Genomic DNA, 461373 nt, shown 5'->3' with positions numbered 1-461373 from the left:
TCTCGGTGGCGCTGTACTTGCGCTCGTAGCCAAGCGCCAGCTCGTAGACGGTGCGCTCGTTGTCGCGGTCGACGGCGCGCCGGTACTCTTCATAGGGCGTGGTGCCGCCGTGATAGGTGCGGTAGTACTCGTTCGACACCGTCTCGTTTTCCACGTGGTTGAACTTCATCGCGGCACTGACCCGGTCCGTTTCGCCGATGTTGTAGCCGACCGAGGGATTGAAGGTCACTATGGTCGACGGCGCGCGGCTGTCGTTCTCGCGGCGCGTCGTCCAGACCGCGTTGCCCACGTCCGTTTCCGTTTCGGACCAGCCGGTGCGCTCGTTCACGTTGCGCATCACGCCGGCCTGCCCTTCGACCTGGAGGCGGCCGTTGTTGTAGCTGCCGGAAGCGAAGCTGCCATAGCGGCCGTTCGGTCCCGCGTTCACGGAAACCTGACCCTGCGAGCCCTGTGGCCGCACGCGGCGCGTGACGAGGTTCAGGATCGGCCCGCTGCCGCCCTCGGAGCCGAATTCCGCGCCCGGCGTGGTGATCACTTCGATGGACTCCAGCGCTTCGGCCGGATAGCTGTTCAGCGCATCGCCGGCGGTCTGGCCGGAGAACATGGCCGAGCGCTTGCCGTTGACGAAGATCTGCGCGTTCTGGTTGCCGCGGATGGCGACCTTGCCGTCCTGGTCGACGGTGACGTTCGGCACGTTGGCGATCACGTCCGCCGCCGATGCGTTCGGCGTCACGACTTCGGCCTTCACGTCATAGGTCGAACGGTCGATCTGCTCGGCGGGACGTTCGGCCACCACGGTCACGGTCTGCATCTGGGTAGTGCCCGGCTGCTGCGTGCTGTCCTCCGGCTTCTTCGCGGCGTCGTCCGGCTTGCCGCCGATGGTTGACGTGGCGGCAGGCGTGGCGGGTGCGGCAGCTGGCTTTGTCACGGCAGGCGTGGCGGCGGGGGCGGCGGCCGGTGCCTGCTGCGCCTGGGCCAGGCCGAGCTGCCCGACGAGGGCACCGAGCAGCAGGGCGGGGAGGGGGCGCAGTGCGGGACGTTTCGATGGATTCATTGCGTGACGACGGTTGTTGATATTGTGGGCCGGATTGTACCCGCCGCACCCGTTGCCATTATTTCCACCGCAAGTCGTTAAGTAACATAGTGTGAACCGGCGTAAATGCAGGTAAAGCCGGATCAGGCGGTAGTGCCGTTTAAGCCCACCCCAGTTGCAAATTCCGGGGTCAGACCGCCGGGGCTTAGCCGGGGTTTCAAGGAGCATTGCTCCTTGCCGGCTAAGCGGTGCTGGCTTGCAAGCCAGCACTCCACCCTGACCCCAGCCCTTCGCTGTTGGAGTGAATGCATGCGCTTTCAACGCGTTGGTAACGCTTATTCAAGCGGCACTAGGATCAGGCGGCGCTCAATTGGCCGCGCGCAGCTTCGCCAGCGTGGCTTCCGGCACCTGGATCACGGTGCCATGCCGCATGCGCACCGGCGTGCCTTCGTCCGGGAAGTGCATCCGGCCGGTCACGTTTTCCCACGTCTTCATGTCGCGCGAGCGCAGCGCGCCGTAGTGCTTCGTCGTGTACGCGTCGAAGTACATGATGACTTCCTGGCCGGCCTGGATCGCCGTCGGGCCTTCGACCCACAGGCCGGCCGGCGTGATGGGGCCGGACAGCGGCTTGAACGGCCCGCGCAGGTCCGGCGCCTCGGCCACCTGCAGGTACTTGCGCGGCGGCTTCACGGTTTCATCCTTCACCACCAGGTAATCCTTGCCATTGGCGCGCACGAAGGTGGCGTCGATGACGGAAAAGCCCGGGTCGTAGAACAGCCGCGTGGGCGCGAAGCTCGTGAAATCCTTCGTGGTGGTGTAGTACATGCGGTGGTTGTACTTCTGCTCGGAGGAGCCGGCCGTTTCGGTGAACTTGCCCGGCACGGTCGAGGCCCAGAAGATCAGGAATTCGCCGCGCTTGTCGTCGTACACGATTTCCGGCGCCCACGAGTTCAGCACGCCCGGCTCGTGCGCCATCACCGGCAATTCCTTCTGCTCCGACCAGGTGATCAGGTCTTTCGACGAGGCGTAGCCGATGTTGTTCTCGTTCCAGCCCGACGTCCATACCATGTGGTACGTGCCATCCGGACCGCGCACGATGCACGGGTCGCGCATCAGCCTCGACTTGCCGACCTTCGGCGCGAGGAAGCTCTTGCCGCCGGCAACCTTGTCCCACTTGTAGGCATCGGTGCTGGCGGCGAAGTGCAGGCCATCCTCGCCGTTCTTCGTGAAGTAGGCGAACAGGTAGCCATCGGCGGCCAGGGCCGGCAGGGCGCAGGAGAATATAGGGGTGGCGATAGCGGTGGCGAGCAGTTTGCGGATCATCGGTTGGCCTCGTCGCCCAGCGGGCGTTCGTTGGTGTAGCGGGGGCTGGCCGGCACGGCGAACTTGTCGAACGGGTCGGGACGCGCGGGATCGAACGCGAAACCATCCACGATCTGCGACGCCACCGGCAGCTGCGCATCGCGCAGGCCGCTGGCGACGGCCTTGGCCAGCAGGTAGGCACCGTAGTTGCTGTGGTGCGTGTTGTCGATCTGCCCGTCCTTGGTGGCGAAGGCCGGCTTCGAACCTTCCACGCCGAGTGCGCCGTAGAGCACCTTGCTGGTGGCGTTCAGGTCGATGTACGGCACGCCCAGTTCCCCGGCGGACTGGCGCGCGGCGGCGGCGTAGTCGGCCAGCGTCGATTCCGGCTTGCCGTCGGCATCGAAACGGCGGCGCTCCATCGACGACACCACGACGGGCAAGCCGCCCGCGGCACGCACCATCTCCACGTGCTGGCGCAGCTCCGCCTTGTAAGTCGTGAACGGCCCGCCGCTGCCGGCCTTGATCTGTTTCTGGTCGTTGTGGCCGAACTGCAGCACCACCACGTCGCCGGGGCGCACCTGCGACACGATCTTGTCGATGCGGCGGCGCGCCAGCGAATCGCGGAACGTCTCGCCCGATTGCGCATGGTTGGCGACGGCCACGCCGGGCTTGAAGAAGCGCGTCAGCATCTGGCCCCAGCTGGCATACGGTTCGCCCGGCTGGTCGCTGACGGTGGAGTCGCCCAGCAGGAAGATGGTGGGTACCTGCACCGGCTTGATGTCCACCTTGTCGACACCGCCGTGGATTTCCAGCGTCAGCCGCCGGTCCCAGTTCCACGCTTCCTGCACCGTCTCGCGTGGCGCCTTCAGGTTGACGACGCCCGGCTGCATGCCGTTCGCGGCGGCGATCTGCGGCGTGCGGGTGTTGACCACGAAGGTCCGCGTGGCCACCTGCCCGGCCGGAACGACGACGTTCTCCAGCATCAGCCGGCGCACTTCGGACTTGATGGTATGCGTGCCCGGGCCGAGCGTGACGGTGACGGCCACGTTCCCTTCCGGGACATCGGCGGAGAAGAACGTGGCAGTAGCGCCATTGGCACCCTTGTCCGCGTTGGCGTCGGCGCCCTTGGCCGCGGTGTTGTCCAGCTCATAGCCGTAGCCGCGGGCCGTGTCGTAGGCGGCGCCGGCCTGCACGGCGGTGTAGCCCGGCGCGGGCTTCGCGGTGAAATCGAAGCGCCAGCCATCGGCGGGCATGGCGGCGAAGGAGGCGGGGGCGGCCAGGGCGAGCAGCAGGGCGGCGAGCGGTTTGATCTTCATGTCGGGTCGGGAGTGGTTGCCTGCGCGGTATTTTATGGGGGCGGCGGTGAGGGGCTGCGATGGCTGCGGAAAGAATCAGCGGGGTGAGCGTGGGGAACGCCTAAGGTGCAGACGGCCATGGAAGCACACTGGTGTCTGATACCAATGCCGCTCGATATGGCTACCCCAGGTGCAAATTCCGGGGTCAGACCCGGCGGGTCTGACCCCAGCCCTTTGCCGTTGGGGTGAATGCATGCGCTTTCCAAATTCCGGGGATAGCGTCGAAAGCCGATCAGCCCTACTTCGCCACCGCCACCACCACCTTCACCGGCGACTTCGCCCGCGCGGCGGTCAGCGCCACCTGCTTCGCCCACTCGTCCTTCGTCCTGATCTCGCCGGCGCGGCTCCAGGCGGCGCCCACGTAGTACGTCAGCGGCTTGCCGGAGGTGACCGGGGCGATCACGAAATCGTTGGCCTGGTCGGAACCCGCATCCTTCGCCGCCGGCACCACCACCGCCACGCCGAACGCATCGTTGCTCTTCTGCGTGACCCACTGGCGCAGCGAGCCGTCGGCCGGCACGCGGTCGGTGGCGATCTGCGGGTCCTGGCCCTTGTCGCTCGGCGTCTTGTTCAGGCCGACCACCGCGTTCAGCTGCTGGCCACCATTGAAGGTGAATGTGCTGTCGATGCGATCGAACCAGTGTCCGGCATCCACGGTGAAGCGGCGCACTTCGGATACCTGCGTGCCGGCCGCGTCGAACGCGTCGTACGACAGCTCGAAGATGGCGCGCACCGGTCCGTTGGCCAGCACCTTCCACTTCGCGTAGTTGGTCGCCTTGGCGATCTTCGTGCCATCCCAGATGCCGGTGCCGCCCGCGCCCAGCGTGCGGCCCACGTTGTACATGTCCATGCCTTCGCCCTGGTCCACGTGGTAGTGGTCGTGGCCCTTGTTGTACCAGCGGTCCACGATCGGGTAGGGCACGCGCTTGAACCAGATGTCGTTGCCGCTGGTGACCAGCACTTCCTTGCCGCCGCCGGCCGGTGCCGGGGCGCCGAGCGCGGGGCCGTAGGTGCGGTGCGCAACCTTGTCGTTCTCCCACGCGAAGTCGTCCAGGCGCTCCTGCACGTAGCGCGCGAACACCTTGGTGGGGAACGGCGGCGACACGGTTTCCGTTTTCTCCACGGTGAACGTGGCGCTCTTCTCGCCGGCCTTGAAGTCGTGCTGGAAGATCAGGTCACCATAGGCGATGCCGCGGTTTTCCGGGTCCTTGGCCTGCGGCGCCACGTTCGTCACCTGGTAGGGCAGCAGCTTGCCGGAAGCGTCGCGCACGGCGATCTTCTGCAGCAGCGCGCCGGGCAGCACGCGGTTCACTTCCGACCACGGCACCGTGATCGTCTCGGCCGGGCGGGCTTGGTCGAGCGCGTGGGTGACGGTGATCGTCAGCTTTTCCGCGTGGGCGGCGGGCATGGCGAAAACGGCGGAGACGGCGAATGCGGCGGCGGCAGGCAGGAATCGATTGTTCATGGTGCTCTCAAGGCGAAGGTTGAGTGGAACTGCGGGACTGGCAGCCCGAGGATAGCCCGGCCCGGGCAGGTCGTGCCACACGGCGATGCGCCGGGGTGTTCGTTGCGGGCGCCCGGCGTCGATGTGGCACGGACCCGGCCAGGGCCGCCATCGGTCCCGTCATGCTTGCAGGAATGGCAAACGAGTATCGGGACTCGCTCAGCGGGTGTCAACGGAACGGCGAGATTCAATCAACAAGGTGATCGTTCGGCCGGCGCCGGCCGCGGGCCGTTCCACGCGGTTGCCGGCGTTGCGCTATGCTGGGCCCATGACGCCAACCATCTCGAAGCAACCGGTTCCGGCCGCGAGCCGGCTCCACCGCACCATCCCGGGTGCGCACTTCCACGACAGCTACCGCATGGCGCTGGCGTCCGATCCCCGCTCCGCGCTGCAGCTCTATTTGGACACGGCGGTACGCACCCCTGCCTGGGTCGACCGGCTGATGGCGCTGCGTAACGCGGTGGTGTCGCGCATCGGGCTGAAGGACCTCGGCGCGCTGGGCGAATTCGACCGGAACAAGCCGGCCAGCGCCTACCGCCCCGGCGACCGGATCGGCATCTTCGAGTTGCGTCACGTGTCCGACGATGAAGTGATCCTTGGCGATTCGGACCGGCACCTTAGCGTGCAGCTGTCGGTGTGCCGGGAAGGCGGGGAGCTGTCGATGTCGACGGTGGTGCACGTGCACCGGCCGCTGGGCCATGTCTACATGTTCTTCGTCGCGCCCGTGCACCGGCGGATCGTGCCCGCGGTGATGCGGCAGATACGCCCGGCGGGTGGGCGCTGACGGTGCCGGGCAGCGCCTGTTGCCTGCCGCTGCCTGTATAATGTGCGGCCCCGTTTGACTCCCCGCCGCGATGAACACTGTTACCGTCCCCACCCACGCCTCCGAGATGCCGACTGCCGGCGCTGACCAGGATCGTGGCCAATCCGCCGCCCGGTATCGCGGCCGCCGCCTGTCCGTGGCCCCGATGATGGACTGGACCGAATGACATTCGCTTGTAGAGGGGAACGTATTGGATTTGAGGGCCCTCGTAGCAAATTCGTAGCAGTGCCTCATCATGAGCCCTTCGAGTGTGCAGGAGGCTCTAAGCTTCCACATGTCATTGTTAGACTGGTATCATGCTCACATGAGTGATCGTGACGAAATCTTCCGGCAGTACTTCAATCAAGTTGACATGACGTTGGAGCTTGATGAGTCGGTAGATGACGATGAGTTCGACGTGTTCAATAGCGTGGAAATGCTTGTCAAGCTCACCGGTGCTCCAGATGGAAGCTATCTCAAGGTTTCTCGGGGAACTGATGAGGCGGAGCTGTTTCACATCGTTGTTCGCAACAGGATCTTCAAGTATCCATCTGAGTATGCATTAGCCAACCGAAGTGATGGATTCGGACTTGAGTTGTACGTGGATTCAATAACGTTGCGTGATGAATATCAGAACAAGGGGATTGGCCCCCGGTCGATGCTTCTGAGCTTGCTCGAAGCAAAGGCTCAAGGCTTCAGATATGTATCGCTGACGGCGGCTGGAAGTTCGAACAATCGAGGGACGTTCTGGGGGTACTATGTGTGGGCGTCGATGGGCTTCGATGCAGTGCTCCCTAGCGAGATTTTGTGTTCATTGCCGGAGAGGCTCTCGCATGTGCGTCGCTTGGCGGAACTTATGCTGGATGACGAGGGACGGCAGTGGTGGTACCATCCAGGGGGGCGAGCGATCGACGTTGAATTTGACTTGTCACCCGACAGTTTGAGCTGGACAGTCCTCAGGAATTACGTTGAAGCGAAAGGAATTTCTTATGAGTACTAAGTTCTTACTGGCCCTCGCACGGATGAAGCCGGCCACGTCGCAGCAAGTTAAGAAGGCCATGATAAAGCGGAGGTTGGGCCCTGGCCGTGTTGAGGCCTATGAAGGCGATTTGGTCCCAGTCAAAACAGGCAGTGTCTTGATGTTGAAAAGGCCAAGAACCTGAAGTTTATAATGTGTTTACTGATATAAAAAAGCCACGGTTTCCGTGGCTTTTTGCTATGCAGACTGCCGGCGGCAGTCGTCGATGTATTGGCCAACGTCCCGCACGTCGGCGATGACGAACTTTCCCGACTTTCGCGTAGGTATTGGAAACGTGCCAGCGCAGAGCTTGTTCCGCGCCGTGCCGACCGCCATATCGATCTCGGCGCAGATCTCATCCAGGCGCATGAACATGCGTTCGTATTTCAAGGCGAGGAACATTGACGCTTTCATTTTTCCCTCCGTTGACGAGCACGATCGATGCGTTCGATCTCGGCAATAATTAATGCAGCCGCGCGGACGAGATCGCTTCGCCATTTCTGAGGCTTCCACCAGCGGCGGTCCCATGGCCAGCCAACTGGCGGCTGCCCTGGTAGGTGCGTATCGGAATATAGGGCATAGCAACCTCCCGCTATCGCCATTTCACCGCTTCCGTACCTGTCATCGTGTCCAGGTGTCCAACCTTCGATTTCAACTTGGCGACGGCGTTCGGCTAACACATCCCAAGCGGCAGCCGAGCCACCGACAGCAGCGGCGGCGTATTGGCCTAACGTAGTGGCATCCTGGGCCTGCAGCGCATCGATCTCCAGTTGCGCGTGTATCCGCTGCGCTGGCGTCATGTGCTTCTTCAGCACCTCGACTGCCTGCTCCGATCGGGCGATCACCACCGCCAGCCCCGCCGCGGTACGGCTGGCGGTCTGAAGCTGCGCGGCCAGGTCGACGGCCGTGGCGCGGAAGTCATGCGCCGGCTTGGTGTCCGCCGACGGTTCTGTCAATACACTCATGGTTCTTCTCCGGTAGTGCTTTGTGTTGTGGCTTGTGCCTTCGTGTCGGCGTGGGCCTGAATTTGTCCCGTTGGCGAATGCCTGGTGTCCAGCGTCAGTTCCTCTGCAGGCACCTCACCAGGGTGGCCGCGCAGGTAGACGACCGTGTCAATGCTGCTGCCAGATCCGCAGAACGTCAGCGTGTGAATGAATCGCTGCAGGCCGTTGTGCAGGACTGGGTGCGCTGTCTGGAGCGCGCGCAGCAGCATGCGGTTATGCTTCTCGATTTCCTCCCACGTGCGCAGCGCAGCCGGGCCGGTCACCGTGGACTCCGTGCAGTGCAGCGCAGGCAAATGCTACTTTCGCCCTTGAATTGGCCCAGCGATCGCCGGCGTTTGCAGCCGCCGGTGCACATGCGCATCGCCTGGTAATAACCGGCTGGGCTCTCCTTCTTGATCGCTTGGTGCATGCGCTCGGCGCGTGCTAGGTCGTACATCATGCTGCCACCCGCGCTATCTGGAATTCGTGTGCGAAGTTCGACCGTATCAGTGCCTCCGACAGCGGCGGGCACACGCTGTTGCCGCACATGCGCACTTGGGCGGACTTCGTCAGCGGCACGCGCGGGAGCTCCAGCACGTCGCACTCGACCTGCACGCCGTCGATGAACAGCAGGGCTGGATCAGGTATTTCCTTGATGACGTAACCAGCAGGGAATCCTTGCGCACGGTACAGCTCGTGCGGGGCCAGCATGCGCAGGCCGATATCGACGATTTGGTAGTCCTGGCCGTGGATCGTCACCAGGCCGTAGCGGTCCTTCGTTGTTACGGTGTGCAGCGGCGCGGCCAGCTGCGGATCCTGATCGGTGCCGTAATACTTCAGCAGGAACGCACGCACCTCCGCGTGATGCTGGCCTCCGGCGCTGATCGTGTGCAGCGGCTCATCGACTGCCGCGGCGGTGCTCGTGCCGCGCAGCTTCACCAGGTGGCTCGACACGATGCCAAGTGCATGCGGCGCACCGGCGGGGTTCTCTTTCGGCCCGGCGGTAATCGTCGGCACCGGCTCGGTGAGCTCGCTGCCGGTCGAGCCGGTGCGAAACTTCGTCAGGTGCGCGGTCACCAGGCTGTGGTGGTCGGTGCTCGTCACTGTGCCGATCGGGTCACTCAGCTCAGAGCCCACCACGCCCGTGTAGTGCTTCGCGAGGAACGCGGTGGCTACGGCGCCGTCGGCCTTCGCCGTGATCGTGGCCAGTGGCTCACCCGGCCTGCGCGGGCGGCTCTGGCCAGCGCGGCCGCCGACGCCGGTCAGCACGGCCGACACCAGGCTGAAATGCCCGCCCTTTACTTGAGCACAGATGGTACGCAGCGGCTCGTCCGCCGGCATGACTCGCTGATTCGTCGCGTTCGCATGCTCGTTCAGGAATGCCGTCACGAGCGCATGTTTGCCGCTGGCGACCAGCGTGCCCACTGGCGCGCCGATGTCCAGCGCGCGCGGTGCCTGGCCGGCCCGCTCGCCGTACCCAACCTGCACGAGGGTGGCCGATGCCAGCGCCTTTTCACCGCGCTGCGCTCCTGTGATCGTGCGCATGGGCTCGTCGATCGACTCAACACGGTCGGAACCCTGATGCGTCACCGGCACGATGAACGGCCGCTCCGCGTCGACCACGTAGCGCATGATGCCTTTTGCGATGCGCCGCATGGTGGCCGGCGCAAGCTCGCGGGTGCGTTCGAAGATGCTGGGGCAGGGCAGCGCCCAGTCGATGCATTCCGCTGCCGTGCGGTACGGCAGCAGCTTGCCGGCGCGCACGCCCGGCGAGTCCGGTGCGCCATGCGTCGCCACCGGCCAGCAGATCGGCAGGCCGTCGCGGCGCGCGACCAGGAAGAAGCGCTTGCGGATCGTGGGCGTGCCGAAGTCGCACGCGCGCAACTCTCGGTATTCGACCGTGTAGCCGTGCGCCTCCAATTGGCGGACGAAGCTGCGGAACGTTTTGCCGCGGCGCGCCGGGTCAGGCTTCGCGGAGCCGTCAGCGGCAACCAGCAGGGGGCCCCACGTCTGGAACTCTTCGACGTTCTCCAGCATGATTACCCGAGGCTTGCACTTTGCCGCCCAGCGCAGCGCGACCCAGGCCAGCCCGCGGATACGCTTTTCGACCGGCTTACCGCCCTTTGCTTTACTGAAGTGCTTGCAGTCGGGCGACAGCCACACGAGCCCCACGGGCTGGTTGTTCGTGACCTTGATCGGGTCCACGTCCCAGACGCTCTCGCACAAGTGCTTCGTGTGTGGGTGATTCATGGCGTGCATGGCCAGCGCTTCAGGGTCGTGGTTGATGGCGATATCGACAGGCCGGCCGAATGCGGCTTCCAGGCCAGTGCTGGTGCCGCCTCCACCGGCGAAGTTGTCGATGATCAGCTCGCTGCCCAGATCGAGCGGCATGGTGAAGAAGTCTCGCTTCATGAATTCCGTTCAGGCGCCAATCGAGGCGCAGTAAATTTCAACTTCCGCGACAGCCCGGGCGAACACGTTCACCGGAAGCTTTGGCAACGTGGCCTCGATGGAGGCGGCGGCGCAGCGCAGGGCCAGCGCTTCGCCATCCTTCAGGCCAATCTTGCCGACGCGCTCGTAGCGATCGCAGATCTCATTCATGGTGGCCGTCGCCGTCTCCAGAGCCGCCAGCCGGATGCCGCTGCGGTTCAGTGCGGCCAGCATCTTAGTAAGCACGTTGTAGGCGTCGGGCGAAGGTGCGCCGACGAGTGCTTCAACTGCCATGCGCAGTTCGAGCGCCAGGCGGTCGTGTGTCTCGCTCATCATCGGCCTGTTCGTGGGCCGGTCGCGACGCGCGCGGCGAGGAGAGGTGGAGCGCGGCATTACGCTGCCCTCCGGGCCACCCGGCCCGCGAGGAGGGCTGTCAGGTAGCTGTTCTCGACCGTCAGATCGGCAATGCGTTGCGCATGCGCCAGATAAGCAGGGATGCGATCCACCGGCAAATCCTTGCGCTGCGCGAGGTACTGGCAGCGCGTCGCCATGTCGGCGTGGTTTGCCTTCCAGTGGGCGAGGCTGCCTTCCAGCTGCGCCACCTGGTAGCGCAGCCGGGCTGCTTCAGTTGCCAGTTCCTCGACCCGGGCGTAGGCCGCGCGGGCGGCCTGCTCGGAGCACTGGAACGCGATGCGCCAGCTGCTGTAGCTCATCGTTAGCCAGCCTTCCCGACCAGCAGCGTGCAGTCGGCTTCGCGAGCCTGCTCGACGTACGACTTGAACGCGTCTTCGATCGCAATGTGAGGGCGGTCCAGCTCGTACCAGAACTTCAGCTTGCCACTGCCGATGCGGTACTTCAGGCGGGCCTTCAGCTTGTAGCCTTCGCCGCCCTTGAACAGGCGCATGCCCAGCGTGAACTCGCGCGGGATCTCGATCGCGCCGTTGGCTGCGCTGGCGGTGGTGTTTTCCTCATACGTGAACTGCACCTGGCCGTTGTCCAGGCGGCGCGCGCTGCTGAAGTTGACGTCCGTCTTGGCCTGCAGCGTCAGCGCGACCTTCAGCAGCACTTCGCCGGCCGGCTCGATCACGTCGGCGATGTTGTCTTCGATGAAGATGGCGAACGCTTCCTGGTCGAACTGGTTGCGGTCGTGCTTCTTCCAGTTTTCGAACTCGGGGCTCAGCTCCGCGGTGTAGACGGCACGGTGGTCGCGCCAGCCCGGCAGGTCGCCGTACAGGTGCGGGCGATGGTCGTTGATCACGGCCGTCAGCGAGCGACTGTCGACGTCGGCGTAGACGTAAGTGCGGTCGTGCTGGCCGTGCTGCTCGACGTAGGTCAGGAAGCTGTCCAGGTCGCCCAGCTTCACCGTTCCCTGTTTGCGGGTCGGTACAGCGGCGGCTTTCTCGACTGCGGCGGTCAGGTCGATGTGCTTGTAGCCTTCCGGGATCACCAGGTGCGCCGTCCCCTCGTGCTCCGTTACGGCGGTGCTGGCGACAGCCAGCTTCGTGAACAGGGCCAGTGCGCTGGAGTCGATCACCAGCGATTCGCCAGCGGCGGGAGCGGCGATGAATTCTGCAGTTGCGGCGGTGCCGGCTTCGGGGTGCGTCATGCGGTTGCTTCCTTAAAGGTGGTGGGTGCTGGCGCGCCTGCAGCGCGCAGGGGCAGCTCGTGTTGGCGCGGGTGATTGCGCGAAAGGTTGTTGCTGTCGGTGAGCCAGTAGAAGTCCTGGCCGCGATCGGGCTTCGGCACCTTGGAGGTGACCGTGTCGGTGATCACGACCTTGTCTACGTCGGAGCCGCGGCCAGCCGGCTTCACGTCGATCTTCAGCGTGAGCGAGCCGCCCTTGCCGGTTTCGCGCACGGCGGCGAGCAGCTCGCCCAGCTGTGCGGTCAGCTCGGCGTGGGCGCGGCCGTCGCGCACGTCCTGGATGAAGACGCCGAATGCCTGCGCGTTCACGCGGCCTCCGCGTGCGACAGTTCGTTGACAGGCATCGTCCACGGTGCGCCGCCCATCGTGCCAGGCACACGCACGGAAGCGATCTTGGCGCCGTTGGTGACGTCGGTTTTGATTTCGGCGACGGTGCCGTGCTGGGGGCCGGCGTCGCTCTCGAAGGTCACCGGCGAGCCGGGACCGATCTTCTTGTTCTGCATGGTGCAGTCCTTTCAGGTGGTGGGGGTGTTGTTGTCCGATGCCGCCTTCATCGCAGCGGCAATCGTTTCGCGAAGTTTGGAACCTTTGTTTGGTGCGTCGGCCGGCGCATTGAACGACAGCCGCCACTCCACGGTGCCATCGTCCCGGCGATAGCCGGAAGGCGTGCCGTTAGCGATCAGCCATTCGAGGATCTGTTTGTCTGTGGGTTCCTTCGTCGCACGCTGGCGAGCAAGTGTGCCGGCCGTGACCTTGCTCTTGCCGGCGGCCTGGGCGTCCTTCAGGCTTTCCCGAATGGCCGTGCCAGCCTTGCTGCCGTGCTGCTTCACCATGGCCACGGCTACGGTGCTGGACACTTCACCGGCGTTGACGGCCTGGTGGACGTCGCTATTGGCCTCGGCCAGCAGGACGGCATCCTTCACGTGCTGGACGGTCTTGCCAACGCGCGCGGCAACCTGTTTCTCGGTCCAGCCGAACCCGATCAATTTGCGATATTGAACGCCGGCCTGCAGCGGAGTGAGTGGCAGCCCGCCTGCGCTGGTGATCATGTGGGCGACACGGTCGGCATCGCTGCCGCGGAACTGGCGGCATTCGAGGGAGCGCACTTCCGCGCCTTTGTCGATGGCATCCAGCGCTGCGGCGCGCCGGTGGTGGCCGTCTACCAGGATGATGTGGCCGTCCTCGACGCGCACGTCCAGCGGCGGGAAGACCGCGCCGTTGCGGTAGGCGAGCGACATTTCGGCAACGTGCTCCAGGTCTAGCGGACGAGCGTTGAAGCCTTCCTCGACTTCCAGCAGGTCCGGAGCGACCGCGAACGATGTGACTTTCGATACGCCGTCGCCGTGCAGCTTTTTCTCTGCTGCGACCTTCAGGGATACAAACGATTCCATGGTGTTCTCTTCAAATGATTTGGAATGCCCGCGGCGGTCATTCGTCGTTGTCATTGGCCTGCAGCTTCTTCACATCCACTCGCGCACGCCGCTGCATGAAGGCACGGGCGCGGTTTTCCAAAATGACTTTCAGGGCCGGGTTCGACAGCATCGCTTCCAGGGACATCTCTGATCGGAGCGCGCGGTGCGCATGCTCCAGAGAGAGCTGGTCTGGACGTGCTAGCTGCATCGCTAGAAGCCAACTCGCATTGCGCGCCAAGCAGACTTGATCGAGACCCGGACGGCGCGGCCGCAATTGCGGTAGTACCGGAAGCAGCGGAGGTAAGTGATCACGCCTTGGCTCTCTGTGGCCGCACGGTCACGCCGCACGCGCCGAAGCGCTCAAGGGCGTCTATATGCACGGCAGCGCTGCTGGTGCCGATAGCGGGGTAGGTGAGTGTGCCACTCTCAGTGCGGACAGTGACCGTGAAGGGACTCATCGCGGCCCCTTGGGCGCAATGGTCAGGGAATGAAAACGGAGGGGAGTTGCAAGAAACATATATTTCCCTATCGAAGTGCTGCGACAAGGAAATATTAAGTGCACTTAAAAATTTAAGCAAGCGAAATTTTTAAGTTCGCTTAAGTTGACAATCAGATGTGTTCGCTTTCCTTGTAGACCACCCGGCCAACGATGAGACAGTCCACGCCTCGGCAGACCTTGCGGTGGTACTTCCGCTGGTCTGAGTTGTCCGACGTTAGCCACCAGTCGCCGGCGTCGCGCGATAAGCGTTTGACCACAGCTTCGCCTTCATAGTTCACCGCGAATACGCCGTTTTCAGCGGGCTGCGTGTCCGCCAGGTTGATGAAGACGGTGTCTCCAGCATAGAGCGTGGGCTCCATGCTCTCGCCCTTGACCTCAATCGCTACAAGCTTCTCAGGCTGAAAGCCCCGCTTGTCTACCCAAGCACGAAGAATCGTCGTCTTTCCGCTTTCCTCAGGAAGAGGCTCAGTAACGACGCCCATTACGCCTGCTTGCAGCTTGAGCCGGACCTTGGGGATTTGATAGAAAATTGGGCTATCGGTGTCGTGAACTTCGACTCGTCTGGCTCCTGGGAAGAGTGCCGTCGGGTCGAGGGCTTTCGGTCCTCTACCATGCAAAAGCCACTCTGCTGCAAGCCCAAGCACAGAGCAGACCGCTGTCAGGTTCTCTCCCTTTAGCTCCTTCGTCGTGCCTGATTCCCACTGTGTGATCGTTGCTGGCGAGACGTTGATAGCGCGTGCTAGCTCCGATTTCGATAAGTTTTTCTCGACGCGAGCTTGCGTCAAACGTTGGTTCCAGTTCATTAAGCTAGCTTAAGTTGTACTCCGTTAAGTGTGCTGAAATATTTAGTTGCGCTTAAATTTAAGTGCGCTTAAAATTGACGCATGGATACCAATCTGAATGCAGACCAAATCATCGACGCTTGCGGCGGCACCTCTGCGGTTGCGAAGCTGTTCGAGATCAGCGATGCAGCAGTGTCGCAGTGGCGGACTGCCAGTGGTGGAATCCCAAAGGCCCGCCTGATGTATCTGAAGGTGGTTCGGCCTGAAGTCTTTCTAGAGCCAATTTCTCCAATACAAAAGATCAACTCCTGAACCGCAAAGTTGTAACGCGGAGGGTTCTCACGCGTCCATAAAGTTGCCACAAGGCACTTAGTAATACCAGAAATTATTAATAATGTAACTTGGGCAATGCGTGAAGATTCGGTTGTTCGCGCCGGCCAGGGTGATGAAAGGAAAAACGGCATGACTTCAATGACAGAGCGTTTGACAAAGCTCCGTGCTCGCCGGACCTCGGCAGACTCCGCGCGACGATATACGACCCCTGCACTCTGGCGACAGACGCACTCGCTAGACACCACGCAGGATCCGAGCGCAAAGGCATTGCTAGAAACGATCGCTATGCAGGCGAAGACAGCTGAGGCTTCGGTCTCCAGCGCACGCAAAGCTGGTGCGTCTGACGCCGACGCAGAGATGCTCGCTCGCCGGTACTTGTGCGAGCTGGCGGAAGGCCTCTCGCAGCGCGCTGCAGTCATCGCATCGTGAGTCGAGTAGGGAAGTTTGTGTTTCACGTTGTTTGATGTCAATGGATTTAGCCTTTCGGAAATGATATTCGCTAGGCAATGACGACGTAACCCAAGGAAATAGAGGAATTGCTGTGGAACTATTAACCGCATACCAAGATATGATCCGAGTGCACGGCTGGAACGGTACGGCGGCAACGCTTGGTATGACCAAGTCGGCCCTGGAGGCCCGCGTGTACGAGGTCAAGGGTTCCGGCATGCGCGTCGATACTGCGCTGCTCATCCAGAGCTATGCCGGTACCACGCACTTCGCTGACGCTATTGCAGCGGCGAGCGGTGGAGTATTTATCGAGCTGCCAGAGGTAGGCGCGCTCGATGGCGGAGACCTCCACGCCAAATTTCACGAACTGTACGAGCAACTCGGTAACCTGTCGCGCACGTACTCCGAAGCGATCAAGGACGACGAGATTGACCAGCGCGAGCGCGCCCAGCTGCAGCGCATTGAACAGCACATCCACAAGACCATGCGCGAGTTGATGGCCTTGATGTTCCAGATCTACTGCCGCAGGCCGGCGGCTGCTGTCGACGGTGGCCAGTCGTAATGGCAACGCTTGACCAGGTCATCGCGCAGATGGCGGCGGACCTGCCGCCGCTGCCTTCGGGACATCCGCGCCTGAATGGCAAGATCAACCGCTTCGGCAAGGGAAAGAAAGCCTGGTACCAGCTGCGCGAATTCACGCTGCGGTCGGGCCGGCAGGTCATCACTGGTGCGTATGGGGTCTGGCAAGGGCAAAATCCGAACTCGGTCTCGGTCAAATTCGATTGGGAAGGCGTCAGCGAGGAAGAGCGTGCGGAAGCTGCTCGCCGTCAAGCCGATGACGAGCGCAAGGAGCACGAGCGCCGCGAGAATGCAGCGCGATTCGCCGCCAACCGGGCCGGCCAGGAATGGAAGCGGGCGACTGCGATCGATGATGCAGCCGCCGTGCCATACCTGGTGAAAAAGCACATCGATGGCGAGTTCGCACGCGTCTCCGAAGACGGAACTCTGCTTGTGCCAGCGAGGCGCTATCGTGCTGGCCAGCGGCCCGAGCTGGTATGTCTGCAGAAGATCGACGCGGTCGGAGGCAAGCGCTTCAATGCCGGTGCCGATATGGTCGGTGCCGCCTGCCTGTTGGGCACAATCGCGCGCGACGAGACGCGACTGATCGGAGTCGGCGAAGGATACGCCACCGGGCAGTCTGTCCGCCTGGCGGAAGCTGGCACATTGCCGTTCATGGTGGCATTCAACGCCGGAAACCTGCTCGCGGTTGCGCGGCAGCTACGCGCTGACTTTCCGCACGCGACGCTGCTGTTCTTCGCGGACGACGACTGGCAGCTGGTGCAGCGCTATCAGCGGGACTTAACCGACGACTTCGATATCGACACAGCGCCGCTGATCGATGGGGCCGACCACGTCGTAACGAACGGCAAGGGTGAGTCGGTCACCGTGCGGGCCACCTGGCGCAAGGACGCTACCGGCACCGATTACATCGAGTGCGATATCCGTTGCGGCCGCCGTTTCCGCCAGCTTAAGTTCGAGAACGCCGGCATTTCGAAGGCCCGCGCCGCGGCTGCGGCCGTCGGCAATGCTCACGTGTGCTGGCCGAAGTTTGCCGCGCGCGGCGAGAACAAGTGGACCGACTTCAATGACCTGCACGTCGAGGAATCGATCGAGGCAGCCCGGACGCAGGTAATGGCCGCCATTGCTGTGGCCAGCGCTGTACCTGCCGCTGCGATGGTTGAGCAACACGAAACGGTTCCGACCGAGCGAGCCCCTGATGCCCCGGCGGAATCCCCCGCGCCCCCTGGGCCTACAGAGCCGGCCGAGCTGGTCGACCTGCGCGTGCCAACGATCGAAGCACTGCTGTCGCACTTCGCGCTGATCTACCCGACGACCGACGTGTGGGATGGCCTGCGTAAACAGCGCATGAAGAAAAGCTCGTTCGCCGCCTGGGTGGGCAAGGATCTGGCCACGCAGTGGGAGAAAGCGGAAGGCCGGCGCACCATCATGCGCGAATCGCTGCCGACGCTGATCGGTGGCAAGGCGATGGGCGCGAGCGGCGAGGGTGGCAAGCTGGGCGAAATGCTCGAACAGCTCACCCTGCTGCGCGGCACCGAGACCGTATGGGATGGCATCGGCCAGCAGGTCATGTCGCTGGGCGCCGTGCGGGCCGACTACACAGCCGATCTGACCGCGCGTTGGCAGGAGCACAGCCTGCGCAAGACGATCGAGGCGCGGAACCTGGTGTTCGATCCCACGCAGACCGCAGACCCGGTCACGCACGTGAACATCTTCCTCGGCTGGCCGCTTGTGCCCAAGGCGAACGAGGATCTCGTGCTGCCGATCCTCGCGCTCCTGGAATCGCTTTGCAGCGCCGAAGACCGGGTCGATGAGTGCGTGGCGTGGATCCTGCGCTGGCTGGCATATCCGCTGCAGCACCCCGGCGCGAAGATGCAGACCGCATTGCTGATGTTCGGCGAGAAGCAGGGGACCGGCAAGAGCCTGTTTTTCCAGGACGTGATGGCACCGATCTACGGCGAGTATGGCACCGTGGCCAGCCAGCACCAGTTGGACTCGACCTTCACGGCCTGGCGATCGCGCAAGCTGTTCGTGCTGTTCGAGGAAGTGCTGTCGCGTGACGACAAGTACAGCCACAACGGCACGCTGAAGTACATGGTCACCGGCAAGCAGATGAGCATCAACCAGAAGAACCTGCCGGAACGGACAGAGCGCAATCACATGAACGCGGTGTTCCTGTCGAACGAGCCGCAGCCTATTCCGATCGAGCTGGAAGACCGGCGCTTCATGGTGGTCGAGGCCCGCAAGAAGCAGGATGCCGAGTTCTATGCCCGAGTGAAGGCGTCGATCGATGCCGGCGGCCTGGAAGCGTTCTACCACTTCCTGCTCAATTTCCCGCTGGATGACTTCGACGAGCACACCAAGCCGCCGATGACCCTGGCCAAGGAGCGTGTGATCGAGTTCGGCCTGAGCGGCTGGATGTCGTTTCACCGGGCGTGGAAGGACGGTTACCTGGACGCGCCGTATTGCTCGTGCCTCACGGAGGATCTGTACAACATCTACAAGCGTTGGTGCGACAAGAGCGGCGAGAAGCCCCTCACCCTGTGCAAGTTCTCCGGCCTGATCGCCAGTCGGGAGCACAAGGTCAAGCGCAAGGTCGCGGTAGGCAACAAGCAGCCCATGTACCGGATGGTGTTCGAGATTGTCGGGCCGGAGGAAACGGAGTCCATGGAGAAACAGATCGCCCGCTTCAGGAAGCTGGCGGACGTTCGTGCCGATGGTGCGCTTGGCTAAATGCAGGGTACGCAGGGTTATTCGCAAACCCTGCATAGCGCAAACCCGCATGGATGCTAGGTTTGCGCAGGGTATGCAGGGTTAGCAGGGTTCCGCGCACGTATGTGTGAAGCGATTTTCTAACTGTGATGAATTTTTATTGCTGCTCACATTATAGATAACCCTGCATCCCTGCATACCCTGCTCAGAGTGAGTGTTTATGCGGCTTACAACGATGCAGGGTTTGAAATGAAGCCTGCTGACCCTGCGTTAGCAGGACTTGAAACGAAGGAGAGAAGGAAAATGGTAACAGTGGACGTGCAGGAAGCGGTTGCGGCGCTGGCACAGCAGGCCGATGCATCGCAAAAGCAGGTGAAGTTCGCCACGCGCGTGGCCCTCACCAGGACCGCGCAAAAGGCCGCACAAGCGCAGGTGAAGGAGATGCGCGACATCTTCCACAGCCCGACGCCATATACGCTCTCCAGCATGTTCGTGCGCCCGGCCACTGCACAGCGGCTCAGCGCGGAAGTGAAGCTGAAGGACGATGCCACCAAGGCCACGCCGGCCGCGAAGTTCCTGGCAGCGCAGATCGATGGCGGCACGCGCGCGCAGAAGCGCTTCGAACGTGCGCTGCAGGCGGTCGGTGCAATGCCGCCAGGCTTCCGGGCTGTGCCGGGTGCCGGCGCAAAGCTGGATGCGTATGGCAATATCAGCCGCGGCCAGATCGTCCAGATCCTGGCGTTCTTCCAGGCGTTCCCGGAGGCTGGCTACAAGGCGAACATGACGGCGGCATCACGCGCGCGCCTGGCTCGTGGCACGCGGACCAGGCCGGGCGTAGCGTACTTTGTCGGCAGCCCTGGCGACCGCCTGCCACTTGGCATTTGGCAGCGCATCAACTTCGCGCAGGGCTCGGCCATCAAGCCGGTGCTGCTGTTCGTCCGCACTGCCGACTACCAGCCGATCTACGACTTCCGATTCGTGGCGGAGAAGACGATCGAGCAGGAGTTCGCGGGCGAATTCGAGGCGGCCTACGCCGAAGCGCAAAGGACCGCACGATGACCGGTCACCGCCTTTTGTTGCAACCGTGCAACGATCCAAGGTACTCCCAAGCCCCTTCTGCCAAGGGTAATTCGAACCCCGACTTTTCTCTAGTCACAGGCCATTTCCAAGGGGGTTGTGTTGTCGACTGACCTGAACGAACCCATGACGCAGGCAGCTTTCGGCGCGCTGGTCGGTGTCACGCAGCAGGCGATCGGCAACTTGGTTGGCCGCGGCGTGCTGGATATGAAGGTGCCGGCGCGACAGGCGTTGCAGATGTACTGCGCGCACCTGCGCGAGCAAGCCGCCGGCCGTGCCAGCAATGGCGAGCTCGATCTGGTGAACGAGCGGGCGGGCTTGGCGAAGGCCCAGCGCGAACGGATCGAGATGCAGAACGCCGTCACGCGCGGCGAGCTCGCGCCAGTAACGCTGATCGAGGAAGTGCTGTCGAAGGCCGGCGGCAAGATCGCGGGCATCCTGGAAGGGATCCCGGGCGCCGTGAAGCGCCGCGTGCCGGCGCTGTCCGGCGACGAGATCAAGAACATCGGCGCGGAGATCGCGCGCGTGCGCAACATCGTGGCGAGCATGTCGCTGGCGGACCTGCGTGACTCCGGCGCGGAATCTGATGAAGACCGGGGCGCGGGGTCCGACGAGGTGATCGACGCATGAGCGATATGTACGAGGTGGTCGGCTGGCAGTCGCCGGAGCTTGAAGCCACCGTAGGGCGTGGCCTGGGTGCGTTCGGCGTGCCCGAGCCAAAAACGCTCGAAGCGTGGGCGCGAGAAAACTTCTACCTGTCGAAGGAATCGTCGTACGTCGAGCAGAACTGGGTGCCATGGCCGTTCCAGCGCGCGATCCTGGCGTGTATCGGTAACGACGATATCCGCGACCTGGACTTCATGAAGTCGGCCCGGGTGGGTTACACGAAGATGCTGCTGGCCGCGATCGGCTACTTCGCCGAGCACAAGCGCCGCAACCAGGTGCTGTGGCAGCCAACCGATGGCGACAGCGACGAGTTCGTCAAGACCGAGCTGGACACCATGCTGCGCGACGTGAAAGTGATGGAGCGCGCGATGCCGGCGCACGTCTCCAGGAACAAGGACAACACCCTGGCGCAGAAGAAGTTCCTGGGCTGCCTGCTGCACACGCGAGGTGGCACCGCGGCTCGCGCTTACCGCCGGATCTCGGTCGACGTGGCCTACCTCGACGAGCTGGATGCATTCCTGCGCGACATCGACAAGGAAGGCTCGCCGGACATCCTGGCGCGCAAGCGTGTGGAGGGCGCGACGTTCCCGAAATTTGTCACAGGCTCCACGCCCAAGCTGGGCGGCTTCTCGCTGATCGAGGACCGGTACAACGCGGCGGACGAACGATTCGCCTACGCGATTCCATGCCCCGAGTGCGGAGGCTTCCACAAGCTTGCCTGGGGCAAGAAGGACGACACGACGGGTTTCAAGTGGGTGGATGGCGACCCGGCTACCGTGCGCCACCTATGCCCGCACTGCAGCGCGCTGATCGACCAGGGCCAATACCTGGCCGTGGCCGATCTGGGCCGCTGGCAGAATGTCGATGGCAGCATGACGATCGACTTCGACGGCGTGTTCCGTAACGGTGCTGGCCAGGTCGTGACGCCGCCGGCGCATATCGCCTTCCACGTGTGGACAGCGTACAGCCCGGCGGTGAACTGGGCTTCGATCGTGCAGGACTTCATGGAGGCGTACGAGAAGGCCCAGTCCGGCGACATCACGAAGCTGAAAGCCTTCACGAACACGACGCTGGGCGAGACCTGGGCGCTGGACGTGGAGAAGACCGAGGCCGACACACTGAAGGACCGGGCCGAGCCCTACAAGTTCGACACCGTTCCCATGGGTGGGCTTCAGCTGCTGGCCGGCTGCGACACGCAGCCCAACCGCATCGAGCTCACAGTCTGGGCCTATGGCCGCGGCTGCGAGAAATGGCTGGTCGACCACGAAGTCTGCTACGGCAATCCGGAGGAGGACCAAGTTTGGGAAGACGTGGCCGAATACCTCTTCGACAAGGAATTCGCGCACGCGAGCGGAAAGCGCCTGAAGATCTACGCCAGCGCGATCGACACCGGCGGCCACAATACACAGGCCGTGTACAACTTCGTGCAGACGTCTGCACAGAAGGGCCACCGCATCTTCGCCGTGAAAGGCCGGTCCGGCCGCGAGAAGCATATCAAGGATGGTGCGTCGAAGGTCGATATCGACTGGCGCGGCAAGAAGCGCAAGAAGGGCATGATCCTGTGGCAGGTCGGTACCAACCTGGCGAAAGACCTGATCTATGGCCGCCTGCAGATCACCAGGCCGGGCCCGGGCTATGTGCACTTCTCGAAGGACGCCAGTGACGAGTTCTTCAAACAGATGGCCGGCGAGGCCCGTGTCGAGCGGGCGACCGCCGGCGGCCGGGAATCGCGCTGGACTGCGCTACGCAAGCGGGTCGAGGCCTGGGACTGCACGGTCTACACAGTGTGGCTGGAGACTCATCTCGAACTGGGGAAAAAGAAGGCCGTGTACTGGGAGCAGCTGGAAGCGCTGGTGCAGCCGGCGATTGTCGACCTGTTCGCGGGGCCGATGACAATCGAGGAACCTGCCCCTGTGGTCGTACCTCAGGCTCCCGCGAAACAGGAGCCGGCAGCAGCGCCGGTGGCAAAGCCGGCGGACCAACCCCGGCGCACCGGATCTTCCGGGTTCGCGTCGGACGACTGGATGGGTAGGGGGTTCTCGTGAAATCGATACAACGGTACAAGCAGCCGGACGTAGTCGCCATGCTGTTGAAGGAAGTTCGGGACACACTTGGTACCGAGGTGTTTTCGAAAGAAGTTGAGCGCGCGATTGAGAAGAAGGTGCGGTTGCACTTCGGCGGCCAGGAGGTGTACGTAAAGCAGAGCCGACCCGATCCTGATGAACGAGCGTTGGCCATCCGTGCCGAGTACAACATGACCAATCGCCGCGAGCTGATGGAACGGTACGGCCTGGGCCGCAGCGCGTTCTACAAGATCATCAAGGGCGGATGATTGGCGTTGCCCATGTTTTTGACACGGCGGGAGCTGTTGTATTTTTGCCGAGTCGGTGATGCATTAAGGAAACAAGTGTTACTATCGGATTAGTTAGGTCCGATAGGTCCGTTAGGTCCGGTAGGTCCAGCAAATTTCAACTTCATCACTCCTGCCGAGGCTGCCTGTCATGCGCAAATACCACCAATTCGTTACCACCGTCGATGACGTTGTTCAGAACGCCATTCGTTTCAACAAAGACATAGAGGACAAAGAGCTAGCCTATGGCCTGCAGCGAATTGTGCCCTTAGTCCATCACTGGTACGCGTATGTTGATGAGACCGGTTGGTTCCATTTCGTACCGTCGAAATTTGCAGGGTATAAGAATATGACGGGAAAACTCTACTTGGCTTCCTACAATCTGCCGAAGGCGGAGGGCGGACTTCACGGAAAAGAGACTGAGCTGGCTCTCCGGCCACTGTCTACTCGCCTTCAGGGGGAGGAGTGGGAAAGCGTATATTCTCGTGAGCTTAGTGCTTGGCTTTCGGGCAGCTGGGGCTTCAGGAGGCGAGCCGGTGCGACAGTCTCAGTTCTCAAAGGCTATCCCCTTGATCCTGAGCCATATCACACAACGTGACCTTCATATTAACTGTCTGATGCTACCGCTGTATGTAGCTGGAATCGTCCACTGTTTTCCGTAGAAACTGGACAGCTTGAGGCGTAGTGTCGGGGCATCAAACAGAGGCCCCGATGACAAACGCTACTGACATGCTCGCAAAATACCTTGCCGCCGAGACCGCAATCTTGGAAGGCAAGGAAGTTAAATTCGCCGACCGCACCCTCCGGATGGAAGACCTGGCGTTCGTCCAGGCCGGCCGGCGGGAATGGGAAGCCCGGGTTGCTGCGGAGACGCCCGCTGCCAAGGCTGCGCCAAAATTTGGCGGTCTTCGATTCTCGGTCGCCCGCTTCGGGAGTGACGCATGAGCGCGCGGACCTTCGTCCCGCTCACCGTTGTCGATCGGCTGGTCGCCTACTTTTCCCCAACCGCCGGCCTGCGCCGGCTTTCCGCGCGCCGGGTGCTGAGCCAGTACGAGGCGGCAAAGCCGTCGCGCCTCCGCAAAGGCAAGCGTGACCACCGTTCGCCGGATATGCAGGTGCGGCAAAGCGCAGCTACCCTGCGTGCGCTGGCGCGCGACCTAGAGCAAAACCACGATATCGCCCGAGGCGCATTGCGCGTGCTGGTCAATAACGTGATCGGCGCGAACGGGATCGGCATCGAGCCGCAGCCGCGTCGGCGCGACGGCTCGATCCACGAGGAATACGCAGCGACCTTGCGCACGCTGTGGCGCGACTGGGTGCAGAAGCCCGAGGTCACGCACAAGCACACCTGGTCGAAGGTCCAGCGCCTGGCTGCGAAGACCTGGATCCGCGATGGCGAGGTGCTGGCGCAGCGCCTGATCGGCGCCGTACCATTCCTGGATCACGGCAGCCGGGTGCCATACTCCCTTGAGTTGATGGAGGCCGACTATCTCCCGCTGCATTATGCCGATGCCGACCGCCGCATCGCGCAGGGCGTAGAACGCAATGCCTGGGGCAAGGCAGTCGGCTACTGGGTCTACAAGGCATTCCCGGGCTCCGACAATTGGGGGAAGGGCTCCTACGAACTCAAGCGGATCGACGCGGCCAATATGCTGCACGTGGCCAGCCTGGACCGGATCGGCCAGACGCGAGGCATATCCGAGTTCGCTAGCGTGATCACGCGGCTCGAAGACATCAAGGACTATGAGGAATCCGAGCGCATTGCGGCGAAAGTGGCCGCGGCGCTGACCGTGTACGTCAAGAAGGGCGGCCCGGATGATTACGCCGAGGCCGACACTACTTCCGGTGTACGCGAGATCGGCATGGCGCCCGGCATGGTCATTGATTCGCTCAAGCCCGGTGAGGAGATCGGCATGATCGACTCGAACCGCCCGAATCCGAACCTGATCCACTTCCGGCAGGGCCAGCTGCGCGCGGTCGCCGCCGGCCTGGGCGGCAGCTATTCAAGCATCGCGCGCGACTACAACGGCACGTACTCGGCGCAGCGCCAGGAGCTGGTCGAGCAGTGGATTCACTATGCCGTGCTGACCGACGACTTCGTTGGCCAGTTCGTGCAGCCGGCCTGGAAGGACTTCGTGAAGGCCGCGCGCCTGTCCGGCCTGGCCAATCCGCCGGCCGACCTGATGCCGGAATCGATAGACGACGCGCTGTTCATCGGCCAGTCGATGCCATGGATTGACCCGCTCAAGGAAGCTCTGGCGTGGCACTCCCTGGTACAGGACGGATTCGCTAGCGAAGTGGAAGTAATTCGCAAACGCGGCGGCAATCCTCGGGACGTGCTGGAGCAGATCGCGGCATTCCGGAAACAAGCCAACGAGAAGGGCCTGGCCTTCGGCAGCGACTTCGCCAACCAGCAGAAGACGGGCGCCGAAAGCAATCTCAACGACGATAGGAAAGAGAATGAATAAATCAACTAGTACGGGTGCGGCTGTTGCGAACCCTGGCGCCGGCGGCGCGGTGATCCCGGTCATGATGCCAGTTTCGGCCGGCTCCCATACCTATGCCTACGTGGGCGGACTCCTGACCACTGATACGTGGACCGTCGACGGTATGGTGTACGTGAAGACCTTCACCTACACCAACGGCGTGCTCACTGGCGAATCGGACTGGGTGAAGCAATGAGCCTCGGCGACTTCGTGCGCAACGCGCAGATCCTGGGGCTGTTGGACAAAACGGACAAGCCGGATACTTCAGCATATCTCCCCAGCGGCCAGCCGACGACAATTACGCGACCGGTAAAGCGGGCGGGCAAGGTGGTTGCACTCTTCTCGGTTGCCACGTGGGGCCAGAATGGCGGCGTGCCCGCAGTAAAAGAGAACTACAGTGGTTACGACGCGAGCGGCAACCAGCTGCCGGTGGCGAGCATTACTTCGCAGCCGAATATCCTGAAATACGTCACAGCCGGGAACGGCAATGAAGAGATCATTCTTAGCGCGCCGGGGACAAACCTTCTGACGACTGCACTGGACGGCCGCATCGGATTGTGGGTCTATATCGAGAACCAGCCTGGTTATGAACCAGGTGGCACGCTCAATGGCAGCATTGCGATTGCGCTGAAAACTAGTGGTGCCGGTTTCGCGCTTCAGGTCGGCTTCAATTCGAACCAGCTGATCGAGGGGTGGAATTTTCTGTCATTCGTGATGGAAGATCCGGCGGCATACGTTCCAGGCTCGGGCGTTAGCGAAGATCACCCGTTCGGCGTTTCCCCGACAGTATTCAACGGTGCGGAGGCCAATATCAAGGCACTGCCGATTGCCGGCATCAAGATTGCCTTGGCCGGCTGGACTGGTGCCACGTTGTACTTCGATTCGCTCATTACCGATTGGAAAACTGAACCACAAATGGTTCTCGGCACTGACGTGACCGAGGACAAGCTCACCTCCATCACGCTCCCCCTGTTTGCACAGTACGGATGGGTTGGCTACACGGCTGCCCCGAAGCGGGTCTGGGAAGCTCCGGCATCGAAAACGGTGACCGACTGGTCGAGCGGCAACGCGTTGCTGAAAGCAGCCTACGACGCGGGCTGGGACTGCACCAACCACACGACCAACCATCTGGCCAATGGCACGCTGACGAACCCGGCCGAGATCGCTTACGAAATCAATGCGGTCAATGCGTACTATCGCAACCAGGGCATGACGCGCGGCGGTGAGTTTTATTGCTCGCCCCAGTCGTCCACGAGCCGGCTCGCCGAGAAAGTTATCAAGAATCTGGGCATCAAACTGCAGCGGCATGCGCGGAAAATGAATGTGGCGGTGACAGCGTTCGGCGTGCCGAATATTCACCATGTCGGCGCCTCGGATATCGGGAATCATACGAGCTCGTGTGTCATCAATGTCACCGGCGGCGTCACGTCTACCGTGAACGGTTTGCAGCAGTTCTCGAAGATCAAGCGGGTGATCGATGTGATCGTTCGGTACGGCGACACGTGGTTCCCGTTCTGGCACACGATTTCTGTAGTTGATACGGGCAGCGGAGAGGATTTGACCGGCAGCACCCTTGCAATTACTCGATCTGCATTCGAAAAATCCATGGCATATATTCGCGCGCTGGAGCTGGAAGGGAAGCTGCGCGTTTGCGATGGGATTACTGGCTTTTACTATGGGATGGACCGGAAATGAAATTGAGCGACATTACGTGGGTCTCGGCCTGCTGCGGCGAGGCGTGCCTTTACGCCGAATTCAAAGTCGAGACCGGTTACATCAAGGTCAAGACACGGCATGACGAGACCGACCTTGACTACGAGGTACGCCGTTATGGGCTGGACTTCCAGCCAGTCGACGCGCAGTTCGTGACAATGACCGAAGCCGACCTGGAGAAACTCCTCGAACCGTTCACATATACGGCGATCTAGCTTGGCCTCGGCATCCGGCAGGGAGCGGCGCTGCCGAGGCCCTTGCATTTGAACGAACGATATTAGGGCTGCGGATATCCCAAATTTTTCGAGAGTCCACTTTTTCCCGTAGAAAGTGGACAGTTGAATAGCGACACTGTGTGTATCCAATAAGGAACACGCATGCCGACTTCGAACCCTCAGGCGAATAACACGCCAGCAGCACAAAAGTGGTACACGATCCGCGCCTCCGCACGTGCGGGCGCGATCAACGCCGCAGCGGCCGAGATCCTGATCTACGGCGATATCGGCGAAAGCTGGTATGGCGACACGATCGCCGCGAAAGACTTCGTGCGCGAGATCGCCGCCCTGGACGTGGACGTGCTGACCATCCGCATCAACAGCTACGGTGGCTCCGTCACCGACGGCATCGCCATCCACAACGCCATCAAACGGCACAAGGCGAAAGTGACCATCGTGGTTGACGCCATCGCTGCATCCATCGCCAGCCTGATCGCGATGGCCGGCGACACCGTGCAGATGGCCGAGAACGCCCAGCTGATGATTCACGCACCTTGGGGCTATCAGGTCGGCAACAGCGCCGCGATGCGCGAATACGCCGACATGCTCGATAGCTGGGCCGATGCGATGTCGACCACCTATGCGGGCAAGACCGGCAAGGACAAGGCTGACGTGCTGGCAATGCTCACCGACGGCAAGGATCACTGGTACACCGCCGAACAGGCGCTGGCCGAAAAGTTCATCGACGAGACCGTGGCCGCTGTTCCTGTTGCAGCTTCGGCATCGCTGACTGCCGCGGCCAAGGCCCGGCACCAGGCCGCGTTCCGTCCCCCTGTTTCCCCGGCAGCATCGGCTGCGACAACCACCAAACCATCCACCAAGGAGAGCAATCCCATGCCACCGGAAAATACCGACGGCCCCGTGAATGCGGCCCAACTGCAGCAGGAGCGCGACGCCGCCGCTCGTGCCGCCCTGCAGGCTGACCAGACCCGCCGCATCAGCATCAGCGAGCTGTTCGCCAGCTTTGCCGAGCGTGCCGGCGTCACCGCCCTGATGGCCACGTGCCAGAACGATATCAACTGCAGCGCCGACGACGCCGGCAAAAAGCTGCTGGCCCACCTGGGCAAGGATGCCACGCCGACTGCCGGCGGCAACATCATCACCCTGGAAGACGAGCGCGACAAAATGCGCGCCGGCATGCAGGCCTCGCTGATGGCCCGCTCGAAGATCGCCAAGGACGATGCAGCCAACAATTACCGCGGCTTCACGCTGATGGACATTGCACGCGAATGCCTGGCACGCGCTGGCGTCAAGGCTGGCGGCATGGACAAGATGCGCCTGGTGGCCGCTGCCTTCACGCATACGGGCAGTGACTTCCCGCAGCTGCTGTCGAACATCGCCGAGAAGGCGATGCTGAAGGGCTACGAAGAAGCCGACGAGACGTTCCAGCTGTGGACGGCCGAGGGCACGCTGTCGGACTTCAAGCCGGGTATGCGCCTGGACCTGAACACCTTCCCGGCGCTGGACCGCGTGCGTGATGGCGGCGAGTACCGCTACGCCTCCGTCGGCGAGCGCGGCGAACAGGTGCAGCTGGCCACCTACGGCAAGCTGTTCTCGATCACCCGCCAGACCATCATCAACGACGACCTGGATGCCTTCGCCAAGCTGCCGCGCATCATGGGCCGCGCCGCGATCCGCACGATCGGCGACCTGGTTTACGCAATCCTGACCAGCAACCCGGCCATGGCCGATGGCAATCCGCTGTTCCACGCCACGCACAACAACCTGCTGGCCGGCGGCCCGATCAGTACCGGTGGCGTCGACGCGGCGCGCGTGCTGATGGGCAAGCAAAGCGATGGCAATGCCACGCTGAATATCCGCCTGGCGAACCTGATCGTGCCGCTGGCCCTGGAAGGCCTGGCAAACGTGGTTCGCGACAGCGAATACGAAGTCGGTGCGGCAGCGAAGAACAACACCGTGCCCAACTCGGTGCGCAACACCTTCAAGGTCATCGCCGATGCTCGCCTGGACGCGAACTCGGCCGCGAAATGGTATGGCACGGCCGACCACGCGAAGTACGACACCGTCGAAGTGTCGTACCTGGACGGCCAGACCGCGCCGACCCTGGAACAGCAGGAAGGCTGGAACGTGGACGGTACCGAATTCAAGGTCCGCATGGATGCGGGCGTCAAGGCCCTGGACTTCCGCACCCTGGTGCATAACCCCGGCCAATAACCCCTTGGCGGCGTGGGCGACCACGCCGCCATCTGACAGGAGCCAATGATGGCGAAAAATTATGTGGGCGAGGGCGAGATCCTCGACGTGAACACCGGCGGCACTGCGGTTGTAGGCGGCACGGTAGTGGTGATGGGCAAGCGGATCGGCGTTGCACTGCGCGACATCGCCGCAAACTCGAACGGCGTTGCCGCAGTCGAGGGCGTTTTCAACCTGGCGAAGCTGGCCGGTGATGCGGTCGCGCAGGGTGATCTGTTGTACTGGGACGCGGCCAACGCGCGGCTGACTGTCACCGCCGCAGGCAATACGCTGGCCGGCTACGCCACCGGTGCTGCCGCAGCCGGCGTGACTACCGTCAACGTGAAGATCAACGCCTGATGTTCGCCCTGCTGGAAGCGCGCACGAACCGCGTCGCCATGACCAGGCTGGCCAATGCCCGCGCTCAGTTTGGCGACAAGGACGTGCCGGTCATCTTCGACGCCCAGTTCAAGGTTGGCATGGTGGGCGTCGTCGGCATGGGCGCGGCAGTGCCGCAGATGACGATCGCCAGCGACCAGGTGCCGGAAGTCTTCGTCGGCACGGAGATCCGCGTGAACAACGTTCCCTGGATCGTCAGCGACCGCCAGCCGGACGGCGAGCAGCCGTACGGGCTGACGGCGGTATTCCTGGAGCGGCCATGAGCACGGCGCACTCGCAGATCGCCACCGCGCTGAAAGATGCGCTGCTGCAGGAGCCGGCCATCGCCGATGGCGCGGTGTACCGCTCGCGCACCCGGGCGATCAACAAGGACACGCGGCGCGCCGTCGTGGTGCGGATCTCCCGTAGCGCTTCCACGCTCGCTGCGGTCATCGGCGGCCCGACGACCTGGCAGACCCTGGTGGGCATCGAGTGCTACGGCCGGGGCTCCGGCGACCAGCTGGACGAGGCCGCCGACCAGCTGGTCGCGCAAGTATTCGAACGCCTGGCACAGATGCCGACCTTGGGCGGTCAGGCGCTGGACGTGCTGCCGCTGGAAGGCGACACGCTGGCATGGGATCACGACGAGTTCGATACCGGCCTGACGTGCATTACCGCGCAATTTGTCATCACGCATCAAACATACGGAAGGACTCTCTCGCAATGAAAACCAACGAACGAACTGTCGACGCGGCCGTCGCGGACAGTGCTCGGGCGAACCCGGCCCCGATCGCACCGCCCGAGCCGCAGCGCGGTGGCAGCTACCTGCGCGACCCGGTCACTGGCGCGCTGACCCAGCGCGACGTCGAACCTACGCAATCGATCAAGGAGTAACTGATGGCACGTTTGATCCGCAATACCGCCATCCTGGCGAAACTGGAAGCCACGTATGGCGTGGATGCCTTGCCGACTGGCGCCGCCAATGCGCTCCTGGTGAGCAACCTCAGCATCAGCCCGCTGAGTGCAGATAGTGTCGAGCGCGACATCATCCGCCCCTATCTCGGCAACTCGGAACAGCTTCTCGGCAGTCGTCATGTGGAGATGGGCTTCGACGTCGAGCTGGTTGGCTCCGGGACCGCTGGTACTGCACCGGCCTGGGGACCGCTGATGCGTGCTATCGGTTTCGCTGAAACGATTACGGCAGGGATTCGCGTCGATTACACGCCTATCTCGACCGGCTTCGAATCGGCAACCATTTACTGGTACGACGATGGCGTGCTGCACAAGGGCTTGGGCGCACGCGGCACCGCAACGCTCGATCTTTCCGTCGGTAAGAAGCCGGTCATCTCGTTCAAGTTCGTCGCGATCGATGGCGGTATCAGCGCGGCAGCCATGCCGTCGACGACGTTGACGGCTTGGCGCGTGCCGCAAATCGTTGTCGACGCAAACTCGGGTGACCTGACCTTCGACGCCACGCACGCAACTGCAACGGCTCCCGCGCTGGTCGGCGGGCAGCAGTACCCAAGCCAGGGCCTGACGGTCGACCTGGGCATCGCTGCGCAGTTCCAGTCGCTTCTCGGCGGCGAATCGGTGCCGATCACCGATCGCAAGGTAAGCGGTTCGGTTCAGCTGGACTTGACTGCAGCGCAGGAAGTTACCTTCATGGCCAACGTCAAGGCGGCCGCCCTGACCAGCCTTGGTGTTCAGCACGGCACCGTAGTGAACGATCGCGTGATGGTCTTCATGCCTGCAGTGCAGCTGACCGAGCCTACGAAAGCGGAGCTCAATGGCTCCCGCATGTGCGCATACAAACTGCGCATGCTGCCGGCATCCGGCAACGATGAATTCCGCATCACCACCAGTTTCTAACCCCATCAAGCCGCCCTGCGCGGCATAGGAAAACCATGAGCAAGAAATACAGAATCCTCGTCAGCGACACCGTCATCGTTCCAGTGGAAGGCAAGCTGACCGATGCCGCCGGCAAGCCGGTGCCGTTCAAATTCACGCTGACCTGCAAGCGCTCGGATCAAGCCCAGATGAAAGAGAAGTTCGATGGCAAAGGGCTGGTGTTCGCCGACTTCATGCAGGAAGTGACCACGGGCTGGGCCGGCCAGCGGCTGGTCATGGAAGAAGACGGTGAGACGCCGGCCGAGTTCTGTGCCGATGCACTGTCCGCGCTGCTCAATGTCAATGGCATGGGCCTGCTGTGCTTCAACGCGTACACCGCTGAAAACGGCGCAAAGGCAAAAAACTAACCGGGGTCGCGCGCGCCTGGGCTGCAGGTGAGCTGTACGACCAGGCCCGGGAAGAGCGCGACCAAGAGGTCGTCGACGATGCACTCGCTGCCTGGGGCCTCACTCGTGCAGGTTCAGCGGCAGTCCAGAGGGTGGATCCCCTATACCTCTGGCCGGAGCATGTCGAGGTCTGGAGCCTGTTCCACCGATGCGGCACCCAATGGCTTTTTGCGGAAGGCGTGCGCACTGGCCTGAACTACCCGGGCGTCGAGGTCATGTTGCGGTACACGGTAGAGCGGCACGCGCGCAAGCAAATGCTGATCGATTTACAAGTCATGGAACGCGCCGCGCTATCGGCGTGGGAAGAGCGACGACAGAAAAATGGCTGAAACACGCGTAATCATCACTGCAGTGGCAAGGCAGGCAATCGAAGAATTCGAGCGCCTGCGCGCATCGGCGTCGGGTTCTTTGCAAAACGTTGGCATGAGCGGGGCGCAGCTGAGCGAGGCGCTCACTGGTATCGGCCAGCGTGTTGTTGGCGTAGTCGCCACGGTTGTGACGCTGGATGCGGCATTGGGCGCTATGAACAACGCGATCAACGACCTGGCCGCGCTGGACGATCTGGCACAGAAAACCGGTTCTTCGGTGGAGACGCTGTCGCGTCTGCAGCAGGTGGCGCAAACGTTCGGCCAGGACTTTGCAGGCGTCGACAGTGCCGTGACCAAGCTGGCCAAGGGCATGGCGGCCGCTGACGAGGATTCGAGCAAGGTGCATAAAGCCCTGAAGACGCTTGGCATTTCGGCCAAGGATGCGGCCGGGAATATGCGCGATCCTGCGGAAGTCTTCATCGATATTTCAAAGAATCTTCAGGACTACGAAGACGGAGCTGCGAAGGCCGCCCTGGTAAATGACGCCTTGGGGAAATCGGGTGCGGATCTGATGCCATTTCTGAATGACACAGCTGGCAGCATTGAGCGGTTTACTGGCGTCACTCAGGACGCGGTCGACCAGGCTGCGCGGTTCCAGGACCAGACCGGTGAGCTGCGCGCGAAGCTGCTGAGCCTGGCAACGGAGATCACAGTGGCCGCGTTGCCTGCGGTGAACGACCTGCTCGGCGCCTTCATCGATACCGGAAAGTCGGCAGATGATCTCGCGGGCAATGACGTTACGCAATGGGCCGATGATCTGGGTGTTGGATTGGCCCGTGTTGCCGACGTTGCGGCGTTGTCCTGGAGGCTTATGAAGGCGATCTCCGGCAGTTTCCAGGCCGTGTGGGCGGATGTGAAGCTGGCCAACACTGTACTGGCGAATGCCAACCCAATCGCCGCTATCGAAGCCTGGGCGAACGGGAAGTCACCGAATGAGGCGATGATGAAGGGGCTCGCCGAACGCAATGCTGTTGTCGAAGAATCCAATCGGAGCCTGGCTGCTTTATGGGAGGTGCCTGCAAATCAGTTCGAGCAGGCATTTCTCAAACGTGTGGCCGATCGCGCCGCGGCGAAGCCCGACGCGCCGGCCCCAAAAAAACGCCCGCTGACCTATCAGTCGAGCGGAGCGGGCGAAGGATCGGCGGACGTCGCCAGTGCGCGGAGCGACTATGAATCGCTCAACAAGTCCGTAGCGGATCGCCTCGCGCTGCTGCAGGCCGAGATCGATGCAGGCCGCGAGCTGAGTGATTCAGAGAAGGAAATTGCCAAGATCCAGCAGGGCCGCCTGAACGGGACTGTGAATCTCACGGAAGCGGAGGCGGCCGGTTTGGTCACGCAGCTGCAGCAGCTCGATACGATGCAGAAAGTCGTTGACGGCACCCGCGAGGCAGCCAAGCAGACTAAGCAAGCTGCGGAGGAAAGCACGAAGAAGGTCAAGGCCGCCGTGGAGGAGGCTGCGGCGAATGAGCGCCTGGCCGCCACGTTCGGCTTGTCGAAGGGGGAAATCGAAGAGCTTGAAGTCGCAAGACTCGAAGAGCAGCGTGCACAGCAGGATGCCAGCAAGTTGACCGAAAAGCAGATCGAAGACCTCGACGCATTGATCGCTGCAAAGAAGCGTAACGCCGAAGCGTTGAGCGCGGTCGAGGGATTGGAATCCTCGAAAAAAGCGCTCGACGACCTCAACGCATTTCTCGATCCGGCCAAGGCGCAGACATTTGGCGAATCGCTGAGGGAAGCGTTCGGCAGCGCTGGCGAGGCAATTTCCAAAGTGACAGGGATACTGGACGGCTACGGCAAGCGGCAGGCTGAGATCGACAAGCAGCGGAAAAACGCCCTGGAGGCCCTGAACTCCAAGCAGCTGGACCAGATGGGCTACCAGAAGGCCGTAGCTGAGCTGAACGACCGCGAGACGAAAAACCAGCTCGCTGGATACGGCGACATGGCCGGTGCTGCTGCGGGTTTTTTCGGAGAGCAGAGCAAGGGGTACCAGACCTTGATGGCCGTGTCGAAGGTGTTCCATGCCGCCGAGCTGGCCCAGACCATGGCCGAGCTGGTGCCAAAGGGTATCGCGGCGGTGCTGAACCAAGGCACGGGTGATCCGTATTCGGCCTTCGCTCGAATGGCAGCAATGGCCGCGATTGTCGCAGGCCTGGGCGTTGCCATCAGCGGCGGCGGCAGTGGCGGATCGGGAAGCAGCGGCCAATCGGCCGCCGAGGTCCAGGCCAAGCAAGGCACGGGCAGCGTGCTCGGAGATAGCGAAGCGCAGTCGAAATCGATCGCCAACTCCATTGAGCTCCTCGAAGAGAATTCAGGAGATCTCATCCCCATCAACAAGGAAATGTTGATGGCGCTTCGGTCGATCGATGCGGCGATGACTGGACTGACCGGCCTGATTGTCCAGGATGCTACCGTGGCGACAGGCGATTTTGCATCGACCGGCACCACGGCCAATCGCGGAGCGGTTGGGCAGCACGCGCTGACGTCCACCTACTACGGCGCAGGCATTGGTCCGATGGGCGACCTGATGACCAAGGTCGCGTCGGCAATCCTCGGGTTGAGCAAAAGCACGGTGATCGACTCCGGTATCCAGTTCGGTGGCTCGGTAAATGATCTGCAGTCTGGTGTTGGCTATGAGCAATACGCCACCATCGAAACGGTCAAGAAAAAGCTGTTCGGTGCAATCAAGAGCAGCTCCACGTCGACCCAGACACAGGCGCTGAGCGATGAGCTGTCGAGCCAGTTCGCGCTTATTTTCACCAACGTCGAAGGTGCACTCGCCGCGGCTGCCGATAGCCTGGGCGTCGGTGCCGACCACGTTACCAATGTGCTCGACGGCTTGTCGATTGACATGACGAAAGTCTCGCTCAAGGGACTGTCGGGCGACGAGCTGACCGAGGCCCTGAATGCCGTGCTCTCGAAGGCCATGGATGACATGGCCGAGGCGGTATTCCCGGAACTCGATGGCTTCCGGCAGGTAGGGGAGGGATATGCGGAAACCGTGGTGCGCCTCGCATCCGACTATGGCCGGCTCGATGCTGCGCTGACGTCGACAGGCGATAGCTTCGGCGCAGTCGGCCTGTCGAGCCTGGCGGCGCGTGAGCAACTCATCGCACTGATGGGCGGGATCGACCAGGTCGAGGAAAGCACTGCATCGTTCGCGGAGAACTACCTGACCGAGGCCGAGCGTCTCGCTCCGGTGCAGAGTTATGTCACCGAGCAGTTGGCTAGCATGGGGTTGGCCAGCGTGACGACCCGCGACCAGTTCAAAGACGTGGTGCTGGGCCTGGATAAAACGACTCAAGCTGGCGCGGAACAGTATGCGGCGCTGATGTCGCTGGAATCAGCTTTCGCCGCAACGCATGAAGCGATCGAGGATCTGACTCGGTCGGCGCAAGATATTGCCGACGAGCGTACTGGTCTGCAAGACAGGCTCGATGCAGCGACCTTGACATCTGTGCAGCTGCAGGAGCGGCAGCGCGCCGCGATCGATGGCAGCAACCTTGCCCTGTATGACCAGGTCGTGGCGGCTGAGAGCGCCAAGACGGCAAGTGACTCCTTGGCCTCGGCGAACGCGGATCTGCAAACCCAGATCGACGCGGTCCTTCGGGGGCGCATGAACGAGGCAGAAATCCGCGCGCTCGATACGGCCGGCATGGCGGAATCGACCGTGGCTTTGTACGACCGGCTCGCCGCGCTGAATAAAGAGACGGCAGCCATTGTGGAATACACGGCCGACCGCGATGAGGCGCAGGCGAACGTCGAGCGCCTGGGTGACAGCCTGGCCCAGATCATGGGAGCTGTCGACAAGAGCATTCAGGATGTGCTGAAGGCAGCGATGGATGGGCTCGCGGGAATCCAGAATTCCCGCGCGTCCGTCCAGGCATCGATCCGCAGCGCGCAGCTGGCCGGGATGACGCCAGCCGATCGCCTCGCGGCACTGCGTGGCAGGGAAGAGGAGCTTTTCAGCCAACTGGGTACCGCGAGCGATCCATCGGAAGTAGCGGCGCAACTGCAGTCCGTCATCACCGATCGAATCAAGGAACAGGTCGCGCTTTCGGAAGACCTCGACGCAACTGCGACAAATACGATCCAGACCCAGATTGATGGGTATAAGCAGCTGAAATCGATGGCGCAGGAACTGGCGCAGTTCACCGGCAGCATGCGATTCAGTGACCTTTCGCCGCTCAGCAATGAGGATCAGCTGGATGCGGCCGCCGCTCTTTACAAGCGCACACTGGAAGGTGTGGAGGCTGGCAACGCGGATGCCATATCAAACTTCACCGGCAATGCACAAGCGTATATCGAAGAAGCGCGGGACTACTTCGGTTCATCTTCTGGCTTTGTAGATATTTTTGAATCGGTGATGGACTCGATTGACGCGGTTGCTACGGCAGACTACGACCCACAGCTCGATGCTCTCAACGACCAGTTGGAAGTCCTGCATACGGTTGATGCAAGCGTGAAGTTGTCCAGCGAGCTGACCGTCGATGCAATGGGCCGGCTCGATGCTGGCCTGGCCGAGCGGGAGGCCCGCCAGCAGGAGACAGTGAACAAGCAACTGGCTTTGGCGCAGGCGCAAATCGAACAGCAAAAGCAAATCGTTGCGAAGCTGGAAGCGCAGATCGCGCAAGCATCTGCCGTAGCGACGACGACCTTGGCCAAAATGGACGATGCGAATGCGAAGCTGGCGCAGATCGTCAACAGCGCACGGATGGAAGAGGCCCGCGTGTGAAAGTGTTTGTAGCTGAGATCACGGCGGCCATCGACGCCACCGGCGCCACGAAAACGTTCTACGTGACAAACGGCGATGGATTCACGACGCGGCCGACCGACATGCCGGCCAACACGCCAGTGCGGCCTTGCCTGCTGAACCCGGGCAGCTACCGCCGCGAGATGTTCAGCGGGAACCGCACGTTCGGAGCGGTGCGGCCCGCGTTCGGCGAGGCGGTACTGTTCAACGGGGATGGTGTGTTCGATGCCTGGCGCGAGTATGGTTTCGACGGCCGGGCCTTCACGCTGCGCTGGGGCGAGCAGGGCGCAGCGTACCCGGCAGACTTCACGACCGTATTCGTGGCCACGATGGAAGGGGCCGTGATGGACTACACGGAGGTGCGTCTGCGTCTGCGTGACGACCTGCAGCTGCTGGAAAAACCCGTGCTAAATGCAACGTTCGCCGGCACCGGGGGCATCGAAGGCCCGGCGGCATTGGCCGGCGAATCGAAACAGCGCCTCCTCGGCCAGGTTGGCTACCCGCCGCCCCAACTGATAAACGAGACGGCTCAAACGTACCTGATCAGCGCTGGCCGCTGCGGCGGTGGCTTCTCGGTGTGGGACCAGGGCATCGAACTAAGCGGCGGCACCGCTGCCAGCATCGCGGAGTTGCTAGCGAGCGCACCCGCACCTGGGGAATACCAGGTCTATTCCGGTGGCCCGACCGTGATGCGCCTGGGCTCAAACCCGGCCGGGGATCTGCGTGTCAGCACGACTGGCCTGCAGGCCAGTGGCGCGGCGTGGACATTAGCGGCGTTCTTGGCTGAAGCGGGGTTCACGGGTACCGTAACCGGCACCCTCGACCCGGTCGGGCACCTGGTGGAATCAGCTGGTACAAGCTACCTCGACATCCTGACGCAGAACGCGGCCCGGCTGGGGAGCTACTTCGGATTTAACCGGCTCGGGGTATTCGAAGCGAAAGCGTTTGCGGTGCCGAGTGGTGCGCCGAGCTACACCTTCACAAGGCAGAACACGCTGTCTTTCGTACGTAGCCCGCCTGATGGCGCGCCAGTGCCGGCGTACAAGGTAAGCATCAACGCCGGTCGAGCCTGGCCCTCGCAGCTGGCCAAAGGGGCCAGCGTGACGCGCACAACGTTCTCCCGCGCTCCTTGGTATGCCAGCTACAGCTATGCGAATGACGCGATCAGGTTGAAGCATCCGTCAGCCGAGGCGATCACGCTGGACGTGCAGCCATTGATGGGCAACGCGGCTTGGGTCGCGCTTCGCGACAAATACGTCGACTGGTTCTTCAAGGCGCGCGACCAGGTTGCCGTGAGCAGCCTTCTTTCGGCCGAAACACTCGCGCTCGATATTGGCGATGTGGTGTGTGTGCAGGTGCCTCGTTTCGGATACGACGCGGGGAAATTATTCAAGATCGTGGCGGTGCGGTACGACACGGCAGCAGGAAAAGTAGACCACGTTTTATGGGGATGATATGAGCAATATTCTGTTGGGTTTCCCCAATCGGGCGGACACCGCAACGTTCAACTTCGGGAGCTGGGTGGCTGGACTGCCAATCAGCAATGTCGGTAAGCGTGAACAATGGATCGTGGCGCGCAGCGTCGACACGGCATTGGCCAGCACGCGGTTCCAGGTCGACTTTGGCCGGGTGTGCAACCTCCGGGCGTTCGCGCTGGCCAATCACAACCTGAGCATCAATGCGTCGTGGCGGGTCCAGGTCGGCACCACGCCGGGCGCCGCCGATATCTACGAAAGTGGGTTCCAGGCTGTGTGGGGCATGACGTTCGATGGCGACCTGCTGGAATGGGAGTCGGCGTCGTATTGGGAAGGGGCGATCGACGATCCGGCCGAATATGCGGGCTATCCTTACCTTGCCGTGCACGCGCTGCCTACCTGGTTGAATGCTCGATACGTCACGATTTCCATCGACGATACGACGAACCCCGCAGGCTATGTCCAGATCGGCCGGTTGTTTGCTGGCGGTGGATTCCAGCCGCGGTACAACGCGTCCTATGGATTGAAGCACTATTGGATGGATGGCACTGAACTTACCAAAACCGCCAGCGGCTACCCGCTCGGCACCGTCAAGCGCCGCAGGCGGGGAGCCAGCTTTGTCCTTGACTGGCTGACGAAAACTGAGGCTGCAACCGTGCATGAGATCCAGCGGCGGCAGGGTCTTTGGGGCGAGGTGCTTTATCTGCCCGATCCCGCAGACCAGGCGGAGTGCCAGCGGTACGGCATGCTCGGTCACATGGCGGAGCTCGGCCCGATCGCCTATCCATACCCCCGGACGCACAGCGTTCCGTTCGCGATCGAGGAGCTCTGATGACAACCTTTGTTGTGAATGGCCGTACGTATAGCGACGACGGAAGCTCCTCGCGGGATATGAGTAACGGCGGGCACCGCAAATGGCTGATGCCCATGCTGGTTGATGTGATGACTGTGGTCTACAACATCGACACCGTGGCCGCGAATGCCGCCACGTCGGCCTCGATGGCCGCGAGCGCTGCTGCCGGCTGGACCGCCACCAGTACGACTAGCTTGGCGGTGGGCACTGGCACCAAGGCGCTGACGTTGCAGGCCGGGAAGCAATTCACGCCGGGCACGTTCGTTCTGCTGATGCGCACCAGCGCCGTCGACACGATTTACATGATGTGCCGGGTGACCAGCTACAACAAGGTCACCGGCGCGACCGTGTTGGAATCGTCGTTCGCCCTGGGCGCTGGCACCTACACCGACTGGACCGTGACCCTGTCTGGCAAGCAGGGCGCCGACGTGACCGTGCCGACGCAGACCGGTCAGGCCGGCAAGATGCTGGAAACGAACGGCGTCAGCACGAGCTGGCAGTTCCCGATCGAGACGCACTTCCAGGAGTTCAACACGTCGGGGACCTGGACGAAGCCGCCGCGCGCCAAGTGGGTGATGGTCGAGCTGGTGGCTGGAGGGGCTAGTGGTGCTGTGGCCTCGGGGGCGGGCAACAACGGGTATGCGCGCGGCGGCGGACCCGGGCAATGGAAGTGGAAATTGTTCCTTGCCTCCGCCCTGCCGGCAAGCGTCCTGGTGACAATTCCCGCCGCTGCGGCTGCCGTATCGATGGTGGGCGAAGGTCGCGTTAATGGGAACAACGGAGGCGATACAACGTTCGGCTCATACCTGACTGCAAAAGGAGGCAAGGGCGGCATTGCGGGATCAACAGGGGCCGGCCTCGATGCTCCGGTCCCATGGGTAGGCATTGATGCCGTGAAGGGCGGCGGAACAGGCGGCAGCACTTTTGCTAGCGGCGGCTCCGACATCGACGCCACTACGTCGGAAGAGGCGGGCAACGGCGGGGTATATGCGCGAGCTGCCGGAGCGGCAGCGAATGCCACCGCGGTGGCGGGAGCGGATCCGGGCGGCGGGGGCGGCGGTGCCGGCTACGGCAATTCGGGCGGGACAGGTACGTTAACCTCCGGCGCGGGCTCGAAAGGGCGCGCGCGGATCTGGGCATGGTGAGCTGATGCGATACGCGATCGTAAATTATGGAGTGGTCACGAACGTGGCCGATGCAAACGAAGCGCTGGAGCCGAACTGGGTTCGCAGCGACGAAGCACAGATCGGTTGGCTGTTCGATGGAGAGGCGTTTGCCCGGCCGCCGGCATCGCTGCCACCGCCCGTATCGGAGGTGGACGGGGTGCCGATGCTGAATCTGAAGCTGATCTTGGTCGATGATGGAAAGATGACTTCCGCGGAGACCATCATCAACGGGATGGAGGGCGACGACGGCGCGCGGGCCCGTGCGTACTGGACTGCGGCGCAGACCGCTCGGCGCGACAACTGGCTGGTCAACATGATGTGGCCGCAGCTCTATGCCTCCGAAGAAGAATTCAACGACGCCTGGCAGCGTGCGGCGGCGCTTGATCCGTGAGTATCCACATCGAGACAACCCAGTATCGAATTGAAGAACTATTTTATGAAAGATTGCAAATGAGCCGACCAGCCAGCCCTGAGGTCATCAGCTACGCCGGTGCCGGCGTCTCCATCGCATCGTCCCTTACGCTGACCGAATGGGGTGTGATCATTGGTATTGCCACAGCGTTGCTCACGTTCGCGCTGAATGCCATTTATATGTACCGGAAGGATCGTCGCGAGGAAGTCGAAACGGCGGCCAGGCTGAAGCACCTGGAGGAGCATCATGAATAAGGCTCGCATGAATGTCGCCGCACTGTCGCTCTCCGCTGCAGCATTCGTCGGTATCCTGACGCGCGAAGGCTACACCGATCGGGCGATCATCCCCACGAAGGGAGACGTCCCAACGCTCGGATTCGGTACTACGGGCGGCGTGCGTATGGGCGATGTCACTACGCCAGTGGTTGCAGCCCAAAGAGCGCTTGCGGACTCCCAGCAGTTCGAGGGAGCGCTGCGGCAGTGCGTGACCGCGCCACTGCACCAGGTAGAGTACGACGTCTACGTCGACCTCTCGTACAACATCGGCGCGAGCGCCTTCTGCCGGTCGACCATCGTACGCAGGCTCAATGCCGGCGACTATCGTGCCGCGTGCGACGCCATCCTCCTCTTCCGGTACGCAGCTGGTTTCGACTGCTCGACGCCTGGCAACGGACGGTGCGCCGGCCTCTGGGCCGATCGGAAGAGAAAGCACGCTCAGTGCATGGGGGCGCAATGATCCCGGCCGAACTGGTTTCGATCCTCTTCCGCGCCGGCGCGGCGATAGCGGTTTTTCTAGCAGCCCTTGCGACTGGCTATGTCGCTGGCCGCTCCGCGGAGCAAGGCGAGCACCTGGCGGCGGAGTTCGAGCGGGCGAATGCCGAGCACGAAGCAATCACGAAACGATTGAAGGACAACGCGGCCGCAGCGGCACGCCAGGCCGCGACCAACGAAAGCATCACGAAAGGGAAAAATGATGAAGTCCAGCCTGTTATTGCTCGCATCGCTGCTGCTGAGCGGGTGCGCGTCGGGTCCGCCATCTGTGGTGGATCTGCCGGAGCGTCCACTCCCGAAGTTCCCAGCAGCGGCGATGGAGCCGATTCATCCCGCCGGATGGTTCGAAGCGACGTTGACCGAGATCTTAAAGCGTTGATGATCGCTGTCGAAAAGGACTTGGCTACCGGCCGCGCGTGCCAGGCGGCCGCACGGGAGCACGGCCTAGCGTACTGATATACTGTATAAAAACACAGTATTCCCCGATGCTATGAGCAACTTTTACAAGCCATCCTTGTCCAAGGAACAGCTACATGAGATTGGCCAGCGTCGGCACGAACCAGCACCAGGTGATGTGCAGGCGCTGCTCTGGGAAATCGCCCGGCTTCGCGCGATCGCCGCCCGGGCTGACCAGTACCTCATCGGCCCGAACAGCCTGATCCGGGATGTTCTGCGCCGCGAGCTGGACGAGTGCGCATGCGTGCAGGAGCAACAGCGCATGCGGGAAGAATTGTTCAAGAAGGGATGAGCTTATTTTGAAACGCAGGCATCGATTGCACTGGTACCATTATAGATAAGTGATAATTCCTTCCTTTAACACGGCAAACGGGCGGCAAAATTGACGTGCATCAGGAACGTCCACTACCATGGACGTAATCCTTAAGTAAGGGCCTCTCTGTACCCATACGCCGCGCCCTTCGACTTGCCATGAAAACTTTTCAGCTTGTTTTACGAAGACTGATGGGAAGTCGACATACTTCGAATCATAGCTTTGAGCTCCTTCAATATAGTCAATTTGTCCTGCTCCGAAAAAGAAGCGATCGCGAGAGAGTTTCTTAGTTATTGCATCTAAGAAGCCCATAAAGTCAAATATTTCAAAGCAAGTATCTGTACCTTCCTCAGTATGCCATCGCTGGAAAATGGCCTCGTTGTAATACATGCTAGCGCAATAAACGTGAGAATCGGGAAAGGTATGCTGCATCGAAAGGTTAAGATTTTTGAAGGCTATACCATCATTCAAACCGGAAAAAACCCTGTCCAAATAGGCATCTGGCCCACCTGAGCCATAATGGTGCTCAGCCAGTCGAATCTCAGTCCTATGCCTGCCTTCCTCGCGATCCAGCCTTGCCGCGCCATGCGCGATGCCGTCAGCAAAATCGCCGGTAGTTCCGAGGCGTAGATTGCCAGTCTCAAAGAACATATCGAAATACTTCCGGCTTAGAAACTTGTACACAGGGATCTTATCGGGAATCCAAATGTTCGAAATCATTTCAGCCAATTTTATCGGATTCACATATTTCATTAACGGCGTGCATCTATAGGGGTTGGTTATAAAATAATTCCGGCGCGTTAGTTTTCGGGCGATCAGGCGAAAGCAGTAAATTCGCGACTGAACCGCTTGAACACTTCTTCAGCCTGATCATTTAGCGCTGGCCAGCGTGCTTGCGCCCCACCATCTTCTGGGAAAAGAGTGCATGGGTAGCGGCCGCTCCATGTAGCAGCTTCTGTTAAAAAGTAAAACAGTGCACTGAATTCATCTGGCAACCTCGGGTCAACTAGCTTTGCCAAGTGTGCCAAGTTGTGGGTCTTGAGCTCCTTTGGAAATTCCGCAACTGGTGCCCAGCCCTCGCGGTCCGGAGGACCAAATTTCTTAAGTATCCATTGGGCTTTGAAGAGGTTCTCAAGCGAAAAGCCGTATAACATCGAGGCAACATTTTCTAGGTCAGAACGTTCAAAGTGGTCGATGAGGACAGCTGCGCGTTCACGCGTTGACCGCGCAGCAGCAAGCAGCGACCGAGCATGCTTGAACCATTCGAGTGCATTGCTTACCCGTTCGGCATATTGCAACTTGGCCTGTGACGACTCATCAGGTTGTTCCATGTAAGCTCCAGGTGTTCGGAATAAAGACTGCCTTTAGGGTAACTTGCATTTCGTTTACCGAGTTTTGTAGACGAAACTCTAGTGCCCTCAAATTGTAATAATTGTCATGAGGAAATTGTTTTTCGCATTATTGTTCGGATTTCAGTTTTCACAGCGCTCAACGATTCCAGGAACTTGGCGTAATCGGCGTGAAGGGAATTGCTATAGGACGACTTTAGCTCATTGAAATCTTGCTCAAGACTCGTGATCTCTTCCTTTAGTGGTTCGATGGCGATTCGCCGCAAAACGGCCGGTGCATTAGATAACGCTTGAAGCTCGCCTCGTTTTTTTATCAACTCTTTCTCTTTATTGTGCAAGTTAATTTGGAGGCCAAGGATTTTGTGAAGAAATTTGTGATGGATTTGCAATAGATTGTCAGCTTGGTTAGCCATCTCAGGAAAATAAAGCTCGATGGTGGTTAGCACCTTGGTGAGCGGTGTTTGGTCGGCATCAGGTGTTTCATCAGACCTGTAAATCATTGCCTTGCCCAGCCAGTCCCGTGTTGCCAAGCAACCATTCATCACTTCCTCCAGTTTGATTCTCCTGATGAGTTTGAATTCGCGCTCAATCCAGTCTTGATGCGATAGCGATAATTCAATACTTTTCGTGGCCTGAGTCGTTCTCTCAAGCTGGGTAATAACCTTGCTAAAATTAGATTCTATCGCCTTGAACTTGCCTTTCTCCGAATAAAAACTTGTTATGCAGGTTGCTGCAGTGGTTACGACAATGTTGACTGCAGCAAGCATAAGCCAAAACTGCCAATTGCTCAGGAAGGTACCGTCAGATAAGGCCTGAGTGACTTCAATAATTTTTTCGGACATTAATTTGTTTCCTGAAGATCATGCCTGTGTAAGTCGCGAGCCCGTAGGTGCAAATATCTTGATAACATTTTCCAATCTCGGTGACCAGATACCAAAGCCACCTCTTCAATACTGTAGCGTTGTTCGAATAGCCTCGATACTCCTTCATGGCGCAAGTCGTGAAAACGTAAATCCTCGATTCCTAGCGCATTGCAGGCGCGCGGGAAAATGGTGCTGACACTTCCCTCTGTCACTGGAAAGATACGATCTTCTCCGCTATTGCGAGGTTGCCGCAGCACAATATCAAAAGCTTCGCCAAGTAGCGGCACTTCCTGATCGTTTCCGATCTTTTCTTGCGGGTGCTTGCGGTCACGGATGATGATCGTGCGATGCCTTTCGTCCAAATCTTGCCAACGTAACGCGATGATCTCGCCAAGCCGCATTGCGGTCGCTACAGCAAAATCGATAAGGTCAGGCATCGGAATTCTCTGCCGTAACTTTTCCTTGAAATGGGCTTTCAGCTTCGTCAGTTCATCCGCCGTGGGCCTGCGATCTCGCTCTTTGGACTTTGGTGACAAGCCAAGGTAACGCATATTGTCTCGTGCGCCTGCAGTCACACTCGGATCGACCGGGAGACGCCAAAGATTTTTTGCAGCTTTTAGGACGCTGCCGAGATAAGTCAGATCAATGGCGATCGTCACACCGCCTGCGCCGGCCTTCTGCCTCGCTTGCAGGTGCTGCGTTAGCCGCTCAATCGTGAGATCTGGAAGACGCGTGTCGCCGAGCTGGGTACGCAAGGCCGCCAGCACGGCAGCCTTGTTCTTGCCAAATGGCTTGACTGTGCCAATCTCCTTGGCATATCGATCGATCAGGTCAGCCACCGTCATCTTTGATATGATGCGCACATCTTGGTGCTTCAGCGCCATCATGTTCGCCTCGGTCGTCGCGGCCCACGCAGTTGCCTGCCCCTTCGTCGAGAAGGTCCGCGTTTCCGCCGGAAAGCCCTTGCGCCTAACTTGGGCGCGCCATTGATCTCCAATCTTTATTACTGATGCCATTTCGTAGCAAATCCGTAGCACTGCGTTGTGAATTCAGGTGATTAATCATTATACCCAGTGATACAAGCCATGCAGCCAAACAATGCTCTCCCAGAGGGAAGTGCAGGAAAATCCAACACATACGCGGGTCGCCGAATTAGCGTGGCCCCGATGATGGACTGGACCGACCGCCACTGCCGCGTATTCCATCGCCACATCACGAAGCACACCTGGCTATATACAGAGATGGTGACGACCGGCGCGCTGGTGTACGGCGACGTGGAGCGCCACCTGCGCTTCAACGAGGAAGAACACCCGGTGGCGCTGCAACTAGGCGGCAGCGACCCGAAAGATCTCGCTACGTCGGCGAAACTGGGCGAGAAATGGGGCTATGACGAGATCAACCTGAATTGCGGCTGCCCTTCCGAGCGGGTGCAGAAAGGCGCGTTCGGTGCCTGCCTGATGGCCGAGCCGGAACTGGTGCGCGACTGCGTGAAGGCGATGCGCGACGCGGTATCGATCGACGTGACCGTCAAGCACCGCATCGGCATCGATGAAACCGAAAGCTATGATTTCGTGCGCGATTTCGTCGGCACCGTGGCCGATGCCGGCTGCACCACCTTCATCGTCCATGCCCGCAACGCGATCCTGAAGGGTTTGTCGCCGAAGGAAAACCGTGAGATCCCGCCGCTCAAGTACGAATACGCGTACCGCCTGAAGCGCGATTTCCCGCAGTTCGAGATCCTCATCAACGGCGGCATCAAGACCGAGGCCGAGATCGACGAACACCTGGCACACGTGGATGGCGTGATGCTGGGCCGCGAGGCGTATCACAACCCCTACCTGATGGCCACGTTCGACAGCAAGTATTACGGCGATGCCGCGCCCGTGAAAAGCCGCGAGGAAGTGCTGCGGGCGATGATGCCGTATATCGCCGCGCAGCTGGCGAAGGAGGGCGGCCGCGGGCTGAAACTGAACACGATCACGCGGCACATGCTGGGCCTGATGCAGGGCCTGCCCGGCGCGCGGCAGTTCCGGCAGACGCTGTCGGACTCGAAGCGGCTGGCTGCCGGGGATCCCGGGCTGCTGCTGGAAGCGCTGAGGCGGTAGGGGAGCAAGGTTGGGAGGCAGGGGGCCGGAACGAGCCGGCACCCTGTGCTCAAGAAAATTGCCTGGAAAATAGGGTCCATCCCTGATCCCGCGTGGATAAGCCACCCCAAGTGCAAATTCCGGGGTCAGACCCGGCGGGTCTGACCCCAGCCGTTCGCTGTTGGGGTGATTGTATGCACTACGAAGCCGAGTGCCGGCAACGCGCGAACAGTGGTTGAACGGCCGAGCTGGCAAGTGTTGTCTCGGAGAACATTTCTCTAAAAATGGTGCCTGTCACCGTTTTTCTTGGCAAGCTGGCACGCTTTGCAGCCAGGTTGCGTGCATCGTTCAGGTGCGCCAACGCACTGTTTTTGTTCATAAAACGCCTGAAACGCTCAGTTTCGTGCGCATTCCGGCCAATCTGTCGTAATTTCCCCATAGAAATCCACAATACGCATTTGTGCGTAGGATTTCGCTTGCCCGTAAGCAAGCCAAAGAATTATACTTTCCTTATGGACACACATTTCGCTGGTCTTCAATGTGTGGAACAGGACTGAAAAGCTACAGATGTTCCGCCTTTTCTTCCTCTTGCTTTGCATGCGCAGTCAAAGCTTGCTACCGTAATACAGTGCTGTACGGAAATATAAAATTCTGAAAAAGAAGAGTTTCACGAGGTAGAGCTGGCGGTCCCCGATCTTGATCGCCAGGTGTCACATAACTCCAAATAACGAAGAGTCGAAATGAATCTTAGCAAAATGAAGGTAGGCAGCCGGCTGGCGCTTGGTTTCGCACTGGTACTGGTGTTCCTGGTGGCCGTGACCGTGGTGGGTATTTTCCGCCTGGCGCAGATCCAGGATCGCCTCGACCACGTTGTTAGCGTTAACAACGTGGTAACGCGCCTGGTGATCGACATGCGCAACAACGTGGCCGACCGCATCGGTTCGCTGCGCGTGCTGACCCTGATGTCCGACCCGGCCGACATGGAACCGGAGTTTGCCCGCATCAAGGAGCAGACCGCCAAGTACCAGGCCGACCTGCAGAAGCTGGAAGCCAAGTTCGCGATCGAAGCATCGCCGGAAGAAAAGAAGCTGCTGGCGGCGATCAAGGAACATGAAGGCGTGGCGATGCCCGCCATCGAGCGCGCTTCGCAGTTCTGGCTGGCCAATGACGCGATGAGCGCCACCCGCGTGCTGATCAAGGAAATCCGTCCTGCGCAGAAGAAGTGGATGGAAGCGCTGGACCAGCTGGGCGCGCTGGAAGACAAGGTCAACAAGGAATCGGCGATCGACGCCAAGGAAGGCTTCAACAGCGCCCGTAACTTCATGATCGGCATGGGCGTGCTGGCCGTGCTGCTGTCGGTGGCCGCCGCGATCGCCATCACCCGTGGCCTGCTGAAGCAGCTGGGCGGCGAGCCGGACTACACGGCGTCGATCGCCGGCAGCATTGCCAACGGCGACCTGTCGATCTCGATCGACACGAGCGGCGCCGCGAAGGAAAGCCTGCTGTCCGAAATGAAGGAAATGCGCGACAGCCTGGTAGGCATCGTCAGCCAGGTGCGCGTGGGTACCGAAACGATCGGCACGGCATCGCGTGAAATCGCCGCCGGCAATATCGACCTGTCGTCCCGCACTGAAATGCAGGCATCGTCGCTGGAAAAGACCGCGTCGGCGATGGAAGAACTGACGTCGACCGTGAAGCAGAACGCCGACAACGCCCGTGAAGCAAACCAGCTGGCCGCCAGCGCCTCCGACGTGGCCCGCAAGGGTGGCGCCGTGGTGTCGCAGGTGGTCGACACGATGAGCTCGATCAACGAGTCCGCCAACAAGATCGTCGACATCATCGGCGTGATCGATGGCATCGCCTTCCAGACCAACATCCTGGCACTGAACGCCGCTGTCGAGGCAGCCCGTGCCGGTGAACAGGGCCGCGGCTTCGCCGTGGTGGCTTCCGAAGTGCGCAACCTGGCCCAGCGTTCGGCCGGCGCCGCGAAGGAAATCAAGGCGCTGATCGGCGACTCCGTCGAGAAGGTGGAGCGCGGTTCGAAGCTGGTCGGCCAGGCCGGCGTGACGATGGATGAAGTGGTGGCTTCGGTGCGCCGCGTGACCGACATCATGGGCGAGATCGCCAACGCCAGCCAGGAACAGAGCGCCGGCATCGAGCAGGTCAACCGCTCGATCATCGAGATGGACGGCATGACCCAGCAGAACGCCGCGCTGGTGGAAGAAGCGGCCGCCGCCGCGCAGAGCCTGCAAGACCAGGCTGGCGAACTGGCCCGCGTGGTATCGATCTTCAAGCTGGAAGCGGGCGAAGAGCGCGCCGTGATCGAAGCCGTGAGCACCGCCGCCAAGGCCGTGCCGACCACGGCCAGCGTCAAGGCGGTTGCCAAGCCTGCCGCCCGCAAGCCGGCTCCGGCCATCGCCGCCAAACCCGCTGTTGCCAAGTCCGATACCGCCAAGCCGAAGAAAACCGTGGCTTCCGCCCCGGCCGGCGCGGACGAGTGGGAAGAATTCTAAGCAAACAAACGAGACGACAACCTCAATTCACAACTTTCTGGAAAAAATAATATGAACAAGCATCTGATCACCTTCTTCGCTGCCACCCTCGTTGCTGGCGCCGCCTTCGCTTCCGAAACCCCGGCATCCGTCGATGCCCGCAAATGCAAGGCCGAATACCCGAAAGCCTCGCTGCTGAACGAAGAGCAGGGCGCGGTCACGATGGCCTTCCTGGTGTCCACGAGCGGTGACGTGGTGGAATCGAAAGTCGAGAAATCGAGTGGCTTCAAGAACCTGGACAAGGCGGCACTGAAGGCGCTGACCGCATGCAAGTTCACGCCGGGCAAGAAAGACGGCGCCGTGGCCCAGACCTGGACCAAGGTCGATTACGTTTGGGCGCTGTAATCAACCGTAGCTGATAACACAAGGGGAAATCAGATGAACAAGCGTTTCATGGGTGTACTGACCGCGGTGCTCTTCGCTGGTGCCGCTTCCGCTGCGGAAGTGCCGGCTTCCTTCGATGCCAAGAACTGCAAGGCCGATTATCCGAAGGCATCGCTGATGAACGAAGAACAGGGCACGGTATCGATGTCGTTCCTGGTCTCGGCCGGCGGCGACGTGAAGGATTCCAAGCTCGACAAATCGAGCGGCTTCAAGAACCTGGACAAGGCGGCCATCAAGTCGCTGTCCGCCTGCAAGTTCAAGCCGGGCTCGAAGGATGGCGCACCGGCCGAAACTTGGGCCAAGGTCGACTACGCCTGGAAACTGGACTGATTTCCCGACCGCGCCTTGCCGGCGCGTGACGAATGCATAAAGAAGCGCGGTGACAAGCGCAGTGATATGAATTCCTGTTTTACCTGCTTTACCTCTTTAGCCGGCTCACGCCGGCTTTTTTTTGTCCCGGTTTTGTTCCGCACGTGCGTGCGGTTACATGCGCGCACATCTGTTAATCTGGTGACTGTCCCTTATTGCCGAATGCCATGAAAACCCCGCTTTGTCTTTCCATGATGTCGCTGGCGCTGCTGTCCGGTTGCACGATGATGCGCAACCAGAACGACCCGGCGCGCCTGAAGCAGACCGTCTCGGTAATCAACGCGGTGACGTGGACGAATCCGCTGTCCGGCAAGCGCGACGGGGTGCGCACCACCTGGCCGCTGCTGCAGCTGGCCGGCCACGAGGAAATCTTCCCGCTGGCGCAGATCAAGAATTGCCCGGCGAAAGAAGCCACCGGCGCGGTACCGTGTGCATGGGGCGTGCTGAGCACATCGCGCACCATCACGCGCTACGCCTACATGGCCGGCGGCGTTACGCTGGACCTGGGCGTGCTGGTGGATGTACACCGGCGCCAGCAAGACCGCCGGCGCAACTTCCACACGTCGATGGCGATTCCCACCGACGTGCCGGCGCTGCAATACCGCAAGGTACTGCAACAGGGCGTCGCGCTGCCTTACGGGAAGGTGTACCGGATGGATTTCGACCATGGCGTGCGCTTTGAAATCTGCGCGCAGCGGCGCGACGAGAATGGTCGTGCGCTCGATGATTGCGACATACCGTATATTTGATTTGCCGAATCAACCGATGGAGGAAAATGATGGCGCAATCGAAATCTACGGGTAACCAGAACAAGCAGTCAGCCACCGAAGCGGAAGCAACGTCCACGCCCTCGAACAAGAAAGCCAAGAGCGGCAAGGAAGCGGCCAGCCATACCAAGGCAGGCGGCAATGAAGGTGCCGGCGGTGGAAAGAAGCAGGCCCGCAAGCATTGATGGTGGCCGCGCGGCATGTGCCGCGCGGCTGTTTTCCAGGCATGGGCAACATTGAATATTGCGCTGTTGTTTGCCGCTGTAACGGTGTGTAAATCCGCGGCGGGCAGGCTGGAAATTCCCTATAGTTCTCTATTGGGAAGGAGATTTACCATGAAAAGCTTGTTGATTTTGCCTGTCGTGGCAACCGTGCTGGCTGGTTGTGCCGTTCCCGGCCCTTACTACGCCGCGCAACCTGTCGATCCATACCAGTGGCGCACCGTGTCGGTAACGCCGGTGGCGCCGGGCACCGCGGCCAGGAACGGGTCGACGGTTACCTACACCACCGAGCCGCTGCCCGCCGTGACGTATGTGCCGCAGCCGGTGTATGTGCCGCAACCCGTCTATGCGCCGGCGCCCGTGTATGCGGCACCGTCTTACTGGTATCCGCCGATTTCGATCGGACTCGATTTCGTGTGGAGCCACCGTTCGGGCGGCTGGGGGCGTGGTCACCACGGCCGCGGCTGGCGCGGTCGCCGTTGATCTGTTCCGCGGCCTTGAACGCTGACAGCCGGCTCGATTCAGCCGGCTTTCTTACGTTAGCTCAGTGCAGCGTATTCAGTGCGGCCCGCTCAGTGCGGCCCGCTCAGTGCAGCCCGCTTAGTGCAGTCCGCTTAGTGCAGCAGGAAGAACGTGGCGTTGTGGAGCAGGTCGGTGGAGCACAGCAGGTAGGTGGACGTGCCAACCAGGCCGAGCAGGATGGTGCTGAAGGTGAGGGGAATGTGCCGTGCCATGATGGGCTCCTTTTGACTTAAGTTCATCTTAAGTGGGCGCCTGTCCGGCGTCATCGGCAAAAGGTGGGGCGAGTTGTAGGAGGAACGCCCGTCGACATGCGCAGCTTTTCTGGCTGCGCATTTTTTTCGCGGATCAGCGGCGACCGAACGTGATCACGCTGCTTTCGGGAGCGGTGTCGAGCGCGTCCGAGATCTTCAGCCACAGGCTCACGCTGTCGGGCTGCTTCAACTGGATGCCGGCGCCGTCGATATAGCCCACCAGTTCCAGCGTGCTGGCATTCATTTTCGCCTTGGACACTGTTGGCGCTACCATCACGAGACGGTCATACGCCTTGCGCACCTTGTTTTCCCACTTGTGCAGGCTGGTTTCCTCGAACCGGTTCGATTCGAAATACACGGTCAGCGTGCCATCCGGGTTCCCGTAGCCGACAATGCCCGAACCTTTGCGGATCGGCCCGTTGCCCAGGTCCAGTGCATCGGTGGGCACGAACACGCCGGCGCGGCCATCGAGGCCAGGGCGCTCGGTGGGGGTGTCCTTGCTGTACGTGGAAAATTCTTTCGATGCGGGAGCGGCGGAGGACATGGTGGCTATTAGTATTTGGCAATACCAATATTGTACCGGCAAATAAATTCCGTGATGCAACTCATTCGGGATATTTCACTCTGGACGCCCACCGAACAACGGTTCGGTGCGAAACAACGTCATTTATCGGCGTGTGCCTGCGGAATATCTTGCTCGGTGGCCATTGCGGGGCTGATGCCCACCGACCAGGCATAGTCATAGGCGTTGAAATGTACCTGTGCCATGTATCCGCGGGCGATCATTTCCTTGCAAAGATCCACTGCCTGCTGTTCCGTTTCGCAGGAAATCTCGTCCGGAAGTTGTTGTCCAGCCATGCTGCTCTCCGGGATCGCCACATCGAGCGGCGCGCGCTCTGCTAGTGCGCTTTTACCCAGCATGCGCCCAAGGAAGCGGGACAGGGCCTGGCCCAGACTCGCAGCCGTTTCCTTCAGCACAAATCCGGGAGAGAGAGGCAGTGCTTCGCTTTTTTGCTGATTCATCGACGGCCTTGCGAGTAGCCCTGCTGGACCGGGAGGGGCAGACAGGTTCTTAAAAGAAATTTAAATTGATACGCCACACCAATTATAAAGTTTCCTCAGGGCATTGCCAGTAAATTGACTGGAATCGTGGGCAATAAACCACGCGGGTCGAACAACGGTTTTACTGCCTGCCAGGGTGCTGCTGGCAAGCAGTGGACGTTTGATCTGGAACAGATAGAGCGGCATTAGCGAGCAGGCCATGTCGATGAAAAGTAGTCCGGCGTGGCATGGGCCTGGATGAACCAGGCGCGAACGAAGCCTGCCGGTCGGGATCGTCGGCGGTCAGCCGACCCGCAAGCCCATCTCCGCCAGCACTTCGGCCGCCTGCCGCGGCGAGATGAGGGCGCCCTGGAACAGCTTGATGTCCGACAGCTTGAGCCCGCCGAGATCCGCTTCGCGCAAGTCGGCATTGTCGAAGCGCGCGCCTTTCAGGTTCGAATTGCGCAGGCTGCCGCCGTGGAACAAGGCGTCGCGAAAATCGCAGCCGGCCAGGTCGGCATCGGCGAAATCGAGCTGGACCAGGGTCGCCTTGCGAAACGACATGCGGCGCATGTCGGCGCCGACCAGCAGGCAGTCTTCGAACGCCAGTCCCAGGTGGGCGGCTTCTTCGAAATTAGCACCGGTCAGCTTGCACCCTTTCAACAGCGCCGAGGCCAGCCTGGCCCGCCGCCAGCTACTGTTGTTCAGGTCGCAGCCGTGGAATTGAGCGTCGGTAGCATCCGCCGACTCGAAATCCGCCTGGCGGCCGCGGCAGCGTTGCCATGCGGTGTGCGTCAGTTTGGCCGCATAGAACGAGGTTTCCGCCACGCTGCAGTTCACGAAGGCCGCGCCGCGCAGGTCCAGCCGCGACAGGTCGGCGCCATCCAGGTCGCAGTGCTCGAATGTGGGGGGGCCTTGGGCGATCGCGCTTTCAACATCGGCGCGGGTCAGGGTTTGTTTTACGACATGCATCGGATTCCCGTGGTTGCGGATGCGCCGGCGCGATCTCCCATCGGAATCACGCGAGGACTTTGCCGGCGAAGGCGGCAATTATAGGGCTGCTGGCTGGCGCGTGCTGGCCCGGGAAGAGGGCTGTTGAACGCGCCGGCGATGCGGGTTGGCTGTCAGGCGGCGGCGCGGTCGGCTTCGTGAGGAACGGCGGGCGCTGCCGGGCGCTTGAACTTGAGTGCCGGTTTTTCGATGGCGAACCAGCTGGCGGCGCCCAGCGCCAGGGCGGCCGGGGCGGCGATGGCGAACACCAGCCATGGCGACATGCCGGGGAAATACCAGACCAGCAGTTTCTGGATCGGCCAGGCGTACAGGTAAGTGCCGTACGAAACGTCCGGCAATGCGTTGAACCGGTTCAGGAATGCCGACGGTTTCTTGGCCAGGTAGATCAGCGCATAGCAGCCGCCGGTGGCCAGCGCCAGTTCGCTCGCGCTCCACGAGAACATGCAGACGATCACGGCCGCCGTCACGGCAATGGCGACGCGGCCATCCAGGCGGATCTTGTCACGGTAGATGTAGAAGCAGCCGCCGGTCAGGAAGAAGCTGGGCAGCCGCAGCAAGCCCACGTCGAAATGCACGACTTTCGACAGGGCCAGGGCGCCGAGGACGGCCAGCGTCATCGCCAGCCAGAAGTGGCGGATTCGCAGCGCGCCGGTGAGTCCCGCTGCCAGCACCAGCAGGTAGCAGGCGAATTCGTACGAGATCGTCCACATCGACAGATTTACCTTCGGCAGCGGCGTGCCCTGGAAGACCGGCGGTACCACGGGCGCCTGCAGCAGCAGTGCCCCGCTGGCGAAAGCGCCGATATCGAATGCGGTGAAATACGCGGCGGCGTCGGCACCCAGCGGCCCGACCAGCAGGGCGGAGATCACGCTCGCCACCAGGAAGCCAGGATAGATCCGCAACATGCGGCTGCGCAGGAACTGCTTCGCGCTGGGAGCGAGATCCCAGCTCTGCACGATCAGGTAGCCACTGAGCACGAAGAACGCGTCGACTGCGGCGAACCCGAGCGGGATCGTGTCGAACAGGCACATCAGCGGCTCGCGATGGTTGTCGCCATCGGTCAGTTCGGGGGAGTGGGACAGGATGACGCACAGCGCCAGGATCAACCGGATCAGGTTGAAGTTGTTTTGCCGATCGGGCTGCGCCATGGGACCCTCCATTTTTCCGCTGCACAAGTATGCAGGAAAAATGGCATTGGATGTATTTATGGCAACTACCAACAAGCACGAAAACAACAAAACCGGACTTCCGCATTGCTTTGTCGGATGGCTTCGAGCCGACGCAAACAATGGAGCTAATCGCGGTAGCAAACTTTGTACAGCCAGTTTCGGAGACATTCGCATGCGTCCCTCGCCACCGCCAGCCCACCAGGGTTTCTTCTTGCAGCAGTTGCTCCCATCCCATCAGTTCCAGGCTGTCCTCAGATTCAAAGAGGCTGCGCTACTCATCATTTCGGGCTTCGTTGCATTGTCCCCCAGCGTTGCACATGCCCAATCCCCATACGCCTACACGCTGACCGGAGACCGATTCGTTCAAATGATAGGCAGCACCAAGTCACTTGATAGCTACGAATACACCTTGCGCGAAAAGGCTTACAGCTACCTCGACGGCGTGCGGGATGGCACGGAGGGCCGTGACTGGTGCGATGTAAATCAGTTGAAAACACCAGATCTTGCATATGAACTCGCCGCTGACTTGGCCAGACTTCCTGCTGCAGAGCGAAAGAAAAACGCGTCGATTCTCCTGCTCGATCTGCTGCGTCGCAGATTTCCGTGTCCCGTCAAAGGAGGTAATCCATGAAGCCGTCGTTCAATCAGGTGGAACAGAATTTCCCGCAGAGCGAAAAACGCGAGGCGCTGTATGAGGAAATCGGCTGGTCCGATTTGACCAGCAACCCTGCTTTCTACGATACATGTGCGATCCGGATGAGCGTGGCCTTACTTCGAGCCGGCGTGAGGCTGCCGGGAGCAAGGATGGCGGCAAAAAGTGGACGCCTGAAGGGAAAGCGGATTGAACCCGGACAAGGGAAGCTCTCACAGATCCTGAAGCGGATCTGGGGAAATCCTGAAGTGTACAAGGGCGAGCAGGCTGCCAGGGATGGTATCGGCAGACGAGCCGGCGTTGCTTCGTTCTTCCGTATTCACGGCACGCCGAACAGCGGTGGCCACATCGACCTGGTTCTGCCCGCCGCGAGCGGGTTTCCCGTGTGCGCCCGCACCTGCTTCTTCGGCGCGATGGAGGTTTGGTTCTGGCCGTTGAAGTAACGGGATGCAAAACAAAAAAGGCCACATGCCGGAGCAGGTGACCTTCTTCATTGAATTCGGTGGGGTGGCTGATGGGGCTCGAACCCACGACAACAGGAATCACAATCCTGGACTCTACCAACTGAGCTACAGCCACCACTGAACTACGTTTTCTGTTTCGCCAGTAGCGCAACAGAGGCCGCATTATACAAGGCCGATTGGCATCTGGCAAACCCCTATTTCCCGGAAAGTTTCCAAAAACCGGGGTCAGACCCCGGTTTGAGGAAATATTTCCGCGGAATAAGCAAAAAACCGGTGACAGGCTCCGATTATTGTTGAAATCGGAGCCTGTCACCGGTTTTTCGGCACCGAGTGCCGGCGATGTCAGGCGACGTCGACGGCTTCAGAAATGATGACTGTCACCGTTTTTCTGGAAATGTTTCCCGGAAAATGGTGACTGTCACCGTTTTTCTGGCAACACTCAGGCGACGTCGACGGCTTCGACTTGCGGGGTGAGCGAGAGCAGGGCGCGGAAGGCTTCGGCGAGGACGGCGGCGCTGGCGGTGGTGTAGCCGCGCAGGTGGGGCACGCCAGCGGGACGCAGCATGCCGGCGCCTTCGAGCAGGCGGGCGAGCTGGCGGGCAACGGCGTCGCCGGTGTCGATCAGCGCGATGGGCTGTGTAGTGTGCTTCGCCACCACGTCGCGCATCGCCTGCTCGACGAACGGGTAGTGCGTGCACCCCAGCACCAGCGTATCGGCGCCGGCGTCGAGCAGCGGCACCACGTACTGTTCCAGCAGTGCCATGGTGCCCGCCGAGCCTAGTTGCCCCAGCTCGATCTGGTCGACCAGGCCGATGCACGGCTGCAGCAGGAATTCGGTTTGCGTGGCAGCGGCGATCTGGTCGCGCAGTGTCAGGAGTTTTTCGCTGTGGAGCGTGCGGTCGGTGGCCAGCACGCCGACCTTGCCGGACTTCGTGGCCGCGGCACCGGGCTTCAGGCCCGGTTCCACGCCGACGATCGGCACGCCCGGCCACTGCGTGCGGATGGCCTTGATGGCAGCGACGGTGGCGGTATTGCACGCCACCACCAGCGCCTTGATGCCTTGCCCGAGCAGGAATTCGGTGACAGCCAGCGAGCGCTGGATTATCCATTCCTCTTCGCGGTCACCGTAGGGCGCGCGACCGGAATCGGCGAAGTAGATCAGGTGCTCGTGGGGCAGCTGCGCATGCACGTGGCGCAGTACCGACAGACCGCCCACGCCGGAATCGAAGATGCCGATGGGGGAATCGGCATTGACGGGATGGGTGGGGTGGGTCATCAGGGGCTCCTGGTTCGAGGGATGCGGCGTATCGTGTGTTGGAACTAGTTGGCGCGCCGAATGGCATGCATCCACCCCAAAAGCAGAGTCCGGGGTCAGGAAGGAGTGCTGGCCTGCATGCCAGCACCGTTCCGCAGGCGCGAAGCATGCTTCGCGAAACCCCTGCTTCACCCCGAAGGGTCTGACCCCAGCTCTCCGCCGTTGGGGTGAATGCATGCCAGCCGACCGGCGAGGATAAACCTTAAGCCAGCGCGCCCTCAGCCTTCAGGTTTTCGATCTTCACCGCCCACTCCTTCGGCCCGGTCTGGTGCACCGAAGTACCGGTGGAATCGACAGCCACCGTAACCGGCATGTCCACCACGTCGAACTCGTAGATCGCTTCCATGCCCAGGTCTTCGAAGCCGACCACGCGCGCGTTCTTGATCGCCTTCGACACCAGGTAGGCGGCGCCGCCCACGGCCATCAGGTAAGCCGACTTGTGGCGCTGGATCGATTCGATCGCCACCGGGCCGCGCTCGGCCTTGCCCACCATCGAGATCAGGCCGGTCTTCTCCAGCATCATGTCGGTGAACTTGTCCATGCGGGTCGCCGTGGTCGGGCCGGCCGGGCCGACGACTTCGTCGCCCACCGGATCCACCGGGCCCACGTAATAGATCACGCGGTTGGTGAAGTCCACCGGCAGCGGCTCGCCCTTGGCCAGCATGTCCTGGATGCGCTTGTGCGCGGCATCGCGGCCGGTCAGCATCTTGCCGTTCAGGAGCAGGGTCTGACCCGGCGTCCACGAAGCCACTTCTTCCTTGGTCAGCGTGTTCAGGTCGACGCGCTTCGATTTCTCGGTATCCGGCGCCCACGACACGCTCGGCCAGTCGGACAGCTTCGGCGGCTCGATATAGGCCGGGCCGGAACCATCCAGCACGAAGTGCGCGTGGCGTGTGGCGGCGCAGTTCGGAATCATGGCGACCGGCTTCGATGCAGCGTGCGTCGGGTACATGTTGATCTTCACGTCCAGCACCGTCGTCAGGCCGCCCAGGCCCTGCGCGCCGATGCCCAGCGCGTTGATCTTGTCGCACAGTTCGATGCGCAGCTCTTCGAGCTTGTTCTGCGGGCCGCGCTTCTTCAGCTCGAACATGTCGATGTCTTCCATCAGCGACTCCTTCGCCAGCAGCATGGCCTTCTCGGCGCTGCCGCCGATGCCGATGCCCAGCATGCCCGGCGGGCACCAGCCGGCGCCCATCAGCGGCACGGTCTTCAGCACCCAGTCCACCAGCGAGTCGGAAGGATTCAGCATGACGAACTTGGTCTTGTTCTCGGAGCCGCCGCCTTTCGCAGCCACGCCCACGTCCACCGTATTGCCTTCCACCAGTTCCATGTGCACCACGGCCGGCGTGTTGTCCTTGGTGTTCTTGCGCTCGAAGTGCGGGTCGGCCACGATCGATGCGCGCAGCTTGTTGTCCGCGAAGTTGTACGCGCGGCGCACGCCTTCGTTGACCGCGTCGGTAACGGTACCAGTGAAGCCCTCGAAGCGCACGCCCATGCCGATCTTCAGGAACACGTTGACCATGCCGGTATCCTGGCAGATCGGCCGCTTGCCCTCGGCGCACATGCGCGAGTTGGTCAGGATCTGCGCGATCGCATCCTTGGCGGCCGGGCTCTGCTCGGACTCGTAGGCGCGGCCCAGGTGCTGGATGTAGTCGGCCGGATGGTAATAGCTGATGTACTGCAGCGCTGCGGCCACGGATTCGATCAGGTCTTCTTGCTTGATGATGGTCATGACTGTTCTCTTGCGATTGGCTGGATTAGTGATGCTTGGAACCGTTTTGCGTTCCGGTCATCAGGCGGTCGGTATAGGCGATCGCAATGGCGGACAGCAGGAATGCAATGTGGATAAGGGTTTGCGCCATCAGCGTCTTGGCGTCGTACACCTGGGCGTTGATGAAGGTCTTCAGCAGGTGGATCGACGAGATGCCGATGATCGCCGTGGCCAGCTTCGTCTTCAGCACCGAGGCGTTCACGTGCGACAGCCACTCTGGCTGGTCCGGGTGATCTTCGAGATGCATGCGCGAGACGAAGGTTTCATAGCCGCCCACGATGACCATGATCAGCAGGTTCGAGATCATGACCACGTCGATCAGGCCCAGCACCACCAGCATGATGGTGGTTTCGTTCAGCTTGGTCGGCGGCGCGCCGCCAGGTACCGTCACCGCCTGGATGATGTGATCCAGCGATGCCTGGTTGCCCAGCGCGGCCCCGATCAGATCCTTCAGCTCGACCCAGAAGTGGAACACGTAGACGCACTGCGCCAGGATCAGGCCCAGGTACAGCGGCAGCTGCAGCCAGCGGGACATGAAGATGAAGGAGGCGATGGGGGTAAGGCGGCGTCCGTTGGAATGCTTCGGATCGGTCATCGAATAATGGCTCCGGTGGGTGGTGCGGATAAAAACACCCGACATTCTACACCTGAGCGCACCTTGCCGCAGCTCAAGGCCTGGCCGCCCGCCGCCTCTTTTATGTGCGCTTGTTGCTGAGCCGAAACAAAAATTGTTGTAATGTTTGGTTACGGCAACATCTTCGATTTACAATCTCGCCTTTCGGCCGCTGCCCATCCCCCTGCAGCTCTCGCCGGCATGCACTTCGCGACATGGCCCTGTCCCCGCCGCCCGCGCCAACTCCGGAAAAACAACAAATGTTCAACAACCTGAAAATCGGCACCCGCATCAGCATGGTGCTGGGTGTGCTGGTCTTCCTGCTGCTCGTGGTGAGCGGCCTCTCCATGCAAGGCGTCGCGCGCAACAACGAAGGCATCCGCGACCTGAAAAACAGCAGCGCCGGCCTGGTGGCCGCGCAGAACGCCATGTGGGAACTGCGCTTCGGCGTGGCCAACTTCATGACGGCCAACGAGCAGGGCCGCGCCAAGATCCTGGGCGACGAGCAGAAATGGGCCGGCATCATCGAGGACAACCTCAAGCTCTACGAAGCACTGCCGCACTCGGACGAAGAGAAGGCCGGCCTGGCGCAGCTGCGGGATTCGTATGCCAAGTACTTCGCCTCGCGCCCGCGCTGGTTCGAACTGTATTCGGCCGGCCAGACCGAGGAAGCCGCCGAATGGCGCGCCAATAACACCAACAAGTTCGGCGCCGCCACCGTGAAGGGCTTCAAGTCGCTGATCGAAATGCAGGAGAAGCGCGCCAGCGAGGAAGTGGACCGCCTGCTGGCCGCCAACGCCGCCAACCGCAACGAGATGATCGTGGCGGTGCTGCTGGCGATCGCCATTTCCGTGGCGGCCGGCTACCGCGTGGTGCGCTCGGTCACGCTGCCGCTGCGCGATGCGCTGCACCTGGCTGAAACGGTCAGCAAGGGCGACCTGACGAGCCGTGTGACGGTGCGCAGCAACGACGAGATCGGCCAGCTGATGCGCGCGCTGCAGGACATGAACGACAGCCTGGTGCGCATCGTTTCCGAGGTGCGCAGCGGTACCGATACCATTGCCACCGCGTCGAGCGAGATCGCCGCCGGCAACCTGAACCTGTCGCAGCGCACCGAGAACCAGGCCGGCTCGCTGCAGCACAGCGCCGCCTCGATGGGCGAGCTGACGACGACCGTGCGCCAGAACGCCGACAACGCGCGCCAGGCCAACCAGCTGGCCCAGTCGGCTTCCGACGTGGCTGTGAAGGGCGGCGCCGTGATCGGCGAAGTCGTCTCGACGATGGATGCGATCAATGCGTCGGCCCGCAAGATCGTCGACATCATCGGCGTGATCGACGGCATCGCCTTCCAGACCAACATCTTGGCGCTGAACGCCGCCGTGGAAGCAGCCCGCGCGGGTGAACAGGGCCGCGGCTTCGCCGTGGTGGCTTCCGAAGTGCGCAACCTGGCGCAGCGTTCGGCCAGCGCCGCCCGCGAAATCAAGCAACTGATCGGCGACTCCGTGGACAAAGTGGACGCCGGCACACGCCTCGTATCGCAGGCCGGCAGCACGATGAACGACGTGGTGGAAGGCGTGAAGCGCGTCACCGACATCATGGCCGAGATCACCAGCGCCACGGTGGAGCAGAGCGCCGGCATCGAGCAGGTCAATGTGTCGATTGTGCAGATGGACGACATCACCCAGCAGAACGCCGCGCTGGTGGAGCAGGCATCCGCCGCCGCCGCATCGCTGCAGGAACAGGCCGCCGGCCTGGCCCAGGCGGTCTCCGTGTTCCGCCTCGACAGCTCGGCCCCCGCCGGCCGCACGCTGCTGGCGCACCGCAACTGACAGTAACCGTCGCGGTATCCGGGCGGGAGGGCGGCTGCGGCCACCCTCCCGCTTTTTTCATTGTGGGTAGAATGGCAGGACGGTTTGCCGGGCACGCGCCCTGTAAGGGCGTTGTAAGCGCCTCGCCTTACTGTCATGGCAAATAACTACCACGATGGAGACAAAGCATGAACGCAGCTACCGAACAACAAGGTCAGCAGGGCCTCGGCGAAACACGCGTGTTCAACCCGCCCGCGGCCTTCACGGCCAACGCCGCCGTATCCGGCATGGAAGCGTATAACGCGCTGGTCGCCGAGGCCGAGCGCGACTACGAAGGCTTCTGGGCCCGCCTGGCGCGGGAAAACGTGGACTGGCAAACGCCGTTCACCCGCACACTGAACGAAGACAACGCGCCGTTCTACAAATGGTTCGAGGACGGCAAGCTGAATGTGTCGTACAACTGCCTGGACCGCAATCTCACCAACGGCAACGCCGACAAGACCGCCATCATCTTCGAGGCGGACGACGGCACCGTCACCAACGTTACCTATAAAGAGCTGCACGCCAAGGTGTGCAAGTTCGCCAACGGCCTGAAATCGCTCGGCATCAAGAAGGGCGACCGCGTGGTGATCTACATGAGCATGTCCGTCGAGGGCGTGGCCGCGATGCAGGCCTGCGCCCGCATCGGCGCCACGCACTCCGTGGTGTTCGGCGGCTTCTCGGCGAAGAGCCTGCAGGAGCGCATCATCGACGCCGGCGCCGTGGCCGTGATCACCGCCGACGAGCAATCGCGGGGCGGCAAGCAGCTGCCACTGAAAGCCATCGTCGACGAAGCGCTGGCCATGGGCGGCTGCGACACCATTAAGAACGTCGTCGTCTACAAGCGCACCGGCGGCAACATCGCCTTCACCGAAGGGCGCGACATCTGGCTGTCCGACCTGGTGGACAACCAGGCCGCCGAATGCGAGCCGGAATGGGTGGAAGCGGAGCACCCGCTGTTCATCCTGTACACCAGCGGTTCCACCGGCACCCCGAAGGGCGTGCAGCACGCCACCGGCGGCTACCTGCTGTGGGCCGCGCTGACGATGAAGTGGTCCTTCGACATCAAGCCCAGCGACGTGTACTGGTGCACCGCCGACATCGGCTGGGTCACCGGCCACACCTACATCGCCTACGGCCCCACGGCGGTCGGCGCCACGCAGGTGATCTTCGAAGGCGTTCCAACCTTCCCGCACGCCGGCCGTTTCTGGGAAACCGTGCAAAAGCACAAGGTGACGATCTTCTACACGGCCCCGACCGCGATCCGCTCGCTGATCAAGGCATCGGACGCCGACGAGAAAGTGCACCCGAAGAGTTTCGACCTGTCGTCGCTGCGCCTGCTGGGCACCGTGGGCGAACCGATCAATCCGGAAGCGTGGATGTGGTACTACCGGAACGTGGGCCGCGAAGCCTGCCCGATCGTCGACACCTTCTGGCAAACCGAAACCGGCGGCCACATGATCACGCCGCTGCCGGGCGCCACGCCGATGGTGCCGGGCTCCTGCACGCTGCCGCTGCCGGGCATCATGGCCGCCATCGTGGACGAATCCGGTGCCGACGTGCCGAACGGGCAGGGCGGCATCCTGGTGGTGAAGCGCCCATGGCCTTCGATGATCCGCACCATCTGGAACAACCCGGACCGTTTCAAGGCCGGCTACTTCCCCGAAGAACTGGGCGGCAAATACTACCTGGCCGGCGACGGCGCGATCCGCAACAAGGACACCGGCTACTTCACCATCACCGGCCGCATCGACGACGTGCTGAACGTTTCCGGCCACCGGATGGGCACGATGGAAATCGAATCCGCCCTGGTCGCCAATCCGCTGGTCGCCGAAGCTGCCGTGGTCGGCAAGCCGGACGACACCACGGGCGAATCGATCTGCGCCTTCGTCGTGCTGAAGCAGGCCCGGCCTACGGGTGAGGATGCCAAGCGCATCGCCGCCGAACTGCGCACGTGGGTGGGCAAGGAGATCGGGCCGATTGCCAAGCCGAAGGAGATCCGGTTTGGGGACAACCTGCCGAAGACGCGTTCCGGCAAGATCATGCGGCGCCTTCTCCGCGTGCTCGCCAAGGGGGAGAGCATTACGCAAGACGTCTCCACTTTGGAAAACCCGGCAATCCTCGAGCAGCTCAAGGAAACCGCCTAAGCCTGCGGCTGATGCCATGGGGTCTGACCCTGCGGGGCATTGCAGGGGTTTCGCGGAGCACTGCTCCGTGCCTGCAATGCGGCGCTGGCCTGCAGGCCAGCGCTCCTTCCTGTCCTTAGCTTTTGCTTCTTGGGTTGCTGTCTGGTCCCGCTACCTAGACGCCAGGGGAAAGGCACCGGTTCTCGCGGTTGGTGCCTGTCCCCGGTTCTTCAGCCATCGGCCTTCGTGATTCCGGGTTGCTCTTGCTTTTGGTCTTCAGGCCTGTCCGCAGCCTTTGCTTGGGGCAGTTGGGTTCCTCCGCACACCCGTAGCGCCAGGGGACTGGCACCGGTTCTCGCGTTTGGTGCCTGTCCCCGGTTCTTTAGCCCGCAGCGGTCGCGATCCCGGATTGCCCTTGTCCTTGGGTTTGACAGTTGTGCGCCCGTGAGCCCGCAACGGAACGCTTGACCACGCCCGTCCCTTTCCGAGAAAAAACTTTGCACTCTACAGGCCACCTGCTATAATCTGCGCCTCTCGCAACGCGGGAGAATGCAGGAGAGATGGATGAGTGGTTTAAGTCGCACGCCTGGAAAGCGTGTTTAGGTTCATAGCCTAACGGGGGTTCGAATCCCCCTCTCTCCGCCAGGAATACAGAAAAAAGCCACCCCCGGGTGGCTTTTTTCATTCCTGCGGAGAGAAGCAGGGCCCCTGCGGGCCCTGCGCGGGGGATTCGAAGGGCGCACGCGTCCACGCGCAGCCCTGTCCGAATCGCCACTTTGTCGTTGAGGTGCTGTCGCCCGCCTGCGGGCGACAGCACCTCAACGGCGTCGCGCGCCAAGGGCGCGCGTCGTCACCCCATTCAATCCTCACGCGATCCCCGGTCCCCGGGGAAACCATCCGCATGCGCTCCCTGGTCCCCAGGGAACCCGATCCTCACGCGCTCCCCGGTCCCCGGGAAACCCGGTCCTCATGGGCTCCCTGGTCCCCAGGGATACCAAAGCTCGCGCCCTCCTTGGTCCCCAGGGAACCCAATCCCCATGCGCTCCCTGGCCCCCAGGGAAACCAACCCTCACGCGCTCCCTGGTCCCCAAGGAACCCAACCCTCACGCGCCCCTGGTCCCCACGGAACCAACCCTCACACACTACCCGGTCCGCAGCGTAACGCCCCCTCAGCCACGCATCCAAGCGCCCAAACATCACCACAGCCAGCTCATCAGCACCAACCGCCAACAGCGAAGTTGTCGACATCTCGCAGCATCCTCACGCTAGAATGCGTTGATTCAGATCACTTCTGCGACCCGCCGTCGCCAGCCCAGCCCCCCCACCTATGCTAACCGTTGAACTCCTCAATGAATTTGATGTCTTTTCCGCACGCCAGCGCGCCTTGCAGGTCGCGGCGATCTGCGGCTTCAGTTCGTTGAACCAGGTGAGGCTCGGCACCATCGTTTCCGATATCGTTCGCAGCGTGGTCTCGTCCGGTGCCGTGGGCACCCTGCAGTTCAGCCTGGGCGGCGCGATGCCGTCGACACGCCTGGGGATCTCCATCGCGACGGGAACCGCGAACCCCCTCGACCGCAGCGCCCTGGCCGAGCCGCTGCGCCTCGCCAACGATTGGGCCGATACCATCGACTACGACCAGGCAGGCGGCTCCATCGTCATGTGGCGGGAGTGTCCCGCCAGCAGTTCGCTGACCAGGGATTCCTTCGCGACCGGACTTGCCAAGGTGGATGCCTCCACGGCCGATATCCGCCGGGGATCCGCCCTTCGCCAGGACCCCTTGCATCAAAAGATCGCCGGTCTCACCGCGGACAACTCGGTCCTGGCGGCACGCGCCGACATGCTCGAACGGCAGGCTCGCCAGTTCGAAGAGCGCCAGTTGAGCAATGAGGCGCGCTATGCCGCGGCCGTGAAGGCCGATGCGCAGAAGGGCGAGTTTCTCGCCGTCCTGGCCCACGAGCTGCGAAGCCCGCTGTCCGCGGTCAACGGCGCCGCCGACCTGCTGATCAACGCGCGCCACCTCGACGCCGCACGCATCGCCGGCATCGGCAGGCTCGTCAAGCGTCAGGTGGGGTACATGAGCCGCCTTGCCGAAGACCTGCTCGATGTCTCCCGTTTCGAACGCGGGACGATGGCGCTCGGGCGCGAAGTCGTCGACCTGGACCAAGTGACAGAGGCGGCGATCGAGCAGGTGGGGGCGCTGATCGCCGCGAAGGTCCAGGCCGTGCGGATGGTCGCATGCGCCGACGCCGTCGTCATCGGCGACCGCACGCGATTGACCCAGGTGATGAGCAATCTGTTGTCCAACGCCAGCCGATATTCGCCTTCCGGCAGCGAAATCCGCATCCGCCTGGCCATCGACGGGGAGCACGCGATCGTTGAAATCGCCGACGACGGCATCGGCATCGATCCGCAGCTGATTCCCACCATGTTCGACCTGTATGTCCAGGCCGACCTGGCGGCGGCCGCCCGCGACAGTGGCCTGGGCCTTGGACTGGCACTCGTCAAGCGGCTGGTCGAGGCCCATGCCGGCACGGTGTCCGCGCGCAGCGACGGAAAAGATGCCGGCAGCACTTTCTCGGTGCGGCTGCCCCGTCATCGCGGGCAATAGGTTCCGCCACCTCACCGCCATCCTTCCAAGCACTGAAGCGGTATCCCACGCCCGGGATGCCGCCTTTGTCGTCAGCCGCCGAACATTCCGGCCTATTCGCGACGATTAATGCATTGATAACTTATTTCTGTGTGATACTGGATAAGCCACTCACCAGTGGTTCGGCAATAACCCAGGAGAATGCATGAGCATGGCAACGACAGGCCTATTGGCCAAAACCCTCAACGAACACCAGGCAGCCTTGCTGGAGGTGTGGCTGGGCGGCATGCTGTCCCGCATGGTCCGCCGGGACAAAGTGGCCGAAGGGGAGATCCGCCAGCAGGCCACGCGATTCCTGCCGGAAGTTGCGGCCACGCTGGAGAAGAGCCAGAACCATGAATTCGACTCGCCCGCCTGGGCGGAGGTGCGCCAGACATTGGCCGAGATCTCCCTGGGGCGTGTGCGCCAGGGTTATTCGTCGACCGACACGGCCGCGTTCATCTTTTCCCTGAAAGAACCGCTATTCGCGGTGCTGCGCCAAACCATGGCGCATGATCCGGACACGATGACCGCCGTGCTGACGGAAGCCGGCACGCTGTTCGACCGCATGGGCCTGTTCACGGTGGAAGAGTACCAGCGCGGCCGCGAAAGCGTGATCATGCGCCAGCAGCAGGAATTGCTGGAACTGTCCACGCCGGTCGTGCAGCTGTGGAAGGACGTGCTGGCGCTGCCGCTGATCGGCACGCTGGACAGTGCGCGCACGCAGGTGGTGATGGAAAACCTGCTGCAGAAGATCATCGAGACCGGCGCATCGATCGCGATCATCGACATCACCGGCGTGCCGACCGTCGACACGCTGGTAGCGCAGCACCTGCTGAAGACGGTGGCCGCCGCGCGCCTGATGGGCGCGGACTGCATCATCAGCGGCATCCGCCCGCAGATCGCGCAGACCATCGTGCACCTGGGCGTGAACCTGGAAGAAGTGACCACGAAAGCCACGCTGGCCGATGCGTTCCTGGTCGCCCTGAAACGCGTGGGCGCCACCGTGACGCGCGCCGAACAGTCCTTCTGAGGTGGCGATGGAGCATATCCCCATCCTGAAAATGGGCAACCTGCTGCTGGTCACGATCCAGGTCGACATGCACGACCGGCTCGCGATGACGCTGCAGGACGACCTGACCTCGCGCATCGTCAAGGACCAGGCGAACGGGGTGCTGATCGACATCTCGGCGCTGGACATCGTCGATTCGTTCATCGGCAGGATGATCAGCAATACCGCGGCGATGGCGCGCATCCTCGATGCACGCACGGTGCTGGTCGGCATGCAGCCGGCCGTGGCCATCACCCTCGTCGAGCTGGGTCTCACGCTGCACGGCGTGCAGACCGCACTGAACGTTGAAAAAGGCATCGCGCTGCTGCAGCGAACAGCCACTTGACCCCCGAGACAGGCGATCTTTGAGCCATACAGACGCCGATACGCAACACCTGTCACTCCGCTCCGACGAGGATGTGGTGCGCTTACGCCAGTGCGTTCGCGAACTGATGATCGCCGCGGGTTTTTCGCTCCTCGAGCAGACCAAGATGATCACCGCCGCCAGCGAACTGGCGCGCAATACGCTGCGCTATGGCGGCGGCGGGGAAGCTCACGTACGGCGGCTCCTCACCGGTTCGCGCAAGGGAATCGGCCTCGCGTTCATCGACCAGGGACCCGGCATCGCCGATATCGATCTCGCCCTGACCGAAGGTTTTACGACCCGTGGCGGGATGGGCGTGGGACTGTCCGGCGCCAGGCGGCTGGCGGACGAATTCGATATCGCATCAGCCCCCGGCCAGGGCACCACGGTGCAGATCAGCAAATGGAAGTCGTTCTAGCGGATCGGTCGACGGCGCCAACGCCGCCGGCCGGTTCGCGTCGGTTACTTTAAAGGGCAGCGCGGCCCGTCTGCCCGGGCTGCTACCTCGACAGGCCACTGGCCATCGTCCAGCACTTCCCGTATTCCCAATACCTGAAGTTACACAGGGCGCTCGTCCTACGAAGGCTGGTGTCTCCGTCCCACGCCGGACGGCATCAGTCTGCTCGTCCGCTGTCTATACTGGTTAAAAGTGACTCAGCCCGGGAATTGCGATGCACCGAGCCGGTGATCGATCGATAACACGGGAGGAGATATCAACAAACCATGTATGTACACACCATCCCAGGTGATGGCCGTTGAAGAACACCATGACGCCGCCACCATGCTCGCCGAGCTTGTGCGATGGCCGGGCTGCAAGGTGGTGGCCCACGATGGCTTGCACGCGCTTGCGCGATTGCTGCCTCGCCCGACACTGGTCCATCGTGGACGCTGACCAGTACGACGAAACCGAGCGTCTTGCCATACTCGATTCCTACGACATCCTCGACACACCTGCGGAGCAGGCCTTCGACGACGTCGTCAAGCTCGCCAGCCAGCTGCTCGATGCGCCGATCGCCGCCGTCAACCTGATTGCCAAGGATCGGCAGTGGTTTAAGTCGGAAGTGGGCCTCGGCACCCGCGAGATGCCGCTCGACGATTCGATCTGCAAGTTCGCATTGCTGGAGGCCGAGCAGATGATCGTGCCCGATACGCGGGAGGATGCGCGCTTCGCCCGCAATCCCTTGGTGACCGGCGAGCCGGGCTTGCGGTTCTACGCCGGCCAGTTGTTGAAAACCAAGGCGGGCATCCCGTTGGGTACCTTGTGCGTGCTCGACCTGGAACCGCGGCCGCATGGCTTGACGCCGCAGCAGCAGTTCGTGCTGGCCACGCTCGCCCAGCAGATCATGAGCCAGATCGAGTTGCGCAAGGTGGTGAAGGACCAGGCGGTGCTGATCGCCCGGCAGGCACAGATCCAGCGCGAACTGCGCGAGAGCCAGCTGCGTTCCCTGGAGGTGTCCCACCAGGCCGAAGCCGAGCGCAGGCGCACCGACGCGCTGCTGGAGGCCGCGCCCGTCGGCATTGTCATCGCCGATGCCAACGGCGTGATCGTCAAGATGAACGCGGAGAATCGCAGGATGCTGGGAGTGGACCCCGAGGCCACCGACCTCGGGCCGGGTCAGCCATGGCGGGGCTGGTGGGCCGATGGCTCGGCACGGCACGGACAGCCGCTTGCGGCACATGAATGGTCGCTGGCGCGGGCCCTGCTTGGCGAGGAATCGCCCCGCCAGGTGATCGAGATCGCACCATTCGATGCGGCCACGCCCCGCCGCACCGTGCTCAATTCTGGCCGCCCGGTGCGCGACGAGACCGGCGCGATCATCGGCGCCGTCATCGCGCAGATGGATATCACGGACCGTGTCGACGCCGAGAGCGCGCTGCGCACGGCGGACCAGAAGAAAGACGAGTTTCTTGCCATGCTCGCGCATGAGCTCCGGAACCCGCTCGCACCGATCATGTCGGCATCCGCCATCCTGTCCAACTTCCACTTCGACGAGGGCGTCGTGCGGCGTACCGGTGCGATCATCGCCAGGCAGGCCGGGCACATGACCTCGCTGATCAACGACCTGCTCGACGTTTCACGGGTCACGCGCGGCAAGGTGGAACTGGACACCGCGGAACTGAACATCAAGGACGTGATCGCCGACGCCATAGAACAGGTGCGGCCACTCGTCACACGCCACCAGCATCACCTGGATGTGCTGCTCGCGCCTGTGCAGGTGATGGTGAAGGGGGACCGCAAGCGCCTGGTGCAAGTGTTCGCGAACCTGCTCGGGAATGCGGCGAAGTACACGCCGGATGGCGGGCGGATCGAACTGCTTCTCGAGGCGCGGGCCAGGACGGTGATGGTCTCGATCCGGGATAACGGCGTTGGGATGTCCTCAGAACTGATCGATAGTGCGTTTGATCTTTTCTCACAGGGCGTGCAGGGGCTGGATCGGAGCCAGGGTGGGCTGGGGATTGGGCTGGCGCTGGCCAGGAGTCTGGTGCATCTGCATGGCGGGGTGGTCAATGCGAAAAGCGATGGGGCGGGGATGGGGTGTCAGTTGGAGGTGACGTTGCCGCGGGTTGGGGCGGCCGCGTACGGGGGCTGAGCTAAAGTCGACTAACTGGATTAAGTCTTGGGGTGACCCGACAGGGCGCATGCATGCTCGCGCGCCTCTATCCGAGTCGCCACTTGTTGTTAAGGCGCTGCCGCCTGCGGGCGGCGAGAGCCTGTCAGATTTTCTGTGTGGAACGGGGTCATGAAATAATGCCGAAAGGACTGTTCCATGACCGAAGTGATGACCACCAAGAAGCCCAAGAAACAGAAAGCACCATATCTGTTCCCCGTCGAGTTGATCGACCAGTTGCTTGCCCAGGTTGAGAACAAGGACGCTGAGTCGATCCTTGGCGAAAACGGCTTGGCCGGGCAGCTCAAGAAGATGCTGGCCGAGCGCATGCTGTCTGCCGAGTTGAGCCATCATCTGGCGAGCGAGAGCGAAAGCAGCAAAAACCACCGCAACGGCAGCAGCCCGAAAAAGGTGCTTACGCCCGGCGGCGAGCTTAATCTGGACATCCCGCGTGATCGCCTGTCGAGCTTTGAGCCAAAGCTGGTGGCCAAGCACCAGCGACGCATGGCGGGCTTTGACGACCACGTCATCAGCATGTACGCGCGCGGCATGAGCGTGCGGGAGATCCAGGCACATCTGCTCGAGTTGTACGGCACCGAGGTGTCTCACGATCTGATTTCAACCATCACCGACGAGGTGCTCGAGGAGGTCACGCAGTGGCAGCAGCGGCCGCTCGAAGCGATGTACCCGATCGTCTACTTCGACGCCTTGCGCCTGAAAATTCGTGACGAAGGCACGGTAAAGAACAAAGCCGTGTATCTGGCACTGGGCATTTGCGCCGACGGCCGCAAGGAAGTTTTGGGCCTGTGGATAGAGCAAACCGAAGGAGCCAAGTTCTGGCTGAAGGTCTTCAACGAATTGAAAAATCGTGGCCTGGAAGACATCCTGATCGCCGTCGTCGACGGCTTGCGCGGCTTTCCCGAGGCCATCGAGGCCGTATATCCGCAAGCGCAGATCCAGACATGCATCGTGCATCTGATCCGCAACTCGACGACCCTGGCCAGCTGGAAGGACCGCAAAGAGCTTGCAGCGTCTCTTAAGCCTGTCTATCAGGCAGTCAACGCCGAGGCAGCCGAAGCTGCGCTGGACGCGTTTGCGGCCGGTCCATGGGGCATCAAATTCCCGACAGTGGCAGCGATGTGGCGACGCCAGTGGCAGCAGGTGATTCCGTTCTTCGCATACCCGCCAGAGGTGCGCAAAATCATCTACACCACAAATGCTATTGAGAGCTTGCATATGCGCCTTCGGAAGATCGTCAAGAACCGCGGTCATTTTCCGAGCGATGACGCCGCGACCAAACTCCTATTCCTGGCCTTGCGCAATATTGAGAAAGACTGGAAGATGGCGCCGCGTACCTGGAAGCTCGCTGCCAATCAGTTCGCCATCATGTTCGGCGAGCGATTCACCAACGCGATTACCTAACTACGAAATCTGGCCCCGCACACAGAATTTCTGACAGGCCCGGCGGCGACGGTTCAACGGCGTGGCACGCCGCTAGCGCGTTGTGCATTCTGTATAACTGTTTCTTAGCCGCTATGCTTCGCCCATATTGCCGGCTCAACTCAGCCAACATCAAACGTCCGTCTCCTAATGCCGCCCAAGGCAATGCATGCCTTTATGGATGCGCTGGAGGCCCACCAGACTATGAGTACCCAGGCATTGGGGTCAGAAAGGGGTCGCGAAGGCTTGCGAGACATCCTGCTTGAGCCTGCGCAGCTTTATGAGGCATTGCGTGCTAAATTGGACGGCGGCTCGGCGGCGCAACAGTGAACACTCCGTCGCAAATGTCCGAGACTGATAAGTAGGCTTCTAATTTGCACTGCTCTGGTATGCGCCTCGTCACGATTCGTCGAGCGCAGCGCGTGGACGTTTTGAAAAATCTTTTCAGCCGGCTGTTGCTGCCACTACGTGTCCTCGTCGGTGATCGACGAGGACAGGCCCGACGCCACTAAGTGCAATACAGCTCCAGCATGTGGTCCTGGATCTCGCGCACGCTCATGCCGCACACATATATGCTGATGGGCGTGATCTACCCCAGCACTCGTCGCACGCACTTGACACTGGCTTGGTTTCGAAGCTATCGAGCAATTGCGTGAAATGTAGTGCCGTATTCCGCCGCCGGGCCTTTGCTGTCTCGTAGCTCGTCCCATTGTGACAATTGCCTTAATCGGTCTCAGTGGACAAATGATGTGACAGCTCGACCGCCAGCACGCACTGAGCGAGCAACTTCTTAAGCTGTTCAGAGAAGCTAACTTCAGTTCGAATTGACTCGGGGTGCGTGCTCTGCACCAGGTCAAAATGCTGCCCGCTCTACTCAATCGAGATCAGGGGCGCGCCTTATTGATTACAGTTATCACATCGACCGAGGGACTATTCAATAAGAATTATGTCGTGATCCTGGTCAAAAAGTATGACAGATTCCGGTGAGTTGATATCGTAGTTTCGTAGATATACTAGAGATGGATAACTGGATTTTCAATCGAAAGGTAGATCTTATGAAATTTAACTTTATTGAGACAATTCGGGAGCAACCTAAGTCCTTACCAAATCCTTTAAGCCACGGCTTTGATCAGATTGTCTGGGAGTAAGCATACTTGGCCCAACGCGACGGCAGTTCCGAAGACCATAATATTTATCTTCTAGGAATCGTGTTTGGTATTCAATCTAAGCTTGTCCGGGCGAGTGTTGATAGGTGCGCGGAGAAAATTCACTTCCGAAGCTTAAGCGAGCTAAGCCGCTATCTCTCGACACGAGTGAACGGAGTGCAGCTCAGTGTATTTAAAAGTCTTTCGAATGCATTGTCGGGGGTGGACGTTATCTCAGGGGAGCGTATAAGAGAAATGCGTTGCTTTACTGATGCGGCAGGAAATTCTTATGCGCTGCAATCGACTATAGAGGCAGTCGTAGATGCGATCACTAGTATGCTGAAATTGCTTGGGCGTACTGGTGGGTTGGGGACGCTGGAAAGAAACCGGAGTGAAGAGGGCTTGCTTGAGGACGTACTAAATAATCTCATGGATCTTGCTCAGCACAGTTTATCGATTCAGCGAGTTTGGAATTCGGTGATTTGGTGGCGGGCTGGCGTTGCAGTTGCGCACGATATGTCGAGCTATATCGTCGATGAAAAAAACAGTGACTTAGTGGTACGCGCTACCATCGATTTGGCGCGGCGGCCAGCCTTAATGGCGAGAGCTATTGATAACTTCCAGAGAGCGAATCCACTCACGCCAGAAAATAATGTTTTTGCCCCGTATGTTCGACTTCGTGAAGGGCGTTTAACTGTTCAGGCGCTACCAGCGTTTTTAATGCCTGAGAAGGAGCGTGAAATGGTCTTTCAAATACGCCGTTCAAGTGGCTTATTGCAAGATGCTACGTTGGACAGATTTGTTCGTGAAACTCACCCTGAAGTAGGACTCTATATCAGCGAAATGTTGATTATTTGGGCGGAATTATCTGTGATGGCAAGTCAGTTATACTCCTTGGCAATGCCGCTGGATGAAAATACAGATAAGACAGTCTTGTCAATTATACTGGAAAGCCGCTTGCTGCGGGATCAGGTCATTGAGACTATTAAGCGATGTGTGGCTTTGTCGAATGATAGAGTAAAGCAGTGTATCGAATTTTTCTGTTTCACACCGACTAAGGCCGCAACCCTTTGGGATAAGCCATTGTTGCCAGCAGGGGACGAGTTAGTTTTGCTCTGGTGGCCATTGCAAGGCACGCACCATGCGCGTCTATTAAATTCTTGGGCGAAAAATAATGATAAACTTAAGATCGCCTTTGATACGAAGGGCACTGCTAATGAAGAGTTGTTGGCAAATGCCCTGCGCAACGCGGTGAGAAAAAACCCATATCACAAACATATGCGGTTTATAGGGACAGGTTTGCATCCTCGCCAAAAAATCGACGATGAAGTTGACATCTTGATTGTGATTGACGATACGGCATTTGTCATTGAAACGGCCTCTCTTCCTTCACCCGCTGAAGCATACGAGTTTTGCGAAATAGAAAAACGGCTTGATAAAAAAACAAAGCAGTGCCGTGCGCAATGCGCCGCACTTATGCGAGATTTAGGCCAAATTTCCGAGTGGGCTAACGATGATAGTTTTCGCTACAGCGTAACCAAGGTCTTTGGTCTGGTAGCGACTAACTCTTATCTGCGTGATGGATTATATCAAGGTGATATATGTCATTGTCACTGGGATACCCTGATTAATGTTATCCATGGCGGAGTGCATTTTGAAGTTACTCGCGGTATTGAGGAGCATATTCTGAGGGCGCCAATTCAGGTGGGTCCGCACGGCTCCGTGGCAAGCGGCGTAATTGCTGCCCTCCGACATTCGCCGAAAACAGAGTTCTTTGCGCGATGTATAGTCCCGGTCGATTATTGGGTAAAAGCCTTCGATGATAGTGATATTGAAGGATTTTATAGAGCTGTGGAACTGGAATTTCCTGAGCAGGGCATGTTGGAGCAACGCTTACGGGAGTGCAGCTTTGCGCCAACCCTCGAGGAAGTACACGATCCTCATTTCGAATAACTTGGCTAATGTCTTATGGCGCACTCAGATAGATCGAAAGAGTAAACCGGCTAACGAACGTCATAGTTAGATTTGCTAACGATATCACTGTTCATCTGAGTGTGCCATGAAGCGCTTTACGTATCTCTAATCACTTGTTGATCCGCTCAGGAGGCTTCTCAACACCGCCGATTAATGCGGTGCCACGAGCCTATTTAATTTGACTCTACACGTAATCAGAGTAACTTGGCATGCCAGTGAAATATCGCTTTATGGAGCGGAGCCACCAGTGTGCTGTCATGCTACTTGCGTTTGGTACCCAGCTGCCATCTAGCTCAAGCGGCGTAGGAAAGTCTCGCAGCGATGGAACCATCCCATTCGACGATTACATTTCGCGGGCCTGTTCACCGCTCTTTCCGAGCTCCAACGGCGTCACAGTAACCTCCACATCCAGCACCTGCCCCCCACCCCCAACACAATCCCCCGCATCGGCGTCACATCACTAAATCCCGTCCCCAGCCGAGGGTGATGTGCTCATGCCCCACAAGGCACCGATTGGTCGGATCAAAATCCACCCAGCCGATGGAAGGACAAAACACCGAAACCCAAGCATGCGAAGCATCCGCCCCCACCAGCCTTGGCTTCCCCTCCGGCGGATGCGTCAAGATATATACCGAGCCGGCAGCCCGAGGCTGCGCAAGCAGCCGATCATCAGCTGAGCAAAATCCTGGCAAACCCCACGCCGCCCCCGCAGCACCCTGTTCTAAAGGCGTCGAAATCTCCGTCGCCCGCGCAGCGAACTCGAAATCCTCGAAAATCCGGTGCGTCAGCTCCAGCGCCGCATCCAGCTGCGGCCGGCAAGGCGTGTAGCTCTCCCTCGCATAAGCTTCCAACTCCGGGAACGAATAAACGTGCGGCGACGAATACCGATACCGGCAAGCCTCCAAAGTCGCGGCACTCTTCTCCTTGGCCATCATGTCCCGCGTCCCCTTCCAGGGCAGCGTGCCACCAATATCCGCCAGGGTAGGGCGCGCAAACAGCGCGACAGTCGACTCGGTATGCACCAGCAAACTGTCATGCGGCACCGTCAGCGAAACATGCCGCGTGCAGTTGCCAAAATAATCGGTCCCATCGCGTGCATCGTCGACAGCCCGGTCCAGCCAGATCTGGTGCGACTCGGTCTGCTGGTAACCAAACGAGCGCGGCGTCAGGTGCAGGTACTGCTGCGACAACGTCACCGTGCTCTGATACCGATACCGCGTCTCATGCACCACCCGATACCGCGCGCAGACTTCAGCGTCAGATCCAAAAGTAAGCAAAGAACTCATGATCTCCGGCTCCTCTGCTGCCCATCCGTATAACTGAAGAACTGCACGCTGATCTGCTCCGACAACGCCGCACTGGCTACCTGGATGCGATTGAGCAGGTCGCTCAAATGCGCATTGGCGTAATTGAGGTCGGCATCCGGTTCGAGCACCAGCACTTCCTCCCGCAACGGTTCCAGCAACTCCACGCCGCAGGCCCCGTGGGTCTGGGCGATCTTCCTCAATGCCCCCAGGATGCCGTCCATCTGGAACAGGATCGAGCGCGGGTTGGTGCCGTCGCGCAGCAGCAGGTCGAGCACCGGCAGCCACTCGGGCTGGGCGCGGTAGCGGGCCCGATAAGTAATGATGCTGTCGGACAGTTCGAGCAGCCATTCCAGGTTGCCGTTTTCATCCATCGCCAGCGCGCGCTGCAGCACCACGCTCTGGAACTGCAGCCGCTCCAGGCGGCGGCCGATCGACATGAAGCGCCAGCCGAGGTCGCGCGTCATGCCGTCGAGTGCGAAGCCGGCCAGCGTCACCAGCGCGGAGGCGGCGTCGTCGAGGATCGTCATCACCTCCGACTGCGATGGCCGCGCGCCGGGCCGGGCGGCGGGCCGCACCATGCGGTTCAGCGCGCGCCAGTTGTCGACCAAGCGCTCGTGCAGCTGACTGGCGATGCGCACCAGGTGCTGCTGCCGCCGGGCCAGGCCGGGCTCGTTGGGCGATACCACCGCAAGCAGCAGGGCGGATTCCAGTTCCGCGTCGGTGAAGATTACGCCACCCTGGCTCTAGGCTCGATGTGGGTTGGACCAGCCTCACTGGCCAGCGCATATCGCCACATGAATTCCATTGCGACCGAGCTGAACCAATCGAACTTTTCTGCTCCGCAGACCGAGAGCCCCCGCGGCTATTCGCGACCGCAGTCGCACCATCCTCGTGTTGCGAGATGCGCGACTCACAGCCACCACCATGCTACGGGTTGACCGCCCTCAAGCACTGTAATTTCCCGCATGCAATTATCGGCATTCCTCTTCAAAGAGTGCTGCATGGAAAATATTCTCAGTTACTACGAACGCGAACTCGCCATACAGCGTGCCAAGGTACGCGAGTTTGTCGAACGCTATCCGAAACCGGGCGAGCTGTTCAGCCTTCTAGGCGAGCGAAGCTCGGACGCTGGCGTTGAGCGTCTCCTGCAGGTTGCGGCCCTGCTGTCCGCGCGCATCGACCGCAAATTGGAACGCGCGCACGAACCGTTCACGAATGACCTGCGTGGCATTTTGGCCCCGTTCTACCCGCGCAACATACCCTCATGTTCGGTAGCGCAAGTGGACTACGCTGGCGGCCGGGCCATCGACACCATCCAGCACGATACCGAGCTGCAAGCAAAGGCAGCGCCGGGGTTCGGTTTCCGCACCATCTACGATGCCGCAGTCTCCCCGTCGCGCTCGCCGTCCGGTTCTTGGCGCGCGCCGAAGCGCCAGCCAAGCTCGGTTTGCCTGTCGGCATCGGATGCACGCTCGCGATCATGGTCCACACCACGGAGCCAGCGATCGCTCTCGAAGAAGCGGCCGGTTCACCCATCCGCGTATTCATCGATGCCGATGGCTCCGCACGCGGCGCTGCAGTATGCGATGTTCGTGCCCACGGTGTGCACGTGCGTGCAGTCGGAACAGCAATGGCCTCAACTGCAGGCGCTGCGCTGTGCGCAGGTGGGCTTTGTCAAGGAAGAAGCCTTCCTGCTCACGCCGAGGCTCCAGGAGGAAAGTCTGCGCCTGCTGATGGAGTACTTTGCGTTCCCGCATAAACTCAACGTCACTGATATCGACCTGAAGGCGGTGCTCGCCGCGTGCCCCGCCGGCACGTGGCGGCTGGCGCTACACCTGCTCCAGCTGCACATGCACGCCACGGCGATGCCACAGTTGCTGCGCACTTTGCCTGCAACGGCGCTGCGGCTGGGCTGTGCACCCGTGGTCAACATGTTCTCGCGTGCGACGATGCCGATCCGGCTCCGCAAAGTACGCGGTGCCTACCCGGCGTCGATACAACCAACTAGCGGCGCGAAAGCCATCTTGTACAGCATCGACGCGATGAAGCTGAAGCAGGGCGCGGACGACGGCAGCACGGCCATCGATATGAACTGGTTCTACATCAAGCGGTACGAAACGCAGCCTTGCTGGACGTTCGAACTCGCCAATCCGACCGTGGGGAACAGCGATACGGTTTCGTTCGTCAACCGGGTGTACGAGCCGCTCAAGCTGGGCGAAGGCACAGTGCCCGCGCAAGTTACCTGCACAAATGGCAACGCGCCTTGCTCTATGTCGATTGGCTGTGGGGATGGCGACATGGCCGGACAATCTGTTATCGGCGGCACGCCTATCCGCATGTTGTGCGAGCCGTCTATGCCGCTCCTCATCGCGGACGAAGCGGAAGTGCAAGTGAGGGAACGCGTGTTCGCCCACTACCTTGTCGCCGCGCTGCCCGCCGCGATCAACATCGTTAACGACCGCGGCAAGTCGCGAACCGTGTGCTGACCAACGAGTCGTTTTGCCGCCGGTGCAATGCGGAGCGCACCGGTCGTCTGGCCAGTCAAAAAAGTATTTCACCTGACGTGCTTGGATCTAATGAGCAAGTGCCCACGTCAATTCAGCGCATCAACCGTCTAAGCGTCTGTCAATGCACCCTCAAGAAAGAATAATTACTTGGGTTGCGACAACTTTTAATATTCTTAAATCGCTATAAAAAAAAGGAGAGTTGCATGACCAACATTAATTGTAGTTACTGCGGTCGAAAAGGACTTCTCTTGTATCCCGTAAGATATGCTGTGGCTTGTCCAAACGGCCAGAAAGATGTACCTGGACTTTCTGGAAATTTTAAAATCATTGGCGCGCCTCAAAATGCTGCACCTGCGAAATATACACTTCGAGCTTTGCGGCCAGGCTATCTCTATACGTATGAGGAAAAACTAAAGCGGCTCAAGGCATACATCGTTTTGCCGCAAGGTGCACTTTGGGAGTTTCCTGTCGAGTATGTGCCAATAGTGAATCCATATAGCATGAATGGTTGCTGTCTCGATCGCGTGAGCGCTGCACTTTCCTACTGCATTGATGTTGATCCTTTGTCATGTGAAATGATGGGGAATATCTGGATTGGTTGGTCCAGTTCTATATGGACAAAAAAATCCGTCAACAAAGTTAGTGACGGAAACTGGAGAAAAAAGCACATGCAAAGCATAGACATCCAGGAAATGCTAGTTGGTTCGGCACCACACGCGGGGAATTTTAAGGAAGTCAGTAAAAATGTTCCACAATTTTCAGCGGAGGACACTGAATTAAAAAAAGCCTTCGACTTTAGTAGTATTCTAGCATCACATGATATTTCCATTAAAGAGCACTATACGGCGCTTGAACGCGTAATGGAAGAGCGTTGCCCCTATGGTGGTTTTATTGTCGCAGTGAATGACCCTGTGGGAATTACAAACGACCTAAGCGAGCTGACTTCGCCAACCCATCACGCAGGATTCGATGAAGAAATTTTTCGCGGCCATATGTGTGGCCAGCTAATACGCTCTGTCGAAAATGCTATCCGCAACGACGCACGGGATGAATTTAAGAAGGATATTCTTTTTCGTCGTGTTCTTGAAAACGATCCCGAAGCGGTAACGGGAGATTCGATTCGGTATCTATGGAATGTAGTCAAAGCTGGAGGTGTCAATAAATATTCGGCCCAGCAAAAAGCGGAAAAGAAGAAATACGGCGATAGCCAGAAGGGAAAAATGAAGGCCGCTGAAGAGCGTGCATGGCGAGAATTTACAAGTCATGGAGATGGGGAAAGTTTTCTGGATGCTGAGCGTATTCGATCATTCCCATCGCGTTACGTTGACGCAGCGAAAAAATATGAGCCAACTTCATTGACTCTTGCAAATTTGCACTGTTCTTGGCTTAAGAGTCTCCAGCTCAGCAACTGGATGAGTGGTGTGCACGATCCTGAAGACATCCGTAGTGGATCTGCTTACAGGGAATCTCTAGCCCAATGCATAGGAAACGGAATCACCACCAGCGCATGTCAAGAGAAGCTTGAAGAGTGGTTAACATCGGGCGATATATCGAGTTCAGGCAACTTATTTGCACGCGCACTACTCTTCAATCAAGAGGAGTTAATCGACGCCGCAATGATTGATATACGTGGCTCTGATTTTAAGCCGAAGTACCTTCTCAGTTTATATAAGCAAGTACTAGGCCGTATTCCAAAACATGAGGCCAATCGTCTGGTAGATCGCTTGGTGCTAACGACAGCAGGCTTTCTCGCAAGGGCCCTTGGTCAAGCGCGTAGCATAGCTATGCGCAACTTAGTGACTGCGGGTTTGGTTCTGCACGGAAAAACTATGATTAAGCCAAGTGGCTTGACCAGAGAGCAATTGTCGCACTGGATTTTGGATAGCGCAAAGGCGCAAGGAGTTCAGCTACAGCAGCTATCATTCGAAAGCAATATTAATGCTCAGAGAGAAGCAAAGCGAGTACTGCCCAGATACCCAGCTGCACCTGTCGTATGTGCGTTTGAACTTGATGTTGAGAACCTTAAACTAGAGAGAAAAATAGACACGGGTATCTTGAAGACTGTAAAAATTCCCGACCTTGAGTTGGTGAAAAATTGGTTTCAGAATGGAGATGTCAACGCCGGTTCGGTGGGGGTGGTCTTGCAATTGCTAGCACTCTACTATATCAATGAAGATCGGATGCGCGCGGATGAGGTCGATCGGAATACCCAGAACATGAAGGTCGCCGTAGCATCTCTGGCAGTTGGAGCTGCGGCTCTAGAGGCCGCTGCTACTGCACTTCAGAAGCTTCCTGATAATCCATTATCAAAATTTATCGTCAATCAATGGAAGTTTAGCACAAATGGTATTAGTTACGGGATTCAAACAGGAAAGTTCTTCGGAGCATTGGCTAGTGGCCTGAGTGCGCTTTTTGATTTCAAAAATGCATATGGGGCTTTTAATGATGGTGATATTGTTTTGATGAACTTATACATTGTCAACGCGAGCTTGGCAATTGGATTGGCAATCGCTGGATTCAAATGGACCGCAGTAATCTATTGGCCTCTTTTCATCGCTGCATTCTGTTTGACTATCTTTATATCTACAATACGGCCTCCAGCAATAAAGAAATGGCTGGCTCGGAGTTATTTTTCCATTTCGAATGCAAGCGATTCGGAAGGGCGGTATTCTTCTATTGACGAGGAGTTGGAGGCCTTTAATGGAGCGATAGGAGTCTAGCATGGATGACCGAATATTCAGCGCTAAAATTGGCGCCCCAGTTCCCGATTGGGATTTGGAACATCGTCTTTCAACCATAGATTGGGTCGGCCCGGACTGCCAAGATGGAGCTACGACCTACCGCATTAACTCTACTTTTATCGAGGCAACCGAACAATGTCATATGGTTCGGCACTGGTATGCAGGCGGGATAATAATTGCGTTTGTCATGATGCTGGCGGCAGCCTTCACGTTCTGCGCCATGGTGGTGGTTAGCATAAATAGAGGTTTCCCATTGGCTGATAGAGTGGGATTGCTGCTTCCCCTCACTTTGGTGGTGGGGCTTTTGTACTGTTTATCTCGTTATGGGAAGGAGGAATTTTTTGCGCGGACTAGATATCCAATACGATTCAATCGTAAATCAAAGCGGCTATATGCGTTAATCCGAGAGGAGGGGGGGCGAAGCAGAGCATTGAGCGAAGATAAAGTAGAGGAAATAGAGTGGGATGAACGGTCAATTTTCTGCATCCATCGGGAATATGATGGTGTTTACCACTACTGGATAAGATACTATAAGCTCGATGAATTTGGAAATGTCCAAAAAGCGGTGGCGATCGGCCGGGACTGGGATGGCGTAGATGGATTGCAAGAGTTGTTATCGCAGTGGAATTACTGGTGCTGGTTCATGAACCGGGGGCCAGAGGGCTTGCCATGCCCTGGTATTTTTCTGCCGGAAAAGGAAAATGTATTTGAGGCATTTCTATGTTGCATGTATGGTATGGCCTTTCGGTTGAGGCCTGCGCTCCGCGTAGTCGGCTTCCCAATGTTCGCTACGCTAGCCTGTTTCCGCATAATATCGATGTGGACTTGTAGCCCGCCAAGGTGGCCATCTGATGTACTGGATAGCTGTCTCGTTCAAGCTGGTGATCCTTTTGACGAGCCAAAAAGTTTTACTCCGGTAGGTTGGCATAAAACCATTTTGGCAATTGAGAACAAAACATATCCTGAACTTCAGTGTGTGAAGATTGACGACTGGAAAGGAGAGCCTGATGGTCGAAAGAACGCTATTCTTTGGGCTGAGGATAAGGTAGTCAGAAACAGAAAATTCGAAGGCGCGGCCTGCAAGTGAAGTGGGGGATAAGAAAAATAGAGAGCGTGACACCATCGAGCTCGATGATGGGACAGTGCTCGACCGCCGACTCACACCCTGTGTTTGCCATAAATATCATGCATACGTCGTCGCGTCGATTTGTCAGGTGATGTGGATCTCGCTCCCGCGATGGCTTAGGGTGGTCCGCTCGAGATTCTCATCGAACTCCTGGAGCCAGATGGTTGCGGATTCAATGACGAAATGGCGGCGTGCTATCCCATTCCTCCAAAATTTGCTCGTAGGCCGTGCTGTAATCCTTGTAGCGCTTGAGAACTCGGCAGTACTGGCACATTGGCTATAACCCCGTAGCCGCGCTCGTTCGCGAGCGCGGCGCGGATTTAGCGCGTTGGATCAGCGCTCTCGTGCGTCGTCCTCGACTTTAAATCCTAGTCCACCACCTCCAATGGCGTCACCGTCACCTCCACATCCAGCACCTGCCCCCCACCCCCCAACACAATCCCCCGCATCGGCGTCACATCACTAAAATCCCTTCCCCACCCGAGCGTGATGTGCTCATGCCCCACAAGGCACCGATTGGTCGGATCAAAATCCACCCACCCGATGGAAGGGCAAAATACCGAAACCCAGGCATGCGAAGCATCAGCGCCGACGAGCCGAGGCTTCCCCTCCGGCGGATGCGTCAAGATATACCCACTGATATAACGAGCCGGCAGCCCAAGGCTGCGCAAGCAGCCAATCATCAACTGAGCAAAATCCTGGCAAACCCCACGCCGCCCCCGCAGCACTTGTTCCAAAGGCGTTGAAATCTCCGTCGCCCGCGCATCGAACTCGAAGTCCTCGAAAATCCGATGCGTCAGCTCCAGCGCGGCATCCAACTGCGGCCGGCAAGGCGTATAACTTTCCCGCGCATAGGCTTCCAACTCCGGGAACATGTAAACATGCGGCGACCCATACAGATACCGGCAAGCCTCCAGCGTCGCGGCACTCTTCTCCTTGGCCATCATGTCCCGCGTCCCTTCCCAGGGCAGCGTGCCACCAATATCGGCCAGGGTAGGGCGCGCAAACAGCGCCACCGTCGACTCGGCATGCACCAGCAAACTGTCATGCGGCACGGTCAGCGAAACATGCCGCGTGCAGTTCCCGAAATAATCGGTCCCATCGCGCGCATCGTCCACGCCCCGGTCCAGCCAGATCTGGTGCGACTCGGTCTGCTGGTAAGCAAACGAGCGCGGCGTCAGATGCAGGTACTGCTGCGACAAGGTCACCGTGCTCTGGTACCGATACCGCGTCTCATGCACCACCCGGTACCGCGCGCAAACCTCACCGAGGTCGCCGTCAAGTAGCAAAGAAATCATGATCGCCGGCTCCTCTGCTGCCCATCCGTATAACTGAAGAACTGCACGCTGATCTGCTCCGACAACGCCGCACTGGCCACCTGGATACGATTCAGCAGGTCGCTCAAATGCGCATTGGCGTAATTGAGGTCGGCATCCGGTTCAAGCGCCAACACTTCCTCCCGCAATGGCTCCAGCAGCTCCACGCCGCAGGCCCCATGCGTCTGGGCGATTTTTCTTAACGCCCCGAGGATGCCGTCCATCTGGAACAGGATCGAGCGCGGGTTGGTGCCGTCGCGCAGGAGCAGGTCGAGCACCGGCAGCCACTCGGGCTGGGCGCGGTAGCGGGCCCGATAAGTGATGATGCTGTCGGACAGTTCGAGCAGCCATTCCAGGTTGCCGTTTTCGTCCATCGCCAGCGCGCGCTGCAGCACCACGCTCTGGAACTGCAGCCGCTCCAGGCGGCGGCCGATCGACATGAAGCGCCAGCCGAGGTCGCGCGTCATGCCGTCGAGCGCGAAGCCGGCCAGCGTCATCAGCGCGGAGGCGGCGTCGTCGAGGATGGTCATCACTTCGGACTGCGACGGCCGCTCGCCGGGCCGGGCGGCCGGCTGCACCATGCGGTTCAGCGCGCGCCAGTTGTCGACGGAGAAGCGCTCGTGCAGCTGGCCGGCGATGCGCACCAGGTGCTGCTGCTGCCGGGCCAGCCCGGGCACGTTGGGCGACACCACCGCCAGCAGCAGGGCCGATTCGAGTTCGGCATCGGTAAAGATGGCAACCGCCTGCCCCTGGCTTTGCGATTGACCACCTGGGCCGGAAGTTTGGCTTTGCATCTGTGCCGCCTGGCCGGCCACCGGCCGCTTTTCGCCATCGATCAGCTGGAACCAGATGCACAGCGCCTCGACGGTCGGCCATTCGGCGCCGCGCTGGTCGAAGCGCACGTTGAACAGGAAGTTCAGGGCCACGCGCAGCAGGCGGGCGATGTTGTCGCAGCGTTCCGCGTATCGGCCGAACCACAGCAGGTTTTCCGCCACGCGGCTCGACAGATTGCTGTCTTCGCGCACCAGGTCCTTGCCGGTGATGCTGCGCTTTTGCAGGCGCGGCACCGCCACCCTGGCGCGCGCCTGCACCCAGGTGTCCTTGCTGGCGCCGCCCATCTTCATCGTCAGCACGCGCGCATCCGGGCCGGTGGCCACGCGGGTCAGGCCGCCCGGCATCACCACGTAACCGTTCGGCGTGGCACAGGCGAATACGCGCAGGCCGATGGCGCGCGGCTGCAAGCCGGATGCCGCACCAGCTTTCCACACTGGTGCCCGCGACAGCTGCACCACTTCCTGGGCGATGTAGTTATTGGGATTGGCGCGCAGCTTGGCGATCAGCTCCGCGCGCGCTTCGCCGGCCAGGTCCTGCCCGAACACCGTGGTTGGTGGCAGCTGCGAGAAGCTTGGTTTGATGACCAGCCGATCGAGCTTGCCGATCACCGCTTCCAGCGCGGCCGGTTCGCCGCACCACCAGGTGGCGACGGATGGCATCTTCAGCGGCTCGCCCAGCAGCCGCCGCGACAGCGCCGGCAGGAAGCCGAGCAGGGCGCCCGATTCCAGCAGGCTGGAACCCAGGCTGTTCGCTACCAGCACGTTGCCGCGACGGGCGGCCTGCGTCAGCCCCGCCACGCCCAGCATCGAGCTGCACAGTTCCAGCGGATCGCACGATTCGTCGTCCACGCGGCGCATGATCACGTGCACGCGGTGCAGGCCGGCCAAGGTTTTCAGGTACACCACGCCATCTCGCACGGTGAGGTCGCTGCCTTCCACCAGCGGCAGGCCGAGATGTCGGGCGAGATACGCCTGCTCGTAATAGCTTTCGGTGCGTGGGCCTGGCGTGAGCAGCACGATCAATGGCATTTCGCCCTCGCGCAGCGGCGCCGGGGAATCGCCCTTGGCGGCGCACAGGCGGCCCCAGTGCACCAGGCTGTCGCGCATGGTGCGGAAGAAGCCGGCCAGCGGCTGCACTTTCAGTTCGCGCAGCAGGTCGGGGAAGGTGGGCGAGATGATTGCGCGGTTTTCCAGCGCATAGCCGGCACCGGAGGGCGCCTGCGTGCGGTCGGCCAGCACCCACCAGCGGCCGTCCGGCGCGCGCGCCAGGTCCACCGCGTAAAAGTGCAGGGCGATGTCGTCGTGGTGGCCCATGCCGTGGCACGGGCGCAGGAAGCCGGCGTGGCCGTGCACCAGCGCTGGCGGCAGCAGGCCTTCGCGCAGCATGTCCTGCGGGCCGTAGACGTCGCCGAGGATTTTATTGAGCAGCCGCGCGCGCTGGATTACGGCCGCCTCGATGCCGGCCCATTCCTCGTGCGGCAGGATCAGCGGCAGCACGTTCAGGTCCCACGGCCGCTGCAGGCCGTCGGCATCGGCGCGCACGTTGTACGTCACGCCGTTTTCGCGCACCTGGCGCTGCACCATTTCGTGGCGCTGGCGCATCATGTCCGGCGGTTCGTGCTCCAGGCTGTCGAGCATGGCGCGCCAGTGCGCGCGCGGCACGCCGGCCGCGTCGAGCATTTCATCGAAACCATCTGGCGCTGAAAGATAAGACTCAAGGAGGTTATTGGACATGTCGCACGGCAGCTTTACTTTCCATAAGGAACTGAAACAGTAGATCAATCTGCCTGCCAGCGCAAATCCAATGTCATCGGGAAGCTGGGATTCCGTTCCTCTTTTCGCACAGTCATCGGCCCCGGCGTGTGGCCGTGCGGCCAGAAGCGCGCGAAACGGCGTGCCTCGGCGGCGTTGGCGTTGACCGGCGAACCTACCTCGTTGCGCCCGCCCGGATGCACCACATGATAGGTGCAGCCGCCGATCGCGCGCCCGCTCCAGGTGTCGACCAGGTCGAAGGTGAGCGGCGCCTGCACGCGGATGGTCGGGTGCAGCGCCGACCACGGGCTCCAGGCGCGGAAGCGCACCCCTGCCACATACTCGCCCGGAATGCCGGTGGGGTGCAATGGCAACATGCGGCCATTGCAGGCGATGACGTGGCGGCCGTTGGTCAGCCCGCGCACCAGCAGCTGCATCCGCTCCACGGAAGAATCGACATAGCGCGCGGTGCCGCCCGCGCTCACTTCCTCGCCCAGCACGTTCCACGGCTCGATCGCCTGGCGCAGCTCCATTTCCACGCCCTCGTAGACCACGGTGCCGAAGCGGGGGAAACGGAATTCGATGAAGGGCTCGAACCAGTGGTCCTCGAATTCATAGCCGTGCGCGCGCAGGTCGCGGGCCACGTCGCGGATATCCTGGGCGACGAAATGCGGCAGCATCCAGCGGTCGTGCAGGGCCACGCCCCAGTTCACCAGCTTGGCCTGGTATGGTTCGCGCCAGAAGCGCGCGACCAGGGCGCGCAGCAGCAACATTTGCAGAAGGCTCATGCGCTCGTGCGGCGGCATCTCGAAGGCGCGGAATTCCACCAGGCCCAGGCGGCCGGTGGGGCCGTCCGGCGAATACAGCTTGTCGATGGAGAATTCGGCGCGGTGCGTGTTGCCCGTCAGGTCCACAAGCAGGTTGCGCAGCAGGCGGTCGACGATCCACGGCTTGTCGCCTTCATGCAACGTCGGCAGCACCTGGTCCATCTGCTGGAAGGCGATCGCCAGTTCATACAGGTTGTCGTCGCGGGCTTCGTCCACGCGCGGCGCCTGGCTGGTCGGCCCGATAAAAGTGCCCGAGAACAGGTACGACAGGGCGGGGTGGTTCTGCCAGTAGGTGATCAGGCTTTTCAGCAGGTCCGGCCGGCGCAGCATCGGGCTGTCCTCGGCGGTGGCGCCGCCCAGGGTGGCGTGGTTGCCGCCGCCGGTGCCCGTGTGGCGGCCGTCGAGCATGAATTTCTCGGTGCCCAGCCGCGTGAGCCGGGCTTCCTGGTACAGGGTCGACACGTTATAAACCAGCTCGTTCCAGCTTGCCGCCGGGTGGATGTTCACCTCGATCACGCCGGGGTCGGGCGTTACGCTGAGCAGCTTGATGCGCGGGTCGCGCGGCGGCGCGTAGCCTTCGATGCGCAGCTTCATCGCCAGCTTGGCGGCGGTGCGTTCGACGGCGCTCACCAGCGCCAGGTAATCCTCGATGCGTTTAATGGGCGGCATGAACACATACAGGCGGCCGGCGCGCACTTCGACGCACAGCGCGGTGTGGATCACATCGCGCGGGGCCGGCTCGGCCGGTTCGGCCGGCTTGATGGGTCGGATGGGTTCGACGACCGGCCTGCTTCCTTTCGCGGTCGGCTTGTCCCCGGCCTTGCTGGCGGCCAGGCCCAGGATCGGCCGCTTTTCCTTTTCCTTCTTGCGTTCCTCGACCGGCAGGGCGGAGCGCGGTGCGAACGGGTCGACATCGAATTCCGGTTCGCGTTCTTCCGGCAGCACCCACGGCAGCGTGGCCAGCGGCAGGCGCAGGCCGATCGGCGAATCGCCTTCGATCAGGTACAGGTTCTCGCGCCGGATCGGCCACGGCGACGTTTGCCACACGGTGCCCAGCGTCGACGGATCGTAATCCTTCGCCTTCAGCGGCAGCACGTAGCCGGCCACCTCGCCGAGGCCGCGTTCCAGCAGGCGCGCCAGGCGGCGGCGTTCTTCCGGCGCGGTGAGGTCGGCGTCCAGCGGATCGAGGTTGCGCGGCAGTGCCTGTTCGCGCTGGGCTTGCAGCAGCACGTCCTCGTAGGCCGGGATGGCGCTGTTGGCGGGCAGGGCGAGCGACTTCACCAGTTCGGCGGTGAAGCGGCCGGCATCGTCGGGGCCATAGCCGTCGTCGATGTGTTCGTCCGAGAACAGCGTGGCGTCGAGCCACATCGGCTGGCCGTCGATGCGCCAGTAGATGTTGAGGGCCCAGCGCGGCAGCGGTTCGCCCGGATACCACTTGCCCTGGCCGTAGTGCAGCATGCCGCCCGGTGCAAAGTGGTTTTTCAGCCGGTGCATCAGGTTGCCCGCCAACTCGCGCTTCTTGTCGCCGTGGGCCAGGGTGTTCCATTCCGGGCCGTCCATGTCGTCGATCGACACGAAGGTGGGTTCGCCGCCCTGGGTCAGGCGCACGTCCTGCCGCTTCAAATCGGCATCGACCTGCTGGCCGAGGCGGTCGATCTTCTGCCAGTCCGCCTCGGTGTACGGTTTCGTCACGCGCGGGTCTTCGTGGATGCGCGTGATCGTCATCTCGTGGAAGAAGGTGACTTCGGCCTTGTCCGTATAACCGGAGACCGGTGCCGCGGACGACGGCAGCGCCGTACAGGCCAGTGGGATGTGGCCTTCGCTGGCCAGCATGCCGGAGGTGGGATCGAGCCCGATCCAGCCGGCGCCGGGGATGTACACCTCGGTCCACGCGTGCAGGTCCGTAAAGTCGACGTCGGTGCCGCTGGGGCCATCGAGCGCTTCCTGGTCGGCGCGCAGCTGGATCAGGTAGCCGGACACGAAACGCGCCGCCAGGCCCATCTCCCGCAGGATCTGCACCAGCAGCCAGCCGGTGTCGCGGCACGAGCCGGAGCGCTTCTGCAGCGTTTCATCGGGCGCCTGCACGCCGGGTTCCATGCGCAGCAGGTAGGCGATGTCGCGCTGCAGGCGCTGGTTGACGGCCACCAGGAAGTCGTTGGTGCCCATCGGCTTGCCCAGCAGGTCGCGGCGCGCCGCCGTCACCCATTCCATTACCAGCGGGCTGGATGGTTCCGTCTGCAGGTAGGCGCTCAGTTCGGCCGTGAGTTGCGGCGGGTAGGCGAACGGGAAGGTTTCCGCGTACTTCTCGACGAAGAAGTCGAACGGGTTGATGACGGTCATGTCGGCCACCAGGTCGACCGTGAAGTCGAGCGTGTCCGATTTTTCGGGGAAGACAAAGCGGCCGATGTAGTTGCCGTACGGGTCCTGCTGCCAGTTGATGAAGTGTTCCTGCGGTTGCACCGTCAGCGAGTACGAGAGGATCGGCGTGCGCGCATGGGGCGCCGGGCGCAGGCGCACTTCATGGGGGGAGAGGCCGACCGGGCGGTCATAGCGGTAACTGGTCTTGTGGTGCAGCGCGATACGGATAGCCATGCGGGACTGCCTTTCGAAATGGGCGCGATGTGGGGGTGATGAAGCATGATTCGTACCTGCTATAAATGCAACTGTCGGATGGTGCTGAAACCAACGGCTACTCGTGTTTTCACCCCAACGGCAGAGTGCTGGGGTCAGACCCGCCGGGTCTGACCCCGGATTTCGCACTTGGGTGCAAGGAGACTGTCCCCGGCTTTTTAGAGTGTTCCGGGAATGCTGGCAAAAACCGGGGTCAGTCCCCTAACGAAGCTAATGGCGAGAACTGATGCGATCACTTACCGGGGACAGACCCCTGAGACGCTGGCTGCCGTGGCTGCATCGAGCTTCTGACCCTGGCACGTTTCTTGATAGCACTTTGGCTACGAGGAGGAATTCGATGCCGAACTTTTACGACGAAATGTATTCCACCGAGGCCAGCGTGCGCCCCCACTACCAGGCGTTCGCGCAGTGGCTGGCGGAGCAGCCACCCGGCCTGATCGACCAGAAGCGCACCGAAGCGGAGCTCATCTTCCAGCGCGTGGGCATCACGTTCGCCGTGTATGGCGACACGGCCGGCAAGGAGCGGCTGATCCCGTTCGATATCATCCCGCGCGTGATCCACGCCGCCGAGTGGGCCACGCTGCAGGCCGGCCTGGTGCAGCGGGTGACGGCGCTGAACCGCTTCCTGCACGATGTCTACCACGACCAGGAAATCCTCAAGGCGGGCGTCATCCCCCGCGAGCAGGTCCTGAACAACGCCCAGTACCGCCCGGCCATGCAGGGCATCGACGTCCCCGCCAGCATCTACGCGCACATCGCCGGCGTCGATATCGTGCGGGCCGGAGAGGGCGAGTTCTACGTCCTGGAAGACAACCTGCGGGTACCGTCCGGCGTCTCGTACATGCTGGAAAACCGCAAGATGATGATGCGGCTGTTCCCCGCGCTGTTCGCCAGCAACCGGGTGGCGCCGGTCGATCACTATCCCGACCTGCTGCTCGACAACCTGCGCACCGTGGCGCCGTACGACAGCGCCGATCCGACCGTGGTGGTGCTCACGCCCGGCATGCACAACTCGGCCTACTTCGAGCATGCGTTCCTGGCCCAGCAGATGGGCGTCTCGCTGGTGCAGGGGCAGGACCTCTACGTCAAAAACGAAACCGTCTATATGCGCACCACGCGCGGCGCGCGCAAGGTCGACGTGATCTATCGCCGCATCGACGACGACTACCTCGATCCCCGTGCATTCCGCCCCGAGTCCACGCTGGGCGTGCCCGGCCTGATGGACGCGGTGCGCGCCGGCCGGGTGGGCCTGGCCAACGCCATCGGCACCGGCGTGGCCGACGACAAGTCGATCTACCCGTTCGTGCCGGACATGATCGAGTTTTATCTCGGCGAAAAACCGATCCTCAACAACGTGCCCACCTATCAATGCCGGAAGAAGGACGACCTGGCGTACACGCTGGCGAACCTGCCGGAGCTGGTGGTCAAGGAAGTGCATGGCGCCGGCGGCTACGGCATGCTGGTCGGCCCGGCCGCGACGAGCGCCGAGATCGAGGCGTTCCGCGAGCGGCTGGTGGCCAATCCGGCGGGCTACATCGCCCAGCCCACGCTGGCGCTGTCGGCCTGCCCGACCTATGTGGAGTCGGGCGTGGCGCCGCGGCATATCGATTTGCGCCCGTTCGTCCTGTCGGGCAAGACGGTGACGATGGTGCCGGGCGGGCTGACCCGCGTGGCGCTGCGCGAAGGCTCGCTGGTGGTGAATTCGTCGCAGGGCGGCGGCACCAAGGACACCTGGATACTGGAGAACTGACATGTTGAGCCGCACCGCAGATCATTTGTTCTGGATGGCCCGCTACACCGAACGGGCGGAAAACACGGCCCGCATGCTCGACGTGCGCGTGCAGTATTCGCTCATGCCGCAAACGGCGCTGGCCGCCCAGCAGGGCTGGCGCACCATGCTGGGTGTGTCGGAACTGGAGCAGCAGTTCGATGCCAAGTACTCCGCCCTGACCCAGAAGGAGGTCATCGACTTCATGGTGCGCGATCCGGACAATCCTTCCTCGATCGCCAGCTGCCTGACGGCGGCGCGCGAGAATGCCCGGGCCGTGCGCGGCACCCTCACCACCGAAGTGTGGGAAACCGAGAACACCACCTGGATCGAGCTGCAGCAGCATCTGAAGAGCCGCATGTTCGAAACGCACCCTGGCCAGTTCCTGGAGTGGGTGAAGCACCGCTCGCACCTGTCGCGCGGCGTCACGCTGGGCACCATGTTCCAGGATGGGGCGTTCAACTTCATCCGCCTCGGCACCTTCCTGGAGCGGGCCGACAACACGGCGCGCATCCTCGACGTGAAGTTCCGCTTCCTCGATTCCGATGCGATCAAGGCGGGGCCGCAGGGCGAGTTCTATTACCTGGCGGCGCTGCTGCGCTCCGTGTCCGCGTTCGAGACGTACCGCAAGGTCTATCGCGATGCCATCACGCCGTCGCGCGTGGCCGCGCTGCTGATCCTGGAAGAAAAGATGCCGCGCTCGCTGGTGGCCTGCATGGCCGCCGTGGTGGCGAACCTGCAGGAAATCAGCAACGAGGTGTCGCAGGAAACCGAGCGCCTGGCCGGCAAGCTGCACGCCAAGGTGCGGCTGGCCGTGATCGACGACATCCTGGAAGAAGGCCTGCATGATTTCCTCACGGCGTTCCTGGCATCGATCGAGGAAATCGGCAACGGCATCGGCAGCGACTTTTTGGTGCCGGCCGAAGACCACGCTTGAGGTGTCGTCCTGTACGCAGGATGTCACACTTCTGCACCAGGATATGACGCACTGCACCAAAATGGTAATATTTGCAACTATCGCGCCTTATTGGTGCGCTTATGCCGACAAGTGAAAGCGAGCCTGCCATGTTGTTGCGCACCCGTTGCAACCTGAGTTTTATCGTTGCCGAGCCGACGCCGTTCATCCTGATCCTGCGCCCCCGCAGCGACGCAAACCAGTGGGTGGCGCATCAAAGCTATAACCTGGCCCCCGGCGTGCCGGCGGTGGAATTCGCCGATGCCTACGGCAACTTGTGCCAGCGCCTGGTGGCGCCGCCCGGCGCCTTTTCGATCTACACCTCGGCCGACGTGATGACGGCCGCCACGATCGCCATCGCACCCGGCGCGCCGTTCGTCGACGTGCAGCACCTGCCCGACGAGGTGCTCACGTACCTGCTGCCCAGCCGCTATTGCGAATCCGAGCTGTTCCTGGACATGGCCACCGAGATCGTTGCCGGCGCCGCGCCGGGATACGACCAGGTGGCCCGCATCACCGAATGGGTGCGCGACTCGGTGCGCTTCAATCCGGCGTCGCCCTACAGCCACATGGCGGCGTCCGACGTCAACGAGCGGCGCGAGGGCGTCTGCCGCGACCTGGCGCACCTGGGCATCGCCTTGTGCCGCAGCCTGTGCATCCCGGCGCGCATCGTGGCCGGCTACCTGCACGGACTGCAACCGATGGACCTGCACGCATGGTTCGAAGCCTACGTGGGCGGGCGCTGGTACACCTTCGATCCGACCCAGGCGGGCCCGCGCGGCGGCCGCGTGACGATCGCCCGCGGCCACGACGCGGCCAACGTGGCGATCTTCAGCCAGTTCGGGCCGCCGCTGGAACGCCAGGACATGGAGGTGTCCGTCGATCTCCTAGATGGGGCGCTTTGAGGCGCGCGGCCGCTGGGCACGCACCACCTTGTGCACGAACTCCAGCTTTTCCAGCACCGGCGTGCTGAGCTTGAACGGATACGAATCGGGCATGCCGATGCTGCGGTTCAGGCTGTTGAGCACGTACGTGAGGGCGAACCAGTCGCTCAGGGTGTCGTCGAACGAGGCAACCTTGGTGGGCGGCGCGGTGATGTCCAGCGATGGTTCGAGCGGTTTGGTCGGATGCAGCGACAGGCCGCAGGCGTGCGCGGTTTCCAGCGTGTCCATCATGTGCAGGTAGTGGGCCCAGGTTTCCGCCCAGTCTTCCCACGGGTGCGAGCTGGCGTAGCTGCTCACGAAGCGCGACTCCCAGTCTTCCACCGGCCCTTCGGCGTAGTGGCGCTTCAGGCTTTCGCCGTAATCCTGGCGCTCGTCGCCGAACAGCGCGCGGAAGCCGTCGATGAATTCGCTGTCCACGACCAGGCGGTCGAAATAATAGTGCCCGCTTTCGTGGCGGAAGTGCCCCAGCAGGGTGCGGTAGCGTTCATGCATCTGCTCGCGCGTGCGTTCGCGTTCGGCGGGATCGGCTTCGGCGATGTTCAGCGTGATCACGCCGTTGGCATGGCCCGTCATCACGCACTGGTCGGTGACGCCATCTTCCAGGAACTGGAACGCCAGGCCCGTTTCCGGTTCCTCTTCCTTTGAAGCGGGCGTGAGGTTCAGCGTGGCCAGCGAGAACAGCAGGCGGCGCTTGGCCGTTTCCAGGCGTGCCCACAACACGTGGTTCTTTTCCGACGACAGTGCCGGGATCACGACGGTCAGCTGGCACGACGCGCACAGTTCGTGGGGATCGTCCGCGGGCAGCATCCAGTTGCAGACGTTGTGCTCGACATAGTTGCCGCATTTTTTATACAGCTTGCCTTCGTCGATGCGGTTCAGGCTGCGCCAGTGGCCATCCTCGGTTTCCTCGAAGCTGTTGATGCTGCGCGTGGCGGGCTGGTAGCCCAGCGTGCTGTCGCAGTTGAAGCACAGGGTGTTCTCAAAGAAGACTTGTTGCGAGCATTTGTCGCAATGGAACGTTTTCATGGACAGGTACCGGTGTGAAAGAGGTTGGATTGCGGATATTGACAATCTAGCAGTAAAGGCTGTTGCGTTTCGGTCGTGTCGGACAACGCCTCATATCGTGCGCGGGGGCGCGCATCCTGTAAGCTCGGCGTTGGCGCCCATGGCCAGCTTGGCCATGGAATGCCTTAACTGAAGGGGAAGCTGTCATGCACCATGTGGACGAAGATGGGACGACGCTGATCGCGCTGTTCGTGGCGATGCGGGAAAACGGGCCGGTATGCGAAGAGATACCCGCGCAGAGCCTCGGCGGCAACCAGTATGAATTGCTGTCGTCGCCCGGGCTGGCGCTGAACCTCGCGCGCGGCGATATCGTGGAGATCAAAAGCGGCACGGCACCAGCCACCGTGGTGCGGCGTGGCGGCAATTTCTGTATCCAGATCTATGCCGACGAACTCGCCGCAGCGCATGTCGCGGAACTTCGGGAAAACGTCGGCGAAAAACTGCATGGCACGCTGGACGGCAGCTATCGTGGCAACCTGGCGCTGTCGGTCCCGGCTTCCGCCGGGATGGCCAGTATCTGCGAGGTCTTCGACGGGTTCACCGCGAGGACGGGCGTACCGTGGTATTTCGCGAACGTCTACAAGAACTTCGACGATGCGGAGGATGAGACGCTGCTGGATTGGTGGCAGTGAGGCTGCGCGTTGCCGATGTCTGGTTGAACTCCGTTCGAATAATGGCCTTCCCAGAACGGAAGCCTGTTAGTTCTACCGCTTGAACGTCCTGACGATGTGCGCTCAGTTCGGGCAGACAGGTCTCGCAGCCATGTCGGCTGGCCGCGAGTCCATTGCTTGGCCCTCAGCCGTCGTCAACTTGGTGTTGCGCAGCAGGAGTTCTGATGTGGCAGTGATGGCCGGAGATTAACCACGGCATCTCATCCGATGCATCATTAGATGGTTACCGTACAGGCCGTGCTATCAGCTAGCTGGTTCCAGCTGACCGATTGGCGTACCACCGGCGGACCGAAGCTGGTGCAGCCGCTCAATGACCTTCGTGCGGTACTCGCCATGTCCCCACGACGCCCGGGGGTGCGCGATCCGGAAGCAAGTGATGTCATCCACTGTAAACTCCCACAGCTTGCGGGGATCGACACTGACAGTCTCGTGCCCGTTGAAGTGCTGGCTGAACATGTTCTTGAGCATGCCATCTATGCCTGCATACCCGGTGGAGAAAACGATGGCGTGCGGTTTGAAGAATTTTACCTGCAGCGCCAGCAGTTCGAGGGACACGGTGCTGACGGCGGCAAGTTCCTCCGCCGGGCTGGTCAACGGAGATTTTCCGGCGTAATCCCACGCGAAGAGGTTAGCGTAGATGATCGATTTCGGCGGCAGCGACATTTCCTTCGCGAGCCGGAAATAGTATTGCTTGAACCGGCTCTTGCTGGTCGTCGCAACCGTTCCATCTGGCCGGATGTCCAAGTGCTTTTCATATCTAATTACCGCCTCCTCCACGATCGCTGCGGTAGTTCCCGTCTCGTTGGCGGAGAAAATGCGGCCGAGCGTGTTTTTGCTGTTCGCCGTATTCCAGCCCGAGGTCTCGCGACCGACATGCATGATGCGAAAATCGGCAGCTCGGTACTCGTCGAATGCCACGGGGAGGAACACACCCGAGTACTTGTCATCGGCTAGCGGAAACCGGCTTCTGTCCATCCGGCTCAGGACTTGCTGATACTGTTCCAACAGTTCTTGCATTGTTTTCTTTCGTTTGAGTGGAAAGCAGCTTGCCACGAATGAGATCAGCTTATCGGCCAATGCGACATCACGTGTCGCAGCCAATCGCCGCCTGTCGGGCGTTCACTTCATCAACGCTCGCCATAAGCTCCGGCGCTGAGCCCCAGTGCGCAGTACCGGGCCCACAGCATCATGCTCCACTCGCGCTGCTCCCACGTCAGCTCCAGCCGCTGCAACGCCTCGATGAAGGCCGTGTAGGTGACGACATGGAACGAGCTGTCGCCGTCCCGGAGCATGGCGCGGAACGCTTTGCCGGTAGCGATGGCGCTGTCATCGCCGGGCTCGCAGAACAGGCCCGTCATCCGGAACGCATACTTCTTCTTCTCGCGCACCTGGTGTTCGGCGATGAGCTGGTTGCGGAACAGCTGGTTGAATTCCGGCTTGATGCAGGCTTCGTATGGCACGGTGAACGCCTCGCATGCCGTTGCCAGCTTGCGGTAGTCCTCCGTGTTGTATTCCGTAGGCGAGAAGGGCTCGGTGAATTTGCACTCCAGCCCGAGCAGGCCGCTGCGGCCCTGCGATGTGATTTCCAGCGCCACGTCGAACGCGGAATTGTCGATCCAGCTGTCTGGCGCATATTCGAACAGGATGGCCGTGACTTCGTCGACGCCGGGGAACAGCGCCTGGACCACCCGCGTCGCCAGCGCCAGGTCCTGCTGCAGCGGACCGAAGAAGTTGAACACCAGTGGCTGGCTGGAGAGCAGGTTGTTGAACAGGCGGCGCTGGTCGATCAGGCCACCCGATGCCTTGCTGCGCGCGGCCAGCGTTGCTTCGACGGCCGCCACGGTGCCTGGACCGAACAGGTTTTTCTTCGAGATTTCGCCGCCATCCAGCACATTGCAGACGGTCTCTCCGGCGCGCAGCGGGTGGGCACCGGCGGCTTCCGTCAGCACGAAGGTGCGCCACCAGCCCTGGTGGAAGCGGATGCGGCGCTTGCGCTGGGATTCGTCGGGCAGGTTGCCGACTTGCTGGTAGAGACTGGGGTGTTGTTGGTGCATTGGTTCGTTCCTGGTGGATGGCGGGTGGCGAGCTGAACGCTGGTTAGAAAGCTGTGTGTGCTTGGGATGGCGGCAGCATGAACTGCGTACCGACAAGGCATGTCGCAGCCAGCGATTCTGCTATTTTCCATCTTGGCAAAAGATATTGTCAAAAGAAAATCCTGTGCAGGTGGCAGGATTTGTTTTTGCCGGGATGACTGTGCCCTGCACATCAGACGGTGGGGAGGCAGATTGTTGCCAGTGATCAATGTATCGAGGCCGGGCAGCGCGCACTATGCTTGCTTTGCCGGTGATCGAATGACTTCGAACCATTTTCCTCGCTATCTTCTCGCCGCAGCGTTGACTCTTCAGGCGGCAAACGTCGCGGCGCAGGGCAAGCACATCGCTTGTTCATCGCAGATTCAGCCGCAAGCGATCAAGGTTGCAGCTGGCGCTGGCTGGGTACCCCATGTCGAGTTCCCGTTGCAGCTTTACTCGGCGGGCATGTCGTCCGGCCCGCCCGGCAGCCTGCTGACCCTGCGTGGCGAAGAACTACGCAGGACGGAGCACGTGATCTCGACGAGATATGCCTTCGAACCAGGCGCGCCTTCAAACCAGGCGTGGCTCGACTGTGCGTACGGAGAGGGTGGCGAGATTTCGATTTCCCAACGCCTGAGTGATCGCATCAGGGAATGCACGGTCACGAAGTTCAGGCCGGTGGCTGGTGAGCCACGGCGTATTGAAATACGGTGCAGGTAGATCACGGGTCACGACGGAGACCGCTTCGTGGACATAGTGAAAGAAGGCGATGACCCGATCATCCGGGTCAGTCCGGCGCAGGATGAACGGCTGGTTAGCCTGTAAATCCTATTCAACGATATGAACATTCTCGGCGTGAAGCATTGGGTCAAGACGCTTACTTTCATGCCATTCCACCAGGAGTTCGATATGAAGACATTGCTCGCCATGGCACTACTTGTGCCAAGTGCTTTAAACGCCGAAGAAGCGGGCGAATGGACTGGTGCCAACCGGCCTTTGACATCTGCGAGCTACCTTATTTACTCGGGCGAAGCGGGTAACAGAAAACCGCCGACAAACTCCGACAAAAAGCTGGCGATTGCCATCCGCGGGCAAGCTGCCAGGCAAATCTTCGAGTCCATCGGTCCAGATGTGAAAGGCGTAATTTGCAGCGCCGAGGAGGGCGAGCGGATGAGAAGCAAGGGTGAGATATGGTGCTCCTACATGCCAGGCGACGGGTATATGTGCTTCCTCGGGTTTGATCTAAGGACGGGGCAACCGCATCCCGGTGGAAGCTGTTGAATAGAGCCCGCATGGGGCTGTTCCGCCCTGCATGATCAACCAGCGCGAGATCATCACGCAGGAGCCAGCCCCGCATCGAATGCCGAGCCACCGCTAGATGAACAGGCAGGGGCCGCGCTCCCTGCCAGCACCAGCATCAAAGCCGTCCTTCCCCAGCCAGTTCCCGAGTCCTCTGCAACGTCGACAGCAACGCGGTCCGATAACCCTTGTCGCTATCCATCCAGGCCTGCTCGGCCTGTTCTTCCGTCCCACCAGGCTCCTTCCCCCGCAACCCCAGGTAGCAGTAGAACCGCAAGTGCAACGCGCCGGTTCCATCCTCGAACAGCTCGTTGACGATCACGCCTTCGCGCGGCCCGCTGGCCTGGAAGAACGACACCTTCGCCATGGGCTCGAAGCTGATGATCTCCCGTAAAGCATCCCCGGCAATGACGGCCTCGCGGACGATATGCGTCGCACTCTCCTCGACGACATCGCAACACGTGCACAAGCCGGGCGGCAGGAACAGGCGCGCATCCCGGGCCTTCGATACCAGCCCGGCCCACGCCTGCGCACGCGTCAGCGGGGTCGCGCCCTCCGGATTCACGGGAACGGTCGCAGTCGAATAAATCATGATGATCTCCTCAAGAAAAGGTCAGGCCGCGGCGGCCACGCCAGCAGCGAATTCACGGTAGGAGCGCAGCGGCCGCCCCAGCATCTCCGTCAAGCGCGCCACATCTCCGGCGCCGGGCAGCATGCCGTCGCTGATGAAGCGCTCGGCCATCAGGCGCATGTCGAACGCCATCCATCCCGGCATGAAGTTCCGCAGGTTCCGCTCGAATGCGGCGGTATCGTCGCCGCCGTAACCCACCGGCCGCCCCAGTACCTCGCTCCAGATGCCAGCGATCTCCGGGCCGGTCAGCGTGTCCGGTCCGACGAGGTTGATGCGTTCGAACGGCAGCGCTTCGTTGGAGCGCTCGCGCCGCAGCAGCTCGATGGCGGCGATCTCGCCGATGTCGCGCGCATCGATCATCGCCAGACCCTTGGCGCCGACCGGCATCGGATACACGCCATGGCCCAGCACCGCATCCTTCACGGTGAGATCGTTGTCGATGAAGTAGGCGGGCCGCAGCACGGTGGCCTGGAAGCCCATGTTTTCCAGCATCCGCTCGACGCCGAACTTGCCGGCGAAGTGCGGCACGTTCACGTACACGTCGCTGTGGATCACCGACAGGTAGACCACGCGCTTCACACCCGCGGCGCGGGCCACGTTCAGCGCCACCAGTGCCTGGGTGAATTCGTCCGGCACCACGGCGTTGAGGAGGAACAGCGTGGTGACGCCTTCGAAGGCGCCGCGCAGCGAGTCCACATCGAGCAGGTCGCCCTGTACGACTGTCACCCCGGCGGGGAAGCTGGCCTTGGAAGGATCGCGAACGAGCGCCCGCACGCTGGCGCCGCGGCGGGCGAGTTGTTCGACGACGTTGCGGCCGACAGTGCCGGTGGCACCGGTAACGAGAATGGTCATGATGTTTGCTCCGTAGTGGTAGATGACGGTTCCCATGGTAGGTATTCCACAGCCGGTCCGATAGACGGTATAGTTGGATGGACTGTCTCACTGGTGGAACACTTATGGACTTGCTTGCCCTTGCCGATTTCAATCTCGTTGCCCGCCACGGTGGCTTCGGCCGCGCCGCCCGGGCTACCGGACGCCCGAAAGCCACGCTGTCGCGCCGCGTGGCGGAACTGGAAAGCAGCCTGGAACTGCGCCTGTTCGAACGGGGCGCACGCACGTTGAAGCTGACGGAGGAGGGCAGGGCACTGTTCGAGCGCACTGGCGCCTTGCTGACGGAGATCGACGAAACGGCGGCCGCGATTGCCTCGGGCGGCGACCGGCCGCGTGGCCGCCTGCGCATCAGTGCGCCGCTGCTGTTTTCGCAGACCGCGATGGGGCGCCTGGCGGCGGGGTTCGCGCTGAAGTATCCAGATGTGCGGGTCGAGGTCACCACGGAAGACCGCTCCGTGGACATGGTGGAAGAGGGCTACGACCTGGTCATCCGCGTCAATCCGGCGCGGGATGAAAACCTGGTCGGCCGCATCCTGCTGCGTGACCGGCTGGTGGTCGTGGCATCGCCTGGCCTCGCCCGGCCAGCGGATGGTTCACCGGTGCCCGCCGTGGTGCGCGGCGCGGGCGACCGGACCGCGGCATGGGAAGTCGCGGGCCCGGCGGCCCGGACCAGTATCGCCATCGATCCGGTGCTGGCACTGTCGTCGCTCGTGATGGTGCGCGACGCGGTGCGAGCTGGCGTCGGCGCCGGGCGCCTGCCCATATCGCTCGTGAGCGGCGACCTGGCGGCTGGCAGGCTAGTGCATTGGGGCGACGTGGAAGGCCCTGCCATCGAACTGTGGGCGCTCTATCCGAGCCGCCGGTTGCTGAGCGCCAGGGTGTCCGCCGTCCTCGATTTCCTGAGGGAGGCTTTTCCGAAGGGGACGCCGGACGAGCTGGCGGCGTTCATTGGATGAAGGTCGGAAGAATTCATCAGCATCACTCCCAGGAGGCGCATACAGGTCATAAAAAAGTTCAGCGCGCCTGCTCTTTTTTTAAGCAGTGTTGGTACACTAGGGTCACCCAAAACGAAAACCCCTCGCATCGAATCGACGCGTTGGGAAGTGGCGTAGCTGGCCAATGAAAGGAGCTGACTCATGTCCTCCGCGATCCGCGGTGGGTCGAGCGTATCCGCGCGCGACCGTACCCCTTCTCTCCAACTCGCCAAGCTGGCCGACCTGGTCGCGAAGGCGGTACCCAAGGGGGAAGGAGGCATCTCCGCGATGCCATTCATGCGATTGGAAGGCACGACCCTTCACCTGAACACACGAAGCGTGATCCAGCGACTCGTGGCCAACCCTTCGTTCCAGCCCGAGTTCGTGCCAGGCACCGAGACTGGCTTCATACGGGATGTGGAAATTCCTCCCTTCGGTACTACTGCCAAGCTTGGTGGCCGGCTTGTGCCGGGTTCGGAGCCGGCCACGGCGCATGCTGTCGAGAAGCTGCGCGACGCAATCTCCAGCGAGCTCGACGCGTTGATGGCTGACGTTGACTTCAGCGCCTTGACCATTCCCTCCCTGAGCAAAGCGCTCGAAGTCCTTGCGAAGAGTGTCGGTGAGCGCGTGCCCGAGTTCCCCAAGACCGCGACGATGGTACCAATCCAGTTCGCCGCTCCCGGCCGTAAGTCCGATGAGCGTTCGAAAGATGTAGCGCGGGTACTGTCGGCAATCGAGACCATAGACGGCCGGAACTGGCTCGACGTACTCCTCAACGGCATTGCGACGAAGTTGCGGAAAGATGGACAAGAGGAGATGTTTATCGAAGAGGTTGTTACAGCCGTTCGAAGCCAGGGCACGCGACCTGGGAGTCAAATTCGACAGCTGTTGGACTTCCTGGACGACGAAGCTTTGTCCCGCGTGCGGCTGCAGGTCACCTTGCGCTTGATGGAGTGTGTCGCCGCGCAGAGCAATCGGCCCGGGATGAAGGCGTATGTCGGCAGGGTGCGCGAGTGCTTCGATATGTTCGCCGGTATCGAGGCGGATTCGCTGCTACTCGATGTCAGTTCTGCGTACGGTCTCGGGAACAACTCCGAGTTTGGCGACCATCTGCGCAAGGCTCTTTTCTATCATTGCCTGCCTGCGTGGGCTGAGTGGTCGGTTCAACTGTTCGAGACCCGCACTGAGCCGGCCCGTGGTTTTAACACCGTTCGTGAGGTGTCGTACCGTTTCCGGGTCAACGGCCAGAATCCGCAATCAGGCATGTCCGCCTTTGACACCCGGCTTTCCCGCATTCATGAGCGCGTACTGGCCGCGCCAGGGCCAGAACAGAATGTGAAGAGGCCGGTCGCCGAACTCATACTGCTTTATCTCGTCATTCCCAAGTCGATCGATGATGCCGAAGCGCTCGACCTGGGAGCAACGGCTGCGAGTATCGCGAGCCAGCTCAAGCTCGACCCTGTCAGGACGCTGACGATTTTGCACGACCGGCTCACCCGGCGGTCCAAGGCCATGGACGACATCGCCGACGAGCTGGTGTCCGTGCTGCAGACGAAGTCTCGTACCCTGGTGGACGTTGTCAATCGCGGAGTCGACAAGTTCACGGTAGCACTGGGCCGCGAAATCGTGAACTGGGACGCGGTGGAATCGCTGACGTCATCGAAAACGAATGTCCTGAAGGAGGCTGAAAAAGGCCCGAACTCGGTTGTCTGGTTTGCCCACTTGACGATCTCGGACATGCCTGTTGTTCCAGGCAGTATTGCAAGCTACTCAGTACAGACCCAGCTCCAGGAGCGGTCCTTCACACCTTCGGGGGATGCGGAACAAATCACCATTGAGAGAGATTTGTCTTCCGCGGTTCTGCCGGTGCGCCTCGTTCCATTCCGCTGGACGAAAGAAAAGCTGGACTGGTCAAGCGATATCCCGAACGAAGCCGCATTCATGGCCGGCGCGGGAGTCCAGGTCGAGTACGACCTGAAAACGCTCAAACTGAGCCGGGTCGCCGAGGTGGACAGGGCCCGGAGCGAGCAACTACGTGCCGCGGTTCTTACTGCATTCTCCTTGCTGACTTATGTGGCGCTGTGGGAGGTAGTGAGGCGTACTGCCACGGCATTGAACCGCCCCGTTTCGATGACGATGGTGCGGCTGCAGCACAGCGGGAAGAAGAGCTCGCGGGAAGAAGACGCGCATGATGGCAATACGGCGATCTATTCGGTAAGCCAGGCCCTGGAAAAAACGCTTTCGCGTGAGCTGCCGGTCAAGCTGCAAGGTCTTACAACTTTGGACCGCAATCCTGCCGACGGCTATCGGTGGAAGAAGCGCGGTGCTCTTCACGCACTGCTCGGGAGCCAGCCGGTGAAATTCGACATGCCCGGAGAGCTCGAGAAGGTGGCGCTCGTCACCTATGTAACGCGGCCATGTGACCTTTATCCGGGCCACGCGGATGCGGATGGCTTCCTTTTTATCAGCCGCACCTACAAAGCTTCCAGGGAGAACGGCCAGGGAGTCGTGCGTTTCGACCAGATGCAGTCGCGGGTTGTCGATACTCGCAAGGACTTCAATACGCCGCAGTCAATTCTCGAGGAGATATCCCGCCTGCAGAAGGATGGGTTCGAGCATATCGTGCTTCTGTCGCACCACTACGGGAACCGGCATATCGGGCGTGCCGCGGAACGGCACTCGCCCCATGGCACCTTGGAATTTCTCGACGACGCCGCAAAGCGCTTCCCTGGCGTATTTCTCTATACACTCCGGCGAGACGTCTTCCCGGCCACCAGGCTACGCCGGCGCGCCAGCCACGAGAGCGCGTTTGAAGTCGTGTCTTTCAAGGACCATCAAGCAATGTATGACGAAATCGCCCCCGACGTGCTGCGTAGCCTGATGCCGATATATACCTTTGCGACGCTGTCGGTGGTGGGTGAGGAGTCACGCCCACAGTCTGGATTTTGCACTTACTTCTTCGATGTGGAACAGCGGCTATCCGATATGCAGCTTAACGAAACCGTGCGTCAGAACATTCTCGGTGTCGGTGCTGGAGAGGGAGTGCGCAAGTCGCTCGTTGCCGTTTTGCGCGCGATTCATTTCATGGAAAGCGAGAAACCTTCGGACAAGACCCACTTGTTGCCCGTGCTCGATCCTTTCGACTGGTCATCGCCAACAACGACCGCGGCGGCAGGCGAAGTCGAAATCATGAGCCGTAGAGGAGGCCGTTCGGTATTGCTGTCGGTACCTGCAGTCCTGGCTCACGTAACGAAGGTCCTGCACAAGGACAGGGATTTGGCATGAGCCAGCTATCTTTCCAACAGCAAGCGGCGATCTGGGGGCAAGCCTACGAAGTTCTGGTCAAGCGAGGCGTGCTCGCATGCTTGATCGAGTTGAAGCTGTTGCCACCGGAACATCCTGGCTTGCTTTTGTGGCGCGAAACCCGGCTCCTGAGCGTGTCAGCCTGTGTCATCCGCGAGCTTGACCTGCTGGATGAAACTTCGCGAGACGTTGTCAAGGCGGCGATCGAGCATATGGCTCTGACAGCATATGGACTCGGATATACGGCGATGCGTGAATATCTGAAGCCTTTGTGCAGGCGCATAGAAGCCGGTAGCCTCCGCTTGCGAGCTATCTGGTGCCCGTTGGCGCTACCCGGCAGTTCCAGTGCTCCGGCAGAGGCCCGGCTCGCGAATCGTCTGGCGTTTGTAAAGGAGTTCGGGCTTTCTGGTGCCGCCGATCCTGCCCTGTCTGCAAAGGGAATGCCAGCCAATGCCGACTTCCTGCTTTGGTTATCCGGGGATTCGCGTGAAGACCACCTCCTGGTGCAGGAGTACTCGTACGATATGCCTTCCGAGCTCGGTGATTTTCGCGACCAGGATGCGCATCTCGACGAAATCGTCAGGCATCGGCGTTTCGTCGACTCACGCAGCGTCTTTGCCCGCGTAGCCGCTGAAGTCGATGGCGAACGTTTCGAGCTATCGAGCGACATCCGAAATCACCTGAACGCACTCTCTGGCCACGACAAGCCGCTCTACAAGCTGTGCCAGGCCAGCGCTTATGGCGAGTCCACCATCAGGACACTTCGTGCCGCCGGTGTCATGGCCAATCCCTGCGTCGTTCGTGCATTGGCCATCACACCGAACGGGCTCGAAAGCCTTGCTGCCCGTTTCGATGACCAGCAAGGAGGCACTGACCGCGCGCTCATGGAGCAGATGGCCCATGCATACCGCCACACAAAAAAAATGGCCGATGGCGACGAGGATGGCTTGACCGAGCAAACGGAAGCAGTGTTCAACAGTGTGTTGCGAAAGCTGCCGGCCGCGCTTCAGCGTGGCATGAAAGGTCTCCGCGCCATGCCGAAGCCGGGCGAAGACTACCAGTTCGATTTCCACGAGAACCTGCCCAGGTTCGCGAACCCGATGGAGAAGTTCAGTTTGGCGGCGTCGCTCGATATGGTCGAGCACGACGCCGAACTTACCGATTTCCTCGGCCAGCCAGCGAAAGTCGCGATGTCCGCAGCCTTTGCAAAATACGATGTCGATGGCCAGGGTATTTCACTCAGGGACCTGCATGCCGCTGCGGTCGTTGCCGGCATGGAGAGAGAGGCGGCCGGAAAACTCAATGTCATTGCGCTGGAGGGGAATCCAGGAATCGGCAAGACGACGGCGGTCCGCAAGCACCTGGGAGCAAAACAGGAGGGCTATTTGTTCCTATATGTGAGCCCGCGAGTCGTCATCAACCGTGATGTCACGGAAAGCCTCGCACGCTACGAGGGCGAGCCGACCGGCATTCTCACCGTTACCACGAACGCGCAACTGATTGCTTCCGCACAGCGGTGGCATCTGCAGCAGGTAAAGGAAGGCAAGGCACAGAGCCGGCATATCGAAGGCGCGGTCGTAGCGGACGGTGTTCGTAACCTGGTCAAGCCTGCGGCTGGCACCATTCTTGTGCTGGAACCAGAAACTGAGCAAGAAATCGAGGACAACTTCGCCAGCAGCAGGATAAGGAAAGATACGCTTTCGGAAAATGAAGACCGGGTCAGCGAGAAATCGCTGGTTGGCGTTCTCAAAGGAATGGCAGCGACAACGCGAGAGTTGCTCGTGTTGAACCCGAACGTGAATCGTGTCGTCATGACCGCCGCACTGCAAGGATTCCGGGATCGGGGGGGCGGGAAAACGACCATGGACGCGCTTTCCAGCCTCTTCAATAATCCTTGCAACCATGTTCACGCGGCCATCAAGGAACGAAAAAAGTTCGCAGAAAGCATCCCGAACATCGTTGTCATGGTCGACGAATTGGCAGGCGATGGGGCGGGCGCGCCTTTTGTGCACGCGGTAGCGAAGTGGCTCCGTAACGAGTTCATACATTGTTTTGAAGACGAACCCAGTCCGTTTACGGTGACACTAATTGTCTCTGACGCGTCCCTGGGCAACGAGGTGGTCCTGGACCGATACCTCAACGCCGGCGATCGTACGCCGGACAAAGTGCTCATCTCTCGTTCAGAGGGCGACCGTGCATTTCGCATCGCAGTCACCGACATAAAAATTGGCGGAGTCAAGACAAAGACATTTCATGTAATGACCAACAGCTATCCCGCGAGTGAGCTGGGGATTCATTATCGCGTTCGGATGACGTCAATCCATCCTGAAGAAACCAGCCAGGGCCTGCTGGAAACTCCTCGCCAGGCGATTCGACGCGAAGCCGAAGCGAAGCTTCTGGAGTCCGCGGCTGAAGAAATCTGCCACGCCTTGAGTAAAGGTGCCGCGCAGGTAATCTATTTCGCTCAAGACAAGCTGTTTTTGAGCAGTTTGAAAGACCTCCTTGCCCGCCGGAGAACGTTTGGGCTTGGCGATGAGAATGTGCAAATTCTGGACTCGTCGGTACCAGGTTGGCGCAGGAAGCAATTGGTCGAGCCCGAGACTCGCGACGAAGTTCGGGTATTCCTCATGACGTCCTCCGGCGCGCGGGGTGTCTCGTTCCCAAAAACTGACTGGATTATCGCGACGGTTCCTCGATTCAACATCGAAGCGGCCTTGATGGAAATCGCTCAGTTGATCTATCGCGGCCGTGGTCAGTATCTAAATGAGGAGGGGGTAAAAGTTTCCGGGGATAGTGTTCCCCGGCAGTTAGTGATGATGGTCGACGACTTCATCATTGGCGATGGTCCGACGGACAAGCGCCAGTGGTTGCGGCAGTCACTGGATTTGCTCACCCTCCTCGTGATGCTGCGGTCGACCATCTATACGCGCATAACGGGAGACGCAGGCTTGCGGCAGCCTTTGGCACTCGTACCTGTCGGGGCGGTCGGTACCGAAGAACTGATCAGCATCATGTCCCAACACGTGAGCAATTTCCTCAAGGAAGCCGAAGTACTCAAGCTTCGAGGAAAGGATCCGCTCCGGGTTGGCCTGGTCAAAGCTGCTGGCGCAAATATTGTCGAGCTATTCTCCCGCACGAAGCTCCAGGCCGTGGGTAAAAAGGATGTCGATAGCCGGACTGTTGTCAAGGAATCTGAACTGTCATCAATGCGGGAGTTGGCCACGAACGCCATCTCCCCTTTACTTTGTTACAGCGAAACGAGCAGTTTCCCCGACCATACATATTTCGCGGGGCCAGTGATTGTCGAAAATTGGGGGGCCTTCGCAAAGCAGGAAGTTTTCACTTTCGAAGGGCACGAAGCCGAGACTGCCCAGTCGACTCGCAAGCTACTCAACCAGCTTTATCAAATCGATGGAGACAAGGGCTATCCGAACACGCTCCGTACACCTGCCAAGTCTCTGGCAGAGCTGCTGCGTCGCGACAATCAGGACTCAGCTGTTGAATTCAGTACGTTGAAGGACCTGAAATCGCCCAACACCTGGGTCGCAGTGCCCGCAGGTTATCTGCAGTTCATGCAAGCGGAAGTGGCTAACAGTGGACTGTTTTTCGAGTTGCGCGACTCGGACCTTTGGCTCAACGCTCTCAGCAAATCGTTGTGCGTCGGGTCTGCGGCGATGCCACCCATCGCACGATACAGGTCCTTCCCGTGGTGTGCCGTAGTCGGAGTGGTTGAACCGCTCAGATTGGCACAGGTTTTCGATGACCGCTACTTCATGGCTTCGAATGAATTAAATCTGTTGAATACCTTGCTGCTCTCTGAGCGCTAGGGCGCGAAACTACGGCCCATGATGTCGATACCATCCTGCTTGGATTGCTACGTCTTTCCATAGCACTGTATTTTTTTCTATGCCGTGAGGAAGCACTCCCAAGCGACGCTGGACGAACTGGCGGCATTCATCGCATCAAGCCCGGTCCACTCCCGTGGGCCGCGAGGCACCACCCTCAAGACCGATACCGCCCCCACGAGTTCCGCTCCAAAAAATCACCGATCAGCGGCACCATCGCATTGAACTTGTCCTCCAGCGCATAGTGCCCCGTATCGAGAACATGCAGCTCCGCCCTGGGCAGGTCGCGCAAGTAAGGGTGCGCCCCCGCCTCCGGAAAGATCGGATCGTTCTTCCCCCACAGGATCAGCGCGGGCGGCTTGCAGCGCCGGAAGAATGCCTGGAATTCCGGATACAGCGCGACATTGCTGCCATAGTCGTGAAACAGGTCGAGGTGGATATCGCGGATACCGGGCCGGTCGAGCAATGCCTGGTCGATCATCCAGCTGTCCGGGCTGACGCGGGCGATGTCGCTCATGCCATCCATGTAATGAAGCCTGGTCGTTTCCAGCGTGACGAAGCGGGCAAGCGCCTCGCGGCTGGCCTGCGATCCATCCGCCCAATAAGCCTTGAACGGATCCCAGAATGCGCCCGCGATGCCCTCGTCATAGGCATTCCCGTTCTGGATGACCAGTGCCTGGATACGGTCGGGGTGCGCGAGTGCGAGCCGATAGCCGATCGGGGCGCCGTAGTCCATCAGGTACATGCTGTACTTCATCGCGCCCAGCAAGACCGTCAGCTTGTCGATGATGGTCGCCAGGTTGGCGAAGGTGTACGCGAACGCGGACCGGTCGGGCACCCCGCTCTGGCCAAAGCCGGGATAATCGGGCGCGATCACGTGGTAGCGTTTCGCCAGCACGGGAATGAGGTTGCGGAACATGTGGGAAGAGGTTGGAAACCCGTGCAGGAGCAGGAGGACCGGCGCGCCCACCGGCCCGGCTTCGCGATAGAACACCTCCACGCCATCGATGTTCGCCGTCTTGTAGCGAACGATCGGCAATGCCGCCGGGGCGGGGCCTTCCACGACCTCCGCGCAGTCGGCTTGTGAAATGTGGTGAAACTCTTTCATCGAGTCCTCCAGGAGGGAAGCGCCGGGCGTACCTGGCTCCGGCGCTTCCGGAAGGGGCATGCAGGCTGCTGAACAAGTGCCGGTGCGATCCGGACCAGGTAAGCTGCGTTGCAGTCACTTTCTCAAAACTTCGCCGCCAAACTCACCCCGATACTGCGCGGTGCCACGCGGTACCCCTGCACGATCGACGCCACCTGCGGATGCTGAATCACGGTATCGTCATCCAGCACATTCTTCACGAACACGCTCAGCTTGTACCGCGAGAACGCCAGCCCGCCACTCAGGTCGGCGGTGTGATACGAAGGCCGCTCGTAGTCGATCAGTTCCGGATTGAGCGAGCCCTTGCTCGGTCCCACCCACTGCACCCCACCGGCCACGTAGCCGCTCATGCTGCCACCCACCGCGAAGTTGTATTGGGCGGTCACCGAGGCGTTGTACTTCGGTACCCCCTGCACCTTGGCGCCGCGCACCGCGCCGATCACGCCGTTCTGGATCCCTTCGTCATTCGACAGTTCGGCATTCACGTAGCCACCGGCCGCGCCCAGCGTGAGGCCGGGCAGGGGCTTGGCCTTGATGTCGATCTCGACACCCTTGCTGACGGCATTGCCGGCGTTGGCGTTGTAGGTGTACGTGCAGGTCGGCAGGTACACGCCTTGCTGGATGTTCTTCCACTTCGCGTAGAACAGCGCGGCGTTCAGCGACAGCCGGTTGTTCAGGAAGCGCGACTTGCTGCCCATCTCGTAGTTCCACAGGCTGTCCGGTGCATAGGTCGCCGGGCCTTCGGCTAGCCCGTTCGCTTCCAGGTCGGGGCCGCAGGTGGTGGGAGGCACGAACACGTTCGAGCCGCCCAGCCGGAAGCCCTTGGCCACGGTGCCGTAGACGGTATGGGCGGGATCGACTTCCCAGGTCACCGCGTATTTCGGCATGAAGGCATGCGACGACAGGCGCGCGCTGCTGTTGTTGCCGGCGCCTGCGAGGTACAGGCCGTTCTGCTGGTCGAGCGTGGAGGTGCCCTTCAGGTAGCGCGCGCCCACCGTCACGTGCAGGGTCGGCGTGAAGTAGTAGTTCGCTTCGCCGAACACCGAGCTTTGCTTCTCGTGATAATGGAAGATGCCCATGAAGGCGTTATCGTTCGGGAAGGCGTTCGGCCGGGCGTCCGGCAGCAGGTCCGGGTCGGCGCTGCTGAAGCCGAACTGCGCGAACGTGTCGTTGACGCCGAAGATCGGGTCGTTCTCGTTGATGTTGGTGTGCTGGTTCGATACGTACAGGCCGGCCAGCCAGGTCCATGGCGACAGGGCCTGGCCGTACTTGTCCGCGATATACGGCCGCGACGCCAGGCGCAGTTCCTGCGACACCTGCCGCACCCGGTTGTTCAGCAGCACGGCGGAGGGCAGGGCGGCGATGGCCTCGATCAGCTCGGGCGGCGCCGTGCCGCCGTCTTCCGTCGAGGTGAGGAAGGTCGACAGCGAATAGCTGTTGTAGGCCGAGCCGTTCTGGGTGCGGTCGAACTTGCGCTTGAAATGGCTGGTGCTCGAGGTGAGGTCGGCCCAGCCCAGGTCCCAGTTGACCAGCACCGTGGCCGTCTGCAGGATGTCCTTCGACGGTTCGCGGATCTGCTTCCGCGCCTGCCACTCGGGCAGTTCGATGTTGAAGGCCGAGATATCCTTGGCATCCACCTTCTGGTAGTACACCGACGGCGACACCGTCAGCCTGGCGGACGGCTTCCACTTCAGCGCCACGCGCACTTCCTGGTCGTCCACCCGGTTGATGTCCTTCGCCAGCACGGCGCCGTCGCCGTCGACCTGGTCGATGAAGCCGCCGGCGCGCTGGGCCTGCACGCCGACGCGCAGCGCCAGCTCGTTGGCGACCAGCGGCAGGTTGGCCACGGCCGATGCGGAATAATTCATGCCGCCGCCGCGCAGCGAGGACGTTTCGGCGTAGGTCTCGAATGCGCGCTCCTGCAGGTCCGGCTCGTTCGGCACGAACTTGATGGTGCCGCCCATCGAGCTGGCGCCGTACAGCGTGGCCTGCGGTCCGCGCAGCACTTCCACGCGGTCGATGTCGAAGAACTTCGGTTCCACCGCGCCCATGGTGTACACATTGCCGACCGTGAGCGACACGTCGCCCAGGTAGATGCCGACCGTGGCCGCGCCGGCGCCCGAACTGATGCCGCGCACTTCGATGTTCGACGTGCCCGGGCCGGCGCCGCCATTGCCGGTGGCCGCGGTGAACGAGATGTTGGGCACCACGCGCGTGAGGTCGGTAATGTCGTTGACGTGCTGCGACTGCAGCTGCGAGCCGCTGATGGCGGAAATGCTCATGGCCACCTTGGCCGGATCTTCCTTGCGCTTTTGCGCCGTGACCGTGACGACTTCGATCTGGCTGTCCTGGGCTACCTCCTGCGCCGCCTGCTGCGCAGCCGCCATCTGGGGATAGAGCGCCGCATGGATACACATGGCGGCAACGGAACGGCGCAACACGACAGGCGGGCGAATTTTCATGGGCATGTTTTTATGTGGCTGGAGAGAGGGCGACAGGGCGCGGCCGCGCGGGCGGCCGCCGGGTCATTGTAAGCAATCAGCTTTGCAATAATTTAACTTTTGAAACATTGTCGGATCGGCGCGACAGTTTTGCCGCCCCGTTCCCGCGCACTCCTTGCCGTCCTCCTCGCTATCAACCCTCGCTACGATCCTTCGCTATCCGTGCCCGCGCCGCATACTCCTTCACGAAGCGCTTCGGCACTTCCACGAACCCGTAGTCCAGATAAAACAGATGCGCCACCGGCCGCCGCATGCTGCTGGAAAGCTCCGTGTGCGTGCAGCCCCGCCGCACCGCCTCCCGCTCGGCGCAGCGCATCAGCGCTCTCCCGGCCCCGCTGCGCCGCACCGCTTCATCCACCACGAAGGCACTCACGACCGCGTACTGCGCGGCGGTGTTCAAGGGCAGCACGTAGTTCTGCGCCAGCACGCCGATGACATCGTCGCCGCTGACGGCAACCCAGCAATCGGCATCGCGGCCATGGAAGTCCGGCCAGCGCTGTTCCAGCTGCGCCACCGTGTTGGGATAGCCGAGCTGCGCGAAGAGCCGGGCCAGCGCCGGGAGATCGGCGATGCCGGCTTGACGAACGGTGGCCATCAGAATGCGTGGCGCAGGCCGATGTTCACCTCGCGCGTACCCGCCACCGCGCCCGCCTGCGTTGCCGCCGGCAGCGTGGCGTTGTAGGTGTGGTAGCTGGCGCCATTCCGGTTGCTCACGCGCGCGGCCGACACGTAGGCGATGGTGCGCTTCGAGAGGTCATGGGTCCAGGTGACCGCGACCTGGTGCGCATCCTTGTTCGCGCCGCTCTTGTCGTCCTTGCGGATGTAGCTGGCCAGGAACGTGCTGGCGCCGACGGGGACCGATGCGCCAAGCAGGAAATCGCGGTTGTCGATGCTGCCGGTGCCCTTGTTGTTGCCGTAGATGGCGATCGCCTTGACGACCCTGAAGTCGTAGCTGCCGCCGGCCACGTAGTTGACGGCCTTGTCGCTGGCGGCGGCGTTATCGAGCCGGTTGTAGCCGGCGCGGATCACCACGGGGCCGCGCACCCACGTCACCGAGCCGCCAATGTCGCGCGAAGCGGTGCTCTTGCCGGGTACTTCGCCGGCGCCGTACAGCACGTCGGCGGTCAGGCCGTTGATGGTCGGCGTGGTGTACTTGATGGAATTGTTGACGCGCTTGCCGTTGGTGGCGAAGAAGTTGCTGCCGGCGCCGGCGAAGCCGTCATCCATCGGTTCCATGAGTTTCCATGCCAGGTACTCGGGGCCGTACTGCCGGCCGATCGTGATCGCGCCCAGCGTGCTGCTCCGGAGGCCGACGAAGGCTTGGCGCCCGAACAGCAGGCCGCCCTGGTCGGATGCGCCCGTGTCGGCCAGGATGCCCGACTCGATCGTGAAGATCGCCGACAGCCCGCCGCCCAGGTCCTCCGTGCCGCGAAACCCGATCCGGCTGCCTTGCAGCGTGCCGCTCTGCACCTTGGTGTCGTTGCCGTCGAAGCCCGCGCTGCCCGGCGTGGCGCCGGAAACGTTCACGAGGCTGAGGTCGAGCACACCGTAGATGCCCACGTTCGATTGCGCCAATGCGGCGCCTGCGCAGCCTGCGCAGAGAGCGGCGGCCAGGACTTGTTTTTTCATTTCATCGATCCCTAGTGATGGTGGAGAAGTAACCGGAACCGCAGCTTAATAAGCCATTGTGACAACGTAGTGACGTCTAGATGACTAGATAAAAATTTCCGTTTTCAATGCAGACGTCTAGATGTCATTGTGCAGTCACAAAGGGCCGATAAGATGGCCGCAACTGTCAAAACCGTTCCACTCACCGGAGTCGCCGATGCCTGTCCCCCGTATCCGTAGCGCGCTTGCCGCCTTGCTGTCGATCGCCTGCCTGCAGTCCCACGCCGCCACCACGCTGACTGTCTACACCGCGCTGGAAGCCGACCAGCTGAAGGCCTACCAGGCGGCGTTCGAAGCCGGGAACCCCGACATCAAGCTGAAATGGGTGCGCGATTCGACCGGCATCATCACCGCCCGCCTGCTGGCCGAGAAGGCCGCGCCGCAGGCCGACGCGGTGCTGGGCGTGGCCGCCACCTCGCTGCTGCTGCTGGACAGGGAAGGCATGCTGCAGCCCTATGCGCCGAAGGGTGTCGACAAGCTGTCGCCGCGCTACGTCGACACTGCACGGCCGCCGGCCTGGGTGGGGATGGACGTGTGGGGCGCGGCGATCTGCTTCAACACGGTGGAAGCGGCCAGGCTGGGCCTGAAGAAGCCGGAATCCTGGAAGGACCTGCTCAAGCCCGAATACAAGGGCCGGATCGCGATGCCGCATCCCGCCTCCAGCGGCACCGGCTATTTCGACGTCACGGCCTGGCTGGCGCTGTTCGGCGAGAAGGAGGGCTGGGCATACATGGACGGGCTGCACGAGAACATCGCCCAGTACACGCATTCCGGCTCGAAGCCCTGCAAGCAGGCGGCGGCCGGCGAATTCCCGATCGGGATCGCCTTCGAATACCGCGCTGCCAAGCTGAAGGAAGGCGGCGCGCCGCTCGACGTGGTGCTGCCGAAGGAAGGCCTGGGCTGGGACGTGGAAGGTACCGCCATCCTCAAGGCCAGCAAGAACCAGGCGGCCGCGCGCAGGCTGGCCGACTGGGCGGCCTCGCGCGGCGCCAACGAGCTGTATGCGAAGAACTTCGCCATCGTCGCCTATCCGGGCGTGGCCAAGCCGCATCCGGCGATTCCGGCCAATTACGAAACGCTGCTGGTCAGGCAGGACCTGCGCTGGTCGTCGCGCGAACGCGACCGCATCCTGGCCGAGTGGACCCGGCGCTACGACGGCAAGGCCGAACCCAAGTAAAGAGCGTGCGATGAAACAGACCGACCTCCTGCTGGCCGATGCTGAAACGGCCGCGCCGCCAGCCGGCTGGCTGCATATCGACGGCGTCAGCAAGCGCTTCGGCGACGCCGTGGTGCTGGACCGTATCGACCTGCCGGTGCGGCGCGGCGAGTTCCTGTGCCTGCTCGGCCCTTCCGGCTGCGGCAAGACCACGCTGCTGCGCGTGATCGCCGGGCTGGAAGCGCAGGACGGCGGCACCGTGGTGATGGGCGGCCGCGATATCGGCGCGCTGCCGCCCGCGCAGCGCGACTACGGCATCGTGTTCCAGTCCTATGCGCTGTTCCCCAACCTGACGGTGGCGCAGAACGTGGCCTATGGCCTGAAGCTGCCGCGCCGGGAACGCGCCGCGCGTGTCGAGCAGCTGCTGCAGATGGTGGAGCTCGATGGCCGGCAGGAGCAGTATCCGGCGCAGCTTTCCGGCGGCCAGCAGCAGCGCGTGGCACTGGCGCGGGCCATGGCAACGTCGCCCAGCCTGCTGCTCCTGGACGAACCCTTGTCGGCGCTCGATGCCCGCGTGCGCGACAGCCTGCGCCAGGAATTGAAGGCCTTGCAGCGCCGCCTCGGCGTGACCGCCATCATGGTCACGCACGACCAGGAAGAAGCGCTGGCGCTTGCCGACACGATCGCCGTGATGTCCGCCGGCCGCATCGAGCAGGTGGGTACGCCGGAACAGGTCTACCGCGAGCCGGCCAGCCGTTTCGTCGCCGGGTTCATCGGCTGCGCCAACTGGCTGCCGGTGCGGCAGGATGAGGAAGGCGTGGTTCGTTCGGGCGACCTGTCGTTCGGCCGCAGCCTGCCGACCGGGGTGCCTGTCGCGACGGCATTCTGCCGCCCGGAGGATATCCGGGTCGAGCCGCACTGGTCGGCCGGTGGCAGCATGACGATGGCCATCGTCGAGCGGGTGGACTTCCTTGGCGGCGTGCGCCGCGCCGTGCTGTCGCTGGCGGCCGACCGCGATGCCCTGCTGACGGTGGACGTGTCGCGCAACGATCCAGGCTACCCGCTGCTGGTGCCGGGCGGGCGTGTGCCGGTATCGATCGCGCCGCACGCGGTGCGCTACTTCATCGATGGTGCGGCATGAACGGCCGCTCCTTGCTGCCTGCGCTGCTGCCGGCGCTTCCGCGCGGCGGCGTGATTCCGGGACTGCGCGGCGCGGCGATGCCAGGCGTGCGCGGTGCCGGCGACCGCTTCGCTGCGCTGCTGCAATGGCTGTGCCTTGCCGTGCTGCTGGCGTTTCTCGTGCTGCCGCTGCTGGCGATTCTCACGAGGGCCGGTATCGCGGATATCGCGCGCACGGTGGCCGAACCGCGCATCCAGGCCGCCGCGTGGAACAGCCTGACGATCGCGGTGGCGACGCTGGCGCTGGTGCTTCCCGCCGCGTTCGTGGTGGCATTCGCGCTGACCCGCTCGCGCATCGCCGGCAAGCCGGTGCTGCGCCTGGTCTGCCTGGCGCCGCTGCTGGCACCGTCGCTGATGCCGGCCATCTCGCTGGTCTACCTGTTCGGCAACCAGGGATTGCTGAAGGGCTGGCTGGCCGTTCTACCTGCCGGTGCCAGCATCTACGGGCCGCTCGGCATCGTGCTGGGCGAAGCCTTCTACACATTTCCCCACGCGCTGCTGGTGCTGACCGCGGCGCTGTCGGTGGCCGATGCGCGGCTCTACGAGGCCGCCGAAACGCTGGGCGCCGGCAGGCTGCGGCGCTTCATCACGATCACGCTGCCCAATGCCCGCTATGGCCTGGTATCGGCCGCCACGCTGGTACTGACCATGGCCGCCACGGATTTCGGCGTGCCCAAGGTGATCGGCGGCCAGACCAGCGTGCTGGCGCTGGAAGCCTACAAGCAGGTGATCGGCCAACATGACTTCGGGCGCGGCGCCGTCATTGGCCTGCTGTTGCTGCTGCCGGCGCTGGCCAGCTTCGCCATCCAGCGGCGCGTGGCCCGGCGCGCACAGGCCGGCATGACGGGACGCTCCGTGCAGTATCACGCCAGGCCGCACGCCGGGCGCGACATGCTGCTGTCGCTGGCCTGCGGCGCGGTCGCCGTGTTCCTGCTGGCGCTGGCCGGCGCGGCGGTGGCCGCCGCTTTCATCAAGCTGTGGCCGTACGACATGAGCCTGACGCTGGCGCACTTCGATTTCGAGCACCAGGATGGCGGCGGCTGGGACGCCTTCCGCAACAGCTTCGTGCTGTCCGGCGCCAGCGCACTCGCCGGCACGCTGCTGGTATTCGTCAACGCCTACCTGCTGGAAAAGCAGCCGGTGGCGCCCGGCGCGGCCCTGCTGGTGCGCGCCATCGCCGTCGTCCCGATGGCGGTGCCGGGCATGGTGCTGGGGCTGGGCTATGCCATGTTCTTCAGCCATCCCGCCAATCCGCTGCATGGCCTGTACGGCGGCATGACGCTGATGGCGGCGTCGTGCGTCTGCCACTTCTATACCACCGCCCACATGACGCTGACCACGTCGCTGCGCCAGATCGACGGCGAGATCGAAGCCGCGTCGCGCAGCCTGGGGCAGGGCTGGTGGGTGTGCTGCCTGCGGGTCACGCTGCCCATCGTGCTGCCGTCGCTGCTGAACGTTTTCCGCTACCTGTTCGTTTCCAGCATGACCACCGTCAGCTGCGTGATCTTCCTCTACAGCCCCGAGACCGAACTGGCCTCGCTGGCCGTGCTCAACATGGACGATGCGGGCGATACCGCCGCCGCCGCCGCGATGGCCACGCTGATCGTCGCCTGTTCCGGCGCGGTCTCGCTGCTGCTGAACACCGTCGGCTGGTACTGCGGGCACCGCCTGCAACGCTGGCGCGCCAACTGATTTTTTCACCTCTCTCGACTACACCATGCAAGCACCACTGCTCCTGACTCCCGGCCCCCTGACCACCACCGCCCGTACGAAGAACGCCATGCAATACGACTGGGGATCGTGGGACGGCGACTTCAACGCGCTGACCGCGCGCATCGGCCGCCGCCTGGTCGGCATCATCGACGGCGGCGACGACTATGTTTGCGTGCCGCTGCAGGGCTCCGGTACCTTTGCCGTGGAAGCGGCCATCGGTACCCTGGTGCCGCGTGACGGCAAGCTGCTGGTGCTGGCGAACGGCGCCTACGGCAAGCGGATGGCTCAGCTGGCCGCTGTCATGGGCCGCCGCGTCGAGGTGGAGGATTTCGGCGAGACGTCCGCCGTCGATCCGGCCGTCGTGCGCGCACGGCTGGCCGCCGATCCGCACATCACCCACGTCGGCGTGATCCACTGCGAAACCAGCACCGGCATTCTCAATCCGCTGCCGGCCATCGCCGCCGAGGTGGCTGCGGCCGGCCGCGCGCTGGTGATCGACGCCATGAGTGCCTTCGGCGCCTTGCCGCTGTCGTGCCGCGAGCTGGCGTTCGAGGCGGTTATCGGCTCCAGCAACAAGTGCCTGGAAGGCGTGCCGGGCATGGGCTTCGTGCTGGTGCGCCGCGCCGCACTCGAGCAGGCAGAGGGCCGCGCGCATTCGCTGTCGCTGGACCTGCACGACCAGTGGCGCTACATGCACCGTACCGGCCAGTGGCGCTACACGCCGCCGACCCACGTGGTGGCCGCGTTCGATTGCGCGCTGGACCAGTATGAAGAGCAGGGCGGCCAGCCCGCGCGGCTGGCCCGCTACAGCGCCAACTGCAAGGCGCTCGTCGAAGGACTGGCGGCCATCGGCCTGCGCTCCTTCCTGCCGGCCGACGTGCAGGCGCCCATCATCGTCACCGTGTATGCGCCGGATCACCCGAACTGGAACTTCGGCGAGTTCTATCGCCGCGTCAAGGAACACGGCGTGATCCTGTACCCCGGCAAGCTGACCGCGGTGGAAACGTTCCGTGTCGGCTGCATCGGCGCCATCGAAGCCGCCGATATCGAGCGCGCGGTCGCCGCGGTGGCCACCGTGCTGGGCGAAATGGGCATCTCGCGGCCGCGCCGCGCGGCGCCCTGCGAAGGTGGAGTGCAGGCCGTCATCTTCGACTGGGCCGGCACAATGGTGGATTTCGGCTCCTTCGCACCGACCCAGGTGCTCATCGACGCGTTCGAAGGCTTCGGCGTGCGCATCTCGCTGGCCGAAGCGCGCGTGCCGATGGGCCTGGCCAAGTGGGACCATATCCAGGCGCTCGGCCGCCAGGACGGCGTGGCCCAGCGCTGGCAGCAGCGCTTCGGCGCACCGATGACGGACAGCGACGTCGACACGCTGTACAGCGCCTTCCTGCCGCTGCAGGTCGAGCGCGTCGGCCAGTACTCGGCACCGATCGCCGGCGCGGTGGATGTGCTGGCGGCGTTGCGGGCGCGCGGCGTGAAGATCGGCTCGTGCACCGGCTATCCGCGCGTGGTGGTGGACAGGCTGCTGCCCAGGGCCGCCGCCGACGGACTGGTGGTCGATCACGTGGTCGCCACCGACGACCTGCCGGCCGGTGGCCGCCCGGGGCCATGGATGGCGCTGGACAACGTGGTGGCGCTGGGCGTGACCGACGTGCGGGCCTGCGTGAAAGTGGACGACACCGTGCCTGGCATCGCGGAAGGCCTGGCGGCAGGCATGTGGACGGTGGGTGTCGCGCTGTCGGGCAACGAAGTCGGCCTGGCGGAGCAGGAGTTGGCCGCCCTGCCGGGGGAGGAACGCGAACGGCGCTTCGATGCGGCGGCCGCCACGCTGCGGGCGGCCGGCGCCCATTACGTTATCGGCACGATTGCCGACCTGCCGGAAGTGATCGCGCGGATCGACGCCCGGCTGGCACGGGGCGAGCGGCCTTGACCGCCGCGATGGCCGCCACCGCGCCCATGGCAAATATGCGACAATCGCCGCGGTGTATTTTCGCCCGATGGAGTGCTGCTGAATGTCCGAAAATTTGATCGTTCGCCAGGCCGGCACCACCGTCTGGAAGCAGATCCAGGAGTCGCTGGGCAGCGATATCCTCGCTGGCCGCCTGCTGGGCCGTCTGCCGAACGAAATCGAGCTGGCCGAGCGCTTCGCCGTCAACCGCCATACGGTGCGGCAGGCGGTCAAGGCGCTGGTCGAGCAGGGCATGGTGGAAGTGGTGCACGGCCGCGGCACCTTCGTGCGCGAGGATTTCCTCGACTACCGGATCGGCCGGCGCACCCGGCTTGCGCATAGCGTCGTCAAGGCGCGCCGCGTCGGCAAGAGCGAGATCCTCGGCTGGGAAAGCGTGCGCCCGCCGGCCGACATCGCCGCGCTGCTGGAACTCTCCTCGCGTGCGAAAACGCTGGCCATCGATTCGCTGGACGTGGTGGACGGCAAGGTGATCGGCGTGTGCACGCAATACTTCCCGCTGCCGCGCTTCGAAGGCTTCGGCGAGGCTTACCGGGAAGCCGGCAAGACCCACGTCGCGCTGGCGCGGTTCGGCATCACGCAGTTCCAGCGCAAACTGAGCCGCATCACGGCGCGCATGCCGGGCAACGAGGTGGCGCAGCAGCTCGGCCAGCCGGCCTCCCTGCCGATCCTGTACGTGGAAACCGTCTACGTCGACCAGGATGGCAAGCCGTTCGAATACGGCATCTCCAGCTTCAGCAGCGCCGCCGTCCAGCTGGTGATCGAGCCTGATTGACGGCCGGTCGGGCCGGTCGGTTTCCCCAAAGCGCGCTTCGCCGCCTCCGCCTCCCCCATTTTTTCTGGCTCGGCCTATTCCTTTGGATGGCTGGACCGCCGCTCCCGCAGCTCCGACAATGACCGCATTGGCAATCGCGGCGCAAGCCAATCGAACCAGCGGCAAACGCAAGCCACCGGGCAGGCAGCCGCACACCAGAACAGGGACCACACAGATGACAACCGAAGACAAGAACATCGACCAGAAACGCCGGCACATCCTCCTCGCCGGCGGCAGCGCGGCGGCATTGCCGCTGGCCTGGATGAGCACCATCGCACCCGCGCACGCCGCGGCGGGTGCGCAACCCACCACGAAAGGAAAATCGCGCATGGCTACGAGCACTGTCACCACCAAGGATGGCGTGGAGATCTTCTACAAGGACTGGGGCAGCGGCACGCCGATCGTGTTCTCGCATGGCTGGCCGCTCAGTTCCGACGACTGGGATGCGCAGATGATGTTCTTCGTGGCGCAGGGCTTCCGCGTCGTCGCTCACGACCGCCGCGGCCATGGCCGTTCGAGCCAGGTCGCCACGGGCCACGACATGGATCACTATGCCGACGACCTGGCCGCCGTGGTCAAGCACCTGGACCTGAAGGGCGCGATCCACGTCGGCCACTCCACCGGCGGTGGCGAAGTGGTGCGCTATCTGGCGCGCCATGGCGAGTCGCGTGCCGCCAAGGCGGTGCTGATCGCCGCGGTGCCGCCACTGATGGTCAAGTCGGCCTCCAACCCGGGCGGCCTGCCGAAGGACGTGTTCGACGGCATCCAGCAGCAGGTCGCCACGAACCGTGCGCAGTTCTACCGCGACCTGCCATCCGGCCCGTTCTACGGCTTCAACCGGCCGGGCGTGAAGCCGCAGGAAGGCGTGATCCAGAACTGGTGGCGGCAGGGCATGATGGGCGGCGCCAAGGCGCACTACGACGGCGTGGTGGCGTTCTCGCAGACCGATTTCACCGAAGACCTGAAGAAGATCTCGCTGCCCGTGCTGGTGCAGCACGGCGACGATGACCAGATCGTGCCTTACGCCGATTCCGGTCCGCTGTCCGCCAAGCTGCTGAAGAACGGCACCCTGAAGACCTACAAGGGCTACCCGCACGGCATGCCGACCACGCATGCGGACGTGATCAACGCGGACATCCTCGCCTTCATCAAGGGTTGAGCCATCGGCACCGGGCAACCGTTCATCGGACCTGGTCGACAAGCACCGCAGGGATCAATCGCTTTCAGCATGAATTATGTTTAATTATTCGCCGCGGTGATGATGGCTATCCGAACAATCAATTGGCAAGCCGGTCGATAAAATGAAATGATGCACCTGTCTCCTCCAACTCTTCACAGAATTGGATTTTGGCCGGCGCGATGCGCCGGCCATTTTTTTTGTGCGTCCGGCGCAGGTAGCGGAAATCCGAATATCGCGTTGACCGGCCGATCGGCTGGCTGTCGAATGCGCACTGGCCGGGACCCCTCGCCTGCGCACGGCAGGCGGGAGAACGAATGCCGAAAACACGCCGAAAAGACGCCGAATACTTGAATCGCTTTCAATCATTCACCGCGGTGATGAGCACTATCCCAACAATCAATTGGCATGCCTGCCGCGAAAATGGGATGATTCATCTGTCTCCTCCAACTCTCTACAGAATTGGATTCAAGCCGGCCGATAAGCCGGCTTTTTTTTATCCGCGTTTTTTGAAAAGCAGGGCGCCGGATTCCACCATGGCGCCCCGCCACTATTCACAGCCCCAGGTCGCTCAAGCCGGGATGATCGTCCGGCCGCCGGCCCTGTGGCCAGCGGAACTTGCGATCCTCTTCCCTGATCGGCAGGTCGTTGATGCAGGCGAAGCGCCGCGCCATCAGCCCGTGCTCGTCGAACTCCCAGTTCTCGTTGCCATATGAACGGAACCAGTTGCCCGAATCGTCGCGCCACTCATAGGCATAGCGCACGGCGATCCGGTTGCCCTCGAATGCCCACAGTTCCTTGATCAGCCGGTATTCCAGCTCCCGGGCCCATTTGCGGGACAGCATCTGCACGATCTCTTCCCGCCCGTTGACGAATTCGGCGCGGTTGCGCCATTTGCTGTCCGGCGTATAGGCCAGGCTCACCCGCAGGGGATCGCGCGCGTTCCATCCGTCTTCGGCGAGCCGCACTTTGCGGATGGCGCTGTCGCGGGTGAAGGGGGGCAGGGGTGGGCGGGGTTCGATATCGACAGCCATGGCAATCTCCAGGATGAGGTTTAGGGTGCAAAGTTCGAGGTGCAAAGTTCAAGGTTCAAGGTTCGAAGCGAAGTTCAGATTTCCAGCACGAGCCGGCCCGGCGCGGCAGCCCACGAGACACAGGTGCACATGCCGGCACCACGCATCGCGGGCGTCAGGCAGACATCCCGGTGCAACGGCGTTCCCGCCAGCACCGGGGTATAGCAGTTGCCGCATTCGCCGCGCCGGCAGTCGTACGACACGAAGGCATCGGCGGCGATCAGCGCATCCAGGATCGGAGTGCCCGGTGCCACTTCCACGGTGATGCCCGACAGCGCCAGCTCCACCGTCAGCGGTCCATCGGACATTTCGGCGCGGCTGCCGAAGCTTTCGTAGCGTAGCGCATCTTGCGGCCAGCCTTGGCGGCGGCCGGCATCGGCGAGTGCCTGCAGCAGCGCGACCGGTCCGCAGGCATACACACTGTCGCCTTCCGCGAAAGCGCCGAGCAGGGCATCGAGATCGGCCAGTCCGGACCCCTGCGACAGGTGGGTGATCACCTCGCCTCCCGGGATGGCGCGCAGCTCGTCGAGCAAGAACAGGTCGGCTTGGGTGCGTGCGAGGTAGTGCAGCGTGAAGGCCGCGCCCTGCATGCTCAACGTATGGGCCATCGACACCAGCGGCGTGATGCCGATGCCGCCCGCGACCAGCAGCACGCGCGCCCCGGGTACATGGGCGGAACCTAAGGGGAAGCTGCTGCATGGCCCGGCCACATCGATCGCACTGCCGGCGTGGAATTCATCGTGCAGGCATACCGACCCGCCACACCCGCGAGGCTCGCGCTGCACGGCAATCCGGTAGACCTCCGCATCGCCCGGCTGGCCGACCAGCGAATAGCGGTTCTCGAAACGGCGGCCATCGGCCGAAGCGAACGACAGCACCACATGGTCGCCCGCGCGCCATGCCGGCAGCGACTGGCCGTCCGCGCGGCGCAGGTGGAACTCCCTGACCCTGGCGCCGTGCGTAATCACGTTCGCGATCACGCAGTTCATGGCGTGTTCCCCGTATCCGGTTCCGCATGCCGCACGGCGGGATTGAACGGCGAGGCATCGAGGTATTCCCATTCCATCGCATGGGGCAGGTCGCGCAGGATCCATTGTTGCACCTTGAATTCCCAGTAGCGCCGCGTGCCGCCCGTTTCGCCGTGCGGATCGTCCTGGTTCCACAGCACGGCCGCGGTGCCGGTCAGCTGCAGCACCTGGCCATGCGTGAAATCCAGGATGCAGAGGCCGGCGCGGCCGTCCGCCGCGATATTGCCGAGGGTGTTGAACAGGCTGTTGCCGTGGTAGTCGGGGATGCGTAGCGTGGTGTCGTCCACCAGTTCGACGAAGCCCGGCTGGCCGCCGCGGTGGGATGCGTCGGCGCCGGCACGGTCATGGCGGCTGGCCACGAAGAGCGTGTCCGCCCTGGTGGCGATCTCCGCCACCGCGCCGCGCAGCACCGTGCCATGCGCGGCCTGCACCGGCAGCTTTGATTCGCCAATCTGGCGCAGGTGGCGGCGCTGGATGTATTTCGGGCAGTTCGGGTAAGCCTCGCGGATCGCCACGCCGGCGCCGAGCGAGTCCAGGCGCTGCACGGTGCCGTTCACGCGATAGCGGCGCCGCGAGCCCAACTCGATGAACAGCATGCCCAGGTCGGCCTGGGCCGCCATGTTTTCCCACAGCGGGTCGGCCAGGTCGCGGTCCTTGTACGGCACGTCGATGGCGATCGCATGGCCATCGTCCGTATGCAGGAAGCCCGGCTTGCCGAATACCACGGAAGCCCAGACGGCACCCCGTGCATCCGTGCTGGCCAGTACCGCCATGGACTGCTTCGCGATGAACGGGCGGGCGCCGCCGATCACGCTGTCCGACAGCCCTGCGATGTTGCGGTCGGCGATGGCAGTTTCGCCGGCCAGCACCTGCATCCTGCGCTCGCCGTCGTGGAAGGCGGTGGTCTCGTTCATGGTCTTCTCCTGGTCATGCCGGGGTGCTCTCCGCATTTTCTCTCCAATTGTGTAGAGCTGCGGTGGGAATCCGGCTTATCGATTGCTGGTGACACTATTCTGCGAAATAATGGGCTCTGCCGGAATGGCCATTCGACGCAACACATTATTTCGCGGGGAGAAATGCATGGACCAGGTCCACTTGATGAATGTGTTCGTGGCCGTCGGCGAGGAAGAAGGCTTCGCCGCGGCGGCGCGCCGCCTCGACCTGTCGCCGGCCGCCGTGACACGCGCCATCGCCGGGCTGGAGGAACAGCTGGGCGTGCGCCTGCTGATGCGCACCACCCGCAACGTGCGGCTCACCGAGGCGGGCCAGCGCTACCTGGACGACTCGCGCAGTATCCTGGCCAGCATCGAGGAAGCCAACGAAGCGGCGGCCGGGGTCAATTCCGCGCCGAAGGGCAACCTGTCGGTGACGGCGTCCGTCCTGTTCGGGAAGATGTTCGTGATGCCGTGCATCCTGCGCTACCTGAACGAGTTTCCCCAGGTGGAGGTTTCGGCCCTGTTCCTGGACCGCGTGGTGAACCTGGTCGACGAAGGCATCGACGTGGCGGTGCGCATCGGCCACCTGCCCGATTCCAGCCTGAAGGCGCTGCGCGTGGGCCAGGTGCGCCGCGTGCTGTGCGCCGCGCCGGACTACCTGGCGCGGCACGGCATGCCGCAGCATCCGGCCGACCTGCTGCGCCACACCATCGTCGCCGCCGCCGGCATCTCGCCGCGGGTGGAATGGAAGTTCGGCGCCGTCGACGACCCCACGCTGGTGCGGCTGCGGCCCCGCCTCACGGTATCGAGCAACGACGCGGCCATCGAGGCCGCCGTTTCCGGCCTGGGCATCTGCCGGCTGCTGTCCTACCAGGTGGCCGAGGACGTCAAGGCGGACAGGCTGCGGATCATCCTTGCCGACTACGAGGAAGCACCGTGGCCGGTGCACCTGGTGCACCGGGAAAGCAAGTTCGGTTCATCCAAGGTGCGCAAGTTCATCGACCTGCTGGCCGAGCACCTGCGGGCGCACCAGCATCTACAATGAGTTTGTCCATGCGACTATTTCGCCTGGCGCAATAATCAATTGAAGCTGGCGTAGTTTCCATGCGTTTTGCGGCTCCCTAGAATGGCCTCATCCGCTGCACACCGCGGCGGGCCAGACCTAGAAGGGAACACCATGAAAGCTGCCATCATCATCCTCTCCGATCCGAAAGCAGGCGAAGAAGCACTGGGCCGCATGTTCAACGGGCTTGCCGCCGCCTACGACTTCAAGCAGAAGGACACGGAAGTCGGCATCTATTTCCAGGGCACGGGCACGCGCTGGCCGGGCGTGCTGGCCAATCCGGCGCACCCGGTGCATGCGCTGTACAAGGAGGTGGAAGACCGGGTGGTGGGCATTTCGTGCGGCTGCGCCGACGTGTTCGGCGCCCGCGAGGAAGCGGAGAAGGCGGGCTTCGACCTGATCACGGACAACAGCGTGCCGGGGACTTCCGGCTTGCCGAGCATTGCGCGCATCGCGGCGGATGGCTACACGGTGTTCATGTTCTAAGGTTCCACTTCGCGGCGCGGCTGCCTGGCCGCGCCGCGCTGCCTGGCGGCTGAAACCCGCCGCTGCGGCACGCTTCCCCCTTCCTGCATTTCCCCTTGCTGCGTTCCCGTTGCACCCTCGGCTCGACCTCGAGGGTGCATCGCGCTGCTGCTTTACTGCTGCTCCACTGCTGCTCCATTCCGGATACGACGAGCGTCCGATCGTCCGGACGCCCGCCTCGGGTTCTGCTTACCTGACGATGAGCGTTACGCGCGCCACGGGGTTCATCCACCGGTAAGTGGTGTGGTCCAGCACACTGTCGCCGTCCGCAGCGCTGCCCACGATGCCACGGTGCACATGCACATATCCCTCTGCCCTGGTATTGGCAAAGCCCGGCGCGCCACGATGGAGGTCCGGTGCATCGTCGAGGAATGGCGGCAGTCCCAGGCCCGGTTGACCGACGCCGGGGGCGCTGGCCTGCGCTTCGTTGTTGGCCTCCGTGCCGGCATCATAGCCATTGAGCGTGTACACATACTTGCCCGGCTTGGTCGGAATCTCGATCGCGTTCAGGGCCGTAAAGGCATCGTTGGTGGGCACCAGCATCGCGAGGATGGACAGGCGGGTGTCGAGAGTGCCCTTGCGAGGGGGAAGCTTCGTCGTGGCGGTGTCTCCTGGCTTGAGCGGGCCGTTGGCGGGGTTCAGCACGGCGACCGAGCCGGCCGGCAGGCGTTCCGCCAGTGGTGCGATGTCGCCGATCTCGGCCAGTGCCTGCAGTTCCGGCGTTGCCGGTTTGCCTTCCGTAAAAGCGGTGTACGTGGCAGGGTGCGCGGCCACCAGGATCGGCGCGAACCAGGTCGCATGCGTGAGGTTGGTGACGCTGACGGTAACGCTGAGCGGGCGGATTCCGGCGGGGGATTTCATGTCCGCTTCGTCCGCGTGCACGGGCACCGCCGCACCCGACGCCGCGAGCGCGCACGCGAGGGTGACGCCTGCACGCAGTGCTGGCTGGCGTGCCGCGGGAGTGGACTGGGCGGTGGTGGAAGAGGCAGGCGCGACGCGTTCACCGAAAGCGAAAAACTTGTTCATGACATTCCTTTGCATGGCAGTGCCGGGGACCGGCGGTTGAGGGAGCTGCTGCTGCCGGCCGCATCCGGATGCGGGAAAACTGCCGACGCAAGTGAATTCGCCGGCACGCACCGAATGGTTACAAGGGAATGCAAATATTTTTTTGAAGGCGCGGTTCGCCCTTCGTTGAGGTCAATGCCGGGTGCTAATGCCGTTCAGATAAGCCCACCCCCAAAGGCAGATTCCGGGGTCAGACCCGCCGGGGTGAAGCAGGGGTTTCGCGAAGCATGCTTCGCGCCTGCGGAACGGTGCTGGCATGCAGGCCAGCACTCCCTCCTGACCCCAGCCCTTCGCCATTGGGGTGAATGCATGCGCTTTCAATGCTTCGGGTAATGCTTAACTTAACGGCATTACCGCCGGGTACGGATTTTCTCGAATGGAGAAGGCGGCCTACCAGGCCAGTACCGCACGGCCGATGAGGGCGCCCACGGCGGTAGGGATCAGGATGCCCAGCAGGTACCAGAACGCCACGAAGCTCGGCGCCAGTTCCGGGCAATGCAGGCAGTACAGCAGCGCCGCCGTGGCGCCCGCCGCGAAGCCGGCAATGGCACCTGCAAGCCGGAGCCGGGTGGGGGCGAGCCCGCGCATCACGTTCAGCATCGCCGCGAAGATCGGCAGTGCCAGCAGCGCAATCAGGAATGGGCAACTGCGCCACGTGCTGCCCCAGAACTGCTGCGCGCGGGTGCCCGTGTCGGCAACGAGCAGCGTGGCCGCGGCGGCGATCGCCATCACGACCAGCGGGGCTGCCAGCAGCCAGGGCAGGCCGCCGAAGCGGGCTCCGGGAATGGCCGCGATGCTGACCGCTCGCAGGCCAGCGGTGGCAAGGGCGGCAACGAAGGCACACTTGAGCCAGAAAAGCGGTGCGCCGGCCCACTGTTCCAGGTGTGGCCTCACGCCCAGCGTGGCCGCCATCAGTACCGCGCTCAGCACCGCGGCCATGGCCACCGGCGTCCACGTGAGCAGGGAAGGGCGCCGGTGCACGGCGCCATCCTTTGCGAGCATCGCTATCAAATCGTCGGTTTGCATTATTTGATCCGTAGTTTTTCCGCAAGCGCCTTCAGGCCCCGGTGCACCGCCACCTTCACGCTGGCTTCCGAGATACGTAGCGCGGTGGCGGTTTCCCGCACCGACCAGCCATCCACCTTGGTGTGCAGGATCGCCGCGCGTTGCTGCTCGGGCAGCAAGGTGAGCACCTTGTTCAAGTCGCGACCGGCATCCGCCGCATCCGATGCCGCGCTGGAAAACAGTTCATGCTCGTCGTCGAGCGGATCGTTGAGCGCATCCTGGCGGGCATGGCGGCGCATCCAGTCTATCAGCTTGTACTTGGTGATCGCATACATCCAGGACGTCAGCGGCGCCGCCGGGTCATAGGTGTGGCGCTGGTTGTGGATCGCCAGCAGCGATTCCTGGACGAGGTCTTCCACCTCATCCGGCCATTTCTGCATGCGCCGCCGCAGGAATGCACGCAGGTGGGTGGCGGCGGTCTGCAGGAACAGGCGGTAAGCGGCATCATTGCCTTCCATTCCCTTCGATATCAGGGCCTTCAAGTGCGTTTCCGTAGTTTGCAGGGCCGCTCGAGGGGACATTCGGTGCACGTTGGTGTGGCTATGAAAGGGAAGGCGAATGCGCATCCTCTGGTTTGCAGGAGGATGATAACTTAATTGCAACTTCGGTAATAGCCGCGGCTTGGCCCTATAAGCGCAAAGTTGCGCGCTTGGCTGATCGGCTGGATGGCAATGGCTACTCCGGGTCCCTGCGTTACGCCGCTTGTCGCCGCGCTGGCGAACCAGATAATGCGCGAGCGGGGTTCTTGCATAAAGCGCATCTCTTTATGGCAAGGGTAGCGAAATGAATGCGGGGGTATTGCAGAGTCGAATCGGCTTTGCTATAGTTCTGTCCCTCGCAGCGAACAACGACGCAGCGAGCGGTGGAAAGCGCAGGGATGGATACTGAGGCTGGAAACTGAGGGGTTGACGAGATGCACGAAACACCTGATAATCTCGCTTCTCTGCTGCTGACAAACACAACGATTTGTCGACGGATAGAACGAAAGTTCACCCGATCCGCAGCAAGCCTTCAAGGGCAGAATTCTTTAACAATCAACAGTCGATAAGTGTGGGCGTTTGATGTGATGTGCCCTGAACTTCGGTTCAGATAGCTCAAAATATATAGCATCAAACGCTTACACAAGTAATAAACGTGACTATCTAACGATAGTTCGTCAGTTATTTGAGTAAGTGACCTCCGATAGCAGTATCGGAAAAACAGAGATTAAACTGAAGAGTTTGATCCTGGCTCAGATTGAACGCTGGCGGCATGCTTTACACATGCAAGTCGAACGGCAGCGCGGGCTTCGGCCTGGCGGCGAGTGGCGAACGGGTGAGTAATATATCGGAACGTGCCCAAGAGTGGGGGATAACGTAGCGAAAGTTACGCTAATACCGCATACGATCCAAGGATGAAAGCAGGGGACCGCAAGGCCTTGTGCTCCTGGAGCGGCCGATATCTGATTAGCTAGTTGGTGAGGTAAAGGCTCACCAAGGCGACGATCAGTAGCTGGTCTGAGAGGACGACCAGCCACACTGGAACTGAGACACGGTCCAGACTCCTACGGGAGGCAGCAGTGGGGAATTTTGGACAATGGGGGCAACCCTGATCCAGCAATGCCGCGTGAGTGAAGAAGGCCTTCGGGTTGTAAAGCTCTTTTGTCAGGGAAGAAAAGGGTACGGCTAATATCCGTGCCTCATGACGGTACCTGAAGAATAAGCACCGGCTAACTACGTGCCAGCAGCCGCGGTAATACGTAGGGTGCAAGCGTTAATCGGAATTACTGGGCGTAAAGCGTGCGCAGGCGGTTTTGTAAGTCTGTCGTGAAATCCCCGGGCTTAACCTGGGAATGGCGATGGAGACTGCAAGGCTAGAGTTTGGCAGAGGGGGGTAGAATTCCACGTGTAGCAGTGAAATGCGTAGAGATGTGGAGGAACACCGATGGCGAAGGCAGCCCCCTGGGTCAAGACTGACGCTCATGCACGAAAGCGTGGGGAGCAAACAGGATTAGATACCCTGGTAGTCCACGCCCTAAACGATGTCTACTAGTTGTTGGGTCTTAATTGACTTAGTAACGCAGCTAACGCGTGAAGTAGACCGCCTGGGGAGTACGGTCGCAAGATTAAAACTCAAAGGAATTGACGGGGACCCGCACAAGCGGTGGATGATGTGGATTAATTCGATGCAACGCGAAAAACCTTACCTACCCTTGACATGTCAGGAACCTCGGAGAGATCTGAGGGTGCCCGAAAGGGAACCTGAACACAGGTGCTGCATGGCTGTCGTCAGCTCGTGTCGTGAGATGTTGGGTTAAGTCCCGCAACGAGCGCAACCCTTGTCATTAGTTGCTACGAAAGGGCACTCTAATGAGACTGCCGGTGACAAACCGGAGGAAGGTGGGGATGACGTCAAGTCCTCATGGCCCTTATGGGTAGGGCTTCACACGTCATACAATGGTACATACAGAGGGCCGCCAACCCGCGAGGGGGAGCTAATCCCAGAAAGTGTATCGTAGTCCGGATTGTAGTCTGCAACTCGACTGCATGAAGTTGGAATCGCTAGTAATCGCGGATCAGCATGTCGCGGTGAATACGTTCCCGGGTCTTGTACACACCGCCCGTCACACCATGGGAGCGGGTTTTACCAGAAGTAGGTAGCTTAACCGCAAGGAGGGCGCTTACCACGGTAGGATTCGTGACTGGGGTGAAGTCGTAACAAGGTAGCCGTATCGGAAGGTGCGGCTGGATCACCTCCTTTCTAGAGTCGGCACTGATCGCAAGATCGTGCATCAAACGCTCACACTTATCGGCTGTTGTTAGAGAAACAGTAGAAGCGCGCGGGTCTGTAGCTCAGCTGGTTAGAGCACCGTGTTGATAACGCGGGGGTCGTTGGTTCGAGCCCAACCAGACCCACCACGAACACGGGGGATTAGCTCAGCTGGGAGAGCACCTGCTTTGCAAGCAGGGGGTCGTCGGTTCGATCCCGTCATCCTCCACCATCGCTTCTGTTAAGAAATCAAATCTAAGCCCTGCGGTTTAAATTTGATCTTTTAGAGATCACTGCTGTTTCGTTCTTTAACAATCTGGAAGAAGTAAAGTTTTATTAAGCGTATTCAGCAATGAATACACTTAGGGTAGTGTTCCGAAAGGAACGCATACAAAAACTCATCAAACACAGTAGTAAATGCTTGTGCTATAGCCGTCAAGGTTATAGGGACAAGTGAATAAGTGCACATGGTGGATGCCTTGGCGATTACAGGCGATGAAGGACGTAGAAGTCTGCGATAAGCTTCGGGGAGCTGACAAACGAGCATTGATCCGAAGATTTCCGAATGGGGAAACCCGGCCTTATAGGTCATCACTCACTGAATACATAGGTGTGTGAAGCGAACGCGGCGAACTGAAACATCTAAGTAGCTGCAGGAAAAGAAATCAACCGAGATTCCCAAAGTAGTGGCGAGCGAAATGGGAAGAGCCTGCATATGATAGTCGGACTGGTAGTGGAAGCCTCTGGAAATAGGCGCCATAGTGGGTGATAGCCCCGTACGCGAAATCAGACCGGTGGTACTAAGTATGCGACAAGTAGGGCGGGACACGAGAAATCCTGTCTGAATATGGGGGGACCATCCTCCAAGGCTAAATACTCGTAATCGACCGATAGTGAACCAGTACCGTGAGGGAAAGGCGAAAAGAACCCCGGGAGGGGAGTGAAATAGATCCTGAAACCGTGTGCATACAAACAGTCGGAGCGGACTTGTTCCGTGACGGCGTACCTTTTGTATAATGGGTCAGCGACTTACATTCAGTAGCGAGGTTAACCGAATAGGGGAGCCGCAGAGAAATCGAGTCCGAACAGGGCGCTAGTTGCTGGGTGTAGACCCGAAACCAAGTGATCTATCCATGGCCAGGTTGAAGGTGCGGTAACACGCACTGGAGGACCGAACCCACTAATGTTGAAAAATTAGGGGATGAGCTGTGGATAGGGGTGAAAGGCTAAACAAACTTGGAAATAGCTGGTTCTCTCCGAAAACTATTTAGGTAGTGCCTCAAGTATCACCATCGGGGGTAGAGCACTGTTATGGCTAGGGGGTCATCGCGACTTACCAAACCATTGCAAACTCCGAATACCGATGAGTGCGAGCTTGGGAGACAGACATCGGGTGCTAACGTCCGGTGTCAAGAGGGAAACAACCCAGACCGCCAGCTAAGGTCCCAAAGATTGGCTAAGTGGAAAACGAAGTGGGAAGGCTAAAACAGTCAGGATGTTGGCTTAGAAGCAGCCATCATTTAAAGAAAGCGTAATAGCTCACTGATCGAGTCGTCCTGCGCGGAAGATGTAACGGGGCTAAGCCAGTCACCGAAGCTGCGGATATTTTTCCTGTAATTTATTACGGGATCGATATGGTAGGAGAGCGTTCTGTAAGCCTGCGAAGGTGTCTTGTAAAGGATGCTGGAGGTATCAGAAGTGCGAATGCTGACATGAGTAGCGATAATGCGGGTGAAAAGCCCGCACGCCGTAAGCCCAAGGTTTCCTGTTCAACGTTCATCGGAGCAGGGTGAGTCGGCCCCTAAGGCGAGGCAGAGATGCGTAGCTGATGGGAAGCAGGTTAATATTCCTGCACCGTCGTATGATGCGATGGGGGGACGGATCGCGGAAGGTTGTCTGACTGTTGGAATAGTCAGTTTCTGGTTCATAGAAGGTGCTTAGGCAAATCCGGGCACATAATTCAAGGGACTGGGACGAGCGCCCATGTGGTGCGAAGCAATCGGAAGTGGTTCCAAGAAAAGCCTCTAAGCTTCAGTCATACGAGACCGTACCGCAAACCGACACAGGTGGGCGAGATGAGTATTCTAAGGCGCTTGAGAGAACTCGGGAGAAGGAACTCGGCAAATTGGTACCGTAACTTCGGGAAAAGGTACGCCCCAGTAGCTTGACTGCTTTACTGCAGAAGGGTGACAGGGTTGCAATAAAATGGTGGCTGCGACTGTTTAATAAAAACACAGCACTCTGCAAACACGAAAGTGGACGTATAGGGTGTGACGCCTGCCCGGTGCTGGAAGATTAAATGATGGGGTGCAAGCTCTTGATTGAAGTCCCAGTAAACGGCGGCCGTAACTATAACGGTCCTAAGGTAGCGAAATTCCTTGTCGGGTAAGTTCCGACCTGCACGAATGGCGTAACGATGGCCACACTGTCTCCTCCCGAGACTCAGCGAAGTTGAAGTGTTTGTGATGATGCAATCTACCCGCGGCTAGACGGAAAGACCCCATGAACCTTTACTGTAGCTTTGCATTGGACTTTGAACCAATCTGTGTAGGATAGGTGGGAGGCTTTGAAGCGGGGACGCCAGTTCTCGTGGAGCCAACCTTGAAATACCACCCTGGTTTGTTTGAGGTTCTAACCTTGGTCCGTTATCCGGATCGGGGACAGTGCATGGTAGGCAGTTTGACTGGGGCGGTCTCCTCCTAAAGTGTAACGGAGGAGTTCGAAGGTACGCTAGGTACGGTCGGACATCGTGCTAATAGTGCAATGGCATAAGCGTGCTTAACTGCGAGACCGACAAGTCGAGCAGGTACGAAAGTAGGACATAGTGATCCGGTGGTTCTGTATGGAAGGGCCATCGCTCAACGGATAAAAGGTACTCTGGGGATAACAGGCTGATTCCTCCCAAGAGTTCATATCGACGGGGGAGTTTGGCACCTCGATGTCGGCTCATCACATCCTGGGGCTGTAGCCGGTCCCAAGGGTATGGCTGTTCGCCATTTAAAGTGGTACGTGAGCTGGGTTTAAAACGTCGTGAGACAGTTTGGTCCCTATCTGCCGTGGGCGTTGGAAATTTGAAGGGGGCTGCTCCTAGTACGAGAGGACCGGAGTGGACGAACCTCTGGTGTACCGGTTGTCACGCCAGTGGCATTGCCGGGTAGCTAAGTTCGGAAGAGATAACCGCTGAAAGCATCTAAGCGGGAAACTTGCCTTGAGATGAGATTTCCCGGAGCCTTGAGCTCCTTGAAGGGTCGTTCGAGACCAGGACGTTGATAGGTCAGGTGTGGAAGTGCAGTAATGCATTAAGCTAACTGATACTAATTGCCCGTACGGCTTGTCCCTATAACCTTGACGGTTATGAATCATGATGATTCCTCGCATTTACTCTTTGATGAGAGTTACCCTCGCTTTACTTCTTCCGGATTGAGCAGTGACGTTGCCCCACAGGGGACGGCACTGCGTACAAGTCATGCCTGATGACCATAGCAAGTCGGTCCCACCCCTTCCCATCCCGAACAGGACCGTGAAACGACTTTGCGCCGATGATAGTGCTGCAACCAGTGTGAAAGTAGGTTATCGTCAGGCTGTTATACCGAGAAAAGCCCACCAGTGATCTGGTGGGCTTTTGTCATTTGTGCTTCCTGCTTTGTAATACGCCGCGAACTTGGCTCCGGGTCGCGGGTTTTTTTGCTCGGCCGGGCACTGCCCGACCTCGCTCCACTCACAGGACCGTGAAACGACTTTGCGCCGATGATAGTGCTGCAACCAGTGTGAAAGTAGGTTATCGTCAGGCTGTTACATAGAAAAACCCCGCTAGCGTGTGCTGGCGGGGTTTTTTGCTTTTGGCCACCCAAATTGTTACCGAAAAAACCGGGGACAGGCTCCGATTTCGCCGCGAAACCTGCAGCGAAACCGGGGACAGGCTCCGATTTCGTCGCGAAACTGGCAACGAAACCAGTGACAGGCTCGGATTTCGGGAAACCTTTCGAAAATAATCGGAGCCTGTCCCCGGTTTTCAGAAACCTTTCGAAAGAAATCGGAGCCTGTCCCCGGTTTTCTGGGGCGACCAGACGCATGGGAAGACCGGTGTCCGACATCCGAAGGATGTCCGGCACCAGAGTCATCGATCGACGGGGATTGGCTACGGGATCAGCTTCCGGAAGAACACCACGCGCTCGGTCTCCTCGAAGCCCAGCGCGCGGTGCATGGCCTGGCTGGCCGCGTTATCGAGCAAGGCGTCCGATGCCAGTTCGGTGCAGGCGCAGGCCTTGGCCCAGGTGACGACAGCGGCGACCAGCAGGGTGCCGATGCCGTGCCGGCGGAAGGCAGGCGCGACATAGATGCCTTCGACGAATGCCACCGGCGAGGTATCGGTGCCGTTGACGTAATCTGTTCGCAGCGCGGCTTCCACGAAGCCGGCCGGCTGCCTGTCGTCTTCATACGCGACCAGCTGGAAGAACCTGCCCGGCTGATCGAGGAGAACCTGCATCTCGGCCAGGTGTTCGTCCGGAGAACCTTCCGGCCAAAGCTGCCGCCGCAGGGCGAGCCAGCCATTCTGGCCCGTGGAAGTGCATTGAACCAGCTGCATGGTGGACCTTTCGCGTGTTGCGGGCTCGTCGGCTGTCGGTCATCAGCTTACACCACGCCGCACGCTTCAGGTCCCGCCCGGCCCGCCCGCGGCCAATCGATTACACTGCGCAGCCAACCCGATCACCGATTTACAACACAAACTCGCAGCTTCGGCTTACAACACCGTGCATTACCCAGATCGCCCCGTTCCCCGACCCCTGCCTGCTGCACGCCATCAGCCAGGAGGCCTGGATGCCTGACCTCGGCAAAGCCCGTATCGCCGCCATGTCCGTGCTGTTCTGCAATGGCGTGATCTACGCCTCCTGGGGAACCCACGTGCCGACCATCAAGGATAAATTTTCGCTGTCCGAAGCCAACCTGTCCCTGTCGATGCTGTCGGTCGCGCTGGGCGGCATCCTCATCATGGCCTGGGCCGGACGGTGGATCGCGAAGGTGGGCAGTGCGCGCGCCTCCGTCAACAGTGGCGTGCTGATGGCGCTCGCCGCCTTCGGCATCCTGCTGATGCCGCAGTACACGCTGCTGCTGTTCTGGCTGGCCTTGTACGGCGCCATGTCCGCGGTAAACGACGTGGCCGCGAACTCGCAGGCGGCCGTGATCGAAGCGACCTTCGAGCGCCCCGTGATCGGTTCGCTGCACGGCGCCTTCAGCCTGGGCGGGATGTTTGGCGCGCTCGTCTCCAGCGGCTGGCAGGCGATGCAATGGCCGAACCAGTGGCACCTGGCGGCCGTGTGCACGCTGTGCGCCGTGCTGACGCTGTCGACGGCCCGCTGGCTGCTGCCGGAACCGGCGGCCCATGCGAGCGAAGATGGTGGGGCGCATGGCAGCCAGCCATTGGCGCCGGCGGCCAGGCGCAAGCTGGTCGTGCTGGGTTGCCTGGCCTTTCTCGCGCTGATCGTGGAAGGGGCGATGTACGACTGGACCGCCGTGTACATGCGCGACGTCGCCATGGCCAGCGGCGGTTTCGTCAGCGCCGGCTATGCCGCGTTCTCGATCGGCATGGCAACCGGGCGCTTCACCGGCGATCCCGTGCGGGCGCGCTTTTCCGAAGGTGCGCTGGTGGTGGCCAGTTGCGCGCTGTGCGCCGCCGGGCTCGGATTGGCGCTGCTGCTGCCTGCGGTGCCCACCGCGCTGGCGGGATTCCTGGTGTGCGGGCTGGGTGTGGCGAACATCATTCCGGTGATGTTCTCGTCGGCCGGGCGCATCGCGCTGGCCAATGGCGTATCGCCGTCGACCGGGCTGGCCATCACCACGCGCCTGGCCTATGTGGGCTTGCTGGTCGGGCCGGTGATCGTCGGCTTCGTAGCGCACCGCTCCGACTTGCGCACCGCGTTGGCGCTCAGCCTTCTCGGTGTCGTGGCGATCGCCGTTGCGTCGCGCCGTGTCTTCGCGTTCGACGGACCTGCGGTGCCGCAGCCGTCACGCGTGTGACGGGACGGCGGCGAACCGCTCCGCCAGCCGGTCGCGTTCGAAGGCCTGGGTGACGAAGTCGACGAAGGCGCGCGTTTTCGCCGGCAGCAGGGCGCGGCTGGCGTAGTAAAGGGAGATGGCGCCCGCATCGGCGTGCCAGTCTGGCAGTACGCGCACCAGGGTGCCTTGTTCGAGTTGGGGTAGTACGTCCGGCACGGCGAGCATGGCGATGCCGAGTCCCAGCAGGGCCGCTTCGCGCATGGCGGCCGGGTCGCTCAGCACGAGGGAAGGGGAAGCCTCCATGGCCACTTCCTCCCCGGCGCCGTTGCGCAAGACCCAGGTGCGGATGCGGCCGTTCTGCAGGGAGCGCGAGGCGATCCAGTCCACTGTCCGGAGGTCCGATGGATGGGCGGGTTGCGCGCGTGCCTGCAGATAGCCTGGCGAAGCCACCGCGATCACGTGCGCCGGGGCGAGCCGCCGCGCCACCACGCCCTGCCGTAATTCGAAGCCACCGCCGATCGCCGCGTCGTATCCCTCGCCCACCAGGTCCACCTGCCGGTTCTCGAAGTGCCATTCCGGTCGGATGCGCGGGAAGCGCGCCAGGAATTCGGGCAGCATCGGCATCAGCCAGCCCATGCCGATGCTGGGTGACATGCTCACCCGCAGCACGCCGGACGGCTCCAGCCGCTCGGTCGAGACGGCGGCCAGCGCCGACTGCAGTTCTTCCAGGCTGCCGGCAATACCCTGGCGCAGTTCTTCGCCCGCCTCCGTCAGCGCCAGGCGCCGGGTGGAACGGTGGAACAGCCGCGCGCCCAGGTTTTTCTCCAGCATGGCGACATTGCGGCTCACCGCCGCCGGCGTCAGGCCCAGCTGGCGTGCCGCTTCCGAAAAACTGCCGGCATCGGCCGTGCGGATGAAGCATTCCAGGTTGCTGAGGGTTTCCATGCCAGGATTTTAAACGAATCCTTGAAAATGACTGAAGCGATAAGCCACTAATCAAGAAGGAATAAAACCGCGATAGTAGAGCCACTTCCAAACACCTATCGAAAGGAAACACCATGAACACCCATCTGCCCCTGCAAGGCCGCGTCGCTCTCGTTACCGGTGGTTCGCGAGGTATCGGTGCCGCGATCGTGCGCCGCCTGGCACGCGACGGTGCCGACGTCGCCTTCAGCTACGCCGCGTCGGAACAGCGCGCCAATGAGGTCGCCGGCGAAGTCGAGGCACTGGGCCGCCGCGTGCTGGCCGTGCGCGCCGACCAGGCCGACCAGGCGGCAGTGGCCGAGCTGGTGAAGACGGTGCATGCGACCTTCGGGCGCCTCGATATCCTGGTCAATTCGGCGGGCGTGTTCGTGACCGGCGCCGTGGACGACAGCACGGTGGATCTCGCCGCGATCGAACGCCAGTTCGACATCAACGTCAAGGGCGTGGCCGCCGCGGTGCGTGCCGCCGCGCCGCTGCTGTCCGAAGGGGGCCGCGTCATCTCGATCGGCACCACGGGGGCGGACCGGATCCCGTTCGGCGGTGCGGCCGACTATGTCGCGTCGAAGGCTGCGGTGGCCGCTTACACGCGCGGCTGGGCGCGCGACCTGGGAGCACGCAGCATCACCGTCAACGTGGTGCAGCCGGGGGCGATCGATACGGAAATGAATCCCGCCGATGGCGCCTTCGCCGATACGCTGAAGGGCATGGCAGCGCTGGGCCGCTATGGCCGGCCGGACGAGATTGCCGCCGCGGTGGCGTTCCTGTCGGGGCCGGATGCCGGCTATATCACCGGCGCCACGCTGAACGTCGATGGCGGCCAGTCGGCCTGAACGAGGAGAACGCCATGAACCCGATACAGGTCGCCGAGACGTTCTTCGCCTGCTGGAACCACAACCGCATCGACGAAGCGCTGGCGATGCTGGCCGACGATGTCCTCTACGACAACGTGCCGTTGCCGGACATCGTCGGCCGCGAAGGCGTAGCGGATTTCCACCGCGGCTTCGGCATCGGCACGGACTTCCTGCTGGACTGGAAGATCACGCACATCGCCGCGGCGGACAACGTGGTGCTGAACGAACGCATCGACATCTTCCGCCACCGGGACGGCGGCGAAATCAGCCTGCCCGTGATGGGCACCATCACTGTCGAGGATGGCCGCATCACCGTGTGGCGCGATTACTTCGACCTGGGCGATTTCGAGCGCCAGCTGGCGGTCATTCGGGGCGGGCAGGGCGGGCAGGACAGCTGAACGCAGGGCAGCCAAGGCAGGGCAGCGAGGCAATTCATTAGGGCAGGCGGGTGAAGCAACGAGGGCATGGCGTGCCGGTATCGGCAGCCATGCCCTCGCTCTGTGGAACGGTCGATCAGGGTGCCGAAATCAGCTTCGCGTGCTTCATCACTTCCGGCGACAGCTCGGTGGTCGACACGATCGTCAGCGGTGCCGCACCCGCCACCTTTTCCTGCGAGGCATCCAGGGTCGCGGTGACCGATTCGGGGAACGAGTACATGGCGCCGGTGGCCGGATCCACTCCCACCATGCCGATCAGGCCGCCGAACACGATGTTGGCGATATACCAGCCGTTCACATTGCTGTTGAGGGTGAGTTCGCGATCGCTGAAGCCTTCTTTCGTGACCACCACCTTGTACGATTCCGACTTGAAGTAGCCGGCGCCCCGCTTGAGTGTCAGGGTGACAGGCGTCAGGCCGCTATGGATCTTTTCGCCGGCGCGGTTGGTGACCGACACGCTGGCGCCTTCCGGCACGCTGCGGATGCTGATCGGCTGGGTGCTGCCATTCATGATGCTGGCACAGCCGGAAAGCGTGACAGCCAGCAGGCCGGCGATGAGGAGGTGGCGCATGGTATTTCCCTTTCAGTTTTTATTGCGGGGATGGTAGCGGGCAGCTGAATGACAGAGCAATAAAAATATTCTACAAATAAATATTTGTTGTTGAGAAACATCAATTGCTTGAGTTGCCCTGCGAGCCGTGGGGCATGCCGTGGAAAGCCCGCGCTGCGAGGGATGGCCATCCTGCGAACTCGCATGGGAGCAAACAATCACAGCGAATTTTCTCGCATGGGGCGGCGGAAAATCCCGCGCCGTTCGTCAAAGGACTGAGACCACACAGCGAGCTTGCAATGGATACAGGAATTGCCGAACGGGGAGTGACCGACAACGAGCACCTGAGGGGGCAGGGATGGCCGGCGCCTGCCAGCGTGCGCCCACGTCCCTTGGCTGGGCGGGAGGTTCCGCCCAGGTCAGCGCCGCCGGCGCCCGGGATGTCGCCGCTGGCCCGCGCCATCGCGGCGCTGGCACCGTTCGGCCAGGATGCGCGCCGCCGTGAACGCTTCCTGGCGGCCCGCGAGCAGGGCTGCTGCCATCAGTGTCACGCGCCGTTGCAGAATCTGCTGAACGATTGCCCGTGCCCGCACTGGTTCATCACGTCGGCCAGCACCGTCGAGCGCATCGCGCCGGTGCTGCGCATGTATGCGCTATCCGACGTGCTGCACTTCCTGCTGCTGCACGTGGAAGCCGGCAATGCCGGTCGCGCGCCGACGAGCAGCCAGCTTGCCGCCCTGGCCCGGCGCGACGGCCACGAGCTCAAGGTGCGCCTCGGCAGGAAACAGTGGAGTTTCCGTACCACGCGGGCCGGCGCCGAGGGCGGCCAGCTCGTCGTGGAACTGTTCAATCCGCGCACGGGCAAGCACTGCGCGATCGACCTGCCGGCCAGCGGCGTGGATCTCGACGTGATGGAAGCGGTCACGGAGGCCATCCGCGGCGGGTAAGGCGCGACGGAACGTGCATAGCCGTTGCCTCGAATATGGGGGCTGTGCCAGATGCCACTTCGTTAAGTGACCCCACCCCAAGGGCAGATGCCGGGGTCAGGGGGGAATGCTGGCATGCATGCCAGCATCGTTCCGCAGGCGCGAAGCAGGCTTCGCGAAACCCCTGCTGCACCCCGGCGGGGCAGAGCAGGGGTTTCGAGGAGCACTGCTCCTCGCCTGCGTAGCGGTACCGGCATGCATGCCGGTACTCCTTCCTGACCCCAGCCCTTCGCCGTTGGGGTGAAGGCATGCGCTTTCAATGTGTCGGGTAATGCTTAACTCAACGGCACTAGGGTCCGTCCCCATTTTTGAGGCAACTCTTGCATGCGGGTCATGGGTCCAGCGTGAGCCCCATCAGCCCGATGACGACGTCGTTGGCGAGGGCGCGCACGGTCACGCTGTGCAGCGTCTTCGAGCGGTCCAGCGGCACTGGCAGCACCGTGGCGGCGCCGCCGTCGATGGTTTCGCGGCCGGCGCCCTTGAAGGTGGCCGGATCGGGCACGGATATCCTGGCTGTCTTCAGGTCGACGCGCACGGGCAGCGTGCCGCACAGCCGGAACTGGTAATCGTCCAGGAAGTAATCGCGCTCGCTGGGCCACCAGTTGTCCGGGTTGCGCAGCGGCGTGCGGGTGCGGGTGCCATCCGTGTACCGGACCACGATCTCGCCGTTGTCAACGCGGCTCTGCATGTGGTTCGTCGAGCCGGCCATCAGCAGGAAGGCGCGCGAACCCTGGCCCGCCAGCGGCACGGTGATCTCGCGCGGGTAGTTGCTCCATTGTGAAACGAAGGCCACGTTGGCGCCGGCGGGCGGTGTCGCGAATGTCAGGCCGTTCGGCAGGCGCAAGGTGCCGCGGAGGGCGCGCAGGCCGGCGTCGTCCAGCTTCGGCAAGTCGTTCACGTGGCCAGCCCAGGCGCCGGTGCCTTGCGCGGGCAGGGCCAGCGTCACGTGCGGCGAGCGGGGCGACAGGTACTTGAACGGCTTGAACAATTCCGTGACGCTGTCGTTGAAGGCACCAGCCAGGGGCACGTGCCGCGGCTGCACCGGCGCGCCGGATGTCCAGCCAGGGCCGGCCAGCGTGCAGGCCGCCGATGTCGCAGCGGTAGCGGCTGTCGCAGATGCCGAAGATGCCGCAGATGCCGCAGATGCCGCAGGCGCGGGCACGGCCGTCCACCAAAGGAAATCGCCCTGGCGCACCTGGCGGAAGCCATCGCGCGGCACGGTGCCCGCCGGGGTGGCGCGGGCGGCATCGATCGGGTCGCCGCGCCAGGCGATTTCGATGGTCGCCTGCGCGGCCAGCGGCACGTCGACCAGCAGACGGGGCGCGCCCACCGCATCGGCCTCGGCCTGCCAGCGGGCCGGCTGGCCGTTCACTGATACGCTGGCCACGTTGGCGGTGCGCGCCGGTACCTGCAGCGCCAGTTGCCGGAAGCGCGGCGCTGCTGCGCTGGCCGGCTGGCTGACTTGCCATGTCTCCCGGTTGCCGTCGCGGCGGTAGGCGATGCCCACATCCGGGTGCTCGAGCCGCGCGTGGTTCCAGTCGCGCGGCAGGCCGGGGCGCACCGCCAGCACGCCGGCCAGCGCATCGGGCCGCACGCCGAACAGGCCTTCGACCAGCGCGCGCGACATGACGCCCGAGCCATCGGCGAAGTCGCGCTGCGATTCGCGGCGGTACACGTCCAGGTAATTCATGCTGCCGATGTTGCCGGGGCTGATGCCCATGTACAGGCTGGCCAGCAGCGCGCTCTTGGCGAGTGCGTAGGCGCTTTCGGCGCGGTCCGCCTGCCAGTAGGCCAGCGCCGTGTGCAGGTTTTCCGACATCACCACGTTGTTGATCGACCAGGTGTACGGCATCCAGTCGCTGGTCGGCAGCACGGCATATGGGCGGTCCGCCGGCACGCCCGGGCCGCGCACGGGCAGCGGGCGCAGGTGGCGGTCCAGGTCCGCCGCCATGCGCGCTGCCTCGAGCCGCGTCGGCACCTGCGAATCGAGCGTGTGATAGAACGACCAGAGCGCATAGCTGGGGTGCAGCAGCTTCTCGCCCAGGCTGTCGCGGTACTCTGCGAACGCGCCGCGCCCGGGCATCCACAACTGCTCGCGCATGCCGCGCTGGATCGCCGCCGCTTCCGCTTCATACGGCGCGGCATCCTTGCCGATCAGCCGGGCGATGCGCGCCGCCATCGCGTTGTGCCAGGCGTTGTAGGCGGAGGTGTGGGTGACGCCGCCGCCGTTGTAGTACAGGTCGTCGCTGGCCCAGATCGCGGCGTAGGCATCGTACAGCGGCAGCTTCGACGGGCCGAACTCGCGGCGGAACAGCCGGCGCTCCCAGGCGAGGTGCCGTTCCAGCACGGGCCACGCGGCGCGTGCGTAATCCAGGTCGCCGGTCCACAGCAGGTGGCGCAGCAGCGCATCGACGAAGCCGATGTTCATGTCGTAGTGCGACTGCGTGAGGTTGCCGTTCGAATGCATGCCTGCCCGGTTGCGGGCCAGGTTGGTGGCCTGCTCGGGCGGCGGCACGCTGGCGGGAACCGGCGCCGTGTTCTGCTGCGCGGTCCAGCCATCGGCGTTGCGGCGGAAGCGGTCGTGCCAGCCCAGCGCATCGAGCGCATACGGCCCGCGCCAGCCCAGCAGCCTGCTGCGCCACGCCACGGCGCCGTGCATGATGGCCTGCTGGCTGTCGTCCCATACGGCATCGGCGGCCACGTTCAGCGCCCCCATGGCCGCGTTCAGGTAAGGGTCCGGCGTGTCGATGCGCACCTGGTTGCGCACGCGGGTGAAGTGGCGAGTGGCGTCGGCGAAGCGTTGCGCCAGTTCGGCCGGCGTGAAGCGGGGCAGTGGCGCACGCGGCCCTTTCTGGTCATCGGCCGCACCGACTTCGCGGTACACCTGGGGCTCCTTCGGCTGTTCGCGCGCGATGACCTGCAATGCGAGGTGCACCGGCTGCGCACCCAGCGGCACGCTGCCGAGCGCCACGTTTTCGTCCGCCGCTTCAGGCGATGCGAGCAGGGCTGGCAGGGTATTCCAATGGCTGGCGGCAGCCGTGCGCACCCGCGCGGGCACGCTGGCGGTGGCGCTGATCGTGGCCTTCGGCGTGCTGACTGTAAAACCTTGCGCCGAGACGTCGAAGCGGGCGCCGCGTGCGAAAGCCGGCGTGAACTGGAAGAATTCGCCGATGGGCACGCGCTCGGTGCCGATGTCGCCATCGCGCCGGCCGCGCTGGCCATTGCCGGGGCCGAACGCGAACACCAGTTCCGCGCCCGCCGGCAGGCTTTCGCCGCGCACTTCGACGCCCAGGCTCTCGGTGGCGGCGTAGGCCACGGCCGCCACCTTCAGGCGTCCGTGCGGGCCCAGCAAGTCGTCACCGATGTCGTAATGCAGTTCGCCGGGGCGGTAGCGCGCCTGCACGCGGCGTGCCTCGTGCAGCCACAGCGTGCCCGCGGCCGTGCGCAATCCGAGCCGCAGGTTGCCGCCACGGCCTGGCAGGTACAGCGAAAATTCCGGCCGGTCGCCACCATCCACGCGGAAGGCGGTATTGCCGCCATAGAGCGGGCGGTTGAAGAATTCCCGGCCGTCGTCGATGACGAAATCGGCGCCGTCGGGACGGTAGCGCAGCGGGCGGTCGAGCTGCCCCTCCAGGTTGGGCGCGAGGGCCGGGGCCTCGGGCTTGTAGGGTTCCGCCGCCTGCGCGGGGCTGCTGCCTGCGGCGATGCCCGCGAGCAGGCAGGCCAGGGCGACTGCCTGCCGTATGCTCATCGGTATGCTCATCGGTATGCACATCGGTATGCTCATCGGCGAACGGTAGCGGAAAAACGTTTTGCGGTGGCTGGCGCGCCCGCAATACTCACCGGGTTGATCGGACCCGCCGCGCCTTCCCGAGACCTAGAACGGCTGCGGCAGTTCCAGCGACAGCCGCGCGGTGCCGACCGGTATGCCGTCCCCGGTGGCGCGCACTTCAAATACGCACTCGTGGAATGTCAGCCACGCCGGGACCGGGAAGATGTGGTCGACCGTGTAGATGGCATCGGCGTGGCCGGGTGGCGGGGCGACCGCCGCATCCTCGTAGGTGATCCAGTCGATCTCCATGCCGTGCGCCCACAGCGACAGCGCCAGCTTGCGCAGCGGCGCGGGCACGCCGGTCTTCGCACCAGGTTCCCCATGCACCTCCACGCTGGCCCAGATACACAGTTCGGCGATGGCGCCGGGCGCCGCCAGCAGGATCCGGTCGTGCGCGCCGCCGATGAAATGCAGCGACTGCGTGCCGGCATTGTCCACGCCGTCGACGAAGGCGCAGGCCAGGCGGCGTGCCGGCATCAGATATTCTCGCTTTTCTTCAGCACCACGCGGCCGATCAGCAGGCAGGTCACGCCGTCGCACAGCTTGCGGGGAAAGCGCCGCTGGTCGGGATTGTCGGACGTGAGCCACCAGTGGCCGGCATCGCGGGTGAGGCGCTTGACCACGGCCTCGCCTTCATAGTTGACGGCGAAGACCTGGCCATCGGCGGGTGTCTTGTCGGCCGTGTTCACCACCACCAGGTCGCCCTTGTACAGGCGCGGTTCCATGCTCTCGCCGGTGACTTCCAGGGCCAGAAGGTCTTCCCACTTGTAGCGGTTGCGCGCGATCCAGTCGGTCTCCACGCCGAACGAGCCGCCGGCTTCCTCGTCCGGCTCCACCGCGAAACCGACGATGCCCGCGGAAAGGCGCAACCGCACGCGGCGGATCTGCACGATGCCGGGACTGTGCGCATCGATCGCGCGCACGCGCAGGAAGGCCGGTGGCGCCGACACTTCCTCGCCGGGGGCGATCGCGCCCAGGTCGAAGAACATGGCCGGCAGAGACAGGTCGCCTTCCAGCTTGCGGGCGATCTTTTCGCTGAACGCGCGCCCTTCCCGGTAGGTGGCGGACAGGATCTGCGACAGGCGCGCCTCGCTCCAGCCGCAGGCCTCGGCCAATGCCTTGCGCGTGCCCGAATAGTGTTCGCGGATCAGGGAGGTGAGCCGCTCTCGTCGATGTTGATAGATGTTCATGAAAATACCGTGCAACGGGGGTGGTTTCGATAGATTAGCAAACGCTTGACTCTGACTATAGCAATTGCTAAAGTCGGATGCAAGCGGCCTGATGTTTTATTGCGTTCACTCAAGCAAATAAATGGCAGTGCCAGGACGCGAACCACACCAGGAGACAAGGCATCATGACCATCGTAATCGGCGCGGCCGGCAGCGCGCTTCTCACCATCTTTGCGGCGCCGTTGCTGGCCGGCGCCATTGCGTGTGCACTCACATTTTTGTTCATGTGGCCCCGCACGCGTCGCGAAGGGTGGGTGCGCTTCATCTGCGCGATCGCCATGGCCGGCATCGCCGGGCCTTTCCTGCTGGCCGCGCTGCATTCGTGGTGGCCCACGCTGTTCGTCTCGGCCGGTTCGGTGATGGCGCTGTGCGGCATCGATGCCTCCCTGGGCGTGGCCATCGTGGCCGTGCCGATGCTGGTGGTGGCGGCGCTGCCCGCATGGTGGCTGCTGGGCGGCGTGGTGCGCTGGCTCGACCGGCGCCGCGACCAGGATATCGCCGAGATCGCCCGCGCCGCGGCGCAGGCGGTGAAGGACGTGAGGAATTCGCTGTGAGCGGGCGGGGCGCGATGTCAGCGTGCCAGCACCTGCGTCCAGTACAGCGTGCCGCGCACCGGGTTGACGGCATAGCCGACGCCCATTTCCACGAACGCCGCGTTCATGATGTTGGCGCAGTGGCCGGGGCTGTCCAGCCAGCCCTGCACGGCTTCCTGCGCCGTGCGCTGCCCGGAGGCGATGTTCTCGCCGATGGTGCGCCACTTGTAGCCGGCGCGCAGCGCCCGGTCGCCGACCACGCTGCCATTCTTTTGCTGGTGGCTGAAATAGCGCACCTGCGCCATGTACCGGCTGTGCGACAGGGCCGCCGCATCGAGCGCGGGATTCAGGCGCAGCGGCGGCGCGGCGGCGAACTGGCGGTCGCCGCACTGGCGCGGCGCGGCGCGCGCGGCATTCACCGCGGCCAGCGTCTCCTCGCCGATGCCTTCCGGCGCCGGCAGTTCGCGCCGCTCCGGGCGGGCCAGCACCACGTGCCAGCCATCGGCCACGCGGATCGTGCCGATCGCGGTGACGTCGGTGCCCAGCAGGCGCGCGCAGTACTTCTCGCGCAGCGTTTCCATCGCTTCGGCCGCATCCGCGGCGCCGGAGATGAACACGGCTTCGGCATGTTCGACAGGGTAGCCCGCGCGTTCCAGCGCCGGTTCGAGGAACGTGCCGGAAACGATGCGGATTTGCGACAGCGCCGCTTCCACGGCAAGCGGCGGCACGGAGGCGGCCGACGTGCCGGCGCAGCTGCCCGGCGCGGCGCGGTAGGCGTTGATCAGGGCGGCCAGGTTCGGCGCATGCGGTGCCTGCGCGGGCAGGGCAAGGGCGGAAACGGGCAGCAGCGACGCAGGCACGAGCGCCACTGACAGCAGGGCCGCGCGTCGTGCAATATTGCTGAAAGATGAATTGGACATCGGTGGTATTGCCGGGTAAAGAGCGATCTTGCCGCAAATGGGGCCATCGGGCAATACAGCAATGGTTCAATGTCACGGGGCCGATGCACGGTTTCAATGCGGGGGCCGTGCGCGCGGCGATGCTGGAACGCGACGGGAAGGCGTGCCGCCGAACCGCCAGGGATCGTCCGGATTCGCCGCCAATGGTAAGCTGGCGGGCTACGCCATCCAGCCTGCCGATCTTGTCTTCCCCATCCCTCCAGCCGAGTCCCGAAGCACGCACTGTCCACGTGTCGCTCGAACCGCACATCGCCTATACCGCCGCGAACTCGCCCTGGGGCGTGCGCGCGTGGCGCTGGCACATCCTGGCCGATGGCGTGCGTGCCGGTTCGATCAGCCTGCGCGACGGGCACTCGCATGTCTTCACGCACCTGCTCGGCCATGTCGGCTTCGCTGTCGAGGCGGCGTTCCGCGGGCAGGGCGTGGCCGGGCAGGCGGTGCTGGCGCTGCTGCCCGAGATAGCCAGGCTGGGGCTCGCCACCGCGTGGATCACCACCACGCCGGACAATGTCGCCTGCCAGCGCGCGCTGGAGCGGATCGGCTGCACGCTGGTCGAGGAGGTGCCGATTCCACCCTGGTATGCCACGTACGGAAAAGGCGAGCGCACCAAGCTGCGCTACCGGCTGGCGGTGGATGGCGAACGATTACCTGGCACGTAATTGGCGCGATGCGGTGCCGGCGCGACACTGGCTTCACTGCTTCATCGTCAACCACCGCCAAGGAGATCGCCATGCAAACCGTCCAGCCATCCGGCCTGCTCAAATCCATCCTGCTGATCGATGCCGCCGCCAGCGGCGCAATGGCCGCCGGCCACCTGCTGTGGCCCGGCATGCTGGGCACCACGCTGGCCTTGCCCGGGGCGCTGCTGTCCGGCACCGGCCTGTTCCTGGCAGGCTATGTGCTGCTGCTGGTCGGACTGGCGCGCAGCCGGGCCGTGTGGCGGGCGCTGGTGTTGTTCGTGATTGCCGGGAACGTGGGGTGGGCGGTGCTGAGCGTGGCACTGCTGGCCGGCGGCGTGCTGGTGCCTACCGGACTGGGAGCCGCCTATGTGCTGGCCCAGGCGGCCGGCGTGCTGGGGTTCGCGGCGCTGCAGTACCGCGGGCTCGGCCGGTCGGCGCCGGTTGCAGGCCGCGGTGCCGCGCTGGCGTAGCCTGGCTCGAATGAAGATGGCCGGATAGATCCGGCTCCGGATGAAAAATGGCCCGCGGATGCGGGCCATTTTTCCTTGCGGCGTGAATCAGATTCTTTTACTGCTTATTTCTTCACCGAGTTGTCGTCCGCATTGCTCGGGGTGGTGGGCGACGTGCCCGGCGTTGCGGTCGGCGACGTGGTGCCGGACTGGTTCCACTGGCCCGAGCTCGTCGAACCGGAAGCGCTGGAACCGGAGGTGCTCGAGCCCGACGTAGCGGAACCCGCGGTGCCCGAATCCATCGAGCTGCTGCCCGAGGTGGTCGAACCGGTTGCCGAGCTGTCGCTCGCGCCGCTGGAACTCGTGGTGTCGGTGGTGCTGCAAGCGGCCAGGCCGAAGCACAGGGCGGCTGCGAAGATAGCTTTGGTCATGGTCATGATCAGTTCCTTTTCCAGAGAGTTGATGGTTGACTCGAGCGTTAATGCTAGCATTGGATGCAACAAGACCGCGTTCCATTACCCCTCGAAAAGTCATGTTTCCGCGAGGGGAACCGTTGGTTTCAATCGTGCGTGGATTGACAGGACGTTATGCCCATGTCAGCATATATTTCCGCACATCAACCTCGGTGGCAACCTTGCTGGTCGCTCGACGGTGGATGCTGGCCTGCAATCCCGTTACCTGGAGTTTCGATGACCGCACTTGCCTTCGACCAGCCCGACCTTGGCGCGCGCCTTGCGTCACTCGGCGATGAACAGCTCGACGATGCCGCCTTCGGCATCATCGGTTTCGATGACGCCACCGTGGTGCGCCGCTACAACCGCTTCGAATCCCAGGCCGCCGGCCTGGCGCCGCACAGCGTGCTGGGCCAGCCGCTGTTCGCCAGCGTGGCGCCATGCATGAACAACTTCATGGTGGCGCAGCGGTTCGAGGATGCGCAGGCTGAGGGCACGGCGCTGGACGCGACGATTCCGTATGTGCTGACGTTGCGGATGCGGCCCACCAAGGTGCTCCTGCGCCTGCTGGCGGAACCCGGCGCGGCAACGCGCTACGTGCTGGTGCAGCGTCAGCCGTGAATACCCCGGCGGCAGGCGGCCCGGGCGCCAGTGCGGACGCGGACCTGGCGGCCGAACACGAGGCGCTGATGCAGTTCCTGTACCTCGCTCCCGTCGGCCTGGTGCAGGCCAGGGGCGATGGCGAGATCACGCTGATCAACCCGATCTCGGCGCAGTTGCTGATGCCGCTGTCGCGTGACGGCTGCCTGGACAACCTCTTCACCGCGCTGCAGGACGTGGCGCCGGACGTGCGCGTGCTGTGCGAAGAGTTCACCGCGCCGCGTGGCCGGATCTGCGACGGCATGCATATCCCGCTGCATGGCGGCGGCCGGCGCAACGTTCCGGGCATCCTGTCGCTGTCGATCGTCAAGCTCGATGCGCAGCGCCTGATGGCGGTGCTGCAGGATGTCACGCTGCAGGTGCAGCGCGACCGCCAGCTACGGCAAAGCGACGCCTGGCTGAACGCACTGCTGGCCAGTGTCGCCGATTATGCGCTGGTGAGCCTGGACAGCGAAGGCCGCGTCGAGCAGTGGAACGGCAGCATCGGCCGGGTGACCGGCCACGGCGAGACGGTGGTGGGCCAGTCGTATGCCGTGTTCGAGCCTGGCGATACGACCACGCCGGAGCACGCGCGCGACCTGCTGCGCGAGGCGGACGCCAACGGCTGGAGCCTGGACGAGGGCCTGCGCCTGCGCGCCGATGGCACGCCGTTCTGGGCCAGCGCGATGATCACGCCGCTGCCCGAACGCGACCCCGCCGCGGCCGAGACCGATCCCGCCTACTGCCTGGTGCTGCGCGACATCACCGACCGGCGCGATGCCAGCGAAAGCTGGCGCCAGGCGGTGTTCGCCGATCACCTGACAGGCGTGGCGAACCGCCGCGGCTTCTACCATGCGGCCGAGCTGGAGCTGGGGCGCGCGACCCGCTCGCCGCGGCCCGTGGCCCTGGCGCTGTTCGATCTCGATCACCTCAAGGCGGTCAACGACACCCACGGCCTGCACGTGGGCGACGCCGTGCTGCGCGCCTTTGCGCAGGCCTTGCGCGACACGTTCCGCGCGGTGGACGTGGTGGCGCGCCTGGGTGGCGAGGAGTTCGCCGTGCTGCTGCCATCGACCAGCGTGCCCCAGGCCTGCGCGGTGGCGCAGCGCCTGCTGGCGGCCGTATCGGCCCTGACGGTAAAGGTCGACGGCGTGGCGGTGACGTTCACGGTGAGCGCCGGCGTGGCCGCCTGGGATGCGCAACTGGGTGGCATCGACGACCTGCAACAGCGTGCCGGCCGGGCACTGCAAGCCGCCAAGGCGCAAGGCCGCGACCGCGTGGTCTGCTGGAGCACCGACATGATCGGCACCGCCGCATGATGGGGCACGACGACAAGCTCGCCTACGAGGCGCTCCTGCAGTTCCTGTACCGCACGCCGATCGGCATGCTGCAGGCCGATATCGGCGGCGCCGTCGAGATGCTCAATCCGATGGCCGCGCAACTCCTGATGCCGCTGGTCCCGCACGGCGCGCTCGACGACCTGTATGCGATCTTCGCCACCGCCGCGCCGGACTTGCGCGCCGCGGTGGAGCGCTGCGATACGCCGTCCGGCGTGGTGGTGGAAGGCTTGCGGATCGATGCGCCGGACGGGCGCGACGGGCCGCTGGTGCTGTCGCTGTCGGTGATGAAGCTCGACCGGCACCGGCTGATGGCGGCGGTCAACGACATCACGCTGGAAACCCGGCGCGAGCAGGAACGGCTGGCCAGCCGGCTGTCGTCGGCGGCGCGCACCGATGCGCTGACGCGCATGCCGAACCGCAGCGCCGTGCACGAGGAGCTGCAGGCGATCCTGGCGCGCGGCAAGGGCAGGGACGGCGCCCATGCCGGCTTCGCGGTACTGTTCATGAACTGCGACCGCTTCCGCCAGGTGAACGACACGCTGGGCCAGGCGATGGGCGACCGGCTGCTGGTGCTGGTGGCCGAGCGCATCCGCAACGTGCTGCGCCCGCCCAGCGACCGGATCGCGGTGGGTGCGCGCGGCGGGCAACTGGCGGCGCGCGTGGGCGGCGACGAATTCGTGGTGGTGCTCGATGGCCTGCGCCGGGTGGAAGATGCCGAGAGCGTGGCCACGCGGATGATCGGCGCGATCGGCCACGCCTACCACCTGCAGGGGCATGACGTGGTCTGCAACGTCAGCGTGGGCATCGCGTGGGGCGAGGGCGACGATCCCGATGCGCTGCTGCGCGACGCCGGCATCGCCATGCTGGAAGCCAAGCGTGCCGGCGGCGCGCGCTTCGTGCGCTTCGCGGCCGAGATGCGCGAGCGGTCGGCGCGCCGCACCGATATCGAGACGGACCTGCGCCTGGCGCTGCAGGCCGACCAGCTGTTCGTGGTGTACCAGCCGGTGGTGGCGCTGCGCCCCGATGGCGGCACCGACCACTCGGCCGGCGTCGAGGCGCTGGTGCGCTGGCGCCACCCGGTGCGCGGCATCGTGCCGCCATTCGAATTCATCGGCGTGGCCGAGGAATGCGGCTTGATCGGCCCGCTAGGCGACTTCGTGCTGGAGCGCGCCTGCCGCGACTTCGTGCGCTGGCAGCACGAGCTGGGCGACCTGGCCCCGCGGCTGCTGGCGGTGAACCTGTCGCGCGCGCAACTGGGGCAGCCTAACTGGGCCGGCACCGTGGCGCGCATCCTCGCGGAGACGGGCATGGCAGCGGAGCGGCTGCAGCTCGAGGTGACGGAAAGCCTGGCGGCGCAGGATACCGACGTGCAGCAGCGCCTGCACGAACTGAAGGCGCTCGGCATCACGCTGGCGCTGGACGATTTCGGCACCGGGTACTCGTCGCTGGCCAGCCTGCACCTGCTGCCGGTGGACACGGTGAAGATCGACCGCTCGTTCGTGAGCCAGAGCGAAACCAGCCACCATCACCGCGTGCTGATCGAGGCCACCGTGAAGGTGGCGCAGAGCCTGGGCATGAGCACCGTGGCGGAAGGCATCGAGACGGACGCGCAAGCCACGGTGGTGCGCACGCTGCAATGCGACAAGGGGCAGGGCTACCTGTATGCCCGGCCGCTGCCGAGCGACGACCTGGCGGCCTGGCTCAGGCAATCCTCCGGCGCCTGAGCAGTGCCATCGCCTGCCGGGCGAATGGCCACCGAAGGCGCGGCAGGCTGGCCGGGTCCGCCGGATCGGCCAGGAAGTCGCCCAGCACTTCTTCGAACAGCCACGCGTCGCCCGCGTACTGCTTCTGGCGCATCGCCCCCGGTTCGCCCAGCCAGCGCAGCGCGAACCAGTCGGCCAGCAGGTCGCCTTGCGCTTCCATGTTGAAGTCGGCCAGCCGCCGGCCCGGCGCCAGCCGGTAGCGGTAGGACAGCCCGACGCGCAGCGCGCCGCGGCACATCACCGGATAACCCAGCTGCCATTGCCACACGTGCACCATCTCGTGCATGAACCACAGCAGCCGCCAGGCCGGCGCGCGCGAAAAGTCTTCCTGCCAGTCCTCGGGCCGGAACCAGATGTGCCCATCCGGCGCCATCGCCGTGTGGCGCCATTGCAGCCCGAAAAACCAGCCGCGCGCATGGATGCGCACCCGTGCGTAGTCGATCGCCGCGCCGAACAGCTTGCGGCAGCAGGCGATCTCACCGGAGGTCAGCGGGCGGGAGCGGCTATTCTGGCGTTCAAGCATTTGTTGTTGACCTGGGCGGGACAGTCCCTGGTTAGTTTGAGACCAGTTGTGTGGCAATTTCGTGGTTTTACAAGCAGCCCGGCAGTCATTCCAGCGACGCTCCAGCGCACAAATGCGGTGCTCTCTCCTCTGGCGCCTTCGTCAAAAATTGCTGGAGCATAATGTTGCTCAAATTCGGGGACTGTCCCCGTTTTTAGGCAACAGTTGCCAGGAAGGCGGCCAGTTCGCGGTTGACGTCGGCCGCGTGCGTGATCGGGGCCATGTGGCCGCCGGGCGTTTGCGCGCTGGTGGCGTTGGGCAGGGCGGCGGCCAGCCGGGTAACGACGGCGCGGGTCGAGGCGGGGCCGGCGCGGCCGGACAGCACGAGCGCCGGCACGCCGATCGCGGCCATGTCGTGCAGCGTGGCCGGTTCGCTGAGCAGGGCGGTGAAATCGAGCCGCACCTTGGCCACCTGGGCGGTGAAGCGTTCGCGCACGGGGGCGGGCATCGCATCGAAGGCGCCGGGCCCGTTCCAGTAGTCGATGAAGCTGCGGGTCGCCTGTTCCGGCGTGGCGGCCGCCTCGATCGCGGCGATGACGGTGCCGACTTCGGCGCGGCCAGGCTCGCTTTCGTCGAGCAGGTGGAAGGCCACGGGCTCGAACACGGCCAGCGAGCGGACGCGGTCCGGTGCCGTGCGCGCCAGCCGCAATGCCGTGGCGCCGCCATACGAATGGCCGATCAGGTGGAAGGACTCATGCGGCGCCAGTTGCGCCGCCAGCGCGGCCTGGACCGCCTCGACCTCGTGCGCGAGGGAGAAGCTGGCCAGCATCGCCGCGTCCGGGAATGGCGCCTTGCCATAGCCCAGGAGGTCGAGCGCGATGAATCGGTAGTCCCGCTCGTGCGCGGCCATCAGCGCGGCCCACTGGCTGCGCGAGCTCATCGAACTGTGCAGCAGCACGACGGCGGGGCGGGAATCCGGGTTAGCGGCGGCGGTGGTCATGGTTCTCTCGCGGTATGGGCAGAGCGCGCATTATAGGACCGCCATCGGGAATGGGAACAGTGCCCGGCAGGGGGCCACTGTCCGCAGCGGGTTGCCCGCCGGCGCGTGCGGCCGCGCCGCGCCGGCGGACAATCAGTCGCGCATCAGGCCTGCTGCTTGCGGCGGCGGGCGATGGCGCCCACCAGGCCCAGGCCGGCCAGCATCATCGCGTAGGTGCCCGGTTCCGGCACGGGGCTGACGGTGATGTTGTCCACGGCCACGTCGAAATCGGTGAAGCCGTACACGAAGCCCGGCTTGTACGTCGTGAAGGCGATCTCGTCGACACCGGCCAGCACACTGGCGAAGGTGCGGTCTTCCGGCAGGTAAGGCGTGCCGTCGGCCTGTTCGGCGCCATAGCCACCCCAGCCCGACGGCAGGCCGATCGCCGACGTATCGTTGATGGTGACGGAGAAGTTCTGCCATCCCTCGACCGAAGCATCGAGCGTGCCGATCGTGTACCAGACGCTGGTGTAGGGCAGGCCGTTGTTGGCGTTGTCGTAGTCGCGCAGTTCCAGCACGAGGTCGCGCGTGACGTCAGTACCGAAGAAGCTCACCTGCTGCGCCAGCACGTCGATGCCGAAGGTGACCGATGACGACGCCGTGTAATCGCGCACGAAAGCGGCGTTCGTGCTGTTGGCGAAGGTGATGCCGAAGTTGTTGATGATCGTGCGGTAGGAAGGTGCGTCGACGCCCAGCGATGTATCGATGCCGGAGCCGCCGACGCCGTTCGCGGGCTGGGTTCCCTCCCACCCTTCGGTGCCGGAAGAAAAATTCGTCGTGGCCGCGGCGGCGCTGCCCGCGGCAACCGCCAGGGCCAGTGCCAAGTATGCCTGCTTCATCTTCATGTGCATTCCTTATCGTGGTTGATCGTGCCAAGTGCCGCGGCCGGACTTCCGGCACGGTCGACTCTTGATCGACGCGGCGCAACCCATTCTCGGCATGACATTGTCACGTGTCAAAGAGGAAACATGGATTATTTGTAACAAAGTGCCGCGCTTATACGGCTCTGTCCACAGGGGAAGAAAGGCAGGCAATCAAAGTTTGGTAGCGCTAGCGAGAGGTGCCGGGGTTGCACGGTATTGCGCGGCGTTGCGCGACATTTTGCAGCGTTTCGCTCACGTGGCGTGGCGAAGAGGCGCGTGCCGGTGCACGCTCCGTAGTGACTTTATTCGTGCAAGCCGGGGTGTGTCCCCGGCGCCACGATCAATCCAGGCTGGCCTGGCGCAGCGAGGCGGTCTTGTCTTCCAGCTCCAGCTTCAGCCTGGCAGCCTTCAGCGTGGCCACGTCCACTTTCGGCGGGGTGCTCACGAGCTGTACCTTGGTGCGCTGGCCGTGGTCGATCTCCGCCGCCGGCAGCGTGAAGTACTCCTTCGTCACCTGCGGGCGGTCTTCGCCGACGAGGGGCAGGTCGCTCACTGCACCGGTAGCCGACGAGCTGTCGGCGGGAACCGCTTCGACGATTGCGCAAGGTTTATCGGACAACATCGTGGTGCCGTTCGCATCGATGCACTTGTAGATCTGGTCGTTGGCGACTGCGCCCGAGCCGGCCAGTACGGCCAGGCCGAGCGCGGCGGGAATCATGAAGCGACGCATGGCTCACCTCCTGTTAAAACGATGGAGCAAGTGTGCGCGCCGGCCTCGCGCGGGTCTGTTCGCCAACCCACGATAAGCCGGAGGACCAGTCCTACAGGGGCGTGCGGCATTGTCCGGGAGGGCGCTGCAGGCTGGCAACCAGGCGGTGCCGAATATGCCTGCGGACCCCCTGCCGGGCTGCCCTACATGCGGCGGTGGTCGCGCAGCAGGCGTTCCCAGGCCGGTACCGCGGCGGTCCAGAACGCGGCAATGGTGTCGGCCTCGACGTGCAGGCCAAGGAAGCGGGCCGCCGGCTGCAGGCTGTCCGCCAGCAGCCGCTCGGGCGGCGCGCCATTGTCGAAGGCCGCCGCGCCGGTCTGTTTCGACAGCTTCTCGCCATCGGCGTTGGCAACGACCGGCACATGCAGGTAACGGGGATGCGGCACGCCCAGCAGCTCCTGCAGGTAGAGCTGGCGGGGCGTGGAGTCGAGCAGGTCGGCACCGCGGACGATGTCGGTAATGCCCTGCGCGGCATCGTCGACCACGACGGCCAGCTGGTAAGCCCAGAAGCCATCGGCGCGGCGGACCACGAAATCGCCGACTTCGGCGGTGATGTCCTGCTCGACGTGGCCATGCCAGCGGTCGTCGAAGCCGATCACGCGGGCAGGGTGCTGCGGCGTGCGCAGGCGCAGTGCGCGCGGCGCCTTGCCCGGTGCCAGGCCCGCTCGGCACGTGCCGGGGTAGACCAGCGTGGCGTTGTGGGGCGGGGCGGGCCGGGATTGCTGGTCGAGCTGTCGATTCGGTTGCAGGTTCAGCTGTAGATTCAGCTGTAGATTCAGTTGTGAGTCGGCGATCTCCCTGCGCGAGCAGCCGCACGGGTAGACGTGCTGCCCCAGTTGCGCCAGCGCGGCTTCGTACAGGTGTTCGCGGCGCGTCTGCCACGTCACGTCGCCATCCCACGCCATGCCGCAGCGGCGCAGGGAAGCAAGGATGTGCTGGTCGGCGCCGGGCACGTTGCGGTCGCGGTCGAGGTCTTCGATGCGCACCAGCCACTGGCCGTGGTGCACTTTCGCGTCGAGGTAGCTCGCCATGGCCGCGACGAGCGAGCCGAGGTGCAGCGGGCCGGTGGGGGAGGGGGCGAAGCGGCCGATGTATGCGGTCATTGAGTGCGTCATGCGGGCAGTATCGGCGAGCGCGCCGCGGGGCGTCAACGGTGGCACGCCTGCGCGCTGGCACCGCCGCCGAGGCAAGCATGCGTGCGCTTGCTTGCCCTTGCTTGCCTCGCTTGCCCTTACTTGCGCTCGGTGCTGAAGACCAGCAGGCCGGCGGCGGGGAACAGCAGGCCGGCCATCAGCACACCCTGCCAGCCGTGGTGGGCATACATCCAGCCGCCCGCCGAGGAGCCGAGCGCGCCACCCATGAAGAAGATCGCCATGTACAGGCCGTTCAGGCGCGAACGCACGTCGGCACTGAGCGCATACAGCGCCCGCTGGCCGGTGACGAGGCTGGCCGAGACCGCGCCGTCCAGCACGATCGCGGCCACCACCAGCAAGCCCAGCTCGAACATGCGGCCACCGTGCAGCAGCAGCGGCGCGGCAAGCGACAGCGCGGCGGCCACCAGGGCGACGGCCGTCGTCGAGCGGGACTTGCCCTGGTCGGCGCGGCGGCCGGCGATCGGCGACGCCAGGGCGCCCGCCACGCCGACCAGCGCGAAGATCGCGATGCCCGATTGCGACAGGCCGAACGCGGGGCTGGCGAGGATCAGCGGCACGGTGGTCCAGAACAGGCTGAAGGCACCGAACATGCAGAACTGGTAAGCGGAGCGGCGGCGCAGGATCGGCGTGGTCTTCAGCAGGAACCACAGCGATGCCAGCAGCGCAAGATAGGTGGTCTTTTGCGCCGGGATGGTCTGCTGCGAAGTGGTTTGCTGCGAGGGGTTCTGCGCCAGTCGGGCCTGCGCCGGGTCGCGCCGCGGCAGGCGGCGCCGCAGCACCAGCGCCAGGCCGGCCGTCACCAGCGCCGAGAGCACGAAGATGGCGTGCCACCCCAGCGCATCGGTGACGAGACTGGCCACCGGCCGCGCCAGCATGATCCCCAGCATCAGGCCGCTGACGACGGTGCCCACCGTCTGCCCGCGCGTTTCCGGCTTCGCCAGGTGCGACGCGAACGGCACGATGACCTGTGCCGCCACCGAGCCGAGACCGATGCAGAACATAGCCGCCAGGAACAGTACCGCGCTGGTGCTGAAGGCCGCGACGGCCAGCGCGCACGCGGTACCGGCCAGCGCCATGACGATCAGCCGGCGGTTCTCGACCAGGTCGCCGAGCGGCACGATGAAGATCATGCCCAGGCAATAGCCCATCTGCGTCAGCGTGACGATCAGGCCGGCGGCACCGGGATCGAGGCCCGTCGCCTGGCTGATCGGCCCGACCAGGGGCTGGGCGTAATACAGGTTCGCAACGATGAGACCGGTGGCAGTCGCCATCAGCCACACCATGGCGGCGGAAATATCTTGTTGTTCTTCTACGTGCACTGCGATTCCTTATTGCTGAGAAACGTCGGGCGGCAAGCAGAAAGGCATGCCGCCCCAAATGCTGGAAATATTGCCAAAAAAAGGGGACAGTCCCCGATTTTTAGAAATATTTTCAGAAGGTATTATTCGGACTGTACTGAGTTGGCGTCCCGGAGGGCACCAGCCTTGCCGTGGTCAAGCGCGGAGAGTTCGACCGTTGCCGACCTGCTGAACCCGCGACTTTGTTGCGCAAGAACCGCTGGGGACAGTCCCCCTTTTCTGGAAATTTTTCCAGGAAAATGCGGACTAGCGGCCCGGCAACCCCTTGCGGTACGGGAAATGTTTCCAGAAACCGGGGTCAGACCCCGATTTCCAGAAACATTTCCTGAAATCGGGGTCTGACCCCGGTTCGGGGAAATATTGCGGGGAGGCTAGCCGCGCAGGATGTCGCCCAGGATTTCGTAGGAGCGCAGCCGGGCGCGGTGGTCGTGGATCTGCGAGGTGACCATCAGTTCGTCCGGCCGGGTGCTGGCGATGAAGGCGTCCAGCTGGGCCGCCACGGTGGCGCGCGAGCCGGTGGCGGTGCACGAGAGCACCGAGTCGAGCATGGCGTTTTCCTGCGGGCCGAGGGTGTCGCGGTAGTTGGCCTGCGGCGGCGGCAGTTTCGACGGACGGCCGGTGCGCAGGTTGACGAAAGCCTGCTGCATCGACGTGGCGAGGAACTGCGCCTCTTCATCGGTATCCGCGGCGAACACGTTATAGCCCAGCATGACGTAGGGCTTGGCCAGCTGCGCCGAGGGCTTGAAGTTGCTGCGGTAGAAGTTCACCGCCTGCATCATCATCTGTGGCGCGAAGTGCGAGGCGAACGCGTAGGGCAGCCCCAGGTGCGCGGCCAGCTGGGCGCCGAACAGGCTCGAACCCAGGATCCACAGCGGTACCTTGGCGCCCTGGCCCGGCACGGCCAGCACGCGCTGGCGGGGCGAGTCGCTCATGTAGTCCTGCAGTTCCAGTACGTCCTGCGGGAACTCCTCGGCATCGGAAGCGAGGTTGCGGCGCAGTGCGCGCGCGGTGGTCTGGTCGGAGCCCGGCGCGCGGCCCAGGCCCAGGTCGATGCGGCCGGGGAACAGCGCTTCGAGGGTGCCGAACTGTTCGGCGATCACCAGGGGCGAGTGGTTGGGCAGCATGATGCCGCCGGCACCGACCCGGATCGTGCTGGTGCCGCCCGCCACGTGGGCGATGACGACGGCGGTCGCGGCGCTGGCGATGCCGGGCATGCCGTGGTGTTCGGCCAGCCAGTAGCGCTGGAAGCCCCAGCGTTCGCCATGCTGCGCCAGGTCCAGCGTGTTGCGCAGCGATTCGCCGGCGTGGCTGCCTTCGGCGATCGGGGAAAGATCGAGGATGGAAAGTGGAATAGTTGGAGTCATCGGATCGTTACTCGGGCGCGCCAACGCTCGGTGGCGCGGCCCTGCCTTTCATGCAAGATGCCGTTTCGGGCCGGGCGGGAGGCACGGCTCAAACGGTGTCGTGCATTGTGGCACGGCTGGCGCGTTCCTGCAGGAGGGCGCGCAGCTGGGTGGGTGCCAGCGGCTTGACGATGTGCCGGTGGAAGCCGGCGGCCCGCGAGTCCTGCTGGTCCTTTTCCTGGCCCCAGCCAGTGACGGCCACCAGCATGCAGTCGCGCTGGCGCGGGTCGGCGCGCAGCCGCCGCGCCAGTTCATAGCCATCCATGCGCGGCATGCCGATGTCGAGGAAGGCGATCTGCGGTTCGAAGGTCTCGGCGCTGCGCAGCGCGGACAGGCCGTCGTAGCACACGGTAACGGTTTGCCCGGCGGCGATGAGCAGCGTGCGCAGCGTATTGGCGTGATCGATGTTGTCGTCGGCCACCAGCACGCGCAGCTGCGGCAGGGGCGCCGTGCCGGCATCGTCGGCGCATGCTGGCGCCGCTGTATCGAGCGTGACCGGCAGTTCCAGGGCGAACGTGCTGCCCAGGTCCTTGCCGGGACTGGAGGCGGTCAGCGTGCCGCCATGCAGCTCGACCAGGCGGCGCGCCAGCGACAGCCCGATACCCAGCCCGGCCTGCGCGCGGCCCAGCGAGCGGTCGGCCTGGAAGAAGATGTCGAACACCTGCGGCAGCACGCCCGCGGCGATGCCGATGCCATTGTCGCTGATCTCGATGCGTACCCGGTCCGGCCCTTGCAGGCGCACGGCGTTCAAGGCGATGCGCCCGCCGTTCGGCGTGTACTTGGCGGCGTTGTTCAGCAGGTTGGACAGCACTTGCGCCAGGCGCGTGGGGTCGCCCTGCAGCGGCACCGGTTCATCCGGCACGTTGACGGACAGCGCGTGGCGCCGCTGCGTGATCAGCGGGCCGGCCGTTTCCAGCGAATGCGTGACGACGTCCTGCAGCACGATGGGCTCGGTGCGGATGCCCAGCTTGCCGGTGGTGATGCGCGACACGTCGAGCAGGTCGTCGACCAGGCGCACCATCTGCTGCAGCTGGCGGCCGATGATGTCCAGCACATTGGGCGGCGGCGGCTTGCCGGGCCCGCCGAGGCGCATGATCTCGAGCGCGTTGACGAGCGGTGCCATCGGGTTGCGCAGCTCGTGCGCCAGCGTGGCCAGGAACTCATCCTTGCGCCGGTCGGCGGCTTGCAGCGCTTCCTGGGCGGCGCGGCGTTCGCGCAATTCGTTGTCGGCGCGGCCGCGGGCCTCGTCCAGTGCGGCCGCGGCGCGCACCAGCGAATCGGCCACCTGCTGGGCTTCGGAAAAGTCCACGACCGCGGGCTGCACGTGCTGCCCGGTGCCCAGCGCGGTCGCGGGCCCGATCAGCGCCTGCACGGAATGCGCGATGCGGCCGCCCACCAGCCATGCCATGCCCAGCCCCAGCGCCAGGAGCACCACGGTGGCGATGATCAGCGATTCCAGCGTGCGCATCAGCCCCGCCGCCAGGTTCGCATGGGGGATGCCCAGCGTGACGCTCCAGCCGGACTTGGTGGAACGGCTGTACAGCATGACGACCGGCTTGCCGTCGACGGTGGAGCCTTCGAACGTATCCTCGAGCTGGCGGCGCATGCGTTCGACCAGGTCGGGGGCGGGCAGGGTGCCGCGGTAGCGCTCGATGTCGACGTTACGGGCGACGATGCGCAGGTCGCCATCCAGGATCGACGCGCGCCACGTGGCCGGGATCTGCTGGTCGCGCAGGATCGCGCCGAGCGCCGCCGGCAGCACCTGCGCCGCCAGCACGTAGCGCACCGCGCCGCCGCGCATGACCGGCACGCCGACCGTGATCGTCTGCCCCTTCGCACCATCGATCGTGAGGCCGGTCACGACCGGTTGCGCGGTGCGCATCACGTCGCGCAGCAATCCGGGGTTGACGGGGCCGGCGGCGAGCGGTCCCGCGGTGTTCATCAGCTGGCGGCGGCTCGGCGCGTCATACAGCACGATTTCCGTGATCGGCAGGATCGCGTGGACGTTGGTGGCCTGCCGGCGGAATTCGGCAAGATCGGTTTCATCGATATCGTCGGACACCGACAGCGCGGACAGCGCGGTGATGACGGTGTCGAAATCGCGGTCCACCACCGACACCATCGAGCGCGCCGTGGCCATGGCCTCGCCCAGCAGGCTGGCCCGCTCGACGCGGTAATGGTCATAGATCAGGAACGCCGACACGATGGCGGCGGGCAGCACGCAACTGAACACCAGCAGCGCCAGCCGGAATCGGATGGTGGGCAGGCGTGGATGGACGTGAGGTGGCAGCTGGCTGGGGCTTGTCTGCACGAAACGTGGAGGTACGTGTACACTCGTTAATAGTTGTGCCAAGTTACCATAAGCTTGCGGCCGGTGACAGCAGGCAATGCGCCTGCGATGACGCCCTGTTGCGCGAGCCACCACGATTCCTCAGGATATGACGATGCTGAAAAAAGCCGCCCTGGCTTCCTTGCTGCCCCTGTTTTTCCAGGCCGCCGCCGCCGCGCCGAGCCCCATCGCCCTTGCAACCGCCGAGCATGCCCGCACCGCCTACCACGGCAAGGTCATCGACACGCTCGAAAAGATGGTTGCTTTCAATACGGTCGTGCAGGAAGGCGTGCCGTGCGAGCGCAATGCCCAGCACATCGCCTTCAAGGCTTTCCTGCGCGAGGAGGCGGCGCGCCTGGGCTTCGACTTCGACGATGCCGGTTGCGTCGTCGTCATCGGCCTTGGCAAGGGCAGCGAGCGGGTAGGCATCGTCACGCACGGCGACGTGCAGCCGGTCGACCCGTCGAAATGGAAGCAGTCGCCCTTTACGCTGGACCGCACCAGCGAGCCGGGCCTGCTGCTGGGCCGTGGCACCGAGGATGACAAGGGACCGATCGCCACGGCGCTGTATGCCATGAAGGCGATCAGCGACCGCAAGGTGCCGGTGTCCAAGCGCATCGAACTGTATGTGTACATGGCCGAGGAATCGGACTGGGGCCCGCTGGAGACTTACCTGAAGACGCACACGCCGCCGCAGGTGAACATCACGCTCGATGCCGAATACCCGGCGGTCACGGCGGAGAAAGGCTGGGGGCTGGTGACGGTGACGATGCCGGCGGAGATGGCCAGGGCACCGGCCGGTCCGTCCCTGGCATCGTTCACCGGAGGCTTCTTCAACAGCCAGATCCCGGAGGATGCGCGCGCCGTGATCGATGGTGCCACGCCGGCACTGGAACAGCGCATTCGCGACCGTGCCGCGAGCCAGAAGGGCATGCGCTATACCTTTGCCCGCTCGGGCAAGCAATTGACGGTCACCGCGGAGGGCGTGTCGGCGCACTCGTCGAAGCCGGAAGATGGCGTCAACGCGATCGCCATGCTGGCCGACGCGCTGGCGGTGCAGCCATGGCAAGGCACGACGGCGGGCGCCATGGTCACGTTCGTCAACGACCTGGTCGGCACCGGCCTGTATGGCGAGAAATTCGGCAACGTGGCCTATCGCGACGCTTTCATGGGCCCGATGACGGTGGCGCCCGTGATGCTGAAGGCGGATGGCGGCGCGCTGCAGCTGAACCTGAACCTGCGCCGCCCGCGGGGCAAGACCGGCGCCGAACTGGAGCGCGAGTTCCACGCCGCGTTCGATGGCTGGAAGGCTGCGCACGCGCCGAAGGCCTCGCTGAAGGCGCAGATCGGCGAACCGTGGGTGCTTGAAGACGCACCGCAAGTGCCGGTGCTGCTCGACATCTTCGCCCATTACACCGGGGCGCGCGATGCCAGGCCGGTAGCGATCGGCGGCGGTACCAACTCGCGCCTGTTCCCCAATGCCGTCAGCTTCGGCCCCGGCATGCCCGGCGCCGTCTATACGGGGCACTCGGAGCATGAATTCATCAGCGAAAAACAGCTGTTGCTGAACTTGCAGATGTACACGGCGGTGCTGGTCGAACTGGCGAAATAAGTGGCGTTGCCCGCGGTGCCTGCTCAGTCGATACCTGGATATTCCGCGGCATTCAAGCGATCATTCTATATAGATGAAGTATCTCGACGGGAATCCAGACACTGATTCAATTGGCAAGTTTTCCTGATTCAATTAAACCGCCTGTCCCGCAGTGACAAAATGCCAGCAATCCTGGCGTCATTATCAATATTAACGAAGCAGCCATATCGGCCGGAATGAAACAAATTGTTGTTTCATTCCGGCCGATTTACTTCGCACGCCACAAATAAATTTCCTCGGCGCGCAAATTCCTTTACCATCAGCAACAGAGCCGCTCGTACGCGGTTGCCAGCCAGTGCCCGGCTGACTCCAGGGCATACCGTTCATTGTTATTGGATTAATGCCAGCCTTTTATAAAGGCCGGTCGGGGATTTGCATGCTGCGCTATCTGACTATCACCGTTGCCTTATTGCTTTCCTGGTCCGCTAACAGTATGGAAATGAACGTCCCCAACGCGGTCGCCACCGCGGAGCCGATCGAGCTGAAGCCGGTACCCCGGCGTGGTGCGCTGTACCGGGTCCGGCACGACGGCAAGACCAGCTATCTGTTCGGCACCATCCACGTCGGCAAGCAGGGCTTTTTCCCGCTCGAGCCGGAGGTGACCCGCGCACTGGACCATGCCAGCTCGCTCGTGCTGGAACTCGACACCCGCCAGTACGAGCCATTCCAGCGCGCGCTGGCGAAATACGGCAGCTACCCCGCGGGCGAATCCATCACGCGCCACCTGTCGCCGGGTGCGCTGGCGCGGCTGGAGCAGGCGCTGGCCAAGGCTGGCATTCCGATGCGCAATGTCGAGAACTACCGGCCGTGGCTGGTCGCGAACATCCTGGTCGGCGGCGAGATCGAGAAGCACGGGTATCACCGCAGCAATGGCGTGGAAGGCTTTTTGCTGTCCGCGGCGGTGAAGCAGAAGAAGCAGGTACGTGAACTGGAAACGGCGGACTATCAGCTCAGCCTGTTTGCATCGCTGGACGATGCCCAGCAAGAGCGCTATCTGCTGGAAAACCTGGACGACCTGGAAAACGGCAAGGCCCTGCAGAAGTCGGCCGGGCTGATCGATGCGTGGAGTACCGCGGATTCGGCTCGCATCGCCGCGCTGGCACGCGAACTGACCACGGGCGACACGGTGTCCGCCATGTTCATGGACCGTACGCTGCTTCGACAGCGCAATCCGCAAATGACCGCCCACATCGAGGCGATCATGCGCAGCGACGAGGTGGCGTTCGTCGGCATCGGCCTGCTGCACCTGGTTGGCGAGGAAAGCGTGCCGGAGCTGCTGCGGCGCCGCGGCTACGACGTGGAAAAGATGTATTGACGGGATGCCGCGAGGCGCCCCGGCATGCTGCAGGCGTCGCCTGGACGCGAGAAGATGGGGATGGACCACTGTTTGGAGGGAAGATTTCCCGAAAAACAGGGTCCGTCCCCATTTTTTTGTGGGCCGTTTCCGCGCCCGGAGCGGGAGCGCGGCGGCGGGCAGGGCTTGATGCAAATCAAACTGTTCAGTTCGGTGCAGCTTGATAATGGCTATCAGAAAACTATTAGGGTCGATATGATCAAGCATCGGACGGACGCGGTGATTTCGGACCTGGTCGACGCCGCGCATGGCGGCGAGGCTGGCCGGAGCGGGCGGCGCAAGCGCCATGTGCTGCGCCAGGCATTGTATGCGCTGGTCAGGCTGGCGAAAGTGGAACAGCTGGCGGACATGCGGCTCGACGCCGAGCGCGCCGCTGGCGGCATGGTGGGAACGGGCCAGCGCCGGCACACCAGGGCGCTGCTGCACAAGATCAGCATGGATGTGCATGCCGGGCAGGCGCGGCTGGAAAGCGAATGGGCATCCGCCCAGGCGGCCAAGCCGGCCCCATCATCGGCAGTGGCCTCCGATGGCCAGGCTTTGCCCGATGTTGAAAACGATTGCGGGAAAACCTAGCAAGGAAGTTTCACGTGGCGACCTTGCGGTTCGTCCACAGCGCCCACAGCAGCGAGGATGTGATGACGGCGGCGCTGCAATCGACCATCCAGTCGCCGAAGGCGCCGTGGCGGTAAGGCAGGAAACTCTGCACCGCTTCATCGATGAAGCCCATCGCCGCGATCGTCAGCACGGCTTTCGACGCGCGCTGCGGGGGCGTGCCGGTGCTGCCGGTGAAGATCAGGAAGGTCAGCACAGCATATGCGCACGAATGCAGCACGACGCCGGAAGCCACTTCCGCCGCGTCCGCGCGGGCGCCGGGAATCGATCCGATGATGACGATCAGCGCGAACAGGGCCATCGCGCCCCAGTAGCGCAGGCGGGCATGGGCGGGAGTGAGCAGCAGCAGATGGAGGAGTTTCAGCACGGCGGAGCGGGGAATTGGCAAAAGCGTAACGATAGCACGGCCCAGAAAAAAGAGCCCGCCATTGCGGCGGGCTCAAACCCTGTCCGGGCCAAGAGACCATGAAGCGCCGCATCGATCGTTCCATCGATCGATGCGGGACCAACTGATGCAAGCAAATCGCTGCGCGGAAAACCTCATCATACGAATGCGGCAAAACTCAATGCGATCGAATGGGTGCGGAAAACCCAGCGCGAATACAAAGTGTAACAACCAATGCACTCAAACCAATGCAATCAAACCGATGCAATCAAATTACTGCAATGAAAAGCTATGCGATGGAATCAATGCAATGAAAACCGTCGCAATGAAAACCGTTGCAAAAAAATCAATGCAGTAAAAATAATACGATAAAACCAGTGCGGCAATAAAGCTGTTGCATTCACGGATCGATGCCACGGCCGGAAATGCGCATCTTGATCGATACAAGAACCAGGCCGGTACTAAAACAAGGCGGTTCCAGGATCAAGGAAGCTCAACATCGGATCCAACTGGTGGCGGTGAGACCGGACTGCGAATTCGAAAGCGGTGTGCCGAAGCACACCTGATCCGCCACCACGCATATCGGTTGCATGTGCAGCAGATGAATCAAGTATAGGCGGTGCGTGTGACGGCGCCATGACAGCGCGCAAACTTGGCGCACTCAGCGGGAAGATATCGGTTCGGAGAAGGTGAACGGACAAGACCGGGTAAAAAAAAAGCCCGCTTCTCGGCGGGCTTCAAACTATTATCTTGGAGGAGAATAGTGGAGACAGGTGTAATTATGCTGCGCCGCCACATATACGTCCAATTTTGAATTTCGATAATAGATATTCTATTCGCGAATATCTCATCCGTAGAGCGTGGCTGTCGGCTTCACAGGATCACGGCTTCGTCGGGCAGCTGGTTCGGGCGCGACCCGTCCGATGGGAAGTGCCGTTGCAGCAGGTCGGCCAGCTGGTTCAGCGCGGCCACCGTGCCTTCCTGGAATTCGCCGCGCTTGTAGGCTTGGGTCATCGTGCGGCAGACTGCCTGCCATTCCGCCTCGGCGATACGCCGGCCGACATTGCGGTCGGCAACGATGTCCACCGCATGGTCCGCCAGGTTCACGTAGATCAGCACCCCGCAGTTCTCTTCGGTATCCCACACGCCATATTGCGCGAACAGGGCGCGGGCGCGGTCGCGGTTCGCCATGCCATCCAGCGCGTCGCCGAACGGCAGCGCCGGTTCCACCACCAGCCGCACTTCGGCCCGGTGCCGGCGTTCGCCTTCCGCGACCGCGGCGGAGATGGCTTGCAGTGCCGCTTCCGGGAAGCAGCGCCGGCCTGTGCCGGAGCCGGTCATCAAGTGGCGCAACGCGCGGCGCCAGCGTGCAATCGCATTCATTACCAGTCTCCCGAGGCGCCGCCGCCATCGAATGTGCCGCCGCCACCGCCGCCGAACCCGCCGCCACCGAAGCCGCCGCCGCCAAAGCCTCCACCACCGCCACGGTGCATGCCGCCCAGGGCGCTGCCGAGCGCGCTGCCGATCAGCACGCCGGTGGCATTCGAGCCCCAGCCGGAGCGGTGCAGGCTGCTGCCGCGCCGTCCGCGGCCGCGGAACATCGGCAGCAGGACAAACACGCCGAACAGGATTGCCGGCCACATCCACCCGCCGCCGCTCTCGGCCTGCCGTGGTGCGGGCTGCTGTTGTGGAGCAGGGAATTGTTCCTTGTCCAGCAAGGTGGCGATGGCGGACACGCCCGCGCTCAAGCCGCCATAGAAATCATTGTTGCGAAAGTGGGGCGCGATCACATCCTGCAGCACGCGCTTCGACTGGGCATCGGTGAGCACGCCCTGCACGCCACGGCCGGCCTCGATACGCAGGCGGCGCAGCGAAGAGGGGTTATCCTTTGCGACCAGCAGCAGGACGCCATCGTCGACGCCCTTGCGGCCCAGCTTCCAGGCATCGACGACACGAATGCCGTACTGCTCGATCGGCTCGGGCGCCGTGCTCTTCACGATGAGGATGGCGATCTGGCTGCCGGTGCGGGTTTCATGGTCGGCCAGCACGGATTCCAGCGCGCCGCGCTGCTGCGCCGTCAGCATGCCGGCCTGGTCCGTGACACGCGCGGTCAGTTCGGGCACCGGTACGAACGGGTCGGCTTGCGACGAGGTGCCCGCCTGGGCCCGCGCCGCTTCGACGAACAGCAGCGCAAAGCACAGCAGCACGACCAGCAGCGTGTAGCGCACCAGCCAATGGCCGAGCCAGCTTTTCGATGGGCGGGGCACGAGACGGCGCAGGCCGCGCCGGTGGCCGCGGCCACGCACGTCGCGCTCCCTCATGACCTCGGCGGTACCGAGCCATTTGCCCTCGGAAGGGTGTTCACGCGTGCGCCGCCGCGGCGCGGCGGGTGGTGCGGCATCGTCCTGCGGACCCAGCGGCATGGCGGTTCTCTGCTCCTGCATGGTTACCAGCGTCATCCCCGGCTTATTTTTTCGCGCCGAAATCGACGGTGGGCGCGGTCGAGATGGCTTTTTCGTTCTCCACCGTGAAGCTCGGCTTGACGTCGTAGCCGAACATCATCGCCGTCAGGTTGGTGGGGAAGCGCCGCGCGAGCACATTGTAGTCCTGTACCGAGGCGATGTAGCGCTGGCGTGCCACCGTGATACGGTTTTCCGTGCCTTCGAGCTGGGACTGCAGGTCGCGGAAACTGGTGTCGGCTTTCAAGTCCGGGTAGCGCTCGGACACCGCCATCAGCCGCGACAGGGCGGACGACAGTTCGCCCTGCGCCTGCTGGAACTTCTGGAACGCGGCCGGATCGTTCAGCACCTCGGGCGTGACCTGGATGCTGGTGGCCCGTGAGCGCGCGGCGGTCACCGCTTCCAGCGTTTCGCGCTCGTGCGATGCGTAACCCTTGACGGTGTTGACGAGATTGGGAATCAGGTCGGCGCGGCGCTGGTACTGGTTGACCACCTCGCCCCAGGCTGCCTTGGTTGCCTCGTCCTTGGTCTGGAAATCGTTGTAGCCGCAGCCGGACAGCGTGGCCGCCAGCAGCCCCAGCACGATCCAGCGTACGAAGTTGTTGCGCATACTTCCTCCTTGAAAGGATACGTTCAGGTATGGGAGGGACTATACAGCGGGGGCCAGTTTCGCATTGTTCGGTGCAGCACATAGCGGCGGGGCGAGCCCGCTGGCGGGCAGAGCGCGCACCCGCTTCCTCTATAATGGTGGGTTTGCACAATTTTCGATAAAGGGGCCGCCGTGAATTTCATCAACAAACTGAACGCCGCCTGGGCCGCCAACGATTCGCTGCTGTGCGTAGGGCTGGACCCGGACATGGACCGCCTGCCGGCGCAATTTCGCGGCACCCCGGATGGCATCTTCCGCTTCTGCACCGAGATCATCGACGCCACGGCCGACCTGGCCTGCGCGTTCAAGCCCCAGATCGCCTACTTCGCGGCACTGGGCGCCGAAGGCCAGCTGGAGCGGATTTCCGCCTACCTGCGCCACCGGCATCCGCACATCCCGCTGATCCTCGACTCGAAGCGGGGCGATATCGGCGCCACGGCGAAGCAATACGCGCGCGAAGCCTACGACCGCTATGGCGCCGACGCCGTCACGGTCAGCCCGTACATGGGCGCCGATTCGGTGGAGCCGTACATGGAATGGCAGCGCGGCGTGATCGTGCTGTGCCGCACGTCGAACCCGGGCGGTTCCGACCTGCAATTCCTGGAAGTGAACGGCAAGCCGCTGTACCAGCACGTGGCGCAACTGGTGGCGGACAAGTGGAACAGCAACGGCCAGTGCGCGCTGGTGGTGGGCGCCACGTTCCCTGAGGAAATCCGTGCCGTGCGCGCGATCGTCGGCGACATGCCGCTGCTGATCCCCGGCATCGGCGCACAGGGCGGCGATATCGAAGCCACCGTGCGCGCCGGCCGCACCGATGCCGGTACCGGCATGATGATCAACTCGTCGCGCGCGATCCTGTACGCTGCCCCGCAGGCCGGCGAGGACTTCGCCCAGGCCGCGCGCCGCGTGGCCGAAGAAACGCGCCAGGCGATCAACGCGCATCGCTGAAATTGCTCGGGCATGGCGGTCCGGCGTTCCGGTCCGCCGCCATGTTGAAGTTTCCCGAAAAACAGGGTCCGTTCCTAATGCCGTTAAGTTAAGCCCACCCCAAGTGCAAACCCCGGGGTCAGACCCGGCGGGTCTGACCCCAGCCCTTCGCTTTTGGGGTGAATTCTTGCACCGTCAATGTGCGGGTAACGCTTAACTTAACGGCATCAGGGTCCGTCCCCATTCATGTTGCCTAGTACGACTGCGGCACGATCATCTCGGCGTAGTCGTACAGCGCGCCCAGGATTTCCTCGCCGCGCTCGTCGGCTTGCTGCGCCAGCGTGTCGATCTCGCCGAACAGCTGGTCGACGCTGCGGGCGCCGCCGGCGCCTTCCAGCAGCCGCGCGGCGCGGTGCTGTTCCCAATGTTCATGCTCCTGCTCCGACAGCGTGTCGGGGAAGTTGCGGGCGCGGTAGCGGAACAGCAGCTCGGCCAGCCGGTCATCCTGGAAATGCGGCGACATCGTGGCCAGCTTGTGGGGCGCTTCGCGGCGCAGCGAGTCGAGCAGCCGGCGGTCGTCCTTGCCGATGAAGCCGCCATACAGGTCTTCGTCGACATCGGCCGGCTCCGCCGGTGGGCGGTGAAACACCTGTTCCCACAGCGCTGACAGGTCGGGCCCGCTCGCGGCGTATTGCGCGTGCGCCAGCGCCAGTTCCAGGTCGATGCCCCAGCGCCGGGCCATGTCCGCGCTCAGCGTCTTCAGGTTACCCACCAGCATGGGCGACTTGTTCAGGTGCACGCTCTTGATGGGCAGGCGCGTCACGCCTTCCGGCAGCGCGTCGGCACGGCTGAACAGCCGGGTGCGGATGGTTTCCGCGTCGAGCGTGAACAGTTCGCGCGGGTCATGGCTGCAATCCCACACCAGCACTTCGTTCTTGTTCGTCGGGTGCACACCCAGCGGCCATACCAGCGCCAGGCAACCCCGTTCCGCCGGGAACATGCCGGACACGTGCAGGAATGGCTTGCGCAGTTCGCGCGCCAGGTGCAGGCCCATCTCGTCCGCCGCGCGGCCCTTGTCGCGCAGGGCCAGGCAGAAGTCCCACAAGCGCGGCTGCCTGTCGCGGATCAGCCGCGCCAGCGCGATCGTGGCGCGCACATCGGACAGGGCGTCGTGCGCCGCCTCATGCGCCAGATTGTTGACTGATGTCAATAATTCAAGTTTGAAGCTGGTCTTGCCGTTATCGCCTTGTGGCCACTCGATGCCGTCGGGCCGCAAGGCGTGGCACATGCGCACCACGTCGAGCAGATCCCAGCGGCCGCAACCGTTTTGCCATTCGCGTGCGTAAGGATCGATGAGGTTGCGCCAGAACAGGAAGCGGGTGAATTCGTCGTCGAAGCGGATCGTGTTGTAGCCCACGCCGATGGTGCCGGGCTCCGCGAACAGATCGAGGATCGTGGCGGCGAACTGGTGCTCGGGCACGCCTTCGCGCAAGGCGTGCTGGGGCGTGATGCCGGTGATCAGGCAGGACTGCGGGTCGGGCAGGTAATCGTCCGCCGGCTTGCAGTAGAGCATGACTGGTTCGCCGATCTCGTTCAGGTCGGCATCGGTGCGGATGGCGGCAAATTGCGCGGGACGATCGCGGCGCGGCACGGCCCCGAACGTTTCATAGTCGTGCCAGAGAAAGGTGTGGTCGCTCATGAGTGGCTTAGTCGTGTCATAACCGGAGATTATCGTGGCAAACAGCATTTCCCTCAATTCAAAGGCCATCTCGACCGATTCGAAGGTGGCCAACCAGGGCGAAGTCACCGCGGCCCGGGCGAAAATGCAGCTGAACGTATCGATCATGGAAGCTTCCGCATCGATTTCGATCGGCGTGGGCAGCAATCCGCAGGCCCTGCTGTACAAGTCGGCCATCACCAGCATCAACGAGGCCTTGCGTGCCGAGCTGGGCGAGAATGCCGTGCAAAATGCCGCCCGCCTGGACAATTCGCCGCAGGCCACGGCCGACCGGATCGTGTCGCTGGCCACCGGTTTCTATGACATGTTCCGGCGCCAGAATCCGCAAATGGAAGACGGCGCCGCGCTGCAAAAGTTCATGGATACGGTGAAAAGCGGTGTCGAGCAGGGCTTCAAGGAAGCCCGCGACATCCTGCAAGGCCTGAAGGTGCTCGACGGCGACGTAGCCGCCAACGTCGACAAGACCTACGAATTCGTGATGAAGGGATTCGACGCTTTCGCGGCCCGCGCCGCGGAGCCGAAGGAAGAGCCGGAAGCCGCCTGAGCTTGCTTCAGGCCGGTGCAGCTTGCGCCGCCACCACGACCCGGTTGCGCCCGGCTTCCTTGGCGCGGTACAGCGCCCCGTCGGCAACGGCGATCAGTCCGTGGTCGTCCTGCGCATCGGCCAGCGACGCCACGCCGAACGAGGCGGTGATATGGGGCAGCGGCTGGCGCATGTCGTCGAACACGACCGCTTCGCGCATGCGCTCGCACAGCCGCTCGGCCACGCCGGCCGCCACCGGCCCCGGCGTATCGGGCAGGATCACCATCAATTCCTCGCCGCCATAGCGCACCGCGAAATCGCTCGGGCGCAGGGCGCCGGCCAGCACGTGCGCGGCGATGCGCAGCGCGCTGTCGCCCTGCTGGTGGCCATGGCGATCGTTGAATTTCTTGAAATGATCGATATCGAGCATGACCAGCGACAGCGGCGCGCGGGTCGCGTGGGCGCTCGACACCAGCCGCGGCAGCACGTCGTTCAGCCAGGCCCGGTTGTACAGGCCCGTCAAGCCATCGTTCAGCGACAGCTGGCGGTAGAACTCGCCCAGCTTTTGCCGCCTGCGCAACTGCATGCTGGCGGCGCGGATACGGAACGACAGCAGGCGCAGCAGGTTGCGCGCCACGCCGTCGGCTTCCTCGATCAGGCGCCACGCCAGGTCGGCGTCGACCAGCAGCAATTCGCTTTCTTCCAGCGCCGTCAGGCCCGACAGGTCGGCCTCGCCATCGAGCACCGATTGTTCGCCGGCGCTTTCGCCGGGCAGGATCCTGGTGGTGGCACCGTCGCCGGTGGCGTCGGCCAGCGCGCCGCGCAGCACGATCACGAGGCGCGGCGAAGCCGGCGCGGAGATGATCTCTCCCGGCGCCGCCAGCATCACGGGGCAGGGCGCCAGCAGCGCGCCGGCACGGGCGATATCGGCGTCGCGCAGCAATTGCAAGGCAGCGGGGTCGTGCGAAGAAGCGGCGAAAGTGCTCAGTAGTTTCACGGCGGGGTTTCCAGGAAGTCATGCCATGATAGCGCATGAAAGGCACCGGATCGTGCCTGGGCATGTTTCAACACATTACTTTTACTTTCCTTGACCACAACTAACAACATGACGTTCACCGATGCCCTGGGCCGCGCGCACCGGCCCCGCCCGGATGCCCGCATCGTTTCGCTGGTACCGTCGATTACCGAGCTGCTGTGCACCCTCGGCCTGGCGCCGCAACTGGTGGGCCGGACCGGCTTCTGCATCCACCCGCGCGACGTGGTGCGCCCCATCGCCAAGGTCGGCGGTACCAAGGATGTCAACCTCGACAAGGTTCGCGCGCTGGCGCCAACGCACGTGGTGGTCAACATCGATGAAAACGAAAAGCCCACCGTCGACCTGCTGGCGGAATTCGTGCCCAACGTGATCGTCACGCACCCGCTGCGCCCCGAAGACAACCTGGACCTGGCGCGCCTGCTGGGCGGTGTGTTTTGCGCGGAGGCCGCGGCGGCCCGCTGGTGCCATGCCTTCGCCGCGGAACTGGCCGCCCTGCGCGCCATGCCGAAAGGGCCGCCGCAGCGCGTGCTGTATTGCATCTGGCAAGACCCGTGGATGACCGTGTCGCGCGAGACCTACATCGCGGCGATGCTGGCGGAAATCGGCTGGAGCGTGCCGGACCTCGGCACCGCCCGCTATCCCCGCTTCGAGTGGAACGATGCGCTGGTGGCGGACATCGACCAGGTGCTGCTGTCCACCGAACCCTACCGGTTTACGGAAGCGCATGCCGACGCGCTGGAAAAGCAGGTCGGCAGACCGGTGCAACTGGTGGATGGGGAGATGATGTCGTGGTACGGCAGCCGGGCACTGGCCGGCCTGTCTTACCTGCGCACCCTGGCCGGGGGCGGCCGCTGAAGCAGCCGCTCAGTTGCCGGTCAGTTGCCGCTTGGTTGCCGCTCAGTCGTCGGACTGGACCGGGTCCGGCTCGACCAGGTCGGCCACCGGCGTGTTGTGCTTGACGTCGCTGCGCTTGCCGATCGCCGTGTCGAGTGCACGCACCAGCTTGCCGGAGGCACCGGAGATGGCCTGGCGCAGGTCGCCGGCCTGGTCGGTCACGGCGATCGGAGGAATGCCGGCGACCCGTGCTTCCATCATGCAGCGCTTGTCGTTGGGGCCTGACTTGTGGCTGCTGTTGTTGTCGCCCAGGTGGACTTCGACGCGGGTGACCTGCTCGCCAAAGCGTTCCAGCGCCGAGCGCACCACGCCTTCGACGTGATCGTCCAGGCTGGCGTCATGGGTGATGGCCTTGTCGGTATTGACTTGAACTTGCATCGTTACTCCTCCTCGTTGTGTATGCGTCGATGTTACGGTGTACAGGCTCCTTTTGTTGTTAAGTGCAGCACATTGCCGCGTTTTCAAGGCTTACTTCGCCTGTTCGGCCAGTTCTTTCTCGTGGTGCGGGAAACGGTCCATCTTCGCCAGCACCGGGAACAGCTTGATCCATGCCCCAGTCACGGCCAGGGTGGCGGCGCCGCCGAAGACGATGGCGCGCGACAGGCCCATCCAGCCGGCGGTGACGCCCGACTCGAATTCGCCCAGTTCGTTCGAGGCGCCGATGAACACGGAGTTGACGGCGCTGACACGGCCGCGGATGGCATCCGGCGTCTCGAACTGCACCAGCAGGTGCCGCACGTAGACGCTGATCATGTCGCCGGCGCCCATCAGCAGCAGGCAGGCGAGGGCGACGGCGAAGGTGGTGGTGGTGCCGAGCACCACGGTGCCGACACCGAACACGGCCACGCCGCCGAACATCCAGGCACCGACCCGGCGCGTGATGGGGAAGAAGGCCAGCGCGATCGAGCACAGCGCCGCGCCGGCGCCGGGTGCGGTGCGCAGCAGGCCCAGGCCGGTCGGGCCCACGTGCAGCACGTCGTGAGCCAGCGCCGGCAGCAGTGCGGTGGCGCCGCCGAACAGCACGGCGAACAGGTCCAGCGAGATCGCGCCCAGCACGATGGGGCGCGACATGACGAAGCGCAGGCCCTCCAGCACGCTGTGCCAGGTGGCCGGTTCGCGGTTACTGGCCTGCGGCGGCGCCTTGGTGATCGCCATCAGCACCGTCGCCACCAGCAGCAGCGCGGCGGCGATCGCGTACACGGCGACCGGGCCCTGGAGATACAGCAGGCCGCCCAGCGTGGGGCCGAGGATCACGGCGACATGGAAGCTCGACGACGACAGCGCCACGGCTTTGCTGAGGTCCTGCTGGGGCACCAGGTTGACCAGCATGGCTTGCGTGGCCGGGCCCATGAAGGCGCGCGCGCTGCCGAACAGCACCAGCACGCAAAATATCGGCCAGACGACCTGCATGGCGCTGTGGGCGAACGCCAGCAGCAGCAGGCCGACGAGCAATTGCGTGGCCAGGCAGGCGGTGACGATGTTGCGGCGGTTGTAGCGGTCGGCAACGTGGCCGGCCGGCAGGATCAGCAGCAGGAAAGGGGCGAACTGCGCCAGGCCGATCATGCCGAGGTAGAACAGGTTGTGCGTCATCGAATACACCTGCCAGCCGACGGCGACGTTCTGCATCTGCACGGCAAGCGTGCCGAGGATGCGGGCGGACAGGTAGAACGAGAAGTTACGGTGACGCAGGACGGCGAAGCCGTTGGATGAGGACATGAAGCGATCAGTAGTGAAAACGCGGCCCCGCCGTCCGGCCGGTGGGGCCGGCGGGAACCGGGATCGCGCGGGTGATTAAGGTTGGGCCAGGTCGGCTTCGGTGGTGAAGGCGTCGGCGTAGAATTCGTCTTCCGGCAGGGCGCAGCGGGCCACGAAATCGCGCCTGGCCGATTCGACGACGATCGGCGCGCCGCAGGCATACACCTGCCAGCCGCTCAGGTCGGGCAGGTCGGCCACCGCGGCCTGGTGCACATAGCCGGTGCGGCCGGTCCAGCCGTCTTCCTCGAGCGCGTCGGACACCACGGGCACATAGCTGAAGTTCGGCAGTTCGCGCGCCCACTGCTCGCACAGCGCATGCATGTACAGGTCGCGCGGCCGGCGGCCACCCCAGTACAGCACCATCTTGCGTTGCGAACCGGAAGCCTGCATCTGCTCGACGATCGCCTTGATCGGCGCGAAGCCCGTGCCGGAGGCCAGCAGCACCATCGGCTTGTCGGAATCCTCGCGCACGAAGAAGGTGCCCAGCGGACCTTCGAAGCGCAGGATGTCGCGCTCCTTCATCGTGCTGAATACCTGGTCGGTAAACAGGCCGCCCGGCATGTGCCGGATGTGCAGCGTGATCGGGCCGGCGCCGGGCGCGCTGGCCATGCTGTAGCTGCGGCGCTTGCCGTCGCGCAGCAGGAATTCGATGTACTGGCCGGCGCGGTATTCCAGCACTTCATTGGCGGGCAGCTGCAGGGTCATCACGATCACGTCCGGCGCCACTTTCTCCAGCGTGGTCACGCGCGACGGCATCTTCTTGACGGGGAAGTCGCCGCTGCCGGCCACCTCGCGGGCCGAAATCACCAGGTCGGAATGGGGCAGCGCGCAGCAGAACAGCGACATGCCCTGGGCTTCCTCTTCCTCGGACAGCGCGCGGCGCTGGTGCGGCTTGTGCGTCACGGCGCCGCTGACCACCTTGCCCTTGCAGGAACTGCAGGCGCCGTTCTTGCAGCCGTACGGCAGCCCGACGCCGGCGCGCATCGCGGCCGCCAGCACGGTTTCGTCTTCGTCGCATGCGAACTGGTGGCCGCTGGGCTGAACAGTAATCTGAAACGTCATACAATCCTTGAGATGAAAAGCTTACGCAAACAAAATTCCGGCCGGATGCCGGGCCAGCCGTCCCTGGCGCAAACGCGCTCCGACCAGCCGCGGCTCGGCAAGCCGCGCCTGCTGATCCTCGGCTGCGGCGACGTGGGCATGCGCCTGTTGCCGCTGCTTTGCGCGCGCTACCGCGTGTTCGCCGTGACGCGCGACGGGGCCGACTTCGGCGTGCTGCGCGCGGCGGGCGCGGTGCCGGTGCTGGCCGACCTCGACCAGCCGGCCACGCTGCGCCGGCTCGCTGGCCTGGCGCACACGGTACTCCACCTGGCGCCGCCGCCGGCCGCCGGCGAGCGCGACACCCGCACCCGCAATGTGACCGCCATTCTACCCGAGGCGGCCAGGGTCGTTTATGTCAGTACCACCGGTGTCTATGGCGACCTGGCGGGCCGCCTGGTCGATGAAACGCAGCCGGTGGCGCCCCGCAATATCCGGGCGCGCCGCCGGGTCGACGCGGAACGCGTGCTGCGCGGCTGGGCGCGCCGTGCCCAGGGCAAGCTCTCCATCCTGCGCGTGCCCGGCATCTATGCGGCGGACCGCCTGCCGCTGGAGCGCCTGCGCCAGGGCACCCCCGCGCTGGACGCCGCGGACGACGTCTACACCAACCACATCCACGCGGACGACCTGGCGGCGCTGGTCCGCGCGGCCCTGTACCGCGGCCGGCCGCAACGGGTCTACCACGCGGTCGACGACAGCCGCATGCGCATGGCCGAGTACTTCGATGCCGTGGCCGACGCGGTCGGGCTGCCCCGGCCGCCCCGTTTGCCGCGCGCGCAGCTGGCCCAGGTGGTCTCGCCCACGCTGCTGTCGTTCATGTCCGAATCGCGCCGGCTCGCCAACGGCCGCCTGAAGAACGAACTGGGCATGCGGCTGCGCTACCCGACTGTTGCCCATGGGCTACAAAGCGTGACAGGCGTCCGGCAGGATTGACCCGGCGCAAACGCGCGGTTGTCGCTTGCGACTAACGTAGGCAGACACCATCAGGAGGTCGTATGGACGCGAACCGCCAGCATCCCAGCAAGGAAGAAGTACGGGCCTGGATGGCCCGGCGCCGGGTTTCCTCCCGCGCCGGGTTGCCGTTGCCATCGCCGGACGAGATCCGCCGCGAACTGGGGTGGCACCAGCTGGGCTGGCACCAGGTGGGCAGGCAACAATCGCCGGCGGTGCGGCAGGAAAGCGCGGCCTTGCTGATGCCGTTCGTGCTGGCCGAACTCGCGGCATTGACGGCCGTGACGTGGTACTGGCTCCTGCTGCGGCTGGCGCGCGAGTGTCCACGACCATCCGCATAACACAGAATGTAGTAGTGGAATCTCTCCAATTCTCACGCAAGTTGCCAAAAATAAAGCAAATCGGTGTACCATATTGTCCGCATACAAACTAATTCGCCGTGAGCGATCGTTTGGCACTCCGTAGACCGGTAACGAGCCGGCGAACATTGGTAACCCTGCTACTGCTTTACAAGAGCACTGCCCGAGAGAGTTTGACATGTCATTCCTGAAAGACCTGACCGCATCCCCGTCCTATAATCCGAACCGCGTCCTCGATGCGATCATCAGCAAGCTGCAACTGAAGAACGACGCGGCATTGTCCCGCGCGCTCGAGGTGGCACCGCCGGTCATCAGCAAGATCCGCCACAATACGCTGCCGATCGGCGCCACGATCCTGATCCGCATGCACGAGATCAGCGATTACTCGATCCGCGAACTGCGCGAATTGATGACGCACTGAGTACCGGCGCGCCGGGCGATGCTGCACCGGGTGACGATCCGCTGAGTGTTGTCGCGCCGAGCGTCGATGCATTGCGTCCGTTGCGAAAAAAAACGGCCGGTCCCCACGTGGAACCGGCCGTTTTTACTTTTGGGGCGATCAGGCCAGGCGCGGGCGCTCCGTGTAGAACGCTACCGCCTTGGCGTTCTGCGCCGGCGCTGCCTCGATCCGGCCCGAGTAGGCCGTGGTGGCGCTGACGCGGCCCGAGTAGGCCGTGTCGGTACCCACGCGGCCGGAATATGCGGTTTGCGGATTCACGTTCGCATCGCTGATGCGGCCCGAGTAGGCGGTCTTCGCGGCAACGGTCGGTTCGCTGATGCGGCCCGAATAGGCAACCCGGCCGGAATACGCGGTATCGGTGCCGATCCGGCCCGAGTACGCGGTTTGCGCACTGATGCGGCCCGAATAGGCGGTGTCCGTACCGATCCGGCCGGAATACGCGGTGTCGTTGCTGATGCGGCCGGAATAGGCGGCCTCGGTGCTGATGCGCTGCGAATCGGTGGTTTCCGTCCCGATGCGGCCGGAGTAAGCGGTGTCCGTGCCGATGCGGCCGGAGTAGGCGGTGTCCGTGCCGATGCGGCCGGAGTAGGCCGGGGCGGCGTTGCGCAGGTACGGCTCGCCGAAGGTTTCCTCGTACAGTTCCTTCATCCGGTCGCCCACGCGGCGGTGCGCTTCCACGTCATCCTCGCCGCGCAGGCCGATGTACGGGAAGTGGTGCAGGAAGTAGCCGAACACCTTCTCGCAATCCACGGCGTATTTCATGGTATCGAGAATGTGGTAGTGCCAGAACGTGTCCACGTCCATCAGCGGTGCCGTCTGTTCATTCGGGAACGCCTTCATCAGGAACAGGAAGCGGCGATATTCGAACTCGACCGCATTGACCTTCTCCAGCGACCAGCCCTCTCCGGATTCTTCATGCATCAGCTTGACCTTGATGGGCTCCAGGTCGAGTTCGGCGAACGGTTTGAATTGCTCGAAAGAAATCATGTAAATCCTCTCTGGTGGTAACTGGGGAAAGTGACTGCCGGGAACGGCAATCCACGGCATGTTGATGCGTGGAAATATCCACAGGCCTCAGTATAAGATCAGATTCCGTACAGCAACGCCGCGCGTTCAATCGTGTGCGGGGTGTCAAGCGTGAAAAGGGGGATCCTGTTGCGGTTCGGCAACGGTGTGCGGAACAGCGCAGCAAAACCAGGGTCAGTTGGCGAACGCCCCGGCCGGCTGCGTGGCACGCCAGGCCATCGGCACGGTCACCGTGACGGTGGTGCCGCCGTGCGGCCGGCTGACGATCGAGCAATCGCCGCCCAGCAGGCTCATGCGTTCCTCGATGCCGACCAGGCCGAATGAGCCATTCTTGTTGCGGCTGCCGTCGTGCAAGCCGATGCCGTTATCGGCGATGGTCATGCGCAGGGTACCGCCGAGCTGGCGCAATTCGACGCGCACATGCGTGGCGCGGGCATGCTGCTGGATATTGCTGAGCGATTCCTGGAGTACGCGGAACAGCGCCACGGCACAGCGGTCATCCACGTCGGGGGTGCCCTCCGGGTCCACCACGTCGCATTCGATGCCGGAGCGCTTGCGGAACTGCGTGGTCTGCCATTCGACGGCGGCGGACAGGCCGAGGTCCAGCACGTTCGGCCGCAGGTCGTTGATGATGTTGCGCACGCTGCGGATCGTGTCGTCGATCTGCTTCAGCGTGGCGGTGGCGCGCGCATGCAGGCGCGGATGGCGCACCGACGTGCGGCTGGCCAGGATATCGGCCTCGATGCGCAGCGCCAGCAGGTTCTGCCCCAGGTCGTCATGGATCTCGCGGGCGATACGCTTGCGCTCTTCTTCCTTGATCTGCTCGGCATGGGCAGCCAGCCGGCGCAGCCGCTGGTGCGACAGTTGCAGCTTGGCCTGGCTGTCGCGCAATTCGCGCGTCATGTCGCGCGCCATCTGCAGCGCCCGGCGCCGCGACGAGACCTGGGCATGGAACAGCGCATACATCAACAGCGTGCTGACGAAGCCGACCAGGGCGGCAAGCCATGGCAGGTAGGCGTCGAACGTCGAGAACAGCGAGGAGCGGGGCGCATCGAAGTACGCTTGCCACACCCGGCCGTTGAAGTTCAGCGGCAGGCTCAGTTGCACATGGCTGTCCGGCGGCGCCTGCGCGGCGGACGGTTCGACGCTGTCGAACAGCAGGTGGCCGGGGGGCGCCTTGCTGTTCGGCGGCGTGCCGGGGGCGGTGTTGTACAGCCGCACGCGGATTTCACGCACCGGCGTATCGACCATCGCCGCCTCCACCAGGCGCGGCACCGAAAAGCCGATGCCGACCGACCCCAGGTAGGCGGCGCGCCGCTGCGGCACCGTATCGACCGGCATGTCGGCGCGGTAGACGGGCAGCCGCAGCGGCATGCCGAACTGGGTGGGCGCTTCCGGCAATTGCACCGGCAAGCCGGAGCTCGAAATCGTGCCCGTGTCACGCGCGATGTCCAGGGCCTGGGCGGCGCCGGGGCGCGATGCCAGGTCGTAGCCGAACTTGGCCTTGGCGCTGTACATCGGTTCAAGCAGCGTGATGACGGTGTAGGAAGCGCGCTGGCCGGGTGGCGAGATGCGGAATTCCGGATAGCCCAGTTCACGCACCGTCGCGCTGTGCATCTGCTGTTCGAACGCGGCGCGGCGTTCATGCGGCACGTACTGGGCAAAGTTGATGCTGGCGATGGATGGGAAGTTGTGGGGAATGTCCAGGCCGCGCACGTAGCGGTGGAAACTTTGCGGCGACATGCCTTCGCTGGCCTGGAAATGGCTGGCGGTACCGCGCAGCACGTCGGTACACGCCTTGATGCCGCCGGCAATGTTGTACTGGATGCTGCGGGCCTGGTTGCGGAAGCGGTCCAGCGCCTCGCTTTCCAGCGAATTGGCCATCCATGCATAGAAACCCGCGCCCACCAGCATCGACAGCAATACGCCGCTCCACCAGGAAGGTTTGGCTTCGTGCAGTTTTCCTGACAGAGGTTGATTCATGGACGGCGTGCGGAGGTAGCAGGGTTCGTGGTCAAAATATAGGCAGTCGGTGTGAGCTGCGTCAAGAACAAAGCCACTATCGGACGTTAATCGTTGCGGTGGCCACAGGCTTGTTCCTGCTGTCATGGACAACCGAAGGGCATTTAGTCATTGTGACTGGAGGTGTCTGGCCACGCCTGAAAAAAGGCCGCCTCGCGGGCGGCCTCGTCTGCCTGGTTACTTCGTGCTGCCCCAGCTGTCTTTCAGCGTCACGATCCGGTTGAACACGGGTTTGCCTGGCCGGGAATCGACCCGGTCGGCCACGAAGTAGCCGTGCCGTTCGAACTGGAAGCGCTGTTCGGCTTGCGCATCCTTCAGGCCCGGCTCCAGGTAGGCGGTGACGACTTCCTTGGCTTTCGGGTTGAGGAATTCCTTGAAGTCCTTGCCGCCGGCATCGGGCTGCGGATCCGTGAACAGGCGGTCGTACAGCCGCACTTCCGCTTCCAGCGCGGCGCTGGCGCTGACCCAGTGGATATTGCCCTTGACCTTGTAGTTGTTGGCGCCGTCCGTACCCGATTTACTGTCGGGGAAGTAGTTGACGTGCACCGCGGTCACCTTGCCGTTCTCGTCCTTGTCGTAACCGGTGCATTCGGCCACGAAGCCATACTTCAGGCGCACGCGCGCGCCCGGCTGGTCGCCGATCGGCGGATAGAAGCGGAAATAGCCCTTCGACGGCACTTCCATGAAGTCTTCTTCCTCGATCCACAGTTCGCGGGTGAACGGGAACGTGCGGTTGCCCAGCTCGGGGTGGTGCGGGTGCACGGGCGAGCTGCATTCCACGCTGTCGCCGGCGGGGAAATTGTCGACGATCAGTTTCAGCGGCTTGAGCACGGCGATGGCGCGCGGCGCCTTCGGATCCAGGTCTTCGCGCACGGCGCCTTCCAGCACGCCGAAGTCGATCCAGCCATCCGATTTCGTCACGCCGGTGCGCTCGGCCATCAGCTGGATGCCTTCCGGCGTGAAGCCGCGGCGGCGCATGCCCACCAGGGTGGACAGGCGCGGATCGTCCCAGCCGTCGACGATGCCTTCCTCGACCATCTGGCGCAGCTTGCGCTTGGACGTGACGATGTATGTCAGGTTCAGCCGCGAGAATTCATATTGCTTCGGCAGGGGCTTCTTGAAGAAGCCGCCTTCGGCCAGGGTTTCCAGCAGCCAGTCGTAGAACGGGCGGTGATCCTGGAATTCCAGCGTGCACACCGAGTGCGTGATGTTTTCCAGCGCATCCGAAATCGGGTGCGTGTAGTCGTACATCGGGTAGATGCACCACTTGTCGCCGGTACGGTGGTGGTGCGCGTGGCGGATCCGGTAGATGGCCGGATCGCGCAGGTTCATGTTCGGCGATGCCATCGCGTCTTCGCTGATCTTGGCGCGCAGGATGTGTTCGCCGTCGGCGTACTTGCCCGCCTTCATGTCGCGGAACAGTTGCAGCGATTCCTCGGCGGGGCGGTTGCGGAACCGCGAATTCACGCCCGGCGTATTGAAATTACCCCGGTTGGCCGCCATTTCCTCGGCGCTCTGGCTGTCCACGTAGGCGTAGCCGGCCGTGATCAGGTATTCCGCCATCTCGTACAACCGGTCGAAATAATCGCTGGCATAGTGCAGGTAGGCGTCGCCGCCGGCCGGATCCTGGTTTTCCCAGCTGAAGCCCAGCCATTTCACGCTGTCCATGATCGAGTCGACGTATTCCTGCTCTTCCTTGGCGGGATTGGTGTCGTCGAAGCGCAGGTGGCAGCGCCCCTGGTAATCGCGTGCCAGGCCGAAGTTCAGGCAGATCGACTTGGCATGGCCGATGTGCAGGTAACCGTTCGGCTCGGGCGGGAACCGGGTGATGACGGAAGGCAGTCCCTCGCGCTGGTGCGCGCCGGTGGCCAGGTCATGCTCGACGATGTTGCGAAGGAAATTCGGTGCTGGGGCCGCTGCGGCTGTCTTTTTGTCGTTGCTCATGTACGAAGGCAGGTATGGGAGTCGATTGACGGCCATTTTACCGTACGCACGCCTGCGCGGCGGGACGGCCGATGGTTTTCTATAGGATAATTCGCCCTTACGCCCACGTTTTGGACGAGAGTTACGAGGCAGGATAAAACCATGGATAATTTGTACAACGTGCTCGGCATCGCTCCGAACGCGACGGAAGACGAGATCAAGAAGATCTACCGCTCGCTGGCGATGCGCTTCCACCCGGACCGCAATCCCGAGCCGGGTGCCGACGCCCGTTTCAAGGCCATCGTCAAGGCATACGAGGTATTGTCCGACCCGGCCAAGCGGGAAGAATACAACCAGAGCCTGAACCACCGGATCATCATCGACCCGGAAGAGGAAGCCTACCAGCTATGGCGCTCCGTCTTCAGCCTGCATGGCGTGAGCCTGCCAGTGGCCTGAGTCAACAAGCATTTACGAAAAGAGTCAGCAATGAGAAGAGTACACCCCGAGTTCGCCTTCCAGGCGCGCGAACTGGCCGAGCAGATCGAGGGCATCCTCGGCGACCCGCCGGACCGCAAGAATTACCAGGCGATGACGAAGGCGCTGGTGACCGAGTATGCCAATGGCGCCGGTATCGAAGACTTGAACATGATGGCGTTCGCGCTGGTCGACGTGATCGACATCGCCGAGCCGAAGACGCTGCTGGCCGATGCCGAGGACTTCGAGTTCGGCGATCCGGCGCGAGTGTTCGCGGCCGTGTCTTGCCCGGAGGGCGAGCCGGCCCGCATGCTCGAGGCGATCGAGGAAAACCATCCGGACCTGGGCCGCCAGGCCATCGTGACCGCGTTCCTGCACAAGCACCCGCGCATGTGGGACGACGACGATACGTCGCTCGACCAGCTGGCCGAAGGCGACGAAGGCGATGACGACGAGGAAGAAGGCGGCGCCAGCGAGGAATTCACCCAGATGTTCGACCAGGAAGGAGAACGTTGATGTCCGACGAAAAGTCCAATCTGCCCGCGATCAGCAAGCAGGTGACCGAACTGGTGCTGGCCGGCTCGCTGAGCCACGCCGAGCAGGCATTCGCCGACGCGGCCGAGCAGCACGGCGACCTGGCCGTGGCCGAGGTGCTGCAGAACATTCCGCCGCATGTGACGGCGCTGCACATGGCCGGCTTCGATGGCGGCAAGCTGTCGCTGGCCACGCTGCTGGTGCCGCCCAAGGCGTGGGCCGACAGCCTGGCCTACATCGCCGCCACCTGGAACGAGGACATGATCGAGGATGATCCCGAGCGCATCGCCGAGGGGCTGTTCAATCACATCCACGGCGTGGTGTTCGGCACCGAGGACGAGGAGCGCCGCCGCGAACTGCTGCAGGAAGCTTCCGCCACCGACCATGGCGCGACCGTGTTCGCCATCGTCTTCTCGCTGGCACCGAAGGAAATGCTGGAAGTGGCCGGCGAGGTGATCTCGAAGGGCCAGTACATCACGGCGCAGTCGTCCTCCGACAGCGACGTGGTGCCGCTGGCTGTCGCCCTGGCGCAAGCCAGCGAAGATGGCTGGGACCGCGCGCTGTTCGAACTGTTCCCGGAATTCCGCCACAGTGCCGACCTGGCCGACGCCGAATACTCCGATGATCCGGACGAGGAAGAACCGTCCGTGCTGCAGCGCTCCACGAAAGAGCTGCTGTACCGGCTGCGCAAGCAGGTGCCGAGCACCCGCAGCGCCAGCGCGCGCGGCGGCCGCCGCAACCTCGGCACGGGGATCTTCTCCTGATGCTGCCGGCACTCGTACGCGAAAACCTGCCGAGACTCACGCGCGCGATCAAGCTGCTGCCGGGCGACGACCGCCCGGACGCGGCCTTGATGCTGGCCGACGAGCTGGCCGGCATCACGGCGATGGTCGCCGAGAAGTTCACCAACCACCGCACCTCCGAAGGCATCCAGAAGGCCGTCAACCTCACGGTGGGCGGTGTCTCGCTGGGCCTCGAACAGGTGCTGGCGGTGGACAGCGATGAGGCCGCGCTGGACTTCCTCGTCGATAACGGTGCCGAGGCGGCATTCCAGGCCGGCTTTCGCCAGCTGAAGGACCTGGCCGCCATGCCGGAAGATACGCTGGTGGGCGAATACGACCAGGATCCCGTGTACGCGCAGCGGCGGCTGCGCGACATCTTCTTCGATATCTGCCTGACCGACCCGAACGCGAACTGGGATGGCCCGGCGCGCTACCAGGAACAGCTGAAGCAGCGGCAGGAAGCGCAGGCCGTGGTGCGTTTCGCCAACTGGCTGCGCCGCCACAACAGCGCCGGCGCCGTCAAGGATACCGACCTGAATGCGGAAGGCGTGATCGCGCTGGCGATCATCTTCGCCGTCGAAGGCGGCGGGCGCATCGTGGCCCGCACCGGCCAGAAGGATTTCGAACGCTTCGTGAAGGCGGTGCGCGCCAACAAGCCCGACTTCGAAGCCGGCTGGGCCGAACTGGTCGCCGCCGTCCCCGCGCAGCACCACGCCGTGCTGCTGAACCGGATCGACACCTACCGCAAGGGTTGCACGGTGCTGCAGCACATCCCGGGGCGCACGGCGATGAAGACCCTGTTCGCTGAGCTGGAGAACTACGCCGGCTCCGAGCTGGACGCCGATTACGACTGACGTGGCGACCAGCCCGGCAGACATCACGGCCATTCCGGCTGACCTGATGAAGCTGGTCGAAGCGCTTCATCGGATTTCACCGAACCGTTTCCATGCGATGGTGAACCGGGCTGCCACGGCGGCCGAGTGGTACGACGCCGTGCTGGCGCTGCGCTATGCGGCCAATTCCAGGGAACTCAGGGATACCGGGGACGAGCGGGTGCACGGGCTGTGCGAGGAAATCCGGCGGCACGTGGCGCGCATCGATGACGTCTTCCAGATGGCACTGCTGCCCGCATCGCCCGGGCAGCAACGCGAATGGGAAGAGGCGCTCGCGGCCGATGGCCATGCAAGGCAGGTGTTCCGCACGGACGGCTCGCTGCACATCAGCCTGCTCGATGCGGACTTGCAGGGGACGGCATTGCACGTGCGGCGTGCCTGGAACCATGTGTGCAATTTCACCGGTTCCTGGACGGACTTCACGATCGAACTGGACGAGGCCCAGGCGGCCGACTGGCAAGCCAGGCGTGCGCGATTGCGGGCGATGCAGGAGGCCATCGAGAACCGGCGGCCGGCACGCGCGCCTTGATACATGGGGACACCGGTGACGCAGGCATTCGAGAAACGAGGTCGGCGGCGATCGTGACGCTGCAGGGCTACGAGCCGGATGGGACCGCAATCCGGTAATGCCGCCGGCCATCCGGGTCCGCCGGGTTCCCTAAGCCTCCTCTTGCGCGGCGGCCCTGGCCAGCGCCACGAATGCGGCCACCAGCGGCCCGCCGTCGTCGCTGCGCTGCGCCAGCATCAGCGCCGTCGTTGCCTGCGGGTCGGCCAGCGGCCGGTACACCACGCCTTCCATGTGAATCCCCTCGAACGAACTCGGTAGCACCGAGATGCCGCAGCCGGCGGCGACCAGCCCGATGATGGTCGACGCTTCGCCCGCTTCCATCGCGATTTGCGGCGTAAAGCCGGCGGCCCGGCACATGCGGAACAGTTGCGGGTGGATGCCGGTGCCGGCATCCTTCGGGAAGATCACGAACGGCAACCCTTCCAGGTCTTTCACGGTGATGGTTTCCATCGCCGCGATCGGCCAGTCCGCCGGCAGCACCAGGCGCAACGGGTCGTGGCGCAGGGTCGTCAGGGTAATGGTCTCGGGAATCGGCACGCTGACGGTGCGCACGAAGCCCAGGTCCAGCTCGCGTGCTTCCAGCTTCTCCAGCTGCGGCAGGGTGGCCATTTCATGGAAGGTCAGCAGCACGCCCGGATATTGCTGGCGGTAGCGCCGTACCACCGCGGCGAACAGCGTGGTGAACGGTGTCGAGAACGTAAAGCCGATGCGCAGCTCGCCAGCTTCGCCCCGCTGCGCGCGGCGCGCGGTTTCCTTGGCCTGTTCGGCCAGCGCCAGCACGCGCCGCGCGTCCGCCAGGAACAGCTTGCCCGCTTCCGTCAGCCGTACCCAGCGCTTGCTGCGCTCGAACAGCCGCGCGCCCACCTCGTGTTCCAGCGCCTGGATCTGCTGGCTCAGCGGCGGCTGGCCGATGTGCAGCCGCTCGGCGGCGCGCGTGAAGCTCAGTTCCTCGGCCACGGCGACGAAATAACGCAAGTGCCGCAGTTCCATGTTATCGCTTTAAAGTATTAATGGAGCCTCAAATATATATTGGACGCTTATACCGGGCAAGCCTACGATGGCTCCATCGTCGTTGAAAGCTCATCATGGAACGCCTCTCTCCCGCCAGCCCCGCCTTCCGGCGCACCAACCGCGCGCTGTTCTTCGGCGGCTTTTCCTGCTTTGCCCTGCTGTATTGCGTGCAGCCGCTGATGCCGCTGCTGGCGCACCAGTTCGCGCTGACGCCGGCGCAAAGCAGCCTGTCGCTGTCGGTGTCGACTGGTGCGCTGGCCGTGTCGCTGCTGCTGTCGTCGATCGTGTCCGATCGTATCGGCCGCAAGGGCCTGATGGTGACGGCGCTGTGCCTGGCCGCCGTGATGACGCTGGTGTGCGCGCTGGCGCGCGACTACCCCCAACTGCTCGCGGCGCGCGCGCTGCTGGGCCTCGGGCTGGGCGGCATGCCGGCCGTGGCGATGGCTTACCTGAGCGAGGAAGTGGAACCCGAATCGCTGGGCCTGTCGATGGGCCTGTACATCAGCGGCAGCGCGTTCGGCGGCATGCTGGGGCGGGTCGTCACGTCCACCCTGTCCGACGTGTTTTCGTGGCGCGTGGCGCTGGCGGCAATGGGCGCGGCCGGCCTGTATGCGGCCTGGGAATTCTGGCGCAGCCTGCCCGAGTCGCGCCATTTCAGGCCGGCGCAGGGCGGACTGGCGGGCATGGCGGCAGGCCTGCGCCGCCATCTGGGCGACGCCGGCCTGCCATGGCTGTACGCGCTGGCCTTCCTGCTGATGGGCTGCTTCGTCAGTGCCTACAATTTCATCGGCTTCCGGCTGCTGGGCGAGCCGTTCTCGCTGCGCCAGGGGCTGGTCGGCGGCATCTCGTTCCTGTACCTGCTGGGCATCTACAGTTCCGTGTGGGCGGGGCGCCTGGCGGATCGCCTGGGCCGCCGCAAGGTGCTGTGGGCCACGCTGTCGGCGATGCTGGCCGGCCTGTTGCTGACGCTGGCCGACAACCTGGTGGCGATCGTCGCCGGCATGGCGCTGTTCACCTTCTCGTTCTTCGCCTCCCATTCGATGGCCAGCAGCTGGGTGGGCCGCCGGGCCCGCGCGCCGCAAGCCGTGGCATCGGCGCTGTACCTGTTCTTCTATTACCTCGGCTCGAGCGTGGTCGGCTGGCTGTGCGGCGTGCTGTGGGCCCATGGCGGCTGGCCGGGCGTGGTGGCGCTGCAGGCGGCATTGCTGGGTATCGGGCTGCTGGTCGCATTGCGGCTGCGCACGCTGGTCCCCGTGGCCACGGCACTGGCGGCGAAGCCCGCATGACGGGAACTTGAGGCCTCTCAAGCATGAGCCGGACTCAGGCAACCTTCGGTCCCGTGCTCCCTCCAAGCATGAACGGCGCATCCCGCTGCCGCGCACATCACGGAGAGGACCATGGGAGAACAGGAAATCCGCAGCCGCATCAGCAGTATCCAGCTTGCCGTCGGCCAGGCCGCGCAGGCGCTGTCCGCCGAACGCAACCTGCCAGGGGAATTGCGCGACTACATCCAGAAGCTGGACCGGCAATCCGACCGCATCGCTGAAATCGTCGCGTTGCGCGACCGGGCCCGTATCGTCAAGCTGATCGCCGACATGGAACTGCTGGGTTCGCGCGCCCGCCGCGTGTGCGGCAGCGGCCTGCCGTTGTCGGCCCAGATGAAATCGGCGGTCAGCCGCATGCACAATGAACTGATCGACTTCAAGCTGCACCTGCATTGAGTTGGGGCGACGGCGCCGGCGGGCCAGGGGCCCCGCTCCCGGGACGATGCCGTGGCGAACCCCGGCCTTGTCACCGTCCCGCGGTGGCATCCGGCGCCTTACAGGGCCGCTTCGATGGTGAAGCGGCCTTTTTTTGCCCGAACGTATCCGCTTTTTGCCTTTTTCGCGGCGAGCATGGTAGTGTCGCAGCCATGTGGCACTATCCAACCATGATCGCGCACCGCGGCGGCGGCACGACCGCCCCGGAAAACACCATCGCAGCGCTGGCGGCCGGCCTGCGCCATGGCTATCGCGCGGTCGAGTTCGACGTGATGCTGTCGCGCGACGGCGTCGGCGTCGTCATGCACGATCCGGAGTTCGGCCGCACCGTGGCCGGTCCGGGCAGCGTTGCGGAAACCGACGCCGCCGATCTCGCCAGGCTCGATGCCGGCACATGGTTCGGCCCCGCGTTCGCCGGCGAACCGGTCCCGCTGTTCGTGCCGTTCGCCGAGTATTGCAAGGGCCATGGCATCTGGATGAACGTGGAAATCAAGCCGGCGCCGGGCCATGATGCCGCCACCGGGCGCTACGTGGCCGAGACGGTGCGCCAGCTGTTTCCCGCCGAAAGCGACGCGGCACGCTTGCCGCTGCTGTCGTCGTTCAGCGCCGCCGCGCTGCGCGCCGCGCGTGCCGCGGCGCCCGAACTGCCCCGCGCGATCGCCTTCGAAGGCTTGCCGGACGACTGGGAAGGGCAGGCCCGCGAACTGGGCGTGCTGTCGGTGCATGTCGACCATGCCAGGCTGACACCGGCGCTGGCGCGCGCCGTGAAAGCGGCCGGTTTCGGCCTGTTTTGCTATACCGTCAACGATGCCGCGCGCGCCCGCGCGCTGCTGTCCTGGGGCGTGGACGCGATCTGCACCGACCGGATCGACCTCCTGCCAGCCGACTTCAAGTAGTGCCAAGCGTTATATAATCAACGTTTTGCATTTCAGCCAGGGCGCCCGCCCGCCTTCAGCCTGTCTCTAATAACCTGCACCAGCCAAATGAAATCATCCGAAATCCGCGAGAAGTTCCTCAAATTCTTCGAGTCCAAGGGTCACACGATCGTCCGTTCCAGCCCGCTGGTCCCTGGTAACGATCCGACCATGCTGCTGACGAACTCCGGCATGGTGCAGTTCAAGGACGTGTTCCTGGGCCTGGATACCCGCCCGTATTCGCGCGCCACCACCGTGCAGCGCTGCGTGCGCGCCGGCGGCAAGCACAACGACCTGGAAAACGTGGGCTACACGGCGCGCCACCACACGTTCTTCGAGATGCTGGGTAACTTCAGCTTCGGCGACTACTTCAAGCGCGACGCGATCGCCTATGCGTGGGAACTGCTGACCAAGGTGTATGGCCTGCCGGCCGAGAAGCTGACCGTCACCGTCTACCAGGAAGACGACGAAGCCTACGACATCTGGGCAAACGAGATCGGCGTGCCGAAAGAGCGCATCATCCGCATCGGCGACAACAAGGGTGCCCGCTACGCATCGGACAACTTCTGGCAAATGGCCGACACCGGCCCGTGCGGCCCGTGCACCGAGGTGTTCTACGACCACGGCGCCGACATCTGGGGCGGCCCGCCGGGCTCGGCCGAGGAAGACGGCGACCGCTTCATCGAGATCTGGAACCTGGTGTTCATGCAGTTCAACCGCGATGAAGCCGGCAACATGACGAAGCTGCCGAAGCCGTGCGTCGATACCGGCATGGGCATGGAGCGCCTGGCCGCGGTGCTGCAGCATGTGCACAGCAACTACGAGATCGACCTGTTCCAGGCCCTGATCAAGGCGGCCGCCCGCGAAACCCACACGGAAGACCTGGAAAGCAAGTCGCTGCGCGTGATCGCCGACCATATCCGCGCCGCCTCGTTCCTGATCGTCGACGGCATCATCCCGAGCTCGGAAGGCCACGGCTACGTACTGCGCCGCATCATCCGCCGCGCGCTGCGCCACGGCCACAAGCTGGGCCAGACCAAGCCGTTCTTCTACAAGCTGGCCGCGGACCTGGACAAGGAAATGGGCACGGCCTATCCGGAATTGTCGGACAAGCTGGCCTACGTGCAGCAGGTGCTGAAGACGGAAGAAGAGCGCTTCGGCGAAACGCTGGAAAACGGCATGAAGATCCTGGAAGCGCAGCTGGTCAAGGATCCGCACAAGCTCGATGGCGGCACCGCCTTCACGCTGTACGACACCTACGGCTTCCCGCTCGACCTGACGGCCGACATCTGCCGCGAGCGCGGCGTGACGCTGGACGAGGAAGGCTTCACCGCGGCGATGGAAAACCAGCGGCGCACCGCGAAAGCCGCCGGCAAGTTCAAGATGGCCGCCAACGTGGCGTACACGGGCGCGAAGACGAGCTTCGTCGGCTACGAGCAGCTGGTATTCGATTCGTCCGTGATCGCGCTGTACGCGAACGGCGCGCCGGTGCAGGAACTGAAGGCCGGTGAAGCGGGCATCGTGGTGCTGGACACCACGCCGTTCTACGCCGAATCCGGCGGCCAGGTGGGCGACCAGGGCATCATCCAGAGCGCCGGCGCGAAATTCACCGTGGACGACACGCTGAAGATCCAGGCCGACGTGTTCGGCCAGCACGGCGTGCTGGAAAACGGCAGCCTGAAGGTGGGCGACAAGGTCTCCGCGCAAGTCGATACCGTGAAGCGCGCGCGCACCATCCGCAACCACTCGGCCACGCACCTGATGCACAAGGCGCTGCGCGAAGTGCTGGGCGGCCACGTGCAGCAAAAGGGCTCGCTGGTCGACCCGGACAAGACCCGCTTCGACTTCAGCCACAATGCGCCGCTGACGGCCGAGCAGATCGCGCAGGTGGAAGCGATCGTCAATGCCGAGATCCTGGAAAACCATTCGACCAAGGCCCAGCACATGTCGTTCGACGACGCCGTCAAGCATGGCGCGATGGCGCTGTTCGGCGAGAAGTATGGCGACGAAGTGCGCGTGCTGGACATCGGTTCGTCGAAAGAGCTGTGCGGCGGCGTGCACGTCACGCGCACCGGCGACATCGGCCTGTTCAAGATCGTCTCCGAAGGCGGCGTGGCGGCCGGTATCCGCCGCGTGGAAGCGGTGACGGGCGAGGGCGCGCTGGCGCTGGTGCAGGCAATGAACCGCCGCCTGAACGAAGCCGCCGCGGCACTGAAATCGACGCCGGAAGAGATCACTTCGCGCATCGGCCAGGTGCAGGACCAGGTCAAGGCGCTGGAGAAGGAATTGAACGCGCTGAAGTCGAAGCTGGCTTCCGGCCAGGGCGACGAGCTGGCCACGAAGGCCATCGACATCAAGGGCCTGAAGGTGCTGGCCGCCACGCTGGAAGGCGCCGACGTGAACGCGCTGCGCGAAACGATGGACAAGCTGAAGGACAAGCTGAAGACGGCCGCGATCGTGCTGGCGTCCGTCAACGGCGACAAGGTCAGCCTGATCGCCGGCGTGACCGCCGATTCGATCGGCAAGGTCAAGGCCGGCGAACTGGTGAACTTCGTGGCCCAGCAGGTGGGCGGCAAGGGCGGTGGCCGGCCGGACATGGCGCAGGCCGGCGGCACCAATCCGGCCGCGTTGCCGGAAGCCCTGGCCGGCGTGCAGGGCTGGGTGGAACAGCGCATCTGATGCTGTCGATCTGACGCATCTGGTCCGGCGCAAGCAGGTCAGGAAAAGGCGGCCGCGGCCGCCTTTTTTTTCGGCCGCGTCAATTGATTAAAGTGCAAGTTATGCTATACACTGCTCCCTTTGTGCCGGTTGCCGTGCGCCATGTCGCCGGCAGCGAACGCCGCGCATGGTGGCGCCGGGCCAGGCGCACCAGTCCTCGTCCTGGCGCCGGTGGCATGTCCGCCGGCCCGGGGCAAGCGATGCGGCAGCGGCATAGCAAGGAGAATGAATGCGGATTGCATACCTGATACTGGCCCACGACCAGCCGGAACTGTTCGGCCGCCTGGCCCGTGCCGTCCACGCGGAAAACGTGGCGATCTACGCGCATATCGACGCCAAGTTCGACCCGGCGGTATTTGCCTCGGCTTGCGGCGGCGTGCCCGTCGATTTCGTTCCCGACCCCGTGAAAGTGAACTGGGGCGGTTTTTCCCAGGTCGCCGCCATGCTCAAGCTGCTCGAACACGCGCTGCGGGCAGGCACGCACGACTACTACATCTTCCTCAGCGGCCGCGACTTCCCGCTGCATTCCCACGGCCACCTGCTGGAAGTGCTGCGCCGCCACCCGGGCCGCAGCTACATGAATTTCTATGCGCTGGCGGACGGGACGGACCAGGTCACCAAGATCCGCAACTACTGCTACCACGACCTGTATGCCAGGCTGCCGACGCGCTTCCTGCGCCGTGTCGCGGCCAAGGTCGTCAAGGTGATCAGCGCCCGCCTGCCGGACCGCCGTTTCGTCGACGGCATGCAAGCCTACCGCGGCTCCACGTCCTGGTGCATCAGCCAGGACATCGCGCGCCATATCGTCGATTTCACGCACGATCCGCGCAACGGCCGGTTCCTGGAATTCTTCCAGAGCGTGTCCTGCAGCGACGAGATCTATTTCCAGACCATCGTGCTGAATTCGCCCCATGCCGCCACGCTGAACCTGTATGACGTGGATGGCCGGCGCCGGCCCGGCGAGATGAAGAACGAGAACAAGGCGTCGCTGCACTACATCGACTGGAATCCCCAGCGCGAAGACCCCGCCATCCTGGTCGACCGCGACTTCGAACCGCTGTATTCGTCCGGCAAGCTGTTTGCCCGCAAGTTCGACGCGCAGCGTTCCGCCAGCCTGCTGGACAAGATCGAAGCGGTGCGGGCCGGGCAGGTGCGTGCGGCGCACGGCATGCCAGTGTCCTGAGCGCGCGTCCGCGCCGATACGACGTACACTCTGCTGCGCTGCGGTGGCATCGCATGACGCGCTGCGGCAAAGCCCGGTTTTCGCCTATACTGCGGTTTTCGGCCGCCGGCTTCCGCTTGTCTTTACTTTTGGGTATTATGTGTTGCAATTTTGCATCGAGCCGCGAAGTCTTTTGGTGCACCGCGTCACGACGCATTTTTTGGAGTAGACTGTCATGACTCAGCACAATCATTTGCGGGAATCTTGATGAGCGATACTTTACTCGACACCGAAACCATGGAATTTCACAAGGAAATCGATGCACGGGGCTTGAACTGCCCGCTGCCGATCCTGAAGGCGAAGAAGGCGCTGGCCGAACTGGAGAGCGGCCAGGTGTTGCGCATCGTGGCGACCGATCCCGGTTCCGTGCGTGACTTCCAGGCGTTCGCCAAGCAGACCGGCAATCCATTGTTGTCGCATGTCCAGCAGGGCGCTGAGTTCACTTTCCTGATGCAGCGCAAGTGACCCGAGGGCAGTGACGGCGCCGCCGCCGCAGGGCGATGGCATCAACAAGGGGACAGTTCCTGGCAGCAGGACTGTCCCCTTGTTGTTTCCATGGCTGAATCAGGCTCACTCATGGCCGACCCATGGCTGGCATTGGCGCCGGAAACGGAATTTTCAGTACCTGTCGAGCGACCCCGTCGAACAAGATTCGTTTTAGAGGACTGCTACTAACATGAAATCGTACGGTCGTGCTTTAATTCCGCCGTGGCCTGGAAAAACTTCTATAATCTAGCCCATTTCACTTATCACTTTTCCCAAAGGCATCCCATGAAAGTCCTGGTACCTGTCAAGCGCGTGGTCGACTACAACGTCAAGGTACGCGTGAAGTCCGACGGCACTGGCGTCGATATCGCCAACGTCAAAATGTCGATGAATCCGTTCGACGAGATCGCCCTGGAAGAAGCCACGCGCCTGAAGGAAGCGGGCAAGGTGACCGAGATCGTGGCGGTATCCGCCGGCGTGGCGCAGTGCCAGGAAACACTGCGCACGGGCATGGCGATCGGCGCCGACCGCGGCGTGCTGATCGAAACGACCGCCGACCTGGAGCCGCTGGCCGTGGCCAAGCTGCTGAAGGCGCTGGCCGACAAGGAACAGCCGCAGCTGATCATCCTGGGCAAGCAGGCCATCGACGACGATTCGAACCAGACCGGCCAGATGCTGGGCGCGCTGCTGGGCTGGCCGCAAGCCACGTTCGCCTCGAAAGTGGTGCTGGAAGACGGCAAGGTGACTGTGACCCGTGAAGTCGATGGCGGCCTGGAAACGCTGTCGCTGGCGCTGCCGGCCATCGTCACCACCGACCTGCGCCTGAACGAACCGCGCTACGTGACGCTGCCGAACATCATGAAGGCAAAGAAAAAGCCGCTGGAAACGATCAAGCCGGAAGACCTGGGCGTGGACGTGACGCCGCGCCTGAAGACGCTGAAAGTGGCCGAGCCGGCCAAGCGCTCCGCCGGTGTCATGGTGCCGGACGTTGCCACGCTGGTGTCGAAGCTGCGCACCGAAGCCAAAGTCATCTAACAGTCGGCGAGCCCGAAACGCATATTTTCACCCCAGGTGCAAAACCTGGGGTCTGACCCGGCGGGTCAGACCCCTGCCTCTGCCTCTGGGGTAACAGACAAGGAAAAATCATGGTCGCACTCGTCATCGCAGAACACGACAACGCCAGCCTGAAAGGCAGCACCCACCACACCGTTACCGCGGCCGCGCAGGCCGGCGGTGAAGTCCATGTCCTGGTCGCCGGCGCCAACGCCTCGGCCGCCGCGCAGCAGGCCGCGCAGATCGCCGGCGTCAGCAAGGTGCTGCTGGCCGATGCGCCGCACTTCGCCGATGGCCTGGCCGAGAACCTGGCCGAGCAGATCCTGGCCGTGGCCGGCGCTTACTCGCACATCCTGGCCCCGGCCACCGCCTACGGCAAGAACATCCTGCCGCGCGTGGCCGCCAAGCTGGACGTGGCACAGATTTCCGAGATCACCAAGGTCGATTCACCCGACACGTTCGAGCGCCCGATCTACGCCGGCAACGCGATCGCCACCGTGCAATCGACCGACAAGGTGAAAGTCATCACGGTGCGCACCACCGGCTTCGATTCCGCGGCATCCACCGGTGGCTCGGCCGCCGTCGAGAATGTCGCTGCGGTTGCCGATTCCGGCAAGTCGAGCTTCGTGGGCCGCGAAGTGGCCAAGTCGGACCGCCCGGAACTGACGGCTGCCAAGGTCATCGTTTCCGGCGGCCGCGGCATCGGTTCGGCCGACAACTTCAAGGTCCTGGAACCGCTGGCCGACAAGCTGAACGCGGCCATGGGCGCCTCGCGCGCCGCCGTCGACGCCGGCTACGTGCCGAACGACTGGCAGGTCGGCCAGACCGGCAAGATCGTCGCGCCGTCGCTGTACATCGCCGTCGGCATTTCCGGCGCGATCCAGCATCTGGCCGGCATGAAGGATTCGAAGACGATCGTGGCGATCAACAAGGATCCGGAAGCACCGATCTTCTCGGTGGCCGACTACGGCATCGTCGGCGACCTGTTCGAGATCGTTCCGGCACTGGTAAAAGAACTGGGCTGATTCCGCACGAGGGAACAAGCTGACATCGAGCCACGCTGGCCAGGCACCACCGCCCGGCCACCGTGGCTTTTTTTTTGGAGACGACAATGAGCTATACCGCCCCGATCAAAGACATGCTGTTCGTGATGAGCGAACTGGCCAACCTGGATGCCATCAGCGCGCTGCCCGGCTGCGAGGACGCCACGCGCGACACGGCCGAAGCCGTGCTGGAAGAAAACGCCAAGTTCGTCAGCGGCGTGATCGAGCCGCTGAACCACGCCGGCGACAAGGAGCCCAGCTACTGGCACGACGGCCAGGTCACCACCACCAAGGGTTTCAAGGAAGCCTTCCGCCAGTTCGCCGACGCCGGCTGGCAAGGCTTGCAGCACCCGCAGGACTTCGGCGGCCAGGGCTTGCCGAAGCTGGTCGGCACGCCGTGCGTGGAAATGCTGCACGGGGCGAACCTGTCGTTCGCCCTGGTGGCGCTGCTGTCCGACGGCGCCATCGAAGCGCTGATGACGGCGGGCAGCGACGAGCAGAAGGCCACGTACCTGGAGCCGCTCGTGACCGGTCAATGGACCGGCACGATGAACCTGACGGAACCGCAGGCCGGTTCGGACCTGGCCGCCGTGCGCACCCGCGCCGAGCCGCAGGGCGACGGTACCTACAAGATCTTCGGCACCAAGATCTTCATCACCTACGGCGAGCACGACATGACGGAAAACATCGTGCACCTGGTGCTGGCGCGCACGCCGGATGCGCCGCCGGGCGTGAAGGGCATCTCGCTGTTCATCGTGCCGAAGTTCCTCGTCAACGCGGACGGTTCGCTGGGCGCGCGCAACGACGCGCACTGCGTCTCCATCGAGCACAAGCTGGGCATCAAGGCCAGCCCCACGGCGGTGCTGCAGTTCGGCGACAACGGCGGCGCGATCGGCACGCTGGTGGGCGAGGAAAACCGCGGCCTCGAATACATGTTCATCATGATGAACGCGGCCCGTTTCGGCGTGGGCATGCAGGGTATCGGCCTGGCCGAGAACGCGTACCAGAAGGCCGTGGCGTTCGCCCGCGACCGCGTGCAGTCGCGCGACCTGGCCGGCTCCAGCGGCCCGGTGCCGATCATCCACCACCCGGATGTGCGGCGCATGCTGATGTCGATGCGGGCGCAGACCGAGGCGGCGCGCGCGCTGGCCTACGTGGGCGCCGGCTTCCACGACATCGCCCACCACCACGAGGACGAGGAAACGCGCGCGGCGCACCAGGCCATCTACGAATACCTGGTCCCCGTGATCAAGGGCTGGTCGACGGAAATGAGCGAGAACGTGGCGCGCGACGGCGTGCAGGTGCATGGCGGCATGGGCTTCATCGAGGAGACCGGCGCCGCGCAGCACTACCGCGACGCGAAGATCCTGACGATCTACGAAGGCACCACGGCGATCCAGGCCAACGACCTGGTGGGCCGCAAGACGCTGCGCGACGGCGGCAAGGTGGCCAGGCACCTGCTGGCGCAGGCGCGCGCAACGGCCACCCAGCTGGGCGAACTGGAAAGCGGCGACCTGGCCGTCATCCGTGCGCGGCTGGAGCAGGGCGCCACCGACCTCGAAGCGGTGGTCGATTTCGTGCTGGCCAACGCGAAGAGCGACGTGAAGGCGGTGTTCGCCGGCAGCGTGACCTACCTGAAGCTGGCCGGCATCGTGCTGGGCGGCTGGCAGATGGCGCGCGCCGCCCTGATCGCGCAGCAGAAGCTGTCGTCCGGCGCTGGCGATGCGTCGTTCTACCGCGCCAAGATCACCACCGCCCGCTTCTTTGCCGACCACTTCGTGGCGCAATCGACCGCGATGCGCGCCGCCATCGTCGAGGGCCACGCCGGCGTGCTGGCGCTGCCGGAAGAGATGTTCTAAGCCCGGGCAGGCAATCGCGCTGCGGTGACGGCAATCTCGCCAGACTGCAGCGCTGCCTCCCCGCACGGCAGCACCGCAGCGCCGACGCAACGAAAGTTTCACCAAACTGTAGCGCTTGTTACGCAGTTTTGTAATGCCGGTTTAACACCGTAAAACCTTCCTGTACGCTTTCATGCGTTGCCTCTAGGAAATGAGGCGTCCCGCTCAGGCGGCCCGGTGCGGCCGCCGTTCCGAGATCAGTCATGAACCTGTCTGCCAGGAAGACCCTGCTGCTGGCCGTGCTTGCCGCCGGCTTCGCCAGTTCAGTCCACGCCGCCACCAATGCCACGCCGGTGCCCGTGCCGCGCTGGGAACAATTCCCCGGTGAACCCATCATCGTGTTCGGCGGTGGCGATTCCGTCGACCGCGATGGCCACGTGGTGTCGTGGAGCTGGAAGTTCGGCGACGGCACCACGGGCACCGGCCCGGATGCTTCTCACATGTACGCCAGGGCCGGCACCTACCAGGCCACCCTCACCGTGAAGGACGACCGCGGCGCGAGCGCCAGCAAGGGCTTCGCCGTGACCGTGCAGCCGAAACCGAACATGCTGCCGGAAGCGGCGGGCAGCGCAACGGCCACTCCCGGCACGCTGGCGGCCACGTTCGACGGCGGCGCTTCGCGCGACCACGATGGCCGCGTCGTCGCCTACGCCTGGACCTTCGGCGACGGTACCGCGGCCAAGGGCGCGAGGGTCAGCCACACGTACAAGGCACCCGGCACCTATCCGGCGCGGCTGACGGTCCTGGACGACCGTGGCAGCACCGCGTCCGCCGAGGTGCCGGTCACCGTGGCTGGCAACCGTGCGCCGGTGCCGATGGCCGTCGCGGTGCCCGTGTCGGGCAAGCTTGCCGTGGACTTCGATGCGGCCGGATCGTCCGACAGCGATGGCACCATCGCCAGCCATGCGTGGACGTTCGGCGACGGCGCGTCCGGCACCGGGGCACGCGTTGCACACACCTATGCCAGGCCGGGCACCTATGCCGCCACGCTGACCGTCAGGGATAACCGTGGCGCGACGGCGACGCTGGCACTGACGGTGGACGTGACGGGCGCGGTGGCCGCCACCACGCCATGGGTCACCGGCTACTACGCCGGCTGGTTCTGGCACGATTACCAGCCGCAGAACATCGACATGAGCGCGATGACGCACGTGGTGTTCGGCCGCGTGGCGCCGGGCGGCGGCACGCTGGGCGGCAAGCCGGGCGAGATCGTGCCGGGCGCCGGTACGGCGCACGAAGCGGGGCAGCTCCCCGCCGGCGTGACCACGAAGAGCGTCGAGGATTACCTGGTGCAGCGCGCCCACGCGTCCGGCATCAAGGCCTTGCTGATGCTGGGCGGGAACGACGATGGACCCGGCTTCGCCGCGTCGACCACGCCGGCACTGCGGCAGACATTCATCGCCAACCTGCTGGCGTACCTGTCGGCGCACGATTACGACGGCGTCGACATCGACTGGGAAGACCGGCTCGAGACGGCCGCCGACCAGCAGCAGCTGATCGCCCTGGTCACGGAGCTGAAGGCGGCTGCCGCGTTCCACCCGCGCTACCGCGACCGGCCGCTGCTGGTGGCCTGGCCGACCAGCATCCTGAACATGAACTACGACGTGGTGCCGCCCTGGAAGGTGGAGATGGCGCAGCTGGTCGACCAGTTCAACATCATGACCTACCAGATGGCATTCGGCCATGGCGGCTGGACCACCTGGCACTTCGCGCCGATCGGCGGGCAGTCCGGCACCCATCCGAGCGATATCTCCAGCACGGTGCAGGCCTACATCGATGCCGGCATCGCGCCGGCGAAGATCGGCATCGGCATCGGCTTCTATGGCTCGAACTACACGGCACCGGCCACCGGCCCCGATCAGCCGGTGACCATGCAGGAATCGAACGACGCCACGTGGAGCTACGCGAACCTGGTCAACGGCGGCTTCCTGGCGGCCGGCACGTATGTGTGGGACGACGTGGCGCAGATGGGCTACCGCTACTACCCGGGCGGTTTCACGGGGCACGCGCAATACAACTGGGGTACCGCCGGCTTCCTCAGCTACGAAGATCCGGCCAGCATCGCCGCCAAGGGCAAGTGGGTGCGCGCGAAAGGGCTGGGCGGCACGATCCTCTGGACCATCAACTACGGCAGCCCGGACGGCCTGAACAATCCGCTGCTGAACGCCGTGAAGCAGGCGTTCCTGCTGGGCGCCGACAGCGTGCAGCCGTTCGCCCGGATGACGTCATCGATGCCGTCCGCCACCGTGTTGCGCTTCGACTTCGATGGCGGTGCCTCGCGCGACGTGCATGAGAAGCCCGTGGTGCGCTGGGACTGGAGCTTCGGCGACGGCGCCACGGCCAGCGGTGCCACTGCCAGCCACACGTATGCGAAGGCCGGCGATTATCTCGTCACGCTGACCGTCACCGATGCCGCCGGCGTCGTGGCGTCGACCATCGTCTCGGTGCGCGCCGATTTCCCGCCGCCGCCCGACACGCTGCCGCCGCTCGAACCGGTACCCGCCGCCAACGGCGCGCTGCCGTGGGTGACGGCATACTATGCCGGCTGGTTCTGGCCGGACTATGCGCCGCAGCACGTGGACATGAGCGCGATGACGCACTATGTCTTCGGCCGCGTGGCGCCGGGCGGCGGCACGCTGGGCGGCGCGCCGGGCGAGGTGGTGAAGGGTGCCGGCACCGCGCACGATGCCGGCACGCTGGGCTCGGTCAGCGCGAAGAGCGTGGAAGACTACCTGGTGGACAAAGCCCACGCGGCCGGCGTGAAGGCGCTGCTGATGATCGGCGGCATGGGCGACGGCCAGGGCTTCCTGCGCTCCACCGCGCCGGCCCTGCGCCCTGTCTTCGTGAACAACGTGCTGGATTACCTGGAAGCCCATGGCTACGACGGCATCGATCTCGACTGGGAAGACGTGCTCGATACCGAGCAGGCGCAGTTCCGCCTGACCGCGCTGATCGCCGACCTGCGCGCCGGCGCGAAGGCGCGTGCCCGCTGGCGGGACGGCGGTTTCCTGATCACGTTCCCGAACTACGCGATGAACATGAACTATGAAACGGTACCGGCCTGGAAAGTGACCGTGGCATCGATCGTCGACCAGTTCAACCTGATGAGCTATGCGCTGGGCTTCGCGGCGGACGGCTGGAGCACCACCACGTTCAGCCCGATCGAAGGCCATACGGCCAGCCACCCGATGGACCTGGCATCGAGCCTGCAGGCCTACCAGAACGCCGGCATCGAGCGCGGGAAGCTGGGCATCGGCATCGGTTTCTACGGCATGAGCTATGCGCCGCCGGTGACGGGGCCGGACCAGCCGGTCACGCCCGTCAGCTCGAACGATGTGGCGTGGAGCTGGGCCAACCTGGTGAACGGCGGCTTCCTCGATCACGGCACGTACCACTGGGACGACACGGCGAAGATGGGCTACCGCGTCTACCAGGGCGGCTACCGGGGCACGGCGCAATACAACCGCGAGCTGTCGGGCATGCTGACCTACGAAGACCAGAACAGCATCGCCGCCAAGGGCCGCTGGGTGCGCGCCACCGGCGCAGGGGGCGCCATCATCTGGACCCTGAACTATGGCAGCGCCGACGGCCGCACCAATCCGCTGATGGAGGCGGTCAAGGATGCGTTCCTGAAGTAAGCGGCGCCGGATTGGCGGCAGGCCGTGCCGGCGCTAGAATGGCCGCACGCCGAGCCCGGCCATTGCCGCCACCCACGCCGAGGAAACACATGGACCTGTCCACGCTGCTGCTGTTCATCCCCGCCTGCTTCGCGCTGAACCTGGCGCCGGGGCCCAACAACCTGCTATCGATCAGCAATGCCACGCGCTACGGTTTCCGTGCCGCCTGTGTCGCCGGGCTGGGCCGGCTGCTGGCGTTCGCCGGCATGATCGGGCTGGCGGCGAGCGGCCTGGCGGTCGTGCTGCATGCGTCGGAAACCCTGTTCTACGCGATCAAGGTGGCGGGGGCCGTCTACCTGTTCTGGCTTGCCTGGCAGTTGTGGCGCGCCGGGCCGGGCGAGGAGGGCGCGGCCGCCACCGGCGATGGCGGGTTCGTGCGGCTGGCCCGCCAGGAATTCCTGGTGGCGGCTGGCAACCCGAAAGCCATCCTGATCTTCACCGCGTTCCTGCCGCAATTCGTCGACCCGGGGCGGCCCATGGTGCCCCAGTTTGCCTTGCTGGGCTTGCTGTTCCTGGTCTTCGAACTGGTGGCGATCGCCATCTACGCGGCGATCGGTACGCGGCTGCGGCAATGGTTCGCGCGCCCGCGCGGCCGGCTGGTCTTCAACCGCGCCTGTGCCGGCCTGCTGTCCGGCGCGGCCGTCGGCCTGTTGCTGGCGCGGCGCGGCAGCGCTTCCTGATATTCTTGCGGGAAACTGAGAAAGGATGAGCAGGATGAGCGTATTTCGAAGGAAGACCACCGCTGCGCTGTTTGCTTCGCTGTTGGCTTCGCTGGCCGCGCCCGCCGTGGCCGCCGATGCCGATTGCCCGGACTGTTTCCCCAAGCGCTGGATCTACTTTGGCGGCAATGTCACCGTGCCGGCCGATGTCGAAGTCCTGAAAAAAGTGATCGCCGATGCGGCGGTGCACGGCTACAACGGCATCGCGGTCAATACCGCCGGCGATGGCGGCTACCAGATCTTGCTGAAGCCCACCGGGAAGACCGCCTTGCTGCGCAAGAACCTGGCCGAGCTGATCGCGCTGGCCGCGTCGCAAGGGGTGGAACTGATTCCGGTAGGGGGCGGTCCGGCGATTCCCACGCTGCTCAAGCCGGAGCTGGTGGAAGCGCTGCCGGCCAGCGCGTCGTTCACGGTGCGGCAAGACGTCGCCACGGTGAGCGGCCCCAACCTGGTCACGAACGGCGACTTCGCCAGCGAGGCCGGCTGGGCCCGCGATGCCGCCTGGGTGAAGCTGGACCGCACGACCGACCACACCGGCGGCTCCGCGGCCTCCGGGTCGATGAAGATGTCGCCGTCGAACGCCGGCCCGGCCTACAACTCGCGGGTGTATCGCCGCTTCGACCTGGCGCCGCACAAGGCTTACCGCCTGTCGTTCTGGCTGAAGGCCAGCCCGCGCTATCCCACGTCGAAACTGTTCATCCAGATCCTGGCGGAAGGCAAGAACGTGCCCGTGTACCGCAATGCCTCGTCCAACCTCGGCTGGGGCAGCAAGCCGGATGGCACATGGAACGAGCGGGGCAATTCCGACCCGAAGATGTTCAGCGCCGGCCAGGACTGGAAAAAGTATGACCTCGAGTTCAACACCGGCAATGCTTCCTGGGTCACGTTCTACCTGTCCAACCAGCGCGCGGGCGATCCGTCGACGGCGGTCTGGGTCGACGACATCGAATTGCGCGAGATCGGCCTGGCCCATCCGGTGCGGCGCGCCTCGCTGCCGCTGGTCGTGAAAGGGAAGGATGGCACGGTGTACCGGGAAGGCGGCGACTACGCGGTGGGCGCGGAAAAGCTGACGATCCCGCGTGGCAGCCGCATCCGCGATGGCCAGGTGCTCGACGTGTCGTGGTACCAGTCGGCGGAAAACCTGGTGTCGCGCTGGGGTACGCCGGCCACCGCCTGCCGGGATGAATACTTCGACATCCAGAAGGCGTATTACGACGAGATCAACAAGATTTTCGGCGGCAAGTTTCCCGGTTCGAAGGTCGACCGGTATTTCATGTACTACGACGAGATCCGCGTGATGAACTGGGATCCGGGCTGCAAGCCGCCACCGAAGACCGCCGGAGAATACCTGGCGCGCATGGTCAATGGCGTCGGCGCGCGGCTGACCGGCTACCGCCGGCCCGTGGAAAAGCTGGTGTGGAACGACATGTTCGATCCGTCGATGAACGCTATTCCGCGCTACTGGCAGGTCAACGGCGACCTGAGCAAATCCTCGGTCGCGCTGGATCGCAGCTTCGTCGTCGTCAACTGGACCGGTGGCTCGATCATGACGCCGGCTGAAGACGAAGGGCGCCGCGCTTCGGTGAAGCGGTTTGCCGACCCTGGCCACAAGCAGGTGATCGCCCTGTACTACGATAAATTGAGCAGCGTGAACAACTGGCTCGGCGTGCTCGGCAAGCAGTTGCCGCCGGGGATGGACGGGGTCATGTACACCACCTGGGTCGGCGCCGATTATGCCGGGTATGCCCACCTCGGCGCCGTCGCGGACAAGCTGCGCGAACGCATGCCCGGCAAGTGGCCGGCCAAGCGGCGCTGAAGCGGGTCAGCCGCGCGGTCCGGTGACGGAATCAGCCGCGCGGTCCGGCCGTGAAACCCGCCGGGACCGTCACAAATCAGCTGCGGATCAGCCGCGAATCAGCCGCGAACGAGGGTGCCGCCCTGGCGGCGCACCCGGTCGCCCTTGCGCATGTGCGGATCGTTGGCGAAGCTGTACGACGCGGTACGGCCGTTTTCAAACCGCACGTTGACGTTCCAGGTCTTGACCTTCTTCATCTTGCCTTCGATGTGCTTGCCGGCGTAGGCGCCACCGACGGCGCCGGCCACCGTGGCCAGGTCGCGGCCGGTGCCGCTGCCGATCTGGTTGCCCAGCAGGCCGCCGGCGACACCGCCGACGATCACGCCCGCGGCGCCGCCCTTGCCATCCTTTTCCACCACGCGCACGCCCGTCACCTTGGCGCAATCATTGCAGGTGCGCTTCTTGTGGTGCGGGTCGGCATGGGCGCCGGCCATCAGCGTGGACATGGCGAGGGTGGCGAGAACGGTGCGCAGGATACGGGATTTCATGGTTGCTCCAGGAATGACAGATGGGCGCAGTATAGGTGGGCCGGCACCTCGTACGGCTGAGCAAATTGTAATCTCTTGTAAATCAGCAATTAGCCGGATCGGCAATCAGCCCTGCCGGCAATGGGGCGAATCAGCAATGGGTCTAATCAGCGATGAGTCGAATCGGCAATGGGTCGAATCAGCAATGAGTCGAATCAGCGATGAGTCGAATCATCATGAGCGCTGGCCCGCCAGGCAAGCCGGCCGCGGCGCCGCGAATGGCCCTTCAACCGTACGCGCCGCCCGTGTACAGCAAGTCGAACAGGCGGGCGAGCGTGGCGATGAGCGTGCCGGCGCCGACCATCAGCGTGGCCACCAGGATCACGGCGAGCGGCCAGCGGGAATCGCTGCGGCGCGCGGAGCCGCTGTTATGGGCGGCATCCCATTTCTCGTCCGCCATCAGGCCCAGCACCAGCGCTTCGAGGAAGCCCGCCAGCATCGAAAGCGTCAGCGGCAGGTACCAGAAATACCAGTCCGCCTGGGGCGCGGCCCCCATCACGATGCCGCAGGCGGGCAGGGAAGCCGCATGCAGCCAGCCCCAGCGGTCATTGAATCCCTTCAGGTAGAAGCGGTGAATGCCCAGCCCGCCCAAGGCGAAGGCAAGCAGCGTGGCCAGCGTTTTGTTTTTATGCGACATGCGCGATCCATCCGTGGGTGGCGAAGTTTTCGGTAACTGCACAGTATCGGGCAAAATCCGCCACGCGTGTCGGCCGGTGCGACAGCCGATACCGCAAGGAAGCCAATTTGCGATTGCCCATCGGGGCCATATCAGCGATAATCATGGATTGCCCCAACTCTCACTATTGTCAATAATTCTTGCTGGGCAATGAGGAAGCACGCTATAATCGGCGGCTTTTTCCGACTCAGTACACTTTTTGGAAATATTATGGTCGTTATTCGTTTAGCTCGTGGTGGTGCCAAGAAGCGCCCTTTCTACAACATCGTTGCAACCGATTCCCGCAATCGTCGTGACGGCCGCTTCGTCGAGCGTATCGGTTTCTTCAACCCGATGGCTTCGGGCAAGGAAGAACTGCTGCGTATCGCCGCTGATCGCCTGTCGTACTGGCAAGGCGTTGGCGCACAGCTGTCCCCGGCTGTCGAGCGTCTGGTCAATTCGCAAAAAGCAGCAGCCTAAGTTTTCACGGGTTCGAGCGGTTTGAGCGGCAAGAGCGAAGCCGGGAGCGTTCCCGGCGATCTGGTACAGGTAGGCTACATCGCCGGTGCCTATGGTCTGGTGGGCGGAGTGCGGATTCGTCCGTTCTCCACGGATGCCGATGCCTTGCTGCACGCAAAAACCTGGTGGCTGGACAAGCCGGGCCTGCGCGACGTTGAAGTCAAGCGGGCCAGGATGCATTCCGGTGACGTGGTGGCGACGCTTGTCGAAATCACCGACCGGGACGCGGCGGAAGCGCTGAAGGGCGCCGCGGTCTTCATCCCGCGCAGCCAGTTTCCGCAGCTGGAAGATGAAGATGAATTTTACTGGGCCGACCTGATCGGCCTGGAAGTCGACAACCTGCAGGGCGAACGCCTGGGCGTGGTGCACGACATGATGAGCAATGGACCGCAGTCGATCCTGCGCATCAAGGATCCGGCCAACCCGGAATCCGAGGAGCGCCTGATCCCGTTCGTGGACCAGTTCGTCATCAAGGTAGACCGGGAAGCGAAGAAGATCGTCGTGGACTGGGGTCTCGATTTCTGAACGCCGGTTTCCGATCCGCCTTGCAGCCCGCTTGATAGTCCGCTGATCTGGTCCGCTTATTTAGTCCGCTGATCTGGTCCGCTTGTCTAGCCTGCGCTTATCCAGCCTGTTTACCGAGCCCGCTTCATCCATGCAGTTCGACGTCGTCACGCTGTTCCCCGAAATGTTCGCCGCGCTCACGCAGTCCGGTGTCACGCGCCGCGCGCACGAGCAGCGCCGGTGGGGCTTGAACCTGTGGAATCCGCGCGATTTCACGACCGACAACCACCGCACCGTGGACGACCGGCCTTATGGCGGCGGGCCCGGCATGGTGATGCTGGCCAAGCCGCTGGAAGCGACGATCGCCGCCGCGAAACGGCGCCAGGTCGTGGCCGGGCTGCCGGCGCCGCGCGTGGTGTTCATGTCGCCGCAAGGCCGGCAGCTGACGCACGGCAGGGTGATGGAGTTGAAGAACGAGCCCGGGCTGGTGATCCTGTGCGGCCGCTACGAAGCGGTGGACCAGCGCTTGCTGGACCGCTGCATCGACGAGGAAATCAGCCTCGGCGACTTCGTGCTGTCCGGCGGCGAATTGCCGGCGATGGCGCTGATGGATGCGGTGGTGCGGCAGTTGCCCGGTGTGCTGAACACCGATGCTTCGGCCGTCGAGGACAGCTTCGTCAACGGCTTGCTGGATTCGCCGCACTACACGCGGCCCGAGGTGTACGAAGGCGTGGCCGTGCCGCCTGTGCTGATGGGCGGGAACCACGCCGAGATCAACAAGTGGCGCCGCGAGCGCATGCTCGAAGCCACCGCGCGCAAGCGCCCCGACCTGCTCGACAAGGCCCGCGCCGCGGGGCAGTTGAGCCGGCAGGATGAAAAGTTTTTGGCAGGTTTAGCAAAACCTGTCTCGTCGTAGCAGTAACCGTGCGGGCCGGTAACGGTCCGCTTGTTCAAACCCATCCTCTACCGGGCAAGCCAACAGGCTGCGCCGGCAAGATGGCAACAGGAGTCATACAATGGATCTGATCCAGCAACTCGAGCAAGAAGAAATCGCCCGCCTGGGCAAGAACATCCCCGACTTCGCCCCTGGCGATACCGTGGTGGTGAACGTGAACGTGGTCGAAGGCACGCGCAAGCGCGCCCAGGCTTACGAAGGCGTCGTGATCGCCCGCCGCAACCGTGGCCTGAACTCGAACTTCATCGTTCGCAAGATCTCGTCCGGCGAAGGCGTCGAGCGTACCTTCCAGCTGTATTCCCCGCTGATCGCTTCGATCGAAGTGAAGCGTCGTGGTGACGTCCGTCGCGCCAAGCTGTACTACCTGCGCGAGCGTTCGGGCAAATCCGCACGTATCAAGGAAAAGCTGCCGAACCGCCGCGCTGCCGTTTCGGCACAAGGCGAGTAATCGCGGTCTTCGGCGAAGTCCTTCGCCGTCGATTGAAAGGGTGCCCTTGCGGCACCCTTTTTTTTATCCGCCGCGCCCATACTTGCCAGTATTGCCACCTGGCGCCGGCTCCCTGGCGCCGCTACCTGGAGACCACCTTGGCCAAGCCGTTCTTCGATCCCGCGCTGCTTCCCATCGACGCCATCGCCGGCGAGCCACCGTTGCCGCCGGAGCGGCTGGCACCCGGCTGGCTGCGCGAACGCTTCGCGCGAACGGTCGACTGGTTCCCGGAAACGGCCGACGAATCGCGTGGAACGCGGGCCAATCCCACCCCCGCCTCGGTGCTGGTGCCGCTGGTGTTGCGCCCCGCGGGGATCACGGTGCTCCTGACGCGGCGTACCGCCCACCTGAACGACCATGCCGGCCAGGTCGCCTTTCCCGGCGGGCGCGCCGAGCATGACGATGCCGACGCCGTCGATACCGCGCTGCGCGAAACGGAAGAGGAGATCGGCCTGCACCGCCGCCACATCGAGATCCTGGGCACGCTGCCCCTGTATCACACCGGTACCGGCTACGCGGTGACGCCGGTGGTGGCGCTGGTTGCCCCGCCGTTCGAGCTGAAGGCCGACCCGTTCGAGGTCGCCGAAATCTTCGAAGTGCCGCTGCGCTTCCTGATGGATGGTGCCCATCACGAACTGCGTTCGGCGCTGCCGCCAGCTGCCGGCGCGGGGCAAGACCGGCAGGCGAAACGCACCTTCTACACCATGCCGTACGAGGGCCATTTCATCTGGGGCGCCACTGCGGGCATGCTGCGCAATCTGTTTCATTTCTTGCGCGCTTAAGCTATCGTAGCGCACATTGCACCCCAAGGGATTTAGATGACTTTTCTTTCGATTCTCTGCGCGCTGCTGCTCGAGCAAATGAAGCCGCTGCGCGCGGATAACCCGATCTACGCCAACATCAAGCTGTTCGCGGTGCGCATGGAAACCTGGTTCAACGCGGGCCAGGCAAGTCACGGCCGCATGGGCTGGTTCCTGGTGATGGCGGCGCTGATGGTGCCCACCGGGTTGATCTACTGGGTACTGCTGCGTTACAACCTGATCCTGGGCGCGTTCGCCTGGAATGTGCTGATCGTCTACCTTACCCTGGGATTTCGCCACTATAGCCACTATTTCACATCGATCCAGCTGGCGCTGAACGCCGGCGACGAACCCGCCGCGCGCGCGCTGCTGTCCGAATGGACCCGGCAGGATACCGTGGGCCTGGAAGCCAACGAGATTGCCCGCATCGCTGTCGAAAAGGCATTGATCACCACGCACCGCAACGTCTTCGGCGTGTTCTTCTGGTTCCTGCTGCCGCTGGGCCCCGCCGCCGCCGTGATGTACCGCGTGTCCGAATACCTGGCGCGCGCCTGGAACGAACCGGATCACATGAAGAACGAGGCGTTCGGACAGTTCGCCGCCAGGGCGTTCTACTGGATCGACTGGATCCCCGCGCGCCTGACCGCGGTGGCCTTCGCCGTGGTCGGCAATTTCGAGGATGCGATCTACGCGTGGCGCAACTTCGCCCATCGCTGGCGCGACGAAGCGATCGGCATCATCCTGGCCGCCGGCGGCGGCGCCATGGGCGTACGCCTCGGCACGCCGCAGGAAAACGCCGCGAAGGTGGTGCCGGCCGATGCCGCCACCGTCGACATCAGCGACGTCGAGGTGGAAACCCTGCCGGGCGACGAACCCAGCGTGCGCGCATTGCAGAGCACCGTGGGCCTGGTCTGGCGCGCGCTGCTGCTGTGGATGCTGCTGCTGCTCCTGATGTCCGGCGCCATGGCGCTGGGGTGATGCCCGCGCCGGCCGCTGCTGCCGCGCACTGCGGGAAAACGCGATCGCGCGAACCGGCTTACAATGCGGTGCGCCCGCTTGCTGTCGGCAAGCCGGGCACACTCGCTGGCATGGCGCGCGAACGATCTTTATTCGCCATTCCAGTCCGCCGCAGTCGGGTACTGCCGTGCCAAGTCTTCTATAAGATATAATACTCAGAACGTTTTGCTCAGTACGTTTTGCTCAGTACGTTTTGCTTAGTACGTTTTGCTCAGTTCGTCCCAGCGCATTTTCCTGTATCTCTGCCACGTATCAGTTTCTTAGCCTATGGCCAGCGAGTTCTTCATTCTTGGGCTTACCACCGACGGCAAGCAGTTTCGTCCCAGCGACTGGGCCGATCGCCTGTGCGGTGTGATGTCATGCTTCCGGCCCGCGGGCACCGGTGGCCGCAATGCCCACCTGCAGTACTCGCCGCTGGTGCGGCCGACGATGATCAACGGCGTCAAGGCCGTCGTCGTCGACGAGACCCTGAAGGACATCGAACCGATGGCCTATCACTTCGTCAAGCAGTTCGCCGTCGACAACAAGCTGCAGGTGGTGGACGCGTGCTACGTGCCGGCCCCGGGCGACAAGCAATAGCGTCTTCAAACCGCGTCTTCACACGGCGTCTTCCCATGCCGGCGATCGCCGCGTAGGATAGGGTTTTGCCAACGCGACTTGCGAACCCACATGACCCAACGCCGTGCTTCCACGCGCAGTGATATCCTGCGCCGCGCTTCTCTTCATGCAGCGCTGCTGTCCTGTTTCAGCTTCACGTTCATCGCTCCCTCGGTCCATGGCCAGACCCTGCCGCCCGGCGTGGTCAAGGGGCCGTCCGTCGAAGGCATCACCGAATACCGCCTGCCCAACGGACTGAAGGTCCTGCTGTTCCCCGATTCGTCGAAACCCACCGTCACCGTCAACGTCACGTACCTGGTCGGCTCGCGCCACGAGAACTACGGCGAAACGGGCATGGCGCACCTGCTCGAACACCTGCTGTTCAAGGGCACGCCGAAGCATCGCAACATCCCGCAGCAGTTCTCCGAGCGGGGCATGAACTTCAACGGCACCACGTCGCAGGACCGTACCAACTACTACGAAGTATTCCCGGCGAGCTCGGGCAACCTGAAGTGGGCGCTGGAGATGGAAGCGGAGCGCATGACGAAATCGTTCGTCGCCAGGAAGGACCTGGACTCCGAAATGACCGTGGTGCGCAACGAATACGAGGCCGGCGAGAACAGCCCGTTCGGCGTGCTGATGAAGCGGATGGAGAGCGTGGCCTACGACTGGCACAGCTACGGCCGCTCGACGATCGGCAACCGCAGCGACATCGAGAACGTGAAGATCGAGAACCTGCAGGCGTTCTACCGCACGTACTACCAGCCGGACAACGCGGTCTTGCTGGTGGCCGGCAAGTTCGATCCATCGCAGACGCTGTCGTGGATCAGCAAGTCGTTCGGCGTGATCCCCAAGCCCAAGCGCAAGCTGCCGCCGTTCTGGACGGTCGAGCCGGCGCAGGACGGCGAGCGCCAGTTCGCCGTGCGGCGCAAGGGCGACGTGCAGCTGATCCTGGTCGGCTACAAGGTCCCGGCCGGCCTGCACCCGGATGCCGATCCGCTGCAGTTCATGAGCCAGATCCAGGGCGACGCGCCGAACGGCCGCCTGCACAAGCTGCTGGTGGAAACCGGCAAGGCGGCGCAGGTGTTCAGCTTCGGCCAGACCGGCTATGCGCCGGGCCTGCAACTGTTCGGCGCCGTGGTCAAGGCCGGGCAGCCGGTCGAGCCGGTGCGCGATGCGCTGGTCGACGCCATCGAGGGTTTCGCCAAGGCCCCCCCCAGCGAGGAAGAGATGGGCCGCACGCGGCGCAACTTCACCAACGGCATCGAGAAGGCGCTGAACGATCCGCAGCAGGTCGGCGTGGCGCTGTCCGAGCAGATCGCCCTGGGCGACTGGCGCCTGCTGTTCCAGGGCCGCGATGCGCTGCCGAAGATCACCGCGCAGCAGGTGGCCGAGGCGGCCGGGCGCTATTTCAGGCGCGACAACCGCACGGTCGGCCTGTTCCTGCCCGAGGACGCGCCGCAGCGCGCCGTCATCGGCGCCGCGCCGACCGCGCAGGAAGTGATGAAGGACTACCAGGCGCGTGAAAGCGTGCTCACGTCCGAGAACTTCGACCCGAGCCAGGACAACATCATGGCCCGCACCGAGATCCGCAAGATCGGCGGCATCGAAGCGGCCCTGCTGCCGAAGAAGAACCGCGGCGAGACGGTCGCCGTCAACCTGCGCCTGCACTGGGGCGACGAGAAAAACCAGTTCGGCAAGTCGATGGTGTCCGCCGTGGCCGGCGAAATGCTCACGCGCGGTACCGGCAAGTACACGCGCGCGCAGCTGGCCGACGAGATGTCGAAGCTGAAGATGACCGGCAGCAGCGTGTATCACTTCGAAACCACCCGCGAACACCTCGATGGGGCAATGCGCCTGATGGCCCACGTGCTGAAGGAACCGAGCTTCCCCGAAGCGGAGTTCGAGCAGCTGCGCCAGCAGTGGATCGTCGGCATCGAAGCCAACCGCAACGAACCGCCGGCACTGGCCAGCCAGGCGCTCAGCGAATACTTCGACCACTGGCCCAAGGGCGATCCGCGCAACGTGATGACGGTCGACGAACAGCTGGCCGAACTGAAGGCGATGAAGCTGGACGACGTGAAGGCCTACCACCGCGAGTTCTACGGCGCCTCGCATGGCGAGCTGGCGATCGTGGGCGACTTCGACAAGGAAGCCGCCAGCAAGACCGTCGCCGACACGCTGTCCGGCTGGAACAGCAAGGCGGCCTATGCGCGCATCCTCGATGCGAACGCGGAACGCCCCGCGATGCGCAAGGCGATCGATACACCGGACAAGGAAAACGGCTTCTACATCGCGCGCCTGAACCTCGACCTGCGCACCGACGACCCGGATTATCCGGCGCTCGAACTGGCCAACTTCATCTTCGGCGACGGTGGCCTGAAGTCGCGGCTGATGGACCGCATCCGCCAGAAGGATGGCCTGTCGTACGGCGGCGGTTCGTCGCTATACGTGGGCGACATCGACCGTGCCTCGAACTTCACGATCAACGCGATCGCCGCGCCGCAGAACCTGAAGAAGGTGGAAGCGGCGGTGCGCGAGGAACTGGCGCTGGCGCTGAAGACCGGTTTCACCGCCGCCGAAGTGGCCGGTGCCAAGTCGGGCCTGCTGCAGCAGCGCGTGCAGAACCGCACCCGGGATGGCGTGGTAGCGAGCGCCTGGACCAACTTCCTGTACCTGGACCGCACGTTCGCCTGGAGCAAGCAGCATGAGCAGAAACTGCAGGCGCTGACGGTCGAGCAGGTCAATGCCGCGTTCCGCAAGCACGTCGATCCGGCGAAGCTGGCCGTGGTGGTGGCCGGCGACCAGTCGAAGGCGAAGTAAGGGAAGGGCCGCAAGGCAGGGCATCGAACAGGTGCCGCAAACCAGCGCGGCAAATAAGCACGGCAAGTAGCACGGCAAGTATGCACGCCAAGTAAGCACGGCAAGCAGGCGGCATGGTGCGGGGCGCCGCCGCGGGTCATTCATGGCCTGCGGTGGCGCCCCGTTTTTTCCATTCCGTCGCGCCATAGGCCCGTTCGTCGCATCGCTCGGTCATCGGCGCAGCCTGGCGCTACGATGTGTTTTTCTTAACGTCGAGGAAAACCCATGTTCCAGCGTTCCGCCATCGCCGTCGCCGTCATCGCCTGCGCCGCCCTGCTGTCGCCAGCACCGTTCGCCGCTGTCCTTGCTGCACCCGTCCATACTGCACCCGTCCAGGCTGCGCCTGCCCAGGCCACGCAAGACGCGCTTGCCGCCAGCATCGATGCGCTGCTGGCGCCCCATTTCAAGGCCGATGCGCCGGGCATCACCGTCATCGCCACGAAGGATGGCAAGCCCGTCTTCCGCAAGGCGTATGGCATGGCCGATGTCAACGCGAAGCAGCCCTTGGCCGCGGACGCCGTGCTGCGCCTCGGTTCGATCACCAAGCAGTTCACCGCCATCGGCATCCTGATGCTGGCCGACGAAGGCAAGCTGGCGCTCACCGACGACATCACGCGCTTCCTGCCCGGCTATCCGACCGATGGCCGCAAGGTCACCGTCGAACACCTGCTGACCCATACCTCGGGCATTGTCAGCTACACGAGCAAGCCGGACTTTCGTGACGTGATGGGCAAGGACGTCAGCGTCGAACAGGCCATCGACTACTTCAAGAACGATACGCCGGAATTCTCGCCCGGCAGCACCTTCAGGTACAACAACTCCGGCTACTTCCTGCTCGGCGCGATCATCGAGAAAGTGTCCGGGCAGCCGTATGCCCGCTTCATGGAACAGCGCATCTTCAAGCCGCTCGGCATGGCCCATACCGGCTATGAAGGCAGCGGCGCCGGCTTGACGCCCGTGCCGGGCTACAGCGTGCGCGACGGCCAGGCCACGCCGAGCGCGCCGCTCAGCATGGCCTGGCCGTACGCGGCCGGCGCGCTGGTGTCGAACGTGGACGACCTGGCGCGCTGGCAGGCGGCGCTGGCCGAGGGCAAGCTGGTGCACCCGGAAACGCTGCGGCGCGCCTTCACGCCGTTCACGCTGGCCGACGGCAAGGCCGGCCCGTATGGCCATGGCTGGTTCATTGGCCAGCTCCATGCCACGCGGCTGGTCTTCCACGGCGGGAACATCAACGGTTTCAGTACCGATGCCGTGTGGCTGCCGGACGATCGCGTGTATGTCGCCATGCTGGGCAACCGGGAAGCAGGTGCCGGCGGCGTGCCGCTGGAAAAACTGACGCGCCAGGTCGCCATGCGCATCGCGGGCAAGCCGCTGCCGGTGCCGTCCGGCGCGAAACTCGATGCGGCCACGCTGGCCGGCTACGAAGGCGTCTATCCGGTCGACCCCAAGGTCAGCCTCGAAGTTGGCCGCGACGGCGATGGTTTGGTGATGCGGCGCAGCGGCCGGCCTGCCGTGCCGCTGCTGCACTACAAGACCGACGGGTTCCTGCTCGGCGATACGCTGGCGACGGCGGCATTCACCCGCGACGGGAATGGCAAGGTCACGGCCATGACGATCAGCAGCGACCGCGGCGAGCGCGTGCACGAGCGGACACCCAGGGCGGGTGAAGCGCCGGTTCCCTGAGCTACGGCGTGCTCAGCTCCGCCACGAAATCGTACATGTCGCCGCGGAAGATCGACCGGCAGAATTCCACCGCCCGGCCGTCGCGCAGGAAGCCCAGGCGCTCGACGGCCAGCCCGGCATCGCCCTCGCGGGTGTGCAGCAACTGGGCCTGCTCGGCATTGAGCAGCAGCGCGGACAGGCGCTGCAGCGCTCGCACCGGGCGGTTGCCGGTCTTTTCCAGCGCTTCGTACATCGACACGTCGACCGCTTCGAGCGAGGGCAGGGCGGTGGCGACGATCGTCGCGTATTCGAGGCACATCGGCACGTCGTCGGCGAAGCGGATGCGGTTGAAGCGGTAGACCGGCGCACCCGGCGACAGCCGCAGGCGCAGCGCTTCTTCCGGCGTCACGGTGCCCTCGGAGCGCTTCAGCCACACGCTGTGCGGGATGCGCCCGCGTGCGCGGATATCTTCCGAGAACGACGTCAGCTTGGCGAAGTTCTTTTCGATGCGCGTATTAATGAAGTTGCCCGAACCGGGCCGGCGCACCAGCAAGCCTTCGTCGACCAGGCCATCGATGGCCTTCCGCACGGTGATGCGGGAAATCGCCAGGTCGGCCGCCAGTTGCCGTTCCGCCGGCAGCGCTTCTTCCGGGCCGAAGACCCGCTGGTCCACCGCCTCGCGCAGCGCCCGCTGCAATTGCTGGTACAGCGGCAAGCCGGTCTGCCGCATGCCGCGCATGATGTCCGCCAGCGAAGTCAATGTGTTCTCCCGAATGGTCCGTCCGCGTCGTGAGGGCCTTGCCGGATGGGCAAGGATGGGCGGCGTCGATAATACCAAAAAAAGACCATACATAAAGCGGTCCGCATGCCTGCATCCTGCAAGCAAGGGGGAGTTAGCGCTATCTGCGGGGATTTCACCCCCAAGTGGTATGTATTCCTGATACAACATTACAAAAAAAGACCGAAATTGGTAGTGTTCTGGTATTGGTTGGCGTTATATTGGCGCTCGATTGGTTTTGTCAGTGGTAGGAGATTCGCGGCTGTGCCGTTGGCGGCGTACCGGCGGCGCGCGCGCCGCGAATCACGAAACGACCGGCCCGCGAAACGTCGGGCTCACTCAAGGGGGAGTAAATGAAGCGCATCCAGGCAGCACAACAATACAAGCACCGCCCGGCCAACAACCGCCTGACGCCTGCGGCCGCCGCCGCCGCGATCCTGGTGCTGGGCATGGCCGCCACGGCCCACGCGCAGCAGTCCGCGGAAGGGGCAGGGGCAACGCAGGCCGAGCCGGAACGGGTGATCGTCACCGGCATCCGCGCAGCGCTGCAGCAATCGCTGGCCGTCAAGCGCAACGCGGCCGCCAATATCGAGGTCATCACGGCCGAAGACGTCGGCAAGATGCCGGACAAGAACGTGGCCGACTCGCTGCAGCGCCTGCCCGGCGTGAACATCAGCTCCTCGGCGGCTGGTTCCGGCGGCTTCGACGAGAACGATCGCGTGAGCCTGCGCGGTACCGCGCCCAGCCTGACGCAGACCACCATCAACGGCCATGCCGTGTCGTCCGGCGACTGGTTCGTCCTCGACCAGGTGGGTGGCGCCGTCGGCCGTACCACCTCGTATTCGCTGCTGCCTTCCGAGATCGTCGGCCAGGTCATCGTGCGCAAGGCGCCGACCGCCGACATGGTCGAGGGCGGCGCCGCCGGCTCGATCGACGTGATCACCCGCCGCCCGCTGGACTTCAAGGAGCGGCTGACGCTGGAAGGCTCGGTGCAGGCGGTGTACTCCACGCTGGCCGAGAAGACCGACCCGCAATTCTCCGGCCTGGTCAACTGGAAGAACGCCACCAACACCTTCGGCGTGATGCTGCAGGGCTTCTCCGAGAAGCGCAGCCTGCGCCGCGATGGCCAGGAACTGCTGCAGTACACGCAGATCGGCGCCAACAGCGCGCTGGCGCAGGCACGGCCGGACCTGGCCAACGTGTGGTACCCGCGCCTGATCGGCTCCTCGCTGTTCACGCAGGAACGCCACCGCAAGGGCGGCCTGGTCGCCGCGCAGATCAAGCCTTCGCGCGACCTGTCGGTGGAGGCGACGTACTTCAACTCGAAGCTGGAGGCGTCGAACTACAACCGCAACTACATGACCGACATGAATGGCAACGGCGCCATCGGCGGCAACGTGGTGCCGGATTCGTACACGGTGCGCAATGGCACGCTGACCTCGGTCAGCTACAGCAACAAGGGCACCGCCGCCGCGCCGCTGCGCTACGGTATCGTCGACGACATCGTGCGCGAAGGCGCCTATGCGAAATCCGAGTTCCTCGACCTGAACGGCAAATGGCGCGTCAACGATCGCCTCACCTTGTCCGGCCTGATCGGCAAGACCCGCGGCACCGGCGCCACGCCGTCGCAGGGCGTGTACGAGGGCGACGTGAACAACTCGGGCGTCAGCTATCAGCTGAACGGCCTGGGCTCGCCGGCCACCGTGAAATTCCCCAGCATCGATACCTCCGTGTTCACCGGCACGGTGCTGGACTGGGTGTTCGGCTACAGCCCGGCCACCACGTCGGATGAGGAAACCTACGGCCAGATCGACGCCGCCTTCCGCCTCGACAACGACACCTTCAAGGAAATCAAGTTCGGCCTGCGCGGCACCGACCACGAGCGCAGCAACTTCGCCATCTCGCAGGGGCCGAACTGGGCCAACACGGAACCCGGCACCGCGAACACCAACCCGGCCTGGAACGGCAACACCTATCCGGGCGATTTCGGCAAGGACCTGGGCGGCGACTTCCCGCGCAACGTGTGGGAGCTGGACCCGGCCATCCTGCAGGCATGGGGTGCCGAGCACTCGAACCGCAGTGCCGAGCGGATCTACTATCCGGACATGTTCAACCTGACGGAAAAGACCAAGGCGGCCTACGTGTCGACCGAGATGGAAGGCGAGGGCTGGAGCGGCAACCTGGGCGTGCGCGTGGTGCGCACCGAGGGCGAGTCGAACGGCTACCAGATCCTGCCGAACCAGCTGCCGGGCGGGAACCTGCCGGCGTTCCCGTGGGGCGGCTTCGTGCAGCAGACGCGCATCGAGAACAACCACACGGAAATCCTGCCGAGCCTGAACCTGCGCTTCGATGTGCGCAGCGATGTCGTGGCCCGCTTCGGCGCGTCGCGCACGATGACGCGGCCGGACTTCGGCGCGCTGGGCGGCACCGTGTCGCTGACCGATGAAACCCATACCGGCAACGGCGGCAACGCGGCGCTGAAGCCGACGCTGTCGAACAACCTTGATGCCACCGTGCAGTGGTACTTCGCACCGCGCGCGCTGGCGTCGGTCGGCCTGTTCTACATGGACCTGCACAACTACGTGGGCTACGGCGCCAGCACCGGCACCTTCATCGACAGCCGCGCATCGCAGCAATCCGGCCAGCCTACCTTCGCCACCTACACGATCACGTCGCCGGTCAACGTGGACGCCAGCGTGAAGGGCCTCGAACTGGCGCTGCAACTGCCGCTGGGCGCCGGCTTCGGCATGGACGGCAATGTCACGCTGTCCGATTCGAAGCAGGACTTCGGCAGCTGCCCGGCGACGCAGACGATGACGTCGTCCGACCCGTGCGACATGCTGGGCGCCTCGAAGACCACCGCCAACGTCGGCGCCTACTTCGAGAACGAGCGCTTCAACTTCCGCGTCGGCTACGCGTGGCGTTCGGCCTACCTGGCCGCGCAGGACCGGGGCACGCCGCTGTACCAGGACGCGGTGGGCCAGCTGTCGGCCTCGCTGAACTGGAACATCACGAAGAACGTCGTGCTGACCGTCAGTGGCCAGAACCTGAACGAGCCGATCCTGAAGAACTACGTGTACAACAAGGACCAGCCCGGCCGCTTCTACGCCAACGGCGCCCAGTACTACGCCGGCCTGCGGTTCAAGTACTGATAACTGCAGCAAACATTTCCCAAAACCGGGTATGACCCTGATGCCGCTTGAATAGGCCACCCCAAGTGCAAATTCCGGGGTCAGACCCGCCGGGTCTGACCCCAGTCCTTCGCTGTTGGGGTGAATGCATGCGCATTCAATGTGTCGACGATCGCTTGACTAAGCGGTATTGGGGGCAGCCCCGGGTTTTGGGCAATATTAAGCATTCATGAGCATCAAGCATTCATGAGCATTTCCGCGATCGAACTGACGTGCACCACCGCTGCGGGCTTCGCAACCGTCTTGTCGGAGCAGCGGCCGGTCGTGTTGCGCGGCTACGTGAATCACTGGCCGGCCGTGGCGGCAGGGCGCCGGTCGCCGGAGGCGCTGTGCCGCTACCTGCTGGGATTCGACCGCGGCACGCCGGCCGATACGGTACTGATGCCGCCCGAGGTGAAAGGGCGGCTGTTCTATTCGCCCGACATGCAGGGCTTTAACTTCGTGCGCAGCAAGCGGACGGTGGCGGCGGTGCTCGAGCAGGTGGCGCGCTATTCGCAGTTTCCGGCGGCGCCGGCGGTGGCGATGCAAAGCGCGCTGCTGGACGACGTGCTGCCCGGCTTCGCGCAGGCCAACCGGGCAGCGCTGGCGGATCAGCTGGACGATCCCGCCATCGCGCCGCGGCTGTGGCTCGGCAACGAAGTGATCACGCCGGCGCATTTCGACGAGTCGCACAATGTCGCATGCGTCGTCAGCGGCCGGCGCCGCTTCACGCTGTTCGCGCCGGAGCAGGGCGCGAACCTGTACCTCGGCCCGCTGGATTTCGCGCCGACCCCCACGCCGATCAGCCTCGTGTCGTTCCGCGCGCCCGACTACCGGCGCTTTCCGCGCTTCAGGGAGGCCGAACGGCACGCCATCGTCGCCGACCTCCTGCCGGGCGACGCGCTGTACATTCCCTCGCTGTGGTGGCATCACGTCGAATCGATCGGCGTGCTGAACACCATGGTCAACTACTGGTGGACCGCGCCGGCGGCGCACGGCCTGACGAAGGCCGACGTGCTGGCGCTGGCCACGGAGAACCCATGAACAAGATGACATGCGCGGCCGTGGCCGCGACGCTGCTGGCGCTGTGCGGATCGGCCGCGCTGGCCGCGCCGCGGGTCGTCGTCAGCCCCTATAAATTCCTGCCGCTGAACCGCGCGCCGGCCCATGCGATCGGCGCGCCCGATGCCACGCCCTACCTGGCGAAGGGGCCGGTGGCGCTGAGCTGGGCCTTTGCCACCGGCGAATGCGGCAGCGAAAAATGGCGCGAGCAAACGGGCGCCCAGGTAGCGGCGGCCAACGTGGCCGCCTTTGCGAGAGCCGGTATCGACTACGTGATCTCCACGGGCGGGCAGGGTGGCGTATTCACTTGCGCCACCGATGAAGGCATGGAACGCTTCATTGCCCGCTACGATTCGCCGCACCTGGCCGGCATCGACTTCGATATCGAAGCCGGGCAGACCAGCGAGCAGATCGCCTCGCTGGTGCGGCGCGCGGCCACCGCGCAGAAGAAGCGGCCGCACCTGCGCTTCTCGTTCACCGTTGCCACGCATGCGGCCTCCGACGGCAGCAGGCGCAGCCTGAACGCGCTGGGCGAAACGATCCTTGCCGCCGTGCGCGCAGGCGGCCTGCGCGACTGGACCTTCAACCTGATGGTGATGGATTACGGCCCGCCGGCGGCCGATGCATGCGTGCTGCGCGGCGCCGTGTGCGACATGGGCCGCTCGGCCGTGCAGGCGGTGCGCAACGTGCACGAGAAATATGGCATCCCGCTCGCGCAGATCGAAGTGACGCCGATGATCGGCGTGAACGACATGCCCGGCAACGACTTCACGCTGGACGATGCGCGCGTGGTGGGCGCGGCGGTGAAATCGATGGGGCTGGCCGGGCTGCACTGGTGGTCGCTGGACCGCGACCAGCCGTGCAAGGTGCCGGTACAGGGCGCCAGCGACCGCTGCAGCGGAATGGAGGGTGCCGCGGGTGCGTTCGATGCGGCGTTCCGGGCCGGCGTCGGGGGCGAGCGCTGAGAAACCCAAAGCAAAGGGCTGGGGTCAGACCCGGCGGGTCTGACCCCGGGGTTCGCATTTGGGGTTAACTCAAGCGCATCGGCGCTTGCCAACAAAAAAGCGGGGAGGGCCATCGGCCTTCCCCGCTTTTTTGCTACAGGTGAATCAGCTTATTGGCCAGCCTGCGCCTGCGCGTTGCCGCCGGCCGGGCGGTTCACCCACATGATCCAGTAGCGTGCCAGGTCGCCGCGGCCGTCGGTGCCGGTCACGGTCTGCAGCGTCTTGATCGCGTCGTCCTTGCGGCCGGCCAGCGCGTACGAGTAACCCAGGCGCAGCTTGGCGTCTTCCGCGTTCTGCAGGCCGCCCTTGGCGATGCCTTCCTGGATCAGGGCGATGCCCTTGTCGTGCTGGCCCAGCGTCACGTACGCGTAGCCCAGGTTGATCAGGCCGGTGCCGTTCTTCGACTTGCGTGCCGAGGCTTCGCCGGTGCCGATGTTCTTGGTATCGTCGGCGGCCTGCTTGTCGGCCTGCGCGCGCAGCTTCTTATGCTCGGCGGCCTTGGTACCGGTGCCCAGCACGCCGTTCGAGAAGCCGGCATCCAGCGCCTGCTTGGCTTCGATCGGCTGGCCGGCCAGCAGCGCCAGTTCGGCCAGTGCCGTGTACTCTTCGGCGGCCATCTTCGACACGGCCGCTTTTTCAAGGCGCAGCACGTCCAGCGCGAAACGGTTCGAGTAGCTGGCCTTGCCCTGGGTGCGGCTCAGCAGGTCGAGCCAGTAGTCGTCGTTCGGGTAGTAGCGCACCAGGTTTTCCAGCGCCACCAGGTAGGTCGCCTGGTCCTTGGTCTTCGCGCCGGAATTGGCCAGCAGCTGCAGTTCTTCCAGCTTCGGCGTGGTGCCGGCTTTCTGGTGCGTGTCCAGGTCCTTCAGCAGTTCGGTCTTCGCGGTGGCGAAGTCGTTGTTGAAGTAATGGGCGCGGATGATGTACGGGCGCACCTTGGTATCGCCGGTTTCCGTCTGGTAGCGGTTGAACCAGGTGATTGCTTTCGCGTAATCCTTGTTGTTGTAGTACTGCGTGGCCAGCGCCTGCACGAAGTCGCGCTGTTCGGTCGGCTGCAGCTTGCCGGAGTTGATCACGGCTTCCAGCGCGGTGGTCAGCGCGGCGGTGTCGTTGGTGGCCGATGCCACCGAGATGCGCATGCGGTTCAGCACGAAATCTTCGTACACGGTGCGGTTCGGCAGTGCTTCGGCCTGGGCCAGGCGGTTCTTTACTTCGTCGTAATTCTTGGCATCCATCAGCGGCTTGATCTGGGCCGGATCGACCAGCTTGAAGATCTCAGGACGCACGGTGTCCTTCGGTGCCTCGGCCGGGGCAGCGGGCTTGTCTTGTGCGAACGCGGCCGCGGGCAGCGCGAAAGCGGCGTTCAGGCCAATGGCAGCCAGCAGCAGGCTGATGCGGGCGAGACGGAACTGGGGCATGATGAAAAAATCCTTCAATCAAGGGGACAAACACTTATTGTCCCATAAATTTTAATAACGTTAGGTTTCAATTTACGCAACGACGGCGACGCGTAAAGATACTACCAAAGCCCTTCCGGCGCCATTGGTACCGCAATCAACTCCCTCATCGCGCCGCCGCCTCCTGCCCCTGGCCATCCGGCTGCCCGCCCGGCTGTTCGGCATCGTCGGCCACCCGCGATTCCATCGGAATGAACTGCGACAGCAGGGCGACGGGGATCGCCGCCACCAGCACCCACACGAAGAAGCGCTGGTAGCCGAGCGCCGCCTGGATATCGCCGCTGACCCACTTGAACAGCACGAAGCCCAGCTGCATGATGCCGGTCGAGAAGGCGTAATGGGCCGTCGTGTACTTGCCGGGGGCGACCACCTGCATCATGTACAGGATGATGCCGACGAAGCCGAAGCCGTAGCCGAACATCTCGGCCGACAGCGCAGCGCCGATGATCACCAGGTCATGCGGGTGCCAGGTGGACAGGTACCAGAACACCAGGTTCGGCAGGTTGACGGCCAGGATCAGCGGCAGGATGGCGCGGCGCAGGCCGAGCCACGAGGTGAAGTAGCCGCCCGCGATCGAGCCGATGATGAAGGCCACCGTGCCCGAGGTGCCGTACACGATGCCCACTTCCGCGGTGGTGAGGCCCAGGCCGCCCTGGTCGACCGCATCGCGCAGGAACAGCGGGCCGATGGTCTGCACCTGCGCCTCGCCGGCGCGGAACAGGATGATGAACAGGATCGACACCCAGATGCCCGGCTTGTTCAGGTAATCGATGATCACTTCCTTCAGCGTGCGGGCGATGCCGGCCGCGGTGTGGTCGCCCTGGCCGGCCGCCGCGGCCGCGTTGCGCGCCGTCGGCAGCGACCAGGCGTGGTACAGCCCCAGCGAGATCATGGTGCCGGCCAGGATCAGGAAGATGATCGTCCACGCATTCGTCACGCCCTGCGTCTTTTCCAGCTGGCCGGCCAGGATCACCAGCCCGCCCAGCGAGATGAAGCGCCCGGCGTTGAAGAAGGTGCCCGTCCAGCCGGCGTACTGCGCCTGCTGCTTCTTGCTGAGGCTGGCGATGTACAGGCCGTCGCAGGCGATGTCGTGGGTGGCCGAGCTGATCGCCACCAGTCCCAGCATCGCCACGCTGGCCGCCAGCCACACCGGCAGGTGCAGCGCCAGCGCCACCAGGCCCAGGCAGGCGCCGCCCAGCAGCTGGAACGTGACCACCACCGCCTTCTTGCTGGGCGCCAGTTCCAGGAACGGGCTCCACAGCGGCTTGAAGACCCAGGCGGCGCCGATATAGGCGGTCCAGTGCGCGATATCCTCGTTGGCCACGCCCATGCTCTTGAACATCAGCCCGGCGATCAGCGCCACGGCGAAGTACGGCAATCCCTGGGCGAAGTACAGCGAGGGAACCCAGAATGGCGGGCTGGCTCCCTTGGCGTCGGTCTGCATCGGTGATGTCCCGTGATGGTGGTGGTTCAGGCGAAACCCGGCACCGGGCATGTGCCGGCCGCTTCCAGCTCGCCGGCAAGCCAGGCGGCAACGGCTTCCAGCGCCGGCGCGGCGAAGCCGTAGGTCATCAGTGCCGGCGCATCGATGTCGAGCGCCTGGTAGGGATTCCACAGCGCCACGTGCAGGTCCGGCCGCCAGGTGGCGCGCGCATGCGGGCCATAGCGCAGGCGCGAGGTGGAGGCCAGGATCGTGTAGCGGCCATCGGCCGGCAGGGCGGACCAGTCGAAGCTTTCGGCATCGGCGAACGTGACCAGTTCCACGTCGTGCAGGTGGCGCAGCGCATCGGCCACGCGGGCCGCCGGCACGCCGGCTTCCGACACGCCGTCGCTGACCACATCCTGCCGCACCACCAGGCGCACCTTGGCGCCGGCCGCGGGCCGCCGGGGCGCGCCGCGGCTGGTGAGCGCGCGGCGCCATCCCTCGGCCATCACGGCGCGGTCGGCGGCGTCCTCGGTGTACTCGCGCGGCGCGCACGGGTACTTCGCCGCCAGCGCCGACAGCCGGGCCAGGCGTTCGTCGACCTGGGCGCGGCTGATGGTGCCGTCGGCGATGGCCTGGGCGATCGCGTCGAGTGTTTCATCCTGCGTTTGCGGGGTGCCAAGCGCCATCACCATGTCGGCGCCGGCGGCCAGTGCGCGCACGGCCGCGTTGCCCGCGCCGTAGCGGCCGGCGATCGCGTGCATGTCCATGCCGTCGGTGATGATCACGCCGCCGTAGTTCCACTCGCGGCGCAGGATGCCGTCCAGGATTGCCGGCGACATCGTGGCCGGATTGGCGGCATCGATGGCGGGGTAGACGATGTGCGCCGTCATCACGGCCGGGGCCACCGGCGCGGCGGCGCGGAACGGCGCGAACTCGAACGCTTCCAGTTCGGCGCGCGGCTTGTCGACAGTGGGCAGGTCGCGGTGCGAATCCACGCTGGTGTCGCCATGGCCGGGGAAGTGCTTGACGCAGCAGGCCACGCCTTCTTCCTCGCTGCCGGCCATCCACGCCATCGCCAGCTGCGCCGCGCGTTGCGGATCGGCGCCGAACGAACGCTCGGCGATCACCGGGTTGTGCGGGTTGTTGTTCAGGTCCAGCACCGGCGCGAAGTTCCAGTTGAAGCCCAGCGCCTTCACGGCGCGCGCCACGGCGGCGCCGGTGCGGTGCGCCAGGCCGGTATCGTCGGCGGCGCCCAGGCCCATCGCCGCCGGCGGTGCCGGCACCCAGGTCGAGCGCACCACGGCGCCGCCTTCCTGGTCGATCGCGATCAGCGCTTCGGGGCCGAGCACCGCGCGCAGGTCGGCCGTCAGCTTCGACAGCTGCGCCTGGTCCGTCATGTTGCCGCGGAACAGGCACACGGCGCGGATGCCGTTCTCTTCCAGGAAGCGGGCCGTGGCGGCATCGAGTTCCGTGCCGGGAAAGCGGATCATGATCAGCTGGCCGGCAAGCTTGCGCAGGGCGTTCGGTGGTTGGTTCATTGGTTCGTGGCCGATGGAATAGCGTTGAAGGAAAGGCCGACCTAGCTGGTCTTGGTGACCTTGGACAGGTGCCGCGGCTTGTCCGGATCCAGCCCGCGCGCGGCCGACAGTTGCGCCGCCATCACGTAGAACGCCTGGATCGCCACGATCGGATCGAGGTCGGGCGTGGCCGCCACCGGCAGCGTCAGGTCGCGCTGCGCCACGTCGTCCGGCGCGGCGAGCAGCACGCGTGCGCCACGGCCGCGCATCTCGTCGGCCAGCGCCAGCAGGCCGGCCTGCGTGGGACCGCGCGTGGCGAAGATCAGCAGCGGATAACCCTCGTCGATCAGCGCCATCGGGCCGTGCTTGATCTCGGCGCCGGAAAACGCCTCGGCCTGCAGGGCCGAGGTTTCCTTGAATTTCAGCGATGCTTCCAGCGCGACGGGGAAGCTGATGCCGCGGCCGACCACCATGATGTTGCGGGCCGGGGCCAGCACGTCCACCGCCTGCTGCCAGTCGGCCCGCGCGGCGGCGCGCAGCGCTTCCGGCAGCGCCGCCAGGCCATCCTTCAGTTCCGCATCGTCCTGCCAGTTCGCCACCAGCCGGGCGCCGGCCACCAGCGACGTGATGAAGCTCTTCGTCGCGGCCACGCTCTGTTCCTTGCCGGCGCGCAGCGGCATCGCCCACTCGGCGGCCTGCGCCAACGGCGAGTCGATGTCGTTGACCAGCGCCACGGTGGTGGCGCCGCCCTCGCGGAAATAGCGGATCGGCTCGACCACGTCCGGGCTCTGGCCCGATTGCGACACGGCGATCGTCAGCGTGTCGCGCGTCATCAAAGGCGACTTGTGCAGCGTGACGAGCGACATCGGCAGCGAAGCCACCACGCGCCCCAGCCGCGCCATGATCAGGTAGGCGATGTAGTTCGACGCGTGGTCCGAGCTGCCGCGCGCCACCGTGAGCGCGGTGGCGAAGGGCGTGCCGGCGAGCCGGCGGCCCAGCTCGGCATAACGGTCGGCGTCGTGCGCCAGTTGCCCGGCCACGCAGTCCGCCGCGGACAGCGCTTCCTTAAGCATCATTGAGGTCAATGCGTTCTCCTTCGATATAGACGGCTTTCAGTTGCAGGTCGCGGCCCAGCACCACGATGTCGGCCCAGGTGCCCGGGGCGAGCCGGCCGCGCTCTTCCAGGCCCAGGTAATCGGCGGCATGCGTGGACACGCGTGCCGAGGCGTCGGCCAGGTCGAGGCCCAGGCCGACGAGGTTGCGCAGCGCCTGGTCGAGCGTCAGCGTGCTGCCGGCCAGCGTGCCGTCCGGAAGCCGCACGCCGCCCATGCACTTGTGCACGGTGTGCCGGCCCAGCATGTATTCGCCATCGGGCATGCCGGTGGCGGAGGTGGAATCGGTGACGCAATACAGCCGCGGAATGGCGCGTAGCGCGGTCTTGATGGCGCCGGGATGCACGTGCAGCAGGTCGGGAATCAGTTCGGCGTATTGCGCATGCGCAAGCGCCGCGCCGACCATGCCGGGTTCGCGGTGGTGCAGGGGGCTCATCGCATTGAACAGGTGCGTGAAGCCGGCCGCGCCGTGTTCCAGGGCGGCCACGCCATCCTCATAGGAGCCCAGCGTGTGGCCGATCTGCACGCGCACGCCTTCGCCGGCAAGTTCGCGCACCAGCGCCAGGTGGCCGGCGATTTCCGGCGCCACCGTGATCACCCGCAGCGGAGCCAGGGTTTCCAGCCGCTGCACCTCGGCCAGCGTGGCGGCGCGGGCGAAATTCGGTTGCGCTCCCAGCTTGCCGGAATTGATGTACGGGCCTTCCAGGTGCGCGCCCAGCACGCGCGCTTCGCCCTTGCCGCGCTGGCGTACCGCCTGGCCGATCGCGGCCAGTGCCACGTCGATGTCTTCCGGCGGCGCCGTCATCGTGGTGGCGAGGATGCTGGTGGTGCCATGGCGGGCATGGATCGCGGCGATCGCGTGGACAGCATCGCCGCCCTGCATCACGTCGCGCCCCGCGCCGCCGTGCACGTGCAGGTCGATGAAGCCGGGCAGGATATAGTCGTCGCCGTTCGAACCGGGATCGGCGGCGGCGCCATCGATGCCGCTCACGCGGTCGGTAAAGGAAAGGGTACCGGCGATCCAGCCGCCGGCGCTCAGGATGTTGCCCTTGATGGTGCTTGGTTTGATGGCATCGTTCATCGACGCGACTCCGCTACGAATTCGTAATAATCACTGCGGCACCACGAGTGGGTCAGTTCCACCGCGGCACCGCTGTCCAGGTAGCTCACGCGCGTAATGTGCAGCATGGCCGTGCCAGGCGCGATGTTGGCCAGTTTCGCCTGCTCGGCGTTGGCGTTGACCGCGCGGATGTGCTGCAGCGCCCGCATCGGCACCGTGCCGTGCGCTTCCAGGTAGCCGTACAGCGAATCGGTGACGCGCTGCGGGTCCGGCACGTAGGCGGCCGGGATGGTCGATGTCTCGATCGCCATCACCACGTCGTCGGCCGTGCGCAGCCGCTTCAGGCGCGCCACCGGCATGTTGGGCGACAGGCCGAGCGACAGCACCTCCATCGGCGCGGCGATGCCGATCTCGCGCTGCAGCCAGCGCGAACCGGCCGTGAAGCCGCGCTGGCGCAGTTCTTCCGAAAAGCTCGTCAGGCGCGACAGCGGCTGTTCCAGCTTGGGCGTGATGTAGGTGCCCGAGCCGCGCCGGCGCGTCAGCATGCCGCGGTCGCACAGCAGGTCGATCGCCTTCCTCGCCGTGACGCGCGAGATGCTCAGTGCATCGGACAGCACGCGCTCGGAAGGCAGTGCTTCGTTGGCGCGCCAGTCGCCGCCCGCGATGCCGTCGGACAGGCGGTTGGCCACCTGCATGTAAAGCGGCGTATCGCTGGCCGCATCGGGATGGAAATCACGCAGTCGGGCCGGCATGGTTCACTCCTTCACGGAAGCTTCGGCGAGCTGTCGCCGGATCAGTTGCAGCGCGCCGGTGGCGGAATCGCCGCTGGCCGGCACGATGCGCGCCAGCAGCTCGCCCGGCAGGAAGGCGCGCATCGGTTCGGCCAGGCCGCCGCACAGCGCGATCGGCAGCCTGCCCGCGGTATCGAGCGCGCCGGCGATCAGGCCCACCTGCCGGCCCGCCTCGAGCATGATCTCGCGCGCCGTGTCGTCGCCGGCCGCGTGTTCCAGCACGATGCGGGCCAGTTGCGCGAAACGGGTCTGCGTCGCGCTGGCAAGCCACGACTGGATCGCATCCCTGCCGCCACCGCACGCGGCGATGACCGCATCGGCGAACGGGCCGCCGGCGGCGCGGCCGTCGAGCACGTGCTGGACATGGTTCACGGCGCGCATGCCGATCCAGGCACCGCCCGCTTCATCGCCGGAAGGAAAGCCCCAGCCGCCGACTTCGCGCCGCGAGCCATCCTCGCCCAGCACTTCGCCGACGCTGCCGGTGCCGAGCGCGATGATCGCGCCGGGCTGGCCCTGGTGGGCGCCGAGGACCGTGGTGTACGCATCGCTTTCCAGCGCCACCGCCGCGTAGCCGGGATTGGCGCCGATGAACTCCGCCGCCCAGCCCCGGTTATGGACCCCGGCCAGCCCGAGCCCGATGGCGATGCGCTCGCGCTCGGGAACGCCGAGGCCGGCCGCGGCAAACGCCGCCGCGGCCGCCTGCTCGACGGCATTCCATGCGTTGGGGATGCCGTGCAGCAGGGCGGACGGGCCGGCGCTGCCTTCGGCCAGTAACGTGCCATCGGGCAGTGCCAGGCGCACCCGCGTGCCCGTGCCGCCGCCGTCGACGCCGATCAGATAGTCGATCATAGGAGTTGGTGTGTGAAGAATCGAGGGTGACTATAGGATGGGCAAACCAGTCTGTCAACAGGTATTTAACTGGTATTGTCGTGGCGTGTCGACGAGGCGCGGAAAAACCCGCAGTGGATCAGTTAAGTCTATGATTAAAAACGAGAAATGGATGGGTTCTTTGGTATGAGTTGTGGTATGTGGCGGAACCGGTCCGGCTAATACCAAAAGAAAAAACCCGGCACCTGGCCGGGTTCGCCCGGCATGGCCGGGGCTGGGCGCGCGGCGGACGTCAGCGCGCGTCCTGGGTGCCTTCGCGGTCGATGTTCACGAGCCGGTCCGCGCCGCCCCGGCCATGGGTTTCGAGCTTGCCGCGCACGTTGACGACGGCGTTGCCGGGGCCGCGCACGGTGACCTGGGCCTGGTCGGCCTGCAGTGCCCGGCCATCGATGCTGCCGGAACCGGACAGCTGGGCCGCCAGCCGCGCGGTGCGGCCCTGCAGGTGGGCGCCACCCGGGCCGGCCAGCGTCAGGCGCACGCTTTTCGCGTCCAGCGCGGTGCTCAGTCCGCCCGAGCCGCGCAGCTCGGCATCCAGGGTATCGGTCACGCGCTGCAGGGCGATATTGCCGGGGCCATGGCCGCGCACCACGGCGCGGCCCGCGGCCAGCTCTTCGCCGTCGAAATCGCCCGAGCCGCTGACCGAGGCTTCCAGCGTGCCGGTGGTGCCGCTCAGCTTCATGCTGCCGGGGCCGTCCAGTTCGGCGCGCAGGCTTTGCGTCTGCAGGCCGCGCGCTTCCAGGTCCCCCGAGCCGCGCACCCGCGCTTCCATGGTGCGGATGGTGCCGGCCACGCAGGCACTGCCCGGCCCCGACAGGTTCGCGCTGGCGCCTTCCACGGCCAGCGAGCACGCGTCCAGGTCGCCGGAGCCGGCCAGCGTGGCGTGGATCTCACGGCTGCGGCCCTGCAGCGCGACGGAGCCGGGGCCGGTCAGCGTGGCGCTGACCTTGTCGGCCGCGATATCGTTGACGTCCAGGTCGCCCGAACCCGTCACGTCGGCCGCCAGTTCGCGCGTGATGCCGGCCGCTTCCACGTCGCCCGGGCCGCTCATCTTGATGCGCAGCGTGGCGGCGCGCAGGCCGCGCAGGTCGATGTCGCCGCTGCCGCTGCCGCGCACCGACAGTTCGCGCACGTTGCCGTTCGCCTGCAGGTCGCCGGGGCCGCTGACGGTCAGCTGCAGCGTGTCGCCGCGGGCCCGGTCCAGGCGCACGTCGCCGCTGCCGGTATTGCGCAGGCTGTTCAGCTGCGGCGTGCCGATCGTCACCATGACCGGTTCGCTGCGCTTGCCGAAGCTGAAGTGCCAGCCGCTGCGGCTCTTGCGCCGTACCACGAGCGTATCGCGGTCGACGAACGTCTCGATCTCCGCCAGCTCGGCCGCCGGGCCGGACAGCCGCAGCGCGCGCGGCGCCTCGGCATCCACCTGCACGTCGAACGGCCCGGCGATGTCGATCGCGCTGAACGCGCCGATGTTGCGGGTTTCGGTGGCGCGGGCCTGGCTGGCGCTGTCCGCCGCGGCGGCGCCGGTGGCCAGGGTGGCGGCCGTGGCCAGGACGACGAAGGCGAGGGTAGGGGAAGGTCGATGCATGATGTTGGCCTCATTGTGGGAAGCATGACGATAAGCCAACGGCAGGGTCACCGCGAGCGCGGCGGGATGGACTGGTGAAAACGCGGTGCCGGCGGCAGAATGGCGCGATGAGCCGCGCAGGGGCGGCGCAGGATGGAGAGGCGCCGCACAGGACAGCGGCTAGCCGAACTGCTCTTCCTTCCGGTTGGCGCGCAGGAACAGCAGGAGCAAGCCGAGCAGCAACATGGGCGCCATGCGCGGTTCCGGAATGGTGGGCGGCACGTCGACCCTGGCCGGCACGGCGGGTACGGCGGGCGCCACGGGAAGCTCGGGGAGGGCGGACAGGGCGGACGGTTCCAGGGGCGCCGGTTCCAAAGGTGCCGGTTCCAAGGGCGCCGGTTCCAAAGGCGCCGGTTCCAAAGGTGCCGGCTGCAGCGGCGCCTGGGACAGCGCGACCTCCGCAGGCTGGACCAGCGGGCGCTCGCCGGCCCATGGCGCGCCGCCGCGGTCATGGCTGGACAGCGCCGCGCCGGTGAAATACCACGCCTGCGTCACATCGTGCAGGTCCGCCATGTGCCACGTGGCGAACACGGCGGTGGTTTCCGGCGCCGCGTGGACGGTGGCGGTGCCGAGGGCGGAAGCGGCTGCAAAGGCGATTGCACAAAGGTTTTTCATGATGGTCCCGTCCGGCTTGAGCCACGCTATTAAAACACAGCTTGCCGCGGCCCGTAGCGAAATGATAACGATTCTCTGAAAACCGACGCCACCGACCGACACCATGAGACGCCATGCGACGCCACTGGACGCCATTAATGCCGGGCACCGCGCGGAGGTGTCATAATGCATGCCGGAGGAATTTCGCAAAATGATCAAGTATTTAGGGACCCGGAAAACCGATCAAGGCGGGACGCTCTATGTTTTCCTCATCAACGGGCAAGAGAAGCAGGTGCGCGAAAGCGCCTTGAAACAATACCCGGGATGCTACGAAGCGCTGCCGGAATCGGTGAAAGTCAGGATCGCGGCCAACCGGAAATGGCTGCAGAATTTGTAGGCGCCGGCGCGCAGGCCGGCAGCACTGCGGGCTTGCCCCTGAGCCGGTGCCTGGCCCGGCGTTCTTTCCTGGCATTTTCCCTGGCTTGCGTGATCGCCCCGCCGCTGCAGGCGAAGGTGCCCAGCCATTTCGGCGTGGTGCTGGGCAACGGCCTGCTGTGCCGCGACCAGACGTCCAACCGTTATTATTTCGATTACATGGTGCGCTGGTTCGGCCAGCCCTACAAGCGCGAAGGCGGCGCTTACTGGTTCCGCACGCCCGAAGCCAGGCTGTGGGGCTTTGCCGTGCGCGAAGTGATCGTCAGCGACGAGACGTTTCCCTACCGGTTCGTGGGCGCGGTGGCCGACACCACGCCGGACAAGCTGGCCGAGGCGATCACGCAGCGCGATGGCCTGCGCTATGCGAAAATCACGGGCTCCGCGACGCCGGTGCGGGAAGCTTCCACCGGCGGGCGCATCGCCTACGCGGAGCGCCGCTCCAAGATCTATTGCGCCAAGTTCAAACCGCTGCCGCCCGCGCTGCGCTGACCGACCATCCATGTACACGCGATTCTTCAACCTGACCCGCAGCCCGTTCTCCATCGCGCCCGATCCGCGCTACCTGTACATGAGCGAGCGCCATCGCGAGGCGCTGGCGCACCTGCTGTACGGCGTGGGCAGCGGCGGCGGCTTCGTGCTGCTGACGGGCGAGATCGGCGCCGGCAAGACCACCGTGTGCCGCTGCTTCATCGAACAGGTTCCGCCCGGTTGCCAGCTGGCCTACATCTTCAACCCGAAGCTGTCCGTCGAGGAGCTGCTGCAATCGGTGTGCGACGAATTCCGCATCGCGCTGCCGGCGGGCGCCGCCACGGTGAAGCACTACGTGGATGCGATCAACCGGCACCTGCTGGACAGCCATGCGCGCGGCGCGAACAACGTGCTCGTGATCGACGAGGCGCAGAACCTGTCGGCGGCCGTGCTCGAGCAGTTGCGCCTGCTGACGAACCTGGAAACGAGCGAGCGCAAGCTGCTGCAGATCATCCTGATCGGCCAGCCCGAGCTGCGCACCATGCTGGCGCAGCCCGAGCTGGAACAGCTGGCGCAGCGCGTGATCGCCCGCTACCACCTGGGTTCCCTGAGCGCCGCCGAAACCGGGCAGTACATCGCGCACCGGCTGGCGGTGGCGGGGCTGGCCGGGCCGTCGCCTTTCCCGGCCGGCGTGACGGCGCTGGTCCATGCGCTGACGCAAGGCGTGCCGCGGCGGATCAACCTGCTGTGCGACCGCGCGCTGCTCGGCGCCTATGTCGAGAACAAGGCGCAGGTCACGCGCAAGATCGTGCGCCGCGCCGCGCAGGAAGTGTTCGGCGCGGCCGTGCCGCGCGTGCGGGCACGCTGGCCGCTGGTGGCCGGCGGGGTACTGGCCGGCGCCGTGCTGACCGCCGCCGCCTGGCAACTGGCGCCACGCCAGCCCGCGCCGGCGGCTGCGCCGGCAGTGGCTGCCACACCGCAGGGCGCGCTGCCTGTCGCGCCACAGGGCACGGACAGCGAGGCCACGCTGCGCCGGCTGGCCGCGTTGTGGGGCGTGGCAATGAAGGCCGGGGCGGGCGAAGCCTGCGCCGAGGCACCGCGGCACAACCTGCGCTGCCTTGCCACGCGCGGCACGCTGGACGACCTGCGCCTGCTGGACCGCCCGGCGATGCTGACATTGAACGACGATCCGGCGCTGCCGACCCATGCCTTGCTGGTGGCGCTCGGCGAGCGCGACGGCGTGCTCGAGATCGGCGGGCGTCGCCACGCCGTGACACGGGCGGCCCTGGATAATCGCTACGATGGCACCTTCACCACCTTCTGGCGGGCACCGCCCGGGTGGCGCGAGCAGGTGGCGGCCGGCGACCGGGGCGCGCAGGTGGACTGGCTGGCGCGGCGGCTGGCGCAGCGGGCCAGTGCCGCGCGGCCCGAGGACGGTGCGCCGCTCGAAGGCGAAACGCTGCGCCGCCTGCGCGATTTCCAGGCGTCCCAGCAACTGAAGGCGGATGGGGTGGCCGGCCCGAAGACCTTCATCCGGCTGAGCGCGCTCATCGATGCCGGCATGGCCAACCCGGAGCCCCGGCTGGCATCGCCGGCCGGAGGGAAGTGATATGTCCTACATTCTCGAAGCATTAAAAAAAGCGCAGGCCGAGCGGCAATTGGGTGAAACGCCGGGCATCCATGCGCCCGCACCCGTGGCGCCAGCCGGGGCAGGCGCACCGCTGCGCAAGCCGCTCGTCGCGGTCGTCGCGGCCATGGCGGCCGTCATCGCCGGGCTGGCCGTGGTGGTGTGGCGGCAGGCGGCCGCGCCCGCGCAACCTGCGGTGCCCGTGCCGGCGGAGCAGCCGCGGGCGGTGGCGGTTGCACCAGCTCCCGCGCCTGTGGCGCCGCCTGTCACGCAGCCTGTCACGCAGCCTGCCGCCGTGGCCCCGGCACCTGCGCCGGTGGTCGCCGCCGTCCCCGCTCCGGCGGTCCAGGCCCGCAAGGAAACGGCGCCGACGCCTGTCGCCATCGCGCAGCAGCAACCTGCCGCCGTCGCGCCGCCGCAACCTGCCGCCCGCGCCGAAGCGCCGCCAGTCGCCGCCACCCCGTCGAAGCCGGACGAAGCGTCGCGCGAAGAACCGGTATTGGCCTTGCGCGACCTGCCGGAGCCGATCCGGCGCGCCATTCCGCCGGTGGCGATGAGCGGCTACATGTATTCGCCGAACCCGGCCGACCGGTTGGTGCTGATCGACAAGGTCCTGCGCCGCGAAGGCGACGAAGTGGCGCCCGGGCTGGTACTGGAGCGGCTCGAAGCGAAGGGCGCGGTCTTTGCATTCCGGGGTTATCGGTACCGGATGCCATATTGAGCGCCGCGCCAGGCGCCGCACGATTGAAACCGTCATCGTGCCGTCATATTGGATTGTCATGCTTGTTTTATCGACAACCCTACGGGATGACTTCATGAAGCTTTCCATTCTGCACGCGTTGCCCCTGCTGGCCGCCGCCGCGCCGGTGCGTGCCGCTTACCTGCCCGACAGTGCCGCTTCCGAGCCGGGCGTGCTGGTCGTCGTGCTGGCTTGTGTCGGCCTGCTGTGCCTGATGGGCAAGGGCGGTGGCGACGGCCCGTTCCGGCCCGACAAGTAATCGATCGGCGCAGCACCGGCCGGGAACCCATCGGCCACGGGCATCTCGGCCGCGGGTTTATCGGCCAAGCCCGCTCCAGGCGGCGGGCTGCCTTCTTCTATAATGCCTCCATTCTCACAGGAGCAAGAATGGAGCACACACCAGCCGCCGCGGCGCCGGTGATCGGCATCGTCGGCCGGTCGGGCAGCGGCAAGACCACGCTGCTGGAATACCTCGTTGGCCAGCTGGCCGCGGCGGGGCGAAAAGTCAATGTCATCAAGCACAGCCATCACGACCTGGAGCTGGAACCGCCCGGCAAGGACAGCGCGCGGCTGAGGCGCGCCGGCGCGGCCGAAGTCATGGTAGCGTCGCCTTACCGGTACGCCATCGTGCATGAACTGCGCGGCGCCGCGGAACCGGGCCTGGATGAACAGCTCGCCCGGCTGGCACCCGCCGACCTGACCCTGGTGGAAGGCTTTAAATCTTTTCCGATCGACAAGCTGGAAATCCACCGCGGTGTCGGCGACAAGGGGCCGCTGTATCCGCATGACGAGCACATCGTGGCCGTCGCATCGACGCTGCCGCGGCCGGCCGGGTTGGCGCCGCACATCGATTGGCTGGACCTGGACGACCGCGATGCCATCCTGGCATGGCTGCTGAAAAGGATGGCTGGCATGCCGCCGCCGGCCTCAAGTTCCCCGTAACTGTTCCGTAAACGGGGATATGCGGAAAAATCGGCCTTGCCGCAAGGCTTAGTGGAGGAAGTATGGACGCAATGAGCATTGCCCGGCTGTCGACGACGATCGCGGAGACCGGTACGAAGCAGGAAGTCAGCATGGCGGTGCTGAAAAAAGCGATGGACATGCAGGCATCGTCGGCCGCCGCGCTGATCGATGCGCTGCCGGCGGCGCCAAGCGCGCCCAACCTTCCGCCGCACCTGGGCAACCGGATCAATACCACGGCTTGAGCGCGCCCCCGAGCGCGCTGACCCGCTGTTCCCCGTGGACAGCGGGTTTTTTTATTGCCCAGAACCGGGGTCAGACCCCATTTTCCGGAAACTTTTCGTTAGAATCGACGGGTTTCTTGCATAAGGACATGAACATGAACAAGGCAGCGATGATCGCCGCGGCATTGGCCGCGACCTGCGCAGCGGGTACCGCCCAGGCGCAGATGGGTGGCGGGCCCGACAAGGAAAAATGCTATGGCGTGGCGAAAGCCGGCCAGAACGATTGCGCCTCGTCGGATGGTGCGCACGGCTGCGCGTCGATGGCGCGTACCGACAATGCGCCGACCGAATGGAAATGGGTGGCCAAGGGCACCTGCGAAAAACTGGGCGGCAAGACCACGGCGCCGGCGCCCGCCAAGTAAGCCGATGGCCAGCCCGGCCGCTTCCGTCGGCCTCGGATTGCGCGCGGCGCATTACCGCGATTTTCTCGAAGGCCGGCCGCGTGCCGGCTGGCTCGAGGTGCATACCGAAAACTACCTGGGCGAGGGCGGGCGCGAGGTGCAGGTACTGCAGCGCCTGCGGCGCGATTATCCCGTCAGCCTGCATGGCGTGGGCCTCGGCCTGGGTTCCGCCCATGGCGGCACGCCGGGCCACCTGGAACGCATCCGCAGCCTGGCCGAGCGCATCGAGCCTTTCCTCGTTTCCGAACACCTGAGCTGGGGCGCCGTGCCCGGCCGGCATTTCCACGACCTGCTGCCGCTGGCGCTCGACGACGCCATGCTCGACATCATCGCTGCCCGCGTGGCGCGCATGCAGGATGTGCTGAAGCGGCAAATCCTCATCGAGAACGTGTCGGCCTACGTGCGCTTTCGCGCCGATACCATGAGCGAGGCGGAGTTCCTGGCCGCGCTGGCGCGCCGCACCGGCTGCGGCCTGCTGCTCGACATCAATAACCTCTACGTCAACCAGTGCAACCACGGCGAGGATGCGCTGGCCGCGCTGTCCGCCATCGCGCCGGGGCTGGTCGGTGAAATCCACCTGGGCGGGCACCTGGCAACGCCGGACGTGGTCATCGACCACCATGGCGCGGCGATTGCCGAACCCGTGTGGCGCCTGTATGAGGCGGCGCTGGCGCGTTTCGGCGCGGTGCCCACGCTGGTCGAATGGGATGCCGACGTGCCGCCGCTGGACGTGCTGATGGTCGAGGCGGACAAGGCCGCGGCGTTGTTGTCTCGCGTGGCGGCGGCGCCCGTCGCGGTCACGCAACCCCGGTCCGCACCGGACACCGAAAGCGGGGAGGTCGCGGATGGCGCCAGACTGGCCGCCGTGCAGCAAGCCTTTGCCGATGCGCTGCTGTCGGCCAGCGCGGAAGGCGCACTGGCGGCCATGCTGCGGCCTGCGCCGCTGGCGTCCCGGCTGGCGGTCTACCGCGGCAACCTGGCCGGGAGCTGGACCCGGGCGCTGGCGGGGGCCTTTCCCGTCGTGGCGCAACTGGTCGGCGACGATTTCTTCGCCGCGCTGGCCCGCGAGTACGGTACGCATCACGAGCCGGCCGCCGCCGATCTGAACGCCTTCGGTGGCGGCTTCGCCGATTTTCTCGACGGTTTCCCCCACGTGGCCGATCTGCCCTACCTGCCCGACATGGCACGGCTCGAATGGCTGCTGCACCGCGCCTACCATGCGGCGGAGATCGAACCGCTGGCCCCGGCCGCGCTGGCGCACCTGGCACCCGTCGCGTTCGAGGGGTGCCGGTTCGTGCCGCATCCGGCCGCCGCCGTATTCGCGTCGCGCTGGGCCGTGGTGCCGCTATGGCAAGCCCATCAGCCGGACAGCGATATGCCGTTCCCGGATGACATCGCGGAGCCTTCCCGGGGATTGGTGTACCGCGCCGGCTGGCAGCCGGACGTGCTGGCGCTGGACGAGAGCGCGCATGCCGCGCTGGCCGCGCTGGCGGACGGCGCAACCGTTGGCGCGGCGCTCGATGCGGCGCTGGCAACGGATGGGGAATTCAACCTGGGGCCCCGGCTGGGGCAGTGGATGGCGCATGCCGCGTTCGCGGCACTGCGCACGGAGCATGGCGCGGGTCAGTGAAAGGCGCGGAACAGCCGGGCTTCGCCGGTGCTGTCGTTGTGGCGGAGGCTGGCTTCGTGGGTGGCGGCGATCATGCGCTCGAGCTGGGCCTCCTCGAAACGCTGCAGCTCCTCGTTGGCCATCGCCAGCGCCTGGGCCAGCTTTTCGCGCGCCGCGCGGTAGGCGCCGTCACGCGCGCTGTCGGTGCAATGCAACAGGTCTTCGGCATTGTCGATCACTTGCTGCAAGTCGCCGATCAGGCGCTGCTGGATCGGCTGCGGCGGTGCATCCGGCTGCGCTTGCCGGGATTGCGCGTTTGCCGGCGAATGCGGCTGGGGATTCGATTGCTGGTTGAACCGCGGCGGTTCGGGGTGTCTGGTAGGGTCGAGATGGTCCATGCGCGCTCCGGATAAGTGGATTCCTGCCCAAATCCTGTCCACTATATTCGCCGAGGTGGCCCAGGGTTTGCGGCAGATTAAGCCCCGCCGGAACCCGCCTGGCCCAGCACGGCGATGCGCACATCGCCGACCGTGACCACCTGGCCGGTGCGGATCTTGGCGGTCTTGCGCAATTCCTGCTTGCCATCCACCCGCACATCGCCGCTGGCCACGATCTGCTTGCCGGCGCCGCCGCTGTCGCACAGTCCGACAAGCTTCAGCAACTGGTTCAGTTCGACGAATTCCGACGTCAGTTCAAAATCAACTCTTTGCATTTTATCCTCATTCTTGTTAGACCGGCAACTTATTATGGAACGATTAATTAAAATTTAATCATCAGTCGCCGGTCCGGCGTTCCGGTCAGCCCTTCGCGCCAGGCCTGGTCATGGCCAGCGGCACGATCCACGCCTCGAACTGTTCGGCGGTCACGAAACCCAGCGTGAGTGCCGCTTCCTTCAGCGTGGTGCCTTCGTGCTGCGCCTTCTTGGCGATCTGGGCGGCGCGATCATACCCGATGTGTGGCGCCAGCGCGGTCACCAGCATCAGCGAGCGTTCCATCAGCTCGCCGATGCGCGTGCGGTCCGGCTCGATGCCGCGGGCGCAATGCTCGTCGAAGCTGCGCATGCCGTCGGCCAGCAGGCGCGCGCTCTGCAGGAAGTTGTGGGCGATCAGCGGCTTGTAGACATTGAGCTCGAAGTTGCCGGAAGCGCCGCCGACGCTGATCGCCACGTCGTTGCCGAACACTTGCGCGCACAGCATCGTCACCGCTTCGCACTGCGTGGGGTTGACCTTGCCCGGCATGATCGAACTGCCCGGTTCGTTTTCCGGGATCGTGATCTCGCCCAGCCCGGAGCGGGGGCCGGAAGCCATCCAGCGCACGTCGTTGGCGATCTTGAACAGGGCCGTCGCCAGCGTTTTCAAGGCGCCATGCGCCGCCACCAGGGCTTCATGGCCAGCCAGCGCGGCGAACTTGTTGTCGGCGGTCTGGAACGGCAGTTGCAGGCGCTGGGCCAGTTCGGCGGCGATGCGTGTCGCGTATTCCGGATGCGAATTGAGCCCCGTGCCGACCGCGGTACCGCCCGCGGCCAGCTGCAGCACGGCCGGCAGCGCATGTTCGATGGCCCGTTCCGCATAGTCGAGCTGCGCCACGTAGCCGGAGAATTCCTGGCCCAGCGTGAGCGGCGTGGCATCCTGCAAATGGGTGCGCCCGATCTTGACGATGTCGGCGAAGGCCTGGGCCTTGCCCGCCAGCGTGGCACGCAACTGGTGCAGCGCCGGCACCACGTCGCGAGCCAGCGCGACGGCCGCCGCCACGTGCATCGCGGTGGGGAAGATGTCGTTCGACGACTGGCCCTTGTTGACGTCGTCGTTCGGGTGCAGCTTGCGCTCCTCGCCGCGCACGCCGCCCAGCAGCTCCGAGCCGCGATTGGCCAGCACTTCATTCATGTTCATGTTCGACTGGGTACCGGAGCCGGTCTGCCACACGGACAGGGGGAACTCGCCCGCATGCCGGCCTTCCAGCACCTCGTCGGCGGCACGCACGATGGCATCGGCCTTGGTGGCATCCAGCACGCCGAGGTCGACATTGACGCGCGCCGCGGCCCGCTTCACGTTGGCCAGCGCCGCGATCAGTTCCGGCGCCATTTTTTCGGTGGAGATATGGAAGTGATGCAGCGAGCGCTGCGTTTGCGCTCCCCACAGCTGGTGTGCCGGCACCTCGATCGGGCCAAAACTGTCGCGTTCGGTTCTACTGTCCATGGCATCCTCGGGAAAAGTGATGCATTAAGTGTAACCCACGGAGGAATTTCAGTCCGGGCACTCAAAGATTGGAAATTTCCGCCGTTAAACACTTACGTTACGGAAATTATCGCTATCGAGATCAACATGCCGCTCCTGCTCCGCTCTTTCCGCCTGGCCGTGCTGGCGCTGGCCGCCACCACCGGTGCCCATGCCGCCGAGCTCGGTGAAGCGTCGGTTCGCTCGTTCAGCGGGCAGCCGCTGTCGGCCGATATCGAACTGACCGACCTGACAACGCAGGAACTGGCCGACCTCCAGGTGCGCCTGGCCCGCCCCAATGTGTTCCAGGGTGCCAACGTGAAGATGAACCCGGCCCTGGCCGGTGCCCAGATCGCCATCGCGCGGCGCGACGGCCGCCGCGTGCTGCAGGTGACCACCAGCGCTCCGGTGCAGGGCGAAGTGCTGCACCTGTATTTCCAGCTCGTCTCCGGCGGCAAGGAACGCGTGCGCGGCGTGACGCTGTGGCTATCGCCCGCGCCTGCGCCTGCACTTGCACCTGCCGCGGTGGCGTCGGCGCCGGCCGCGCCGGCAATTTCTACCGCTGCCATGGCCGCCGCCGAGCGTGCCGCCAAAGCTCCCGCGCGGCTGGTCGCCGTCGTATCGCCTGGAAAAGAAGCAACGCCGGGCGAGCGGCAACTGCTCGGCGCCGTCGAGCAGGCGTTTGCCTCGCGCGGCGGCAAGATCGAACCCGCCGCGCCGGCCCGGCCAAGGTCCTCGCCCGACGCATCTCCCAAGGGCAGCGAGCGCGACATACGCAAGGAATCTTTGAAATACGCTTCCACGGCCGACGATTTCAAGCGCCGCGCCAAGCCGGCCAAGCCTGTCGCGGAGAAGGAACCCGAGGCAACGCACGAGGTGGCGGCACAGGCCGAGCCGGAGAAGAAGGCGCCGCAGCGTTCATTCCTGCCAACGAAGGCCGAGCTGGCCGATGCGGCACGGGCCACCAGGGCCAGCGTGGAAGGGGGGCCGGCGCCTGTCGCGAAAGCGGTGGAAGCTGCGCCGCAGGCGGGAAGTGCCAAGCCTGCCGGCGGAGCGGCCGATCCGGCGATGCTGAACAAGCTGGCGGAACTGGAAGGCAAGTTGAAGACGCTGCAAGCCCAGCTGGCAATGACGAACACGGCCGGCGCCGCGCGCGTCAGCCTGCCGATGCCCGGCAAGCCGGACGCTGCGCCTGTTGCCGCGCCGCCAGCGAACCCGGCCGCCGCCGCGCCGCCGAAGACGCCCGACGCGGTCACGATGGCGGCAGCGGCGGCTTCGCAGCCGGAACCCGCCGGCACGCCCGCGGCCGCGCCGGCCGTTGCCGAAGTCGCCGCGCCGGAAGCCGCGCCGCATGCCCCGGCGAGCGGGGAGCCGCCCGCGGTGCCGGAAGAGGAACCGAAGGCCAAACCGGAACCGAAGAAAGAAGCCGCGCCGCCGCCACCGGAACCCAAGAAGGAGATCAAGATCTCCCGGCCGAAACTGCTGACGTTCCTGTTTGCCGGCAGCCTGGTGTTGCTGGCTATTTTCGGCGTCATCGTGCACTTCGTCCGCAAGGCCAAGCTGAAGCGCAGCCCTATCGTGCGGCAAAGCTGGAGCAGGGAAGAAGACGATGTCGCGGCGCGCGTCGAACCGGCGATCGCCCCGCCGGCCCAGCCTGCCGAGCCGGCCCAGCCGGAGAGCAAGGTGGCCTGAGGCTTGGTTGTCGCTTGAAAACAGCAGCCATGGAGCCCGATGCCGTTGTGTCAGTGGCATTCGATGCAGTCACGGGCGTCGAAATTCTGGTATCGGACACTAATTCCGCTTAGTTAAGCGTTGCCCGACGCATTGAAAGCGCATGCATTCACCCCAACAGCGAAGGGCTGGGGTCAGACTGAGATGTCCCGGGTTACGTAGACGCTTCAATTAAGCATCTGATGCTGTTTTTCGATTTCGATCGGGCTGCGGTACCCCAGCGTTTGATGGGGCCGCCGCAGATTGTAGTACAGCTCGATGTAGTCGGATATTTGAGTGATCGCTTCGGCCCGTGTCGTAAAGATGATGTGGCGGGTTTTTTCGTTCTTCACTGTGGAGAAAAAGCTCTCCGCCACAGCGTTGTCATGACAGTTTCCACGTCGGCTCATACTTGGGATTAAGTCGTTCGTCTCGAGCACGTTCCGATACTCCTTTGAGCCATAAACTGAGCCTTGATCGGTATGGCATATTAGTCCTGGTGCCGGCCGGCGCTGCACGATCGCCATCTGGAGCGCGGCAATCGGCAGCGTTGCATCTTGACGAGGGCTCATGGCCCAGCCAACGATCCGGCGAGCAAACAGGTCAAGAACAATGGCCAAATGTAGCCAGCCTTCGCGGGTGTGGATGGTAGTGATGTCACTGACCCATGCCTTGTTCGGTAAGGGCACGGTGAAAACTCGGTCGAGCAAGTTCGGTGCCGGTGGCTCTGTGTGCTGATGGGCACGCATGACGCGAAACTTTGCCTTGCGCAGTGCCTCAATGCCCTCAAGTTTGCGTAATCGCGCAACGCGATGCTTGCCACACTCTACGCCATCGCTGTTCAGTTGGTGCCACGTCTTCACCGCTCCCAAAGCCTGGTGACTCGATTCGTGCAGGCACCGAATTTTCTCACGTAGTGAGAGATCCTCCTGGCTACGTCGGCTAGGTGGCCGGCAGCGCCAGGCATAAAAGCCGCTGCGACTAATCTCCAGCACGCGGCACAGCGCTTTCACAGGGAAGTGATTGCGGAGTTCTTCAATGGCGGCGTACTTCACTGCTTCTGTCGCTTCAAGTACGCGTCGAACTTTTTTAGGATGGCCAGCTCCTCCTGGGCGCGAGCCAACTGACGCTTTAATTGCACGATCTCACTTTCTTCGCTCGCCGGCTTACGCCCTCGCGAACTGAAGCTGGCCTCCGGCCCCTTTTGCTCTAGGGCCTTGGCCCATTTATAGAGCTGATTGCGCCTGACGCCCAGCTCCAGTGCCAGCGCTTCCGCCGTCTGTTTGCCATCGTTAAGACGAGCAACAGCGGCAAGCTTGAATTGTTTGGTGTAAACAGAACGATGCTGCCGTTCGGCGGCAGCATCTTCAGATGGGGATTTTTCTGGCTTGGTTGTCATGGATTCCTCTGAGACGTATTGTCTCTTGTTTAGGATGTCCACGAAACCCGGTACACCTCAGACCCGCCGGGTCTGACCCCGGAATCTGCACTTGGGGGGCTTATTTAGATGGCATTCGTGTCGGACACCAGCTGTTCGTTTTGAGGCAACAAAAAAGCGCCCCGCAGGGCGCTTTTTGTTATCAGGTGATCGGCTCAGCCGTTCAGGCGGCCCATCCAGGGTTCGGTCACGTCGCGGATGGCGCGGTCGTTGGCCATGATCTGTTTCAGCAAGTCGATCTTGCGCTGGCGGGCGCTGCCTTCCAGTGCCGGCACGCCGCCCAGCGCGCCGACCGATTGCACGGCGCACTGGTTCTCGAGGCGGTCCAGCGACGTCCAGTCGCTGCCCTGCGCGGCGATGACCATCTTGCTGGTCAGTCCGGCAATATTTTCATACATCGAGAGAACGTCGGTCGAGTTCATGGAGCGCCCGTTTAATCTGCAAATCGTGATCGGAGTACTGCTTGTCATGATTTACGTCAGAGGCGGCGGGAACTTTAGGCCTTTAGCAAAAAAATTTGTAAAAAGTTTTTGGCATTGTCAGCCGGACAAGATCGCCTACTTCATCATCTCGTCGAGCCCGGCGGTCAGCTCGTCGAGCGGCGGCATTTCGTCGATGACATTGGCATCCATTCCAAGCACCTCGCCCACGGCTTCCGGGAAGGGCTCGGCCGGGTCGGCGTCGTCCAGCGTGCGGACGCGCCAGGCGGCTACGTGGACGATGGCCGCCAGCCGGTCCACCGCGCCGCGCCCGAGCGGGTCGGGGAAGGCCGCGATCGCATCGGAAAACACGGCGGGGAACTGCCAGCGCCGGGCCAGCTCGGCGCCCACGTCGGCATACGTGTAACCCAGCGCTTCCCGTTCCACGGCCAGGCGGCGCTGGTCGAGCGGCGGCGCGATGGCATCCAGCGCCACGGCCCGCTCCGGCATCGCCGAGTGGATCACCAGTTGCCCGATGGCGTGCATCATGCCGATCGTAAACGCCAGTTCGGTATTGTCGCGCGTTTTCTTGGCGATCCACTTGGCCGCCACCGCCGTGCGCATGCTGTGGCGCCAGAACTCGCCAAGATCGAGCCCGGTCACGGTGCGGAATCCGTTCACGAGGCCCGAACTGATGACGAGCGTGCGCACCGCCACGAATCCCAGCATCAGTACCGCATCCTCGACCGTACCGATACTGCGCGACAGGTTGTAGTACGCCGAATTCGCCAGGCGCAGCAGCTTCGCGCTCAGCACCGGATCGAGCGATACCTTGCGCGCGATCTCTTCGGTGGAGACCGATGCCTTGTCGAAGCTGGCCACCAGTTCCTGGACCACCTTCGGCGCCGTCGGCAGCGCGGCGGGGTGATCGAACAATTCCTCAAGTGTCATCGTGCAGGCCCCCGAATATGTTGCTGTAAGTGAACTATAGCGGATTTTCCACCCCGATGAAGCGCTTTCTGCGCGCGGCGTGTCGCCGGACTTCAGCAGGCTAGCCGCGATTTCCGCAGTCTGTCGCACAATCCTCGTCACGGGGCAGCGGCACCGCTAGAGTGCGCACTGGCGTACCACGCCAAAAAATTCGTTCACACAGACAAAACAAGGGACTTTATGCAAGCCTTCCGAGTACTGCGCCGCCCGCCGCGTGCGAGCACCCTCGCCATGGCGCTGTGCGCCGCACTGGCCTTTTCCACCAGCCACGCGCAACAGGGCGCGCCGGGCGCCGTCCAGCAAGGCGAACAGCAAACCGCCGCCGTACTGCCGGGCGACGATTTCTATACCTTCGCCAATGGCCAGTGGCTGGCCGCCACCGAAATCCCGGCGGACCGCAGCGGCTGGAGCGCCGCCCAGGCGCTAGTCGACGAAACCAACCAGCGCATCGTGCAGCTCATCGATGACGCCAGCCGGCAGGGGCAGGGCGACGCAAAAAGGGTAGCCACCTATTACGGGGCCCTGATGGACGAAGCCGGCATCGAAGCGCGCGGCACGGCGCCGCTGCGACCCGTGCTCGACAAGATCGCCGCCATCCGGGACAAGGCCGGCCTCACGCAGGCGCTGGGCGCCAGCTTGCGGGCCGACGTCGATCCCCTGAACGCCACCGATTTCGCCACCGAGAACCTGTTCGGCGTGTGGATCGCGCAGGGCTTCACGGACCCGGACAACTACGTGCCCTACCTGCTGCAGGGCGGCCTCGGCATGCCCGACCGCGCGTTCTACCTGGAAGAAAACGAGCGGATGAGCCGCCTGCGCACCGCCTACCAGGCGCACATCGCGGCCATGCTGAAACTGGCCGGCTTCACGGAGCCGGAAGCGCGCGCGGCCCGCGTGTTCGAGCTGGAGCGCAAGCTGGCCCAGGCGCATGGCCTGCGCGAGGAATCGTCCGACGTGCAGAAGGCCAACAACGTGTGGACCGGCAAGGATTTCGCCGCCAGGGCGCCCGGCCTCGACTGGAAGGCCTTCTTCCAGGCCGCCGGGCTGGGCAAGCAGAAGAAGTTCATCGTCTACCACCCGCAGGCGATCATCGGCGCTGCCGCACTGGTGGCTGAAATGCCGGTGCAGACCTGGCAGGACTGGCTGGCTTTCCACACGATCAACCAGCACACCGGCGCGCTGCCGAAGGCGTTTGTCGACCAGCGCTTCGATTTCTATGGCCGCACGCTGAGCGGCACGCCGCAGCTGTCGCCGCGCTGGAAGCGCAGCCTGGCCGCCTTGAACGCGGCGATGCCGGAAGCGGTGGGCAAGATGTACGTGGACAAGTATTTCCCGCCGGCGGCCAAGGCCAAGGTGCAGCAGATGGTGGCGAATATCGTCGACGCCTTCCACCGCCGCATCGACCGGCTCGACTGGATGGCGCCGGCCACCAAGCGCGAGGCGCATGCCAAGCTGAACGTGCTGTACGTGGGCGTGGGATATCCGGAAACATGGACGACGTATGGCGGCCTGGACATCAAGCCGGACGATGCCTTCGGCAACGCCTGGCGCGCCGCCCAGTTCCACTACAAGCTGGAGCTGGCCAAGCTGGGCAGGAAGGTCGATGCGAAGGAATGGTCGATGCCGCCGCAGCTCGTCAATGCCGTCAACATGCCGATGCAGAATGCGCTGAACTTCCCGGCCGCGATCCTGCAGCCGCCATTCTTCGACCCGAATGGCAGCGACGCCGTCAACTACGGTGCCATCGGTTCCGTGATCGGCCACGAGATCAGCCACAGCTTCGACAACATCGGCGCTGAATTCGATTCAAAGGGGCGCCTGCGCGACTGGTGGACCAAGGCCGACCGCGAGCATTTCGCCAAGGCGGCGCAGGCGCTGGTGGCGCAGTACTCGGCCTACGACGCCTTCCCCGACCTGAAGCTCAACGGGCAATTGACGCTGGCTGAAAACCTGGCCGACCTGGCCGGCCTCGCCGCCGCGCTCGATGCCTACCATGCCTCGCTGGGCGGCAAGACCAGCCCCGAGACGGATCGCCAGTTCTTCCTCGGCTATGCGCAGGCGTGGCGCGAGAAGGCGCGCGAGGCTTCGCTGCGCAACCAGGTGGCCACCGACGAGCACGCGCCGGCGCAGTGGCGTACCTACACGGTGCGCAACCTGGACGACTGGTACAAGGCGTTCGACGTGCAGTCCGGCCAGAAGCTGTACCTGCCGCCCGAAGCACGCGTGCGGGTGTGGTAACTGCGCGGCAGCGGCGGTGACGCTTAAGCAACCCTTAAACTTGACCGCCGGTTGGTGAACTCTTTTGCAATGTTAGGGAACGTACGGAGGGAAATAATGACTGATCGTATGATTTCCCTAACCCCACGCATGACAGCGTGGTTACCAAGGCAGCCGGCCATCGTGGCCGGTCAGCCACAACGCATAGAGGAGCTCGATCATGAACAGCGATCAAATCAAAGGCAAGGCAAAGGAAGTCGGCGGCAAGATCCAGGAAGAAGCCGGTGAACTGGTCGGCAGCTCGAAACAGCAGGCCAAGGGCCTGAAAAACCAGGCGGAAGGCAAGGTCCAGAAAAAAGTGGGCGACGCCCGCGAAGCCGTCGAAGACGCGCTGGACGATGACGTCACCATCAACCGCGGCAACCGCCAGGGCCTGTAAGCACAGGTATCGGCCCAGTGCCGATGAACAACAGCCGCCCTCGGGCGGCTGTTTTGCTTCGGAGCTTCTGGAATGTTTCCCAAAAAATGGTGACAGTCACCATTTTTCCCGGAATGTTTCCAGAAAAATGGTGACAGTCACCGTTTTTGACGCTTCTGGAATGTTTCCCGAAAAATGGTGACAGTCACCGTTTTTCCTGCAATGTTTCCAGAAAAATGGTGACTGTCACCGTTTTTGGCCGGTCTTACTGCACGGTGTCCGGCTTCAGGTGCTTGCGGAAGAACGCGTCGATGCCGACCTGCACGTGCTTGCGCTGCTTGCGGTCCGAGACGCCGTGCTTGGCGCCCGGGTAGGTCATCAGCTCGAACTGCACGCCGCGGTTGACGAGGGCGTCGATCATCTTCGTGGTGTTGGTGAACAGCACGTTGTCGTCGGCCATGCCATGGATCAGCAGCAGGTTCGATTTCAGGCCGTCGACATGCTTGAACACGGTGCTGTCGGCATAGCCTTCCTTGTTCTCGGACGGCTTGTCCATGAAGCGTTCCGTGTAGTGCGTGTCGTACAGCGCCCAGTCGGTGACGGGCGCGCCGGAAACGCCGGCGGCGATCTTGTCCGAGCCCTGCGACAACAGGCGCAGCGTCATGAAGCCGCCATAGCTCCAGCCATACACGCCGATGCGCTTCGGATCGACGAAGGCCTGCTTGCCGAGGAAATCGATGCCGGCCAGCTGGTCCTGCACTTCCACCTTGCCAAGGTTGCGGTAGATCGCGTCCGTGAAGGCGCGCTCGCGGCGGCCCGAGCCGCGGTTATCGAGGCGGAACACCACGTAGCCCTGCTGCGCCATGAACATGTCGAACGGATCGCCCCACTTGCGCGACACGTGCTGCGGGCCCGGGCCGCCGTAGGTGGACAGGTACACCGGATACTTCTTCGCCGGATCGAAGCGGTAGGGCTTGATCATCGACCAGTACAGGGTCTGCCCGTCGCTGGCCTGCAGGGTGCCGTATTCCACCGGCAGGTGGTCCGACTTGTACTGGTAGTACGGGTGCGAGGCATTGACCTCGTTCTTTTCCACCCACGTCAGGATCGCGCCATCGGGTTTGCGGATCGACACCTGCGGCGGGTTGGCCGGATCGGACCAGGTGTCGACGAACAGCTGGCCGTTGCGCGCGAACGTGGTGTCGTGCCAGCCGTCGGCCTGCGTCACGCGCACCGGCTTGTCGGCGTTGCGGCCGTCCAGCGAGACCGCGTAGGTCTGCTTGTCGATGATGGCGTCCTTGTTCGACGAGAAGTACACCTTGCCGGCCTGTTCATCCACGGCCAGCAGGTTGTCGATGCCCCATTCGCCTTTGGTCAGCGCATGCTTCACGTTGCCGTCCATGTCGAACAGGTACAGGTGGTTGCGGCCGGTGCGGTGCGACGACCAGACGAAGCCACGGCCGCCGGACAGGAAGCGCAGGTCGTCGTTGATGTCGGTCCAGGTCTTCGCCGTTTCGGTGACGAGCACCTTCTGCGCCAGCGTGGCGGTATCGACGGCGATCAGTTCCAGCTTCTTCTGGTCGCGCGTCTGGCGCTGGAACAGCAGCTTCTTGCTGTCGGCGGAAAAATCGGCGCGCACCAGGTAGATATCCTTTTCCGCGCCCAGGTCGATTTCCTTCGTGGCGCCACTGACCGGATCGACGATGCGCAGTTCCACGATCGCGTTCTTGTCGCCGGCGGCCGGGTAGCGCTGCTCGATCACGTCGGTGCGGTCGGCATAGATCTCGAAGCGGCGCGCCACCGGCACCTGCGCCTCGTCATAGCGGCGGTAGGCGATGGCCGAATCGTCCGGCGCCCAGTAGTAGCCGGTGTACTGGTGCATCTCTTCCTGCGCGACGAATTCCGCCTCGCCGTTGTGCAGCGTGCCCTTGCCATCCGTGGTCAGCGCCTTCTCCTTGCCGGTGGCCAGGTCGATCACGTACAGGTTCTGGTCGCGCACGAACGACACGTACTTGCCCTTCGGCGAAATCTTCGGATCGGTCACGTTGCCCGAGGCGACCAGGCGCGCCGCATCCGGTTTGGCGACATCGATCAGGTACAGGTTGCCGGCGATCGGCACCAGCAGCCGCTTGCCGTCGGGCGACCAGCTGTAGTTGATGATGCCTTTCAGCGCGGCGGTGCGTTCGCGCTCGCGGCGCGCCTTCTCGGCATCCGACAGGTTTTCCTCGGCCACCAGCACCTTCGAGTCGACCAGGCGGCGCGTCGACTTGTCCTTCAGGTTGAATTCCCACAGGTCCATCTGGAACTGGTTGTCCGGGCGGCCGCGAAGGAACGTCACCCGGGCGCCATCCGGCGACACCTTCAGCGCGCGCACGCCGTTGCCGGCAAGGGCGGGATCGCTGTGCAGGCGGTCGAGGGTCAGGCGGTCGGCGGATGCCGTGCCGGCGGCCAGCAGGGCCAGGATACTGAGAGCGGTACGCATGGGAGTCCCGAAATGAACGGTTTGTTATTGGAAGGAAAGCGCAAAACGATACCAGACTGGACAGCGCCTGACGAGGCAGGAAAATTCGGAATACAAGCGCTGCTGCCGACTTTCCTTCGGCAAGCCAGGGAGCCCTTCAAGCCCCGGCCAGCGCCCGCTGGCGCGACAGCCGCTGCAGGTACAGTGTCAGCAGCACGGCCGCGATCGTCAGGCCCAGCACCAGGCCGATCCAGAAGCCGGTGGCGGACATCGGTTCGCCCGGCGCGAACGGCAGCCAGCGCGGCGCCAGGCCCAGCACGCAGCCGACCGGCAGCGCCACGCCCCAGAACGCGATCAGCTGGATCACCATCGGGCCGCGCGTGACCTTGTAGCCGCGGATCGCGCACGATGCGGCCACCTGCGCCGCGTCGGACAGCTGGAACAGCGCGGCGAACAGCAGCAGGTGCGCGCACATTTCCTGTACCGCCACGTCCGAGGTATAGGCCGCGGCGATGTGGTGGCGGAACACGGCGATGAACAGGGCCGACAGCACCGCGAAGCCGACCGACATCCACAGGCCCACGAAGGAAGCGAAGCGGGCGCGCTGCGGATTGCCTTCGCCCAGCGCCTGGCCGACGCGGGCGATCATGCCGATGCCGAACGACAGCGGCACCATGAAGGTCAGCGAGGCGAAGTTCAGCGCGATCTGGTGCGCCGACACGGTGACCACGCCGAAGCGCGCCACCAGCAGGCTGACGGCGCCGAACACGCTGACCTCGGCGAAGTAGGTGACGCCGATCGGCACGCCCAGCTTCAGCATGTTCCACACCTCCGGCCAGTGCGGCCATTCCCATTTGTCGAACGGGTACGAGGCGCGGTAGGCGGGGGCGATGCGGATCCACAGCACGATCGCCAGCAGGTCGAGCCAGACCACGGTGCCGGTGGCCACCGCGCAGCCCAGCGCGCCCATCTTCGGAAAACCGAGGTTGCCGAACACCAGCACCCAGTTGACGGCGATGTTGACGAGCAGGCCGATGATGGCGATCACCATCACGGGCTTGGTCTGGTTGATGCTGGCGCTGTAGCCGTACAGCGCGCGGTAGGCGGCGAACGGCAGCAGGCCGATGCTGACGATGTGCACGAACATCGAGGCGCGCGCGTTGACCTCGTCATCGAGCTGCAGGTGGTCGAACAGCAGCGTGGCCAGGTTGGCCGCCAGCGCGGCGACGATGCCCACGCCCACGGCTTTCCATAGCGCCTGCCGCACCGAGTGCGGGATCCGGTCGAACGCGCCGGCGCCCACCTGGTGCGCGACCACCGTGTTCACGGCCATCATGGTGCCGTTGACGGTGACCAGGATGATCGACCATACCGAGGCGCCCAGCGACACGGCGGCCAGTTCGGCGGCGCTGGTGTGGCCCGTCATCGCCACGTCTGCCACGCCCATGCCCACCGTCGCCAACTGGCCGATCAGGACCGGCCAGGCCAGCTGCCACAGGGCGGCGGCTTCTTTGCGGATATTGGGCAAGGTGAACGAATAGGGCATGGGCAGGGGCGGAAACGGGGGAACTTGCGATTCTACCCATGAACGCCTGGTGGCCGCAGTAGGAATTTGTTACAGCTGGCGCGTGCACCGGCCATGCCGCCATTGCGTTATGGGAAGCATGCCGCGCGCGCGTCGCGCCCGGCCAACGCACCAGATGGAGTACATATGAAACGCCTGTTCGCCGCCGCCACGCTGCTGGCATCCTTCAACCTCGCTGCCGCCGGCGAATTGGCGCTGTATTCGCAGCCCGATTTCCGCGGTGCCCAGATCAGCGTGCGCGACACCGTGCGCAATTTCCAGGACACCGGTTTCAACGACCGCGCATCGTCGGCCACCGTCCTCTCCGGCGCCTGGGAAGTGTGCGAGCACAAGGACTTCGGCGGCCGGTGCACCGTGCTGGAACGGGGCGAGTACCGCGACCTGGGCCACCTGGGCAACGCGATCTCGTCGGTGCGTGAACTGGCGCGCGGGGACGACGGCCGCCGCGACCGCAGGGACGACGACCGGCGCGGCTGGCGCGACCGTGGCGATCGTGGCGACCGTGACGAGCGGCGCGGTCCGCCGGTCGAGCTGTATTCCACCCGCCAGTTCGGCGGGGACCGCGTGGTGCTGGCGGGCGATGTGCACAGCCTGCGATCGCGCGATTTCAACGACCGGGCCGGCTCGATGGTGGTGCGCGAAGGCGAGTGGGAAGTCTGCGAGCATGACGACTACCGCGGCCGCTGCAGGGTGTACGGGCCGGGCCGCTATCCCGCGCTGGAAGGCTTGAACAACCAGGCATCGTCGGTGCGCCGCTTGCGCTGACGAAGGGCTTGCAGCGACATCGTTGTAACCTCATATTCCTCTGGACGACGACCTGGAGAGCATGACGTGGACTACAAGGATTACTACGCGGTGCTGGGCGTGCCGAAGACGGCCAGCGCCGACGAGATCAAGGCGGCATACCGCAAGCTCGTGCGCAAGTACCATCCCGACGTGAGCAAGGAAGCCGATGCGGATGCCAGGACCAAGGAGCTGAACGAAGCCTACGGGGTGCTGGGCGACCCCGAGAAGCGCGCGGCCTACGATGAACTGGGCAGCGCGCCATACCGGCAGGCCGGGGAGGGCGGCTTCCGTCCGCCGCCCGACTGGGGTGCCGGCTTCGAATCGTTCGGCGGCGCCGACAGCGACTTCTTCAAGGACCTGTTCGCCCACGTGGGCGGCGGCCGCCGGCGCGGTTTCCAGATGCGCGGCGACGACAGCTATGCCGTCATCGAGATCGCGCTGCAGGATGCCTATGCGGGCGCGGGCCGCACGATCAGCCTGCGGGTTCCCGAGGCCGATGCCAGCGGCCGCGTGATCACCCGTGAGCGCACGCTGAACGTGACGATCCCGAAAGGCGTGACCGAGGGCCAGCAATTGCGCCTGGCGGGGCAGGGCCAGCCCGGCAGCGGCGGTGCCGCCGCGGGCGACCTGTACCTGGAAATCCGCTTCGCCGAAGACCGCCGCTACCGCGTCGAGGGGCGCGACGTGTACCAGACGGTGCCCGTGGCGCCATGGGAAGCGGCGCTGGGCGCGGGCATCGAAGTGGCCACGCCGTCCGGCCGCGTGACGGTTGCGGTGCCGGCGGATTCGCAGGGCGGGCGCAAGCTGCGGCTGAAGGGCCGCGGCATTCCCGGCACCGCGTCCGCGCCGGCCGGCGACCTGTACCTGCTGCTGGAAATCGCGCTGCCCCCGGCGAACACGCCGCGGGCCAGGGCGCTGTACGAACAGATGGCGCGCGAACTGGGCTTCAACCCCCGGCTCGATCCGCGCACGGGGCTGTAAGGAGACGATGGATGAATGGCGAACAACCGATCCGCGCCGTACCGCTCGACGAGGCGGCGCTGACGCTGGACGAACTGGCGCGTGCCTGCGCCGTGGAACCGGGCTGGGTGGTGCAGCGGGTGCGCACCGGCATCCTGCTGGACGGCACCGGCGATGCGCCCGAAGCCTGGCGCTTCACCAGCGTCGACCTGGTGCGCGCGCGCAGCCTGCTGCGGATCGAGCGCGATTTCGACGCCAACGAAGAGGTGGCGGCACTGGTGGTGGACCTGACGGAAGAGGTACGGCGGCTGCGCCGGCGCTTGCGAGCGGCCGGCTTGTAGTAAGCCGCGCCGGGATGCGAATGTTTGAACTGCGCGTGAGTGCGAATGCTGTTCAGCTAGCGGAACCCATACGGCCAGCAGCGCTTGCGCCTTAGTAGGACATTGGTTTTCGAACCCCAATGGCAAATTCCGGGGTCAGACCCGGCGGGTCTGACCCCAGCCCTTCGCTGTTGGGGTGAATGCATGCGCTTTCAATGTGCCGGATGACGCCCGGCACCGTCCAGCCTATCGCTGGTCTTCCGACCCGCCCCGCGAGCCGCCACCGCCGGACTGCTTGTTGCCCAGGTCATCGATATCGTGACCCGGTTCGCCCGGCGAGCCCTGCATGCCGAGCTGGCGGTCGGCCTGCTCGTTGTCGCTGCGGTTGTTCGGGCGCGCCTGGTTCGACCAGGTGTCGGCCTGGGCATTGCCGGCCTTGTCCGATTGCTGGCTGTGGCCGCGGCTGCCCATGCCCACGCGTTCGCCGCCCATCGCATCGGCCGGCAGCGCATCGAGGCTGTCGCGGTCGGCCGACTGGCTGCCGCCGCTGCCCAGCGTGGTCTGGCCGATCAGGTTGTCGCCGGATTGCTGGTTGCCCTTGCTGGTACCCTGCATTTCGACGTTGTTGCCGCCCAGGCCGCCGCGGCCCGTCTGGCCGCTCTGCGCGCCCACGTTGTGCAGGTCGCCGCCCCGTTCACCGCCCATGCCGCCCGAGTGCTGGCCACCATGGCCGCCACCCGTGCCGGCGCGAGGCTTGTCGGCCGATTGTTCCATCTGCTGCGACTGGCCGTTGCCCGGGCCGCCTTGCTGCTGCTGTTCCTTCATTTGCGACAGGCCGTTGCGGCCGGGACCGCCCTGGCTGTTCTCGGATTGCTGGTTACCGGATTGCTGACTACCGGATTGCTGGTTGCCGGGACCGCCCTGCTTGTTGGCCATGGTGCCCGAGCCGCCCGGGCTGCTCGACTGCAGGCCACCCCCTTCACCGCTACCCCGCTGCGGCTGTTGCTGCTGCTGGGAGGACCCGCCGCGGTAGTATTCCTGCGGTGCGCGCTGCACCGATCCATCGTCGCGCCCGGCACTGTGCTGCGATGCCTGGCTGCCGCCATGGGCGACCTGCTGCTGGCTGCGTCCATCACCGACTTCGCCCGAGGTGGCGCCCGACTGCTGGGCGCCATAGCTGTCGCGGTTCGATTCCTGGGGATCGAGCTGGGTGCGCGGGTCGTTGCGGATGCTGCGCTGGCCACCCGGCGAGCCGCCCGTGTAATCTGAATGCCCTTGCGCGCTCTGCTGGTTCTGGCCGCCCTGGTCGATGCCCTGGCCACTCTGGCCGCCCTGCGTGCCGGATGGGGTGCCGCTGATGCCGTCCTGCGCGCCCTGGCCGCCGATCGATTGTTGTGTCATGTCCGTTCCTCCCGAGCTGCCGGCGGGGCTGCTTTGCTTGCTCGCCGCCTGGTTGATGTTGGGTGCCCTGTTGACTTGCGTGGTGTCGTTGGCGGGCCCGCCGGCGGCGTGGTTGCCGCTCTGCGTGAAGTAGCCCGCGTCCTGCGTATTCGTGAGCTGGTCCTTTTCTCTGGTCATGTCGATCTCCTCTTCAAGTCGCGGCCGGGACCGGCTCTCTCGCGGCCCCGGCAGAGGTTTATCGTAGGACGGCAGGCGCGCAGCGGGTGTCAGCGCACATGCCGCGGTGATGTAGGAGTCTTGAAATGGAAGTCAATACGCCCCGTGCGGTAACGCATAGTCGAGCGCGAGGATCTGTTCCTTCAGCCAGCGGCCGGCCGGGCCGAGCTGATTGTCGGCACGGTGGATGACGAACAGCGGGTATTGCAGCGCCGCGCCGTCCTGCAGGTTCAGGCGTACCAGCCGGCCGCTGCCCAGGTCTTCGCTGATCATCGCTTCCGGCATGCTGCCCCAGCCCAGGCCGCCGCGCAGCAGCGCATGCTTCGAATGCAGGTCGGCCAGGCGCCAGTCGCGCAGGCCCAGCACGCCGAAATCCTGGCCCGCTGTCAGTGGACTGCGGTCGGTCAGCACCAGCTGCAGGTGCTCGCGCAACGCGGCGGTGGGCACCACGCCCTCGTACCGTGCCAGGGGATGGAACGGCGCGCAGACGGGCATCATCGTGACGTGGCCGGCCAGTTGCCGGTCGATATTGTCCGGCAGGTGCACCGGCATGCCGCTCACGCCCAGCTGGCAGCGGCTGTCCAGCACCATTTGCGCCACGCCGCCCAGCGCCTCGGTATGCAGCCGCAGCGCCACTGTCGGGTACTCGCGCTGGAACGATTCCAGCAGCATGACGAGGCGGCACATGGGGAACATCACATCGACCACCAGGCATATCTCCGCTTCCAGGCCCGCGCCGAGCGCGCGGGCGCGGGCGCGCATGCCGTCCACCCTGGCCGACACGGCACGCGCATCGGCCAGCAGCGCCTTGCCCGCTTCGGTCAGCGTGACACGGCGCTTGCCGCGGTCGAGCAGCGCGATGTTCAGCTGTTCTTCCAGGTTGGCGATGGTGTAGCTGATGACCGATTGCGTGCGGTGCAGCGCCCGCGCGGCATGGGCGAAGCCGCCATGGTCGATCACGGCGATGAAGACCCGAAGCTGGTCGAGGGAGGGGAGGCCGGGTTCTCTCATATCAATAAAATCGATCAAGTCGATTGAAATTATGTGGATTTCATCGATATTAAACCCGTTCTATGATGGCTGCAATTCACCACTTATCGAGGAGTTCATCATGGCAAACGTCCTGTACATCAATAGCAGCGTGCGGTCTTCCGGTTCGCTGTCGCGCCAGCTGTCGGCCGAGTTCATCACCAAATGGAAAGCCAGCCACCCGTCGGACACCGTGGTCGAGCGCGACCTGGCGGCCCGGCCGGTACCGCACCTGACCGAGGAAATGCTGGGCGCGTTCTTCACGCCACCGGAGGCGCGTAACGCCGAGCAAGCTTTCACCGTGAAGCTGTCGGACCAGCTGGTCGACGAAGTGCTGGCCGCCGACGTGATCGTGATCGGTGCGCCGATGTACAACTTCTCCGTACCGTCCGGCCTGAAGGCGTATATCGACCACATCGCCCGCGCCGGCCGCACCTTCAAGTACACCGAGACCGGTCCGGTCGGCCTGGCCGGCGGCAAGAAGGTGTACGTGTTCACCGCCAGCGGCGGCGTCTACAGCGAAGGCCCGGCCGCCGGCTACGATTTCCTGGCCACCTACCTGCGCGCCGTGCTGGGCTTCCTCGGCATCACCGACATCACCTTCGTCCAGGCCGAAGGCGTCGCGCTGGGCGAGCAGGCGCTGGCCGACACGCTGGCGAAAAGCCGCCAGTCGATCGACGCGCTCGCCGCCGCGTAACGCCGCCTTTCCGCGGCCCAGGCCGTGTCGTTCATCCGATTTCGCAGGTGTTTGGTCGATTTTCATGCCAGCCGGTATGATGGGGCTTGCTGTCCGACGGAGCCTATCAATGAAAGACCGACTGCACCTGCTTGTCATCGATCCACAGAACGACTTCTGCGACCTGCCCCCCGAATCCCTGCCGATCGACACGGAAACCGGCCGCGCGCGCATGCCCGCGCTGCCGGTGCCGGGCGCCCACGACGACATGCTGCGCCTGGCGCAGCTGATCGAACGGGGCCGCGCCGGCCTGGCGGCGATTACCGTCACGCTCGATTCCCACCACCGCTACCACGTGGCGCACCCGACCTTCTGGGTGGCCGGCGATGGCGGGCCGGTCATGCCATTCACCGAGATCACCGCGGCCGATGTACGTGCCGCGCGCTTCCTGCCGCGTGATCCGCGCGGGCGCGAACGCACGCTGGCCTACCTCGACGCGCTCGAGGCGGCCGGCCGCTACCGCCTGATGGTGTGGCCGGTGCACTGCGAAATCGGCACCTGGGGCCATAACGTGCATGACGCCGTGCGCAATGCCTACAACCGCTGGGAAGACGCGGCGCTGGGCGTGGTGGCGAAAGTCGCCAAGGGCTCGAACCCGTGGACCGAGCACTATTCCGCCGTGATGGCCGAAGTGCCCGATGCCGGCGAACCCGATACGCTTGAAAACCGCCAGCTGCTGGCCAGCCTGCGCGATGCCGACCGCGTGTACGTCGCCGGGGAGGCCGGCAGCCATTGCGTGAAGTCGACCGTCGAGCACATCGCCGAGCGCTTCGGCGCCGATGCCTCGAAGCTGGTGCTGATCACCGATTGCATGAGCCCCGTGCAAGGCTTCGAAGCGCAGCAGGAGGACTTCTTCGACCGGATGCGCGCCGCGGGCGTGGGCTTCGCGCAAGCCTCCGATGTGGTGCAGGAACTGCTCGTCAACGCTGGGCGCTGACATGACCGATATGACCGACATGACCGAAAACTTCCAACCCGTCGTCCGCAGCCTGCTGGAAACCGACCTGTATAAATTCTCCATGTGGCAGGCGCTGCTGCACTGGCACCCGGGCGCGCAGGCCGAGTATGAATTCAAGTGCCGCAACCAGCCGGCCTATCCGCTGGCCGAATTGAAGGACGAGATCGAGCGCCAGCTCGACCACCTGTGCACGATGACGTTCCGCGAAGAGGAACTCGAGTATCTGCGCTCGCTACGCTACATCAAGAGCGACTTCGTCGACTTCCTCACCGTGTTCCGCTTCCAGCGCAAGTTCATCTCCGTGGAAACCAATGGCGACGAACTGCTGATCCACGCGCGCGGGCCGCAGGTGCACGTGATGGGCTTCGAGATCTTCGTGCTGTACATCGTCAATGAACTGTATTTCCGGCGCTTCGACCAGGAAGCCGCGCTGGCCGAAGGCCGCCGCCGCCTGGATGCCAAGATCGCCGCGCTCAAGGCGTTCGGCAAGGAGCCCATGCGGCGCAACCCGTTCGAGTTTTCCGACTTCGGCGTGCGCCGCCGCTTCTCGGGCGAATGGCACGACGAGGTGGTGCGCCGGCTGGCGGCGGAAGTGCCGGAATTCTTCAAGGGCACCTCGAACGTGTACCTGGCGATGCGCTACAAGATCCACCCGATCGGCACCATGGCGCACGAGTACATGCAATCGTTCCAGGCCTTCGGCGTGCGCCTGCGCGACTTCCAGAAAGCGGCGCTGGAGGACTGGGTGCAGGAATTCCGCGGCGACCTGGGCACGGCGCTGACGGACGTGGTGGGCATGGATGCGTTCCTGCGCGACTTCGACTTGTACTTCGCCAAGCTGTTCGACGGCCTGCGCCATGATTCGGGCGACCCGGTCGAATGGGGGGAGAAGGCCATTGCCCACTATGCGCGGCTGCGCATCGATGCCAACACGAAGCGGCTGGTGTTCTCCGATGGGCTGGACCTCGACAAGGCGATCCACCTGTACCGCCATTTCGCCGACCGCATCATGACCGGCTTCGGCATCGGTACCTGGCTGACCAACGACCTGGGCGTGAAGCCGCTGAACATCGTGATGAAGCTGGTGCGCTGCAACGGCCAGTCGGTGGCCAAGCTGTCGGACTCGCCGGGCAAGACGATGAGCAAGGATGAAACCTTCCTCGCTTACCTGCGGCAGGTATTCGAACACCCCGCCGCCTGACAGGAACTGACGGGGAAACTGGCCGGGAAACTGTCACGGAGAATTGCTTGGCTGCGCTGAGCGGCCAGGCCGCGCTGACGCCGCGCCGCGGCCGGACCGTTCCAGGCCCGCGCGGTCAGGCTTCGGTGCCGCCGTAGCGCAGCATCAGCGCGGTGGCCTGCTCGCGCTGCTCGCCGTTGTCGACGTCGACGGACAGCAGCGCGGCGGGGCGGTGCACAGGACGGTCGGTATCGTCCGCATCGTCCGGCGTCAACGATTCCATGATGTTTTCAACGGCCAGGGTTGGCGTGTCGACAGCGCGCGCGTCGTGCAGGTTCAGTTGCACGGCCGAGCCCTGGAAGCCGGCTTCCAGCAGCGCGGCACGGGCCGATTCGGCATCCTCGACCGTCTTGAAGTTGCGGTGAATGGTGTCTGGCATGGCAGTTCCTGTAAGGGTTGACCTGCCCGCATTGTGCTGCAAAAACAACAATGGCGGCGCGCCGATGCGGGCCGCCATTGTCCGCCGCGAAGGCCCGGGCCCACTGCGCGGAGTAGAATCCCGTGCCCCGCCATCAGGTCAGAATCCGTTGACCACCGTCTCCAGGTGCTCGACCTTCGGCGGCTCGGCAAAATAGCCGCCCACCAGCGCGCGCCAGGCCTGGAAATCCTCGCTGCCGCGGAAGTCCACGGTATGGTTCTCGAGGGTTGCCCAGCCGATCAGCAGGCGGTAAGTGTCCGGGCGTTCGATGGTGCGGTCGATGCGCATGGATACGCACCCCTTGGCACGCCGGAACAGCGGCACGGCTTCGCGCACGGCGGCTTCGAAGGCTTCCGCGGTGCCCGGCTTGATGGTGATTTCGGCGATTTCGTGGATCATGAAAGGGCTCCTGATGAGTAATCCAGGCATTGTGCCTCAACCTTTCCATGAACGCAGCGTGGTGCCGCGCGGCCGCAAAAGGCCGCCTCCATGCGGGTGCGCCGCGCAACGGTAGCTGGCAGTGTTGCCGCCGGGTGACACGCCCCGGAAAGCCGGGCTGCCCGGTGGATCGCGGTGCTACACTGGCTCGAATGGCGGAGCTTCCCGGAGGTTGCGCCAGCGGCGGCTTCGCCCCGCGCCGGATGGCGCACAGCTCGCACGGAGGCAGCATGAAGGCGACAATGGCCGGGCTCGCACTCGGCATCTTCTTTCTCGGCACGACGGCGCATGCCGAACCCATCCATATCGAATCGGAAGCGCTGACCCTAACCAACGCAGCGGCGCATGCCGACGACCGCGTCACGGTACTGTCCAGCAGCGGCTCGGTGCTGCAGCTATCGCTGACGGAAATGCTGGCACGTAATAACAACGCCGGCGCCGGCTGGTCCGTCTACGACGACCAGGGCATTTTCCGGCAAGTAAGCGCCGAGTACAACACGGGTTACCAGCTGACCCTGCGCGAGGGTTATCGCATCACGTCGATCGAATGGAGCCTGACGTTTGCCGGGCAGTTGCAGCAGGCCACGTCGCCGCTGGACCCGCCGGGCCAGGCGCTGAACCGAACGCTCGAGGCCATGCAGGTCAGCAGCGAGGGCATTGCGGTCGGTGCCGACACGCGCTTTATCGACGACCTGAACGGCACCCAGCAGTTGGAACTGAGTTTTGCCACGCCCGCCTGGTTCCCCACCCTGGACGTGGAGCTGCAGTCGTTCGTCTGGATGGGGGCCGTGGGCATAGCGCCCAGCGGCATCCAGCCGGGCGTGCTGTCGTTCGCGTCGATGAACATGACGGACGCCGTGCTGACGATCCACACGGAGATGGTCCCGGTCCCGGAACCGGCAACTTATGTGATGCTGCTGGGTGGCCTCGGCCTGGTTGGTGCGATGGCGCGCCGCCAGCGCTCCTGACAATCGTCGGTTGCGATGGTGCGCGACCCGGAAGGGATTTCGCGCGCCGGGCGTTACCGGTGGAACATCCTTGTCGCGGCATGCTCGTACGCAGCAAGGGCTGTACCGCCTGCCGAGGGCCGCTTAAGGCGCCTGATGGGCAGGCCTGGCTCGGCCGCGCCACCGGCTTGCGGTGGCGCTACCCGGCATCAACCCTGCTGGTCGTCGCCGCTCGATTGCTGGTTGCCGGCCGAGCCTTGCAGGCCGGTGGGATCGCTGGGGCGGCCGCCGCCGGACAGGCTTTGCTCGCGATCCTCGTTGCGATCCTTCTGGCGGTTGCCCGCGCCCGAGCCGCTTTCGCTGCCCAGGGTATTGGTGCCGTCGCTGGCGTAACCCTGGCCATCCTGGTCCGCGGCCGAACCGTCGGACAGCAGGTCATCGGTGCGCGCCGTCTGCATGCTTCCTTGCCACGGGGTGTTGGCGGCTTCGTCGTAGCCTTCGTCGGTGCCGGTGCGGCCCGTACCGCCGGTGCCCATGGTGCCCGCGCTGCTCGTACCGTCATGGGTTTTCTGGTCCAGGGTACGTCCGCCGTTGCCTTGATTTTGCATGATGGTCTCCTGATTGATTGATTGCAAGCCATCATAGGACGCGCCCGGAGGGGGCGGAATAGGCGCGCGGGAGGGGTGGGTGTAGGAGGACAGGCAGTGAAAAAACGGCGGAGCCGCAGCCCCGCCGTGCGTGTCGCCTCAGTGCGTGCCCGCCTCAGCGCGGCAGCGCTTTGCGGCGGGCCGTGAAGCCCACGGCCGCGAGACCCAACCCGAGCATCAGCCAGGTGGACGGTTCAGGCACCGCCGCCACGGGCCCCGGCATGATCGACCCCGGGCCGCCGATGGTGAAGCTGTATGCCCCGAATTCCGAGTCGTTGAAGCCGGTGATGACGAAGGTGTATTGCAGCCCGGCCGTCAATTCCGCCTGGAAACCGGACGTGTTCGGTGTGAGGATGTCGTCGTTGAACCGGATCAGGTTGTCGTTCGGCGCGCTGGCATCGAAACCGCCTTCATACAGGATGATCATGCTGTCGAAGCGGGCCGCGGCCAGGAACAGGTAGCGGCCGTCCGTGTCGACATGGAAGTCGAACGCCTGGTAAGGCACCGCGGTTCCCACGCCGTTGAAGGCGGCATCGACATCCCAGGTGGGGGCGCCGGTGGAGTCGCCGACATGGCTGAAGAATTCCGCGCTGGCCGTGCTGGCGAAGCCGGTGAACAGTGCGCATGCCGCGAGCGCGGCGCTGAAAAATTTCCTGATGTTCATGACGTTCCTTGTGAATGGCTCGGTAATGGTGGACAGCTAATTGGACAGCTGATAACCGCGGCGCTTCAGCGCCGCGCGGCGCGCTGCCGCGCATGCGCGACGGCGGCCAGGCCGAGGGCCAGCATCATCCAGGTGGACGGTTCCGGCACGGGCGCAACACTGCCGGGCCCGCCGATGGTCAGGCTGTATTTGCCGAACTCGTCATCTTCCAGGCCTGTCACCACCACCGTGTAGCTCAGCCCAGGAAACAGGTTCGAGACGAACCCGGAAGTGTCCGGCGAAAAGATGTCGTTGTTGTGCCGGACCAGGTTCGTGGTCGGGGAGGCTGCGTCGAACTCGCCCGCATACAGGAAGATAGCGCTATCAAAGTCAGCCATCGCAAGGAACTGGTACGTGCCGCCAGCGTTCACGGTAAAGGTCAGCTGATCGTAGGGCACGGCGTTGCCGGCATCGATGTAGATGGCGCCCACGTCCAGCGTGGCAAGGCCGGTGGTATCGCCGCGCTCGATGTGGAAATCGGCCTTGGCGGTATGCATGAGTCCGGCGAACAGCGCACAGATCGTGAGCGCGTTGCGGAGCAGGCTGGTGATATTCATCGCTGGTTCCTTATGGGAGTGGGTGGGGAGATGAATGCATGGCGGAGCGCGAGCCCCGCCATCGGTGAATCAATGCTGCGTTTTGCGGCGCGCCGTGTAGCCGACTGCCGCCAGGCCGACGCCCAGCATCAGCCAGGTCGAGGGTTCGGGTACTGCGGAGATCAGGCCAGGGCCGCCGATCGTCGCGCTGTAGAAGCCATATTCCGGATCGTCGGAACCGGTGACGATGAAGAAGTAGGTGGAGCCGGTTTCGAGGTCCGCCGCGAAGGCAGCCGTGGTGGACGAGACGTTGTCGTCGCTGCCGGTGACGAAGTTGGCCGTGGTATCGGCTGGATCGAAGCTGTTCTCAAACAGCAGGATCGCGGCGTCGTATTCGGCTGTTACCTGGAAGGTGTATTCGCCCGCGGTATCGACCGTGAACGCGTATTGGGTGTAAGGAATCGCGCTGCCCGGGAACGCCCACGGTGTCAGGTCGAGGGTCGGGCCGCCGGTGGTGTTGCCCGTATGCGTCGTGATTTCAGCGTTTGCTGTCTGTGTAACACCGATGAACAGTGCGCTCGCAGCGACCGCCGTACGCAGGAACTTCGTGATTTTCATGTCTTCTCTTGCTCCAATGATGAGTTTTTTTTGCCGAAGAGTTATCTCAACGGTAGGGCAAGTATTGCATGACTTTTTTACATGTATGCGCAGAGGTTTAAGCTTTATTTAAGTATGTGGTTATGATGTTTTTTATGAAAAATAAGAGTTTCTTTTTGGAAGCTTCTCCAGAGGGAAACGTGTGCGAACTGATGAATAGAGAGTGCACATGCAGTGTTGGAAATTAGCGACACTGCGTTACGCCGCAGTGTTGTTGACAGGGGCGTGCGCCTGGACAGCGTGCGGTGGGGCAGGACGACGGCGGGGCGCCAACGTGAAAAAACCCGCACGCGGCGGGTTTTAGCGGAACGACGCAGGCTTGCTCAGGCGCTGTGACGGCGGCGGGCCAGCCACCCCAGCATGCCACCGCCGACGAGCAACATGCCCCAGGTCGACGGTTCCGGCACGGCCGACACGTGCAGGTCGTCATAGGCGTATGCGCCGTTATTACCGATCAATTCCACGCGGGCGATTCCAATGCTTGCCACGCTGAGCTGCGTCCAGTTCGTCGAGAAATCCGCTACCGCGCTGTCGAGCAGCGTGCCGGCTGCATCGTAGGCGTTCATCGTGAACGTTCCGCCGAAGCTGCTGGCACCCCAGATCGACACGAATGCCGATGCGGTGGCGAACGCAATATTCTCGACATTGCCGGTCGTCGGGGCATTGAACGCCAGGAAGTTCGTGCCGCTGAGGGCGTCGAAGCCGAAGTTGCTTGCCTGGTCGAGGATATAACCGCCGCGGGTGTTTTGCGGGGTCGTGGTGCCGCTGAAGGTAATGCCGAGTGGCGCGTAGCGATCGGTGAGCGGGGTGCTGTAGATGAACAGCGAGCTTTCGGCCTGTTCGTCGAAATTGAGCGTGGTCGCGGCACTGGCGGCGCTGGCGGCGAGGAGAGCGGTGGCGGCGAGGGCGAGGACGGATTTGACGAAGGCCATGATTGATCCCGGGTTGAAAGTTGAGAATTTATCATGGTAATTAATCATATGCAATTATTATTTCTGAAAGAATATGTTTGTCTACAGAATGTGTTGCCAGATGAATTCCGGCGTGAGCTATCCGTAGCGGCAAGGTCGGCAGACGCGCGGGGGATGGCTGGGCGTACTGATATACTGTATAAAACCACAGTACAGTTTGCGTCATGAGTAACTTTTATCCTCCATCGCTCACGAAAGAGCAGCTTCACGAAATAGGCCTGCGACGGCATGAGCCGGCGCCAGGAGATGTCCAGGCATTGCTATGGGAAATTGCGCGCCTGCGTTCGATTGCCACCAGGGCGCACCAGTACCTCATCGGACCTGATGGGCTAATCGAAGATGTGCTGCGGCGCGAGCTGGACGAGTGTGCATGTGTGAAGGAGCAACAGCGCGTGCGGGAGGAGGGGGGCAGGAAGGAGTGAAGTCAGTCGTGAGGGGGCAATAGCGCAGGACTAGTTCATGCGGCCCAGCACATTCCGCGGCTTAGGCTACTGTGGCGATTCGCGCAGGAAGGGCAGATTAAGGAATGCTTTGCACAGCGGATAGTTGATTAAGCCGGCACCGGGATATAGGCTTAGCCGGAGCATTGTATCGATGGTGTGATCACACGCATTTGAAGTTGATTTCCGCCGACGACATTCGCGCGAAGGGAATGGCGTTTTGCGAGGTAGCTGACAGCAGTTCGATGCGCTTGCCGGACTTTGCACAGAACTGATTGGCTTCGCCGATGATCTCGGCCTTCACCCTCGCTCCAGGTACAGCCAGACCACCAGCACTTTGCTTCGTGATCATGTATGTATCGGCGCCGGTTTGAACCGGGCCGCTGGACGAGCACGCTACAAGACAAAGCAAAATTCCTGCTATCGATAGAATGTTCTTCATTGCCATCCTTATGTTTGCCGACGTAAGCGTGGTTGCGCAGAAGTATATCGCGTTGTTTGTTGGCAAAGCCTCACACATTGTCACCGTTCTCCATTAACTTCGAAAGCCCCGTCGCCCGGAGAGACGACGCTGGCGAATTGAGTGGATGGGTAAGGCTCTAGCAAGCCCGCCGGACGGTGGCGGCCTCGCGGAGCGAGGCCGTGAATGGGCAATCGGAAACCCGTGCGCTTACAAGCACATGTCGCTTGGCGGCACCGAGCGGTGCTATTCGAAACCTCGCAAAAGTCCATATGCTCTCGCTGGCAAGCGGGTGGCCGCTCCACGGGCAGGCCGCAGGCGGCCTAATTCCCCGTTCCGCCGTCCGTCGGAGACGGACGCAAACTGGATTACCAAAGTCGAAACCATAGAACAGAAGAAAATGGCCTAAGCAAGCTTGGGCCATTTTCTTCTGTTCAGTGGTGGAGACGGCGTGAATCTGCAATCTCCACTAACACATCACGTAAGAGATAGATTCCTTTAACTTCCCCCAGGCGGTTTGGCTCGCAGGTGTACCCATTTGGACTACTTGCTTGCGATTGTAGCTGGGCATTAAGATAACCGTGCTGTAAAAGTCGGCTTCTATCGATGCTTGCAGTACTCTGCAGGGTTGCGCTGTTGGAATGCCATAATTCTGACAAATCATAACTGTTGTGATATGCATTTTTGCTGGGGTTTGTACGCGATTAAAAGAAGTTAACTTTAGACTTCCTGTATAGTTCTCGTAATTCCATTGTCCTACTATATAGTAGGGTAACCTCAAAATTTATGTAATTTTTTCGTCCATAAGATATCATAATGAATAATTTACGTCCGCTTACTGTTATTGTATCTGAAATAGAAGGGTGCTTTTCGGAGCATAAGCATTCTTTGGATATGCCGTTATATGATTTGGTGTATCAGATAGGTGTTCCAAAAGAGAAGCGTTTTTCGTATCTAGGTGCCATGAAAGAGTTGTTTCTAAGAAATGATGTAGTGGCTACTACAATATCTTATGAAAATTTCCAGAAAAAAACAAACGAATTTGTTTTAAAATCTCGGAGAGATGGTGAGCAACATTCTGACTCAACTATCAAGTCGTACTTGCAGAGCTTGATAAAAAGACCGATAGGGTCGATGAGAGTTTTTACTGAACTTTCAGGGACTTCGCTGAAAACGGAAAAGCCAATAGATTTGGGTGTGTACAGAATTTATGACGTAAAAAAGCATTCACAAGAAATAGCTGGCGATAGTTTTCAGTCGCATGATGGTCTCCACTTAGAATTTGGTGGGGCAAGTACACTTATCTCTGTAGTTGTTCAGGCACGAGATGCTGTATTGGCGCAAGAGGCCGGAGCGTCAATGTTTAAGCAGTTTGAAAGTGCTCTATCCTATATGATAAATAATAGGACATCTGGCTCAGGTGTGCGTGTGTCGTCGGGTGGTCGATTTCAACGTATTTATGCTTGTTCGCCTGATGGTGAACGGTCTGGACGAGCGCAAAAACTTGAATCTGGCGTTCAGCCTGATATTGGAGATCATTATTTCTGCTCAGCGGAGCTAGGGCATAAATATTTCTGGGAAATCACTAGCATCGATAAAAAAAATCGAAGTGAAGTGCAAAATCGTCTAGTGGCTGCAGTCGATTGGGTAGGGCAGGCTCTACTCGAGCGCTCAAGCGAAAATTCTCTGTTGAAGGCTGCGATTTCCGTTGAGATTCTTTTTAACGCAGATAAAGACCAAGTTGTCCGAACTATATCTGAATCAGTAGGGCAGATTTGTGGTGAGAATCCGGAATCAAAAATGCATATCGAAAAAGAAATTAAAGGTCTTTACACGCTACGTTCTCAGCTAGTGCACGGTGGGAAGCATACGGTGACGCCACAAGAAGCTCATGATTTTGTTAATTACGCGGTAAATTGTGTTCACCTTATGCTGACAGAGCCTGATCTGGTTTTCCTTAAAACAAAGAAAGACTTAGCTGAGTACTTTGCTCGCTTACGCTACGGTTACAAAAGTTAACTCGTGATTACTGTCTGATATTAGCCTACTTATTCGCAGTGCTGCTCAGCAAAGAATTGTTAACCTATTTGATGGCTAGCCAGCCAAAATTGATGGACAGTAGCTCTCGAGCGTAGTACTTATAGCTAGGACCTTGTATTTGTAACGCCAGCTTTCGACGGCTGCGACGCTTCCCGCGCTAAGCCATTGGCGCCTCATGTTGCAAGCCGACAAATAAGCGGGTGCTGCGCCGATCCTGAATAGGAGGACGTGTGAAGGACTGTTTCTTTTGCCGACTTTTTGAGCTGTTGTTTTCACCTCCCGGCAGCTCATTTTGACCCATTTGCTTCTCTAACGATCAAGAACATGTACACGGCGTATACAGGTGTTAGGTTTTCGGATAGCAGCGTGCGCGCGTAACGCGGTGCGGATTACTCAAAATAGCGTGACTAAAGCCTCTCCGATTTGTTGTCATGTGGAAATAACAAAGCAAGGAGCGGACAATCGTCGTAATTCAACTACAAAGATTGCTTTCAAGAATTCCTTAAGATAAAGTGCTACTTCTGCAATCTGTGTATCCAACCATTGTTGACTGTGCTACATCTATATAATCCAAGAAATTGAACACCTCTATGCCACTACCATTAGATCTTATTGGCCTCCTCAGCGCTCCACACCCCAAGAAAATTTTTGAACGCTTGCTGAAGGAAAAAGAACGGAAACCGAATAAAGCGGTATGGTCTTTGACAAATGAGATTTTGCCCGTAGATTTATATTGCTACTTGTCAGTAAAATTCGGGAGACCAAACGGCCCACAAAATTTTTTCCGGAACGATGATTCAGACAATCTTATACATTGGGACTGGATGCTGGATCACCCAACTGGGCATATCAATTTTCTTGGAACCAACTTTCGAACAGAGATTTGGGTTTCTGGCGATTTTTCACTTGAAAAGGAAGATTGCCATGAACTAGTTAAGCTCATCAAGGATGACTTCAAGAATCATGGCAGAGAAATGTCAGAGGCGAGAAAGTCCCTTGAAAAATGGGCTGAATTTGTAAATCCATATCAACGCTTAAGCCGTTCGGTTGAACAGATGCTGAGCGAGATTCGTAAATTGGATCTACAGCCTGAAACGCAAAGTTTGCCCGATTTTGCGGATGATGAGGAGGCATTTAAAGAGAGTTGGGGGGAGGCTCTTGGCCGCTACAGCAAGGGCTTAGGTCTTTGTTTCGGAGTCAGGTCCATGCTGCCAGTTATGGCTGAGGCCTACGTAAATTTCTTGCTTTTCGTTTTAATGCGAGCTGAGCTAAAAACCGATAATAGACTTCGAGAGAATACGCTTCGGCAGCCAATTGATATTAGGGTGAAAAGCTTACACATGACTTGCGTCGGCTTCGAGAAGCCCATCGACTACACAACTTCACAGTGTAAGGCATATCACAGTCTTGTGAATGAACGAAACGACCTTCTGCACGGGAACGTTGTTTTGGAAAAGCTAAAGTTCAATGACGTTTATTTCAACGGAAAGGTTCCCATTTTTAGCGAATACCGGAGTATGTGGAAAAGAACCGTCGGAGTTGAAATAGATGCTGTCGGGCTACATCGGCTTGAAAAAGAAGTTGAGGTGGTTCAATCGTTTATAGAATATATTACCTCATGTCTTCAGCCTGAGGTTCAAAAGACTATAAAATATGTGGCACAAAAACGGGAGCTGGGATGGAATTCGAAAACAGGAGGGATAAGCGTACTGTTTCCCGACCATTTGGCCGATTTTAAGGTCGGGTTTGGGGGGGCTATAAAGCAAGACTCCTATTCTACTTAAAACCTCAGGTCGTCACGTTTAGTATCGATTTGATGCTGAGTGAATGCTCCAATTCCGCTATGGCTGGGACACGCGTCCTTGAGCTACAGTCAGCCCGCAAGGCTCTCCGCCGTGATTAACTGATCGGGGACCCAGCCCCTTGAGAATCACTTCTCGTACACCACTCCTGGGGACGCCATCTCATACACCACTCCTGGGGACACATTCCAGCGTTGCACTATATGGGCCAAGTAATCCGCGTAGTTGGGGTCCGAGGTCGATACCGTACCGATGCCGAACGTGAGCTTCCTATTAGTGATGTGACTAATGCGCGCGGCAATTCGCCCCCTCGACAAAGCCGGTTAGTCGGCGCCGCGGTCTTGCCAGCGCTCCAACGGAATCCGGATCAACTTGGAGCGGTACTTGAACATGCAGGATAGGCATCCGGCCAAAGGCAGGGGTTTGCGGAACCAGAGAACAAATGAAGAGGGCACAAGCAAGCCCGCCGGGCGGTAGCGACCTCGCGGAGCGAGGTCGTGAATGGGCGAATCGGAGAGCCCCGCGCTGGTAGGCGCGGGTCGGATTTGCGGCAGCGAGCGGTGCTCGCCGAAACCCCGCAAATCCCCCGCGTCCGTCGGAGACGGACGCGGAATCAATACCCGGAGTCGGAACCAGAGAACAAAAGAAAACGGCCCAAGCAAGCTTGGGCCGTTTTCTTTTGTTCGGTGGTGGAGACGGCGGGAATCGAACCCGCGTCCGCAAGCACTCCACAGACAGTTCTACATACTTAGCACTATCAATTAATTTAACCGGAACAACGGGGACGTGCACCCTTTGTTCAAGCGAGTTACCTTAAATTTCGGAAGCAACCAAGTAACCCGGTTGAGTCCTAGCCTCTGTAAATGACTCCACAGCTTTTAACGGCCCACCCCAGAGGCGAGGTGTTGTGGAGCTAACAGCGATTAAGCTGCCAGTGCGTACGAGTTATCGTTTGCAGTTAGTTTGTTTCTGGATGTATTTACGAGGTGACCAGCCCTCGGTATGCCCTGTTCTGCTTTGCAACCCACGTCGAAGCCAGGTCGTCCCCACAGAAGGAAAGAGCATTGTACCCCAAAGCGGCGGCCAGTGCATGCGAATGCAGCGCGGCTGTGCAGGTTACGGCGCCATTTAAGCACCGGTTAAGTGGTTGATCGAGTGTCGAGCAAGCGCCGCCCGAGTGCCTGCTGAGCGTCCTGCGAGCGCTGCCTGGGTGTCGCCTCAGCACCGACCGAGTGCGGGCGAAGCCCGGATCAGGCGCGCAGGGCAGGCAAAGGCCGAGCGTTGTCGGCCAGCCGCTGGATGACAGGAGCGCCGGCCGTGAACGAGCACTCGAACAGGTGGCGGCGCGAGCGGCCGGCCTGGGGGGATTCGAGGTCGTAGAACCCGTCGGCACCCTGGAAGCCCAGGTCGACCGTCAGCTTCGTCAGGAAATACGTGTATTGCAGCTCGGCCAGGTGATCGCGCCGGTTGCCCAGTTCGATCTCGCTGCGCAACCGCGACGTGGGGCCCTCGAAATAGCCGATCAGGGCGCCTTCCAGCAGATCCACGTGGGTGCGCATCGATGCTTCTTCGGAAAGGTCGGTCGCGGCCGTCTCCACCTTCACGTCGAAACGCTGGATCAGCAGGAACATGTCGCTTTCCACCATGCCAGCGTCGCGTGCCCGGTTCACCGCCATGTGATGGCCCTTGGCCAGGCGGCCGGCGGGATCGTGCGTCTGGCCCACGTAGAGCACGGTGCCGGGAAACGCCAGCCCCGTATCGTAGCGCTGCACCAGGTCGTGGATGCTGAGCGTTTCCACCAGCGCACCCCAGTTCAGCAGCAGGAACTTGTCCTGCACCTGCACGAGCGGTTTCTTGTAGGTGGCTTCGAAGGGAACGTCGAGGTCGATGGTGATCGTACTCTTGCGCTCTTCCGCGCCGATCAGCACGGGAATGGTCAGCTTCAGCGAGAAAAAGCTCCAGCTGACGCTGCGCTGCAAGTCGAAGCGCAGGCGCGGGCGGGCGACGAGGAAGTACAGCAGGCGCTTTTCCATCGTGCCGTCGATGGCGAACTGCATGCGGCGCAGGTAGCGGCCGACAGGGTCGCGGAAGTCCGGCAGCGGACTGCCGTCCACCAGCAGGTCATACCAATAGAATTTCGTCTCTGCTACCGTGGCTGTCCAGACTTGCGGCGCACTGCTGCGCGGAATATGAGACGGTTCGGTCGCGTTTTCGCCAGGCATTGCTGCCTCCCCGGTGAAAGTTGCTGGTTAATTAATACGTGTTACCTCTATGGTACGACGATTACTTAACTTAGGGCAACTTGAATTGGGTGATCAAGCCGCCAGCGTTACGCCGCCAACGGACGCCAGCACGAGTGCCAGCAGTGCTTCCGGCGTATCGACCAGGTGGTCCGCTTCCCAGCTGGCCGGTTCCGATGCGCCACAATAGCCCCATTGGCACGCCACCGTCGTCATGCCGGCGGCGCGGCCGCCCTGGATGTCGCGCAGGTCGTCGCCCACGTACCAGCATTGTTCAGGCGCCACGCCGATGCGGCGCGCCGCTTCCAGCAGTGGGGCAGGGTGCGGTTTCGCATGCGGCGTCGTGTCGCCCGAAATGACGCAGGCGGCGTGATCGAGGCCGATCATCGGCATCAGCGGATCGGTGAAACGGGCCGACTTGTTGGTGACGATGCCCCATGCCAGGCCGGCGTCCGCGAGGCCGGCAAGCAGGGTGCCGACGCCGGGGAACAGCGAGCTGTGCACCATCATCGCGTTTTCGTAGTAGCTGAAGAATTCATCGCGCAGCGCCACGAAGCCTTCATCTTCCGGCTGCAACCCGAAGGCGGCGCCGATCATGCCACGCGCGCCGTGCGATGCGGTGGGGCGCAGGATGTCGTACGGCGTGGGCGCCAGGCCGCGGTCGGTGCGCAGCCGGTTGACGGCGGCCGCCAGGTCGGGGGCGGTATCGGCAAGGGTGCCGTCGAGGTCGAACAGGATGGCGCGCGGGGCGGTCGTGAAGCTCATGGTCGGAGTCGTTCAATTAAGGGCGGCCGGGCGGCCGCCCGGGGTCATTCAGGGCGAGTGCACGACATCATGTAGTTCACACTGGTGTCGTTGTTCAGCGAATAAAACTTGGTCAGCGGGTTGTAGCCCAGCCCCTTCAGGCTTTCCACCTGCAGGCCGGCGCTGCGCACATATTGCGACAGCTCGGCCGGCGTGATGAATTTTTCGTAGGTATGCGTGCCCTTCGGCAGCATGCGCAGCACGTATTCGGCGCCGATCACCGCGAACAGGTAAGACTTCGGATTGCGGTTCAGCGTGGAAAAGAACACGTGGCCGCCCGGCTTCACCAGCGTGGCGGCGGCGCGCACGATCGCGGCCGGATCCGGCACGTGCTCGAGCATTTCCATGCAGGTCACCACGTCGTACTGGCCCGCTTCCTCGGCTGCCATGTCCTCGGCGGCGATCAGCTTGTAGCGCACTGGCACGCCCGATTCCAGGCTGTGCAGGTCGGCCACCTTCAGGGCGCGCTTCGACAGGTCGATGCCCGTCACGGTGGCACCCTTCTTCGCCATCGATTCGGACAGGATGCCGCCGCCGCAGCCGATGTCGATCACGTTCTTGCCCGCCAGCGGGGCGCGCGCGTTGATCCATTCCAGGCGCAGCGGATTGATGTCGTGCAGGGGACGGAATTCAGACGTCGGGTCCCACCAGCGGTGGGCCAGCTCGCTGAATTTTTGCAATTCAAGTGGGTCGGCGTTTGCGTTCATGACGCGAATCATAACGGGTATTTGCCAGCAGCCAAAGCACAGCTGGAAAATGTGCTCTCGGAAATGTTGCCAAAAATCGGGGACAGAAAGGAGTACTGGCATGCATGCCAGTACCGCTTGGCAGGCCTGGAGCAGGCTCCAGGAAACCCCTGCCGCGCCCCCAGTGTTGTGAGCTACCAGCAGGCGCGGCTGTGGGATGGGCAAAAAAAATCCCGCCGAAGCGGGATTTTGTGGCGTGAGCCGGAATTACTTGTTGCGGGTACCGACGACTTCGATTTCCACGCGGCGGTTCTTCGCGCGGCCTTCGGCGGTCTTGTTGTCGGCGACCGGCTGCTTCTCGCCCTTGCCTTCGGTGTACACGCGGTTCGCGTCGACGCCCTTCGACAGCAGGTATGCCTTCACGGATTCGGCGCGGCGCACGGCCAGCTTCTCGTTGTAGGCATCGGTGCCCACGGAGTCGGTGTGGCCGACGGCGATCACGACTTCCACGTTGATGCCGCCCAGCTTGCCCGACAGCTCGTCCAGCGCCTGCTTGCCTTCCGGCTTCAGCACGGCCTTGTCGAAGTCGAAGAACGCATCGGCGTTGTAGCTGACTTTTTCAGACGTCGGCACCGGTGCCGCGGCTGGGGCAGGTGCCGGGGCAGGGGCCGGTGCCGGAGCGGCCGGCGGCGGCGGTGCCACGCACTTGCCGTTTTCCAGGCGCTCGGGTTCCACGCAGATCGGCAGGTCGCAGCCTGGCACCGCGTCGGCCGGCGTCCAGTAGCCGGTGCGCCAGCACAGGCCGAACGGGTTGCGGGCGATCACGCCGCGCTGGTCCTGCACGTAGGCGCTCTTCGGCTTCGGCGCCTGGATATCCTGGGTCACGGGCGCGAAAGGCGGCGCGGTCGGCTTGTCTTGCGCGACTGCGGTGCCAGCAAGGACGGCCGACGCTGCGAAGATGCTGGAGATCAATTTTTTCATGTTTTTGTTTCCTTTCGGTGTGTTATCGGCAGCCTGCGCCGCGCGACGTACGTTGCATATTGCTAAAGTGCGAGCGGCGCGAATACTAACATGTGGCTCGGTATTGGGTCCCCGACCCCGGCGATATCCGATGAGGCGCGGGGAGGTGACTGCCGATTTGCGATTCAGCCAAGTTTGTATTTCCGTCATTTTGCCATACGCGCTGGCATCGCACGAATCGCGCTCGGACCCGGCCGCCTGTCGCATTCGACCAAAATGTTGTGTTGTTGCAACGGCCATGGCGTTGAGCGGCGATGATAAGGCGTGAATATGTCGGCACGATTACATGTCGATTCTGCACCGTCCCCGGCGGACGTGGCGCGCAGTGGCTGAGAGGAAAGTTGCGGATCGGCCGGGGTACATGGCCGCATGGTAAAATCCCACGATTGTCTGCGGTCCCAAGCAGCCTGAACCAACGTCAGAGAAGATCGACCCGCCAATGGATCAATTCGCAAAAGAAACAATCCCTATTTCCCTCGAAGAAGAGATGCGCAAGAGCTACCTCGATTACGCCATGAGCGTGATCGTGGGCCGGGCCTTGCCGGATGCACGCGATGGCCTGAAGCCGGTACACCGTCGTGTGCTGTTCTCCATGCACGAAAGCAATTACCACTACAACCGGCCGTACGTGAAGTGCGCCCGCGTGGTGGGTGACACGATGGGTAAATACCACCCGCACGGCGATGCGTCGATCTACGACACGCTGGTGCGGATGGCACAGGACTTCTCGCTGCGCTACACGCTGGTGGATGGCCAGGGTAACTTCGGCTCGATCGACGGCGATGCCGCGGCGGCCATGCGTTACACCGAGTGCCGCCTCGACAAGATCGCCGGCGAACTGCTGGCCGACATCGACAAGGAAACCGTCGATTTCCAGCCGAACTACGACGGCAAGGAAAAAGAACCGACGGTGCTGCCGACGCGCGTGCCGAACCTGCTGATCAACGGCTCGTCCGGCATCGCGGTCGGCATGGCCACCAACATCCCGCCGCATAACCTGGCCGAAGTGATCAGCGGTGCGCTGCACGTGCTGGCCAATCCGGATTGCACGGTGGACGAGTTGATCGAGCTGATCCCGGCGCCGGACTTCCCGACCGGCGGCACGATCTATGGCGTATCCGGCGTGCGCGACGGCTACCGCACGGGCCGCGGCCGCGTCGTCATGCGCGCCAAGACCCACTTCGAGGAATACGGCAAGGACGGCGGCCGCATGGCGATCATCGTCGACGAGCTGCCGTACCAGGTCAACAAGAAGTCGCTGCTCGAGCGTATCGCCGAGAACGTGCGCGACAAGAAGCTGGAAGGCATTTCCGACATCCGTGACGAGTCCGACAAGTCGGGCATGCGCGTGGTGATCGAGCTGAAGCGGGGCGAAGTGCCGGAAGTGGTGCTGAACAACCTGTACAAGCAGACCCAGTTGCAGGACACCTTCGGCATGAACATGGTGGCGCTGGTGGACAACCAGCCCAAGCTGATGAACCTGAAGGACCTGCTGTCGGTGTTCCTGTCGCACCGCCGCGAAGTGGTCACGCGCCGCACCGTGTTCGAGCTGCGCAAGGCGCGCGAGCGCGGCCACGTGCTGGAAGGCCTGGCCGTGGCGCTGGCCAATATCGACGACTTCATCGCCATCATCAAGGCCGCGCCCACGCCGCCGCTGGCGAAGACGGAGCTGATGGCGCGCGCATGGGATTCGTCCCTGGTGCGCGAAATGCTGGCCCGCACGGGCGACGGCGGCATCGTCGACATCAATGCGTTCCGCCCCGAGCACCTGCCGAAGCACTACGGCATGCAGGCCGATGGCCTGTACAAGCTGTCCGACGACCAGGCGCAGGAAATCCTGCAGATGCGCCTGCAGCGCCTGACCGGCCTGGAACAGGACAAGATCGTCAACGAATACAAGGACGTGATGGCGCAGATCGCCGATCTGCTGGACATCCTGGCCAAGCCGGCCCGCGTGACGGCGATCATCAGCGACGAGCTGACCGCCGCCGTCACCGAATACGGCGCGAAGGACGTGCGCCGCTCGACGATCGAGCACAACGCCACCGACCTGGAAACGGAAGACCTGATCACGCCGCAGGACATGGTGGTCACGCTGTCGCACATGGGCTACATGAAGGCGCAGCCGATCTCCGAGTACCGCGCCCAGAAGCGCGGCGGCCGCGGCAAGCAGGCCATGGCCACCAAGGACGAGGACTGGATCGACCAGCTGTTCATCGCCAACACGCACGACTACATCCTGTGCTTCTCGAACCGCGGCCGGATGTACTGGCTGAAGGTGTGGGAAGTGCCGCAAGGCTCTCGCAATTCGCGCGGCAAGCCGATCGTCAACATGTTCCCGCTCCAGGACAATGAAAAGATCACCGTGGTGCTGCCGTTGTCCGGCGAAAACCGCACCTTCCCGGAAGATCACTACGTGTTCATGTCCACCAGCCTGGGCACCGTGAAGAAGACGCCGCTGAAGGATTTCAGCAACCCGCGCAAGGCCGGCATCATCGCCGTGGACCTGGACGAGGGCGACTTCCTGATCGGCGCCGCGCTGACCGACGGCAAGCACGACGTGATGCTGTTCTCCGATGCCGGCAAGGCGGTGCGCTTCGACGAGAACGACGTGCGCCCGATGGGCCGCACGGCGCGCGGCGTGCGCGGTATGAACCTGGACGAAGGCCAGAACGTGATCGCGCTGCTGGTGGCCGAGAACGAGCAGCAGACCGTGCTGACGGCCACCGAGAATGGCTACGGCAAGCGCACGCCGATCACCGAGTACACGCGCCACGGCCGTGGCACGAAGGGCATGATCGCGATCCAGACCACCGAGCGCAACGGTAAAGTCGTGGCCGCCACGCTGGTCGATCCGAGCGACGAGATCATGCTGATCACGACCGGCGGCGTGCTGATCCGCACGCGCGTTTCCGAGATCCGCGAGATGGGCCGCGCCACCCAGGGCGTGACGCTGATCGCCGTCGAGGATGGCACGCACCTGTCGGGCCTGCAGCGCATCGTCGAGGCGGATGCCGACGAGGTGGATGCCCTGGCGGAGGCCGCGGCCGGTGCCGTGGCCGATTCGGCGCCGGAGGCCGCGGCTGGCGATTCGCCAGCCGGCGATTCGCCAGCCGCTGATTCATCTGACGCAGACCCATCAGCAGAGTAAGTACAGCCCGCGGGCCCCGTCCGAACCACCGGACCGGGCCCGCGGTTTTTTGTCCCACTGGTCCCACTGAACGGATGCCCTGAACATGAAAAAAATCGCTGCAACCCTGCTCGTATCGCTGGCCTGCGCCGGCGCCTTCGCCCAGAACGCGCCGGCACCGCTCACCACCCAGGCACCGGCGCCGGACCCCAAGGCCGCCGCCGCTGCGCGCGAACTGCTGGATGCGATGAATTACCGCGCCACCACGGCAGCGGCCATGAAGCAGATGACCAACAACATGCCGGCCATGATGCGCTCGGGCGCGGAAGGTTCGATCCGCAACAACCCCAAGTTGTCGGAGAAGGAAAAGGCCGACAAGCTGGCCGAGCTCGACAAGATGGTGCCGCAGGCCGTGAACGCCGTCAAAAAAGTGCTGGAAGATCCCAAGCTGGCCGACGAGATGATGGCCGAAGTGGTGCCGCTGTACGCGCGCTACTTCACGGCCGACGAGATGAAGCAGCTGGCCACGTTCTACCGCACGCCGATCGGCAAGAAATCGCTGCAGGTGATGCCGCAGCTGATGGGCGAGGGCATGCAGGTGGGCCAGCGCGTCATCGGTCCCCGCATCAACAAGCTGATGCAGGAACTCAACCAGCAGCAGCTCAACCAGCAGCAATCGAAGAAATAAGGAGCCGCGCGTGACGACCATCTACAACTTCTCCGCCGGCCCGGCCGTACTGCCGAAAGAGGTGCTGCAGCAGGCCGCCGCCGAGATGCTGGACTGGCACGGCAGCGGGATGTCCGTGATGGAGATGAGCCACCGCGGTCCCGAGTTCATTTCGATCTACCGCCAGGCCGAGAGCGACCTGCGCGAGCTGCTGGCCGTGCCGGACAATTACCGCATCCTGTTCATGCAGGGTGGCGGTTTGTCGCAGAACGCGATCATCCCGATGAACCTGGTCGGCAGGAAGGGCCCGGGCGCCACCATCGACTTCGTCCACACGGGTTCGTGGTCCGGCAAGTCGATCAAGGAAGCCGCGCGCTACGCCAAGGTCAACGTGGCGGCATCGGCCGAAGCCAGCCGCTATACGGTGGTGCCGCCCCAGTCGGAATGGAAGCTGACGCCGGATGCGGCCTACCTGCACCTGTGCACCAACGAGACCATCGACGGTGTCGAGATCGACTTTGCGCCCGAGGTGCCGGCCGGCGTGCCGATCGTGGCCGACATGTCGTCGCACATCCTGTCGCGCCAGGTCGACGTGTCGAAATACGGCCTGATCTTCGGCGGCGCGCAAAAGAACATCGGCCCGGCCGGCGTCACCGTCGTTATCGTGCGTGACGACCTGATCGGCCATGCGCTGCCGGCGTGCCCGTCCGCGTTCGATTTCAAGAACGTGGCCGACAACGAATCCATGTACAACACGCCGCCCACGTACGGCATCTACATCGCCGGCCTGGTGTTCCAGTGGCTGAAGAAGAACGGCGGCGTGGCGGCGATGGAACAGCGCAATATCGAGAAAGCCAGGCTGCTGTACGCGGCACTGGATGCGGACGACTTCTACCAGAATCGCGTCGCCCCCCAATACCGCTCGCGCATGAACGTACCGTTCTACCTGCGCGACGAATCGCAGTACGAGGCATTCCTGGCCGGCGCGAAGGCGCGCGGGCTGCTGCAGCTGAAGGGCCACAAGTCCGTCGGTGGATTGCGCGCATCGATCTACAATGCGATGCCGATCGAAGGCGTCCAGGCGCTGGTCGATTATCTGAACGAGTTTGCAAAGCGGTAGTTCCTGCAATCGATGACGCAGCGGGACTACCGGCTGCGTTAGCCCCAAGGGCGTAACCCTGGGGTCGGACCCGCCGGGTCCGACCCCGGCATCTGCCTCGGGGGTATGCATGAGCAATCGTTTCGCTACCAGATCCCAAGCAAAACCATGACAGACAAACTGAAACCCTTGCGCGACCAGATCGATGCGATCGACGCGCAAATCCTGTCCCTGCTGAACCAGCGCGCCAAGGTCGCGCAGGAAGTGGGGCATGTGAAAGCCGAAACCAACGCCCCGGTGTTCCGCCCCGAGCGCGAAGCCCAGGTGCTGCGCAGCGTGGCCGAGCGCAATCCCGGCCCGATCGGCGATACCGAGGCGCAAACGATCTTCCGCGAGATCATGTCGGCCTGCCGCGCGCTGGAAAAGCGCGTGACCGTCGCCTACCTGGGCCCGTCCGGCACGTTCAGCGAACAGGCGGTCTACCAGCAGTTCGGCCATGCCGTCGAGGGCATGCCGTGCGCTTCCATCGATGAAGTGTTCCGCGCCACCGAGGCCGGTACCGCCGAGTTCGGCGTGGTGCCGGTCGAAAACTCGTCCGAAGGCGCCATCAACCGCACCCTCGACCTGCTGCTGCAGACACCGCTGATCATCAGCGGCGAAGTGGCGATCGCCGTGCACCACAGCCTGATGAGCAAGACGGGCACGATGGGCGGCGTGACGGCGATCTGCGCCCATTCGCAGGCGCTGGCCCAATGCCAGGTCTGGCTCAACGAGCATTATCCGCACGTGGAGCGGCGCGCCGTCGCGTCGAACGCCGAAGCGGCGCGGCTGGCCAGCCTCGATCCTTCGGTGGCCGCGATCGCCAGCGAGATCGCCGGCACCCAGTACAACCTGGGCATCGTCAACAGCCACATCCAGGACGATCCGCACAACCGCACCCGCTTCGTCATCGTCGGCCAGCTGCAGCCGGGGCCGTCCGGCAGCGACCGCACCTCGCTGGTGCTGGCCGTGCCGAACAAGGCCGGCGCCGTGTACCAGCTGCTGGCGCCGCTGGCCAAGCACGGCGTGTCGATGACGCGCTTCGAATCCCGTCCCGCGCGCGTGGGCACGTGGGAGTACTATTTTTATGTCGACATCGAAGGCCACGTCCAGAACCAGGCCGTGACGCAGGCGCTCGCCGAACTCAAGGGGAACGCCGCCTTTTTCAAGGTGCTGGGCTCTTACCCGACCAGCCTGAACTGACGCAGTTGAACCCTAGAGAGAAAATTTATGTCCAAGCAATTTGGTCCAGCGCATTTTGGCCCCGATTATGTCCGCGCGATCGCTCCCTACCAGGCGGGCAAGCCCATCTCGGAAGTGGCGCGCGAGTTCGGCCTCGACGAGGCAAACATCGTCAAGCTGGCATCCAATGAAAACCCGTTCGGCGTGCCCGAATCGGCCCAACAGGCCATGGCGAAGGCGGCAAGCGACCTGGGCCGCTATCCCGATGCCAATGCCTTCGAACTGAAGCAGGCCCTGTCGCAGCGCTACGACGTGCCGCCCGAGTGGATCACGCTGGGCAACGGCTCCAACGACATCCTGGAAATCGCCGCCCACGCGTTCGTGGAGCGGGGCCAGTCGATCGTCTACGCCCAGTACTCGTTCGCCGTGTACGCGCTGGCCACCCAGGGCGTCGGCGCGCGCCATGTCGTGGTGCCCGCGAAAGACCATGGCCACGACCTGGACGCCATGCTCGACGCGATCGAGGAAGACACCCGCCTGGTCTTCATCGCCAACCCGAACAACCCTACCGGCACCTTCGTGCCGGGCGCCGAGATCGAAGCCTTTTTGCAAAAGGTGCCGTCCAACGTGGTGGTCGTGCTGGACGAGGCCTACAACGAATTCCTGGCCGAAGAGAATCAGTATGAATCGGCGAGCTGGGTGCGCCAGTACCCGAACCTGCTGGTTTCCCGTACGTTCTCCAAGGCCTATGGCCTGGCCGGGCTGCGCGTCGGCTTCGCGCTGGCGCAGCCGCAGCTGACGGACCTGATGAACCGCATCCGCCAGCCGTTCAACGTCAACTCGCTGGCGCAGGCCGCCGCGATCGCCGCCCTGAACGACAAGCAGTTCCTGGAGAAGAGTGCGCGCAACAATGCCGCCGGCTACCGGCAGTTCGTCGAGGCGTTCGAGGCGATGGGCCTGCAGTACGTGCCGTCGTACGGCAACTTCGTGCTGGTCAAGGTCGGCGACGACCTGGCCGCCGGCGCCCGCGTCAACCTGGCCTTGCTGAAGCAGGGCGTCATCGTGCGCCCGGTGGGCAACTACGGCCTGCCCGAGTGGCTGCGCATTTCCATCGGCCTGCCGCAGGAAAACGCCGTGCTGATCGCCGCCTTGCAGAAGGCGCTGGCGGACGACCGTGCTGAATAAGATCGTCGTCTACGGCGTCGGCCTGATCGGCGGCTCGTTCGCGCGCGCCCTGAAGGCGGCCGGCGCCGTGCGGCACGTGGTCGGCATCGACCGCTCCGAAGCATCGGCACTGCGCGCGCTGGAGCTGGGCATCATCGACGAGGCAGTGGTGGGAGCACAAGCGGATGCGGCAGCGGAAGCGGCAGCCATCCGGAGTGCCGATCTGGTGGTGCTGGCTACGCCCGTCGCGCAAACCGCGCGCATCCTTGAAGGGCTGCTGCCGCATCTCGGCGCGCAGACCATCGTCACCGATTGCGGCAGCACCAAGGCCGATGTCGTGGCGGCGGCGCGCGCCGTGCTGGGTGATCGCATCGGCCAGTTCGTGCCGGGCCACCCGATCGCCGGGCGCGAGACCAACGGCCCGGATGCGGCGATCGCCGACCTGTACATCGGCAAGAAGTTCGTCGTCGCGCCGCTGGCCGAGAACGCACCGGAAGCGGTGGCACGCGTGACCGATGCGTGGCGGACCTGCGGGGCGATCATCCATCGCCTGACGCCGGAGGAGCACGACAAGGTGTTCGCTTCCGTCAGCCACCTGCCGCACCTGCTGGCCTACGCGCTGGTCGACGATATCGCCGGCAAGCCGCACGCCGACCTGCTGTTCCAGTACGCCGCCAGCGGCTTCCGCGACTTTACCCGCATCGCCGGCTCGTCGCCGGAAATGTGGCGCGACATCAGCCTGGCCAACCAGGCCGCGCTGCTGTCCGAACTGGACGCCTACATGGCGCAACTGACGCACCTGCGCGAACGCCTGGCGGCAGGCGACGGCGCCACCCTCGAAGCCGTGTACGGCAACGCGCAGCGCGCGCGCCGGCGCTGGATCGAGGCGATCGAGGCGGCGGAAGCGCCGCCCCCAAAAGACACCGCAGAATAAAAGGATTTCTATCATGGCTGAATTGAATCACCCGCCGTTCATCGACCTGAAGCCGGTGATGCACGTGGAAGGCGTGGTCCGCCTGCCGGGCTCCAAAAGCATCTCCAACCGCATCCTGCTGCTGGCCGCGCTGGCCGAAGGCGAAACCAAGATCGTCGACCTGCTCGATTCCGACGACACGCAGGTGATGCTGGCCGCGCTGCGCACGCTGGGCGTGGAATGGAAGGAAGAGCCGCAGGAAGCTGTCAACGGCACCGCGCGCACGATCCACCGCGTGCAGGGCGCCAACGGCAGCTTCCCGAACCGCCAGGCCGATCTGTTCATGGGCAATGCCGGCACCGCGATCCGCCCGCTGACGGCGGCGCTGGCCGTGATCGGCGGCGACTACAAGGTGAGCGGCGTGCCGCGCATGCACGAACGCCCGATCGGCGACCTGGTCGACGCGCTGAACGCCGTCGGCGCCAGCATCGAGTACACCGGCAATGCCGGCTTCCCGCCGCTGCATATCCGCGACGGCCAGTTCAATACGAACAAGCTGTCGGTACGCGGCAATGTGTCGAGCCAGTTCCTCACCGCGCTGCTGATGGTGGCGCCGCTGATGGCGCATTCCCATGCGGTGACGATCGAGGTCGAGGGCGAACTCATTTCCAAGCCGTACATCGAGATCACGCTGAACCTGATGCGCCGCTTCGGCATCTCGGTGGAGCAGGACGAATGGCAGTCGTTCACGATCTCGTCCGGCCAGCGCTACCAGAGCCCGGGCAACATCCATGTCGAAGGCGATGCCTCGTCGGCGTCGTACTTCATGGCGGCCGGCGCGATCGCCGGCGGCCCGGTGCGCGTGGAAGGCGTGGGCCGCGATTCGATCCAGGGCGACGTGCGCTTCGTGCACGCGCTGCAGGAAATGGGCGCGCAGATCACGATGGGCGACAACTGGATCGAAGCGAAATCCTCCGGCCCGTTGAAGGCCATCGACGCCGACTTCAACCACATCCCGGACGCCGCGATGACGATCGCGATCGCTGCGCTGTACGCCGAAGGCACCAGCACGCTGCGCAACATCGCCAGCTGGCGCGTGAAGGAAACCGACCGCATCGCCGCCATGGCCACCGAGCTGCGCAAGCTGGGTGCCGAGGTGGAAGAGGGCGCCGACTACCTGAAGGTAACGCCGCCGAAGGTGCTGTCCGCCGCCACCATCGATACCTACGACGATCACCGTATGGCGATGTGCTTCTCGCTGGCTTCGCTGGATGGCGCCGCCCGGCGCGGCGCGGACGTGCGCATCAACGATCCGAAGTGCGTGGCCAAGACCTTCCCCGACTACTTCACCGCCTTCGCCGGCATCGCGCACGACGCGAAGTACTAATCTCCAGCAAGCCGTTGGCGTAATTCAACCCAGCGGCAACTGCCGGGGTCAGACCCGTCGGGGTGAAGCAGGGGTTTCGCGAAGAATGCTTCGCGCCTGCGGAACGGTGCTGGCATGCAGGCCAGCACTCCACCCTGACCCCAGGGTTTGCTTCTGGGGTTGATTTGGCGCCACCAACGCTCTGCTTATCACAGCCGCCGGGTTAAAATCCGCCCCATGCCTACCTCCCACATCCCCGTCATCACGATCGACGGCCCCACCGCATCCGGCAAGGGGACCGTTGCCCACAAGGTCGCCGACAAACTCGGCTTCCACCTGCTCGATTCCGGTGCGCTGTACCGCCTGACGGCGCTGCAGGCGCTGCGCCGCGGCACGCCGCTGACCGATGAACATGCTCTTGCGAAACTTGCCGAGCACCTCCATATCCACTTTTCGGGCGACGCGATCTTCCTGTCGAACGAAAACGTGAGCGACGCCATCCGAGCGGAAGAAGTCGGCAATACGGCATCGAAGATCGCCGCATTGCCCCCCGTGCGCCAGGCGCTGTACGGCTTGCAGCTGAGCTTTCGCAAGGCGCCCGGCCTGGTGGCTGATGGCCGCGACATGGGCACGGTAATCTTTCCACATGCGCAATTAAAAGTGTTCCTGACCGCAAGTGTGGAAGCGCGCGCGGATCGCCGCTATAAGCAATTGATCGGCAAAGGAATTTCTGCTAATATGGACGACCTCCTGATGGATTTGCGAGCGCGCGACGACCGGGATACGCACCGGGCCATCGCACCTCTCGTCCCCGCAGAGGGGGCGCATGTACTCGATACCTCGAACATGACGGTGGAAACCGCCGTAGAACAGGTGCTGGGATGGTATGCGGCCGCCGGGAGGTAGCGAGTAGTAAGGCTATGAAGCCATGCAAGGGTTTAAAGCCATGCAAGGCTTTCAAGCTATGTTGTAGAGCAGGAGCTGCGGCGTGCTCTGTCCGTGCGCAGCGTGTTTAACCCCTAACCCAGTTGAAGTCGCATGTTGCGAGCCTTACTGGATAACCTGGAATATTTAAATGGAAAGTTTCGCAGCCCTCTTCGAAGAGTCCCTGTCGCGTCAAGACATGCGCTCTGGCGAAGTGATCTCCGCTGAAGTCGTGCGTCTGGATCACAACTTCGTGATCGTCAACGCCGGCCTGAAATCGGAAGCTTTCATCCCCGTTGAAGAATTCAAGAATGACCAGGGCGAACTGGAAGTCAAAGTAGGCGACTTCGTTTCCGTGGCCATCGAATCGCTGGAAAATGGTTTCGGCGATACCATCCTGTCGCGCGACAAGGCCAAGCGCCTGGCATCGTGGCTGGCACTGGAAAAAGCCATGGAATCGGGCGAGATCGTCACCGGTACCGTGAATGGCAAAGTCAAGGGCGGCCTGACCGTTCTGACCAACGGCATCCGTGCCTTCCTGCCGGGTTCGCTGGTCGACACCCGTCCGGTCAAGGACACCACCCCGTTCGAAGGCAAGACCCTGGAATTCAAGGTCATCAAGCTGGACCGCAAGCGTAACAACGTCGTCCTGTCGCGCCGCGCCGTCATCGAAGCATCGATGGGCGAAGAGCGCCAGAAGCTGATGGAAACGCTGAAAGAAGGCACGGTCGTGACCGGCGTCGTGAAGAACATCACCGACTACGGCGCGTTCGTGGACCTGGGCGGCATCGACGGCCTGCTGCACATCACCGACCTGGCATGGCGCCGCGTGCGTCACCCGTCGGAAGTGCTGACGGTTGGCCAGGAAATCACCGCGAAAGTGCTGAAGTACGACCAGGAAAAGAACCGCGTTTCGCTGGGCGTGAAGCAGCTGGGCGACGATCCTTGGACCGGCCTGTCGCGTCGTTACCCGCAAGGCACCCGCCTGTTCGGTAAAGTCACGAACCTGACCGACTACGGCGCGTTCGTGGAAGTGGAACAGGGCATCGAAGGCCTGGTCCACGTGTCCGAAATGGACTGGACCAACAAGAACGTGGCCCCGAACAAGGTCGTGCAGCTGGGCGACGAAGTCGAAGTCATGGTTCTGGAGATCGACGAAGAGCGTCGCCGTATCTCGCTGGGCATGAAGCAGTGCAAGGCCAATCCTTGGGACGACTTCGGTGTCACCCACAAGAAGGGCGACAAAGTCCGTGGCGCGATCAAGTCGATCACCGACTTCGGCGTGTTCATCGGCCTGGCTGGCAACATCGACGGCCTGGTGCACCTGTCCGACCTGTCCTGGACCGAGTCCGGCGAAGAAGCCGTGCGCAAGTTCAAGAAGGGCGACGAACTGGAAGCCGTGGTTCTGGCGATCGACGTCGAGCGCGAGCGCGTCTCCCTGGGCGTGAAGCAGCTGGAAGGCGACCCGTTCAACAACTTCGCAGCCCTGAACGACAAGGGTTCGCTGGTAACCGGCACCGTGAAATCGGTGGAGCCGAAAGGCGCCGTGATCCAGCTGAACGAAGAAGTCGAAGGCTACCTGCGCGCTTCCGAAATCTCCCGCGACCGCGTGGAAGATGCCGGCACGCACCTGAAGGCTGGCGACAAGGTCGAAGCACTGGTCATCAACATCGACCGCAAGGCACGCAGCATCCAGCTGTCCATCAAGGCCAAGGACAATGCTGAAACCGCCGAGCAGATGCAGAAGATCGCTTCCGACAGCAACGCCGCATCGGGCACCACCAGCCTGGGCGCACTGCTGAAGGCCAAGTTCGATAACAAGAACTGAGCAAGAACTAAGCAAGAAGCAAGCAGTAAATAACCAACAGACTTTCTGGAACGCAGATGACCAAGTCCGAACTGATCAACCGCCTGGCTGAGCGTTATTCGCAGCTGGTGGCCAAGGATGCGGAGTATGCCGTGAAGACCATTCTCGACGCGATGACCGGTGCCTTGTCGGCCGGCCAGCGCATCGAGATCCGGGGCTTCGGCAGCTTTGCCCTGAACAGCCGGCCACCGCGCATCGGCCGCAATCCGAAGTCCGGCGACAAGGTGATGGTGCCCGAAAAACGGGTACCGCACTTCAAGCCGGGCAAGCAGTTGCGCGAGCGCGTGGACGCGATGGTCGGGCAACCGATCATCGAGGATTGAAGTCTCCGCTTACAGATGGTCGAAAAGGGGTGGGCGAAAGCCCGCCCTTTTTTTTTAGCCTGAAAAGTTGTAATGTCCGGCATGAGTGAAAAACGGGAACGCTAAAGCATGAAAATCATTTCCACGGTCGTTGGCATAGTGCTGTTTATCCTGTTCTTCGGCTTTGCCTTGAAAAACACCCACGAAGTCGACCTGCACCTGTTCCTCAACTACGAATTGCGCGGCCCCCTGGTGCTCGTGCTGCTGGCCTTCTTCGCGGCCGGCGCCGCCCTCGGCGTACTTGCACTGACACCCTCGATCGTCCGCCAGCGCCGCGAAGCGACGCGGCAAAAGACCATGATCCTCACGCTGCAAAGCGCCGCGCTGCAGGTCAACCGCGCGCCCGACAACGTCAACGCGCAGCAGTAACGCCGCCGCCGCCGCGGCCCCCACTTCAATAAGAACAAACACGCACACATGGAATTCGAACTCTGGTGGTTACTGGGCATCCCGGCCTTCTTCGGCCTGGGCTGGATTGCCGCGCGCGTCGACATCCGGCAACTGGTGTCGGAATCGCGCACGCTGCCGCGCGGCTATTTCAAGGGCTTGAACTACCTGCTGAACGACCAGCCGGACAAGGCGGTCGATTCCTTCATCGACATCGTCAAGCAGGACCCGGAATCGACCGAGCTGCATTTCGCGCTGGGCAACCTGTTCCGCCGCCGCGGCGAGACCGAGCGGGCGATCCGCATCCACCAGAACCTGCTGTCCCGCCCCGACCTGCCGGCCGACGAGCGCGCGCACGCGGAATATGAACTGGGCCAGGATTACCTGAAGGCCGGCCTGCTGGACCGCGCCGAGGAAACCTACACGCGCCTGCTCGATACGTCATACGCCGTGCAGGGCCGCCGCGCACTGCTGGAGATCTACCAGCGCGAGAAGGAATGGCAGCGCGCCATCGAGGCGGCGATCGCCCTGCAGGAAGCCGGTGCCGGTTCGCGCCAGAAGGAAATCGCGCAGTTCTACTGCGAGCTGGCCCAGGATGCGCTGGTGCACATGCATCCGGACGATGCGATGCCGCTGCTGGACAAGGCGCTGCACGCCGACCGCACCAGCGTTCGTGCCACCATCCTGTGCGGCGACGTGCACATGGCCAAGGGCGACGCGGAAGGCGCGCTGGCCATGTGGCGCCGCGTGGAACAGCAAAGCGTGCCGCACGTGGCGCTGGTGGCCCAGCGCATCATGGACGGCTACAGGAAAGTGGAAAGGGCGCCGGAGGGCCTGTCGCTCCTGAAGTCCTACCTGCAGCAGGCTTCGTCGATCGACCTGCTCGAAGTGGTGTTCAAGGCCGTGCTCGACCTGGAAGGCGTGGAAGCGGCGCGCAACCTGGTCGGCGACGAACTGCGCCGCACGCCCACCTTGCTGGGCCTCGACAAGTTCCTCGAGGCGCGCATGCTGGACGCCTCGCCGGCCGTGCTGGCCGAGCTGTCGCTGGTGCAGAACCTGGTGCACGGCTACACGCAGAAGCTGGCGCGCTACCAGTGCAGCCATTGCGGCTTCAAGGCGCGCCAGTTCTACTGGCATTGCCCGGGTTGCAGCCGCTGGGAAACCTACCCGCCGCGCCGCACCGAAGAATTGAATGTGATGAATTAATTTGTTGGGAGGGCATGAAGCAACCCAGCGGCAAATACAGGGGTCGGACCCGCCGGGTCCGACCCCGGCTTTTGCTCCTGGGGTGGCTCCAGCCGACCGACACTAAAGGACTTGATCTTGACCCTCACCCCCTACACCGCCCCCGCCCTCGACAAAGTCCGCCTCCTCGTGGTCGGCGACGTCATGCTCGACCGCTACTGGTTCGGCGAAGTCGCCCGCATCTCGCCGGAAGCCCCGGTGCCCATCGTGCGCGTTGAAAAGCGCGAAGCCCGGCTGGGCGGCGCGGCCAACGTGGCGCGCAACGCCGCGGCGCTGGGCGCGCACGCCGGCCTGCTGGGCGTCGTCGGCGCCGATGAAGCGGGTACCGAGGTCGAACGGCTGCTGGCCGGCGGCGGCATCCACAGCTACCTGAAGCGCGACGAGGCGATTTCCACGATCATCAAGCTGCGCGTGATCGGCCGCCAGCAGCAGATGCTGCGCATCGACTTCGAGGAGCCGCCCAGCGACGTGGTCCTGCGCGACAAGCTGCTGCAATACCGCGCACTGCTGCCGGACCACGACGTGATCGTGCTGTCCGACTACGCCAAGGGCAGCCTGGTCAACGTGACGGACATGATCATGGCCGCCCGCGCGGCGGACAAGATCGTGATGGTCGATCCGAAAGGCGACGATTTCACCCGCTACACGGGCGCCACGGTGCTGACCCCGAACAAGGGCGAGCTGAAACGCATCGTCGGCAGCTGGAACAGCGAGGAACAGCTGACGGACAAGGCGCAGAACCTGCGCGAGTCGCTGCTGCTGGAAGCGCTGCTGCTGACCCGCTCGGAAGAGGGCATGACGCTGTACACGAAGGACCAGCGCTTCCACATCCCGGCCGATGCGCGCGAAGTGTTCGACGTGTCCGGCGCGGGCGACACCGTGATCGCCACCATGGCCGCCATGCTGGGCGCCGGCGCCGGCTGGCAGGAAGCGGTGCAGACGGCGAACCGCGCCGGCGGCATCGTGGTCGGCAAGCTGGGCACCGCCACCGTCACGCGCGAAGAACTGTTCGGCGGCTGACGTGAGCGTCCGTCGTACCCGAGCGCTTATCGCGCCGGCGCGGCGCTTGTCCACGTTGGGCGGCGCCCGTCGCAACGCTCCCGCACGGGGCAGGCAACACGGCACAGTGATGGCATGACAGCTTCGTCATGCCTCTTGGAGACCACCGTATGAAACCGCACCTCGTCGTCATGGCGGCCATCGCCGCCGCTTCCGTCATTGCCATCGCCTCGCCCGCCAAGAGCCTGGGCGAGCCGTGGATCAAGGCGGGCGAAACACCCGGCCAGTACGAGATCGGCGTCGATGCCGAAGGCTACGGGCGCGGCGGCAATGCCAAGTTCTTGCGCCAGGTGAGCGGCGACGGCAATGGCTGGAGCACGCTGATGCAGCAGATCTCCCCGGTCGACTACCGCGGCAAGCGGGTGCGCTTCTCGGCGCAGGTGCGCACGCGCGACATTTCCAGGTGGAGCGGCCTGTGGATGCGCGTCGACAGCCCGGGCAAGCCCGGCGCGTCGTTCTACAACAGCCAGGACAAGCCGATCAGCGGCACCACCGGCTGGCAGCCGCGCAGCGTCACGCTGGATGTGCCGGAAGATGCCAGCGTGCTGGCCTTCGGCGTGATTGGCGCCGGCAAGGGCACCGTGTGGATCGACGACCTGAAGATCGAAGTCGTCGGCAAGGACGCGCCGGTCGACAGCATGGGCCCGGCCCAGAAATTGGCCACCAAACCTTCGCTGTAGATGCCGGCCCAGGTTCCGGACAGCGGCTGGCCCGGCGCGCAGGAAGCGCTGCGCCAACTCGCCGGCACGCCGCGCCAGGCTGCCGCCGGTGCGGTGCTGGCAGCCGCGCTGGCGGCGGCCGGCTGGGCGCTGCTGGCCGAAGCCTGGTTCGCGCTGTTCCTCGCATTGCTGGCCGCGGCGGCGGTCGTGACCGCCGGCATGGCGCTGTTGCGGCGCGTGCTGCCGCGCGGCGCCGGCTGGCTGTGGCCCTGGCTGTTCCTGCCGCCGGCGCTGCTGGCCAGCGCATGGGTTGCCGTGCACGCCTACCATGCCTGCGACGTGTCCGCGCCGTCGATCCTGGACGATACGCAGCTGTTCGGCTGCGCGCTGGCCTTTGGCGCGGCGATGTTCGGCGTGCCGCTGATGAACGCCCAGCGCCAGTCGCAGGCATTGCAGCTGGTGCACCTGCGCCAGGCCGCGCTGGCGGCCGAGCTGAAATCGCTGCAGGCCCAGGTCGAGCCGCACTTCCTGTTCAACACACTCGCCAATACCCGCTACCTGGCAAGGCATGCGCCGGACCAGGCGGTACGCATGCTCGATCACCTGATCGCCTACCTGCGCGCGGCGCTGCCCGACTTGCGCAGCGAAGCATCGACGCTCGGCCGCGAGTGCGAACTGGCCGAACACTACCTGGCGCTGATGGCGATCCGCTTCGGCGACCGCCTCGATGCGCAAGTCGATTGCCCGGCGGCCCTGCGCGCGGCCAGCCTGCCGCCGCTGATGCTGATGACCTTGGTGGAAAACGCCATCCGCCACGGCGTGGAACCGAAGCCGGGCAAGGTGCGCGTGCGGGTCTCGGCATCGGCGGGGCAGGGCATGCTGCGCATCGTGGTGGCCGACGATGGCGCGGGCCTGGGCGGCACGGTGCTGGGCAGCGGAGTCGGCTTGCGCAACCTGCGCGAACGCCTGGCCGCGCTGCATGGCGGCCGCGCCGGTTTCGAGCTGCGCACCGGCGGCGGCGGCTGGACCGAAGCCGAACTCGTGCTGCCGCTGCCTGCCGGAGTCCTGGCATGACGATACGCCCCCGTGTCCTGATCGCGGACGATGAACCGCTGCTGCGCAGCGCGCTGCGCGAACAGCTGCAGCAACTGTGGCCCGAGGCGGAACTGGTCGGCGAAGCGGCCGATGGCTATGAGGCGCTGCGGCTGGCCCGCGAGCTGGCGCCGGACCTGGCCTTTCTCGATATCCGCATGCCCGGCCTGTCCGGCCTGGAAGTGGCGCGCACCTTCGGTGGCCGCACCCACGTGGTGTTCGTCACGGCCTACGACGAACACGCCGTCGAAGCATTCGACCAGGGGGCGCTCGACTATGTGCTGAAACCGGTGGAGCCGGTGCGGCTGGCGCGCACGGTGGCGCGGGTGCGCGAGCGGATCGCGCATCCGCCACCGGACCTCGCCCAGCTGGCGCCGCGGCTGCAGCCGGCGGCCGCGCCCTCATGGATCCAGGCATCGGTCGGCCAGACCATCCACTTCATCGACCTGCACGACATCGTGTATTTCGCCGCCGAGGCGAAGTACACGCGCGTGGTCACCGACCGCCTCGAAGCGCACATCCGCACGCCGCTGAAGGAACTGGCCGACATGCTGGGCGAGGCCGGCTTCTGGCAGGTGCACCGCGGCTACGTGGTGGCCGTGCGCCGCATCGCCGCCGCGATGCGCGATGCCGATGGCGCCATGTGGCTGACCTTGCGCGACCACCCGGCGCGGCTGCCCGTCAGCCAGCGTTTCCAGGCGCGCTTCAGGGGCATGTAGCAGGGGCATGCAGCACGGGAATGCAGCAGGGGCATGTAGCAACGGGCATGCAGCAAGCCATCGCCGCGAAGTTCCGCGCATCGCCGCGCCCGCTGACCGGCAACAACGGCGCGCCGCATGGCCCTGTGCTTCGCACTCGAGTTCGCTAATCTGTGTCGGGACGCAGCCGCGTCCATCACCCATTTGGAGAACACCATGCTGAAGAAACTATTGCTCGCCATCGCCGCCATCGCCGCCACGATGGGCATCGCGTTTGCCCAGGTCGACGTCAACAAGGCCGACCAGGCCGCGCTCGATTCCGTCAAGGGCATCGGCCCGGCCAAGTCGAAAGCCATCCTGGACGAGCGGGCGAAGGGCGAATTCAAGGACTGGGCCGACTTCCAGCAGCGGGTCAAGGGCGTCGGCGACAAGAACGCGATGAAGCTGTCCGAAGCGGGCCTGCAGATCAACGGCAAATCGCGCGACGGCGCGCCCGTCAAGGTGGCCGAAGTGAAGAAATGACCTGGCGAAGAAACGCTGTCATGCATCAATGACCCGGGCCCGAGCCTGCCGCTTACGTTAGGCGTCCTGGCCTCGCCAATAGCGCCTGCAATTACCCCAAGGACGAACTGCTGGGGTCAGACCCGACGGGTCTGACCCCCGATTTTGCACTTGGGGTGGCGGGAACTGGTCCTTAACAGCTGACTGTTCCGATGCTCTTTCCGGTGCGAAGGTCAATCCCGATCCAGCAATCGTATCCCTTGTTCCTTCCTTCGGCAGTGTAGGTACACTGCACTCCCTGCTTTGCTCGTTGCCTGTCTCCTTCGTCTTGCGAGCAGGTGTAGCGCAAGTCGGGCCCGATGGAATCGAATATTTCTTTTGCCGGCTTCCCTTCGATGAGGATGGAGAGCTCCTTTCTGTCGGGGTAGGCGCTTCCCGATCGGACAGGATCAGCCCGGAGAAGATAGTGTAGCGGGCCTGAAGTGGCCGCCAAGATTCCAGGGGAGCAGCCTTTGCTAACGTAAAAATGGCTGCCCCAAGAAGGACAAGTCCCAATGGTTTCTTCATGTCAGATCCAGATGGTTACGTGAAAATGGTTGTCGTGATGGGTGCTTGCCAGCGTAAGCCTGGTCACTGCTCGCGAGGCATGCCGAGATCAACGAAAACGCCAGGAGCGCTGCATGTGCTCCCGATCTCACGAAAAGCCGCAAGCCTGGCTCGCTGAGCTGCAGATGGAAGCGGGAAGCTTGCATTGGCCGTCTGATTTCTCCTGCCCAAAGTCGGCATTGGCCGGCCACCACGGTGCATGTCGACAATCCGCGACAGCCGGCGGCATCGCCTGCCGAAACGCACGATACTTGCAGAAATTTATTTTCCTTATGTATATAATTATTGCTATCAGTTATTAGATTAACCCTTGTTCAGTAACCCGGTCACGATCCCATGCGCAAACCATTCGGCACTCTTACTGCGGCGCTGCTGCTGTCCACCACGCTCGCGTTGCCCGCCCAGGCCGCCAACGTGGCCATGGGCTGGAGCTGGTACTACACGCCCACGCTGGCCGACAACCTCACGGCACGCGGCAACCAGGTCAGCGTGCTGCAGGACTACGACGCCGCCACGCTGTCCGCGTTCGACGTGTTCATCCTGGATGGCACCGCGCGCGCCAACGCGGCCGAACTCGACGCCTTCGTGTACCAGGGCGGCACGTTGATCCTGCAGCCGCTGTCCATGCGCTACGCGGGCATCACGCCGGGCCTGTCCGTCGCCGGCGGCTACCACCACATGGCCCATGCCGAAAGCCAGCCCGGCATCGAGGTGCTGGCCGACTACGACTGGCTGCTGGAAGGGGTTACCTTGCCGGCTGCCGGCAGCGCAACGGTCGGCCGCGAAGTCGGTACCGCGTTCGCCGAAGGGGCAACCCAGGTGCTGGAATGGGAAGACGGCGCCGCCTTGCTGGGCTACCGCCAGTATGGCGCCGGCACCGTGATCGGGTTCAACGTGAACCTCGTCACCGAGGATGCCAGCCCGCTCGATGCCGAATGGTCGAACCGCATCGTCTACAACGCCATCGATGCGGCCGCCGTCAGCGCCGTGCCGGAACCGGCCACGCATGCGATGCTGGGCGCCGGCCTGCTGGCCCTGGCGGCATGGCGCCGCCGCGCACGCGACAAGCAGCAAGAAGAGATAAGTAAATAAATTAGTTTATTTATCCGCGCAGCGGGAGTATAGTCGGGTCATCCCTTTCCAAGGAGACCGCCATGACTGCCGCTGCCATTTCCTCCGCATGCTCGGCCTTGCTGGCCGACGCCCAATGCCATGGGCCGCTGTACGGCCCGGGCTTTTCCAACCACTTGCCGATGGCGCTGATCGCGCTGGACCGGATGGGCGCGCCGCCCGCCGTGCTGGAGCGCTTCGCTACTGGCCACCGCCCCCGGCTGCAGCCTGCCGGCGAGGCCGAACCGGTCGGCGATCCGCTTGCCTTGCTGGGGCGGCACGCGAACTACGCCGGGCTGGTGCGGTTCTTTACCGCCGCCGTCGCGGCCGATGGCGAAGAGGCCGTACTGCGCCACTGGCTGCCGGTGCTGATGCCGGGGCTGGCCGCGGCCGGCTTCCACGCGATGATCCGGCTGGCCTATGCGCTGGACGCAGGGGACCGCGGCGAACTGTGCGCCGCGCTCGCCTTCTGGGTGCTGGCCTGGAAGCCCGTGCCGGTACCGGCCGGCCGCCACGATGAACCGCTCGAAGCGATCGCGGCGCGCATCGTCAAGGCGACCGGCGACGGCGGCGGGGCAGGGCCGACCATCGGCTCGCGCATGGCCGCCGTGGAGCGGAATCCGGCGCTGGCCGACGCGCAGCCGGCGGCGCTGGCGCTGCGCGACGTGGCCGCGTTCGCGCTGGGCGCCTTCCATGCCAGTCCGGATTTCATGCTGCTGCACACCGTCACCGCATGCCATGCCTTTCGGACCGTCGTACGCCATGTGGAAGACCGGGAAGGCGCGCTGCGCCAGTTGTGGCAGGCCGTGCTGGTGGCATGGCTGGCGGCGCAGCGCGAAGGCCGCCGAGCGCAGCCCACGCGGGCCGGCTGGGAGGAAATCGAAGCGTGCGCGATCCAGTCGACGGACGACCACGTGATCAAGCTGTGCCACACGGCGCGCGTCGAATTCGAAGAATACGGCGATGCCCGCTACGTGGAGATCGCCGCCCGCGCCGTGGAACCCTGGTGAAACCAGAGGAGGACTAGACGGCCAGCGGCAGGTTGGCCAGGAAGGCGTGGATCTGCGACACCACCTGCGCGCCTTCGCCGACGCCCGCCGCCACGCGCTTGGTGGAGCCGGCGCGCACGTCGCCGATGGCGAACACGCCTGGCACGCTGGTTTCCAGCGGGGCCCGCTGCGGCTGGTCCTTCGGGTAGATGCCCTGTTCGAAATTGGCGCGGCACTGGGCCTTCGTCACGTCGTGGCCGGTGCGGATGAAGCCTTGCGGATCGACATCCACGCCGCAATCGCCCAGCCAGTCCGTGTTCGGGTCGGCGCCGATGAACAGGAACACGCGGCACACGGTCGAATCGTGCTCTTCGCCGGTGCGGTTGTTGCGCAGCCGGACGCCTTTCAGGCCGTCATCGTCGCCTTCCAGGTCAACGATTTCCGTGTGCGCATGCAGTTCGATATTGCCCGTGGCGTGGATCCGCTCGATCAGGTAAGTCGACATCGTTGCCTTCAGGCCGTCGCCGCGGATCACCATGTGCACCCGCTTGGCGTGGCCGGACAGGAACACGGCCGCCTGGCCCGCCGAATTGCCGCCGCCGACCAGGATCACTTCCTCGCTCTGGCACAGGTTGGCCTCGATGCGCGACGCCCAGTAGTAGATGCCGCGGCCTTCGAACTGGGCGATATTGTCCAGCGCCGGGCGGCGGTAGCGCGCGCCGCACGACAGTACCACGGTGCGGCCCTTGATCCGCTTGCCCTCGGCAAGCTGCACCTCGAGCGGGTAGGTGTCGCACACCAGGCGTGTGGCGGGCGCCGGGATGGCCAACTCCACGCCGAATTTCTGCGCCTGCACGAAGGCGCGGCCGGCCAGCGCACCGCCCGAAATCCCGGTGGGGAAGCCCAGGTAATTCTCGATACGGGCACTGGCCGCCGCCTGGCCGCCGTACGCGCGCTGTTCCAGCGCCAGCACCGACAGGCCTTCGGAGCCGGCATACACGGACGTCGCCAGGCCGGCCGGGCCGGCGCCGACCACGATCACGTCCCACACCTTGTCCTCGTCCAGTTCCGGCAGCAGGCCCAGGCAGCGGCCCATGTCCGCATTGCTCGGGTTCTTCTTCACGCTGCCGTCCGGGCACACCACCAGCGGCCAGTCGTCCGGCCCCGGCTGGTAGTACTCGCACAGGCTGCGCGCCTGTTCGTCTTCCTTCGGGTCGAGCACCGTATGCGGATACGCATTACTGGACAGGAAGCTGCGCAGCTGGTGCAGCCGTCCATGGCCGGCGGGCGCCACCAGCACGGGGCCGCCCGAATTCGCTTCCAGCAAGCCCACGCGGCGCAGGATCAGCGCCCGCACGATGCGCTCGCCCAGCTCTGCCTCGGCGATCACCAGCGCGCGCAGGCTTTCCGGCGGGATCACCAGCGCTTCCACGTCGCCCACGGCGAACGCGTTGACGAGGGTGGGGCGCCCGGCCAGTTGCGACACCTCGCCGGTGAATTCGCCGCGGCCGTGTTCCGTGATGGGCCATGAATTGCCCAGGCCATCGTAGCGGCTGATGGCGATGTGGCCGGCCAGCGTGACGATCAGCCCGAAGGTGGTGTGCCCCGCTTCCAGGATGCGCACGCCGTTCCCGTAGGTGCGCACGGTGCCGAAGCGCTGCAGCTTCTTGATCTCCGCCTCGGACAGCACGGGGAACATCTGGTAGCGCCGCGACTCGAGGTTTTGCGACACGGGCGGTACCGCGTCGTGGCGGCTCGCTTCGGGCACGAACTGGGTCGGGGTCAGCTGCATGTTCGCCATGGCGGTTTCCTGCGTGATGTTGATGATGATGGTGAGGGTCGACTGGGGTGACTGTGCCGCACTGCGGTGGCTGGCCGCCAGTGTAGCCGATCACCGGCCGCCAAAGTGCCGCCGGCGCCCCCGGTATCCCGTTCGGCAGATGTCGCGCCCCGCCCACACGGTGGCCGCGCACCGAATAAACTCTTTGCATGTCGAAATGTAAACGGTTACATTCTTGCAAGCGAACCCGGCCTTGCAACCTTGCACGGCCGCTTTTTTTCCTGGCGATGTAACCGCTTACATCAGGCAAGAGAGGAGACCCGACGGCAATGGCGGTGACGATCAAGGACGTGGCGCAGGCGGCAAACGTGTCGGTGGCATCCGTGTCGCGCGTCCTCAACGGCCATGCCACGGTCACCGAGGAAACCCGCGCGCACATCCTGGCCATCATGAAGCAGTTGCGCTACGTGCCGCACGTGGGCGCGCGCAGCCTGTCCACCAGTCTCACCAACACCGTCGGCGTGCTGCTGCCGGACCTGTACGGCGAGTATTTTTCCGAGATGATCCGCGGCATCGATGGCGCGGCGCGCCGCCGCGGCCTGCACCTGCTGGTGGCCAGCCTGCATGGCGGCGCGGACGAAGCGGCGACGGCGCTGCGCACGATGCGCGGCCGCGTCGATGGCCTGCTGGTGATGTCGCCGCATGCCGATGCCGCCTTCCTGTCCGACAACCTGCCCGAGCACCTGCCGATCGTGCTGCTCAACAGCTGCGCCGGCGGCGGCGCCTATGCCTCCGTCTCGATCGACAACTACAGCGCGGCCTACGCGATGGTCGAGCACCTGGCCGCCAGCGGCCACCGCAGCATCGGCTTCATCACCGGCCCAGCCGGCAATTTCGAGGCGCAGGAACGGCTGCGCGGCTACCGCGCCGCGCTGGCCGCCCTGTTGCCGGGCGCGCGCGAAGAACTCCACGAAGGCGACTTCAGCGAGGAAGCCGGCGCCCGCGTCGGCGCCGCGCTGGCCCGCAGGATCGGAGCAAGGACAGGAGCAAGGAAAGAAGCAAATCAGCGCCGCCCGCACGCGCTGTTCGCCGCCAACGACATGATGGCGATCGGCGCCCAGCTGGCGCTGCAGGCCGCCGGCGTTGACGTGCCGGGCGATATCGCGCTGGCCGGCTTCGACGACATTCCCGTGGCCCGCTACGTGACCCCGGCGCTGACGACCGTGCGCGTGCCGATCGCTGGCATGGGCGAGCAGGCGCTGGACCGGCTGGCCGGCCTGGTTGCCGGCGAGGCCGGCGGCGGCGCGCAAACCCTGGAGGCGCAACTCGTGGTGCGGGCCTCCAGCGGCCATACCGGCCGCGCTGCATCGCACAGGATTCCCATAAAAGGAGACTGACCATGAAGAGCACTTCCTGCCACCCGCTGCGCCTGTCCGTGATGGCCGGCGCGCTGGCCTCGGCCCTGCTGGCGGCAGTGCCCGCGTCGGCGCAGCTGTCCACCGCCACCTTGCGCGGCCAGGTCACGGCGGCCGGCGCGGCAAGCCCCGCGGGCACGCCCGTGACGGCGACCAACGAGGCCAACGGCTACACCTACCGCACCACCACGCGGGGCGACGGCGGCTACGTGCTGACCGGCCTGGCGCCCGGTTCGTACCGGATCCAGGTCGGCGGCCAGGTCACCGAAACGGTCACGCTGGCGGTCGGCCAGACCAGCACGCTGGACTTGAACACGGCCGCGGCCAGCGGCGACCAGCCGCAGCGCATCGTCATCACCGGCTCGGCCGCGCGGCGCGACGTGGCCACCTCCGAGGTCGGCACCTCGGTCTCGCGCGAGCAGATCGAGCGGCTGCCGCAGGTGACCCGCAACTTCCTGTCGTTCGCCGACCTGGCACCGGGCGTTCGCTTCGACGTCGACCAGTCCGGCAACGTGACGCTGCGCAGCGGCGCGCAGAACCAGGACAACGTCAACGTGTTCATCGATGGCGTCAGCCAGAAGAACAACATCCTGCGCGGCGGCGTGTCGGGGCTCGATTCGAGCCGCGGCAATCCGTTCCCGCAATCGGCCATCGCCGAATACAAGGTGATCTCGCAGAACTACAAGGCCGAGTTCGACCAGGTCTCCAGCGCGGCCATCACCGCCGTCACCAAGTCCGGCACCAACGAGCTGCATGGCGACATCTTCTGGGACCACACCGGCACCAACGTCACGGCGATGGACCCGTTCCAGAAGAAGGCCGAGGCGCAGGGCATCGGCCGGCCCGATTCCAAGCAGGACCAGTTCGGCATGACGCTGGGCGGCCCGATCAGGAAGGATGTCGCGCACTTCTTCCTGGCCTATGAAGGCAAGAAGATCGACGATCCGCGCCAGATCCTGCTGCAGAACCGCAACCTGCTGCCGGATGCCGGCGTGGTGCCGTCGCTCGTGGCGCAGCAGGGCGCCACCACGTCGAAGTTCGACGAAGACTTGTTCCTCGGCAAAGTGAATGCGCGCATCTCGGATGAACACGAGCTGGAAGCGACCTTGCGGGTGCGCCGCGAAACCGACCTGGTCCCGGAAGACAAGCTGCTCAGCCTGCCCGGCAACGAGGTGGCGCGGGACAACGACGAAGACCGCTTCGACGTCAAGCACACCTGGACCACCGACAACTTCGTCAACGAAGCGCGCATCGGCTACGAAAAGTACACGTGGAATCCCCATTCGACGGCCACCGAGCCGTACATCAAGTACCTGGTCTCGCCGACCAACACGCGCGACAACGTGGTCAGCGTGGCGATCGCCGGCGGCTCGCCGAACGCCCAGTTCCGCGAACAGAAAGGCTTGCTGCTGCAGGATGACTTCACCTTCACGGCCCTCGACCGCCACACGCTCAAGGGTGGCTTCAAGGTCAAGCGGATGGAGTACGACCTGTCCGGCACGGCGCGCGCCATCGACATGTTCGAGCAGCTGATCGACAACCGCACCGGCGTGCCGACCGTGACGAAGACCGACCTGGCCATCGCGCCGATCGGCGTGAACTTCAAGAACACCCAATACGGCATCTACCTGCAGGACGACTGGCAGGCCACGCCGAAGCTGGAACTGAACCTGGGCCTGCGCTACGACTACGAGAACAACATGCTGAACGATGGTTACGCCACGCCGGCGGACCGGGTGGCGATCTTCGGCCGGCAGGACCCCCGCACCGGCGCGCCGGCCGGGCAGACCTACGCGCAATCGCTGGCCAAGGGCGGCGTGAACATCGCCGACTACATCAGCAACGGCAGCAGCCGCAAGGCGTTCAAGGATGCCTGGCAGCCGCGCCTGGGCTTTTCGTTCGACATCAAGGGCGACCGCAGTTCCGTGCTCTTCGGCGGCTGGGGCCGCGCCTACGACCGCGCGGTGGCCAACTACGCACTGGACGAATTGCAGAAGAACGCCCAGCGCAACGGCGAGATCTGGATGATCCGCAACGACCACAAGGCGCCGTATACCGACCAGTTCAGCTTCGGCCTGCGCCAGGCCCTCGGCATCTGGAACGGCGAGGCGGGCTACACCAATTCACGCAGCCGCAACCAGTTCAACTGGTTCGGCGGCAATCGCGACCCGCAGGGCGGCTGGCGCGACCAGAGTCCGATCGATCCGCTGTGGGGCTCGGTCGACCCGTACGGCACGCTGGTCCTGGGCGACTTCATCAGCCAGGCGCGCACCGAGACCGTGTACTTCAAGCTGGACAAGCCGTATTCGCGCGCCTCGCGCTGGAGCCTGTCCGCCACCTACACGTACAGCGATGCGCAGACCACCAACAAGGAGTGGAAGAACGACATCTTCAACTGGACCTACGGCCGCTACCCGGGCCAGTGGAATCCTTCCGCGGACGTGGAAAAGCACCGCCTCGTCGTGGCCGGCACGTCCGGCGACCTGCTGCCGTGGGGCCTGCTGCTGTCGGGGAAGGCGACCTTCGGTTCCGGCCTGCCGTTCCGCATGACCGATTGCCACCTGGGTGCCACGCAATGCGTGTCGATCCAGGGCGAGAGCGACAACTTCAAGCAGGTCGATGTCGGCCTCGCCAAGGACATCGCCTTCCGCTTCGGCGCGCTGACCCTGCGGGCCGACGTGATCAACCTGTTCAACAGCATCAACTATGGCGGCTACGACGGCTGGGTGGGCCAGCCCGGCTCGGCCAACCGCTATGGCGGCGACAACCCGAACGTGGGCCTGGCCAATGCGATGGGCGGGCCGATGCGCACGCTGAAGCTGTCGGCGCGCTACGCGTTTTGAGGAGGGACCATGCGCCGCTCATTCGCCGCGCTGGCGCTGGCCAGCGTGCTGGCCGCGCCGGCCAGCGCCGTCAATGCCTTGCCGCCGCTGTTCGACGACCTGCAGGAACGCACCTTCCGCTACTTCTGGGAGACGGCCAATCCGGCCAACGGCCTGGTGCCGGACCGGCATCCCACGCCGTCGTTTTCCAGCGTGGCGGCGGTCGGCTTCGGCCTGACGGCGTATCCGATCGGTGTCGAACGGGGTTATATCACGCGGGCCCAGGCGCGCGAGCGCACGCTGGCCACGCTGCGCTTCTTCCGCGACGCGCCGCAGGGCGATGCGAAGACGGGCATGACCGGCCACAAGGGTTTCTTCTACCACTTCCTGGACATGAAGACGGGCCAGCGCTACGGCAACGTGGAACTGTCGACGATCGACACGGCGCTGTTCCTGGCGGGCGCGCTGTTCGCGCAATCGTACTTCGACCGTGAAGAGCCGGACGAAGTGGCGATCCGCCGCCTGGCCGCCGAGATCTATGCGCGGGTCGACTGGCAGTGGGCCGCGGCCAACAAGCCGGCCGTGTCGCTGGGCTGGCGGCCGGAGAACGGCTTCATCCAGTACGACTGGAAAGGCTACAACGAGGCGATGCTGCTGTACGTGCTGGCGCTGGGCTCGCCCAATCCGGCCCATGCGCTGGGGCCGGACGCATGGAAGGCGTGGACCAGCACATATGAGCGCAGCTGGGCCGCGCCCCCGTATGGCGCCGAACCCCGGCCGCACCTGACGTTCCCGTCGCTGTTCGTGCACCAGTACAGCCATGTGTGGATCGACTTCCGCGGCATCCGCGACGACTACATGCGCAAGGTGAATGAACGATACAAGGGCTTCGACTACTTCGAGAACAGCCGCCGCGCCACCTACGCGCAGCGCGACTACGCGATCGCCAATCCGCTGAAGTGCAAGGGCTATGGCGCCGACGTGTGGGGCCTGACGGCCAGCGACGGCCCGGTCGACCAGACCTTCGCGTGGCAGGGGCAGCGGATCCCGTTCCGCAGCTATGCGGCGCGCGGCATGGGCGGCCTGGAACATTACGACGACTGCACGCTGGCGCCGACCGCCGTGGCGGGCGCGTTGCCGTTCGCGCCGGAGATCACGATTCCCGCCGTGGTGGCCATGAAGGAGCGCTACGGCGACTTCATCTACGGGCGCTACGGCTTCCTCGACGCGTTCAATCCCAGCTTCGAGTTCAAGGCAAGGCTCCAGCACGGCAAGGTGGTGCCGGGCAAGGGCTGGGTGGCCGGCGATTACCTCGGCATCGACCAGGGCCCGATCCTGGCCATGACGGAAAACCACCGCAACGATTTCGTCTGGCGCGTGATGCGCACCAATCCCGCCATCCGCACGGGCCTGGTCCGTGCCGGCTTCACCGGCGGGTGGCTGGACAAGTGAAGGAAGGGCGCCGAACCGCGATGCGCGGCCTGCTCGCCGCCGGCCTTGCCGCCGGCCTGCCGGCCTGCACGCGCACGGCCGACGATGGCGCCACCGTGCTGAAGTTCTGGGCCATGGGGCGCGAGGGCGAAGTCGTCACCGCGCTGATCCCCGAGTTCGAGCGCTTGTACCCTGGCGTGAAGGTCGACGTGCAGCAACTGCCGTGGACCGCCGCGCATGAAAAACTGCTGACGGCGTTCGCCGGCGAGGCGATGCCGGACCTGTTCCAGCTCGGTAATACGTGGGTGGCCGAACTGGCGGCGCTGAAGGCGATCGAGCCGCTCGATGCGCGGGTGGCGGCATCGGCCACGCTGGACCCGAAAGATTATTTCGCCGGCATCTGGCAGACCAACGTGATCGATGGCCGGCTGTACGGCGTGCCCTGGTATGTCGACACGCGGGTGATGTTCTACAACCGCGAGCTGCTGGCGCGCGCCGGCCACGCCCGCATGCCGGCCACGTGGGAAGGCTGGATGGCGGCGATGCGCGCCGTGAAGAAGATCGTCGGGCCGGACAAGTACGTGATCCTGCTGCCGCACGAGGAATTCGCGCCACTGCTGGTGCTGGCCCTGCAGCAGCCGGAAGAACTGCTGCGCGACGGCGGCCGCTACGGCAACTTCCGCAGCGCCTCGTTCCGGCGCGCGCTGCAACTGTATGCGGACATGTACCGCGAGGGGCTGGCACCGAAGGAGCGGGTGTCGAACATCTACCACGAGTTCAGCACCGAATACGTGTCGTTCTACATTTCCGGACCGTGGAACATCGGCGAGTTCCGCCGCCGCGTGGCGCCGGACCGGCAGCATACCTGGGCCACGGCGCTGATGCCCGGTCCGCACGGCCCCGCCGCCTCGCTGGCCGGCGGTTCCAGCCTGGCGGTGGCCAGCAGTTCGCGGCACAAGCAGGCGGCCTGGCAACTGGTCGAATACCTGTCGCAGGTGGACACCGCGGCGAAGTTCAATGCGCTGACCGGCAACCTGCCGCCGCGCCGCGCCAACTGGAGCGATGCGCGCCTCGCCGGCGATCCCCCGGCACAGGCATTTCGCCTGCAGCTGGAAAATGTGCGGCCCGAACCGCGCGTGCCGGAATGGGAAAGCATCCTGGCCGAACTGCGCGTGATGGGCGAGCGGGTGGCGCATGGCGATATCGGCGTCGACGCCGCCGCCGTGGCGCTCGATGCCAGGACCGACCGCATCCTGGAGAAACGGCGCTGGATGCTGGACCGGGAGGCGCGGCGATGAAGGTTCAACGGGCGGCATGGTGCTTCGTGGCGCCGGCGCTGCTGGCGATCGGCGTGTTCTTCTTCCTGCCGGTGGCCGCCGCGCTGGCGATGAGCCTGACCGATTTCGACATCTACGCGCTGGCCGACATCGGCAACCTGCGCTTCGTGGGCCTGCGCAACTACATCGAACTGCTGCAAACGCCGCTGTTCTGGCGCGCGCTGGGCAATACCTTCTACTTTGTGATCGTCGGCGTGCCACTGTCGATCGCCGCATCGCTGGGCGCGGCACTGTTGCTGAACTCGCGCGTCACCATGCTGAAAGGCCTGTTCCGCACCGTGTATTTCGCGCCGGTGGTGACGTCCCTGGTGGCTGTCGCCGTCATCTGGCGCTACGTGCTTCACACCCGCTACGGCATGCTGAACTACGCGCTGTCGTGGTTCGGCCTCGAGCCTGTCGACTGGCTGGGCGACCCGGACTGGGCGATGCCGGCCATCATCCTGTTCGCGGTCTGGAAGAACTTCGGCTACAACATGATCATCCTGCTGGCCGGCCTGCAGAGCATTCCGCACGACCTGTACGAGGCGGCCGACCTGGATGGCGCCGGCGCGTGGGCGAAATTCCGCTGGGTGACCTGGCCGATGCTGGGCCCCACGCTGCTGATGGTCAGCATCCTGTCGATGTCGGGCTACTTCCAGCTGTTCGCCGAGCCCTACGTGATGACCCAGGGCGGCCCCGTGCAAAGCACCGTCAGCGTGCTGTACTTCATGTACGAGCAGGGCTTCAAGTGGTGGAACCTGGGAGTCGCGTCGGCGGTGGCCTTCGTGCTGTTCGCGATCATGTTCACGATCACGCTGCTGCAGCTGCGCGTGGCCAGGGGGCTCGACGCATGAAGAAGCTCATGCTCAATGGCGCGATGAAGGGCGCGATGAATGTCGCGATGGTGCTGGCCGGCCTGCTGGCCGTGTTCCCGCTGGTATGGATGGTGTCGGTGTCGCTGATGCGGCCCGGCGAGGCCAGCGCCTTCCCGCCGCCGCTGCTGCCGGCCGAGGCCACGCTGGCCAACTACCGGGAATTGTTCGCCCATGCCGGCATCGGGCGCTACCTGTTCAACAGCCTGCTGCTGTCCACCGGCGCGACGCTGCTGTCGCTGATGTTCAACGTCAGCGCCGGCTATGCGTTCGCCAAGCTGCGCTTCGCGGGGCGCGAACGCATCTTCCGCACGCTGCTCGGCGCCCTGGTGATTCCCGCCCAGGTGGCGATGCTGCCGCTGTTCCTGCTGCTGAAACAGCTGGGCCTCGTCAACACCTATGGCGCCGTACTGGTGCCGGCGCTGGCTTCCGTGTTCGGCATCTTCCTGGTGCGGCAGTACGCGCTGTCGATTCCTGATGCGTTGCTGGAAGCGGCGCGCATGGACGGGGCGGGGGAGTGGCGCATCTTCCGGGCGATCGTGCTGCCGCTGCTGACGCCGATCCTCGTCACGCTGGCGATCTTCACCTTCCTCGGCACGTGGAACGACTTCATGTGGCCGCTGATCGTGTTGACCGACAAGGACCTGTACACGCTGCCGGTGGCGCTGGCCGCGCTGTCGCGCGAGCACGTGCAGGACAATGAACTGATGATGGCCGGTTCCGTGCTGACCATCGCGCCGGTGCTGCTGCTGTTCCTGGGCTTGCAGCGCTACTACATCCAGGGCTTGCTGGTGGGGAGCGTGAAGGGATGAAGACGTGGATCGGGGCTAGGGCGATGGCAACCACGCTGGCATTCATGTTGACAAGCGTGCTGGCAAGCGTGCCGGTAACCGTGCTGGCGGCCGAGCCGGCGAGCGCACGGCAGCTGCTGGACGATTTCGAGACCCTGGCGCCATGGCAGGCGCAGGCCTCCGATGGCGTGCTGGCGGAAGCGGCTCCGGTTCCCGGTTTCCGGGGCCGGGCGCTGCGGCTCGACTTCGACTTCGGGGGCAAGGGCGGCTACGCCTTCGCTCGCCGCGCGTTGCCGCTGGACCTGCCGGACAATTACGAGATCTCGTTCATGATGAAGGGGGCCGCGCCATCGAATCATGTCGAGTTCAAGCTGACCGACGCTTCCGGCGACAACGTGTGGTGGTACCGGATGCCCGACCACGTGTTCCCGAATGACTGGACGCTGGTGCGGTTCAAGAAGCGGCAGGTGGCCTTCGCCTGGGGGCCGGCGAAGGATCGCGCCCTGCGCCGGGCCGACCGGATCGAGTTCGTCGTCAGCGCCGGCAATGGCGGCAAGGGATCGGTCTTCATCGACGAGCTGGCGCTGCGGCCCCTGCCGCCACCGCCGGCGGCATGGCCGCCATTGCACGCGGAAGCCAGCGCCGCCACGGCGCCGGCCGGGCTGGCGGTGGACGGCAGGCGCGACACCGCATGGCTGGCCGGCGGCGGGCGGCAGCAATGGACGCTGGACCTGGGCGCGGTGCGCGAGTTCGGCGGCCTGGTGCTGCACTGGCTGCCGGGCCGGCATGCCCGCCGCTACGACGTCGCGCTGTCGGTGGATGGGCAGGCCTGGCAGGCCGCCAGGAGCGTGCGCGACGGGAACGGCGGCAGCGATGCGCTGCTGCTGACGGAATCGGAAGCACGCTACGTCCGCCTGCTGGTGCACGACGGCCCGTCGGAAAGCTACGGCCTGGCCGAAGTGGAGCTGAAGGACCTGGCCTTCGGCGCCACGCCGAACGCTTTCATCGATGCGCTGGCGGCGGCCGCGCCAAAGGGGCACTATCCACGGGGCTTTTCCGGCCAGCAGCCTTACTGGACGCTGGTGGGCGTCGATGGCGGCGCGCGCCACAGCGCCCTGCTGGGCGAGGATGGCGCGATCGAACCGGCACGGGGCGGCCCGTCGCTGGAGCCGTTCGTGCTGGCCGACGGTACCTTGCACGGCTGGGCCGACGCCGAGGTGACCCAGTCGCTGCGGGACGGTTACCTGCCGATCCCGTCGGTGCACTGGCGCACGGCCGGGTGGACCCTGACGACGACCGCGGCGGCGGCCGGCACACCCGAGGCGTCGCGGCTGCTGGCCCGCTACGAGTTGCGCAACCTGAAGGACGTGCCGCAAGTGCTGGAACTGGTGCTGGCCGCGCGGCCGTTCCAGGTCAACGCGCCGCGCCAGTTCCTCAACACGCCCGGCGGCGTCGGGCCGATCCGCGCCATCGGGTGGGATGGCAGCGCGCTGGCGGCCGGCGCCACGCGCTTCATCCCGCTGCGCGCGCCGGATGCGGTGCAGCTGTCCTCGTTCGATGGCGGCCTGCTGCCGCATGAAGGCCAGCGCGATGGTGGCGCCAGCCCCCGCGCCGTGAACGACGACACCGGCATGGCTTCCGGCACGCTGCGCTGGACGGTGCGGCTGCCGGCGCGGGGCAGTGCCGTGGTCGGCATGGTGGTACCGCTGGCGGGGCCGGCGGAACCGGTGGCCGGCGACATCGCCTGGCTGGACCGCGAGCTGGCGCAGGTGGCCGATGGCTGGCGCGCGCGCCTGAACCAGGTCGAACTGCGGGTGCCGCCGGCCGGGCAGCACATGGCCGACACGCTGCGCTCGTCGCTGGCGCATATCCTGATGACGCGCGACGGCGCGGCGATCCAGCCGGGCACGCGTTCCTACCTGCGCTCGTGGATCCGCGACGGTGCCATGATGTCCGAGGCGCTGCTGCGCATGGGCCTGCCGGAGATCGCCGCGGACTACCTGCGCTGGTATGCGCCGTACCAGTTCGACAATGGCAAGGTGCCATGCTGCGTCGACCGGCGCGGCGCCGACCCGGTGCCGGAGAACGACAGCGATGGCGAGCTGATCTTCCTGGCCGCGGAGCTGTACCGCTACACGCGCGACAAGGAGGCGCTGCGGGCCATCTGGCCGCGCGTCGACGCCGCCGCGCGCTACATGGAAACGCTGCGCCAGTCGGAGCGGGGCGCCGCGCAGCGTGGCACGCCGCTGTATGGCCTGATGCCGGCCTCGATCAGCCACGAAGGCTACGCGGAAAAACCGATGCATTCGTACTGGGACGATTTCTGGGCGCTGCGCGGCTACAAGGATGCGGTCGCGATCGCCGAAGCGCTGGGCCGGCGCGGCGACGCGCGCCGGCTGGCACGGCAGCGCGACGAGTTCCGCCGCGACCTGTATGCCTCGCTGGCCGCCGCCACGCGAGAGCACGGTATCGACTACCTGCCCGGCGCGGCCGAGCTGGGAGACTTCGATCCCACCTCGACGACGATCGGGTTGACCCCCGGCGGCGAACAGCGGCACCTGCCGCGCGGCCTGCTGGAAAACACCTACCGCAAGTATTGGGATTTCTTTACCGTGCGGCGTGCCGGCGGCAAACCATGGGAAGACTACACGCCATACGAACTGCGCAACGTCAGCGCCTTCATCCGGCTGGGCTGGCGCGACAGGGCCCATGAACTGCTCGACTACTTCTATGCCGACCAGCGCCCGCGCGCGTGGAACGGCTGGGCCGAAGTGGTGGGCCGCGAACCGCGCAAGCCGCGCTTCCTGGGCGACATGCCGCACGGCTGGATCTCGTCCGACTTCATGCGCGCCGCGCTCGATGCGTTCGCCTACGAGCGCGAACCGGAACATGCACTGCTGCTGGCCGAGGGCATCCCGCCAGCGTGGCTCGATGGCGACGGCATCGCGATCCGCGGGCTGCGCACGCCGTACGGTCCGCTCAGCTACAGCCTGCGCCGCGCCGGCGGGCAACTGCTGTTGGAGGTGGAAGCCGGCCTGGCCATGCCGCCCGGCGGCATCGTGCTGCGCTGGCCGCAGGCCGGCCCGCCCGGCGTGGCGCGGCTGGACGGCCGGTCCGTGCCGCTGACCGATGGCGCCGTCACGATCCGCCGGCTGCCGGCCACGCTGGCCATCGACCTGGCGCCGGCGGCGCATCGGCCATGACCGGCACCACGAACACGCCACGGAACGACCTGATGGATAACCGAATGAACATCCCGATGAACCTCCCCACGAGTAACCGGATCGACACACCAATGAGCAACCTGATCGACAACCCAATGAGAAGCCCGGCGAGCAAGCCCGTCCGGTTCCCCGCCGAGCCGGGCGTCGGCCTCCGTGGCGACATGATAAGGTCGCAACCGTGCGCGAACATCGCCGCCACCATGGCGCCTGCCTGAACGACGAAAAGCGAGAACACGATGGCCATCACCGCCCCTGCCGGATCCCTGACCGGCACCCACCTGGATGCGGCGCACCTGCCGCCAAACGCCCGTCTGTTGTCGAATGGCCGGCTGACCACGCTGATCACCGAATCCGGCAGCGGTTTCACGCGTGCCGGCGACATCGCGCTGACACGCTGGAACGGCGACCGCGTCACCGATGCCGAAGGCTGGTTCTTCTACCTGCGCGACGCCGAAACGCATGACCTCTGGTCGCTCGGCGCGCAGCCGTGCGCCGCCGCGCACGACCCGGACCTGCAGCGCGCCGCCGGGGCCGGCCTGGCGAGCATGTGGCTGGAAGTGTCGGCCCATGGCATCCTGGCCCACATGGAAGTGGTCGTCCACCCCGACAAGGACGTGGAACTGCGCAGCATCGTCGTCACCAACCTGTCGGGCCGTTCGCGGCTGATCGAGCTGACCGGCTACCTGGAGGTGGTGCTGGCGCGGCAGGCCGACGAGGCGGCCCATCCGGCGTTTTCCAAGCTGTTCGTGCAGACCGAACACGATGCCGCCACCGGCGCCCTGCTGGCGCACCGCCGCCCCCGCGGCGCCAACGAACCGGGGCTGTGGATGGTCAATGCCGCGCTGGGCGGCAGCGAGCCGCAGTTCGACACGGACCGCGCCAGCTTCCTGGGCCGTGGCCGCGGCCCCTGGCATCCGCAGGGCGTCGACGGCACGACCCTGGCAGGCACCGCCGGCAACGTGCTGGACCCGGCCATGGCCCTGCGCCGCACGCTGGCGCTGGGCATCGGTGAGCAGGCCAGGCTGGTCTTCATGCTCGGTACCGCGCCCACCCGGGCCGAGGCGCTGGCGCTGGCGGCCGCGCTGCCGGACATGAACGTGCCCGCCATCCTGGGCGATGCGCAACTGCGTGAGACGGTGCTGCTCGGGCAGGTCGGATTGCCGGGCACGCAGGCCGAGTATTACCACCAGCTGGCCGCCGCCGTGCTGTATGGACAATCTGCGGCGCGCGCCGGCGCGGCAGGTGGTGCGAGCGCGGAAGCGCCCGCCGACGCCGGACAGTACGGCCTGCCGCGGGGCGAGCTGGCCATCGTGCATACCGCCGGGCCGGACGACCTGATGCTGCAGGCGCTGCTGTCGGCGCGGCGTTTGTGGCAGGCGAAAGGCTTGAACCTGAACATGCTGGTGCTGGACGAGCACGGCAACGGCACCGCCATCGAGCAGGGCTTGCTGGTGCGCCGGACGGCCGATTTCGCCGCGGGCCACCTGGCGCAGTTCGAGCGCACCGCCCATCTCGTGGTGCGCGGCAAGCTGCCCGGGCTGTCGCGCCCCGATGGCCACGCCGCCATGCCGCCACGGCGACGGGTACCAACGCTGCCGGCCGATGCCGCACCGCCGCGCCCGCGCGAGGCGCTGCAATGCTTCAACGGCTATGGCGGCTTCAACGCGGCCGGCGACGAGTACGTGATCCGCATGGACTGGGACCGCCACGCGCACGGCCTGCGCCGCCCGCCACTGGCATGGAGCAACGCGATCTCGAACGAAACCTTCGGCTGCCTGGTCAGCGACGGCGGCGCCGGCTATACATGGAGCCGCAACAGCCGCGTGCACCGGCTCACGCCATGGCACAACGACCCGGTTGCCGATCCGCACGGCGAAGCGCTGTACGTGCGCGACGAGGACACCGGCGAATTCTGGTCGCCGCTGCCGGGCCCGGTGCCGGCCGCCGAAGCCTACGAGGCGGCGCACGGTTTCGGCTACAGCCGCTTCGATCACGCCAGCCATGGCTTGCGGCAGGAAACCACGATCTTCGTGCCGCGCCACGATCCGGTGAAGATCGTCCGGGTGGCGGTCAGCAACGAGGGCGACCGGCCGCGCCGCGTGGCGCTGTATTCGTTCCAGCACCTCGTGCTGGGCGGCACCCCGGCCGACAGCAGCCGCCACGTCGTCACCGGCCACGAGCCCGGTGCCGATGCCACGGTACAGGCCATCGTGGCCACCAACGCGCATGCCGGCGTGTTCGCCGATGGCGTCACGGTCGCGGCGGTACTGGCGCCCGGTGCGCAGGTCACGCATTTCACCGCGGATCGCGCCGCGTTCCTGGGCCGGCACGGCGCCGCCAACCGGCCCGCCGGGCTGGCCGTGCCGGCGCTCGACCACGCCACCGGCGCCGGGCTCGATCCGTGCGCCGCGTTCCAGGCCGTGTACGACCTGGCGCCCGGCCAGACTGTCAGCTGCGTGTTCCTGCTGGGCGAGACGCTGTCGCGCGAGACGGCGCTGGAGCTGGTGCGGCGTTATCAGGCGGAAGGCGCCGTGCCGGCCGCCCTGGAAGAGGTGACCGGCTTCTGGCGCGATACGGTGGGCGCGGTGCGCGTCGAGACGCCCGTGAAGGAACTGGACCTGGTGATGAACGGCTGGCTCATGTACCAGAACCTGTCGTGCCGGATCTGGGGCCGCTCGGCGTTCTACCAGTCCGGCGGCGCGTTCGGCTTCCGCGACCAGCTGCAGGATTCCTCCGCGCTGGTCTATGCGCGGCCGGACCTGGCGCGCAGCCAGATCCTGCTGCATGCGGCCCACCAGTTCGAGGAAGGCGACGTGCTGCACTGGTGGCACCCGGCGCCGATGGAGCAGGGCTTGCGCACGCGCTTCTCCGACGACCTGTGCTGGCTGCCGTACATCACGGCGTTCTATGTGAAGACCACCGGCGACCTGGCGGTGCTGGACGAGGTGGCGCCGTTCCTCACCGCGCGCCAGCTGGAGGAAGGCGAGGACGAGGAGTACCTGACACCGGCGCCGGCCGGCACGGCTGCCGACGTGTACGAGCACTGCTGCCGCGCGCTGGACCGTTCGCTGACGAAGGGCGCGCATGGCCTGCCGCTGATGGGCACCGGCGACTGGAACGACGGCATGAACCGCGTGGGCCGCGAGGGCCGCGGCGAAAGCGTGTGGATGGGCTTTTTCCTGATGCGCATCCTGCGCGACTTCATCCCGTTCTGCGAAAAGCGGCGCGACGGTTCGCGCGTGAAGATGTACACCGACTACCTGGACCACCTGGCCCGGGCCCTGAACGACGGCGGCTGGGATGGCGAATGGTACCGCCGCGCCTACTACGACAATGGCGCCGTGCTGGGATCGAAGGACAGCGACGAGTGCCGGATCGATGCGCTGGCGCAGGCCTGGGCGGTGATCTCCGAAGCGGCGCCGCCCGAGCGCGCGCGGCAGGCGCTCGATGCGATGGAGGCGCGGCTCGTCGCCGAGGAAGACCAGCTGATCCGGCTGCTCGCGCCGCCGTTCGTCGACACGCCGCACGATCCCGGCTACATCAAGGGCTATGTCGCCGGCGTGCGCGAGAACGGCGGCCAGTACACGCACGCGGCCTGCTGGGCGGTGCGGGCACTGGCCGAGGCGGGGCGCCGCGACCGCGCCGCGCGGCTGCTGCGCATGCTGTCGCCCGTCAGCCATGCGCTCGACCAGGCGGCCGCCGACCGCTACAAGGTGGAGCCCTACGTGGTGGCGGCCGACATCTACGGCGCCGCGCCCCATGTGGGCCGGGGCGGCTGGACGTGGTACACGGGATCGGCCGGCTGGCTGTTCCGCGTGGGCCTGGAATCCGTGCTGGGCTGCACGTTCGAGGATGGCGATACGCTGGTGGTGGCGCCGCGCATCCCGGACGACTGGCCGGAGTTCCACGTACACTACAGGCTGCCGGACGGCGATGCGTACCACGTCGCGGTGCGCAACCCGAACGGCAGCGCGGCCAAGGTGATCGGCGTGACGCTGGACGGCGTGCCACTGAACCTCGCCGATGGCGCCGCGCGCATCCCGCTGATGCGGGACGGTGGATCGCACGCCGTCGAGATCGTGCTGGGCAGCGCCTAGCGCCGGGATGCACTGATGAATGTGAAGCATGGAACCAATGACATGGAGCGAGTGACATGGCGGAGCTGAAGATTCGCGGCGTGCGCAAGCGGTTCGGGGAAACCACCATCCTGCACGGGATCGACCTGGATATCGCCGACGGTGAATTCATCGTCTTCGTCGGCCCGTCCGGCTGCGGCAAGTCGACGCTGCTGCGCACCATCTGCGGGCTCGAGGAACCGGACGACGGCACGATCGCGATCGGCGGGCGCGACATGACGAACGTGCCGCCGGCGCAGCGCGGCATCGCGATGGTGTTCCAGAGCTATGCGCTGTATCCGCACATGACCGTGTACGACAACATGGCGTTCGCGCTGAAGCTGGCCGGCACCCCGGCGGCCACCATCCGCGACAAGGTGCTGGCCGCCGCCGCCAGCCTGCGCATCGAGGCGCTGCTGGAGCGCAAGCCGAAGGAATTGTCCGGCGGGCAGCGCCAGCGCGTGGCGATCGGCCGCGCGATCGTGCGCCATCCGGAAGTATTCCTGTTCGACGAACCGCTGTCGAACCTGGACGCGGCGCTGCGCGTGCAGATGCGCATCGAGCTGAAGAACCTGCACCGCACGCTGAAAAGCACGATGGTCTACGTGACGCACGACCAGGTCGAGGCCATGACGCTGGCCGACCGGATCGTCGTGCTGCGCGGCGGGAAGGTCGAGCAGGTGGGCGCGCCGCTGGACTTGTACAACCGTCCCGACAACGTGTTCGTCGCCGGCTTCATGGGCTCCCCCGCGATGAATTTCCTGCGCGGCGCCGCCGATGGCAACGGCACCATCGCGCTGGCCGCCGGCGGCAGTGTCGCGTTGCCGGCCGCGGCCGGACTGGCGGCGGGCGCCCCCGTCACGCTGGGCTTGCGTTCCGAGCACGTAGCGCTGGACCAGGGCGGCCAGGGCATCGCCGCCGTGGTGCAGACAGTGGAACTGCTGGGCGATTTCAGCTATGTCTACCTGCAGACGGCCAGCACCGGGGAAGCCCTGGTCGCCCGCGCCGACAGCAACAGCACCTGGCAGCCCGGCCAGCACGCCACCGTCGGCGCCGCCCCGCAGTGCTGGCACCTGTTCGACAGCGACGGCATGGCGCGGCGCTGATTGCCACTGTCCAGCCCGGCGCCCCCGGCTGAACCGTGGGGCGGTGGCGAGCGGCGAGCCGGCAACCGGGCTAGAATGGCTGTTTTGGTGAAGAAAAGAAGCTAACGCATGGCATACAAAACTATTGCCGATACCATCGGCAACACGCCGCTGGTCCAGCTGGTGCGCCTGCCCGGCGCCGAAGCGGCGGCGCGCAACAATATCATCCTGGGCAAGCTGGAGGGCGACAATCCGGCCGGCTCCGTGAAAGACCGGGCGGCGATGTCGATGCTGCGCCGTGCCGAAGAACGCGGCGATATCAAGCCCGGCGATACGCTGATCGAAGCCACCAGCGGCAACACCGGCATCGCGCTGGCGATGGCGGCGGCGATTCGCGGCTACAAGATGCTGCTGCTGATGCCGGAAAACCTGTCCGAGGAGCGCCGCCAGAGCATGGCCGCGTACGGCGCGCAGATCGTGCTGACGCCGAAGACGGGCGGCATGGAATATGCCCGCGACCTGGCCGAGCAGATGCAGCGCGACGGCAAAGGCATCATCCTCGACCAGTTCGCCAATGGCGACAATCCGCGCGCCCACTATGAATCGACCGGGCCGGAAATCTGGCGCGACACCGAAGGGAAGATCACGCACTTTGTGTCGGCGATGGGCACCACCGGCACGATCATGGGCGTGTCGCAATACCTGAAGGAGCAGAACGACAGCGTGCGCATCATCGGCGCGCAGCCGGAAGACGGGTCGTCGATCCCCGGCATCCGCAAATGGCCGGAAGCCTACCTGCCGAAGATCTTCGACAAGGCCCGGGTCGACCAGATCGAATCCGTGTCGCAGGCGGCGGCCGAGCGCATGGCGCGCCGGCTCGCCGCGGAAGAGGGCATCTTCTGCGGCATTTCCGCGGCCGGCGCGTGCGAAATCGCGCTGCGCGTCTCGCAAACGGTCGAGAACGCGACGATCGTGTTCATCGTCTGCGACCGCGGCGACCGCTACCTGTCGACCGGGGTGTTCCCCGCCTAAGAAAAAAGCCGGGGTGACCCGGCTTTTTTTACATCAGCTGTTGCTGTTGTTATTGTTGTTCGCCGCAGGCGTTTCGCCTTCCTTCGGCTTGAACTGCTTGTCGCTGATGCGGAACTTGTTGCGGCGGTCGCCCATCAGGTAGCGCAGGTCGCGGATCGACAGGTCGCTCACCTCGTGCATGCGGATCAGCAGGGAAGCGCCGACCGGCAGGCGGTGGTGACGGATCTTGCTGATGACCGGCGGTGCAACCTCGAGTGCGCGGGACAGCGCGGCGTCGTTTTTCAAGCGCAGGTTTTCGATCAGCGTATCCAGCAGACGGTTCGGGTTGTACTGCAGCAGATCATCGCCGTCCGAATCGTTGTTCATATCAATGCCGACTTGGTTTGTCATGATGCGTCTGTTCCTTCTGTAAAGTTTGTCCTGCAAAGTGAATCACTCGGAGCTCATGCTGGGCGTTGAAGTTTCTCTTCACCGAGGAACGATCGACACACGATTCCGGGATAACAAGTTTCATAATATATACACAATTGTACAACATCATGCAATCTAATACTCAAGAGCAATAAAAAAATATTACTCAATGATGACGCCGTTGTCGTATCGCAACAATTGGAGAGAATTCTACCGTAGTTTGTGTGCTAGATAGAAGCCACGAGCAGGCGCGGCTTTGTCAATCGTACAATTTTAAGTGTAATATAAAACTTATCATCAATGCTGCCAAGTAAGCAACTGTGTTCGCACGACCGCGGGATGTTACATTCCGGCGCCATGGCACTCAAGTTTCCTTGCGTATCTTTACAGTCCGATGATCCGCATCGGCTGCTTTTGTCCACTCTTTGGCTGCTTTCGTTTTTCTTATTGCCGCGACAGGCGGATGGCGCGGCCCAGTTCCACGACGGACATCGCATAGAAATAGCTGCGGTTGTACTGCGTGATCGTGTAGAAGTTGTTGCTGGCTACCCAGTATTCGGTCGGCTCCGAGCCGTTCTGCAAATCCACCAGACCATAGAGCATTCCTGGCGGTAATGTCGATGTGGTGACGACGCCGGCCGCGATCAAGTCCTCGGGCGCGAATTTCGCCGCCAGGCCGCCATCGGCATAGCGTTCCCACTCCTTCGCCGGCGATACCGTGGCGGGGTAGACGATCGGGCCCGGCTGGTCGCGCTGCCAGCCATGGCCGACCAGGAACGATGCCACGCTGCCGATCGCGTCCGCCGGCGAATTGCGCAGGTCGATGTGGCCGTCGCCATCGAAATCGACCGCGTATTTCAGGATATTGCTGGGCATGAACTGCGGCAGGCCGACGGCGCCGGCGAACGAGCCCTGCAGCGTCAACGGATCGATGCCCGTCTGGCGCGCATACAGCAGCGTGGCTTCCAGCTCGCTGCGGAAGAAGGCCATGCGCGCATCGCGGTTCGGCGCCAGCGGATAGGCGAAGGCCAGCGTCGTCAGCGTGTCGACGACGCGGAAGCGCCCCGTGTCGCGGCCATAGATGGTTTCCACGCCGATCACGCCGGCCAGGATCTCGGCGGGCACCCCGTACAGCGCTTCGGCGCGTGCCAGCGTGTCGGCATGCTCGTTCCAGAAGCGCACCCCGGCGCCGATGCGGATCGGTTCGACGAAGCGGCTGCTGTACACGGTCCAGTTCTTCGGCTTGCCCGGCGGTGCCGGCTTGACCAGCTGCACCACCGAATCGAGGTAGCGCACATTGCCCATCAGGGCATCCAGTTCGGCGCGGGTGAAGCCGTGCCTGGCCACCATGTCGTCCAGGAAGGCCTGCACTTCCTTCCACTGGCCGAAGTCGACGTACTCGCCCGTGTAGTAATCGCTGGCCGGCGCCACGGCGACCTTCTTCTTGCCTTTCTTGGCGGCCTTGGCTTTCCTTGCCTTGGCGGACTTGGTGGCGGACTTGGTGGATCTGGCGGATTCGCCGGGAGCTGCCAGCAATTCGGCCGGCAGCAGGGAGGTGGCGGCAACGGTTGCCGCGAGCAGCAGGGTGACCAGGGTCTTGGGTTTCATCTTGACAGGCTCAGCAGTTTGGCCAGCCGGCGGGCCGACCGGTGTCGTTCATCGTCGTCGAGCGCGCGGTAGCGCAGCGCGGCATACAGTTCCAGGAATTCGGCCATCGCGGCCTTTTTTTCTTCCGGCAGCGCCAGCGCCGCCACGCGGCGGGCCAGGCTGTGCGGGCCTTCGTCGGGCGTGCGCACGATGCCGCGGCGCGCCAGCAGCACGCCGAAGCGTTCCCACGCAGTCTGCACGGGATCGCGCCGCCGCCGCGCACGCAGCCGGCGCCACAGCCAGCCCAGCGCCAGCAACGCCGGCAGCGCGGCCAGCACGCGCCAGTCGCCCGCCAGGCCGGATAGTTCTGCAAGGAAATTCCGCTGCCGTTCCGGATTGTAATCCAGCACCCATTGATTCCAGGCGTTATTTGCCGCATTGACATGGAATCGGAGGCGCGCAAGCCACGAATCCTTGTTGTTCTGGAAAGCGGAGAGGCCGAATGGCGCTTCGCGCGGCAGTGCGCCGCCGATGCCGAGCCGTACCCGCTCGGGCGCCACGGCGGCCGTGGGATCGATCCGCAGCCAGCCGTGGCCCGCCAGCCAGACTTCGGCCCAGGCATGGGCGTCGGACTGGCGCACCGTCATGTAGCCGTCCACTGGATTCAGTTCGCCGCCCTGGTAGCCCGTCACGACCCGCGCCGGAATGCCGGCGGCCCGCATCAGGAACACGAAGGCGCCCGCATAGTGTTCGCAAAAGCCCTGCCGGGAGACCCACAGGAACTCGTCGATCGAGTCGCGGCCCAGCAGCGGCGGCTGCAGCGTGTACGTGAAGCGCTGGGTGCGGAAGTGCCCCAGCACCCGTGCCATGATGCGCATGTCGGTGGTGCCCGGCTCGGCGCGCAGCTGGCGCCCCAGTTCACGCGTGCGCGGGTTGAAGCCGGCCGGCAGTTGCAGCCACTTGCCCGTCAGCGCCGGGTCCAGCCCGGCCTGTACCGCATAGTCGGCGAAGGCGGCCGCCCGGTAGCGCACGCGCTGGTGGATCGGCCGCACCGTGAAACTTTCCAGTTCGTCGGAAACGCCTACACGCTCGCCCCGCACGTCGAGCGCCGGCGGGGTCAGCTCCAGCGTGAACAGCCAGCGCCGCTGGCTCGGTTCCAGCGTCACCTCGTAGGGCAGCGGCTTGCCGTCCACCCGCAGCGTCATCGCATCGCCGGCGCGGCGGTACAGGCGCCCGCCGATGCGCGACCAGGTGCGGCCGTCGTAGTGGCTGAGCACCACGCCGCGCCAGTACAGGCGGTCCTGCGCCGGCGGCGCGCCATCGAAACGCACCCGCATCGCCACCTCTTCCGACAGCGCCAGGTTGGTCATCGTGCCGGGCGCCATGGTGTCCGACAGGCCGCTGCGCGGGCCCTGGGCATCGCCCGGCATGCCCCACAGCGGCCCGTCGAAGCGGGGGAACAGCACGAACAGCGCGGCCGCCAGCGGCGTGGCCAGCACGAACATCTTGCCGGCCAGCCGCAGCCGCCGGCCCAGCGACGGCACGGTGCCGGTGTACTGGAACGTGATCTGGACGGTCAGCAGCACGACCAGCGTGGCGGCCATCGCCAGCCCCGTCAGCATGCTTTGCGAATAAAAGAAATTCGTCAGCATCAGGAAGAAGCCGAGGAACAGCACCACGTACAGGTCGCGCTTGGCATGCATTTCCAGCAGCTTGAAGGCGAGCAGCAGCGCCAGCATCGCCACGCCGGGATCGCGGCCCAGCAGCGTGCCGTACGACTGGAACACGCCGCCCATCGCGATCAGCGCGATCGGCAGCAGCAGCCAGATGGGCGGCAGGCGCCGGCCCCGCAGCGTGAGCAGCACGCGCCACAGCAGGGTGACGCAGACGGTCCCGGTGATCCACCAGGGCAGGTGGCCGAAGTGCGGCGCGACGACCAGCAGCGCGGCGGCCACCAGCAGCAGGGTATCCTGCTTGTCGCGCGTGAGGGGACCGAGGGCTTTCAAGGAACCTCCTCCCGCCCGTACAGCGCCAGCGCCTGCAGGCACGCGGCGCGGTGCGCATCGCCCAGGCCGGCCGCGTAGGTGTGGCCGCCGAGCCGGAACGAGTACGGCAGCGCGCGCTGTTCCGCGTCCAGCACCCAGCGCGTCATGCGCGCCAGGCGCACTTCCACGTCCAGGTGCTGTGGCAGCAGGGCGAAATCGAGCGCCAGTTCGGCCACCGCGCCGCCCTCGAAATGCTTGGTGACGAGCTGGCCGCCATCTTCCGGCGCCAGGCGGGCGATCTGGCGCCACGCCAGGTGCCGCAGCGGGTCGCCCGGCTGGTAGCTGCGGATGCCGGCGAAATTGTCCAGGCCCACTTCGCCATGGCCCTCCTCGCTGGCGGCGCCGCGCATCGGCAGCGGCTGCGCCGGCGTTTCGGGATGCGGGTAGACCAGCACGCGCAGGTCGGGCTGCCACCAGCTCCAGGCGCGGAACAGGCCGAGCGGGAAACGCGTTTCAAGATGGATGCGCGGCGCGCGCAGCCAGCCCCGTTCGCGGGCGGGCAGGGCCAGCGCCACGGCGGCGCTGCCGCGCGCCGGCACGTCGGCCGCATGCTCGGCGGCGGCATCGGTACCGAAGCCCACGCGGATCGCGTAGCGGTCGGCATTGCCGGCATTGTGCAGGTGGATCTCGAACTGCGCCGCATCGCCGGCGAACACCGGCGCGGCCCGGCCGCCGGCCAGCCGCAACCCCGCCAGGTTCTTCACGGTGAGCAGCATGTCGGCCATGGCGCACGAGGCGGCCAGGAAGGTCAGCGCGAAGCCCAGGCCCAGCGTGTAGTTGGTGGCGCCGACCAGCATCAGCAACAGCAGGACAGTGAACGCCAGGCCGGCGCGGGCCGGCAGGATGTAGACCCGGCGCAGCGTCAGCACCACTTCGCCGTCGCGCGCCTTGCGGCGTTCGAACCGGAACACGCGGCGCCAGAACGCTTCCAGCATCGCTAGACCGGCACCGATTTCTGCAGTTGCAGCACCAGCTCGCGGCTGGCCAGCGCCACGCCCTGGCTCGACTTCACCGGCCGCAGCCGGTGCGCGCACACGGGCACCAGCACGGCCTGCACATCCTCGGGCACCACGTGGTCGCGGCCCTCCAGCGCGGCCCAGGCGCGCGCGGCCTGCACCAGCGCCAGCGCGGCGCGCGGGCTCAGGCCTTCGGCGAACGAACCGTTGCCGCGCGAGGCCAGCACCAGCGCATGCACGTAGTCGACCAGCGCGGCCGACGTGTGGATCGCGCGCAGGCCCCGCTGCGCCGCCGCCAGTTCGGCCGGGGTCATGGCCGGCGCGAGCGACTTGAGCATGCTGCGCCGGTCTTCGCCCATCAGCAGCGCGCGCTCGGCGGCCGGGTCCGGGTAGCCCAGCGAGATGCACATCAGGAAGCGGTCCAGCTGCGATTCGGGCAGCGGGAACGTGCCGATCTGGTGGGTGGGATTCTGCGTGGCGATCACGAAGAATGGCTCGGGCAGGGCGCGCGTGACACCATCGGCCGTGACTTGCCGTTCCTCCATCGCTTCGAGCAGGCCGGACTGGGTTTTCGGCGTGGCGCGGTTGATTTCGTCCGCCAGCAGGACCTGGGTGAAGATGGGGCCGGGATGAAAGGCAAAGCCATTCTTTTCGCGCTCGTAGACGGAAATGCCGGCCACGTCGGCGGGCAGCAGGTCGCTGGTGAATTGCACGCGGTTGAATTGCAGGCCGAGCGACAGCGCCAGCGCATGCGACAGCGTGGTCTTGCCGACACCGGGCACGTCTTCCAGCAGCAGGTGGCCGTTGGCCAGCAGGCAGGCCAGCGATTGCCGGATCTGCACGTCCTTGCCCACGATGAGGCTGCCCACCTGCCGCGCGACGGCGTGCAATTTCGTATACATGGTCTGTTATAGTTGGCCCTGATGCGGGTCATTCTACCCTGCATGGAAAACGATGTGATACAGACGATGCATCAAAGAAATATCGAGCGATGCATCCATAGACGATATGCCAAGAATGATGCGGTAAAGAAACTGTGACCACAGCCATCTACAGCCATCCCGATTGCCTGCGGCATGAAATGGGCGAATGGCATCCCGAGTGCCCCGCGCGGCTGCAGGCCATCGCGGACCAGCTGATCAACGCCCATATCGACGGCCTGCTCGACCACCGCGAAGCGCCGCTGGCAGACCTGGCCGCGATCGCGCGCAACCACACGCCGAATGCGATCGCCATCGCGCAGAGCCAGCCGCACGAAGGCGACGATTACTACCCGATCGATGGCGATACTTCGCTGAACCGCCACAGTTACACGGCCGCGCTGCGCGCCGCCGGCGCGGCGGTGGCGGCCACCGACGCCGTCATCGACGGCGCCATCGACAATGCGTTCTGCGCGGTGCGCCCGCCCGGCCACCATGCGCGGCCGTCGGTGCCGATGGGTTTTTGCCTGTTCAACAACGTGGCCGTGGCCGCGCGCCATGCGCTCGATGCGCGCGGCCTGCGGCGCGTGGCGATCATCGATTTCGATGTCCACCACGGCAACGGCACCGAGGAAGCGTTCCGCGACGACCCGCGCGTGCTGATGGCCAGCTTCTTCCAGCACCCGCTGTACCCCTACACCGAGCCGCTGCCGATCACGCCGAACCGGATCAACGTGCCGGTGCCGGCCGGCACCCGGGGCGACGTGGTGCGCCAGCTGGTGCAGGAGCAGTGGCTGCCGGCGCTGCACGCGTTCAAGCCGGAGATGATCTTCATCTCGGCCGGCTTCGACGCGCACCGCGAAGACGACCTGGCCGGCATGGGGCTGGTCGAGGCCGATTACGCGTGGATGACGGAACAGATCATGGATATCGCCCGGCGCCATGCGCGGGGCCGCATCGTCAGCTGCCTGGAAGGCGGCTACAACCTGTCGGCGCTGGGGCGCAGCGTGGTCGCCCACGTGAAGGCGCTGGCCGAGATCTGAACGGCGTCGGGCGGAAGCCGGCGCGCAGCCATGCGGCTCAGCGCGCGTACTCGAAGCGCACCAGCGTGTCGTCGCTCCACGAACGGTCGGCCAGCGGCGGATTGAACACGCGGCGGTAGTGGCGGCTGACGGGGATGGCTTCGCGGCGCGCGCCATCCTGCAGCCACGCCGCGCGCAGCGGCGCCGGCGCATCGAAGCCCATGTGCATCGTCATCGACCGGCATGGGCCGCCGCCGGCCGCCAGCGCGCCCCGTGCCGCCGGCGCCAGGTCGGCCTGGTCGATCGCCCATTGCACCGCGCATTGCACACGCAGGTCGCCCAGCCGCCGCGCATCGGCCGGCACGCCCGGGCTGCGCACGTCCGGCCGCCAGCGGAACGAATGCTTCTTCTTGTTGAGTACCAGTGCGGCGTTGTCGGCCAGCGCCGCCGGGCTGCGCGGCAGCGTGAAGCCGCCATCCGGATCGAGCCGCACCGGCAGCGTGACGGTGTCGCCGACGATCTTCAGTTCCAGCCCTTCCAGGCTGTCTTCGCGCGTCGCCGGCCGCAGCAGGAAGCGCAGCGTTCCCTGCGGCGCCTGGGCGCGGCTGGCGTCGAACGCATCGAGTCCCCTGGCCATCGTGGCATAGGCTTTCAGTTCCGGATCGCGCGCGGTGCTCACTTCGACGACCGGCTGGGCCGATGCCGAAAGCACCACGAAGGCGAGGGAGAGGAGGGGGAATTTCATGGAAGAGACAACGGTCGGGCAAAACGCCGATGGTAACAGCACCGGCAGTGCCGGTAAAATAGCGGATTGTTCGACATATTCAGAAGGTAACAGCATGGCCATCCAATGGTTCCCCGGGCACATGAACGCCGCCAAGAAAAAGGCGGCCGAACAGATGGCGGACGTCGACGTCGTCATCGAAGTCGTCGATGCCCGCCTGCCGCAGGCCAGCACCAATCCGCTGGTCGAGGAACTGCGCAAGTTCCGCTCCAAGCCGTGCCTGAAGGTGCTGAACAAGATCGACCTGGCCGATCCGGACGCCACCAGCGCCTGGATCCGCCACTTCGAGCAGGACCAGACGGTGACCGCGTATGCGATGACGACCAAGAAGCCGTCCGACGTGGCGAAGGTGATCGACAAGGCGCGCGCGCTGGCGCCGCACCGCGGCGTGCCGACCAAGCCGCTGCGGATGATGATCATGGGGATCCCGAACGTGGGCAAGTCCACGCTGATGAACGCGCTGCTCAAGCGCCGCGTGGCGAAGGTGGGCGACGAGCCGGCCGTGACGAAGACCCAGCAGAAGATCTACCTGGACATGAACACGGCGATCATTGACACGCCCGGCCTGCTGTGGCCGAAGATCGAGATGCCCAGCGACGGCCTGGCGCTGGCCGCCAGCCACGCGATCGGCGCCAACGCGCTGATCGAGGAAGAAGTGGCCGAATGGCTGGCCGGCGAGCTGCTGGTGCGCTACCCGCAGCTGCTCGCCGCCCGCTACGGCTTCAAGACGGAAGGGATGGACGCCATCGCCATCGTCGAAGGCATCGCGCAGAAACGCGGCTTCCGCATCCGCGGCGGCGACTGGGACTATGAAAAGGCGTCGCACATGCTGCTGCAGGATTACCGCAGCGGCGCGCTCGGGCGCATTTCGCTGGAAACGCCGGAAACCCGCGCCGCCGCGCTGGCCGTGTTTGCCGAGCAGGAGCGCATCAAGGCCGAAGCCGCCGCGGCGAAGGCCGCCGCGAAGGAAGCCGAGCGGATGCGGGGCAAGCGGGGTACATAAGCAGGTACATAGCGGCGGGGTTCGGGAAAACCGGTGGCTTGACACTGATGCCGTTCAGGCAAGCCAGACCCGGAGGCAGATTCCGGGGTCAGACCCCCATCGCCGCTGTCGACAGGGCTTGCTACCAGCGGTAACGGGGGTCTGACCCCAGCCCTTCTGATGCCGTTCAGGCAAGCCAGACCCGGAGGCAGATTCCGGGATCAGACCCCCATCGCCGCTGTCGACAGGGCTTGCTACCAGCGGTAACGGGGGTCTGACCCCAGCCCTTCTGATGCCGTTCAGGCAAGCCAGACCCGGAGGCAGATTCCGGGGTCAGACCCCCATCGCCGCTATCGACAGGGCTTGCTACCAGCGGTAACGGGGGTCTGACCCCGGCCCTTCGCATCCAGGGTGTATGCATGCGTGTCGGTTAAGCTTTGCATTCGCGCATTGGTGCCTGCCCCCGCTGCCGGCCCGCTCAGCCGCCAAACCGGAAACTGCTGACCGCCAGCGCCCCCATGAACGCGTCCTCGTGGTACACCACGCTGGCGGCATCGTCCTCGGCGGCGCCGAGCGCCACCATCAGCGGCAGCAGGTGCTCTTCGCGCGGATGGGCGGCGCGTGCGGCCGGGGCGCGTTCCCAGTTCATCAGCGCGATGCCGCGCTCCTTCGGCGGCAGCGCCATCGCCTGCCGCAGCCAGCCGTCGAACTGGTGCGAGGCGGCGGCGCCGGCGCCGTTGAAGGCGCGCAGGTTGTGGTAACTGAGCCCGCTGCCGACGATCAGCACTCCTTCATCGCGCAGGGGCCGCAGCGCGCGGCCCGCCTCCAGGTGCGCCTGCGGATCGAGCCCCCGTTGCAGCGACAGTTGAACGATCGGCACGTCCGCGTCGGGAAAGACCGGGTACAGCGCCGAGAACGTGCCATGGTCGAAGCCGCGCTGCGCATCCAGCCCGGCCGCGATGCCCGCACCCTCCAGCAGCGCCTGCGCGCGGGCCGCCAGCTCCGGTGAGCCCGGCGCGTCATAGCGGATCTGGTACGTGTGCGGCGGGAAGCCGCCGTAATCGTAGATCATGCTTGGCCAAGCGCCGGCCGACAGCTGGAACGCCGGTGCCTCCCAGTGCGCTGTCACCACCAGCACGGCCTTCGGCTTGCCGCCGATCTGCCGCGGCAGGTCGCGCAGCGATGCGTCCAGCACGTCGTACGCGCCGCCGAACTCGGTTTTCATCCACGGCCACGGGCCGCCGCCGTGCGACAGGAAATAGGTGGGCAACATGCCTGGCTCCATCGTTTCAACCCGACGACTATACGGTTGCCCGCGCGCCATCGCAACCGGCAAAAAATCGATACTGACGTTCGACTCGTTCGACCTGTTGGACCTGTTCGACCTGTTCGGCCGTCCGGCGGCTTGCTCTACGGTTCAATGCAGGTGCGGCGGGCCGGCCTGGTCCTGCGCCAGCGCCACCAGCGCGAACAGCCGCGCCATGCGCATCCAGGCCAGCGCCAGCACGATCGCCTGCGCCAGCAGCAGCGCACCCACCGTGCCGGTCAGGCCGATGGCCGGCACGTGCATCCGGCACCACCCCAGCACGGCGGCCAGCAGAAGGCCGGCCACGGTCGGCACGGCCCACGCCAGCAGCGCGCCGCCGGGGCGCCGCCACAGCAGCACCAGGCCGTCTCGCCAGGCCCGGATGGCGCCGCTGCGCCGGCGGTCGGCCGCCAGCATGGCGCGGCCCGCATCGAGCGTGAGGTTGGCCACCAGCACCAGCAGCACGGCGGCGCCGGCCGCGGCGAGTTGCCACGGTTGCGTGTCGGCGTAGGTGATCGCCCGATCGGCATGCTGCTGCGCGGCGTCGGCCAGCTCACCCCCCAGCGCGGCGGCGGCGCCGAGCGGTACCGCGGCCCACGCGAGCATGCGGAACATGCGCGGATACTGTTCACCGGCGCCGGCCAGCAGTTCGCGCAGGCACGGTGGCTTTGCGGCGCGGGCGGCCGTGACGACGGCGCCGGTCAGCAGGGGCGACAGCAGCAGCGTCACGAGCAGCGCGCCGGTGCCGGCCGCCGCCAGCGCATCGCGGTCGCGCTCGAAGGCCGTGCCCAGGTCCGTGATCGCCACCATGTCGAGCGCCTGGGCCAGCGCCGGCGCATGGGTCGAGAAGTCGAGTTCCCGCGCCAGCAGCAGCCAGACCGGCAGCGACACCAGCACGGCGGGCAGCAGCAGGCCGGCAAGCCACAGCAGCAGCAGGCGCCATTGCAGCGCCGCGCGGCCGGCAGCAAGCAGGCGGAGGATGGCGGGGCGCGTCATAGCGTCAGCACCAGCGCCAGCATGGCCTGCACGGCAGCGGCAAGGTCGAGCGTCCAGCGGCGCGTGGCGACGGCGTTCGGCTCGGCCGTGCGCGTATCGTCGAGCTTGTTCGTGTCGAGCAGGTGGCGGCGCTGCGGGTCCAGTTCCGCGCTCACGGCCCGCACCGGCTTCACCCATGCGTAGCGCCGCCACGATTCGCCGCCGTGCCACTGCACGGTTTCCTTGCGGCCGTCGGCAAACGTCACCACCAGCGTCTGCGGCACGGCCGCGCCGCGGCGGCGCACCACGACCGTGGTCTTGTATGCCGACGCGCCGCCAGTCTGTGCGGCCACGGCTGCCGCGGTCCGCTCCACCAGCTTGCCTTGCCGCTCCGCGTAGCCGGGTTGCGGCGTGACTTCCTCGCTGTCCAGCGAGACGATGCGGTCATCCACCTTCTGCGCTGCATAGACCTGCCGGGCAAACACGGCCTCCACCAGCGCGCGCTGGCCGCTGACCTCGGCGATGGTCTCGCGCAGGTCCGCCACGCCGGGATGCCGGAAGCGCCAGCGGCGGTAGTATTCGCGGAAGGCGCGGTCCAGCGTTTCCGTGCCCAGCTGCGCCTGCAGGTCGTGCAGCATCACGGCCGTGCGCGAATACACCGCGCCGACACTCTCGAGCCGGTCGTAGGCATTCGCACCGAGCGGGTCGGCCGGTTCCTCGCGCGGCGCATCGAAACGCTCGCCCGGGAAGCCGCCGAACGCGAACGCGCCCCGGCCTTGCAGCATCGTGGCCAGCACGGGCAGCGAGGCGGGCCGCTGGCCCAGCATGCGGGCGTTCCAGTATTCGTTCAGGCCTTCGTCCAGCATGGGTTCCTCGAACTCGTTGCTGGCGAGGATGCCCTGCAGGTACTGGTGCGCGAATTCATGCACGGTGACGAAATCGAGGTCGTAGCGGTCGCGCGTGCCGGGCGCCGGATCGTGCACGCTGTCCGTGGTGAAGAACGTCGGGTATTCCATGCTGCCCGCGTGCGCGGCATTGAAGGGGGGAATCACGACGGTCAGCGTGTCGTAGGGGTAGGGGCCCAGCTTGCCGGCGAAGTACGCCAGCGACTGCTTCGTCACCTCCAGCACCGGCGCCGCGTTCGATGCGTAATCGGGCGGGTACAGCACGGTGATGCCGACCTTCCGGCCATCCTCCCCGGTCCACGTGTCGCGCAGCGGGGGCGCGGTGCGGCTGTCCGCCGTCCACGCGAAATCGTGCACGTCGCCCTGCGCGTAATGATGGGTGACCAGGCCGCCGTCCGCCACGGGCTGGCCCTGCAGGGCGCCGGTGGCCCCTACCGTATAACCCCGCGGGACGGTGATCTTCACATCGTAGTGGCCGAAGTCGGCGTAGTACTCGGAATCGGTGTGGTACTCGTGCACGTTCCAGCGCAGCGCCGGTGCGCCGCGCTCGCCCGGCAGTTCCAGCACGCCGATCTTCGGGAACCACTGCGCCACCAGGTGGAACGTGCCGAAGTGGCCGGTGCGTGCCGTCACGCGCGGCAACTGGTCGAAGAAGCCGATGTCGAGCGTGGTGCTGGCGCCGGGCGGCACTCCGGCGGGGAGGTCGAGGCGCACCACGGTGCGGTCGGTTGCCGGGCCGCCATCCGGTTGCACGAAGGTCCAGGGTACGTCGGCGCCGCCCTGGCGCACGTGGCGCAGCTCCATGTAGCCCCATTCGCCATCGCCCATGCCATCGGTCAGGCCCTGCGCGCGCAACTCCGTGTTGAACGTGCTGTCGCCGTTGCGGAACGCGTTCAGGTACAGGTGCAGGTAGACGCTGTTGACCGTGCGGTCGCTGCGATTGCGCCAGGTGAGCTGCTGGCGCCCGGCGACCGTGTGCCGGACCGGATCGAGCGTGGCCTCGATCCGGTAATTCGCCACGCGGTCCGACAGCGTGGCTTCGCGGCCGGTACGGATGCCGCCCCAGGCGTCCGGGCTGCTGGGCGTGGCCGCCGCTGCGGCGTGCGGCGGCGCGAACGGAATCTCCTGTGCGGCGGCGGCGGGGCGGGCCCCCTGCGCCAGCGGCGCCGGCGGCACCAGCAGGACGATGGCCGCCATGGTGGCGGCCGCGAGGCAGTGCAGAACGCGCATGCTGCTCCTTGTGCGATGACGATGTGCCCACTATAGCGAGGCCCATGCATGGATGGCAACGCCTGCCGCTCCTTAAACCACCCTTAATGCAATACACCGTTACTTACGTTCGCGCAAAAAATGGTAATCTCGCGGCGTTTGTCTTTTCATGCGACCCAACCGAGAAGGAAGATCATGCGTCCAATGCGCCGCCTCATGCTTGCCGCCACCGCCATGCTGGCCGTATCCGCCACGTTGCCCGCCATGTCCCAGGCTGCCGGACCAGGCTACACGACCCTGAGCACGCCCGTTGCCGCGACCGCGCCGGGCAAGAAGGTCGAAGTCATCGAATTCTTCATGTACACCTGCCCGCACTGCTATTCGCTCGATCCGCTGCTGGAAGAATGGGTCAAGAAGCAGGGCGACCGCATCGTGTTCAAGCGGCTGCACTTCGCGCAGGGCCCCACCGATCCGCTGGCGCATGCCTACGTGACGCTGGAAGCGATGGGCCAGACCGAGCTGGTGCACAGCAAGATCCTGCGCGCCATCCACGGCGAGCGCCAGCGCATCTACCGCAGCGACGAGCAGATGAAGGAATTCCTCGTCAAGAACGGCGTCGACAAGACACGCTACGAACAGCTCTTTAATTCCTTCAGCGTGCAGACTAAGATGAAATCCCTGGCCAGCACGATTTCCAAGTACCAGGTCAGCTCGGCACCGACGCTGGTCGTGGACGGCCGCTACATGACGTCGCCGTCGATCGCCGGCACCGGCATGTCGGAAACCCAGGCCGGCCGCCAGACGATGGCCGTGCTGGACCAGCTGGTGGCCAAGGCTGCGGCCGAGAAGAAGTAAGAGAGAAATAAGAGAGAAGTACGAGAGAAATGCGAGCGGAACTGCAGCGGAAGCAACAGCCTGCCGCGGTGCATCGCTGCGACACTGGCAGGCTGTAAATCGTAAGCGGACGTAAAAATGGTAAGCGGGCAGTGAATGAGGATGTGGCTATGACCGATCGTGAAAAAGGCATCATGGAAGCGTTCGACGCGCTGGAGCCGGATGAAAAGCGGCTCTTCAATGTCAGCAATGTCAATCACTTGGCCTGGAGCCTGGTGATCTTGCTGGCGATCCTGGCCTGCTGGCTGGCGGCCGCGCTCGTCAACGCCGAGAACCAGCGCCACGCGCTGATGACCAAGCAATGCCAGGACCGCGTGTTCAAGGAGGAAGTCGACAAGACCTGCCTGCTGAGTGTGCGCTCGCGCGAGCACTGGTGGCAGCATCTCGGCTACGGGCTGGGGCACCTGACGCCGGAAAAGTAGGACGAGGCCAGCAAGGAAAAAGCCCGCAATCGCGGGCTTTTCTTTGTTTACTGTTGACTGCTCATTGTTGCCCGAAAAATGGCACGTACTCCAGTTCCGCTTGGTCAAGCATTTTCCGACGCATTGAAAGCATGCGTTCACCCCAACAGCGGAGGGCTGGGGTCAGGGATGAGTGCTGGCATGCATGCCAGCACCGTTGCGCAGGCGCGAAGCATGCTTCGTGAAACCCCTGCTTCACCCCGCCGGGGCGTAGTCGGGGTTTCGAGGAGCATCGCTCCTTGCCGACGTAGCGATACTGGCCTGCAAGCCAGTATTCCTCCCTGACCCCGGAATTTGCACTTGGGGTGGGCTTATCTGAGCGCCATCGGGACGTACCCCATTCTCCGGGAAAGATTGCAGCGAGGCATCAGCTCACCGTCAGCTTCGCCGACTTCAGCCGCACGCTGTCCGGCCCCGCATGGATGGTGAAACTGCCCGGTTCGACCACGCGCTTCATGTCGACGTTGTAGAACGCCAGGTCGGCGGGCTTGATGTCGAACACCACCGTCTTCTTTTCGCCCGGTTGCAAGGTCACGCGGCGGAACGCCTTCAGCTCCAGCACGGGCCGCGTCACGGACGAGATATCGTCGCGGATGTAGAGCTGCACCACCTCGTCGCCCGCCACCGCGCCGGTGTTGGCCACGTCGACCTCGATCTGCGTGGCTTCGTTCGGCCGGATCGTGGCCTTGCGCAGGCGCGGCGCCGAGATGTCGAAGGTGGTGTACGACAGCCCGAAGCCGAACGGATACAGGGGCTTCGTGCTGCCGTCGATGTAGCCGCGCCGGGCAGAGGGCTTGTGGTTATAGAAGATCGGCAGCTGGCCCACGTTGCGCGCGACCGACACGGGCAGCTTGCCGCCCGGGTTGACGCGGCCGAACAGCACGTCGGCCGCCGCGTTGCCCGTTTCCTGGCCCAGGTACCAGCCTTCGATGATCGCGTCGGCCCGCTCGGCCAGCAGGTTGATCGACATGGGCCGGCCGTTCAGCAGGAACACCACGGTGGGCTTGCCCAGGTCGAAGATGGCTTTCGCCAGGTCGTTCTGCTGGCCCATCAGGTCCAGCGTGGCGCGGTCGCCCAGGTGCTGGTCGGCCCACGCCTCGCGGCTGGTCTGCTCGTTATCGCCCAGCACCATCACGATGGTATCGGCCGTCTTCGCCGCCGCCACCGCTTCGGCGATCAGGCGCGCATTGACTTCCGGCGCGGTGAAGCGGATCTCGTCCTTGCCCCAGATGCGTTCCTCGGTGATGCGCACGCCTTCGCGGTAATCGAAGGCGAAGCCCTGCGCCGTGGCCTCGGCCCGCAGCGCGTCGTGAATCGACACGACCTTGCGGGGGATGTCGGAGTAGCCGCCGATCGGCGTGTCCTTCGCGTGCGTGCCGAGCAGCAGCAGCTTGCCGGTCTTCTTCGCCTGCAGGGGCAGCACGCCCTTGTCGTTCTTCAGCAGCACCACCGAGCGGCCGGCGGCTTCGCGCGCCAGCGCCACGTCGGCCGCCGTCGCGGTCTGCGCATCGGCGCTGGCCGCATCGGCATACGGGTTCTCGAACAGGCCGGCCAGGAACTTCAGTTCCAGGATGCGGCGCACGATCGTGTCGATTTCCTTTTCGGCGACCTTGCCCTCCTTGACCAGCTCGGCGAGGTGGCGGTAGCCGTGGCCATCGGGCGTCTCGATATCCACGCCCGCTTTCACCGCGTAGTAGCCGGCTTCCTTCGGCGTGGCAGCCATCTTGTGGCGCGTGACCAGTTCGCGGATGCCCATGTAGTCCGACACCATCACGCCCTTGAAGCCCCACTCCTTGCGGGCCACGTCGTCAAGCATCCAGCGGTTGGCGTGCGAGGGCACGCCGCCGATCTCGTTATACGACGGCATGATCGCCGCCACCGTGGTTTCCTTCACCAGGCGCTCGAACGGCGGGAAGAATTCCTCGCGCAGCGTGCGTTCGGACACTTCGGCCGGGCCGATGTTGGTGCCCGATTCCGGCTGGCCATGGCCGGTCATGTGCTTCAGCGTGGTCAGTACCTTGTCCTTTGCCAGCTGGCGCGTCGTGCCGGAAAATCCGATCACGGCGGCCTTGCCGATTTCCGTGCACAGGTGCGGGTCTTCGCCGAAGGTTTCCTCGATGCGGCCCCAGCGCGGCTCGCGTGCCACGTCCACCACGGGCGCCAGCGCGAAGTTGGCGCCGCGTGCGCGCATTTCGCGGGCGGCCACCGAGAACACCTTCGTCACCAGGTCCGTGTCGAACGACGACGCCAGGCCGATCGCCTGCGGGAACGAGGTGGCATCGCGCGCCGCATAGCCGTGCAGCGCTTCCTCGTGCATGAACAGCGGGATGCCCAGGCGGGTCTGCTCGAGCGCCCATTTCTGCGCCGCGTTCACGTAATTGGCCGTTTCCTGCGCGCCGCGGTTCGGGCGCGCGCCATCGTCACCCGCCGCGGCGGCCGCGCCGGCCTCGGACTTGCCTTGCCGGTCGGACGGCCGCGCGATCATGCCGATGCCGTGCGGGTAGACCGTGGCGGCCTTGGCGGCCGAGAAGGCGCCGTTGTCCTCGATCTTGCCCTTCTCGATCCATACGCACAGCATCTGCGCGATCTTTTCCTCCAGCGTCATCCGCTTCAGCAGATCCGCGACGCGCTTCGGCACCGGCGCCGCCGGGTCCTTGTACAGCGGGCGTGCCGTGGCAGCCATGGACAGCGTGGGGGCCGCGCCGGCGGCGGCCATCGTGGCCAGGAAGCGGCGGCGGCCGTTGTTCGATTCGTGTTGCATGAGTCTCCTTTGTTATCTGTTCAGCTTGCAACTTGCTGCGGCTGAGCCTGTGTCATGGGGTCAGGCACCATGACACGGGCTCATCCATGCTGTCAGCGCTTGCCCGTCCGCGTCGCCACGTCGACCCACACGGCCAGCGTGAGGATGCCGCCCTTGACGATCATCTGCCAGTAGGTGTCGACGTCCAGCATCGACATGCCGTTGTCCAGGCTGGCCATCACCAGCGCGCCGATCAGCGCGCCGTACACGGTGCCGGAACCGCCGCGCATCGACGTGCCGCCGATGAAGCAGGCGGCGATCGCGTCCAGTTCGGCGGACGTGCCGGCCGATGGAGCGCCGGCCGCCAGGCGGGCCGTGTTGATCAGGCCCGCCAGCGCGCACATCAGCCCCATGATCCCGAAGATCCACAGCTTGACGGCTTTCACGTTGATGCCGGAAAGGCGCGTCGCTTCCATGTTCGAGCCCACCGCGTAGATGCGGCGGCCGAACACGGTCTGCGTGGTCATGTAGGTGAAGATGCCCAGCAGGGCGAGCAGCAGCAGCACCGGCAGCGGGATGCCTTCATAGCTGTTCAGCGTGGTCACGAAGCCGAACAGCACGGCGGCGATGATGCCCAGGCGAAGGCCGTCGCGCCATGGCGGCACCTGTTCCAGGCCGTGGTGCGCGCGGCTCTTGCGCTGCCGGAACGTCAGCGCGATGGCGATCACGAACAGCGTCACGCCCAGCACGACGCCCCATTGCGGCGGCAGGTAGCCCTGGCCGATGTAGACGAATTCCTCGGACACGGGCGCGATCGTCACGCCATCGGTCACGCCCAGCAGGATGCCGCGGTAGGCCAGCATGCCGCCCAGGCCGACGATGAACGAGGGGATGTGCAGGTAGGCCGTCAGGTAGCCGTTAAATAGCCCAATAAGCAGGCCGAAACAGAGTACCGCGATCATGTTGACGGGCAGTCCCATGCCGTGCGTGACGTCCAGCACGGCCGCCACGCCGCCCAGCAGGCCAAGCAGCGAGCCCACCGACAGGTCGATCTCGCCGGCGATGATCACCAGCGACATGCCGCAGGCCAGGATGCCCGTCACGGCCATCTGCCGCATCAGGTTCGACATATTGCGCGGCGTGAGGAAGCCGCCCTCCGTCATCCACGTGAAGAAGCCCCAGATCAGCACGATTGCGACCAGCAGGGCCAGCATCTTGTACTGCGTGAACAGCTTTTTGAATTGATTGCTTTTCATCGGTCTCACTCTAGTGAAGCGTTCAGTGCAGCGGTTGTGCCAGGGCGGCGGCCAGCAGGGTTTCCTGCGTGAGGTTGTCGTTGACGAAATCGCCGCGCAACTGTCCCTCGCCGATCACCAGCACGCGGTCGGAAACGCCCAGCACTTCCTGCAGTTCGGACGACACCATGATGATCGGGATACCCTCGCTGGCCAGGTTCAGCATCAGCTGGTAGATCTCGAACTTGGCGCCCACGTCCACGCCGCGCGTGGGTTCGTCGAGGATCAGCACCTTCGGCCTGGTGAGCAGCAGTTTCGACAGCACGGCCTTCTGCTGGTTGCCGCCGGACAGCCCGGTAATCGGCAGGAACGGGCTGGCCGTCTTCAGCTTCAGCCGGCCGATCTCTTCCCGGATCACTTTCAGCTCTTCGTCCTGGTCGATGCGCGTGCCATGCGAGAACTGCTGCAGCACGGCCATCGTCATGTTCTGGCCCACCGACAGGTCGGGCACGATGCCATGGTGCTTGCGGTCTTCCGGCACCATCGCCAGCCCGGCGCGGATCGATTTCAGCGGCGAGCCGGTATCCCAGCGCCTGCCCTGGTACCACACCTCGGCCTCGTACTGGCCTTCATACGAGCCGAAGATCGCCGACACGAGTTCCGTGCGCCCGGCGCCCACCAGGCCCGCGATGCCGAGGATCTCGCCGCTGCGCAAGGTGAACGACACGTCGTCCACGCGCTTTCGCTGCGGGTTGTCCGGGTCCCAGCACGTCACGTGCTTCGCCTCGAACACCACCTCGCCCGGCGTGTGCCGCCGCTGCGGGTACAGCTGGTTCATCTCGCGCCCGACCATCTGCGCGATGATCTTTTCCACGCTCATGTCGACCATCGGCGTGGTGGCGATGTGCTGGCCGTCGCGGATCGTCACGATGGTGTCGCAGATCGCCGCGATCTCGTCGAGCTTGTGCGAGATGTAGATGCAGGTGACACCCTTGGCTTTCAGCTGGTGGATGATGTCGAGCAGGATGCGGATCTCCGACGTTGTCAGCGACGACGACGGTTCATCCAGGATCAGCAGCCGGGCATTCTTGTTCAGGGCCTTGGCGATCTCGATCAGCTGCTGGTGGCCGCCGCCGTACTGCTTCACGGGCAGCACCACGTTCACGTCGCGGATGTTCAGCTCGGCCAGCAGTTCGTTGGCGCGGCGGTTCATCGTGTCGTAGTCGAGGCGCCCGCCGGGCAGGGTGATCTCGTTGCCGAGGAAGATATTTTCCGTCACCGACAGTTCCGGCACGAGCATCAGTTCCTGGTGGATGATGACGATGCCGGCGGCTTCCGTTTCACGGATCGAGGTGGCTTGCAAAGGCGCGCCGTCCCAGTAGATCCCGCCGTCGTAGGTACCGTGCGGGTAGACCCCGGACAGCACCTTCATCAGCGTGGATTTACCGGCGCCATTTTCTCCGCACAGGCCGACGCATTCGCCGGCCTTCACCTTGATGTCGATGCCATTCAGTGCGCGCACACCGTCGAACTGCTTGACGATGCCGCGCATCTCGAGAAGGTAATCGCTCATGCGCTCACTTAGGGGTAAGGTGCGGTATCAGTTGGCGCTCAGCTGGGCCTTCGAGTAGAAGCCGTCGTCGGCCAGCACCTGCACGTTGGCCTTGGTCAGCGGGATGGGTTTCAGCAGCAGCGTGGGCACCTGCTTGGCGCCGTTGTTGTACTGCGAGTTGAAGCCGGGCTTCTCGTTGCGCACCAGCTGCACGGACAGCTTCGCCGCTTCGGTGGCGATCAGTTTCAGCGGCTTGTACACCGTCATGGCCTGCGTGCCGGCGATCACGCGCTTCACCGCGGCGAGGTCGGCATCCTGGCCCGAGACCGGCACCTTGCCCTGCAGCTTCTGCGAGGTCAGCGCCTGGATCGCGCCGCCGGCCGTGGCATCGTTCGAGGCCACGATGGCATCGATCTTGTTGTTGTTGGCGGTCAGCGCGTTCTCGACGATGGCCATCGCCTCGGAAGCGCTCCAGTCCTTCACCCACTGCTTGCCGACCACCTTGATGTCGCCCTTGTCGATCAGCGGCTGCAGCACCTTCAGCTGGCCTTCGCGCAGCATCTTGGCGTTGTTGTCGGTCGGCGCGCCACCCAGCAGGTAGTAGTTGCCCTTCGGCTTGATCGCCTTGATGGCCTCGGCCTGCAGTTCGCCCACCTTCTGGTTGTCGAACGAGATGTAGGCATCCACGTCGGAGTTGAGGATCAGGCGGTCGTACGACACCACCTTGATCTTGGCCTTCTTGGCTTCGCGGATCGCGTTGTTCAGCACCGTGGCGTTGTAGGGCACGATCACGAGCACGTCCACGCCGCGCGAGATCAGGTTCTCGATCTGCGAGATCTGGCGCTGCTCGCTGGCATCGGCCGACTGCACGTAGACCTTGGCGCCCAGGCGCTCGGCTTCCTTGACGAAGTAATCGCGGTCGCGCGTCCAGCGCTCGAGGCGCAGGTCGTCGATGCAGAAGCCGATCTTCGGATTTTTCGCATCCGCCAGGGCGGCGGTGGAGGTGAGGGCGAGCAGCACGCTCGCGATGGCGATCTTCAACTTCATGGTGTGTCTCCTAAGATGGGTGGCCTGTGGCCTGTTGTTGTTATCTTGGATGGGTTGGTAGCGCTGGATCAGTTCATCGTATGCGTGTCAGTAAAGCGTTATTACCCCAGCGGCAAAACCTGGGGTCAGGGAGGAGTGCGAGCTTGCAAGCTCGCACCGTTCCGCAGGCGCGGAGCATGCTCCGCGAAACCCCTGCTCCACCCCGGCGGGTCTGACCCCGGCATTTGCCGGTGGGTCTAGTCTGCGCCTTCAACGTGCAGACCGCCATTACGGTGTCAGACACCAAACATCAATGGTTATGCCGCGGCACGACGTCCCGCAGGTTCCGGTACTCCAGCGCCATCTCCATGCAGGCGCCGCTTTGCATCTGGCCCACCGTCGAACGGTAAATCTGCTGCCATGGCGTCTGGCTGGCCGGGAAGGCGGGGATGCCGTCGCCCTTGCGCCGCTCGATCTCGGCATCGTCGACCAGCATGTTGGCGGTGCCGTTGTTCAGGTCGATGCGCACGGTGTCGCCGGTGCGGATCCACGCCAGGCCGCCGCCCACCGCCGATTCCGGCGAAGCGTTCAGGATCGACGGGCTGTCCGAGGTGCCGGACTGGCGGCCGTCGCCCAGCGTCGGCAGGTTCTTCACGCCGCGCTTGATCAGCGCATCGGGCGGTTGCATGTTGACGACTTCGGCCGAACCGGGCCAGCCGATCGGGCCGGCGCCGCGAATGACCAGGATGCAGTCTTCGTCGATGTTCAGCGAAGGGTCGTTGATGCGCTTGTGGTAGTCGTCCGAGCCGTCGAAGACGATGGCGCGGGCTTCGAACACGCCTTCGTTGCCGGGCTGGCTCAGGTAGCGGGCGCGGAACTCGTCCGAGATCACGGAGGTCTTCATGATGGCGAAGTCGAACAGGTTGCCCGACAGGACGAAGAAGCCCGCCTTTTCCTTCAGCGGCGCCGCGAACGGCCAGATCATCTCGCGGTCGTTGGTTTCCTTGCCGACCAGGTTGTCCTTCATGCTCTTGCCGGTGACCGTCGGGCGGTCCGAGCGCAGCAGGCCGTTCTGTTCCAGTTCCCACATCACGGCCGGCACGCCGCCGGCGCGGTGGAAGCGCTCGCCCAGGTATTTGCCGGAAGGCTGCATGTTCAGCAGCAGCGGCACGTCGTGGCCGTACTTCATCCAGTCTTCCGTGTGGATTTCCACGCCGGCATGGCGCGCCATCGCCATGATGTGCTGCTGCGCGTTGGTGGAACCGCCGATCGCCGCGTTGGTGACGATCGCATCGAGGAACGCTTCACGCGTCAGGATCGACGACGGACGGATGTCCTGCTCGGCCAGCGCCACGATGCGGCGGCCCGTCTCGTAGGCCATCTGGCCGCGTTCGCGGTACGGTGCCGGAATGGCCGAGCAGCCGGTCAGCGACATGCCCAGCGCCTCGGCGATGGCATTCATCGTCGACGCGGTACCCATCGTGTTGCAGTGGCCGGCGGACGGCGCGGAAGCGGCGGCGATCTCGAGGAATTTCTCGTTGTCGATCTCGCCGGCGGCCAGGCGGCGGCGGCCTTTCCAGATCGCCGCGCCGGAACCGACCAGCTCACCATCGAGCCAGCCGTCGAGCATCGGGCCGCCGGACAGCACGATCGCCGGCAGGTCCATCGTGGCCGCGGCCATCAGCTGCGACGGCGTGGTCTTGTCGCAGCCGGTGGTCAGCACTACCGCGTCGATCGGATAGCCATGCAGGATCTCCACCAGGCCCATGTAGGCCAGGTTGCGGTCGATCGCGGCGGTGGGGCGGCGGCAGTTCTCGAAGATCGGGTGTAGCGGGAATTCCATCGGAATGCCGCCGGCGTCGCGGATGCCGTCGCGCACCCGCTTGGCGAGATCCAGGTGGATGCGGTTGCACGGGCTGATGTCGCTGCCCGACTGCGCGATGCCGATGATCGGCTTGCCGCTGCGCAGCTCGTCGGGAGTGATCCCGTAATTCATGAAGCGCTCCAGGTAGAGCGCGGTCATGTCGATGTGGTCCGGATTGTCGAACCAGTCCTGGGAACGGTAACGGCGGGTCATTTTACAAATCCAATCATGTGCTGCGGCAGGCCGGGCACGTCGACGGGGAAGGCGAATACACCACCCGCGAGCGGGGCGGCGGCGCGTTCCTCGGCCGTGAGGCCTTTCGTGGCGGTCGTGGCAAAGGCGGTTTTCAGGTCCGGACCGCCGAAGGCGATCTTGGTGATGTTCGGTACCGGGAAGGCGATGGTTTCCAGCAGTTCGCCGGCCGGCGAATAGCGCAGCACGCGGGCGCCGCGGAACACGGCGACCCACACGTTGCCGGCGGCGTCGACGGCGCTGCCATCGGGCCAGCCGGGTTCGGCGATCGTGGCGAACACGCGCTTGTTGGCCAGCGTACCCTCGGCGGTCACGTCGAAGGCGTACACCGTCTTGCCGAAGGTATCGGTGTGGTAGAAGGTCTTGCGGTCCGGCGAGAACGCCGGGCCATTGGTGATGATGATGCCGTCGTCGTGCTTCGTCAGCCCGCTGCGCAGCGCACCGTCATAGCGGTACAGGGCGCCGCTGGCCGCGGTTTCGGCATTGTCCATCGAACCGAACCACAGGGCACCGTCATGCGCCACGTGGCCGTCGTTCAGGCGGTTGCCCGGGCGGTCCGCTTCGAATTCGGTGATCGGCGCGAACGTGCCGGTGGCCGGATCGAAGTGCACCAGCTTGCCCGCCAGGCCGCAGACGAAGCCGCCGCTCTCGGCTGGCAGCGCAAAGCCGGTCTCGCCCGGCATGTCCCACGTCTGGCGCTGTCCACCGTGCGCGTCGCAGCGGTGCAGCTTGTGCTGCTTGATGTCGACGAAGTACAGCATCTGCTCGACCGGATGCCAGACCGGGCCTTCGCCCAGCGTTGCTTCCAGCGGCCAGATGCACTCGGGCGTCGTGCTGGTCGGCGTGCTCACTTGCCGTCTCCATACCAGCCGGCATCGACGAAGTAGTCGCGGCCGGTGCAGCGCGACGCCTGGTTCGACGACAGGAACAGCGTCAGTGCGGCCACGTCTTCCGGCTCGATGCGCTCCTTCAGCAGCTGCGAGGCCATGATCTGCGCTTCGCCTTCCGGCGTGTACCACAGCGCCATCTGCTTCGGGGTCTTGACCGAGCCGGGGATCACGGTATTGACGCGGATGCCATCGTTGCCCAGGTCGCGGGCCAGGCCGCGCGTCAAGCCTTCGATGGCCGCCTTGGCCGTCATGTACAGGGTCAGTTGCGGCAGGGCCAGGTACCACGAGATCGAACCGAAGTTCAGGATCACGCCGCCGCCATTCTTCTTCATGCCCGGCGCCACGGCCTGCGCGCAGAAGAACTGGTGGCGCAGGTTGACGGCCAGGCTGTCGTCCCAGTACTGCGGCGTGACGTCGGCCACGGCGTGGCGGTGGTCGTTGGCCGCATTGTTGATCAGGATGTCGACGCCGCCGATATCGCGCTCGATGTCTGCAAACGTTTTCTTCAGCTCTTCAATATTCGTCATGTCGCAGTGGATGTAGCGCGGCTGGTGCGCCGCGCCAGGGTAGCTGGCGGCCAGCTGCTGCGACGGTTCGTCGGCGATGTCCAGGAACACCACCTGCGAGCCTTGCTTGACGTACGCATCGACGATTCCCGCGCCGATGCCGGTGCCGCCGCCGGTGACGACGACACGCTTGTTCTTCAGGTCAGGATAGGTCGCATATTCAAACGGTGGCCGTTGATCTTGGTTCGTGTTGCCAGCCATCATTTTTCTCCAGTTGCTTTGGTTGCTTCAGTTACATTGCCCAGCAGGCCGCGGCGCGCCAGGTTGTTGTACAGGGCGCGAACGCCGAAGGTCCATGGCGCGATTTCATCGCTGCGGTGGACGTGGTTGATCAGGGCCCCCAGCGCCGGGCTCGCGATGGTGACGCGGTCGCCCTTGTGGTGCGTGAACCCGCCGCCCTTGGCGTCGCGGTCCTTGATGGGGGAGAACATCGTGCCGAGGAACAGCATGAAGCCGTCCGGGTACTGGTGGTGCGCGCCGCAGGTCTGGCCGACCAGGTCGAGCGGGTCGCGGCTGATCTGCTTCATCAGGCTCACGCCGTCCAGCACGAAGTCGTCGTCCACGCCTTCGATGGTCAGGCGCACTTCGGCATTGCGCACCGTGTCGAGCGAGAACCGGTCGTCGAACAGGCGGATGAACGGGCCGATCGAGCAGGAACCGTTATTGTCCTTGGCCTTGCCGAGCAGCAGCGCGCTGCGGCCTTCGATATCGCGCAGGTTCACGTCGTTGCCCAGCGTGGCGCCGACCGGCTTGCCCTGGCTCGTCACGGCCAGCACGATTTCCGGTTCCGGGTTGTTCCACTTCGATTCCGGGTGCAGGCCCACGTCGGCGCCGAAGCCCACCGCCGACATCGGCTGCGACTTCGAGAACACTTCCGCATACGGGCCGATGCCCACTTCCATGTACTGCGACCAGGCACCGCGGCTGATGAATTCCTGCTTCAGCTGTTCGGCCTGCGGCGAACCGGGCTTGATGCTGGACAGGTCGGCACCGATCGATGCCAGCAGCTCGCCGCGCAGCTGTTCGGCACGGGCCGGATCGCCGTTGGCCTGTTCCTCGATCACGCGTTCCAGCAGGCTGACGGCGAACGTGACGCCGCAGGCCTTGATGGCCTGCAGGTCGTTCGGTGCCAGCAGGCGCGGCACGTCCGCCGCCGGGTTGGCCGACAGCGCGTTCTCGATCAGGGCTTCGACGCGGCCCAGCGATTCGCCGGCTGCCGAACGCACGATGGCCACGACGTCGTCGCGTTCCAGCAGTTCGGCGACGGTCGAAGCATGCCGGGTGATGTCGAACACTTCGCCGTTACGCACGGCCACCACGGCGGGGCCGTCGATGTCACCGGTCCGCCAAACGCGGCCCACGAGCAAAGCCTGCTGCAGGTCGGCAGGCAACAAAGACAAGGCTGGCGCTTCCTTCATGTGAGTCTCCTCTTGTTCTGGTTATGGATGAAAAGTCTGAATGTGCTCAGTGACCATCGTTCAGCGGCCAAGGCTTGGCAGCTTCGGCGAATAGGTCCATCCGGGGATCAAATACTGCATGGCCATCGCATCGTCGCGCGCGCCGGTGCCGACTTTTCTGTACAGCTCGTGCGCGGCGGCGATGCGGTCCAGGTCCGGTTCGATGCCCAGGCCGGGGCGATCGGGTACCGCCACTTCGCCGCCGACGATCTGCAGCGGCTCGCGGGTCAGGCGTTCCTGCCCTTCCTGCCAGATCCAGTGCGTGTCGATCGCCGTGATGCGGCCCGGCGCGGCGGCGGCCGCGTGCGTGAACATCGCCAGCGACACATCGAAGTGATTGTTGGAGTGGGAACCCCAGGTCATGCCCCATTCCTGGCACAGCTGGGCAAGGCGCACGGAACCCTGCATGGTCCAGAAATGCGGATCGGCCAGCGGGATGTCGACGGCGCCCAGCAAGTGCGAATGGGCCATCTGCCGCCAGTCGGTGGCGATCATGTTGGTGGCCGTCGGCAGGCCGGTGGCGCGCCTGAATTCGGCCATGGTCTCGCGGCCCGAGTAGCCGTTCTCGGGGCCGCAGGGATCTTCGGCATAGGCCAGCACGTGGCCCTGGCCGCGGCACAGGCGGATCGCCTCGTCGAGCGACCAGGCACCGTTCGGATCGAGCGTCACGCGGGAATCGGGGAAGCGTTTCTTGATGGCGGTGACGGCCGCGATTTCGTCCTCGCCGCGCATCACGCCGCCCTTCAGCTTGAAGTCGCGGAAGCCGTAGCGGGCCACCGTGGCCTCGGCCTGTTCGACGATGGCTTGTACCGTGACGGCCTCCTGGTGGCGCATCGTGTACCAGTCATCCTTTTTGCCCGAGCCTTCAAGGTAGGGCAGGGCGGTGCGCGTGCGGTCGCCGATGTAGAACAGGTAGGCCAGCATCGGCACCCTGTCGCGCTGCTGGCCGGCGCCCAGCAGTTCGCAGACGGGCACGCCCAGGTGCTGGCCCAGCAGGTCGAGCAGCGCGGCCTCGATCGCCGTGACGACGTTCTCGATGCGCAGGTTGATTTCATGGGGCTGCTGCAGCACGGCCGCCTCGGCGGCCGAGGTGACCTGGTGCTGCAGCGTTTGCGGCCCACTGGCTTTTCCGGCGATGCCTTCGCGCACCGCGTTCAGCGTGCGGTTGAAGCGTCCGATCGGCGTGCCGACCACGCGGGGAATCGCACTTTCCAGCGCTTTCGTGATGCCCGCGCCGCCCGGCACTTCGCCCATGCCGGTATGGCCGGCGCTGTCGGTCAGCAGCACGAGCGTGCGCAGGAAATACGGGCCGTGCGCGCCGCACAGGTTGAATAACATGCTGTCGTAGCCGGCCACCGGAATCACCCGCATCGCGGTGATCACGGGTGTTTTTGTCTCCACATTCGTCTCGTTATTATATGTTGCCTGTACCATCGGCTTAACCTAAAATGAATAGCGCTAACATTTTGCAGTGTGCGGTATTTGGGATGGCAAGTCAACATATCCGCAGTGTAAAGATCGGCAAAGCGGATGGTGAAGATAGCGCTACAACATCCGGCGCGCACGGCAAGCCGAGAAATGCGGGCAAAGTACTGGAAAGTCACTTCCAGACACCATAAAAACGGAGACAACATGCAGAAAACGCATATGCACCTGGCCGCGCTCGCGGCCGGCCTGCTGCTGGCCGCAAGTGCGGCGACGGCCGCCGATTCGCCGAAAAAATGGCACTGGGTCGCCTCGTGGGGCGCGGCCCAGATGACCCCGGAACCCCAGAACGAGCTGCCGCAGGAGCACTGGCGCGACGCCACGCTGCGCCAGATCGTGCACGTGGCGCTGGGTGGCGAAAAACTGCGGGTGCGCATCAGCAATGTGTTCGGCACCACGCCGCTGACGGTGGAAGCGGCCGGCATCGGCCTGGCGAAGGCGCCCGGCAATCCGGATATCGATCCGCAATCGGCCAGGGTGCTGACCTTCGGCGGCCGTGCTTCCGTGATGATCCCGGCCGGCGCGGAATACTACAGCGACGTGGTGACCCTGCCGCACAAGGCCGGTGCCGATATCGCCGTGTCGCTGTACTTCAATGGCGCGCCATCGAAACAGACCGGCCACCCGGGCTCGCGCGCCACCAGCTTCGTGGCCAAGGGCCAGCTCACGCTGGACGCGGCATGGAGCGGCGCCGAGAAGATCCCGCGCTGGTACATGCTGGCCGACGTGGAGGTGCAGGCGCCGCGCGACGTGGGCGCGGTGGTGGCGGTCGGCGACTCGATCACCGATGGCTACGGCACCACGACGGATGGCAACGACCGCTGGCCGGACGTGCTGGCCGGCCGCATCGCGCAGGGCGGCAAGCCGATGGGCGTGGTCAACGTGGGCATCGGCGGCGGCCGCATGCTGCGCGACGGCCTGGGGCCGAACCTGGCGTCGCGCTTCGACCGCGACGTGATCGCCCGCGCCGGCGTGACACACGCGGTGGTGATGATCGGCGTGAACGACCTGGGCGGGCAGCACCGCAACGGCGAGGACATCCCGGCGGCGCGCGCCAAGATGGTCGAGGACTTGCAGCAGGCGCACCGCCAGCTCGTCGAGCGCGCGCACGCTCATGGCATCTGCGTGATCGGCGGTACTGTCACGCCATATGCCGGCAGTGACTATTACCGGCCGGCGGCGGCCAACGAGGCGGACCGCCAGCAGCTGAACGAGTGGATCCGCAAGTCCGGCGTATTCGACGCGGTGGCCGACTTCGACGCGGCGCTGCGCGACCCGCAGCAGCCCGACAAGCTGCGCAAGGAGTATGACAACGATGGCCTGCATCCCTCCATCGCCGGCCTGCGGGCGATGGCCGAAGCGGTGCCGCTGAAGGCGCTGGCCAGCCGTTGCGGAGCGAAATGATGAGAAAAACCATGCTGATGGCCGCGTCGTTCGCGGGCGCGCTCCTGCTCGCCGGCGGAGTGCAGGCGGCCGCGACGTACCGCAATCCCGTGATCACCGGCTTCCACCCGGACCCCAGCATCTGCCGCGTGGGCAAGGATTACTACCTGGCCAACAGTACCTTCGAGTACTTCCCCGGCGTGCCGATCTTCCACAGCCGCGACCTGGTGAACTGGAAGCTGATCGGCCATGCGCTGACGCGCGAATCGCAGCTGCCCCTGAAGGGCCAGCGCGCCTCGCGCGGCATCTACGCGCCGACCTTGCGCTGCGAGGGCGACACGTTCTACATGATCACTACCAACGTCGAAACCGGCGGTAATTTCATCGTCCACACCAAGGATCCGGCGGGCGAGTGGTCGGAACCCGTGTGGCTGAAGGAAAAGACGCCGTGGATCGACCCGTCGCTGTTCTTCGACGACGACGGCACGGTGTACTACACGCGGCACGACGGCGGGGAAAAGGGCGGCATCGTGCAGTCGCGCATCGACGTCAGGACGGGCAAGCTGCTCGATGAACCGAAGCGGATCTGGAACGGTACCGGCGGCGTGTGGCCGGAAGGCCCGCACCTGTACAAGGTGAACGGCTGGTATTACCTGATGATCGCCGAAGGCGGCACGTCGTACGACCACATGATCACGGTGGCGCGCTCGAAGTCGCCGTTCGGGCCGTTCGAGGCGCACAAGGGCAATCCGATCCTGTCGCATCGCGATCATCCCGCATCGCCGTTGCAGGCCACCGGCCACGGCGACATGGTGCAGACCGACGAAGGCAAGTGGTGGATGGTGCTGCTGGGCGTGCGGCCCACCAGGCATGACGGAAAAAACAAGCATCACCTGGGCCGCGAAACGCTGCTGGCGCCGGTCACCTGGCAGGATGGCTGGCCGGTCGTCAATGGTGGCAAACCGCTGGCGCTGGAGATGAGCGCGGCCGGCCTGCCGCCGTTGTCGCCGCTGCCGAAGGCGCCGGTGCGCACCGGGTTCGACCAGCCCAGGCTGGACCTGCACTGGACCTTCGTGCGCGGCCCGTCCACCGGCCTGTATTCGCTGGCGGCGCGGCCCGGCTTCCTGCGGCTGAACGGCAACCAGGCCAGCCTGGACGACGTGGCCACGCCGGCCTTCGTGGCCCGGCGCCAGCAGGACCTGAACGCGCGCATCGCCGCGCGCATCGACTTCAAGCCGGCCGGCGCGGGGCAGTATGCCGGCCTCGCGCTGCGCATGAACGAAGCCAATCACTACCAGTTGCGGATCGCTGGCAGCCAGGCGGCACGGCGCATCGAGCTCGTCACGCGCATGAAGGGAACAAGCACAGTGGTGGCCTCGACCGCATTGCGTCCCGGGCCGGTGGACCTGCAGGTCCGCGCCTGGCCCGACCGCTACGAGTTCAGCTACGTGCAGGATGGCGGCAAGCCGGTGGTGCTGGGTTCCGCGCCGACGGCCGCGCTGTCGTCCGAAGACGCGGGCGGCTTCACCGGCGTGTTTGCCGGCGTGGTGGCGACTGGGGCGCCGGCCGACGTGGACTGGTTCGACTACGAACCGCTGGGAGACTGATCGATGGTGTTACCGATGGTATTACGTTCCATCCTGCTGGCGCTGCTGCTCCAGCTGTCCGGCGCCGCGCAGGCGCTGGGCCAGAAACCATTCATCGCGTTCGAACGCGACAACGCCGATGCGGTGGAACTGCTGGCCAGGGGCAGGGCGGCGCCGATCTTCGTCGACGCGGGCGACCACAAGGGCGTGCTGCGCGCGGCCGGCGACCTGCAGGCCGACCTGGCCCGGGTCGGCGGCGTGAAGCCGGTCCTGCGCCAGGTGCGCAACGCCGAGGCGCCGATCGGCATCGATATCGTCATCGCCGGCACCCTCGGCAAGAGCGCGCTGATCGACGGCCTGGCGAAGTCCGGCATGCTCGACGTGGCACCCATCCGCGGCAAGTGGGAAGGCTATCTCGTGCGCACCGTGCGCAACCCGATGCCCGGCGTGCAGCGCGCGCTGGTGATCGCCGGCAGCGACAAGCGCGGCACGATCTACGGCATCTACGAAGTCTCCGAACAGATCGGCGTGTCGCCATGGTACTGGTGGGCCGACGTGCCGCCCGTCAAGCGCAAGGCGCTTTACGCGCAGGCCGGCACCGCCGTGCAGGATGCGCCGGCGGTGCAATACCGCGGCATCTTCCTGAACGACGAGGCGCCGGCGCTGACCGGCTGGGCGAAGGAACGCTACGGCGGCTACAACAGCAAGTTCTACAAGGGCGTGTTCGAGCTGATCCTGCGCCTGCGCGGCAACTACCTGTGGCCGGCGATGTGGGATGCCGCTTTCTTCGACGACGATCCGGAAAACGGCCGCCTGGCCGATGAATACGGCATCGTGATGGGCACCTCGCACCACGAGCCGATGATGCGCGCCCACAAGGAGTGGTCGCGCTACGGCAAGGGGCCGTGGGACTACAGCCGCAACGAGGCCGTGCTGAAGGACTTCTGGCGCGATGGCCTGAAGAAGACGCGCGGCTACGAGAAAGTGGTCACGCTCGGCATGCGCGGCGATGGCGACGAGCCGATGTCGCAGGATGCCAACGTCGCCTTGCTGGAGAAGATCGTGGCCGACCAGCGCAAGATGATCGGCGAGGAACTTGACCCCGACATGGCCAAGGTGCCGCAGGCGTGGGCGCTGTACAAGGAAGTGCAGGATTACTACGAGCAGGGCATGCGCGTGCCGGACGACGTGCTGCTGCTGTGGTGCGACGACAACTGGGGCAATATCCGCCGGCTGCCGACCGCCCAGGAACGCAAGCGCGCCGGCGGCGCCGGCGTGTACTACCACTTCGACTACGTGGGCGGGCCGCGCAACTACAAGTGGCTGAACGTGACGCCGCTGCCGAAGGTGTGGGAACAGATGCACCTGGCCTGGAAGCACGAGGCGACGCGCATGTGGATCGTCAACGTGGGCGACCTGAAGCCGATGGAAGTGCCGATGGAGTTCTTCCTGACGTACGCATGGAACCCGGCGGCGTGGCCGGCCGACCGCCTGCAGGAATACCTGCGGCTGTGGGCGGCGCGCGAGTTCGGCGCCCGCGATGCGGCCGATATCGCCGACATCGTGGCGAAATACGCAAAGTACAACGGCCGGCGCCGGCCGGAGATGCTGGAGCCGGCCACGTACAGCCACGTGAACTACGGCGAGTCGGCCCGCATCGTGGCCGAGTACCGCGAGCTCGAGGCGCGCGCCGAGAAGATCGCGGCCAGCCTGCCGAAGGAACGCCGCGATGGGTTCTACCAGCTGGTGCTGCATCCGGTGAAAGCGGGCGCCGTCGTCAACGAGCTGTACGCGGTGGCGGGCCTGAATCGCCTGTACGCGAAGCAGGGCAGGGCGGCGGCGAACGACATGGCCGAACGTGCCCGCGCCCTGTTCCGCGACGACGCCGCGCTGACGCGCCGCTACCATGCGATCAACGGCGGCAAGTGGAACCACATGATGGCGCAGACCCACCTGGGCTACACCTACTGGCAGCAGCCGCCCGTCAACGTGATGCCGGCCGTCAGCGAAGTGCAGGTACCGAAGGCGGGCGCGCTGGGCATCGCCGTCGAAGGTGCCGAGGGAGCCTGGCCGGACGCGCACGGCCTGAAGCTGCCGGCACTCGACGCGTTCGAGCGCAAGCCGCGCATGGTGGAACTGTTCAACCGGGGTGGCACGCCGTTCCGGTATTCGGTGCGCGCCAGCGAGCCATGGATCGTGCTCGACAGGACGTCCGGCACGGTGGACAAGGTGCAGAGGGTCGCCGTCGACGTGCGCTGGGACCAGGTGCCGGCCGGCGCGACGGGGGCCACGCTGTTCGTCACCGGACCGAACGGGGAAGCGAAGATCGAGGTGCCGGTGCACAAGCCCGCCGGCGCCGCGCCGGTGCGCGGTTTCGTGGAAACCCATGGCGTGGTGTCGATCGAGGCCGAGCACTACGCCCGCGCGGTGGCCGCGCCGGGCCGCGACTGGCTCAATGTGCCGGATCACGGCCGCACGCTGTCCGGCATGACGACCTTGCCGGTCGACGCGCCGGCGCTGGCCCCGGCCGACGGCATGCGGCTGGAATACGACATGCACCTGTTCAGCAGCGGCAACGTCAAGGTCCATGTGACCGTCGCGCCGACCCTGAAGTTCCAGCCGGGCCAGGGCCTGCGCTACGCGATCGCCTTCGACGACGAGGCGCCGCAGGTGGTCAACCTGCATGCGGACGCGTCCGAGAAGCACTGGGAGAAGATCGTCGGCGACGGCGCCGCCGTGTTCACGTCGCGCCATGCGATCGGCAAGCCGGGCGCGCACGTGCTGAAGATCTGGGCGCTCGACCCGGCTGTCGTGCTGCAGAAAGTGGTGGTCGATGCGGGCGGCATGAAGGCCAGCTACCTGGGACCGCCGGAGAGCCCGCGGGTGAAGTGATCATGGGTGACGTAATCATGGGGGCATGCCGATGAACCGGACGCAGATCGCCGAACGGCTCAGGCTGGGCAGGCATCTGGAAGCCGAGGTCACGGCCGCCGGTGAACAGCGGCGCACGTTCATCGAAGTACGCCCCATGGTGGACGACGCTGTCGCCAGCGTTGTCCACCGCGGTACTGGAATCGAGCATGTGCTGTCACGGAGGACGCCCAATGCCGATGTCATCGCCGCCTACCGGGTGCGCCGCTGCACGCTGTCGCCCGGGTGGGAAGCGTATCCGGACGACTGGGACCATTACGTTCATGCGCAGGACTGGCATGCCTGCCCGACACTCCAGGAACTGGAGCAGCACCTGACCGCCGCGTTCGGCATCGGCATCGAGGCGCTGCGCCTGCCGGGAACGACGGATTCGCCGCTATGATGCGGTCTCGATGAAAGGTGCAGATGGAACTTGAACTCGACGGCCAGGCAATCCGGTCCGAGGCTGACTTTCACGCGGCGATCATGGCGGCGCTGCCGTTTCCGCATTACTACGGCAGGAATCTGGACGCGCTGTGGGACGTGCTTTCGACCGACGTGGAACGGCCGGTGCGTATGGTCTGGCGCCATTCGGCCTTTTCACGCGAGGCCATGGGTGAGCGTTTCGATACCATCGTGTCCATCCTGCGCGATGTGGAGCGGCAGGATGTGGAGTTGAACTTTTCCGGACGGTTTTCGCTGGTGCTGGACTGAACGACACGTTACCGGCAGCCTTCGCCGGGCGCTGCCGTTCCATCATGATCCGTCCGTGTCGGGGAGCTAGGCGGCGCGTTGCGGCATCGCGCGCAGCGAGGCAGCGATGGCTTCGCGCAGCGGCTTGGCGCGCAGCTGGGCATCGTAGGGGCAGGGGCGCTGCGGCAGTTTGTCCTTGCGCGGCGCCTCGTCCCAGGTCTGCAGCCAGCTGACGTTGTCCGACAGGCCCCACAGCAGGAAGTCCTTCAGCTGCGGGTAGGACAGCGTGATGTCGAGGTAATCCTTGGCCAGCGCCGCCACGCCGGCGTCGCGCATCGCGAAGTCGGCCGGCAGCATGCGGTCGTTGACGTCGAACTCGGTGATCAGCAGGTCGTAGCCCATGCCGGTGACTTCGTCGAGGAAGGCGCGCCAGTCGCGTTCCGGATTGGTTTTCTGCTTGACGTCGTCCCACGAACCGATGTGGCTCTGGATGCCCAGCGCGTGCACGGGCGTGCCGCGCTTCTTCAGTTCCGCCAGCATCTTCAATACGCCGGCGCGGTGTTTCGCGCTGCCGGCATCTTCGCGCATGTAGTCGTTGTAGACCAGTTGCGCGTGCGGCGCCTGCTCGCGCGCGACGCGGAAGGCGAAGTCGATCTGCTCGATCGCGCCCATGCGCTGCGTGAACACGTTGGCGCGCATCTCGCCGGTTTCCGGTTCGACCGCCTCGTTGACCACGTCCCAGCTGTAGATGCCGGTTCCGTAGTGTTTGCAGACGGTGGTGATGTGCTCGCGCAGCAGGCGCTCGGCTTCGGCGCTCCCTTGGCCGAAGTCATGCTTGTTGACCCAGGCCGGCAGCCATTTCGCCGGCTGCCACACCAGCGTATGGCCGCGCACCTGCATGCCTTCCTTGCGGGCCCACGCGAACATCTCGTCGGCCGGGCCGAAGTTGTGCCGGCCGCGCTGCGGTTCGAGCGCCGGCCACTTGGTTTCGTTTTCCGCCACGATGACGCCGCATTCGCGCGCCATCAGCGCGCGGTGCGCCGGGTCCTTGAAGTACTTGTAGCCGAGCGCGTTACCGAAGCGCAGGCCCTTGGCGGCGGCGATCGCCTTCAGCGGCTCGGGCGCGGCGGCGAACAGCGGGGGCAGGGTGGTGGCGCAGGCGGTGCCGGCCAGCAGGCGCAGCATGTCGCGGCGGGTGGTGGTCATCTTGTCTCCTGTGCGGCGCGGTGGCCGTCATTATTTGATGTGGCTTATTTAGGTAGCCTAATGCCAAAGGTTACGCTAACATCGATAACAGTGCAAACGGTTGCGCTACCAAAAAACAACGGAGACATGATGCGAATTCTGAACCGGAGTGCCGGCGGGGGCCCGCGCGGCGGGCGAATCAACGGGCGGGCCCTCAGTGGTGCGATGGCGGCGGTCGTCGCGCTGGCGTTGTCATTGGCCGTGCTGGTCCCCGCGCAGGCGGTGGAAGAGGATGGCTACCAACTGTGGTTGCGGTACCGTCCTGTGCAGCAGGCCGCCCAGCTGCAACAGCAGGCGCGCACGATCACTTATGACGGCAAGGCATCCCCGACCGTGCAAGCCGCCATCGATGAATTGCGCCGCGGGCTGCAGGGCATGGCCGGCAAGGCGCCGGCTTCGGGCACCGCGGCTGCCGACGGCGCCATCGTGCTGGCGAAGGCGGGTGCGCTGCCGCAAGGATTCAAGACCGATGGGCTGGCGGAACTGGGCCCCGAAGGCTACCTGCTGAAAAGCGCCAGCGTGAACGGCAAGCGCGTGACGGTGATCGCCGCCAACGAGGACATCGGCCTGCTGTACGGCGCCTTCGGCCTGTTGCGCGCGCTCGGCACCGGCAAGACCCTGGCCGCGCTGGACGAGCGCGCCGCACCGAAGCTGCAGTTGCGCGTGCTGAACCACTGGGACAATCTCGACCGCACCGTGGAACGCGGCTATTCGGGCCAGTCGATCTGGAACTGGTGGGAGCTGCCCGACATCCGCGAGCGGCAGTACGTGGATTACGCGCGCGCCAATGCGTCGCTGGGCATCAATGGCACGGTGCTGAACAACGTGAACTCCAAGGCCGAGATCCTGACCGCGCCGTGGATCGCCAAGGTGGCCGCGCTGGCCGATGTGCTGCGCCCCTACGGCATCAAGGTCTACCTGTCGGCGCGCTGGTCCACGCCACTGGAACTGAAGGAAACGAAGACGGCCGATCCGCTGGCGCCGGAGGTGGCGGCATGGTGGCGCGCCAAGGCGGACGAGATCTACCGCGCCATCCCCGATTTCGGCGGCTTCCTGGTCAAGGCCAATTCCGAGGGGCAGCCCGGCCCGCAGGATTACCACCGCAGCCATGCCGATGGCGCCAACATGCTGGCCGCCGCGCTGGCGCCGCACAAGGGCATCGTGATGTGGCGCGCGTTCGTGTACGCGGCCGAGAAGCCGGACGACCGCGCCAAGCAGGCCTACGACGAGTTCAAGCCGCTGGACGGCAAGTTTGCGCCGAACGTGATGGTGCAGGTGAAGAACGGCGCGATCGACTTCCAGCCGCGCGAGCCGTTCCACCCGCTGTTCGGCGCCATGCCGAAGACGCCGCTGATGATGGAATTCCAGATCACCAAGGAATACCTGGGCTTCGCGATGCACATGGCTTACCTCGGCCCGCTGTTCGAGGAAGTGCTGAAGGCGGACACGATGCAGCGCCCGAACGGCTTCACGGTGGCGCAGGTGCTGGAAGACGCCGATCACGGCAGGCGCCCGACCGGCATGGCCGGCGTGGCCAATATCGGCAGCTCGCGCACCTGGAGCGGTTCGCACTTCGACCAGGCCAACTGGTATGCGTACGGGCGCTTTGCCTGGGATCCGCAGGGCGACTCGCGCGCCTTCGCGCGGGAATGGGCGATGCAGACGTTCAGCCGCGAGCCGCAAGCCGTCACGCAGATCGTCGACATGATGATGCGCTCGCGCGAAGCGGTGGTCGACTACATGACGCCGCTCGGCCTGCACCACCTGATGGACACCGGCCACCACCACGGACCGGGGCCATGGGTCGACAACCTGGGCCGCCCGGACTGGAACCCGACCTATTACCACAAGGCCGACAAGCAGGGCATCGGCTTCGACCGCACGGCCAGCGGCTCGAATGCGCTGGCGCAGTACGCGCCGGGCGTGGCGAAGCGCTGGGCCGATCCGCGCACCACGCCGGAAGAGCTGTTGCTGTGGTTCCACCACCTGCCGTGGAATTACGCGATGCCGTCCGGCCGCACGCTGTGGACCGAACTGGTGGCGCGCTACGATCGCGGCGTCACGGAGGCGGAAGGCTTGCGCGCGCGCTGGGAGAAGCTGAAACCGCTGGTGGACGAGCGCCGCTACGGTGAAGTGGCGCAGCGCCTCGACACGCAGGTGAAGGAAGCGCGCTGGTGGCGCGATGCGTCGGTGGCGTACTTCCAGTCGGTCTCCGCGCTGCCGCTGCCGCCGGGCGTGCGCAAGCCGGAGCGCACGCTGGAGCAGTACAAGGCCATCAAGTTCCCGTACGCGGCAGGGCACCATTGAGACGGTCGGGGCCGATGGGTGCGCTAACATCGGTCCCGCCGCGGGATGTTAGAATGATAAATTCGGAACTGCGTGCGCCGCGCGTGGAAAAACCATGGCATGCGCGTATGTTAGAGTCCGCAAAAATAATTATTCGATAAGACCAGTCCGATGACGAAAATACAGGCGAAAGCGTACGGCGCGCCGGGGGAAAAGGCGCCGCAGGCGTCGGGGCGCGGCGACCGGCCGGGCGTGCCGACGATGTCCGATGTCGCCAAGCTGGCCGGCGTCTCGCCGATGACCGTGTCGCGCGTGATGAACGGCGACCCGAACGTGCGCCCGGCCACGCGGCGCAAGGTGGACGAGGCGGTAGCGGCGCTGAACTATGTGCCGAACCAGGCCGCGCGGCGCCTCGCCGGCGCGCGCGCGATCCGCATCGGCTTCCTGTATTCGAACCCGTCGGCCGGCTACCTGAGCGAATTCCTGGTCGGCCTGCTGAACCAGGCCAGCATCCACAACGTGCAGCTGGTCGTCGAGAATTGCGAAGACGGGCACACGTGGGAAGCGCATTCGCGCCGGCTGATCGAGAACGGCGTCGACGGCATCATCCTGCCGCCGCCGCTGTGCGATACCCCGGAACTGATCGAGCTGATCGCGCTGGCCGACATGCCGGCGGCCACGGTCGCCTGCGGCCAGCCCGACCCCCGCGTAGGGGCCGTGTCGATCGACGACTACCAGGCTGCCTACGACATGACGAGCCACCTGATCTCGCTGGGCCACCACCGCATCGGCTTCGTCATCGGCCACCCGAACCAGACCGCCTCGGCGCGCCGCCTGGAGGGCTACAAGGCCGCCATCGCCGACAAGGGCGGCGACGCGTCGCCCGAACTGGTGGCGCAGGGCATGTTCACGTACCGCTCCGGGCTCGACGCGGCGGAAATCCTGCTGGGCCTGGAACACCGGCCCACCGCCGTGTTTGCCAGCAACGACGACATGGCCGCGGCCACCGTCGCCATCGCCCACCGGCTGGGCCTGGACGTGCCGGGCGACCTCACCGTGGCCGGCTTCGACGATACCGCGCTGGCCACCACCATCTGGCCCGAGCTGACCACCGTGCGCCAGCCCATCGCGCAGATGGCGGAAATGGCCGTGCAATTCCTGGTGCGCCAGATCCGCGCCCAGCGCGACGGCGCCGTGCAGGCGCCGGAACACATCGTGATGGATTTCTCGCTGATCCGGCGGCAATCCGACGCCGCCCCGCGGCGGCGGCCCAAGCTGGCCGGGAAGACTGTCGAGGCTTGACTTCCAACCTGGACAGGGAAGTTAAAAATCTTTCCTGGAAAACAGGGTCCGTCCCCATTTCGAAATCGCATGCATTCACCCCAGCAGCGAAAGGCTGGGGTCAGACCCGCCGGGTCTGACCCCGGAATTTGCACTTGGGTGGGGTTATCTAAGCGGTATTAGGGTATTCTGCCGAGCCCGCCGCAGCGAGGGAAGGTCAGATGTTGTCCAGGTTTTCCAGCTGGCGGGCAAACAGCCGCTCCTGCAACCGCAGCTCTTCCGCCGTCAGGCCTTCATAGGCGCGGGTGGTGCGCCCCCAGACTTCCGGCATCACCTGTTCGATCAGGCTGCGGCCCTGGTCGGTGAGCGAGATCATCACGCAGCGGCGGTCGCCGGGCCGGTTGCCGCGCGTGATCAGGCCCTGTGCTTCCAGGTCGTTGCATACGCGGGTGAGGTTGGCGGGCTTTTCCATGCAGGCCTCGCCCAGCGTGGATGCCGTCGACGTCTCGTTTTCCGAGCCGTACAACACGGCCAGCACCATGTAGCTGGCGTCGACCAGGTCGTATTTGCGCAGCACCGCGTTCGACAGGTCCTTCATGCGCTTCTGCACGTGGTACGTCATGCGGAGCAGGCGCATCAAGTCTTCCGGGAAAGCGGGCATGCGCTCCCGGATGGTCTTCAAGCGCTTGTTCGTTGCGTCAAAACTGCTCATCGGCGCACTCCTGTGCAATAGGTCTGTCAATACATGGATTGTACTAGTGGTTGCACAAAGGTAAATTGTTTTTAGCTGCCCGGCGCTCGCCGCTAGCGCTATCTGCCGCGGCTGCTCCGGCCGGAGAGCGGACCCCAACCGTTCGCGGTCGCACGCGGCAACCGCCCCCGTCTACCCCGGCAAACGGCTGTGCTGAAGGGCGTCGCTTGCATCCAGGATGCCAGTCCGTCACGCGCCGGACAGCGCGTGTGGCGAGCTGGACCACGTGCAAACCTGACCCTCCTGGGGTTCCCGCGGGGTTGAAGAGTGTATCTTTGCTACAACATTTTCGGTTCGGACAAGGCGGGCAACCGTGCTGTAGGGCAAGGAACCGGTGTTGCGCTCAGCCGGCACCGCCCGCTTCGGCGGTCCGTGTGCCGGATGAAGCCTGGCGGGCAGGCCCAGGTACCGGAAAGCGGGGACAGGCGGCCGACCGCACGCCAGCGAGAGCGGCCGGCTTCAGGCGATTACTGCGCGTAGTGCTTGCGGGTCTGGGCGACGTCCATGTCGGCTTCGCTTTCGATCAGCGTGCCGTTCTTGCGGGCGGCGATCACTTGCGCCTGCACTTCGGCGCGGGTCAGCCCGTGGCGCTGCGGCGCCTGTTGCGTGACAGCGGCGCCGGCGGCGGTCGCCGTGCTCGCCGTGGCCGCGGCCGTCGCAGCTTCGGTGTTTTCCGCGCCGATGGCGGCACCGGTGGTGGCGAGGGCGAGGGCGGCGATGAGGTAGTAAGCGGTTTTCATGATGGTTCCTCCAGTGAATACCCGTATTATATCTATGAATTGTACATTACTGAAATAATGCGTCGTGATGGAGGTAATTCACGGCGGCAATGACATCCTGCCTGGGCCTGGTCGGGAACGGCGCAGCCCGAACACCGGGGCCAGCAGCCAAACAGGTGGCAACATCGTTCAACGTTGCGCCAAACCCGGGCAAACACCTCGGGTGCGACGCCGTTCGGTACAGGCTGTTACAGTCCTGGCAATGCCGCATGCCGGCGATGCAATCACAGGAGGCACTATGTCAGGTACCAGCACACTCGATCCCGATAACTTCCCGTCCGCGCCGGACCGCGTGCTTGGCCGCGGCCATGGCACCGGCGCGCTGGGCCCCAGCGACACGTCCGATTCGGGCAGCGATATCCAGGGCGGCTCCGGGCTTGCCCAGCAAATCGAGGAAAACAACCTCGATGGCGGCACCAACGAGGATCTCGATGAAAACACGGCGGGCGGCACGGCCGGCCCGGATGTCGGCGATGCCGACCTGGACAGCGATACGGACGCCGGCGGCACCGGTGAGCGGGCAACCGTGGGGCGCGACACGACGGCGCCCGACGGCGCCGATATCAATGTCGACCATATCGAATCGGTACCGCTGACCGGCGAACGGGACGTGGACGATATCGAAAGAGGCGCCTGAAGCGGCGCAGCAGGCCTGGCACGCGGCACCACGCGGGCCGGAAACACGACGGGGCCGCCAGGCCCCGTTGTCACATCACCCCGCGTCACGGGGTATCACATCGGCCGGGGCGCTACGCCGCGGCAGCCGTCTTCACCACCGGTTCCGTGAATTCAAAGCGCTTGATTTCGCCCACCAGGAACAGGTAGCACAGCACCGTCACCAGGGCATTGGCGCCGACGAACACGAGCGCGCCGTAGAACGAACCGGTGGCCTGCAGGATGATGCCGATGACGATCGGCGTCGTGATGCCGGCGGTGTTGCCGAACATATTGAACAGCGATCCGCTCATGCCGCCAGCCTGGCTTGGCGACGTATCGCCAACCACGGCCCAGCCCAGCGCGCCGATGCCCTTGCCGAAGAACGCCAGCGCCATCACGGCAACCACCACCCAGTCCTGCTCGACGAAATTGCACAGCACCATCGTGGTGGCGAGCAGCATGCCGCCGATGATCGGCGTCTTGCGCGCCACCGAGGTGCTGTAGCCGCGCTTGATCATCCGGTCCGAGATCACGCCGCCGAGAACGCCGCCGAGGAAACCGGCGATCGCCGGCAGCGCGGCGACGAAGCCCGCCTTCAGGATCGTCATGTGGCGTTCCTTGACCAGGTAGATCGGGAACCACGTCAGGAAGAAATAGGTCAGCGTATTGATGCAGTACTGGCCGATATAGATTCCCAGCAGCATGCGCGAGGACAGCAATTGCTTCAGGCATGACCAGGTATCGATCTGCGGCCGGGCGGCGGCCGGCACGCCGGTCGTTTCCAGGTCGACCAGCGCGCCGCCCCGTTCGATGTGCAGCAGCTCCGCCGCGTTGGCGCTGGGATGCTGGCGCGGGCCATGCACGAACTTCAGCCATGCCAGCGACATCGCGATACCCAGCCCGCCCATCACGAAGAACACGCTTTCCCAGCCCAGCGAGTGAACCAGCCAGCCCATGATCGGCGCGAACAGCACGGTGGCGAAGTATTGGGCCGAGTTGAAGATGGCGGCGGCCGTGCCCCGTTCAGCGGTCGGGAACCACGAAGTCGTCAGACGACTGTTGCCTGGAAAGGAGGGTGCCTCGGCTGCGCCGACGATCAGGCGCAGCGTGAACAGCATGGCGACGGCGGCGCCGCCGCTGAAGAAACCGACCCATCCCTGGAGCAGCGTGAACAGGGACCACAGGAAGATGGAAAAGAAATAGACGATCTTGGTGCCGAAGCGGTCCAGCAGCCAGCCGCCGGGCAGCTGGCATAGTACGTAGGACCAGGAGAAGGCCGAGAAGATCAGCCCCATCTGGACGGGCGTCAGCCCCAGTTGCCGGCTCAGTTCGGGGCCGGCGATCGAGATCGTGGCGCGGTCGGCGTAGTTGATCGTGGTGACAATGAACAGGATTGCGAGAATGGTCCAGCGTACGCGGGTGGCCTGGATGGCCGGCAGGTGTTGACCCATGGTGTCTCCGGTGAACTGTGGCTCTGGTCGTCAGTCGTCATACAACATGAGCGAGTATAACGACCACAGTCGAGCCGGAGCAAGCGCTTTGTTAATGAAATTTATTGAGCCTCCCGGTGCCAATCGGCCGCCGGGCCGGCCATGGCGCAAAAAGGGCCGGCCTGGAATCGTCCAGGCCGGCCCCTTGCGCCCTGCGCGGGAATCGTGATCAGCCGGTATTGCGCTGGTTGGCGTCGCCGGCCGGCCGCGTCAGCATCCATGCGGCAACCAGCGCACCGCCGCCCAGCAGCGCCAGTTTCAGGGGCGAGCGGGTGACCGGGCGATAGCTCGTTTCACCGGTGGTCTGGATGCCGAGCCGCTGCTGCAGTTCCTGGTCGGGATCCGGCGAATGCAGGGCATCGTTGCGGAACCAGCGCGACGGCTTGTTGGTACGCTGCTGGTTCCACATCGCCGTCTCGCCCAGCTTGTCGAACAGGCGCGGCAGCGTGAAGCCGCCCACCGCGTTGGCCTTTGCCGCATTGCCGACGAACACGTCGCGCTTCGGATGCTGGGCCGCGTCGAGGATCGCCTCGGCCACCATTTCCGGCGGGTAGACGGGAGCCGGCAGCGTCGGTTCCACGCTCATGTAGTTCTTCGCGTGCACCGGGAACATCGTGTCGATCGCCGCCGGCTTGACCAGCGTGACGGAGATCGGCAGCCTGTCGTGCTCCAGTTCCATGCGCAGCGCATCCGTATAGCCTTTCACGGCGTGCTTCGATGCCGCGTACATGCCTTGCAGCGGCACCGCCACTTCGGACAGTTCGCTGCCCAGGTTGATCAGCGCGCCGCCATCCTTCTTCAGGTGCTTGACCGCTTCCAGCGAGCCGTTGACCACGCCCCAGAAATTGGTCTGGAACAGGCGGTGGTTGTCTTCCTCGCTGACTTCCTCGGCGCGGCCGAAGATCGACACGCCGGCATTGTTGATCCACGTGTCGATGCGGCCGAAGCGCTTGAGCGCGGCCTGCGCCAGCGCATGCACCTCGTCCTTCTTGCCCACATCGGTGGGCACGGCCAGCGCTTCCGCGCCGCGCTGGCGCAGTTGCTGCTCGAGTTGTTCCAGGGCTTCTTCGCCCCGTGCCGCCAGCACCACCTTGGCGCCACGCGCGGCGGCCATCCGGGCCGTGGTCAGGCCGATGCCGCTGGTGGCGCCGGTGATGACGATGACCTGGTCCGACAGTCGTTTCAAACGCATGTTGTGCTCCTTTGCAGATTTGTACGATACCAATTGTTCCCGCGATATCGTACCCGGCGGCACCCTGCATGGAGCACACCATTCCGGCAGTCAAGACTTCGCCCGGCGGCGCCTGCCCGGCAGCCGCCACTGCGCCAGGAACGGTGTTCGACAATCAGCCGGCGCTGCCGGACGAGCCGGCCCACAGGTTGATGCCGCCTTCCTGGGCCAGCGCATCGATGGCGCGCAGCTCGTCGTCGCTGAAGGCCAGCTGGTCCAGCGCAGCGATGTTCTCGCGGATCTGCGCGCTGTTCGAGGCGCCGATCAGCGTGGACGTGATGCGCGGGTCGCGCAATACCCACGCCAGCGCCATCTGCGCCAGCGACTGGCCGCGTGCCCGCGCGAGGTCGTTCAGGCCCCGCACCCGCCGCAGGTTGTCCTCGGAAAGGTGCGCCGCCTGCAGCGAGCCGCCGCCGGGGCGGTTGATGCGCGCGTCCTGGGGGATGCCGTCCAGGTACTTGTCGGTGAGGATGCCCTGCGCCAGCGCGGTGAAGGTGATGCAGCCGATTCCCTGTTTCCCCAGCGTGTCGAGCAGCCCTTCGCTTTCGATCCACCGGTTCAGCATGTTGTACGACGGCTGGTGGATCAGGCACGGCACCTTCCACTCCGCCAGCAAACGCTGCGCTTCCACGGTCTTTTCCGCCGAATAGGAGGAAATGCCCACGTACAGCGCCTTGCCCTGCTGGACCGCATGCGCCAGCGCGCCCATGGTTTCCTCGAGCGGCGTGTCGGGGTCGAATCGGTGCGAATAAAAGATGTCCACGTAGTCCAGCCCCATGCGCCGCAGGCTCTGGTCCAGGCTGGCAAGCACGTACTTGCGCGAGCCGCCGCCCTGGCCGTACGGGCCCGGCCACATGTCCCAGCCCGCCTTGGTCGAGATGATCAGTTCATCGCGGTAGGGCTGGAAATCGTCGCGGAAGATGCGGCCGAAGTTGGTTTCGGCGCTGCCGTACGGCGGGCCGTAGTTGTTGGCCAGGTCGAAGTGCGTGATGCCGTGGTCGAACGCGGTGCGCAGCATGTCGCGCTGGGTGGCCGCGCTCGTGGTGTCGCCGAAGTTGTGCCACAGGCCCAGCGACAGCACCGGCAGTTTCAGGCCGCTGCGCCCGCACGTGCGGTACTGCATGGTTTCATAACGGTGGCGGGAAGCCGTGTAAGTCATCGCAACCTCGGTGAATGATGGATTCTGGGGATGATAGCGCAACGATGGTGTGCAGCATGGCATGGCACGCCTGTGAATGCGCGCCTCTGGTTTGCCAGTCCCGGCCATACCTCAGCCGGTCGAAAATTTTTACAACCGGCGCCTCTCGGCGCATCGGCTCCGCTTTCCCTTTGATAGGAATCAACGGCTTGAGCGAGCTGGCACAGCACTCGCTTGGGAATACCGTACCCAGATGGGCTAACCGGTGGAGGCCATGATGACTCATGTATTGACGCTTATGCGATGGTTTCTTGCTCTAGGCCGCTTGTGTCTCCTTGTCTTGATCACCTTGTCGATCCCGCCATTGGCATCGGCTGCAACCATCACCTACGGCGTCACGCAACTCGACGGCGATCGGTGGCAATACGAATATGTGATATCAGCCCACGATCCGGGGTTCACGATCGAGGAATTCACGATCTTCTTTTCAACGGCTGACTTTGCCAATCTTTCCATGGAGGCGGCGCCCGAGGGGTGGGACGCGATCGCCATTCAGCCCGACCCGTCATTGCCTGCAGAGGGGTACTTCGATGCGCTCGCGACAGGGCCAGGCCTCGCCGCGGGCATGACGGCAGGCGTTTTTCGCGTGTCGTTCGATTTTCTCGGCACCGGTAGTCCGGTAGCCCAGCGGTTCGCCGTAGTGGATCCTTTCACCTTTGATGTGCTTGCATCCGGCATGACATCGCCAGTACCCGAGCCGCGCCAGGGGCAGCTTCTCGCGCTCGGCCTGGGCAGTTTCGTCGCTTTGCATTGCGCTCGCAGGAGGCTCGGCTTTGCGGGACATGGGGCAGGGAGGTCATCATGAACACGTCCCTTCAAGGGCCAGTTGCAGGCCGGTGGCGCCTGGCCGCAGTGTTTTTGTTTGTCGCAATGCTCGTCGCATGCGGCGGGGGGACGGAACAGCCGAAACAAGGCGCCGCGCGGTACTTGGCGGCGGCAGCGAAGGCCGTCGATAACCCGGAAGGCGTCGTCATCTCGGGGTTGCAACTGAAGGTCGAGCGGCGCATCAGCCGTACGGTGTTCGAATATGAATACGAGGTGCAGGTCAGAAATGACGGTGCCGCCCTGAAGGATTTCGTCGCGCAGATCACCAGCAGCGGACCGGGTACCACGATCATCGATGGTAGGGCTGCTCTTGCTTCCTTGCCGGCTGGCGCGACGACGGCACTGAACGACCGCGTGGTCCTGCGCCAGGATCGCACGATGCCTTTCCAGCCTGCGTCACTGGCATGGCACCTCAGCGGAAGTAGTGGGATCGTGTCGGCATTGCCGGGCGCGCCGTCGGACCCGGCGCTGAACGCGATCGTCGAGTTCGACAGCGACCCGCCATTCCCCGGCAATGAATTCGAGATGGATGGTGCACGCGGAGCACCGGTCTTGCGGAGTAAAGTTGTTTTCGGCCTGGTGGAAGGCGCAACGGTCGGCCAGGTCAACGCACTGCTGCAATCCCTGAACGCAGAAATCGTCCGTAGTTATGAAAAAACCGCCGTGCTGGAAGTGCGCATCGCAGACCCCGGGAGCCTGGCCGCCCTGGATGACTTGCTGGAGACCCTCCGCGGGCACCCTGTTGTCGGCTTTGCCTTACCGGTCAGCCTGGAACCGGCCAATGCGCTGCCCGAGCCATACCTCGGACAGAATCCGCCGGCGCTCGATTATGTCGCGCACCAGCTTTCCGTGAAGGCTGCGGCAACGTGGAATGCCCGGCGCGCGGTTGAGATCAGCGGGCGGTCAAGCGGGCCGGTCTTGCTAGTTGCCGATTATTTTGGCAATGGAACGCCCGCCGACAGCCTGAATGCCTGGCTGCCCGCACAGCCTTCGCATGACGGGTTTCTGACATGGGAACTGAATCCACATGGCTATCATGTGCTGGGTATCGCGGCAGCCAGTTTCGGGCCAGCAGGCGGCACTTCCTCTACGGAGGCGATAACCGGGATTTACAGCGCAGGCCCGCCGCTTTCAGTGGATGTAACCGATCTCACCTTCTGGAGGGCGTTTTGCGATAGCCCAGAAAGGGAGCGTCCATGCTCCGGAAAAACGACCAGCGATCGACTTCGCTCGCTGTTGCAGTTGCATGCGAATAGCGGTCGGAAAGTCGTCTTGAATACGAGCCTGGGATACAACGGTCCAGACACTGGATTGACAATTTCGGAGGCCGATGCGCAGAAGGAATACTGGCTCCTGCTGATTCGCGGAGGCCACGGGAATGTTGCCTCGCCGCTGGAGAACCTGTACTTCCATGCCGCTGCGGCAGGCAACCGTGCAGACCTGCCTGCCCGGCAGAACATTGGCTGGACGCGCGCGGCAATCGATGGCTTCCTGCTTAACACTGCGGTGGTCGAGAACCGCGTGCATCTGCTTGCCCCTCCATACAGCCCAGCCTGTCTTGCAGCAAACTCGTCTTTCGGTGGCAATTTATCGGCCATCGGTGCGAATCCGCGAGCCCACCCGAACAATGGCGTATGGTCTTATGGTAGCGCGGAAGGAACACCGCGTCGATTAGGTGGCACGTCGATGGCGAGCCCTCAGGTTGCCGGACTTGCCGCGCTGTTCTGGGCGATCCGGGATGATTTGACCGGACCGCAATTGCTGAGAGTGATGACTGGTCATGCCGTTCCTGCGCCGACCCCATGCCGCGCCGATGCACCTGTGATCGACACCTACGCCACCGTATTGGCCGCCGATGATCCGGAGGCACTCCTCGGCCCGATGGGCGATCCCGCAAAAGCGCCCGTGCGGATGGCGATCCTCGACGTCGACCAGGATGGCGAGTTCACCAACGATGACGCCAGGGCTTTCGTGGATGCGTTCGTGGCATCCGCGGGGGGATCTGCATTCGTGCCCATACGCACGCGCACGGTCGCCGGGAGGACCGTTGACATGAGCCGGTTCGACCTGAATGCGGAAGGCAATGTCGGCGGGGCGGGTACTGCCCGCTTCAATCTGGATGTCGACTACGACGCCGAGCGCAAGTCTCGTTACGGAATGGTCCGATACGAGCCCGTCAGGCCCCAGTTGGTGGAACTGGACGAGAACGCCGTCACCGACTTCCAGATCCTTTGTTATTACATCCACAGCCCATTGCGGCGCGACAGCAAGGGCACGTTGGCCGATCTCGGGCAATATTTGTCATCGCAAGGCCTGTCTTGCATCGGACCACTGGTCGGCGTCGAGATCAGGATTGCCGATCTCAATACGGGCTGGGGCGGCCTGCCGGCGACCATCCGGATGTCGCAACTGTATCCTGTCTCGCGCATCGCATTCCAACTGGTCGGGAATTCGGCCACCTGCGGTAGCCAAGGGCAGCCGTTGGGCGAACGGGGCAGCCCCCTGTTCAGCAACAGCGTTGATGCGAATGCGCTGTTCCATGGAGCACGCGTCGTTACAGGCGTGCCCTATCAGCTCAGCAGTGGAGCCCCTAATCTCAATAACTGCTCGAGCTTCTTTGCCTACAAGGCCGTGCAAGTGGATGGAGAACTTCAGCCGCTTGTCAAATTGTGGGCCAATGCCACTGGCAGGACCGTTTTCGGCTTTAGCGGTCCACGTTCGGACTGGGAATACCAAGTACGCTATTATTCGGGCGACCCTGAGCTGCAATATTCGGACAAGAAAGTCTCCGTTGGGTTGGTAGCCAACAGTGGTGTTTATGTCGAAAGCTTCAGGTCTGTCCAAAACTCGTTGAGTTACCTGCTTGGGCCCCCGGTCCAGTAAGCAGGCATCGTCCAGCAAGGGCTATCGCCCATCCTTGCCTTCAGGCTTCACAACAGCTCAGGAAAGCCCGCCCCGGCGGCGGGAAGCCAGACGTTGCGGCGAGCAACACCCGCATTCCGTCATTCCGGTATCGCCTGCGGGCCGGCCAGCGTGACATGCAGCCTGGCCCGACGGCCGCCGGCCAGCAGCAGGCAGGCGTCTGGCTGCCCGTCTGCCACCGGCGCCAGGCGCAGGCGCAGGTGCGTGACGCCGGTGCGGTGGATGGCGGCCAGGCCGGCCGCGGAGAAATCGCCGGACCTGGCCGTGCCCGACGTGAAGCGGCCGACCTGCGCGGCGTTCTCCGCCGTTGCCGCGGCGTGCCAGTCGTCCCCGTGCAGCGTGCGGGACGCACCGAAATGGCCGCGCTGGACATCGATGCGGATCACGCGCCCGCCGGCCCAGGGATCGCCGGTGCGCGCGTGGCACGCCATTTCCAGGCAGGCGTGGCTGATGACCGCGTTATCCGGCAGCGCCGACGTATCGAACTGCAGGATGGCGCGGCTCTCGCCGCCGGCGCTGCCGATGCGCAGCATGCTGCCGGTACCGACCAGCACCTGCTCGCGGCCCTGCTCGCCACCGGGCCGGGCCACCAGGGTGCCGTTGCCCCGAGCATCGCTGGCAAACACCAGCCGGTCGGGATGCGCCCGCACCGTGAAGTCCGCGCTTTTCACGGGCTCGAGCTTGCCAGCCGGGCTGCAGGAACGGAAGCGCAGCCGGGCGGACCGGTCCAGCACGATGGGTGACGTATACGGCTCGCCGTGCGTTGCCGATGGCTCGCTGCCATCGAGCGTGTAGCGGGTCCACGCACAGGGCGCGGAAGGGCACAGTTCGATACGCACCGTGCCGGCGAAATGGCCGCCGGCCGAGGGGGCGATCCACGTTTCCGGGTACCTGCCATCGTCGATGCGCCAGCCGAAGGCTGCCAGGGCCTCGTGTCCGGCATGGTCCTTCGCATGGCACAGCAGGGCATGGTGGCCATTGCCGCGGATGCTGACCCGCTGCCTGCCGTCGAACGCTTTGCGCTGCGGGTTCCCGGCATCGGATGGATCGGAGCCATCGTCGGTGTAGTGTGCCAGCGTGCCGTCCCCAGGGACGGAAATGGTGGCATGGAAAGCGCGCGGATAGACGCCGGCCGGCTTGTCGCAGCTGATCTCTGGCTGGCGCGGGGCGCCCGGCTGACTGCCGTGGTGGCCGTGCGGCGCGGGCGATCCGATGCCGATGGCGAAATCCGGCGCCCCCGGTGCCGCCGGTGTACCGGGATCGCGCACCCAGTCGCCGTCGATGAAGTACAGGATGATCACGGCATTGCCGCCGAGTTCCAGCGTCAGCGCGACATAGTCGAAGACGTCCAGCCGCTGCGCGAGAAAGTGCTCGGTCAGCGTGGCTTTCACGAACTGGACCACTTTTTTCTCATACGTGCGCGATACCACCGGCGATGCCAGCCCGTCGGCATCGATCGCGATGAAATACAGCGTGGTCGTTTCGTGGATGACCGGATTGGATTGGGCCAGCCAGCGCGTCCTGTCGGTGCTGTGGAATACCGTTCCCTTGCTGGCCGCGGTCCTGACTTCGAGGCTGCCCTCGAAGGGGGGATCGTCGGGTGTCAGAATCGTGACCTCGGGGAGGGTGACGTTGACGCCGTACGCACGCTCCAGCGTGGCGCCATTGCTGGCAGTGAAGGTCACCTCCCACGCACCGTCCTGCGCGAGTGTCAGCGACTGGCCGTCGGCCAGCGCGCCTTCCTGCGTTTGCGCGACCGACTCGGTGAGGAAGCCGGCATCCACGGCTTTCGTCAGGCGCCTGGCCACCCAGCCGATGACGGCGCCGGCCGGGGAGACGGTGACGGTGACCTGCAGGTCCGGTCCGTGGCTGCCGCTTTCCTTGTCCACCGAGAAAACCACCGGCGGGGCGGGCGGGTAGCGGTTCAGGTAGCCCCGGAATGCATTGAACACCGGCTGGTTCTTGATGACCTTCTCATGGCCGTCCGTGCCCATGCCCACGTTGACCACCTTGTTGAGATCGGCACCCTGGCGCCGGCTGGTATCGCGATGCTGCTGGTCGACGAAATCGCCGCGGGCAATGACGGCAACGTAGCTCACCTGGTCGTCATCGACGGCGGTGGCGCCTTTCCACTCCTCGACGGGGGCGATCTGCCGCGAACTGTCGTTTTCACCGGACGGCGTGTCTTCGATGGCGACGTCGCCGAAGCGGTGCGACAGTATCTCGAACTGGCTGCCGGTGCGGAATTCATGGCTGCTGGCGGGCCCCAGGCCGTACTGGGCACCGGCGATGCTGACGAAGGTGCCGGCGGCGGCCAGCCGGTGGTCCGTATTGTTCCACTCGCCGTTGGCCTGCAGGCCCCGAAGATACCCGTTGACCATGCCGCAGCCCAGCGAGTGCGCGATGAAATCGACCCGCTGCACGCCCAGGTAGGCGCGCACGTCGTCGATGAAGCTGCGCACGGCGTCGATGTGGTCGCGGTGAACGTCGGGCAGCACGACGGCGGTGTTGTTCTCGCCGAGATAGTCGCAGCACCAGATTTCGCAATCCTGGTAGCCGGCGTCCTTCAGGAAGGCCTGCATGGCCGCCATGCCGTAGCGTGGATGGGCCGAATGGCTGGCATTGCCGTGCAGGAGGATCACCGGGCATTTCCGGCAGCGTTCACGGTGCGCGGCCTGGTCCAGGCTCGGGTCGCCGCCGAAGCCGGTCAGGCGGTGGGGAAAATCACGGGGGAACTGGTTCATGGCGATTCCTGCCTCCAGAGTGGTCGGTGGCATGCATGGCGCATGCCGGACGAAGCTTGCATGTCGCAAGCCGCTGTAATCGATGCCGGACGGCCAGCATGCGAGCAGGAGGGGCGGGGTGGCTTTGATCTACATCAATCGTCAGTGCGGGCTCTCGCACCGTCGATGGGGAAGCGCCAATGAAAACGGCCCGCGGAGGGCGGGCCGTGCGGGACTTGCCGGCCTGCTCCGTGCCAGGGCACAGGGGCAGGCGAGCGTCACATTCAGGCGAAGTTCTGGTTCACGAATTCCCAGTTGACCAGGTTCCACCACGATTCCACGAATTTCGGACGCGCATTGCGGTAGTCGATGTAGTACGCGTGTTCCCACACGTCGACCGTCAGCAGCGGCTTGTTTTCGGTGGTCAGCGGGGTGGCCGCGTTGGACGTGTTGACGATGTCCACGGTGCCGTCCGTCTTCTTCACCAGCCAGGTCCAGCCGGAACCGAAGTTGCCGACGGCCGACTTGCTGAACTCTTCCTTGAACTTGTCGAACGAACCCCACTTGGCGTTGATCGCTTCGGCCACCGGGCCGGTCGGCGCGCCGCCAGCGTTCGGCGCCATGCAGTGCCAGAAGAACGTGTGGTTCCAGACCTGTGCGGAGTTGTTGAACACGCCGCCGGAGGATTTCTTGATGATTTCTTCCAGGGACAGGTTCTCGAACTCGGTGCCCTTGATCAGGTTGTTCAGGTTCGTGACATAGGCCTGGTGGTGCTTGCCGTAGTGGTATTCCAGCGTTTCAGCCGAGATATGCGGTTGCAGGGCGTCTTTCGCGTACGGCAGTGGCGGCAGGGTATGTTCCATGTGCATTTCCTTATGAGGGGACTGAAGAATCAACTTTTACAAAACGTCCATCATTGTAATGCGTTGCCCGGCAGTCTGCCGAAATCCCACGTAAATAGTGAGGCTACAGGAAAGCACATAGCGTGCACGTCACTGCCGGGGCAGCGTGGTTTCACGCACCACCAGTTCGACCGGCGGCACCCGCGTGGGCACGCGGTCGCCGCTGATCAGGCGCAGCAGCGCCGTGATCGCCGTCAGGCCGATGTCGTACAGCGGCTGGCGCACGGTGGTCAGCGGCGGCGTCGTGAACGCCGAGCCGGGCAGGTCGTCGAAGCCCACCAGCGACACGTCTTCCGGCACGCGCACGCCCTTGCGGTACAGCGCGAGGCGCACGCCGTAGGCGCTCTGGTCGTTGGCGGCGAACACGGCGGAAAATTCCTGGCGCGTCTCGAACAGGTGGTTGATCGCGATGAGGCCGCTGTTTTCATGGAAGTTGCCTTCCACTACGAGCGCCGGGTCGACCGGAATGCCCGCCCCTTCCAGCGCCTTGCGGTAGCCGCGCAGGCGGCTCGACGCGTCGGCATGGCTGGGCGGGCCGGACACGAAGGCGATGCGGCGATGGCCCAGCTCGATCAAGTGCTGCACGCCCAGGTAGGCGCCGTGCTCGTTGTCCATCGTGAAGCCCAGCGCGTTCGGCGCATCGAGCGCGCGGCCGGTGACGACGATCGGGCGCTGGGTGGCGAAGTGCAGCAGTTCCTCGTCCGGCAAGTTGCCCGACAGGAGGATGATGCCGTCGACCTTGCGCGCCAGCAGCAGCCGGATGCGGTCCGCTTCTTCCAGTGCGCTCCAGTGGCCGGTGACGATCACGGAGGCGTAGCCGGTGCCTTTCAGGCCATCGTCGACGCCATGCAGCGTTTCATCGAAGAACGGCGATGAAATGTCCTGCACGATGATGCCGATCGTGTGCGTGCGGCCTTTCTTCAAGCCCTGCGCCATCAGGTTCGGCGCGAAATTGGTGCGCGCGATCGCCTTCATCACGGCTTGCCGCTTGTCGTCGGACACGCGCGCCGTGCCGTTCAGGATGCGCGAGACGGTCGAGGGGGAGACGCCGGCCTCCCGGGCGACGTCGAGCAGGGTCGAAGGCCCGGCTGCCACAGTTGGTTTTGTCAATTGTTTTTGTTCCACTAGTATCGGACCGGGGCAAGGTTACCATACTGCCCCGGTCGCCGGCGGGGCCGCCGGCCATCGCCTTCAAGTGCGGCGGCGGGCGGCGATGCCGGCGGCAAGAAGGCCAGTGCCGAGCATCAGCCAGGCGGAGGGCTCGGGAACGGCGGATACCTCGACGGTCAACACCGTTCCGTCGAACCACCAGGATTCCGTCACCGGGTATTCATGTTCGATCGTGGCGCCGACGGGAATGTTCCATTGCTCGATGGTGTAGTACTCCCACCCCGGCAGGATATAGCTGTAATACCCGTGGTACTCGACGTTACCGCCGATGACGTACTGCTGGAAACTCGCGCCGCAACTCGTGTATTCGCCGGCGCACCGCGGTCCCGAAAAATTATAGGAGACGAATTCGCTGATTTCGGTATTGTCGATCGTGTTGTCGCCATTGACGTCTTCGCCACGGAAATAGCCGCCCCACGTCGCTTCGGGCACCCAGCGCGGAGCGGAGTTGAGAGAACTCTGGTACCAGCCTCCCTTGTATTCGAACTCGTAGTGCATGGGGGCGGCGCGGGCGGACAGCGCGGCGCTTGCAAGAATCATAAAAGCCAGGGATTTCAATCGCATGACAATCTCCTCGCAATCGTTGATGGTCGGGAGCCGACCGGATTGTCAGCGTAGCACGCAGGGACGACTGCGCCGGACCCGATGTTTTACCAGCGCGACACTGTCACGGTGCAAGTCATGCTACTGGTCCAGGTGCGCCTGGACACCGGACACGGTGAGGTCGGCGCTGCCTTCGGCCAGCCGCACGGTCAGCTTGCGGCGCGGTTGCAGCTGGCCCGGCGAGCGCAGGATCGTCCCCTTGCTGTCGGTGATGATGGCGTAGCCGCGCTCCAGCGTGCGCTGCGGGTTCAGCAGTTCCAGCTGGGCCGCCAGTGCGCCCAGTCCCTCCCGGTTGCGTTGCAGGCGCGCCGCCACGTTCACCGTGCAGCGGTGCTGCAGCGCCGCCAGGTGGGCACGCACGGCGCGGGTATCGGGGCGCTGCGCGGCCAGCCGGCCGGCCAGGCGCTCCAGCGTGTGGCGCGCCTGGTTCAGGGGCGTGCGGTTGGCATGCATCATCGCGGTGGACAACGCCAGCAGCTCCAGGCGCTGCTGGCGGATGCGCGCGGTGGGGCTGAGCAGGCGCCGGCCCTGGTGGTCGAGGGTCTGGGCGGCATCGTCCAGCAGGCGCCGCATGGCGCGGCGCAGGTCCGCCGCATCGGCGCGCAGCGAGGCCAGCCAGTCGCCGCGCGGCGTGGCGGCCAGTTCGGCGGCGGCGGTCGGCGTGGCCGCGCGCAGGTCGGCGGCGAAATCGGCGATCGTGAAATCGGTCTCGTGGCCGACCCCGGAGATCACCGGCATGGCGCATTCGGCGATCGCGTACGCCACCGCCTCGTCATTGAAGCACCACAGGTCCTCGATGCTGCCGCCGCCACGGCAGACGATCAGCACGTCGCACTCGGCACGCGCCGACGCCGTGCGGATCGCGCGGGCGATCTGCTCGGCCGCCAGCTGGCCCTGCACCAGCGTGGGATACAGCACCACGTTCACGTGCGGCGCACGGCGGCGCAGCGCGATCAGCACGTCGCGCAGCGCCGCCGCCTGCGGGCTGGTGACGATGCCGATGGTGCGCGCGAACAGGGGCAGGGCGCGCTTGCGTTCCTCGTCGAACAGGCCGGCCGCGGACAGCTTTTCCTTCAGCCGCATGAACGCCTCGAACAGTGCGCCGACACCGGCGCGGCGGATCGCTTCCACGTTGATCTGGTAATCGCCCCGCGGCCCGTACAGCGTGACGAGGGCGCGCACCTCGACCTTGTCGCCTTCGCGCGGCACGAAGCCAGCATATTGGGCACGCCCGCGGAACATCACCGCGCGCACCTGGGCCGCATCGTCCTTCAGCGTGAAGTACCAGTGGCCGGAACTGGCGCGCGTGAAGTTGGAGATTTCCCCAGCGATCCAGGTCAGCGGAAAGGAGCGCTCGAGCAGGCGTGAAACGGCCTGGTTCAAGGCGCTGACGGTGATCACGGCGGCCTGGCCAGGGGTGGAATCGGGGCGGTCGAAGGTCGGCATCGGTAAGACTGTCCACAGAGTCATCAAGCGGTCATGCTTATGTCATATCTCGCCTAGAATCGCAAGGTGTATTTCCAAGCTACTGATTTATAAAGAGAAAAACGTATGCTGCATTCGTGGGCAGCGTAAGAATATTCTTACAAATCAAGGACTTCACTGTCGCGCTTCATTCTTACACACAAAGATATCCACAGAAATTGTGGGGAACCTGGCGCCGGCGGGCATGCCCTGCTGGAAATTTCCGCAGAACAATTTAACGCTTGTAAATCAGCCACTTGGGTGCGAAAGCTCACGCTTCCCCACAATTTTATCCACAGAAGCTGTGCAGAAGCGCGCCGCCCGGCACCCCGGCCGGGACCGTGCCGGGGACGGCGCGGACCCCGGCGCAGCTTGCCTATTTTTTGTGCGCAAACGCTTTTCCCTTATAAATCAATGCCATTGGGTAGTCGGCGGCGCCTTGCGCACAACATTGTCCACAGATTATGTGCAGAAGGGCCATACAGCACGCCGCGGCGGCCGGGAAGGGCAGTATGGACGGCTTTGCATGCTATTTAAGCAGGCTTATTTTATCCTTATGAATCAAGCGTTTGAAGAGAAGCCGAGGGCATTGCCAACAATCTTATCAACAGTTACTGTGCAGAAGCACGCCGTCCCGCATGGCCGCCCGATACCTCGCTGCAAGTTTTTTGTGCATGACCATAATATTGTTCAAGATCAATGACTTGCGGAGGGATAGGGACCGTTGCCAACAATATTGTCCACAGAAATTGTTGAGAACGGCGTCGGTCCGGCCGGGCAGCGATGCTGCCTAAAAAACAGGCTATGAGAAAATTCCTCTCAGAATCAATGGCTTGCGTTGTGGATTGCACATTGCGCACAATCTTTTCCACAGAATTTGTGCAGAACACGGCGCTCGCGCACTGCGCCTGTCCACACTTGCCGTTGGCACGGCAACACGCTACATTGCGCGTCTGCGCTATCTCAAGGAGTAAGACTTGCTCGCCATCTTTCAAGCTGCCGGCTGGCCGATCTGGCTGCTGCTGATCGCCTCCATCGTGGCCACCGCGTTGATCATCGAACGGCTGATGGCGCTGCGGCGCGCGCGGATCATTCCGCCCAACCTGCTCGATGAAGTGGTGCGGGTGTATCGCAGCGGCAATATCACGCCGGAGATCACCGGCAAGCTGGAGACCAGTTCGCCGCTGGGCGTGGTCCTGTCGGCCGCGCTGCGCAACGTCAACGCGCCGCGCGAAGTCATGAAGGAATCGATCGAAGAGGCGGGCAATGGCGTGGCCCACACGCTGGAGCGCTTCCTGACCACGCTGGGCACGATCGCCACGCTGGCACCGCTGATGGGCCTGTTCGGTACCGTGGTCGGCATGATCGAGATCTTCGGTGCGCAGAATCCGGCCGGCACCAACCCGGCGCAACTGGCGCACGGCATCTCGGTGGCACTGTACAACACCGGTTTCGGCCTGGCCATCGCGATGCCTGCGCTGGTGGCCTACCGCCACTTCCGCGCGCTGGTGGACGGCTTCGTGATCCAGATGGAGCAGCAGGCCGTGCGCTTCGTCGACATCGTCCACAACGAGCGAAAGTAAGGGCGCCGCATGAATTTCCGCAAGGGCCGGCGCCGGGAAGACCCGGAGATCAACCTGATCCCGTTCATCGACGTGCTGCTGGTGATCCTGATCTTCCTGATGGTGACCACCACCTACAGCAAGTTCACCGAACTGCAGATCACGCTGCCCACGGCCGATGCGCAAAAGGCCGTCGAGCAGCCGGACCAGATCGACGTGACCGTCGATGCCAAGGGCAACTACACGATCAATGGCGAACCGGTGTCGTTCCGCGACGTGGCCGGACTGGCCTCGGTGCTGAAGGCGGCCGCCAGGCCGGGCAGCGATCCGGTGGTGGTGGTCAATGCCGACCAGTTCGCGATGCACCAGATGGTGGTCAACGTGATGGAGGCGGCGCGGCTGGCCGGCTTCGGCAAGCTGACGTTCGCGGCGCAGACGGGCAGCGGGAAATAGCGTTGTCCCGAGTGCTGACGACCCGGCGTGCCCGGGCATGACAAGACGTACTACACGACGCACGACATGAGCCTCGAATCCACGCTCACCCGCGCCTGGCTGCGACGCGGCCCGCTGGCCTGCGCGCTGTATCCCGTATCGCTGCTGTTCCGGGCGCTGGCCGGCCTGCGCGGCCTGCTGTACCGCGCCGGCGTGCTGAAGTCCAGCCGCCTGCCGGTGCCGGTCATCGTGGTCGGCAACATCTTCATCGGCGGCACGGGCAAGACGCCACTGACGATCTGGCTGGTCGAGCAGCTGCGCGCGCGGGGCATGCGGCCGGGCGTGGTGTCGCGCGGCTTCGGCGGCAAGGGCGATGGACCGCGCCCCGTCACCGCGCTGTCGACGCCGGCCCAGGTGGGCGACGAGCCGGTGCTGATCGCCACCCGCGCCGCGTGCCCGGTGTTCGTCTGCCGCGACCGCGTGGCGGCGGGCCGGGCGCTGCTGGCCGCGCATCCGGAAGTGGACGTGATCGTCACCGACGACGGGCTGCAGCACTATGCCTTGCAGCGCGACGTGGAGGTGGTGCTGTTCGACGGCCGCGGGGTGGGCAACGGCTGGACCTTGCCGGCGGGGCCGCTGCGCGAGCCGCCCTCGCGCCGGCGCGATGTCACCGTCGTCAACGTGCCGGTACTGGCGCCGCAGCTGGCGGCCAGCGTGGGAGGCACGCCATTCCAGATGACCCTTGCCGGCACCGTTGCCGAACGCCTGGCGGACCGCCGCGACCGCGTGCCGCTGGCCCGGATGGGTGGCAAGGGCCGGCTGGTCGCCGCCGCCGGCATCGGCAATCCGCAACGCTTCTTCCGCATGCTGGCCGATGCCGGGCTGGCGTTCGAGGAATTGCCGCTGCCCGACCACCACGATTTCCTCGACCGGCCCTTTGCGCGCGTGGCGGCGGACGCGATCTTGATGACCGAGAAGGATGCAGTAAAATGCGCGCATATCGAAGAACTGAGGGACGATCCGCGGCTGTGGGTCGTCCCCGTCGGCGCGCAGCTCGATGCCGCGCTGATCGCACACATTGTGGAGAAATGCCGTGGAAGCACGTTTGCTTGACATCCTGGTCTGCCCCGTTTGCAAGGGCCCGCTGGAATACGACAAGAAGGCCCAGGAAATGATCTGCCGCGGCGACCGCCTGGCCTATCCGGTCCGCGACGGCATTCCGATCATGTGGGCCGACGAAGCCCGCACGCTGCAGGACACCGCGGAGTGAATGACTGCGAAATCGCCGCAGAGGACATCCGTGCCGCCTGGATTAGCATCCCTCGCATGCGCGCCGACCTGAACATCGAGACACCGTGACCTTTACCGTCATCATTCCCGCGCGGCTGGCGTCGACCCGGCTGCCGAACAAGCCGCTGGCCGACCTGGCCGGCAAGCCGATGGTGGTGCGCGTGGCCGAGCGCGCCGCGCTGTCCGGCGCCGAACGCATCATCGTCGCCACCGACCACCCGTCCATCCTCGACGCCTGCGCCGCGCACGGCATCGCCGCGCTGATGACGCGCGACGATCATCCTTCGGGCACCGACCGCATCGCCGAGGTGGCACGCGCGCTCGGCCTGCCGCCCGGAGCGGTGGTGGTCAACCTGCAGGGCGACGAGCCGCTGATCGATCCGGCGCTGCTGGCCGCGTGCGCCGCGCGCATCGGTGCCGGCGTGCCAATGGCCACCTGCGCGCATCCGCTCCACGATGCCGCCGACTCGTTCAATCCGAACGTGGTGAAAGTGGTGCTGGACAAGGCCGGCCGCGCGCTGTACTTCAGCCGCGCCACGATCCCCTGGGCCCGCGATGCGTTCGCGCAGTCCCGTCCCGCCGTGCTTCCCGCCGGCTATGTGCCATTGCGCCACATCGGCCTGTACGCCTACCGCAACGATTTCCTGCAAGCCTATCCGCTGCTGGAAGTGTCGCCGCTCGAGACCATCGAAGCGCTCGAACAGTTGCGCGTGCTGTGGCATGGCCATCCTATCGCCGTGCACGTCACCGACGCGGCACCGGCACCCGGTGTCGATACCCCCGAAGACCTGGAACGGGTGCGCGCTCACTTCGGCTGAGCGTTTGACGTTTTTGCATCCCAAACGGCCTCCCGAAGTGGCGTTGGGCCGGCGTTTTGTGGTAAGTTTCGTCACTAATGACACACTTACCATCAAACTATTAAAATTGTTTTAGGAATTTTCATGCGTCTCATTCTGTTAGGACCACCCGGCGCCGGCAAGGGCACCCAGGCCAACTTCATCAAGGAAAAATACAACATTCCCCAGATTTCGACCGGTGACATGCTGCGGGCCGCCATCAAGGCCGGTACGGAGATGGGATTGGCAGCCAAGAAAGTGATGGACGCTGGGCAGCTGGTTTCCGACGACATCATCATCGGTCTCGTCAAGGATCGCCTGAAGGAAGCGGACTGCGCCAATGGCTACCTGTTCGACGGCTTCCCGCGCACGATCGCGCAAGCCGACGCCATGAAGGATGCCGGTGTGAAGATCGACTACGTGCTGGAAATCGACGTGCCGGACGAACAGATCATCGAACGCATGGATGGCCGCCGCTGCCATCCCGGCTCGGGCCGCGTGTACCACGTCAAGTTCAATCCGCCCAAGGCCGAAGGCCTGGACGACGTGACCGGCGAGCCGCTGGTGCAGCGCGACGATGACAAGGCCGAGACCGTGAAAAAGCGCCTCGACGTCTACCACAACCAGACCGAAGTGCTGCTCGGCTATTACAACGAGTGGGCCAAATCGGGCGCCACGGAAGCGCCGAAGTACCGCAAGATCGAGGGTGTCGGAGCCGTCGATCAAATCCGCGACCGCGCGTTCGCCGCGCTGGCGGAATAAGAACCCAAAAAACGGACCGGCACGGTCCGTTTTTTTTTGCCGGCCCCCTTTAGGCCGCAGCGACTCCCGGCCGGCCCCGATGGCTGCCCGTTCGTTCGCACAGTTTCGTTCGCATCGTTTCGTTTGCATCGTTTCGTTAGGGACCTGCACAGGCCCCAGCCGCGCCGCGCGGCGTGATGAAGTCCGATTTGCACCATTCGACAACGTTGGTTCACAAAGGGGGACATATGGCAGCAGGTCTGTGGTTTGCGGTGGCATGTGGCGTCATCGCGGTGATATACGGGTTGTATTCGCGCAGCTGGATCCTGGGGCAGGATGCCGGCAACGCCCGCATGCAGGAAATCGCGGCGGCGATCCAGCAGGGCGCCAGTGCCTATCTCGCGCGGCAATACCGCACCATCGCCATCGTCGGCATCATCCTTCTCGTTGTCATCTTCCTGCTGCTCGGCGTGCAGACCGCGCTGGGCTTCCTGATCGGCGCGGTGCTGTCCGGCGCCTGCGGCTTCATCGGCATGAACGTGTCGGTGCGGGCCAACGTGCGCACGGCGCAGGCGGCCACGGTGGGCCTGAACGAAGCGCTCAACGTGGCGTTCAAGGGCGGCGCCATCACCGGCCTGCTGGTGGTGGGGCTGGGCCTGCTGGGCGTGGCGCTGTTCTACGGCATGCTCACTGCATTCGCCAGCAGCGCGTATCCATCGCCCCAGCTGTCGCATCACGACGTGATCAAGCCGCTGATCGGGCTGGCTTTCGGCGCTTCGCTGATCTCGATCTTCGCGCGCCTTGGCGGCGGCATCTTCACCAAGGGCGCCGACGTGGGCGCGGACCTGGTCGGCAAGGTGGAAGCGGGCATCCCCGAGGATGATCCGCGCAATCCCGCCGTCATCGCCGACAACGTGGGCGACAACGTAGGCGATTGCGCCGGGATGGCGGCCGACCTGTTCGAGACCTACGTGGTGACCCTGATCGCCACCATGCTGCTGGGTGCGCTGATGATCGCCGACAGCCCGCGCGAGGCGATCCTCTACCCGCTGCTGCTGGGCGGCGTATCGATCCTGGCGTCGATCGTCGGCTGCCTGTTCGTCAAGGCCAAACCTGGCAAGAAGATCATGTCGGCCCTGTACACGGGGCTGTGGTGGTCGGCGATTTTGTCGCTGATCGGCTTCGCCGTCGTCACCTGGCTGGTGTGGGACGACTACGACATGCGCTGGCAGATGATGGGCGCGACCGTGGTGGGCATCGTGCTGACCGGGCTGATGGTCTACATCACCGAGTTCTACACGGGCACCGACTTCAAGCCGGTGCGCCACATCGCCGAAGCGTCGACGACCGGGCACGGCACCAATATCATCGCCGGGCTGGGCGTGTCGATGAAATCCACCGCCTACCCGGTGCTGGCCGTTTGCGTGGCGATCCTGGTGTCCTACGAGCTGGCCGGGCTGTACGGCATCGCCATCGCCGCCACGTCGATGCTGTCGATGGCCGGCATCATCGTGGCGCTCGATGCCTACGGGCCGGTGACCGACAATGCCGGCGGCATCGCCGAGATGGCCGGCATGCCCGAATCGGTGCGGGCGATCACCGACCCGCTGGACGCGGTCGGCAATACCACCAAGGCCGTCACCAAGGGCTATGCGATCGGTTCGGCCGGCCTGGCCGCGCTGGTCCTGTTCGCCGACTACACGCATGCGCTGGACTCGCGCGATATCGACATCCGCTTCGACCTGTCGAACCCGATGGTGATCGTGGGCCTGTTCATCGGCGGCCTGATTCCCTACCTGTTCGGCGCGATGGCGATGGAAGCGGTGGGCCGCTCTGCCGGCGCGGTGGTGATCGAGGTGCGGCGCCAGTTCCGCGAGATCAAGGGCATCATGGACGGCACCGGCAAGCCCGAGTACGACAAGGCGGTCGACATGCTGACGGCCTCGGCGATCCGCGAGATGATCCTGCCGTCGCTGCTGCCGGTGATCGTGCCGATCCTGGTCGGCATGCTGCTGGGCCCGGCCGCACTGGGCGGCATGCTGATGGGCACCATCATCACGGGCCTGTTCGTGGCGATCTCGATGACGACCGGCGGCGGCGCCTGGGACAATGCCAAGAAATACATCGAGGACGGCAACCATGGCGGCAAGGGCTCGGATGCGCACAAGGCCGCCGTGACGGGCGATACCGTCGGCGATCCGTACAAGGACACCGCCGGCCCCGCCGTCAATCCGCTCATCAAGATCATCAACATCGTCGCGCTGCTGCTGGTGCCGCTGCTGCCGACGACCGGCTGGCTGGCCGTCACGCCCGAGCCGGTGACGGCCCGCGCGAAGGTACCGGACCGTGTGGCCACCGGCGTGCCGCAGGCATTGCCGGCGGCGCCGGCTGCCCAGCGCTGAAGGCCGCGGCGGTACCAGCAGTGCGGCAGGGCCCGGACTGCGCGGCGTATCATGGATGCGCCGCTTCCGCCCGGGGTTTTCCATGTCGCCACGCCGTCGTTCTCTCGCTGATTTCTTCCTCCCTGGTTCCTTCCTCCTCGCTGCCGTGCTGCTGCCCGCGCTGGCGTACGCGCAACAGGATGCCGCCGCCGAGCGCGAAGCGTATGCCCGGCTGCCCGTGTGCAAGCTCGGCGCCGACGGCAAGAGCCTGGAGATCGAGCCCTGCCGCACGGCGCCGGCGCAGCGGCCGATGCCGCGCCGGCCGGTTCCGCGGCAGGACGACAGCGCCAGCCGCATTGGACTACCCGATACCACGCCGGAACCCGCGGCGGTGCTGCCGTCCGCCACGCTGGAACCGCGCTCGCCGTACCCTTCAGCGCCCGTGCCGCCGCGACCGCCCGCCGTCAATCCTTCTCCCTATGCCAGCCCGGCGCCGGGCGCGTTCGCCACGCCGCCGCCGAACCGGCCTTCGCCCACCACCTGCGTGGGCCGGGTGTGCCGCGATGCCGCCGGCACCACGTTCCAGAACGGTGGCACCGGCGTGACCCGCAGCCCGGCCGGCCGGCATTGCACCAACGTGGGAGGCTATGTCCGCTGCATGTGATTGACGCTACAATGGCGTCAATTGACGCTTACGTAAACGTAACGTAATGCGCGCGGAGTACTTCGCGTGATCCACCGCGCGTCAAGCCATTCACATCACCAGGGAGACGGCATGCAGATCAGGGACAATGTATTCATCATCACGGGCGGCGCTTCCGGCCTGGGCGCCGCCACCGCGCGCACGCTGGCGCAAGCGGGCGGCAAGGTCGTGCTCGCGGACTTGCAGGCGCAAGCTGGCGAGGCCCTCGCCGCGGAACTGGGCGGCAGGTTCGTGCGCTGCGACGTCACGCAGGAAGCCGACGGCGTGGCGGTGGTGGCCGCGGCGCAGGCGCTGGGCAGCCTGCGCGGCATCGTGAACTGCGCGGGCGTGGCGCCGGCCGCGAAGACGGTCGGCAAGGAGGGCCCGCACCCGCTGGACGCCTTCGCGCGCACGATCGGCATCAACCTGGTGGGTACCTTCAACATGTGCCGGCTGGCGGCCGATGCGATGAGCCGCGAGGAACCGCTGGAGCATGGCGAGCGGGGCGTGATCGTCAACACGGCATCGGTTGCCGCGTTCGATGGCCAGATGGGCCAGGCCGCCTATGCCGCGTCGAAGGCGGGGGTGGCCGGCATGACGCTGCCGATGGCGCGCGACCTGTCGCGCAGCGGCATCCGGGTGATGACGATCGCGCCGGGGATTTTCGAAACGCCGATGTTGCTGGGCATGCCGGACGAGGTGCAGCAGGCGCTGGGCAAGATGGTGCCGTTCCCGCCGCGCCTCGGCAAGCCGGCCGAGTATGCGCACCTGGCGAAGGCGATCATCGAGAACGTGATGCTGAACGGCGAGACGATCCGCCTCGACGGTGCGATACGGATGCAGCCGAAATGAGGTAGCATCTGGCTACTGTCAATGAAACGCGCGGCCGCGGTCGCGCGTTTTGCTTTTCTGGGAGAACCGATGACCCGACTTTATTCCACCACCGCTTCCATCAGGATTTCCACCGTTTTTTCCGCCGCTTTGCCTGCCTCGCTGGCTGCCGCACTGCTGTGCGCGGGCGTGCCGGCGCTGGCGCAGCAGGCGGCCACGCTGCAGCGCGCACCGGAGATCGCGACCGGCTATGCCGAGAAGCAGGGCGTCCAGGCGCAGCGCTACATGGTCGCCGCGGCGAACCCGCTGGCCACCGAAGCGGGCTACCGGATGCTGAAGGCCGGCGGCAGCGCGATCGATGCGGCGATCGCCACGCAGATGGTGCTGACCCTGGTGGAGCCGCAATCGTCCGGCATCGGCGGCGGCGCGTTCCTGATGCTGTACGACGGCAGCAGGGTGCATGCCTACGATGGCCGCGAGACAGCGCCGATGGCGGCGAGCGAGCGGCTGTTCCTGGACAAGGATGGCAAGCCGGTGTCGCGCGAGGAGGGCATCGTCGGCGGCCGCTCGACCGGCGCGCCGGGCGTGGTGCGGATGCTGGGCATGGTGCATGCAAAGCACGGCAAGCTGGCCTGGGAAAAACTGTTCGAACCGGCGATCGAACTGGCCGAGCAGGGTTTCCAGGTCAGTCCGCGCCTGCATGCGCTGTTGAAGTATGACCGCAAGCGCCTGCCGCGCGACCCGGTGGCGGCCGCCTATTTCTACGACAAGGACGGCGAACCGCGCCCCGTCGGCTACCTGTTGAAGAACCCCGAGCTGGCGCGGACGCTGCGCGAGATCGCCCGCGGCGGCGCCGATGCGTTCTATACCGGCCGCATTGCCCGCGACATCGCCGCCAAGGTGGCGAACCACCCGACCAATCCGGGCTTGCTGACGGCGCGCGATATCGCCGATTACCGGCCGAAGGAACGCGATCCGGTGTGCGCCGACTACCGCAAGTGGAAGGTGTGCGGCGCGCCGCCGCCATCGTCGGGCGGCATCGCGATCGCGCAGATGCTGGGCATCCTGGAACGCACGAGCATCGCCGCGCACCCGCCGGTCGCCGGCAAGCTCGATGCCGAAGCGATCCACCTGTTTTCCGAGGCGGGCCGGCTGGCCTACGCGGACCGCAACCGCTACGTGGCCGACACCGACTTCGTGCCACTGCCGGGCAGGGGCATCGCTTCGATGCTCGACAAGCAGTACCTGGCGCGGCGCGCCGCCCTGATCGGCGAAAAGTCGATGGGCAGCGCGCCGGCCGGTACGCCGCAAGGCATGCAGGTGGCCTGGGGCGCGGACACGGCACTGGACCGGCCCTCGACATCGCACCTGGTGGCGGTGGACCAGTACGGCAACGGGCTGTCGATGACGACGTCGGTGGAAGACGCCTTCGGTTCGCGGCAGATGGTCGATGGCTTCCTGCTGAACAACCAGCTGACCGATTTCTCGTTCGATACCGCCGACGCCGACGGCCCGATCGCCAACCGCGTGCAGCCCGGCAAGCGGCCGCGCAGCGCCATGTCGCCCACGCTGGTGTTCGAGCGCAAGGCCAACGGCGAAGCGGGCAAGCTGGTGCTGGCCACCGGCTCGCCGGGCGGTTCGTCGATCATCAATTACGTGATGAAGGTGCTGGTGGGCACGCTGGACTGGAATCTCGATGTGCAGCAGGCGATCAGCCTGCCCAACTTCGGCAGCCGCAATGGCCCGACCGAGCTGGAAGCGGGGCGCGTCGGTGGCGACGTGATCGCGCAGCTGAAGGCGCGCGGCCACGAGGTGCGCGAGTTCGAGCAGAACTCGGGCTTGCAGGGCATCGGGCGCTTGCGGCAGGGCGGCAAGGAACTCTGGTTCGGCGGCGCCGATCCGCGGCGCGAGGGGATCGTGCGCGGCGATTGAATCAGTGCTGCTTCATGCATGCGGCGCCTGGCGAGCGCCGTGGAAATGCGCTCGCCAGGCAGCGGCAGGCAAACCTGATCGTGGATCAGACCGTGCCGGTCTTGCTTGTTTCCCGCACGGGCTCCAGCCTGTCCCGCTTGCTCATGGCGTTGCGTATTTTCGCCTGCAGTGGCACAACGAAACGTTCCTGCACGAGCACGCACAAAATCGTCAGCAAGATGAGGTACAAGGGATAGCAGGCAACGCTCTGGTCAATCGTGCGGCCGGTCGCCACGATGCTTGAAATGCTCCAGTCAGGCGTGTAGAAAAGTGACTTGATAAACTTCTCGGCCGCGCGGAAGACCGGGAAAAACGGCATGTGCAGCAGGAACACGGGCAGCGACGCCGCGCCCAGGCGGGTGCCCCAGTATTGAATCGTTTCGCTCGGCTTGTATTTGATCGAGACGCAGAGCCATATGATTGCCAGGCAGGCGGGATAGTACAGCCCATTCTTGATCACGTGCAGCCGGCTGTCCATGAACTGCAGGGTGACGGCTATCGCCACCGTTGCCAGCACCACGATTACCCCTGCCGCGTTCTGGGCCGGCGAGCCTACCACGTTGGCGCGCGAATGCAGCACGCACAGGACCATGCCAGCCAGGAACAAGGGCAGGCGGATGATTGGATTCCTGTGCAGCACACCGTCCGTGATGATGTCGGTCAGGTGAAGCAGATCCGCGATCGCACCTGGAAGAAGGAAGATCACGCCCAGCACGATGAGCATGCGGGCAGGCTTGTTGATGCGGTAGATTCCCGGCGCAACGAAAGGGAAGACCAGGTAGAAGCAGGCCAGCGCCGACAGCGACCAGGACGGGCCATTGAACAGGATGTACAGGGGATTCCACGCATTCATCAACGTGGCCGTCGCCAGGAAGCCGAAGATCAGTTCACCATGCCCAAGCATGCGTGTCGCCGTGCCATCCAGGTCCAGCGGGACCACGATGCCACCGCGGCCGATCATGGTCTGGGCAAACGGCAGCAGCGACAGCAGCAGGCCTGTCAGGTGCAGTGGATACAGCGTGGAAAAGCGCGCAACCCAGAAATTACGCCGGTTGACCTCGCGCCCGCTTTTGACGATGACGTAGGCGTAGGTGAGCAAGAAGCCCGACAGTACGAAAAATACGCTGGTCGCCAGGTTCCCGATTTCAAGCGATGCCTGGAACCAGGTGCCCTTGATTTGGCCGTAGCCCATCAAGGTGTGATAGAGAACGATATAGATCGCCAGGAGATATCGAAGCCAGTTGAGTGCCCAGAATCCCTTTTCCTTATCGCGCGCCCTGGTAGCTGGCATATCGCTCGGTAAAGGCTGAGGTATGTCGATTTTCATTTGGAGAATTTATTCTTGATTCTTCAGGTAATCAGATTGCCTGCAGCAGGAATGCACCATGATTTGGCGGGCAAGCCAGGATGTTTGCTGTCGCAAACGATCCTTTGATACGGAAGAGATGTCCTGCGGAAGTAGTATTAATACCGCATGGCACATGCTTCAACTTCCGGTAACTGTATCGTGCACACGGCTCCATGCTTCTGTTGACAGCAGCGGTTCACAGCATTGGTTGATAGCAGCGGGTTGACAGCATCGCGCCCGCACCAGCGTATTCAGCGTTCCCGGTATTACTCGGTATTACTCAGTGTTGCTCAGTGTTTTTCCGAAAGCCTCGCGTTGAAAACCCGGCCTTGAAAGCTTTGCCTGGCAGCATGTCGAATCGTATGCGAATCGTGCGGGTAACAGAGATTGCTGCGCCACAGACTGCTTGGCTAACTATCTAGCGTATTAGAATAATACCAATATTGCAAGTTGTTTCTGCCGGAGCCGATGGAAAATACGCTGCCAGAGCTCCGCGGAATATAGAGTGGCGCCAACATTAATATTGCACTTGCAATTTGCGTGGCTGCGCGGAATCACTTGGCGGCAGAGCCGGTAAGCCGCCCCATCGCCGGCAAGCGTGGGCAGGGAGCACATCCCGGGCGCAAGGGCGCCGTGCGGATGATCGCCGTGCCCGTTCGCGCGTCAGAGCCGTGCCAGCAGGTCGAACAGTTCGCCGGTGTCGACCGGTTTCACGAGGTGATGATGGAAACCGGCCGCCCGGGTCGATTCCCGGTCGCGCTCCTGGCCGTAGCCCGTGACGGCGACCAGCACCGCGGCGCCGGCCCCCGGCATGGCGCGCAGGCGGCCCGCCAGCGCGATGCCGTCGATGTCGGGCAAGCCGATATCGAGCAGGAATACCTGCGGGCAGGCGACGGCGGCCGCCTCCAGCGCGGCGGCGCTGGAATAGACGGCGCTGGCGGCGTGCCCCCTTGCCGCCAGCAGCCCGGCCAGCGAATCGGCCGCGTCGCGGTTGTCGTCGACCACCACGATGTGCAATGCCCGCCCAGGCTGCGCATGGCCCGGCGGTTCCTTTCCGGGCATGGCGGGCGGCGGCTCGGCGGCCGCGCCACCGCCCACGCGCGGCAGGCACACCGTGAAGGTACTGCCCTTCCCCGTGCCATCGCTGCGCACCGCGAGCGACCCGCCATGCGATTGCACCAGGCTCCTGGCCAGTGCCAGGCCGATGCCCAGGCCGCCCTGGGTGCGGTCGGGGCCGCGCCGGCCCTGCACGAAAAGGTCGAAGATGCGCGTCGCCAGCTCCGGCTCCATGCCGATGCCGCTGTCGGCGACGGCCAGTGTCACGTGCTCGGCGGTTACCGACAGGCGGAGCGCGATCTCGCCGCCATCCGGCGTGAACTTGGCCGCGTTGGCGACCAGATTGGCGATCGCCTGGATGATGCGCTTGCGGTCGCCGCTGATCATGGCCGGCATGCTTCCCATGTCCAGCACCAGCCGGTGGCGGCGGGCCTGGATCTGCGGCGCGGCCTGCTCGACCGCATCGGCCACCGCGTCGCGCAGGTCGACCGGGTGCCGGGCCAGCGTGACCAGGCCGCGTGTGACGCGGGCCACGTCGAGCAGGTCGTCGATGAGGCCTTTCATGTGGCCGACCTGGCGCCCGATGACGGCGGAAGCCTGGCGGACGCGTTCCGGATCGCCGCCCGCGACCGCCAGCAGCTGTGCCGCCGCGCTGATCGGCGCCAGCGGGTTGCGCAATTCGTGCGCGAGCATGGCCAGGAATTCATCCTTGGCCTGGTTGGAACGGGACAGTTCGGCCACCAGCGCCTCGCGCTCCCGGTGCGCCTGTTCCAGCAGGTGGCGTTCGGTCGCATCGCGGGTAAAGCAGCGGGTATAGCGCAGGCGGCCGTCGTCGAAGCAGGCGTTGGTACTGATGACCACGTGCCTGATCGAACCATCCTTGCAGCGCAGGCGGGCCGGCTGGTCGTGCAGCGTTCCGCCGGCCTGCAGGCGCTGCAGGATGTCCTCGATGACGGCCCGGTCGGCATGGAAGCGGGCAATGTGGTGGCCGACATATTCTTCCCACCGGTAGCCCAGCAGCGCCAGCTCGGCCTTGTTGGCCCACAGGATGATGCCGTCCGGCCCGACGCGGTGCAGCCCTTCCGCGGCATTTTCGATGAAATCGGCAAGTTCGCGCTCGCGCTGCCGGAGCGTGCGCTCCGCTTCCCGGGCGCGGGCCACTTCGCCTTCCAGCACGTGGTTCCTGTGTTCGAGCAGGGCCAGCCGCACCGACACGTCCTGCTCCGCAGCCGCCCCGTCGCCGCCGTGCGGATACACATGGTCGTGCTCGCAGCAGATACGATGGAAGTCCGCGGCTTGCTGATCGGTTGGAAACAGCTGCCAGGGATAGGCGCAGAACAGTGCGAAGCGGCATTCCCGGCGCAGCGCGTTCCATAGCTGTTCCAGGCGCACGGCGGCGTCGTACAGGCCCTGCTCGCACAGCAGCGCGACCATTTCGCCGAACGCATGCACGGGCTTTCCCGCGGCGGCGGCCTGGCGCACCAGTTTGCCGATGACCTGGTCGAAGCGCTGCTCGTCCGGCCAGTCCTCGACCATGAAGCCCGCCAGTGCATCGGCCGCATCCAGCATCACGAGTTCGCCCGGGAACCAGCCGCGCTGGCCCTTCAGGGAGCCCAGGCCCATCAGCTGCTGCCGCAGCGCGCCCCGGTGCTCCGCCGTCGCGATGACGATCGCCGTACCGCCGCCGCGCAGGCCCCGGTCGAGGAATTCGGCGACTTCGGCCAGCAGTACCACCTCGTCCCGGTAGAAGCGCACGACATGGCGTGCTTCGGATGGCTCTTCCCGTAGTGCCGTCTGCGTTTCCGTATTCAATGTGAACTCTCCTGCGGGCCGCGGGCCCTGCTGCGACTTGTTGGATCAGCTCGAAAAACATCGGCTCGAAAAACGCCCATGGCGGTACTGCTGCGGTACTGCGGTTGCGGCGGTGCGGTCGATGCGATGTGGTCGATGCGGCGTTGCCGCACTGCCGGACGCGCTGGCGGCACGGCGGCGACGCCTTGCCACGCCCGTCGCCACCGGGTGCAAGGCGGTGCCATGAACATCCCGGCATCATAGCATTGCGTACCGCCGGGCGAGAGCACGCAGGTGCCTTGCAAACATGCAGGCTTGCCGGGGCCGTGTGTTGCCGTGTTACCCTTCATGGATGGGAACTTAATCAATGGGCATGAAAAAGAAGACCGGCCTGATCCTGACCGGCGGGGGGGCGCGGGCCGCTTACCAGGTCGGGGTGCTGCAGGCGATCGCGGAAATCCTGTGGGATGAAGGCTGGGCTCCGGCGCGCAGCCCGTTCCAGATCATTTGCGGCACCTCGGCCGGCGCCATCAATGCCACCGCGCTGGCCTGCCGTGCCGACAATTTCGGCGAAAGCGTGGCCAAGCTGATGGATGTATGGTCCCACATCACCGTCGAACAGGTGTACCGCGCCGACTCGCTGGGCGTGCTGCGCTCCGGCGCGCGCTGGCTGTCGCTGCTGTCGTTCGGCTGGCTGCTGCGCAAGTGGCGCGCGGCGCCGCCGGCCTCGTTGCTGAACAATACCCCGCTGGTCAACCTGCTGCACCGGATGCTGGACCTGCCGCGGCTCGACGGCGTGCTGCAGGAAGGGCTGCTGCACGCCCTGGCCGTCACCGCCTCGTCGTACACCGGCGGTCAGCACATCACGTTCTACCAGACCGCCGCCGAGATCGCACCGTGGACGCGCATGCAGCGGGTCGCGCTGCAGGACCAGATCGGCGTCGAACACCTGCTGGCGTCGTCGGCGATTCCCTTCATCTTTCCGGCCACGCCGCTGTACGTCGGCGGCCAGCGCGAATATTGCGGCGACGGCTCGATGCGCCAGCTCGCCCCGATCTCGCCGGCCATCCACCTGGGCGCGGCGAAGGTGCTGGTGGTGGGGGCCGGCCGGCTGACCGAGCAGGCGCGCAGCGGCGGCGACAACGCGCGCTATCCGAGCCTGGCGCAGATCGCCGGCCATGCGATGTCGTCGATCTTCCTCGATGGCCTGGCGATGGATATCGAACGCCTGAACCGCATCAACAACACGCTGTCGATGCTGCCCGCCGAACTGCTGGAACGCACGCCGCTGCGGCCCGTCGAACTGCTGGTGATCGCGCCTTCCGAGCGGCTCGACGATATCGCGGCGCGCCATGTCGGCAGCCTGCCGGCGCCGATCCGCGCGATGCTCTCCGGGATCGGCGCGACCGAGACGCGTGGCGCCGCGCTGGCGTCGTACCTGCTGTTCGAGTCCAGCTACACGAATGAGCTGATCCGCCTGGGCCAGCGCGACACCCACGCCCGGCGCGCCGACGTGCTGGCGTTCTTCGGTCACTGAGGCGGCACGATGACGGCGCGCTTCCTGGTGCTTTGCCTGCTCCTGCTGTGTGGCCTGGCCAGCGCCGCGCCGCCGCGCTCGCTGCGTTTCGAGCAGTTGAGCGTGCAGGAGGGCTTGCCGCAGGAATCGGTGCTGGCGATCGCGCAGGACCGCCAGGGCTTCATCTGGTTCGGCACGCAGGGTGGCCTGGCGCGCTACGACGGCTACCGCACCGTGATCTACCAGCATGCGCTGAACGATCCGCACAGCCTGTCGCAGAACTGGGTGCGCGTGCTGCATGTCGATCCCGCCGGGCGGCTGTGGGTCGGCACCGACAATGGCCTGGACCTGTTCGATCCGCTGACGCAGCGCTTCCGGCACTTCCGCCCGCAAGAGCCGGCGCAGCGCGGCAACGGCAACCGGCATGTGCGCGCCATCGTCGACGATGGCGCCGGCGGGCTGTGGCTCGGCACCGCCGATGGCCTGCAGCGCTTCGATCCGGCGACGGGCCGCTTCACGATCTTCCATCACGCGCCGGACGATCCGCGCAGCCTGGCGCATGACCAGGTCAATGCGCTGGCGCGCGACGCCGCCGGCCGCCTGTGGATCGGCACGCCGGCCGGCGTCGACCTGCTGGCGCCCGGCGCCGCCGGCATGGCGCGCTTTTCCGTGACGGGACCCAATGGCGCACGCGCCGTGGCGGTGCAGTCGCTGCTGGCCGACCGCGACGGTACGCTGTGGGTCGGCACGCATGCGGGCCTGGAACACTGGCGGCCGGCGGTGCCGGCGGCGGCGCCACGGCGCGAGCGGCTGCCGGACAATGCCGGGCTGCCGGCCGGCGCCGTGATGAACCTGTACCAGGATGCCGAGGGCACCGTGTGGGCCGGCATGCGCAACGACGGGCTGTTCCGCTGGCACCCGCAGACTCGCCGCTTCATCGGTTACCGCCATGAGCTGGGCGACCCGCACAGTCTTGCGGACAACTACGTGTCGGCGCTGTTCCACGACCGCGTGGGCACCTTCTGGGTGGGCACCTGGTTCAATGGCGTCAGCCGGGTCGACCTGTCCAGCGGCGGCTTCGCCCGGCTGGTCAAGAACCCCGACCAGCCGGGATCGCTGAGCGATAACCGGGTGCGCGCCATCGTCGATGCCGGCGAAGGCAGGCTGTGGGTCGGCAACGACCATGGCCTGAGCCTGTACGACCCCACTACTGGCCAGGCCCGGCTGTACCGCCTGCCGCAGGCCGGTAACGGCAGCAGCGATGCCAACGTGACCGGATTATGGCGCACGCCCGGCGGCACGCTGTGGGTGGGCAGCCGCGCCGGCGTGCGCACGTTCGAGCCGGCCACCGGCCACTTCGGGCCGCTGCTGCTCTCGCGCGGCAATCCCGAGCTGGACACGGTGCGCTACGTGTTCGGCGACCGCGCCGGCATGATCTGGGTGTCCAGCAAGGCGGGCCTGTACCGCATCGACCCGGCCGGCGGCGCCATGCGCGTGTTCCGGCACGACCCCGGCAATCCCGCCAGCCTGGCCGACGACAGCGTCCGGCCCGTGCTGGAGGACCGCCGCGGCAACCTGTGGGTCGGCACGTTCAACGGCCTGGGCCTGCTGGATCGCCGCACCGGCCGGTTCCGCCATTTCCAGCACGACCAGCGCGATCCCGGCAGCCTGTCGCACAACGAGGTGCACTACCTGCACGAGGATGCGCAGGGCACGCTGTGGGTCGGTACCGCGTCGGGCCTGAACCGCATGCAGCACACCGCCAGGGGCATCGCATTTCGCCGCTATACCCGCCAGGAAGGGCTGGCCGACGATGCGATCGCGGCGATCCTGCCGGATCGCCAGGGCAAGCTGTGGCTGTCGACCAACAGCGGGCTGGCCAGCCTGGACCCGGCCACGGACCAGGTGCGCAACTATTCCGGCGCCGACGGCACCATCGAAGGCGCCTACTTCGACGGTTCCGCGTTCGCCGCGCCGGATGGCACGCTGTACTTCGGCGGTTTCAACGGCATCACCGCGTTCGATCCGGCCCGCGTGCGCCCGAACGGCATCGCGCCGGTGGTGGCGATCACCGACTTCCAGATCTTCAACCAGCCGGTGCGCCCCGGCGCCGCGCGGCCCGATGGCGACGTGATCCTGCAGCGCGCCATCGAGGCGACCCGTGCGCTGACACTGGATCACCGCGATTCGGTCTTCTCGCTGGAATTCGCCGCGCTGCACTTCGCCTGGCCGCAGAACAACCGCTTCGCCTACCAGCTCGAAGGCTTCGACGGCGACTGGGTCAGCACCGGGGCGGGCAAGCGCTTCGCCACGTATACCAACCTCGATCCGGGCCACTACGTGTTCCGCGTGAAGGCCGCCAACAAGGATGGCGTATGGGGCGAGCCGACCGAGCTGGCGATCACGATCCTGCCGCCGGTGTGGAAGACCTGGTGGTTCCGCTCGCTGGCGCTGGTGCTGCTGCTGGGCGGTGCCTTCGGCGTGTATCGGGCGCGCATGCGCGTGCTGCGTGACCGGCACCTGCGCCTGGAACAGCAGGTCAGCCTGCGCACGGCCGAGGTGGAAATGAAGAACCGCCTGCTGATGGAACAAAAGCGCGAACTCGAGCAGCGCGACGAACGCCTGCGCCACGCCGCCCGGCGGGCCGAGGACGCCACGCGGCAAAAATCGGAATTCCTCGCCAACATGAGCCACGAGATGCGCACGCCGCTGGCCGGCGTGATCGGCATGCTGGGCTTCGCGCTGCGCGACCGTTCGCTGCAGCCGGTGACCCGCGAGCAGATCGAGCGCGGCCAGGCCAATGCCCAGTCGCTGCTGTCGATCATCAATGACCTGCTGGACTTTTCCAAGATCGAAGCGGGCAAGCTGACCGTCGAGAAGATCGATTTCGCGCTGGCCGCCACCGTGGAGAACGTGGCCAGCCTGTTCGAGGAGCAGGCGGCCGCGCAGGGCGTGGACTTCCGGATCGACTATGCGCGCGACTTGCCGCATTTCGTCATCGGCGACCCGACCCGGCTGCGGCAGGTGCTCGTCAACCTGGTCGGTAACGCATTCAAGTTCACGCAGCGCGGCCATGTCACGCTGCGGGTGGCGCGTGCCGGGGGCGAGGAGGCCGGGTGCACGGAGGCCGGGTGCACGCGGATCCGCTTTACCGTGGAGGATACCGGCATCGGCATCCCGCCCACCGAGCTGCCGCGGCTGTTCGAAAAATTCGAGCAGGCCGATGCCACCACCACGCGCCGCTACGGCGGCACGGGCCTGGGCCTGGCGATCAGTCGCCAGCTGGTGGACCTGATGGATGGCGAGATCGTCGCGCACAGCACGCCGGGCGCCGGCAGCGTGTTTTCCTTCACGGTGCCGCTGTGCGACGGCATCGCGCCGGCGCTGGTGCCGCAGGCCGCGCGCGCGCCGCACACGCATCGCCTGAAGGTATTGTGCGCGGAAGATTTCCCGACCAACCAGATCATCATCCGCATGATGCTGGAGGACATGGGCCATGGCGTGGACATCGTCGGCAATGGCGCACTGGCGGTGGCCGCCTGCGCGCAAACGCGCTACGACCTGATCCTGATGGATGGCCGCATGCCGGAAATGGACGGGCCCACCGCCACGCGGGCGATCCGGGCCGGCGGCCCGGCCGGCGCGCCCGTCTGCGACCGCCACCTGATGATCGTGGCACTGACGGCCAACGCCAGCGAGGAAGACCGCAGCCGCTACCTGGCCGCCGGCATGGACGACTTCCTGACCAAGCCGATCGACGAGGATGCGCTGCACCTGCAGCTGGCCCGCGCCATCGAGCGCCAGCTGGCGCGCGGCGTGGTGCTCGATCCGCTGCCGGCGTTGCTGCCGCAGCGCCCGGCGGCGGCACAGCCGAGCGTGGCGGAGCTGGACGCGATGTTCGGCATCGCTGCCGGTCAGCCGATGGCCGGGCCGCCCGGCGGTTCGGCGGACGATGCGGCCAATGCGCTGCGCCTGCGCCTGCGCGATGCCTTCGTGGCCGACCTGCCGGCGAGGCTGGGCGAGCTGCACGCCGCGCTGGCCGCCGCCGATGCGGATGCGGCGGGCCGGCTGTTCCACGGCATGAAGGGCAGCGCCGCCTACCTGCGGGAGATGGAGCTGCACGCGCTGTGCGCGGAGCTGGAACGTGCCGCCGACCGCGCACTTTGGCCGGCGATCCGGCTCAAGCTGCCGCGGCTGCATGCGATGCTGGAACGGCTGCTGGCGCCGGCCGATGGCGGCCGCTCCGCCTGAGGCGTTTCGCGTGCGCATTTCGCGTGTGCATTTCGCGTGCGCATTTCGCGTACGTTTGGCAGTGGTTATAATCGCAACGCGCCGATGTGGGGGCGGATACTAGGGAGACTCATGAAAGTACTGGTAGTCGACGACGACGTCGTGTCGCGAATGATGCTGATGCACCTGATCGACAGCAGCGGCCACTACGAGATCGTTGAAGCCGAGGACGGCGCCGATGCGTGGCAGCAGCTGTCCGGCGGGCTGCGGCCGGCCGCCTGTTTTTGCGACCTGCGCATGCCGCGCGTGTCCGGCCTGGAACTGCTGCAGAAGGTGCGCGACGATGCCGCGCTGGCGGCCTTGCCGTTCGTGCTGGTGTCCTCCGCCAACGACCGGGAAACGGTCGAACGGGCCACCCGCGCCGGTGCCACCGGCTACATCGTCAAGCCGTTCGAACCGGTCGATGTGCGCGCCCAGCTCGATGCGCTGGCCGTGCTGCAGGCCGCGCCGTTGCCGGCCGAAGACCCGGCGGCCACGCAGGCGCGGCTCGGCATCGATGCGCAGCGCCTGGGCGCCTACCTGGCCGGTTTCGAAACCCAGCTGCTGGCCGCGGGGCCGGAGCTGGAAACGCTGCTGCGGGAGGGCCAGCGCGGCGAGGCCGCCGTGCGGCTGGAACGCCTGCGTGGCGGCTGCGCCACGCTTGGCCTGACGGGTGCGGCCGGCGCGCTGGCCGCGCTGCCGTCCAGCGCGGCCGCGCTGGCGCCGATGCTGGGCGCGGCATGCGACGCCGTGCGCCGGCAGGCCCGACGCATAATCGTGTGACAAGCAGGCGTGTGACAAGCAGGCGTGTGACAGCCAGGCGTGCGACAGCCAGGCGCGTGACGGCGCGGCCTTGCGCGGCGGCTTGTGCGATGGATCGTTTAAGCTTAAAGTAAGTGGCCAGTCCAACCATCAACCACAAGGCGATCATGGACCACTCCACGCAAGGCACCGCCAGCGCGCACGCCGATCCGTTCGCGCGGGCCCACCTTCCCCCGGCCGGGCTGTGGCCCGAACTCGTGTTCGACCTGCCCGAGCTGCATTACCCACCCCGCCTCAACTGCGTTGCCGAGCTGCTCGACCGCCATGTGGCCGCCGGCGACGGCGCCCGCGTCGCGCTGTACGGCGAGCATGAGCAGTGGACCTACGCGCAGTTGCAGGAGCGCGTCGACCGCATCGCCCAGGTGCTGCGCGGCCCGATAGGCCTCGTGCCGGGCAACCGCGTGCTGCTGCGCGGTACCAATACGCCGCTGATGGCCGCCGCCCTCCTGGCCGTGCTGAAGGCTGGCCTGGTCGCCGTGCCAACCATGCCCCTGCTGCGCACCCGCGAGCTGGCGACCATCGCGGCGAAGGCGCGGGTGGATGCGGTGCTGTGCGCTGCCGCGCTGCGCGCCGATCTCGACGCGGTGCCGGACCTGCCGCGCGTGGTGCATTTCGGTACCCCGGATGGCGCCCTGGAAGCGTTGATGGCGGAGGCGCCTGCCACGTTCGAGGCCTGCGACACCGCGGCGGACGATGTCTGCCTGATCAGCTTCACGTCCGGCACCACGGGCGTGCCGAAGGGGACCATGCATTTCCACCGCGACGTGCTGGCGATCTGCGACTGCTTCCCGCGCCACACGCTGCGCACGCGGCCGGAGGATGTCTTCATCGGCACGCCGCCCCTGGCATTCACGTTCGGCCTGGGCGGCCTGCTGCTGTTCCCGCTGCGCGTGGGCGCCTGCGCGGTACTGCTGGAAAAGCCGACACCGGACACGCTGCTGCAGGCGATCGGGCGGTACCGTGCCACGGTGTGCTTCACCGCGCCCACCTCGTACCGGCAGATGGCGGCGCTGGCAGCCGGCCACGATCTGTCGAGCCTGCGCGAAACCGTGTCGGCGGGAGAGGCGCTGCCGGTCGCCACCCGCGAAGCCTGGCAACGGGCAACCGGCCTGGCCATGATCGACGGCATCGGCTCGACCGAGATGCTGCACATCTTCATCTCCGCCGCGGGCGCCGAGGTGCGGCCGGGTGCCACCGGCAAGCCGGTCCCGGGCTATCGCGCGTGCGTGCTCGATGCGCAGGGCCGGCCGGTGGGGCCGGGCGTGGTGGGTCGGCTGGCCGTGAAGGGGCCGACAGGTTGCCGCTACCTGGACGACGCCCGGCAACGCGATTACGTGTGCAACGGCTGGAACCTGACCGGCGACGCCTACGAGATGGATGCCGACGGCTATTTCTACTACCGTTCGCGGACCGACGACATGATCGTCTCGGCCGGCTACAACATCGCCGGGCCGGAGGTGGAAGACGCGCTGCTGCGCCATCCGGCCGTGGCCGAATGCGGCGTGGTCGGCAGGGCGGACGACGAGCGCGGCCAGGTCGTCGAAGCGCATGTGGTGCTGCGGCAGGGCTTTGCCGCCACGCCCGAGCTGGCGGCCGCGTTGCAGGAATTCGTCAAGGGCGAGATCGCGCCGTACAAGTACCCGCGCCGCGTGGTGTTCGCGGCGACACTGCCGCGCACCGAGACCGGCAAGCTGCAGCGCTTCCGGCTGCGCCAGCCATGAACGTGCTGTGCATCGGTGGCGGCCCGGCCGGCCTGTACAGCGCACTGTTGCTGAAGAAGGCGGCGCCGGAGCATCGCGTCGTCGTGGTGGAGCGCAACCGGCCGTACGACACCTTCGGCTGGGGCGTGGTGTTTTCCGACCAGACGCTGGACAACCTGGTGGCCGCCGATGAACCGACGGCGCGCGAGATCCTGGCCTCGTTCAACCACTGGGACGACATCGAGATCTTCTTCAAGGGCGCGCGGGTGCGTTCGGGCGGCCACGGCTTCGCCGGCATCGGCCGCAAGCGCCTGCTGAACATCCTGCAGCGGCGCTGCGAGGCGCTGGGCGTGGAACTGGTCTTTGAAACGGACGTGTCGGACGACAGCGAACTGGCCGCACGCTACGCCGCCGACCTGGTGATCGCCGCCGATGGCCTGAACAGCCGCATCCGCGCGCGCCATGCCGGAACCTTCATGCCGCAGGTGGAAGCGCGCCAGTGCCGCTTCGTGTGGCTGGGCACGACGAAACGCTTCGATGCGTTCACGTTCGATTTCCGGGAAACGGAGCACGGCTGGTTCCAGGCCCACGTCTACCAGTTCGAGCCCGGCACGTCGACCTTCATCGTGGAAACGCCGGAAACGGTGTGGCGTGCCGCCGGGCTGGAAGACATGACGCAGCAGGAAGCGATCGCGTTCTGCGAGCGCCTGTTCGCCGACCGGCTGGACGGCCACCCGCTGATGTCGAACGCGGCGCACCTGCGCGGTTCGGCCATGTGGCTGCGCTTTCCCCGCATCGTCTGCGAACGCTGGGTGCACTGGGAAGGCGCGGTACCGGTCGTGCTGGCCGGGGACGCGGCCCACTCGGCGCATTTCTCGATCGGTTCGGGCACCAAGCTGGCGCTGGAGGATGCGATCGCGCTGGCGCGCTGCGTTGGGGCGCATGGCCACTTGCGGCAGGCACTGGACGCCTACCAGGCGGAGCGCTCGGTCGAGGTGCTGAAGCTGCAGAGCGCGGCGCGCAATTCGATGGAGTGGTTCGAGAACGTGGCGCGCTACGCGGCGCTGGACGCGCCGCAGTTCGCCTATGCGATGCTGGCACGCAGCCAGCGTCTGTCCCATGAAAACCTGCGCTTGCGCGACCCTGGCTATGTGGCGGACTACGAGCGCTGGTTCGCGCGGCGCGCCTTCGCGCAGGCCGGCCTGGCGCCGCCGGACGAGTGCGCGATACCGCCGATGTTTACGCCGTTCCGGGTGCGCGGCCTGGTGCTGAAGAACCGCATCGTGGTGTCGCCGATGGCGCAGTACAGCGCCACCGATGGCGTGGTCGGCGACTGGCACCTGCTGCACCTGGGCGCGCGCGCGGTGGGCGGGGCGGGGCTGGTGATGGCGGAAATGACGTGCGTTTCCGCCGATGCGCGGATCACGCCTTGGTGCCCCGGCCTGTATGCGCCGGAGCATACGGTGGCATGGCGGCGCATCGTCGCCGCCGTGCATGCGGCGAGCGACGCCAGCATCGGCATCCAGCTCGGCCATGCCGGCGCCAAGGGCTCGACGCGCGCGATGTGGGACGGCATCGACCAGCCGCTGGCCGATGGCAACTGGCCGCTGCTGTCGGCATCGCCGCAGCAATACCTGGAAGGGGTGTCGCAGGTGGCGCGCGAAGCCGGTGCGGCCGACATGGCGCGCATCGAAGCCGATTTCGTGCGCGCCACCCTGGCGGCCGACGAGGCGGGCTTCGACTGGCTCGAACTGCATTGCGCGCACGGCTACCTGCTGTCGTCGTTCATCTCGCCGCTGACGAACCGGCGCACCGACGAACATGGCGGCAGCCTGGAAAACCGCTGCCGCTTCCCGCTGCGCGTGTTTGCCGCGATGCGTGCCGCCTGGCCCGCGCACAAGCCGATGAGCGTGCGCATTTCGGCGCACGACTGGGTGGAAGGCGGCATCACGCCGGACGACGCGGTGCGGGTGGCACGCCTGTTCAAGGCGGCCGGCGCGGATGTGATCGATTGCTCGTCCGGCCAGGTCAGCAAGCGCGAACGGCCCGTGTTCGGCCGCATGTACCAGGCGCCGTTTGCCGACCGGGTGCGCAACGAAGCGGGCATTGCCACGATGGCCGTGGGCGCGATCCACGAGGCCGACCATGCCAACGGCATCATCGCGGCCGGCCGCGCCGACCTGTGCGCGGTGGGCCGGCCGCACCTGGCCAACCCGGCCTGGACGCTGGCCGAGGCGGCGCGCATCGGCTACCGCGCGCAGCCCTGGCCCAGGCAGTACCTGGCCGGCAAGGCGCAACTGGAACGCAACCTGGAGCGGGAACGATCTTGAACAAGAAGGAAGTACTGCGGGCTGTCCCGGATGCACCGCCGGCGGCACCGCGCTCAATCGCGCTCGACCTGGCCAGCCGCCTGACCGACGACCATCACCAGTCGCTGAAACTGTGGCTGCGCATGCTCTCGTGCACGGTGCGCATCGAGAACGACATTCGTGCGCGGCTGCGCGCGCGTTTCGACGTGACGCTGCCCCGCTTCGACCTGATGGCGCAGCTGGAACGGCACCCCGATGGCATGCGCATGGGCGAACTGTCGAAGCGGATGATGGTCACCGGCGGCAACGTCACCGGCATCGCCAGCCAGCTCGAGCGGGAGGGGCTGGTGGCACGCGTGCCCGACCCGCGTGATGGGCGCGCCTACAGCGTGAAACTGACGCCGGCGGGGCGCCGCGCCTTCGCCACCATGGCGCGCGAGCACGAGGGATGGGTGATCGAGCTGCTGGGGGACATGCCGGGCGACGACAAGGCCCGATTGCTGGAGTTGCTGGCGCAGATGAAAGGGCACCTGGATGCCCGCGAGGAGAATGCATGAAATACCTGCACGGGCAGCCGCATGCGCTGCCGGGCCACCGCGCGGCGCTGGCCGGCTACGCGGCGCGCCACTTCCTGTTCGCGGTGGAGGAGGGCGTGGCCACGGTCACGCTGAACCGCCCCGAACGCAAGAACCCCCTGACTTTCGAGTCGTACGCCGAATTGCGCGACCTGTTCCGCGCGCTCGCCCATGCCGACGACGTGAAGGCCGTGGTGGTCGCCGGCGCGGGCGACGACTTCTGTTCGGGCGGCGACGTGCACGAGATCATCGGCCCGCTGACGCGGCTCGACATGCCCGGCCTGCTCGCGTTCACGCGGCTGACGGGCGACGTGGTGAAAGCGATGCGCGCCTGCCCGCAGCCGGTCATCGCGGCGGTCGACGGGATCTGCGCCGGCGCGGGGGCGATGCTGGCCCTGGCGTCCGATATCCGCCATGGCACGGAACGCAGCAAGACGGCATTCCTGTTCACCCGCGTCGGCCTGGCCGGTTGCGACATGGGCGCCTGCGCGCTGCTGCCGCGCGTGATCGGCCAGGGGCGCGCCGCCGAGCTGCTGTACACGGGGCGTTCGATGTCGGGCCTGGAAGGCGAGCGGTGGGGCTTCTTCAACGCGCTGCATGCGCCCGAGGCGCTGCCGGGCGCCGCGCAGGAGCTGGCGCGCGCCCTGGCGCGCGGGCCCACGTTCGCGCACGGCATGACGAAGAAGATGCTGCAGCAGGAATGGAACATGGGCATCGACGAAGCGATCGAGGCTGAGGCGCAGGCCCAGGCGATCTGCATGGCCACCAACGATTTCCACCGGGCTTACCACGCGTTCGTGGCGAAGCAGAAACCGGCATTCGAGGGAGACTGACGTGGCGGACAAGGCATACCTGGACTGGCCATTCCTGGAACCGCGCCACCGTGCGCTGGAAAGCGAACTCGATGCCTGGGCGGCGGCGCACCTGGGCGACACGCATGGTGCTGGTGCGGCGGCCGATGTCGATGCGGCCTGCCGCGCGCTGGTGCGGCGGCTGGGCGAGGCGGGCTGGCTGCGCCATGCGGTGGGCGGCGTGCGGTATGGCGGCGCCGGCGAGGCGCTCGACACGCGCGCGCTGTGCCTGATCCGCGAGACGCTGGCGCGGCACGATGGCCTGGCCGATTTCGCGTTCGCGATGCAGGGCCTGGGCTCCGGCGCGATCAGCCTGTTCGGCAGCCCGGCGCAACAGGCGCACTACCTGCCGCGCGTGGCGCGGGGCGACGCGATCGCGGCGTTCGCGCTGTCCGAACCGCAGGCAGGTTCGGACGTGGCCGCGATGGCGTGCGCGGGGGTGCGCGATGGCGACCATTATGTGCTCGATGGCGAAAAGACGTGGATCTCGAATGGCGGCATCGCCGATTTCTACGTGGTGTTCGCGCGCACCGGCGAGGCGCCCGGCGCGCGCGGCATCAGTGCCTTCATCGTCGATGCCGACGCGCCGGGGCTGTCCATCGCCGAACGCATCGACGTCATCGCGCCGCATCCGCTGGCGAGATTGCGGTTCGACGCCTGCCGCGTGCCGGCCGGCGCCCTGGTCGGCGCGGCGGGGCAGGGCTTCAAGGTGGCGATGGCCACGCTGGACGTGTTCCGCACCTCGGTGGCCGCCGCGGCACTGGGTTTCGCCCGGCGCGCGCTGGACGAAGCCCTGGCGCGTGCCACCTCGCGCACCATGTTCGGCCAGACCCTGGCCGGCTTCCAGCTGACGCAGGCGAAGCTGGCGCAGATGGCCACCGGGATCGACGCCGCGGCGCTGTTGACCTATCGCGCCGCGTGGCTGCGCGATTCCGGCAACAAGGTGACCAAGGAGGCGGCCATGGCGAAGATGACGGCGACCGAAACGGCGCAGCAGGTGATCGACGCGGCCGTGCAGATGTTCGGCGGACAGGGCGTGGTCAGCGGCGCGCCGGTGGAGCGCCTGTACCGCGAGATCCGCGCGCTGCGCATCTACGAAGGCGCCACCGAAGTGCAGCAACTGATCATCGCGCGCGAACTGCTGCGCGCCTTGCCGAACGGGGAATGACGATGGAGATCCTGCAACCGCCGGGCTGGTCCCGGCCAAGGGGGTATTCGAACGGCATCGCCGCCAGCGGGCGCATGGTGTTCGTCAGCGGCATGGTGGGGTGGAACGCCGAAGGCGAGTTCGAGACCGACGATTTCGTCCTCCAGGTCGCACAGGCGCTGCGCAACGTGCTCGCGGTACTGGCCGAGGCAGGCGCGGGGCCGGCCGATATCGCGCGGATGACGTGGTATGTGGTCGATCGCGATGAATACCTGCAGGCGGCGAAAAGGCTCGGCCAGGCCTATCGCGAGGTGATGGGCGATCATTTTCCCGCCATGACAGCGGTGGCGGTCGCCGCGCTGATGCCAGCGCGCGCGCGGGTCGAGATCGAAGTCACCGCCGTCGTGGAACCCCCTTCGCTGGCCGGCTGATTCCAGGCAGGGCCCGTTACGCGGGGCCGACTGGCCCGAACGTGGCGTCGATGCCCGGGCAGTTCGCGGGCATCGCCACGGTTGTCGATCTACCGGCCGGTATCACCCGCCACGACCGGGCTGGAACCTGGCTGGTCGCTGTCAGGCGCCGGTACATGCAAGGCACAGCTGGTCCCGGCAGCCAGTGGCTTGCTGATGGTCCACCCTGGAACCGGCGCGGCATTCCCGCAGACGAGCAGCCTGGCATCCCTGCCGGCCTGCGTGGCATGCTGGACAATAGTGGTGGGCGTGCCCGCCAGCGTCAGCGCATTCGCGTAGAAGAGCGTTGGCGCCGCATAGAACGGGAAGATGTCACCCACCGGATAGCCGGGATGCAGCACGGCGATTGGCCCGGCCTCGTTGCTGCCGGCAAGCGAGCGCAAGGCAAAGCTGTGCTGGTCATACGGCCTGGACTGTTTCAGGGCGATCGTCTTGTGGACCAGCAGGGCATTGAGGCCGATGGCCAGCGCCGCCAGGGCAACGCCGAGCGGGATGGCGAGGGCCGGTTTGGCGGCTTCGGGATCCATGCGCAGCTTGGCGGCGATATCGCTGAATCCCAGCGCGCAAAGGATGGCCGACAGCGGCGCCAGCGGCATCGCGTACCACACCAGCTTGGTACCAGCGGATGAAATCACGACGAGGTAGACGATCAGGCACATGGCCAGGAACGCCGTCAGTCGTTTCACCGCAGCCGAGCCGCGCACGAGCAGGTAGGCGGCCATGAGCAGGCTCGGCACCAGCCACGGGAAGAACTTGACCCGGAACAGGTACCAGAGCGGGCTGCCATGATGGCCCTCGAGCGCATTGGCATAACGGCCGCCGAGGTCGTTGGCCTGCACCGCCGCGAAATAGCCCGGATCGATCTCGTTCCGGATCCAGTAATAGGAAACACACGAGGCGGCCGCCAGGATGCATCCGATATAAAAATATGGCTTACGCAATATCGCGCCAATCTGACGGGTGAACAGTGCGTAAAGGAAAATACCAGGAAGGAAAATCATCCCCTGGATGGTTTTCGTATAGAAGGCGAGGACGACGGCGATGGTCGTCAAGGCGAAGTACATCCGCTTGTTGCGGGTCTGTTCCTGCAGGAAGATGAAAGCGCAAAGGATGTAGACGGTCGTCAGCAGCGTGAGCAGCGAATCGTAGTTGCCTGAACGCGCGCCATGGATCTGGATATACCCCGGCGTGGCAAGAATGATGAGGACGGCCAGGAATGCCTGGACGGGGCGGCGCAGATAATGGCCGACAAACCAGTACACCAGCATGGCGGTGCCCAGCGCTGCCAGCACCGAAGGCAGGCGTACCCCCAGTTCATTGACACCGACCAGGTTGATGGCAATGGCCATCAGCCAGATCAGCAATGGCGGCTTGGTATTCCAGTGATCGGGCTGCCATTCGAATGTGGTGATGAGCGACAGGCCGGTCTTCGACATTTCCAGCGCATTGTTTGCCAGGCGCGATTCATCCCACAGTTCGATCGGAATGTCGGTGAGGCGATAGAACAGCACCACCGCGGACGCGGCAAATGCCAGCAGCAACAGGAACAGATTGCGCCGCTGGTTGTCCTGGCTGCCGGCATCCGTGGCATGGCTGCCGCCGCCGCTGTCCGACAGCGGGGTGCGCCAGTCGGCCCCTTGCTTTCCTGTCTTGCCACTGCTGTAATCCACGAACACCATGGCCTTCGAGCCGATGTAGAACACCAGTGTATAGAACGGCATGGCCAGCACGTGGCACAGGTACGAATTCAGCTCCAGGGCCAGGAAGGCTTGCAGGGCGGTGAGATTGGCCAGGTAGGCGACGGCGCAGACGAGGATGAAGCGCGCTGCCGCCTGCAGGGTATTGCCCTTGTGCGAGAAGGTCCAGAATTTGTTGAGGAAAAAACTGCACAGCATGCCGATCACATACCCGCTCACATTGGCGGCAACGTCATCGACGCCCAGCCATGCCTTGGCAATGAAGATGACGGCCATGGTCACGGCGGTATTGAAGACGCCAACGGTCAGGAACTTGCCGAGCGTAACGGAGAACAACTTGTTGAGTGAGGGGGCGGCTATCATCATCGGCTTTAGGTAACTGATCGGGTGATGCGTGAAGAGTATGACTCTTCACGGGCAGCGAGCGCTGCGTCGCGGCATTGGCCGTAAGCCGATGCATCCGGTTGAAGAGGCCGGCCCCTGGACAGGTGCCGCCGACCTACTTCAACCGCATTTGCTCGAAGCGGTCGCGTGACCGGCTCCGGTTAGTGTGCTTGGTTCGCTTACTCAGGCACCAGTTCACGATCCTGGACGGGCAGTCCAGTCACCGTGCGCTCGACGAAATAGCGCGGCCGTGATTTGGTTTCACCATAGATCTTGCCGAGATACGCCCCGATGACACCGAGGCACAGCAACTGAATGCCGCCAAGCAGCGTCAGCGGGAATACCGTGGAGGCCCAGCCCGGCACGGCATTCTTGGTGAACAGTGCTGTCCAGATCACCCAGCCTCCCACCAGCAGCGAGCAGCCGAAGACGATGAATCCCAGCATCGTGATCATCTGCAGCGGCACCGTGGAGAATGACGTGATGGCCTCGCCCGCCAGCTTGAGCATCTTTTTCAGCGGGTACTTGGTCTCGCCAGCGAACCGTTCCTTCCTCACGTACTCGACGGTCGTTGCCTTGAAGCCGATCAGTGGAATGATGCCCCGAAGATAAAGGTTCACTTCGTTGTACTCGCGCAGGGCATCGATGATCTTGCGGCTCATCAGGCGGAAGTCCGCGTGGTTATGGATCAGGTCGACTCCGAACCAGGCCAGCAGCTTGTAGAACGCCACGGCGCTGTTGCGCTTGAAAAGCGAGTCGCTGGAGCGATCATTCCTGACACCGTAGACGATCTCGCTGCCCTGGGCGTGGTGATCGATCATGGTCTCGATCACATTGATGTCGTCCTGCAGATCGGCGTCGATGGTGATGACGACATCGGCGTTCGATGCCATCAATCCGGCCAGCACGGCGTTCTGGTGCCCGCGGTTGCGCGACAGCTTGATGCCGGTGACATGCGACCTGCGGCTGGCTTCCTTCTCGATCAGGAGCCAGGTTTTATCCCGGCTGCCGTCGTCGACGAATACAACCTGGCTGGAAGCGTTGATTTTGCCCTTGCCGATGAGTTTCTCGAGCAATTCCACGAACTGGCGGCACGACTCCGCCAGTACAGCCTCTTCGTTATAGCAGGGAACGACGAGGTGCAGCGTCGGCAAGGTATCCCGCTTCCGGACAAATTTTTCGCTAACATTCAAGTCTTGCATATCTACCTTTGAACTATTTAAGATCGGCGAGTCGCTCGTGCGCTGGCGAGCCTTGGGATCTCTCGGATAATGTGATGCGGGCAGCAATTCGTTGCGGTGTGCACTATCCCAGGAATGACGCTATCGCCGTGTGCGTTACTGGACCGGAGCAAATTGTGGAAACTGGACGCTTGCCGCGCGTTGCGATCTCGGTCCCTTCCGCTCGCCACGACTTTCAAAGCATCCATCGGGGAGCACATGTTGACAGACGTATTTCCACAAAACTAGATTCGGGCTGTTCAACGATCGGTGTTTATCGTAACTAAAGCACAATCTTCCTTGCGGTCGCAACTTTACCATGTTTTTCCATCTTTGCAAGTTTTCCATCTGTGAAAGCACACCGCTTTACGGTGCTCTCATGACAGCTGGCGGGCAGGCCGCGAGAGGGGAAAATGCCCGATCCACACGCCGGACAGGCCTTCTCGCGCGAACGGCTGCCGCGCTGCTGCCTTGACCTCGTAGTGCCTCATCCCTGGACACCGAGCTGGCCGTGATAGCGGGCTGCCAGTTGTTGCGCGAGCACGCGATAGCTGCGCGTGTTCTCGATGAACGCCGGCCCCTTGGCTGCGCGTGCCCGGGCGTATTCCGGATCGTCGAGGACTTCGCATAACGCTTCGGCCAGCGCTTCGACAGTGGTGCGCGTGAGCCAGCCCGCGTCGCTGTTGCGCAGCACCCACGCTTGGTCCGGAATGTCGTTGCCCACGTTGGGCATCCCCAGCGCCAGGTATTCGAGGATCTTGGTTGGCGAACTGACGTCGTACACCAGTCCACGCGGGATATAGGAAACCGCGACATCGGCGCCGCGCAGCAGCTGCCATGCGTCGCCGGAAGGCAGCCAGCCCGTGATCTTGACCGCATCCTGCAGGCCCAGTTTCGTGGCGTGGGCGACCAGCGATGCGGCATCGGCCGGCTCGCCGCCGCCGATCAGCAGCAATGTGGCGGTGGGATGGCGCCGCCGTACCAGCTGCAAGGCGTCGATCAGTTCATCGAGCCGGCGCAGACGGTCCAGCGTACCCAGGTAGGCGATCTGCGGCGCGTTGCCCCGTACCGGTGGCGCCGTATCGGGTGCTGCCAGCAATTCAGTATCCACGCCCATCGGCACCGCTGTGATCTTGCTTGCCGGGACACCTTTGCCCTGGACCATCTCGGCCATCGTGTCGCTCTGCACAAAGACGTGGCGCGCAGCGGGCAGTACCAGGCGGTACAGCAGCCAGTGTTCGATCATGCCCTTGGCCAGGACAATGCGTGCGCGCAGGCCGGCTTGCTCCCGTGCGCGAACGATGCGTGCTTCGCACATGGGGAACGACATCCAGTAGACAAAGGGCAGGCCGCGCAACTTGGCCGCCAGCATCGTCAGCAGGCCGACGGTGACCATGTCACGCACCTGCAGTGCGGCGTATTCTCCGCGGCGCGCACCGAGTACCTTGCGCACGCACGTGCCGACGAAGCGCAATTCGCTGCGCAGCCTACCGCCGGCACCGGAAACGCGGTGCATCGATGCATAACCCTGCGGCGCCGGTGCGGGCTTGCCGTCCGACCGCCCGATCAGGTCGCAGGTGATGCCGTGGCGGGGCAGGTATTTGCCGAACAGGGTCGCCACGTCGGCGCGGTGGGTCGGGAGCAACTCAGGAGCAAGGACGAGAAGTTTGAGCGAGGAGGGCTTCGACACGGCACAATTATCGGAGGAAATAATTGCGATTATAGCAAATGATTGCTGGCTTGCCGGGTAGCGGCTGGAGTGTGGAACCCCTGGCAAACGACCGCCTGCGATGAAGTCATCGTGACTTCGCAGCCATGCTGATGGGGCGACTGATGGGACAACAGATGGGGGGAGGACAGGCTGGGAGGGAGGCAGGGCGACACGGAGAGGATGGAATCACATGCGCATCCACGCCATGCAGGCTGGTCCCCCCGACTGGAATCGAACCAGTATCCCACGCTTAGGAGGCATGTGCACTATCCATTGTGCTACGGGGAGGACGCGAAGCGAACGCAATTATAGCCGAGGCGAAGGAAATGTTTCGTGATGAATGCGCTCTCTCGGTACAATGCCGGGTTCCCGCATTGAAGAAGCAATCCCATGACTGTCCTCTCCCTTACTTCCGCGCAGCTGGCGTTCGGCCACCATGCGCTCCTCGATCATGCCGAGTTCTCGCTGCAAGCCGGCGAACGCGTCGGCCTCATCGGCCGCAACGGTACGGGCAAGTCGTCGCTGCTGAAGATCATCTCGGGCCGGCAAAAGCTCGATGACGGCTCGCTCGTCATGCAGCAGGGCCTGCGCATCGCCTATGTCGAGCAGGAACCGGTGTTCGAGCCGGAAATGTCGGTGTTCGATGCGGTGGCGTCCGGTCTCGGCGACCTGCCGGCGCTGGTCAAGGAATACGATGCGTTGACGGGGCAGTTCGGCCAGGGCAACGACGATGCGCTGATGGAGCGCATGCATGAAATCCAGACGCGCCTGGATGCCGCCGGGGCATGGAGCATCAATAACAAGGTCGAACAGACGCTTGAGCGGCTGAGTCTCAAGCCGGATGCATTGATGAAGACGCTCTCGGGCGGCATGCAGAAGCGCGTGGCTCTGGCGCGCGCCCTGGTCGCCGAACCCGATGTGCTGCTGCTGGACGAGCCGACCAACCATCTCGACTTCACGTCGATCCAGTGGCTCGAGGGCTTGCTGCGCGATTTCCGCGGTAGCGTGCTGTTCATTACCCACGACCGTTCCTTCCTCGACAACGTGTCGACCCGCACGGTCGAGCTCGACCGCGGCAGGCTGATGTCGTATCCGGGCAATTTCAGCGCCTATCAAGTACGCAAGGCGGAACAACTGGCGATCGAGGAAATCGAGAACGCCAAGTTCGACAAGTTCCTCGCCCAGGAAGAAGTGTGGATCCGCAAGGGCGTGCAGGCCCGCCGCACACGCGACGAAGGCCGCGTGCGCAGGCTGGAGCGGCTGCGCGAGCAGCGCGTGGCACGGCGCGAACAGCAGGGGCAGGTCAGGCTGGAAGTGACGTCCGGCGAGCGCTCCGGCAAGATCGTCGCGGAACTGGAGAATGTGCAGAAAGGCTTCGGCGAGAAGGTCATCGTGCGCGACTTCAGCGCGACCATCCTGCGTGGCGACAAGGTCGGCCTGATCGGCGCGAACGGTGCCGGCAAGACCACGCTGCTCAAGCTGATCCTCGGCGAAACGGCGCCCGACAGCGGCAGCGTGAAGCAGGGTACCAAGTTGCAGGTGGCGTACTTCGACCAGATGCGGGCGCAGCTGAACGAGGAAGCCAGCCTGGCGGACACGATCTCGCCGGGCAGCGACTGGGTCGAGGTCAACGGCCAGAAAAAGCACGTGATGAGCTACCTGGGCGACTTCCTGTTTGCGCCGGAACGGGCCCGTTCCCCGGTGCGGACCTTGTCCGGCGGCGAGCGCAACCGCCTGTTGCTGGCACGCCTGTTCGCCAAGCCTGCCAATGTGCTGGTGCTGGACGAACCCACCAACGATCTCGATATCGATACGCTGGAACTTCTCGAGGAATTGCTCGAGGATTACAGCGGTACCGTTTTCCTGGTCAGCCACGACCGCACCTTCCTCGATAACGTGGTGACCCAGGTCATCGTGGCGGAAGGCAATGGCCTGTGGCGAGAATACATCGGTGGCTACAGCGACTGGGAGCGCGTTCGTGCCACCGCGCCGGCGGCAACGGTGAAGCCGGCGGCGGAGCCAAAGCAGGCCCCGGCGGCACCCGCGGAACCGGCCGCCGCGGCAGCCAAGCCTCGCAAGCTCAGCTTCAAGGAACAGCGCGCGCTCGACGAATTGCCGCTGTTGATCGAGCGTCTCGAGCAAGAGCAGGTGGCGCTGTCGGCAACCTTGTCGGACCCCGAGTTCTACAAGAAAACGCCGGCCGAGGCGAAGCAGGTGCATGACCGTATCGCGCAAATCGAAACCGAGCTGATGACTGCGCTCGAGCGCTGGGAAGAGATCGAATCGCGTAACGGGCGGTGACGGCGGGAGGTGTTGGTCAGCGAATTTCTCTTGCGCATGTTTTGCGCTACATTTGGCGTTAGTGTTGTAAAATCTGCAAACTCTGCAGCCCTCTCGCCGAGAAAGACGATCACGCAAATGACCATGCACCAACGCAAAACTGACGGCCCGGGCATCCCGGCCGTACCGCCGGACAACGGCCCCGACGGGTGGTTTGGCCGGCCATCGACCGCACGCATTCTTCCGTTCGCTATTTATATGGCGTTCGTGGCCGTGGCTGACGTGCTGCAGCGTTTTGGCTGGAGCGCCGACGACTTGCGCTGGCTGTATGCGGTGAAGATCGTTGCCGTGCTGGCCGCCCTGTTCGCCTATCGCCGGAGCTACACCGAACTGGCCTGGCGCCCGATGGGGGCCGTCGCGCTGTGCTCGTCGATCGTGGTCGGCATCGTCGTGCTGGTATTGTGGGTCAACCTGGACGCGGCATGGATGCTGGCTGGCGAGTCGGCGGGATTCAATCCGACCGATGCCGCGGGCCGCATCGACTGGGTGCTGGTGGCGGTGCGCATCGCGGGCGCCGCGCTGGTGGTCCCGGTGATGGAAGAGCTGTTCTGGCGCTCGTTCTTGCAACGCTGGGTGCATGACCGCCAATTCCTGCAAGTACCGCCGGGCCAGGTGGGCTTCACCGCGCTGATCGTTACCTCGCTCCTGTTTGGTGTCGAACACAACCAGTGGTTCGCCGGCGTCGTCGCGGGCCTGGCCTACGGCGTGCTGTATATGCGGACTGGCACCCTGTGGGCGCCGATCCTGGCGCATGCCGTCACGAACGGGCTGCTTGGCGCCTGGGTGGTTGGTACCGGGGCCTGGACTTACTGGTAATATTGCAATATCGTCAAAAGAGATCATCACAATGTCGAGCATTCCACCATCGCGCCTGCGATTGCTGTCCGCAGCCGTCGCTCTGCTTGCCTGCGCGTGCGCGCGCGCCGAGATCAGCGACACGATCCACCCCTATGTCGCTATCGGCTACACCTACGATGACAACCTGTTGCGCCTGCCGGACAATATTACCGGTGTCACGCAGCGCTCGGATACCATCACGCAAGCCCAGGCTGGCCTGATCGTCGATCGGCCGATCGGCCGCCAGCGGCTGACCGGCAGCGCGAAAGTGTCCCGCGTAACGTTCAATCATTACGACGAGCTTGACTACAACGGCAAGGATTTCCGGGGCGACCTGGCCTGGCAGCTGGGCAATCGCTTCTCGGGCAACCTGGGTGGCAACTACCAGCAAACGCTGACACCTTTCACCGACTTCCATACCAGTGATCGCAACCTGCGCGTGCAGCGCCAGGCCTACTTCAACGGCGCGTGGCGGTTCCATCCCAGCTGGCAGCTGCGCGGCGGCCAGACCCGCACGCGGTTCGAATACGAACTGCTGGCCCAGAGCGTTAACAACCGCGAGGAGACGCTGAGCGAGTTCGGCTTCGATTACCTGGCGCCGAGCGGCAGCAGGATCGGCCTGGTGGCGCGACGGTTCGAAGGGGAATACGTCAATCCCTTGCTCTCCAGCGGCATCCGCCGGGATGGCTATACGCAGGACGAGTTGAAGGCCAACGTGAACTGGCAGTTCAGCGCGGTAACGCAGGTGCAGGTGCTGGCCGGGTACGTACGGCGCAACTATGAAGTGTTCTCGAATCGCGATTCGAGCGGGCCGAACGGCCGCGTGACCGTGCGCTGGGCGCCATTGAACAAGGTGAAGTTCACGGTCGACGGCTGGCGTAACTTCGCCGCTGTCGAAAGTGCCATCGTCAGCAACAGCCTGAATACGGGTGGCAGCGTGGCCGCTACCTGGTCGATCTCGTCGAAGCTGCAGGCGAATGCGTCGCTGCGCCGGGAGCGCCGGGAATTCGAAGAGTTGCGGACCGCGGTTAACGACCGCGACCTTACCGACCGCACTCGCGGCGCCACCCTTGGCCTGACCTATGCTCCAACGCTGAGTTCGCAGCTCTCGTTGAGCGGCTTCCGCGACAACCGCGATGGCAATTCGGTATTGCGAACCAGTTCCTACCGTGCCAAGGGCCTTTCTTTCAACGCCAGCGTGCAGTTCTGATGGGCAGCAGTTTCAATGACGATCAATGACATTCCCCTAATTTCGTTCTTCCAGCGCATTCTCGATCCAGTGATCATCATGGGCACCCTGTATGGTGTCTCGATGGCGTTTGGCGAGCCCTTCACGGGCTATTCGCTGATCCTGATGATCCTGGCGTTCTTCATTTCGTCGGCCGTTTACCAGCATATCGACCCATACCGCACGTGGCGCAGCGGCCGCATGCTGGCCTATTCGCGCGATATCTTCGGCGGCTGGCTTGTCACCGCGCTGATCCTGGTATTGCTCGGCGCCGTCAGCGGCCTGTCGTATCACTACGACGAGCGTGTCGTGCTGGCCTGGTTCTGTGCCACGCCGTTCATCTTGCTGGCCAGCCACCTGGCGGCGCGCAAGGTGGGGTCCGACCCATCCCAGGCCAGCGAACTGCGCTCGGTGCTGGTGGTCGGCGCCAACGATGTCGGCATCAAGTTCGCCCGCACGATCGAGCGTTATCCGAACCTGTTCATGCAGGTACGCGGGTTTTTCGATGATCGCGGCGGTGACCGCCAGCCCGAGGACCTGGACTATCCGATCCTGGGCAAGATGTGCGACGTGGCTGCTTTCGTGCGCGAAAACAATATCAAGATGATCTTCATCAGCCAGCCGATCTCCGCGCAGCCGCGCATCCGCAAGCTGCTCGACGACCTGCAGGATACGACCGCATCGGTGTACTTCCTGCCCGATATCTATGTCTTCGACCTGATGCAGGCACGCTTCGATAACGTGGGCGGCATGCCCGTGATCGCGATCTGCGAAACGCCCTTCACCGGCTTCAACAGCCTGGTCAAGCGCGCCAGCGATATCGTGCTGGCACTTGCCATCCAGCTGATGTTGCTGCCAGTGATGCTGGCGATCGCTGTCGCCGTCAAGCTCAGCTCGCCTGGTCCGGTCATCTTCCGCCAGCGCCGTTACGGCCTGTACGGCGAACAGATCTATGTTTACAAGTTCCGTTCGATGACGGTCACGGAAGATGGCACCAATGTGGTACAGGCCAAGAAGAACGACCAGCGCATTACCCGTGTCGGCGCGTTCCTGCGCAAGACCTCGCTCGATGAGTTGCCGCAATTCCTGAACGTGCTGCAAGGCCGGATGAGCATTGTCGGACCGCGGCCGCACGCGGTGGCGCATAACGAGCAGTACCGGAAGCTGATCAAGGGCTACATGTTGCGTCACAAGGCCAAGCCCGGCATTACTGGCTGGGCGCAAGTAAATGGCTTCCGTGGTGAAACGGAGACACTGGACAAAATGGAGGCGCGCATACGGTACGATCTCGACTATTTGCGCAACTGGTCCCTTTGGCTGGACTTGTGGATCATCGTTCGCACGGTGGCCGTGGTGCTGAAACGCGAGAACGCGCATTGATCCAAGGATATTGAATCTTAAGTAAATTTTCAGCCGCACTGCGCGCGGGCCACGTTACAATAGCTTCTGTTGCAACTTTGTCTAGTATCTGATGAAGTTGCTTTCGCAACAATTAGCTGTATAATTTAATAATTAGTCTTGCCGCAGAGTCATGGCCGGCATCAAGCCGCGGCGCTCATCCATGGAACCGGAGGAATTACCTTGAAAAACAACAAAATTGCAGCCCCCTCGCTTCGCCCGACACGCGTCATGCTGTGCACGGGCCTCATCGCGATGGCTGCCGCGCTGACTGCATGTGGGGACAAGGCCGAGAAAAAACCAGGCCAGGCACTTGCCAGCGTGAACGGGGAAGAAATTACGGTGATGCAGCTGAACGAGGAGCTGGGGCGCGTCAACGTGCCGGCGGCGCAGCAGGAGGCGGCCCGCAAGCAGTTGCTGGAATCGCTGATCGATCGCCAGCTGCTGCAGGGCGAGGCTGCAAAAGAAAAGCTGGACCGCGATCCGAAAGTGGTGCAGGCTGTCGAGCGGGCGAAGTCGCTGATCATTGCCCAGGCCTACCTGCAGAAGCGCATCGGCACGCCAACCCGGCCAACCAAGGAAGAGGTGGCAGCGTATTACAGCCAGAATCCGCAGTTTTTCGCGAACCGCAAGCAGTTCGACATGCGCCAGCTGGTGCTGGCGACGCGCGATGTGAGCGATCCCCTGAAGGAAGTGATCAACTCCGCCAAGTCGATCGACGATGTGGCGGCATGGCTCGACGGACAGAAGGTTCGCTATGCCCGCGCCCAGCTGAGCCGCAGCAGTGCCGAGATGCCGCAGCAATTGAGCTCGCGCCTGCAAACGATGCCGAAAGGGCAGCTGTTCGTCGTGCGTGAAGGCGAACGCAGCATGCTGATTTCGATCGCCGACATGCGCGACGCACCGGTAACGCTGGAGCAGGCCACGCCACAGATCGAACAGTTCCTCACGAACAAGAAGAACAAGGAAGCTGCCGATGCTGAGCTGAAACGTCTGCGGACGGCGGCCAAGATCGAATACCTGAACAAACCCGCGGATCAGCCTGCCGCTGCCGCAGCGCCTGGCACTGCGGCGCCCGCGGCAGCGCCTGCTGCCGCAACGCCTGCCGCGGCGCCGGCCGATGCGGCAGGTGCCCCACAGGGTCTGAGCAACGAGTCGCATGAGCGCGGCGTGGCCGGAATGCGTTGAGCCCTGGCGCTCGGCTATGTTTAACCGCTGTAGGAATTAAGGAAGAGCTACTTATGAAATCACTGCACAAATGGATGATGGGAGCGTTGCTGAGCTTGGCAATGGGCTGGGCGGGCGCTGCGGACTTCACGCTGGGACCGGGCGATATCGTGAAGATATCGGTGTATGGCAATCCGGATCTCGGCATCGAAACACGGGTCAGTGAATCCGGTTCCATCACGTTCCCCCTGGTGGGGCAGGTGGATGTCAACGGCCTGAATACTCCAGCGGCGGAGCGCAAGATCGCCGGCCTGCTCGAGAGCGGCGGCTTCCTGAAAAAGCCGCAGGTGAACCTGGTCGTCTCGCAGATCCAGAGCCGGCAAGTGTCGGTCCTGGGCCAGGTGAATCGTCCCGGCCGTTTCCCGCTCGAAGGCAAGCGCAGTGTGATGGACCTGCTGGCGCTGGCGGGTGGCTTCAACCCCGATGGCGGCGACACCATCAGCCTGATCCGCAAACGCGATGGCAAGGTCAGCAAGACCGTCATCGACGTGGTGGAGATGGTGCGTACGGGTGAACTGGCCAAGGACCTCGATCTGGAGCCGAACGACATCCTGTACGCCGAGCGTTCGCCGCGGTTCTATATCTACGGCGAGGTGCAGCGTCCAGGCGCCTTCCGCCTCGAGCGCCAGATGACGGTGATCCAGGCACTGGCGGTGGGTGGGGGCCTGTCCCCACGCGGTACCGAGCGTGGCATCCGTGTCAAGCGCCGGGGTGCCGATGGCAAGGAACAGATCGTGCAAGTCAAGCATGACGATTTGCTCCAGGTAGATGACGTTGTATACGTCAAGGAAAGTTGGTTCTGATCGAATGCCGTGTCCGCCGCTGTAGCGGCGGACTGGACCCCGGAGTGAGAGCACTATTATGAATTTCGCGCAATTTTTATTGATCCTTAACGCACGCAAGAAAATTGCGCTGCTGACCCTGGCCGTAACGGTGCTCGCGACCGTCGTCGTCAGCCTGATGTTGCCCAAGAACTATAAGGCAACCAGCACCATCGTCATGAACTACAAGGGCATCGATCCGCTGACGGGCCTTGCCATGCCCGGCGCACTGATGCCAGGCTACATGGCGACGCAGATGGACATCATCGGCAGCAAGAACGTGGCACAGCGCGTGGTGGAGCGGCTGCGCCTGGCCGAGAGCCCGGCGGTACAGCAACAGTTCCAGGAAGCCACCGAAGGCCGTGGCACCGTGCGCGACTGGCTGGCCAATCTGCTGCTGCGCAAGCTCGAGGTCGAGCCATCGCGCGAAAGCAGCGTTGTGGGCATCAGCTTCCAGGGGTCCGACCCGCAGTTCGCGGCGGCCGTGGCGAACGCGTTCGCCGAGGAATACCAGAACATCAGCATCCAGCTGAAGTCGGAACCCATGAAAAAGGCGTCCGGCTACTTCGTGGAGCAGTCCAAGCTGTTGCGCGATAACCTGGAAGTGGCCCAGAGCCGCCTGTCGAAGTACCAGCAGGAACATGGCATCGTCAGCGTCGACAATCGCCTGGATGTGGAATCGGGGCGCCTGAATGATCTGTCGAGCCAGCTCGTGGCTGCGCAGACGATGGCGATGGAAGCGCGTTCGCGCCAGTCGGTGGCCCAGGGCCGCGGTGGCGAATCGCCGGACGTGAACAACAATCCGCTGATCCAGAGCTCGCGCGCCAACCTGGCGGCGGCCGAGTCGAAGCTGGCCGATCTGGGTCAACGGCTCAGCACCAATCACCCGCAGTACCTGAGTACCCGTGCCGAAGTCGAGAAACTGCGCGCTTCGCTGAACGAGAACGTGCGCCTGACGCAGAGCACCGTTGGCAACAATGCCTCCGTGCTGTCGCAGCGCGAGGCGGAAATCCGCGCTGCGCTCGACGCGCAGAAGACGAAGGTGCTGGAACTGAACCGTACCCGCGATGAAATGAATGTGCTGGCGAAGGATGTCGAGAATGCGCAGCGCGCCTTCGACATGGCTGCCCAGCGCCTGTCGCAAACCCGGATCGAAGGCCAGTCCGACCAGACCGACGTGTCGATCCTGAATCCGGCCGTGGCACCGCTCGAGCCGTCCGGCCCGAAGGTCACGCTGAACGTGATCCTGTCCGTGTTCCTCGGCACGTTGCTGGGCGTTGGCCTGTGCATGCTGGCTGAAATGTTCGACCGCCGGGTGCGTTCGGAAACCGATCTGTCCGACATGGCCGAACTGCCTGTGCTCGGCGCGATCAACTGGAACCCGCCGAAGCGCAAGCGTTTCAGCTTTGGCAAACCGACGGGCCCGCGCCAGCTGCGCCTGAATTGACAATCCACAAAAAATGGATAACGCCATGAATCATCCACTCCCGATCAATTCTGCTCCCGCCAAACCCAACACCGGCGACTCGAGCATGGGTGCGTTGCTGCTCGAATCGGGCAAGATCACGCCGGAAAGCGCCGAGCGCGTGCTGCGCATGCAGAAGGAACTGGGCATCCGCTTCGGCGAAGCGGCGCAACGCCTGGGCCTGATCACGGAAGCCGATATCCAGCAAGTGCTGGCGCGCCAGTTCGACTATCCGTACCTGACCCCGGGTGAAAGCAAGCTGTCGCAGCATCTGGTGGCGGCGTTCCAGCCATTCAGCGCCCAGGTCGAGATGCTGCGCGCGGTGCGCAGCCAGCTGATGCTGCGCTGGTTCGCCCGCGGCCACAAGTCGCTGACCGTGATGGGCGTCGAGCCGGGGGACGGCGCCAGCCTGTTCGCCGCCAACCTGGCGGTCGTGTTTTCCCAGCTGGGCGAGAACACGCTGCTGGTCGATGCCAACCTGCGCCACCCGTCCCAGCACGAGCACTTCGACATCAAGGGCCGGCAAGGTCTGTCCGACATCCTCGCCGGCCGTGGCGACTATGGCCTGGCCACGCGGATCGAATCGCTGCTGTCGCTGACGGTGCTGCCGGCCGGCACCCTGCCGCCGAATCCGCTCGAGCTGCTCAGCCGCAGTGGCTTCTCCGCACTGAACCTGCAACTGGAAGCGGCGCACGATATCGTGCTGTATGACGCCCCGGCGTTCGCCACCGCGTCCGATGCGCTGCCACTGGCGGCGCGCACGGGCGGTGTGCTGCTGGTCGTGCGCAAGAACCGCACCTCGCTCGACAACGTAGCGCTCGTTACCGAGCAGATGACCCAGGCCGGTGCCAAGGTCGTCGGTTCCGTCCTGGTCGAATTCTGATGAATACCGTAGCCACTCCCTCCATGCGTAACGCCGCCGCGCCGCGCGCAGCACTGTCCGATATGTGGCCAGTGCTGCTCGGGCTGGGGGTACTCTTCGTACCCTCGCTGTATTCGTTGATGACCGGTTTGTGGGCTACTGAAGAACAGGCGCACGGTCCGATCATCCTGGGACTCTCGCTCTGGCTGCTCTATCGCCAGTGGCCCGACATGGAACGCGCCAGCGCCGGCGAAGCCGGTTCGAAGATGGGCTGGCCCTTGTTCGTGCTCGGCCTGCTGCTGTATATCTTTGGCCGCTCGCAAGCCGTGTTCGCGTTCGAGATCGGCTCGATCATCGTCCTGCTGGCGTCGATCATCCTGCTCAAGTTCGGCGTGCGCGCATTGCGCTACCAATGGTTCCCATTCTTCTTCATGCTGTTCATGATCCCGCTGCCGGGAGGCATCGTCAGCCTGCTGACCATGCCGATGAAGATGGCCGTATCGTGGGCAACCGAGCATATCCTGTATGCGCTGGGCTATCCGATCGCCCGTGCCGGCGTCATCCTGCAGATCGGCCAGTACCAGCTGCTGGTGGCCGATGCGTGTGCGGGGCTGCAAACGCTGTTGACACTCGAAGCGCTCGGGCTCTTCTACCTGAATGTCGTGCGCCACTCGTCCGCATTCCGCAATGTCGTGCTGGCCATCCTGATCATCCCGATCTCCTTCACCGCCAATGTGACCCGCGTGATCACGCTGTCGCTGGTGACGTATTACCTGGGCGACGCCGCAGGGCAGGGGTTCCTGCACGGGTTCGCGGGTATGGTTCTGTTCGTGACGGCGCTCGTGCTCATCCTGGGTGTCGACTCCTTACTTCATTTGTTCGTACGCCGCCGCGAGCAGACGGTTGCGGGAGAAAAAGCATGAAGAAGCCTTTGATGATGAGCCTGGTCATGTGCGCCATGATGGTGTCCTCCGCCGCCGTGACGAAAGTGATTACGCCTACCGCCAAGCTGGCGGACCGCCAGGCACGCTTCGACCTGACGCGCATGGTGCCGGCGCAGTTCGGTGACTGGCACGTGGATGACAGCATCGTGCCGCTGCAGGTCGATCCCGAGACCCAGTCGAAGCTGGACAAGATCTACAACCAGACCCTGTCGCGTACCTATATCAATAGCCAGGGCGAACGCATCATGCTGTCGATCGCCTATGGCGGCGACCAGAGCGATACCCTGGGCGTGCACCGGCCGGAAACTTGCTACACGGCGCAAGGCTTCAATGTCAAAGAGCAAGTCGACGGCATGCTGCCGACGGCTTACGGCGATATCGCGGTGCGCCGCCTGTTTGCCAGCGCCGGCTCGCGCTACGAACCGGTCACTTACTGGATCACGATCGGCGACAAGGTGACCCGGCCGGGTCTCGAACAAAAGATGCAGCAGTTGAAGTATGGCCTGAGCGGATCGGTTCCCGACGGGATGCTGGTGCGCGTGTCCAATATCGCCACCGATACCTCTGCTGCCTATGCTGTGCAGCAGAAATTTGTCGGTGACATGCTTTCCGCGCTCGACAAGGCCGGTCGCAAGCGAATGATCGGCGGTTGAGAGGTATTTTCGGAATGCAAATGAAACTGGCGACATATCTCGGCAGGCTGCGGCGCAAGCCGAAGGCGCAAGCGCAGCAGCGCCTCATCGCGCACAAGGGCGTGCCGGTAGCGCTAATCGCCGTGTTCCTCATCATTGCCGTCCTGATCGGCATGGTCGGCGGCCTTGGATCGCTGCCGCTGCTCATGATCATCGGCGGCGGCACGATTGCCACGCTGCTGTTCTTCCTGGTGGACGCCTACGGGCTCTTGCTGAGCTTGTTCCTGATGACCTTCGTGATCCAGGGGAGCCTGCTGTACTTCTTCCGGCTGCGCTCGGCGACCTGGGTCGCCGTCGGCATGGCCATGCTGTTCTTCCTCAGTATCTTGATGAGGCGCACCTTGAGCAACAAACAGGGGATGCCGCGGCCAAGTTCATCCGGCCAGGGCGTTGCGCTGGCCACCGTGATGTTCCTGCTGTGCTTTGTCGTCTCCATCGTGCTGAACAGGCCGGCCGCGCTGCAGATCGTGTCCGGTATCAAGAGCCACCTGCCGATGTTCAGCGTGCTGCTGGCTTTCTACTGGTTTTCCTGGGGCGAGCAAAAAGTCGAGCGTATCTGGAACATGCTGCTGATCGTCGCGGTGCTGCAATTGCCCGTCGTCCTGTACCAGCACTTGTTCATCGCAACGGCTCGCACCTACGATGCGATCGTCGGTACCTTCGGCGGCTCCCAGCTGGGCGGCGGGAACAGCTCGATCATGGTGCTGTTCGCGATCACGATGATGACGTACGCGATTGCACGGTGGAACGTGGGATTGATGACCGCGAAGCGGATGGTCCTGATCGCCTTCGTCAGCATTGCCGTGATCCTGCTGGGGGAAGTGAAGGCAACCTTCCTCTGGGTGCCGTTCGCACTGTTCTGGGTATTGCGTAAACGTATTATGCGCAACATCTTTGCAATGGTCGGATATATTGTCATCATTGGTGCCTTCATGGCGGCCACGTACTCCGTCTATGCGATGCTGTACTGGGGTAAGGCCGCAGAGAAGGGCACCACGATTTCGGAGAAATTCGAGGCGCGCGGCGGCTATTTCTTTGACCCCGACAATATCGACTATCGGACGGGTGAGGTTGGCCGGGGTGCCTCGCTGGCGATCTGGGCGCAGGATCCCCAGGCTTCGGTGGCGCGTCGCCTGCTGGGCTACGGCCCGGCGGCCAGCAAGAACGGTGCATTCGGCCCTGGCACGATCGCAAAGCGGTATGCGCCGCTCAACGTCGATGCCACGACCGTCTCGGTATTGTTGTGGGAGGTGGGTATCATCGGTGCCGCGGCTTTCGGGTTCATGATCGTGGGAGGTGCGTGGTTGAGCCACCGCGCCACCAAGGCCACCAACCTGACGGCGCAGCAATCGGCCATTCTTGAAACCTGTACGCCGATGCTGATCATTCTGACGTCAACATTGCTCTATAACCGATCGGTCGTCGAAGAACCTACTGCTCAGTTGTTACTAATGTTCACATTGGCTTCGGTAGTGCAGATTGCACGATTCGGTAGTCTGGAATGGAAACGCCGACCGTTGTTAAAAACCAGTCGCTCACGCTCTGTAAATATGGTAAGTGTTTGATTGGTAAGGAATAATATTAAATTTCCAATCTCATGGACTTATTATCAGCATCATTGAAAATAAGTCCATGAATTCAAATTGTTTAGGCTGGTCTTTGTCTGAAATACGTCACGAATCCTTGGGAAATTGCTGTCTGGAATGCGCGTTGCCGTACGGAATGATGTACACTGGATTCTCTCGCTGCTTTGCCTGCTTTAATTCCCACGCCATCTCTACCCTCGCTCATCGAAGATGAACAGGAGGCGGCACGAAAGCAGGCTCGCCTCATCTGTCTGGAGATCCCAATGTCTTTTCGTTCCCTCGGTACCCTTCGTTTCGTAGCTTTCGCGCTTTCCGCCGCGTTCGCGATGCCCAGCCATGCCGACTGGGTTCAATCTACTGCAGTGGATGCTGTGCAGCCCGCACCGACGGCTTACGCATTGCAGCCCCAGAATCCGCCCAGCTTCACCTGGTCGCGCCATCCCAAGGCAACCGACAGCACGGTGTACACCATCGAGATCCGCAGGGGCTCGGAGGCGCCGGCGCGTTATACGACGACGCGCAACTGGTTCCTGCCCACGACCAAGCTGGAACATGGCACCTATGCCTGGCGCGTCGTGGCCAGCAACGCACCGACCGAATGGTCGACCGAGCGCGGCTTCGTGATCAATCCGACGTCTTCCGTATTCGAAGTACCCGATAGCGCTACGATGCGCGCGCGCGCCTCGCGCAGCCGTCCGCGCATGCAGGCGGCAGGTTTCCTGCCCTACAGCCAGTGGGATGCCGCGCGCATTGCCGAGCGCGGTGTCGCCTACAAGAACCTGGGTAACGACGTCATCCGCCGTATCCCGAATCCGGCGCCGAAGGATTCGCTCTGGACGCTGACCGCCGCGGGCGGCAATACCGCGGCCTTCGTTGCGCAGCAGGCGTCGATCCACGAGCTGATCAACAAGACCTCCGAGCAGCTCGAGGCAGCGACCTTGATGTACCGGTTGTCCGGCAACCAGACTTATCTCGACGAGGCACTCAAGCGCGGCGATGAATTGGCGGCGCTCAGCCCGTCCGGCCCCACCAGCTTCGTCAACCAGGACCAGGGCACGCGTGCCATCGCACTGGCGTTGTCGAAAGCCACCGACTTGCTTGACGGTAAGATTGACGGTTCCCGCCGGGCGCGCTGGATCGAAGTGGTGCGCCTGCGTGGTATCGATATGTACAACGACCTGTCGGGCAATAACGGCCGCCTGGACCAGTTCCCGTTCGATTCGCACGGCGCCAACAACCTGGGGTTCCTGGCCCTGGTCGCGTCGCTGATGCTGAATGAGTTCCCCGAGGCTGCCGTGTGGTTCGATTTCTCGACCCGTGCCTACATCCATTCGGTCTATGCATGGAGCGGTCCGGAAGGCGGCTACTCGCAAGGTACCTATTACGGCGGCGCAGCGATCGACGGCGCGGTCAGGATCTGGGATCCGTTGACCCAGCTGACGGGCGTCAACCTGTTCGAGAAGCCATGGGCCAAGGGCTTTACCAAGTTCTTCGTGCACTTCGTGCCGCCAGGCCAGCAAACTCACCTCTTTGGCGATGGCCATGAGGCGAAGCCGTACGCGCCGATGTTGAAGGCGCTTGCATCGCGGGTCGCGTCGTCGGAGGCGCGCTGGTACTACAACAACCTGACCGCGGCCGAGGCTCAGCTGACGTTGCTGAACGCGCCGTATCCGCTGCCGGTCATGCGCTACACGGGCCCGGTGAACGCGCCGCCGAACGGCGCGGTCTACCCGAGCATCGGCTGGGCAGCGATGCACAGCGACCTGTGGAACCCGGTGCGGACGTCGCTGTACTTCAAGTCCAGCCCGTACGGTGCCTACACGCACTCGCACGCCGACCAGAACGGCATTGTCCTGATGCGTAACAACAAGCTGCTGCTCTCGGAAACCGGCTGGTATGACTACTACGGCTCGCCGATGTGGAGCAGCTGGTATCGCGCAACCAAGGCGCATAACGCCATCACGTTCGATGGCGGCGTGGGCCAGCCGACCACCGGCAACACCCTGAACCTGCGGCGCAAGGGCAAGATCACGGCATTCTCGAATACCGCGACGCTGGATTACGTGGAAGGCGATGCAACCGCGGCGTACGACGGCTTGCTGACGGGAGCGACGCGCAAGGTCTGGTACATGCGCGGCAAGGACCAGGTGGTGGTGCTCGACAAGCTGTCGTCCCTGACCGCACGCTCGTTCGAGTGGAACTTCCACGCACCGGTGGCAATCACGAAGAACGCGGATGGCACGTCGACGATCGTCAACGGTACCGAGAGCCTGTGCATCCGTCCGCTGACGTCGGGTACCACGTTCGAGACCCGTGTCGGTGCGACGCCGAAAGCCGGTACCTACGAGGCGCATGCAGCGTACACCCGTCCGTCGGCCACCAGCGCGGAATTCCTGATGCTGCTCGATATCGGTTGCAAGAAGCCGGCGGTATCGCTGACGACGACCAGCACCGGCCGCACCCTGAGCGTCGGCGGCCAGACGATCGTGCTGCCGCGCTAAGCGCAGTCCCCGCGTCTCCCGAGAGCGATTGCTTTTGACGAAGCAATCGCTTTTGTTATAATTAGCTCAATAAAATTTACTGATGAGCTGGTATCAATGACGCGTTCTACCGCACCCGGGTCGCATCAGGCGCGTGGCAGTGTGCCTGCGACGTCCCTGTCGCGCACTGATGCATCCTTCCTCCCGCCCCCTTCTTGCCCCTCCGCCGGCGCCGCAGCATGAGCGATCACCCGTATTCGGGTGCCAACACCAGGCGCAACATCTTTGCATTCCTGGTCGGTAAAGTTCCGACGGCAATCCTGACCGCAACCATTCTTGCAATGCTGGCGCGTAACCTCAGCGCCACCGAATTCGGCCGTTATGTGGTGTGCATGGCGATGCTGGACGTCACGCTTGGTTTTTCCACGATCGGCCTCGATTGGGTCATCCTGCGTTACGCGCCGGTGTATCGGCTGCATTCCACGCGCGCCCGGCTGCTCGGCCTGATCCTGCGGGTGGCGCTGGTACGCGTGTTCGTGCTTGCGGCGGTTGGCGCGCTCATCTTTGCCTTGGCCACGTTCTTCCCGGCGGCGGCAGGCAAACTGCCGGTGGACCTGGTCTGGTATTTCTGCGTGCTGATGGTGGCGGAGGGGGCCACGCGCATGCTGCGCGACAATGCGCTCGAGGCGCTGTCGCTGCAATCCCGGCTGCAGATCATCATGATCGGCAAGTCGCTGATCCTGATCGCCACGCTCGGCTACATGGGCACGCAGGGCGGCGGGACCGCGCAGTGGATGCTGATCGCTGAAACCGCCGCCTCCTGCATTTGCCTGGTCCTGGCACTGGCCTTCATGCTGACCGGCCTGAAATCGATGGAGCAGCCCGATCCCGCCTGGGTGCCGCCCACCTTCAGCCAGATGCGCCAGGTAGCGCTGTTCAATTACAGCAGCGGCATCGTCGAATATTTATTCTCGACCTCCTTCCTGATGCTCGTGCTCGGCCGTTTCCTGGCGCCGGCGACCGTGGCAGGGGCCGGGTTCGTGGTGCGCCTGATCGAGATGATCCGCAATTACCTGCCGGGCATGCTCGTATTTTCGCTGGTCCGCTCCCGAATGATCGGCAACTACGTGCGCGACCGGAATTTCGACGACTTGCGTACATGGGCGCGCTTCCTGTTCAAGATCAGCCTGCTGACCTTGCTGCCCGTGTGCGGTATCGCCGCCGTCTATGGCCGGGAGATCCTGGAAGTGGCCAGTGCGCACCGCTACGGCGGCTACGGCGTGCTGTTCGCGGCCCTCACGTTCTGGCTGGCGCTGCGCCTGCACCGGCTGATCCTGGGCGTCGTCTTCAACGCCGCCGACATGATGCGCCTGTGGGCCAAGGCTTCCGCGCTTTCCCTGCTGGTCCTGCCACCCCTGTTGCTGATCGGTCCCGCGCGGCTGGACATCTGGTTCCTCCCCGCGGTGCTGATCAGTGGCGAAGTGGTGGCAAACGTGCTGGCCCTGCGGATCATGCGCGGTACCGGACGCGAGTGGGAAACCGGCTGGGACTGGATCATCCGCTCGTTCCTGGCGCTTGGGGCAGGCGTTGCCGCGGCCGCATTCCTGCCCCGCCAGGGCCTGGCCTGGCTGGTGGCGGGCATGGCCGTGCTGACGGTGGTCTATTGCATCGGTGCGCTGCTCTTGCGTGTCATCGACCGGACCGACCAGCAACTCATCAATCGCAGCAGCGGACGGACCCTGTTCAAGGGCGTGTGACGGCCGTCCAGGCCGGTCATCGGTGAACGTGTCGAACATGCCTGGAGCACCGGGCACCCGAGGCCTGCCAGCCAATCGTGCCGGCGGCCTTGGGCCATGCGCCGGCGGCAGGCCGGGCCCGGCGTGCCATTGCGCGCCAGGGAATACAGGTTCGGGAAGGGGAGTGCGCCCCCAGGCTCGCGCCTCAGGGGCGTGGCAACACCGTCAGGCGGCAGGACGGCGGATGATGAAGCGGTGCTTGCTGTTGGCCTGGGTGACAAACGGCTCGTTGCAGACGAAGCGCAGTTCATCGAATGCCAGCGAGGCAAGGATGCGCTGCCGGTAGGCTTCGCACTGCGCTTCCAGCTGTGCAGCGTGCAGGCTTGCACCGTGCAGGTTCACGGTCAGCGTGCGGTCGTCGAACACGACCTGGAACCGTTCGATGCGGGCATCCTCGCGGAACAGGTGCGTGAAGAATTCCGAATGCACCGCATTGCCGCGCGGATCCACCACGACGTCGTTCTGGCGGCCGAGGACTTCGGCGATGAGCGGCAGGCCGCGGCCGCACGAGCATGGCTGCTCCGACATGCGTACCAGATCTCCGGTATCGTGGCGCGGCATGTACATGGCCCTGTTGACCAGGTCGGTGGCGACCAGGCGATTGTCCTCGAGAACTTCGGTATGGCAGCGCATCGACAGCAGGTGGAAGCCTTGCTGGTTCTCGCATTCGAATGCCGATACCCCGGCATCGTTGCAGCCATACTGGCTGTAGCAGGGCACGCCGAAAGCGCGCTCGATGTCCTTGCGCATGGCCGGCGTCAGCATCTCGGCGGTGCACACGATGCCGCGCAGGCGGTGCTGGAGCCGGGTGTTCGTGGCGTTCAGGTGGCAGGCGAGGCGGTGCACGGCGGAAGCGTAGCCATAGATCAGGCGGTAGCCGCCGCTCTGGATGGACTCGGCGTACTGCGTCATGGCGGCGGTGGACATGTCGAATGCCGAGAAAATGCGCACATTCAGCAGGGCGTAATAAGCCTGCTGTTTCATGCCGGTGCCGGACAGTGACGAGCCGCTGAGGAAGGCGACCGGATCGCCCAGGCGATAACCCGCCACTTCCCAGGAGAGCAGGAGGCCGGCCCACAGGTATGACTGGGTATCCGATGACGTATAGTAAACTAGCGGCTCGCCTGTCGAGCCGCCGGTCTTCTTGCGTACGACCTTTCCCTTGTAGTGCGGGTTGCGCAGTTCTTCCCGGTGGGCATTGATGAACTTCTTGTTCGTGACCGGGAGTTCGTCGAACGAGCGCACCGCGGAAAACATCGGCAGGGTACGCAATTCCTCCAGATAACGCGTGCGGGCCAGTCCGGCCTGGGCTTCCAGCTTTTCGGGGCTTTCATATTGCTGGCGCCGGAGCGTGTCGAGAAGTTCGAGTGTATTGGTGCCGCGCACCAGGTCGATCAGCCGGAACCGCAGCGTTGCAAGCAGCGATGGAGCAGGTGCGGGGGATATCGCGTTGGGGGCGTTCATGGCGGGAGAGACGTTAGCGAAGTGACAAAATAGTTTCAATCATACCTGAAATGCCTTTCAGCATGGGAAGCTGTACGGTTCCGCCCCCGTACGCCATTTAATGCGTTGTATAGCTGGAAAGTATTGTATAATAGTCACTATATGCATCGTGAGGAGCAAGCCGGCAGAGGGAAGAGCGAACTTGAGCGGCTGGGTTCCAGGCGCCGCGATGTGATCTGGTCGGTATGACGATTTTTGTGAAAGAGGTTATGAAGGCGCCAAAGTTCCTGATGATGGGTACCAGTGCGACCGGCAAGGGCGGTATCGCCACCGTGGTAGCAGTGTTGCAGCGAGAAGGCTTTTTCGAGCGGAATGGCGGCCGGTATGTGGTGACACATCTGCAAGGCTCGCCGGTGCAGAAGATCGGCACGGCGATGAACGCCGTGTTCCAGTTGCTCGGTGTTCGCCTGCGTGGTGCCCGCCCCTGCGTGCACGTGCACTCGGCGTCGCGGGCCAGCTTTTTCCGCAAATCGGCCTTGCTGTGGGTGGCCCGGGTGCTTGGATGCAAGACCGTTTTCCATTTGCACGGCGCGGAATTCCGCCAGTTCGCCACCGTGGAGTCGGGCCCGCTCGTCAGCCGCTGGATCCGCCACACGCTGCGCCGCAGTTCCGCCGTGGTCACCCTGTCGGAAAGCTGGGCGCGCTTCCTGCGCGAATTCGCGCCGGGTGCCAACGTGGTCGTGATTCCGAACTCGGTGCAGTTGCCTGCCGTGACGGTCCGTCCCGATGTGGCGCCGAACATCCTGTTCCTGGGGCGTGCCGAACAGCGCAAGGGCATCTTCGACCTGCTGCGGGCGGTCCGCGACCTGGTGGCCGTCATCCCGGAGGTCAAGCTTGTGATCGGCGGCGACGGCGATCTGGATGCGGTAGTTCGCGCAGCCGAGGAGCTCGGCATCCGGCAGCATGTTGAAATCGCCGGCTGGATGGGCGGCGAGGAAAAGGCGCGCCGGCTGGAGGAGGCGATGGTGTTTTGCCTGCCATCCCACGACGAAGGCTTGCCGATGGCGATGCTGGAGGCCATGGCGGCCGGCCTGCCGGTCGTCGTTACGCCGGTCGGCGGCATTCCGGAGGCGATCGTCCATGGCGACAACGGCATGCTCGTGCCGCCGGGGCAGCCCGCCGAGCTGGCGGCCGTATTGGGCGAAGTGCTCCGCAACAAGGAGCTGCGAAACCGGCTCGGCGCACGCGCGCGCCAGACTATCGAGACCAGGTTCGGTACGGCCGTGGTGCTCGATCAGCTGAGTCATCTCTATGATGAGCTGGCGCGGAAATGAAACCAGAATTTATCTGAAACTTATTGAAGGTGATCCAATCATGACAATAGCGGTTATCGGCTTGGGATACGTTGGCCTGCCCCTGGTTGTGGAATTTGGCAAACTCGGCCGTACTATCGGTTTTGATATCGCTGCTGCCAAAGTAGCATCCTGCCAGCGCAATGTGGATCCGTCGCGCGAGCTGTCCGATGCGCAGATGGCGGAAGCCATCCATGCGGAGTACAGCTCCGACCCGGCAGTGCTGGCCGAGGCCGACATCATCATCGTCGCCGTGCCGACCCCGGTCGATGAAGCCCACACGCCCGATTTCGGTCCGCTGATCGGCGCCAGCCGCACGATCGGACCGCACCTGAAGCAGGGTGCCATCGTCGTGTACGAATCCACGGTGTATCCGGGCGCTACCGAGGAAGTCTGCATTCCGGTGCTGGAGCAGACCTCGGGCAAGCAATGGAAAGTCGATTTCAACGTCGGCTACTCGCCGGAACGCATCAATCCGGGCGACAAGGAACATACCCTGACCACGATCCTGAAAGTGGTGTCCGGCGATACCCCGGAGACCCTGGAAAAAGTCGCCAGGATGTATGAATCGATCGTCAAGCCCGGCGTGCACCGCTGCTCGAGCATCAAAGCGGCGGAAGCCTGCAAGGTGATCGAAAACACCCAGCGCGACCTGAACATCGCGCTGATGAACGAACTGGCGATCATCTTCGAGAAGATCGGCATCGACACGACCGAGGTGCTGCGCGCCGCCGGCACCAAGTGGAACTTCCTGAATTTCCGCCCTGGCCTGGTGGGTGGCCATTGCATCGGCGTGGATCCTTACTACCTGACCTACAAGGCCGAGATGCTGGGTTATCACCCGCAAGTGATCCTGGCCGGCCGGCGCATCAACGATGGCATGGCCAAGTATATTGCCGAGCAGACCATCAAGCAGATGATCGCCAGCGGCAGCTACATCAAGGGCGCGCGCGTCAACGTGCTGGGCCTGACCTTCAAGGAAGATTGCGCCGACCTGCGCAATTCGAAGGTGGGCGACGTGGTCAATGAACTGAAGAGCTTCGGCGTCGAAGTCTTCGTGCATGACCCGTATGCCGATCCGGAAGAAGCACTGCATGAATACGGCGTGCGCCTGCTGGGCTGGAACGAACTGCCGCGCGCCGATGCCATCGTTGCTGCCGTCGCACACCGCGAACTGAAGGCGCTGACCGCCGAAGACCTGTGCAAGAAGCTGGTCAAGGGCGGCTGCTTCATCGACGTCAAGTCGTGCTACGACCAGGCGGAACTCGAGCAGGCCGGGCTGCAGGTCTGGCGCCTGTAGGAGACCGCATGCGCATCTGGTTCGAACTGACGAACTCCCCGCACATCAACATGTTCGCGGCAATGATCCGCGAACTGCAGCGCGAGGGGCATGAAGTCATCATCACTTGCCGCCCGCTGGCCAACACGATCGATCTGCTGGACCTGCACGGGTTCAAGTACGAAGTGGTGGGCCAGCATTACGGCGGCAAGTTTTCCGCCAAGGTCTTCGGCTTTCCCGTGCGTGTCGCGCAGCTTTGCAAGTACATCGGCAGCCGGAAGGTCGACATGGCGATCTCGCAAAGCTCGTTCCACTCGCCGGTGGTGGCGCGCCTGCTCGGCATCCGCTCGATCTACATGAACGACAACGAACATGCCATGGGCAATATTCCATCGTTCATCTGCGCCAGCACCATCATGGTGCCGGAATTCCTCAGCATCGAGAAACTGAAGAAGCAGTGGGCCAACCCGAAGAAGGTGAAGCACTACCCCGGCGTGAAGGAAGGCCTGTACCTGTGGGAACTCGATCAGCGCCTGGCGCAGCGGCAGGGCGGCACGGTGTCGAAACCGCGGCGGAAGATCTATATCCGCCCGGAGCCCTGGACGGCGCAGTATTACAAGGGCAGCCGCAACTTCCTGGACGACCTGGTGCTTGGCCTGAAGGATCACGTCGACGTGATCCTGCTGCCGCGCGGAAAAGACCAGGGCGTGCACTACCAGGATCCGAAATTCGCCGGCGTGCGCGTGGTGACGACGGCGCTGGACATCGCCGACATCGCTCCCGATTGCGACCTGTTCATCGGTGCCGGCGGCACGATGACGCGCGAGATGGCGGTGCTGGGCATCCCCACGATCTCGGTATACCAGGATGCGTTGCTGGACGTCGACCAGCATTTGCTGGAAACGGGCGCATTCCGCCATGAACCGCAGCTGACCGCGCAACAGGCGCTGGATTACCTCGCCATTGCCACGGCGCGCCCACCCGATCGGCGCCTGCTGGAAAAAGGCAAGGCGGCATACAACATGGTCAAGCAACATATTTTGAATGGCTAATAGCATAAAGGACACAACACGATGATTCGGCTGGCAGTAGTAGGTTTGGGGAAGATGGGTCTGTCCCACCATGCGATGATCAATGCGCACCCCCGTGTCAAGGTAGCTGCCGTGTGTGACGCGGCGGGCTATGTGCTCGACATTCTGAACAAATACACCGGTGTGCAGACGTACACCGATTTCGACACGATGCTGCGCGAGGTCGAACTCGACGCCATCATCATCGCCACGCCATCGAGCATGCACGGCAAGATGGTCAAGGCGGCGCTGGAAAAGAAGCTGCACGTCTTCTGCGAAAAGCCGTTCGTGCTCGATACGGCCGAAGGCGAGGAAGTCACCCGCCTGGCGAAGGAATACAAGCTGGTGAACCAGGTTGGCTATCACTGCCGCTTCGTGGGCGCGTTCCAGGAAGTCAAGCGCCTGCTGGAAGCGGACGTGATCGGCGAGATGACGCACCTGATGGCCGAGACCTACGGCCCCGTGGTGCTGAAACCAAAGGGTTCCACCTGGCGTACCCAGCGCTCGGAAGGCGGCGGCTGCCTGTACGACTACGCGGCTCACCCGCTGAACCTGCTGACCTGGTACTTCGGCATGCCGCGCGGCGTCGGCGGCTCGGTGCTGAACAACGTGTTCTCTTCCGATACGGATGACGAAGTGTTCTCCACGCTGTACTTCGACAACGGCCGCAGTGGCCAGCTGTCGGTGAACTGGAGCGACGAGTCGTACCGCAAGATGAGCACCAAGATCACCATCTGGGGCAAGAACGGCCGCATCTATGCCGACCGCCAGGAAGTGCAGGTCTACCTGCGCGACGCATCGAATGCGCCGGAAGGCTACCAGAACGGCTGGAACGTGCGCTATACCACCGACCTGACCGAACCGGTCGACTTCTACCTGCGCGGGGAAGAGTACTCGGCGCAGCTGGATTACTTCGTGCGCTGCATCGAGGAAGGCCGCGCGGACGACAACGTCAACTCGTTCTCGGAAGCGCTGGCGACGGACCAGGTGATTTCGATGCTGATCGCCGACGCGGCCAAGGGCCCGTCCGTGATGAACGGCGACGCACTTCCCGAACAGCCGAAGAGCCGCAAGAAAGGCTTCTTCTTTGGCAGCCGCGTTTAACAAGAATTGAACACTGGAGCAGGTTAAATGGATCGTTTGTTATTTGGTGATAACCAGTTTTTCGGCGTCAATCACATGTCCGAAGAAAAGGCGCGTGCGCAGGCCATGCGTTTTCAGGATATCAACGCCATCATCGAAGTGCTGGACAATGCCTACGACGAAGGCATTCAGAGCTTCATGTGCACCACGCACGACCGCATCGCGCAAGTGTGCGACCACATGCGTGCCAACCCGCAGCGCTACAAGGACTTCAAGTTCATGCCCTGCATGCCGTACGCGCACAAGTACGCGAACGCGGTGACCGAGGATGGCATGCTGGGCGCGCTGAAGCGCTTCATGCCCGATGAAGGCTTCCTGAACGCCGCCATGCGCGGCGGCATGTCGCTGGCCCGCAAGGACATCGAAGGCATCACCACGCTGCTGATCGACGCCGAGATGAAGATGTTCCAGGGCCTGAACACGCCCGTCATCTTCCTGCAGAACGTGGTGGTCGACCTGCTGCTGGGACTGGGCTTCAAGGAAGCGTTCCGCATCTTCGCCGACCACGTGAAGAAGCGTTATAACGCCGAACCGGGCTTCATCACGATGAACCTGCCGCGCCTGCTGGACGTGCTGGACGAGCTGGGCATCGAAAACCCGATCGTCTGCTCGAACATCAACAAGATCGGTTTCCGCATGAGCGGCGGTTTCGAAGCCTACGAAAAGGCGCTGCGCGACCGCAAGTTCCGCGCGATCGCAATGTCCGTGTTCGCTTCCGGCGCGATCCCTCCCGCGGAGGCGATCGAATGGGTGTGCGAGCAGCCCAACATCGAGTCCATCGTGTTCGGTGCATCGAGCCGCGGCAACATCCGCAACACGCGCGACCTGGTGCGGCGCCATTGGCCGGAAGCGAAACAGGAGAACGCTGCGTGAAAACCGTCTATCTCGTGGCCGGTGCACGGCCGAACTTCATGAAGATCGCGCCGATCGTGCGCGCGATGACCAATCACCCGCGGCTGGCCTACCGGATCATCCACACGGGGCAGCACTACGACCGCGAGATGAATGACGTGTTCTTCGAGGAACTCGGCATCCCGGCGCCGGACGTGTTCATGGGCGCCGGCGGCGGCAGCCATGCTGACCAGACAGCCAAGATCATGCTGGGTTTCGAGAAGCTGTGCCTGGAGCAGCGCCCCGACGCGGTACTGGTCGTGGGTGACGTCAACTCCACGCTGGCGTGCTCGATCGTCGCCAAGAAGCTCAACATTCCCGTCGCGCACGTGGAAGCGGGCCTGCGCAGCGGCGACATGACGATGCCGGAAGAGATTAACCGCCTGGTCACCGACAGCATCAGCGACTGGTTCTTCGCCACCGAGCCGAGCGCTGTCGAACACCTGCGGCGCGAAGGCAAGGCCGAGTCAAGCGTGCACTATGTCGGCCACGTGATGGTGGATAATGTGCTGTACCAGGCCGGCAAGCTGGCCGAGGGCGGTTTTGAAAGCCAGCCATTGAAGCGCGAGCTGGCCGGCCGGCGTTACGGCGTGGTCACGCTGCACCGTCCAAGCAATGTCGACGACGCGGCGATGATGGCGCAGATCGGCTCGGCCCTGACCGAGATCGCACGCGAACTGCCGCTGGTGTTCCCGGTCCACCCGCGCACCCGCGGAAACCTGGAACGCTTCGGCATCGACCTGGGCCCGAACGTGACCCTGGTGGGGCCGCAGGCTTACATGGCGTTCCTCGACCTGTGGAAGGATGCGGCTGTCGTGCTGACCGACAGCGGCGGCCTGCAGGAAGAAACCACGGCGCTGGGCGTGCCCTGCATCACGATCCGTGAAAACACCGAGCGACCGGTCACCGTCGAGGAAGGCACCAATGTCCTGGTTGGCACCGATCCGGTGCGTATCGTCGACGAGGCGCGCAAGGTATTGCGTGGCGACGGCAAGCAGGGCAGGCGGCCCCATCTGTGGGATGGGCAGGCTGCGCAGCGCATTGTGGCCGTGCTCGATCAGGCCCTGATCTGACCAAGGGGCAGCCATCAGGCTGCCTTTTTTTTGCAAAGGATGAAGTGTGAAAATACTCGTTACTGGTGGCATGGGGTACATTGGTTCGCATACGGTCGTCGAGCTGGCGCATGCCGGCCACGAAGTCGTGGTGCTGGACAACCTGGCCAACGCCAGCCGCGCTGTACAGGAGCGCGTGCAGCGCATCACCGGCAAGCCTTTCGAATTCATCGAAGCGGACATCCGCGACCGCGCCGCGCTCGAGGGCGTCTTTGCTACCCGGCAGTTCGATTCCGTGATCCATTTCGCCGGCCTGAAGGCTGTCGGCGAATCGGTGGCGCAGCCGCTGCGCTACTACGACAACAACGTGTCCGGCAGCGTGGCGTTGCTGGAAACGATGGCGAAGTTCAACGTCAAGTCGATCGTCTTCAGCTCCTCGGCCACCGTCTATGGCGATCCGGCAACCGTGCCGATCACCGAGGATTTCCCGCTGTCGGCGACCAATCCTTACGGTCGCAGCAAGCTGATGATCGAAGAGATCCTGCGCGACCTGCACAAATCCGACAACAGCTGGCGCATCGCCTTGCTGCGCTACTTCAACCCGGTGGGCGCGCATGAAAGTGGTCTGATCGGTGAAGAACCGAGCGGCATCCCGAACAACCTGATGCCCTATGTGGCGCAGGTGGCGGAAGGCAAGCGCGAGTTCCTGTCCGTTTTCGGCGGCGATTACCCGACGCCGGACGGCACCGGCGTGCGCGATTACATCCACGTGGTCGATCTGGCGATCGGTCACGTCAAGACGCTGGACAAACTGGCGACAGGTCCAGGCGTATATACCTACAATCTAGGGACCGGCCGCGGCAATAGCGTGCTCGAGATGGTACGCGCGTTCGAAGCCGCCAGCGGCCGGCAAGTTCCGTACAAGATCGTCGACCGACGACCCGGAGATATCGCCGCCTGCTATGCGGATACGGCGACGGCCGAGCGAGAGCTCGGCTGGAAAGCACAGTTCGACATTGCCCGCATGTGTATCGACACGTGGCGCTGGCAATCCTCATCGCGATAAATTTCCCAGGGAGTCTTCACATGAAAGCAATGATCCTCGCGGCCGGCAAAGGCACGCGCGTGCGGCCATTGACGTACGAACTACCGAAGCCGATGATCCCGATCCTCGGCAAGCCCGTCATGGCCTACCTGGTGGAACACCTGGCCCGGTACGGCGTGACCGAAATCATGGTCAACGTCAGCTATCTGCATGAAAAGATCGAGGAGTACTTCGGCGAAGGACACCAGTTCGGCGTGCAGATCGGCTACTCGTTCGAGGGCTATACCAACGACAATGGCGACGTGGTGCCGGAGCCGCTCGGTTCGGCCGGCGGCATCAAGAAGATCCAGGAATTCGGCGGCTTCTTCGATGAAACCACGATCGTGCTGTGCGGCGACGCGCTGATCGACCTGGACCTGAAATCCGCCCTGTTCGAACACCGCCGCAAAGGCGCGCTGGCGACCGTCATCACGCGCGAAGTGCCGTGGGACAAGGTGTCCAGCTATGGCGTCGTGGTCAGTGACGAAGATGGCCGTATCCGGGAATTTCAGGAAAAACCGGATCCGTCGCAGGCGAAATCGAACTGCGCCAGTACCGGTATCTACATCTTCGAACCCGAAGTGATCGACCTGATTCCTACGGACCGTCCGTTCGACATCGGCTCGGAACTGTTCCCGCTGCTGGCCGAAAAAGGCCTGCCGTTCTATAACCAGACCCGCAAGTTCAACTGGATCGACATCGGCAGCGTCAAGGATTACTGGGAAGTGCTGCAAGGCGTGTTGCTGGGCGAAGTGGCCAACATGGCCGTGCCGGGCATCCAGGTCGATGAAGGCCTGTGGGTGGGTCTGAACACCAGCATCGACTGGAGCAACGGCACCAAGATCGAAGGCCCGGTCTACATCGGTTCCGGCGTCAAGGTGGATGCCGGTGCGCGCATCGTCGGCCCGACGTGGATCGGCCATGGCAGCCACATTTGCGCCGGTGCGACGGTGCTGCGCAGCGTGCTGTTCGAATATACGCGTGTGTTACCGGATGTTACGCTGGACGAATTGATTGTCTTTAAAGACTATAGTGTCGACCGTGCTGGCGAGATGAAACACGTTTCGCAGTATGAATCCGACGAATGGGCCAACGCACGCGACCGCCGCGCGGCCCGCCGCCGGGAAGGCGAACCAGAAGTCACCCCTTTGGAACAGAAGAAAGCATGAAGATATATCCCGTCATCCTGTCCGGCGGCGCCGGCACCCGCCTGTGGCCACTGTCCCGGGCGGCACTGCCGAAGCAGTTGTTGCCCGTGGTTGCCGACAAGACGATGTTGCAAGACACGGCATTGCGCCTGAATGGTCGGCCTGGACTGATGCAGCCGTTGATCGTTTGCGGCAACGAGCACCGTTTCCTCGTCGCCGAACAGCTGCGCGAGATCAACGTCAAGCCACTCGGCATCCTGCTCGAGCCGGAAGGTCGCAATACGGCGCCGGCCATCGCCGCCGCCGCGCATTACCTGAAGGCGATCGATGCCGAAGCAGTGATGCTGGTCTTGCCGGCCGATCACGTGATCAGCGACACCGAAGCGTTCTATGGCGCGATCCTGCGCGCGGCCGCACTGGTCGAGCATGGCGCCCTGGCCACGTTCGGCATCGTGCCGACGGCACCGGAGACGGGATATGGGTACATCAAGGGCGGCGAACCGCTGCCGGTCGGCGATAATTGCCTGAAGGTGGATCGCTTTGTCGAGAAGCCCGATCGCGCTACCGCCGAAGAATTCGTCAATGCCGGCACATATTTCTGGAACAGCGGCATGTTCCTGTTCCGCGCCGGCGACTACCTGAAAGAGTTGCAGCAGTTCCAGCCGGCGATCGCCAGCGCTACCGCCGAAGCGGTGGAAAAGGGCTATCGCGACCTGGACTTCTGCCGTCTCGACGAGGCAGCCTTTGCCGCCAGCCCGTCCGATTCCATCGACTATGCGGTCATGGAACATACGCGCCATGCCGTCGTCGTGCCCGCCGCGATCGGCTGGAACGATGTCGGTTCGTGGTCGGCGTTGTGGGAAGTGCAGCAGCACGACAGCAACGGCAATGTCTCCCGTGGCGACGTCTACCTGGATGGCGTGAAGAATTCGCTGGTGCGCGCGGAAAACCGCTGCGTGGCCGTCATTGGCCTCGAAGATGTCGTGGTCGTCGAGACCAACGACGCGGTACTGGTCGCACGCAAGGACCAGGTGCAGCGAGTCAAGCAGGTGGTCGACCACCTGAAGTGCCAGGATCGTACCGAACACCTGCATCATACAAAGGTCTACCGTCCGTGGGGCTGCTACGAGGGTATCGACGTGGGCGACCGCTTCCAGGTCAAGCGCATCACCGTCAACCCGGGTGGCAAGCTGTCGCTGCAGATGCACCACCATCGCGCCGAGCATTGGATCGTGGTATCGGGAACCGCCCGGGTCACGTGCGGCGACAAGGTCGAACTGCTGACCGAAAACGAATCCACCTACATCCCCATCGGCATGAGCCATCGCCTGGAAAATCCCGGCAAGCTGCCGCTGCACCTGATCGAAGTGCAGTCGGGCAGCTACCTGGGCGAAGACGATATCGTGCGCTTCGAGGACGTCTACCAGCGCACCTGACGCCCGATATCCCTGGCATGGCGCGGATCTCGTTGCCACACAACACGCAAGTGTTGTGTGGCAATTTTTTTATTATGATTGTGAAACTTACGTTGCAGTTCTGATATACTGCCGATCAGAATTAGTTTTTTACTGACAGATACTTATTTCCGGCAGGAATTTCGCATGAAACGCACTCTTTTCGTTACCGCGGCGCTCGTATTGATGGCCGGCGCGCACGCGGCAAATGTCAGCTCGCCCGTTGAAACGCTGACGGTCCAGACCGGCAAGAATTCTCTGGCATTCGACAATAACTTCAGCAATACGCTGGCAGGCGATACGTTCGCCGACCGCTTCGACTTCACGCTGGGCGGCAAGGCCAGCGTGCGCTTCGTGGCGACGTCGACCGCCGCCGGCCGGAACGAAAGCCTGGACCTGACCGGCTTCGGTATCTACGACGCGTTGACGAACCTGGCCGTGGCACCGGGCAAGCTGTCGTTCCTGAACGCCGATGGCGTGTTCGACAAGTGGACCCTGAGCGCCAGCAACCTGGCCGCCGGCGCTTACTACTTCCAGGTGTCGGGCACGATGCTGGCGCCAGGCGGCTCGTATGCCGCCAATGGCACGCTCACCGTCTCGCCGGTGCCGGAACCGGCCATGCCCGCCATGCTGCTGGGCGGCCTCGCCGTGCTGGCGTTTGCCGCGCGCCGCAACGCCAAGTAAACCGAACAGGAAACCTTCATGAAAAAGCTGTATCCACTGTGCCTGGCCGTCTTGCTGGCATTCGGCACCCACGCCCACGCCGCCTACATCGACCAGAGCCGCATCGTCGACATGTCGACCACGCTGACCGCCAGCGGCTCGTTTGCATTCTCCCGCACCGTTGAAACGGCCGCCGCCGCGCTGGGCGAGGAGTTCAACGGCTTCAGCGATCGCTACACCTTCAAGCTGAACGCCGCATCGGCCGTCACCGGCCTGATGACCTCGGTACCATACGATGACGAGACCGGCCTGGGCATCACCGGCTTCAACCTGTACCAGGAAGGCGTCACCGAAGCCGTGTATTACGGCACGCTGCACGATCCCTTCGACCAGACCTGGCTCTTCAAAGGCACCGATATGCTCAAGGCCGGCAACTACTTCCTGGAAGTGAACGGCTTCGCCACAGCCACGAATGCCAGCTACAGCGGCACGCTCTCGGTATCCCCGGTGCCGGAGCCCGGTACGCTGGCCCTGATGCTGGGCGGCCTGGGCGTGCTGGGCGTTGCGCTGCGCCGCCGCGGCTGAGACCACGCGTTATAATGAAAACGGAAGCTTTGGCTTCCGTTTTTTTTCGTCCTCGTGACAACCGTCGCTGTCTTGTCATGACCTGCAGCGTTGTCTCATGCGCAGTCCTGTCCCTACCACATGGAGCCCGGCCATTTTGCGATCCGCTTTTCTCCTGCCAGTCCTGATGGCCGCCGCCATCGTCCATGCGGCGCCGGCGCTGCAGCCGGCCCAGCTGGCGGTCGTCATCAATGACGACGAGCCGAACAGCGTAGAGCTCGGTGAGTATTACCGCACCGCCCGCGGCATCCCGGACGCGAACATCGTCCATGTCCGCATCCCGGGCAAGCCCCGCAAGCTGACGGCGGAGCAGTTCGCCGACCTCAAGGCGGAGATCGATGGCAAGCTGAAACCGGGTGTGCAGGCCGTGCTGATGGTGTGGACGGCGCCGTATGCCGTCGAATGCAACGGCATCACCGCAGCCTACGCGCTGGGCTACGACGCCGCGCAATGCATCCGCACATGCGCACCCGGAAAAGCCAGCCCGTACTTCAATGCGTCCGCATTGCCGGGCCGGGTCCAGCCAGGCATGCGGCTGGCGATGCTGCTGCCCACCGAGTCCGTCGAGGAAGGCAAGGCCCTCATCGACCGCGGCAAGGCCAGCGGATTCCGTGTTTCGGAGGCGGGCGCCTACTATCTTGTCACCAGCGAGCAGGCACGCAACAGCCGTGCGCGGTTCTTCCCGAAGCCCGGCGCCATTCCGCAACGCAAGCTGACGATCCACACGCTGGGCGCGGATGCGCTGGAAGGCAAGCGCGACATCATGATCTACCAGACCGGCAAGGCGCGGGTACCGAAACTGGAGACCCTCCAGTTCATGCCCGGCGCACTGGCCGACCATTTGACGTCGACTGGCGGCGACCTGCTGGGAGGAGGGCAGATGAGCAGCCTGCAGTGGCTGCAGGCCGGGGCGACGGCGAGCTACGGTACCGTGAGCGAGCCGTGCAATTTCTGGCAAAAATTCCCCAATCCCGCCGTCCTGCTGCGCCACTACGCCAACGGCAGCACGGCGATCGAAGCCTACTGGCGCAGCGTTGCCTGGCCGGCGCAGGGCGTCTTCATCGGCGAACCGCTCGCCGCGCCCTATCGCAGGTAGCCCCACGGGCCGCCATCGGCGGATCGGCCGGCTTCCCGGCCGCGGCATGGCGCGGCAGGCATGTGGCCCTGCAGCGCCGGCGGCCCGGTACCGGAGCAGGCGGCATTGCCGACCTGCGTGGTGCGCCGGCACCGCCCAACTCCTCCCTCCTGTCATCGTTGTCGGCACGCGCGCAGCCAGGCGCCGCCACGCCTGGCCATTCCCGCGTGCGAATCGATGGCCGGCCGATCATTTAAGAGCCATGTCTTTTAGTTATTAGTTTATTCTTATCCCTGCCATTCCCGTTTCCAACGACATCGCACTGTCCGCACTGTCATTAAGGGGTCATATCGTTTAGCTAATATGCATTAGGCAATATTCGATTCACTTTCTCAAGATTGCAGGGATACCATGACACCACACGCTCCGACTCCGTGCCGCAAGACCGCGCTGGCCACGGCCCTGGCCGCTGCCCTGGCCACCTCGCTGGCCGCCCCGGCCTTCGCCGCTTCCGACATCGTCATCAGCCAGGTCTATGGCGGCGGCGGCAATAGCGGCGCCACGCTGAAGTCCGATTTCATCGAACTGTTCAACCGGAGCGATGCGGCCGTCACGCTGACGAACTGGAGCGTGCAATATGCCAGCACGGCGGGCAGCAGCTGGCAAGTGACGCGCTTGCCCACCGTCACGCTGGAGCCCGGCAAGTATTACCTGGTACAGCAGGCTTCCGGCAATGGCGGCAGCGTGGCGCTGGACCCGGACACGACCGGTACGATCCCGATGAGCGGCAGTGGCGGCAAGGTGGCGCTGGTCAGTTCCACCGCCGCCCTGGCTGGCGCGGCGCCGACCGGCGGGGCACTGGTCGACCTGGTCGGCTGGGGCAGCGCCGGGCACTTCGAGGGCACCGCGCCGGCCGGTGGCACGGGCAACGCCACCGCAGTGCTGCGCAATGAAGCCGGCTGCATCGACACCGACGACAACCGCGCCGACTTCGCCGTGGCCGAACCGGTCCCGCGCAACGCCGCCGAGCCGGCCCATTCGTGCACTGTACCAGCGGTCAAGCCGATCGTGCTGCGCTGCCCGTCCAGCCTCGCTATCGCGCAGGGCTATGCCGGCGGCACCCTGCTGGCGGCCAGCGATGCCGACAGCATCGTCAACGCGGCGTCGATCACGTCCGCCGCGGTGCCGGGCATCGGCCTGGCGTTCACGTCCGCCAGCGCCGAAGGTGGCAGCGCATCCGGGCGCATCGAAGTGGCGGCGGATGCCCCGCTGGGCGATTTCCCCGTCACGGTACGCTTCGCCAACGACGATGCGCAGGAAGCCAGCTGCACGGTCGGCATTTCGGTGCGCCCGCTGGCACCCGTCACGCACACCATCCCGCAGATCCAGGGCAGCGGTGCCACCAGCCAGTACGCGAACACCGAGCAGACCACCGAAGGCATCGTCACGGCCAAGGTGGCGGGCGGGTTCTTCCTGCAGGACGGCAATGGCGACGGCGATCCCGCCACGTCCGACGGGCTGTATGTCTACAACGCAGCCGCGGCCGATGGCGTGGCGGTCGGCCAGCGCGTGCGCGTCACCGGCAAGATCACCGAATACACGCCGGGCGGCGCCAACCGCTCGTACACGGAAATGACGGACGTAACGTTCGCTCCCGTGCTGTCGTCCGGCCACAGCGTGGCGCCGACCAATATCGCACTGCCGAACGCGCGCCTCGACCAGGTCGAGGGCATGCTGGTGCGCTTCACGGACCCGCTGACGATCTCGCAGACCGACTACCTGGGCACGCGCGGCGAACTGTCGCTGTCGTCCGGCCGCCTGGAAATCCCGACCAATCGCCACGCGCCGCGCAGCGCCGAGGCCGCGGCGCTGGCCGCGGCCAATGCCGCCAACCTGATCGTGCTGGACGACGGCATCTTCACGACGCCGGCAACCGTGCCGTACATCGGCGAAGGCCGCACCGTGCGCGCCGGCGACCTGGTGCATGACCTGACCGGCGTCGTCGATTACGGCGCGCTGGGTGCGGGCGGTGCCGGCTTCAAGCTGCAGCCGACCGTGCCGCCGGCCATCACGCGGGACAATCCGCGCGAGGCGGCACCGGCGCTGCCGGCCGGGAACGTGAAGGTGGCCAGCGCGAACGTGCTGAATTTCTTTACGACGTTCACCGACGGCACCACCGCTACGGGCCAGACGAACCAGGGCTGCACGGTGGGCTCGACCACCAGCCAGGGCAATTGCCGTGGCGCCGATAACCTGGCCGAGTACGTGCGCCAGCGCGACAAGATCGTCAACCAGCTGAAGAGCATCGATGCCGACGTGGTCGGCCTGATGGAAATCCAGAACAATGGCGACACCGCCGTCGGCCTGCTGGTGGACAGCCTGAACGCGGCCTACGGTTCGCCGGTCTACGCGGTGGTGCCGAAACCGGCCGCCACGGGCACCGACGCGATCCGCGTGGCGATGATCTACAAGCCGGCCGCTGTCACGCTGGTGGGCGGCTCGCTGTCCGACGCGAACAGCGTCAACAACCGCCCGCCGATGGCGCAGGCGTTCCGCGCCGCCAATGGCGAGAAGTTCTCGGTGGTCGTCAACCACCTGAAGTCGAAGGGCAGCTGCCCGTCCGGCCCGGGGGCGGAAGCCGACAACGGCGATGGCCAGAGCTGCTGGAACGCCACCCGCGTCGCGCAGGCGCAGCGCCTGGTCGATGCGTTCGTGCCGCAAGTGCAGGCCGCCGCCGGCGACCCCGACGTGCTGCTGATCGGCGACATGAATTCGTACGGCATGGAAGACCCGATCGCCGCGATCATCGCACGGGGTTACGTCAACCAGCTGGAACGCTTCGTGCGCCCCGTCGGCCTGCCGTACTCGTACGTGTTCGGCCACCAGGCCGGCTACCTCGACCATGCGCTGGCCAGCGCTTCGCTCAGCCCGCAGGTGGTCGGCGCGGCCGAGTGGCACGCCAACGCGGACGAGCCGGAAGTCATCGACTACAACACCAATGGCAAGCCGCAGGATCTGTACGATGCCCAGCCTTACCGCGCTTCCGACCACGATCCGGTCGTCATCAGCCTGGCGTTGGCACCGGCATACAGCGATGTCACGGCCAGCGTGCAAGTCAACGCCACGGGCCTGGGCTTCAACCGCGTCACGCAACTGTTCACCGGTTCGGTCACGCTGGTGAACCGGTCCGATGCGGCGCTGGCCGGTCCGCTGTCACTGCGGTTCGACGGCTTGCCCGCCGGTGTCACGGTCGTCAACGCGACCGGCACGCATGATGGCGCGCCCTACATCCGTATCGCCGGCGGCCTGGCACCGGGCGCCTCCGTCACGGTGCCGCTGACGCTGCGCAACCCGGCCAAGGTCAACGCCACGTACACGGCACGAATCTTCAGCGGTAACTTCTAAGTCAAGGAAAAGAACATGCACGCGAACAAACTCACACTGCGTACCGCCATTGCCGCGCTGGCGCTGGCCTTCGGCAGCAGCGCCGCGCTGGCCGACACCACGCTGGCCGTCAGCATCGATACCTCGATGTTCGGCGATACCGGCTGGCTCGACTTCCAGTACAACCCGGCCAACCCGGGCATATCGCCGGCCACCACCGTCACGCTGAGCGGCTTCCAGGGCTTCGACGAAGGCGCGGTGGTGGAAACCATCGGCCAGGTGACGGGTTCGCAGGCCACCGGCTACGTGATCGGCAATGGCGACAGCCTCAACAGCCTGTTCCGGGCCGTCGACTACGGTCAAGTGCTGAGCTTCAACGTCACGTTCAGCGGCGATAACGTCGACCTGTCGGGCGGTGCCTACGGTTCCACCTTCGCGATCTGGGCCTACGATGCCGGCGTCACCACGGCCCTGGGCAGTTCGTCCGCCGCCGATGGCAGGCTGGCCGACATCACGTGGGCTCCCGCCACCACGGTGGGCGGCAGCGGGTCGTTCGCTTCGGCCAGCTACTCGGACGCCGCCGCGATCTCGCCGGTGCCGGAACCGTCATCGTGGCTGATGCTGGGCATCGGCGCCATGCTGGTCGCCGGCGCCGCCCGCCGCCGCGCCTGACCTGCGCGCATCAACCGCCAGCCGCGCTCCCCGGAGCGCGGCTGGTTTTTTTTGGGCGCTGGACAGGCAGGGTTGGCAGCGCCGCCGGGCAGGCGATTGTGTCGGACTGAACGGTATCCGCCACATGGGAAAGGCTCCAGCGTCGTCACCGACTGGCGGGAGAGGAAGCGGCGAATGTTTGCCGGGCACGTAGCAGCAACGTCGGAAGCGGCGATACGCCGGGTTGCCGGGCGAAGGGCGCCGGCGCCGAGTAACAGCGCCGGCCTTGCGCTGGCGAGAGGTCAGTAAGTGCCGGTAGTCGGTTCGCGCGTTGCGGTTGCTGCCTGCGCCTTCGCGTCGCTCCGGTCGGAGAAGCGGTTGCGGATCGCCTTCTGCACGCGCGTCACGAAGTGTTCCTGGACCAGGACGCAAGCCGTCACCAGCAGGATCAGATAGACCGGATAGAAGAACAGGGACTGCTTGACGTGGCTTGCCGTGGCAAGCGCCGTACTCAGGCTGCCGTTCGACGATGGCCATACCAGGATGACCTGCTCGATCTTGCGGAAGACGGAGAACAGCGGCAGGTGCAGCAGGAATACGGGCAGCGACACGGCACCCAGGCGGTCACCCCAGTAGCGCACCTTGTCGTGCAGGGTGGGCTTCATGTCCGCGCACAGCCAGATGATCGCAACGCTGGCCGGCAAGTACAGCCCGTTCTCGATGATGTGCAGGCGGCTGTCGTGGTAGCGCAAGACCGTGGCGAGCACGGTGGTCGCCACGACGAGCGAACCCAGCATGAACGTTTGCGCGGGGGAAGATCCCGGCGTCTTGCGCGTGAACATCACGCACAGGACGATGCCGGCAATGAACAATGGCAGCCGGACGATGGGATTCCTGTGCAGCACGCCGGTTGTCAGCGCGTCCGAGCGATGCATCAGGTCGGCAAACAGGCCAGGCAGCAGGAACAGTACCGCCAGCACCACCAGCGCCGTCTTGAGCGACTTCATCCGATAAATGCGCAGCGCGACGGCCGGGAACAGCAGGTAATAGAAGCCCAGGGCCGACAGGGACCACGATGGCCCGTTGAACACCAGGTAAAGGGGATTCCAGGCATTCGTCAGGGTAATGCTCATGAGCAGTGCCACGCCCACTTCCCACTGTTCCAGGAACCTCGTCGCCGTGGCGGAGTTGTCGACATAGACCGGAATGCCGCCATATGCAAAGAGCTTGCCTCCCACGGCGACGATGGCAAGCACCAGGCAGGCGAGGTGCAAGGGATAAAGCGTGGAAAACCGCGCAATGAGGAAGTTGCGCTTGTTGATGTCACGGCCGTTTTTCTTGACCACGTAGGCATGCGTCAGCAGGAAGCCGGACAGGACGAAGAATACGCTGGTGGCCATATTGCCCAGGCCCAGGCTGGCCGCCAGCCAGTTGTCGGCCACCGGCGCATAGTTGAACCGCAAGGTATGGAACAGGACCAGGTACATCGCCAGCAGGAAGCGAAGCCAGTTCAGCGCCCAGAAGCCCTTGTCCTTTGCCGGCGGAGCCACATGTCCAGCGCCATCCGCACCAGGTTCCGGTTTTGCCATATTCATTACTCACTCTTGCTTGGGATTACGCGCGGCCGCCGGTCCGTGCGAGCCGCTGGCCCATGGTTTTTGAAAAATCACGCCTGGAACGCTCGAACACCAGTATTGGAGAGGCTGACGACTGCCAGCACAGCTTTCAGCCGTTCGCTTTCTTCAGCCGTTCGCTTTCGCATTCCGGTGCGCTGGCGGCTGCGCCAACGAGCAGATCACGAGCAAATTCACGAGCAAATTCACGAGCAAATTCACGAGCAAATTCACGAGCAAAATCGCGCTGGAACCCTGGCGGAATCGCCATTGTCACCGGGCCGCTTCCGCGTAGCGACAATCGGCGTGCCGTGGTGTCGGCGGGAAACGCCGCCACGGCTATTGTCGTTATTATAATCTTATAGTCAACAGTCTGTATAGCGCGATCGGCCGGCATCCGGGTGCTCGCGCGCTGCGAAGGTGCCGATTGTCGGCACGCGACAACGATTCCGCAAGCTTCCAGGGGGCGGGCGGGTGTTGCCGATCGCCGCGCCTGCGATCGATGAGCCAATCGAATTGTATAGCCGGGTTGCCGAAACCCGTGCATGCATTCTCCTGCGGCAACAGGTCATGTGGCGCGCCAGGTACACCGGCGACACATCGTGGATGACGCCGGGGCAGGTACCAGCGGTTGCTCCCGTGGGCCGCGAGCCTGGTCAGGCAGGAAGCCGGTCGGCAAGCCGGCGTCCTGCAGGGGCAATCCTTGCAATCCCTCGGCGTAGCACGGCCAAAAAATACTTTACAAGGTATGGCATAGAAAATATCATAATAGAATGATAACTTCTTCTCCATCGCGCGTCAGTGGCGCAGCAGTCGATGAGCCCGTGATGCTGCAGCGAAACGTGTCGATCGACGTCCTGAAACTGGCACTAGCGTTCATGGTGGTCGGTCTGCACGTGGGATTGCTGCAGGACTTCAGTCCCACGCTGGGGTACCTGACGAGCAATGGCTTGTTCCGTATCGCCGTGCCGGTATTCCTGATCATCAACGGCTTTTATTTTTATCCGGTCTTGCAGCGTAACGAAGCGCGCCGCTGGTTCGGCCGTGCACTCGGCCTTTACCTGTTCTGGACGGCGGTCTACGGCCTGCTGTGGATTCCCGCGCTCAGCCCGGGCCTGTCGGGCCTGGCCAAGGCTGTGCACACCCTCGTCTTCGGCTATTTCCATCTCTGGTACCTGTGCGGCATGATCGGTGCCGCCCTGCTGATGCTCATCTTGCAGCACCGGCCACCACGAACCGTCATGATCGTCGCGGCGCTGCTGTACTGCGGCGGCGTGGCGATCCAGTATGCGGGGAACTACCATCTCTTTGCCCACCCCTTGCTCGACCGGGTCAGCAATACCAACTGGACGCACCGCAATTTCCTCTTCCTTGCCTTCCCGTTTTTCTACGTCGGCTTCGCCATCCATCGATACCAGCTGCACAAGCGGATCGCCATGCCGTATCTGTGCTGGGGCGCCGCCGCGGGCCTGGTACTGCTGCTGCTCGAGTCTTACTGGAACTACACCAATCCCCGCAATGATGGCGGATACGACAATTTCGCTTCAGCGATCCTGATCTGCCCGCTCGTCTTCCTGATTGCGTGCAACGTGAAGCTGTATAGCAGCAACAAGCGCATCGCGCTGTATTCCAGCGGCATTTTCCTGGTCCACATCTTCGTGCTGCGCACATTGCAGCCGTACATCGACGTGGGCATGTCGGCGATGACCTTCGTGGTCCTTGCGATTTCACTCGCGATCACGGCCGCACTGATTCCCCTCAGCCGGAAGGTCCGCTTCATCCTTTAAGACGGCGTGCCGAGGCGTGGCGGTAGCGGTCTTTTCCCGCCATCTCATGCTCCCGCTGGGCGGGGCAGGCCATGCCGGAGCGGCTCCCGCCGCTCCGGCTTTGCATGTCGCGAATAAAAAATTGTCTAACCCGCAAATGACGTGGTAGCCTTCACCGTCAACTCGGCAATCGGAGGTTGTTTCGGATGTGCGCAGCAATGTCGAAAACGCAGTGCAGGAAGCAGTGCAAAAAGCAGTCTGGTCAGCGGCATGCTCGCGGTTTCACGCTGCTCGAGCTGCTGGTGGTGATCGTCATCATCGGCCTGCTGGCGGCCTATGTCGGTCCCAAGTATTTCTCGCAACTGGGCAAGTCGGAAGTCACGGTGGCAAAGGCGCAGATCGAGGCATTTGAAAAGTCCCTCGACACATACCGGCTCGATGTCGGCCGTTACCCGACCACGGAAGAAGGCCTGGCGGCGCTGCTCGCGGCGCCGGCCACAGCGGGCGCGAAATGGAACGGCCCGTACCTGAAGAAAGGCGTGCCGCCCGATCCGTGGGGCCAGCCTTACCAGTACAAGGCACCCGGCACGCGCGGCGACTACGAAATCACTTCCCTGGGCAAGGACGGCCAACCGGGCGGCACTGCCGACAACGCCGACATCACTTCGCAATAACCCGTTCCCGGCAGCGATCCCATGCAGTTCGACGTCCGCACCCTGTCGCCGGAAATGGTGATCGGCCACCTCGTGGTCGATGGCCGCGACGAGGCCGACGCGCGGCGCCAGGTCGAGGCGCGCGGCCTGTTCGTCAGCGCGATCCATCCGGTGCGCGGCGCGCTGCGGCGCGGCCAGGCAAAAGCGCTCTCGCTGGTGCTGTTCAGCCAGGAGCTGCTGGCGCTGTTGAGAGCGGGCCTGGGGATCGTCGAGGCACTCGAGGCCTTGCTGGAAAAGGAAGCCAGCCCCGCCACGCGGGGCGTGCTGGAACGCCTGCTGGGCGGCCTGCGCGAAGGCCAGCGGTTTTCCACCGTGCTGGCCGAGCAGCCCCAGTTGTTCCCGCCGCTGTATGTCGGCATCGTGCGCGCCGCCGAAGGCACCAGCGACCTGCCGCGCTCCCTGGAGCGCTACATCGACTATCAGCAGCGCATCGATATCGTCCGGGCGAAGATCGTCAGCGCCGCCATCTACCCGTGTATCCTGCTGCTGGTGGGCGGCGGCGTGTCGATGTTCCTGATCGGCTACGTGGTGCCGCGCTTCGCCGAGGTCTACCAGGGCGCCGGCCGCAACCTGCCGTGGCTTTCCCAAGTGATGCTGTCGTGGGGCCAGTTCGCCGGAGCGCATACCGGCGCGCTGGTGGCGGGCCTCGTGCTCCTGGTGGCCGCGCTCGTCGCGATAGCGCGCCGGCTGATGGCGAATGGCGGCCTGGTGCGCCTGCTGGGCAAGCTGCCCGGCATCGGCGAGCGGGTCAAGATCTATGAGCTGTCGCGGCTGTACCTGACACTCGGCATGCTGAACGAAGGAGGCATCACGATCGTGCAGGCCATTGAAACAGTGCAGGGCATGGTGTCGGCCAATGTGAAGAGCGGCCTGCAACTGGCGAAGGGCGCGGTGGAGTCGGGCTTGCCGCTCTCGACCGCATTCGAAGCCAACGGACTGACCACGCCGATTTCGCTGCGCATGTTGCGGGTGGGCGAACGCACCGGCGACCTGGGCCCCATGCTGACCCAGTCGGCCGCTTTCTACGACGGCGAAATCACCCGCTGGATCGACCGTTTCACGCGCACCTTCGAGCCGTTGCTGATGGCCGGCATCGGCCTGATCGTGGGCGCCATCGTGGTACTGCTGTACATGCCCATCTTTGACCTTGCCGGAGAAATGTCGTGAACGATCCGGCCCTGCAAACCGCCATCGCTTCCCTCGACCATGCGCTGCTGGCGCGCGCGCGCGCCGCCCAGGCTGCGTCGAAACGCACGCTGGTGGAGGAACTGGAAACCCTGAGCGGCATGGAGCCGCGCCTGGTGGTGCGCGCACTGGCGCTGCCGTTCGGGCTGGCCGTGCTGGAAACCGTGGAGATGCTGGCGTTCACGCCGGCGTTCGACCTGCTGCCGCTGTCGCAGGCGATGGCGAAGAAATGCGTACTGCTGCGTACCCATGAGGGCGTGGTGGTCGGGGTGATCGCCGATCCGTTCGACCTCGACCTGCAGACATGGCTGTCGGCACAGGCACGTGCCACGCCCCATGCGCCGCTGCAGATGCGCCTCGCGCTGCAAGCCGACATCGCCGCCTACCTGTCGAAGCAGGAGGAGGGCGCGCGGGCCACCGATTCGCTGTTGCCGGGCACCGAGAACGGCCGCCGGGATGGCAGGACGGCCGCCGTGCTGTCGTTTGCCTCGGTGTCCGAGGCGGCCAGTCCGGCCGTGCGGCTGGTCAATTCCACGCTGTACGATGCGCTGAAGGTCGGCGCGTCCGACATCCACCTGGAAAGCACGGCGGGCGGCCTGGCCGTCAAGTACCGTGTCGACGGCGTGCTCGATCACGCCACCGCGGTCGGCGGCATCGAGGTCGCCGAACAGATCATCTCGCGGCTCAAGGTGCTCGCCGAGCTCGACATCGCCGAGCGCCGCGTGCCGCAGGATGGCAGCTTCCGCGTCGAATCGAACGGGCGCGAGATCGACCTGCGCGTGTCGATCATGCCCAGCATCCATGGCGAGGATGCCGTCATCCGCGTGCTGGACAAGCGCGCCATGATCGAATCGTATGGTTCGCTGTCGCTGGAATCGCTGGGCTTCGACGCGCCATCGCTGGCCACGCTGCGCACGCTGGCCCAGGAAGCCTACGGCATGCTGCTCGTTACCGGGCCGACCGGTTCCGGCAAGACCACCACGCTGTATGCGGCACTGACCGAGATCCACAACGGCCGCGAGAAGATCATCACGATCGAAGACCCGGTCGAATACCAGCTGCCCGGCATCCTGCAGATTCCCGTCAACGAGAAAAAGGGCCTGACCTTCGCCAAGGGCCTGCGCTCGATCCTGCGGCACGACCCGGACAAGATCATGGTCGGCGAGATCCGCGATCGCGAAACGGCGGAAATCGCCGTGCAGTCGGCACTGACCGGCCACCTGGTGTTGACGACGGTGCACGCCAACAATGTGTTCGACGTGTTCGGCCGCTTCACCCACATGGGCATCGACCCGTATGCGTTCGTGTCCGCGCTGAACGGCATCTGGGCGCAGCGGCTGGTCCGCATCAACTGCCCGCACTGCGCGGCCGACTACACGCCGGACGACGCCGAACTGGCCAGCGTGGGCCTGGCCCGCGCCGACGTGTTCGACTACCGCTTCATGGCCGGCAAGGGCTGCGGCGACTGCCGCGGCACCGGCTACAAGGGGCGCCGCTCGATCGCCGAGATCCTCACCCTGAACGACGAGATCCGCGAGCTGATCGTCGAGAAGCGGCCGATTCGCCAGGTCAAGCAGGCCGCCTACGCGAACGGCACGCGCAGCCTGCGCCATGCAGCGCTGGAACTCGTCAAGCGGGGCGGCACCACGCTGGCCGAGATCAAGCGGGTGACCCTGCATGCGTAGGGCTTTCGGACAGGTCGTGCGCCTCGGCGTCGCTACGGGAGCGGTCAGCCTGCTGGCGGCGTCGCGCTGGCGCGCCGGCAAGGTGCTGGTGCTGGCTGAGCAGCCCGTGGCGGGCCCCGGCGGCGAAGCACTGGGTGCCGCACTGCGTGCGCTGCTTGGCGGGCAGGACGTGGCTGGCTGGCCGCTGACGGTGGTCCTGGCGGACGAGCTGTGCCGCCTGTGGCAGGTTGCGCCGCCACCGGGCGCCGCGCGCCTGCCGGATATCGAGGCCGCCGCCGCGCTGCGCTTCCATGCGCTGTATGGCGAGGGGCCTGCGGCATGGCAGGTCACGGCCGACTGGCATTCCACCGAACCGTTCTTCGCCGCCGCAGTGCCGCGCACGCTGCTCGCGCTGATCGATGCGGTGGCGCTCGAGCACCGGCTGCACGTGGTGCAGGTGGTGCCGCATTTCGTCACCGCGTGGAACCGCTGGTGCCGCGCGATCCGGCCCGGCGCGTGGTTCGGCCAGCTGCACGACAATCTGCTGACCGTGGCCGCGATCGAGGGAAGGCAATTGCGCGCGGTGCGCGCACTGCAGGTGCCGCCGGCCGCCGACCATTACTGGCTCACGCAGATGATGGGGCGCGAAGCGCTGCTGCTGGGGCTCGACACACCCGCCCAGGTACAACTGTGCGGCGCCCTGCCTGCCGGGCTGGCCAGGCCGGCCGGCGCGGGGCAGGTGGGCGTGGTACGGCTCGACACGGGGCAGGGCGACGAGCTGTCCATCGCCGGCCGCCTGGCGTACCCGGGGAGCGCACCATGAAGCCGATGCAGATCGACTTCGCGCCGCCGACCTGGCGGCGCGCCCTGTACCGGCTGCATCCGGTCCTGCTGGCGGCCGGTATCGCCGGCATCCTGCTGTGCGCCGGCGGCATCTGGTTCGCCATGCAGATGGCCGACCAGCGCGCCGCGCGCGAGCAGCAGATCGAGCGCCTGCGCGCCAGCCAGGCGGCGCTGTCGAAGCGTCCGGCACGCGTGGCCGAGGTGGCGATCCCGGAAGCGCAGGCCGCCGCCGTGAATGCCGCCATCCTGCGCCTGAACGTGCCGTGGCGCCAGCTCGAGGATGCGGTCGGCAATGCCACGCCGGCCAATATCGCTTTGCTGGCGCTCGATCCGGACCCCAGGAAACAGCTGCTGAAGATCACCGCCGAGGCGCGCAACAGCGACGACATGGTGGGCTATGTGCAAGTGCTCAAGCAGCAGGATTTCTTCACCGGGGCGGCGCTGGTGCGCCATGAGATCGGCGAGCAGGATCCGAACCATCCGATCCGCTTCCAGGTCGAAGTGCAATGGAGGGCGCAATGAAGGCGCAGTCGGATATCCAGCTGGCACCGCTGATGCTGGCGCTGCGCCTGTTCGCGATGCGGGCCGGCGGCGCGGCGTGCCTGGCGGTGGCGCTGCTGGCGGCCGGCCTGGCCACGTGGGCCTGGCTGCTGCCGCAACGGGCCGCGCTGCAGCAGGAGCTGGCACGGCCGCTGCCAAGCGCATCGGCGCTGGTGGAGGCACCGCCGCCGCCGACCGCCAACGAAAACCTGTCGCTGTTCTATGCCACGCTGGGCGAGAAGCGTCACGCCGAGCAGCAGGTCAAGACCCTGTTCGACCTGGCCGGCAAGGCCGGCCTGGCGCTGAACCAGGGCGAATACAAGTTCGGCTACGACAAGGCCAGCACCGTGACCACCTACCAGATCGTGCTGCCCGTGAAAGGCAGCTACCGCAACATCTGGCAATTCGCGCTGGAAGCGCTGGCCGCGGTGCCATTCGCCGCGCTCGATGAAGTGAGCTTCCGGCGCGACACGATCGCCGACCCGGTGGTCGAGGCAAGGCTGCGCATCACGCTGTACCTGAAGGAGGCGCCGTGAAACCCCGGCACCTGCTGATGGGCGCCGCGCTGGCGATCGCGGCCGGGCTCGTGCTGTTCGGCGACAACGCGCCTGACGACGGCGTGGCCGAACCGGTCGAACGGGCGCAGGTGGCCGTGGCGGCGCCACGTGCCGCCGCGCGTGCGCCGGCCGAAGCTGTGGCCGCATCCGCCGGGAACGGCACCATCCTCCGGCTGATTCCGCGCGCCGAGCTGATCGGCGCTACGGGGGAGGATGCGTTCAAGGGCAGTGCGGGGGTGTTCGCCGGGCAGGACCTCAATCCGCCACCCCCGCCTGCCGCGGCGCCCAGCGGTCCGCCGCCGGAGCCGCCCGCGCCGACCGCGCCGCCGCTGCCGTTCACGGTGCTGGGCAAGGGCGTGGCCGATGGCGCCTGGGAAGTCTACCTGGCCCGTCCCGACCGCACTTACGTGGCCCGCGCGGGCACCGTGATCGACGGCATGTACCGCATCGATACCATCGCGCCGCCGACGCTGACGGTTACTTACCTGCCCCTGAACCAGGTGCAAAAGCTAAATATTGGAGTCATGGATTGAACACGCACGCTCATGGAGACTGGATACGTGGTGGCCGGGTTCGCCGGGTGGTGGCGCTGTCCGCAATGGCGCTGGCGCTGGCTGGCTGCGCCGGCCAGATGGCGTATCGCGACGGCACCACGCTGATCGAAAAAGACCAGGTGGAAGCCGGCCTGCTGAAGCTGCAGGAAGCGATCGCGCAGGATCCGGGCAATGCGCAGTACCGCGCCTCCTACCTGCAGGCGCGCGACCGCGCGGTCATGCGCTACCTCGACCAGGCCGAGCGGCAGACCATCGAAGGCCAGCGCGAACTGGCCCTGCAGAACATCCAGCGGGTGCTGGCGCTCAATCCGCAGAACGAACGCGCGCGCATGGCGCTGCGCGCACTGGACATGGCCGAGCGCCATGACCGCCTGCTGGCCGATGCCGCCGCACTGGTCGAGAAAAAGGAGTTCGAGGGCGCCACGGCCAAGCTCGACGCGGTGCTGGCCGAAAAGCCCGACCAGCCGCGCGCCCGGCAGCTGCAGCGCGAGATCGCCGAGCGGAATCCACCGAGCGGCGGCGAGACCGCGCTGGCCAAGAGCTACAAGCAGCCGATCACGATCGAGTTCCGCGAAGCGCCGCTGAAGCAGGTGTTCGACGTGATTTCACGCCGCTCGGGCTTGAACTTCGTGTTCGACAAGGATGTGAAGACCGATACCCGCACCACCATCATGCTGAGGAACAGCACCGTCGAGTCGGCGGTCTACTATCTGCTGATGACGAACCAGCTGGAACAGCAGGTGATGGATGCGAACACGATCCTGATCTACCCGAATATCGCGGCCAAGCTGAAGGAATACCAGGAAACCGTCGTCAAGACCTTCTACCTGGCCAACGCGGAAGCCAAGCTGGTCGCCAACACGCTGAAGACCATCCTGAAATCGCGCGACGTGGTGGCCGATGAAAAACTCAACCTCGTGATCATGCGCGACAACGCCGATGCGATCCGCCTGGCCGAGAAGATCGTGGCGGTGCAGGACATGGCCGAACCGGAAGTGATGCTCGAAGTGGAGATCCTCGAAGTCAAGCGCAGCAGCCTGCTGCAGCTGGGCGTCGCCTGGCCCACCAGCGTGACGCTGGCCCCGCTGGTGACGGGCGAGGGCGCCAAGGTCACCCTCAACGACCTCGACAACCTGAACCGCCGCAACCTCAGCATCACGGGCATCAGCGCCACGGCCACGGCGAACCGCAACGCCTCGGATTCGAACCTGCTGGCTAACCCGCGCATCCGCGTGCGCAACAAGGAAAAGGCCAAGATCCTGATCGGCGACAAGGTGCCCGTCATCACCACCACGGTTTCGCCGGGTACCGCCGGCTTCGCGCAGGAAAGCGTCAGCTACATCGACGTGGGCCTGACACTGAACGCGGAGCCGACGATCTACCTGAACAACGAAGTGGCGATCCGCATCTCGCTCGAGGTGTCGAACCTGGTCAACACCATCGAAACCAAGTCCGGCACGACGGCTTACCAGATCGGCACGCGCCAGGCCTCGACGATGCTGCAGTTGAAGGATGGCGAGAACCAGGTGCTGGCCGGCTTGATCAACAACGAGGAGCGCACCGGCGGCAACCGCGTGCCGGGGCTGGGCGACCTGCCGATCGTGGGGCGCCTGTTCGGCTCGCAGCGGGACGACACGCAAAAAACCGAGATCGTGCTGTCGATCACGCCGCACCTGGTGCGCAACCTGCAGCGGCCGCCGGCGGAGGCCACCGAATTCTCGGCCGGCACCGAGGCGAACTTCCGCCGCAAGCCGGAATTGTCGGTGCGTGCGCCGGTGCTGTTGCCGCAGCGCGGCGCACCCGTCAACGGAACCCAGGGAACACAGGGCGTACCCGCGGCGCAGCCGACACCGCAGGAAACCGGCACGCCGGCCGGCGTGCCGCTGTCGACATCGCAACCGGGCCCGGCATCGAGCGTGACCCAGTCGCCGGTGCAGGTCCTGCCGGTCGCGCCGCCGCCACCGACCACCGTGCCGCCGCCTGCCACCACGGCGCAGCCGCCCGCGCAAGACCAGTGATGAACGCCATGCCCCGCCGGCGGCACGGCTTCACGCTGATCGAGCTGCTCGTGACCGTGGCCATCCTCGGCCTGCTGGCGGCGCTGGTGGTGCCGACGGCGCAGGTCACCGTGCAGCGCCGCAACGAAGCGGAGCTGCGCACGGCCCTGTACCAGATCCGCAAGGCCATCGACGAGTACAAGCAGGCCTATGACGATGGGCGCATCACCAAGACGCTCGGCAGCACCGGCTATCCGAAGAACCTGGAGACGCTGGCCGAGGGCGTGGCCGACCTGCGCGATCCGAAACGTGGCAAGATCTTTTTCCTGCGCCGCGTGCCGCGCGATCCGTTCGCGGTCGACAGCGAGCTGTCGGCCGCCCAGACCTGGGGCAAGCGCAGTTACGCCAGCGAGGCCGACGAGCCGCGCGAGGGCGAGGACGTCTACGACGTGTATTCGAATTCCGACAGGGTGGGCCTGAACGGCATCCCCTATCGTAAATGGTAGGCAATGGCAGGCACATGGTGAACGAGGCTGGAAAACATGCCAGGGGTTTTACGCTGATCGAGCTGCTGGTGGTGCTGGGCATCGTCGCGCTGCTGCTGACGCTGGCCGTGCCCCGCTATTTCCCCAGTGTCGACAAGACCAAGGAAACCATCCTCGCCGACAACCTGCGCACGACGCGCATGGTCATCGACCAGTTCTATGGCGACACCGGCCGCTATCCGGAATCGCTGGAACAGCTGGTCGAGAAGAAATACCTGCGCGCGCTGCCGGTCGACCCGATCACGGAGACCACCGACAGCTGGCAACTGCTGCCGCCGGAAGATCCGGCGCAGGGCGGCATCGCCGATATCAAGAGCGGTGCTCCAGGCAATGACCGCAGCGGCAAGCCGTATGCGGAATGGTGAGCGGCGGCACCGCGCCGGCGGCTTCACCTATGTCGGCCTGGTCATCCTGGTGGCCATCATCGGGCTGGTGGCGGCGACCACCGTGCGGGTCGGCGTCACGCTGCAGCGCGCGCAGGCCGAGCGCGACCTGCTGCACATCGGCGAACAGTTCAGCGACGCGCTGAAAAGCTATGCGGCCGCCACGCCGGCCGGGCAGCCGCGGCTGCCGCCCACGCTGAAAGAACTGTTGAAGGACCCGCGCTTTCCCGGCACGCGCCGGCACCTGCGCAAGGTGTTCGTCGACCCGATGACCGGCAAGGCCGAGTGGGGCATCCTCTACCTGGCCGACAACAGGGGCATCCTGGGCATCCACAGCCTGTCGGCGGCCCCGGCGATCAAGATCGCCAATTTCCCGGCGCGCTTCCAGGGGTTCAGCGGCAAGCAAAAGATTTCCGAATGGGTGTTCACGTTCGACGGACAGGAGCCGCTGCCGCCGGGCCAGGTCAAGCCTGGACAGCCGGGCCAGCCCACGCCCGGGCAGCCAGGCCAGCCTGCGTCCGGGCAGCCAGGCCAGCCCGCGTTCGGGCAGCCGGGCCAGCCCACGCCGCGCCCGGGCAGCGTGGCGCCAGCCGGCCCGGGTGTGCCCACTCCACCGAAAGCACCGGAACCCGACACTGCGCCGGAACCCGTGGCCGAACCGCCCGCCGAACCGGCGGTGCCGCCCGAATTGCCCGCCGAGCCGGCCGAACCGGAGCCGGAACCTGTCGAGCCGGCCGAACCATCCGAGCCTGCCGAACCCGGCGAACCGGCCGGGCCGGCGGGCTCCTCCGCATAGCCCGGGCGGCAGGCCGCCGGAGCCGGGACTCCTGGCTGTCGCGCCTGGGAGCGTGCCGGCACGCCGGGCGATCAGCGGCGCCACGTCCATCTGCCTGTTGCCTGGCGATTCGCCGGCACCCGTCCGCTTGCCTGATACGTGCCGCTTTCATCGGCACCGTTGCAGAGCGATCCGGTGACGCACTCAAATGTTTCTTATAAGACAATATCTGTTGTAAGAACAATAGTTGTAGTGAGAAATTTACAATTTTCTCTTGTAATTTTCTGATGCCAATATGTTATGATCTATCTCAGCAGTTCTGCAATGTACGGATCTGACCAGCGATGTACTACTACTACTCTCACAAGGATAACTTCATGAAACTGAAATTCGCCGTAGCTTCCCTGCTCGCCGCCGTATCGATGAGCTCGTTCGCAGCTGACCAGACGATCGTCCTGGATGCCGATGGCACCGCGTCGTTCATCGGCACCCCGACCCTGCTGGAAGGCGGCTCCGACGTCCTGACCTTCACCGGCCTGGCAGCCGGCACGTACGAAGTGCTGATCACCCTGAGCGGCCAGTACCTGTCGTTCAACCAGGACCTGACCACCCTGAATGGCAGCAACGATGGCGTGTGGACCGCAACCTCCGGTTCGATCAAGAAGACCGTGTCCTTCGGTTCCGTCGATGCGACCACCACGTCGCCGTTCGTGCTGAACCTGGCAGGCGTCCTGACCGATGCAGGCAAGGCCAACTACTCGGGCGAAATCTCGGTGTCGCCAGTACCGGAACCAGCAACCTACGGCATGCTGCTGGGCGGCCTGGGCATCATGGGCTTCCTGGCCCGTCGCAAGTCCAAGCAAGCGTAATTCCAGCTTCCTGTAAAAAACCCGCTGCCACGGCAGCGGGTTTTTTTTCGCCGGTACAGCGGGTTATTTTCGCCGGTATGCGATGCGCCCGGCGACAGGGCACGGCGTCGCCGCCTCCGCGGCTACTTGCCGGTACGCCGGAAGTCGTTCACGCGGAAACCAAGTCCCAGCAGTGCCGCGAAATACACCGCGCCGCAAACGCCGATGACGAGGAACAGGGCGCCGGCCCGCAGGAAGGGCGTGGCACGCATGGCCAGCCAGTCGAACTGCTGGCTGCCGAACCACGCCACGGCGCCCATCACCGCTACCGCGATCACCAGCTTCGCCAGGAACTTGCCCCATCCGGGCAGTGGCCGGTAGATGTCGCGCTTGCGCAGCCCGGTGTACAGGAAGGTGGCGTTGACGCAGGCCGCCAGGCCGATCGACAGTGCCAGTCCGGCCACTTCGAGGTAGGGCACGAACGCCAGGTTCATCAGCTGGGTCACGAACAGCACGCCCACGGCGATCTTCACCGGCGTGCGGGTATCCTGCTTGGCATAGAATGCCGGCGCCAGTGTCTTGACGAGGATGATGCCGGTCAGGCCGACCGCGTAGGCCATCAATGGCCTGGCCGACATGTGCGCCGCCTCGTCGCTGAAATGGCCGTAGTGGAACAGCGTGGCAATCAGAGGCAAGGCCAGCACGGCCATCCCGACGGCGGCGGGAATCGCCAGGAGACAGGTCAGGCGCAGGCCCCAGTCGAGCAGCGCGGAATACTCTTGCGGGTCGCTGTCCAGGCTGGCTTTCGACAGGCTGGGCAGCAGGATCGTGCCCAGTGCCACGCCCAGCAGGGCAGTAGGGAACTCCATCAGCCGGTCGGCGTAGGTGAGCCACGAGATACTGCCTTCGCGCAGGTGCGAGGCGATCCCCGTATTGATCATCAGGCTGATCTGGGCCGCGCCCACGGCGAAAATGGCCGGGCCCATTTTCCTCAGCACGCGGCGCACGCCGGCATCGCCCAGGCCCGCGAGCGGATTGATCGACAGCCGGGGCAGCATGCCGATCTTGACCAGCGCCGGGATCTGGATTGCGACCTGCAGCAGGCCGCCGACCATCACGCCGATGGCCTGCGCATACACCGGCTGCTCCAGGTAGGGGGCCAGGAACAGCGAGCCGGAAATCATCGACAGGTTCAGCAGCACCGGCGTGACGGCCGGGATCTTGAACTGGCGCCAGGTATTCAGGATGCCGCCAGCCATGGCCACGAACGACATGCACGCTATATAAGGGAACATCAGCCGGGTCATCCAGATCGCGGCATCGAAGGCGCCGGGATCCTGCCGCAGGCCGCCGGCGATCCCCGCCAGCAGCAACGGTGCGCCGAGAATGCCGGCGGCGCTGACGAGCAGCGTGGCCCATACCAGGCAGTTGGCTACGTGATCGGACAGGGTCCTGCTGGCCTCGGCACCCTCGCGGCTCTTGTACTCGGCGAGGATCGGCACGAACGCCTGCGAAAACGCGCCTTCGGCAAACAGCCGGCGCAGCAGGTTGGGAATGCGGAAGGCGACGTTGAAGGCATCGGTATAGGCGCCGGCACCGAAAGCCCGGGCAAACAGGCTTTCGCGCAGCAGCCCTGTAACGCGCGACAGCATGGTCATGCTGGAGACGGCGGCGAGGGTTCTGAGCAGGTTCATGGGGCGTGATTATAGCGGTGCTGCCTGGATGCAAGTCTTACAATTTTATGAAGGGCAGCGTGTATGGTTTTGGCAAGTTTTCGCCACGAACCCGCTTTTTGAATTGCTCCGGCATCAAAAGCTCGTTATAATTTAAGGCTGTACAGAATTCAGTGACGCAGACATCGATGTTGACCAGCTCTGCGTTGGCCTGCTTGGTCGACTGAACGCACCGGTTTGGCAAACGCTGTTGTTTGCAAACGAACTTTGACAACGATTTAGGAAATTCCATGGCAAATACCGCACAAGCGCGCAAACGCGCTCGTCAAGCAGTCAAGCAAAACGCACACAACTCGGCTCAGCGTTCGACCCTGCGCACCGCGATCAAGGCCGTTCGCAAGGCAATCCAGGCCGGCGACAAGGCTGCTGCAACGCAGATCTTCCAGTCGTCCGTGTCGACCATCGACTCGATCGCCGACAAGAAAATCATCCACAAGAACAAGGCCGCTCGCCACAAGAGCCGCCTGGCAGCTGCCCTGAAGGCACTGTCCGCCTAAGTTCGCGTGCGGCGGCAATGGCCGCCAGACAGGTGTGCACACAAGACCCGCATGGCGCAGCCATCGCGGGTTTTTCGCTTTGTGTGTGAAGCTTGGTGTGAAGCTTGATGTGAAGCTTGATATGAAGCCTGGCACGGCGCCTCGCGTAACCGTTCCAAGCCCGCTCGCGGCTGCACCGGCGCCATGTCCCCGGTTACGGTTGTGCCGGCAGGTTGCCGATCTTCATCCCCGGCTTGATGTGCTTTTGCTGGAACCAGCCCAGGTTCATCTCCAGCGCGTACTTGACCGGCACGCCTTTCGTCGAGCAGTGGCTGTCGAGCGTATGCGGCTGCATGTCGCGGATGTTGACGATCTTGCCGCCGGCATCGATGAATGCCACGGACAGCGGCAGCGGCGTATTCTTCATCCACATGCATTGCGTGGCCGGCGCATCGAACACGAACACCATGCCGGCGTTGGCCGGCATGGTCTCGCGGAACATCAGGCCCTGCGCGCGCTGGGCATCGGTGGCCGCGACTTCGGCCTTGATCAGGTGCATGCCGGCGGTCAGTGTGGTGGTGGCGAAGCGCCCGTTCTGGGCGGCAGCGCCGCTGGCGGCGCACAGGGCAGTAGAGGAAACGAGGGCAACGAGGGCAACGAGGGCGGTCTTCATCGTATCGAAGGCAGGTGAAAGAGTGGCAAGGAAGGCACGATGCGCATGGCGCGCGGTGGCATCCGCGCGACCACGGCGATGTGTTCTTTTTGAGGCATGTTCAAGGCTTCAGTTCCGCAGGATCGATTTCCATCCATTCGCCAGGCATCAGCGGATGGGTCGCCAGCGATACCGCGCCGATGGCGCTGCGCACCAGCCGCAGCGTGGGCAGCCCCACCGCGGCCGTCATGCGCCGCACCTGGCGGTTCTTGCCTTCCTGGAGCGTGATCGCCAGCCACGACGTGGGCTTGTCGGCGCGCACGCGGATCGGCGGATTGCGCGGCCAAAGCCATTCCGGCTCGGCGATGCGCACGGCCTGGCAAGGCCTGGTCACGAAGTCGCCCAGGTCCAGCGGCGCCTGCAGGCGCGCCAGCGCGGCGCCATCGGCAAGGCCATCGACCTGCACCAGGTAGGTTTTCGGTTCCTTGCGGTCCGGGTGGGCGATATCGTGCTGCAGCTTGCCATCATCGGTCAGCAACAGCAGGCCTTCGCTGTCGGCGTCGAGGCGCCCGGCCGGATAGACGTTCGGCACGGGCACGCAATCGGCCAGCGTCAGGCGCTCGGGTTGCGGGGAAAACTGGCACAATACTCCGAATGGCTTATTAAGTAAGATCAGCATTGCGGGATTGTACCGACTAAACCGTGGCAGGTATCGGCATACTGATGCATAATCGGCAGTGGTGATAGTTGTCTTATATCTTATAGAAGACGCCTGTACCTGGCTTGTACCTTGTTTTGCGGCTGTGGCCGTCGAGTTATTGCAATGCATATTGCGGCTTGGCGTCGCAGTTGGTCGTCACAGCTGGTGGTCATAGCTGGTCGGTAGAGCCGGATTTGCAGCCGGCACGTCCATGACGCCCGCCAGCGTCGCTTCATTTCGGAGAATTCGATGTATCAACATATCAAAGTGCCGGTCGATGGCGAGAAGATCACCGTCAACGCCGATTTTTCGCTGACCGTGCCGAACCAGCCGATCATCCCGTTCATCGAGGGCGACGGTACCGGCGTCGACGTCACGCCCGTCATGCTGAAGGTGGTCGACGCGGCCGTGGCGAAGGCCTATGGCGGTGCGCGGCGCATCAGCTGGATGGAAATCTATGCCGGGGAGAAATCCACCAAGGTGTACGGCCCCGACGTCTGGCTGCCCGAGGAAACGCTGGCGGCGGTCAAGGATTACGTGGTGTCGATCAAGGGCCCGCTGACGACGCCGGTCGGGGGCGGCATCCGTTCGCTGAACGTGGCGCTGCGCCAGGAGCTGGACCTGTATGTCTGCCTGCGGCCTGTACGCTGGTTCAAGGGTGTGCCGTCGCCCGTCAAGGAACCACACAAGACCGACATGGTGATCTTCCGTGAAAACTCGGAAGACATCTATGCCGGCATCGAATATGCGGAGGGGTCGGAAGGCGCGAAAAAGCTGATCCGCTTCCTGCAGGAAGAACTGGGCGTGCGCAAGATCCGCTTCCCCGAGACCTCGGGCCTCGGCATCAAGCCGGTATCGCGCGAAGGTACCGAGCGCCTGATGCGAAAGGCGATCCAGTATGCGATCGACAATGACAAGCCGTCCGTCACGATCGTCCACAAGGGCAACATCATGAAGTACACCGAAGGCGGCTTCCGCGACTGGGCCTATGCGCTGGCGCAGAAGGAATTCGGCGGCGAACTGATCGACGGCGGCCCGTGGTGCAAGGTGAAGAACCCGAAGACGGGCAAGGACATCGTCGTCAAGGATTCGATCGCCGACGCCTTCCTGCAGCAGATCCTGCTGCGCCCGGCCGAGTACAGCGTGATCGCCACGCTGAACCTGAACGGCGACTACATCTCCGACGCGCTGGCGGCGCAGGTGGGCGGCATCGGCATCGCGCCGGGCGCCAACATGTCGGATTCGGTGGCGATGTTCGAGGCCACCCACGGCACCGCGCCCAAGTATGCCGGCAAGGATTACGTGAATCCGGGCTCGCTGATCCTGTCCGCCGAAATGATGTTGCGCCACATGGGCTGGACCGAGGCGGCCGACCTGATCATCGCGTCGATGGAGAAGGCCATCACGTCGAAGCGCGTCACCTACGACTTTGCCCGCCTGATGGAAGGGGCGACCCAGGTGTCGTGTTCCGGTTTCGGCGAAGTGATGATTGAAAACATGTAATCGTCTTGCAATGTTTTAAAGAAAAACCCGCACGCGTGGCGGGTTTTTTCTTTGCCTTGCAGGCTGGGCAATGGCAAGGCGCGAGGAGCAGGGAAGGAATGCAGGGAAGAAATGCAGGGGCGAAAAAAAACCCCGCTTCAGCAGGGCTTTTTTAGTCGAGGAAGCTGATCAGCTAGCCTGGATGTTGGAAGCTTGCTTGCCTTTCGGGCCCTGCGTGACTTCGAACTGCACCTTTTGACCTTCTTTCAGGGTCTTGAAGCCGTTCATGTTGATTGCGGAGAAGTGCGCGAACAAATCTTCGCCACCATCATCAGGGGTGATGAAGCCGAAACCTTTGGAGTCATTGAACCACTTAACGGTACCAGTTGCCATAATAAAAAGAACTTTCAAATAATAACGAATCACACGAGCCATAAAAGCAAGAAGCTTCCTGCCCCCTCCTCGACAACTCACTTCTTACCAACATGTACATTT

Annotated in this window: 397 protein-coding genes, 5 tRNA genes, 3 rRNA genes, 1 other RNA gene and 2 pseudogenes (1 of these 408 cut by a window edge); 251 read left to right on the top strand and 157 right to left on the bottom strand. The window is 64.3% G+C overall.

From position 1 onward, the window contains the following. The 4 genes from EYF70_RS22680 to EYF70_RS22665 all read right to left on the bottom strand — a co-directional run. A protein-coding gene (locus tag EYF70_RS22680) for an outer membrane beta-barrel family protein (RefSeq protein WP_165497772.1) crosses the window boundary here: on the bottom strand, window positions 1–1054 show its 5' portion. It extends 1361 nt beyond the left edge of the window; only the first 1054 of its 2415 coding nucleotides appear in the window; its start codon is at window positions 1052–1054; its stop codon lies beyond the left edge, outside the window. 345 nt (window positions 1055–1399) lie between these two features. After that, window positions 1400–2356 (bottom strand): glycoside hydrolase family 43 protein, encoded by a 957-nt coding sequence (locus tag EYF70_RS22675; RefSeq protein WP_131147421.1) that lies wholly within the window; start codon window positions 2354–2356, stop codon window positions 1400–1402. Continuing rightward, a complete protein-coding gene (locus tag EYF70_RS22670; RefSeq protein WP_131147420.1) occupies window positions 2353–3651 on the bottom strand; it encodes a rhamnogalacturonan acetylesterase in 1299 nt (432 codons plus the stop codon). The genes EYF70_RS22675 and EYF70_RS22670 overlap by 4 nt, the downstream gene beginning before the upstream one ends. 277 nt (window positions 3652–3928) lie before the next feature. Further along, entirely contained in the window at window positions 3929–5155 is a 1227-nt protein-coding gene (locus EYF70_RS22665; protein WP_131147419.1) for a DUF4861 family protein, read from the bottom strand. A 307-nt stretch (window positions 5156–5462) separates the two neighbouring features. Between EYF70_RS22665 and EYF70_RS22660 the strand changes: the two genes are divergently transcribed. Further along, entirely contained in the window at window positions 5463–5978 is a 516-nt protein-coding gene (locus EYF70_RS22660) for a DUF2867 domain-containing protein (RefSeq protein ID WP_131147418.1), read from the top strand. 313 nt (window positions 5979–6291) lie between these two features. Further along, window positions 6292–6996: a GNAT family N-acetyltransferase gene (locus tag EYF70_RS22655; RefSeq protein WP_165497771.1), complete on the top strand. Its 705-nt coding sequence runs from the start codon at window positions 6292–6294 to the stop codon at window positions 6994–6996. A 216-nt stretch (window positions 6997–7212) separates the two neighbouring features. On the opposite strand, the gene EYF70_RS22650 is transcribed toward EYF70_RS22655, so the two are convergent. From EYF70_RS22650 to EYF70_RS22600, 12 genes are all read right to left on the bottom strand, one after another. Further along, a complete protein-coding gene (locus EYF70_RS22650; protein ID WP_131147416.1) occupies window positions 7213–7428 on the bottom strand; it encodes a hypothetical protein in 216 nt (71 codons plus the stop codon). Continuing rightward, the gene (locus EYF70_RS22645; RefSeq protein ID WP_131147415.1) at window positions 7425–7979 is read right to left on the bottom strand and encodes a hypothetical protein; all 555 of its coding nucleotides are present in this window, start codon (window positions 7977–7979) and stop codon (window positions 7425–7427) included. Before EYF70_RS22645 ends, EYF70_RS22650 begins: the two co-directional genes overlap by 4 nt. After that, window positions 7976–8281 carry a hypothetical protein gene (locus tag EYF70_RS22640; protein ID WP_131147414.1) on the bottom strand — a complete coding sequence of 102 codons (306 nt, stop codon included), beginning with the start codon at window positions 8279–8281 and terminating at the stop codon, window positions 7976–7978. The genes EYF70_RS22645 and EYF70_RS22640 overlap by 4 nt, the downstream gene beginning before the upstream one ends. 172 nt (window positions 8282–8453) lie before the next feature. Then, complete coding sequence (locus EYF70_RS22635) at window positions 8454–10409, bottom strand: DNA cytosine methyltransferase (protein ID WP_131147413.1); 1956 nt, start codon at window positions 10407–10409, stop codon at window positions 8454–8456. Window positions 10410–10418: 9 nt separating this feature from the next. Further along, the gene (locus EYF70_RS22630) at window positions 10419–10763 is read right to left on the bottom strand and encodes a hypothetical protein (protein ID WP_131147412.1); all 345 of its coding nucleotides are present in this window, start codon (window positions 10761–10763) and stop codon (window positions 10419–10421) included. 56 nt (window positions 10764–10819) lie between these two features. After that, the gene (locus EYF70_RS22625; protein ID WP_131147411.1) at window positions 10820–11140 is read right to left on the bottom strand and encodes a hypothetical protein; all 321 of its coding nucleotides are present in this window, start codon (window positions 11138–11140) and stop codon (window positions 10820–10822) included. Between the two features lie 2 nt (window positions 11141–11142). Further along, window positions 11143–12033: a DUF2303 family protein gene (locus EYF70_RS22620; RefSeq protein ID WP_131147410.1), complete on the bottom strand. Its 891-nt coding sequence runs from the start codon at window positions 12031–12033 to the stop codon at window positions 11143–11145. After that, a complete protein-coding gene (locus tag EYF70_RS22615) occupies window positions 12030–12380 on the bottom strand; it encodes a YfdP family phage-associated protein (RefSeq protein WP_131147409.1) in 351 nt (116 codons plus the stop codon). Before EYF70_RS22615 ends, EYF70_RS22620 begins: the two co-directional genes overlap by 4 nt. After that, complete coding sequence (locus EYF70_RS22610) at window positions 12377–12574, bottom strand: hypothetical protein (protein ID WP_131147408.1); 198 nt, start codon at window positions 12572–12574, stop codon at window positions 12377–12379. The genes EYF70_RS22615 and EYF70_RS22610 overlap by 4 nt, the downstream gene beginning before the upstream one ends. A 12-nt stretch (window positions 12575–12586) precedes the next feature. After that, a complete protein-coding gene (locus tag EYF70_RS22605) occupies window positions 12587–13516 on the bottom strand; it encodes a ParB/RepB/Spo0J family partition protein (protein WP_131147407.1) in 930 nt (309 codons plus the stop codon). Next, window positions 13500–13628, bottom strand: coding sequence for a hypothetical protein (locus tag EYF70_RS31865; protein WP_259772403.1), 129 nt, complete (start codon window positions 13626–13628; stop codon window positions 13500–13502). Before EYF70_RS31865 ends, EYF70_RS22605 begins: the two co-directional genes overlap by 17 nt. Window positions 13629–14092: 464 nt before the next feature. Next, on the bottom strand, window positions 14093–14785 hold the full coding sequence (locus EYF70_RS22600) for a LexA family transcriptional regulator (RefSeq protein WP_131147406.1): 693 nt from the start codon (window positions 14783–14785) through the stop codon (window positions 14093–14095). 81 nt (window positions 14786–14866) lie between these two features. On the opposite strand from EYF70_RS22600, the gene EYF70_RS22595 reads away from it, so the two are divergent. The 30 genes from EYF70_RS22595 to EYF70_RS22460 all read left to right on the top strand — a co-directional run bounded on the left by EYF70_RS22595 (window position 14867) and on the right by EYF70_RS22460 (window position 42809). Further along, window positions 14867–15076, top strand: a complete 210-nt coding sequence (locus tag EYF70_RS22595) for a Cro/CI family transcriptional regulator (protein ID WP_131147405.1) — start codon at window positions 14867–14869, stop codon at window positions 15074–15076. 589 nt (window positions 15077–15665) lie between these two features. Continuing rightward, window positions 15666–16106: a YmfL family putative regulatory protein gene (locus EYF70_RS22590; RefSeq protein WP_131147404.1), complete on the top strand. Its 441-nt coding sequence runs from the start codon at window positions 15666–15668 to the stop codon at window positions 16104–16106. Next, entirely contained in the window at window positions 16106–18856 is a 2751-nt protein-coding gene (locus tag EYF70_RS22585) for a DUF5906 domain-containing protein (RefSeq protein ID WP_131147403.1), read from the top strand. Before EYF70_RS22590 ends, EYF70_RS22585 begins: the two co-directional genes overlap by 1 nt. Window positions 18857–19138: 282 nt before the next feature. Next, window positions 19139–19894 (top strand): hypothetical protein, encoded by a 756-nt coding sequence (locus tag EYF70_RS22580; RefSeq protein WP_131147402.1) that lies wholly within the window; start codon window positions 19139–19141, stop codon window positions 19892–19894. A gap of 120 nt (window positions 19895–20014) precedes the next feature. Next, complete coding sequence (locus EYF70_RS22575; protein ID WP_229420512.1) at window positions 20015–20542, top strand: terminase small subunit; 528 nt, start codon at window positions 20015–20017, stop codon at window positions 20540–20542. Beyond that, window positions 20539–22623, top strand: a complete 2085-nt coding sequence (locus EYF70_RS22570; protein ID WP_218943714.1) for a phage terminase large subunit family protein — start codon at window positions 20539–20541, stop codon at window positions 22621–22623. The genes EYF70_RS22575 and EYF70_RS22570 overlap by 4 nt, the downstream gene beginning before the upstream one ends. 38 nt (window positions 22624–22661) lie before the next feature. Then, the gene (locus EYF70_RS22565; protein WP_131147401.1) at window positions 22662–22910 is read left to right on the top strand and encodes a Mor transcription activator family protein; all 249 of its coding nucleotides are present in this window, start codon (window positions 22662–22664) and stop codon (window positions 22908–22910) included. A gap of 169 nt (window positions 22911–23079) precedes the next feature. Continuing rightward, window positions 23080–23526, top strand: a complete 447-nt coding sequence (locus EYF70_RS22560) for a hypothetical protein (RefSeq protein ID WP_131147400.1) — start codon at window positions 23080–23082, stop codon at window positions 23524–23526. A 113-nt stretch (window positions 23527–23639) separates the two neighbouring features. Beyond that, window positions 23640–23873: a DUF6148 family protein gene (locus EYF70_RS22555; RefSeq protein WP_218943713.1), complete on the top strand. Its 234-nt coding sequence runs from the start codon at window positions 23640–23642 to the stop codon at window positions 23871–23873. After that, window positions 23870–25396, top strand: coding sequence for a phage portal protein (locus EYF70_RS22550; RefSeq protein WP_131147399.1), 1527 nt, complete (start codon window positions 23870–23872; stop codon window positions 25394–25396). Before EYF70_RS22555 ends, EYF70_RS22550 begins: the two co-directional genes overlap by 4 nt. Window positions 25397–25457: 61 nt before the next feature. Then, the gene (locus EYF70_RS31175) at window positions 25458–25610 is read left to right on the top strand and encodes a hypothetical protein (RefSeq protein ID WP_165497770.1); all 153 of its coding nucleotides are present in this window, start codon (window positions 25458–25460) and stop codon (window positions 25608–25610) included. Beyond that, complete coding sequence (locus EYF70_RS22545) at window positions 25607–27109, top strand: polysaccharide deacetylase family protein (protein ID WP_131147398.1); 1503 nt, start codon at window positions 25607–25609, stop codon at window positions 27107–27109. Before EYF70_RS31175 ends, EYF70_RS22545 begins: the two co-directional genes overlap by 4 nt. Before the next feature lie 2 nt (window positions 27110–27111). Beyond that, window positions 27112–27342: a hypothetical protein gene (locus EYF70_RS22540; protein WP_131147397.1), complete on the top strand. Its 231-nt coding sequence runs from the start codon at window positions 27112–27114 to the stop codon at window positions 27340–27342. Window positions 27343–27504: 162 nt separating this feature from the next. Further along, window positions 27505–29577, top strand: coding sequence for a ClpP-like prohead protease/major capsid protein fusion protein (locus tag EYF70_RS22535; RefSeq protein ID WP_131147396.1), 2073 nt, complete (start codon window positions 27505–27507; stop codon window positions 29575–29577). Between the two features lie 45 nt (window positions 29578–29622). Next, window positions 29623–29955 (top strand): DUF2190 family protein, encoded by a 333-nt coding sequence (locus EYF70_RS22530; RefSeq protein WP_131147395.1) that lies wholly within the window; start codon window positions 29623–29625, stop codon window positions 29953–29955. Then, a complete protein-coding gene (locus tag EYF70_RS22525) occupies window positions 29955–30257 on the top strand; it encodes a head-tail joining protein (RefSeq protein WP_131147394.1) in 303 nt (100 codons plus the stop codon). The genes EYF70_RS22530 and EYF70_RS22525 overlap by 1 nt, the downstream gene beginning before the upstream one ends. Beyond that, the gene (locus tag EYF70_RS22520; RefSeq protein WP_131147393.1) at window positions 30254–30700 is read left to right on the top strand and encodes a hypothetical protein; all 447 of its coding nucleotides are present in this window, start codon (window positions 30254–30256) and stop codon (window positions 30698–30700) included. The genes EYF70_RS22525 and EYF70_RS22520 overlap by 4 nt, the downstream gene beginning before the upstream one ends. Further along, on the top strand, window positions 30697–30867 hold the full coding sequence (locus EYF70_RS31170) for a hypothetical protein (RefSeq protein ID WP_165497769.1): 171 nt from the start codon (window positions 30697–30699) through the stop codon (window positions 30865–30867). Before EYF70_RS22520 ends, EYF70_RS31170 begins: the two co-directional genes overlap by 4 nt. Window positions 30868–30870: 3 nt before the next feature. Next, the gene (locus EYF70_RS22515) at window positions 30871–31842 is read left to right on the top strand and encodes a phage tail tube protein (RefSeq protein ID WP_131147392.1); all 972 of its coding nucleotides are present in this window, start codon (window positions 30871–30873) and stop codon (window positions 31840–31842) included. A 35-nt stretch (window positions 31843–31877) separates the two neighbouring features. Beyond that, complete coding sequence (locus tag EYF70_RS22510) at window positions 31878–32228, top strand: hypothetical protein (protein WP_131147391.1); 351 nt, start codon at window positions 31878–31880, stop codon at window positions 32226–32228. Window positions 32229–32359: 131 nt separating this feature from the next. Next, the gene (locus EYF70_RS22505) at window positions 32360–32596 is read left to right on the top strand and encodes a DUF1799 domain-containing protein (protein ID WP_165497768.1); all 237 of its coding nucleotides are present in this window, start codon (window positions 32360–32362) and stop codon (window positions 32594–32596) included. Next, on the top strand, window positions 32589–37367 hold the full coding sequence (locus EYF70_RS22500) for a hypothetical protein (RefSeq protein WP_131147389.1): 4779 nt from the start codon (window positions 32589–32591) through the stop codon (window positions 37365–37367). Before EYF70_RS22505 ends, EYF70_RS22500 begins: the two co-directional genes overlap by 8 nt. Next, complete coding sequence (locus EYF70_RS22495) at window positions 37364–38839, top strand: hypothetical protein (RefSeq protein WP_131147388.1); 1476 nt, start codon at window positions 37364–37366, stop codon at window positions 38837–38839. Before EYF70_RS22500 ends, EYF70_RS22495 begins: the two co-directional genes overlap by 4 nt. 1 nt (window position 38840) lies before the next feature. After that, window positions 38841–39692, top strand: a complete 852-nt coding sequence (locus EYF70_RS22490; RefSeq protein ID WP_131147387.1) for a hypothetical protein — start codon at window positions 38841–38843, stop codon at window positions 39690–39692. After that, window positions 39692–40858, top strand: coding sequence for a glycine-rich domain-containing protein (locus tag EYF70_RS22485; protein WP_131147386.1), 1167 nt, complete (start codon window positions 39692–39694; stop codon window positions 40856–40858). Before EYF70_RS22490 ends, EYF70_RS22485 begins: the two co-directional genes overlap by 1 nt. Window positions 40859–40862: 4 nt before the next feature. Then, window positions 40863–41270: a hypothetical protein gene (locus tag EYF70_RS22480; protein WP_131147385.1), complete on the top strand. Its 408-nt coding sequence runs from the start codon at window positions 40863–40865 to the stop codon at window positions 41268–41270. Then, on the top strand, window positions 41267–41545 hold the full coding sequence (locus EYF70_RS22475; RefSeq protein WP_229420511.1) for a holin: 279 nt from the start codon (window positions 41267–41269) through the stop codon (window positions 41543–41545). Before EYF70_RS22480 ends, EYF70_RS22475 begins: the two co-directional genes overlap by 4 nt. Beyond that, window positions 41538–42026: a lysozyme gene (locus tag EYF70_RS22470; RefSeq protein WP_131147384.1), complete on the top strand. Its 489-nt coding sequence runs from the start codon at window positions 41538–41540 to the stop codon at window positions 42024–42026. The genes EYF70_RS22475 and EYF70_RS22470 overlap by 8 nt, the downstream gene beginning before the upstream one ends. Further along, a complete protein-coding gene (locus tag EYF70_RS22465; protein WP_131147383.1) occupies window positions 42023–42517 on the top strand; it encodes a hypothetical protein in 495 nt (164 codons plus the stop codon). Before EYF70_RS22470 ends, EYF70_RS22465 begins: the two co-directional genes overlap by 4 nt. A gap of 58 nt (window positions 42518–42575) precedes the next feature. Then, entirely contained in the window at window positions 42576–42809 is a 234-nt protein-coding gene (locus tag EYF70_RS22460; RefSeq protein WP_131147382.1) for a hypothetical protein, read from the top strand. A 39-nt stretch (window positions 42810–42848) separates the two neighbouring features. Here EYF70_RS22460 and EYF70_RS22455 read toward each other — a convergent pair whose 3' ends face one another. The 4 genes from EYF70_RS22455 to EYF70_RS22440 all read right to left on the bottom strand — a co-directional run bounded on the left by EYF70_RS22455 (window position 42849) and on the right by EYF70_RS22440 (window position 45929). Then, on the bottom strand, window positions 42849–43583 hold the full coding sequence (locus EYF70_RS22455; protein ID WP_131147381.1) for a hypothetical protein: 735 nt from the start codon (window positions 43581–43583) through the stop codon (window positions 42849–42851). A 62-nt stretch (window positions 43584–43645) separates the two neighbouring features. Next, the gene (locus EYF70_RS22450) at window positions 43646–44161 is read right to left on the bottom strand and encodes a hypothetical protein (RefSeq protein WP_131147380.1); all 516 of its coding nucleotides are present in this window, start codon (window positions 44159–44161) and stop codon (window positions 43646–43648) included. A 104-nt stretch (window positions 44162–44265) separates the two neighbouring features. After that, on the bottom strand, window positions 44266–45021 hold the full coding sequence (locus tag EYF70_RS22445; protein WP_131147379.1) for a hypothetical protein: 756 nt from the start codon (window positions 45019–45021) through the stop codon (window positions 44266–44268). Then, window positions 45021–45929, bottom strand: a complete 909-nt coding sequence (locus EYF70_RS22440; protein ID WP_229420510.1) for a site-specific integrase — start codon at window positions 45927–45929, stop codon at window positions 45021–45023. The genes EYF70_RS22445 and EYF70_RS22440 overlap by 1 nt, the downstream gene beginning before the upstream one ends. Before the next feature lie 279 nt (window positions 45930–46208). On the opposite strand from EYF70_RS22440, the gene dusA reads away from it, so the two are divergent. From dusA to EYF70_RS22410, 7 genes are all read left to right on the top strand, one after another. After that, complete coding sequence (dusA, locus tag EYF70_RS22435; RefSeq protein ID WP_229420947.1) at window positions 46209–47147, top strand: tRNA dihydrouridine(20/20a) synthase DusA; 939 nt, start codon at window positions 46209–46211, stop codon at window positions 47145–47147. A gap of 719 nt (window positions 47148–47866) precedes the next feature. Beyond that, window positions 47867–49639, top strand: coding sequence for a methyl-accepting chemotaxis protein (locus EYF70_RS22430; protein WP_229420509.1), 1773 nt, complete (start codon window positions 47867–47869; stop codon window positions 49637–49639). Window positions 49640–49690: 51 nt separating this feature from the next. Further along, on the top strand, window positions 49691–50023 hold the full coding sequence (locus tag EYF70_RS22425; protein WP_131147376.1) for an energy transducer TonB: 333 nt from the start codon (window positions 49691–49693) through the stop codon (window positions 50021–50023). Window positions 50024–50056: 33 nt separating this feature from the next. Next, complete coding sequence (locus EYF70_RS22420) at window positions 50057–50392, top strand: energy transducer TonB (protein WP_229420508.1); 336 nt, start codon at window positions 50057–50059, stop codon at window positions 50390–50392. 206 nt (window positions 50393–50598) lie between these two features. Further along, a complete protein-coding gene (locus EYF70_RS22415) occupies window positions 50599–51180 on the top strand; it encodes a hypothetical protein (protein WP_131147375.1) in 582 nt (193 codons plus the stop codon). Between the two features lie 26 nt (window positions 51181–51206). Then, the gene (locus EYF70_RS31165) at window positions 51207–51383 is read left to right on the top strand and encodes a hypothetical protein (protein WP_165497534.1); all 177 of its coding nucleotides are present in this window, start codon (window positions 51207–51209) and stop codon (window positions 51381–51383) included. Window positions 51384–51533: 150 nt separating this feature from the next. Further along, on the top strand, window positions 51534–51902 hold the full coding sequence (locus EYF70_RS22410; protein ID WP_131147374.1) for a hypothetical protein: 369 nt from the start codon (window positions 51534–51536) through the stop codon (window positions 51900–51902). A 384-nt stretch (window positions 51903–52286) separates the two neighbouring features. Here EYF70_RS22410 and EYF70_RS22405 read toward each other — a convergent pair whose 3' ends face one another. The 4 genes from EYF70_RS22405 to EYF70_RS22390 form a co-directional block, all read right to left on the bottom strand. After that, window positions 52287–52736 (bottom strand): hypothetical protein, encoded by a 450-nt coding sequence (locus EYF70_RS22405; RefSeq protein ID WP_131147373.1) that lies wholly within the window; start codon window positions 52734–52736, stop codon window positions 52287–52289. A gap of 119 nt (window positions 52737–52855) precedes the next feature. Then, complete coding sequence (locus tag EYF70_RS22400; RefSeq protein WP_131147372.1) at window positions 52856–53215, bottom strand: hypothetical protein; 360 nt, start codon at window positions 53213–53215, stop codon at window positions 52856–52858. Window positions 53216–53536: 321 nt separating this feature from the next. Then, on the bottom strand, window positions 53537–54205 hold the full coding sequence (locus tag EYF70_RS22395) for a pentapeptide repeat-containing protein (protein ID WP_131147371.1): 669 nt from the start codon (window positions 54203–54205) through the stop codon (window positions 53537–53539). A gap of 152 nt (window positions 54206–54357) precedes the next feature. Next, complete coding sequence (locus EYF70_RS22390) at window positions 54358–55392, bottom strand: acyltransferase family protein (protein ID WP_165497767.1); 1035 nt, start codon at window positions 55390–55392, stop codon at window positions 54358–54360. On the opposite strand from EYF70_RS22390, the gene EYF70_RS22385 reads away from it, so the two are divergent. After that, window positions 55391–56044: a Rap1a/Tai family immunity protein gene (locus EYF70_RS22385; protein ID WP_165497766.1), complete on the top strand. Its 654-nt coding sequence runs from the start codon at window positions 55391–55393 to the stop codon at window positions 56042–56044. The two genes, EYF70_RS22390 and EYF70_RS22385, sit on opposite strands and share 2 nt — an antisense overlap. Then, window positions 56041–56508, top strand: a complete 468-nt coding sequence (locus EYF70_RS22380; RefSeq protein ID WP_131147368.1) for a T6SS effector amidase Tae4 family protein — start codon at window positions 56041–56043, stop codon at window positions 56506–56508. The genes EYF70_RS22385 and EYF70_RS22380 overlap by 4 nt, the downstream gene beginning before the upstream one ends. Before the next feature lie 60 nt (window positions 56509–56568). Here the strand turns inward: EYF70_RS22380 and EYF70_RS22375 are convergent. From EYF70_RS22375 to EYF70_RS22360, 4 genes are all read right to left on the bottom strand, one after another. Beyond that, window positions 56569–56644, bottom strand: a tRNA-His gene (locus tag EYF70_RS22375). A 324-nt stretch (window positions 56645–56968) separates the two neighbouring features. After that, window positions 56969–57805, bottom strand: a complete 837-nt coding sequence (gene murI / locus EYF70_RS22370; RefSeq protein ID WP_131147367.1) for a glutamate racemase — start codon at window positions 57803–57805, stop codon at window positions 56969–56971. A 241-nt stretch (window positions 57806–58046) separates the two neighbouring features. Continuing rightward, entirely contained in the window at window positions 58047–59576 is a 1530-nt protein-coding gene (locus EYF70_RS22365; RefSeq protein ID WP_131147366.1) for a fumarate hydratase, read from the bottom strand. A gap of 25 nt (window positions 59577–59601) precedes the next feature. Next, window positions 59602–60210 (bottom strand): TIGR00645 family protein, encoded by a 609-nt coding sequence (locus EYF70_RS22360; protein ID WP_131147365.1) that lies wholly within the window; start codon window positions 60208–60210, stop codon window positions 59602–59604. A 278-nt stretch (window positions 60211–60488) separates the two neighbouring features. On the opposite strand from EYF70_RS22360, the gene EYF70_RS22355 reads away from it, so the two are divergent. The 10 genes from EYF70_RS22355 to EYF70_RS22310 all read left to right on the top strand — a co-directional run bounded on the left by EYF70_RS22355 (window position 60489) and on the right by EYF70_RS22310 (window position 75389). After that, window positions 60489–62057: a methyl-accepting chemotaxis protein gene (locus EYF70_RS22355; protein ID WP_131147364.1), complete on the top strand. Its 1569-nt coding sequence runs from the start codon at window positions 60489–60491 to the stop codon at window positions 62055–62057. A 167-nt stretch (window positions 62058–62224) separates the two neighbouring features. After that, entirely contained in the window at window positions 62225–64222 is a 1998-nt protein-coding gene (gene acs / locus EYF70_RS22350; RefSeq protein ID WP_131147363.1) for an acetate--CoA ligase, read from the top strand. Window positions 64223–64755: 533 nt separating this feature from the next. Continuing rightward, a tRNA-Ser gene (locus tag EYF70_RS22345) sits at window positions 64756–64846 on the top strand. Window positions 64847–65528: 682 nt separating this feature from the next. Then, window positions 65529–66809, top strand: coding sequence for a sensor histidine kinase (locus tag EYF70_RS22340; RefSeq protein ID WP_131147362.1), 1281 nt, complete (start codon window positions 65529–65531; stop codon window positions 66807–66809). Between the two features lie 184 nt (window positions 66810–66993). Beyond that, window positions 66994–67860: an STAS domain-containing protein gene (locus tag EYF70_RS22335; RefSeq protein WP_131147361.1), complete on the top strand. Its 867-nt coding sequence runs from the start codon at window positions 66994–66996 to the stop codon at window positions 67858–67860. A gap of 7 nt (window positions 67861–67867) precedes the next feature. After that, window positions 67868–68224 carry an STAS domain-containing protein gene (locus EYF70_RS22330; protein ID WP_131147360.1) on the top strand — a complete coding sequence of 119 codons (357 nt, stop codon included), beginning with the start codon at window positions 67868–67870 and terminating at the stop codon, window positions 68222–68224. 19 nt (window positions 68225–68243) lie between these two features. Beyond that, on the top strand, window positions 68244–68660 hold the full coding sequence (locus tag EYF70_RS22325; protein WP_229420507.1) for an anti-sigma regulatory factor: 417 nt from the start codon (window positions 68244–68246) through the stop codon (window positions 68658–68660). 463 nt (window positions 68661–69123) lie between these two features. Next, the gene (locus EYF70_RS22320; RefSeq protein ID WP_165497765.1) at window positions 69124–70833 is read left to right on the top strand and encodes a sensor histidine kinase; all 1710 of its coding nucleotides are present in this window, start codon (window positions 69124–69126) and stop codon (window positions 70831–70833) included. A gap of 189 nt (window positions 70834–71022) precedes the next feature. Then, window positions 71023–72273: an IS256 family transposase gene (locus EYF70_RS22315; RefSeq protein WP_131149273.1), complete on the top strand. Its 1251-nt coding sequence runs from the start codon at window positions 71023–71025 to the stop codon at window positions 72271–72273. A gap of 1172 nt (window positions 72274–73445) precedes the next feature. Then, a complete protein-coding gene (locus EYF70_RS22310) occupies window positions 73446–75389 on the top strand; it encodes a hypothetical protein (protein WP_131147358.1) in 1944 nt (647 codons plus the stop codon). A gap of 473 nt (window positions 75390–75862) precedes the next feature. On the opposite strand, the gene EYF70_RS32055 is transcribed toward EYF70_RS22310, so the two are convergent. Together EYF70_RS32055 and EYF70_RS22300 are read right to left on the bottom strand one after the other, a co-directional pair. After that, complete coding sequence (locus EYF70_RS32055) at window positions 75863–76696, bottom strand: transglutaminase family protein (RefSeq protein ID WP_443094095.1); 834 nt, start codon at window positions 76694–76696, stop codon at window positions 75863–75865. Further along, entirely contained in the window at window positions 76693–77403 is a 711-nt protein-coding gene (locus EYF70_RS22300) for an alpha-E domain-containing protein (RefSeq protein ID WP_229420506.1), read from the bottom strand. Before EYF70_RS22300 ends, EYF70_RS32055 begins: the two co-directional genes overlap by 4 nt. A gap of 315 nt (window positions 77404–77718) precedes the next feature. Here EYF70_RS22300 and EYF70_RS22295 point away from each other — a divergent pair, with 315 nt between their 5' ends. The 3 genes from EYF70_RS22295 to EYF70_RS22285 all read left to right on the top strand — a co-directional run bounded on the left by EYF70_RS22295 (window position 77719) and on the right by EYF70_RS22285 (window position 83052). Beyond that, window positions 77719–79203, top strand: coding sequence for a type VI secretion system baseplate subunit TssF (locus tag EYF70_RS22295; protein ID WP_165497764.1), 1485 nt, complete (start codon window positions 77719–77721; stop codon window positions 79201–79203). A 224-nt stretch (window positions 79204–79427) separates the two neighbouring features. Then, a complete protein-coding gene (locus EYF70_RS22290; protein ID WP_131147356.1) occupies window positions 79428–81944 on the top strand; it encodes a T6SS effector BTH_I2691 family protein in 2517 nt (838 codons plus the stop codon). A gap of 1 nt (window position 81945) precedes the next feature. Next, complete coding sequence (locus EYF70_RS22285; RefSeq protein WP_131147355.1) at window positions 81946–83052, top strand: DUF6708 domain-containing protein; 1107 nt, start codon at window positions 81946–81948, stop codon at window positions 83050–83052. 407 nt (window positions 83053–83459) lie between these two features. Here EYF70_RS22285 and EYF70_RS22280 read toward each other — a convergent pair whose 3' ends face one another. Genes EYF70_RS22280 through EYF70_RS22270 form a run of 3 tightly spaced genes read right to left on the bottom strand, consistent with a single transcriptional unit; the run spans window position 83460 to window position 90411 of the window. Next, window positions 83460–84389 carry a transglutaminase family protein gene (locus EYF70_RS22280; protein WP_131147354.1) on the bottom strand — a complete coding sequence of 310 codons (930 nt, stop codon included), beginning with the start codon at window positions 84387–84389 and terminating at the stop codon, window positions 83460–83462. After that, entirely contained in the window at window positions 84386–86974 is a 2589-nt protein-coding gene (locus EYF70_RS22275; RefSeq protein ID WP_131147353.1) for a circularly permuted type 2 ATP-grasp protein, read from the bottom strand. Before EYF70_RS22275 ends, EYF70_RS22280 begins: the two co-directional genes overlap by 4 nt. 44 nt (window positions 86975–87018) lie before the next feature. Further along, a complete protein-coding gene (locus EYF70_RS22270; RefSeq protein WP_131147352.1) occupies window positions 87019–90411 on the bottom strand; it encodes a transglutaminase family protein in 3393 nt (1130 codons plus the stop codon). A 376-nt stretch (window positions 90412–90787) separates the two neighbouring features. Here EYF70_RS22270 and EYF70_RS22265 point away from each other — a divergent pair, with 376 nt between their 5' ends. The 3 genes from EYF70_RS22265 (at window position 90788) to EYF70_RS22255 (ending at window position 94078) form a co-directional block, all read left to right on the top strand. Further along, entirely contained in the window at window positions 90788–92200 is a 1413-nt protein-coding gene (locus tag EYF70_RS22265; protein ID WP_131147351.1) for a circularly permuted type 2 ATP-grasp protein, read from the top strand. Between the two features lies 1 nt (window position 92201). Then, entirely contained in the window at window positions 92202–93155 is a 954-nt protein-coding gene (locus EYF70_RS22260) for an alpha-E domain-containing protein (RefSeq protein WP_131147350.1), read from the top strand. A 128-nt stretch (window positions 93156–93283) separates the two neighbouring features. Next, window positions 93284–94078, top strand: a complete 795-nt coding sequence (locus EYF70_RS22255) for a transglutaminase domain-containing protein (RefSeq protein WP_131147349.1) — start codon at window positions 93284–93286, stop codon at window positions 94076–94078. On the opposite strand, the gene EYF70_RS22250 is transcribed toward EYF70_RS22255, so the two are convergent. Then, window positions 94061–95143 (bottom strand): zinc-binding metallopeptidase family protein, encoded by a 1083-nt coding sequence (locus EYF70_RS22250; RefSeq protein ID WP_131147348.1) that lies wholly within the window; start codon window positions 95141–95143, stop codon window positions 94061–94063. The two genes, EYF70_RS22255 and EYF70_RS22250, sit on opposite strands and share 18 nt — an antisense overlap. 185 nt (window positions 95144–95328) lie before the next feature. Between EYF70_RS22250 and EYF70_RS22245 the strand changes: the two genes are divergently transcribed. Continuing rightward, window positions 95329–95814: a DUF4265 domain-containing protein gene (locus EYF70_RS22245; RefSeq protein ID WP_131147347.1), complete on the top strand. Its 486-nt coding sequence runs from the start codon at window positions 95329–95331 to the stop codon at window positions 95812–95814. Between the two features lie 282 nt (window positions 95815–96096). On the opposite strand, the gene EYF70_RS22240 is transcribed toward EYF70_RS22245, so the two are convergent. Both EYF70_RS22240 and EYF70_RS22235 read right to left on the bottom strand, forming a co-directional pair. Then, the gene (locus tag EYF70_RS22240; RefSeq protein ID WP_131147346.1) at window positions 96097–96870 is read right to left on the bottom strand and encodes a hypothetical protein; all 774 of its coding nucleotides are present in this window, start codon (window positions 96868–96870) and stop codon (window positions 96097–96099) included. 110 nt (window positions 96871–96980) lie between these two features. Further along, on the bottom strand, window positions 96981–97907 hold the full coding sequence (locus EYF70_RS22235) for a PGN_0703 family putative restriction endonuclease (RefSeq protein ID WP_131147345.1): 927 nt from the start codon (window positions 97905–97907) through the stop codon (window positions 96981–96983). A gap of 297 nt (window positions 97908–98204) precedes the next feature. Here EYF70_RS22235 and EYF70_RS22230 point away from each other — a divergent pair, with 297 nt between their 5' ends. Then, a complete protein-coding gene (locus EYF70_RS22230; RefSeq protein WP_131147344.1) occupies window positions 98205–98645 on the top strand; it encodes an STY0301 family protein in 441 nt (146 codons plus the stop codon). A 189-nt stretch (window positions 98646–98834) separates the two neighbouring features. Continuing rightward, window positions 98835–99206 (top strand): hypothetical protein, encoded by a 372-nt coding sequence (locus EYF70_RS22225; RefSeq protein ID WP_131147343.1) that lies wholly within the window; start codon window positions 98835–98837, stop codon window positions 99204–99206. Between the two features lie 136 nt (window positions 99207–99342). Here the strand turns inward: EYF70_RS22225 and EYF70_RS22220 are convergent, their stop codons facing one another. Both EYF70_RS22220 and EYF70_RS22215 read right to left on the bottom strand, forming a co-directional pair. Beyond that, window positions 99343–99816 carry an AtaL-like protein gene (locus EYF70_RS22220; RefSeq protein ID WP_131147342.1) on the bottom strand — a complete coding sequence of 158 codons (474 nt, stop codon included), beginning with the start codon at window positions 99814–99816 and terminating at the stop codon, window positions 99343–99345. A gap of 21 nt (window positions 99817–99837) precedes the next feature. After that, window positions 99838–100707, bottom strand: coding sequence for an SDR family oxidoreductase (locus EYF70_RS22215; protein ID WP_131147341.1), 870 nt, complete (start codon window positions 100705–100707; stop codon window positions 99838–99840). Window positions 100708–100811: 104 nt separating this feature from the next. Here EYF70_RS22215 and EYF70_RS22210 point away from each other — a divergent pair, with 104 nt between their 5' ends. The 3 genes from EYF70_RS22210 to EYF70_RS22200 all read left to right on the top strand — a co-directional run bounded on the left by EYF70_RS22210 (window position 100812) and on the right by EYF70_RS22200 (window position 108850). Further along, window positions 100812–101702, top strand: coding sequence for a LysR family transcriptional regulator (locus EYF70_RS22210; protein ID WP_131147340.1), 891 nt, complete (start codon window positions 100812–100814; stop codon window positions 101700–101702). Between the two features lie 180 nt (window positions 101703–101882). Beyond that, window positions 101883–105005, top strand: a complete 3123-nt coding sequence (locus EYF70_RS22205; protein WP_131147339.1) for a hypothetical protein — start codon at window positions 101883–101885, stop codon at window positions 105003–105005. Further along, entirely contained in the window at window positions 105002–108850 is a 3849-nt protein-coding gene (locus tag EYF70_RS22200; protein WP_131147338.1) for a helicase, read from the top strand. The genes EYF70_RS22205 and EYF70_RS22200 overlap by 4 nt, the downstream gene beginning before the upstream one ends. Before the next feature lie 175 nt (window positions 108851–109025). Here EYF70_RS22200 and EYF70_RS22195 read toward each other — a convergent pair whose 3' ends face one another. The 4 genes from EYF70_RS22195 to EYF70_RS22180 all read right to left on the bottom strand — a co-directional run bounded on the left by EYF70_RS22195 (window position 109026) and on the right by EYF70_RS22180 (window position 114145). Further along, window positions 109026–109976 carry an alpha/beta fold hydrolase gene (locus tag EYF70_RS22195; protein WP_131147337.1) on the bottom strand — a complete coding sequence of 317 codons (951 nt, stop codon included), beginning with the start codon at window positions 109974–109976 and terminating at the stop codon, window positions 109026–109028. Between the two features lie 122 nt (window positions 109977–110098). Further along, window positions 110099–112477 carry a TonB-dependent receptor gene (locus tag EYF70_RS22190; protein ID WP_229420505.1) on the bottom strand — a complete coding sequence of 793 codons (2379 nt, stop codon included), beginning with the start codon at window positions 112475–112477 and terminating at the stop codon, window positions 110099–110101. Window positions 112478–112649: 172 nt separating this feature from the next. Then, window positions 112650–113111: a GNAT family N-acetyltransferase gene (locus EYF70_RS22185; protein WP_131147336.1), complete on the bottom strand. Its 462-nt coding sequence runs from the start codon at window positions 113109–113111 to the stop codon at window positions 112650–112652. Continuing rightward, entirely contained in the window at window positions 113111–114145 is a 1035-nt protein-coding gene (locus EYF70_RS22180) for a porin (RefSeq protein ID WP_131147335.1), read from the bottom strand. The genes EYF70_RS22185 and EYF70_RS22180 overlap by 1 nt, the downstream gene beginning before the upstream one ends. Before the next feature lie 196 nt (window positions 114146–114341). Here EYF70_RS22180 and EYF70_RS22175 point away from each other — a divergent pair, with 196 nt between their 5' ends. From EYF70_RS22175 to EYF70_RS22150, 7 genes and pseudogenes are all read left to right on the top strand, one after another. Beyond that, window positions 114342–115361, top strand: a complete 1020-nt coding sequence (locus EYF70_RS22175) for a putative 2-aminoethylphosphonate ABC transporter substrate-binding protein (protein ID WP_131147334.1) — start codon at window positions 114342–114344, stop codon at window positions 115359–115361. 10 nt (window positions 115362–115371) lie between these two features. Next, on the top strand, window positions 115372–116481 hold the full coding sequence (locus tag EYF70_RS22170; RefSeq protein ID WP_131147333.1) for an ATP-binding cassette domain-containing protein: 1110 nt from the start codon (window positions 115372–115374) through the stop codon (window positions 116479–116481). Continuing rightward, window positions 116478–118211 (top strand): putative 2-aminoethylphosphonate ABC transporter permease subunit, encoded by a 1734-nt coding sequence (locus tag EYF70_RS22165; protein ID WP_229420504.1) that lies wholly within the window; start codon window positions 116478–116480, stop codon window positions 118209–118211. Before EYF70_RS22170 ends, EYF70_RS22165 begins: the two co-directional genes overlap by 4 nt. A gap of 25 nt (window positions 118212–118236) precedes the next feature. Beyond that, window positions 118237–119340, top strand: a pseudogene (locus tag EYF70_RS31725) (2-aminoethylphosphonate--pyruvate transaminase); the annotation flags it as partial. Then, on the top strand, window positions 119320–120162 hold the full coding sequence (phnX, locus tag EYF70_RS31720) for a phosphonoacetaldehyde hydrolase (protein WP_260117426.1): 843 nt from the start codon (window positions 119320–119322) through the stop codon (window positions 120160–120162). The pseudogene EYF70_RS31725 and the gene phnX, both read left to right, overlap by 21 nt. Before the next feature lie 82 nt (window positions 120163–120244). Next, on the top strand, window positions 120245–120973 hold the full coding sequence (gene phnF / locus EYF70_RS22155) for a phosphonate metabolism transcriptional regulator PhnF (RefSeq protein WP_131147331.1): 729 nt from the start codon (window positions 120245–120247) through the stop codon (window positions 120971–120973). 367 nt (window positions 120974–121340) lie between these two features. Next, entirely contained in the window at window positions 121341–122171 is an 831-nt protein-coding gene (locus EYF70_RS22150; RefSeq protein ID WP_131149270.1) for an alpha/beta fold hydrolase, read from the top strand. A gap of 572 nt (window positions 122172–122743) precedes the next feature. On the opposite strand, the gene EYF70_RS22145 is transcribed toward EYF70_RS22150, so the two are convergent. From EYF70_RS22145 to EYF70_RS22135, 3 genes are all read right to left on the bottom strand, one after another. Beyond that, entirely contained in the window at window positions 122744–123223 is a 480-nt protein-coding gene (locus EYF70_RS22145) for a nuclear transport factor 2 family protein (RefSeq protein WP_131147330.1), read from the bottom strand. A gap of 74 nt (window positions 123224–123297) precedes the next feature. Beyond that, window positions 123298–124251: a PDR/VanB family oxidoreductase gene (locus tag EYF70_RS22140; RefSeq protein ID WP_165497763.1), complete on the bottom strand. Its 954-nt coding sequence runs from the start codon at window positions 124249–124251 to the stop codon at window positions 123298–123300. Next, complete coding sequence (locus tag EYF70_RS22135) at window positions 124248–125204, bottom strand: pyridoxamine 5'-phosphate oxidase family protein (protein ID WP_131147328.1); 957 nt, start codon at window positions 125202–125204, stop codon at window positions 124248–124250. Before EYF70_RS22135 ends, EYF70_RS22140 begins: the two co-directional genes overlap by 4 nt. Window positions 125205–125370: 166 nt before the next feature. On the opposite strand from EYF70_RS22135, the gene EYF70_RS22130 reads away from it, so the two are divergent. Both EYF70_RS22130 and EYF70_RS22125 read left to right on the top strand, forming a co-directional pair. Beyond that, window positions 125371–126270, top strand: coding sequence for a LysR family transcriptional regulator (locus EYF70_RS22130; RefSeq protein WP_131147327.1), 900 nt, complete (start codon window positions 125371–125373; stop codon window positions 126268–126270). 132 nt (window positions 126271–126402) lie between these two features. Continuing rightward, complete coding sequence (locus EYF70_RS22125; protein WP_131147326.1) at window positions 126403–126774, top strand: DsrE family protein; 372 nt, start codon at window positions 126403–126405, stop codon at window positions 126772–126774. Window positions 126775–127002: 228 nt separating this feature from the next. On the opposite strand, the gene EYF70_RS22120 is transcribed toward EYF70_RS22125, so the two are convergent. The 3 genes from EYF70_RS22120 to EYF70_RS22110 form a co-directional block, all read right to left on the bottom strand. Next, complete coding sequence (locus EYF70_RS22120) at window positions 127003–127839, bottom strand: spondin domain-containing protein (protein ID WP_165497762.1); 837 nt, start codon at window positions 127837–127839, stop codon at window positions 127003–127005. A gap of 429 nt (window positions 127840–128268) precedes the next feature. Continuing rightward, window positions 128269–128904 carry an NrsF family protein gene (locus tag EYF70_RS22115; RefSeq protein ID WP_131147324.1) on the bottom strand — a complete coding sequence of 212 codons (636 nt, stop codon included), beginning with the start codon at window positions 128902–128904 and terminating at the stop codon, window positions 128269–128271. After that, on the bottom strand, window positions 128904–129425 hold the full coding sequence (locus EYF70_RS22110) for a sigma-70 family RNA polymerase sigma factor (RefSeq protein ID WP_307722066.1): 522 nt from the start codon (window positions 129423–129425) through the stop codon (window positions 128904–128906). The genes EYF70_RS22115 and EYF70_RS22110 overlap by 1 nt, the downstream gene beginning before the upstream one ends. A gap of 726 nt (window positions 129426–130151) precedes the next feature. Between EYF70_RS22110 and EYF70_RS22105 the strand changes: the two genes are divergently transcribed. The 5 genes from EYF70_RS22105 to rrf all read left to right on the top strand — a co-directional run bounded on the left by EYF70_RS22105 (window position 130152) and on the right by rrf (window position 135273). Then, window positions 130152–131682, top strand: a 16S ribosomal RNA gene (locus tag EYF70_RS22105). Window positions 131683–131763: 81 nt separating this feature from the next. Then, window positions 131764–131840, top strand: a tRNA-Ile gene (locus tag EYF70_RS22100). Between the two features lie 7 nt (window positions 131841–131847). Beyond that, window positions 131848–131923: transfer RNA gene (locus EYF70_RS22095), tRNA-Ala, on the top strand. 215 nt (window positions 131924–132138) lie between these two features. After that, window positions 132139–135030: ribosomal RNA gene (locus EYF70_RS22090) — 23S ribosomal RNA — on the top strand. Between the two features lie 130 nt (window positions 135031–135160). Continuing rightward, window positions 135161–135273: ribosomal RNA gene (rrf, locus tag EYF70_RS22085) — 5S ribosomal RNA — on the top strand. Together the 16S, 23S and 5S rRNA genes with 2 tRNA genes alongside form the textbook arrangement of a ribosomal RNA operon. Before the next feature lie 556 nt (window positions 135274–135829). On the opposite strand, the gene aac(6') is transcribed toward rrf, so the two are convergent. Beyond that, a complete protein-coding gene (gene aac(6') / locus EYF70_RS22080; protein ID WP_131147323.1) occupies window positions 135830–136276 on the bottom strand; it encodes an aminoglycoside 6'-N-acetyltransferase in 447 nt (148 codons plus the stop codon). A gap of 233 nt (window positions 136277–136509) precedes the next feature. Between aac(6') and EYF70_RS22075 the strand changes: the two genes are divergently transcribed. Further along, a complete protein-coding gene (locus EYF70_RS22075) occupies window positions 136510–137706 on the top strand; it encodes an MFS transporter (protein ID WP_131147322.1) in 1197 nt (398 codons plus the stop codon). Here the strand turns inward: EYF70_RS22075 and EYF70_RS22070 are convergent. Beyond that, complete coding sequence (locus EYF70_RS22070) at window positions 137695–138630, bottom strand: LysR family transcriptional regulator (protein ID WP_131147321.1); 936 nt, start codon at window positions 138628–138630, stop codon at window positions 137695–137697. The genes EYF70_RS22075 and EYF70_RS22070 overlap by 12 nt on opposite strands. Before the next feature lie 113 nt (window positions 138631–138743). Between EYF70_RS22070 and EYF70_RS22065 the strand changes: the two genes are divergently transcribed. Together EYF70_RS22065 and EYF70_RS22060 are read left to right on the top strand one after the other, a co-directional pair. Further along, window positions 138744–139499, top strand: coding sequence for an SDR family NAD(P)-dependent oxidoreductase (locus EYF70_RS22065; RefSeq protein WP_131147320.1), 756 nt, complete (start codon window positions 138744–138746; stop codon window positions 139497–139499). 14 nt (window positions 139500–139513) lie between these two features. Continuing rightward, a complete protein-coding gene (locus EYF70_RS22060) occupies window positions 139514–139918 on the top strand; it encodes a limonene-1,2-epoxide hydrolase family protein (protein ID WP_131147319.1) in 405 nt (134 codons plus the stop codon). A gap of 115 nt (window positions 139919–140033) precedes the next feature. Here the strand turns inward: EYF70_RS22060 and EYF70_RS22055 are convergent, their stop codons facing one another. Next, window positions 140034–140528, bottom strand: a complete 495-nt coding sequence (locus EYF70_RS22055) for a peptidase associated/transthyretin-like domain-containing protein (RefSeq protein WP_131147318.1) — start codon at window positions 140526–140528, stop codon at window positions 140034–140036. 419 nt (window positions 140529–140947) lie between these two features. Here EYF70_RS22055 and EYF70_RS22050 point away from each other — a divergent pair, with 419 nt between their 5' ends. Next, window positions 140948–141454, top strand: coding sequence for a hypothetical protein (locus EYF70_RS22050; protein ID WP_131147317.1), 507 nt, complete (start codon window positions 140948–140950; stop codon window positions 141452–141454). Window positions 141455–141824: 370 nt separating this feature from the next. On the opposite strand, the gene EYF70_RS22045 is transcribed toward EYF70_RS22050, so the two are convergent. The 3 genes from EYF70_RS22045 to EYF70_RS22035 form a co-directional block, all read right to left on the bottom strand. Beyond that, entirely contained in the window at window positions 141825–145244 is a 3420-nt protein-coding gene (locus tag EYF70_RS22045) for a DUF4450 domain-containing protein (RefSeq protein ID WP_131147316.1), read from the bottom strand. 126 nt (window positions 145245–145370) lie between these two features. Next, window positions 145371–145802, bottom strand: coding sequence for a hypothetical protein (locus EYF70_RS22040; RefSeq protein ID WP_131147315.1), 432 nt, complete (start codon window positions 145800–145802; stop codon window positions 145371–145373). After that, on the bottom strand, window positions 145802–146515 hold the full coding sequence (locus EYF70_RS22035; RefSeq protein ID WP_131147314.1) for a S24 family peptidase: 714 nt from the start codon (window positions 146513–146515) through the stop codon (window positions 145802–145804). Before EYF70_RS22035 ends, EYF70_RS22040 begins: the two co-directional genes overlap by 1 nt. Window positions 146516–146679: 164 nt before the next feature. Between EYF70_RS22035 and EYF70_RS22030 the strand changes: the two genes are divergently transcribed. Continuing rightward, window positions 146680–147108 (top strand): hypothetical protein, encoded by a 429-nt coding sequence (locus tag EYF70_RS22030; RefSeq protein ID WP_131147313.1) that lies wholly within the window; start codon window positions 146680–146682, stop codon window positions 147106–147108. Between the two features lie 17 nt (window positions 147109–147125). Here EYF70_RS22030 and EYF70_RS22025 read toward each other — a convergent pair whose 3' ends face one another. Then, window positions 147126–148007, bottom strand: a complete 882-nt coding sequence (locus tag EYF70_RS22025) for a CAP domain-containing protein (RefSeq protein WP_131147312.1) — start codon at window positions 148005–148007, stop codon at window positions 147126–147128. Between the two features lie 221 nt (window positions 148008–148228). Between EYF70_RS22025 and EYF70_RS22020 the strand changes: the two genes are divergently transcribed. Continuing rightward, window positions 148229–148705 (top strand): GNAT family N-acetyltransferase, encoded by a 477-nt coding sequence (locus tag EYF70_RS22020; RefSeq protein ID WP_229420503.1) that lies wholly within the window; start codon window positions 148229–148231, stop codon window positions 148703–148705. 71 nt (window positions 148706–148776) lie between these two features. Then, the gene (locus EYF70_RS22015) at window positions 148777–149196 is read left to right on the top strand and encodes a hypothetical protein (RefSeq protein WP_218943712.1); all 420 of its coding nucleotides are present in this window, start codon (window positions 148777–148779) and stop codon (window positions 149194–149196) included. 104 nt (window positions 149197–149300) lie between these two features. Here the strand turns inward: EYF70_RS22015 and EYF70_RS31160 are convergent, their stop codons facing one another. Then, the gene (locus tag EYF70_RS31160) at window positions 149301–149612 is read right to left on the bottom strand and encodes a hypothetical protein (RefSeq protein ID WP_165497760.1); all 312 of its coding nucleotides are present in this window, start codon (window positions 149610–149612) and stop codon (window positions 149301–149303) included. Between the two features lie 252 nt (window positions 149613–149864). Here EYF70_RS31160 and EYF70_RS22005 point away from each other — a divergent pair, with 252 nt between their 5' ends. Genes EYF70_RS22005 through EYF70_RS21995 form a run of 3 tightly spaced genes read left to right on the top strand, consistent with a single transcriptional unit; the run spans window position 149865 to window position 153330 of the window. Then, complete coding sequence (locus EYF70_RS22005; protein WP_131147310.1) at window positions 149865–150248, top strand: phosphonate transporter; 384 nt, start codon at window positions 149865–149867, stop codon at window positions 150246–150248. Continuing rightward, window positions 150245–151585 (top strand): sensor domain-containing diguanylate cyclase, encoded by a 1341-nt coding sequence (locus tag EYF70_RS22000; RefSeq protein ID WP_229420502.1) that lies wholly within the window; start codon window positions 150245–150247, stop codon window positions 151583–151585. Before EYF70_RS22005 ends, EYF70_RS22000 begins: the two co-directional genes overlap by 4 nt. Further along, window positions 151582–153330, top strand: coding sequence for a putative bifunctional diguanylate cyclase/phosphodiesterase (locus tag EYF70_RS21995; RefSeq protein ID WP_229420501.1), 1749 nt, complete (start codon window positions 151582–151584; stop codon window positions 153328–153330). The genes EYF70_RS22000 and EYF70_RS21995 overlap by 4 nt, the downstream gene beginning before the upstream one ends. On the opposite strand, the gene EYF70_RS21990 is transcribed toward EYF70_RS21995, so the two are convergent. The 8 genes from EYF70_RS21990 to EYF70_RS21955 all read right to left on the bottom strand — a co-directional run bounded on the left by EYF70_RS21990 (window position 153308) and on the right by EYF70_RS21955 (window position 162768). After that, window positions 153308–153892 (bottom strand): Rhs element Vgr protein, encoded by a 585-nt coding sequence (locus EYF70_RS21990; RefSeq protein WP_165497759.1) that lies wholly within the window; start codon window positions 153890–153892, stop codon window positions 153308–153310. The genes EYF70_RS21995 and EYF70_RS21990 overlap by 23 nt on opposite strands. 193 nt (window positions 153893–154085) lie before the next feature. Continuing rightward, window positions 154086–154871, bottom strand: coding sequence for an alpha/beta fold hydrolase (locus EYF70_RS21985; protein WP_131147309.1), 786 nt, complete (start codon window positions 154869–154871; stop codon window positions 154086–154088). Between the two features lie 143 nt (window positions 154872–155014). Continuing rightward, window positions 155015–155755: a PEPxxWA-CTERM sorting domain-containing protein gene (locus EYF70_RS21980; protein WP_131147308.1), complete on the bottom strand. Its 741-nt coding sequence runs from the start codon at window positions 155753–155755 to the stop codon at window positions 155015–155017. Window positions 155756–156113: 358 nt separating this feature from the next. Next, window positions 156114–156503 carry a DUF4124 domain-containing protein gene (locus tag EYF70_RS21975; protein ID WP_131147307.1) on the bottom strand — a complete coding sequence of 130 codons (390 nt, stop codon included), beginning with the start codon at window positions 156501–156503 and terminating at the stop codon, window positions 156114–156116. A gap of 182 nt (window positions 156504–156685) precedes the next feature. Continuing rightward, on the bottom strand, window positions 156686–157645 hold the full coding sequence (gene gluQRS / locus EYF70_RS21970) for a tRNA glutamyl-Q(34) synthetase GluQRS (RefSeq protein ID WP_131147306.1): 960 nt from the start codon (window positions 157643–157645) through the stop codon (window positions 156686–156688). 128 nt (window positions 157646–157773) lie between these two features. Beyond that, window positions 157774–158979: an MFS transporter gene (locus EYF70_RS21965; protein ID WP_131149264.1), complete on the bottom strand. Its 1206-nt coding sequence runs from the start codon at window positions 158977–158979 to the stop codon at window positions 157774–157776. A gap of 446 nt (window positions 158980–159425) precedes the next feature. Continuing rightward, on the bottom strand, window positions 159426–160418 hold the full coding sequence (locus tag EYF70_RS21960) for an LLM class flavin-dependent oxidoreductase (RefSeq protein WP_131147305.1): 993 nt from the start codon (window positions 160416–160418) through the stop codon (window positions 159426–159428). A gap of 88 nt (window positions 160419–160506) precedes the next feature. Beyond that, window positions 160507–162768, bottom strand: a complete 2262-nt coding sequence (locus tag EYF70_RS21955) for a hybrid sensor histidine kinase/response regulator (RefSeq protein WP_131147304.1) — start codon at window positions 162766–162768, stop codon at window positions 160507–160509. Window positions 162769–162901: 133 nt separating this feature from the next. Here EYF70_RS21955 and EYF70_RS21950 point away from each other — a divergent pair, with 133 nt between their 5' ends. From EYF70_RS21950 to EYF70_RS21940, 3 genes are all read left to right on the top strand, one after another. Beyond that, complete coding sequence (locus tag EYF70_RS21950) at window positions 162902–164398, top strand: dipeptidase (protein WP_131147303.1); 1497 nt, start codon at window positions 162902–162904, stop codon at window positions 164396–164398. A 478-nt stretch (window positions 164399–164876) separates the two neighbouring features. Further along, window positions 164877–165752: a TraB/GumN family protein gene (locus EYF70_RS21945; protein WP_131147302.1), complete on the top strand. Its 876-nt coding sequence runs from the start codon at window positions 164877–164879 to the stop codon at window positions 165750–165752. A 24-nt stretch (window positions 165753–165776) separates the two neighbouring features. Then, a complete protein-coding gene (locus EYF70_RS21940) occupies window positions 165777–166364 on the top strand; it encodes a hypothetical protein (protein ID WP_131147301.1) in 588 nt (195 codons plus the stop codon). 10 nt (window positions 166365–166374) lie between these two features. On the opposite strand, the gene EYF70_RS21935 is transcribed toward EYF70_RS21940, so the two are convergent. From EYF70_RS21935 to EYF70_RS21920, 4 genes are all read right to left on the bottom strand, one after another. Then, a complete protein-coding gene (locus EYF70_RS21935; protein ID WP_229420500.1) occupies window positions 166375–166770 on the bottom strand; it encodes a VanZ family protein in 396 nt (131 codons plus the stop codon). Window positions 166771–167661: 891 nt separating this feature from the next. After that, the gene (locus tag EYF70_RS21930) at window positions 167662–168171 is read right to left on the bottom strand and encodes a TPM domain-containing protein (protein WP_131147300.1); all 510 of its coding nucleotides are present in this window, start codon (window positions 168169–168171) and stop codon (window positions 167662–167664) included. Then, window positions 168171–168992 (bottom strand): TPM domain-containing protein, encoded by an 822-nt coding sequence (locus EYF70_RS21925; protein WP_371861743.1) that lies wholly within the window; start codon window positions 168990–168992, stop codon window positions 168171–168173. Before EYF70_RS21925 ends, EYF70_RS21930 begins: the two co-directional genes overlap by 1 nt. A 262-nt stretch (window positions 168993–169254) precedes the next feature. Next, on the bottom strand, window positions 169255–169857 hold the full coding sequence (locus EYF70_RS21920) for a LemA family protein (RefSeq protein WP_131147299.1): 603 nt from the start codon (window positions 169855–169857) through the stop codon (window positions 169255–169257). A 171-nt stretch (window positions 169858–170028) separates the two neighbouring features. On the opposite strand from EYF70_RS21920, the gene pyrF reads away from it, so the two are divergent. Then, window positions 170029–170844, top strand: a complete 816-nt coding sequence (gene pyrF, locus EYF70_RS21915; RefSeq protein WP_131147298.1) for an orotidine-5'-phosphate decarboxylase — start codon at window positions 170029–170031, stop codon at window positions 170842–170844. Window positions 170845–171076: 232 nt separating this feature from the next. On the opposite strand, the gene sbcB is transcribed toward pyrF, so the two are convergent. Next, entirely contained in the window at window positions 171077–172522 is a 1446-nt protein-coding gene (sbcB, locus tag EYF70_RS21910; protein WP_131147297.1) for an exodeoxyribonuclease I, read from the bottom strand. Between the two features lie 34 nt (window positions 172523–172556). Between sbcB and EYF70_RS21905 the strand changes: the two genes are divergently transcribed. Next, on the top strand, window positions 172557–173105 hold the full coding sequence (locus tag EYF70_RS21905) for a DUF5610 domain-containing protein (protein WP_131147296.1): 549 nt from the start codon (window positions 172557–172559) through the stop codon (window positions 173103–173105). Between the two features lie 7 nt (window positions 173106–173112). Here EYF70_RS21905 and EYF70_RS21900 read toward each other — a convergent pair whose 3' ends face one another. After that, window positions 173113–174081, bottom strand: coding sequence for a diguanylate cyclase (locus tag EYF70_RS21900; RefSeq protein ID WP_131147295.1), 969 nt, complete (start codon window positions 174079–174081; stop codon window positions 173113–173115). Between the two features lie 108 nt (window positions 174082–174189). On the opposite strand from EYF70_RS21900, the gene EYF70_RS21895 reads away from it, so the two are divergent. Continuing rightward, window positions 174190–174975, top strand: a complete 786-nt coding sequence (locus EYF70_RS21895) for a helical backbone metal receptor (protein ID WP_131147294.1) — start codon at window positions 174190–174192, stop codon at window positions 174973–174975. Between the two features lie 42 nt (window positions 174976–175017). On the opposite strand, the gene EYF70_RS21890 is transcribed toward EYF70_RS21895, so the two are convergent. The 3 genes from EYF70_RS21890 to EYF70_RS21880 form a co-directional block, all read right to left on the bottom strand. Beyond that, entirely contained in the window at window positions 175018–175392 is a 375-nt protein-coding gene (locus EYF70_RS21890; RefSeq protein ID WP_131147293.1) for an HPF/RaiA family ribosome-associated protein, read from the bottom strand. A gap of 90 nt (window positions 175393–175482) precedes the next feature. Next, on the bottom strand, window positions 175483–176730 hold the full coding sequence (locus EYF70_RS21885) for an MFS transporter (RefSeq protein WP_131147292.1): 1248 nt from the start codon (window positions 176728–176730) through the stop codon (window positions 175483–175485). A gap of 75 nt (window positions 176731–176805) precedes the next feature. Beyond that, window positions 176806–177831, bottom strand: coding sequence for a CDP-6-deoxy-delta-3,4-glucoseen reductase (locus EYF70_RS21880; RefSeq protein ID WP_131147291.1), 1026 nt, complete (start codon window positions 177829–177831; stop codon window positions 176806–176808). Between the two features lie 45 nt (window positions 177832–177876). Here EYF70_RS21880 and EYF70_RS21875 point away from each other — a divergent pair, with 45 nt between their 5' ends. From EYF70_RS21875 to EYF70_RS21865, 3 genes are all read left to right on the top strand, one after another. Further along, window positions 177877–178800, top strand: coding sequence for an SDR family oxidoreductase (locus EYF70_RS21875; protein WP_229420944.1), 924 nt, complete (start codon window positions 177877–177879; stop codon window positions 178798–178800). Between the two features lie 62 nt (window positions 178801–178862). After that, on the top strand, window positions 178863–179159 hold the full coding sequence (locus EYF70_RS21870; RefSeq protein ID WP_131147289.1) for a hypothetical protein: 297 nt from the start codon (window positions 178863–178865) through the stop codon (window positions 179157–179159). Between the two features lie 196 nt (window positions 179160–179355). Then, window positions 179356–179598: a hypothetical protein gene (locus tag EYF70_RS21865; protein WP_131147288.1), complete on the top strand. Its 243-nt coding sequence runs from the start codon at window positions 179356–179358 to the stop codon at window positions 179596–179598. Between the two features lie 138 nt (window positions 179599–179736). Here the strand turns inward: EYF70_RS21865 and EYF70_RS21860 are convergent, their stop codons facing one another. From EYF70_RS21860 to EYF70_RS21850, 3 genes are all read right to left on the bottom strand, one after another. Beyond that, entirely contained in the window at window positions 179737–180624 is an 888-nt protein-coding gene (locus EYF70_RS21860) for a glycine-rich domain-containing protein (RefSeq protein WP_131147287.1), read from the bottom strand. A 213-nt stretch (window positions 180625–180837) separates the two neighbouring features. Continuing rightward, window positions 180838–182646 carry a CHASE domain-containing protein gene (locus tag EYF70_RS21855; RefSeq protein ID WP_229420499.1) on the bottom strand — a complete coding sequence of 603 codons (1809 nt, stop codon included), beginning with the start codon at window positions 182644–182646 and terminating at the stop codon, window positions 180838–180840. Window positions 182647–182862: 216 nt separating this feature from the next. Next, the gene (locus tag EYF70_RS21850; protein ID WP_131147286.1) at window positions 182863–184629 is read right to left on the bottom strand and encodes a glutamine--tRNA ligase/YqeY domain fusion protein; all 1767 of its coding nucleotides are present in this window, start codon (window positions 184627–184629) and stop codon (window positions 182863–182865) included. Window positions 184630–184770: 141 nt separating this feature from the next. On the opposite strand from EYF70_RS21850, the gene EYF70_RS21845 reads away from it, so the two are divergent. Genes EYF70_RS21845 through EYF70_RS21825 form a run of 5 tightly spaced genes read left to right on the top strand, consistent with a single transcriptional unit; the run spans window position 184771 to window position 187820 of the window. Further along, entirely contained in the window at window positions 184771–185064 is a 294-nt protein-coding gene (locus tag EYF70_RS21845; protein ID WP_131147285.1) for a DnaJ domain-containing protein, read from the top strand. 30 nt (window positions 185065–185094) lie between these two features. After that, window positions 185095–185598: a hypothetical protein gene (locus EYF70_RS21840; protein WP_131147284.1), complete on the top strand. Its 504-nt coding sequence runs from the start codon at window positions 185095–185097 to the stop codon at window positions 185596–185598. After that, on the top strand, window positions 185598–186380 hold the full coding sequence (locus EYF70_RS21835; protein ID WP_131147283.1) for a hypothetical protein: 783 nt from the start codon (window positions 185598–185600) through the stop codon (window positions 186378–186380). The genes EYF70_RS21840 and EYF70_RS21835 overlap by 1 nt, the downstream gene beginning before the upstream one ends. Then, window positions 186380–187252: a hypothetical protein gene (locus EYF70_RS21830; RefSeq protein WP_131147282.1), complete on the top strand. Its 873-nt coding sequence runs from the start codon at window positions 186380–186382 to the stop codon at window positions 187250–187252. The genes EYF70_RS21835 and EYF70_RS21830 overlap by 1 nt, the downstream gene beginning before the upstream one ends. Window position 187253: 1 nt before the next feature. Beyond that, window positions 187254–187820: a hypothetical protein gene (locus EYF70_RS21825; RefSeq protein ID WP_131147281.1), complete on the top strand. Its 567-nt coding sequence runs from the start codon at window positions 187254–187256 to the stop codon at window positions 187818–187820. A gap of 129 nt (window positions 187821–187949) precedes the next feature. Here EYF70_RS21825 and EYF70_RS21820 read toward each other — a convergent pair whose 3' ends face one another. Beyond that, window positions 187950–188849 carry a LysR substrate-binding domain-containing protein gene (locus EYF70_RS21820; protein WP_131147280.1) on the bottom strand — a complete coding sequence of 300 codons (900 nt, stop codon included), beginning with the start codon at window positions 188847–188849 and terminating at the stop codon, window positions 187950–187952. Between the two features lie 95 nt (window positions 188850–188944). On the opposite strand from EYF70_RS21820, the gene EYF70_RS21815 reads away from it, so the two are divergent. From EYF70_RS21815 to EYF70_RS21750, 12 genes are all read left to right on the top strand, one after another. Then, the gene (locus EYF70_RS21815; protein ID WP_131147279.1) at window positions 188945–190156 is read left to right on the top strand and encodes an MFS transporter; all 1212 of its coding nucleotides are present in this window, start codon (window positions 188945–188947) and stop codon (window positions 190154–190156) included. 111 nt (window positions 190157–190267) lie between these two features. After that, a complete protein-coding gene (locus tag EYF70_RS21810) occupies window positions 190268–190591 on the top strand; it encodes a hypothetical protein (protein ID WP_131147278.1) in 324 nt (107 codons plus the stop codon). Between the two features lie 191 nt (window positions 190592–190782). Beyond that, on the top strand, window positions 190783–191526 hold the full coding sequence (gene ugpQ / locus EYF70_RS21805; protein ID WP_131147277.1) for a glycerophosphodiester phosphodiesterase: 744 nt from the start codon (window positions 190783–190785) through the stop codon (window positions 191524–191526). Between the two features lie 87 nt (window positions 191527–191613). Then, window positions 191614–194223 (top strand): alanine--tRNA ligase, encoded by a 2610-nt coding sequence (gene alaS, locus EYF70_RS21800; RefSeq protein ID WP_131147276.1) that lies wholly within the window; start codon window positions 191614–191616, stop codon window positions 194221–194223. 268 nt (window positions 194224–194491) lie between these two features. Beyond that, window positions 194492–195445 (top strand): beta-1,6-N-acetylglucosaminyltransferase, encoded by a 954-nt coding sequence (locus EYF70_RS21795; protein ID WP_131147275.1) that lies wholly within the window; start codon window positions 194492–194494, stop codon window positions 195443–195445. Window positions 195446–195721: 276 nt separating this feature from the next. Further along, on the top strand, window positions 195722–195949 hold the full coding sequence (locus EYF70_RS21790; protein WP_130190229.1) for a sulfurtransferase TusA family protein: 228 nt from the start codon (window positions 195722–195724) through the stop codon (window positions 195947–195949). A gap of 306 nt (window positions 195950–196255) precedes the next feature. Then, window positions 196256–197005, top strand: coding sequence for an electron transfer flavoprotein subunit beta/FixA family protein (locus EYF70_RS21785; protein WP_131147274.1), 750 nt, complete (start codon window positions 196256–196258; stop codon window positions 197003–197005). A 110-nt stretch (window positions 197006–197115) separates the two neighbouring features. After that, the gene (locus tag EYF70_RS21780) at window positions 197116–198048 is read left to right on the top strand and encodes an electron transfer flavoprotein subunit alpha/FixB family protein (protein WP_131147273.1); all 933 of its coding nucleotides are present in this window, start codon (window positions 197116–197118) and stop codon (window positions 198046–198048) included. An 86-nt stretch (window positions 198049–198134) separates the two neighbouring features. Beyond that, entirely contained in the window at window positions 198135–199925 is a 1791-nt protein-coding gene (locus EYF70_RS21775) for an acyl-CoA dehydrogenase (RefSeq protein ID WP_131147272.1), read from the top strand. A 242-nt stretch (window positions 199926–200167) separates the two neighbouring features. Further along, the gene (locus tag EYF70_RS31410; RefSeq protein WP_165497758.1) at window positions 200168–203602 is read left to right on the top strand and encodes a PKD domain-containing protein; all 3435 of its coding nucleotides are present in this window, start codon (window positions 200168–200170) and stop codon (window positions 203600–203602) included. 89 nt (window positions 203603–203691) lie between these two features. After that, window positions 203692–204321: a LysE family translocator gene (locus EYF70_RS21755; protein ID WP_131147271.1), complete on the top strand. Its 630-nt coding sequence runs from the start codon at window positions 203692–203694 to the stop codon at window positions 204319–204321. A 34-nt stretch (window positions 204322–204355) separates the two neighbouring features. Then, window positions 204356–206176 (top strand): hypothetical protein, encoded by a 1821-nt coding sequence (locus EYF70_RS21750; protein ID WP_131147270.1) that lies wholly within the window; start codon window positions 204356–204358, stop codon window positions 206174–206176. A 98-nt stretch (window positions 206177–206274) separates the two neighbouring features. Here the strand turns inward: EYF70_RS21750 and EYF70_RS21745 are convergent, their stop codons facing one another. Beyond that, window positions 206275–206703, bottom strand: coding sequence for a glycine zipper 2TM domain-containing protein (locus tag EYF70_RS21745; protein WP_131147269.1), 429 nt, complete (start codon window positions 206701–206703; stop codon window positions 206275–206277). Between the two features lie 265 nt (window positions 206704–206968). Beyond that, the gene (locus tag EYF70_RS21740) at window positions 206969–207379 is read right to left on the bottom strand and encodes an NINE protein (RefSeq protein WP_131147268.1); all 411 of its coding nucleotides are present in this window, start codon (window positions 207377–207379) and stop codon (window positions 206969–206971) included. A gap of 249 nt (window positions 207380–207628) precedes the next feature. On the opposite strand from EYF70_RS21740, the gene rpsP reads away from it, so the two are divergent. The 9 genes from rpsP to EYF70_RS21695 all read left to right on the top strand — a co-directional run bounded on the left by rpsP (window position 207629) and on the right by EYF70_RS21695 (window position 216821). Beyond that, entirely contained in the window at window positions 207629–207877 is a 249-nt protein-coding gene (gene rpsP / locus EYF70_RS21735; RefSeq protein WP_131147267.1) for a 30S ribosomal protein S16, read from the top strand. A 21-nt stretch (window positions 207878–207898) separates the two neighbouring features. After that, the gene (rimM, locus tag EYF70_RS21730) at window positions 207899–208441 is read left to right on the top strand and encodes a ribosome maturation factor RimM (protein ID WP_131147266.1); all 543 of its coding nucleotides are present in this window, start codon (window positions 207899–207901) and stop codon (window positions 208439–208441) included. Window positions 208442–208571: 130 nt separating this feature from the next. Continuing rightward, window positions 208572–209336, top strand: a complete 765-nt coding sequence (gene trmD, locus EYF70_RS21725) for a tRNA (guanosine(37)-N1)-methyltransferase TrmD (RefSeq protein WP_131147265.1) — start codon at window positions 208572–208574, stop codon at window positions 209334–209336. 100 nt (window positions 209337–209436) lie between these two features. Beyond that, window positions 209437–209823, top strand: coding sequence for a 50S ribosomal protein L19 (rplS, locus tag EYF70_RS21720; protein WP_131147264.1), 387 nt, complete (start codon window positions 209437–209439; stop codon window positions 209821–209823). Between the two features lie 137 nt (window positions 209824–209960). Further along, entirely contained in the window at window positions 209961–210644 is a 684-nt protein-coding gene (locus EYF70_RS21715; protein WP_131147263.1) for a CoA pyrophosphatase, read from the top strand. A gap of 36 nt (window positions 210645–210680) precedes the next feature. After that, window positions 210681–211640: a CobD/CbiB family protein gene (locus tag EYF70_RS21710; protein ID WP_131147262.1), complete on the top strand. Its 960-nt coding sequence runs from the start codon at window positions 210681–210683 to the stop codon at window positions 211638–211640. 306 nt (window positions 211641–211946) lie between these two features. After that, window positions 211947–212258 carry a DUF3579 domain-containing protein gene (locus EYF70_RS21705; protein WP_131147261.1) on the top strand — a complete coding sequence of 104 codons (312 nt, stop codon included), beginning with the start codon at window positions 211947–211949 and terminating at the stop codon, window positions 212256–212258. 90 nt (window positions 212259–212348) lie between these two features. After that, entirely contained in the window at window positions 212349–215099 is a 2751-nt protein-coding gene (locus tag EYF70_RS21700; protein WP_131147260.1) for a M16 family metallopeptidase, read from the top strand. A 264-nt stretch (window positions 215100–215363) separates the two neighbouring features. After that, window positions 215364–216821 carry a serine hydrolase gene (locus tag EYF70_RS21695; protein ID WP_131147259.1) on the top strand — a complete coding sequence of 486 codons (1458 nt, stop codon included), beginning with the start codon at window positions 215364–215366 and terminating at the stop codon, window positions 216819–216821. 1 nt (window position 216822) lies between these two features. Here EYF70_RS21695 and EYF70_RS21690 read toward each other — a convergent pair whose 3' ends face one another. Further along, window positions 216823–217560, bottom strand: a complete 738-nt coding sequence (locus EYF70_RS21690; RefSeq protein WP_131147258.1) for a GntR family transcriptional regulator — start codon at window positions 217558–217560, stop codon at window positions 216823–216825. Between the two features lie 371 nt (window positions 217561–217931). Here EYF70_RS21690 and EYF70_RS21685 point away from each other — a divergent pair, with 371 nt between their 5' ends. The 3 genes from EYF70_RS21685 (at window position 217932) to EYF70_RS21675 (ending at window position 222775) form a co-directional block, all read left to right on the top strand. Continuing rightward, window positions 217932–220730 (top strand): TonB-dependent receptor, encoded by a 2799-nt coding sequence (locus EYF70_RS21685; RefSeq protein WP_131147257.1) that lies wholly within the window; start codon window positions 217932–217934, stop codon window positions 220728–220730. 225 nt (window positions 220731–220955) lie between these two features. Then, window positions 220956–221792: a cupin-like domain-containing protein gene (locus EYF70_RS21680; RefSeq protein ID WP_131147256.1), complete on the top strand. Its 837-nt coding sequence runs from the start codon at window positions 220956–220958 to the stop codon at window positions 221790–221792. After that, window positions 221789–222775, top strand: a complete 987-nt coding sequence (locus EYF70_RS21675) for a glycoside hydrolase family 18 protein (RefSeq protein WP_131147255.1) — start codon at window positions 221789–221791, stop codon at window positions 222773–222775. The genes EYF70_RS21680 and EYF70_RS21675 overlap by 4 nt, the downstream gene beginning before the upstream one ends. 149 nt (window positions 222776–222924) lie before the next feature. Here the strand turns inward: EYF70_RS21675 and EYF70_RS21670 are convergent, their stop codons facing one another. The 9 genes from EYF70_RS21670 to EYF70_RS21630 form a co-directional block, all read right to left on the bottom strand. Continuing rightward, on the bottom strand, window positions 222925–224229 hold the full coding sequence (locus tag EYF70_RS21670; RefSeq protein WP_131147254.1) for a tetratricopeptide repeat protein: 1305 nt from the start codon (window positions 224227–224229) through the stop codon (window positions 222925–222927). 145 nt (window positions 224230–224374) lie between these two features. Then, complete coding sequence (locus tag EYF70_RS21665; protein ID WP_131147253.1) at window positions 224375–225712, bottom strand: MFS transporter; 1338 nt, start codon at window positions 225710–225712, stop codon at window positions 224375–224377. A gap of 26 nt (window positions 225713–225738) precedes the next feature. Then, the gene (gene nagZ / locus EYF70_RS21660; RefSeq protein ID WP_131147252.1) at window positions 225739–227232 is read right to left on the bottom strand and encodes a beta-N-acetylhexosaminidase; all 1494 of its coding nucleotides are present in this window, start codon (window positions 227230–227232) and stop codon (window positions 225739–225741) included. Between the two features lie 41 nt (window positions 227233–227273). Continuing rightward, complete coding sequence (locus EYF70_RS21655; protein WP_131147251.1) at window positions 227274–228287, bottom strand: SIS domain-containing protein; 1014 nt, start codon at window positions 228285–228287, stop codon at window positions 227274–227276. After that, the gene (nagA, locus tag EYF70_RS21650) at window positions 228277–229404 is read right to left on the bottom strand and encodes an N-acetylglucosamine-6-phosphate deacetylase (protein ID WP_131147250.1); all 1128 of its coding nucleotides are present in this window, start codon (window positions 229402–229404) and stop codon (window positions 228277–228279) included. The genes EYF70_RS21655 and nagA overlap by 11 nt, the downstream gene beginning before the upstream one ends. Beyond that, complete coding sequence (locus EYF70_RS21645; protein WP_131147249.1) at window positions 229401–230135, bottom strand: GntR family transcriptional regulator; 735 nt, start codon at window positions 230133–230135, stop codon at window positions 229401–229403. Before EYF70_RS21645 ends, nagA begins: the two co-directional genes overlap by 4 nt. Window positions 230136–230138: 3 nt before the next feature. Beyond that, the gene (locus EYF70_RS21640; RefSeq protein WP_131147248.1) at window positions 230139–231023 is read right to left on the bottom strand and encodes a glucosamine kinase nucleotide-binding domain-containing protein; all 885 of its coding nucleotides are present in this window, start codon (window positions 231021–231023) and stop codon (window positions 230139–230141) included. A gap of 271 nt (window positions 231024–231294) precedes the next feature. Further along, the gene (locus EYF70_RS21635; RefSeq protein WP_131147247.1) at window positions 231295–232644 is read right to left on the bottom strand and encodes a GIN domain-containing protein; all 1350 of its coding nucleotides are present in this window, start codon (window positions 232642–232644) and stop codon (window positions 231295–231297) included. A gap of 159 nt (window positions 232645–232803) precedes the next feature. Beyond that, complete coding sequence (locus EYF70_RS21630; protein WP_131147246.1) at window positions 232804–233298, bottom strand: hypothetical protein; 495 nt, start codon at window positions 233296–233298, stop codon at window positions 232804–232806. 190 nt (window positions 233299–233488) lie between these two features. Here EYF70_RS21630 and EYF70_RS21625 point away from each other — a divergent pair, with 190 nt between their 5' ends. From EYF70_RS21625 to bufB, 9 genes are all read left to right on the top strand, one after another. Further along, on the top strand, window positions 233489–233674 hold the full coding sequence (locus tag EYF70_RS21625) for a hypothetical protein (RefSeq protein WP_131147245.1): 186 nt from the start codon (window positions 233489–233491) through the stop codon (window positions 233672–233674). Further along, window positions 233656–234201 (top strand): hypothetical protein, encoded by a 546-nt coding sequence (locus EYF70_RS21620; RefSeq protein ID WP_229420498.1) that lies wholly within the window; start codon window positions 233656–233658, stop codon window positions 234199–234201. The genes EYF70_RS21625 and EYF70_RS21620 overlap by 19 nt, the downstream gene beginning before the upstream one ends. 10 nt (window positions 234202–234211) lie before the next feature. Further along, window positions 234212–235789, top strand: coding sequence for an ExeA family protein (locus EYF70_RS21615; protein WP_131147244.1), 1578 nt, complete (start codon window positions 234212–234214; stop codon window positions 235787–235789). Between the two features lies 1 nt (window position 235790). Then, window positions 235791–236528, top strand: coding sequence for a general secretion pathway protein GspB (locus EYF70_RS21610; protein WP_131147243.1), 738 nt, complete (start codon window positions 235791–235793; stop codon window positions 236526–236528). A 94-nt stretch (window positions 236529–236622) separates the two neighbouring features. After that, window positions 236623–236805, top strand: a complete 183-nt coding sequence (locus tag EYF70_RS21605) for a hypothetical protein (protein WP_131147242.1) — start codon at window positions 236623–236625, stop codon at window positions 236803–236805. Between the two features lie 128 nt (window positions 236806–236933). Beyond that, entirely contained in the window at window positions 236934–237488 is a 555-nt protein-coding gene (gene mobB / locus EYF70_RS21600; protein ID WP_131147241.1) for a molybdopterin-guanine dinucleotide biosynthesis protein B, read from the top strand. Window positions 237489–237550: 62 nt separating this feature from the next. Then, the gene (locus EYF70_RS21595) at window positions 237551–237751 is read left to right on the top strand and encodes a YjfB family protein (RefSeq protein WP_131147240.1); all 201 of its coding nucleotides are present in this window, start codon (window positions 237551–237553) and stop codon (window positions 237749–237751) included. A gap of 134 nt (window positions 237752–237885) precedes the next feature. Further along, window positions 237886–238152, top strand: coding sequence for a BufA1 family periplasmic bufferin-type metallophore (locus tag EYF70_RS21590; protein ID WP_131147239.1), 267 nt, complete (start codon window positions 237886–237888; stop codon window positions 238150–238152). Between the two features lie 4 nt (window positions 238153–238156). Further along, window positions 238157–239821 (top strand): MNIO family bufferin maturase, encoded by a 1665-nt coding sequence (gene bufB, locus EYF70_RS21585; RefSeq protein WP_131147238.1) that lies wholly within the window; start codon window positions 238157–238159, stop codon window positions 239819–239821. On the opposite strand, the gene EYF70_RS21580 is transcribed toward bufB, so the two are convergent. The 3 genes from EYF70_RS21580 to fumC all read right to left on the bottom strand — a co-directional run bounded on the left by EYF70_RS21580 (window position 239815) and on the right by fumC (window position 241995). Beyond that, complete coding sequence (locus EYF70_RS21580; protein WP_229420497.1) at window positions 239815–240198, bottom strand: DUF883 domain-containing protein; 384 nt, start codon at window positions 240196–240198, stop codon at window positions 239815–239817. The two genes, bufB and EYF70_RS21580, sit on opposite strands and share 7 nt — an antisense overlap. Before the next feature lie 77 nt (window positions 240199–240275). Further along, window positions 240276–240512 (bottom strand): RNA-binding S4 domain-containing protein, encoded by a 237-nt coding sequence (locus EYF70_RS21575; protein ID WP_131147237.1) that lies wholly within the window; start codon window positions 240510–240512, stop codon window positions 240276–240278. An 85-nt stretch (window positions 240513–240597) separates the two neighbouring features. Continuing rightward, window positions 240598–241995, bottom strand: a complete 1398-nt coding sequence (gene fumC / locus EYF70_RS21570; RefSeq protein WP_131147236.1) for a class II fumarate hydratase — start codon at window positions 241993–241995, stop codon at window positions 240598–240600. 126 nt (window positions 241996–242121) lie between these two features. Between fumC and EYF70_RS21565 the strand changes: the two genes are divergently transcribed. Next, complete coding sequence (locus EYF70_RS21565) at window positions 242122–243705, top strand: type IV pilus assembly protein FimV (protein WP_131147235.1); 1584 nt, start codon at window positions 242122–242124, stop codon at window positions 243703–243705. 206 nt (window positions 243706–243911) lie between these two features. On the opposite strand, the gene EYF70_RS21560 is transcribed toward EYF70_RS21565, so the two are convergent. The 4 genes from EYF70_RS21560 to EYF70_RS21545 form a co-directional block, all read right to left on the bottom strand. Next, complete coding sequence (locus tag EYF70_RS21560) at window positions 243912–244778, bottom strand: IS3 family transposase (RefSeq protein WP_165497552.1); 867 nt, start codon at window positions 244776–244778, stop codon at window positions 243912–243914. Then, complete coding sequence (locus EYF70_RS21555; protein ID WP_131143854.1) at window positions 244775–245122, bottom strand: transposase; 348 nt, start codon at window positions 245120–245122, stop codon at window positions 244775–244777. The genes EYF70_RS21560 and EYF70_RS21555 overlap by 4 nt, the downstream gene beginning before the upstream one ends. A gap of 194 nt (window positions 245123–245316) precedes the next feature. Next, entirely contained in the window at window positions 245317–245583 is a 267-nt protein-coding gene (locus EYF70_RS21550; protein ID WP_131147234.1) for a flagellar protein FliT, read from the bottom strand. Window positions 245584–245718: 135 nt separating this feature from the next. Beyond that, window positions 245719–246531, bottom strand: coding sequence for an HDOD domain-containing protein (locus tag EYF70_RS21545; RefSeq protein WP_131147233.1), 813 nt, complete (start codon window positions 246529–246531; stop codon window positions 245719–245721). Between the two features lie 219 nt (window positions 246532–246750). On the opposite strand from EYF70_RS21545, the gene EYF70_RS21540 reads away from it, so the two are divergent. Together EYF70_RS21540 and EYF70_RS21535 are read left to right on the top strand one after the other, a co-directional pair. Next, the gene (locus EYF70_RS21540) at window positions 246751–248808 is read left to right on the top strand and encodes a M13 family metallopeptidase (RefSeq protein ID WP_131147232.1); all 2058 of its coding nucleotides are present in this window, start codon (window positions 246751–246753) and stop codon (window positions 248806–248808) included. Between the two features lie 199 nt (window positions 248809–249007). Beyond that, entirely contained in the window at window positions 249008–249226 is a 219-nt protein-coding gene (locus tag EYF70_RS21535; RefSeq protein WP_130185769.1) for a CsbD family protein, read from the top strand. A gap of 244 nt (window positions 249227–249470) precedes the next feature. Here EYF70_RS21535 and EYF70_RS21530 read toward each other — a convergent pair whose 3' ends face one another. Together EYF70_RS21530 and EYF70_RS21525 are read right to left on the bottom strand one after the other, a co-directional pair. Continuing rightward, a complete protein-coding gene (locus EYF70_RS21530; protein ID WP_131147231.1) occupies window positions 249471–251687 on the bottom strand; it encodes a S9 family peptidase in 2217 nt (738 codons plus the stop codon). A gap of 136 nt (window positions 251688–251823) precedes the next feature. Beyond that, a complete protein-coding gene (locus tag EYF70_RS21525) occupies window positions 251824–253212 on the bottom strand; it encodes an MATE family efflux transporter (RefSeq protein WP_131147230.1) in 1389 nt (462 codons plus the stop codon). Between the two features lie 165 nt (window positions 253213–253377). Between EYF70_RS21525 and EYF70_RS21520 the strand changes: the two genes are divergently transcribed. The 3 genes from EYF70_RS21520 to EYF70_RS21510 all read left to right on the top strand — a co-directional run bounded on the left by EYF70_RS21520 (window position 253378) and on the right by EYF70_RS21510 (window position 255338). Further along, complete coding sequence (locus EYF70_RS21520) at window positions 253378–254016, top strand: beta/gamma crystallin family protein (protein WP_131147229.1); 639 nt, start codon at window positions 253378–253380, stop codon at window positions 254014–254016. A gap of 66 nt (window positions 254017–254082) precedes the next feature. Continuing rightward, window positions 254083–255018 carry a DnaJ C-terminal domain-containing protein gene (locus tag EYF70_RS21515; RefSeq protein ID WP_131147228.1) on the top strand — a complete coding sequence of 312 codons (936 nt, stop codon included), beginning with the start codon at window positions 254083–254085 and terminating at the stop codon, window positions 255016–255018. 11 nt (window positions 255019–255029) lie between these two features. After that, window positions 255030–255338 carry a chaperone modulator CbpM gene (locus EYF70_RS21510; protein WP_131147227.1) on the top strand — a complete coding sequence of 103 codons (309 nt, stop codon included), beginning with the start codon at window positions 255030–255032 and terminating at the stop codon, window positions 255336–255338. Window positions 255339–255563: 225 nt separating this feature from the next. On the opposite strand, the gene EYF70_RS21505 is transcribed toward EYF70_RS21510, so the two are convergent. Continuing rightward, on the bottom strand, window positions 255564–256895 hold the full coding sequence (locus EYF70_RS21505; RefSeq protein ID WP_131147226.1) for a hypothetical protein: 1332 nt from the start codon (window positions 256893–256895) through the stop codon (window positions 255564–255566). 132 nt (window positions 256896–257027) lie between these two features. Next, window positions 257028–257945 carry a LysR family transcriptional regulator gene (locus tag EYF70_RS21500; RefSeq protein ID WP_131147225.1) on the bottom strand — a complete coding sequence of 306 codons (918 nt, stop codon included), beginning with the start codon at window positions 257943–257945 and terminating at the stop codon, window positions 257028–257030. Between the two features lie 100 nt (window positions 257946–258045). Between EYF70_RS21500 and EYF70_RS21495 the strand changes: the two genes are divergently transcribed. The 3 genes from EYF70_RS21495 to pncB all read left to right on the top strand — a co-directional run bounded on the left by EYF70_RS21495 (window position 258046) and on the right by pncB (window position 260858). Further along, window positions 258046–258660, top strand: coding sequence for an FMN-dependent NADH-azoreductase (locus EYF70_RS21495; RefSeq protein ID WP_131147224.1), 615 nt, complete (start codon window positions 258046–258048; stop codon window positions 258658–258660). 109 nt (window positions 258661–258769) lie between these two features. Continuing rightward, window positions 258770–259636, top strand: a complete 867-nt coding sequence (locus EYF70_RS21490) for a cysteine hydrolase family protein (protein WP_131147223.1) — start codon at window positions 258770–258772, stop codon at window positions 259634–259636. 1 nt (window position 259637) lies between these two features. Continuing rightward, window positions 259638–260858 carry a nicotinate phosphoribosyltransferase gene (gene pncB / locus EYF70_RS21485; protein ID WP_229420496.1) on the top strand — a complete coding sequence of 407 codons (1221 nt, stop codon included), beginning with the start codon at window positions 259638–259640 and terminating at the stop codon, window positions 260856–260858. 115 nt (window positions 260859–260973) lie between these two features. Here pncB and EYF70_RS21480 read toward each other — a convergent pair whose 3' ends face one another. Both EYF70_RS21480 and EYF70_RS21475 read right to left on the bottom strand, forming a co-directional pair. Further along, window positions 260974–261276 (bottom strand): hypothetical protein, encoded by a 303-nt coding sequence (locus EYF70_RS21480; RefSeq protein WP_131147222.1) that lies wholly within the window; start codon window positions 261274–261276, stop codon window positions 260974–260976. Window positions 261277–261414: 138 nt separating this feature from the next. Further along, window positions 261415–261714: an antibiotic biosynthesis monooxygenase family protein gene (locus EYF70_RS21475; RefSeq protein WP_131147221.1), complete on the bottom strand. Its 300-nt coding sequence runs from the start codon at window positions 261712–261714 to the stop codon at window positions 261415–261417. A gap of 269 nt (window positions 261715–261983) precedes the next feature. Between EYF70_RS21475 and EYF70_RS31715 the strand changes: the two genes are divergently transcribed. Continuing rightward, window positions 261984–262721, top strand: coding sequence for a PEPxxWA-CTERM sorting domain-containing protein (locus tag EYF70_RS31715; RefSeq protein WP_229420495.1), 738 nt, complete (start codon window positions 261984–261986; stop codon window positions 262719–262721). 188 nt (window positions 262722–262909) lie between these two features. Here EYF70_RS31715 and EYF70_RS21465 read toward each other — a convergent pair whose 3' ends face one another. The 6 genes from EYF70_RS21465 to EYF70_RS21440 form a co-directional block, all read right to left on the bottom strand. Next, a complete protein-coding gene (locus EYF70_RS21465; protein ID WP_131147220.1) occupies window positions 262910–263308 on the bottom strand; it encodes a hypothetical protein in 399 nt (132 codons plus the stop codon). A gap of 154 nt (window positions 263309–263462) precedes the next feature. Continuing rightward, window positions 263463–264011: a PEP-CTERM sorting domain-containing protein gene (locus EYF70_RS21460; protein ID WP_131147219.1), complete on the bottom strand. Its 549-nt coding sequence runs from the start codon at window positions 264009–264011 to the stop codon at window positions 263463–263465. 65 nt (window positions 264012–264076) lie between these two features. Then, window positions 264077–264607 (bottom strand): PEP-CTERM sorting domain-containing protein, encoded by a 531-nt coding sequence (locus EYF70_RS21455; RefSeq protein ID WP_131147218.1) that lies wholly within the window; start codon window positions 264605–264607, stop codon window positions 264077–264079. Window positions 264608–264676: 69 nt separating this feature from the next. Next, complete coding sequence (locus tag EYF70_RS31405; protein WP_218943711.1) at window positions 264677–265204, bottom strand: FxDxF family PEP-CTERM protein; 528 nt, start codon at window positions 265202–265204, stop codon at window positions 264677–264679. A 362-nt stretch (window positions 265205–265566) separates the two neighbouring features. Next, the gene (locus EYF70_RS21445) at window positions 265567–266175 is read right to left on the bottom strand and encodes a PEP-CTERM sorting domain-containing protein (RefSeq protein WP_165497757.1); all 609 of its coding nucleotides are present in this window, start codon (window positions 266173–266175) and stop codon (window positions 265567–265569) included. A 642-nt stretch (window positions 266176–266817) separates the two neighbouring features. Beyond that, the gene (locus EYF70_RS21440) at window positions 266818–267096 is read right to left on the bottom strand and encodes a hypothetical protein (RefSeq protein ID WP_131147216.1); all 279 of its coding nucleotides are present in this window, start codon (window positions 267094–267096) and stop codon (window positions 266818–266820) included. Window positions 267097–267930: 834 nt separating this feature from the next. On the opposite strand from EYF70_RS21440, the gene EYF70_RS21435 reads away from it, so the two are divergent. After that, entirely contained in the window at window positions 267931–269133 is a 1203-nt protein-coding gene (locus EYF70_RS21435; protein WP_131147215.1) for a HEPN domain-containing protein, read from the top strand. A 611-nt stretch (window positions 269134–269744) separates the two neighbouring features. Beyond that, window positions 269745–270938 carry a hypothetical protein gene (locus EYF70_RS21430; RefSeq protein WP_131147214.1) on the top strand — a complete coding sequence of 398 codons (1194 nt, stop codon included), beginning with the start codon at window positions 269745–269747 and terminating at the stop codon, window positions 270936–270938. 705 nt (window positions 270939–271643) lie between these two features. Here the strand turns inward: EYF70_RS21430 and ssrA are convergent. From ssrA to ompA, 5 genes are all read right to left on the bottom strand, one after another. Further along, window positions 271644–272004: a transfer-messenger RNA gene (gene ssrA / locus EYF70_RS21425) on the bottom strand. Window positions 272005–272206: 202 nt separating this feature from the next. Continuing rightward, window positions 272207–273178 carry a hypothetical protein gene (locus EYF70_RS21420; RefSeq protein WP_131147213.1) on the bottom strand — a complete coding sequence of 324 codons (972 nt, stop codon included), beginning with the start codon at window positions 273176–273178 and terminating at the stop codon, window positions 272207–272209. A gap of 93 nt (window positions 273179–273271) precedes the next feature. Beyond that, a complete protein-coding gene (locus EYF70_RS21415; RefSeq protein ID WP_131147212.1) occupies window positions 273272–273961 on the bottom strand; it encodes an HAD family hydrolase in 690 nt (229 codons plus the stop codon). A 44-nt stretch (window positions 273962–274005) separates the two neighbouring features. After that, window positions 274006–274707, bottom strand: a complete 702-nt coding sequence (gene ubiG, locus EYF70_RS21410) for a bifunctional 2-polyprenyl-6-hydroxyphenol methylase/3-demethylubiquinol 3-O-methyltransferase UbiG (protein WP_174800423.1) — start codon at window positions 274705–274707, stop codon at window positions 274006–274008. A gap of 246 nt (window positions 274708–274953) precedes the next feature. Further along, window positions 274954–275667 (bottom strand): outer membrane protein OmpA, encoded by a 714-nt coding sequence (gene ompA, locus EYF70_RS21405; protein ID WP_131147211.1) that lies wholly within the window; start codon window positions 275665–275667, stop codon window positions 274954–274956. A 478-nt stretch (window positions 275668–276145) separates the two neighbouring features. Between ompA and gyrA the strand changes: the two genes are divergently transcribed. From gyrA to EYF70_RS21305, 19 genes are all read left to right on the top strand, one after another. Beyond that, complete coding sequence (gyrA, locus tag EYF70_RS21400; RefSeq protein WP_131147210.1) at window positions 276146–278857, top strand: DNA gyrase subunit A; 2712 nt, start codon at window positions 276146–276148, stop codon at window positions 278855–278857. 85 nt (window positions 278858–278942) lie between these two features. Next, window positions 278943–279524 carry a DUF2059 domain-containing protein gene (locus tag EYF70_RS21395; protein ID WP_131147209.1) on the top strand — a complete coding sequence of 194 codons (582 nt, stop codon included), beginning with the start codon at window positions 278943–278945 and terminating at the stop codon, window positions 279522–279524. Window positions 279525–279534: 10 nt separating this feature from the next. After that, window positions 279535–280623 carry a 3-phosphoserine/phosphohydroxythreonine transaminase gene (gene serC / locus EYF70_RS21390; RefSeq protein ID WP_131147208.1) on the top strand — a complete coding sequence of 363 codons (1089 nt, stop codon included), beginning with the start codon at window positions 279535–279537 and terminating at the stop codon, window positions 280621–280623. A 147-nt stretch (window positions 280624–280770) separates the two neighbouring features. After that, window positions 280771–281844 (top strand): prephenate dehydratase, encoded by a 1074-nt coding sequence (pheA, locus tag EYF70_RS21385; protein ID WP_131147207.1) that lies wholly within the window; start codon window positions 280771–280773, stop codon window positions 281842–281844. A 27-nt stretch (window positions 281845–281871) separates the two neighbouring features. After that, complete coding sequence (gene hisC / locus EYF70_RS21380; RefSeq protein WP_131147206.1) at window positions 281872–283008, top strand: histidinol-phosphate transaminase; 1137 nt, start codon at window positions 281872–281874, stop codon at window positions 283006–283008. After that, window positions 282998–283921, top strand: coding sequence for a prephenate dehydrogenase (locus EYF70_RS21375; protein ID WP_174800422.1), 924 nt, complete (start codon window positions 282998–283000; stop codon window positions 283919–283921). Before hisC ends, EYF70_RS21375 begins: the two co-directional genes overlap by 11 nt. Before the next feature lie 13 nt (window positions 283922–283934). Further along, a complete protein-coding gene (aroA, locus tag EYF70_RS21370) occupies window positions 283935–285287 on the top strand; it encodes a 3-phosphoshikimate 1-carboxyvinyltransferase (protein WP_131147205.1) in 1353 nt (450 codons plus the stop codon). A 216-nt stretch (window positions 285288–285503) separates the two neighbouring features. Continuing rightward, a complete protein-coding gene (cmk, locus tag EYF70_RS21365; protein WP_131147204.1) occupies window positions 285504–286172 on the top strand; it encodes a (d)CMP kinase in 669 nt (222 codons plus the stop codon). 169 nt (window positions 286173–286341) lie between these two features. After that, window positions 286342–288018: a 30S ribosomal protein S1 gene (gene rpsA, locus EYF70_RS21360; RefSeq protein ID WP_130185743.1), complete on the top strand. Its 1677-nt coding sequence runs from the start codon at window positions 286342–286344 to the stop codon at window positions 288016–288018. Between the two features lie 56 nt (window positions 288019–288074). Further along, on the top strand, window positions 288075–288380 hold the full coding sequence (locus EYF70_RS21355; RefSeq protein WP_130185742.1) for an integration host factor subunit beta: 306 nt from the start codon (window positions 288075–288077) through the stop codon (window positions 288378–288380). Window positions 288381–288488: 108 nt separating this feature from the next. Then, complete coding sequence (locus EYF70_RS21350; protein ID WP_131147203.1) at window positions 288489–288788, top strand: lipopolysaccharide assembly protein LapA domain-containing protein; 300 nt, start codon at window positions 288489–288491, stop codon at window positions 288786–288788. Window positions 288789–288836: 48 nt separating this feature from the next. Continuing rightward, window positions 288837–290012 carry a lipopolysaccharide assembly protein LapB gene (gene lapB / locus EYF70_RS21345; protein ID WP_131147202.1) on the top strand — a complete coding sequence of 392 codons (1176 nt, stop codon included), beginning with the start codon at window positions 288837–288839 and terminating at the stop codon, window positions 290010–290012. A 183-nt stretch (window positions 290013–290195) separates the two neighbouring features. Next, the gene (rfaE1, locus tag EYF70_RS21340) at window positions 290196–291071 is read left to right on the top strand and encodes a D-glycero-beta-D-manno-heptose-7-phosphate kinase (protein WP_229420943.1); all 876 of its coding nucleotides are present in this window, start codon (window positions 290196–290198) and stop codon (window positions 291069–291071) included. 149 nt (window positions 291072–291220) lie between these two features. Continuing rightward, the gene (locus tag EYF70_RS21335; RefSeq protein ID WP_131147200.1) at window positions 291221–291790 is read left to right on the top strand and encodes a transcriptional regulator; all 570 of its coding nucleotides are present in this window, start codon (window positions 291221–291223) and stop codon (window positions 291788–291790) included. After that, window positions 291791–292843, top strand: coding sequence for a sensor histidine kinase (locus EYF70_RS21330; RefSeq protein WP_131147199.1), 1053 nt, complete (start codon window positions 291791–291793; stop codon window positions 292841–292843). Continuing rightward, the gene (locus EYF70_RS21325; protein ID WP_131147198.1) at window positions 292840–293580 is read left to right on the top strand and encodes a LytR/AlgR family response regulator transcription factor; all 741 of its coding nucleotides are present in this window, start codon (window positions 292840–292842) and stop codon (window positions 293578–293580) included. Before EYF70_RS21330 ends, EYF70_RS21325 begins: the two co-directional genes overlap by 4 nt. A 195-nt stretch (window positions 293581–293775) precedes the next feature. Continuing rightward, a complete protein-coding gene (locus tag EYF70_RS21320) occupies window positions 293776–294081 on the top strand; it encodes a ComEA family DNA-binding protein (protein ID WP_131147197.1) in 306 nt (101 codons plus the stop codon). A 921-nt stretch (window positions 294082–295002) separates the two neighbouring features. Further along, window positions 295003–295758 carry a PEP-CTERM sorting domain-containing protein gene (locus EYF70_RS21310; protein ID WP_131147196.1) on the top strand — a complete coding sequence of 252 codons (756 nt, stop codon included), beginning with the start codon at window positions 295003–295005 and terminating at the stop codon, window positions 295756–295758. Between the two features lie 62 nt (window positions 295759–295820). After that, on the top strand, window positions 295821–296786 hold the full coding sequence (locus tag EYF70_RS21305; RefSeq protein WP_131147195.1) for a questin oxidase family protein: 966 nt from the start codon (window positions 295821–295823) through the stop codon (window positions 296784–296786). A gap of 13 nt (window positions 296787–296799) precedes the next feature. Here EYF70_RS21305 and EYF70_RS21300 read toward each other — a convergent pair whose 3' ends face one another. Next, the gene (locus EYF70_RS21300) at window positions 296800–298557 is read right to left on the bottom strand and encodes an FAD-dependent oxidoreductase (RefSeq protein WP_131149254.1); all 1758 of its coding nucleotides are present in this window, start codon (window positions 298555–298557) and stop codon (window positions 296800–296802) included. A gap of 317 nt (window positions 298558–298874) precedes the next feature. Between EYF70_RS21300 and EYF70_RS21295 the strand changes: the two genes are divergently transcribed. From EYF70_RS21295 to cysM, 11 genes are all read left to right on the top strand, one after another. Further along, window positions 298875–299942, top strand: a complete 1068-nt coding sequence (locus EYF70_RS21295) for a LacI family DNA-binding transcriptional regulator (RefSeq protein ID WP_131147194.1) — start codon at window positions 298875–298877, stop codon at window positions 299940–299942. Between the two features lie 2 nt (window positions 299943–299944). After that, complete coding sequence (locus tag EYF70_RS21290) at window positions 299945–302803, top strand: TonB-dependent receptor (RefSeq protein ID WP_131147193.1); 2859 nt, start codon at window positions 299945–299947, stop codon at window positions 302801–302803. Window positions 302804–302812: 9 nt separating this feature from the next. After that, a complete protein-coding gene (locus EYF70_RS21285; RefSeq protein WP_131147192.1) occupies window positions 302813–304234 on the top strand; it encodes a glucoamylase family protein in 1422 nt (473 codons plus the stop codon). A gap of 20 nt (window positions 304235–304254) precedes the next feature. Further along, window positions 304255–305511 carry a sugar ABC transporter substrate-binding protein gene (locus EYF70_RS21280; RefSeq protein ID WP_131147191.1) on the top strand — a complete coding sequence of 419 codons (1257 nt, stop codon included), beginning with the start codon at window positions 304255–304257 and terminating at the stop codon, window positions 305509–305511. Continuing rightward, on the top strand, window positions 305508–306383 hold the full coding sequence (locus tag EYF70_RS21275; protein WP_131147190.1) for a carbohydrate ABC transporter permease: 876 nt from the start codon (window positions 305508–305510) through the stop codon (window positions 306381–306383). Before EYF70_RS21280 ends, EYF70_RS21275 begins: the two co-directional genes overlap by 4 nt. Then, window positions 306380–307213 (top strand): carbohydrate ABC transporter permease, encoded by an 834-nt coding sequence (locus EYF70_RS21270; protein ID WP_218943710.1) that lies wholly within the window; start codon window positions 306380–306382, stop codon window positions 307211–307213. The genes EYF70_RS21275 and EYF70_RS21270 overlap by 4 nt, the downstream gene beginning before the upstream one ends. Then, the gene (locus EYF70_RS21265; protein WP_131147189.1) at window positions 307210–310395 is read left to right on the top strand and encodes a discoidin domain-containing protein; all 3186 of its coding nucleotides are present in this window, start codon (window positions 307210–307212) and stop codon (window positions 310393–310395) included. The genes EYF70_RS21270 and EYF70_RS21265 overlap by 4 nt, the downstream gene beginning before the upstream one ends. A gap of 44 nt (window positions 310396–310439) precedes the next feature. Further along, complete coding sequence (locus EYF70_RS21260; protein WP_131147188.1) at window positions 310440–310631, top strand: hypothetical protein; 192 nt, start codon at window positions 310440–310442, stop codon at window positions 310629–310631. Between the two features lie 21 nt (window positions 310632–310652). Next, window positions 310653–314513: a GH36-type glycosyl hydrolase domain-containing protein gene (locus EYF70_RS21255; protein WP_131147187.1), complete on the top strand. Its 3861-nt coding sequence runs from the start codon at window positions 310653–310655 to the stop codon at window positions 314511–314513. 56 nt (window positions 314514–314569) lie between these two features. Next, window positions 314570–315637 (top strand): ABC transporter ATP-binding protein, encoded by a 1068-nt coding sequence (locus tag EYF70_RS21250; protein ID WP_131147186.1) that lies wholly within the window; start codon window positions 314570–314572, stop codon window positions 315635–315637. Between the two features lie 108 nt (window positions 315638–315745). Next, a complete protein-coding gene (cysM, locus tag EYF70_RS21245; protein WP_131147185.1) occupies window positions 315746–316648 on the top strand; it encodes a cysteine synthase CysM in 903 nt (300 codons plus the stop codon). Between the two features lie 33 nt (window positions 316649–316681). Here the strand turns inward: cysM and EYF70_RS21240 are convergent, their stop codons facing one another. From EYF70_RS21240 to EYF70_RS21220, 5 genes are all read right to left on the bottom strand, one after another. After that, window positions 316682–317038 carry a hypothetical protein gene (locus EYF70_RS21240; RefSeq protein WP_131147184.1) on the bottom strand — a complete coding sequence of 119 codons (357 nt, stop codon included), beginning with the start codon at window positions 317036–317038 and terminating at the stop codon, window positions 316682–316684. Between the two features lie 465 nt (window positions 317039–317503). Continuing rightward, a complete protein-coding gene (gene mltB, locus EYF70_RS21235; RefSeq protein WP_131147183.1) occupies window positions 317504–318667 on the bottom strand; it encodes a lytic murein transglycosylase B in 1164 nt (387 codons plus the stop codon). After that, a complete protein-coding gene (locus EYF70_RS21230; RefSeq protein ID WP_131147182.1) occupies window positions 318664–320652 on the bottom strand; it encodes a transglutaminase TgpA family protein in 1989 nt (662 codons plus the stop codon). The genes mltB and EYF70_RS21230 overlap by 4 nt, the downstream gene beginning before the upstream one ends. Then, window positions 320649–321626, bottom strand: a complete 978-nt coding sequence (locus EYF70_RS21225) for a DUF58 domain-containing protein (protein WP_131147181.1) — start codon at window positions 321624–321626, stop codon at window positions 320649–320651. Before EYF70_RS21225 ends, EYF70_RS21230 begins: the two co-directional genes overlap by 4 nt. A 2-nt stretch (window positions 321627–321628) precedes the next feature. Beyond that, a complete protein-coding gene (locus EYF70_RS21220) occupies window positions 321629–322549 on the bottom strand; it encodes an AAA family ATPase (protein WP_131147180.1) in 921 nt (306 codons plus the stop codon). A gap of 134 nt (window positions 322550–322683) precedes the next feature. Here EYF70_RS21220 and EYF70_RS21215 point away from each other — a divergent pair, with 134 nt between their 5' ends. After that, window positions 322684–323610 (top strand): histone deacetylase family protein, encoded by a 927-nt coding sequence (locus EYF70_RS21215; RefSeq protein ID WP_131147179.1) that lies wholly within the window; start codon window positions 322684–322686, stop codon window positions 323608–323610. A 37-nt stretch (window positions 323611–323647) separates the two neighbouring features. On the opposite strand, the gene EYF70_RS21210 is transcribed toward EYF70_RS21215, so the two are convergent. Then, entirely contained in the window at window positions 323648–324334 is a 687-nt protein-coding gene (locus tag EYF70_RS21210; RefSeq protein ID WP_131147178.1) for a hypothetical protein, read from the bottom strand. Window positions 324335–324455: 121 nt separating this feature from the next. Between EYF70_RS21210 and ylqF the strand changes: the two genes are divergently transcribed. Continuing rightward, window positions 324456–325376: a ribosome biogenesis GTPase YlqF gene (ylqF, locus tag EYF70_RS21205; RefSeq protein WP_229420942.1), complete on the top strand. Its 921-nt coding sequence runs from the start codon at window positions 324456–324458 to the stop codon at window positions 325374–325376. 457 nt (window positions 325377–325833) lie between these two features. On the opposite strand, the gene EYF70_RS21200 is transcribed toward ylqF, so the two are convergent. The 3 genes from EYF70_RS21200 to EYF70_RS21190 form a co-directional block, all read right to left on the bottom strand. After that, window positions 325834–326628: a DODA-type extradiol aromatic ring-opening family dioxygenase gene (locus EYF70_RS21200; protein WP_229420493.1), complete on the bottom strand. Its 795-nt coding sequence runs from the start codon at window positions 326626–326628 to the stop codon at window positions 325834–325836. Window positions 326629–326772: 144 nt separating this feature from the next. Next, window positions 326773–327657, bottom strand: a complete 885-nt coding sequence (locus EYF70_RS21195; RefSeq protein WP_131147175.1) for a hypothetical protein — start codon at window positions 327655–327657, stop codon at window positions 326773–326775. Then, complete coding sequence (locus tag EYF70_RS21190) at window positions 327654–329771, bottom strand: M1 family metallopeptidase (RefSeq protein ID WP_218943709.1); 2118 nt, start codon at window positions 329769–329771, stop codon at window positions 327654–327656. Before EYF70_RS21190 ends, EYF70_RS21195 begins: the two co-directional genes overlap by 4 nt. A gap of 174 nt (window positions 329772–329945) precedes the next feature. On the opposite strand from EYF70_RS21190, the gene EYF70_RS21185 reads away from it, so the two are divergent. Both EYF70_RS21185 and EYF70_RS21180 read left to right on the top strand, forming a co-directional pair. Next, window positions 329946–330605 carry a thiol:disulfide interchange protein DsbA/DsbL gene (locus EYF70_RS21185; protein ID WP_229420492.1) on the top strand — a complete coding sequence of 220 codons (660 nt, stop codon included), beginning with the start codon at window positions 329946–329948 and terminating at the stop codon, window positions 330603–330605. Window positions 330606–330754: 149 nt separating this feature from the next. Next, a complete protein-coding gene (locus tag EYF70_RS21180) occupies window positions 330755–331066 on the top strand; it encodes a hypothetical protein (protein WP_229420491.1) in 312 nt (103 codons plus the stop codon). A gap of 406 nt (window positions 331067–331472) precedes the next feature. On the opposite strand, the gene EYF70_RS21175 is transcribed toward EYF70_RS21180, so the two are convergent. The 9 genes from EYF70_RS21175 to EYF70_RS21135 form a co-directional block, all read right to left on the bottom strand. Beyond that, a complete protein-coding gene (locus EYF70_RS21175; protein WP_131147174.1) occupies window positions 331473–333866 on the bottom strand; it encodes a glycoside hydrolase family 3 N-terminal domain-containing protein in 2394 nt (797 codons plus the stop codon). Between the two features lie 92 nt (window positions 333867–333958). Beyond that, complete coding sequence (locus tag EYF70_RS21170; protein WP_131147173.1) at window positions 333959–335101, bottom strand: sugar ABC transporter permease; 1143 nt, start codon at window positions 335099–335101, stop codon at window positions 333959–333961. 22 nt (window positions 335102–335123) lie between these two features. Then, window positions 335124–336653, bottom strand: a complete 1530-nt coding sequence (xylG, locus tag EYF70_RS21165; RefSeq protein WP_131147172.1) for a D-xylose ABC transporter ATP-binding protein — start codon at window positions 336651–336653, stop codon at window positions 335124–335126. A 27-nt stretch (window positions 336654–336680) separates the two neighbouring features. Further along, on the bottom strand, window positions 336681–337679 hold the full coding sequence (xylF, locus tag EYF70_RS21160; protein WP_131147171.1) for a D-xylose ABC transporter substrate-binding protein: 999 nt from the start codon (window positions 337677–337679) through the stop codon (window positions 336681–336683). Window positions 337680–337968: 289 nt separating this feature from the next. Then, a complete protein-coding gene (locus EYF70_RS21155; protein ID WP_131147170.1) occupies window positions 337969–339735 on the bottom strand; it encodes an IlvD/Edd family dehydratase in 1767 nt (588 codons plus the stop codon). Next, on the bottom strand, window positions 339732–340625 hold the full coding sequence (locus tag EYF70_RS21150) for an SMP-30/gluconolactonase/LRE family protein (protein WP_229420490.1): 894 nt from the start codon (window positions 340623–340625) through the stop codon (window positions 339732–339734). Before EYF70_RS21150 ends, EYF70_RS21155 begins: the two co-directional genes overlap by 4 nt. Then, window positions 340622–341431 carry a D-xylose 1-dehydrogenase gene (gene xylB, locus EYF70_RS21145; RefSeq protein ID WP_131149248.1) on the bottom strand — a complete coding sequence of 270 codons (810 nt, stop codon included), beginning with the start codon at window positions 341429–341431 and terminating at the stop codon, window positions 340622–340624. The genes EYF70_RS21150 and xylB overlap by 4 nt, the downstream gene beginning before the upstream one ends. After that, the gene (locus EYF70_RS21140) at window positions 341431–342648 is read right to left on the bottom strand and encodes a fumarylacetoacetate hydrolase family protein (RefSeq protein ID WP_131147169.1); all 1218 of its coding nucleotides are present in this window, start codon (window positions 342646–342648) and stop codon (window positions 341431–341433) included. The genes xylB and EYF70_RS21140 overlap by 1 nt, the downstream gene beginning before the upstream one ends. A 60-nt stretch (window positions 342649–342708) precedes the next feature. Continuing rightward, a complete protein-coding gene (locus EYF70_RS21135) occupies window positions 342709–344121 on the bottom strand; it encodes an enolase C-terminal domain-like protein (protein ID WP_131147168.1) in 1413 nt (470 codons plus the stop codon). A 198-nt stretch (window positions 344122–344319) separates the two neighbouring features. Here EYF70_RS21135 and EYF70_RS21130 point away from each other — a divergent pair, with 198 nt between their 5' ends. The 5 genes from EYF70_RS21130 to EYF70_RS21110 are packed head-to-tail and all read left to right on the top strand — an operon-like array spanning window position 344320 to window position 350765. After that, a complete protein-coding gene (locus EYF70_RS21130) occupies window positions 344320–345576 on the top strand; it encodes an SGNH/GDSL hydrolase family protein (RefSeq protein ID WP_229420489.1) in 1257 nt (418 codons plus the stop codon). Continuing rightward, entirely contained in the window at window positions 345573–347162 is a 1590-nt protein-coding gene (locus EYF70_RS21125) for a glycoside hydrolase family 43 protein (RefSeq protein WP_218943708.1), read from the top strand. The genes EYF70_RS21130 and EYF70_RS21125 overlap by 4 nt, the downstream gene beginning before the upstream one ends. Window positions 347163–347177: 15 nt before the next feature. After that, a complete protein-coding gene (locus EYF70_RS21120; RefSeq protein ID WP_218943707.1) occupies window positions 347178–350033 on the top strand; it encodes a glycosyl hydrolase 115 family protein in 2856 nt (951 codons plus the stop codon). Between the two features lie 31 nt (window positions 350034–350064). After that, window positions 350065–350454 (top strand): hypothetical protein, encoded by a 390-nt coding sequence (locus EYF70_RS21115; RefSeq protein WP_131147166.1) that lies wholly within the window; start codon window positions 350065–350067, stop codon window positions 350452–350454. 23 nt (window positions 350455–350477) lie between these two features. After that, window positions 350478–350765, top strand: coding sequence for a barstar family protein (locus tag EYF70_RS21110; protein WP_131147165.1), 288 nt, complete (start codon window positions 350478–350480; stop codon window positions 350763–350765). Between the two features lie 66 nt (window positions 350766–350831). Here EYF70_RS21110 and EYF70_RS21105 read toward each other — a convergent pair whose 3' ends face one another. Next, on the bottom strand, window positions 350832–351950 hold the full coding sequence (locus tag EYF70_RS21105) for an endo-1,4-beta-xylanase (protein WP_131147164.1): 1119 nt from the start codon (window positions 351948–351950) through the stop codon (window positions 350832–350834). Between the two features lie 126 nt (window positions 351951–352076). On the opposite strand from EYF70_RS21105, the gene EYF70_RS21100 reads away from it, so the two are divergent. Together EYF70_RS21100 and EYF70_RS21095 are read left to right on the top strand one after the other, a co-directional pair. After that, window positions 352077–354296, top strand: coding sequence for an alpha-glucuronidase family glycosyl hydrolase (locus EYF70_RS21100; RefSeq protein ID WP_229420488.1), 2220 nt, complete (start codon window positions 352077–352079; stop codon window positions 354294–354296). A gap of 150 nt (window positions 354297–354446) precedes the next feature. Next, window positions 354447–355577, top strand: coding sequence for a LacI family DNA-binding transcriptional regulator (locus EYF70_RS21095; RefSeq protein ID WP_131147163.1), 1131 nt, complete (start codon window positions 354447–354449; stop codon window positions 355575–355577). Window positions 355578–355773: 196 nt separating this feature from the next. Here EYF70_RS21095 and EYF70_RS21090 read toward each other — a convergent pair whose 3' ends face one another. Both EYF70_RS21090 and EYF70_RS21085 read right to left on the bottom strand, forming a co-directional pair. Further along, a complete protein-coding gene (locus EYF70_RS21090; protein ID WP_131147162.1) occupies window positions 355774–356268 on the bottom strand; it encodes a MarR family winged helix-turn-helix transcriptional regulator in 495 nt (164 codons plus the stop codon). A gap of 506 nt (window positions 356269–356774) precedes the next feature. Continuing rightward, a complete protein-coding gene (locus tag EYF70_RS21085; RefSeq protein WP_229420487.1) occupies window positions 356775–357047 on the bottom strand; it encodes a DUF4148 domain-containing protein in 273 nt (90 codons plus the stop codon). Window positions 357048–357324: 277 nt separating this feature from the next. Here EYF70_RS21085 and EYF70_RS21080 point away from each other — a divergent pair, with 277 nt between their 5' ends. After that, entirely contained in the window at window positions 357325–357723 is a 399-nt protein-coding gene (locus EYF70_RS21080) for a hypothetical protein (protein WP_131147161.1), read from the top strand. Window positions 357724–357835: 112 nt separating this feature from the next. Here EYF70_RS21080 and EYF70_RS21075 read toward each other — a convergent pair whose 3' ends face one another. The 3 genes from EYF70_RS21075 to mgrA all read right to left on the bottom strand — a co-directional run bounded on the left by EYF70_RS21075 (window position 357836) and on the right by mgrA (window position 361623). Next, on the bottom strand, window positions 357836–359194 hold the full coding sequence (locus EYF70_RS21075; RefSeq protein WP_165497756.1) for an MFS transporter: 1359 nt from the start codon (window positions 359192–359194) through the stop codon (window positions 357836–357838). A 208-nt stretch (window positions 359195–359402) separates the two neighbouring features. After that, window positions 359403–360425, bottom strand: a complete 1023-nt coding sequence (locus EYF70_RS21070; protein ID WP_131147160.1) for an SDR family oxidoreductase — start codon at window positions 360423–360425, stop codon at window positions 359403–359405. A 154-nt stretch (window positions 360426–360579) separates the two neighbouring features. Beyond that, entirely contained in the window at window positions 360580–361623 is a 1044-nt protein-coding gene (gene mgrA / locus EYF70_RS21065) for an L-glyceraldehyde 3-phosphate reductase (RefSeq protein WP_131147159.1), read from the bottom strand. Between the two features lie 253 nt (window positions 361624–361876). Here mgrA and EYF70_RS21060 point away from each other — a divergent pair, with 253 nt between their 5' ends. Beyond that, complete coding sequence (locus tag EYF70_RS21060) at window positions 361877–362467, top strand: hypothetical protein (protein ID WP_131147158.1); 591 nt, start codon at window positions 361877–361879, stop codon at window positions 362465–362467. Further along, the gene (locus tag EYF70_RS21055; RefSeq protein WP_131147157.1) at window positions 362464–365370 is read left to right on the top strand and encodes a S8 family serine peptidase; all 2907 of its coding nucleotides are present in this window, start codon (window positions 362464–362466) and stop codon (window positions 365368–365370) included. Before EYF70_RS21060 ends, EYF70_RS21055 begins: the two co-directional genes overlap by 4 nt. Before the next feature lie 119 nt (window positions 365371–365489). Here EYF70_RS21055 and EYF70_RS21050 read toward each other — a convergent pair whose 3' ends face one another. The 5 genes from EYF70_RS21050 to xseA all read right to left on the bottom strand — a co-directional run bounded on the left by EYF70_RS21050 (window position 365490) and on the right by xseA (window position 372253). Then, window positions 365490–368153, bottom strand: a complete 2664-nt coding sequence (locus EYF70_RS21050) for a chitobiase/beta-hexosaminidase C-terminal domain-containing protein (protein ID WP_165497755.1) — start codon at window positions 368151–368153, stop codon at window positions 365490–365492. Window positions 368154–368416: 263 nt separating this feature from the next. Beyond that, the gene (gene sodB, locus EYF70_RS21045) at window positions 368417–368995 is read right to left on the bottom strand and encodes a superoxide dismutase [Fe] (protein WP_131147155.1); all 579 of its coding nucleotides are present in this window, start codon (window positions 368993–368995) and stop codon (window positions 368417–368419) included. 129 nt (window positions 368996–369124) lie between these two features. Beyond that, a complete protein-coding gene (locus tag EYF70_RS21040; RefSeq protein WP_165497754.1) occupies window positions 369125–370144 on the bottom strand; it encodes a LacI family DNA-binding transcriptional regulator in 1020 nt (339 codons plus the stop codon). Window positions 370145–370225: 81 nt separating this feature from the next. Beyond that, window positions 370226–370768 carry a PEP-CTERM sorting domain-containing protein gene (locus EYF70_RS21035; protein WP_131147154.1) on the bottom strand — a complete coding sequence of 181 codons (543 nt, stop codon included), beginning with the start codon at window positions 370766–370768 and terminating at the stop codon, window positions 370226–370228. Between the two features lie 120 nt (window positions 370769–370888). Further along, window positions 370889–372253 (bottom strand): exodeoxyribonuclease VII large subunit, encoded by a 1365-nt coding sequence (gene xseA, locus EYF70_RS21030; RefSeq protein WP_131147153.1) that lies wholly within the window; start codon window positions 372251–372253, stop codon window positions 370889–370891. Between the two features lie 995 nt (window positions 372254–373248). On the opposite strand from xseA, the gene EYF70_RS21025 reads away from it, so the two are divergent. From EYF70_RS21025 to ggt, 10 genes are all read left to right on the top strand, one after another. After that, the gene (locus tag EYF70_RS21025) at window positions 373249–373854 is read left to right on the top strand and encodes a MotA/TolQ/ExbB proton channel family protein (RefSeq protein WP_131147152.1); all 606 of its coding nucleotides are present in this window, start codon (window positions 373249–373251) and stop codon (window positions 373852–373854) included. 9 nt (window positions 373855–373863) lie between these two features. Beyond that, window positions 373864–374286: an ExbD/TolR family protein gene (locus EYF70_RS21020; protein ID WP_131147151.1), complete on the top strand. Its 423-nt coding sequence runs from the start codon at window positions 373864–373866 to the stop codon at window positions 374284–374286. A 66-nt stretch (window positions 374287–374352) separates the two neighbouring features. Then, window positions 374353–375378: a tetraacyldisaccharide 4'-kinase gene (lpxK, locus tag EYF70_RS21015; protein WP_131149241.1), complete on the top strand. Its 1026-nt coding sequence runs from the start codon at window positions 374353–374355 to the stop codon at window positions 375376–375378. Beyond that, on the top strand, window positions 375359–375535 hold the full coding sequence (locus tag EYF70_RS21010) for a Trm112 family protein (protein WP_131147150.1): 177 nt from the start codon (window positions 375359–375361) through the stop codon (window positions 375533–375535). The genes lpxK and EYF70_RS21010 overlap by 20 nt, the downstream gene beginning before the upstream one ends. Before the next feature lie 85 nt (window positions 375536–375620). Continuing rightward, window positions 375621–376373, top strand: coding sequence for a 3-deoxy-manno-octulosonate cytidylyltransferase (kdsB, locus tag EYF70_RS21005; protein WP_131147149.1), 753 nt, complete (start codon window positions 375621–375623; stop codon window positions 376371–376373). 123 nt (window positions 376374–376496) lie between these two features. Then, window positions 376497–377153, top strand: coding sequence for an adenylate kinase (adk, locus tag EYF70_RS21000; RefSeq protein ID WP_131147148.1), 657 nt, complete (start codon window positions 376497–376499; stop codon window positions 377151–377153). Window positions 377154–377380: 227 nt separating this feature from the next. Further along, window positions 377381–379534: a sodium-translocating pyrophosphatase gene (locus EYF70_RS20995; RefSeq protein WP_131147147.1), complete on the top strand. Its 2154-nt coding sequence runs from the start codon at window positions 377381–377383 to the stop codon at window positions 379532–379534. Between the two features lie 82 nt (window positions 379535–379616). Then, window positions 379617–380177 carry a hypothetical protein gene (locus tag EYF70_RS20990; protein ID WP_131147146.1) on the top strand — a complete coding sequence of 187 codons (561 nt, stop codon included), beginning with the start codon at window positions 379617–379619 and terminating at the stop codon, window positions 380175–380177. Between the two features lie 111 nt (window positions 380178–380288). Beyond that, a complete protein-coding gene (locus EYF70_RS20985) occupies window positions 380289–381047 on the top strand; it encodes a 3-hydroxyacyl-CoA dehydrogenase (protein ID WP_131147145.1) in 759 nt (252 codons plus the stop codon). A 69-nt stretch (window positions 381048–381116) separates the two neighbouring features. After that, window positions 381117–382958, top strand: coding sequence for a gamma-glutamyltransferase (gene ggt / locus EYF70_RS20980; protein WP_174800421.1), 1842 nt, complete (start codon window positions 381117–381119; stop codon window positions 382956–382958). A gap of 85 nt (window positions 382959–383043) precedes the next feature. On the opposite strand, the gene EYF70_RS20975 is transcribed toward ggt, so the two are convergent. Together EYF70_RS20975 and EYF70_RS20970 are read right to left on the bottom strand one after the other, a co-directional pair. After that, the gene (locus EYF70_RS20975) at window positions 383044–384324 is read right to left on the bottom strand and encodes an acyltransferase family protein (RefSeq protein ID WP_131147143.1); all 1281 of its coding nucleotides are present in this window, start codon (window positions 384322–384324) and stop codon (window positions 383044–383046) included. A gap of 684 nt (window positions 384325–385008) precedes the next feature. Further along, the gene (locus EYF70_RS20970; protein WP_131147142.1) at window positions 385009–387213 is read right to left on the bottom strand and encodes an ATP-binding protein; all 2205 of its coding nucleotides are present in this window, start codon (window positions 387211–387213) and stop codon (window positions 385009–385011) included. Between the two features lie 346 nt (window positions 387214–387559). On the opposite strand from EYF70_RS20970, the gene EYF70_RS20965 reads away from it, so the two are divergent. The 9 genes from EYF70_RS20965 (at window position 387560) to EYF70_RS20925 (ending at window position 400812) form a co-directional block, all read left to right on the top strand. Beyond that, on the top strand, window positions 387560–388729 hold the full coding sequence (locus EYF70_RS20965; protein WP_131147141.1) for a patatin-like phospholipase family protein: 1170 nt from the start codon (window positions 387560–387562) through the stop codon (window positions 388727–388729). A 9-nt stretch (window positions 388730–388738) separates the two neighbouring features. Next, the gene (locus EYF70_RS20960; protein WP_131147140.1) at window positions 388739–392959 is read left to right on the top strand and encodes a two-component regulator propeller domain-containing protein; all 4221 of its coding nucleotides are present in this window, start codon (window positions 388739–388741) and stop codon (window positions 392957–392959) included. A gap of 111 nt (window positions 392960–393070) precedes the next feature. After that, window positions 393071–393760: a response regulator gene (locus EYF70_RS20955; RefSeq protein WP_131147139.1), complete on the top strand. Its 690-nt coding sequence runs from the start codon at window positions 393071–393073 to the stop codon at window positions 393758–393760. A gap of 146 nt (window positions 393761–393906) precedes the next feature. Further along, window positions 393907–395520 carry a benzoate-CoA ligase family protein gene (locus tag EYF70_RS20950; protein ID WP_131147138.1) on the top strand — a complete coding sequence of 538 codons (1614 nt, stop codon included), beginning with the start codon at window positions 393907–393909 and terminating at the stop codon, window positions 395518–395520. After that, window positions 395517–397829: a bifunctional salicylyl-CoA 5-hydroxylase/oxidoreductase gene (locus EYF70_RS20945; protein ID WP_131147137.1), complete on the top strand. Its 2313-nt coding sequence runs from the start codon at window positions 395517–395519 to the stop codon at window positions 397827–397829. Before EYF70_RS20950 ends, EYF70_RS20945 begins: the two co-directional genes overlap by 4 nt. A 14-nt stretch (window positions 397830–397843) precedes the next feature. After that, the gene (locus tag EYF70_RS20940) at window positions 397844–398365 is read left to right on the top strand and encodes a MarR family winged helix-turn-helix transcriptional regulator (RefSeq protein WP_371861742.1); all 522 of its coding nucleotides are present in this window, start codon (window positions 397844–397846) and stop codon (window positions 398363–398365) included. Further along, entirely contained in the window at window positions 398362–399216 is an 855-nt protein-coding gene (locus EYF70_RS20935; RefSeq protein WP_131147136.1) for an enoyl-CoA hydratase family protein, read from the top strand. Before EYF70_RS20940 ends, EYF70_RS20935 begins: the two co-directional genes overlap by 4 nt. A 1-nt stretch (window position 399217) precedes the next feature. Then, entirely contained in the window at window positions 399218–400402 is a 1185-nt protein-coding gene (locus tag EYF70_RS20930; RefSeq protein WP_131147135.1) for an acyl-CoA dehydrogenase family protein, read from the top strand. Between the two features lie 2 nt (window positions 400403–400404). Next, a complete protein-coding gene (locus EYF70_RS20925) occupies window positions 400405–400812 on the top strand; it encodes a RidA family protein (RefSeq protein ID WP_131147134.1) in 408 nt (135 codons plus the stop codon). An 89-nt stretch (window positions 400813–400901) separates the two neighbouring features. Here the strand turns inward: EYF70_RS20925 and EYF70_RS20920 are convergent, their stop codons facing one another. The 5 genes and pseudogenes from EYF70_RS20920 to EYF70_RS20905 form a co-directional block, all read right to left on the bottom strand. Next, window positions 400902–402572, bottom strand: a complete 1671-nt coding sequence (locus tag EYF70_RS20920; RefSeq protein ID WP_229420939.1) for an ArnT family glycosyltransferase — start codon at window positions 402570–402572, stop codon at window positions 400902–400904. Between the two features lie 9 nt (window positions 402573–402581). Further along, window positions 402582–402824: pseudogene (locus tag EYF70_RS32015) on the bottom strand (GtrA family protein); the annotation flags it as partial. 287 nt (window positions 402825–403111) lie between these two features. Next, window positions 403112–404086 carry a glycosyltransferase family 2 protein gene (locus tag EYF70_RS20915; protein WP_131147132.1) on the bottom strand — a complete coding sequence of 325 codons (975 nt, stop codon included), beginning with the start codon at window positions 404084–404086 and terminating at the stop codon, window positions 403112–403114. A 553-nt stretch (window positions 404087–404639) separates the two neighbouring features. Continuing rightward, window positions 404640–405842, bottom strand: a complete 1203-nt coding sequence (locus EYF70_RS20910; protein ID WP_131147131.1) for a glycosyltransferase — start codon at window positions 405840–405842, stop codon at window positions 404640–404642. Between the two features lie 234 nt (window positions 405843–406076). Beyond that, window positions 406077–406151 (bottom strand) — tRNA-Arg (locus EYF70_RS20905). A 102-nt stretch (window positions 406152–406253) separates the two neighbouring features. Here EYF70_RS20905 and EYF70_RS20900 point away from each other — a divergent pair. From EYF70_RS20900 to EYF70_RS20840, 13 genes are all read left to right on the top strand, one after another. Continuing rightward, entirely contained in the window at window positions 406254–408164 is a 1911-nt protein-coding gene (locus EYF70_RS20900; protein ID WP_131147130.1) for an ATP-binding cassette domain-containing protein, read from the top strand. Between the two features lie 123 nt (window positions 408165–408287). Next, window positions 408288–409019 (top strand): CAAX prenyl protease-related protein, encoded by a 732-nt coding sequence (locus EYF70_RS20895; RefSeq protein ID WP_131147129.1) that lies wholly within the window; start codon window positions 408288–408290, stop codon window positions 409017–409019. A gap of 31 nt (window positions 409020–409050) precedes the next feature. Next, on the top strand, window positions 409051–410250 hold the full coding sequence (epsL, locus tag EYF70_RS20890) for an XrtB/PEP-CTERM-associated polysaccharide biosynthesis outer membrane protein EpsL (RefSeq protein ID WP_131147128.1): 1200 nt from the start codon (window positions 409051–409053) through the stop codon (window positions 410248–410250). Between the two features lie 15 nt (window positions 410251–410265). Beyond that, window positions 410266–411648: an undecaprenyl-phosphate glucose phosphotransferase gene (locus tag EYF70_RS20885; RefSeq protein WP_131147127.1), complete on the top strand. Its 1383-nt coding sequence runs from the start codon at window positions 410266–410268 to the stop codon at window positions 411646–411648. A gap of 201 nt (window positions 411649–411849) precedes the next feature. Beyond that, window positions 411850–412854: an EpsD family peptidyl-prolyl cis-trans isomerase gene (locus tag EYF70_RS20880; RefSeq protein ID WP_307722063.1), complete on the top strand. Its 1005-nt coding sequence runs from the start codon at window positions 411850–411852 to the stop codon at window positions 412852–412854. Window positions 412855–412907: 53 nt separating this feature from the next. Beyond that, window positions 412908–413696 (top strand): polysaccharide export protein EpsE, encoded by a 789-nt coding sequence (gene epsE / locus EYF70_RS20875; protein ID WP_131147126.1) that lies wholly within the window; start codon window positions 412908–412910, stop codon window positions 413694–413696. Between the two features lie 58 nt (window positions 413697–413754). Next, window positions 413755–415161 carry a chain length determinant protein EpsF gene (epsF, locus tag EYF70_RS20870; protein WP_131147125.1) on the top strand — a complete coding sequence of 469 codons (1407 nt, stop codon included), beginning with the start codon at window positions 413755–413757 and terminating at the stop codon, window positions 415159–415161. A 25-nt stretch (window positions 415162–415186) separates the two neighbouring features. After that, entirely contained in the window at window positions 415187–416062 is an 876-nt protein-coding gene (epsG, locus tag EYF70_RS20865; RefSeq protein WP_229420485.1) for a chain length determinant protein tyrosine kinase EpsG, read from the top strand. Next, window positions 416062–416964 (top strand): exosortase B, encoded by a 903-nt coding sequence (gene xrtB, locus EYF70_RS20860; protein ID WP_218943706.1) that lies wholly within the window; start codon window positions 416062–416064, stop codon window positions 416962–416964. The genes epsG and xrtB overlap by 1 nt, the downstream gene beginning before the upstream one ends. Next, on the top strand, window positions 416961–417638 hold the full coding sequence (epsI, locus tag EYF70_RS20855) for an exosortase-associated protein EpsI, B-type (protein ID WP_131147123.1): 678 nt from the start codon (window positions 416961–416963) through the stop codon (window positions 417636–417638). Before xrtB ends, epsI begins: the two co-directional genes overlap by 4 nt. 20 nt (window positions 417639–417658) lie before the next feature. Further along, window positions 417659–419242: a hypothetical protein gene (locus EYF70_RS20850; protein WP_131147122.1), complete on the top strand. Its 1584-nt coding sequence runs from the start codon at window positions 417659–417661 to the stop codon at window positions 419240–419242. 419 nt (window positions 419243–419661) lie between these two features. After that, complete coding sequence (locus EYF70_RS20845; protein ID WP_229420484.1) at window positions 419662–421764, top strand: heparinase II/III domain-containing protein; 2103 nt, start codon at window positions 419662–419664, stop codon at window positions 421762–421764. 218 nt (window positions 421765–421982) lie between these two features. Then, window positions 421983–423500, top strand: coding sequence for an MATE family efflux transporter (locus EYF70_RS20840; RefSeq protein WP_131147121.1), 1518 nt, complete (start codon window positions 421983–421985; stop codon window positions 423498–423500). 204 nt (window positions 423501–423704) lie between these two features. Here the strand turns inward: EYF70_RS20840 and EYF70_RS20835 are convergent, their stop codons facing one another. Beyond that, the gene (locus EYF70_RS20835; RefSeq protein WP_131147120.1) at window positions 423705–425003 is read right to left on the bottom strand and encodes a phenylacetate--CoA ligase family protein; all 1299 of its coding nucleotides are present in this window, start codon (window positions 425001–425003) and stop codon (window positions 423705–423707) included. 248 nt (window positions 425004–425251) lie between these two features. Between EYF70_RS20835 and EYF70_RS20830 the strand changes: the two genes are divergently transcribed. From EYF70_RS20830 to EYF70_RS20765, 14 genes are all read left to right on the top strand, one after another. Then, entirely contained in the window at window positions 425252–426316 is a 1065-nt protein-coding gene (locus EYF70_RS20830; protein WP_229420483.1) for a glycosyltransferase family 4 protein, read from the top strand. Window positions 426317–426353: 37 nt separating this feature from the next. Further along, the gene (locus EYF70_RS20825) at window positions 426354–427634 is read left to right on the top strand and encodes a nucleotide sugar dehydrogenase (protein ID WP_131149235.1); all 1281 of its coding nucleotides are present in this window, start codon (window positions 426354–426356) and stop codon (window positions 427632–427634) included. Between the two features lie 8 nt (window positions 427635–427642). Next, the gene (locus EYF70_RS20820; RefSeq protein WP_131147119.1) at window positions 427643–428665 is read left to right on the top strand and encodes a DUF354 domain-containing protein; all 1023 of its coding nucleotides are present in this window, start codon (window positions 427643–427645) and stop codon (window positions 428663–428665) included. A 54-nt stretch (window positions 428666–428719) separates the two neighbouring features. Next, window positions 428720–429787 carry a Gfo/Idh/MocA family protein gene (locus tag EYF70_RS20815; RefSeq protein WP_229420482.1) on the top strand — a complete coding sequence of 356 codons (1068 nt, stop codon included), beginning with the start codon at window positions 428720–428722 and terminating at the stop codon, window positions 429785–429787. 75 nt (window positions 429788–429862) lie between these two features. Further along, on the top strand, window positions 429863–430699 hold the full coding sequence (locus EYF70_RS20810; RefSeq protein ID WP_229420481.1) for a hypothetical protein: 837 nt from the start codon (window positions 429863–429865) through the stop codon (window positions 430697–430699). Then, window positions 430696–431790, top strand: coding sequence for a non-hydrolyzing UDP-N-acetylglucosamine 2-epimerase (gene wecB, locus EYF70_RS20805; RefSeq protein ID WP_131147116.1), 1095 nt, complete (start codon window positions 430696–430698; stop codon window positions 431788–431790). The genes EYF70_RS20810 and wecB overlap by 4 nt, the downstream gene beginning before the upstream one ends. Before the next feature lie 46 nt (window positions 431791–431836). Continuing rightward, window positions 431837–432835: a UDP-glucose 4-epimerase GalE gene (galE, locus tag EYF70_RS20800; RefSeq protein WP_131147115.1), complete on the top strand. Its 999-nt coding sequence runs from the start codon at window positions 431837–431839 to the stop codon at window positions 432833–432835. 20 nt (window positions 432836–432855) lie between these two features. Next, the gene (locus tag EYF70_RS20795) at window positions 432856–434022 is read left to right on the top strand and encodes a nucleotidyltransferase family protein (RefSeq protein ID WP_131147114.1); all 1167 of its coding nucleotides are present in this window, start codon (window positions 432856–432858) and stop codon (window positions 434020–434022) included. After that, the gene (locus EYF70_RS20790; protein ID WP_131147113.1) at window positions 434019–435437 is read left to right on the top strand and encodes a mannose-1-phosphate guanylyltransferase/mannose-6-phosphate isomerase; all 1419 of its coding nucleotides are present in this window, start codon (window positions 434019–434021) and stop codon (window positions 435435–435437) included. Before EYF70_RS20795 ends, EYF70_RS20790 begins: the two co-directional genes overlap by 4 nt. A 165-nt stretch (window positions 435438–435602) precedes the next feature. Further along, window positions 435603–436139, top strand: a complete 537-nt coding sequence (locus EYF70_RS20785) for an FxDxF family PEP-CTERM protein (RefSeq protein WP_131147112.1) — start codon at window positions 435603–435605, stop codon at window positions 436137–436139. Between the two features lie 18 nt (window positions 436140–436157). After that, complete coding sequence (locus EYF70_RS20780) at window positions 436158–436703, top strand: FxDxF family PEP-CTERM protein (protein ID WP_131147111.1); 546 nt, start codon at window positions 436158–436160, stop codon at window positions 436701–436703. A gap of 166 nt (window positions 436704–436869) precedes the next feature. Further along, window positions 436870–437838, top strand: a complete 969-nt coding sequence (locus tag EYF70_RS20775) for a TIGR03790 family protein (protein ID WP_131147110.1) — start codon at window positions 436870–436872, stop codon at window positions 437836–437838. A gap of 390 nt (window positions 437839–438228) precedes the next feature. Continuing rightward, window positions 438229–441222, top strand: coding sequence for an ExeM/NucH family extracellular endonuclease (locus EYF70_RS20770; RefSeq protein WP_131147109.1), 2994 nt, complete (start codon window positions 438229–438231; stop codon window positions 441220–441222). A gap of 15 nt (window positions 441223–441237) precedes the next feature. Then, window positions 441238–441873 (top strand): NF038129 family PEP-CTERM protein, encoded by a 636-nt coding sequence (locus tag EYF70_RS20765; RefSeq protein WP_131147108.1) that lies wholly within the window; start codon window positions 441238–441240, stop codon window positions 441871–441873. 281 nt (window positions 441874–442154) lie between these two features. Here the strand turns inward: EYF70_RS20765 and EYF70_RS20760 are convergent, their stop codons facing one another. Together EYF70_RS20760 and EYF70_RS20755 are read right to left on the bottom strand one after the other, a co-directional pair. Beyond that, complete coding sequence (locus EYF70_RS20760) at window positions 442155–443402, bottom strand: acyltransferase family protein (RefSeq protein ID WP_165497753.1); 1248 nt, start codon at window positions 443400–443402, stop codon at window positions 442155–442157. A 175-nt stretch (window positions 443403–443577) separates the two neighbouring features. After that, window positions 443578–443862, bottom strand: coding sequence for a hypothetical protein (locus tag EYF70_RS20755; protein ID WP_131147106.1), 285 nt, complete (start codon window positions 443860–443862; stop codon window positions 443578–443580). A 430-nt stretch (window positions 443863–444292) separates the two neighbouring features. Here EYF70_RS20755 and EYF70_RS20750 point away from each other — a divergent pair, with 430 nt between their 5' ends. The 13 genes from EYF70_RS20750 (at window position 444293) to EYF70_RS20690 (ending at window position 455856) form a co-directional block, all read left to right on the top strand. Then, on the top strand, window positions 444293–445252 hold the full coding sequence (locus tag EYF70_RS20750; protein WP_165497752.1) for an acyltransferase family protein: 960 nt from the start codon (window positions 444293–444295) through the stop codon (window positions 445250–445252). A 197-nt stretch (window positions 445253–445449) separates the two neighbouring features. Further along, window positions 445450–445905 (top strand): type II secretion system major pseudopilin GspG, encoded by a 456-nt coding sequence (gspG, locus tag EYF70_RS20745; RefSeq protein ID WP_131147104.1) that lies wholly within the window; start codon window positions 445450–445452, stop codon window positions 445903–445905. 21 nt (window positions 445906–445926) lie between these two features. Beyond that, window positions 445927–447111, top strand: coding sequence for a type II secretion system F family protein (locus tag EYF70_RS20740; RefSeq protein WP_131147103.1), 1185 nt, complete (start codon window positions 445927–445929; stop codon window positions 447109–447111). Then, a complete protein-coding gene (locus tag EYF70_RS20735; RefSeq protein ID WP_218943705.1) occupies window positions 447108–448814 on the top strand; it encodes a GspE/PulE family protein in 1707 nt (568 codons plus the stop codon). The genes EYF70_RS20740 and EYF70_RS20735 overlap by 4 nt, the downstream gene beginning before the upstream one ends. Next, window positions 448807–449616, top strand: coding sequence for a hypothetical protein (locus EYF70_RS20730; protein ID WP_131147102.1), 810 nt, complete (start codon window positions 448807–448809; stop codon window positions 449614–449616). Before EYF70_RS20735 ends, EYF70_RS20730 begins: the two co-directional genes overlap by 8 nt. Then, window positions 449613–450158, top strand: coding sequence for a hypothetical protein (locus EYF70_RS20725; RefSeq protein ID WP_131147101.1), 546 nt, complete (start codon window positions 449613–449615; stop codon window positions 450156–450158). The genes EYF70_RS20730 and EYF70_RS20725 overlap by 4 nt, the downstream gene beginning before the upstream one ends. Further along, on the top strand, window positions 450155–450712 hold the full coding sequence (locus EYF70_RS20720) for a hypothetical protein (protein ID WP_229420480.1): 558 nt from the start codon (window positions 450155–450157) through the stop codon (window positions 450710–450712). Before EYF70_RS20725 ends, EYF70_RS20720 begins: the two co-directional genes overlap by 4 nt. Continuing rightward, window positions 450709–451266 (top strand): hypothetical protein, encoded by a 558-nt coding sequence (locus tag EYF70_RS20715; RefSeq protein ID WP_131147099.1) that lies wholly within the window; start codon window positions 450709–450711, stop codon window positions 451264–451266. Before EYF70_RS20720 ends, EYF70_RS20715 begins: the two co-directional genes overlap by 4 nt. Next, window positions 451263–453305, top strand: coding sequence for a secretin GspD/PilQ domain-containing protein (locus EYF70_RS20710; protein WP_307722062.1), 2043 nt, complete (start codon window positions 451263–451265; stop codon window positions 453303–453305). The genes EYF70_RS20715 and EYF70_RS20710 overlap by 4 nt, the downstream gene beginning before the upstream one ends. Window positions 453306–453313: 8 nt before the next feature. Beyond that, complete coding sequence (locus EYF70_RS20705) at window positions 453314–453790, top strand: type II secretion system protein (protein ID WP_131149232.1); 477 nt, start codon at window positions 453314–453316, stop codon at window positions 453788–453790. A gap of 14 nt (window positions 453791–453804) precedes the next feature. Next, window positions 453805–454194: a type II secretion system protein gene (locus EYF70_RS20700; RefSeq protein ID WP_131147098.1), complete on the top strand. Its 390-nt coding sequence runs from the start codon at window positions 453805–453807 to the stop codon at window positions 454192–454194. Then, on the top strand, window positions 454181–455008 hold the full coding sequence (locus EYF70_RS20695; protein ID WP_131147097.1) for a type II secretion system protein: 828 nt from the start codon (window positions 454181–454183) through the stop codon (window positions 455006–455008). Before EYF70_RS20700 ends, EYF70_RS20695 begins: the two co-directional genes overlap by 14 nt. Before the next feature lie 356 nt (window positions 455009–455364). Continuing rightward, the gene (locus tag EYF70_RS20690; RefSeq protein ID WP_165497750.1) at window positions 455365–455856 is read left to right on the top strand and encodes an FxDxF family PEP-CTERM protein; all 492 of its coding nucleotides are present in this window, start codon (window positions 455365–455367) and stop codon (window positions 455854–455856) included. A 122-nt stretch (window positions 455857–455978) separates the two neighbouring features. Here the strand turns inward: EYF70_RS20690 and murJ are convergent, their stop codons facing one another. Then, window positions 455979–457529, bottom strand: coding sequence for a murein biosynthesis integral membrane protein MurJ (gene murJ / locus EYF70_RS20685; protein ID WP_131147095.1), 1551 nt, complete (start codon window positions 457527–457529; stop codon window positions 455979–455981). Window positions 457530–457798: 269 nt separating this feature from the next. On the opposite strand from murJ, the gene rpsT reads away from it, so the two are divergent. Continuing rightward, complete coding sequence (gene rpsT / locus EYF70_RS20680; protein ID WP_131147094.1) at window positions 457799–458065, top strand: 30S ribosomal protein S20; 267 nt, start codon at window positions 457799–457801, stop codon at window positions 458063–458065. 193 nt (window positions 458066–458258) lie between these two features. Here the strand turns inward: rpsT and EYF70_RS20675 are convergent, their stop codons facing one another. Together EYF70_RS20675 and EYF70_RS20670 are read right to left on the bottom strand one after the other, a co-directional pair. Further along, window positions 458259–458717 (bottom strand): DUF192 domain-containing protein, encoded by a 459-nt coding sequence (locus tag EYF70_RS20675; protein ID WP_131147093.1) that lies wholly within the window; start codon window positions 458715–458717, stop codon window positions 458259–458261. 100 nt (window positions 458718–458817) lie between these two features. Further along, window positions 458818–459375 carry a pseudouridine synthase gene (locus tag EYF70_RS20670; protein WP_131147092.1) on the bottom strand — a complete coding sequence of 186 codons (558 nt, stop codon included), beginning with the start codon at window positions 459373–459375 and terminating at the stop codon, window positions 458818–458820. Window positions 459376–459645: 270 nt separating this feature from the next. On the opposite strand from EYF70_RS20670, the gene icd reads away from it, so the two are divergent. Beyond that, the gene (gene icd / locus EYF70_RS20665) at window positions 459646–460899 is read left to right on the top strand and encodes an NADP-dependent isocitrate dehydrogenase (protein WP_131147091.1); all 1254 of its coding nucleotides are present in this window, start codon (window positions 459646–459648) and stop codon (window positions 460897–460899) included. A gap of 168 nt (window positions 460900–461067) precedes the next feature. Here the strand turns inward: icd and cspE are convergent, their stop codons facing one another. Continuing rightward, on the bottom strand, window positions 461068–461271 hold the full coding sequence (cspE, locus tag EYF70_RS20660; protein ID WP_107141363.1) for a transcription antiterminator/RNA stability regulator CspE: 204 nt from the start codon (window positions 461269–461271) through the stop codon (window positions 461068–461070). Window positions 461272–461373 lie beyond the last annotated feature (102 nt).

The sequence above is a fragment of the Pseudoduganella albidiflava genome, from assembly GCF_004322755.1.
In the GTDB taxonomy this organism is placed as follows: domain Bacteria; phylum Pseudomonadota; class Gammaproteobacteria; order Burkholderiales; family Burkholderiaceae_D; genus Rugamonas; species Rugamonas albidiflava.
This window is presented reverse-complemented; position numbering and strand designations above follow the sequence as displayed.

Coding starts and splice junctions, on each gene's coding strand:
- bufB (WP_131147238.1), top strand. CDS start 238,157: ATGGCCAGCCCGGCCGCTTCCGTCGGCCTCGGATTGCGCGCGGCGCAT.
- EYF70_RS22140 (WP_165497763.1), bottom strand. CDS start 124,251: ATGAACTGCGTGATCGCGAACGTGATTACGCACGGCGCCAGGGTCAGG.
- dusA (WP_229420947.1), top strand. CDS start 46,209: ATGATGGACTGGACCGACCGCCACTGCCGCGTATTCCATCGCCACATC.
- EYF70_RS22270 (WP_131147352.1), bottom strand. CDS start 90,411: ATGGCTATCCGTATCGCGCTGCACCACAAGACCAGTTACCGCTATGAC.
- EYF70_RS22655 (WP_165497771.1), top strand. CDS start 6,292: ATGTCATTGTTAGACTGGTATCATGCTCACATGAGTGATCGTGACGAA.
- EYF70_RS21275 (WP_131147190.1), top strand. CDS start 305,508: ATGAAGGTTCAACGGGCGGCATGGTGCTTCGTGGCGCCGGCGCTGCTG.
- EYF70_RS22635 (WP_131147413.1), bottom strand. CDS start 10,409: ATGAAGCGAGACTTCTTCACCATGCCGCTCGATCTGGGCAGCGAGCTG.
- EYF70_RS21865 (WP_131147288.1), top strand. CDS start 179,356: ATGTCATTCCTGAAAGACCTGACCGCATCCCCGTCCTATAATCCGAAC.
- EYF70_RS21820 (WP_131147280.1), bottom strand. CDS start 188,849: ATGGAACTGCGGCACTTGCGTTATTTCGTCGCCGTGGCCGAGGAACTG.
- EYF70_RS21350 (WP_131147203.1), top strand. CDS start 288,489: ATGAAAATCATTTCCACGGTCGTTGGCATAGTGCTGTTTATCCTGTTC.
- EYF70_RS21670 (WP_131147254.1), bottom strand. CDS start 224,229: ATGCCCCAGTTCCGTCTCGCCCGCATCAGCCTGCTGCTGGCTGCCATT.
- EYF70_RS21430 (WP_131147214.1), top strand. CDS start 269,745: ATGCCACTACCATTAGATCTTATTGGCCTCCTCAGCGCTCCACACCCC.
- EYF70_RS20720 (WP_229420480.1), top strand. CDS start 450,155: ATGAAGGCGCAGTCGGATATCCAGCTGGCACCGCTGATGCTGGCGCTG.
- EYF70_RS21810 (WP_131147278.1), top strand. CDS start 190,268: ATGGGAGAACAGGAAATCCGCAGCCGCATCAGCAGTATCCAGCTTGCC.
- EYF70_RS22280 (WP_131147354.1), bottom strand. CDS start 84,389: ATGATTTCTTTGCTACTTGACGGCGACCTCGGTGAGGTTTGCGCGCGG.
- EYF70_RS20670 (WP_131147092.1), bottom strand. CDS start 459,375: ATGCTGATCTTACTTAATAAGCCATTCGGAGTATTGTGCCAGTTTTCC.
- EYF70_RS21980 (WP_131147308.1), bottom strand. CDS start 155,755: ATGAAGATGAAGCAGGCATACTTGGCACTGGCCCTGGCGGTTGCCGCG.
- EYF70_RS21785 (WP_131147274.1), top strand. CDS start 196,256: ATGAAAGTCCTGGTACCTGTCAAGCGCGTGGTCGACTACAACGTCAAG.
- EYF70_RS21280 (WP_131147191.1), top strand. CDS start 304,255: ATGCGCGGCCTGCTCGCCGCCGGCCTTGCCGCCGGCCTGCCGGCCTGC.
- EYF70_RS20975 (WP_131147143.1), bottom strand. CDS start 384,324: ATGAAAATCGACATACCTCAGCCTTTACCGAGCGATATGCCAGCTACC.
- EYF70_RS22665 (WP_131147419.1), bottom strand. CDS start 5,155: ATGAACAATCGATTCCTGCCTGCCGCCGCCGCATTCGCCGTCTCCGCC.
- EYF70_RS22170 (WP_131147333.1), top strand. CDS start 115,372: ATGAAACAGACCGACCTCCTGCTGGCCGATGCTGAAACGGCCGCGCCG.
- gyrA (WP_131147210.1), top strand. CDS start 276,146: ATGGATCAATTCGCAAAAGAAACAATCCCTATTTCCCTCGAAGAAGAG.
- EYF70_RS22510 (WP_131147391.1), top strand. CDS start 31,878: ATGAGCAAGAAATACAGAATCCTCGTCAGCGACACCGTCATCGTTCCA.
- EYF70_RS31405 (WP_218943711.1), bottom strand. CDS start 265,204: ATGAAAATCACGAAGTTCCTGCGTACGGCGGTCGCTGCGAGCGCACTG.
- EYF70_RS21190 (WP_218943709.1), bottom strand. CDS start 329,771: ATGCGCGTTCTGCACTGCCTCGCGGCCGCCACCATGGCGGCCATCGTC.
- EYF70_RS21710 (WP_131147262.1), top strand. CDS start 210,681: ATGACTTTTCTTTCGATTCTCTGCGCGCTGCTGCTCGAGCAAATGAAG.
- EYF70_RS20840 (WP_131147121.1), top strand. CDS start 421,983: ATGAGCGATCACCCGTATTCGGGTGCCAACACCAGGCGCAACATCTTT.
- EYF70_RS20945 (WP_131147137.1), top strand. CDS start 395,517: ATGAACGTGCTGTGCATCGGTGGCGGCCCGGCCGGCCTGTACAGCGCA.
- EYF70_RS20790 (WP_131147113.1), top strand. CDS start 434,019: ATGAAGATATATCCCGTCATCCTGTCCGGCGGCGCCGGCACCCGCCTG.
- EYF70_RS20795 (WP_131147114.1), top strand. CDS start 432,856: ATGAAAGCAATGATCCTCGCGGCCGGCAAAGGCACGCGCGTGCGGCCA.
- cmk (WP_131147204.1), top strand. CDS start 285,504: ATGCCTACCTCCCACATCCCCGTCATCACGATCGACGGCCCCACCGCA.
- EYF70_RS21395 (WP_131147209.1), top strand. CDS start 278,943: ATGAAAAAAATCGCTGCAACCCTGCTCGTATCGCTGGCCTGCGCCGGC.
- EYF70_RS21050 (WP_165497755.1), bottom strand. CDS start 368,153: ATGAACCAGTTCCCCCGTGATTTTCCCCACCGCCTGACCGGCTTCGGC.
- EYF70_RS21755 (WP_131147271.1), top strand. CDS start 203,692: ATGGACCTGTCCACGCTGCTGCTGTTCATCCCCGCCTGCTTCGCGCTG.
- EYF70_RS21655 (WP_131147251.1), bottom strand. CDS start 228,287: ATGATGCTTAAGGAAGCGCTGTCCGCGGCGGACTGCGTGGCCGGGCAA.
- EYF70_RS22070 (WP_131147321.1), bottom strand. CDS start 138,630: ATGGAAACCCTCAGCAACCTGGAATGCTTCATCCGCACGGCCGATGCC.
- ggt (WP_174800421.1), top strand. CDS start 381,117: ATGACCCGACTTTATTCCACCACCGCTTCCATCAGGATTTCCACCGTT.
- EYF70_RS22145 (WP_131147330.1), bottom strand. CDS start 123,223: ATGGCTGTCGATATCGAACCCCGCCCACCCCTGCCCCCCTTCACCCGC.
- nagA (WP_131147250.1), bottom strand. CDS start 229,404: ATGAACGATGCCATCAAACCAAGCACCATCAAGGGCAACATCCTGAGC.
- EYF70_RS22670 (WP_131147420.1), bottom strand. CDS start 3,651: ATGAAGATCAAACCGCTCGCCGCCCTGCTGCTCGCCCTGGCCGCCCCC.
- EYF70_RS22060 (WP_131147319.1), top strand. CDS start 139,514: ATGAACCCGATACAGGTCGCCGAGACGTTCTTCGCCTGCTGGAACCAC.
- EYF70_RS21830 (WP_131147282.1), top strand. CDS start 186,380: ATGCTGCCGGCACTCGTACGCGAAAACCTGCCGAGACTCACGCGCGCG.
- EYF70_RS22525 (WP_131147394.1), top strand. CDS start 29,955: ATGTTCGCCCTGCTGGAAGCGCGCACGAACCGCGTCGCCATGACCAGG.
- EYF70_RS31165 (WP_165497534.1), top strand. CDS start 51,207: ATGATGGCGCAATCGAAATCTACGGGTAACCAGAACAAGCAGTCAGCC.
- EYF70_RS22045 (WP_131147316.1), bottom strand. CDS start 145,244: ATGAGCATACGGCAGGCAGTCGCCCTGGCCTGCCTGCTCGCGGGCATC.
- cspE (WP_107141363.1), bottom strand. CDS start 461,271: ATGGCAACTGGTACCGTTAAGTGGTTCAATGACTCCAAAGGTTTCGGC.
- EYF70_RS21070 (WP_131147160.1), bottom strand. CDS start 360,425: ATGCGTTTGAAACGACTGTCGGACCAGGTCATCGTCATCACCGGCGCC.
- EYF70_RS21930 (WP_131147300.1), bottom strand. CDS start 168,171: ATGAATGCGATTGCACGCTGGCGCCGCGCGTTGCGCCACTTGATGACC.
- EYF70_RS21620 (WP_229420498.1), top strand. CDS start 233,656: ATGGCTGCAGAATTTGTAGGCGCCGGCGCGCAGGCCGGCAGCACTGCG.
- EYF70_RS22585 (WP_131147403.1), top strand. CDS start 16,106: ATGGCAACGCTTGACCAGGTCATCGCGCAGATGGCGGCGGACCTGCCG.
- EYF70_RS21180 (WP_229420491.1), top strand. CDS start 330,755: ATGACCGATCGTGAAAAAGGCATCATGGAAGCGTTCGACGCGCTGGAG.
- EYF70_RS21055 (WP_131147157.1), top strand. CDS start 362,464: ATGAACACGTCCCTTCAAGGGCCAGTTGCAGGCCGGTGGCGCCTGGCC.
- acs (WP_131147363.1), top strand. CDS start 62,225: ATGAACGCAGCTACCGAACAACAAGGTCAGCAGGGCCTCGGCGAAACA.
- ugpQ (WP_131147277.1), top strand. CDS start 190,783: ATGTGGCACTATCCAACCATGATCGCGCACCGCGGCGGCGGCACGACC.
- EYF70_RS22275 (WP_131147353.1), bottom strand. CDS start 86,974: ATGTCCAATAACCTCCTTGAGTCTTATCTTTCAGCGCCAGATGGTTTC.
- mgrA (WP_131147159.1), bottom strand. CDS start 361,623: ATGACTTACACGGCTTCCCGCCACCGTTATGAAACCATGCAGTACCGC.
- epsF (WP_131147125.1), top strand. CDS start 413,755: ATGAATTTCGCGCAATTTTTATTGATCCTTAACGCACGCAAGAAAATT.
- EYF70_RS21775 (WP_131147272.1), top strand. CDS start 198,135: ATGAGCTATACCGCCCCGATCAAAGACATGCTGTTCGTGATGAGCGAA.
- EYF70_RS21675 (WP_131147255.1), top strand. CDS start 221,789: ATGAACAAGATGACATGCGCGGCCGTGGCCGCGACGCTGCTGGCGCTG.
- EYF70_RS22545 (WP_131147398.1), top strand. CDS start 25,607: ATGAGCCTCGGCGACTTCGTGCGCAACGCGCAGATCCTGGGGCTGTTG.
- EYF70_RS21035 (WP_131147154.1), bottom strand. CDS start 370,768: ATGCGATTGAAATCCCTGGCTTTTATGATTCTTGCAAGCGCCGCGCTG.
- EYF70_RS21195 (WP_131147175.1), bottom strand. CDS start 327,657: ATGACGCGCCCCGCCATCCTCCGCCTGCTTGCTGCCGGCCGCGCGGCG.
- rpsT (WP_131147094.1), top strand. CDS start 457,799: ATGGCAAATACCGCACAAGCGCGCAAACGCGCTCGTCAAGCAGTCAAG.
- EYF70_RS21640 (WP_131147248.1), bottom strand. CDS start 231,023: ATGATCGACTATCTGATCGGCGTCGACGGCGGCGGCACGGGCACGCGG.
- EYF70_RS22485 (WP_131147386.1), top strand. CDS start 39,692: ATGACAACCTTTGTTGTGAATGGCCGTACGTATAGCGACGACGGAAGC.
- EYF70_RS21020 (WP_131147151.1), top strand. CDS start 373,864: ATGAATTTCCGCAAGGGCCGGCGCCGGGAAGACCCGGAGATCAACCTG.
- EYF70_RS22220 (WP_131147342.1), bottom strand. CDS start 99,816: ATGATTTATTCGACTGCGACCGTTCCCGTGAATCCGGAGGGCGCGACC.
- EYF70_RS21125 (WP_218943708.1), top strand. CDS start 345,573: ATGATGAGAAAAACCATGCTGATGGCCGCGTCGTTCGCGGGCGCGCTC.
- EYF70_RS21475 (WP_131147221.1), bottom strand. CDS start 261,714: ATGATCCACGAAATCGCCGAAATCACCATCAAGCCGGGCACCGCGGAA.
- EYF70_RS21090 (WP_131147162.1), bottom strand. CDS start 356,268: ATGAGCAGTTTTGACGCAACGAACAAGCGCTTGAAGACCATCCGGGAG.
- EYF70_RS22530 (WP_131147395.1), top strand. CDS start 29,623: ATGATGGCGAAAAATTATGTGGGCGAGGGCGAGATCCTCGACGTGAAC.
- cysM (WP_131147185.1), top strand. CDS start 315,746: ATGGCATACAAAACTATTGCCGATACCATCGGCAACACGCCGCTGGTC.
- EYF70_RS22065 (WP_131147320.1), top strand. CDS start 138,744: ATGAACACCCATCTGCCCCTGCAAGGCCGCGTCGCTCTCGTTACCGGT.
- EYF70_RS21320 (WP_131147197.1), top strand. CDS start 293,776: ATGCTGAAGAAACTATTGCTCGCCATCGCCGCCATCGCCGCCACGATG.
- EYF70_RS22355 (WP_131147364.1), top strand. CDS start 60,489: ATGTTCAACAACCTGAAAATCGGCACCCGCATCAGCATGGTGCTGGGT.
- EYF70_RS21995 (WP_229420501.1), top strand. CDS start 151,582: ATGATGGGGCACGACGACAAGCTCGCCTACGAGGCGCTCCTGCAGTTC.
- EYF70_RS21330 (WP_131147199.1), top strand. CDS start 291,791: ATGCCGGCCCAGGTTCCGGACAGCGGCTGGCCCGGCGCGCAGGAAGCG.
- EYF70_RS22030 (WP_131147313.1), top strand. CDS start 146,680: ATGACCATCGTAATCGGCGCGGCCGGCAGCGCGCTTCTCACCATCTTT.
- EYF70_RS21300 (WP_131149254.1), bottom strand. CDS start 298,557: ATGCAGCTGACCCCGACCCAGTTCGTGCCCGAAGCGAGCCGCCACGAC.
- EYF70_RS20780 (WP_131147111.1), top strand. CDS start 436,158: ATGAAAAAGCTGTATCCACTGTGCCTGGCCGTCTTGCTGGCATTCGGC.
- EYF70_RS20705 (WP_131149232.1), top strand. CDS start 453,314: ATGCCCCGCCGGCGGCACGGCTTCACGCTGATCGAGCTGCTCGTGACC.
- EYF70_RS22215 (WP_131147341.1), bottom strand. CDS start 100,707: ATGACCATTCTCGTTACCGGTGCCACCGGCACTGTCGGCCGCAACGTC.
- EYF70_RS21750 (WP_131147270.1), top strand. CDS start 204,356: ATGAGCGTATTTCGAAGGAAGACCACCGCTGCGCTGTTTGCTTCGCTG.
- EYF70_RS22250 (WP_131147348.1), bottom strand. CDS start 95,143: ATGAAAACGTTCCATTGCGACAAATGCTCGCAACAAGTCTTCTTTGAG.
- EYF70_RS22245 (WP_131147347.1), top strand. CDS start 95,329: ATGCACCATGTGGACGAAGATGGGACGACGCTGATCGCGCTGTTCGTG.
- EYF70_RS20895 (WP_131147129.1), top strand. CDS start 408,288: ATGCACCAACGCAAAACTGACGGCCCGGGCATCCCGGCCGTACCGCCG.
- EYF70_RS21185 (WP_229420492.1), top strand. CDS start 329,946: ATGCGTCCAATGCGCCGCCTCATGCTTGCCGCCACCGCCATGCTGGCC.
- EYF70_RS21135 (WP_131147168.1), bottom strand. CDS start 344,121: ATGGTACAGGCAACATATAATAACGAGACGAATGTGGAGACAAAAACA.
- EYF70_RS22150 (WP_131149270.1), top strand. CDS start 121,341: ATGGCTACGAGCACTGTCACCACCAAGGATGGCGTGGAGATCTTCTAC.
- EYF70_RS21990 (WP_165497759.1), bottom strand. CDS start 153,892: ATGCTTGAACGCCAGAATAGCCGCTCCCGCCCGCTGACCTCCGGTGAG.
- EYF70_RS21060 (WP_131147158.1), top strand. CDS start 361,877: ATGATGACTCATGTATTGACGCTTATGCGATGGTTTCTTGCTCTAGGC.
- EYF70_RS21120 (WP_218943707.1), top strand. CDS start 347,178: ATGGTATTACGTTCCATCCTGCTGGCGCTGCTGCTCCAGCTGTCCGGC.
- EYF70_RS20950 (WP_131147138.1), top strand. CDS start 393,907: ATGGACCACTCCACGCAAGGCACCGCCAGCGCGCACGCCGATCCGTTC.
- EYF70_RS21580 (WP_229420497.1), bottom strand. CDS start 240,198: ATGGACCATCTCGACCCTACCAGACACCCCGAACCGCCGCGGTTCAAC.
- EYF70_RS22450 (WP_131147380.1), bottom strand. CDS start 44,161: ATGGAACAACCTGATGAGTCGTCACAGGCCAAGTTGCAATATGCCGAA.
- EYF70_RS21780 (WP_131147273.1), top strand. CDS start 197,116: ATGGTCGCACTCGTCATCGCAGAACACGACAACGCCAGCCTGAAAGGC.
- EYF70_RS22590 (WP_131147404.1), top strand. CDS start 15,666: ATGATCCGAGTGCACGGCTGGAACGGTACGGCGGCAACGCTTGGTATG.
- EYF70_RS22255 (WP_131147349.1), top strand. CDS start 93,284: ATGTTGTTGCGCACCCGTTGCAACCTGAGTTTTATCGTTGCCGAGCCG.
- EYF70_RS22025 (WP_131147312.1), bottom strand. CDS start 148,007: ATGTCCAATTCATCTTTCAGCAATATTGCACGACGCGCGGCCCTGCTG.
- xylB (WP_131149248.1), bottom strand. CDS start 341,431: ATGGCTGGCAACACGAACCAAGATCAACGGCCACCGTTTGAATATGCG.
- EYF70_RS21305 (WP_131147195.1), top strand. CDS start 295,821: ATGACTGCCGCTGCCATTTCCTCCGCATGCTCGGCCTTGCTGGCCGAC.
- EYF70_RS31410 (WP_165497758.1), top strand. CDS start 200,168: ATGAACCTGTCTGCCAGGAAGACCCTGCTGCTGGCCGTGCTTGCCGCC.
- EYF70_RS22385 (WP_165497766.1), top strand. CDS start 55,391: ATGGGACCCTCCATTTTTCCGCTGCACAAGTATGCAGGAAAAATGGCA.
- EYF70_RS21890 (WP_131147293.1), bottom strand. CDS start 175,392: ATGCAAGTTCAAGTCAATACCGACAAGGCCATCACCCATGACGCCAGC.
- EYF70_RS21435 (WP_131147215.1), top strand. CDS start 267,931: ATGAATAATTTACGTCCGCTTACTGTTATTGTATCTGAAATAGAAGGG.
- EYF70_RS21260 (WP_131147188.1), top strand. CDS start 310,440: ATGAACATCCCGATGAACCTCCCCACGAGTAACCGGATCGACACACCA.
- EYF70_RS21075 (WP_165497756.1), bottom strand. CDS start 359,194: ATGGGTCAACACCTGCCGGCCATCCAGGCCACCCGCGTACGCTGGACC.
- EYF70_RS21460 (WP_131147219.1), bottom strand. CDS start 264,011: ATGAACATCAGGAAATTTTTCAGCGCCGCGCTCGCGGCATGCGCACTG.
- EYF70_RS21885 (WP_131147292.1), bottom strand. CDS start 176,730: ATGTCCTCATCCAACGGCTTCGCCGTCCTGCGTCACCGTAACTTCTCG.
- EYF70_RS22135 (WP_131147328.1), bottom strand. CDS start 125,204: ATGAACGAGACCACCGCCTTCCACGACGGCGAGCGCAGGATGCAGGTG.
- EYF70_RS22390 (WP_165497767.1), bottom strand. CDS start 55,392: ATGGCGCAGCCCGATCGGCAAAACAACTTCAACCTGATCCGGTTGATC.
- trmD (WP_131147265.1), top strand. CDS start 208,572: ATGCAGTTCGACGTCGTCACGCTGTTCCCCGAAATGTTCGCCGCGCTC.
- EYF70_RS20775 (WP_131147110.1), top strand. CDS start 436,870: ATGGCCGCCGCCATCGTCCATGCGGCGCCGGCGCTGCAGCCGGCCCAG.
- EYF70_RS20750 (WP_165497752.1), top strand. CDS start 444,293: ATGCTGCAGCGAAACGTGTCGATCGACGTCCTGAAACTGGCACTAGCG.
- xylF (WP_131147171.1), bottom strand. CDS start 337,679: ATGAAGTTGAAGATCGCCATCGCGAGCGTGCTGCTCGCCCTCACCTCC.
- EYF70_RS21080 (WP_131147161.1), top strand. CDS start 357,325: ATGTCAGGTACCAGCACACTCGATCCCGATAACTTCCCGTCCGCGCCG.
- EYF70_RS22120 (WP_165497762.1), bottom strand. CDS start 127,839: ATGAACAAGTTTTTCGCTTTCGGTGAACGCGTCGCGCCTGCCTCTTCC.
- EYF70_RS20725 (WP_131147101.1), top strand. CDS start 449,613: ATGAAGCCGATGCAGATCGACTTCGCGCCGCCGACCTGGCGGCGCGCC.
- EYF70_RS21965 (WP_131149264.1), bottom strand. CDS start 158,979: ATGGTGTGGCTGATGGCGACTGCCACCGGTCTCATCGTTGCGAACCTG.
- EYF70_RS21645 (WP_131147249.1), bottom strand. CDS start 230,135: ATGCCGGCCCGACTGCGTGATTTCCATCCCGATGCGGCCAGCGATACG.
- EYF70_RS20850 (WP_131147122.1), top strand. CDS start 417,659: ATGAAACTGGCGACATATCTCGGCAGGCTGCGGCGCAAGCCGAAGGCG.
- EYF70_RS22555 (WP_218943713.1), top strand. CDS start 23,640: ATGACAAACGCTACTGACATGCTCGCAAAATACCTTGCCGCCGAGACC.
- murI (WP_131147367.1), bottom strand. CDS start 57,805: ATGACCCACCCCACCCATCCCGTCAATGCCGATTCCCCCATCGGCATC.
- EYF70_RS22580 (WP_131147402.1), top strand. CDS start 19,139: ATGGTAACAGTGGACGTGCAGGAAGCGGTTGCGGCGCTGGCACAGCAG.
- ylqF (WP_229420942.1), top strand. CDS start 324,456: ATGAACGCCGCCAAGAAAAAGGCGGCCGAACAGATGGCGGACGTCGAC.
- EYF70_RS21875 (WP_229420944.1), top strand. CDS start 177,877: ATGCCGGGCCAGCCGTCCCTGGCGCAAACGCGCTCCGACCAGCCGCGG.
- EYF70_RS20920 (WP_229420939.1), bottom strand. CDS start 402,572: ATGCCGTTCTATACACTGGTGTTCTACATCGGCTCGAAGGCCATGGTG.
- EYF70_RS21545 (WP_131147233.1), bottom strand. CDS start 246,531: ATGACACTTGAGGAATTGTTCGATCACCCCGCCGCGCTGCCGACGGCG.
- EYF70_RS21945 (WP_131147302.1), top strand. CDS start 164,877: ATGAACGTCCCCAACGCGGTCGCCACCGCGGAGCCGATCGAGCTGAAG.
- EYF70_RS21505 (WP_131147226.1), bottom strand. CDS start 256,895: ATGACCAGAGAAAAGGACCAGCTCACGAATACGCAGGACGCGGGCTAC.
- mobB (WP_131147241.1), top strand. CDS start 236,934: ATGGAGCACACACCAGCCGCCGCGGCGCCGGTGATCGGCATCGTCGGC.
- EYF70_RS20810 (WP_229420481.1), top strand. CDS start 429,863: ATGTCCGAAGAAAAGGCGCGTGCGCAGGCCATGCGTTTTCAGGATATC.
- EYF70_RS21420 (WP_131147213.1), bottom strand. CDS start 273,178: ATGCCTGGCGAAAACGCGACCGAACCGTCTCATATTCCGCGCAGCAGT.
- EYF70_RS22520 (WP_131147393.1), top strand. CDS start 30,254: ATGAGCACGGCGCACTCGCAGATCGCCACCGCGCTGAAAGATGCGCTG.
- EYF70_RS21115 (WP_131147166.1), top strand. CDS start 350,065: ATGAACCGGACGCAGATCGCCGAACGGCTCAGGCTGGGCAGGCATCTG.
- EYF70_RS22365 (WP_131147366.1), bottom strand. CDS start 59,576: ATGACCATCATCAAGCAAGAAGACCTGATCGAATCCGTGGCCGCAGCG.
- EYF70_RS22425 (WP_131147376.1), top strand. CDS start 49,691: ATGAACAAGCATCTGATCACCTTCTTCGCTGCCACCCTCGTTGCTGGC.
- EYF70_RS20770 (WP_131147109.1), top strand. CDS start 438,229: ATGACACCACACGCTCCGACTCCGTGCCGCAAGACCGCGCTGGCCACG.
- EYF70_RS20960 (WP_131147140.1), top strand. CDS start 388,739: ATGACGGCGCGCTTCCTGGTGCTTTGCCTGCTCCTGCTGTGTGGCCTG.
- EYF70_RS21680 (WP_131147256.1), top strand. CDS start 220,956: ATGAGCATTTCCGCGATCGAACTGACGTGCACCACCGCTGCGGGCTTC.
- EYF70_RS22570 (WP_218943714.1), top strand. CDS start 20,539: ATGAGCGATATGTACGAGGTGGTCGGCTGGCAGTCGCCGGAGCTTGAA.
- EYF70_RS20820 (WP_131147119.1), top strand. CDS start 427,643: ATGCGCATCTGGTTCGAACTGACGAACTCCCCGCACATCAACATGTTC.
- adk (WP_131147148.1), top strand. CDS start 376,497: ATGCGTCTCATTCTGTTAGGACCACCCGGCGCCGGCAAGGGCACCCAG.
- EYF70_RS22290 (WP_131147356.1), top strand. CDS start 79,428: ATGACCAACATTAATTGTAGTTACTGCGGTCGAAAAGGACTTCTCTTG.
- EYF70_RS20765 (WP_131147108.1), top strand. CDS start 441,238: ATGCACGCGAACAAACTCACACTGCGTACCGCCATTGCCGCGCTGGCG.
- EYF70_RS20885 (WP_131147127.1), top strand. CDS start 410,266: ATGACGATCAATGACATTCCCCTAATTTCGTTCTTCCAGCGCATTCTC.
- EYF70_RS21415 (WP_131147212.1), bottom strand. CDS start 273,961: ATGAGCTTCACGACCGCCCCGCGCGCCATCCTGTTCGACCTCGACGGC.
- EYF70_RS22235 (WP_131147345.1), bottom strand. CDS start 97,907: ATGCACCAACAACACCCCAGTCTCTACCAGCAAGTCGGCAACCTGCCC.
- EYF70_RS21940 (WP_131147301.1), top strand. CDS start 165,777: ATGCTGCAGGCGTCGCCTGGACGCGAGAAGATGGGGATGGACCACTGT.
- hisC (WP_131147206.1), top strand. CDS start 281,872: ATGTCCAAGCAATTTGGTCCAGCGCATTTTGGCCCCGATTATGTCCGC.
- ubiG (WP_174800423.1), bottom strand. CDS start 274,707: ATGAACGCAAACGCCGACCCACTTGAATTGCAAAAATTCAGCGAGCTG.
- EYF70_RS22340 (WP_131147362.1), top strand. CDS start 65,529: ATGCTAACCGTTGAACTCCTCAATGAATTTGATGTCTTTTCCGCACGC.
- EYF70_RS21480 (WP_131147222.1), bottom strand. CDS start 261,276: ATGCCAGACACCATTCACCGCAACTTCAAGACGGTCGAGGATGCCGAA.
- EYF70_RS22645 (WP_131147415.1), bottom strand. CDS start 7,979: ATGAGTGTATTGACAGAACCGTCGGCGGACACCAAGCCGGCGCATGAC.
- EYF70_RS21920 (WP_131147299.1), bottom strand. CDS start 169,857: ATGCGCAACAACTTCGTACGCTGGATCGTGCTGGGGCTGCTGGCGGCC.
- EYF70_RS21255 (WP_131147187.1), top strand. CDS start 310,653: ATGGCCATCACCGCCCCTGCCGGATCCCTGACCGGCACCCACCTGGAT.
- EYF70_RS21310 (WP_131147196.1), top strand. CDS start 295,003: ATGCGCAAACCATTCGGCACTCTTACTGCGGCGCTGCTGCTGTCCACC.
- EYF70_RS21210 (WP_131147178.1), bottom strand. CDS start 324,334: ATGAAATTCCCCCTCCTCTCCCTCGCCTTCGTGGTGCTTTCGGCATCG.
- EYF70_RS21590 (WP_131147239.1), top strand. CDS start 237,886: ATGAACAAGGCAGCGATGATCGCCGCGGCATTGGCCGCGACCTGCGCA.
- EYF70_RS22595 (WP_131147405.1), top strand. CDS start 14,867: ATGGATACCAATCTGAATGCAGACCAAATCATCGACGCTTGCGGCGGC.
- EYF70_RS22610 (WP_131147408.1), bottom strand. CDS start 12,574: ATGCAGAACAAGAAGATCGGTCCCGGCTCGCCGGTGACCTTCGAGAGC.
- EYF70_RS20815 (WP_229420482.1), top strand. CDS start 428,720: ATGGGTCTGTCCCACCATGCGATGATCAATGCGCACCCCCGTGTCAAG.
- EYF70_RS21840 (WP_131147284.1), top strand. CDS start 185,095: ATGAGAAGAGTACACCCCGAGTTCGCCTTCCAGGCGCGCGAACTGGCC.
- EYF70_RS20835 (WP_131147120.1), bottom strand. CDS start 425,003: ATGAACGCCCCCAACGCGATATCCCCCGCACCTGCTCCATCGCTGCTT.
- EYF70_RS21880 (WP_131147291.1), bottom strand. CDS start 177,831: ATGACGTTTCAGATTACTGTTCAGCCCAGCGGCCACCAGTTCGCATGC.
- ompA (WP_131147211.1), bottom strand. CDS start 275,667: ATGAAAAAATTGATCTCCAGCATCTTCGCAGCGTCGGCCGTCCTTGCT.
- EYF70_RS22405 (WP_131147373.1), bottom strand. CDS start 52,736: ATGTCCTCCGCCGCTCCCGCATCGAAAGAATTTTCCACGTACAGCAAG.
- EYF70_RS22260 (WP_131147350.1), top strand. CDS start 92,202: ATGTTGAGCCGCACCGCAGATCATTTGTTCTGGATGGCCCGCTACACC.
- EYF70_RS22315 (WP_131149273.1), top strand. CDS start 71,023: ATGACCACCAAGAAGCCCAAGAAACAGAAAGCACCATATCTGTTCCCC.
- EYF70_RS22240 (WP_131147346.1), bottom strand. CDS start 96,870: ATGCAAGAACTGTTGGAACAGTATCAGCAAGTCCTGAGCCGGATGGAC.
- EYF70_RS21835 (WP_131147283.1), top strand. CDS start 185,598: ATGTCCGACGAAAAGTCCAATCTGCCCGCGATCAGCAAGCAGGTGACC.
- EYF70_RS22420 (WP_229420508.1), top strand. CDS start 50,057: ATGAACAAGCGTTTCATGGGTGTACTGACCGCGGTGCTCTTCGCTGGT.
- EYF70_RS21175 (WP_131147174.1), bottom strand. CDS start 333,866: ATGCAACACGAATCGAACAACGGCCGCCGCCGCTTCCTGGCCACGATG.
- EYF70_RS21525 (WP_131147230.1), bottom strand. CDS start 253,212: ATGCCCTATTCGTTCACCTTGCCCAATATCCGCAAAGAAGCCGCCGCC.
- EYF70_RS21815 (WP_131147279.1), top strand. CDS start 188,945: ATGGAACGCCTCTCTCCCGCCAGCCCCGCCTTCCGGCGCACCAACCGC.
- EYF70_RS22630 (WP_131147412.1), bottom strand. CDS start 10,763: ATGATGAGCGAGACACACGACCGCCTGGCGCTCGAACTGCGCATGGCA.
- EYF70_RS22040 (WP_131147315.1), bottom strand. CDS start 145,802: ATGCCGGCACGCCGCCTGGCCTGCGCCTTCGTCGACGGCGTGGACAAT.
- EYF70_RS20690 (WP_165497750.1), top strand. CDS start 455,365: ATGAAACTGAAATTCGCCGTAGCTTCCCTGCTCGCCGCCGTATCGATG.
- EYF70_RS21495 (WP_131147224.1), top strand. CDS start 258,046: ATGGCAAACGTCCTGTACATCAATAGCAGCGTGCGGTCTTCCGGTTCG.
- EYF70_RS21335 (WP_131147200.1), top strand. CDS start 291,221: ATGAAACCGCACCTCGTCGTCATGGCGGCCATCGCCGCCGCTTCCGTC.
- EYF70_RS21270 (WP_218943710.1), top strand. CDS start 306,380: ATGAAGAAGCTCATGCTCAATGGCGCGATGAAGGGCGCGATGAATGTC.
- EYF70_RS21950 (WP_131147303.1), top strand. CDS start 162,902: ATGCTGAAAAAAGCCGCCCTGGCTTCCTTGCTGCCCCTGTTTTTCCAG.
- EYF70_RS21540 (WP_131147232.1), top strand. CDS start 246,751: ATGCAAGCCTTCCGAGTACTGCGCCGCCCGCCGCGTGCGAGCACCCTC.
- EYF70_RS22115 (WP_131147324.1), bottom strand. CDS start 128,904: ATGCAAACCGACGATTTGATAGCGATGCTCGCAAAGGATGGCGCCGTG.
- EYF70_RS21520 (WP_131147229.1), top strand. CDS start 253,378: ATGAAACGCCTGTTCGCCGCCGCCACGCTGCTGGCATCCTTCAACCTC.
- EYF70_RS22605 (WP_131147407.1), bottom strand. CDS start 13,516: ATGACAACGACGAATGACCGCCGCGGGCATTCCAAATCATTTGAAGAG.
- EYF70_RS22415 (WP_131147375.1), top strand. CDS start 50,599: ATGAAAACCCCGCTTTGTCTTTCCATGATGTCGCTGGCGCTGCTGTCC.
- EYF70_RS22200 (WP_131147338.1), top strand. CDS start 105,002: ATGAGCCAGCTATCTTTCCAACAGCAAGCGGCGATCTGGGGGCAAGCC.
- EYF70_RS21895 (WP_131147294.1), top strand. CDS start 174,190: ATGACGTTCACCGATGCCCTGGGCCGCGCGCACCGGCCCCGCCCGGAT.
- EYF70_RS21795 (WP_131147275.1), top strand. CDS start 194,492: ATGCGGATTGCATACCTGATACTGGCCCACGACCAGCCGGAACTGTTC.
- epsG (WP_229420485.1), top strand. CDS start 415,187: ATGAATCATCCACTCCCGATCAATTCTGCTCCCGCCAAACCCAACACC.
- EYF70_RS22490 (WP_131147387.1), top strand. CDS start 38,841: ATGAGCAATATTCTGTTGGGTTTCCCCAATCGGGCGGACACCGCAACG.
- xrtB (WP_218943706.1), top strand. CDS start 416,062: ATGAATACCGTAGCCACTCCCTCCATGCGTAACGCCGCCGCGCCGCGC.
- EYF70_RS21155 (WP_131147170.1), bottom strand. CDS start 339,735: ATGACCCGCCGTTACCGTTCCCAGGACTGGTTCGACAATCCGGACCAC.
- EYF70_RS21285 (WP_131147192.1), top strand. CDS start 302,813: ATGCGCCGCTCATTCGCCGCGCTGGCGCTGGCCAGCGTGCTGGCCGCG.
- epsL (WP_131147128.1), top strand. CDS start 409,051: ATGTCGAGCATTCCACCATCGCGCCTGCGATTGCTGTCCGCAGCCGTC.
- EYF70_RS21265 (WP_131147189.1), top strand. CDS start 307,210: ATGAAGACGTGGATCGGGGCTAGGGCGATGGCAACCACGCTGGCATTC.
- EYF70_RS22055 (WP_131147318.1), bottom strand. CDS start 140,528: ATGCGCCACCTCCTCATCGCCGGCCTGCTGGCTGTCACGCTTTCCGGC.
- EYF70_RS22455 (WP_131147381.1), bottom strand. CDS start 43,583: ATGAAATATGTGAATCCGATAAAATTGGCTGAAATGATTTCGAACATT.
- EYF70_RS22410 (WP_131147374.1), top strand. CDS start 51,534: ATGAAAAGCTTGTTGATTTTGCCTGTCGTGGCAACCGTGCTGGCTGGT.
- EYF70_RS22005 (WP_131147310.1), top strand. CDS start 149,865: ATGACCGCACTTGCCTTCGACCAGCCCGACCTTGGCGCGCGCCTTGCG.
- EYF70_RS21975 (WP_131147307.1), bottom strand. CDS start 156,503: ATGCGTCGCTTCATGATTCCCGCCGCGCTCGGCCTGGCCGTACTGGCC.
- EYF70_RS21510 (WP_131147227.1), top strand. CDS start 255,030: ATGAATGGCGAACAACCGATCCGCGCCGTACCGCTCGACGAGGCGGCG.
- EYF70_RS22465 (WP_131147383.1), top strand. CDS start 42,023: ATGATCCCGGCCGAACTGGTTTCGATCCTCTTCCGCGCCGGCGCGGCG.
- EYF70_RS22500 (WP_131147389.1), top strand. CDS start 32,589: ATGGCTGAAACACGCGTAATCATCACTGCAGTGGCAAGGCAGGCAATC.
- EYF70_RS22675 (WP_131147421.1), bottom strand. CDS start 2,356: ATGATCCGCAAACTGCTCGCCACCGCTATCGCCACCCCTATATTCTCC.
- EYF70_RS22190 (WP_229420505.1), bottom strand. CDS start 112,477: ATGAAAATTCGCCCGCCTGTCGTGTTGCGCCGTTCCGTTGCCGCCATG.
- EYF70_RS20830 (WP_229420483.1), top strand. CDS start 425,252: ATGAAGGCGCCAAAGTTCCTGATGATGGGTACCAGTGCGACCGGCAAG.
- EYF70_RS22480 (WP_131147385.1), top strand. CDS start 40,863: ATGCGATACGCGATCGTAAATTATGGAGTGGTCACGAACGTGGCCGAT.
- EYF70_RS20995 (WP_131147147.1), top strand. CDS start 377,381: ATGGCAGCAGGTCTGTGGTTTGCGGTGGCATGTGGCGTCATCGCGGTG.
- EYF70_RS22165 (WP_229420504.1), top strand. CDS start 116,478: ATGAACGGCCGCTCCTTGCTGCCTGCGCTGCTGCCGGCGCTTCCGCGC.
- EYF70_RS20675 (WP_131147093.1), bottom strand. CDS start 458,717: ATGAAGACCGCCCTCGTTGCCCTCGTTGCCCTCGTTTCCTCTACTGCC.
- EYF70_RS21665 (WP_131147253.1), bottom strand. CDS start 225,712: ATGCAGACCGACGCCAAGGGAGCCAGCCCGCCATTCTGGGTTCCCTCG.
- EYF70_RS21635 (WP_131147247.1), bottom strand. CDS start 232,644: ATGCATCGACCTTCCCCTACCCTCGCCTTCGTCGTCCTGGCCACGGCC.
- pncB (WP_229420496.1), top strand. CDS start 259,638: ATGACCGATATGACCGACATGACCGAAAACTTCCAACCCGTCGTCCGC.
- EYF70_RS22600 (WP_131147406.1), bottom strand. CDS start 14,785: ATGAACTGGAACCAACGTTTGACGCAAGCTCGCGTCGAGAAAAACTTA.
- EYF70_RS21500 (WP_131147225.1), bottom strand. CDS start 257,945: ATGAGAGAACCCGGCCTCCCCTCCCTCGACCAGCTTCGGGTCTTCATC.
- EYF70_RS22535 (WP_131147396.1), top strand. CDS start 27,505: ATGCCGACTTCGAACCCTCAGGCGAATAACACGCCAGCAGCACAAAAG.
- EYF70_RS22175 (WP_131147334.1), top strand. CDS start 114,342: ATGCCTGTCCCCCGTATCCGTAGCGCGCTTGCCGCCTTGCTGTCGATC.
- EYF70_RS20730 (WP_131147102.1), top strand. CDS start 448,807: ATGCGTAGGGCTTTCGGACAGGTCGTGCGCCTCGGCGTCGCTACGGGA.
- alaS (WP_131147276.1), top strand. CDS start 191,614: ATGAAATCATCCGAAATCCGCGAGAAGTTCCTCAAATTCTTCGAGTCC.
- EYF70_RS22125 (WP_131147326.1), top strand. CDS start 126,403: ATGAAAGCTGCCATCATCATCCTCTCCGATCCGAAAGCAGGCGAAGAA.
- EYF70_RS21855 (WP_229420499.1), bottom strand. CDS start 182,646: ATGAATCAACCTCTGTCAGGAAAACTGCACGAAGCCAAACCTTCCTGG.
- mltB (WP_131147183.1), bottom strand. CDS start 318,667: ATGAAACCCAAGACCCTGGTCACCCTGCTGCTCGCGGCAACCGTTGCC.
- EYF70_RS20740 (WP_131147103.1), top strand. CDS start 445,927: ATGCAGTTCGACGTCCGCACCCTGTCGCCGGAAATGGTGATCGGCCAC.
- EYF70_RS21440 (WP_131147216.1), bottom strand. CDS start 267,096: ATGAAGAACATTCTATCGATAGCAGGAATTTTGCTTTGTCTTGTAGCG.
- EYF70_RS21490 (WP_131147223.1), top strand. CDS start 258,770: ATGAAAGACCGACTGCACCTGCTTGTCATCGATCCACAGAACGACTTC.
- EYF70_RS21110 (WP_131147165.1), top strand. CDS start 350,478: ATGGAACTTGAACTCGACGGCCAGGCAATCCGGTCCGAGGCTGACTTT.
- gluQRS (WP_131147306.1), bottom strand. CDS start 157,645: ATGACCGCATACATCGGCCGCTTCGCCCCCTCCCCCACCGGCCCGCTG.
- EYF70_RS21790 (WP_130190229.1), top strand. CDS start 195,722: ATGGAATTTCACAAGGAAATCGATGCACGGGGCTTGAACTGCCCGCTG.
- EYF70_RS21845 (WP_131147285.1), top strand. CDS start 184,771: ATGGATAATTTGTACAACGTGCTCGGCATCGCTCCGAACGCGACGGAA.
- EYF70_RS21290 (WP_131147193.1), top strand. CDS start 299,945: ATGAAGAGCACTTCCTGCCACCCGCTGCGCCTGTCCGTGATGGCCGGC.
- EYF70_RS20965 (WP_131147141.1), top strand. CDS start 387,560: ATGGGCATGAAAAAGAAGACCGGCCTGATCCTGACCGGCGGGGGGGCG.
- EYF70_RS31160 (WP_165497760.1), bottom strand. CDS start 149,612: ATGACCATGACCAAAGCTATCTTCGCAGCCGCCCTGTGCTTCGGCCTG.
- EYF70_RS21240 (WP_131147184.1), bottom strand. CDS start 317,038: ATGACAAACCAAGTCGGCATTGATATGAACAACGATTCGGACGGCGAT.
- EYF70_RS22230 (WP_131147344.1), top strand. CDS start 98,205: ATGACTTCGAACCATTTTCCTCGCTATCTTCTCGCCGCAGCGTTGACT.
- aroA (WP_131147205.1), top strand. CDS start 283,935: ATGGCTGAATTGAATCACCCGCCGTTCATCGACCTGAAGCCGGTGATG.
- EYF70_RS21465 (WP_131147220.1), bottom strand. CDS start 263,308: ATGCAAAATCAAGGCAACGGCGGACGTACCCTGGACCAGAAAACCCAT.
- icd (WP_131147091.1), top strand. CDS start 459,646: ATGTATCAACATATCAAAGTGCCGGTCGATGGCGAGAAGATCACCGTC.
- EYF70_RS22180 (WP_131147335.1), bottom strand. CDS start 114,145: ATGAAAAAACAAGTCCTGGCCGCCGCTCTCTGCGCAGGCTGCGCAGGC.
- EYF70_RS22360 (WP_131147365.1), bottom strand. CDS start 60,210: ATGACCGATCCGAAGCATTCCAACGGACGCCGCCTTACCCCCATCGCC.
- EYF70_RS20755 (WP_131147106.1), bottom strand. CDS start 443,862: ATGCCGGCCGATCGCGCTATACAGACTGTTGACTATAAGATTATAATA.
- xseA (WP_131147153.1), bottom strand. CDS start 372,253: ATGCCGACCTTCGACCGCCCCGATTCCACCCCTGGCCAGGCCGCCGTG.
- EYF70_RS32055 (WP_443094095.1), bottom strand. CDS start 76,696: ATGAGTTCTTTGCTTACTTTTGGATCTGACGCTGAAGTCTGCGCGCGG.
- EYF70_RS20990 (WP_131147146.1), top strand. CDS start 379,617: ATGTCGCCACGCCGTCGTTCTCTCGCTGATTTCTTCCTCCCTGGTTCC.
- EYF70_RS21960 (WP_131147305.1), bottom strand. CDS start 160,418: ATGACTCCAACTATTCCACTTTCCATCCTCGATCTTTCCCCGATCGCC.
- EYF70_RS21595 (WP_131147240.1), top strand. CDS start 237,551: ATGGACGCAATGAGCATTGCCCGGCTGTCGACGACGATCGCGGAGACC.
- EYF70_RS22205 (WP_131147339.1), top strand. CDS start 101,883: ATGTCCTCCGCGATCCGCGGTGGGTCGAGCGTATCCGCGCGCGACCGT.
- EYF70_RS21685 (WP_131147257.1), top strand. CDS start 217,932: ATGAAGCGCATCCAGGCAGCACAACAATACAAGCACCGCCCGGCCAAC.
- EYF70_RS22285 (WP_131147355.1), top strand. CDS start 81,946: ATGGATGACCGAATATTCAGCGCTAAAATTGGCGCCCCAGTTCCCGAT.
- EYF70_RS21605 (WP_131147242.1), top strand. CDS start 236,623: ATGAAGCTTTCCATTCTGCACGCGTTGCCCCTGCTGGCCGCCGCCGCG.
- EYF70_RS21700 (WP_131147260.1), top strand. CDS start 212,349: ATGACCCAACGCCGTGCTTCCACGCGCAGTGATATCCTGCGCCGCGCT.
- EYF70_RS22195 (WP_131147337.1), bottom strand. CDS start 109,976: ATGAAAGAGTTTCACCACATTTCACAAGCCGACTGCGCGGAGGTCGTG.
- EYF70_RS21740 (WP_131147268.1), bottom strand. CDS start 207,379: ATGTCGCATAAAAACAAAACGCTGGCCACGCTGCTTGCCTTCGCCTTG.
- EYF70_RS20935 (WP_131147136.1), top strand. CDS start 398,362: ATGAAATACCTGCACGGGCAGCCGCATGCGCTGCCGGGCCACCGCGCG.
- EYF70_RS21325 (WP_131147198.1), top strand. CDS start 292,840: ATGACGATACGCCCCCGTGTCCTGATCGCGGACGATGAACCGCTGCTG.
- EYF70_RS22625 (WP_131147411.1), bottom strand. CDS start 11,140: ATGAGCTACAGCAGCTGGCGCATCGCGTTCCAGTGCTCCGAGCAGGCC.
- EYF70_RS22560 (WP_131147400.1), top strand. CDS start 23,080: ATGCGCAAATACCACCAATTCGTTACCACCGTCGATGACGTTGTTCAG.
- EYF70_RS20695 (WP_131147097.1), top strand. CDS start 454,181: ATGCGGAATGGTGAGCGGCGGCACCGCGCCGGCGGCTTCACCTATGTC.
- EYF70_RS22430 (WP_229420509.1), top strand. CDS start 47,867: ATGAATCTTAGCAAAATGAAGGTAGGCAGCCGGCTGGCGCTTGGTTTC.
- EYF70_RS22620 (WP_131147410.1), bottom strand. CDS start 12,033: ATGACGCACCCCGAAGCCGGCACCGCCGCAACTGCAGAATTCATCGCC.
- phnF (WP_131147331.1), top strand. CDS start 120,245: ATGTCCGAAAATTTGATCGTTCGCCAGGCCGGCACCACCGTCTGGAAG.
- EYF70_RS21355 (WP_130185742.1), top strand. CDS start 288,075: ATGACCAAGTCCGAACTGATCAACCGCCTGGCTGAGCGTTATTCGCAG.
- EYF70_RS22015 (WP_218943712.1), top strand. CDS start 148,777: ATGCAAACCGTCCAGCCATCCGGCCTGCTCAAATCCATCCTGCTGATC.
- EYF70_RS31715 (WP_229420495.1), top strand. CDS start 261,984: ATGAAGGCGACAATGGCCGGGCTCGCACTCGGCATCTTCTTTCTCGGC.
- EYF70_RS21535 (WP_130185769.1), top strand. CDS start 249,008: ATGAACAGCGATCAAATCAAAGGCAAGGCAAAGGAAGTCGGCGGCAAG.
- EYF70_RS21095 (WP_131147163.1), top strand. CDS start 354,447: ATGACGAAAATACAGGCGAAAGCGTACGGCGCGCCGGGGGAAAAGGCG.
- EYF70_RS21130 (WP_229420489.1), top strand. CDS start 344,320: ATGCAGAAAACGCATATGCACCTGGCCGCGCTCGCGGCCGGCCTGCTG.
- EYF70_RS22400 (WP_131147372.1), bottom strand. CDS start 53,215: ATGAATCAGCAAAAAAGCGAAGCACTGCCTCTCTCTCCCGGATTTGTG.
- EYF70_RS21220 (WP_131147180.1), bottom strand. CDS start 322,549: ATGTATACGAAATTGCACGCCGTCGCGCGGCAGGTGGGCAGCCTCATC.
- sbcB (WP_131147297.1), bottom strand. CDS start 172,522: ATGAGCGACCACACCTTTCTCTGGCACGACTATGAAACGTTCGGGGCC.
- nagZ (WP_131147252.1), bottom strand. CDS start 227,232: ATGAACCAACCACCGAACGCCCTGCGCAAGCTTGCCGGCCAGCTGATC.
- lpxK (WP_131149241.1), top strand. CDS start 374,353: ATGAGCCTCGAATCCACGCTCACCCGCGCCTGGCTGCGACGCGGCCCG.
- epsE (WP_131147126.1), top strand. CDS start 412,908: ATGAAATCACTGCACAAATGGATGATGGGAGCGTTGCTGAGCTTGGCA.
- EYF70_RS21085 (WP_229420487.1), bottom strand. CDS start 357,047: ATGAAAACCGCTTACTACCTCATCGCCGCCCTCGCCCTCGCCACCACC.
- EYF70_RS21200 (WP_229420493.1), bottom strand. CDS start 326,628: ATGTTGCCCACCTATTTCCTGTCGCACGGCGGCGGCCCGTGGCCGTGG.
- EYF70_RS22075 (WP_131147322.1), top strand. CDS start 136,510: ATGCCTGACCTCGGCAAAGCCCGTATCGCCGCCATGTCCGTGCTGTTC.
- EYF70_RS21745 (WP_131147269.1), bottom strand. CDS start 206,703: ATGAAATCCCGTATCCTGCGCACCGTTCTCGCCACCCTCGCCATGTCC.
- EYF70_RS21565 (WP_131147235.1), top strand. CDS start 242,122: ATGCCGCTCCTGCTCCGCTCTTTCCGCCTGGCCGTGCTGGCGCTGGCC.
- EYF70_RS22050 (WP_131147317.1), top strand. CDS start 140,948: ATGTCGCCGCTGGCCCGCGCCATCGCGGCGCTGGCACCGTTCGGCCAG.
- EYF70_RS22265 (WP_131147351.1), top strand. CDS start 90,788: ATGCCGAACTTTTACGACGAAATGTATTCCACCGAGGCCAGCGTGCGC.
- EYF70_RS22225 (WP_131147343.1), top strand. CDS start 98,835: ATGAAGACATTGCTCGCCATGGCACTACTTGTGCCAAGTGCTTTAAAC.
- EYF70_RS22395 (WP_131147371.1), bottom strand. CDS start 54,205: ATGCATGTCGTAAAACAAACCCTGACCCGCGCCGATGTTGAAAGCGCG.
- EYF70_RS22335 (WP_131147361.1), top strand. CDS start 66,994: ATGAGCATGGCAACGACAGGCCTATTGGCCAAAACCCTCAACGAACAC.
- phnX (WP_260117426.1), top strand. CDS start 119,320: ATGGGCATCTCGCGGCCGCGCCGCGCGGCGCCCTGCGAAGGTGGAGTG.
- gspG (WP_131147104.1), top strand. CDS start 445,450: ATGTCGAAAACGCAGTGCAGGAAGCAGTGCAAAAAGCAGTCTGGTCAG.
- EYF70_RS22185 (WP_131147336.1), bottom strand. CDS start 113,111: ATGGCCACCGTTCGTCAAGCCGGCATCGCCGATCTCCCGGCGCTGGCC.
- EYF70_RS22380 (WP_131147368.1), top strand. CDS start 56,041: ATGAAGCCGTCGTTCAATCAGGTGGAACAGAATTTCCCGCAGAGCGAA.
- EYF70_RS22650 (WP_131147416.1), bottom strand. CDS start 7,428: ATGAAAGCGTCAATGTTCCTCGCCTTGAAATACGAACGCATGTTCATG.
- EYF70_RS31170 (WP_165497769.1), top strand. CDS start 30,697: ATGAAAACCAACGAACGAACTGTCGACGCGGCCGTCGCGGACAGTGCT.
- EYF70_RS21455 (WP_131147218.1), bottom strand. CDS start 264,607: ATGAATATCACCAGCCTGCTCCGCAACGCGCTCACGATCTGTGCGCTG.
- EYF70_RS20900 (WP_131147130.1), top strand. CDS start 406,254: ATGACTGTCCTCTCCCTTACTTCCGCGCAGCTGGCGTTCGGCCACCAT.
- EYF70_RS21445 (WP_165497757.1), bottom strand. CDS start 266,175: ATGGCCTTCGTCAAATCCGTCCTCGCCCTCGCCGCCACCGCTCTCCTC.
- EYF70_RS21105 (WP_131147164.1), bottom strand. CDS start 351,950: ATGACCACCACCCGCCGCGACATGCTGCGCCTGCTGGCCGGCACCGCC.
- EYF70_RS31865 (WP_259772403.1), bottom strand. CDS start 13,628: ATGTCCCTGGAAGCGATGCTGTCGAACCCGGCCCTGAAAGTCATTTTG.
- EYF70_RS22035 (WP_131147314.1), bottom strand. CDS start 146,515: ATGAACATCTATCAACATCGACGAGAGCGGCTCACCTCCCTGATCCGC.
- EYF70_RS21530 (WP_131147231.1), bottom strand. CDS start 251,687: ATGCGTACCGCTCTCAGTATCCTGGCCCTGCTGGCCGCCGGCACGGCA.
- EYF70_RS21140 (WP_131147169.1), bottom strand. CDS start 342,648: ATGAAGGAAGCGCCAGCCTTGTCTTTGTTGCCTGCCGACCTGCAGCAG.
- rpsP (WP_131147267.1), top strand. CDS start 207,629: ATGGTCGTTATTCGTTTAGCTCGTGGTGGTGCCAAGAAGCGCCCTTTC.
- EYF70_RS22550 (WP_131147399.1), top strand. CDS start 23,870: ATGAGCGCGCGGACCTTCGTCCCGCTCACCGTTGTCGATCGGCTGGTC.
- EYF70_RS21870 (WP_131147289.1), top strand. CDS start 178,863: ATGGACGCGAACCGCCAGCATCCCAGCAAGGAAGAAGTACGGGCCTGG.
- epsI (WP_131147123.1), top strand. CDS start 416,961: ATGAAGAAGCCTTTGATGATGAGCCTGGTCATGTGCGCCATGATGGTG.
- EYF70_RS22130 (WP_131147327.1), top strand. CDS start 125,371: ATGGACCAGGTCCACTTGATGAATGTGTTCGTGGCCGTCGGCGAGGAA.
- EYF70_RS20785 (WP_131147112.1), top strand. CDS start 435,603: ATGAAACGCACTCTTTTCGTTACCGCGGCGCTCGTATTGATGGCCGGC.
- EYF70_RS22660 (WP_131147418.1), top strand. CDS start 5,463: ATGACGCCAACCATCTCGAAGCAACCGGTTCCGGCCGCGAGCCGGCTC.
- EYF70_RS21850 (WP_131147286.1), bottom strand. CDS start 184,629: ATGAGCAACGACAAAAAGACAGCCGCAGCGGCCCCAGCACCGAATTTC.
- EYF70_RS22445 (WP_131147379.1), bottom strand. CDS start 45,021: ATGTCCGAAAAAATTATTGAAGTCACTCAGGCCTTATCTGACGGTACC.
- EYF70_RS22470 (WP_131147384.1), top strand. CDS start 41,538: ATGAATAAGGCTCGCATGAATGTCGCCGCACTGTCGCTCTCCGCTGCA.
- pheA (WP_131147207.1), top strand. CDS start 280,771: ATGACAGACAAACTGAAACCCTTGCGCGACCAGATCGATGCGATCGAC.
- EYF70_RS21250 (WP_131147186.1), top strand. CDS start 314,570: ATGGCGGAGCTGAAGATTCGCGGCGTGCGCAAGCGGTTCGGGGAAACC.
- rplS (WP_131147264.1), top strand. CDS start 209,437: ATGGATCTGATCCAGCAACTCGAGCAAGAAGAAATCGCCCGCCTGGGC.
- EYF70_RS22295 (WP_165497764.1), top strand. CDS start 77,719: ATGGAAAATATTCTCAGTTACTACGAACGCGAACTCGCCATACAGCGT.
- rpsA (WP_130185743.1), top strand. CDS start 286,342: ATGGAAAGTTTCGCAGCCCTCTTCGAAGAGTCCCTGTCGCGTCAAGAC.
- EYF70_RS20925 (WP_131147134.1), top strand. CDS start 400,405: ATGGAGATCCTGCAACCGCCGGGCTGGTCCCGGCCAAGGGGGTATTCG.
- EYF70_RS22330 (WP_131147360.1), top strand. CDS start 67,868: ATGGAGCATATCCCCATCCTGAAAATGGGCAACCTGCTGCTGGTCACG.
- EYF70_RS21615 (WP_131147244.1), top strand. CDS start 234,212: ATGTACACGCGATTCTTCAACCTGACCCGCAGCCCGTTCTCCATCGCG.
- murJ (WP_131147095.1), bottom strand. CDS start 457,529: ATGAACCTGCTCAGAACCCTCGCCGCCGTCTCCAGCATGACCATGCTG.
- EYF70_RS22440 (WP_229420510.1), bottom strand. CDS start 45,929: ATGATGGCGCTGAAGCACCAAGATGTGCGCATCATATCAAAGATGACG.
- EYF70_RS22565 (WP_131147401.1), top strand. CDS start 22,662: ATGCTGTTGAAGGAAGTTCGGGACACACTTGGTACCGAGGTGTTTTCG.
- lapB (WP_131147202.1), top strand. CDS start 288,837: ATGGAATTCGAACTCTGGTGGTTACTGGGCATCCCGGCCTTCTTCGGC.
- EYF70_RS20985 (WP_131147145.1), top strand. CDS start 380,289: ATGCAGATCAGGGACAATGTATTCATCATCACGGGCGGCGCTTCCGGC.
- EYF70_RS21550 (WP_131147234.1), bottom strand. CDS start 245,583: ATGAACTCGACCGACGTTCTCTCGATGTATGAAAATATTGCCGGACTG.
- EYF70_RS21170 (WP_131147173.1), bottom strand. CDS start 335,101: ATGAAAAGCAATCAATTCAAAAAGCTGTTCACGCAGTACAAGATGCTG.
- rfaE1 (WP_229420943.1), top strand. CDS start 290,196: ATGCTCGACCGCTACTGGTTCGGCGAAGTCGCCCGCATCTCGCCGGAA.
- EYF70_RS20955 (WP_131147139.1), top strand. CDS start 393,071: ATGAAAGTACTGGTAGTCGACGACGACGTCGTGTCGCGAATGATGCTG.
- EYF70_RS21705 (WP_131147261.1), top strand. CDS start 211,947: ATGGCCAGCGAGTTCTTCATTCTTGGGCTTACCACCGACGGCAAGCAG.
- fumC (WP_131147236.1), bottom strand. CDS start 241,995: ATGGACAGTAGAACCGAACGCGACAGTTTTGGCCCGATCGAGGTGCCG.
- xylG (WP_131147172.1), bottom strand. CDS start 336,653: ATGAGCGATTACCTTCTCGAGATGCGCGGCATCGTCAAGCAGTTCGAC.
- EYF70_RS21100 (WP_229420488.1), top strand. CDS start 352,077: ATGATGCGAATTCTGAACCGGAGTGCCGGCGGGGGCCCGCGCGGCGGG.
- EYF70_RS21695 (WP_131147259.1), top strand. CDS start 215,364: ATGTTCCAGCGTTCCGCCATCGCCGTCGCCGTCATCGCCTGCGCCGCC.
- EYF70_RS21555 (WP_131143854.1), bottom strand. CDS start 245,122: ATGACAACCAAGCCAGAAAAATCCCCATCTGAAGATGCTGCCGCCGAA.
- EYF70_RS31175 (WP_165497770.1), top strand. CDS start 25,458: ATGATGCCAGTTTCGGCCGGCTCCCATACCTATGCCTACGTGGGCGGA.
- EYF70_RS21625 (WP_131147245.1), top strand. CDS start 233,489: ATGATCAAGTATTTAGGGACCCGGAAAACCGATCAAGGCGGGACGCTC.
- EYF70_RS21295 (WP_131147194.1), top strand. CDS start 298,875: ATGGCGGTGACGATCAAGGACGTGGCGCAGGCGGCAAACGTGTCGGTG.
- EYF70_RS21985 (WP_131147309.1), bottom strand. CDS start 154,871: ATGACCACCGCCGCCGCTAACCCGGATTCCCGCCCCGCCGTCGTGCTG.
- EYF70_RS21630 (WP_131147246.1), bottom strand. CDS start 233,298: ATGAAAAACCTTTGTGCAATCGCCTTTGCAGCCGCTTCCGCCCTCGGC.
- EYF70_RS21860 (WP_131147287.1), bottom strand. CDS start 180,624: ATGATTTCTTTCGAGCAATTCAAACCGTTCGCCGAACTCGACCTGGAG.
- EYF70_RS22515 (WP_131147392.1), top strand. CDS start 30,871: ATGGCACGTTTGATCCGCAATACCGCCATCCTGGCGAAACTGGAAGCC.
- EYF70_RS21610 (WP_131147243.1), top strand. CDS start 235,791: ATGTCCTACATTCTCGAAGCATTAAAAAAAGCGCAGGCCGAGCGGCAA.
- EYF70_RS21575 (WP_131147237.1), bottom strand. CDS start 240,512: ATGCAAAGAGTTGATTTTGAACTGACGTCGGAATTCGTCGAACTGAAC.
- EYF70_RS22210 (WP_131147340.1), top strand. CDS start 100,812: ATGGACTTGCTTGCCCTTGCCGATTTCAATCTCGTTGCCCGCCACGGT.
- EYF70_RS21225 (WP_131147181.1), bottom strand. CDS start 321,626: ATGCTGGAAGCGTTCTGGCGCCGCGTGTTCCGGTTCGAACGCCGCAAG.
- sodB (WP_131147155.1), bottom strand. CDS start 368,995: ATGGAACATACCCTGCCGCCACTGCCGTACGCGAAAGACGCCCTGCAA.
- EYF70_RS20700 (WP_131147098.1), top strand. CDS start 453,805: ATGGTGAACGAGGCTGGAAAACATGCCAGGGGTTTTACGCTGATCGAG.